Origin of the sequence: Citrobacter sp. Cb031 (genome assembly GCF_030336725.1) — a bacterium.
Taxonomy (GTDB): Bacteria; Pseudomonadota; Gammaproteobacteria; order Enterobacterales; family Enterobacteriaceae; genus Citrobacter; species Citrobacter braakii.
Window position 1 is genome coordinate 227,788 of sequence record NZ_JAOWDA010000021.1, and the last position, 401,333, is coordinate 629,120.

At 52.3% G+C, this 401,333-nt stretch carries 359 protein-coding genes, 13 tRNA genes, 2 other RNA genes, 2 pseudogenes and 1 other annotated feature (1 of these 377 running past the window's edge); of the genes and pseudogenes, 202 read left to right on the forward strand and 174 right to left on the reverse strand.

Annotation, left to right across the window (positions count from 1 at the left end):
- The 3 genes in view from bioC to bioB are tightly spaced (each overlapping or abutting the next) and all read right to left on the reverse strand, a layout consistent with a single transcriptional unit that may run on beyond the window.
- On the reverse strand, positions 1–359 hold the 5' end (the start) of the coding sequence (bioC, locus tag OGV93_RS05540; protein WP_016156049.1) for a malonyl-ACP O-methyltransferase BioC. The gene continues 397 nt to the left of window position 1, outside the view; the window shows 359 of its 756 coding nt (coding positions 1–359); it begins with the start codon at positions 357–359; its stop codon lies beyond the left edge, outside the window.
- Positions 343–1,500, reverse strand: coding sequence for an 8-amino-7-oxononanoate synthase (gene bioF / locus OGV93_RS05545; RefSeq protein ID WP_287109430.1), 1,158 nt, complete (start codon positions 1,498–1,500; stop codon positions 343–345). Before bioF ends, bioC begins: the two co-directional genes overlap by 17 nt.
- Positions 1,497–2,537 carry a biotin synthase BioB gene (gene bioB, locus OGV93_RS05550; RefSeq protein WP_029139462.1) on the reverse strand — a complete coding sequence of 347 codons (1,041 nt, stop codon included), beginning with the start codon at positions 2,535–2,537 and terminating at the stop codon, positions 1,497–1,499. The genes bioF and bioB overlap by 4 nt, the downstream gene beginning before the upstream one ends.
- A 76-nt stretch (positions 2,538–2,613) precedes the next feature.
- Between bioB and bioA the strand changes: the two genes are divergently transcribed.
- Together bioA and OGV93_RS05560 are read left to right on the forward strand one after the other, a co-directional pair.
- On the forward strand, positions 2,614–3,903 hold the full coding sequence (gene bioA, locus OGV93_RS05555) for an adenosylmethionine--8-amino-7-oxononanoate transaminase (protein WP_053388792.1): 1,290 nt from the start codon (positions 2,614–2,616) through the stop codon (positions 3,901–3,903).
- A 57-nt stretch (positions 3,904–3,960) separates the two neighbouring features.
- Positions 3,961–4,437 carry a kinase inhibitor gene (locus OGV93_RS05560; protein WP_016156043.1) on the forward strand — a complete coding sequence of 159 codons (477 nt, stop codon included), beginning with the start codon at positions 3,961–3,963 and terminating at the stop codon, positions 4,435–4,437.
- A gap of 56 nt (positions 4,438–4,493) precedes the next feature.
- Here the strand turns inward: OGV93_RS05560 and hutH are convergent, their stop codons facing one another.
- The 5 genes from hutH to hutI all read right to left on the reverse strand — a co-directional run bounded on the left by hutH (position 4,494) and on the right by hutI (position 10,795).
- Entirely contained in the window at positions 4,494–6,014 is a 1,521-nt protein-coding gene (gene hutH / locus OGV93_RS05565) for a histidine ammonia-lyase (protein ID WP_049043079.1), read from the reverse strand.
- A 1-nt stretch (position 6,015) separates the two neighbouring features.
- On the reverse strand, positions 6,016–7,701 hold the full coding sequence (gene hutU, locus OGV93_RS05570) for a urocanate hydratase (RefSeq protein WP_049043080.1): 1,686 nt from the start codon (positions 7,699–7,701) through the stop codon (positions 6,016–6,018).
- 125 nt (positions 7,702–7,826) lie between these two features.
- Positions 7,827–8,546: a histidine utilization repressor gene (locus OGV93_RS05575; RefSeq protein WP_016152334.1), complete on the reverse strand. Its 720-nt coding sequence runs from the start codon at positions 8,544–8,546 to the stop codon at positions 7,827–7,829.
- Between the two features lie 87 nt (positions 8,547–8,633).
- Positions 8,634–9,575: a formimidoylglutamase gene (gene hutG, locus OGV93_RS05580; RefSeq protein ID WP_287109431.1), complete on the reverse strand. Its 942-nt coding sequence runs from the start codon at positions 9,573–9,575 to the stop codon at positions 8,634–8,636.
- The gene (hutI, locus tag OGV93_RS05585; RefSeq protein ID WP_049269855.1) at positions 9,572–10,795 is read right to left on the reverse strand and encodes an imidazolonepropionase; all 1,224 of its coding nucleotides are present in this window, start codon (positions 10,793–10,795) and stop codon (positions 9,572–9,574) included. Before hutI ends, hutG begins: the two co-directional genes overlap by 4 nt.
- 223 nt (positions 10,796–11,018) lie before the next feature.
- Here hutI and OGV93_RS05590 point away from each other — a divergent pair, with 223 nt between their 5' ends.
- The 13 genes from OGV93_RS05590 (at position 11,019) to OGV93_RS05650 (ending at position 24,968) form a co-directional block, all read left to right on the forward strand.
- Positions 11,019–12,302 carry a putative acyl-CoA thioester hydrolase gene (locus tag OGV93_RS05590; protein ID WP_222186529.1) on the forward strand — a complete coding sequence of 428 codons (1,284 nt, stop codon included), beginning with the start codon at positions 11,019–11,021 and terminating at the stop codon, positions 12,300–12,302.
- 569 nt (positions 12,303–12,871) lie between these two features.
- A complete protein-coding gene (locus OGV93_RS05595; protein WP_101699845.1) occupies positions 12,872–13,624 on the forward strand; it encodes a prepilin-type N-terminal cleavage/methylation domain-containing protein in 753 nt (250 codons plus the stop codon).
- 70 nt (positions 13,625–13,694) lie between these two features.
- Positions 13,695–15,833 carry a prepilin-type N-terminal cleavage/methylation domain-containing protein gene (locus OGV93_RS05600; RefSeq protein WP_287109432.1) on the forward strand — a complete coding sequence of 713 codons (2,139 nt, stop codon included), beginning with the start codon at positions 13,695–13,697 and terminating at the stop codon, positions 15,831–15,833.
- Between the two features lie 16 nt (positions 15,834–15,849).
- A complete protein-coding gene (locus tag OGV93_RS05605) occupies positions 15,850–16,305 on the forward strand; it encodes a TcpQ domain-containing protein (RefSeq protein WP_101699843.1) in 456 nt (151 codons plus the stop codon).
- Positions 16,306–16,325: 20 nt separating this feature from the next.
- Complete coding sequence (locus OGV93_RS05610; RefSeq protein ID WP_131380953.1) at positions 16,326–17,768, forward strand: type II and III secretion system protein; 1,443 nt, start codon at positions 16,326–16,328, stop codon at positions 17,766–17,768.
- A gap of 7 nt (positions 17,769–17,775) precedes the next feature.
- The gene (locus OGV93_RS05615; RefSeq protein ID WP_153646798.1) at positions 17,776–18,321 is read left to right on the forward strand and encodes a hypothetical protein; all 546 of its coding nucleotides are present in this window, start codon (positions 17,776–17,778) and stop codon (positions 18,319–18,321) included.
- 4 nt (positions 18,322–18,325) lie between these two features.
- Complete coding sequence (locus tag OGV93_RS05620) at positions 18,326–19,180, forward strand: hypothetical protein (RefSeq protein ID WP_131380951.1); 855 nt, start codon at positions 18,326–18,328, stop codon at positions 19,178–19,180.
- Positions 19,162–19,698: a hypothetical protein gene (locus tag OGV93_RS05625; protein WP_016156032.1), complete on the forward strand. Its 537-nt coding sequence runs from the start codon at positions 19,162–19,164 to the stop codon at positions 19,696–19,698. The genes OGV93_RS05620 and OGV93_RS05625 overlap by 19 nt, the downstream gene beginning before the upstream one ends.
- Positions 19,695–21,224 carry an ATPase, T2SS/T4P/T4SS family gene (locus tag OGV93_RS05630; protein WP_103929042.1) on the forward strand — a complete coding sequence of 510 codons (1,530 nt, stop codon included), beginning with the start codon at positions 19,695–19,697 and terminating at the stop codon, positions 21,222–21,224. Before OGV93_RS05625 ends, OGV93_RS05630 begins: the two co-directional genes overlap by 4 nt.
- Positions 21,208–22,245 carry a type II secretion system F family protein gene (locus OGV93_RS05635; protein ID WP_101699839.1) on the forward strand — a complete coding sequence of 346 codons (1,038 nt, stop codon included), beginning with the start codon at positions 21,208–21,210 and terminating at the stop codon, positions 22,243–22,245. Before OGV93_RS05630 ends, OGV93_RS05635 begins: the two co-directional genes overlap by 17 nt.
- Before the next feature lie 12 nt (positions 22,246–22,257).
- A complete protein-coding gene (locus OGV93_RS05640) occupies positions 22,258–23,055 on the forward strand; it encodes a prepilin peptidase (RefSeq protein WP_101699838.1) in 798 nt (265 codons plus the stop codon).
- A gap of 12 nt (positions 23,056–23,067) precedes the next feature.
- Entirely contained in the window at positions 23,068–23,844 is a 777-nt protein-coding gene (locus OGV93_RS05645; protein ID WP_287109433.1) for a M23 family metallopeptidase, read from the forward strand.
- A gap of 14 nt (positions 23,845–23,858) precedes the next feature.
- The gene (locus OGV93_RS05650; protein ID WP_275261963.1) at positions 23,859–24,968 is read left to right on the forward strand and encodes a hypothetical protein; all 1,110 of its coding nucleotides are present in this window, start codon (positions 23,859–23,861) and stop codon (positions 24,966–24,968) included.
- A gap of 81 nt (positions 24,969–25,049) precedes the next feature.
- Here the strand turns inward: OGV93_RS05650 and pgl are convergent, their stop codons facing one another.
- A complete protein-coding gene (pgl, locus tag OGV93_RS05655; protein WP_049042052.1) occupies positions 25,050–26,045 on the reverse strand; it encodes a 6-phosphogluconolactonase in 996 nt (331 codons plus the stop codon).
- Positions 26,046–26,210: 165 nt separating this feature from the next.
- On the opposite strand from pgl, the gene OGV93_RS05660 reads away from it, so the two are divergent.
- Positions 26,211–27,029 (forward strand): pyridoxal phosphatase, encoded by an 819-nt coding sequence (locus OGV93_RS05660; RefSeq protein ID WP_019076314.1) that lies wholly within the window; start codon positions 26,211–26,213, stop codon positions 27,027–27,029.
- On the opposite strand, the gene modC is transcribed toward OGV93_RS05660, so the two are convergent.
- The 4 genes from modC to OGV93_RS05680 all read right to left on the reverse strand — a co-directional run bounded on the left by modC (position 27,030) and on the right by OGV93_RS05680 (position 29,904).
- Positions 27,030–28,088 carry a molybdenum ABC transporter ATP-binding protein ModC gene (gene modC, locus OGV93_RS05665; protein ID WP_016152328.1) on the reverse strand — a complete coding sequence of 353 codons (1,059 nt, stop codon included), beginning with the start codon at positions 28,086–28,088 and terminating at the stop codon, positions 27,030–27,032.
- 2 nt (positions 28,089–28,090) lie between these two features.
- Positions 28,091–28,780, reverse strand: coding sequence for a molybdate ABC transporter permease subunit (modB, locus tag OGV93_RS05670; protein WP_016152327.1), 690 nt, complete (start codon positions 28,778–28,780; stop codon positions 28,091–28,093).
- Complete coding sequence (modA, locus tag OGV93_RS05675; RefSeq protein ID WP_016152326.1) at positions 28,780–29,553, reverse strand: molybdate ABC transporter substrate-binding protein; 774 nt, start codon at positions 29,551–29,553, stop codon at positions 28,780–28,782. The genes modB and modA overlap by 1 nt, the downstream gene beginning before the upstream one ends.
- Before the next feature lie 201 nt (positions 29,554–29,754).
- On the reverse strand, positions 29,755–29,904 hold the full coding sequence (locus tag OGV93_RS05680; RefSeq protein WP_003023026.1) for an AcrZ family multidrug efflux pump-associated protein: 150 nt from the start codon (positions 29,902–29,904) through the stop codon (positions 29,755–29,757).
- 130 nt (positions 29,905–30,034) lie between these two features.
- On the opposite strand from OGV93_RS05680, the gene modE reads away from it, so the two are divergent.
- The 7 genes from modE (at position 30,035) to gpmA (ending at position 37,824) form a co-directional block, all read left to right on the forward strand.
- Positions 30,035–30,823: a molybdenum-dependent transcriptional regulator gene (modE, locus tag OGV93_RS05685; protein WP_016152325.1), complete on the forward strand. Its 789-nt coding sequence runs from the start codon at positions 30,035–30,037 to the stop codon at positions 30,821–30,823.
- A gap of 67 nt (positions 30,824–30,890) precedes the next feature.
- Positions 30,891–32,363 (forward strand): molybdate ABC transporter ATP-binding protein ModF, encoded by a 1,473-nt coding sequence (gene modF, locus OGV93_RS05690; protein WP_101699835.1) that lies wholly within the window; start codon positions 30,891–30,893, stop codon positions 32,361–32,363.
- A 217-nt stretch (positions 32,364–32,580) separates the two neighbouring features.
- A complete protein-coding gene (gene galE, locus OGV93_RS05695; protein ID WP_016152323.1) occupies positions 32,581–33,597 on the forward strand; it encodes a UDP-glucose 4-epimerase GalE in 1,017 nt (338 codons plus the stop codon).
- Between the two features lie 9 nt (positions 33,598–33,606).
- Positions 33,607–34,653: a galactose-1-phosphate uridylyltransferase gene (gene galT / locus OGV93_RS05700; RefSeq protein WP_016156021.1), complete on the forward strand. Its 1,047-nt coding sequence runs from the start codon at positions 33,607–33,609 to the stop codon at positions 34,651–34,653.
- Between the two features lie 3 nt (positions 34,654–34,656).
- The gene (galK, locus tag OGV93_RS05705) at positions 34,657–35,805 is read left to right on the forward strand and encodes a galactokinase (protein ID WP_080859023.1); all 1,149 of its coding nucleotides are present in this window, start codon (positions 34,657–34,659) and stop codon (positions 35,803–35,805) included.
- A complete protein-coding gene (galM, locus tag OGV93_RS05710; RefSeq protein WP_019076309.1) occupies positions 35,799–36,839 on the forward strand; it encodes a galactose-1-epimerase in 1,041 nt (346 codons plus the stop codon). The genes galK and galM overlap by 7 nt, the downstream gene beginning before the upstream one ends.
- Before the next feature lie 232 nt (positions 36,840–37,071).
- Positions 37,072–37,824 (forward strand): 2,3-diphosphoglycerate-dependent phosphoglycerate mutase, encoded by a 753-nt coding sequence (gene gpmA, locus OGV93_RS05715; RefSeq protein ID WP_003022999.1) that lies wholly within the window; start codon positions 37,072–37,074, stop codon positions 37,822–37,824.
- 154 nt (positions 37,825–37,978) lie between these two features.
- Here gpmA and aroG read toward each other — a convergent pair whose 3' ends face one another.
- Entirely contained in the window at positions 37,979–39,031 is a 1,053-nt protein-coding gene (aroG, locus tag OGV93_RS05720) for a 3-deoxy-7-phosphoheptulonate synthase AroG (RefSeq protein ID WP_016152319.1), read from the reverse strand.
- 317 nt (positions 39,032–39,348) lie between these two features.
- Between aroG and OGV93_RS05725 the strand changes: the two genes are divergently transcribed.
- A complete protein-coding gene (locus OGV93_RS05725) occupies positions 39,349–39,723 on the forward strand; it encodes a YbgS-like family protein (protein ID WP_016156018.1) in 375 nt (124 codons plus the stop codon).
- A 113-nt stretch (positions 39,724–39,836) separates the two neighbouring features.
- Positions 39,837–40,778, forward strand: coding sequence for a CDF family zinc transporter ZitB (gene zitB, locus OGV93_RS05730; RefSeq protein WP_019076308.1), 942 nt, complete (start codon positions 39,837–39,839; stop codon positions 40,776–40,778).
- Here zitB and pnuC read toward each other — a convergent pair.
- From pnuC to cydA, 20 genes are all read right to left on the reverse strand, one after another.
- Complete coding sequence (gene pnuC / locus OGV93_RS05735) at positions 40,775–41,494, reverse strand: nicotinamide riboside transporter PnuC (RefSeq protein ID WP_016152316.1); 720 nt, start codon at positions 41,492–41,494, stop codon at positions 40,775–40,777. The genes zitB and pnuC overlap by 4 nt on opposite strands.
- Before the next feature lie 27 nt (positions 41,495–41,521).
- Positions 41,522–42,565, reverse strand: a complete 1,044-nt coding sequence (nadA, locus tag OGV93_RS05740) for a quinolinate synthase NadA (RefSeq protein ID WP_053389683.1) — start codon at positions 42,563–42,565, stop codon at positions 41,522–41,524.
- 269 nt (positions 42,566–42,834) lie between these two features.
- A non-coding RNA gene (locus OGV93_RS05745) (RtT sRNA) lies at positions 42,835–42,960 on the reverse strand.
- Between the two features lie 29 nt (positions 42,961–42,989).
- Positions 42,990–43,115, reverse strand: a non-coding RNA gene (locus tag OGV93_RS05750) — RtT sRNA.
- A 29-nt stretch (positions 43,116–43,144) separates the two neighbouring features.
- Positions 43,145–43,220: transfer RNA gene (locus OGV93_RS05755), tRNA-Lys, on the reverse strand.
- A 32-nt stretch (positions 43,221–43,252) separates the two neighbouring features.
- A tRNA-Lys gene (locus tag OGV93_RS05760) sits at positions 43,253–43,328 on the reverse strand.
- 149 nt (positions 43,329–43,477) lie between these two features.
- Positions 43,478–43,553, reverse strand: a tRNA-Lys gene (locus OGV93_RS05765).
- Between the two features lie 3 nt (positions 43,554–43,556).
- Positions 43,557–43,632 (reverse strand) — tRNA-Val (locus OGV93_RS05770).
- 26 nt (positions 43,633–43,658) lie between these two features.
- Positions 43,659–43,734, reverse strand: a tRNA-Lys gene (locus OGV93_RS05775).
- Positions 43,735–43,899: 165 nt separating this feature from the next.
- Positions 43,900–44,688: a cell division protein CpoB gene (gene cpoB / locus OGV93_RS05780; protein ID WP_047359468.1), complete on the reverse strand. Its 789-nt coding sequence runs from the start codon at positions 44,686–44,688 to the stop codon at positions 43,900–43,902.
- 9 nt (positions 44,689–44,697) lie between these two features.
- Complete coding sequence (gene pal, locus OGV93_RS05785) at positions 44,698–45,216, reverse strand: peptidoglycan-associated lipoprotein Pal (RefSeq protein ID WP_003022983.1); 519 nt, start codon at positions 45,214–45,216, stop codon at positions 44,698–44,700.
- A 34-nt stretch (positions 45,217–45,250) separates the two neighbouring features.
- Positions 45,251–46,543: a Tol-Pal system beta propeller repeat protein TolB gene (tolB, locus tag OGV93_RS05790; protein ID WP_003022981.1), complete on the reverse strand. Its 1,293-nt coding sequence runs from the start codon at positions 46,541–46,543 to the stop codon at positions 45,251–45,253.
- A 127-nt stretch (positions 46,544–46,670) separates the two neighbouring features.
- Complete coding sequence (tolA, locus tag OGV93_RS05795; RefSeq protein WP_016152313.1) at positions 46,671–47,927, reverse strand: cell envelope integrity protein TolA; 1,257 nt, start codon at positions 47,925–47,927, stop codon at positions 46,671–46,673.
- Between the two features lie 64 nt (positions 47,928–47,991).
- A complete protein-coding gene (tolR, locus tag OGV93_RS05800) occupies positions 47,992–48,420 on the reverse strand; it encodes a colicin uptake protein TolR (protein ID WP_003022978.1) in 429 nt (142 codons plus the stop codon).
- A gap of 3 nt (positions 48,421–48,423) precedes the next feature.
- On the reverse strand, positions 48,424–49,116 hold the full coding sequence (gene tolQ, locus OGV93_RS05805) for a Tol-Pal system protein TolQ (protein WP_016152312.1): 693 nt from the start codon (positions 49,114–49,116) through the stop codon (positions 48,424–48,426).
- Complete coding sequence (gene ybgC, locus OGV93_RS05810; protein ID WP_003831439.1) at positions 49,113–49,517, reverse strand: tol-pal system-associated acyl-CoA thioesterase; 405 nt, start codon at positions 49,515–49,517, stop codon at positions 49,113–49,115. The genes tolQ and ybgC overlap by 4 nt, the downstream gene beginning before the upstream one ends.
- Before the next feature lie 330 nt (positions 49,518–49,847).
- Positions 49,848–50,141 (reverse strand): cyd operon protein YbgE, encoded by a 294-nt coding sequence (gene ybgE / locus OGV93_RS05815; protein ID WP_016152311.1) that lies wholly within the window; start codon positions 50,139–50,141, stop codon positions 49,848–49,850.
- Complete coding sequence (gene cydX / locus OGV93_RS05820) at positions 50,141–50,254, reverse strand: cytochrome bd-I oxidase subunit CydX (RefSeq protein ID WP_003022970.1); 114 nt, start codon at positions 50,252–50,254, stop codon at positions 50,141–50,143. The genes ybgE and cydX overlap by 1 nt, the downstream gene beginning before the upstream one ends.
- 14 nt (positions 50,255–50,268) lie before the next feature.
- The gene (gene cydB / locus OGV93_RS05825) at positions 50,269–51,408 is read right to left on the reverse strand and encodes a cytochrome d ubiquinol oxidase subunit II (RefSeq protein ID WP_287109434.1); all 1,140 of its coding nucleotides are present in this window, start codon (positions 51,406–51,408) and stop codon (positions 50,269–50,271) included.
- A 15-nt stretch (positions 51,409–51,423) separates the two neighbouring features.
- Positions 51,424–52,992, reverse strand: coding sequence for a cytochrome ubiquinol oxidase subunit I (gene cydA, locus OGV93_RS05830; protein ID WP_016152309.1), 1,569 nt, complete (start codon positions 52,990–52,992; stop codon positions 51,424–51,426).
- 1,218 nt (positions 52,993–54,210) lie between these two features.
- Between cydA and glmS the strand changes: the two genes are divergently transcribed.
- The 10 genes and pseudogenes from glmS to cobO all read left to right on the forward strand — a co-directional run bounded on the left by glmS (position 54,211) and on the right by cobO (position 65,364).
- On the forward strand, positions 54,211–54,660 hold the full coding sequence (glmS, locus tag OGV93_RS05835; protein ID WP_016152308.1) for a methylaspartate mutase subunit S: 450 nt from the start codon (positions 54,211–54,213) through the stop codon (positions 54,658–54,660).
- A complete protein-coding gene (gene glmL, locus OGV93_RS05840; RefSeq protein ID WP_047497777.1) occupies positions 54,660–56,048 on the forward strand; it encodes a methylaspartate mutase accessory protein GlmL in 1,389 nt (462 codons plus the stop codon). The genes glmS and glmL overlap by 1 nt, the downstream gene beginning before the upstream one ends.
- A gap of 18 nt (positions 56,049–56,066) precedes the next feature.
- Complete coding sequence (locus OGV93_RS05845; RefSeq protein WP_016152306.1) at positions 56,067–57,512, forward strand: methylaspartate mutase subunit E; 1,446 nt, start codon at positions 56,067–56,069, stop codon at positions 57,510–57,512.
- Positions 57,512–58,753, forward strand: a complete 1,242-nt coding sequence (locus OGV93_RS05850) for a methylaspartate ammonia-lyase (protein ID WP_016152305.1) — start codon at positions 57,512–57,514, stop codon at positions 58,751–58,753. The genes OGV93_RS05845 and OGV93_RS05850 overlap by 1 nt, the downstream gene beginning before the upstream one ends.
- Before the next feature lie 3 nt (positions 58,754–58,756).
- Positions 58,757–60,127 carry an acyclic terpene utilization AtuA family protein gene (locus OGV93_RS05855; protein WP_016156013.1) on the forward strand — a complete coding sequence of 457 codons (1,371 nt, stop codon included), beginning with the start codon at positions 58,757–58,759 and terminating at the stop codon, positions 60,125–60,127.
- Complete coding sequence (locus tag OGV93_RS05860; RefSeq protein WP_287109435.1) at positions 60,124–60,441, forward strand: DUF4387 domain-containing protein; 318 nt, start codon at positions 60,124–60,126, stop codon at positions 60,439–60,441. Before OGV93_RS05855 ends, OGV93_RS05860 begins: the two co-directional genes overlap by 4 nt.
- A gap of 168 nt (positions 60,442–60,609) precedes the next feature.
- Positions 60,610–61,891: pseudogene (locus OGV93_RS05865) on the forward strand (dicarboxylate/amino acid:cation symporter); the annotation flags it as partial.
- A gap of 148 nt (positions 61,892–62,039) precedes the next feature.
- Positions 62,040–63,041 carry a glutaminase A gene (gene glsA, locus OGV93_RS05870; RefSeq protein WP_016152301.1) on the forward strand — a complete coding sequence of 334 codons (1,002 nt, stop codon included), beginning with the start codon at positions 62,040–62,042 and terminating at the stop codon, positions 63,039–63,041.
- Positions 63,042–63,099: 58 nt separating this feature from the next.
- On the forward strand, positions 63,100–64,752 hold the full coding sequence (locus tag OGV93_RS05875; RefSeq protein WP_016152300.1) for a class I fumarate hydratase: 1,653 nt from the start codon (positions 63,100–63,102) through the stop codon (positions 64,750–64,752).
- Positions 64,753–64,761: 9 nt separating this feature from the next.
- Entirely contained in the window at positions 64,762–65,364 is a 603-nt protein-coding gene (gene cobO, locus OGV93_RS05880; protein ID WP_016156012.1) for a cob(I)yrinic acid a,c-diamide adenosyltransferase, read from the forward strand.
- Positions 65,365–65,446: 82 nt separating this feature from the next.
- On the opposite strand, the gene OGV93_RS05885 is transcribed toward cobO, so the two are convergent.
- Positions 65,447–66,349 carry a LysR substrate-binding domain-containing protein gene (locus OGV93_RS05885; RefSeq protein ID WP_016152298.1) on the reverse strand — a complete coding sequence of 301 codons (903 nt, stop codon included), beginning with the start codon at positions 66,347–66,349 and terminating at the stop codon, positions 65,447–65,449.
- A 405-nt stretch (positions 66,350–66,754) separates the two neighbouring features.
- Here OGV93_RS05885 and cobA point away from each other — a divergent pair, with 405 nt between their 5' ends.
- Positions 66,755–67,543 carry a uroporphyrinogen-III C-methyltransferase gene (gene cobA, locus OGV93_RS05890; protein ID WP_019076302.1) on the forward strand — a complete coding sequence of 263 codons (789 nt, stop codon included), beginning with the start codon at positions 66,755–66,757 and terminating at the stop codon, positions 67,541–67,543.
- Here cobA and OGV93_RS05895 read toward each other — a convergent pair.
- Entirely contained in the window at positions 67,522–68,415 is an 894-nt protein-coding gene (locus OGV93_RS05895; protein ID WP_279266902.1) for a PocR ligand-binding domain-containing protein, read from the reverse strand. The two genes, cobA and OGV93_RS05895, sit on opposite strands and share 22 nt — an antisense overlap.
- 372 nt (positions 68,416–68,787) lie before the next feature.
- Here OGV93_RS05895 and otnK point away from each other — a divergent pair, with 372 nt between their 5' ends.
- Genes otnK through OGV93_RS05935 form a run of 8 tightly spaced genes read left to right on the forward strand, consistent with a single transcriptional unit; the run spans position 68,788 to position 75,542 of the window.
- On the forward strand, positions 68,788–70,044 hold the full coding sequence (gene otnK / locus OGV93_RS05900; protein ID WP_287109436.1) for a 3-oxo-tetronate kinase: 1,257 nt from the start codon (positions 68,788–68,790) through the stop codon (positions 70,042–70,044).
- On the forward strand, positions 70,041–70,685 hold the full coding sequence (otnC, locus tag OGV93_RS05905; RefSeq protein ID WP_016152294.1) for a 3-oxo-tetronate 4-phosphate decarboxylase: 645 nt from the start codon (positions 70,041–70,043) through the stop codon (positions 70,683–70,685). Before otnK ends, otnC begins: the two co-directional genes overlap by 4 nt.
- A gap of 9 nt (positions 70,686–70,694) precedes the next feature.
- On the forward strand, positions 70,695–71,501 hold the full coding sequence (locus tag OGV93_RS05910; protein WP_046274719.1) for a DeoR/GlpR family DNA-binding transcription regulator: 807 nt from the start codon (positions 70,695–70,697) through the stop codon (positions 71,499–71,501).
- The gene (locus tag OGV93_RS05915) at positions 71,482–72,258 is read left to right on the forward strand and encodes a hydroxypyruvate isomerase family protein (protein ID WP_287109437.1); all 777 of its coding nucleotides are present in this window, start codon (positions 71,482–71,484) and stop codon (positions 72,256–72,258) included. The genes OGV93_RS05910 and OGV93_RS05915 overlap by 20 nt, the downstream gene beginning before the upstream one ends.
- 28 nt (positions 72,259–72,286) lie before the next feature.
- Positions 72,287–73,099 (forward strand): beta-keto acid cleavage family enzyme, encoded by an 813-nt coding sequence (locus OGV93_RS05920; protein WP_016152291.1) that lies wholly within the window; start codon positions 72,287–72,289, stop codon positions 73,097–73,099.
- 21 nt (positions 73,100–73,120) lie between these two features.
- Entirely contained in the window at positions 73,121–74,467 is a 1,347-nt protein-coding gene (locus tag OGV93_RS05925; RefSeq protein ID WP_049281826.1) for a bile acid:sodium symporter family protein, read from the forward strand.
- 5 nt (positions 74,468–74,472) lie between these two features.
- A complete protein-coding gene (locus OGV93_RS05930; protein WP_016152289.1) occupies positions 74,473–74,892 on the forward strand; it encodes a GlcG/HbpS family heme-binding protein in 420 nt (139 codons plus the stop codon).
- A complete protein-coding gene (locus tag OGV93_RS05935) occupies positions 74,889–75,542 on the forward strand; it encodes an aspartate/glutamate racemase family protein (RefSeq protein WP_287109438.1) in 654 nt (217 codons plus the stop codon). Before OGV93_RS05930 ends, OGV93_RS05935 begins: the two co-directional genes overlap by 4 nt.
- A 53-nt stretch (positions 75,543–75,595) precedes the next feature.
- Here the strand turns inward: OGV93_RS05935 and mngB are convergent, their stop codons facing one another.
- Positions 75,596–78,229, reverse strand: coding sequence for a mannosylglycerate hydrolase (gene mngB, locus OGV93_RS05940; protein WP_287109439.1), 2,634 nt, complete (start codon positions 78,227–78,229; stop codon positions 75,596–75,598).
- A 24-nt stretch (positions 78,230–78,253) separates the two neighbouring features.
- A complete protein-coding gene (mngA, locus tag OGV93_RS05945; protein ID WP_287109440.1) occupies positions 78,254–80,170 on the reverse strand; it encodes a PTS 2-O-a-mannosyl-D-glycerate transporter subunit IIABC in 1,917 nt (638 codons plus the stop codon).
- A 184-nt stretch (positions 80,171–80,354) separates the two neighbouring features.
- Between mngA and OGV93_RS05950 the strand changes: the two genes are divergently transcribed.
- On the forward strand, positions 80,355–81,071 hold the full coding sequence (locus tag OGV93_RS05950) for a GntR family transcriptional regulator (protein WP_019076293.1): 717 nt from the start codon (positions 80,355–80,357) through the stop codon (positions 81,069–81,071).
- Between the two features lie 81 nt (positions 81,072–81,152).
- Here the strand turns inward: OGV93_RS05950 and sucD are convergent, their stop codons facing one another.
- The 8 genes from sucD to sdhC all read right to left on the reverse strand — a co-directional run bounded on the left by sucD (position 81,153) and on the right by sdhC (position 90,797).
- On the reverse strand, positions 81,153–82,022 hold the full coding sequence (gene sucD, locus OGV93_RS05955) for a succinate--CoA ligase subunit alpha (RefSeq protein ID WP_003022929.1): 870 nt from the start codon (positions 82,020–82,022) through the stop codon (positions 81,153–81,155).
- A complete protein-coding gene (gene sucC / locus OGV93_RS05960) occupies positions 82,022–83,188 on the reverse strand; it encodes an ADP-forming succinate--CoA ligase subunit beta (RefSeq protein ID WP_003022927.1) in 1,167 nt (388 codons plus the stop codon). Before sucC ends, sucD begins: the two co-directional genes overlap by 1 nt.
- Positions 83,189–83,278: 90 nt before the next feature.
- A complete protein-coding gene (gene odhB / locus OGV93_RS05965) occupies positions 83,279–84,502 on the reverse strand; it encodes a 2-oxoglutarate dehydrogenase complex dihydrolipoyllysine-residue succinyltransferase (RefSeq protein ID WP_016156001.1) in 1,224 nt (407 codons plus the stop codon).
- A 14-nt stretch (positions 84,503–84,516) separates the two neighbouring features.
- A complete protein-coding gene (gene sucA / locus OGV93_RS05970; RefSeq protein ID WP_016152283.1) occupies positions 84,517–87,318 on the reverse strand; it encodes a 2-oxoglutarate dehydrogenase E1 component in 2,802 nt (933 codons plus the stop codon).
- Between the two features lie 235 nt (positions 87,319–87,553).
- Entirely contained in the window at positions 87,554–88,270 is a 717-nt protein-coding gene (gene sdhB, locus OGV93_RS05975) for a succinate dehydrogenase iron-sulfur subunit SdhB (protein ID WP_003022921.1), read from the reverse strand.
- Between the two features lie 15 nt (positions 88,271–88,285).
- Positions 88,286–90,052: a succinate dehydrogenase flavoprotein subunit gene (gene sdhA / locus OGV93_RS05980; protein WP_003022919.1), complete on the reverse strand. Its 1,767-nt coding sequence runs from the start codon at positions 90,050–90,052 to the stop codon at positions 88,286–88,288.
- The gene (gene sdhD, locus OGV93_RS05985; RefSeq protein ID WP_005122550.1) at positions 90,052–90,399 is read right to left on the reverse strand and encodes a succinate dehydrogenase membrane anchor subunit; all 348 of its coding nucleotides are present in this window, start codon (positions 90,397–90,399) and stop codon (positions 90,052–90,054) included. The genes sdhA and sdhD overlap by 1 nt, the downstream gene beginning before the upstream one ends.
- Positions 90,393–90,797 (reverse strand): succinate dehydrogenase cytochrome b556 subunit, encoded by a 405-nt coding sequence (sdhC, locus tag OGV93_RS05990; RefSeq protein WP_016152282.1) that lies wholly within the window; start codon positions 90,795–90,797, stop codon positions 90,393–90,395. The genes sdhD and sdhC overlap by 7 nt, the downstream gene beginning before the upstream one ends.
- 437 nt (positions 90,798–91,234) lie before the next feature.
- Here sdhC and OGV93_RS23905 point away from each other — a divergent pair, with 437 nt between their 5' ends.
- The 3 genes from OGV93_RS23905 (at position 91,235) to OGV93_RS06000 (ending at position 93,998) form a co-directional block, all read left to right on the forward strand.
- Positions 91,235–91,288, forward strand: coding sequence for a hypothetical protein (locus tag OGV93_RS23905; protein ID WP_418135082.1), 54 nt, complete (start codon positions 91,235–91,237; stop codon positions 91,286–91,288).
- 206 nt (positions 91,289–91,494) lie between these two features.
- Positions 91,495–92,778, forward strand: a complete 1,284-nt coding sequence (locus tag OGV93_RS05995) for a citrate synthase (protein WP_016152281.1) — start codon at positions 91,495–91,497, stop codon at positions 92,776–92,778.
- 173 nt (positions 92,779–92,951) lie between these two features.
- Positions 92,952–93,998: an AbrB family transcriptional regulator gene (locus OGV93_RS06000; RefSeq protein WP_153646808.1), complete on the forward strand. Its 1,047-nt coding sequence runs from the start codon at positions 92,952–92,954 to the stop codon at positions 93,996–93,998.
- Here the strand turns inward: OGV93_RS06000 and nei are convergent.
- Genes nei through ybgI form a run of 8 tightly spaced genes read right to left on the reverse strand, consistent with a single transcriptional unit; the run spans position 93,995 to position 100,290 of the window.
- A complete protein-coding gene (gene nei, locus OGV93_RS06005; RefSeq protein ID WP_137352662.1) occupies positions 93,995–94,786 on the reverse strand; it encodes an endonuclease VIII in 792 nt (263 codons plus the stop codon). The genes OGV93_RS06000 and nei overlap by 4 nt on opposite strands.
- Before the next feature lie 14 nt (positions 94,787–94,800).
- Positions 94,801–95,445 (reverse strand): pyroglutamyl-peptidase I, encoded by a 645-nt coding sequence (gene pcp, locus OGV93_RS06010; protein WP_287109441.1) that lies wholly within the window; start codon positions 95,443–95,445, stop codon positions 94,801–94,803.
- Positions 95,446–95,454: 9 nt separating this feature from the next.
- Positions 95,455–96,450, reverse strand: a complete 996-nt coding sequence (locus OGV93_RS06015) for a DUF979 domain-containing protein (RefSeq protein WP_016152277.1) — start codon at positions 96,448–96,450, stop codon at positions 95,455–95,457.
- The gene (locus OGV93_RS06020) at positions 96,447–97,169 is read right to left on the reverse strand and encodes a DUF969 domain-containing protein (RefSeq protein WP_019076288.1); all 723 of its coding nucleotides are present in this window, start codon (positions 97,167–97,169) and stop codon (positions 96,447–96,449) included. Before OGV93_RS06020 ends, OGV93_RS06015 begins: the two co-directional genes overlap by 4 nt.
- 55 nt (positions 97,170–97,224) lie before the next feature.
- A complete protein-coding gene (gene pxpA, locus OGV93_RS06025; protein WP_053388605.1) occupies positions 97,225–97,959 on the reverse strand; it encodes a 5-oxoprolinase subunit PxpA in 735 nt (244 codons plus the stop codon).
- On the reverse strand, positions 97,949–98,881 hold the full coding sequence (pxpC, locus tag OGV93_RS06030) for a 5-oxoprolinase subunit PxpC (protein ID WP_047359481.1): 933 nt from the start codon (positions 98,879–98,881) through the stop codon (positions 97,949–97,951). The genes pxpA and pxpC overlap by 11 nt, the downstream gene beginning before the upstream one ends.
- Positions 98,875–99,531 carry a 5-oxoprolinase subunit PxpB gene (gene pxpB / locus OGV93_RS06035; RefSeq protein ID WP_046274709.1) on the reverse strand — a complete coding sequence of 219 codons (657 nt, stop codon included), beginning with the start codon at positions 99,529–99,531 and terminating at the stop codon, positions 98,875–98,877. Before pxpB ends, pxpC begins: the two co-directional genes overlap by 7 nt.
- Before the next feature lie 15 nt (positions 99,532–99,546).
- Positions 99,547–100,290, reverse strand: coding sequence for a radiation resistance protein YbgI (gene ybgI / locus OGV93_RS06040; RefSeq protein ID WP_029139454.1), 744 nt, complete (start codon positions 100,288–100,290; stop codon positions 99,547–99,549).
- A 289-nt stretch (positions 100,291–100,579) separates the two neighbouring features.
- On the opposite strand from ybgI, the gene dtpD reads away from it, so the two are divergent.
- Positions 100,580–102,061, forward strand: coding sequence for a dipeptide permease DtpD (gene dtpD / locus OGV93_RS06045; protein ID WP_047497726.1), 1,482 nt, complete (start codon positions 100,580–100,582; stop codon positions 102,059–102,061).
- A 49-nt stretch (positions 102,062–102,110) separates the two neighbouring features.
- On the opposite strand, the pseudogene OGV93_RS06050 reads toward dtpD, so the two are convergent.
- From OGV93_RS06050 to OGV93_RS06060, 3 genes and pseudogenes are all read right to left on the reverse strand, one after another.
- Positions 102,111–103,042, reverse strand: a pseudogene (locus tag OGV93_RS06050) (Rpn family recombination-promoting nuclease/putative transposase).
- A 161-nt stretch (positions 103,043–103,203) separates the two neighbouring features.
- Entirely contained in the window at positions 103,204–104,622 is a 1,419-nt protein-coding gene (phrB, locus tag OGV93_RS06055) for a deoxyribodipyrimidine photo-lyase (RefSeq protein WP_287109442.1), read from the reverse strand.
- Between the two features lie 124 nt (positions 104,623–104,746).
- On the reverse strand, positions 104,747–104,953 hold the full coding sequence (locus tag OGV93_RS06060; RefSeq protein WP_003022870.1) for a YbfA family protein: 207 nt from the start codon (positions 104,951–104,953) through the stop codon (positions 104,747–104,749).
- Positions 104,954–105,261: 308 nt separating this feature from the next.
- On the opposite strand from OGV93_RS06060, the gene kdpF reads away from it, so the two are divergent.
- The 9 genes from kdpF (at position 105,262) to potE (ending at position 117,197) form a co-directional block, all read left to right on the forward strand.
- Entirely contained in the window at positions 105,262–105,351 is a 90-nt protein-coding gene (kdpF, locus tag OGV93_RS06065; RefSeq protein ID WP_001670793.1) for a K(+)-transporting ATPase subunit F, read from the forward strand.
- Entirely contained in the window at positions 105,351–107,030 is a 1,680-nt protein-coding gene (kdpA, locus tag OGV93_RS06070; RefSeq protein WP_115190822.1) for a potassium-transporting ATPase subunit KdpA, read from the forward strand. Before kdpF ends, kdpA begins: the two co-directional genes overlap by 1 nt.
- A gap of 20 nt (positions 107,031–107,050) precedes the next feature.
- Positions 107,051–109,099, forward strand: a complete 2,049-nt coding sequence (kdpB, locus tag OGV93_RS06075) for a potassium-transporting ATPase subunit KdpB (RefSeq protein WP_016152268.1) — start codon at positions 107,051–107,053, stop codon at positions 109,097–109,099.
- A gap of 8 nt (positions 109,100–109,107) precedes the next feature.
- Positions 109,108–109,674: a potassium-transporting ATPase subunit KdpC gene (gene kdpC / locus OGV93_RS06080; protein WP_103929022.1), complete on the forward strand. Its 567-nt coding sequence runs from the start codon at positions 109,108–109,110 to the stop codon at positions 109,672–109,674.
- A gap of 10 nt (positions 109,675–109,684) precedes the next feature.
- On the forward strand, positions 109,685–112,369 hold the full coding sequence (gene kdpD, locus OGV93_RS06085) for a two-component system sensor histidine kinase KdpD (protein WP_284201329.1): 2,685 nt from the start codon (positions 109,685–109,687) through the stop codon (positions 112,367–112,369).
- A complete protein-coding gene (gene kdpE / locus OGV93_RS06090; RefSeq protein WP_016152265.1) occupies positions 112,366–113,043 on the forward strand; it encodes a two-component system response regulator KdpE in 678 nt (225 codons plus the stop codon). Before kdpD ends, kdpE begins: the two co-directional genes overlap by 4 nt.
- Before the next feature lie 278 nt (positions 113,044–113,321).
- Positions 113,322–113,426 (forward strand): leader peptide SpeFL, encoded by a 105-nt coding sequence (speFL, locus tag OGV93_RS06095; protein ID WP_114149115.1) that lies wholly within the window; start codon positions 113,322–113,324, stop codon positions 113,424–113,426.
- Between the two features lie 256 nt (positions 113,427–113,682).
- Positions 113,683–115,881, forward strand: a complete 2,199-nt coding sequence (gene speF, locus OGV93_RS06100; RefSeq protein WP_047501716.1) for an ornithine decarboxylase SpeF — start codon at positions 113,683–113,685, stop codon at positions 115,879–115,881.
- Positions 115,878–117,197, forward strand: a complete 1,320-nt coding sequence (gene potE, locus OGV93_RS06105; protein ID WP_016155987.1) for a putrescine-ornithine antiporter — start codon at positions 115,878–115,880, stop codon at positions 117,195–117,197. The genes speF and potE overlap by 4 nt, the downstream gene beginning before the upstream one ends.
- A 71-nt stretch (positions 117,198–117,268) precedes the next feature.
- Here potE and pgm read toward each other — a convergent pair whose 3' ends face one another.
- Both pgm and seqA read right to left on the reverse strand, forming a co-directional pair.
- Entirely contained in the window at positions 117,269–118,909 is a 1,641-nt protein-coding gene (gene pgm / locus OGV93_RS06110) for a phosphoglucomutase (alpha-D-glucose-1,6-bisphosphate-dependent) (RefSeq protein ID WP_016152262.1), read from the reverse strand.
- Positions 118,910–118,933: 24 nt separating this feature from the next.
- Positions 118,934–119,476, reverse strand: a complete 543-nt coding sequence (seqA, locus tag OGV93_RS06115; RefSeq protein ID WP_016152261.1) for a replication initiation negative regulator SeqA — start codon at positions 119,474–119,476, stop codon at positions 118,934–118,936.
- A gap of 194 nt (positions 119,477–119,670) precedes the next feature.
- On the opposite strand from seqA, the gene ybfF reads away from it, so the two are divergent.
- The 9 genes from ybfF to OGV93_RS06160 all read left to right on the forward strand — a co-directional run bounded on the left by ybfF (position 119,671) and on the right by OGV93_RS06160 (position 127,314).
- Positions 119,671–120,444: an esterase gene (gene ybfF, locus OGV93_RS06120; RefSeq protein WP_287109443.1), complete on the forward strand. Its 774-nt coding sequence runs from the start codon at positions 119,671–119,673 to the stop codon at positions 120,442–120,444.
- Positions 120,445–120,572: 128 nt separating this feature from the next.
- Positions 120,573–120,860 (forward strand): LexA regulated protein, encoded by a 288-nt coding sequence (ybfE, locus tag OGV93_RS06125; RefSeq protein WP_003022842.1) that lies wholly within the window; start codon positions 120,573–120,575, stop codon positions 120,858–120,860.
- 155 nt (positions 120,861–121,015) lie between these two features.
- On the forward strand, positions 121,016–121,546 hold the full coding sequence (fldA, locus tag OGV93_RS06130; RefSeq protein ID WP_003022839.1) for a flavodoxin FldA: 531 nt from the start codon (positions 121,016–121,018) through the stop codon (positions 121,544–121,546).
- 210 nt (positions 121,547–121,756) lie between these two features.
- Complete coding sequence (locus OGV93_RS06135) at positions 121,757–121,843, forward strand: ryhB-regulated fur leader peptide (protein ID WP_049259739.1); 87 nt, start codon at positions 121,757–121,759, stop codon at positions 121,841–121,843.
- Positions 121,836–122,282: a ferric iron uptake transcriptional regulator gene (gene fur / locus OGV93_RS06140; protein WP_003022836.1), complete on the forward strand. Its 447-nt coding sequence runs from the start codon at positions 121,836–121,838 to the stop codon at positions 122,280–122,282. Before OGV93_RS06135 ends, fur begins: the two co-directional genes overlap by 8 nt.
- 129 nt (positions 122,283–122,411) lie before the next feature.
- Complete coding sequence (gene tcuR, locus OGV93_RS06145; protein ID WP_019076276.1) at positions 122,412–123,338, forward strand: tricarballylate utilization LysR family transcriptional regulator TcuR; 927 nt, start codon at positions 122,412–122,414, stop codon at positions 123,336–123,338.
- A gap of 97 nt (positions 123,339–123,435) precedes the next feature.
- Positions 123,436–124,839 (forward strand): FAD-dependent tricarballylate dehydrogenase TcuA, encoded by a 1,404-nt coding sequence (gene tcuA, locus OGV93_RS06150; RefSeq protein WP_287109444.1) that lies wholly within the window; start codon positions 123,436–123,438, stop codon positions 124,837–124,839.
- Entirely contained in the window at positions 124,826–125,965 is a 1,140-nt protein-coding gene (gene tcuB / locus OGV93_RS06155; protein WP_016155982.1) for a tricarballylate utilization 4Fe-4S protein TcuB, read from the forward strand. Before tcuA ends, tcuB begins: the two co-directional genes overlap by 14 nt.
- Positions 125,966–126,018: 53 nt before the next feature.
- Positions 126,019–127,314, forward strand: a complete 1,296-nt coding sequence (locus OGV93_RS06160) for an MFS transporter (protein WP_016152256.1) — start codon at positions 126,019–126,021, stop codon at positions 127,312–127,314.
- Between the two features lie 51 nt (positions 127,315–127,365).
- Here OGV93_RS06160 and OGV93_RS06165 read toward each other — a convergent pair whose 3' ends face one another.
- On the reverse strand, positions 127,366–127,698 hold the full coding sequence (locus OGV93_RS06165; RefSeq protein ID WP_016155980.1) for a ChiQ/YbfN family lipoprotein: 333 nt from the start codon (positions 127,696–127,698) through the stop codon (positions 127,366–127,368).
- A 49-nt stretch (positions 127,699–127,747) separates the two neighbouring features.
- A complete protein-coding gene (chiP, locus tag OGV93_RS06170; protein WP_016152254.1) occupies positions 127,748–129,154 on the reverse strand; it encodes a chitoporin ChiP in 1,407 nt (468 codons plus the stop codon).
- A gap of 636 nt (positions 129,155–129,790) precedes the next feature.
- Here chiP and OGV93_RS06175 point away from each other — a divergent pair.
- The 3 genes from OGV93_RS06175 to OGV93_RS06185 are packed head-to-tail and all read left to right on the forward strand — an operon-like array spanning position 129,791 to position 134,252.
- A complete protein-coding gene (locus tag OGV93_RS06175; protein WP_287109445.1) occupies positions 129,791–130,792 on the forward strand; it encodes a LacI family DNA-binding transcriptional regulator in 1,002 nt (333 codons plus the stop codon).
- A 34-nt stretch (positions 130,793–130,826) separates the two neighbouring features.
- A complete protein-coding gene (locus OGV93_RS06180) occupies positions 130,827–132,935 on the forward strand; it encodes an ADP-ribosylglycohydrolase family protein (protein WP_287109446.1) in 2,109 nt (702 codons plus the stop codon).
- A 33-nt stretch (positions 132,936–132,968) separates the two neighbouring features.
- Positions 132,969–134,252 (forward strand): ABC transporter substrate-binding protein, encoded by a 1,284-nt coding sequence (locus tag OGV93_RS06185; RefSeq protein ID WP_287109447.1) that lies wholly within the window; start codon positions 132,969–132,971, stop codon positions 134,250–134,252.
- A gap of 58 nt (positions 134,253–134,310) precedes the next feature.
- On the opposite strand, the gene glnS is transcribed toward OGV93_RS06185, so the two are convergent.
- Together glnS and nagE are read right to left on the reverse strand one after the other, a co-directional pair.
- Entirely contained in the window at positions 134,311–135,978 is a 1,668-nt protein-coding gene (glnS, locus tag OGV93_RS06190) for a glutamine--tRNA ligase (protein ID WP_016152250.1), read from the reverse strand.
- 187 nt (positions 135,979–136,165) lie between these two features.
- A complete protein-coding gene (gene nagE / locus OGV93_RS06195; protein WP_016152249.1) occupies positions 136,166–138,115 on the reverse strand; it encodes a PTS N-acetyl glucosamine transporter subunit IIABC in 1,950 nt (649 codons plus the stop codon).
- A 342-nt stretch (positions 138,116–138,457) separates the two neighbouring features.
- On the opposite strand from nagE, the gene nagB reads away from it, so the two are divergent.
- From nagB to OGV93_RS06255, 12 genes are all read left to right on the forward strand, one after another.
- The gene (gene nagB, locus OGV93_RS06200; protein ID WP_003022803.1) at positions 138,458–139,258 is read left to right on the forward strand and encodes a glucosamine-6-phosphate deaminase; all 801 of its coding nucleotides are present in this window, start codon (positions 138,458–138,460) and stop codon (positions 139,256–139,258) included.
- A gap of 60 nt (positions 139,259–139,318) precedes the next feature.
- Positions 139,319–140,467 (forward strand): N-acetylglucosamine-6-phosphate deacetylase, encoded by a 1,149-nt coding sequence (nagA, locus tag OGV93_RS06205; protein WP_032931096.1) that lies wholly within the window; start codon positions 139,319–139,321, stop codon positions 140,465–140,467.
- Between the two features lie 8 nt (positions 140,468–140,475).
- Positions 140,476–141,696, forward strand: a complete 1,221-nt coding sequence (gene nagC / locus OGV93_RS06210; protein WP_016152247.1) for a DNA-binding transcriptional regulator NagC — start codon at positions 140,476–140,478, stop codon at positions 141,694–141,696.
- Positions 141,697–141,853: 157 nt separating this feature from the next.
- Positions 141,854–142,606, forward strand: coding sequence for a ribonucleotide monophosphatase NagD (gene nagD / locus OGV93_RS06215; RefSeq protein WP_005121413.1), 753 nt, complete (start codon positions 141,854–141,856; stop codon positions 142,604–142,606).
- A gap of 252 nt (positions 142,607–142,858) precedes the next feature.
- A complete protein-coding gene (gene asnB / locus OGV93_RS06220) occupies positions 142,859–144,523 on the forward strand; it encodes an asparagine synthase B (protein ID WP_287109448.1) in 1,665 nt (554 codons plus the stop codon).
- Between the two features lie 222 nt (positions 144,524–144,745).
- Positions 144,746–144,822 (forward strand) — tRNA-Met (locus OGV93_RS06225).
- Positions 144,823–144,830: 8 nt separating this feature from the next.
- Positions 144,831–144,915: transfer RNA gene (locus OGV93_RS06230), tRNA-Leu, on the forward strand.
- Positions 144,916–144,938: 23 nt separating this feature from the next.
- Positions 144,939–145,013 (forward strand) — tRNA-Gln (locus tag OGV93_RS06235).
- Between the two features lie 37 nt (positions 145,014–145,050).
- Positions 145,051–145,125: transfer RNA gene (locus OGV93_RS06240), tRNA-Gln, on the forward strand.
- A 21-nt stretch (positions 145,126–145,146) separates the two neighbouring features.
- Positions 145,147–145,223, forward strand: a tRNA-Met gene (locus tag OGV93_RS06245).
- Between the two features lie 43 nt (positions 145,224–145,266).
- Positions 145,267–145,341: transfer RNA gene (locus tag OGV93_RS06250), tRNA-Gln, on the forward strand.
- A 36-nt stretch (positions 145,342–145,377) separates the two neighbouring features.
- A tRNA-Gln gene (locus tag OGV93_RS06255) sits at positions 145,378–145,452 on the forward strand.
- A 103-nt stretch (positions 145,453–145,555) separates the two neighbouring features.
- Here the strand turns inward: OGV93_RS06255 and ubiF are convergent.
- On the reverse strand, positions 145,556–146,731 hold the full coding sequence (ubiF, locus tag OGV93_RS06260) for a 3-demethoxyubiquinol 3-hydroxylase (RefSeq protein WP_016152246.1): 1,176 nt from the start codon (positions 146,729–146,731) through the stop codon (positions 145,556–145,558).
- A 145-nt stretch (positions 146,732–146,876) separates the two neighbouring features.
- Between ubiF and miaB the strand changes: the two genes are divergently transcribed.
- The 10 genes from miaB to rihA all read left to right on the forward strand — a co-directional run bounded on the left by miaB (position 146,877) and on the right by rihA (position 157,359).
- Complete coding sequence (gene miaB / locus OGV93_RS06265; protein ID WP_016152245.1) at positions 146,877–148,307, forward strand: tRNA (N6-isopentenyl adenosine(37)-C2)-methylthiotransferase MiaB; 1,431 nt, start codon at positions 146,877–146,879, stop codon at positions 148,305–148,307.
- 191 nt (positions 148,308–148,498) lie between these two features.
- The gene (locus OGV93_RS06270; protein ID WP_019076268.1) at positions 148,499–149,545 is read left to right on the forward strand and encodes a PhoH family protein; all 1,047 of its coding nucleotides are present in this window, start codon (positions 148,499–148,501) and stop codon (positions 149,543–149,545) included.
- Complete coding sequence (gene ybeY, locus OGV93_RS06275) at positions 149,542–150,009, forward strand: rRNA maturation RNase YbeY (protein ID WP_003835559.1); 468 nt, start codon at positions 149,542–149,544, stop codon at positions 150,007–150,009. Before OGV93_RS06270 ends, ybeY begins: the two co-directional genes overlap by 4 nt.
- 162 nt (positions 150,010–150,171) lie before the next feature.
- On the forward strand, positions 150,172–151,050 hold the full coding sequence (corC, locus tag OGV93_RS06280; RefSeq protein ID WP_005121418.1) for a CNNM family magnesium/cobalt transport protein CorC: 879 nt from the start codon (positions 150,172–150,174) through the stop codon (positions 151,048–151,050).
- Between the two features lie 24 nt (positions 151,051–151,074).
- Positions 151,075–152,613, forward strand: a complete 1,539-nt coding sequence (gene lnt / locus OGV93_RS06285; protein ID WP_094760687.1) for an apolipoprotein N-acyltransferase — start codon at positions 151,075–151,077, stop codon at positions 152,611–152,613.
- A gap of 357 nt (positions 152,614–152,970) precedes the next feature.
- Positions 152,971–153,879, forward strand: coding sequence for a glutamate/aspartate ABC transporter substrate-binding protein GltI (gene gltI / locus OGV93_RS06290; RefSeq protein WP_016152242.1), 909 nt, complete (start codon positions 152,971–152,973; stop codon positions 153,877–153,879).
- Between the two features lie 288 nt (positions 153,880–154,167).
- Entirely contained in the window at positions 154,168–154,908 is a 741-nt protein-coding gene (gene gltJ, locus OGV93_RS06295) for a glutamate/aspartate ABC transporter permease GltJ (protein ID WP_016152241.1), read from the forward strand.
- Positions 154,908–155,582 carry a glutamate/aspartate ABC transporter permease GltK gene (gene gltK, locus OGV93_RS06300; RefSeq protein WP_003022757.1) on the forward strand — a complete coding sequence of 225 codons (675 nt, stop codon included), beginning with the start codon at positions 154,908–154,910 and terminating at the stop codon, positions 155,580–155,582. Before gltJ ends, gltK begins: the two co-directional genes overlap by 1 nt.
- Complete coding sequence (gltL, locus tag OGV93_RS06305; RefSeq protein ID WP_003022754.1) at positions 155,582–156,307, forward strand: glutamate/aspartate ABC transporter ATP-binding protein GltL; 726 nt, start codon at positions 155,582–155,584, stop codon at positions 156,305–156,307. The genes gltK and gltL overlap by 1 nt, the downstream gene beginning before the upstream one ends.
- A gap of 116 nt (positions 156,308–156,423) precedes the next feature.
- Entirely contained in the window at positions 156,424–157,359 is a 936-nt protein-coding gene (gene rihA / locus OGV93_RS06310; RefSeq protein WP_046274594.1) for a pyrimidine-specific ribonucleoside hydrolase RihA, read from the forward strand.
- A 45-nt stretch (positions 157,360–157,404) separates the two neighbouring features.
- Here rihA and OGV93_RS06315 read toward each other — a convergent pair whose 3' ends face one another.
- Positions 157,405–157,887 carry a zinc ribbon-containing protein gene (locus tag OGV93_RS06315; protein ID WP_003022748.1) on the reverse strand — a complete coding sequence of 161 codons (483 nt, stop codon included), beginning with the start codon at positions 157,885–157,887 and terminating at the stop codon, positions 157,405–157,407.
- A 235-nt stretch (positions 157,888–158,122) separates the two neighbouring features.
- Between OGV93_RS06315 and leuS the strand changes: the two genes are divergently transcribed.
- From leuS to nadD, 4 genes are read left to right on the forward strand one after another with little or no spacing between them, the layout of a single operon-like run.
- A complete protein-coding gene (gene leuS / locus OGV93_RS06320; protein WP_049040670.1) occupies positions 158,123–160,705 on the forward strand; it encodes a leucine--tRNA ligase in 2,583 nt (860 codons plus the stop codon).
- Positions 160,706–160,719: 14 nt separating this feature from the next.
- On the forward strand, positions 160,720–161,313 hold the full coding sequence (gene lptE / locus OGV93_RS06325) for an LPS assembly lipoprotein LptE (RefSeq protein ID WP_016152238.1): 594 nt from the start codon (positions 160,720–160,722) through the stop codon (positions 161,311–161,313).
- Positions 161,313–162,344, forward strand: a complete 1,032-nt coding sequence (gene holA, locus OGV93_RS06330; protein WP_046274591.1) for a DNA polymerase III subunit delta — start codon at positions 161,313–161,315, stop codon at positions 162,342–162,344. The genes lptE and holA overlap by 1 nt, the downstream gene beginning before the upstream one ends.
- A gap of 1 nt (position 162,345) precedes the next feature.
- Complete coding sequence (gene nadD / locus OGV93_RS06335; protein ID WP_049259746.1) at positions 162,346–162,987, forward strand: nicotinate-nucleotide adenylyltransferase; 642 nt, start codon at positions 162,346–162,348, stop codon at positions 162,985–162,987.
- Here nadD and cobD read toward each other — a convergent pair.
- Positions 162,962–164,056, reverse strand: coding sequence for a threonine-phosphate decarboxylase CobD (gene cobD, locus OGV93_RS06340; RefSeq protein WP_287109449.1), 1,095 nt, complete (start codon positions 164,054–164,056; stop codon positions 162,962–162,964). The genes nadD and cobD overlap by 26 nt on opposite strands.
- 96 nt (positions 164,057–164,152) lie before the next feature.
- On the opposite strand from cobD, the gene OGV93_RS06345 reads away from it, so the two are divergent.
- From OGV93_RS06345 to lipA, 10 genes are all read left to right on the forward strand, one after another.
- Positions 164,153–164,764 carry an adenosylcobalamin/alpha-ribazole phosphatase gene (locus OGV93_RS06345; protein WP_101699809.1) on the forward strand — a complete coding sequence of 204 codons (612 nt, stop codon included), beginning with the start codon at positions 164,153–164,155 and terminating at the stop codon, positions 164,762–164,764.
- Between the two features lie 254 nt (positions 164,765–165,018).
- Entirely contained in the window at positions 165,019–165,336 is a 318-nt protein-coding gene (gene rsfS, locus OGV93_RS06350) for a ribosome silencing factor (protein ID WP_003022728.1), read from the forward strand.
- 3 nt (positions 165,337–165,339) lie between these two features.
- Positions 165,340–165,807 carry a 23S rRNA (pseudouridine(1915)-N(3))-methyltransferase RlmH gene (gene rlmH, locus OGV93_RS06355; protein WP_003022725.1) on the forward strand — a complete coding sequence of 156 codons (468 nt, stop codon included), beginning with the start codon at positions 165,340–165,342 and terminating at the stop codon, positions 165,805–165,807.
- A gap of 30 nt (positions 165,808–165,837) precedes the next feature.
- Positions 165,838–167,739: a peptidoglycan DD-transpeptidase MrdA gene (mrdA, locus tag OGV93_RS06360; protein WP_016152233.1), complete on the forward strand. Its 1,902-nt coding sequence runs from the start codon at positions 165,838–165,840 to the stop codon at positions 167,737–167,739.
- Positions 167,740–167,741: 2 nt separating this feature from the next.
- A complete protein-coding gene (gene mrdB, locus OGV93_RS06365; RefSeq protein WP_006685529.1) occupies positions 167,742–168,854 on the forward strand; it encodes a peptidoglycan glycosyltransferase MrdB in 1,113 nt (370 codons plus the stop codon).
- Positions 168,855–168,864: 10 nt separating this feature from the next.
- Positions 168,865–169,974, forward strand: a complete 1,110-nt coding sequence (gene rlpA, locus OGV93_RS06370) for an endolytic peptidoglycan transglycosylase RlpA (RefSeq protein ID WP_016152232.1) — start codon at positions 168,865–168,867, stop codon at positions 169,972–169,974.
- 142 nt (positions 169,975–170,116) lie between these two features.
- Complete coding sequence (gene dacA / locus OGV93_RS06375; protein ID WP_003022711.1) at positions 170,117–171,328, forward strand: D-alanyl-D-alanine carboxypeptidase DacA; 1,212 nt, start codon at positions 170,117–170,119, stop codon at positions 171,326–171,328.
- A 106-nt stretch (positions 171,329–171,434) separates the two neighbouring features.
- Positions 171,435–171,698, forward strand: a complete 264-nt coding sequence (gene ybeD / locus OGV93_RS06380) for a DUF493 family protein YbeD (RefSeq protein WP_003022706.1) — start codon at positions 171,435–171,437, stop codon at positions 171,696–171,698.
- Between the two features lie 96 nt (positions 171,699–171,794).
- Positions 171,795–172,436, forward strand: coding sequence for a lipoyl(octanoyl) transferase LipB (lipB, locus tag OGV93_RS06385; protein ID WP_016152231.1), 642 nt, complete (start codon positions 171,795–171,797; stop codon positions 172,434–172,436).
- 206 nt (positions 172,437–172,642) lie between these two features.
- Positions 172,643–173,608, forward strand: coding sequence for a lipoyl synthase (gene lipA / locus OGV93_RS06390; RefSeq protein WP_003022702.1), 966 nt, complete (start codon positions 172,643–172,645; stop codon positions 173,606–173,608).
- A gap of 77 nt (positions 173,609–173,685) precedes the next feature.
- Here lipA and tatE read toward each other — a convergent pair whose 3' ends face one another.
- Together tatE and OGV93_RS06400 are read right to left on the reverse strand one after the other, a co-directional pair.
- Complete coding sequence (gene tatE, locus OGV93_RS06395) at positions 173,686–173,889, reverse strand: twin-arginine translocase subunit TatE (RefSeq protein WP_016152230.1); 204 nt, start codon at positions 173,887–173,889, stop codon at positions 173,686–173,688.
- Positions 173,890–174,017: 128 nt separating this feature from the next.
- On the reverse strand, positions 174,018–174,806 hold the full coding sequence (locus OGV93_RS06400) for a deaminated glutathione amidase (protein WP_287109450.1): 789 nt from the start codon (positions 174,804–174,806) through the stop codon (positions 174,018–174,020).
- A 90-nt stretch (positions 174,807–174,896) separates the two neighbouring features.
- On the opposite strand from OGV93_RS06400, the gene crcB reads away from it, so the two are divergent.
- Positions 174,897–175,280, forward strand: a complete 384-nt coding sequence (crcB, locus tag OGV93_RS06405) for a fluoride efflux transporter CrcB (RefSeq protein ID WP_003831281.1) — start codon at positions 174,897–174,899, stop codon at positions 175,278–175,280.
- A 51-nt stretch (positions 175,281–175,331) separates the two neighbouring features.
- Here the strand turns inward: crcB and cspE are convergent, their stop codons facing one another.
- Positions 175,332–175,541 (reverse strand): transcription antiterminator/RNA stability regulator CspE, encoded by a 210-nt coding sequence (cspE, locus tag OGV93_RS06410; protein ID WP_000034825.1) that lies wholly within the window; start codon positions 175,539–175,541, stop codon positions 175,332–175,334.
- A gap of 189 nt (positions 175,542–175,730) precedes the next feature.
- Positions 175,731–176,294 (reverse strand): lipid IV(A) palmitoyltransferase PagP, encoded by a 564-nt coding sequence (pagP, locus tag OGV93_RS06415; protein ID WP_016155963.1) that lies wholly within the window; start codon positions 176,292–176,294, stop codon positions 175,731–175,733.
- Positions 176,295–176,745: 451 nt separating this feature from the next.
- On the opposite strand from pagP, the gene dcuC reads away from it, so the two are divergent.
- Positions 176,746–178,128, forward strand: a complete 1,383-nt coding sequence (gene dcuC / locus OGV93_RS06420; RefSeq protein ID WP_016152227.1) for an anaerobic C4-dicarboxylate transporter DcuC — start codon at positions 176,746–176,748, stop codon at positions 178,126–178,128.
- A gap of 149 nt (positions 178,129–178,277) precedes the next feature.
- Here dcuC and dpiA read toward each other — a convergent pair whose 3' ends face one another.
- Entirely contained in the window at positions 178,278–178,958 is a 681-nt protein-coding gene (gene dpiA, locus OGV93_RS06425; protein ID WP_016152226.1) for a two-component response regulator DpiA, read from the reverse strand.
- On the reverse strand, positions 178,927–180,588 hold the full coding sequence (gene dpiB / locus OGV93_RS06430) for a sensor histidine kinase DpiB (RefSeq protein ID WP_046274583.1): 1,662 nt from the start codon (positions 180,586–180,588) through the stop codon (positions 178,927–178,929). The genes dpiA and dpiB overlap by 32 nt, the downstream gene beginning before the upstream one ends.
- 389 nt (positions 180,589–180,977) lie before the next feature.
- Between dpiB and citC the strand changes: the two genes are divergently transcribed.
- From citC to rna, 8 genes are all read left to right on the forward strand, one after another.
- On the forward strand, positions 180,978–182,054 hold the full coding sequence (gene citC / locus OGV93_RS06435) for a [citrate (pro-3S)-lyase] ligase (RefSeq protein WP_016152224.1): 1,077 nt from the start codon (positions 180,978–180,980) through the stop codon (positions 182,052–182,054).
- The gene (gene citD, locus OGV93_RS06440) at positions 182,051–182,347 is read left to right on the forward strand and encodes a citrate lyase acyl carrier protein (RefSeq protein ID WP_003831276.1); all 297 of its coding nucleotides are present in this window, start codon (positions 182,051–182,053) and stop codon (positions 182,345–182,347) included. Before citC ends, citD begins: the two co-directional genes overlap by 4 nt.
- A complete protein-coding gene (locus OGV93_RS06445) occupies positions 182,344–183,252 on the forward strand; it encodes an aldolase/citrate lyase family protein (RefSeq protein WP_019076252.1) in 909 nt (302 codons plus the stop codon). The genes citD and OGV93_RS06445 overlap by 4 nt, the downstream gene beginning before the upstream one ends.
- Before the next feature lie 9 nt (positions 183,253–183,261).
- The gene (gene citF, locus OGV93_RS06450) at positions 183,262–184,794 is read left to right on the forward strand and encodes a citrate lyase subunit alpha (RefSeq protein WP_287109451.1); all 1,533 of its coding nucleotides are present in this window, start codon (positions 183,262–183,264) and stop codon (positions 184,792–184,794) included.
- Between the two features lie 3 nt (positions 184,795–184,797).
- Positions 184,798–185,352 (forward strand): citrate lyase holo-[acyl-carrier protein] synthase, encoded by a 555-nt coding sequence (gene citX, locus OGV93_RS06455; RefSeq protein WP_049282445.1) that lies wholly within the window; start codon positions 184,798–184,800, stop codon positions 185,350–185,352.
- A complete protein-coding gene (gene citG, locus OGV93_RS06460) occupies positions 185,321–186,226 on the forward strand; it encodes a triphosphoribosyl-dephospho-CoA synthase CitG (protein ID WP_094760677.1) in 906 nt (301 codons plus the stop codon). Before citX ends, citG begins: the two co-directional genes overlap by 32 nt.
- Before the next feature lie 25 nt (positions 186,227–186,251).
- Complete coding sequence (citT, locus tag OGV93_RS06465) at positions 186,252–187,715, forward strand: citrate/succinate antiporter CitT (protein WP_016152219.1); 1,464 nt, start codon at positions 186,252–186,254, stop codon at positions 187,713–187,715.
- A 110-nt stretch (positions 187,716–187,825) separates the two neighbouring features.
- A complete protein-coding gene (rna, locus tag OGV93_RS06470; RefSeq protein WP_049282446.1) occupies positions 187,826–188,632 on the forward strand; it encodes a ribonuclease I in 807 nt (268 codons plus the stop codon).
- A gap of 41 nt (positions 188,633–188,673) precedes the next feature.
- Here the strand turns inward: rna and OGV93_RS06475 are convergent, their stop codons facing one another.
- Both OGV93_RS06475 and OGV93_RS06480 read right to left on the reverse strand, forming a co-directional pair.
- Positions 188,674–189,297 (reverse strand): flavin reductase family protein, encoded by a 624-nt coding sequence (locus OGV93_RS06475; protein ID WP_047359504.1) that lies wholly within the window; start codon positions 189,295–189,297, stop codon positions 188,674–188,676.
- A 96-nt stretch (positions 189,298–189,393) separates the two neighbouring features.
- Positions 189,394–190,224, reverse strand: a complete 831-nt coding sequence (locus tag OGV93_RS06480) for an alpha/beta fold hydrolase (RefSeq protein WP_181546372.1) — start codon at positions 190,222–190,224, stop codon at positions 189,394–189,396.
- Positions 190,225–190,499: 275 nt separating this feature from the next.
- Here OGV93_RS06480 and rnk point away from each other — a divergent pair, with 275 nt between their 5' ends.
- Both rnk and uspG read left to right on the forward strand, forming a co-directional pair.
- Positions 190,500–190,910: a nucleoside diphosphate kinase regulator gene (gene rnk / locus OGV93_RS06485; RefSeq protein WP_005120853.1), complete on the forward strand. Its 411-nt coding sequence runs from the start codon at positions 190,500–190,502 to the stop codon at positions 190,908–190,910.
- 187 nt (positions 190,911–191,097) lie between these two features.
- The gene (gene uspG, locus OGV93_RS06490; protein ID WP_016152215.1) at positions 191,098–191,526 is read left to right on the forward strand and encodes a universal stress protein UspG; all 429 of its coding nucleotides are present in this window, start codon (positions 191,098–191,100) and stop codon (positions 191,524–191,526) included.
- A 69-nt stretch (positions 191,527–191,595) separates the two neighbouring features.
- On the opposite strand, the gene OGV93_RS06495 is transcribed toward uspG, so the two are convergent.
- The 6 genes from OGV93_RS06495 to ahpC form a co-directional block, all read right to left on the reverse strand.
- Positions 191,596–192,363 (reverse strand): dimethyl sulfoxide reductase anchor subunit family protein, encoded by a 768-nt coding sequence (locus tag OGV93_RS06495; protein ID WP_202195284.1) that lies wholly within the window; start codon positions 192,361–192,363, stop codon positions 191,596–191,598.
- The gene (locus OGV93_RS06500) at positions 192,363–192,920 is read right to left on the reverse strand and encodes a 4Fe-4S dicluster domain-containing protein (protein ID WP_049269768.1); all 558 of its coding nucleotides are present in this window, start codon (positions 192,918–192,920) and stop codon (positions 192,363–192,365) included. Before OGV93_RS06500 ends, OGV93_RS06495 begins: the two co-directional genes overlap by 1 nt.
- Positions 192,917–195,193 carry a molybdopterin-dependent oxidoreductase gene (locus OGV93_RS06505; RefSeq protein ID WP_287109452.1) on the reverse strand — a complete coding sequence of 759 codons (2,277 nt, stop codon included), beginning with the start codon at positions 195,191–195,193 and terminating at the stop codon, positions 192,917–192,919. The genes OGV93_RS06500 and OGV93_RS06505 overlap by 4 nt, the downstream gene beginning before the upstream one ends.
- Positions 195,190–195,744, reverse strand: a complete 555-nt coding sequence (locus OGV93_RS06510; RefSeq protein ID WP_049040658.1) for a TorD/DmsD family molecular chaperone — start codon at positions 195,742–195,744, stop codon at positions 195,190–195,192. The genes OGV93_RS06505 and OGV93_RS06510 overlap by 4 nt, the downstream gene beginning before the upstream one ends.
- Positions 195,745–195,967: 223 nt before the next feature.
- Positions 195,968–197,533, reverse strand: coding sequence for an alkyl hydroperoxide reductase subunit F (gene ahpF, locus OGV93_RS06515; protein WP_287109453.1), 1,566 nt, complete (start codon positions 197,531–197,533; stop codon positions 195,968–195,970).
- A gap of 154 nt (positions 197,534–197,687) precedes the next feature.
- Positions 197,688–198,251, reverse strand: a complete 564-nt coding sequence (ahpC, locus tag OGV93_RS06520) for an alkyl hydroperoxide reductase subunit C (protein ID WP_004859485.1) — start codon at positions 198,249–198,251, stop codon at positions 197,688–197,690.
- 374 nt (positions 198,252–198,625) lie between these two features.
- Here ahpC and dsbG point away from each other — a divergent pair, with 374 nt between their 5' ends.
- The 4 genes from dsbG (at position 198,626) to OGV93_RS06540 (ending at position 202,472) form a co-directional block, all read left to right on the forward strand.
- Positions 198,626–199,372 carry a thiol:disulfide interchange protein DsbG gene (gene dsbG, locus OGV93_RS06525; protein WP_016155953.1) on the forward strand — a complete coding sequence of 249 codons (747 nt, stop codon included), beginning with the start codon at positions 198,626–198,628 and terminating at the stop codon, positions 199,370–199,372.
- Positions 199,373–199,576: 204 nt separating this feature from the next.
- Positions 199,577–200,497, forward strand: a complete 921-nt coding sequence (gene citR / locus OGV93_RS06530; protein ID WP_137352695.1) for a DNA-binding transcriptional repressor CitR — start codon at positions 199,577–199,579, stop codon at positions 200,495–200,497.
- 149 nt (positions 200,498–200,646) lie between these two features.
- A complete protein-coding gene (locus OGV93_RS06535) occupies positions 200,647–201,870 on the forward strand; it encodes a phosphoadenosine phosphosulfate reductase (RefSeq protein WP_287109454.1) in 1,224 nt (407 codons plus the stop codon).
- Positions 201,855–202,472 carry an IbrB-like domain-containing protein gene (locus tag OGV93_RS06540; protein WP_016155950.1) on the forward strand — a complete coding sequence of 206 codons (618 nt, stop codon included), beginning with the start codon at positions 201,855–201,857 and terminating at the stop codon, positions 202,470–202,472. Before OGV93_RS06535 ends, OGV93_RS06540 begins: the two co-directional genes overlap by 16 nt.
- Here OGV93_RS06540 and OGV93_RS06545 read toward each other — a convergent pair whose 3' ends face one another.
- Positions 202,473–203,633: a pyridoxal phosphate-dependent aminotransferase gene (locus tag OGV93_RS06545; protein WP_287109455.1), complete on the reverse strand. Its 1,161-nt coding sequence runs from the start codon at positions 203,631–203,633 to the stop codon at positions 202,473–202,475. It lies immediately after the preceding gene.
- A gap of 132 nt (positions 203,634–203,765) precedes the next feature.
- Here OGV93_RS06545 and OGV93_RS06550 point away from each other — a divergent pair, with 132 nt between their 5' ends.
- Positions 203,766–204,854: an oxidoreductase gene (locus OGV93_RS06550; RefSeq protein ID WP_016152204.1), complete on the forward strand. Its 1,089-nt coding sequence runs from the start codon at positions 203,766–203,768 to the stop codon at positions 204,852–204,854.
- A 104-nt stretch (positions 204,855–204,958) separates the two neighbouring features.
- On the opposite strand, the gene OGV93_RS06555 is transcribed toward OGV93_RS06550, so the two are convergent.
- From OGV93_RS06555 to entC, 7 genes are all read right to left on the reverse strand, one after another.
- Complete coding sequence (locus tag OGV93_RS06555) at positions 204,959–205,156, reverse strand: YbdD/YjiX family protein (protein WP_019076244.1); 198 nt, start codon at positions 205,154–205,156, stop codon at positions 204,959–204,961.
- A 63-nt stretch (positions 205,157–205,219) separates the two neighbouring features.
- The gene (cstA, locus tag OGV93_RS06560; protein WP_016152202.1) at positions 205,220–207,325 is read right to left on the reverse strand and encodes a pyruvate/proton symporter CstA; all 2,106 of its coding nucleotides are present in this window, start codon (positions 207,323–207,325) and stop codon (positions 205,220–205,222) included.
- Between the two features lie 185 nt (positions 207,326–207,510).
- A complete protein-coding gene (gene entH / locus OGV93_RS06565) occupies positions 207,511–207,924 on the reverse strand; it encodes a proofreading thioesterase EntH (RefSeq protein WP_101699797.1) in 414 nt (137 codons plus the stop codon).
- 2 nt (positions 207,925–207,926) lie between these two features.
- Positions 207,927–208,682, reverse strand: a complete 756-nt coding sequence (entA, locus tag OGV93_RS06570) for a 2,3-dihydro-2,3-dihydroxybenzoate dehydrogenase EntA (RefSeq protein WP_016155947.1) — start codon at positions 208,680–208,682, stop codon at positions 207,927–207,929.
- Entirely contained in the window at positions 208,682–209,539 is an 858-nt protein-coding gene (locus tag OGV93_RS06575; protein WP_016152199.1) for an isochorismatase, read from the reverse strand. The genes entA and OGV93_RS06575 overlap by 1 nt, the downstream gene beginning before the upstream one ends.
- Before the next feature lie 13 nt (positions 209,540–209,552).
- The gene (gene entE, locus OGV93_RS06580) at positions 209,553–211,163 is read right to left on the reverse strand and encodes a (2,3-dihydroxybenzoyl)adenylate synthase EntE (protein WP_016155946.1); all 1,611 of its coding nucleotides are present in this window, start codon (positions 211,161–211,163) and stop codon (positions 209,553–209,555) included.
- 33 nt (positions 211,164–211,196) lie between these two features.
- On the reverse strand, positions 211,197–212,372 hold the full coding sequence (entC, locus tag OGV93_RS06585) for an isochorismate synthase EntC (RefSeq protein ID WP_016152197.1): 1,176 nt from the start codon (positions 212,370–212,372) through the stop codon (positions 211,197–211,199).
- Between the two features lie 187 nt (positions 212,373–212,559).
- On the opposite strand from entC, the gene fepB reads away from it, so the two are divergent.
- Positions 212,560–213,516, forward strand: a complete 957-nt coding sequence (fepB, locus tag OGV93_RS06590; RefSeq protein ID WP_287109456.1) for a Fe2+-enterobactin ABC transporter substrate-binding protein — start codon at positions 212,560–212,562, stop codon at positions 213,514–213,516.
- A 58-nt stretch (positions 213,517–213,574) separates the two neighbouring features.
- Here fepB and entS read toward each other — a convergent pair whose 3' ends face one another.
- Positions 213,575–214,813 carry an enterobactin transporter EntS gene (gene entS, locus OGV93_RS06595; RefSeq protein WP_287109457.1) on the reverse strand — a complete coding sequence of 413 codons (1,239 nt, stop codon included), beginning with the start codon at positions 214,811–214,813 and terminating at the stop codon, positions 213,575–213,577.
- 109 nt (positions 214,814–214,922) lie between these two features.
- Here entS and fepD point away from each other — a divergent pair, with 109 nt between their 5' ends.
- From fepD to fepC, 3 genes are read left to right on the forward strand one after another with little or no spacing between them, the layout of a single operon-like run.
- The gene (fepD, locus tag OGV93_RS06600; RefSeq protein WP_049271363.1) at positions 214,923–215,930 is read left to right on the forward strand and encodes a Fe(3+)-siderophore ABC transporter permease; all 1,008 of its coding nucleotides are present in this window, start codon (positions 214,923–214,925) and stop codon (positions 215,928–215,930) included.
- Positions 215,927–216,919, forward strand: a complete 993-nt coding sequence (gene fepG / locus OGV93_RS06605; protein WP_016152193.1) for an iron-enterobactin ABC transporter permease — start codon at positions 215,927–215,929, stop codon at positions 216,917–216,919. The genes fepD and fepG overlap by 4 nt, the downstream gene beginning before the upstream one ends.
- Positions 216,916–217,737, forward strand: coding sequence for an iron-enterobactin ABC transporter ATP-binding protein (fepC, locus tag OGV93_RS06610; RefSeq protein ID WP_016152192.1), 822 nt, complete (start codon positions 216,916–216,918; stop codon positions 217,735–217,737). Before fepG ends, fepC begins: the two co-directional genes overlap by 4 nt.
- Before the next feature lie 45 nt (positions 217,738–217,782).
- Here the strand turns inward: fepC and entF are convergent, their stop codons facing one another.
- From entF to fes, 3 genes are read right to left on the reverse strand one after another with little or no spacing between them, the layout of a single operon-like run.
- Complete coding sequence (entF, locus tag OGV93_RS06615; protein ID WP_131380892.1) at positions 217,783–221,673, reverse strand: enterobactin non-ribosomal peptide synthetase EntF; 3,891 nt, start codon at positions 221,671–221,673, stop codon at positions 217,783–217,785.
- Positions 221,670–221,888 (reverse strand): MbtH family protein, encoded by a 219-nt coding sequence (locus tag OGV93_RS06620; protein WP_016152190.1) that lies wholly within the window; start codon positions 221,886–221,888, stop codon positions 221,670–221,672. Before OGV93_RS06620 ends, entF begins: the two co-directional genes overlap by 4 nt.
- Positions 221,889–221,918: 30 nt before the next feature.
- On the reverse strand, positions 221,919–223,136 hold the full coding sequence (fes, locus tag OGV93_RS06625; protein ID WP_269518570.1) for an enterochelin esterase: 1,218 nt from the start codon (positions 223,134–223,136) through the stop codon (positions 221,919–221,921).
- Between the two features lie 253 nt (positions 223,137–223,389).
- On the opposite strand from fes, the gene OGV93_RS06630 reads away from it, so the two are divergent.
- The 6 genes from OGV93_RS06630 (at position 223,390) to OGV93_RS06655 (ending at position 230,671) form a co-directional block, all read left to right on the forward strand.
- Positions 223,390–225,663, forward strand: coding sequence for a TonB-dependent siderophore receptor (locus OGV93_RS06630; RefSeq protein WP_016155941.1), 2,274 nt, complete (start codon positions 223,390–223,392; stop codon positions 225,661–225,663).
- Positions 225,664–225,713: 50 nt separating this feature from the next.
- A complete protein-coding gene (gene entD / locus OGV93_RS06635; RefSeq protein WP_047415103.1) occupies positions 225,714–226,376 on the forward strand; it encodes an enterobactin synthase subunit EntD in 663 nt (220 codons plus the stop codon).
- 117 nt (positions 226,377–226,493) lie between these two features.
- The gene (locus tag OGV93_RS06640) at positions 226,494–227,435 is read left to right on the forward strand and encodes a D-ribose ABC transporter substrate-binding protein (RefSeq protein ID WP_016152186.1); all 942 of its coding nucleotides are present in this window, start codon (positions 226,494–226,496) and stop codon (positions 227,433–227,435) included.
- Between the two features lie 11 nt (positions 227,436–227,446).
- Positions 227,447–228,055 carry a DUF2291 family protein gene (locus OGV93_RS06645; RefSeq protein ID WP_016152185.1) on the forward strand — a complete coding sequence of 203 codons (609 nt, stop codon included), beginning with the start codon at positions 227,447–227,449 and terminating at the stop codon, positions 228,053–228,055.
- Positions 228,055–229,581 carry a sugar ABC transporter ATP-binding protein gene (locus OGV93_RS06650; RefSeq protein ID WP_287109458.1) on the forward strand — a complete coding sequence of 509 codons (1,527 nt, stop codon included), beginning with the start codon at positions 228,055–228,057 and terminating at the stop codon, positions 229,579–229,581. The genes OGV93_RS06645 and OGV93_RS06650 overlap by 1 nt, the downstream gene beginning before the upstream one ends.
- A gap of 1 nt (position 229,582) precedes the next feature.
- Positions 229,583–230,671, forward strand: a complete 1,089-nt coding sequence (locus tag OGV93_RS06655) for an ABC transporter permease (RefSeq protein ID WP_016152183.1) — start codon at positions 229,583–229,585, stop codon at positions 230,669–230,671.
- 82 nt (positions 230,672–230,753) lie between these two features.
- Here the strand turns inward: OGV93_RS06655 and OGV93_RS06660 are convergent, their stop codons facing one another.
- Positions 230,754–231,704: a sugar-binding transcriptional regulator gene (locus tag OGV93_RS06660; protein ID WP_047358065.1), complete on the reverse strand. Its 951-nt coding sequence runs from the start codon at positions 231,702–231,704 to the stop codon at positions 230,754–230,756.
- Between the two features lie 316 nt (positions 231,705–232,020).
- Between OGV93_RS06660 and OGV93_RS06665 the strand changes: the two genes are divergently transcribed.
- The 4 genes from OGV93_RS06665 to OGV93_RS06680 are packed head-to-tail and all read left to right on the forward strand — an operon-like array spanning position 232,021 to position 236,788.
- Positions 232,021–232,851 (forward strand): transketolase, encoded by an 831-nt coding sequence (locus OGV93_RS06665; protein ID WP_016152181.1) that lies wholly within the window; start codon positions 232,021–232,023, stop codon positions 232,849–232,851.
- The gene (locus tag OGV93_RS06670; RefSeq protein ID WP_047358064.1) at positions 232,844–233,791 is read left to right on the forward strand and encodes a transketolase family protein; all 948 of its coding nucleotides are present in this window, start codon (positions 232,844–232,846) and stop codon (positions 233,789–233,791) included. The genes OGV93_RS06665 and OGV93_RS06670 overlap by 8 nt, the downstream gene beginning before the upstream one ends.
- A 37-nt stretch (positions 233,792–233,828) precedes the next feature.
- The gene (locus tag OGV93_RS06675) at positions 233,829–235,247 is read left to right on the forward strand and encodes an L-fucose/L-arabinose isomerase family protein (protein WP_101699792.1); all 1,419 of its coding nucleotides are present in this window, start codon (positions 233,829–233,831) and stop codon (positions 235,245–235,247) included.
- Positions 235,248–235,279: 32 nt separating this feature from the next.
- Positions 235,280–236,788: an FGGY family carbohydrate kinase gene (locus tag OGV93_RS06680; RefSeq protein WP_101699791.1), complete on the forward strand. Its 1,509-nt coding sequence runs from the start codon at positions 235,280–235,282 to the stop codon at positions 236,786–236,788.
- Positions 236,789–236,863: 75 nt separating this feature from the next.
- Here OGV93_RS06680 and OGV93_RS06685 read toward each other — a convergent pair whose 3' ends face one another.
- Complete coding sequence (locus OGV93_RS06685) at positions 236,864–237,568, reverse strand: GNAT family N-acetyltransferase (RefSeq protein ID WP_200010848.1); 705 nt, start codon at positions 237,566–237,568, stop codon at positions 236,864–236,866.
- A gap of 169 nt (positions 237,569–237,737) precedes the next feature.
- Between OGV93_RS06685 and OGV93_RS06690 the strand changes: the two genes are divergently transcribed.
- Both OGV93_RS06690 and OGV93_RS06695 read left to right on the forward strand, forming a co-directional pair.
- The gene (locus OGV93_RS06690; RefSeq protein ID WP_019076232.1) at positions 237,738–238,856 is read left to right on the forward strand and encodes a YbdK family carboxylate-amine ligase; all 1,119 of its coding nucleotides are present in this window, start codon (positions 237,738–237,740) and stop codon (positions 238,854–238,856) included.
- A 66-nt stretch (positions 238,857–238,922) separates the two neighbouring features.
- A complete protein-coding gene (locus OGV93_RS06695) occupies positions 238,923–239,171 on the forward strand; it encodes a DUF1158 domain-containing protein (RefSeq protein WP_016152175.1) in 249 nt (82 codons plus the stop codon).
- A 21-nt stretch (positions 239,172–239,192) separates the two neighbouring features.
- Here OGV93_RS06695 and OGV93_RS06700 read toward each other — a convergent pair whose 3' ends face one another.
- Positions 239,193–239,534, reverse strand: coding sequence for a RamA family antibiotic efflux transcriptional regulator (locus OGV93_RS06700; RefSeq protein WP_003021996.1), 342 nt, complete (start codon positions 239,532–239,534; stop codon positions 239,193–239,195).
- Between the two features lie 17 nt (positions 239,535–239,551).
- Positions 239,552–240,664, reverse strand: a complete 1,113-nt coding sequence (locus tag OGV93_RS06705) for an MBL fold metallo-hydrolase (protein ID WP_101699786.1) — start codon at positions 240,662–240,664, stop codon at positions 239,552–239,554.
- A gap of 189 nt (positions 240,665–240,853) precedes the next feature.
- Between OGV93_RS06705 and OGV93_RS06710 the strand changes: the two genes are divergently transcribed.
- The 4 genes from OGV93_RS06710 (at position 240,854) to OGV93_RS06725 (ending at position 243,885) form a co-directional block, all read left to right on the forward strand.
- On the forward strand, positions 240,854–241,435 hold the full coding sequence (locus OGV93_RS06710) for a TetR/AcrR family transcriptional regulator (protein WP_016152173.1): 582 nt from the start codon (positions 240,854–240,856) through the stop codon (positions 241,433–241,435).
- Positions 241,435–241,803, forward strand: coding sequence for an MmcQ/YjbR family DNA-binding protein (locus OGV93_RS06715; RefSeq protein ID WP_016152172.1), 369 nt, complete (start codon positions 241,435–241,437; stop codon positions 241,801–241,803). Before OGV93_RS06710 ends, OGV93_RS06715 begins: the two co-directional genes overlap by 1 nt.
- Positions 241,804–241,922: 119 nt before the next feature.
- A complete protein-coding gene (gene nfsB / locus OGV93_RS06720) occupies positions 241,923–242,576 on the forward strand; it encodes an oxygen-insensitive NAD(P)H nitroreductase (RefSeq protein WP_016152171.1) in 654 nt (217 codons plus the stop codon).
- A gap of 64 nt (positions 242,577–242,640) precedes the next feature.
- Positions 242,641–243,885 (forward strand): mechanosensitive ion channel family protein, encoded by a 1,245-nt coding sequence (locus OGV93_RS06725; RefSeq protein ID WP_131347972.1) that lies wholly within the window; start codon positions 242,641–242,643, stop codon positions 243,883–243,885.
- Between the two features lie 3 nt (positions 243,886–243,888).
- Here OGV93_RS06725 and OGV93_RS06730 read toward each other — a convergent pair whose 3' ends face one another.
- From OGV93_RS06730 to pheP, 5 genes are all read right to left on the reverse strand, one after another.
- Positions 243,889–244,869: a LacI family DNA-binding transcriptional regulator gene (locus OGV93_RS06730; RefSeq protein ID WP_016152169.1), complete on the reverse strand. Its 981-nt coding sequence runs from the start codon at positions 244,867–244,869 to the stop codon at positions 243,889–243,891.
- A gap of 77 nt (positions 244,870–244,946) precedes the next feature.
- Entirely contained in the window at positions 244,947–246,098 is a 1,152-nt protein-coding gene (locus OGV93_RS06735) for a Gfo/Idh/MocA family protein (RefSeq protein ID WP_287109459.1), read from the reverse strand.
- Positions 246,095–247,123 carry a sugar phosphate isomerase/epimerase family protein gene (locus tag OGV93_RS06740; RefSeq protein WP_019076229.1) on the reverse strand — a complete coding sequence of 343 codons (1,029 nt, stop codon included), beginning with the start codon at positions 247,121–247,123 and terminating at the stop codon, positions 246,095–246,097. Before OGV93_RS06740 ends, OGV93_RS06735 begins: the two co-directional genes overlap by 4 nt.
- A 15-nt stretch (positions 247,124–247,138) precedes the next feature.
- Positions 247,139–248,380 (reverse strand): MFS transporter, encoded by a 1,242-nt coding sequence (locus OGV93_RS06745; RefSeq protein ID WP_016155933.1) that lies wholly within the window; start codon positions 248,378–248,380, stop codon positions 247,139–247,141.
- Between the two features lie 165 nt (positions 248,381–248,545).
- Positions 248,546–249,940 carry a phenylalanine transporter gene (gene pheP, locus OGV93_RS06750; protein WP_047415083.1) on the reverse strand — a complete coding sequence of 465 codons (1,395 nt, stop codon included), beginning with the start codon at positions 249,938–249,940 and terminating at the stop codon, positions 248,546–248,548.
- Positions 249,941–250,186: 246 nt separating this feature from the next.
- Between pheP and OGV93_RS06755 the strand changes: the two genes are divergently transcribed.
- The 3 genes from OGV93_RS06755 (at position 250,187) to OGV93_RS06765 (ending at position 262,088) form a co-directional block, all read left to right on the forward strand.
- Positions 250,187–251,362, forward strand: coding sequence for a coiled-coil domain-containing protein (locus OGV93_RS06755; RefSeq protein ID WP_046275128.1), 1,176 nt, complete (start codon positions 250,187–250,189; stop codon positions 251,360–251,362).
- Positions 251,363–251,980: 618 nt separating this feature from the next.
- Entirely contained in the window at positions 251,981–252,559 is a 579-nt protein-coding gene (locus tag OGV93_RS06760; RefSeq protein WP_049040880.1) for a helix-turn-helix transcriptional regulator, read from the forward strand.
- Positions 252,560–252,755: 196 nt separating this feature from the next.
- The gene (locus tag OGV93_RS06765; RefSeq protein WP_287109460.1) at positions 252,756–262,088 is read left to right on the forward strand and encodes an autotransporter outer membrane beta-barrel domain-containing protein; all 9,333 of its coding nucleotides are present in this window, start codon (positions 252,756–252,758) and stop codon (positions 262,086–262,088) included.
- Positions 262,089–262,278: 190 nt separating this feature from the next.
- On the opposite strand, the gene OGV93_RS06770 is transcribed toward OGV93_RS06765, so the two are convergent.
- The 6 genes from OGV93_RS06770 to rclA all read right to left on the reverse strand — a co-directional run bounded on the left by OGV93_RS06770 (position 262,279) and on the right by rclA (position 267,324).
- Positions 262,279–263,046: a putative bifunctional diguanylate cyclase/phosphodiesterase gene (locus OGV93_RS06770; RefSeq protein WP_047501818.1), complete on the reverse strand. Its 768-nt coding sequence runs from the start codon at positions 263,044–263,046 to the stop codon at positions 262,279–262,281.
- A 101-nt stretch (positions 263,047–263,147) separates the two neighbouring features.
- Positions 263,148–263,735 (reverse strand): helix-turn-helix domain-containing protein, encoded by a 588-nt coding sequence (locus OGV93_RS06775; RefSeq protein WP_101699776.1) that lies wholly within the window; start codon positions 263,733–263,735, stop codon positions 263,148–263,150.
- A 24-nt stretch (positions 263,736–263,759) separates the two neighbouring features.
- Positions 263,760–264,446 (reverse strand): flagellar brake protein, encoded by a 687-nt coding sequence (locus OGV93_RS06780; protein ID WP_016152158.1) that lies wholly within the window; start codon positions 264,444–264,446, stop codon positions 263,760–263,762.
- Between the two features lie 579 nt (positions 264,447–265,025).
- On the reverse strand, positions 265,026–265,586 hold the full coding sequence (gene rclC / locus OGV93_RS06785; RefSeq protein WP_016152157.1) for a reactive chlorine resistance membrane protein RclC: 561 nt from the start codon (positions 265,584–265,586) through the stop codon (positions 265,026–265,028).
- Positions 265,587–265,597: 11 nt separating this feature from the next.
- The gene (rclB, locus tag OGV93_RS06790; RefSeq protein ID WP_029139445.1) at positions 265,598–265,834 is read right to left on the reverse strand and encodes a reactive chlorine resistance periplasmic protein RclB; all 237 of its coding nucleotides are present in this window, start codon (positions 265,832–265,834) and stop codon (positions 265,598–265,600) included.
- 164 nt (positions 265,835–265,998) lie between these two features.
- A complete protein-coding gene (gene rclA / locus OGV93_RS06795; RefSeq protein ID WP_101699774.1) occupies positions 265,999–267,324 on the reverse strand; it encodes a reactive chlorine resistance oxidoreductase RclA in 1,326 nt (441 codons plus the stop codon).
- Positions 267,325–267,559: 235 nt separating this feature from the next.
- Here rclA and rclR point away from each other — a divergent pair, with 235 nt between their 5' ends.
- Entirely contained in the window at positions 267,560–268,414 is an 855-nt protein-coding gene (rclR, locus tag OGV93_RS06800) for a reactive chlorine-specific transcriptional regulator RclR (RefSeq protein ID WP_101699772.1), read from the forward strand.
- A 57-nt stretch (positions 268,415–268,471) separates the two neighbouring features.
- Here rclR and OGV93_RS06805 read toward each other — a convergent pair whose 3' ends face one another.
- From OGV93_RS06805 to OGV93_RS06820, 4 genes are all read right to left on the reverse strand, one after another.
- Complete coding sequence (locus OGV93_RS06805) at positions 268,472–271,609, reverse strand: CusA/CzcA family heavy metal efflux RND transporter (RefSeq protein ID WP_287109461.1); 3,138 nt, start codon at positions 271,607–271,609, stop codon at positions 268,472–268,474.
- Positions 271,610–271,620: 11 nt separating this feature from the next.
- On the reverse strand, positions 271,621–272,913 hold the full coding sequence (locus OGV93_RS06810) for an efflux RND transporter periplasmic adaptor subunit (RefSeq protein ID WP_101699769.1): 1,293 nt from the start codon (positions 272,911–272,913) through the stop codon (positions 271,621–271,623).
- Between the two features lie 76 nt (positions 272,914–272,989).
- Positions 272,990–273,337 carry a cation efflux system protein CusF gene (gene cusF / locus OGV93_RS06815; RefSeq protein WP_046275176.1) on the reverse strand — a complete coding sequence of 116 codons (348 nt, stop codon included), beginning with the start codon at positions 273,335–273,337 and terminating at the stop codon, positions 272,990–272,992.
- Positions 273,338–273,369: 32 nt separating this feature from the next.
- Positions 273,370–274,752 (reverse strand): efflux transporter outer membrane subunit, encoded by a 1,383-nt coding sequence (locus tag OGV93_RS06820; RefSeq protein ID WP_065554217.1) that lies wholly within the window; start codon positions 274,750–274,752, stop codon positions 273,370–273,372.
- Between the two features lie 195 nt (positions 274,753–274,947).
- Between OGV93_RS06820 and cusR the strand changes: the two genes are divergently transcribed.
- The 6 genes from cusR to OGV93_RS06850 all read left to right on the forward strand — a co-directional run bounded on the left by cusR (position 274,948) and on the right by OGV93_RS06850 (position 279,670).
- Complete coding sequence (gene cusR, locus OGV93_RS06825; protein ID WP_016152149.1) at positions 274,948–275,631, forward strand: copper response regulator transcription factor CusR; 684 nt, start codon at positions 274,948–274,950, stop codon at positions 275,629–275,631.
- The gene (locus OGV93_RS06830) at positions 275,621–277,072 is read left to right on the forward strand and encodes a Cu(+)/Ag(+) sensor histidine kinase (RefSeq protein ID WP_016155923.1); all 1,452 of its coding nucleotides are present in this window, start codon (positions 275,621–275,623) and stop codon (positions 277,070–277,072) included. The genes cusR and OGV93_RS06830 overlap by 11 nt, the downstream gene beginning before the upstream one ends.
- A gap of 246 nt (positions 277,073–277,318) precedes the next feature.
- Positions 277,319–277,645, forward strand: coding sequence for a PcoE/SilE family metal-binding protein (locus tag OGV93_RS06835; protein ID WP_353622496.1), 327 nt, complete (start codon positions 277,319–277,321; stop codon positions 277,643–277,645).
- A 368-nt stretch (positions 277,646–278,013) separates the two neighbouring features.
- The gene (locus OGV93_RS06840; RefSeq protein WP_287109463.1) at positions 278,014–278,520 is read left to right on the forward strand and encodes a hypothetical protein; all 507 of its coding nucleotides are present in this window, start codon (positions 278,014–278,016) and stop codon (positions 278,518–278,520) included.
- 14 nt (positions 278,521–278,534) lie between these two features.
- Positions 278,535–278,786, forward strand: coding sequence for a membrane lipoprotein lipid attachment site-containing protein (locus OGV93_RS06845; protein WP_016152145.1), 252 nt, complete (start codon positions 278,535–278,537; stop codon positions 278,784–278,786).
- An 80-nt stretch (positions 278,787–278,866) separates the two neighbouring features.
- Positions 278,867–279,670, forward strand: a complete 804-nt coding sequence (locus tag OGV93_RS06850) for an MBL fold metallo-hydrolase (RefSeq protein WP_287109464.1) — start codon at positions 278,867–278,869, stop codon at positions 279,668–279,670.
- Positions 279,671–279,739: 69 nt separating this feature from the next.
- Here the strand turns inward: OGV93_RS06850 and OGV93_RS06855 are convergent, their stop codons facing one another.
- Both OGV93_RS06855 and OGV93_RS06860 read right to left on the reverse strand, forming a co-directional pair.
- Positions 279,740–282,184 (reverse strand): trimethylamine-N-oxide reductase 2, encoded by a 2,445-nt coding sequence (locus tag OGV93_RS06855; protein WP_047501839.1) that lies wholly within the window; start codon positions 282,182–282,184, stop codon positions 279,740–279,742.
- A 20-nt stretch (positions 282,185–282,204) separates the two neighbouring features.
- Positions 282,205–283,299, reverse strand: a complete 1,095-nt coding sequence (locus OGV93_RS06860; RefSeq protein WP_016155916.1) for a NapC/NirT family cytochrome c — start codon at positions 283,297–283,299, stop codon at positions 282,205–282,207.
- 528 nt (positions 283,300–283,827) lie between these two features.
- On the opposite strand from OGV93_RS06860, the gene uspF reads away from it, so the two are divergent.
- Positions 283,828–284,256: a universal stress protein UspF gene (uspF, locus tag OGV93_RS06865; RefSeq protein ID WP_016152141.1), complete on the forward strand. Its 429-nt coding sequence runs from the start codon at positions 283,828–283,830 to the stop codon at positions 284,254–284,256.
- A 240-nt stretch (positions 284,257–284,496) separates the two neighbouring features.
- Here uspF and torD read toward each other — a convergent pair whose 3' ends face one another.
- From torD to torC, 3 genes are read right to left on the reverse strand one after another with little or no spacing between them, the layout of a single operon-like run.
- Entirely contained in the window at positions 284,497–285,111 is a 615-nt protein-coding gene (torD, locus tag OGV93_RS06870; RefSeq protein ID WP_287109465.1) for a molecular chaperone TorD, read from the reverse strand.
- Complete coding sequence (torA, locus tag OGV93_RS06875; RefSeq protein WP_103928990.1) at positions 285,108–287,648, reverse strand: trimethylamine-N-oxide reductase TorA; 2,541 nt, start codon at positions 287,646–287,648, stop codon at positions 285,108–285,110. Before torA ends, torD begins: the two co-directional genes overlap by 4 nt.
- Positions 287,638–288,816 carry a pentaheme c-type cytochrome TorC gene (gene torC / locus OGV93_RS06880; RefSeq protein ID WP_287109466.1) on the reverse strand — a complete coding sequence of 393 codons (1,179 nt, stop codon included), beginning with the start codon at positions 288,814–288,816 and terminating at the stop codon, positions 287,638–287,640. The genes torA and torC overlap by 11 nt, the downstream gene beginning before the upstream one ends.
- Positions 288,817–288,947: 131 nt before the next feature.
- Between torC and torR the strand changes: the two genes are divergently transcribed.
- Positions 288,948–289,640 carry a two-component system response regulator TorR gene (gene torR / locus OGV93_RS06885; RefSeq protein ID WP_287109467.1) on the forward strand — a complete coding sequence of 231 codons (693 nt, stop codon included), beginning with the start codon at positions 288,948–288,950 and terminating at the stop codon, positions 289,638–289,640.
- On the opposite strand, the gene torT is transcribed toward torR, so the two are convergent.
- Positions 289,613–290,644 carry a TMAO reductase system periplasmic protein TorT gene (gene torT / locus OGV93_RS06890; RefSeq protein WP_047358039.1) on the reverse strand — a complete coding sequence of 344 codons (1,032 nt, stop codon included), beginning with the start codon at positions 290,642–290,644 and terminating at the stop codon, positions 289,613–289,615. The genes torR and torT overlap by 28 nt on opposite strands.
- Positions 290,645–290,726: 82 nt before the next feature.
- Here torT and torS point away from each other — a divergent pair, with 82 nt between their 5' ends.
- On the forward strand, positions 290,727–293,513 hold the full coding sequence (gene torS, locus OGV93_RS06895) for a TMAO reductase system sensor histidine kinase/response regulator TorS (RefSeq protein WP_287109468.1): 2,787 nt from the start codon (positions 290,727–290,729) through the stop codon (positions 293,511–293,513).
- Positions 293,514–293,521: 8 nt separating this feature from the next.
- Here torS and OGV93_RS06900 read toward each other — a convergent pair.
- A tRNA-Arg gene (locus tag OGV93_RS06900) sits at positions 293,522–293,598 on the reverse strand.
- A 39-nt stretch (positions 293,599–293,637) separates the two neighbouring features.
- Positions 293,638–293,817, reverse strand: a complete 180-nt coding sequence (locus OGV93_RS06905) for a hypothetical protein (protein WP_016152134.1) — start codon at positions 293,815–293,817, stop codon at positions 293,638–293,640.
- 36 nt (positions 293,818–293,853) lie between these two features.
- Here OGV93_RS06905 and fimW point away from each other — a divergent pair, with 36 nt between their 5' ends.
- The 3 genes from fimW to fimZ all read left to right on the forward strand — a co-directional run bounded on the left by fimW (position 293,854) and on the right by fimZ (position 296,775).
- Complete coding sequence (gene fimW / locus OGV93_RS06910; RefSeq protein WP_016155913.1) at positions 293,854–294,447, forward strand: fimbria biosynthesis transcriptional regulator FimW; 594 nt, start codon at positions 293,854–293,856, stop codon at positions 294,445–294,447.
- A 385-nt stretch (positions 294,448–294,832) separates the two neighbouring features.
- Positions 294,833–295,555, forward strand: a complete 723-nt coding sequence (gene fimY / locus OGV93_RS06915) for a fimbria biosynthesis regulator FimY (RefSeq protein ID WP_049271314.1) — start codon at positions 294,833–294,835, stop codon at positions 295,553–295,555.
- A 587-nt stretch (positions 295,556–296,142) separates the two neighbouring features.
- Positions 296,143–296,775: a fimbria biosynthesis transcriptional regulator FimZ gene (fimZ, locus tag OGV93_RS06920; RefSeq protein WP_016152131.1), complete on the forward strand. Its 633-nt coding sequence runs from the start codon at positions 296,143–296,145 to the stop codon at positions 296,773–296,775.
- Positions 296,776–296,824: 49 nt separating this feature from the next.
- Here fimZ and sfmF read toward each other — a convergent pair whose 3' ends face one another.
- From sfmF to fimA, 6 genes are all read right to left on the reverse strand, one after another.
- Positions 296,825–297,361 (reverse strand): fimbria assembly protein, encoded by a 537-nt coding sequence (sfmF, locus tag OGV93_RS06925; protein WP_019076205.1) that lies wholly within the window; start codon positions 297,359–297,361, stop codon positions 296,825–296,827.
- Positions 297,354–298,361 (reverse strand): type 1 fimbria D-mannose specific adhesin FimH, encoded by a 1,008-nt coding sequence (fimH, locus tag OGV93_RS06930; RefSeq protein ID WP_016155910.1) that lies wholly within the window; start codon positions 298,359–298,361, stop codon positions 297,354–297,356. Before fimH ends, sfmF begins: the two co-directional genes overlap by 8 nt.
- A gap of 4 nt (positions 298,362–298,365) precedes the next feature.
- A complete protein-coding gene (locus tag OGV93_RS06935; RefSeq protein WP_287109469.1) occupies positions 298,366–300,987 on the reverse strand; it encodes a fimbrial biogenesis usher protein in 2,622 nt (873 codons plus the stop codon).
- A gap of 7 nt (positions 300,988–300,994) precedes the next feature.
- Positions 300,995–301,687 carry a type 1 fimbria chaperone FimC gene (gene fimC, locus OGV93_RS06940; protein ID WP_065554225.1) on the reverse strand — a complete coding sequence of 231 codons (693 nt, stop codon included), beginning with the start codon at positions 301,685–301,687 and terminating at the stop codon, positions 300,995–300,997.
- Between the two features lie 41 nt (positions 301,688–301,728).
- Positions 301,729–302,262, reverse strand: a complete 534-nt coding sequence (gene fimI / locus OGV93_RS06945; RefSeq protein ID WP_019076203.1) for a type 1 fimbrial protein subunit FimI — start codon at positions 302,260–302,262, stop codon at positions 301,729–301,731.
- 77 nt (positions 302,263–302,339) lie between these two features.
- Positions 302,340–302,894, reverse strand: coding sequence for a type 1 fimbrial major subunit FimA (fimA, locus tag OGV93_RS06950; protein ID WP_032946983.1), 555 nt, complete (start codon positions 302,892–302,894; stop codon positions 302,340–302,342).
- 575 nt (positions 302,895–303,469) lie between these two features.
- On the opposite strand from fimA, the gene folD reads away from it, so the two are divergent.
- From folD to OGV93_RS06965, 3 genes are all read left to right on the forward strand, one after another.
- The gene (gene folD, locus OGV93_RS06955) at positions 303,470–304,336 is read left to right on the forward strand and encodes a bifunctional methylenetetrahydrofolate dehydrogenase/methenyltetrahydrofolate cyclohydrolase FolD (protein ID WP_003021887.1); all 867 of its coding nucleotides are present in this window, start codon (positions 303,470–303,472) and stop codon (positions 304,334–304,336) included.
- Position 304,337: 1 nt separating this feature from the next.
- The gene (gene ybcJ, locus OGV93_RS06960) at positions 304,338–304,550 is read left to right on the forward strand and encodes a ribosome-associated protein YbcJ (RefSeq protein ID WP_016152124.1); all 213 of its coding nucleotides are present in this window, start codon (positions 304,338–304,340) and stop codon (positions 304,548–304,550) included.
- Positions 304,551–304,673: 123 nt separating this feature from the next.
- The gene (locus tag OGV93_RS06965; protein WP_046276061.1) at positions 304,674–305,198 is read left to right on the forward strand and encodes a metal-dependent hydrolase; all 525 of its coding nucleotides are present in this window, start codon (positions 304,674–304,676) and stop codon (positions 305,196–305,198) included.
- 90 nt (positions 305,199–305,288) lie between these two features.
- On the opposite strand, the gene cysS is transcribed toward OGV93_RS06965, so the two are convergent.
- Positions 305,289–306,674 (reverse strand): cysteine--tRNA ligase, encoded by a 1,386-nt coding sequence (gene cysS / locus OGV93_RS06970; RefSeq protein ID WP_006685638.1) that lies wholly within the window; start codon positions 306,672–306,674, stop codon positions 305,289–305,291.
- Between the two features lie 173 nt (positions 306,675–306,847).
- Here cysS and ppiB point away from each other — a divergent pair, with 173 nt between their 5' ends.
- The 4 genes from ppiB (at position 306,848) to purK (ending at position 309,814) form a co-directional block, all read left to right on the forward strand.
- Positions 306,848–307,342, forward strand: a complete 495-nt coding sequence (ppiB, locus tag OGV93_RS06975) for a peptidylprolyl isomerase B (RefSeq protein WP_003021875.1) — start codon at positions 306,848–306,850, stop codon at positions 307,340–307,342.
- Positions 307,343–307,344: 2 nt separating this feature from the next.
- Entirely contained in the window at positions 307,345–308,067 is a 723-nt protein-coding gene (gene lpxH / locus OGV93_RS06980; protein ID WP_101700631.1) for a UDP-2,3-diacylglucosamine diphosphatase, read from the forward strand.
- Positions 308,068–308,240: 173 nt separating this feature from the next.
- Positions 308,241–308,750, forward strand: coding sequence for a 5-(carboxyamino)imidazole ribonucleotide mutase (gene purE, locus OGV93_RS06985; RefSeq protein WP_016152120.1), 510 nt, complete (start codon positions 308,241–308,243; stop codon positions 308,748–308,750).
- Positions 308,747–309,814, forward strand: a complete 1,068-nt coding sequence (gene purK / locus OGV93_RS06990; protein WP_046276063.1) for a 5-(carboxyamino)imidazole ribonucleotide synthase — start codon at positions 308,747–308,749, stop codon at positions 309,812–309,814. Before purE ends, purK begins: the two co-directional genes overlap by 4 nt.
- Positions 309,815–309,853: 39 nt before the next feature.
- Here purK and OGV93_RS06995 read toward each other — a convergent pair whose 3' ends face one another.
- From OGV93_RS06995 to OGV93_RS07010, 4 genes are read right to left on the reverse strand one after another with little or no spacing between them, the layout of a single operon-like run.
- The gene (locus OGV93_RS06995; protein WP_104652281.1) at positions 309,854–310,747 is read right to left on the reverse strand and encodes a carbamate kinase; all 894 of its coding nucleotides are present in this window, start codon (positions 310,745–310,747) and stop codon (positions 309,854–309,856) included.
- A gap of 3 nt (positions 310,748–310,750) precedes the next feature.
- Positions 310,751–311,560, reverse strand: coding sequence for an oxamate carbamoyltransferase subunit AllH family protein (locus tag OGV93_RS07000; protein WP_287109470.1), 810 nt, complete (start codon positions 311,558–311,560; stop codon positions 310,751–310,753).
- A gap of 11 nt (positions 311,561–311,571) precedes the next feature.
- Positions 311,572–312,831, reverse strand: a complete 1,260-nt coding sequence (locus OGV93_RS07005) for a YlbE family protein (RefSeq protein WP_104652283.1) — start codon at positions 312,829–312,831, stop codon at positions 311,572–311,574.
- A gap of 9 nt (positions 312,832–312,840) precedes the next feature.
- A complete protein-coding gene (locus tag OGV93_RS07010) occupies positions 312,841–314,508 on the reverse strand; it encodes an acyl-CoA synthetase FdrA (protein ID WP_287109471.1) in 1,668 nt (555 codons plus the stop codon).
- Positions 314,509–314,823: 315 nt separating this feature from the next.
- On the opposite strand from OGV93_RS07010, the gene allD reads away from it, so the two are divergent.
- The 3 genes from allD to allE are packed head-to-tail and all read left to right on the forward strand — an operon-like array spanning position 314,824 to position 317,926.
- Positions 314,824–315,873 (forward strand): ureidoglycolate dehydrogenase, encoded by a 1,050-nt coding sequence (gene allD, locus OGV93_RS07015; RefSeq protein WP_181546115.1) that lies wholly within the window; start codon positions 314,824–314,826, stop codon positions 315,871–315,873.
- Positions 315,874–315,894: 21 nt separating this feature from the next.
- The gene (gene allC, locus OGV93_RS07020) at positions 315,895–317,130 is read left to right on the forward strand and encodes an allantoate deiminase (protein ID WP_287109472.1); all 1,236 of its coding nucleotides are present in this window, start codon (positions 315,895–315,897) and stop codon (positions 317,128–317,130) included.
- A gap of 10 nt (positions 317,131–317,140) precedes the next feature.
- Positions 317,141–317,926, forward strand: a complete 786-nt coding sequence (allE, locus tag OGV93_RS07025) for a (S)-ureidoglycine aminohydrolase (RefSeq protein ID WP_287109473.1) — start codon at positions 317,141–317,143, stop codon at positions 317,924–317,926.
- 80 nt (positions 317,927–318,006) lie between these two features.
- Here the strand turns inward: allE and glxK are convergent, their stop codons facing one another.
- The 10 genes from glxK to allA form a co-directional block, all read right to left on the reverse strand.
- Positions 318,007–319,155: a glycerate 3-kinase gene (gene glxK / locus OGV93_RS07030; protein ID WP_287109487.1), complete on the reverse strand. Its 1,149-nt coding sequence runs from the start codon at positions 319,153–319,155 to the stop codon at positions 318,007–318,009.
- Between the two features lie 21 nt (positions 319,156–319,176).
- On the reverse strand, positions 319,177–320,475 hold the full coding sequence (locus tag OGV93_RS07035; RefSeq protein ID WP_104652289.1) for a uracil/xanthine transporter: 1,299 nt from the start codon (positions 320,473–320,475) through the stop codon (positions 319,177–319,179).
- Between the two features lie 58 nt (positions 320,476–320,533).
- A complete protein-coding gene (gene allB, locus OGV93_RS07040) occupies positions 320,534–321,895 on the reverse strand; it encodes an allantoinase AllB (RefSeq protein WP_287109474.1) in 1,362 nt (453 codons plus the stop codon).
- A gap of 72 nt (positions 321,896–321,967) precedes the next feature.
- On the reverse strand, positions 321,968–323,428 hold the full coding sequence (locus OGV93_RS07045) for an allantoin transporter (protein ID WP_181546120.1): 1,461 nt from the start codon (positions 323,426–323,428) through the stop codon (positions 321,968–321,970).
- A 96-nt stretch (positions 323,429–323,524) separates the two neighbouring features.
- Complete coding sequence (locus OGV93_RS07050) at positions 323,525–324,775, reverse strand: MFS transporter (RefSeq protein ID WP_104651335.1); 1,251 nt, start codon at positions 324,773–324,775, stop codon at positions 323,525–323,527.
- A gap of 68 nt (positions 324,776–324,843) precedes the next feature.
- Positions 324,844–325,722: a 2-hydroxy-3-oxopropionate reductase gene (glxR, locus tag OGV93_RS07055; RefSeq protein ID WP_172860569.1), complete on the reverse strand. Its 879-nt coding sequence runs from the start codon at positions 325,720–325,722 to the stop codon at positions 324,844–324,846.
- Between the two features lie 98 nt (positions 325,723–325,820).
- Positions 325,821–326,597, reverse strand: a complete 777-nt coding sequence (hyi, locus tag OGV93_RS07060) for a hydroxypyruvate isomerase (RefSeq protein WP_104651327.1) — start codon at positions 326,595–326,597, stop codon at positions 325,821–325,823.
- Positions 326,598–326,609: 12 nt separating this feature from the next.
- Positions 326,610–328,391 carry a glyoxylate carboligase gene (gcl, locus tag OGV93_RS07065; RefSeq protein WP_181546122.1) on the reverse strand — a complete coding sequence of 594 codons (1,782 nt, stop codon included), beginning with the start codon at positions 328,389–328,391 and terminating at the stop codon, positions 326,610–326,612.
- Between the two features lie 84 nt (positions 328,392–328,475).
- Positions 328,476–329,297 carry an HTH-type transcriptional repressor AllR gene (gene allR / locus OGV93_RS07070; protein WP_249417766.1) on the reverse strand — a complete coding sequence of 274 codons (822 nt, stop codon included), beginning with the start codon at positions 329,295–329,297 and terminating at the stop codon, positions 328,476–328,478.
- Positions 329,298–329,372: 75 nt separating this feature from the next.
- Positions 329,373–329,855, reverse strand: coding sequence for an ureidoglycolate lyase (gene allA / locus OGV93_RS07075; protein WP_104651324.1), 483 nt, complete (start codon positions 329,853–329,855; stop codon positions 329,373–329,375).
- 227 nt (positions 329,856–330,082) lie between these two features.
- Here allA and allS point away from each other — a divergent pair, with 227 nt between their 5' ends.
- Together allS and mnmH are read left to right on the forward strand one after the other, a co-directional pair.
- The gene (gene allS, locus OGV93_RS07080) at positions 330,083–331,009 is read left to right on the forward strand and encodes an HTH-type transcriptional activator AllS (protein ID WP_104651323.1); all 927 of its coding nucleotides are present in this window, start codon (positions 330,083–330,085) and stop codon (positions 331,007–331,009) included.
- Positions 331,010–331,078: 69 nt separating this feature from the next.
- A complete protein-coding gene (gene mnmH / locus OGV93_RS07085; protein WP_287109475.1) occupies positions 331,079–332,173 on the forward strand; it encodes a tRNA 2-selenouridine(34) synthase MnmH in 1,095 nt (364 codons plus the stop codon).
- Here mnmH and OGV93_RS07090 read toward each other — a convergent pair whose 3' ends face one another.
- From OGV93_RS07090 to ybbA, 6 genes are all read right to left on the reverse strand, one after another.
- Positions 332,174–332,833: a methionine ABC transporter permease gene (locus OGV93_RS07090; RefSeq protein WP_003831085.1), complete on the reverse strand. Its 660-nt coding sequence runs from the start codon at positions 332,831–332,833 to the stop codon at positions 332,174–332,176.
- The gene (gene sfbB, locus OGV93_RS07095; protein ID WP_046276103.1) at positions 332,826–333,842 is read right to left on the reverse strand and encodes a virulence-associated ABC transporter ATP-binding protein SfbB; all 1,017 of its coding nucleotides are present in this window, start codon (positions 333,840–333,842) and stop codon (positions 332,826–332,828) included. The genes OGV93_RS07090 and sfbB overlap by 8 nt, the downstream gene beginning before the upstream one ends.
- 62 nt (positions 333,843–333,904) lie before the next feature.
- Positions 333,905–334,735, reverse strand: coding sequence for a MetQ/NlpA family ABC transporter substrate-binding protein (locus OGV93_RS07100; RefSeq protein WP_016152116.1), 831 nt, complete (start codon positions 334,733–334,735; stop codon positions 333,905–333,907).
- A gap of 246 nt (positions 334,736–334,981) precedes the next feature.
- Positions 334,982–336,115, reverse strand: coding sequence for a porin (locus OGV93_RS07105; protein WP_016152115.1), 1,134 nt, complete (start codon positions 336,113–336,115; stop codon positions 334,982–334,984).
- 186 nt (positions 336,116–336,301) lie between these two features.
- Positions 336,302–338,716, reverse strand: a complete 2,415-nt coding sequence (gene ybbP, locus OGV93_RS07110; RefSeq protein ID WP_287109476.1) for a putative ABC transporter permease subunit YbbP — start codon at positions 338,714–338,716, stop codon at positions 336,302–336,304.
- Positions 338,713–339,399: a putative ABC transporter ATP-binding protein YbbA gene (ybbA, locus tag OGV93_RS07115; protein ID WP_016152113.1), complete on the reverse strand. Its 687-nt coding sequence runs from the start codon at positions 339,397–339,399 to the stop codon at positions 338,713–338,715. The genes ybbP and ybbA overlap by 4 nt, the downstream gene beginning before the upstream one ends.
- Here ybbA and tesA point away from each other — a divergent pair.
- The 3 genes from tesA to OGV93_RS07130 are packed head-to-tail and all read left to right on the forward strand — an operon-like array spanning position 339,370 to position 341,705.
- Entirely contained in the window at positions 339,370–339,993 is a 624-nt protein-coding gene (gene tesA / locus OGV93_RS07120; protein ID WP_029139446.1) for a multifunctional acyl-CoA thioesterase I/protease I/lysophospholipase L1, read from the forward strand. The genes ybbA and tesA overlap by 30 nt on opposite strands.
- A 28-nt stretch (positions 339,994–340,021) precedes the next feature.
- Entirely contained in the window at positions 340,022–340,792 is a 771-nt protein-coding gene (locus tag OGV93_RS07125; RefSeq protein WP_094760906.1) for an SDR family oxidoreductase, read from the forward strand.
- A gap of 58 nt (positions 340,793–340,850) precedes the next feature.
- Positions 340,851–341,705, forward strand: coding sequence for a co-chaperone YbbN (locus OGV93_RS07130; protein ID WP_016152110.1), 855 nt, complete (start codon positions 340,851–340,853; stop codon positions 341,703–341,705).
- A gap of 78 nt (positions 341,706–341,783) precedes the next feature.
- On the opposite strand, the gene fetB is transcribed toward OGV93_RS07130, so the two are convergent.
- Together fetB and fetA are read right to left on the reverse strand one after the other, a co-directional pair.
- On the reverse strand, positions 341,784–342,563 hold the full coding sequence (gene fetB, locus OGV93_RS07135; protein ID WP_047358028.1) for an iron efflux ABC transporter permease subunit FetB: 780 nt from the start codon (positions 342,561–342,563) through the stop codon (positions 341,784–341,786).
- Positions 342,550–343,227: an iron efflux ABC transporter ATP-binding subunit FetA gene (fetA, locus tag OGV93_RS07140; RefSeq protein WP_019076194.1), complete on the reverse strand. Its 678-nt coding sequence runs from the start codon at positions 343,225–343,227 to the stop codon at positions 342,550–342,552. The genes fetB and fetA overlap by 14 nt, the downstream gene beginning before the upstream one ends.
- Before the next feature lie 134 nt (positions 343,228–343,361).
- Between fetA and OGV93_RS07145 the strand changes: the two genes are divergently transcribed.
- From OGV93_RS07145 to OGV93_RS07160, 4 genes are read left to right on the forward strand one after another with little or no spacing between them, the layout of a single operon-like run.
- Positions 343,362–344,279, forward strand: a complete 918-nt coding sequence (locus OGV93_RS07145; protein ID WP_003021835.1) for an SPFH domain-containing protein — start codon at positions 343,362–343,364, stop codon at positions 344,277–344,279.
- The gene (locus OGV93_RS07150; RefSeq protein ID WP_016152105.1) at positions 344,276–344,734 is read left to right on the forward strand and encodes an NfeD family protein; all 459 of its coding nucleotides are present in this window, start codon (positions 344,276–344,278) and stop codon (positions 344,732–344,734) included. The genes OGV93_RS07145 and OGV93_RS07150 overlap by 4 nt, the downstream gene beginning before the upstream one ends.
- A 19-nt stretch (positions 344,735–344,753) precedes the next feature.
- Positions 344,754–346,898, forward strand: coding sequence for a PA5441 family protein (locus OGV93_RS07155; protein WP_053389380.1), 2,145 nt, complete (start codon positions 344,754–344,756; stop codon positions 346,896–346,898).
- Positions 346,868–347,584, forward strand: a complete 717-nt coding sequence (locus tag OGV93_RS07160; protein ID WP_016155890.1) for a DUF3142 domain-containing protein — start codon at positions 346,868–346,870, stop codon at positions 347,582–347,584. Before OGV93_RS07155 ends, OGV93_RS07160 begins: the two co-directional genes overlap by 31 nt.
- Here OGV93_RS07160 and cueR read toward each other — a convergent pair.
- Complete coding sequence (gene cueR, locus OGV93_RS07165) at positions 347,581–347,991, reverse strand: Cu(I)-responsive transcriptional regulator (protein WP_029139441.1); 411 nt, start codon at positions 347,989–347,991, stop codon at positions 347,581–347,583. The genes OGV93_RS07160 and cueR overlap by 4 nt on opposite strands.
- 290 nt (positions 347,992–348,281) lie before the next feature.
- Here cueR and OGV93_RS07170 point away from each other — a divergent pair, with 290 nt between their 5' ends.
- The 10 genes from OGV93_RS07170 to ybaK all read left to right on the forward strand — a co-directional run bounded on the left by OGV93_RS07170 (position 348,282) and on the right by ybaK (position 359,875).
- Complete coding sequence (locus OGV93_RS07170) at positions 348,282–350,426, forward strand: TonB-dependent receptor plug domain-containing protein (RefSeq protein WP_200100857.1); 2,145 nt, start codon at positions 348,282–348,284, stop codon at positions 350,424–350,426.
- A gap of 2 nt (positions 350,427–350,428) precedes the next feature.
- Positions 350,429–351,253: a heme/hemin ABC transporter substrate-binding protein gene (locus tag OGV93_RS07175; RefSeq protein ID WP_101700627.1), complete on the forward strand. Its 825-nt coding sequence runs from the start codon at positions 350,429–350,431 to the stop codon at positions 351,251–351,253.
- 18 nt (positions 351,254–351,271) lie between these two features.
- Positions 351,272–352,618 carry a heme anaerobic degradation radical SAM methyltransferase ChuW/HutW gene (hutW, locus tag OGV93_RS07180; RefSeq protein WP_019076190.1) on the forward strand — a complete coding sequence of 449 codons (1,347 nt, stop codon included), beginning with the start codon at positions 351,272–351,274 and terminating at the stop codon, positions 352,616–352,618.
- A gap of 3 nt (positions 352,619–352,621) precedes the next feature.
- Positions 352,622–353,116 (forward strand): heme utilization cystosolic carrier protein HutX, encoded by a 495-nt coding sequence (gene hutX / locus OGV93_RS07185; protein WP_016155886.1) that lies wholly within the window; start codon positions 352,622–352,624, stop codon positions 353,114–353,116.
- Positions 353,116–353,739: an anaerobilin reductase gene (gene chuY, locus OGV93_RS07190; protein WP_016152097.1), complete on the forward strand. Its 624-nt coding sequence runs from the start codon at positions 353,116–353,118 to the stop codon at positions 353,737–353,739. The genes hutX and chuY overlap by 1 nt, the downstream gene beginning before the upstream one ends.
- Positions 353,740–353,790: 51 nt before the next feature.
- Positions 353,791–354,783 carry a FecCD family ABC transporter permease gene (locus tag OGV93_RS07195; protein WP_094760950.1) on the forward strand — a complete coding sequence of 331 codons (993 nt, stop codon included), beginning with the start codon at positions 353,791–353,793 and terminating at the stop codon, positions 354,781–354,783.
- Positions 354,780–355,550, forward strand: coding sequence for a heme ABC transporter ATP-binding protein (locus OGV93_RS07200; RefSeq protein WP_287109477.1), 771 nt, complete (start codon positions 354,780–354,782; stop codon positions 355,548–355,550). Before OGV93_RS07195 ends, OGV93_RS07200 begins: the two co-directional genes overlap by 4 nt.
- Positions 355,551–355,696: 146 nt before the next feature.
- Positions 355,697–358,198, forward strand: coding sequence for a copper-exporting P-type ATPase CopA (gene copA / locus OGV93_RS07205; protein ID WP_016155883.1), 2,502 nt, complete (start codon positions 355,697–355,699; stop codon positions 358,196–358,198).
- Positions 358,199–358,400: 202 nt separating this feature from the next.
- Positions 358,401–359,195, forward strand: a complete 795-nt coding sequence (locus tag OGV93_RS07210) for a TraB/GumN family protein (protein WP_019076185.1) — start codon at positions 358,401–358,403, stop codon at positions 359,193–359,195.
- Positions 359,196–359,395: 200 nt separating this feature from the next.
- A complete protein-coding gene (gene ybaK, locus OGV93_RS07215; protein WP_016152092.1) occupies positions 359,396–359,875 on the forward strand; it encodes a Cys-tRNA(Pro)/Cys-tRNA(Cys) deacylase YbaK in 480 nt (159 codons plus the stop codon).
- Positions 359,876–360,056: 181 nt separating this feature from the next.
- On the opposite strand, the gene ushA is transcribed toward ybaK, so the two are convergent.
- Positions 360,057–361,709: a bifunctional UDP-sugar hydrolase/5'-nucleotidase UshA gene (ushA, locus tag OGV93_RS07220; RefSeq protein WP_016155880.1), complete on the reverse strand. Its 1,653-nt coding sequence runs from the start codon at positions 361,707–361,709 to the stop codon at positions 360,057–360,059.
- A gap of 297 nt (positions 361,710–362,006) precedes the next feature.
- On the opposite strand from ushA, the gene fsr reads away from it, so the two are divergent.
- On the forward strand, positions 362,007–363,227 hold the full coding sequence (gene fsr / locus OGV93_RS07225) for a fosmidomycin MFS transporter (protein ID WP_016155879.1): 1,221 nt from the start codon (positions 362,007–362,009) through the stop codon (positions 363,225–363,227).
- 224 nt (positions 363,228–363,451) lie between these two features.
- The gene (gene ybaL / locus OGV93_RS07230) at positions 363,452–365,131 is read left to right on the forward strand and encodes a YbaL family putative K(+) efflux transporter (RefSeq protein ID WP_016152087.1); all 1,680 of its coding nucleotides are present in this window, start codon (positions 363,452–363,454) and stop codon (positions 365,129–365,131) included.
- A 45-nt stretch (positions 365,132–365,176) separates the two neighbouring features.
- On the opposite strand, the gene gsk is transcribed toward ybaL, so the two are convergent.
- Complete coding sequence (gsk, locus tag OGV93_RS07235) at positions 365,177–366,481, reverse strand: inosine/guanosine kinase (RefSeq protein WP_016152086.1); 1,305 nt, start codon at positions 366,479–366,481, stop codon at positions 365,177–365,179.
- A gap of 152 nt (positions 366,482–366,633) precedes the next feature.
- Here gsk and aes point away from each other — a divergent pair, with 152 nt between their 5' ends.
- The gene (gene aes / locus OGV93_RS07240) at positions 366,634–367,593 is read left to right on the forward strand and encodes an acetyl esterase (protein ID WP_019076184.1); all 960 of its coding nucleotides are present in this window, start codon (positions 366,634–366,636) and stop codon (positions 367,591–367,593) included.
- Here aes and hemH read toward each other — a convergent pair.
- The 8 genes from hemH to OGV93_RS07280 all read right to left on the reverse strand — a co-directional run bounded on the left by hemH (position 367,590) and on the right by OGV93_RS07280 (position 375,757).
- The gene (gene hemH / locus OGV93_RS07245; protein WP_016152084.1) at positions 367,590–368,552 is read right to left on the reverse strand and encodes a ferrochelatase; all 963 of its coding nucleotides are present in this window, start codon (positions 368,550–368,552) and stop codon (positions 367,590–367,592) included. The two genes, aes and hemH, sit on opposite strands and share 4 nt — an antisense overlap.
- A gap of 180 nt (positions 368,553–368,732) precedes the next feature.
- Positions 368,733–369,377 carry an adenylate kinase gene (gene adk, locus OGV93_RS07250; protein ID WP_287109478.1) on the reverse strand — a complete coding sequence of 215 codons (645 nt, stop codon included), beginning with the start codon at positions 369,375–369,377 and terminating at the stop codon, positions 368,733–368,735.
- A 232-nt stretch (positions 369,378–369,609) separates the two neighbouring features.
- A complete protein-coding gene (gene htpG, locus OGV93_RS07255; RefSeq protein ID WP_016152083.1) occupies positions 369,610–371,484 on the reverse strand; it encodes a molecular chaperone HtpG in 1,875 nt (624 codons plus the stop codon).
- A 110-nt stretch (positions 371,485–371,594) separates the two neighbouring features.
- Positions 371,595–372,200 (reverse strand): recombination mediator RecR, encoded by a 606-nt coding sequence (gene recR, locus OGV93_RS07260; RefSeq protein WP_016152082.1) that lies wholly within the window; start codon positions 372,198–372,200, stop codon positions 371,595–371,597.
- Positions 372,200–372,529: a YbaB/EbfC family nucleoid-associated protein gene (locus OGV93_RS07265; protein ID WP_003021764.1), complete on the reverse strand. Its 330-nt coding sequence runs from the start codon at positions 372,527–372,529 to the stop codon at positions 372,200–372,202. Before OGV93_RS07265 ends, recR begins: the two co-directional genes overlap by 1 nt.
- Positions 372,530–372,587: 58 nt before the next feature.
- Entirely contained in the window at positions 372,588–374,516 is a 1,929-nt protein-coding gene (gene dnaX, locus OGV93_RS07270; RefSeq protein ID WP_287109479.1) for a DNA polymerase III subunit gamma/tau, read from the reverse strand.
- Positions 373,191–373,255 (reverse strand) — a sequence feature (DnaX frameshifting element). Its footprint overlaps the gene before it by 65 nt.
- 118 nt (positions 374,517–374,634) lie before the next feature.
- Positions 374,635–375,186, reverse strand: coding sequence for an adenine phosphoribosyltransferase (gene apt, locus OGV93_RS07275; protein ID WP_006685676.1), 552 nt, complete (start codon positions 375,184–375,186; stop codon positions 374,635–374,637).
- A gap of 193 nt (positions 375,187–375,379) precedes the next feature.
- Positions 375,380–375,757, reverse strand: coding sequence for a DUF454 family protein (locus OGV93_RS07280; protein ID WP_029139439.1), 378 nt, complete (start codon positions 375,755–375,757; stop codon positions 375,380–375,382).
- Between the two features lie 69 nt (positions 375,758–375,826).
- Between OGV93_RS07280 and priC the strand changes: the two genes are divergently transcribed.
- Together priC and rsmS are read left to right on the forward strand one after the other, a co-directional pair.
- Positions 375,827–376,354, forward strand: a complete 528-nt coding sequence (priC, locus tag OGV93_RS07285) for a primosomal replication protein N'' (RefSeq protein WP_016152078.1) — start codon at positions 375,827–375,829, stop codon at positions 376,352–376,354.
- Positions 376,355–376,368: 14 nt separating this feature from the next.
- Positions 376,369–376,530 (forward strand): pleiotropic regulatory protein RsmS, encoded by a 162-nt coding sequence (rsmS, locus tag OGV93_RS07290; RefSeq protein WP_019076177.1) that lies wholly within the window; start codon positions 376,369–376,371, stop codon positions 376,528–376,530.
- A gap of 74 nt (positions 376,531–376,604) precedes the next feature.
- On the opposite strand, the gene mscK is transcribed toward rsmS, so the two are convergent.
- Both mscK and acrR read right to left on the reverse strand, forming a co-directional pair.
- The gene (gene mscK / locus OGV93_RS07295) at positions 376,605–379,970 is read right to left on the reverse strand and encodes a mechanosensitive channel MscK (RefSeq protein ID WP_016152076.1); all 3,366 of its coding nucleotides are present in this window, start codon (positions 379,968–379,970) and stop codon (positions 376,605–376,607) included.
- 127 nt (positions 379,971–380,097) lie between these two features.
- Positions 380,098–380,748 carry a multidrug efflux transporter transcriptional repressor AcrR gene (gene acrR / locus OGV93_RS07300; RefSeq protein WP_016152075.1) on the reverse strand — a complete coding sequence of 217 codons (651 nt, stop codon included), beginning with the start codon at positions 380,746–380,748 and terminating at the stop codon, positions 380,098–380,100.
- A 141-nt stretch (positions 380,749–380,889) separates the two neighbouring features.
- Here acrR and acrA point away from each other — a divergent pair, with 141 nt between their 5' ends.
- The 6 genes from acrA (at position 380,890) to OGV93_RS07330 (ending at position 387,682) form a co-directional block, all read left to right on the forward strand.
- Positions 380,890–382,083: a multidrug efflux RND transporter periplasmic adaptor subunit AcrA gene (gene acrA / locus OGV93_RS07305; protein ID WP_016152074.1), complete on the forward strand. Its 1,194-nt coding sequence runs from the start codon at positions 380,890–380,892 to the stop codon at positions 382,081–382,083.
- A gap of 22 nt (positions 382,084–382,105) precedes the next feature.
- A complete protein-coding gene (gene acrB / locus OGV93_RS07310) occupies positions 382,106–385,255 on the forward strand; it encodes an efflux RND transporter permease AcrB (RefSeq protein ID WP_016152073.1) in 3,150 nt (1,049 codons plus the stop codon).
- Positions 385,256–385,742: 487 nt separating this feature from the next.
- Positions 385,743–386,117, forward strand: coding sequence for an Hha toxicity modulator TomB (tomB, locus tag OGV93_RS07315; RefSeq protein ID WP_019076175.1), 375 nt, complete (start codon positions 385,743–385,745; stop codon positions 386,115–386,117).
- Positions 386,118–386,144: 27 nt separating this feature from the next.
- Complete coding sequence (hha, locus tag OGV93_RS07320; RefSeq protein ID WP_002892050.1) at positions 386,145–386,363, forward strand: hemolysin expression-modulating protein Hha; 219 nt, start codon at positions 386,145–386,147, stop codon at positions 386,361–386,363.
- A 180-nt stretch (positions 386,364–386,543) separates the two neighbouring features.
- Positions 386,544–387,095, forward strand: coding sequence for a maltose O-acetyltransferase (gene maa / locus OGV93_RS07325; RefSeq protein ID WP_016155874.1), 552 nt, complete (start codon positions 386,544–386,546; stop codon positions 387,093–387,095).
- A 116-nt stretch (positions 387,096–387,211) separates the two neighbouring features.
- The gene (locus tag OGV93_RS07330; RefSeq protein ID WP_016152071.1) at positions 387,212–387,682 is read left to right on the forward strand and encodes a YlaC family protein; all 471 of its coding nucleotides are present in this window, start codon (positions 387,212–387,214) and stop codon (positions 387,680–387,682) included.
- A 78-nt stretch (positions 387,683–387,760) separates the two neighbouring features.
- Here the strand turns inward: OGV93_RS07330 and ykgO are convergent, their stop codons facing one another.
- Together ykgO and OGV93_RS07340 are read right to left on the reverse strand one after the other, a co-directional pair.
- Complete coding sequence (gene ykgO, locus OGV93_RS07335) at positions 387,761–387,901, reverse strand: type B 50S ribosomal protein L36 (RefSeq protein ID WP_005125190.1); 141 nt, start codon at positions 387,899–387,901, stop codon at positions 387,761–387,763.
- Between the two features lies 1 nt (position 387,902).
- Complete coding sequence (locus OGV93_RS07340) at positions 387,903–388,163, reverse strand: type B 50S ribosomal protein L31 (protein WP_016152070.1); 261 nt, start codon at positions 388,161–388,163, stop codon at positions 387,903–387,905.
- A gap of 188 nt (positions 388,164–388,351) precedes the next feature.
- Between OGV93_RS07340 and pdeB the strand changes: the two genes are divergently transcribed.
- A complete protein-coding gene (gene pdeB, locus OGV93_RS07345; RefSeq protein WP_286482732.1) occupies positions 388,352–389,905 on the forward strand; it encodes a cyclic di-3',5'-guanosine monophosphate phosphodiesterase PdeB in 1,554 nt (517 codons plus the stop codon).
- A 51-nt stretch (positions 389,906–389,956) separates the two neighbouring features.
- Here the strand turns inward: pdeB and OGV93_RS07350 are convergent, their stop codons facing one another.
- Positions 389,957–390,310: a DUF1428 domain-containing protein gene (locus OGV93_RS07350; RefSeq protein WP_003831033.1), complete on the reverse strand. Its 354-nt coding sequence runs from the start codon at positions 390,308–390,310 to the stop codon at positions 389,957–389,959.
- Positions 390,311–390,374: 64 nt separating this feature from the next.
- On the reverse strand, positions 390,375–391,004 hold the full coding sequence (gene yczE, locus OGV93_RS07355) for a membrane protein YczE (RefSeq protein WP_103283554.1): 630 nt from the start codon (positions 391,002–391,004) through the stop codon (positions 390,375–390,377).
- Positions 391,005–391,091: 87 nt separating this feature from the next.
- Here yczE and yczR point away from each other — a divergent pair, with 87 nt between their 5' ends.
- The gene (gene yczR / locus OGV93_RS07360) at positions 391,092–392,519 is read left to right on the forward strand and encodes a MocR-like transcription factor YczR (protein WP_046276084.1); all 1,428 of its coding nucleotides are present in this window, start codon (positions 391,092–391,094) and stop codon (positions 392,517–392,519) included.
- 59 nt (positions 392,520–392,578) lie between these two features.
- Here yczR and OGV93_RS07365 read toward each other — a convergent pair whose 3' ends face one another.
- From OGV93_RS07365 to OGV93_RS07380, 4 genes are all read right to left on the reverse strand, one after another.
- The gene (locus OGV93_RS07365) at positions 392,579–392,797 is read right to left on the reverse strand and encodes a hypothetical protein (protein WP_016152066.1); all 219 of its coding nucleotides are present in this window, start codon (positions 392,795–392,797) and stop codon (positions 392,579–392,581) included.
- Positions 392,794–393,045: a hypothetical protein gene (locus OGV93_RS07370; protein ID WP_016152065.1), complete on the reverse strand. Its 252-nt coding sequence runs from the start codon at positions 393,043–393,045 to the stop codon at positions 392,794–392,796. Before OGV93_RS07370 ends, OGV93_RS07365 begins: the two co-directional genes overlap by 4 nt.
- Before the next feature lie 421 nt (positions 393,046–393,466).
- Positions 393,467–393,694: a DUF2188 domain-containing protein gene (locus OGV93_RS07375; protein ID WP_024183738.1), complete on the reverse strand. Its 228-nt coding sequence runs from the start codon at positions 393,692–393,694 to the stop codon at positions 393,467–393,469.
- A gap of 217 nt (positions 393,695–393,911) precedes the next feature.
- Positions 393,912–394,532, reverse strand: a complete 621-nt coding sequence (locus OGV93_RS07380) for a recombinase family protein (RefSeq protein ID WP_287109480.1) — start codon at positions 394,530–394,532, stop codon at positions 393,912–393,914.
- A 465-nt stretch (positions 394,533–394,997) separates the two neighbouring features.
- On the opposite strand from OGV93_RS07380, the gene OGV93_RS07385 reads away from it, so the two are divergent.
- Positions 394,998–395,810, forward strand: coding sequence for a chaperonin (locus tag OGV93_RS07385; protein WP_287109481.1), 813 nt, complete (start codon positions 394,998–395,000; stop codon positions 395,808–395,810).
- A 106-nt stretch (positions 395,811–395,916) separates the two neighbouring features.
- Here the strand turns inward: OGV93_RS07385 and OGV93_RS07390 are convergent, their stop codons facing one another.
- From OGV93_RS07390 to OGV93_RS07410, 5 genes are all read right to left on the reverse strand, one after another.
- Positions 395,917–396,735 carry a hypothetical protein gene (locus OGV93_RS07390; protein WP_287109482.1) on the reverse strand — a complete coding sequence of 273 codons (819 nt, stop codon included), beginning with the start codon at positions 396,733–396,735 and terminating at the stop codon, positions 395,917–395,919.
- Positions 396,736–396,871: 136 nt separating this feature from the next.
- A complete protein-coding gene (locus OGV93_RS07395; protein WP_287109483.1) occupies positions 396,872–397,231 on the reverse strand; it encodes a hypothetical protein in 360 nt (119 codons plus the stop codon).
- A gap of 43 nt (positions 397,232–397,274) precedes the next feature.
- The gene (locus tag OGV93_RS07400; RefSeq protein ID WP_287109484.1) at positions 397,275–398,315 is read right to left on the reverse strand and encodes a hypothetical protein; all 1,041 of its coding nucleotides are present in this window, start codon (positions 398,313–398,315) and stop codon (positions 397,275–397,277) included.
- Between the two features lie 785 nt (positions 398,316–399,100).
- Positions 399,101–400,657 (reverse strand): type III restriction endonuclease subunit R, encoded by a 1,557-nt coding sequence (locus OGV93_RS07405; RefSeq protein ID WP_287109485.1) that lies wholly within the window; start codon positions 400,655–400,657, stop codon positions 399,101–399,103.
- Between the two features lie 358 nt (positions 400,658–401,015).
- A complete protein-coding gene (locus tag OGV93_RS07410; protein ID WP_238086635.1) occupies positions 401,016–401,168 on the reverse strand; it encodes a hypothetical protein in 153 nt (50 codons plus the stop codon).
- Positions 401,169–401,333 lie beyond the last annotated feature (165 nt).

Sequence of the window (401,333 nt, forward strand, 5' to 3'; positions counted from 1 at the left end):
CGCAGGTCACTGCACCACTGTACGGCCAGATTACTCCAGGCCAGGTCGAAAGTAGCAGCAGCCTGCGGAATGGCTTCAATATCCGCCAGCAAATAGCGGTGGGCGACATCGTGACGCTGCGCTTCAGTCAGCATTTGCGCCGACAGATCCAGCGCGCAGACCTCGCTCCCCTGCTCCCGCCAGTAACGGCTCATACGCCCGGGTCCGCAGCCCGCATCTAAAACCTGAGAGAATGCCCGACCATCGAGTCGCGCCAGTAACGCATCGGCGCTCTGACGCTGGAGTTCCGCGTGTTGCTCATAGTGAGTAGCCGCGCGACCAAACGCGGCAGCAATCGCCTGCTTATTGACCTGCGCCATGCAGCACCTCCAGTAAGCGATCGATATCCTGGACTTCATGCGCCTGGGTCAGCGTAAGCCGCAGCCTGGCCGTACCAACCGGCACCGTCGGTGGGCGAATAGCCGTCACCCAGCATCCCTGTTGACGTAATGCCTCCGCCAGCTGTAAGGCTTTATGATTGTCGCCCACGATCAGCGGCTGAATGGCGCTGTCTGACTGCGCCAGCGTTAAGTCCGGCATATTCACCCCAGCGCGAAAACGCTGGATCAGCATCGCCAGTTTTTCTCTGCGCTCATCGCCTTCGCGGCTGCGGATCACCTCCAGCGCGGCGCGCAAGGCCTGGGCCTGCGCCGGAGGCATACTGGTGCTGTAGATCAGATGACGGGCAAACTGCAGCAGATAATCGGCCACGCTGTCTGAGCACAAGATTGCCGCGCCGCTGACGCCAAACCCTTTGCCAAACGTCACCACTAACAGCTCGGGTTTCACCTGCTGTCGGGAGCACGAGCCGCGCCCTTCCTCACCGCTGACGCCAATCCCGTGCGCATCATCCACCAGCAACCACGCGCCCTGCTGCTCTGCCACCGCGTGAATTTCCGCCAGCGGTGAGCTATCGCCATCCATGCTGAACACCCCTTCAGTGACCACGAGTTGTTGCCCCGGACAGGGGGTGGTCAGCAGACGTTCCAGATGTTGCGGATCGTTATGGGTAAAGCGACGTAGCACGGCAGGGCTAAGGCTGGCAGCTTCCAGCAGTGAGGCGTGGCTGAGTCGGTCAGCAACAATCCGGTCCTCTTTGCCCATCAGCGCGGCAATGACCGCCTGATTAGCGGCAAAACCGGAGATAAACAACAGCGCCCGTGAATAGCCGAGCCATTGCGCCAGCTCATCTTCCAGCGCCTGATGAGCAACGGAATAACCGCTGACATGACCCGAGCCGCCGCTGCCGACGCCAAAACGCTCAGCGCCTTGCTGCCACGCGCAGATAATATGCGGATGGTGGCTTAAGCCAAGGTAGTCGTTGCTGGAAAAGTTCAGATACTGGCGACCGTCGGCCTGCAGCCAGCGACCGGCGCCCTGCGTCACCGCATAGCGCCGACGCAACGCATCAGCACGACGACGCGCCGTTAACGCATCGTCTATTTTTTGCTGCCAGGTCATACGGTTGCCGCGTTGTAGTATTCGTCGGTATCCGGGGTACGCAGCGCCTGTTCCAGGCGTTGCTGCTGTTCGTTATCGCCTGCCAGCACCGCCGTTTGCTGCGGATTGAGACCCAGCTTGCGAAACAACAGCAAATCCTTATCTTCGTTCGGGTTCGGCGTGGTCAGCAGTTTGCAGCCGTAGAAAATCGAGTTAGCTCCGGCCATAAAGCACATCGCCTGGGTTTGTTCGTTCATTTGCTCGCGTCCGGCTGAAAGACGGACATATGAAGTCGGCATCATGATCCGCGCAACGGCGATAGTACGAATAAAATCAAAGGCATCCACATCGTCGTTATCGGCAAGCGGCGTGCCTTTCACTTTCACCAGCATGTTGATCGGCACGCTTTCTGGCGGCGTTGGCAGATTCGCTAATTGCAGCAACAGACCCGCGCGGTCGGTCACCGTTTCCCCCAGTCCCACAATCCCGCCGGAGCAAACTTTAATGCCCGCCTCACGCACTTTATCCAGCGTATCCAGGCGCTCCTGGTACGAACGGGTTGTGATGATATTGCCGTAGAATTCCGGCGAGGTATCGAGGTTATGGTTGTAGTAGTCCAGACCCGCATTGGCCAGCCGCTGGGCCTGATTTTCGTTCAGCGTACCCAGCGTCATACACGCTTCCAGCCCCAGTTCTTTTACGCCCTGAACCATCTGTTCCAGGTAGGGCATGTCGCGTTCGTGTGGATTCTTCCACGCCGCGCCCATGCAAAACCGCGTTGAACCGGCCTGTTTCGCTTTACGCGCAGAGTCCAGTACCTGTTCAACCTCCATCAAACGTTCCGTTTCCAGACCGGTTTTATAGCGGGAGCTTTGCGGGCAGTATTTGCAGTCTTCCGGGCAGGCACCGGTCTTAATCGACAGCAGCGTACTGACCTGAACCTGCCGCGGATCAAAGTGCTGACGGTGAACCTGCTGCGCTTCAAACAGCAGATCCAACAGCGGTTTTTCAAATAATTCGGTGACTTGCGACATTGTCCAGCGAGAAGAATGAGCCATATTGGTATACGTTTCGTTATGAGTTTGGTGTAGACTCGTAAACCTAAATCTTTTTAATTTGGTTTACAAGTCGATTATGACAACGGACGATCTTGCGTTTGACCAACGCCATATCTGGCACCCTTACACCTCCATGACCTCCCCGTTACCGGTTTATCCGGTGGCGCGTGCCGAAGGTTGCGAACTGATTTTAGCCCGCGGTGAGAGGCTGATAGACGGCATGTCGTCCTGGTGGGCGGCGATCCACGGTTACAATCACCCACAGCTGAACGCCGCGATGAAAACGCAGATTGATGCCATGTCACATGTGATGTTTGGCGGCATTACCCATGCCCCGGCCATTGCGCTGTGCCGCCAGTTGGTGGCGATGACGCCAGAGGCGCTGGAGTGCGTTTTTCTCGCGGATTCAGGTTCGGTCGCCGTAGAAGTAGCAATGAAAATGGCGCTGCAATACTGGCAGGCCAAAGGCGAATCCCGTCAGCGTTTCCTGACATTTCGAAACGGTTATCACGGCGATACCTTCGGCGCGATGTCGGTCTGCGATCCCGACAACTCGATGCACAGTCTGTGGAAGGGTTATCTGCCGGAGAACCTGTTTGCGCCCGCCCCGCAAAGCCGCATGGACGGCGAGTGGGACGAACTGGATATGGTGCCTTTTGCCCGCCTGATGGCCGCGCATCGCCACGAGATTGCGGCGGTGATCCTTGAGCCGATTGTGCAGGGCGCTGGCGGCATGCGCATGTATCATCCCGAATGGTTAAAACGCATCCGTAAGATGTGCGACCGTGAAGGGATCCTGCTGATTGCCGATGAAATCGCCACCGGATTTGGTCGTACAGGCAAGCTTTTTGCCTGTGAACACGCCAACATAACTCCGGACATTTTGTGCCTCGGCAAAGCGTTAACCGGCGGAACGATGACCCTTTCCGCCACCCTGACCACGCGTCAGGTCGCCGAAACCATCAGCAACGGTGAAGCCGGATGCTTCATGCACGGTCCAACCTTTATGGGTAATCCGCTGGCCTGCTCCGTCGCCTCCGCCAGCCTGTCGTTACTCGAAACCGGTGAGTGGCGCTCACAGGTAGCGGCTATTGAAGCGCAACTGCGGACAGAACTCGCCCCGGCGGCAGACTCGAGTTGGGTAGCCGACGTGCGTGTACTCGGCGCCATCGGTGTGATCGAAACCACGCATCCGGTGAATATGGCGGCGTTACAGAAGTTCTTTGTTGAACAGGGTGTGTGGGTACGACCGTTTGGCAAACTGATCTATCTGATGCCGCCGTACATTATTCAGCCCGATCAGTTGCGTCGTCTGACCCAGGCCGTAAACGAGGCTGTGCGCAGTGCAACATTTTTTAGCGATTAATCAGCGGTAAGCTCTACGGTTTCTGGCTACACTTTTTGGCTAACGAGAGGAGTCAGCATGAAACTAATCAGTAACGATCTGCGCGATGGCGAAAAGCTTGCGCATCGCCACGTCTTTAACGGCATGGGGTATGACGGGGATAATATTTCCCCGCATCTGGCATGGGATGACGTGCCCGCTGGGACCAAAAGCTTTGTCGTGACCTGCTACGATCCTGATGCACCAACCGGCTCCGGCTGGTGGCACTGGGTGGTGGTAAATCTGCCAGCAGATACCCGCGTACTCACGCAAGGCTTCGGTTCCGGGCTGGTTGCGCTGCCGGATGGGGTGATTCAGACCCGTACGGATTTTGGGAAAGCAGGTTATGGCGGTGCTGCGCCGCCGAAGGGTGAGACCCATCGCTATATCTTTACGGTTCACGCGCTAGATGTGGAGCGTATTGATGTCGATGAGGACGCCAGCGGCGCGATGGTCGGCTTTAACGTTCACTTCCACTCGCTCGCCAGCGCCTCGATTACGGCGATGTTCAGTTAAGCTGTGTTGTGCCGGATGTCGGCTTCGCCGCATCCGGCCTACTAAACAAGGCTTCTCTACAGAAATTCAGGCAACAATTTCAACAACGTCCCCTGGGCTAACAGTTCGGTTGCGCACTCAATATCCGGAGCAAAAAAGCGATCCTGCGTATAGTGGGCAACCTGCTCGCGCAGAGCCTGGCGCGCCTGCTCCAGCAGCGGGCTTGAGGTTAACCCTTCACGCAGGTCAATCCCCTGACACGCCGCCAGCCACTCCACGGCAATCACGCCGCGCGTATTCGCTGCCATCTCCCACAACCTGCGGCCCGCTGCCGGTGCCATAGACACATGATCTTCCTGGTTGGCGGAGGTCGGCAAGCTGTCCACGCTGTGCGGATGCGCCAGCGCTTTGTTCTCGCTCGCCAGCGCGGCCGCGGTTACCTGAGCAATCATAAAGCCGGAGTTCACCCCGCCGTTTTTCACCAGGAACGGCGGCAACTGCGACATATGTTTGTCCATCATCAGCGCAATCCGTCGCTCTGATAACGCCCCGATTTCCGCAATCGCCAGCGCCAGATTATCTGCCGCCATCGCCACCGGTTCAGCATGGAAGTTGCCGCCGGAAATGACATCGCCCTCTTCGGCAAACACCAGCGGGTTGTCGGAAACCGCGTTGGCTTCTACCAGTAAGACCTCCATTACCTGACGCATTTGCGTCAGGCACGCCCCCATCACCTGCGGCTGACAGCGCAAAGAATACGGATCCTGCACTTTTTCACAGTTATGATGCGACTGGGAAAGCGCGCTGGTGTCGGTCAACACGTGGCGGTACAGCGTTGCGGCATCAATCTGCCCACGCTGTCCTCGTGCGGCATGAATACGGGCATCAAACGGACGACGAGAGCCCAAAACGGCTTCGGTGGTCAGCGCCCCACACACCGTCGCAGACGCGAACAGCTCCTGGGCTTCAATTAACCCGCGCAGCGCAAAGGCTGTGGAAGCCTGGGTACCGTTGAGCAGCGCCAGCCCTTCTTTCGCCTCCAGCGTAATCGGCTCCAGCCCGGCCTTTTTCAGCGCTTCGGTCGCCGGAAGCCATTCCCCCTGCCAGCGCGCTTTACCTTCGCCCAGCAGCGTCAGAGACATATGCGCCAGCGGTGCCAGGTCGCCCGATGCGCCCACTGACCCTTTCGCCGGGATCAGTGGATACACCCCGGCATTCACCAGCGCAATCAGCGCTTCAATCACGCTGAGACGAATACCCGAAAAACCCCGCGCCAGGCTGTTGATTTTCAGCACCATAATCAGGCGAACCATCGCGTCATCGAGCGCCTCACCAACGCCTGCCGCATGGGAAAGCACCAGCGAACGCTGTAAATTCTGCAAATCTTCCGTGGCGATACGGGTCTGAGCCAGCAGGCCAAAGCCGGTATTAATGCCATACGCCGTACGGCCTTCAGCGACAATATTATTGACGCAGGCGACGCTTGCGTTGATCGCATCAATCGCCCCGGCATCCAGGCTCAGTTTGACCGGCTGCTGCCAGATGTCGCGCAGTTGCGCAAAGCTCAGATGACCCGGCGTTAATGTCATGGTGTTCATATCAACGTTTCTCCTGCGTCGCCGCGACCATCGGTAAATTCAGCCCTTCTTCGACGGCGCATTCCACCGCAATGTCATACCCGGCGTCGGCGTGGCGCATCACCCCGGTAGCCGGATCGTTATGTAATACCCGGGCGATACGCGCTGCGGCTTCATCAGTGCCATCGCAAACAATCACCATCCCGGCATGCTGGGAGAAGCCCATTCCTACCCCGCCACCGTGATGCAGTGACACCCAGGTTGCACCGCTGGCGGTGTTAAGCAGCGCGTTCAGCAGCGGCCAGTCGGATACTGCATCAGAACCGTCGCGCATGGCTTCGGTTTCGCGGTTCGGGCTGGCGACGGAGCCGGAATCCAGATGATCACGGCCAATAACAATCGGCGCAGACACTTCGCCGCTGCGCACCATTTCATTAAACGCCAGCCCCAGTTTTTGACGCCATTCCAGACCGACCCAGCAGATACGCGCCGGTAATCCCTGGAAGTTAATCCGCTCACGCGCCATATCCAGCCAGTGGTGCAGATGTTTATCGTCAGCCACGATCTCTTTCACTTTGGCATCCGTTTTATAAATATCCTGCGGATCGCCGGAAAGCGCCACCCAACGGAACGGGCCAATGCCGCGGCAGAACAGAGGGCGAATATAAGCAGGGACGAAACCGGGGAAATCAAAGGCGTTTTCCACGCCCATCTCTTTGGCCATCTGGCGAATGTTGTTGCCGTAATCAAACGTCGGCACGCCCATTTTGCTGAACGCCAGCATTGCCTCGACGTGCGTTGCCATTGAGCGTTTCGCCGCCTGTACCGTGCCCTGCGGATCGGACACCGCTTTCGCCTGATACGCTTCCCAGCTCCAGCCGGACGGCAGATAACCATGCAGCGGATCGTGGGCGCTGGTCTGGTCAGTGACCATATCCGGGCGCACACCGCGCTTCACCAGTTCCGGCACAACGTCGGCGGCGTTAGCGCATAGCGCAATGGAGACCGCTTTACCCTCGCGGGTGTACTTTTCGATACGCGCCAGCGCGTCGTCAAGCGATGTCGCCTGCTCATCCACGTAGCGGGTACGCAGACGGAAATCGATCCGGCTTTGCTGGCACTCAATATTCAGCGAGCAAGCACCTGCCAGCGTTGCGGCTAACGGTTGCGCCCCTCCCATGCCGCCCAGCCCGGCGGTCAGCACCCAGCGTCCGCTCAGGTTACCCTGATAATGCTGACGCCCGGCCTCAACGAAGGTTTCATAAGTCCCCTGCACGATGCCCTGGCTGCCGATGTAGATCCAGCTCCCGGCGGTCATCTGGCCATACATCGCCAGCCCTTTGGCGTCCAGCTCGTTGAAATGTTCCCAGGTAGCCCAATGTGGCACCAGGTTGGAGTTGGCAATCAGCACGCGCGGCGCATTGTCATGGGTTTTGAAAACGCCAACCGGTTTACCGGACTGGACCAGCAGGGTCTCATCGGTCTCCAGTTTGGTCAGCGCGTTGACGATGGCGTCATAACATTCCCAGTCCCGCGCAGCGCGACCAATCCCGCCGTATACCACCAGCTCATGCGGATTTTCCGCCACATCGGGATCCAGGTTGTTCATTAACATGCGCAACGGCGCTTCGGTCAACCAGCTTTTGGCCGTTAACGTGGTGCCGCGTGGGGCACGAATATCCTGCTGACGGTACTTGCTATGAGACATGGTAGAGCACTCCTCGCGAACGATCGGACAGATAAGTAACATATACTTGTCTATACAAGTTGTCGCAAGCGTGCTTTTAACAAAAAAGATACAATTTTATTATACTGCGGCAGCAATCACGCTTTTCAGGACATAAACCGCCCTTGCAGGCGATAGCGGGAACCCGGGAAGAGCAAACGGGCATGAGAGACAATGGATGACGCAGACCAGGTTTTACGGCGGATCAGCAGGCAGGGATCGTGTTCTTTGATATTCAGCAGCGCGCACTCTTCGGCACTGGCGCGGACCGCTTCAACAATATGCTCGCCTTCCGTTAAAGGGGCTATCAGCGACAGATACGCGTGCGGCGTAGTCTGGCTGTAATCCTGCGCCAGATACGCTGGCACAATTTCGGCATTCACGCAGCGATCTTCAATCTGCACCGGCAGTTCGTTCTCGTAGTGCACCATGACAGAGTGAAAAATGGAGGTGCCTTCTTTGACGTTTAACACCAAAGCCTGCTGCGCGCTTGCCTGGGTTCGTTCCAGCGTGATCACCTCGCAGCGGTGCTGATGCTGACGGGCGTTGATTTCATCCGCGATGCTGCGAATTTCAAACAGCGCAGACTGGCCCTTCGGCTCGGCGACAAACGTCCCTACGCCCTGCAAGCGAACCAGTAACCCTTCATCCGTTAACTCACGCAGCGCCCGGTTGATGGTCATGCGGCTGAAACCATACTGCGCCACCAGCTCCGCCTCAGAGGGAATGCGATCGTGAGGTTGCCAGATACCGCTGGCAATCTTTTCGCTGATCTCCTGTTTGACCTTTTCGTAAAAAGGTGCCGGAGCAGAACGGGATGGGAGCATGCGTAAGCCTTCCTTAAGCTGAGAATGTGAGTGGGTACAGTTTACAGACATTACCCGAACCTGATAAGCGCAACGCCATCAGGTATATCAGTGCCACCAGTGCGCGATTTGCCAACCTAATCGCGCCGCAACGCGCGCCGCTCTGCCATCATCGTCAAAGCGCGGATTAAATTCAACCATATCCACCGCCTGCAGTTTACCGCTACGACACAGGGGTTCAATCAGACTCAGCAGCGTCGCCAACGGTACGCCCAGCGCAGCGGGCGCCGACACGCCGGGCATTTCCCACACCGGCAGCACGTCGAGATCGATAGTCAGATAGATAACATCCAGGTTGGCGACAAACTGCGCTAACTGCGCCTGCGCCTTTGCACAGTACAGATCCTCAACCACGGTCACACCGAGCCGCTGCGCCTCATCCCATAACGCCAGGGTGTTTGCCGCCCGACTGACACCGATACAGGCATAGTGAAATTCCCGCTGCTGTTCATCGCAAAGCTGCGCCAGTTGGCGAAACGGTGTACCGGAAGTAGCCTGTTCGGCATGGCGCAAATCGAGGTGGGCATCGAAGTTGACGATCCCCACTTTCGCCTGCGGGAACGCATCCAGCACGCCTGCGCCGTGCGCAAATGCGGTTTCGTGTCCTCCCCCCAGAACAAAGGTACGTATATTCTCCTGCTGACAGCGCTGCACCGCATTGCGTAGCGCCTGCTGCGCGCCCTCAAGATCGGGGGCCTGCGCCACAATATTTCCCAGATCTACCAGCCGATGATGCCCATCGTGGCTGGCTAAATTCGCCAGCGCCTTGCGCAGCACATCGGGCGCTCCGGCGGCTCCCGTCCGGCCCTGATTACGTTTCACGCCTTCGTCGCAGGCAAACCCAAGCAGCGCTATCTTCTCGCGATACATTTCTGGGCTAAATGTCGGGCTCAGCGTGATAGTCTGAAACAGGCGCAGCGCATTCGGCGATTCGGCGCGGTCATCACGTCCCTGCCACAGCGCAGGTGAAACAGGTTGCCAGTGAGTCATACTATTTGTCCTTTGAATACGCGTTGGTAGAGCGGGTTACGCCCCGGTTCATACAGGATCTCGACCGGGAGAGTTGCATCCCACACCACAAAATCGGCCACAAACCCGGCCTTCAATTGACCATGAGTGGCATGACGTCCCAGCGCCCGGGCCGCATGACGGGTGACGCCCGCCCATGCTTCTTCCGGCGTTAAGCCAAACTGAACGCAGGCCATATTCATCGCCCAGTGCAGGCTGATAAACGGGCTGGTACCCGGGTTAAAATCTGTCGCCACCGCCATCGGTACCTGATACTGACGCAGCAACGCCACCGGCGGACGCTGTTGCTCTTTAAGGAAATAGAATGCGCCGGGCAGCAGCACGCCGACCGTGCCGCTTTGGCTCATCGCCGCTACGCCCGCTTCATCGAGATATTCAATATGATCGGCGGATAACCCGTGGTAGCGGCTTACCAGCTGTGCGCCACCCAGCAATGACAGCTGTTCAACATGGCCTTTAATCGGGATGCCCAACGCCTGCGCGGCCTGAAACACCCGCTCGCTCTGTGCCAACGAAAAACCCACGCTTTCACAAAACAGATCGACGGTCTCAAACAGCCCTTGTTCCCACAGCTGCGGCAAAATGGTCTCGCACACCAGCGTAATATAGCCGTCAGGATCATCCCGGTATTCTGCTGGAGTCGCATGGGCAGCCAACAGCGTGGGGCTTATTTCAATGATATTCTCCGCCGCCAGCGCCGCTGCCACACGCAATATTTTCTCTTCTGTCTGCAAATCCAGGCCGTAACCGGATTTTATTTCCAGCAAGGTAACGCCTTCTTTGATCAGCTGTTCCATACGCTGATGCGCTAGATGTAAGAGTTGCTCATCACTGGCGCTGCGGGTTGCTGATACGGTGGCATTGATACCCCCGCCCTGGGCGCTTATCTGCTGGTAGGAGACACCGTTTAGCCGCTGCTCCCATTCACCTGCGCGGTTTCCACCAAAGACCAGATGCGTATGACAGTCAATCAGGCCAGGTGTAATTAGCCTGCCCTGCATATCAAAGGTATTGTCATGTGTGAGATAGAGCGATGACTCCGGGACGATATCGCGAATCTTCCCCTGGCGGACGATCAGCGCATGACCCTCCACCAGCCCATACGGGGTGTTACGTTCGGGATCCATGGTCGCCAGACGAACATTGCGCCAGATAACATCATCAGGGAAGAATTGCTGCATTCGACTCACCACTTGTCATAGGTTGTATAGACATTTATTTTTGATTATACGGATGTTGTCAACCTGAAGGACCGTAATTGTTATGTATTTGTGATATAAGGACTCTCCGCGCCGGGCATTGCGGCGATAAAAACAACTTTTTACCTTTTAACCTTCCCGTTTCGCTCAACTTAGTATAAAAAAGCAGGCTTCAATGGATAACTTTCAAAGCCCGGAGCAACCTGTGAACATATCATCAGTTTCCCGTCTGGCGCTGGCAATGGCTTTTGGCGTGACGCTGACCGCCTGTAGCTCTACGCCGCCCGATCAAATTCCTTCCGATCAGACCGCGCCAGGTACCTCTTCGCGCCCGATCTTGTCGGCCAATGAAGCGAAAAACTTCGTTGCTGCGCACTATTTTTCCGCGCTGACGCCAAACACCGCGCCGTGGAGCCCTTCTGCTATTTCTCTGCCTGCACAGCCTGACTTCGTGGTTGGCCCGGCTGGGACTCAGGGCGTCACCCATACCAGCATTCAGGCTGCGGTTGATGCGGCAATCATCAAACGTACTAACAAACGTCAGTACATCGCGATTATGCCGGGCGAGTATCAGGGCACGGTATATATCCCGGCAGCAACGGGGAGTCTGACGCTGTACGGCATGGGCGAAAAACCGCTGGATGTGAAAATTGGCCAGGCTATTGATGGTGACATGAGCACCGCAGACTGGCGTCGTACGGTGAACCCGGGCGGTAAATACATGCCGGGTAAACCGGCGTGGTATATGTTTGATAATTGCCAGAACAAGCGTGGCACAAATATTGGCGTGATGTGTTCTGCCGTCGTCTGGTCGCAAAATAACGGTCTGCAATTGCAGAACCTGACCATCGAAAACAATCTGGGTGACAGCGTTGATGCGGGTAATCACCCGGCCGTTGCGCTACGTACCGATGGCGATAAAGTGCAGATCAATAAGGTCAACATCCTCGGTCGCCAGAATACGTTTTTCGTGACTAACAGCGGCGTACAAAACCGTCTGGAAAACGATCGTCAACCGCGTACTTTGGTAACCAATAGCTACATTGAAGGCGATGTGGATATTGTTTCCGGTCGCGGCGCCGTGGTGTTCGATAACACCGATTTCCGCGTTGTGAACTCCCGTACGCAGCAAGAAGCCTATGTGTTTGCACCAGCGACGCAGTCAAACATCTACTACGGCTTCCTCGCCACAAATAGCCGCTTCACGGCGAGTGGTGATGGCGTGGCACAGTTGGGCCGCTCGCTGGATGTCGATTCAAACACAAACGGTCAGGTCGTTATCCGCGACAGCGTGATCAACGAAGGCTTTAACATGGCAAAACCATGGGCTGACAGCGTTATCTCGAAGCGTCCTTTTGCCGGTAATACCGGTGCACAAGATGACAAAGGTGAAATCCAGCGCAATCTGAACGACACCAACTTCAACCGTATGTGGGAATACAACAACCGCGGTATCGGTAGCAAAGTGGTTGCCGAACCGAAGCAGTAATCACAGCCATCAAACCGCTGGCGGGAACACTCCCGCCAGCCCCCTTCACCGCTTTCAACGTCTTTTCTTCACACAGGTCATATTTTCACCAACGCAGGTTTGAAATCGATCGCGTGAATCAATCTATTTATAGCCAAAATAATTCGAGTTGTATGAAGGCAAGCCCAGGCGCTAACATAAGTCAGTTACAGAAACGCTTAACTGGATAAATATTATCCAGCCGCTAAACTCAATTTTTAACCCAAAATAGATAAAAGCCAATCCATATTAATTTCAATATATTAACCATATCAATATATATCACTCTCCAGAAAAGGAAAATTACCGTAACGTAATCTAAAAATAACTCAAAAAAAAACCTTATGATATTTGTTATATATAAAATATATATATGGGAAAATGATTCAAAAACAACTCATCTGACCAGTCACCCTTTTTCCTAATTATCCCGTCACAACTTTTAGCTTCTGGTGCTTTCTTAAAAATGCCGCATATAATGTTTTGGCACAGTGAGTGCGGAGTTAATTTTTAATTTTTCAGTAACCAGCAATATCTAAGGATTGATAGACATGAAAAGCATGATTCATTCATGGAAAAAAAAGGCGGCTCAGTATCGTGAGCTGAAAAAACAGAAAGGCGTAACGCTACTTGAAATTATTATCGTTCTGGGCATTATCGGTATTATTGCTGCGGGCGTGGTAATTTTGGCACAGCGTGCGTTTGCTGCACAGGACATGACCGATGTTGTTGATAATACCAACACAATTCGCGTATCGATGACTGATGTATATCGTGATGCGAACGGTTATCCAGGGTCTACTGATCTGACTGGTATCACTAAAGCTATGTTGGATAAAGATAAAACGGAAGCTAACCCAACATACAAGGGGCCAGTTATGACCATGCTGAAAATGGGTAAACTGACCACGGGTGAGGCTTTTAACGGTTTCTCCAATGAACCGTTTGAAATTGGGCCTGCAAGCATTGGTGCTAATGCTACTGATACTAAAGCAAAAGGCTTCTATATTTCCGTGAATGGTTTAAGTCAGGAGGAGTGTCGTAATCTCCTTTCTCAGACCGCTAGCAACTGGGATTATGTCGCAACTGCGGTTGTTGCTGCTGGAAGTCAGAGTACCTATGCTGTAGCACCTCCTGCTGACGCTGGTACTGCTGTAGCAGCGAAGTTGTTGATGGGTGTGGGGGCTGCTGCACCGATCATTAAAACACTGGCTGGTGATATCATCTCTCCGGACGTGATTACGGGTTCTTCTGTCTGTACAGACCCTGGTTCTGCTAACGCAGTCATCCTCGGTAGCCGTTAATTTATAGCGTTATTTTCTAATAAATTGCCCCCATGTATATGGGGGCATTGTTTATACCACGGACGGAAAAATGTCGTACAAATACCTCAAAAAAAACGTTCGCCCGCAGGCAGGTGTCACCCTTCTTGAAATGATTCTTGTGCTTGCCATTATCGGCATGTGTCTGATGACTTATGCAAATTATAAACGAAAAGAAGCACAGCAAAGTCACCAGCTTATTGTCGCTGATATGATCGTCCGTGATATTTCTGGCGTAATGCGCTTTATTGCGCAAAATAAATTGAATGTTCTGGGTGGCGGTGAAGAAGCCAACCCACTATTCGGGACGAAAAATACTAACGTCGCCATCGCGAATTATGATAATCGCGTCACCAATAAAACATTACAGGATCAACCCTATCCCAATACGGATACAGACAAGTTTTATTCCGGCTGGTCTGTTGGTGTATCAACGCAAGCCCAGGTGTCACCGACCCGGGGTTCTCGCTATCTGTTTCTGGGTAGTGAATGTAAAAATAAAGGAAAACTACCCTTCGCCCTTGCGGAGTCCATGCTGCCGTGTGAACTGCGCCCTAGCGCCGAATCGCTGGATCTGATGCTGGAACGCGTGGACTTCGTCAACAACATTCGGCAAGCAGGCACCAGCGGGCCAGGTATTGAACGTGTCGATTTCTACCTCACCTACCAGACAGAGGCCGAGAACGAAGGTCTCCATTTTGCCGGATTTATTAAGCCGCTGGAAAAAGCGCTGAAAAGCGTTGATCTCGGCTATCTGCAGGCGGTGGTGTTTGAAATCGAGGGTAACGGTAATTTTAGCCTGGTAACAACGGCCGCAGGCCAACCGCTGCAGATGGGGGACGTTCCCAATCATATGGACAGGCTCAATACAAATAAACGTTACGGCATTCGCTTAAGCTTAGACAAAAGCAGTGAAGATATTGCAGCCGATGGTTCTATTCCAACTGCCAAACTGTGCTGGAACGATGCCAAAGACGAGGCTGGACCGTGCATTACGGCGATTGATGAAGACCGCCTGCTGATTACCAGCAGCGATGCGGAAGGCAAAGATAAAAACGAACCGGCGATGTGCTGGAGCAGAGAGCAAAACAAGAGCACGCTATGCCTGGCGGCAATGAACAGCAACGGCGTCAATCCTGGCACGGATAACCCGGACGATCGCATTCTGCATCTGCGTACCAGCGCGGATAAAACAGACGGTAGCGAGGTGGAACCTGCTTCACCAAGTTCACTCAAAGGCACCACCGGCACGCTGTACGCCAATATCGTGATGGAAAATACCTCGCGCAAGCATCCGGAAAAATGGCATGTGGCTTACGATCAAGCAGAGGCGAATGCGCTTAAGGATGGCAAACAGGGTGGTGATAATGCCGAACGCGTATTTTCTGATGCCTTCAGTGGTCAGTATGAGCTGGTGACGCCCACCACCACCTTTTATCAGTCATTTAAAAACGATTATCCGCAGGGTAAAGGTCCGACAGGGGCTGATACTATTTATACAGCCGCAAATGATATTACAAATTACGCTGGTCTCTTAAGTGAGCCGGGCGTAATTCGTTTACCGTTGCAAACGTGTCCTAAAGTCACCGGTATCGATAAAGACGGTAACACCACGCTGCGAAGCCTCTATCCCCGCCTGTCGGTCGCCATATCATCGGTCGCGGCAGATGAGAATGCTGAAACAGACACTGGTTATACTGACTACACCCAGCAGGGGGCAACGCGTTTGAATACCGTTAAAACCCGCAACAAAGTGGGGGCGGTAGCGGGTGTTGCGATCCAGGCCAATATTGTGATTAACAAAGATACTGCAGCCCCTGCCAACGATCCGGTGAAAAGGGACAAAAACGGAACCTTTGAGGACTGGATCGCGGAAGACTGGTTCAAAGGTGCAGGTACCAAGGACGACCCCGCCCCCTTCTGGTTAATCAGCGCCACCTCGGCAATGATTAATCCCGATGGTGATGGTATCAATAAAATGAATCCGCAGTCTCTCTCAGTGGTGATTAACCAGTGGTGCAGCACGATCCCGCAAGGGGGAATGATTTCATCCGAAGGTTACGCCTGGGATGAGGCGGTGCCGAATAAGTATGTGCTCCATTCTCTTGTTGCGGAAGATAACGATCTTAAGTTTTATAAAGAAAACGGTAATGAACTTGATATTCCGGACCATGAAAGAATCACCTATTAATCATTGGAAGAGTAAGATGAAAAAAACATGGATAATTGGGGCTGCCGTGTCCGCATTATTAGGCAGCCAGGGAAGTTTTGCCGCCAGCGCACCAGCCGGGCAAAAAATTGACGCAGGGATGTTAACCACCACGCCAGTGAAAGAAAGTACAACCACGCCGCGAAATCCCTTTTCAGGGGATGATACGGTGAAAAGCGTCGCACCTGTCAGTGCGCCAGTAGTGGAAATAAAAATTGATTTACTGGAAGAGGAGTTATTAAGCCAGCAGCTCACAAAATGGGCGCAGCAAAATGGCTATAAGCTGCTCTGGAACAGCTCAACTGATTTTGTTATTTACAAGGCAATTCATTTGCAGGGTAAATCAATACAGGATGTGCTGGTTAAACTTGGACAAGTATTTACGTCAGAAAACTACGGGCTGGTGATTAAAGACTACCAGGCGAATAACGTACTGATCATTGATGAGCAGTAATTAAGCAAGGGAATAATGCTATGAAAATTAAAGTTTCGCTTCTGGCGTTGACGCTGGCTCTTCAGGGTTGTACGTCTATTGATACCAAATACGATAAAAGTATTGTCCAGCAGGAAACCGGCAACCCGACCACTCCGGATGAGATGAAAACGACCGGTTATATGAAATATAACGAGCCTTATCTGGGCAAAAAGGTTGAATATAACTCCCGTAAACAGGCGCTGCTGCGTAAGCAGGTGAGTATTCAGTCTTACGAGCCTACCGATCTGGCGACAATTCTTGAGGCGGTGACCGCGCAAACCGGTATTAGCTACCGTATTAATACTTCCATTCCCGGTGGAAAATCGGATGCGGGGGAACCGGAGTTCCGTAGCGTTAAGTTCAACGGAACGTTTGAGGAATTTACCCGCTATATTTCCGCGCTATATGACGTGAACCCAGTGCTGGATAACAACGGCGTGCTGGTCGTCTCTTATTTCCAGAACTATGTGCTGAAGCTCGATTTTTACGGCGAAGAGAATAAGTTTGAGACCAGTCTCGATCTGTCCGGTAATCAAGCCACCTCCAGCGGCGGTCTGAAAGGCAAAGCCGAGACCAAATTTTCATCCAGCTTCTGGGACGACGTTGAGGATATGGCAGAAAAATTTGTCTCCAGCGGCGTTTACAGCATTTTTAAAGACGCCTCGATTCTGACGATCACCGCGCGCCCTTCAGAGTATCACGCGCTGAATGAGTCGCTGAAGAAATTCCAGGCGGATAATACCCGTCAGTTTGTCGTGACTTACAAAATATTTACCCTTGATAAGCGCAAAACGAAAGAGCTGGGCGGTGGGGTCAATATGACCTTCAACGACGGGACCTCCTCTTTTGGTATCGACAGCTCAGAAATGCTGATGAAGCTCTCCGGAGGCTTAACCGCAGGCTGGACCAATCAGCATATGAATATCAGCTCTCAACTGGATGCCCTGTACGAACTCACCGGCAGTAAGGTGATCCAGAGCGGTTCGTTTATTACCCGCAATAACATCCCTATTCCACTCAACATGACCACGTCGCAATATTATGTCTCCAGTCGCACCAGGGAAGAAGATTCCAATTCAGGAGACGTCAGTACGGAGGTGGAAACCACGGAACTGGTCACTGGTACCAGCTTTATTCTTACCCCGCGTATCTTAACGGACGGGCGAATTGAAGTGGCCAGCGGCTTTACCAAGCGCTACCTCAACTCAATCGATACCTTTGATGAAGTTCAACTGCCGTCGGTAAGCACGACGGAAATGTTTAACATTTCCACAATTACGCCGGGTAGCCTGCTGCTGGTCAGCAAATACGAAGCGAAAGAGGATTCTGACGGTCAGGGATGGTCGGTGCTGGCAGGCTCGGTTACCAACAGCGATCATGTCGAAACCGTGGTGATGGTAGTCGGTATTGATAATTACCGTGCCCCAACGCAGACCCGATGAGGGCATCATGCTTAAGCACTTATCAGAAAATCGAGTATTAATTGATCTGGTCTGGAGCTACGAGCCTGCCTCTCACGAGCCTTATTATCTTGACTGGTTATCACATTTGCGGCGAACCCATCGCCAGTTAACGGGCCAGTCTGATGAAGGGGAAATGGTTACGGGTTTCTGTACCAAACACTCCACCTTATATGAGCCTTTCGCCCTGTGGATGAAAGCCCTGTACGGTGACGGTATTTATTATTATGAGCAGACGGAAAGCTGCTATTTCCTGATTATCTCGCACGGTGTTCCCGTTTCGGGCAGCGATCGTCTGGTCTCCAGACGCTTCTGGATGAAGCTGAAAGAGCAGCTGAAAGAATCGCCACAGTATGCGGAGCTACCGTTAATTCAGTTAACGGAACAGCACATTGAGGCGGTGATTGAAGGCTGTACTGAACATCAACGGCGGCAGAAAAAGCGGCGACAGATGATGATCGGCGTTCTGATAGCAGGCGGCATCGTATTTTTACTGGTGTTTATGACACTACTGAAATTATTTATAAAAGGATGAGAACGTGGCGGTCTCTGAAAATCTCTATTTCTGGAAGCGTCGTAATATAGGGGGCGGTTCTACCGGGCGAGGAGGTAATATTATCGTCTGGGTCGTTACGCTACTGATTTTATTAGCTGGCGGCGGCGGGTCAGGCTATTACTATTTTATCTGGAAACCGGAGCAGGAACGATTGGCCAGAGTCCAGGCTGAACAGGCTGCCCGCCAGCAAAAAATCAAAGCTATCGAAGATTTTTATCGCAACTCGCTCACGGGCGGCAGCATTTCTGATGCCAGCCTGCTGCTGGAGCAGCTCTTGCTGGCGAATAAAAAACTGTCGCAGGTGGGCTTTGCGCCAAAAAGTATTGAATGTACCAGTACGGGCTGTTCACTCAGCTATGCGCTGAATCCAGGGCGGATATTTAGCGTGGCCGATATTAATCTCTGGGGCAAAACCTGGTCGCCCAGTTTTTCAAAAAACACGCTGGACTATACGGGCGTTGAGTCTGGGATGAATAAACACCCATGGCTCAGCGCCTGGCAGAGTAAAAACACGGTCAATCTGCCGGTCTGTACCGATGTATTAAGTTATATCAGCACCTGGAACTCATTAGGCGGACGAAATACTGAACTGGTATTAACGGGGATGCCCTCCTCTGCCGTCGAGAAAAATGAAAGCGAGCTGAAAAGTGCGGTAACGTCATTCGGCATGCTGTTCGCCGGTTGGACGATCACCTCACCGACCCAAATGGATATCTCGGGCGTGTCGCTGGTGTTGAATAAGCAACCCTTTGCCGACGCGTTTATTATCAAATCAATCGTATTCAATGAAAAATCAACGCTTGTTACCGGAGGACTGGCATGCAAAAAGGGAAATTAATTATTGCGGGAATAGTGTTGACGCTTTCACCTGCTCTTTACGCCGCAGATACGGCAGAAATCATCCCTGCGCAGGAGGTTGTACAAGCGGAAGGCACGCCGCCGTTAAGCGACGTATCGCCGATGCAGGATCACGTTGTTGAGATGATAGAAAAAGATTTCAACTTCGAGAGCCAGTACCGTGAGCTGGTGAATCAGCTTGCGCTGGAAAAAGTCCGCAGCGAGCTGCGTAAGCTACGCGGTGAGAAAAAGGCGGATAGCGTAGCGGTTATGCCGGTGAGCACCGCCAGCACAATGGATGATATTAGCGCTTCCCCAGGAGCAACGTCAGAATCTGCGCCTGGGCTGCGGCCGCTGCTGATTTCCGAAATCGCGGGTCAAAAACGCGTGGCGATTGCCGGCGCCGACGGCGGCGTGAAGATGGTGCCGCTGAATCAGCGTTTTAGCTACGGCGGTTATGACTATATTGCGCGTCATAACCAGGCAAATGACGTGACGGTCGAGGTTGTGGGTAAGTGATCGATTATATCCAGTTTAACGAGGAGAACATTCATTCTCAGGAGTGGCAATTCCAGGAGTATGACGGCGATATTCTGGTTGCTGAACATGCGGATGAAGCCTGGTTACTGGTATCCACGCCTTTGATTGATAATCTGGCGCCAATGCAGGCGGTGTGCCACCGCCTGCAGGTTTCCCATAATATTCAGGTTAAGGGAATAGCGCAGGTTACTGAGAAAAATTATTACCTGATCGTTGAACAGCTGCTGTCGGCAGGAAGTAAGCTGCTTGAGCAGGAAAGCAGTAACACACAGCTTGCGCTGGAAGAGATGCTGAAAAAGGCCGTGGCGTTGAAGGCCAGCGACCTGCATATCACGCGTAATGATATGGTGGCGAATATTGAGCTGCGCATTAACGGCGTGCTTTGTCCGTTTATACAGATGAAGGCGTCACGCTGCGATGAGCTGGTGTTCGTGCTCTACAACGTTGAGGCAAGCACCCGCGACACCACCTGGAACCGCAATATTGCGCAAAACGCCAATATCCTCTATTCGCTGGCGGGGAAAAGCTACCGCTTCCGCTATGCGCACTATCCGATATTTGGCGAGACCAGCGATTGCTATCACGCGGTATTGCGTATTATTCCATCGGGTCTGGACAGAGCCAGCGTCGCGAGCCTGGATAAGCTTGGCGTTTCCGATGAGGAAATTAGCGACCTCAAAAGGATCCTGAGCAACCCCTACGGGGCTTATATTATTGCCGGAACAACCGGTTCGGGAAAATCCACTACCCTGAAAAATCTGATGGAGTGGATGCAGATCAACCGCTATGACAATCGCGGCTGTTTTCTGACCGTAGAAGATCCGGTCGAATATCAGATCTATGGCGCGACGCAAAGTTCGGTATTAAGCGGCGAATCCGGAGGATTCCATTCGGCGATCAAATCCTCGCTGCGTCGCGACCCGGACGTACTGATGGTGGGGGAAATTCGCGACAATATCTCTTCTAACGCGCTGGCCGGGGCGGTGGAAAGTGGTCACTACTGCTTTACCACCGTGCACGCAGGTAACATCGTTTCGTTATTGCAACGCTTATCCGCGCTCGGGATTACCAGCGATAAGCTTTCAACGCCGGGCTTTATTGCGGGCTTACAGTGCCAGAAGCTAATACCAGTACTGTGCCCGCAGTGTAAAACGTCGTTACGGACCACCGCCATTAAGGGACGAGAATTCCAGCTTTATGAAAAAAACGCTGAAGGCTGTCCGGCCTGCAAACATACCGGTATTGGCGGACGCCAGTTGGTGATGGAGTATTTGCTGCCGGTGTATGACGAGCTGGAGGCCATTGCTGAACAGAAATGGCTTAAAGTTTATACCGTCTGGCGCGCGAAGCGATTAAAACAGACCGGCCTGAGCGAAGGATTCGAAATTAAAGAAAAAACGATGGCGGCGGTACTTCAGGGACGCGTGTGCGCGACCTGGTTTCAAATGGAATTTGGACAAGTCGTTCATGAAGAACTGGAGGTAATAGTTGAAAAAATTCGGTAAGAAACAGCGTATTTATCTTTATCAGTTTTGCGCAGACATGATTAACGCTGAGCTTCCGCTATATGACGCGTTGCAAAAATTACGCGCGGAAGGGGAAAAACTGCTCGGCAAAGGATTTGCTAAACGTCTGGAAGAGCTGACAAGCAAAATGGCGAAAACCACCTCCATTGCGATGGTTTTCGAGGGGCTGGTCCCTGAATCTGAACTGAGCGTAATTAACGCGGCGGAACGCAGCGGCAGCCTGGCCGACGGTTTTATCACCCTGGTAAACGTGATTAATTATAACGACGAGCTGCGCAAGAAAATTGTCGGTGCCATCACCTTCCCGCTCATTATGCTGGTCCTGTCGCTGGTGGTAATTGCGGGTTATGCCTATAAGGTGTTCCCGGCTTTTGAAAGCGTGGTACCCGTTGAGAAATGGCCTGGCGTCACCCGCGCGCTCTATATTTTTGGGATGGCGCTGTGTAAAGGGCTGTGGATATATATCCTCATTGGATTTATTGCGCTGGTTACCGTGATCAAAATAGCAATGGGCAAAATGACCGGGAATATTCGTAATCAGTTTCTTGACCGAATTATGCCGTTCTCAACGTATAAGCAGTTGACTGCCTCTATTTTTCTCAACAACCTGGCGCTGATGTTAAAAAACGGCATTCCGCTCAACGATGCGCTCAGCATTATTAGCCTGAACTCCAGCCGCTGGCTGCGCTGGCACCTGGCCGGGATGCAGAAGAAAATGGCGGCGGGCGTCAGCTATGGTGAAGCGCTCAACTCGGGTTTACTGAACACGGAAACGCTGCTCAATATCAGCCTTTACGCCGCGCTACCTTCGTTTAATGAGGTGCTGCTGGCGGTATCGAATAAATCACGTGAACACATTCGGGAATATATCACTAAACTTTCCGGGTTATTAAGAGCGCTCTCCACGCTGATATTAGGCGGTTGCGTTATTTGGGTTTTTGCCGCGTTGTTTGCGCTCAGCGACAAGCTGGCGGCGATGGGCGCCAGCGGTTCTTTTTAGGAAAATTAAATCATGGAACTGTTAATGCCATGGATGGTGGCTATTTTTATCCCACTTGGATTGCTGTTTGGCAGCTTAGCCAACGTGATTATTTATCGTCTGCCGCTGATGCTTGGCGTAATAGATGAGGATGATTCAGAAGGGGCGGCTGTTAATTTGTGGTGGCCGCCGTCGCACTGCCCTGCCTGTAAATCGGATATTAAGCCCTGGGATAATATTCCGGTTCTCAGTTGGCTGTTACTGAAGGGCAAATGCCGCCAGTGCGGCATTGCGATCCCGGTTATTTATCCGGTTTCTGAACTGGCGATGGGGCTGGTATGGGGGGCGCTGGCCTGGTTTTACCTGCCGCAATGGTCTCCTCAGCTCGCGCTGGCATATGCGCTGTTGTTTATGGTGCTCTACAGCGCGGCGGTTATCGATTTTAAACATCTGATTCTGCCAGACGCGCTGGTCTTCACCGTGCTCTGGGGCGGGCTACTGCTTGCTGCATCGGGCTACTCCATGGTGCGGGTGAAGGACGCGGTTTATGGCGTCGCCGCCGCCTGGCTTCTGTTGTGGAGCGTGATGAAGCTGTGGGAGACATTATGCAAACGTGACGGTCTGGGTTACGGCGACGTCAAGCTCTACGCCGCCTGCGGGGCATGGCTTGGCTGGCAGCGCCTGCCGGAATTACTCTGCTTTTCGGCGCTGGCCGGGCTGCTGTTTTACGCCTGCGTGCGGTTCTTTTATGCGCAAGAGGATGACAAACATCGCTTTTATATTCCGTTCGGTCCGGCTATCGCGCTGGTCGCGTTTTTACTTCTGCTCTGACGGGGGTCGATCGTGTCGTGTCTGATATGGAGCGTATGGCTGACAATAGCGCCGCTGGCGACGACCAGCTGCGAGCAGGCCTGGCAGCAGGCTTTCGTTCCGTCATTACAGGCGGCGCAAGTGTGGTCAGAAGAGAACCTGCAGATATCGTCCAGCGCTGCGGCGGTGGATGATGATAACGCCCCGGTACGCTTTATCTGGCCCGTGGCGAAGCGCCAGATCAGCTCAGGATTTGGACAACGCCTGCACCCTGTGCTGGGGCGCATGATGCAGCATAAAGGGATGGATATTCCTGTGCCATTCGGCAGCAGCGTGCATGCAATTGCCGACGGCGAAGTGGTGGAGAGCGGCTACGGTCGCGGCACCGGGTACTTTATCACACTCCGTCATGCGGACGGCTGGCAGAGCCGCTATTTTCATCTCGCCTCTACACGGGTGCGAAAAGGCGAAAAGCTGACGGCGGGCGAAGAGATCGCCGCATCCGGCAGCAGCGGTTTTAGCACCGGTCCCCATCTGCACCTGGAAATTGCCTGGCGGGGCGTGGCGCTCGACCCGCAACCCTTGCTGAACAACACCCCGATGCTGGCGCGCGCCGGGCGGGCGTCCACGGAAGAAAAATCCGACGCTCAACCTCGGGTGGTGCTGGTTTCTCAGGGACCGGGCGGAACCCGGATTACCGTCCGGTTTAACAACAAAATGCGCACCGTGGCACCAGGTAGTATGGTGTTTGGCGACTATCAGGTCGTGCTGTTGCGCAGTGGTAAATATCAGATTATTTCCGTCGCATAAAGAGGGAGTGACAAATGAAAAGGACTGTTTTATCGGCAGGGCTGATCTCGGCAATGCTGCTTTTTAGCACAAGTGCAATATCTTCGAATAATGCTCCCAATTCAGGAGACGACCTCAGTGCAAATTTTGGTTTTCTGAAACGCACGTCGGCCTCGCTGGGGCCGCATTATTTTACCGTTCGGGTAACGGCAGAGACGTTTAGTCGGCAATTTAGTACTGATGCTATACAATCGTTTGGCGTGAACGTGTACTGGAAAACGAAAGGGTACGATCAGGATAAAGGTCGTAATAATCTTAGTGTTACTGCACCAAATTTACCGCGTTGTCCATTTAAAGAGGAAAGGCAATGTGATAACGGTAGAGACAAACTTAGAGGTAATTCGGAGGCTTCGTCAGAACACCTTGAAGGTTTGCTTTATAGTTATCTCGAGATTGACAATGGTATTTATATTCAGGGCAAGGTCCCCGATAAACTTCAAAGAGCGACACGGTTCTTTAGACATCGCTATGGCGGTTACGAGTATCCACCGGCGAATAAGCAGGATGAGGTGGACGATCCTAATGTCCGGCTCTCAGCGATCTTTTTTTCCCAAAGCGAAGCCCCCTGTGAGAAAGCAGGCAGTCGATTCTGCGGTGGCCAGGATGGACATCAAGTCCCTAAAGACATACTTATATCAAGTAACGATCTGGAATATCTCGTTATTGAAGTCATTGGTTTCCAGCATACAAATAAGGGAATGTTTAAAAAGGACGCCTTTTATACCTACCCTATTGCGGCTGTAAAATATGTCCCCACAGGGCAGGGCAAGAAAATGAAGATATTAAGATCGGATAGGCATGCCAAGCCAAGAATGGGGATGGAAATGTTTGCGGCTACTTTCCCTTCGTCGCCCCCCAATAACGAGACGGATGGATATTGGGATGTCGGTGCTACGTCTATTCATGGTGATGCAACTGAAATCGATTTCACAAATATTGACGTTCTCAAGGTGAAACTTTTCTATAATTCTCAATACCCAGACTATGACATCCCTGAGCAAACGGGGATTTATTTTAAATTAGAAAAGACGGATTTAATATGTTTCCCCTGGGCCGATGCTAAGTGTGTTTATCCGTTGAAATAACTTATTTTCCCCGCGAGGTTCACACGGATGTAAACCTCGCTTTTATCTTTGAACAGGCTTTTCCTGCTCTGACTGATGGCGTTAGTAGGCGTTCACCACGACCCACATCGGTCCCTGCCCCACTGCATAACGCCCCTTCTCTGCCAGCAGCCCCTGCTCGCCAGCAATCTCATACACCGCGATATGGTGCGATTTTTGCCCGGCGGCAATCAGGTATTTACCGCTGTGATCGATATTAAAACCGCGCGGCTGAGTTTCAGTAGGCTGGAAACCCTCTTTGGTCAGCACGCTGCCATCTTCAGACACGCTAAAGATCGTAATCAGGCTTGCGGTGCGGTCACAGGCGTACAGATGACGACCATCCGGTGTAATGTGAATATCCGCTGCCCAACGGGTATCAGTGAAATCAGCCGGCATCATATCCAGCGTCTGCACACACTCAATCTTGCCGTACGGATCTTTCAGCGCCCAGACGTCAACGGAGCTGTTCAGCTCATTCACACAGTAGGCAAATTGCTTATTCGGATGGAACGTCATATGACGCGGGCCAGCACCTTCAACGGTGGTCACTTCAGCCGGTTCCTGCGCCACCAGATGTCCATCATCGCTTACCTCAAACAGACAGATACGATCCTGTTTCAACGCCGGAACCCACAGGATACGGTTATCCGGTGAGATGTTGGCCGAGTGGCAGCCGTCCAGACCTTCAACCACGTCAACCTGTTCCACCGGCAGGCCATCTTCCAGACGCGTGACGCTCACGCTCCCGGCGTTATAAGAGCCGACAAACACGAAACGTCCCTGATGATCGGTAGAAATATGCGTCGGGCTACCCGGCAGCGCAGACTCCGCCGCGAAGGTCAGCGCACCGTCATCAGGCGCAATGCGGTAAGCCAACACGCGAAACTCCGGGCGCACGCCAACATAGAGGTAGCGCTTATCCGGGCTGACGACCATCGGTTGTACCTGACCCGGCACATCAACCACCTGCGTCAGCGTCAGAGAACCATCATGATTCAGGCTCCAGACGTGGATTTGCTGACTTTCAGGGCTGGCGGTATAAACGGTTTGCTTCATGAATACTCCTTTGCTTTTTGGCAGGTGGCTGCAATTGCCTGACACACGCCTAAGGTAGACGCTTTTAACGGTGAATGCTTAATTAAGGCGCAGAATTTTGTCCGGCTCCCGTCTCGGTGTACCATTCCAGTAGATAAAATTCTCAACCTTAATCTGGAAATAACTATGACCGCACGCGTGATTGCCCTGGATTTAGACGGTACCCTGTTGACTCCGAAAAAAACCTTACTGCCATCCTCTGTTGAAGCGCTCGCGCGCGCCAGAGAAGCAGGATACCAACTTATCATTGTCACAGGTCGCCATCACGTTGCTATTCATCCTTTTTATCAGGCACTGGCGCTGGATACACCTGCAATTTGCTGCAACGGCACCTACTTGTATGATTATCAGGCAAAAACGGTACTGGAATCCGATCCCCTTCCGGTAAACCAGGCATTACAGCTGATCGAAATGCTGGATGAACATCAGATCCACGGGCTGATGTATGTGGATGAGGCCATGCTGTATGAGCGCCCAACCGGGCATGTGGTGCGTACCGCTAACTGGGCGCAAACCCTGCCGCCGGAACAGCGCCCGACCTTCACCCAGGTGCCTTCGCTGGCGCAGGCTGCACATGACGTTAACGCCGTCTGGAAATTTGCCCTCACCGACGAAGATATTCCGAAACTGCAGCAGTTTGGTAAGCATGTTGAACAACAGTTGGGGCTGGAGTGTGAATGGTCCTGGCACGATCAGGTCGACATTGCCCGTAAAGGCAACAGCAAAGGACGACGCCTTACCCAGTGGATTGAAGCACAGGGCGGGTCAATGGAAAACGTCATTGCCTTTGGTGACAACTTTAACGATATCAGCATGCTGGAAGCCGCAGGTACCGGCGTGGCGATGGGTAATGCCGACGACGCGGTCAAAGCCCGCGCCAACATAGTAATTGGTGACAACACCACCGACAGCATCGCGAAATTTATCTACTCCCACCTGCTGTAATCACGCGGTAATCGACACGCTTTTAATTTGCGCGTACAGCCACAGGCCAGGTTTGATACCCAGTTCATCCCTGGCCCACGGGCTGATCCTCGCCCACAGCGTTTTACCGCCCACTTCAAGCTGAACCTCCACCTGACCATTATCGTCATAGCACTGCGCGACTTTCGCCCGCAGCACGTTACGAATACTGGTCTGCTGCGGCGGTTGAAGCACCAGCGAAACATCAGATGCCTGAATACGAATACGCAGCGCAGTTTGCAGCGGTTGATCCAGCTTATTGACCCATAGATGCTGATCGCCAAGCGCCAGTGCAGTCATTGCGTAATGTGGATGATGTTCCAGCACGCTGACTTTCAGAATGCTGCTTTGCTGTTCCTTTGGTAGCCACGGGTGCATCACGCTGCTGCCCCAGACATCTTCCAGCGATCCGAACGCTTTGACCTGCCCGTTTTCCAGCACCATCACTTTGTCAGCCAGGTGCAAGATTTCATCGAGCGAGTGGCTGACGTACAGCATCGGAATATTAATTTCACGCGCCAGGCGTTGCAGGTAAGGCAACAGTTCGCGCTTACGCGGGATATCCAGCGAGGCTAACGGCTCATCAAGCAACAACAGTTCCGGCGCGGTAAGCAGCGCCCGACCGATGGCTACGCGCTGTTTTTCACCGCCAGAAAGCCCGCCGGGCAGACGGTCAAGCAGCGATTCAATGCCCAACAGGGCCACCAGCTTATCAAACTGTCCGGCCATACTTTTCGCCATACCGTAACGCAGGTTGCCGCGCACTTTATAATGCGGAAACAGGCGCGCATCCTGGAAAACATAGCCCACCCGGCGTTTTTCGGGCGTTAAACAGATACCGTTCTCGACGTCGTTCAAAACCCGTCCGTTAAGCACGATGCGCCCGGACTGCGGCTGCGTCAGGCCGCTGATGGCGTTAATCAGCGAGGTTTTACCCGCGCCGGAAACGCCAAAAATAGCGGTGATCCCACTGGCTGGCAGCGTTTCGTTGAGCGTCAGGCAATGCGTCCCCAGCGTTTGGGAGAAATTAAGTTCCAGCATGATTACCGCCCCGTCCGTTCACGGCTAATACGCGCCAGCCATTCAGAAATCAGCAGTGAAATCAGCGCTAACACAATAGAAATGATACATAACCTTGCCGCCGCGCTTTCGCCGCCGGGGGTCTGGATCAGGGTATACATCGCCGACGGGATAGTGCGGGTTTCGCCAGGAATATTGGAGACAAAGGTAATCGTTGCGCCAAATTCCCCGAGGGAACGCGCGAACGCCAGCACCGTACCGACAATAATGCCAGGTAGCATCAGCGGTAAAGTAATCGTGACAAATACGCGCCAGCGTCCAGCGCCCAGCGTGCGGGCCGCCTGCTCCAGCTTGACATCGACACCTTCCAGCGCCAGACGAATAGCCCGTACCATAAGCGGGAAAGACATCACCGCCGCAGCCAGTACCGCACCGCGCCAGCTAAAGGCAAAGGTAATGCCAAACCAGTCGTACAGCCATTCGCCAATGAATCCGCGGCGTCCCATGGCAACCAACAGCAGATAGCCCACCACGACCGGCGGCAGTACCAGCGGCAAATGCAGAACGCTGTCGAGCAGCGCTTTGCCCGGGAACTTGCATCGCACAAGCAGCCAGGCAAAGAAGATCCCAAACGGCAGACTAAACAACACAGCCAGGGAAGAAACTTTCAGGCTCAGTATAACGGCCTGCCATTCAGGATCGGTCAGTATCATTACTTGGTCGTAAATCCATAACGTTTAAAGATTTCAGCAGCCTGCGGCCCTTTCAGGTAATCATAGAACGCGCTGACCGTTGCGTTTTTGTGCCCATCAACAATTGCGATAGGGTATTCCACTTTTTTGTGTGAATCTTCCGGGAAAGTCGCAACAACTTTTACACCCTTGCTGGCGACAGCATCGGAACCATAGACGATCCCCAGCGGCGCTTCGTTACGCTCTACCAGCGCCAGCGCACCGCGCACATCTTCGGCAGGTGCCAGTTTCGGGGCCAGGGTATCCCATGCCCCCAGTTTTTGCAGCGCTTCTTTAGCATAAATGCCCGCCGGAACATGTTCCGGATCGCCAACAGCCAGACGCCCACCATTTAACAAACGGGTCCAGTTGGTTTTGCTGTCGATGGTGAAGTCTTTCTGCGCACTGTCTTTCGGTGCGACAACCACCAGGCTGTTACCCAACAGCGTTTCACGCGTGGCGGTATCAATCGATTTTTTGTCTACTGCGTAATCCATCCATTTCTGATCGGCAGAGATAAACAGATCGGCCGGAGCGCCTGCTTCAATCTGGCGCGCCAGCGTGGAAGAAGACGCAAAAGAAGAGACAACGTCAACGTTCTTCTCTTTTTTGTATTGCGTCGCAATATCCTGCATCGCGTTAGTCAGTGAAGCCGCTGCGAAAACAGTAATTTTTCCTTCATCCGCCAGCGCATGCCCGGCAACAGTAAGAGAAAGTGTTGCCCCGGCAAACAAGCGTAACCATGTACGTGCCATCTGTAACTCCTTTGCATTTCGTTATGTAGCCGCAAATATAACGATTAAACCAGGATTTTCCCAGTGGTTATTGATACCAATTTGAGGTTACACGAAGAAAATATCGGCAGGGAAAGCAGGATCTTGAGAAACGGTAGACAGAGAAAACGGGTTGGAAGGTGTAAAAAATATAAACGCCCGACTGAGCGGGCGTTTGGGGAATCAATGATTCTGTCTGGACTGGTCTTTTTGACCGATACCGGAGAAAATGTTGAACACTTCACCCAGTCCGTAAATCAGACCCAGAATGATGGCCATTACCACAGGTACCATGATTACGGCGAATACCAGACTTTTCAATAACTCTAACATGGTCAACTCCAGATGTAGTCCTTAGCTGTATTCTAACCACATAACGCAGAAAAGCACTCCCCTTTTGTGCGGTCGGCTTTGCTCAGGCACGGTTTTCCGTCACAATACCCTTTTTTGCCAGGAGCTTGTGATGCAGGCCGAAATCCTTCTTACGCTGAAACTTCAGCAAAAACTGTTTGCCGATCCCCGTCGCATTTCTCTGCTTAAGCATATTGCGCTTTCCGGCTCCATCAGTCAGGGCGCGAAGGATGCAGGTATTAGCTACAAAAGCGCCTGGGATGCGATTAACGAAATGAACCAACTCAGCGAGCAAACGCTGGTTGAGCGCGCCACAGGCGGCAAAGGCGGCGGCGGCGCGGTATTAACGCGCTACGGCCAACGCTTAATTCAGTTGTATGATTTGCTGGCGCAGATCCAACAAAAAGCCTTTGATGTTTTGAGCGATGACGATGCGCTACCGCTCAATAGCCTGCTGGCGGCTATCTCTCGATTTTCACTGCAAACCAGCGCCCGTAACCAATGGTTTGGCACAATCACCGCCCGCGACCACGATCAGGTCCAGCAGCATGTCGACGTCCTGCTGGCCGATGGCGAAACGCGCCTGAAAGTGGCGATCACTGCGCAAAGCGGCGAGCGTCTGGGTCTTGAGGAAGGCAAAGAAGTACTGATTCTGCTGAAAGCGCCGTGGGTGGGAATCACTCAGGACGATGCCATCGCTCAGGCCGCCGATAACCAGTTGCAGGGCACGATTAGCCATATTGAACGTGGAGCGGAACAGTGTGAAGTGCTGATGACGTTGCCAGACGGCCAGACGCTGTGCGCCACCGTTCCGGCCCAAGACGCCGCAACGCTGCAAGAAGGCGCTAACGTCACCGCCTGGTTTAATGCAGACAGAGTGATTATCGCCACGCTGTGCTGAGTAGATTGACATCAGCCTGAAGAACACGTATCCCTGTTATTAATCGCTGCAAATAATGGGATACAAAATGTCATCGTTGCAAATTTCGCAAGGCAAGTTTCGTCTTAGCGACACAAAAACGCTCCAGTTAAATGCGTTGACGTTAAACGCGGGTGATAGCTGGGCGTTTGTTGGCGCTAACGGGAGCGGGAAATCCGCGCTGGCCCGCGCACTGGCGGGAGAGCTGCCGCTTCTGAAAGGCGAGCGCCACTGTCAGTTCACGCGTATTACCCGACTCTCCTTTGAGCAGCTACAAAAGCTAGTCAGCGACGAGTGGCAGCGAAACAACACCGATCTTCTTAGTCCCGGTGAAGACGACACCGGGCGCACCACCGCCGAAATCATCCAGGATGAGGTCAACGATCCCGTCCGCTGCGCTGCGTTGGCGCGGCAGTTTGGCATTTCTTCCCTGCTCAACAGGCGTTTCAAATACCTTTCCACCGGTGAAACACGCAAAACCCTACTCTGTCAGGCGTTAATGTCCGCGCCGGATTTACTGATCCTTGATGAGCCCTTTGACGGGCTGGACGTAGCGTCACGCCGTCAGTTAGCAGAACTGCTCGCTGAGTTGCATCAGGCCGGCTTTACGCTGGTGCTGGTACTTAACCGCTTTGATGAAATTCCCGAGTTCGTGCAGTTTGCTGGCGTACTTGCCGATTGCACGCTGACAGAAACCGGCGCAAAAACCGACCTTCTGCAACAGGCATTAATCGCTCAGCTTGCCCATAGCGAGCGGCTGGAAGGAATTCAGTTACCTGAACCGGATGAGCCTTCGGTGCGCCGTACGTTGTCAGATAACGAGCCGCGAATTGTGCTTAACGATGGCACGGTCTCGTATAACGATCGCCCTATCCTTCACCATTTGAGCTGGCAGGTAAATCCGGGGGAACACTGGCAAATCGTCGGCCCCAACGGTGCGGGAAAATCAACTCTGCTCAGTTTAATCACCGGCGATCACCCCCAGGGCTACAGCAACGACCTGACCCTGTTTGGCCGTCGCCGTGGCAGCGGTGAAACTATCTGGGATATCAAAAAACACATCGGCTACGTCAGCAGCAGTCTGCATCTGGATTACCGGGTGAGTACCACAGTTCGCAACGTTATTCTCTCTGGTTATTTTGATTCAATCGGCATCTATCAGGCCGTTTCCGACAGGCAGCACAAGCTGGTGCAACAGTGGCTGGATATCCTTGGCTTCGATAAACGTACCGCGGATGCGCCATTTCATAGTCTTTCCTGGGGACAGCAGCGGCTGGCACTGATTGTTCGCGCGCTGGTTAAACACCCGACGTTGTTGATCCTTGACGAGCCTTTGCAAGGGTTAGATCCGCTCAATCGCCAACTGATTCGCCGTTTTGTGGATGTGCTAATCGGTGAAGGTGAAACTCAACTGCTGTTCGTCTCTCACCACGCCGAAGATGCCCCAGCCTGCATTACCCATCGACTGGAGTTTGTGCCCGAGAACGACATCTACGCCTATCGACTAACGTCTCTGCGTTAGTTTTCATTGCAGGGCGTTTATCACGCCCTTTTTTTCTGCTTTTTTTCAGACAAACGCTGAAATAGCAACCTAACATAATGATTTAAAATAAAATAACCATTAAAAATGCGTGAAACTTATGGAGTGTAAACGATTCCACTAATTTATTCCATGTCACACTTTTCGCATCTTTGTTATGCTATGGTTATTGCATACCATAGGCTTAACGGAGCGAATTATGAGAGTATTGGTTACAGGTGGTAGCGGTTACATTGGAAGCCACACTTGCGTGCAGTTGTTGAAAAACGGTCACGAGGTGGTGATCCTGGACAATCTCTGCAACAGCAAACGCAGCGTTTTGCCCGTCATTGAGCGTTTAGGTGGCAAGCAGCCGACCTTCGTGGAAGGGGATATCCGTAACGAAGCGCTGATAACCGAAATTCTACACGATCATGCCATTGACACGGTCATTCATTTTGCGGGTTTAAAAGCCGTTGGAGAATCCGTTGCCAAGCCGTTGGAGTACTATGACAACAACGTCAATGGCACCCTGCGTCTGGTGAATGCAATGCGCGCCGCCAACGTGAAAAACTTCATTTTCAGCTCCTCCGCGACCGTCTATGGAGATCAGCCGCAAATTCCTTACGTTGAAAGCTTCCCTACCGGCACGCCGCAAAGTCCGTACGGCAAAAGCAAGCTGATGGTAGAACAAATCCTGACCGACCTGCAAAAAGCACACCCCGACTGGAGTATCGCCTTACTGCGCTACTTTAACCCGGTTGGTGCTCATCCGTCGGGCGATATGGGGGAAGATCCGCAAGGTATTCCCAACAACCTGATGCCTTACATCGCACAAGTTGCCGTAGGCCGCCGCGAGTCCCTTGCCATATTTGGCAACGACTACCCAACTGAAGATGGCACCGGCGTTCGCGACTACATCCACGTGATGGATCTCGCCGACGGCCACGTCGTCGCAATGGAAAAACTGGCGGGCAAACAGGGTGTGCATATTTACAACCTCGGAGCAGGCATCGGCAGCAGCGTACTGGACGTGGTCAACGCCTTCAGCAAAGCCTGCGGTAAACCCATTAATTACCATTTCGCCCCGCGCCGTGATGGCGATCTTCCGGCTTACTGGGCAGATGCCAGCAAAGCCGATCGCGAGCTCAACTGGCGCGTGACCCGTACACTGGATGAAATGGCACAAGACACCTGGCACTGGCAGTCACGCCACCCGCAAGGATATTCGGATTAAGGACCAATCATGACGCAATTCAATCCTGTCGATCATCCACATCGCCGTTTTAACCCGCTCACCGGGCAGTGGATCCTCGTATCACCGCATCGCGCCAAACGCCCGTGGCAAGGGGCGCAGGAAACCCCGTCTAAGCAGGTACTGCCTGCACATGACCCGGACTGTTTCCTGTGTGCTGGCAATACGCGCGTTACCGGTGATGTAAATCCGGATTACACCGGAACCTATGTTTTTACCAATGATTTTGCGGCGCTGATGTCCGATACCCCGGACGCGCCAGACAGTCACGATCCGTTGATGCGTTGCCAGAGCGCGCGCGGTACCAGCCGCGTAATTTGCTTCTCCCCCGATCACAGCAAAACGCTGCCAGAACTCAGTGTCCCTGCGCTGACAGAAATCGTAAAAACGTGGCAGGAGCAGACCGAAGACTTAGGGAAAACCTATCCCTGGGTGCAGGTATTTGAGAATAAAGGCGCGGCGATGGGGTGCTCGAACCCGCACCCGCACGGTCAAATTTGGGCCAACAGCTTTTTGCCCAACGAAGCTGAACGTGAAAATCGCCTACAGAAAGCATACTTCGCCGAACAGGGCGCGCCGATGCTCGTTGATTACGTCCAGCGTGAACTGGCAGACGGCAGCCGTACGGTCGTTGAAACTGAGCACTGGCTGGCGGTTGTCCCTTACTGGGCCGCGTGGCCGTTCGAAACGCTGCTGCTGCCGAAAGCGCATGTGCTGCGTATTACCGATTTGACCAACGAGCAGCGTGCTGACCTGGCGCTGGCGTTGAAAAAACTGACCAGTCGTTACGACAACCTGTTCCAGTGCTCATTCCCCTACTCCATGGGCTGGCACGGCGCGCCGTTTAACGGTGAAGAAAACGAACACTGGCAGTTGCACGCGCACTTTTACCCGCCGCTGCTGCGTTCCGCGACCGTGCGTAAATTTATGGTCGGTTATGAAATGCTGGCAGAAACCCAGCGAGATCTGACCGCAGAACAAGCGGCTGAGCGACTGCGTGCGGTCAGCGACATCCATTTTCGCGAATCCGGAGTGTAAATAATGAGTCTGAAAGAAAAAACACAATCTCTGTTTACAGAAACGTTTGGCTACCCTGCCACCCATACTATTCAGGCACCGGGTCGTGTAAACCTGATCGGCGAACATACCGATTATAACGACGGCTTCGTTCTGCCCTGCGCCATCGACTATCAAACCGTCATCAGTTGCGCGGCGCGCGACGATCGAAAAGTACGCGTCATCGCCGCTGATTACGACAATCAGGTTGATGAGTTCTCTCTCGATGCGCCGATTATCGCCCACGACAGCCAGCAGTGGTCAAACTACGTGCGTGGCGTGGTAAAGCATCTGCAAAAGCGCAATAACGCCTTTGGCGGCGCGGATCTGGTGATCAGCGGTAATGTCCCGCAGGGTGCGGGCTTAAGCTCTTCTGCCTCACTGGAAGTCGCTGTTGGTACGGTATTCCAGCAGCTCTATCATCTGCCGCTCGACGGCGCGCAGATTGCCCTGAATGGCCAGGAAGCTGAAAACCAGTTTGTCGGTTGTAACTGCGGCATCATGGATCAGCTGATCTCCGCACTTGGCAAGAAAGATCATGCGCTGCTGATCGACTGCCGTACGCTGGGCACCAAAGCCGTTTCTATGCCCGAGGGTGTAGCGGTGGTGATCATCAACAGCAACTTTAAACGCACGCTGGTCGGTAGCGAATACAACACCCGTCGCGAACAGTGTGAAACTGGCGCGCGTTTCTTCCAGCAGCCAGCGCTGCGTGATGTCAGCCTCGAAGCGTTTAACGCTGTCGCCCACGAGCTGGATCCGATTGTTGCCAAACGCGTGCGCCACGTCATCACGGAAAATGCGCGTACCGTTGAAGCCGCACAGGCACTGGAAAAAGGCGACCTGCTGCGCATGGGCCAGCTGATGGCGGAATCTCACGCCTCAATGCGCGATGACTTTGAAATCACGGTGCCGCAAATTGATACGCTGGTAGAGATTGTCAAAGCGACCATCGGTGATAAAGGCGGTGTGCGGATGACTGGCGGCGGCTTCGGCGGCTGCATCGTGGCGCTGATCCCGCAAGATTTGGTTCCTGCCGTACAGCAGGCTGTCGCCACACAGTACGAGGCAAAAACCGGTATTAAAGAAACATTCTACGTCTGCAAACCTTCACAAGGAGCCGGACAATGTTAAACGAAATCCCCGTGCAGGCTCCGGACGGTCAACCGTTTCGCCTGCTCACCCTGCGCAATGACGCAGGGATGGTAGTCACGCTCATGGACTGGGGCGCGACCCTGCTCTCTGCGCGTATTCCGCTTAGCGATGGTAGCGTGCGCGAAGCATTACTCGGCTGCGCCAGTCCGGAACAATACCCGGAACAGGCTGCATTTCTGGGGGCTTCGATTGGCCGCTACGCGAACCGTATCGCCAACAGCCGATATACCTTTGCTGGCGAAACCGTTGAATTACTGCCAAGTCAGGGCAATAACCAACTGCACGGCGGACCGGACGGTTTCGACAAACGTCGCTGGCAGATAGTCAATCAGAATGACCGTCAGGTGCTGTTCGCCTTAACGTCTGACGATGGCGATCAGGGCTTCCCAGGCCATCTTTGCGCCACCGCGCAGTATCGCCTGACTGATGATAATCGTATTTCGATAACTTATCGTGCCACGGTCGATAAACCCTGCCCGGTGAATCTGACAAATCACGTCTATTTTAACCTCGACGGCGATAAAACGGATGTGCGCCAGCATAAGCTGCAAATTCTGGCGGACGAGTACTTACCGGTTGACGAAATGGGTATCCCGCATGATGGACTGAAATCCGTCGCCGGTAGCACGTTCGATTTCCGCACCCCTAAAATCATCAGTAGTGAATTTCTGGCCGATGACGATCAGCGTAAGGTGAAAGGTTACGATCACGCCTTCCTGCTTCAGGCACAGGGCAATGCGCGTACGCCGGTCGCTCAGTTGTGGTCGCAGGATGAAAAACTGCAGATGGTGGTCTACACCTCGGCCCCGGCATTGCAGTTTTACTCCGGTAATTTCCTCGGTGGTACGCCTTCCCGCGGGCCAGAGGCCTACGAAGACTGGCAAGGCCTGGCACTGGAAAGTGAATTTCTGCCGGACAGCCCGAACCACCCTGAGTGGCCACAGGCGGATTGCTTCCTGCGTCCGGGTGAAGAGTATGCCAGCGTGACGGAATATCAGTTTATTCCAGCTTGATCGTTTCCCCTCCCAGGCCCGATGACGTAACTTTTCGGGCCTGGTGCTTGTTAATCACAGTAGAACCGCTCAAATCCCCACCACTCAAAGACAAAATCGCAACCTTGAGTTCACAAGAACCTTACACTGTAGCGCTATTTTCGCTATGGTTATGCGTAAGCATTGCCGCTTACACATTACGGCAATATAATGAGAATTATTATCATTCGATATGATTTATAGGAGTGAATGTATGGCTGTAACTAAGCTGGTTCTGGTACGTCACGGTGAAAGTCAGTGGAACAACGAAAACCGTTTTACCGGTTGGTATGATGTTGATCTGTCCGAGAAAGGCGTTGGCGAAGCAAAAGCGGCAGGAAAACTGCTGAAAGAGGAAGGCTACAGCTTCGATTTTGCTTATACTTCTGTGCTGAAACGTGCCATCCACACCCTGTGGAACGTACTGGACGAACTGGATCAGGCCTGGCTGCCGGTTGAGAAATCCTGGAAACTGAACGAACGCCATTACGGTGCGCTGCAGGGTTTGAACAAAGCAGAAACCGCGGAAAAATACGGTGATGAGCAGGTTAAGCAGTGGCGTCGCGGCTTTGCGGTTACCCCGCCGGAACTGACCAAAGACGACGAGCGTTACCCGGGTCACGATCCGCGTTATGCGAAGCTGACCGACAAAGAGTTACCAGTTACCGAAAGCCTGGCGCTGACCATCGATCGCGTTATCCCTTACTGGAATGAAACCATTCTGCCGCGCATGAAAAGCGGTGAGCGCGTAATTATCGCCGCTCACGGTAACTCTCTGCGTGCGCTGGTTAAATACCTTGATAACATGGGCGAAGATGAGATCCTTGAACTGAACATCCCGACCGGCGTACCGCTGGTGTATGAGTTCGACGAAAACTTCAAGCCGATCAAACACTACTATCTGGGTAACGCTGACGAGATCGCAGCAAAAGCGGCGGCCGTTGCGAACCAGGGTAAAGCGAAGTAATTTTCGCGGTAAGTTAAAGAAAAAGCGTGGATTTCTCCACGCTTTTTTATTTCGGCCCTACCAGAAAATGTAGGCCGGATAAGGCATCGCCCCATCCGATAGTCTGCACCGGAATGCCTGATGGCGCTACGCTTCTCAGGCCTACGGGACTTGGTTAACCGCGACGCGCTTTTACCGCATCCGCCAGTTGACGCAACACCGCATCGGTATCTTCCCAACCAATGCAGGCGTCGGTGATGCTCTTACCGTAGGTCAGCGGCTCACCGCTATCCGGATTCTGATTACCTTCCACCAAATGGCTTTCGATCATCACGCCAATAATTGCTTTTTCGCCACCGGCGACTTGTCCGCAAACATCCTTAGCAACATCCATCTGCTTTTTGAACTGCTTGCTGGAGTTGGCATGGCTGAAGTCGATCATCACTTGCGCAGAGAGTCCTGCTTTGACCAGGCCTTCTTTCACGTCCGCAACGTGCTGAGCACTGTAGTTCGGCTCTTTGCCACCGCGCAGAATGATATGGCAATCGCCATTACCACTGGTATTCACGATCGCTGAATGACCCCATTTGGTGACAGACAGGAAGCAGTGCGGTGCCCCAGCAGCGTTGATTGCATCAATCGCCACTTTGATGGTGCCATCGGTACCGTTTTTAAAACCAACCGGGCAGGACAGACCCGATGCCAGCTCGCGGTGCACCTGAGATTCTGTTGTACGTGCCCCAATCGCGCCCCAGCTCATCAGATCGGCGAGATATTGTGGGGTGATCATATCGAGGAATTCACCCGCAGTCGGCAATCCGCTGTCGTTGATATCCAGCAGCAGTTTACGCGCAATGCGCAGCCCATCATTGATCTGGAAGCTGTTGTCCATGTGCGGGTCGTTGATAAGCCCTTTCCAGCCAACGGTGGTACGCGGTTTTTCAAAATAGACGCGCATGACGATTTCAAGCTCACCTTTTAACGCTTCGCGCAGCGCCAGCAGACGAGTGGCATACTCTTTGGCAGCTGCCGGATCATGAATAGAGCACGGCCCAATCACCACCAGAAGGCGATCGTCGCTCCCTTTCAGAATTTTATGAATCGCCTTACGGGCATGAGCCACCGTATTGGCAGCATTTTCAGTAGCGGGGAATTTTTCCAGCAGTGCGACTGGTGGTAATAACTCGTTGATCTCTTTAATGCGTAAATCGTCGTTCTGATAATTCATGATTATTCCAGCGTTGCCATACTTATATAAATGAATGCAATCCCTCCAATCTATATCTTCAGTCATAAAGTGTAAACGGGGTTTTACACTTTGGACGGATTAATCCTGGAATTGGCCAAAAAAACGCAATAAAGTAGCGAAAAACGAGATCCAAACTACAATTTCTAACTGTAACAGCTTTAATTTTCATAGATTTCAAGATTCTATGCTGGTTTTAATTTCCATAGCAAAACGATTAACCACATATTAATGATGTAACTGGCACATGCACTGTTGGAAGACGTTATCCGACATATCGACCTTAACAGGAGCATATTATGCATATGACAAAGCTGGCTTCACTCTTCCTTACCGCTACACTCAGCCTCGCCAGCGGCGCGGCACTGGCTGCTGAAAGCAACGCGCAGTCCAATAACGGTCAGGCAAATTCCTCGGCTGATGCAGGACAAATCGCCCCAGACGCCCGCGAAAACGTGGCGCCAAATAATGTCGACAACAGTAACGTGAATTCAGGAGGCACAATGCTGCACCCGGACGGTTCATCAATGAACCATGAAGGGATGACCAAAGATGAGATGCACAAAAACACGATGTGTAAGGACGGTCGCTGCCCTGATGTGAATAAGAAGGTTGAGACCGGAAACGGCATCAACAATGATGTTGACACAAAAACTGATGGCACCACGCAGTAACGCTGAAATTAAAGCTAATAACGGGAGAGCAATAGCTCTCCTTTTTAATTTTATCATCCCAAAAACGGTATGATGGCATACAGTAAAGATGAGAATAACAAAGGGATGGCATAATGGCGCACGCACATACTCATACTTCCTCTGAGCAACCCAAGGACAATAATGCCCGCCGACTGATGTTCGCATTCTGCATTACAGCCGGATTTATGTTGGTTGAAGTGGTGGGTGGAATACTTTCTGGTTCACTGGCCTTGCTGGCCGACGCCGGGCATATGCTCACGGATGCTGCGGCGCTGCTTTTCGCGCTGCTGGCCGTCCGGTTTTCCCGTCGCCCGCCCACAATACGACACACCTTCGGCTGGCTGAGGCTCACGACGCTGGCCGCATTTGTTAATGCCATCGCATTGGTCGTTATCACCATTTTAATCGTCTGGGAGGCGATTGAGCGCTTCCAGACACCTCGCCCCGTGGCTGGCGGCATGATGATGGTTATTGCTGTCGCGGGTCTACTGGCCAACGTGCTCGCTTTTTGGGTTTTACATCGCGGCAGTGAAGAGAAAAATCTGAACGTCCGCGCCGCGGCGCTGCATGTGATGGGCGATTTACTCGGCTCTGTCGGGGCAATCATCGCTGCGCTGATTATTATCTGGACGGGCTGGACACCCGCGGACCCAATTCTCTCGATTCTGGTTTCCGTGCTGGTGCTGCGTAGCGCCTGGCGATTGCTAAAAGATAGCGTTAATGAATTACTGGAAGGTGCCCCGCTGACGCTGGATATCGCCGCACTGCAGCGCCATCTCAGCCGGGATATTCCTGAAGTCCGCAACGTTCACCATGTCCATGTCTGGATGGTGGGCGAAAAACCGGTAATGACACTGCATGTTCAGGTGATCCCGCCACACGATCACGATGCGTTGCTGGAGCGTATTCAGCATTTCCTTATCCATCACTACCAGATTGAACACGCCACAATCCAAATGGAGTATCAGCCGTGCAATGGGCCGGACTGTCACCTGTATCAGGGCGTGTCCGGCCATTCACATCATCACCATTAATGAGAAAGCGCGTGGGAACCCCGCTCACGTGCACTGTTAATCCACATCCTGCTACCGTTCAGGGCGATAACCGTCAGGATCATATATTCCAGCGACATGGCATATACGCCTTGCAGGGCAAAGATCACAACGCTAATGACGTTAATGATCACCCACAGCAACCAGTTTTCAACGTATTTGCGCGTCATCAGGATCATCGCCGCAATCGACAGCACCATCATGCAGGAGTCCCAGAACGGGAATGCATCGGGTTGTAGTTCAGGCACAACAACCTGTAATCCCAATGCCTGCATAATATTCACTGCAATGCCTGTCAGGAACGCAAAGACCGGATCGATATAGATCGACATCAGGCCGATCGCCACCACGCAAGCCGCCAGCCAGCCGATCGCTTTTGGAAGCGGTAGCCAGCGAATTTTCAGTTCCGCTTCATGCTGGTTGGTTTGCCGGGACCAGGCATACCAGCCGTAGATATTTGCGGCAAAGAAGAAAACTTGCAGCAACAAGCTGGCATAGAGCTGGATCTGAAAGAAGATAATTGCAAACAGCGTGACGTTTATCAGACCGAAGAAGTAATTGCTGATTTTCTCAAGGCTCGCCAGGCCAATACACAGCAACCCGGCGATCGTTCCCACGGCTTCGATCCACGACAAATCGTAACCACCCGCGCCAATCGGAATATGTACCAGAATGTTCTGCGTGCTAAAAAAGTCCATCTTTTCCCCCAGAGCAAAAATAAATAATTACGCTCGAAGTGTAGCCGCAAATTCCAACATACGGTTTAACGGCAACAGCGCCCCTTCTCTCAGCGAGTCCTCAACATGTATCTCATGAGCCGCGCCGCCATGTTCCAGGCCCTCAGCAATCGCTTTCAGGCCATTCATCGCCATCCACGGACAATGCGCACAGCTGCGACAGGTTGCCCCCTCGCCAGCCGTCGGAGCTTCAAGCAGCTCTTTATCCGGAACGGCCTGCTGCATTTTGTAAAAAATGCCCCGGTCAGTCGCCACAATCAACTGCTTATGCGGTAACGATTTAGCCGCGTTGATGAGCTGGCTGGTTGAGCCAACCGCATCTGCCATATCAACGATAGACTGAGGGGACTCCGGGTGCACCAGCACCGCGGCATCAGGGTAAAGCCCTTTCATGCGTGTTAAGGCCTGGGTTTTAAACTCGTCGTGGACGATACAGGCCCCCTGCCAACAGAGCACGTCTGCGCCGGTCTGTTTTTGCACGTAGTTACCCAGATGTCTGTCCGGAGCCCAGATGATTTTTTCACCCAAACTATCAAGATGCTCAATAAGTTCAACCGCAATACTGGAAGTCACGACCCAGTCCGCACGTGCTTTAACGGCTGCAGAGGTATTGGCGTAAACCACCACGGTACGATCCGGATGCGCGTCGCAAAATGCGCTGAACGCGTCAATCGGACAGCCCAGATCTAATGAACATTCCGCCTGTAAGGTCGGCATCAGGATGGTCTTTTCCGGGCTGAGAATTTTGGCAGTTTCTCCCATAAACCTCACGCCCGCAACCAGCAGCGTAGAGGCAGTATGCTTTGCACCGAACCGCGCCATCTCCAGAGAATCAGAAATACAGCCCCCGGTTTCTTCCGCTAACTGCTGAATTTCAGGATCGGTGTAATAATGCGCGACCATAACGGCATCACGCTCTTTCAGCAGGCGCTTAATTTTTTCACGATAAAATTGCTTTTCATCCACACTTAGCGGTACTGGCTTCGGCGGAAACGGATAAATTGCTGCTTCTGGATCAAACATCACGCTCATCTTGCTTTCTCGTTTCACTGGCTTAACGAAATAACCGATTAAAAGCGTGACGCACGCCATATTCGGTTTGATTTGTTTTGTATGCTAAACAAGATAGCGGATTGGCGCAGAAAAGTCACAATAATTGCGTGTGATGAATGCCGGATGGCGTCTGACGTCTTATCCGGCCTACACGAATAGTGTCGTCTGTAGGCTGATAAGCAAAGGACATCAGGCAATCTTATAAATCGCAGATAGCAAAAAGGCGCCTTTAGGGCGCCTTTTTACACTGGTGGGCCGTGCAGGATGACTCGCTTCGCTTGCCCTTCGGGCCGTCGCCGTGAACGGCTCCGTTGTCTCACTGCGTTCGACCCGAACCTGCTGCAGGTTCGAATCTTATAAATCGCAGATAGCAAAAAGGCGCCTTTAGGGCGCCTTTTTACACTGGTGGGGCGTGCAGGATGACTCGCTTCGCTTGCCCTTCGGGCCGTCGCCGTGAACGGCTCCGTTGTCTCACTGCGTTCGACCCGAACCTGCTGCAGGTTCGAATCTTATAAATCGCAGATAGCAAAAAGGCGCCTTTAGGGCGCCTTTTTACACTGGTGGGGCGTGCAGGATTCGAACCTGCGACCAATTGATTAAAAGTCAACTGCTCTACCAACTGAGCTAACGCCCCCGTATGGGGTTTACTGCTTCAATTATTCAGGATGGTGGGTCGTGCAGGATTCGAACCTGCGACCAATTGATTAAAAGTCAACTGCTCTACCAACTGAGCTAACGACCCGCTCGGATGTCACCTGAAAAATTCTTTACTCGACACCAATATAAGAATTGGTGGGGCGTGCAGGATGACTCGACTTCGTCTCGCCCTAACGGGCCGTTGCTAAAGCAACGTTATCCTTCACGTTTAACACCTGAGTACAATGTTAAAGTTGGTGGGGCGTGCAGGATTCGAACCTGCGACCAATTGATTAAAAGTCAACTGCTCTACCAACTGAGCTAACGCCCCGAGTGGTGGGTGATGACGGGATCGAACCGCCGACCCCCTCCTTGTAAGGGAGGTGCTCTCCCAGCTGAGCTAATCACCCGATACTACGCTGGATACTGCATTAAGTGGTGGGGCGTGCAGGATTCGAACCTGCGACCAATTGATTAAAAGTCAACTGCTCTACCAACTGAGCTAACGCCCCACTTTTTTCGCCGCTTTCGGGCTGTTTGATATCCCTTGGCAACGGCGGCATATATTACTGATTTCAGATTTTAGCGCAACAAAAATTTCGATGTAAATAACTCAACTGCTTAGGAATCACACGACACGACCAGAAATAACACGATTTCTGGTCGCATGGTGGTCATTACATCGCGCCAAGGCGTTTTTGCGCTTGTTTCGCGCCATCAGTGCCAGGATATTTAGTGATAACCTGCTGATAAACCGCTTTAGCTTTTGCTGTGTCACCTTTGTCCTGCATGATGACGCCGACTTTATACATCGCGTCTGCAGCCTTAGGTGATTTGGGGAAGTTTTTAACTACCGAAGCAAAATAGAACGCAGCATCATCTTTTTTACCCTTGTTGTAATTCAACTGACCCAGCCAGTAATTCGCATTGGGCAGGTAAGTAGAGTCCGGGTACTTTTTGATGAAGTTCTGGAATGCTTCAATCGCGTCATCCTGGCGGGATTTATCCTGCACCAGAGCAATCGCTGCATTGTAATCGGTATTCGCATCGCCAGTTTGCACGGGAGCCCCTGACGTTGCTGCAACTCCCGCATCAGGTGCAGGGGTTGCCGCCCCACTCTGATCGCCACCTGTAGACTGTGCCGCAGGCGCACTACCGCTGCCAAGATTATTCATCTGCAGCAATATCTGCTTCTGTCGCTCAACAACCTGATTCAGCTGATATTGATTTTCCTGAATTTGACCACGCAGGGAATCGATATCGGACTGATTATCGGAGAGTTGTTGCTGGAGTTGGGTTAAAAGCTGACTGTGAGCGTTAGAAATACGCTCGAGTTGAGTGACACGGTCTTCGACCGAGCCTGAGCCGACACTACTGATTGGCGCCTGAGCAAAAGCGGCCCAGGGGGCCGCTATGCCAACCAGTAACGACAGACTCAACAGGTGATGTCTGAAGTTACTGCTCATGCAATTCTCTTAGTAAACCAGTACGGCGCGACGGTTTTTGGCGTAAGCCGCTTCGTCATGACCCAGTACTGCAGGTTTTTCTTTACCGTAAGAAACGATGGAGATCTGGTCAGCAGAAACGCCTTTACCCTGCAGGTACATCTTAACGGCGTTCGCACGACGCTCACCCAGGGAGATGTTGTACTCAGGAGTACCACGTTCGTCCGCATGACCTTCTACGGTGACTTTGTAAGACGGGTTGCTACGCAGGAAGTTAGCGTGAGCATCCAGCATTGCAGCGAAGTCAGAACGGATATCGTACTTGTCCAGATCGAAGTAAACGATGTTGTTCTGCTGCAGCTGTTGCATCTGAAGACGCGCTTGCTCTTCAGAAGACATGTTGCCGCTGCCGTTTGCATCCATACCAGTGCCGGCACCCAGCATGCCTTCGCTGCCGTCATTGCTGGCGTTCTTGTTAGAAGAACACGCTGCAATAGCCATAACAGGCAGAGCAATCATCAGCCCTTTCAGCACTTTGTTCAGTTGCATTTCAATGATTCCTTTATTAATCAATTATTTATTATCACAGATACGGCGACCAGGCAGGGAATTTAACCTGACCATCAGTTGCCGGAAGACGCGCTTTGAAACGCCCATCTGTAGAAACCAAATTCAGCACGGATCCCATCCCCTGAGAAGAGCTGTAGATTACCATAGTGCCGTTAGGTGCCAGACTTGGCGTTTCATCCAGGAACGTTGACGACAGGACTTGTACGCCACCCGCTACCAGATCTTGTTTGGCAATGTGCTGCTGACCATTGGCTGAGCTTACCATTACCATAAACTTACCGTCGCTGCTCACATCCGCATCCTGGTTTTGCGAACCTTCCCAGGTAATACGCTGCGGAGCACCGCCGTTGACGTTAACTTTATATACCTGCGGACGACCGGCCTGGTCAGAGGTAAAGGCCAGGTTTTGGCTGTCCGGGAACCAGGTAGGTTCCGTATTGTTGCTGCGACCATCCGTCACCTGACGGATCTGACCGGAACCAATGTCCATGACATACAGGTTCAGGCTACCGGTTTTAGACAGGGCAAACGCCAGTTTGCTGCCATCCGGAGAAAACGCAGGTGCACCGTTGTGACGTGGGAACGACGCTACCTGACGAACCGCGCCATTAGACAACGTCTGAATAACCAGCGCAGAACGACCGCTTTCGAAAGTGACGTATGCTAGTTTCGAACCGTCCGGAGACCATGCCGGAGACATCAGCGGCTGCGGAGAACGGTGTACCACGAACTGGTTGTAGCCATCGTAGTCGGATACACGTAATTCGTACGGGAACTGGCCGCCGTTCGTCTGAACAACATAAGCGATACGGGTACGGAATGCACCTTTAATACCGGTCAGTTTTTCAAACACTTCGTCACTTGCAGTATGGCCCGCGTAACGCAACCACTGCTTGTTCACTTTATAGGTGTTCTGTGCCAGTACGGTACCCGGTGCGCCACCGGTATCTACCAGTTGATAAGCAACGCTGTAGGAACCATCCGGATTTGGCGTAACCTGACCTACTACCACGGCATCAATACCCAGCGCAGACCATGCGGCAGGTTGAACTTCCTGTGCGGTACCCGGCTGCTGCGGCAGACGAGAACGGTCTAACGGATTAAATTTACCGCTGTTACGCAGGTCAGCGCCTACGATACCACCGATATCTTCAGGTGCAGCACCCGGCCCTGCCCACTGGAATGGGACAACACCAATCGGGCGTGCCGAGTCCACCCCCTGGGTGATCTCGATACGTACTTCTGCGTGCAGCACCGCTGCCCACAGCATCAGAAAACCAAATGCTACTCGTAATGCCTGCTTCATCATATCTCCCTTATCTGGACGGAAAGCCCACGATAATTTAGCAGAATGTTAACAAACTCAAATACACAAAACTACCAGAACGCTGTCTCAACCTTAGACCGTTTCCCCTGAATTCTCAGGGACGTTATTACAGTTTAAAGTCCAGCTTGGCATCTTTTACTTTTTCATAAACAGCCTGGCTAGGCGGTTTAGGAATTCTGGCTGTTTTCGCAGCCGTCAGCGCAGCCTGACACAATGCCGGATCTCCGCCCTCTTCGGTCACATCCAGTAACAGACCATCGGGTGCTAACTTGATATGTAATACGCAAGATTTACCCGCATACAAATCGGCACCATACAAACGGCTCTGGATCGCATTACGAATTTGAGATGCGTAAGCACTGATATCAGCGCCAGATGCACCGCCATTTGCACCACTTGTACCACTATCTTTCGCCGGTTGACCGTTTCCTTTCGCTCCACCACCCGATTTCGGTGCATTCTTACCGGAGCTTAAGTCGCCTAACAAGTCGTCAACGCCAGAGGCTGCAGCTGCTTTTTCGGCCGCAGCCTTTTTCGCAGCCGCCGCTTTATCTGCCGCAGCTTTCTTATCGGCAGCGGCTTTCTCGGCTGCAGCTTTTTTATCTGCTGCTGCTTTTTCCGCTGCGGCTTTCTTATCAGCCGCAGCCTTTTCAGCAGCGGCAGCTTTCGCGGCAGCGGCTTTTTCTGCTTTCTCCGCAGCAGCTTTCTCGGCTGCTGCTTGCTTGGCGGCTTCAGCCTGAGCTTTCTTCGCAGCGTCTGCGGCAGCCTTAGCAGCTTGTGCTTCGGCAATTTTCTTCGCATCAGCGGCGGCTTTAGCGGCTTCAGCCTCTGCTTTTTTCTGTGCGTCCGCAGCGGCTTTCTTCGCGGCATCTGCCGCTTGTTTCGCCTGAGCATCAGCTTTGGCCTTCGCGTCTGCAGCAGCCTTCGCCGCAGCTTCTTCAGCCTGTTTCTGTTGCTCTTGCGCTTTCGCGGCGGCGGCTTCGGCCTGTTTCTGCTGTTCCGCCTGTTCGCGCACTTTTTCTTGCGCGGCTAAACGTTCTTTTTCAAGTTGCTTCAGTCGCTCTTGCTCGGCCGCCTGCTTCTCGCGAAGTTCCTCAGCTTGCTGCTGCGCCTGTTTTTCACGCTGCTCTTCTGCACGTTTAGCACTTGCCTGCTGTTGCTGTTGCCTGTCGTACTGTTGCACAACGGCGCCAGGATCGACCATAACGGCGTCGATGGACGAACCGCCACCGCCGCCGGCTGAAGCATCAATGTGCTCATCGAACGAACTCCAGATCAGCGCTGCAAATAAAATGACATGCAGCACCGCTGAAATAATTATCGCCCTTTTGAGCTTGTCGTTTTGTTCGGTTGCCTTTGACACTCTCGGTTCCCAAAAAACTGTTCGCCTGTTACGCGCTATCTTTCAAGCCAGCAAAACGCAGTCATCAGATTGGCTGCGTCATCAAGCCAACCGATTTTACGCCTGCACTGTGTAACAAGTTCAGCGCTTTAATTATTTCATCATAAGGCACGTCTTTCGCACCACCGATTAAAAAGACCGTTTTCGGATTGGTCTGCAGGCGACTTTTCGCTTCCGCGATAACCTGCTCCGGCGGCAGTTGATCCATACGATCTTTCTCAACGACCACGCTGTATTGCCCTATCCCGGAAACTTCAATAATGACCGGCGGTTCGTCGTTACTACTGACAGCTTGCGATTCGGTCGCATCCGGCAGGTCGACTTCCACACTCTGCGTAATAATCGGCGCGGTTGCCATAAAGATCAGCAACAGCACCAGTAGTACGTCGAGCAGCGGCACAATATTGATTTCGGACTTGAGTTCGCGACGACCTCGTCCACGCGTTCTGGCCATGGCTTACCCCTTGTTGCTCTCGCTAACGGTAAACGCCTGGCGGTGCAGAATCGCGGTGAACTCTTCCATAAAGTTGTCGTAATTCAGTTCCAGCTTGTTCACGCGCTGATTCAGTCGGTTGTAAGCCATAACCGCCGGGATTGCCGCAAACAGACCGATAGCCGTTGCAATCAACGCCTCCGCGATACCCGGTGCGACCATTTGCAGCGTTGCCTGTTTTACCGCGCCTAACGCGATAAATGCGTGCATGATCCCCCAAACGGTACCGAACAGACCGATATACGGGCTGATGGAGCCGACGGTGCCGAGGAATGGAATATGCGTTTCCAGCGTTTCCAGTTCACGGTTCATCGAGATACGCATCGCACGGGATGCCCCCTCAACGACCGCTTCCGGCGCATGACTATTCGCCCGATGCAGACGCGCAAACTCTTTGAATCCGCTGTAGAAAATTTGTTCCGAGCCCACCAGATTATCACGACGCCCCTGGCTTTCCTGATACAGGCGCGACAATTCAATGCCGGACCAGAACTTGTCTTCAAATGCTTCGGCTTCACGTGAAGCCGCATTAAGAATACGGGTCCGCTGGATAATAATGGCCCAGGATGCGATTGAGAAACCAATCAAAATCAACATGATAAGTTTAACCAGAAGGCTTGCCTTCAGGAACAAATCAAGGATATTCATGTCAGTCACTGCTTAAACTCCGCGACAATAGACTTGGGAAGCGCACGAGGCTTCATTTTGAGTGGATCAACGCAAACAATCAGAACTTCGGCTTCATTCAGCACGGTGTTCTCTGCGTTGACAATGCGTTGCGTGAAAACCAATGAGGTGCCACGCATTGACGTAATTTCGGTTTGGACTTCGAGCATATCGTCGAGCCGGGCAGGCGCAAAATACTCCAGCGTCATCTTGCGCACCACAAAGGCTACACGTTCGGCCAACAGGACCTGCTGACTGAAGTGATGATGACGCAGCATTTCTGTGCGTGCTCTTTCGTAAAAAGCGACGTAGCTGGCGTGGTAAACCACTCCACCGGCATCGGTGTCTTCATAGTAGACACGAACCGGCCATCGAAACATATACTTATTCATTCTTACTGCCTCTTTGTTGGCTTCGCCCACTCACACCGGTCGCTTAACTTTGTAAGCGCCTGGTGACTCGCGTTCTTGCCGCCGCGATGCTTCAAGAATGTCGTTGTATATCGCGCTGTATTCACTTTACATCCCGGTAATGCAATTAAGTTGCGTCCTGATGGTCCAGTGTCGCCACCGCACACAACTCCAGGGCACAACCTTAGGTTAATGCTTTCAAACTTCGCTACTATACGCGCGGGAATGGTGGTTTGGAATGGGGGAAAGTAAACGGAGAGTAAAAATTTATGGGCTTATGCAAGCCCATAAATATTTAAGGATGTTTCTTATTCAAAAGAAGAAGAAAATCAGACCAACAACCAGGACGATATCTGCGATTAGCGGGCAGAAAATGCCCTGCCAGTGTACGGCGCGAGGACGAAAACCAACGCCGTGAATGATGCCTGCGCAGACCGCCCACATCAGCAGGAGACCATGCCAGATTTCCAGCTCACTGGTTTTGGCCGCGAAACGTGACGGATCCCAGAATATGCAGCCAGCCAACACGATTGCCAGCACAAAGGAAAGCGCCCGCAAGGGGCGCTTGTCCATCGCGTTATACTGCATCGCGATAATGTTGGTCATCAGCTATCTTCTTGTCCGGCTTTGCCTGATTCAACGTGCTCAAGCGCCAGCGCTGTGATTATCCCAAATGCACAGGCAAGAAGCGTTCCCAAAATCCATGCGAAATACCACATTTTAAGCTCCTTACTTAGTACAGAGAGTGGGTGTTGCTTTCAATATCTTCTTTGGTGATGCGACCGAACATCTTCCAGTAACACCAGCCGGTGTACAGCAGAATGATCGGAACGAACACACAAGCTACATACGTCATCAGATTCAGCGTCAGCTGGCTGGACGTTGCATCCCACATGGTCAGACTTGCGTTCATCATGGTGCTGGATGGCATCACAAACGGGAACATTGCGATACCAGCCGTCAGGATGATGCAGGCTAACGTCAGTGAAGAGAAGACGAACGCCCATGCCCCTTTCTCCATACGAGAAGTCAGGATGGTCAACAGCGGCAGAACTACGCCCAGTGCAGGAACCAGCCACAGGATAGGTGCATTGTTAAAGTTCACCATCCATGCGCCAGCCACGCGAGCCACTTCTTTGGTCAGCGGGTTAGAGGCGGCATGATGATCCAGTGCTGAGGTCACAACATAACCGTCAATACCGTAAATCACCCACACACCAGCCAGCGCGAAGCAGACCATTGTGACCAGTGCCGCAACCTGCGACGTTGCACGCGCACGCAGATGCAGTTCACCTACCGTACGCATCTGCAGATAGGTCGCGCCCTGGGTGATGATCATCCCAACACTCACGACACCCGCCAGCAGACCAAACGGATTCAGCAACTGGAAAAAGTTACCGGTGTAGTACAAACGCATGTAGTCGTCTACGTGGAACGGAACCCCTTGCAGCAGGTTGCCGAACGCCACGCCAATAACCAGCGGTGGAACGAAGCTACCAATGAAGATGCCCCAGTCCCACATGTTGCGCCAGCGCATGTTTTCAATCTTGGAGCGGTAATCAAAACCGACCGGACGGAAGAACAAAGACGCCAGTACCAGGATCATCGCCACATAGAAACCGGAGAACGCAGCGGCATACACCATCGGCCAGGCAGCGAACAGTGCGCCACCCGCGGTGATGAGCCAAACCTGGTTACCGTCCCAGTGCGGGGCGATGGAGTTAATCATAATTCGACGCTCGGTATCATTACGACCGAGGAAACGGGTGAGCATGCCCACCCCCATGTCGAAGCCATCAGTGACCGCGAAACCAATCAGCAGAATGCCAACCAGCAGCCACCAGATAAAACGCAATACTTCATAATCGATCATTTGACGACTCCTGTCTTAGCGTGCCGGCTGAGAAGTCACAGTGGACTGCTCGTAGTGATAACGACCGGTTTTCAGGCTACTCGGCCCAAGGCGTGCGAACTTGAACATCAGATACAGTTCAGCCACCAGGAACAGGGTATACAGGCCGCAAATCAACAGCATCGAGAAGATGAGGTCGCCAGCGGTCAGCGAAGAGTTCGCTACGGCTGTTGGTAACACTTCACCAATCGCCCACGGTTGGCGGCCGTACTCTGCAACAAACCAACCGGATTCAATGGCAATCCACGGCAGAGGAATCGCATACAGCGCGGTGCGCAGCAGCCATTTTTTCTCACCGATACGGTTACGAATCACGGTCCAGAAGGACACTGCGATGATTGCCAGCATCAGAATGCCGCACGCCACCATAATACGGAAAGCGAAGTACAGCGGCGCAACGCGAGGAATAGAATCTTTCGTTGCCTGCTGAATTTGCGCTTCGGTCGCGTCGGTGACGTTATCCGTATAGCGTTTCAGCAGCAGACCATAACCCAGGTCTTTCTTCATGCTGTTGAACTGGTCGCGAACGGCCTGATCGGTAGTACCCGCACGCAGTTCTTCCAGCAGTTGATACGCCTTCATCCCGTTACGGATGCGCTCTTCGTGCTGCACCATCAGGTCTTTCAGACCAATGACCGGTGTATCAACAGAGCGGGTGGCAATGATGCCCAGCGCATAAGGAATTTGAATCGCAAAATGGTTTTCCTGCGCATCCTGGTCCGGAATACCGAACAGGGTAAAGGAAGCCGGTGCAGGCTGCGTTTCCCATTCTGCTTCAATAGCAGCGAGTTTGGTTTTCTGCACGTCGCCCATTTCATAACCGGATTCATCACCCAGAACGATAACAGACAGAATAGCAGCCATACCAAAGCTGGCGGCGATTGCAAAAGAACGTTTAGCAAACGCGAAGTCACGACCGCGCAGCATATAGTAGGAGCTGATCCCCAGAACGAACATCGCGCCACAAACATAACCAGATGCCACAGTGTGAACAAATTTCACCTGTGCTACCGGGTTGAGCACCAGTTCAGAGAAGCTCAGCATCTCCATGCGCATGGTTTCAAAGTTGAAATCCGCAGCGATTGGGTTTTGCATCCAGCCGTTCGCAACCAGAATCCACAGTGCGGACAGGTTAGAACCCAGGGCCACCAGCCAGGTGACGCACATATGCTGGACTTTACCCAAACGGTCCCAGCCGAAGAAGAACAGACCTACAAAGGTGGATTCGAGGAAGAAGGCCATCAAACCTTCGATCGCCAGCGGCGCACCGAAAATATCCCCTACATAGTGGGAGTAGTAAGACCAGTTAGTCCCGAACTGGAACTCCATGGTCAGACCGGTTGCCACACCCAGAGCGAAGTTGATACCAAACAACTTGCCCCAGAACTTGGTCATATCTTTATAAATCTGTTTGCCGGAAAGGACGTAGACCGTTTCCATGATGGCCAGCAAGAACGCCATACCTAGCGTCAGTGGCACAAACAGGAAGTGGTACATCGCGGTCAAGGCAAACTGTAAGCGCGACAGTTCGACTATATCTAACATCATGACTCCTTGCTCATCGCATGAAGACTCCGAGAGTGAACCCCGTTAGAAAGGGTCACACGCATGCCCCAATACAAATTTATCTGCTTCCCTCCGCCGCTGCTCTTTCTTCTCATTTGAAGAAAGGACAATGATGAAAGGTTACAAACATGTTAATAAAACACTCAAATTGATCCCGCAATTATATTACGCCGTAAAATCCTTACAATAAACAGGTTTTTATCGAGGTAAATTTGCATTTTTCGATAGTGATCAATTTATAGCTAATTTATCACTTTCAGACCAATTTGATCTGCAGCAATTTAACCTCTTTTGAGGTTGTTTACCAAGTTTTAAACATTGATTTAAATCAATTTTCAAATTTAATGTTAATAGTGTTTAACAGTCAGGCGACTAGTGAACGCCATGTTAACGGTATGTTTTTCAATGAGTAATTGCCGTTACTACAAATGATAGGATATTTATTTAAATCTACACGATCTTTTAACCCGCCCGACTGACAAAATTGCCAGCAGATAAAGAGTCACTATTGCTGGGTAGCTCACAGTTTTTTGTTTAGCAAGTCATGGAATTTTTATTTCATACAAATTATTCATTTAAATTTTACTTATAATTAACACCAAGATGTAACTATCTCAAATGGAAGCGAAAGCGTCCCTCATTGACTGACGCATTGGGTTTGACGTTCCTCAGCACAGCGCAGGCGTTTCGCTTAAAGCATCACTGAAAGTTATCACTCACTTCTCTTTTTCTCTTATGTGGCAACGTTTAAATATGCCACAAACAATTCATTATCATTTTTATCTTAAATTTAACAAAATATAATTATGTCATATAAGATTAAAAAATAAAAAACCGTTATCCCGTTCACAAGTTATTTAGTAAAGATAATTTTTTAAATTATAAAAAATGACACATGAATGAGACGCACAACAAAATAAGATTTCGATCACAAACATGGCAAGTCATTTATTCTTCATTTTCCTGGTAAATTAAAAAAATCCGCAAAAACAACATTCAACTACCTGATAAACAAGGATTTTTATAAATAAAAAATATAACAATCATTTTGCGCAGGATATTTTGAAAATAGATCAATTGCTTCCTTTTCCGCTTACACAGAAACTCCGAACCTATTAAGAGGTTGTCACAAACCATGTTCTAAATATTAGAAAATAATTTTCACTTATTGACCATCAGCCCTACAGAGGATTACCCATGAAGAAATCTACACTTGTTATTGGCGTCATCGGTGCTGACTGCCATGCAGTAGGTAATAAAGTTCTGGATCGCGTTTTTACTGCTCATGATTTTCACGTAATCAACCTCGGGGTGATGGTGAGCCAGGATGAATATATTGATGCCGCGATTGAAACAGGCGCCGATGCCATCGTGGTGTCCTCTATCTACGGTCATGGCGACATTGACTGCCTCGGGTTACGTGAGCGCTGCATCGAACGCGGCCTCGGCGACATTCTGCTGTACGTCGGTGGCAACCTGGTAGTTGGTAAACATGACTTCGGCGATGTGGAAGTGAAGTTTAAGGAGATGGGTTTTAACCGCGTCTTCGCACCGAGCCACGACCTGGAAGATGTCTGCGCGCTTATCACCAATGATATTCGCCAACACAATGGCCTCGAGCAGCGTTGCCTGGAAGAGGCTATCTGATGCAAACAGTTTCTGTCGATATCGGCTCGACATGGACCAAGGCTGCCCTCTTCGCCCATGAAGGCGAGGAATTAACCCTGGTAAACCATGTCCTGACCCCAACCACCACACATCATCTGGCAGACGGTTTTTTTGCCAGCCTGAATCAGGTGCTGAACGTTGCCGATGCTCGCCCGTTACTGAAAAGTGGTGAAGTGCAGTTGAAATACTCCTCCTCGGCCAAGGGTGGACTCGCCGTTGCAGCAATGGGGCTGGTGCCTTCCATTACGCTGGAATCAGCAAAAGTTACCGCCCATTCGGCAGGAGCGAAAATCGCGCAATATTATTCGTACAAACTGAACCGGCATGACATCCAGGAGCTGGAATCATCACCGCCAGACATTCTGTTGTTTACCGGTGGTACAGACGGTGGCGAAGAAAGCTACGGCCTGGCGAATGCGCATGCGCTGGCAGGCTCAACGCTTGATTGCGCCATTATCTACGCCGGAAACCGGGACATTCAGGACGAAATACAAACGATTCTGGGACATAAAGATCTGACCACGGTAGACAACATTCTGCCTGATCTCGATCACCCGAATCCGTTTGCCGCGCGCCAGGCGATTTGCGATGTGTTCTTGTCACGCATTGTCAAAGGTAAAGGTCTGGACGTCATCGTCGGCGAAACCGGCGAAGAGCCAATGCCGACGCCATGGACGGTATATGAGTTAGTCAAAGCCATTAGCGATTACGACAGCGCATGGAAGGAATTCATGCTGATTGATATGGGCGGAGCCACCACGGATGTCTATTCGGCCAGCGCGAATACCCTCTCCCCCGATACCGTCCTGCATGGTGTTCCTGAACCGTTCGTCAAACGTACCGTTGAAGGCGACCTGGGAATGCGCGTTTCCGCCGTCGTGGTGGGAGAAAGCACGCAGGATATGGTGAAAGTCATCTTCGCCCAACAACCGCAGCGCGAGGAAGCGTTTTACCGCTACCTGCGTCATCTGGTTGGGCAACCGGATTACCTGCCGCTCAGCGAGGAGGAGAAATATTTCGACACCCTGCTGGCAGGTTTGTGCGTGGGCTATGCCGCTGAGCGCCACGCGGGCACTAAAAAGCAGGTTTGCACCTGCGTGGGTAACGTGGATTTACAGATGGGTCGCGATCTCACCACCGTACGCAAAGTCGTCGGTTCAGGGGGATGGCTCTCTCGCGCCAGCCAGTTCGATATCCATAGCTGGCTCAAATACCGGGAGCTGGACGACCAGGGTAAAAGAATTTTGTTACCGAATCAGTTTGAGTATTACCGCGATTCAAATGGCCTGCTCCCGCTACTGGCAAACGTCGCCAGGCTGTACCCGCAAGCCGCTGCTCGCACCAGCATTCAGTGTTTAACCCTATAAAACTTAAGGCAGCTACGAATGGAACTTCGAAATAAAAAATTGACCCATGACGAATTCATGACCGAAAGGCATCAGGTATTACAAACCTGGGAAACCGGCAAAGACGTTGAGAACTTCGAAGATGGCGTGAAGTACCAGCAATCAATTCCGGATAAAAAGCGCTTCTCCCTTGCTCTGCTGAAGGCCGATCAGGAAGGGAAAACCCTGAGCCAGCCGCGCGCAGGCGTAGCATTAATGGATGAGCATATTGCGCTGCTCAAAACATTGCAGGAAGAGTGCGACCTCCTGCCGAGTACTATCGATGCCTATACCCGTCTGAACCGCTATGAAGAAGCCGCTGTCGGGATCCAGAAATCTATCGAAGCAGGCACTTCCAAGCTGAATGGTTTACCGGTCGTCAATCACGGGGTTGCTGCCTGCCGTCGTATGACTGAAGCGCTGGAAAAACCGATCCAGGTTCGTCACGGCACGCCGGATGCGCGCCTGCTGGCAGAAATCGCCATGGCCAGTGGCTTTACCAGCTACGAAGGCGGCGGCATCTCCTACAACATTCCTTACGCTAAACGTGTCACTCTGGAAAAATCCATCCGCGACTGGCAGTACTGCGACCGCCTGATGGGCCTGTACGAAGAGAACGGTATTCGTATCAACCGTGAACCATTTGGCCCACTGACCGGCACCCTGATCCCGCCGTTTATGTCCCACTCGGTGGCGATTATCGAAGGTCTGTTGGCTCTGGAACAAGGCGTCAAGTCAATTACCGTTGGCTACGGCCAGGTCGGTAGCCTAACGCAGGATATTGCAGCGATTCAGGCGCTGCGCGAACTTTCCCACGAATATTTCCATAACCACGGCTTTGACGATTACGAACTGAGTACCGTTTTCCACCAGTGGATGGGCGGATTCCCGGAAGATGAAGCAAAAGCCTTCTCCGTTATCGCCTGGGGCGCAGCGGTTGCCGGTATGTCAGGTGCCACCAAAGTGATCACCAAAAGTCCGCACGAAGCGTTCGGTATCCCAACGGCGGCAGCGAACGCCCAAGGTCTGAAAGCTTCACGCCAGATGCTCAACATGGTCAGCGACCAGAAATTCCCGCAGTGCGCTGCCGTGGAGCAGGAAGTTGATCTGATTAAGAGCGAAGTCCGCGCGGTGCTGAAGAAAGTCTTCGAACTGGGCAATGGCGACATTGCGCGCGGTACGGTGCTGGCCTTTGAAGCAGGCGTACTGGATGTACCTTTCGCGCCTGCCGCCTGTAACGCCGGTAAGATCCTGCCTGTTCGCGATAACACAGGCGCCATCCGTATTCTCGAAGCTGGCTCCGTTCCGCTGCCGAAAGACATTCTCGCCCTGCACCACGACTACGTCGCAGAGCGCGCGCATTTCGAAGGCCGCAAGCCTTCTTTCCAGATGGTCATTGATGACATCAACGCCGTATCCCACAGTAAATTAATAGGAAGACCATAATGAAAATTAAACAGGCCCTTTTCACAGCTGGCTACTCCTCATTTTATTTTGACGATCAGCAGGCCATCAAAAACGGCGCCGGTCATGACGGGTTTATCTATACCGGCGCTCCGGTAACGCCTGGATTTACGTCTGTTCGTCAGGCGGGTGAATGCGTATCCGTACAGCTGATTCTGGAAAACGGCGCAGTAGCAGTGGGCGATTGTGCAGCGGTGCAATATTCAGGTGCAGGTGGACGCGATCCGCTGTTCCTGGCTGAAAACTTCATTCCGTTCCTTAACGATCACATCAAACCGCTGCTGGAAGGCCGCGACGTTGATTCGTTCCTGACCAACGCCCGTTTCTTTGACGAACTGCGTATTGACGGCCATCTGCTGCATACCGCCGTACGTTATGGTCTGTCTCAGGCGCTGCTCGACGCGGCGGCACTGGCTACCGGTCGTCTGAAAGCAGAAGTGGTTTGTGATGAATGGCAACTGCCGTGCGTCCCGGAAGCCATTCCATTATTTGGCCAGAGCGGCGACGACCGTTATATCGCCGTCGACAAGATGATCCTCAAAGGTGTGGACGTCCTGCCGCATGCGCTGATCAATAACGTAGAAGAGAAGCTGGGCTTCAAAGGCGAAAAACTGCGTGAGTACGTCCGCTGGTTGTCTAACCGCATCCTGAGCCTGCGCACCAACGAAACCTATCACCCGACGCTGCATATTGATGTCTACGGCACCATCGGTCTGATCTTCGATATGGATCCGGTGCGTTGCGCCGAATATATCGCCAGCCTGGAAGCCGAAGCTCAAGGCCTGCCGCTGTACATTGAAGGCCCGGTAGATGCCGGTAACAAGCCGGATCAGATCCGCATGCTCACCGAGATCACTCAGGAGCTCACCCGTCTGGGTTCCGGCGTGAAAATTGTTGCGGATGAATGGTGTAACACCTATCAGGATATCGTGGACTTCACCGATGCGGGCAGTTGCCACATGGTGCAGATCAAGACCCCGGATCTGGGCGGTATTCACAACATCGTCGATGCGGTGCTGTATTGCAACAAACACGGAATGGAAGCCTATCAGGGCGGTACCTGTAACGAAACGGAAATCAGTGCGCGTACCTGCGTACACGTCGCGCTGGCTGCGCGTCCAATGCGCATGCTGATCAAGCCGGGTATGGGTTTCGATGAAGGTCTCAACATCGTGTTTAACGAAATGAACCGCACCATCGCGCTGTTGCAAACTAAGGATTAAGAGATGGCACGCACATTTAAGATCTTATCGCCTACGGCTATCCTGGGTTATGGCTTCCCGGAAGAAAGTTTTCGTAAAGCCATGGAAGAGTCACCGGATCTTATTGCTGTTGACGCAGGTTCCTCCGATCCAGGCCCCCACTATCTGGGGGCGGGTAAACCCTTTACCGACCGGGCCGGTGTGAAACGCGATCTGCGCTATATGATCGTGGCAGGCGTGAAGAACAACATCCCGGTAGTGATCGGCACGGCCGGTGGTTCTGGCGCAGCTCCGCATCTGGAGTGGTGTCGCCAGATAATCCATGAGATCGCACAGGAAGAAAAACTGTCCTTCTCAATGGCGTTAATCCCGTCTGATGTCGACAAAGAAATCGTTCATCAGGCGCTGGATAACGGCAAAATCACCGCGCTCGATTTTGTGCCTGAACTGACTCACGATGCAATTGAAGAGAGCACCTACATTGTCGCGCAGATGGGCGTCGAGCCTTTTCAGCGTGCACTCGAAGCTGGCGCGCAGGTGGTTCTGGGCGGACGTGCCTACGATCCGGCCTGCTTCGCCGCGCTGCCAATAATGCAGGGCTTTGATGAAGGTCTGGCACTTCATTGCGGGAAGATCCTTGAGTGTGCTGCCATTGCCGCCACCCCTGGCTCCGGCTCAGATTGTGCGATGGGGATCATTGATGACAACGGCTTTACGCTGAAGGCGTTCAATCCCAAGCGTAAGTTCACTGAAACTTCCGCTGCGGCGCACACCCTGTATGAGAAGTCCGATCCGTACTTCCTGCCAGGACCAGGCGGCGTGCTAAACCTGAAAGCGTGCACCTTTACCCAGGTTAACGAGGGCGAAGTGTATGTCAGTGGTTCACGTCATGAAGAAACACCGTATGCGTTGAAACTGGAAGGCGCGCGTCAGGTTGGCTTCCGTTGCCTGACCATCGCCGGAACGCGCGACCCAATTATGATTGCCGGGATTGACACCATTCTCGAAGAGGTACAGGCAAGCGTGGCGCGTAACCTCTCTCTGAATGACGACAGTATCCGCATGACGTTCCACCTGTATGGTAAGAACGGTGTGATGGGCAACCATGAACCGATGAAAACCGCCGGTCATGAGCTGGGGATTTTACTGGATGTCGTTGCGCCGACGCAGGATATCGCCAACAGCGTTTGCTCGCTGGTACGCTCTACCCTGCTGCACTACGGCTATGAAAATCGCATTGCGACTGCGGGCAACCTCGCCTTCCCGTTCTCGCCATCTGATATTCAAAGTGGACCGGTGTATGAGTTCTCGATCTATCACCTGATTGAAGCGAGCGATGCGCTGCGATTTGATTTCCACATTGAACAGGTGACGCCAGAAGGAGTTCAGGCATGAAACACTCAATTTGTTCACTGGCGCAGGTTATTCGCTCCAAAAACGCCGGACCGTACGAACTGGTCTTAGATATTTTATTTAAAACCAGGGAAGAATATCAGCGGGTAAAAGCCTGCGAGCAATTAACACCGCAGCTTATTGCCAGTTTATATAATGTTGAACCTGACTTTATTCACAATATCGTGTGGTTCGATCCGGCGAACGCCGTAAAAATCGTCATGCCGCGCGATATTATTTCCGGCAACGTCGGTGACAATGATGTTTATGGTGCGCAGCAACACGCTCCATTATTAAGTATTGAGTTCGACTTGTAACAAAAAACACAATAACAACCATTGGAGCACAGAATTCAGCGGTATCACAGTGCTTCGAATTATTCATGCGGTTGGTCACAACAGGCGTGCGTCTGAGCTACTGTCCAGGCTCAGGCGCACGCCACCCTACACAATTCCAATTACCAGCCTTTATCCGATGGAGTACACATGAAGAAAATAAGTTTAACGAAGATGATCATATTAGGCCTGATACTCGGCATGATTGCCGGGGTGGCCATAAATAATATGGCCGCGGCTGAAACCGCAAAATCCTATGCAGCAGATATTTCTATTTTTACCACCATATTCTTACGCATGGTAAAAATGATTATCGCGCCATTGGTTATTTCAACTCTGGTTGTTGGTATTGCCAAAATGGGCGATGCCAAAACGCTGGGACGTATATTTTCGAAAACCTTCTTCCTGTTTATTTGCGCCTCTCTGGTGTCAATTGCACTGGGTCTGGTTATCGTTAACATCTTCCAGCCAGGCGCGGGGATCAACTTCGTGCCACATGACGTCGGGGCTGTTGCCGCCGTTAAGTCAGAGCCATTCACGCTGAAAGTGTTCATCTCGCACGCGGTACCGACCAGTATTGTCGATGCGATGGCGCGTAATGAAATTCTGCAGATCGTGGTGTTCTCAATTTTCCTCGGTTGCAGCCTGGCCGCGATTGGTGAAAAAGCCGAGCCTATCGTGAAGGTTCTGGATTCACTGGTACACGTGATGCTGAAGCTGACGGGCTACGTCATGCTGTTTGCACCATTGACCGTTTTTGCCGCTATTTCTGGTCTGATTGCCGAACGTGGTCTGGGTGTGATGGTCAGCGCCGGGATCTTCATGGGTGAATTCTATCTGACCCTGGGTATGCTGTGGGCAATCCTGATTGGCCTGTCAACCATGATAGTCGGGCCTTGCATCGCGCGTTTGACCAAATCAATCCTCGAGCCTGCACTGCTGGCCTTTACTACCTCCAGCTCAGAAGCCGCCTTCCCTGGCACCCTGGACAAGCTGGAAAAATTCGGCGTTTCTTCAAAAATCGCCAGCTTCGTTCTGCCTATCGGTTACTCCTTTAACCTGGTCGGCTCCATGGCGTACTGCTCATTTGCCACCGTCTTTATTGCTCAGGCGTGCAACATTGAGCTGAGCATGGGCGAGCAAATTACCATGCTGTTAATCCTGATGCTGACCTCTAAAGGGATGGCGGGCGTACCGCGTGCATCAATGGTGGTTATCGCCGCAACCCTGAACCAGTTCAACATTCCTGAAGCCGGTCTGATCCTGTTGATGGGCGTCGATCCGTTCCTCGATATGGGTCGTTCTGCTACCAACGTCATGAGTAACGCAATGGGTGCTGCCATTGTAGGTCGCTGGGAAGGTGAACACTTCGGCCAGGGTTGTCGTGGCACTGCGCCAGTGAAGACCCCGGAACAAGAACGTCCGGTTACCGAAACAGAAGTTGCGTTGTCCTGATACGACGTTATTGCCGGATGACGCTTGCGCTTATCCGGCCTACATAACGTTTAACTATCCGTTGGCCGGATAAGGCGGTAAGCCGCCATCCGGCACCATGATGAGCACACCAACAGGATTGCACCATGACTAAAACTCTTCTCGGCGTGAGTATTTTTTCCTTCAGCGTTTTGTTTAGCGCAACGACTCTCGCGCAAACCACGCCGGATTACGCAAAGCTTATCGACCAGGCACATCAAAAATATAAAAGTAACCACGATGGAAAAGTCGCCGACTACATCCCTGCCCTGGCGACCTACAGCCCGAATAACTTTGCCATCACCATTGCCACGGTGGACGGCAAGATCTACCAGGTTGGCGATGTTAACAAACCCTTCCCCATGGAATCCCTGAGCAAAGTCTTCACCATGGCGCTCGCCATGGAACAGCACGGCCCTCAGGTGGTGCTGGATAAACTCGGGGCCAATGCCACCGGCATGCCATTCAACTCCGGTTTAGCGGTTGAGCTGACCAAAGGCGCACCTGAGAACCCGCTGGTAAACGCCGGGGCGATGAGCACCGTTAGCCTGATTGAAGCTAAAGACAAAACCGATCGCTGGAACAAAATCCTCGACAACCTGAACGTCTGGGCCGACGCCACGCTCACGGTTAATGAGCCGGTCTTTAAATCCGAGATGGAAACCAACCAGCACAATCAGGCACTGGCGAAGCTGATGGAGTCCTATAACAGCTTCTATGGCAATACCGACGAAGCTGTCGAAATTTATACCCGTCAGTGCTCGGTGGATATCACCGTTGAGCAACTGGCCAAAATGGGGGCGGTACTGGCGAACAAAGGCAAATCTCCATTCAACGGCAAGCAGTTGCTGAATGAAAAATATGTTCCGCAGGTGCTGGCAGAAATGGCGATTGCCGGACTATACGACGGCAGCGGTAAATGGCTCTACACCGTGGGCATTCCGGCAAAAAGCGGCGTCGGCGGCGGCATGGTCGCCGTTGTCCCGGGCGAATATGCGATTGCCGTCTATTCTCCGCCGCTGGATGAAGCCGGTAACAGCGTTCGCGCCCAGAAAACGATCGAATATGTCGCCGAAGCGACAAAAGCCAATGTCTTTTTAGCGCATTAAGCAATTACGGATGGCGTGAGCGCCATCCGACATATTAACTAAAAGGTGAGATGTAAACATGTCTAAACCATTTGTCTGGCAGGAACTCTTTGTTCAGAGTAAAGATAATACCGAATATGAATTACTGAGTAACCAGCACGTTGCGGTAACGGAGTTAGACGGAGAGGAAGTGATTAAGGTTGCGCCAGAAGCGCTAACCTTATTAGCCCAGCAGGCATTTTATGAGGCTTCATTTTTCCTGCGCGCCGGACATTTAAAACAGATAGCCAGCATTCTGCACGATCCGCAGGCCAGCAGTAACGATAAGTACGTCGCATTGCAACTGCTACGCAATGCTGAGGTTTCGGCCAAAGGCGTCCTGCCCAACTGCCAGGATACCGGGACGGCAACCATTGTGGCCTGCAAAGGACAGCATGTCTGGACCGGCGGCGATGACGCAGAAGCATTAAGCAAAGGCGTGTACACCACCTTCACCGAAAACAACCTGCGTTACTCGCAAAATGCCCCGCTGGACATGTATACCGAGGTCAATACCCAGACTAACCTGCCGGCGCAAATCGACATCAGCGCCACGCCGGGTAACGAATACCGTTTCCTGTTCGTCAACAAAGGCGGCGGCTCTGCTAACAAAGCGGCGCTGTTCCAGGAAACCAAATCTATTCTGCAGCCGGAAAAGCTCACCGCGTTTCTGATCGAAAAAATGAAATCACTGGGTACAGCCGCCTGCCCGCCGTATCACATCGCTTTCGTCGTTGGAGGCTTGTCCGCCGACCAGACGCTGAAAGTTGCTAAACTGGCTTCAACTAAATATTACGATAACCTGCCCACCAGCGGGAACGAATTGGGTCAGGCATTCCGCGATACGGCGCTGGAAGCCGAGCTGCTCAACGCCAGCCGCGAGTTTGGCATCGGCGCGCAGTTTGGCGGCAAATACTTTGCCCACGATATCCGGGTGATCCGCCTGCCACGCCACGGCGGCTCCTGCCCTATCGCCATGGCTCTCTCCTGCTCAGCCGACCGCAACATCAAGGCCAAAATCAACAAACACGGAATCTGGCTGGAAAAACTCGAGCATAATCCGGGCAAATTTATTCCCGATTCACAGCGGGTGGAAAATGGCGCCCAGACCGTACAACTGGATCTGAATCGTCCGCTGCGCGAGATCCTGCAGGATCTCACCACTCTGCCAATTGGGACGCGTTTATCGTTAAACGGCCCGATTGTTGTGGCTCGCGATATCGCGCATGCCAAAATCAAAGAGCGCCTGGATAACGGCGAACCGATGCCAGATTACATGAAAAACCATATCGTCTATTACGCGGGCCCGGCTAAAACCCCCAGTAATCTGGCCTGCGGTTCGCTCGGTCCTACAACCGGCGGGCGCATGGACGGTTACGTCGATGCTTTCCAGGCCGCGGGCGGCAGTCTGATCATGTTGTCGAAAGGCAACCGCAGCGCGCAAGTCACGGATGCGTGTCGCAAACATGGTGGTTTTAACCTTGGCAGCATTGGCGGCGCCGCAGCCTTGTTGGCGCAGCAGTACGTGAAGAGCCTGCACTGCCTTGAATATCCCGAGCTGGGAATGGAAGCGGTGTGGATGATGGAAGTTAAAAATATGCCGGCCTTCGTATTAGTGGATGACAAAGGCAATAACTTCTTTAGCCAGTTTGAGCAGCAGCACCGCTGCGCAACCTGTCCGGCAGGACATTAAGGAGTCACCATGGAAGCGCGAGCCAATAATGACAGACACCGCCAGCGTCAGCAGAAACTGAAAGAACAGGTTGATACCCGCGTGGCGGCAGCAACGGAGAAGAAAGGGATCCTGATTGTCTTCACCGGCAACGGTAAAGGAAAATCCACCGCAGCCTTTGGTACGGCAACGCGCGCGGTTGGTCACGGAAAAACCGTTGGCATCGCGCAGTTTATTAAAGGCCAGTGGGATAATGGCGAGTACAACACGCTGCAACCGCTCGGTGTCGAATTTCATATTATGGGCACCGGATTTACCTGGGAAACCCAAAATCGGCAAGCGGATATCGAGGCGGCAACGGTAGTCTGGCAGGAAAGTAAGCGCATGCTGGCTGATCCGCAGTACGATCTGGTGGTGTTGGATGAGCTTACCTACATGCTGGCTTACCACTATCTGGACACCCAGGAGGTTATCAGCGCCATCGAAAATCGCCCTGCGGAGCAAAGCGTCATCGTGACCGGGCGCGGATGCCATGCGCTGTTACTGGAACTGGCCGATACGGTCAGTGAAATTCGCCCGGTCAAGCACGCGTTTGACCGCGGGATTCAGGCACAGATTGGAATCGACTGGTAGCAGTTCTATTGCCGGATAACGATGCTAACGCGTCTTATCCGGCCTACCAATCGTTGTAGGCCTGATAAAGCGCAAACCACCATCAGGTAGCCGACACCACGGACTTACTGAGCAACCAGTTACGAAATGTCTGTAAATGCGCAGACTCCGATTTCTCTTCACGCCACGTCATAATGAAACGGTTCCCGGTGCGCATCGGAACATCGCAAGGAATGACCATATCTCCATTGTCCAGATCGTGCTGAATGGCAAAACGAGGAAGCAGCGCAACCCCCAGATTAGAACGGACCGCCGCAATCAACATCGACAACAGATCAAATCTCGGGCCTTTATTTACCAGCGGGCTGCTGACGTTGGACAGCGCAAACCATTCCTGCCAGCCTTTGATTCGCGTACTCTGGTGCAACAGCGGGTATTCGTTCAGCAGTTCGTGGACTGACAGTTTCCGTTCCGGTTCGGCCAGCAGACAGCGGCTGCAAACTGGCAGAATTTCCTCTTCAAACAGGTACTCAACCTCTGACCACGGTGAGTAGAAATCTTCGCGCATAATTGCCGCATCATACTCACGATTAAGAAAATCACCGATATTCGCCAGCGAATGGATGTTCACAATAATATCAGGATTGAGTTTGTTAAACTCGCGCAGGTTGGGGATCAACCAATGCGTACTGAACGTCGGATTTACCGCCAGCTCAATAACCTGTACGGTCGGTTGCCAGGTCATTATTGTGGTCGTATCGCGCTCGAGTTTATTTAACGTTTCTTTAACGATACTTAAATAATGTTTGCCGGCCGCATTTAAAAAAATACGTTTTTTGGCATGATTAAATAGCGCGGTATTAAGAAAATCCTCCAGTGCATTCACCTGGCGGAAAACAGCACTTTGTGTTAACGCCAACTCTTCAGCTGCCCGGGTATAACTTTCGTGACGCGCAACCACTTCAAAAGTTACCAGCAACTCCGTCTTGGGTATTTTTCCTCTCATAACCTCTTCCATATGCAGCGTACAAAAATAGTTTAATTTATAAAAAATAATTCAAGGCACCCAGATAAGCACCGAGAGTTATATTTTATTTTCTCCATTGATGTCATTGATCCAATCCATGATTTGCTCACACTGATGGCGGATAAATATTAACCAATAATACTCAAGCACAACAATAAACACAATTTAAATAAGGTTAAACCTAAGTAAATAGTGCCAATAAGTTCTTAATAATTTTTCAAGTCTTCTTGTTTATTGCAGAAAAAACTTTGCGAGATTAATCAATATTATCCATGCGCTAACCCTGGATAATTTCACGTTATAACTTACGGGCAAACGACTGCTTTTAATCATTTATTGATGTCGTTTGTGCCATTTTTTGACAGACGTGATAAAGGACACATTGTGAAAACTTTCGGAAAGGTCTGGCTCGTTGGAGCAGGTCCTGGTGATATTTCATTACTGACCCTCAAAGCAATGATGTGCATTAAACAGGCCGACGTCATTATTTACGATCGGCTGGTCAATCCTAAAATTTTGGAATGGGCATTACCTGACTGCCTGCTTATCAATGTCGGCAAAAATCCAGGCTTCCATTGCGTTCCCCAGGATGAAATCAACGCACTGCTGGTCCAGTATGCCCAAACACACCACAACATTGTGCGCCTCAAAGGTGGCGATCCGTATGTATTTGGCCGTGGGGCTGAAGAAGTGGAGGATCTGGTTGAAATGGGCATCCCTTTTGAAGTTGTACCGGGTATTAGTTCTACGATTGGCGGCCTGACCTATGCCGGTATCCCGGTGACGCATCGCGATTTTGCCTCCGGCTTTCACGTGGTGACTGGCCACACGCGGGAAGGCAATCAGCAGCAGGACTGGCGTCAACTGGCGAAACTTAACGGCACGTTGGTCATCGTCATGGGTATCGCCAATCTGGCGTTTATCTGTGAAGAGCTGTTGATGGGCGGTAAATCAGCAGACACGCCCGCCGCGCTAATTATGTCCGCGACCCGAGAAAATCAACGTCGCCTGACCTGCACGCTCGGTTCATTATTGAGCAAGGCGCAGGAAGCTAATATTGTTCCACCGGCGCTGATTGTAATCGGAGATGTGGTGACCCTGAGCGATCGGCTCTCTTTTATACCTGAAGCCATCACGCTGCCAGACAATCTTTACTGCGAAAGTCTGGCGTGACGAAAAGACTGGGGCGACGTTTGATGCGCCGCCCGGAAAACGCGGCAAAAGTAACTGGTTTGCGCGTATTGCAATTTCCTGGCAATACTGTCTATGGAATGAACCGGATCGTGTAATAACTCCCCTGCTTTTTGCATTTTTTTCTGACTCACCCAGGTTTTAAAATTAACACCCTGGCGTTTCTTGAAAAACCGGCTGAAATAGTTCGCGCTTAAGCACACATGAGCCGCGACAGATTCCAAAGACAATTCACCATACAAATTCTCGTCAATATAACGCAGCGCCGCCATAAGTTTTTTCTCGTGACGTGAAGGCTCAGTGAAATAATGATGAGCGTAACGGGTTGCCGGAACTACAATCTTCTCAGAGATCAATTGTTCTTTCTCAAAATTATCAACAATAAAACTTAACAAATTTGCCGACGCCACCAGCACATTATTATCCACCACCGCAGACTGGCCCCACTCTGCTTTAATTTCGGGGTTATTAATCCATGAGTTTTTGTTATCAATAGCGATAGTTTTATATTCCTGATATTTTACCCGCACCTGCCCGCAGATAATAAAACCGTAAAGGTGTCCCTCATGAATTAATGGCATCGAGAACAGGCTTAGCCCTGCATGACAGGTGAGTATTCTAGGTTTAAGCTGTTTTAATGCCTCAAAAGCACAGTACTTGTCGCACTTTTGGCAACCTGCTCGATAGCGCTCATCCGCACGCATTAATGTGCAAAACGAATTAAAATTATGACATTTAGACAACGCTATACCGTTAATATCAACGACGACTGTGGCTAACCCAGTGGCTCGGGAGAAGAGTTCTGCGATAGAGAAAAAACGGTGTAAATAGTCATCCTGGATTTTCAGCGGCACGTTATCCTCCGGCATTAACAATATTAAGGCCGCTAATATGCAAAAATTAGCCTCAGGAAAGAATGATGCTCACCGCAAAAAATAATCTCATTTGTGCAGATGATTATGATCAATTGGCAAGAAAATTATAGCGACCACGATAATACTCTGCAGCACACCACCGACTCCGCTTTCTCAAAGATTAACGAATCTTCACACTCTCTTGTGAGACTCTTTTCGCAACACTCAACACCTAACCTCATTATTTTCAATAAATTACCAGTTTTTAATGTGAATCGATGATGTGCTTATTTGTGATAATCATCATGTGAATGTGAAAGGCCCTCCTGAATAATATGTTCAATTAGCAAACAATCTGAACGGAGTTGATCCATGGCCGTCACCACAGGCGTTATCGCCGACGATTTTACCGGCGCAACGGACATTGCAAGCTTTATGGCGCAGCAGGGGTGGCGCGTCGCGCTTCTGCCCGGTATGCCCGATACCGCGCAATGCTGGAATGAAGAGGTTGACGCTATCGTCATCTCGCTGAAAAGCCGCTCATTACCCGCGGAACAGGCCGTCGCCCAATCCCTGTCCTGTGCCCGCTGGCTGAAACAAAATGCAGGTGTCCGCCAGATTTATTTTAAATATTGTTCGACGTTTGACTCCACGCCAACAGGCAATATTGGCCCGGTCAGCGATGCATTGATGAACGACCTGCAGGTTCCGCTGATCGTCCACTGCCCCGCTCTGCCGCAAAACGGACGCACGGTGGTGCATGGTCATCTTTTTGTACACGGTGTACTGCTTAACGAATCCGGGATGGAAAAGCATCCGCTCAATCCAATGAACGATGCCAGCCTGCCGCGCCTGCTGAGCGCGCAAACGCCAGGCGCGGTTGGTTGCATCAACCTCACGACCCTGCGTCAAGGTGTGGAAGCGGTCACTTACGCCCTGGCCCAACTTCAGGCTGAAGGTACGCGTCACGTTATCGTCGATACGCTGGATGAAGCAGATCTCAAAACGCTGGCGCAAGCTCTCCATGCCAGCCCTCTGTTAGCCGGGGGCTCCGGGCTCGGCGGCGCGCTGGCCGCCTGCAGCGGAGGCCATCAATCCATGCCGCCGGACTCTTTTCCACTGCCTGCCAAAACGGTGGTGTTCTCCGGTAGCTGTTCGGCAATGAGCAATCGTCAGGTTAATCGCTATAAGGCCGCGGCAGCGTCTCGTTTGCTTGATGTGTCCCGCTGCCTGTCTGATGCCGAACGCTACACCGATGAACTGAGCGCCTGGGCGATGACGCATATCAGCGACCCATTAGCGCCACTGATATACGCCACCCAGCCGCCAGACGTACTCAAACGTATTCAACAGGAGCACGGCGAACAGGCCGCCAGCCAGGCAATCGAACACGCTTTTGCCCGGCTGAGTTCAAAGCTACGAACTGCGGGTGTAAACACCTTTATCGTCGCGGGCGGAGAAACCTCCGGCACCGTTGTGGAAGCCTTGCAGGTGAAGCGTCTGTCCGTCGGCAAAGCCATTGCGCCAGGCGTACCGTGGGTATTTTCCTCCGGTCTGGCGCTGGCGCTGAAGTCAGGCAACTTTGGTGACGACGATTTCTTTTTTACTGCCCAGGAGCACGCATTATGAATTCGGTGAGTGAACACCAACTGCGCGAACTACTCGTCCACTATGGCCGTTCCCTGTTTATGCGCGGTTACAGCAGCGGCGGTTCCGGCAATCTTAGCGTCAAAATGCCGGATGGCGGCTATCTGGTGACCCCGACCAACTCTTGTCTGGGCGAGCTTGATCCTGCCACGCTAAGTCGGCTGGATGCCAACGGCGTTCATCTTAGCGGTGACAAACCCTCAAAAGAGGTGCCCATGCATCTGGCGTGGTATCGACATCGGCCATCCTGCGGCGCGGTCGTGCACCTGCATTCTCCATGGCTGACCGCGCTCTCCTGCCTGCCGTGCACCACGCCGAAAAACTGCCTGCCGCCGTTAACGCCGTACTATGTGATGCGCGTCGGGCAGTTACCGCTGCTGCCCTATTTCAAGCCTGGCCATGAAGGCATTGCCAGCGCACTGAGTGAAATCGCGGCAGACCATACGGCCGCGCTGCTGGCCAATCACGGGCCGGTAGTAAGCGGTCGCTCGCTGCGTGAGGCGGTGTTTAACGCCGAAGAACTGGAAGACAGCGCCCGCATCTGGCTGACGTTAAAACCGCTTGGCTATGTTCCGCTCTCAGAAGAAGCGGTGGCCGAACTTGAACATTCCCGGCAAGCGTGAGGTGACATAATGATCCCCGAGCAACGACGTGATTTTATCTACCGCTACGTGCACGAAAAAAATGCCGCCTCATTTAATGAACTGGCAGATTTGATGAGCGTGTCGCATATGACCGTGCGTCGCGACATCCAGTTGCTGGAAGAAGAAGGCAAAGTTATCGCCATTAACGGCGGAGTGAAGCTCAATAACCTGCTGAAATCCGAGCTGCCATGGCGGGAAAAAGCCGAGTTGAATCATGACGTGAAACGTAAAATGGGCCAGCTCGCCGCCATGCTCATTGAGCCCGGACAAACGCTGTATCTGGATGCCGGTACGTCGTTGTTTGAAGTGGCGAAAGCGGTCGCCGCCAGCCATTGTTTCAATCTGACGGTAGTAACCAACGATTTTTCCATCAGCCACTATCTGATGGATATGCCGCACATCACGCTCTATCACACCGGTGGTCTGGTGGATCAGCGTAACCGCTCATGCCTTGGAAAAAGCGCCGCCAGTTTTCTGCGCACCATTAATATTGACGTGGCGTTTCTGAGCTCCTCATCGTGGGATACCGAACGCGGCATGTCGACGCCGAGCGAAGGGAAAGCCTCGGTTAAAGAAGCGGTACTCACCGTTTCCCGGCGTCGGGTGCTGGTCTGCGACAGCAGTAAGTTTGGCAAATACGGCATGTTCCATATCTGTGGGCTGGAACAGTTAACCGACATTATTTCTGATAACCGGTTACCGGAAAACGCCCAGCAAACTCTTGCCAGCCAGGGCGTTAAGCTGCATCTGGTTGATAACCGGGAGGGTGCGCGCCATGCTGAAGTTAGCGGCTAACCTCGACTGGTTGTTTACAGATTTACCGATAGCGGCGCGATTTGCGACGGCGCAGGCGGCTGGTTTTCGCGGCGTTGAAGGGCTATTTCTCTGGCAGCACCCGCTGGCGCATTTGCACGCTGCACAGCGGGAAACATCCCTGCCGGTGGTGCTGATGAACGCACCGGCAGGTAACTGGGCACAAGGTGAGCGGGGACTGGCCGCGCAGCCCGGTCGAGACCAGGAATTTCACCATAGCCTGAACGTGGCGCGTGATTACGCCACGGCGCTGGGCTGTCGTCGGGTTCACGTTATGGCCGGTTCGCGCTGCGACGATCTGACGCTTCACGCTCAGCGCACTCTCCTGACCAACCGGCTGCGTATCGCCTGCGATATGATGGCTGAAGCGGAAATCGATGTGCTGATTGAACCGTTAAATTCGCAGGATATGCCCGGTTATTTTATTGACAGCTTTCCGTTGGCCGAATCTATTATTCAAGAGGTTGGCAAGAAAAATATCGGTTTACAGTTTGATATTTACCACTGTCAGAAAATTCATGGCAATGTGGCAAAAAATATTGAACGCTACTTCACCTTAATTAAACATTTTCAAATTGCTTCTGTCCCCTATCGCCATGAACCGGGAACAGGTGAATTAAATGAAGCATGGCTATTCGATTTTATTAGAAAAATGAATTATCAGGGCTGGATTGGCTGTGAATATCAACCGTCAACATCAGGGCCCGACTCATTAAACTGGATAACGCCTTACCTATAATTTAAATATCTCTGTACCGGAGGAAAATATGTCGGATACTGTTATTATTTCGCTGGCACCCGTTGCCGCGGATTGCCCCAGAGTTATACCCGCAGAACTGGCGCAGGAAATACTCGCCAGCGTAGAGCATGGCGCGTCCATCGTGCATTTACACGTTCGCGATAAACAGGGTCGCCTGACGCCGGATACCACCGATTTTCAGGCGACCATTGATAACGTCATGCGCCATTCAGACCTGATTATTCAGGCGTCTACCGGCGGCGTCTCTTCAATGTCCATCGCCGAACGCTGCGCGCCACTCTCCTGCCCCGGCGTAGAGATGGCTTCGCTGAACGTCGGTTCCGTCAACCTTGGAGATGCGGTGTACTTTAATCCCGGTCCGGACGTGGAATATTGCTCCCGGCAAATTGTCGAGCGCAATATTATTCCCGAGTTTGAAGTTTTTGAAATTGGCATGATTAATAACATCCTGAACCTTGAAGATAAAATAAAATTCCAAAAACCCATGCTCTTTAATATCGTCCTCGGCCATCGCGGCAGTACGCCAGCAACCATTGACGCTTTAATTGCTCTGCGTAGCATGATCCCGCGCGATGCCTTATGGGGTATTACTCATTTTGGCAGAAAGAATTTCGATATTATTGCCGCCGCCGTCGGCATGGGGGCCAGTGAAGTACGAATCGGCTTTGAGGATAGCTATTATTTAAGCGCTGAAGAAAAAGCACAGCATAATTACCAGCAGGTTGCCAAACTCGCCACGCTCATTCGCAGCATGGATAAAAAAGTCGCCACGCCAGAAATTGCGCGGCACATGTTATCTATTCCATCCCGGCAGCAATAACAACAGCAAGGACATTTCAACATGACTATGACCACTGTTATTCACAAAACCGGACTCGGCATCAGCGTTGCGGGCGCGGCGCTGGCGATTATCGGCGCGCTAATCCAGTCCGCGGCGCTCTGGCAGCCAGGGCTGGTGATGTTCACCGCCGGATTCGCCGCCGGTGCAGGCTACTGGCCGGGTCTACGCAGCTATCAGTTTACGCTATGGATCATCGCCGGGTTTGTCGCCGCCATGACCTGGTCTACGGATCTGATCGTCTGGGGCGGTTTCAATATCACCCATAAATGGATCGTGTTCCTCGTCATTCAGGCCACCATGTTTAGCATGGGCACTAAGCTAACGATCCAGGATTTTATTGATGTCGCCAAAATGCCGTGGGCGGTGTTTATTGGCACCTTCTGCCACTTCGTTATCATGCCTCTGCTCGGCCTGAGCATTACGCTTATCTTTAACTTTCCGCCTGAGGTGGCGGTCGGGATTCTGCTGATTGGCGCCTGCCCAAGCGGACTCTCCTCTACCGTCATGGTCTATATCGCGAACGCCAACCTGGCGCTGGCGGTCTCGATCGCCGCAGTCTCAACGCTGGCGGCGACGGTGATGACGCCGCTGTGGGTTAATCTGCTGGCGGGGTCGATGATCGATATCCAGCTCACCGCGATGGTAATGGATGTGGTGAAAATCGTATTGATCCCCATCGGCGCGGCAATTCTGCATGACTATCTGAAAACCTATGCGGGCGTGCGCGGACGCCGTGTCGTCCAGATGCTGGCCGGGATCGGCGCTCTTTGGCTGCTGTATATGATTGCTGGCGGCTGGGACGCGCTGTTTGGTCACGCCAGCGCCGACGCGCAAATGTACGCGGTGGTGCTTAACTTCGTGGCAGGCGGTCTCGTCTGGGCATTGTTCTACAACTGGCTGTATGGCCGCGTGGCGGGCGTGAAGAAAATCATGCCGACCATCTCAATGATGGGGATCATTTTCTTTACGACCACCGCAGCCGCAGCCGGGCGCGAGAACCTGGTGCAGGTCGGCTTCCTGCTCTGCTTCGCCATGTTGATGCATAACCTCGGCGGCTTCCTGATTGGCTATCTGATGAGCCGCTGGATCTTCCGCATGGACGTACAGTCTGCCCGCACCGTAGCCTTTGAAGTCGGCCTGCAAAACGGCGGCATGGCGTCCGGGCTTGCCGCAGCGATGGGCAAACTGGCAACGGTTGGCCTGGCCTCGGCGGTGATGACTCCGCTTGGCAACGTCAGCGGCTCGCTGCTCGCGAACTACTGGCGCAAAAAAGACGCCAGACAGGCGCAGGCCGCCGCAGCCAAAGATCCCGTTCAACCCGCTTGCGAAAATCTGTCAAAAGGATAATCACGATGACAACTCTCACTCTGGGGCATGCCCTGCGCGCCGTGGCCTCTGCGCTCGACCTTGCCGAAACATGTTACGCAAAACGCCCGTTAAGCGTGGCCGTATGCGATGCCAATGGCGAACTACTCAGCTTTGCACGGATGGATAACGCCAAACTGTTAACCATCGAGTTAACCCAGCGCAAAGCACGCACCAGTAGCCGCCTGGGCTGCACCACGCAGGCATTTTTACAGCGACTGCAGAAAGAGCAACTGGATATTGGTTATTTTGCCGACCCGCTGTTTACGGCACTGCCGGGCGGGATCCCGATTCTGCACCAAGGAAAATGCCTTGGGGCCGTCGCGGTAGGCGGTTTATCCGCGCAGGAAGATCATGATGCGGCGCTGGCCGTCGCGGAAACGTTACTTAAGGAGATTGCCCAATGAAAAAGGTCGCCATGCTGCATACCAGTGCCGCCACGCTTACGATGATGCAACAACTGATTGCCGACATCATGCCGGATGTTGAAGTCATGCACCTGGTGGAAGAATCCATGATCAAGCAGGTAATGAAGGCCCAGGGCGTGACGCCCAATATTGCCGCCCGCATCGCCGACTATGTGCATATTGCCGAAAAGGCGGACTGCGATATCTTTATTACCGCCTGCTCCTCAATTGGTACTGCGGTGGAGCAATGCCAGTTTATGACCCCACTGCAGCTCGCACGCATTGACTGCGCAATGGTGGAAGAGGCGATTGAAAAAGGTGAGCGGATCGCCGTACTGGCGACCGTGGCAACCACGCTGAAGCCAACGCTGGATTACTTACAGCGCAAAGTGCAGCAGAGCGGTAAATCGCGAACCATTACGCCTATATTAATGGAGGAGGCATTCCACGCGCTGCTGGCGGGAGACATGGATACTCATGACCGTATCGTCAGTGAAGGGTTACAGAGCGCCTTTACCCAGGCAGATGTTGTGATGCTGGCGCAGGCCTCGATGGCGCGCGTTTTACAGCAGCTCCCTTCCCCGCCGGTGCCGGTAATGACCTCGCCGGAAAGCGGAATTCGCTGGTTGAAAACACTGGCATCATCCTGATAGCGGTCGGTCAGCGCCAGCATAAGATTGCTGGCGCTGACTCATCACTTCTTTCAGGCCAGTTTCAGACTAAACGTCCGCGACTGCCCTGGCCGAAACACGCCGTTAATCCCCTTCGCATCGCTCTGCTCGCCAGCGGATATTTCATCCATACCGGTTTCGCGGCAATGCATTACGCTTTGGCTAAACGACACGGCGGCATCGCAGCTGACGCTGTCAGAGGGATTAAATAAACGCAGGATGATTTCATCTCTGTCCTCTGCTTTTTTTAGCGCGCTAAGCTGACAGCCAACCGGTGACATACTCAACAGGCTGTAGCTATCGGGAACAGTAAATGCTGCTTTGTTGAGCTTCATCGCATCCCACGGGATTTTGTTATAACACTGGACGGGCGTCAGCCAGGCACGCGCCTGCTGAGCCAGGCCAACGTTAAGCGGCGTCCCGCTATAACTAAACAGGCAAAAGCGCCCGTGCAGCACGCCCTGCATCTGGGAATCCGGTACCGCCATTTTTATGCCTGACGGCCTGCCGGGACGTAATAAGAGATCCTCTTTGCCGAGTAAGCCGACGCCACGGAGCAGCGTCAGAGCAAACGTTTTTCTCTCCTCACCCACTACCTCAAATTCGCGCAATCCTTCGCTAAACACCGCGAGTCCATGACACCCCTCCTGCAGCGCGGCGTAGTTGAGCAGATTCCAGACCGGCACCGGCGCTTCTTTCCATCCCTCAGCCTGCCAGTTGGCCATCGCTTCATCGTGAACAGGCCGTAGCAGCGAACCAAACTGGGTATCAGCCAACACGTCATTAGTGTGAAATGGCGTGGGGATAAGCACCCGAATTCGGTGATCGTCAGCCTGATTGTCAATGCGAATATCAACCTCAATCCGCCGGCTGTTATGGCTTAGCGTAACACCTATTTCGATGCTAACTTCACCATTGCGCTGACGTGACGCGCGCGCCTCCAGATCCGCCGGAACCGCCATCCGATAGCGAATGATTGCCCGGTCTTGCCATCCCTCGCGGATAATTTCATGCTCAAACGCAACGCCCGCAGACGTGAGGCGCCAATCCTCGCGCGAGGGGGAGTAATCGTACTCATCCCCGTCGTCGGCGCTTTCTTCAATCTCCAGTACGCGTTGATAAACAATCCCTGAATCCTTATCGCGTAGCTGTAGCGTTCCATCGTCATTGAGATCGATCAGCCAGAACGCGTTCTCCAACAGTGCCTGGGTCGCCGGAGCGGGTATCGCCTGACGGCCAGCAACATGCGGTTCGATATACAGCGTGCAGTACCCCATCGAAGGTAGAATCTGGTTGAGCTGAATATCAAACTCCATAAACGGCTCGTAGTTGCCGTAATGGACGATTTGCCGGTCGATAAGACCAGGATCAAGCTCGCGCACGCCACGAATAAAATAAGGGATTTCATTTCCTCTGCCATCAAGCAGGCGGAACTGGCTGGCGCGAAGACGTACGGTCGTATTGATCACCGCCTCACGCGGCCAGGGCATCAGGTTGAACATCACCAGCTTGTCTTCTTCACTGTGCGCCATGTTGTCAGTGATTTTACGCAGGTAAAAACGAATCAAATTGTCGGCCATATCTTCGGCCAGCACGAAGCGTGAAACGATTTCACGATGCACTTTATCGCTACAGCAACAGCCGATGCTGTCGTGGGCATGATTCTTTAAAATCTCTTTCCACATTTTCTCCAGCAGACCGTGGTGATATTCAAAACCTAAATTCCAGGCCAGCGTGGCGAGCGGTTCCAGCAGGTTAACGATTTTATTCTCAATACGCGCATGGATAATTTTGATATCCATTCGTGTGGAGCCAATCGTACGATGCACTCGCATATATTTACCGTCGATAAACTCGCCGTGCAGGGTAGCCAACGTCTCCCGATGCGCTTCGATATGAGCAAAAACCTCCTCGAAGCGGCTCATGACAAATTTTCGCTGCGGGTAGATTTCACGCAGTTTATCCATCACCGCAAAGATGTTTTGCTGTAACGGCATCTGGTCATGCCCGTTGGGTAATAGGATTTCTTTAGTCACCGAGGCGTTCTCCAGCACCTCGAAGTAGCCGTCAAGTCGCTTACGCAGCCCGGCCTCATCCTCGGGTAAGTACTTACCAATCGCATAGCCCAGCGGCAACACCTGTGTCGTGACCTGGCTACCGTCAGCGCTTTGCCATAAAAATTCGGTTTTATCGGTGCCATGACGTTCAGAGCACCCACGCCAGAACAGAGCCCGGTTGATACCAAAACCATTATAAATATGCGGCATCTGCCCGGACATCCCAAATGAATCAGGTAGATAACCTATCTTCATCGGTTCGCCAAAGGCCATACAATCGCGGATGCCGTACATCAGATTGCGGACAATTGACTCACCGGAAACGAGGGTCGTATCCGTTTGCGTGTACCAGGGGCCGATAATAAGCTTCCCGGCCTGCACCAGCGCTTTGACCCGCTGCCGGTTTTCAGGTTTCACCGCAAAATAGTCTTCCAGCACCGCCGTTTGACCATCCAGCACGTAATATTTGTACTCTGCATCCTGCTCAAGGCGAGTCAGGATCTCTTCCATATTGTTAACCAGCAAAATACGCGACTCTTCGGTGGTGAAGTACCACTCACGGTCCCAGTGCATATGCGGCGTAATGTGAACGCGAGATACTGCTTTCATCGTCATTTCCTGTTGAGTAAGTGCTTACGGCATCACGCTATCGGTGACGTATTTCCCCTGTTTAACCGCTTGACGACGCCAGAGCAGTAAAATCGCCGTGGAGATAATCGTCCCAATCAGCGCGGCGCCAAACCAGCCCGCGGCGGCCATCACCGCGCTTAGGTCTGTGGGGATAAGTAAAAAGAGCGAGAAAATCCCGGCACCTGGGGTCGAAAGCCCAATCCCCATGGCCCCAACGATGGCTCCGGTCGCCATCGACCCCATCACTAAAGAGCCAATCACCCGAATCGGGTCCTCAATCGCCAGCGGAATCGCGCCTTCGGTAATCCCGGCAAGGCCGAGCAGCCAGGTGGATTTACCGGTCTCAATCTCAAACTGTTTGAACAGGCGTGGCGCCAGCATGGTTGAGGCGGTGACGGTAAAAGCAGAAACCATTTTTACCGAAGCGAAAATGGCGTAGGGGCCGAATACGCCGTTGGCCATCGCGCCCAGACAAAATGCATATGCCGCTTTATTGACCGGACCGCCAAGATCAAACGAACACATAAAGCCCAGGATCATACCGAGCAGTAGCGCGTTGGTGCCTGATAACCCATTTAGCCAGGCCGTCAGCGAGGTATTGATCCAGGCGACAGGCTCGCCAATCACAAACAACATCAGGCTACCCGCGCCCAACGTGCCAATCACCGGATAGAGGTAGAACGTTAAAAAGCCATTGAATTTGCTGCTTAATCGCAGATGCTGTTTCACCCAACGCATGAGATAACCGGCAATCAGGCCACCGGCAACACCGCCAAGAAAACCCGAGCCGATTAAGTTTGCCGCCAGACCCGCCGCAAAGCCTGGAGCCAGCGCTGGTTTATCCGCCAGCGAATAAGCGATATAGGCCGACAGTACCGGAACCATCAGCGTGCCCAGCATCCCGCCGCCGAGTTGGCGATACATCCACAGCCAGGATTTCTCTAAGCTGTACACATCCTGTAGGCCGAAAATCTGTGCAATCAATACCGCCACCGCCAGTACCGTCCCTCCGGCGACGATTAACGGCACGGCAAACGAAATTCCGCTCAGCAGTGCTTGTTTCAGGTCGGTTTTCAGCCCCTTTTTCACCTCTGTCTGTGGCTGAGAAACACGCTGGCTTTGCAGAGGCTCCAGCGCTAACGCCTGTTCAATCAGCGCTTTTGCGTGGCGCAACGGTTCGGCAACCGGAACGGAGATCGCCGGGATACCGTTGAAACGTTCACTTTCTTTAATAGCGACCTCTGCGGCGAAAATGCAGGCGCGCGCATCATTCAGTTGTTGAGCCGTTAAGCGGTCTTCAATGCCATTGGCACCCTGTTTTTCCACCACCACGTTAACGCCCATTTGCCGACCGGCTTTCTCCAGATACTCAGCCGCCATATAGGTATGCGCAATCCCCGCCGGACATGCGGTAACGCAAACAATCGTTGGCGCATCCGCCGTCGCCACTGCGGCCTGCGGCGGTGTTTCGACCACTAATGCCGCCAGCACCGCTTCGGCGCTGGTCGCCGCCATGACGCGAGCACGCAGATCCTCATCCGCAAGGCAGGTGGTCAGTTCGGTCAGGATTTGGATATGAGTCGAACCGGCTTCATCTGGCGGAATCGCCAGCAAAAAAATAAGTTCAACAGACTCCGGGCCATCAATACCTTCCCAGTCCATCGGTTCACTCAGCGTCGCCACCGCGAAAGCCGCCTCTTTCACGGCCGACGATTTACCGTGCGGTACCGCCAACCCTTCGCCAAGCGCCGTAGGTCCCAGCGATTCGCGGTGAAAAACTTCCGCCAGATAAGCGTCGGCATCGGTGATTTTGCCTAATTCGGTCAGCCGCTGCGTAAGTTGGCGAATGGCATCGTCACGATCGGTAAATCTCGCCTGCACACAGACTGCGCGAGGGTGGGACAGTATTGTCAAATTCATCATGGTCCTCAGAGGATTGTCATTATTATGTGCCGCGATTGTCGCAGACAAAACAATACCTTTACGTGATCAATTTCACTAACAAGACAATATTTGTATTTAATTTGTATTATTTACTATTGATAAAATGTACGCATAATTTGTCTTGAATATCTGACTTTATTGCCGACAAAAGCGAAAAGAGATGAGCAAAAAACCGATGTACCGCCAGATAGCCGACGTTCTGCGCGAACAAGTTGCAAAAGGTGAATTAAAACCAGGTGATGCACTTCCCACAGAATCTACGCTACAGAGCCGTTTCGAGGTCAGCCGCGTGACCATCAGGCAAGCACTCAAGCTGCTAACGGAACAGAATATTATCGAGAGCATTCAGGGCAGCGGTTGGTATGTGAAAGAGGAGCGCGTTAATTACGACATTTATCAGCTCACCAGTTTTTATGAGAAGCTGGCCGACCGTCAGGTTGAAACGCACAGCGAAGTGAAGGTCTTTGAGGTCATTCCAGCAGGAGAGATGCTGGCCGAGTGGCTACAGCTGGCGGCTGAAGATAAAGTCTGGCATGTAAAACGGGTTCGTTTTATTAAGCAGAAAGCCGTTACCCTCGAAGAGACATGGATGCCGCTCGCCCTCTTTCCCGATCTCACCTGGGAGGTGATGGAAAATTCTAAATATCACTATATAGAACAGATCAAAAAGATGGTTATCGATCGCAGCGAGCAGGAACTGATCCCGGTTATTCCGGATGAGGATACTGTAGAAATGCTGGGCATGCCGCAGGGGAAACCAGTGCTGGAGAAAATCTCTCGCGGGTTTCTGCTCGATGGACGCGTTTTTGAATACAGCCGCAACACCTTCAAAAGCGACGATTATAAATTTACGCTGGTGGCAAAACGACGCCATTAAAAAAGGCCATCATCAGATGGCCAACCATGTCGAAACGGGACCAGCCCTTGACTATGCAGAGAGTCAGGGCTGTTTTTTTTCTTACTTAATCACTGTTTTCAGCGCTTCGCCGATATCGGCCAAGCTACGAACGGTTTTCACGCCAGCGGCTTCCAGCGCAGCGAATTTCTCATCCGCCGTACCTTTACCCCCTGCGATGATCGCACCAGCATGACCCATACGTTTACCTTTCGGCGCAGTCACACCCGCGATGTAACCCACAACCGGCTTGGTCACATGATCTTTAATGTACGCCGCTGCTTCTTCTTCCGCGCTACCGCCGATCTCACCGATCATGACGATCGCTTCAGTCTGCGGATCTTCCTGGAACAGCTTCAGGATATCGATGAAGTTAGAGCCAGGGATCGGGTCGCCGCCGATACCCACACAGGTAGACTGACCAAAACCATAGTCGGTGGTCTGCTTAACCGCTTCATAGGTCAGCGTACCGGAACGAGAAACGATACCGACTTTACCAGGCTTGTGAATATGGCCCGGCATGATGCCGATTTTGCATTCGCCAGGGGTGATAACACCTGGGCAGTTCGGGCCGATCATGCGCACGCCCGCTTCATCCAGCTTCACTTTCACGGTCAGCATATCCAGCGTTGGGATACCTTCGGTGATGGTGATGATAAGCTTGATGCCTGCATCAATAGCTTCCAGGATGGAGTCTTTGCAGAACGGAGCCGGAACGTAGATAACGGTGGCGGTTGCGCCGGTCGCTTCTACTGCTTCACGTACGGTGTTGAACACCGGCAGACCCAGATGCGTGGTGCCGCCTTTGCCCGGCGTAACACCGCCGACCATTTGCGTACCGTAAGCAATCGCTTGTTCAGAGTGGAATGTCCCCTGGCTACCGGTGAAGCCCTGGCAGATAACCTTGGTATCTTTATTAATTAAAACTGACATTATTTCCCCTCCACTGCGGCAACAACCTGCTGAGCTGCATCCGTCAGACTTTTCGCTGCAATAATATTCAGGCCGCTATCAGCCAATTTTTTCGCGCCGAGTTCAGCGTTGTTACCTTCAAGACGTACCACGACCGGAACGTTAACGCCCACTTCTGCTACCGCGCCGATGATACCGTCCGCGATCAGGTCGCAGCGTACGATACCGCCGAAGATGTTAACCAGTACGGCTTTAACATTGTCGTCAGAGAGGATAATTTTGAACGCTTCGGTTACACGCTCTTTGGTCGCACCGCCGCCAACGTCAAGGAAGTTAGCCGGTTCGCCGCCGTGCAGTTTAACGATGTCCATGGTGCCCATTGCCAGGCCCGCGCCGTTAACCATACAACCGATGTTGCCGTCCAGAGCGACGTAGTTCAGTTCCCACTGTGCAGCCTGTGCTTCACGCGGATCTTCCTGAGACTGGTCGCGCATTTCACGCAGGTCAGCCTGGCGGAACAGCGCGTTGCCGTCAGCGCCCAGTTTGCCGTCGAGGCAGATCAGATCACCCTGCTTGGTCACCACCAGCGGGTTGATTTCGATCAGCGCCAGATCGCGCTCAAGGAAGATAGTCGCCAGACCCATGAAGATCTTGGTGAACTGCTGAACCTGTTTACCTTCCAGACCCAGTTTGAACGCCAGTTCACGACCCTGATAAGGCATCGGACCGGCCAGCGGATCGAGCGCTACTTTGTGGATCAGGTGCGGCGTTTCTTCCGCCACTTTTTCAATTTCCACGCCGCCTTCGGTAGAGGCCATGAAGACCACGCGACGGGAACTACGGTCAACAACTGCGCCGAGGTAAAGTTCTTTACCAATGTCGGTCGCTGCTTCAACCAGAATCTGATTTACCGGTTGACCATGGGCGTCTGTCTGGTAAGTGACCAGACGTTTACCCAGCCAGTGTTCAGCAAAAGCACGAATGTCTTCTTTGCTGTTCACAACCTTCACACCGCCCGCTTTACCACGGCCACCAGCGTGAACCTGACATTTCACTACCCACGGGCCTGCGCCGATTTTAGATGCAGCTTCTTCAGCTTCACGCGGAGTAGTACAGGCATAACCCACCGGTGCCGGTAAGCCATAGCGGGCAAAAAGTTGTTTTGCCTGATATTCATGTAAGTTCATGTGTTCTGTCCATCCTTCAGGTAATCGTTATCTTTTACCCGTAGGCCTGATAAGCCTCCAGACCTACGGGGCAGGTGATACTCTTATTTACTACACGTCCAGCAGCAGACGCGTCGGATCTTCCAGCAACTCTTTAATGGTTACCAGGAAGCCTACTGACTCACGACCATCGATCAAACGGTGGTCATAAGACAGCGCCAGATACATCATCGGCAGGATTTCAACCTTGCCGTCTACGGCCATCGGACGATCTTTGATGGCATGCATACCCAGGATGGCGCTCTGCGGTGGGTTGATGATCGGGGTAGACATCAGGGAACCGAACACGCCACCGTTAGTGATGGTGAAGTTACCGCCCGTCAGATCGTCGACCGTCAGCTTGCCGTCGCGACCTTTAACTGCCAGTTCTTTAATATTTTTCTCGATGTCAGCCATACCCAGCAGATCCACATCACGCAGGACCGGCGTGACCAGGCCACGCGGCGTGGAGACCGCCATGCTGACATCAAAGTAGTTGTGGTAAACCACGTCATCACCGTCGATGGACGCGTTCACTTCCGGATAGCGTTTCAGCGCTTCAACAACCGCTTTCACGTAGAAAGACATAAAGCCCAGACGGATACCGTGACGTTTCTCGAACGCGTCACCGTACTGCTTACGCAGATCCATGATTGGCTTCATGTTGACTTCGTTGAACGTGGTCAGCATGGCGGTGGAGTTTTTCGCTTCCAGCAGACGCTCAGCTACGCGTTTGCGTAGACGGGTCATCGGAACACGTTTTTCGCCACGAGCGCCCAGTTGAGCCTGTGGTGCAGGCGCGGCGGCCGGCGCTTTGGCTTCTGCTTTCGCAGCCGGTGCTTTAGCCAGATGCTTTTCAACATCTTCACGCGTGATACGACCACCGACGCCGGTGCCATTGATGGCGCTGGCTTCGAGATTATGCTCACCCAGCAGGCGACGGATCGCCGGGCTCAGGGCATCGTTGTTCTGTTCAGCAAGAGACGCCTGCTGGCGTTGTGCCGGAGTAGAATCTTTCTCTTCAGACTTGGCGCTGGTCTCTTTGCCAGAGCTGTTGCCTTCACGCAGGCGACCGAGGATCTGGCGAGAAGTGACGGTTGTCCCTTCATCTTCCAGAACCGCATCAAGAATACCGTCCGCTGATGCCGGTACTTCCAGTACCACTTTGTCAGTTTCGATTTCTACCAGTACTTCATCACGACGTACTGCATCGCCCGGTTTTTTGTGCCAGGTTGCAACCGTTGCATCCGCTACGGATTCAGGCAGGTCGGGAACAAGAATATCTACGCTACTCATTATTTATCCTTTATTTAATCGACGTTCAGCGCGTCATTAACCAGATCTTGTTGCTGCTTCTGGTGAACGGACATATATCCTACTGCCGGAGAGGCAGAGGCCGGGCGACCTGCATAACGCAGAGCTGACCCAAATGGAATTACTTCACGGAAATGATGCTGGCTGCAGTACCATGCGCCCTGGTTGAGCGGCTCTTCCTGGCACCAGACAAAATCATGTACATGAGCAAACGGTTTCAGCGCTTCCTGCACCGCTTTATGCGGGAACGGATAGAGCTGTTCGATACGCACAATGGCGACATCTTTTTGGTCGTTCTTGCGGCGTTGCTCCAGCAGGTCGTAATAAACCTTACCAGAACACATCACGACACGCTTCACGCCTTTAGGATCAAGTTCATCTACTTCGCCAATGGCTGGCAGGAAAGTGCCATTTGCCAGTTCGTCCAGCGTGGACACCGCCAGCGGATGACGCAGCAGCGACTTCGGTGACATCACTACCAGCGGACGACGCATTCCGCGCAGCGCCTGACGACGCAGCATGTGGTAAACCTGTGCCGGGGTAGACGGGACGCAAACCTGCATGTTTTGCTCAGCGCAAAGTTGCAGATAACGTTCCAGACGCGCGGAAGAGTGCTCCGGACCCTGACCTTCATAGCCGTGTGGCAGCAGCATAACCAGACCGCACATACGGCCCCATTTCTGCTCGCCGGAAGAGATGAACTGGTCGATAACCACCTGCGCACCGTTGGCGAAGTCACCGAACTGCGCTTCCCAGATAGTCAGGGTGCGCGGTTCTGCCGTGGCATAACCGTACTCGAATGCCAGCACCGCTTCTTCAGACAGCACGGAGTCCCATACGCGGAACGTGCCCTGCCCGTTATGCACATGCTGCAGCGGAGTGTACGTTGAACCATTCGCCTGGTTATGAATCACCGCATGACGGTGGAAGAAGGTTCCGCGGCCAGAGTCTTCACCCGACAGACGTACCGGAATGCCTTCATCAACCAGCGTGGCGTAAGCCAAATTCTCTGCGCCACCCCAGTCGAACAGCTTCTCGCCTGCGGCCATGGCCTGACGGTCGCCGTAAATTTTGGCAACACGCGACTGCATTTCCACCGCTTCAGGCACGGTGCTGATGCGTTTTGCCAGCTCCTGCAGACGCTTCATCTCAACTTTATTCGGGTAGTTTTCATCCCATTCGTGGTTGAGGTACGGCGACCAGGTGAAGGAGTGCATATTCATTGGACGCCACTCTTTCACCACGCATTCGCCTGCGTCCAGCGCGTCACGATACAGATTGACCATTTCGGTCGCATCTTCCAGCGTAGCGACGTTGTCCGCTTCCAGCTTGTCAGCGTAGATTTTGCGCGGGGTCGGATGCTTTTTGATTTTCTGATACATCAGCGGCTGGGTTGCGCTTGGCTCGTCGGCTTCGTTGTGGCCGTGACGGCGGTAGCACACCAGATCGATAAAGACATCGCGTTTAAAGGTATTACGGAAATCCAGTGCCAGACGCGTTACGAAAGCGACCGCTTCCGGGTCATCCGCGTTCACGTGGAAAATCGGCGCCTGAACCATCTTACCGATGTCGGTGCAGTACGGTGTAGAACGTGCATCTAGCGGGTTAGAGGTGGTGAAGCCCACCTGGTTGTTGATAACGATGCGAACGGTACCGCCCACTTCGTAACCACGCGCTTTCGACATGTTCAGGGTTTCCTGAACCACGCCTTGCCCGGTTACTGCCGCATCACCATGAATAGTGATTGGCAGCACTTTATTGCTGCTCGGCTCGTCCAGACGATCCAAGCGTGCACGTACGGAACCGATAACCACCGGGCTAACGATTTCCAGGTGCGACGGGTTAAACGCCAGCGCCAGATGCACCAGACCGCCTTCGGTTTCGATATCTGATGAGAAGCCCATGTGGTACTTCACGTCACCGGTGCCGAGGTGTTCTTTATGTTTGCCCGCAAATTCGTCGAATAGATCCTGCGGCTTTTTACCCAGCACGTTAACCAGGACGTTCAGACGACCACGGTGCGCCATACCCAGTACCACTTCACGGGTACCGCTGTTACCGGCGTGGCGGATCATCTCTTTGAGCATTGGGATTAACGCATCACCGCCTTCCAGCGAGAAGCGTTTCGCGCCCGGGAACTTCGCGCCCAGGTAGCGTTCCAGACCTTCCGCTGCAGTCAGTTCGCTGAGGAAGCGTTTCTTCTCTTCACTACTGAACGCAGTACGACCAGACTCGATACGCTGCTGAAGCCAGCGTTTTTCTTCGGTGCTGGTGATGTGCATATACTCGGCGCCAATCGGGCCGCAGTAGGTTTGTTTCAGCGCGACAACCAGGTCGCTCAGCTTCATCGTGTCTTTGCCACCGGCAAAAGAACCCACGTTAAAGCTTTCCTGGAAATCCGCATCGGTCAGATCGTGGAAGGAGGGATCCAGATCGGCCACATTTTCTTGCTGCCACAGTCCCAGCGGATCGAGATTCGCATGCTGATGACCGCGGAAACGATAGGCGTTAATGAGCTGCAGGACTTTAACCTGCTTCACATTGGCATCAGGGTCGGAAATAGAAGAAGAGTAACGTGGGGTAATCAACGCCTGTCGACGGAAATAATCACGTGTTTTTGAGTGGAGTTGATCCGGTTTGACTCCGGTACCAGGTAACTGCTGGAACGTCGAACGCCAGTTAGCATCTACCGAGTCAGGGTCGGTTAAGAAGTCTTCATAGAGCTGTTCTATCCAGCTCTGGTTAGAACCAGAGAGGTAAGAAGAGTCCAACCAGGCTTTCAAAGCGCTGTTCTGCATCGTGATCCCTTAAGCATTTGTATGCTTATTTCGCCGTGGATACTACCACGCACACCGATGTGCGTGCCGGGGTTCACTTGTTGCGGACTGTCGTGTCATCTGCGTCCGCTAAGGAACCTTTAAAAACTGTCTAATAATCGTCGTCGTTCAGGCTGCGATTATTGCTATCAATGTGGCAGTTTTTAGAGGTTTCCCTGCACGGCCGGGGAATCTCTTCCCCGGCAACTACAACTACTTATGCACTACGTTTGAGCAGCATCGACTTAATATGACCGATGGCGCGCGTCGGGTTCAGCCCTTTAGGACATACGCTGACGCAGTTCATGATGCTATGACAGCGGAATACGCTGAAAGCGTCACTTAAACCTTCCAGACGGCTGTCGGTCTCGGTATCGCGGCTATCAATTAAGAAGCGATACGCGGCCAACAGGCCTGCCGGGCCAATAAACTTGTCCGGGTTCCACCAGAATGATGGGCAGGACGTTGAGCAGCATGCACACAAAATACATTCATACAGCCCATCGAGCTTCTCACGCTGCTCTGGCATTTGTAAATGCTCACGAGCCGGAGGATTTTTCCCATTATTCAACAAGTAAGGCTTAATCTTCTCATACTGTGCGTAGAATTGCCCCATGTCTACAACCAAATCGCGCACAACCGGTAAACCTGGCAGCGGGCGAATGACAATTTTCTTGCCCGGCTGATTCAGCGCAGAAATAGGTGTGATACAGGCCAGTCCATTTTTGCCGTTCATGTTCAGGCCGTCGGAGCCGCAGACCCCTTCACGGCAGGAGCGACGAAACGACAGCGACGGATCTTTTTCTTTCAGCTGCATCAACGCATCCAGCAGCATCATGTCGCGCCCTTCTTCCGCCTCCAGGGTGTAATCCTGCATGCGCGGAGCGTCGTCAACATCCGGGTTATAGCGATAAACTGAAAACTCGAGTTTCATTGTCCTGTCTCCGCATTAATAAGTACGAATCTTCGGCGGGAATGCCGGGCGCAGCTTCGGTTCCATATTGACTTGACGTCGCGTCATGGATTCCGACTCTGGCAGGTACAGGGAATGGCACAGCCAGTTTTCGTCATCACGTTCCGGGAAGTCGAAGCGGCTATGCGCGCCACGGCTTTCGGTACGGAAGTTTGCAGATACTGCAGTGGCGTACGCGGTCTCCATCAGGTTATCCAGCTCCAGACACTCAACGCGCTGGGTGTTGAACTCGCTGGAGGTATCGTCCAGACGGGCATTTTTCAGGCGTTCGCGAATCGCTTTCAGCTCTTCCAGCCCCTTCGCCATCGCATCGCCTTCGCGGAATACCGAGAAGTTATGCTGCATACATTCTTGCAGCGCTTTACGAATTGCCACCGGGTCTTCACCGTTACGGTTACCGTTCCAGCGATTCAGACGCGCCAGAGAAGCGTCGATTTCATCTTCGGTTGCATCCAGCAGGTCACCCTGCTCTGCGATAGATTCCTGCAGATGCAGACCCACAGCACGACCAAATACCACCAGGTCAAGCAGTGAGTTGCCGCCCAAACGGTTAGCACCGTGAACCGATACGCAGGCGATTTCACCGACGGCAAACAGCCCTGGGATCACCACATCTTCGCCCTGCTCATTCACGGTCAGCGCCTGGCCGGTGACTTTGGTCGGAATACCGCCCATCATATAGTGGCAGGTTGGGATAACCGGGATCGGCTCTTTCACCGGGTCAACGTGAGCAAAGGTACGGGACAGTTCGAGAATACCCGGCAGACGGGACTCCAGCACTTCTTTACCCAGGTGGTCGAGTTTCAGTTTGGCGTGCGGCCCCCACGGACCGTCGCAGCCGCGACCTTCGCGGATTTCGATCATGATGGAACGCGCCACCACGTCACGACCCGCCAGGTCTTTCGCATTCGGGGCATAACGCTCCATGAAGCGCTCACCGTGTTTGTTCAGCAGGTAGCCACCTTCACCACGACAGCCTTCTGTTACCAGAACACCCGCACCAGCGATACCGGTTGGGTGGAACTGCCACATCTCCATATCCTGCACCGGCACGCCAGCGCGGATAGCCATACCGACGCCGTCACCGGTGTTGATGTGGGCGTTGGTGGTGGACTGATAAATACGGCCAGCACCGCCGGTCGCCAGCACGGTTGCGCGAGCTTTGAAGTAAACTACTTCACCGGTTTCGATACACAGCGCGGTACAACCAACAATCGCGCCATCGGCATTTTTCACCAGATCCAGCGCGTACCACTCGGAGAAGATGGTGGTGTGGTTTTTCAGGTTCTGCTGATACAGCGTGTGCAACAGCGCATGGCCGGTACGGTCTGCCGCTGCCGCGGTACGTGCCGCCTGCTCGCCGCCGAAATTCTTCGACTGGCCGCCAAACGGACGTTGATAAATTGTGCCATTATCGAGGCGAGAGAACGGCAGCCCCATGTGGTCCAGCTCCAGAATCGCTTCCGGACCGGTTTTACACATATATTCAATAGCGTCCTGGTCACCAATGTAGTCCGACCCTTTTACGGTGTCGTACATGTGCCATTCCCAGTTATCTTCATGGGTATTACCGAGCGCAACGGTGATGCCACCTTGCGCAGATACGGTATGGGAACGGGTTGGGAACACTTTGGAGAGCAGCGCACAGGTCTGACCGCTCTGGGAAATTTGCAGCGCCGCGCGCATACCTGCGCCGCCGGCACCAATCACAACAGCATCAAATTCTCTGACTGGCAGTTTCATTACACACCCCACACCACAACAAATCCATAAATGACGTAAACCACCAGCGCAACGACGATAGCCAGTTGCAGAATCAGGCGCACGGCCAGCGGTTTAACGTAGTCGGTCAACACCTGCCACATGCCGATCCAGGCATGAATCAAGATGGAGAAAAGAGCCAGCAGGGTGAAGACTTTGGTGAATGCCGATGAGAAGAAACCGGTCCAGACTTCAAACGTCAGTTCGCCGCTGGTGGCGAAGAAGCCGACCATATAGATGATGTATAACGTCAGAACGATAGCGGTAGCACGGACCAGAATGAAGTCATGTACGCCGTTGCGTCCTAATGCGGAGGCGTTGCTTACCATACGAGGACTCCTGCGAGAAGTGAAAGCACGACAATGATAACGAAACAAATTTTGGCGGAACGTGTCCCTGCTTCGAGGGTTTCTTCGATATAGCCAAAATCCATCAACAGATGGCGAATGCCCATTACGGCGTGATATGCCAGCGCAATCAGGATCCCCCACAGAATTAACTCCACAAAGAAGTTATTCATAATGGATGACGCCGCGAGGAAACCTTCAGGGGAGGAAAGGCTGGTACCCAATAACCACAACAGAATCCCGACCGCCACGAAGGTGATCACTCCGGATACGCGATGGAGAATGGACGCTATCGCCGTGATTGGGAACCGGATCGTTTGTAGATCCAGATTGACAGGTCTTTGTTTTTTCACATTTCTTATCATGAATAACGCCCACATGCTGTTCTTATTATTCCCTTTGGACTTCGGGTACAGAAGATGAAGATACCTGTAGCCTGAAAGACGACGGGATTTCCTTCCTCCGGTCTGCGTGCGGGTCAGACAGCGTCCTTACTATAACTACGCGTCATATAAAACACTGCTTCCAGATGCTAAAACGACACGTTACAACGCTGGTTGGCTCGGGATTGCAGGGTATTCCGGAGACCTGGCGGCAGTATAGGACGTTCACAAAATCATTACAATTAACCTACATATAGTTTGTCGGGTTTTATCCCGAACAGTGACATAGGTCACGATAACAACATTATTTTAATTTTTAACCATCTAATTTGACAATCATTAAACAAAGTTGTTACAAACGACACCAGAAAAAGCATATAATGCGTAAAAGTTATGGGGTCACTCTTTCACCGGACATTTAGTTATGTAACAGTGTGGAAGTATTGACCAATACAGTCAGGACAGTTATTAGTGATAGACAGGTTTAATAATTCGGATTGCTAAGTTCTTGATTTGCAGTTTATTCGCCATGAAAAGACCGTTTTACCTGCAAGCGCCCATAGCTCTGTACCCAGGTTATCCCCTCTTTCGCAGAGCGGCGAGCCAAATAACAAACTGGTAACGGTTCATTGATGTACGAAGGCAAATGTGAGTTCCAGCAGTCTTAAGCAATAAGGCGCTAAGGAGACCGTAAATGGCTGATACTAAAGCAAAAATCACTCTAAATGGTGACTCTGCTATTGAACTGGATGTGCTGAAAGGTACGCTCGGTCAAGATGTTATTGATATTCGTAGTCTTGGCTCAAAAGGGATGTTTACTTTTGACCCAGGTTTCACCTCTACCGCATCCTGCGAATCCAAAATTACTTTCATCGACGGTGACGAAGGTATTTTGCTGCATCGCGGCTTCCCGATTGATCAGTTGGCGACCGAGTCAAACTATCTGGAAGTGTGTTATATCCTGCTGTACGGCGAAAAACCGACGCAGGAGGAGTACGACGAGTTCAAAACAACAGTCACTCGCCATACCATGATCCACGAGCAGATCACCCGCCTGTTCCACGGTTTCCGCCGCGACTCTCACCCGATGGCCGTTATGTGTGGTGTTACCGGGGCGCTGGCTGCGTTCTACCACGACTCGCTGGATGTGAATAATCCGCGTCACCGTGAAATCGCCGCTTTCCGTTTGCTGTCCAAAATGCCGACCATGGCAGCGATGTGCTACAAATATTCCATCGGACAGCCGTTCGTGTACCCGCGTAATGACCTCTCCTACGCCGGTAACTTCCTGAACATGATGTTCTCCACGCCGTGCGAAAAATACGAAGTGAATCCGATTCTGGAACGCGCAATGGACCGTATCTTGATCCTGCACGCTGACCACGAACAGAACGCCTCAACCTCTACCGTTCGTACCGCCGGTTCTTCTGGCGCTAACCCGTTTGCCTGCATCGCGGCCGGTATTGCTTCCCTGTGGGGACCAGCACACGGCGGCGCAAACGAAGCTGCGCTGAAAATGCTGGAAGAAATCAGCTCTGTTAAACACATTCCGGAATTTGTTCGCCGCGCGAAAGACAAGAATGATTCCTTCCGCCTGATGGGCTTTGGTCACCGTGTTTATAAAAACTATGACCCGCGCGCCACCGTCATGCGTGAAACCTGCCATGAAGTACTGAAAGAACTGGGCACCAAAGATGATCTGCTGGAAGTGGCGATGGAACTTGAACACATTGCGCTCAACGACCCGTACTTCATCGAGAAGAAACTCTACCCGAACGTAGATTTCTACTCCGGCATCATCCTGAAGGCGATGGGTATTCCGTCTTCCATGTTCACCGTTATCTTCGCCATGGCGCGTACCGTGGGCTGGATTGCACACTGGAACGAAATGCACACCGACGGCATGAAAATCGCTCGTCCGCGTCAGTTGTACACCGGCTACGATAAGCGCGATTTTAAGTCTGATATTAAGCGTTAATTGTCTGCCGGATGGCGCCAGCGCCTGTCCGGCTTACAGCCATTAATTCTCCCGGGTCGGACAAGGCATTGAAGCCAGAATCCGACCTGTTTTTTTGATGCATATTATTTTATTCTCATCATGCTTTCTCTATGATTTACTGAGATTTCCGTCATTTCACTCAGGAGCATGGGATGCCTGTTTTGCAGTGGAGCCTGTTGTTTCTGCTATCGCTCCTTCTTTCCCTGTTCTTTTTGTTTATACACCTTCCAGGACCGCTGCTGCTCGGTTCGATGCTCGTCGGCATCATATTCAGTATGCGCGGCATCTCACTGCACCCTCCCCGCTGCACATTTCTTGGCGCGCAGGCGATTCTCGGCTGCATGATTGCCCAAAACCTGACTGGCTCAATCTTAACGACCCTTACGGCCCACTGGCCGATGGTGATTATCATCCTGCTGGCGACCCTTATCAGCAGCGCGGTAATCGGCTGGCTGCTGGTTCGCTACAGTAACCTACCGGGAAACACCGGTGCATGGGGCTCGTCACCTGGCGGTGCGGCGGCAATGGTGGCGATGGCGCAGGAATATGGTGCCGACATCCGGCTGGTGGCGTTTATGCAGTATCTGCGCGTACTGTTGGTGGTTGGTGCGGCGGCACTGGTCACCCGAGTGATGATGGGCGACCAGGCCCAAACGGTCAGTGAGCAAATCGTCTGGTTTCCGCCGCTGAGCAGCAATCTGTTCAGTACCCTGGCGCTGGCCGCCGTTGCCGGTACGGCCGGGCGTCTATTGCGTATCCCCTCTGGCGTCATGTTGTTACCGATGCTGGCAGGCGCATTGCTGAATGCCGGAGGCGTGATGGTGATCGAACTGCCGGAATGGCTGCTGGCGATTGCCTATATGGCCATCGGCTGGCAAATTGGCCTGGGTTTTGACAAGCAGATCTTTTTAATGGCGTTGCGCCCCTTACCGCAAATCCTCTTGTCCATTTTTTCACTGATGGCGATCTGCGCCGCTATGGCCTGGGGACTGGCGCATTACATGCAGATAGATTTTCTTACCGCCTATCTGGCGACCAGTCCAGGCGGCGTGGATTCTGTTGCGGTGATTGCCGCGGGGAGTCACGCCGATATGGCGCTGATCATGGCGATGCAAACCCTACGGCTATTCAGTATTTTATTGACTGGCCCGGCGGTGGCGCGGTTTATTTCGCTACACGCGCCAAAGCATCCCGCTTAGTGCTGACATCCTGGACACCAGTAAAAGGGTCGTGAAGAGAGCGTCGTTTTTTCGATGGTTCCGCCACAGCGCTCACAGGCTTCACCATCCCGGTGAAAGACCTTAAAGCGAAACAGCGCGCCGTGATGTTTATTCTCATCCACCAGCCCGCGGGTGTTATAGGACAAACGAGGAATATCAAGCAGCGCATGCGCCAGCGCATCCAACTGCTCATCTCCGAGCATCGACGCTTTATGCTGTCCGGTCAGCCCTACCTGCCAGAGAATCTCTACCCGCAGGTAGTTACCTAATCCCGCCAGAAACGCCTGGTCCAACAGCAGGCCAGAAAACTGGCGATTGCGAAAACGCGGGGATAACAGACGCGCTTTCACGTCATCGGGCGTTAAACGTAAATCCAGGACGTCCGGCCCAACCCGTTGCAGGAACGGGTGGGTAGCGAGCTGTTCCGGCGTCAGCATGTCGATATCAGAGGCGCTATAGAGCAGAATAGTTTTGTCGTGTGTTTGCAACCTGACACGCAGTACCCGCGAAGTCTGCGGTATTTTGCCGGTATCCACCACTCGCCACACGCCATAGAGCTGATTGTGGCTGTACAGCGTCAATCCATTAGAAAAATGGGTCAGCAATGCTTTACCCCGCGTTTCAAGCTGGGTAACACTCTGCCCAATCAGTTGAGATTGATACGGTTTTAGCTGCTCAAAGGCAAACCAGACATCGGTCAGGGGTTTGCCTTTGACTGCCGCCTCCAGGTTATCCGCCGCGCGGCGGATCTCCGGGCCTTCAGGCATAATACTGTCCTTTTTTAATGTGTTGCACCGCCCGTCACTGCGATATCACTCTCCACCTGCAACGCGGTGGCAATCGCAACTTCCAGCGCCCGGCGCACCGTGTCCGCTGCCATACTTGGTGCCCCGGGGTGCTGTGCAGCCTGTTGCGGCAAATAAGGGATATGAATAAATCCTCCCTTCACCGCCGGAACGTCACGTAGTTTATGCAGCAGGCCATACATCACGTGGTTACACACGAAAGTGCCCGCGGTCTGGGAAACCGAAGCCGGAATTCCCGCGTTGCGCATGGCAACAACCATCGCTTTGATCGGCAACGAACTAAACCACGCCGCCGGACCATCGGCCACAATCGGCACATCTACCGGCTGTTGACCCTGATTATCCGCAATACGCGCATCGTCAACGTTGATCGCCACGCGCTCCACGGTGACATCCGCGCGCCCACCCGCCTGCCCCACCGCCAGCACCAGTGATGGCGACAGCGCGTCAATCGCACCATTGAGTACGGCAAGAGATTCGCCAAAGACGCACGGCAGTTGGCGGGCAACGACGCGGCATCCGCCGATGATAGTATTGTCGAGGCCCGAGACTACTTCCCAGGAAGGGTTAACTGACTCGCCGCCAAAGGGTTCAAATCCCGTGATGAGTACTGTTTTCATCCTGTCACCTTACAAGAACATCAGGAAATACATCAGGAACACGTTGACCAGCAACAGCAGTATGCCGGTTGGCACCTGCGCTTTAATCACCGCGTTTTTATCCGGCAGCTCCAGCAGCGCTGCAGGAACAATGTTAAAGTTTGCCGCCATCGGCGTCATTAACGTCCCGCAATAGCCAGAGAACATACCAATTGCCGCCATTACTGCCGGATTGCCGCCGTGCTGCAGCACGAGGATCGGAATACCAATTCCAGCGGTCACGATCGGGAAAGCGGCAAACGCATTGCCCATGACCATCGTCAGCAATGCCATGCCGAGGGTGTACACCGCCACTGCGATAAAGCGGCTATCCACCGCCAGGTATTCTTGCGTCAGCCAGGAAATACCGCTGCCTACGCCCGCTGCCGTAAACAACAGCCCGAGCGTGGCCAAAATCTGCGGCAGGATGAACGCCCAGCCGATGGAGTCCAGCAGACGGCGCGCCTCCTGAATCGGTTGATGAACCCGCTCATGGGTCATTTTTATCGCCATCGCCAGACCAATCAACGAGCCTGCGGTCATAGAAAAGAGCGTCACCAGCGTGGCGTGATTACCCGGCCCAAACAGCGCATCCTGTAAGCCCGGAATATGGTTGAACATCAGCACGCCAATAACCGTTACCACCGGAATTGCCAGCGCCGGGAAAAACAGGCGGTTACCCAGACGACTGGCGCTTTCTTCGCGCTGTTGCTGCGTTCGTTGATGGTAGCTTCCCAGCTTCACGCCGCCAAAACCGGCGATCAGGGCCAGCACGACCACCGCAACGCCAACGGCAATATGCACCGTGCGTTTGTCGCCAAACAGCGAATATGTCCAGTCGCCAAGCAGAAACAGTACGCCGTATATGCCCCAAAACAGGCCGGTGGTGAAGCGACGCGGGTTCGCTTTGTCCTGCCAGGACATCAGCGCCACAATCAGTAATACCGCTCCCGCCAGCCAGTAGAGATAGCTTTGTTGAAAATTCATTTCGCTTCCCCTTTCGCTGCGGCATTCGCTTTCGCCACCTCACGTTGCAAATAGCTATCCAGACGCCACAGACGCGTACCGTGGATCAGGAATGCACAAATTGCCGTAGGGATCCCCCACAAGGCAATATGCAGCGGTTCGGTCTGGATCCCACCAGACTCCAGCATAAAGTTGTGCATAAAAATGATGGCGCCGAAGGCAACAAAGATATCTTCACCGAAGAACAGTCCGACGTTATCGGTCGCAGCTGACATGGCGCGCAGACGATAGCGTACCGCCCCAGGTATCTCGCCGTGATTTTTCTCTGCGGCTCCTTCCGCCATCGGCGCCAGCAGCGGACGCACCATCTGCGGATGCCCCCCCAGACTGGTCAGCCCTAACGCAGCGGTCGCTTCGCGAATGAACAGATAGACAATAAGCAGACGGCCACTGGTGGCGCTGCGGATTTTTGCAATCCACGCCTGAGCACGCTCTTTGAGTCCGTGGCGTTCCAGCAGGCCAATAACCGCCAGCGGGATCAGCAGGATAAATGGCAGGTTGCGGGTGTTAAGAAAACCTTCACCCAGCTTCTCAAGGATAGTGGCTACCGGCATATGCGCCGCCAGCCCCGTGACGATCCCGGCAATAATGACCACCAATACCGGGTTAAAACGTAAAAGAAATCCGACCACGATGACGGCGATCCCCGTCAATGGCCAGAGAGAAATTACCTCTCCCATAATTCAGTCCTGTATATGTTGTTGTGTAATATATTATTGTTTTGTATGAATAAATTTATGCGCTAATTTGAATGTTGCATGCATTGAATGCGGCTCGCAAGCGACGGGCAAAAGCGAGTGCGTGCTCACCATCCCCGTGAATGCATACCGTCTGGGCTGTCACGCTCGCCCACGTTCCACTCTGGCTTTTTACTCTGCCGGATTGCACCATTTCTAGCGTTTGCGCCAGCGCCTGCTCTTCATCCTCAATCAATGCGCCCGGCTGGCTGCGCGGCACCAGACTGCCATCCGCCTGATAACCCCGATCGGCAAAAACCTCCTGACGTGTTACCAGACCATAGCGTTCACCCGCACGAATCAGTTCGCTTCCCGCCAGCCCTACCAGAACCAGCGACGGATCGCAGGCATACACCGCTTGAGCAATAGCATCCGCCAACTGAGGATCTTTCGCCGCCTGGTTATAAAGCATACCGTGCGGTTTAACATGACGCATTACGCCGCCCTGCGCACGCGTGATGGCAGCCAGCGCACCAATTTGATACAGCGTCTGCGCATACACCGTTTCCACAGGCAGGGTCATGGCGCTACGGCCAAAATTTTCCCGATCCGGAAAACTCGGATGCGCGCCTATCGCTACGCCATTTTTTAGCGCTTCGCGCACGCTTAAAAGCATCGTCTGCGCATCACCGGCGTGAAACCCACAGGCGATGTTGGCTGATGACACCAGTTGCAGCAGCGCTGCATCGTTAGGGCATCCCTCACCGAGGTCTGCGTTGAGATCAATTTTCATTGTTAAGTCGCCATGTTAACTGTTCCAGATAACGCTGCCGATCGTGGCGCGCCTTAAGCGCTTCCTCCAGCGAACACTGCACAAAATGGATCGGCTGGCCGAGCGGGATCTGCGCCAGATGATACATATCTGCTTCGATGATACAGGCGATACGCGGATAGCCGCCCGTCGTCTGAGCATCGTTCATCAGCACGATGGGCTGACCATTATGCGGAACCTGCACTACGCCAGGGAGCAAACCATGCGACAATAGCTCGCGATCGGTCGTGCGCGTCAGCGACTGCCCCTGCAAGCGATACCCCATACGGTTGCTTTGCGGACTCAGTTGCCACGGGGAGCGCCAGAAAGAAGCCTGCGATACTTCGTCAAACTCCTGGTATTCAGGCCCAGGGAGCGCACGAATATGGTTGCCCCACATCAGCTGTTTTACGCCCTGCGGCCCGCTGAATTGCCGGGTCGATGCGCCAATTGCCAGCCGATCGCCATCGCGCAGCAGACGCCCTTCCAGCCCTCCAATTCCGACTTTGAGATCGGTACTGCGCGAGCCCATTACTTCGGGCACATCAAAACCGCCAGCTACCGCCAGATAGCTGCGCATGCCGTGATGTGGACGTTTTAGCGTCAGACGTTGCCCGGCTTTCACCGGTAGCCGCCATCCGCTCCATACGGGAGTACGATCCAGGTGCGCTTCACATCCCGCACCGGTCAGGGCAAACCAGCCATCGGTTTCAAATTCCACCACCAACTGCCCCAGTGTGATTTCCAGCGCAGCTGCATTCGCATCATTACCCACCAGCAGGTTAGCAACGTTCAGCGCCGGTTTATCCAGCGCGCCACAGTGACTGATTCCGGATTGACGAAAACTATGGCGTCCCCCGTCCTGTACAGAGGTGTACATGCCAGCGCGAATGATGTTTAACATATCCCCTCCTTCTGCGGGACAAAACGCACGGTATCGCCAGCCCGTAACAGAATCGGCTCCTGCCGTTTTGGATCAAATAACGCAACGGAGGTACGGCCAATCAATTGCCATCCACCTGGCGTGGAAAGCGGATAGACCCCCGTTTGGGATCCGCCAATACCCACAGAACCTGCCGGAACAAGCAGACGCGGTTCCGCACGCCTCGGAGTATGGAGCGGTTCAGGTAAGCTCCCGAGATAGGGAAATCCCGGCTGAAAACCGATAAACCACACCACATAATCAACCGACGCATGAAGTTCGACGACCTGCTTGTCGCTTAATCCACTGTGCCGGGCGACCTCTGCCAGATCGGGGCCGAACTCACCGCCATAGGTCACGGGAATTTCAATAAAGCGCGAGTCCGGCTCCAGCGCCTCACTCTCTTCCCACCAGCGCTGCAGGCGTTCAATCGCATCCAGCGCCAGCGTTTTCGGGTCGCGCAGGGTAACCGTGATATTGTTCATTCCCGGAATAGCTTCCAGCACATTCGGGGCATCAACCAAACGCTGGGCCAGACGCCAGATGCGTTTCTGAGTCGCCAGCGTAATGGGAGGTTCCAGCTCAAGAACCACCGCACTTTCACCTAACAGATAACAACGCGCTCGCTGCACTTTCGTCCCTCTTTATTACGCTGGATTAGGAATATCGATAAAGGTTACGTCCAGATCGGTATTTTCATTCAGCCATTCGCTCAATGCGCGAATGCCGCCGCGTTCGGTCGCATGGTGACCAGCAGCATAAAAATGCAACCTTTGCTCGCGGGCTGAGTGAATGGTTTGCTCTGAAACTTCACCGGTGATAAAGGCATCGACACCAAACCGGGCTGCGCTATCAATGAAACTCTGACCGCCCCCTGTACACCAGGCGACGCGCTGAACTTTTTCCGGCCCGGTATCACCGCACCATAACGGTTTACGCCCTAAACGCGCTTCAATCCACGATGCCAGCTCCAGCCCCGGAACCGGCATGGAGAGTTCTCCCCATGGCACCAGCGGCTCGATTTCACCCATGACGGTGATCCCCAACAGCGCTGCCAGTTGCGCGTTATTACCCAGTTCCGGGTGAGCATCCAGCGGCAGGTGCCAGCCATACAGGTTGATATCATTTTCCAACAGCGTTTTCAGACGATGGCGCTTCATACCGCGAATAACCGGAGATTCGCCTTTCCAGAAATAACCGTGATGAACGATGACCGCATCCGCCTGCAGACGTACCGCCTCGTCCAGTAACGCCTGACTTGCGGTCACGCCGGTCACGATCTTATGCACCGTCTCTTTGCCCTCAACCTGCAAACCATTCGGCGCATAGTCGCTAATGGCGGCGCTGTTCAGTTTGTCGTTGATCAGTTGTTCCAGTTCGGTGTTTTTCATCATCGTCCTCGTAGTCATAAATTCTGCCTGCCCAATCAGCAACACAGCTTAGGTTAAAATAGCGTCCCCGCTTGCGTTCGTCGATAGACATTTCACTGACACATCAAGAAACAATCACACCCGATTTGAACGCAATTTGCTTACCCCCACGCGATCTAATTCATGTATATTTATGCAATCAGACAGCATATTGCAAAAATAATCAGATCTGTATCAAAGTTAAAACTTTAAGGAAACACACTCGCGCGGCACGTTCAGCCTGTCGCGAGGCATTTACTTCGAGAAAAGAATGAATAAACAAGCATCTCAACCACGGGCGATTTATTACGTCGTTGCGCTACAAATTTGGGAATACTTCAGTTTTTACGGCATGCGTGCATTGCTGATCCTGTATCTCACTAACCAGCTTAAGTACGACGATAATCACGCATATGAACTGTTCAGCGCCTACTGCTCGCTGGTCTACGTCACGCCCATTCTTGGGGGATACCTGGCCGATAAAGTGCTCGGCAATCGAATGGCGGTGATGATCGGCGCATTTTTAATGGCAGTGGGGCATCTGGTATTGGGCGCCAGCGAAATGGCCCCGGCGTTCCTTTATTTGTCGCTGGCGATTATTGTCTGTGGCTACGGTCTGTTTAAATCCAACATCAGTTGCCTGTTAGGCGAGTTGTATCAGCCTGAAGACCCTCGCCGTGACGGTGGGTTCTCTCTGCTCTACGCTGCCGGTAATATTGGTTCAATCATCGCGCCTATTGCCTGCGGCTACGTGCAGGAAGAGTACAGCTGGGCGATGGGCTTTGCGCTGGCGGCGATTGGCATGCTGGCGGGGCTGGTGATTTTCGTATGCGGTAATCGCCATTTCGCCCATACCACCGGCGTCAACAAGGCCGTCTTGTGTGCGAAAAAATATATGCTGCCAAACTGGGCCTGGTTGTTAGTTCTGCTGGTTGCAGCACCGCTGCTGATTACCGTTCTGTTCTGGAAAGAGTGGTCCGTTTACGCACTGATCGTTGCTACTGTTATTGGTCTGGCGGTTCTGGCGAAGATTTACCGCCAGGCGCAGACCCAGAAACAGCGCAAAGAGCTGGGGCTTATCGTTACGCTGACCTTCTTCAGTCTGTTGTTCTGGGCCTTTGCTCAACAGGGCGGCAGTTCGATTAGCCTGTATATCGACCGCTTCGTTAACCGCGATATTCTGGGATATTCCGTCCCTACCGCGATGTTCCAGTCGGTTAACGCCTTTGCCGTTATGCTGTGCGGTATTGTGCTGGCCTGGGTGGTCAAAGAAAGCGTTAGCGGTAATCGTACCGTACGTATCTGGGGTAAATTTGCCCTTGGCCTCGGTTTAATGAGCGCCGGATTCTGTATTCTGACCTTGAGCGCCCGCTGGTCCGCGACTTACGGTCACTCTTCCATGCCGCTGATGGTATTGGGGCTGGCGGTCATGGGCTTTGCCGAGCTGTTTATCGATCCGGTGGCTATGTCTCAGATTACACGTATCGAGATCCCAGGGGTGACCGGCGTATTAACGGGTATTTACATGCTGCTTTCCGGGGCCATCGCCAACTACCTGGCCGGCGTTATCGCCGATCAAACCTCACAAGGTTCGTTTGACTCAGCGGGCGCTATCAACTATTCCATCAATGCATATATTGATGTCTTTAGCGAAATAACCTGGGGCGCGCTGGCCTGTGTGGTGCTGGTACTGCTGATTTGGCTGTACCAGTCGTTGAAGTTCAGAAATCGTCCGCTGGCGGTAGAGTCCTGAGTTTACAGGCCCGATGATGTAATAAGATTCGGGCCTGTTTTTCTGGAGATTATGCATGGTTTACAGCCAAATCCGCTTCTGAAACACCGGTCACCAGTTTTACCATTTCGCGTTCTATTCCCTGTTCCAACATGGTTTGCGCTATACGTAATGCCGCTTCTTGTTTTCCTTCTTCTTTGCCTTGTTGTAGTCCTTGTTGTAGACCTTCCTGTAATCCATCTAACCGTAACCGCTCTGCAATAGTCATCAGCCTCTCCTTGTGTTGGGGGATCCGTTGTGCCATCTCTTGCATAAACTCATTAAAGCGAGATTCATCGCCAGATTGTAGAATGTAATTAAACATCGCTTGTAATTGCGTGTCATTAGCGCATCCCGTAAGTAGCAGCGTGGTCAGTTGCTCTACCAGCCCCATCAAATCCCGCCGACGGATATGTTTTTGCATTAATTCCAGCAGCGCCATTCGCCTGTGAGCCATGATCTCATCATCGGGTACTACCGTTATGTCCACCAACGGAAATGCGCTGGAATAAAGTTGTCTTGCCGCCACGGAGTCGGCAAAGGCATCCAGCCAGCACAACGAGTACGGATAGGGGCTTCGGCAGCCATGATAAAACAGCATCGGTATCACCAGCGGCAGTTCCTTATGCCCTGCGTCCAGATGGCGCTGCATCGCCGCCATCGCATAACGCAACAGACGAAAAGCCATATGCGGCTCGGCTGAACTTTGATGCTCTAAAACCACATAGATATAACCGTCGCCGTCGCGTGTGTGCAAAGACCAGAGCACGTCGGAGTAGCGCGAACGTAAATCCGCTTCAATAAAGCTTCTGACTCCAGCTTCAGCGAATTCAAATCGCAAAGTGTCCGCAGTTCAGCTGGCAGGTGAATGTCGAGAAAATCCCGCGCAGTTTCGGGATGATGTAAAAACGTTTTAAACACCGCATCGTGCGGTGTGGATGTCGTTGGCGCTGGCGTTGTCATTAATTTCCGTCATCTGAATGAAGATGACGGAAATTTACTGCTGAGGGAAAACTTATGCAGCAGGGTATTCACGGTACTGAGAGCACGTTTCAGCGCTAATAGCTCCCGACTGCAACATGTTCATTCTGCTGGAAGGCATTACGCAGAAATCCGTCACATACTTATCCCTTGCGCGCCGCCTCATAGGCCGCCAGCGTCGCCAGTCTTGCCTGTTTATGATCGACAATCGGACGAGGATAGTTAAGCGTAACCTGCGCTTTTTCAGCCCATGTCCACGGGTCATGAATGGCTTTACCCGGCACATCGCGCAGTTCCGGCAGCCACTGGCGGATAAACTCACCGTCGCGGTCAAATTTTTCGCCCTGAGTCGTGGGGTTAAAGATACGGAAATACGGTGCGGCGTCGGTCCCGGTTGAGGCCGCCCACTGCCAGCCGCCGTTATTGGCCGCCAGATCGCCATCGATCAGTTGCGACATAAAATATTGCTCGCCTTTACGCCAGTCGATCAGCAGATCTTTCACTAAAAAACTGGCCGTAATCATGCGTAATCGATTATGCATCCAGCCCGTGGCGTTGAGCTGACGCATCGCCGCATCCACAATCGGGTATCCCGTGTTCCCTGTTTGCCAGGCATGCAAATGTGCCGGATTATTCTGCCATTGCACGCGATCGGTCCAACGGATAAACGGTTGATGCCGACACAGCGCCGGATGGTAAGTCATCAGATGACGATAAAATTCACGCCAGATAAGTTCGTTCAGCCAGACGCTGCCTTCCCCTCCTTCAAGCGCCTGCGGCTGCTCCGCGAGCAGTCGATTCAGGCACTGGCGCGGCGACAATCCCCCTGTCGCCAGGCTCGCGGATAATCGACTGGTACCATCAACCGCGGGGAAATCACGCCGTTGCTCATATTCTCTCGCGGCCTGCTGGCAAAACTGGCGTAATTGCGCGATAGCCAGTTTTTCTTCTGCCACAAACCGCTGCGCATCAAAATCTTGCTGCGGATAGCTCAGCGTTATTGATGTTAACGGAGCGTCAAGAGCGCCGCTTTCTCTCACCTTCGGCGCGCTAACGCATTCTGGAACACCCTCTTTAATCCGCTTTAGCCAGGCATTTTTAAACGGTGTAAAGACTTTATACATTTCGTGATTGCCGGTCATGACCGCCCCCGGAGGCAAGATCACACTATCGTCAAACCCTTCACACACCACATGGGGTAGTACCTTCTCAACGGCGACATCACGCTGACGTTCGTTTATTTCGTATTGATAGTTATAAAACAATCGGCTGACGCTATGCTGTGCGCAGACGTTTTTGACGGTTTCCACGCTGGTCGCAAAATCTGCAACTTCATCAAACAGAAGCGGGATGCCTTTTTCCGCCAGCGCCGTCTGCAACGCATTCAACTGCGCACTCACAAATGCCGCCTGACGTGGGGCCATTTCGTGCGCCTTCCACTGCTCAGGAGTAGAGATATATAGCGCGATGACCTGCGCAGTACGATCCCGACAAGCCGCCGCCAGCGCGAGGTTGTCATGCAGACGTAAATCACGTCGAAACCAGACCAGATGGGTGGTCATAATACTCCCGGATATAAATTAATCATTGCCACTCGTTATCTATTACACCGACAAGTGTAGACGTCGGCGCATAAAAAAAACCGCCACATTACTGTGAGCGGTTTTCTTGAGCAAGAACGATAACTTAGTAGAAATCGCAGGTAGCTTTTTCAGCCTGCTCCATCCACACCGGTTTATCACTGGTTTTAGACCAGACGCGGTGCAGGTAGCTGTAAAAACGAGCGCGGTCTTTCCAGAACAGCATGACCGGTAGCGCCAGCACGCCCGCCACTACGGCAAAGGTACGGCGCAAGAAAACAATGTGTGCTGGATATTCTTTATAAAAGTCCATAATCCTCTCCCATATATCTGTTCGGTGAATAGCACCGGAAAAATAAATTTGGTTAACTGATGAAAATAATACCGCCTTGTGTGTAATTTTGCTACTCATCCGACCACTTATTTTTATCTATTGATGCTCCGTTTAGCATAAAACCGTAATTAAGTTACATAAAGGTTAAATTAATACTAACCATTAGTTAAATAATGGTTTTTGCCATTTTTATACTTTTTTTACACCCCACCCGCTGATTTTTGCGAAATCTTTGCAAGCAAAAACCTACGCTCTGGTTATCACATTTATGCCACTGGAGGTGCACTGTGAGTGCAGGCGTGATAACCGGCATTGTGCTGGTCTTTTTATTATTAGGTTACCTGGTCTATGCCCTGATCAATGCGGAGGCGTTCTGATGGCAGCCCAAGGATTTTTACTCATTGCCAGTTTCTTGCTGGTGCTATTTGTCATCGCCAGACCGTTGGGATTTGGGCTGGCTCGACTGATCAACAATACGCCCCTGCCGGGTCTGGTTGGCGCGGAGCATTTACTCTGGCGCGGTCTGGGCATCTCGCAGCAGGAGATGAACTGGCGGCAGTATCTGCTGGCTATCCTTGCTCTCAATGCGCTGGGCCTGCTGGTCCTGTTTTCGATGCTGATGGCGCAAAACCTGCTGCCGCTAAATCCCCAGCAACTACCAGGGCTTTCGTGGGATCTGGCGCTCAATACGGCGGTGAGTTTTGTCACTAATACCAACTGGCAATCCTATGCTGGCGAAACCACCTTAAGCTATTTCAGCCAGATGGCTGGATTGACTGTGCAGAATTTCCTGTCTGCGGCGACCGGAATTGCGGTGATTTTTGCCCTGACCCGCGCTTTCACACGCCAGAGTATGAACACGCTGGGCAACGCTTGGGTCGATCTGGTTCGCATTACGCTGTGGATCCTCGTCCCTATTGCGTTGCTCATTGCCCTGTTCTTCATTCAGCAAGGTACGTTGCAAAACATATTGCCTTATCAGCCCATCACCACCCTTGAAGGGGTGAAACAGCTGCTGCCAATGGGGCCAGTCGCCTCACAGGAAGCGATTAAGATGCTCGGCACTAACGGAGGGGGATTCTTTAACGCTAACTCATCGCATCCGTTTGAAAACCCAACCGCACTGACCAATCTGGTACAGATGCTGGCTATTTTCTTAATTCCCACCGCGCTGTGTTTTGCCTTTGGTGATGTAGTGGGCGATCGTCGTCAGGGGCGGACCTTACTGTGGGCCATGTCACTGATTTTTGCGGTCTGCGTTGCCGTCGTGATGTGGGCCGAAGTTCAGGGCAACCCGCACCTGATGGCATTCGGTGCCGACAGCAATATCAACATGGAGGGCAAGGAGAGCCGCTTTGGTGTGCTGGCCACGAGTCTCTTTTCCGTCGTCACCACAGCAGCATCCTGCGGGGCTGTCGATGCGATGCATGACTCCTTTACCGCACTGGGCGGCATGGTACCTATGTGGCTGATGCAGATTGGTGAAGTGGTCTTCGGCGGTGTGGGTTCAGGTCTGTACGGCATGCTGCTGTTCGTGCTGCTGGCGGTATTTATCGCTGGGTTAATGATTGGCCGTACGCCGGAGTATCTGGGTAAGAAAATCGACGTGCGCGAAATGAAAATGACCGCGCTGGCGATTCTGGTCACCCCTACGCTGGTCCTGCTCGGGACAGCGATCGCCATGATGAGCGAAACCGGGCGCAGCGCCATGCTTAACCCAGGTCCTCACGGCTTTAGTGAAGTCCTGTATGCCGTGTCGTCTGCCTCGAACAACAACGGTAGCGCCTTTGCCGGATTAAGCGCCAATAGCCCGTTCTGGAACTGCCTGCTGGCCCTGTGCATGTTCTTCGGTCGCTTCGGCGTGATCATCCCCGTGATGGCTATTGCCGGGTCGCTGGTCAGTAAAAAGATCCAGCCAGCAAGCCCAGGCACGCTACCTACCCACGGCGCGCTGTTTGTCGGGTTGTTAATCGGTACGGTGTTACTGGTTGGCGCTCTCACCTTTGTTCCTGCCCTGGCGCTTGGCCCGGTCGCAGAATACCTGTCATTACACTGAGTGATGCGGAGCACATTACTATGAGTCGCAAGCAACTGGCGCTGTTCGAACCCTCTCTGGTCGCACAGGCGCTGATGGACGCCGTGAAAAAATTAAGCCCACATACCCAGTGGCGTAACCCGGTGATGTTTATCGTCTGGCTGGGCAGTTTGTTAACAACCCTGTTAACGGTGGCGATGGCAACAGGTCATATGCAGGGTAGCCCGTGGTTTACCGGCGCGATAAGTCTGTGGCTATGGATTACCGTTCTGTTCGCCAACTTCGCTGAGGCGCTGGCGGAAGGTCGCAGTAAAGCTCAGGCTAATAGCCTAAAGGGAGTCAAAAAAACTGCCTTTGCCCGTAAACTTCGCGAACCCAAATACGGCGCGGCAATGGATCACGTTCCTGCCGATGATTTACGGAAAGGGGATATCGTGCTGGTGGAAGCTGGCGATATTATCCCGTGTGACGGCGAGGTCATTGAAGGTGGCGCATCAGTAGATGAAAGTGCCATTACCGGTGAATCCGCGCCTGTGATTCGTGAATCCGGTGGCGATTTCGCCTCCGTCACCGGCGGGACCCGCATCCTCTCCGACTGGCTGGTTATCGAATGCAGCGTAAACCCCGGTGAAACGTTCCTCGACCGGATGATCGCCATGGTTGAAGGCGCGCAGCGGCGTAAAACGCCCAATGAAATCGCCCTGACGATCCTGCTGATTGCCCTGACCATTATCTTTTTGCTGGCGACCGCCACGCTATGGCCGTTTTCCGCCTGGGGTGGTAGTGCGGTCAGCATCACGGTGCTGGTTGCCTTGCTTGTGTGTTTGATCCCTACAACGATAGGCGGACTGCTCTCAGCGATTGGCGTCGCCGGGATGAGCCGCATGCTGGGCGCGAATGTCATCGCTACCAGCGGACGTGCAGTAGAGGCGGCAGGTGACGTAGACGTACTGCTGCTGGATAAAACCGGCACCATTACGCTGGGTAACCGTCAGGCTTCGGATTTTCTGCCCGCCCACGGCGTGGACGAAAAAACGTTGGCCGACGCCGCACAGCTTTCATCGCTGGCCGATGAAACGCCGGAAGGCCGCAGCATCGTGATCCTGGCAAAACAGCGCTTTAATCTGCGTATTCGCGACGTGCAATCGTTGCACGCTACCTTTGTGCCGTTTACCGCCCAAAGCCGGATGAGCGGCATCAACATCGACAACCGAATGATCCGCAAAGGGTCGGTCGATGCCATTCGTCGGCACGTTGAAGCCAACGGCGGCCACTTTCCCGCCGATGTGGAGCAGAAGGTCGAAAGCGTCGCTCGCCTTGGCGCAACGCCGCTGGTGGTTGCCGAAGGCTCCCACGTACTGGGTGTGATTGCGCTGAAAGATATCGTGAAAGGCGGGATCAAAGAACGTTTTGCTCAACTGCGCAAAATGGGGATTAAAACGGTGATGATCACCGGCGATAACCGCCTGACCGCTGCCGCGATCGCCGCTGAGGCCGGAGTGGATGACTTCTTAGCTGAAGCCACGCCGGAAGCCAAGCTGGCGCTGATTCGTCAGTATCAAGCGGAAGGTCGTCTGGTGGCGATGACCGGCGACGGAACCAATGACGCTCCTGCCCTGGCGCAGGCCGACGTTGCGGTCGCCATGAACTCGGGAACTCAGGCAGCGAAAGAAGCAGGTAACATGGTGGATCTCGACTCCAACCCCACCAAACTGATTGAAGTAGTGCACATTGGTAAACAAATGCTGATGACGCGCGGTTCGCTGACCACTTTCAGTATTGCCAACGACGTCGCGAAGTATTTCGCTATTATCCCGGCCGCCTTCGCCGCCACCTATCCGCAGCTCAATGCGCTGAACGTGATGGGACTGCATTCGCCAGACTCGGCGATCCTCAGCGCGGTTATCTTTAACGCGCTGGTTATCGTCTTTCTGATCCCGCTGGCGCTAAAAGGCGTGAGCTACAAACCTTTGTCCGCATCCGCGATGTTGCGCCGCAATTTGTGGATCTATGGTCTGGGCGGTTTGGTTGTGCCGTTTATCGGTATCAAAGCGATTGATTTACTGCTGACCCTGCTGGGTCTGGTGTGAGGTTTCAGATGAGTGGATTACGTCCTGCATTATCAACATTGATTTTCCTGATGCTTATCACCGGCGGGGCTTACCCGTTGCTGACGACCGCGCTGGGGCAGTGGTGGTTTCCCCACCAGGCTAACGGTTCGCTTCTTAGCGAAGGTCAGGTGGTTCGCGGCTCTGAGCTCATCGGGCAACATTTTACCGCTGCCGGTTATTTTCAGGGGCGTCCGTCTGCCACAGCTGAAATGCCCTATAATCCAATGGCTTCAGGCGGCAGTAATCTGGCAGCCAGCAACCCGGAACTGGATAAACAGCTGCAAAGCCGGATTACCGCACTGCGTGCCGCCAACCCGCAGGCCAGTCCTGCCGTCCCGGTAGAGCTGGTAACGGCTTCTTCCAGCGGGCTGGATAACAACCTGACGCCAGCCGCGGTGGCCTGGCAAATTCCCCGCGTGGCGCAGGCTCGCAACCTCAGCGTTGAAGAGGTTACGCGGTTGGTTGCACAATATACGCACAAGCCGTTGGTCAGTTTTATCGGTCAGCCGGTGGTGAACCTGGTGGAACTTAATTTAGCGCTGGATAAGCACTGAGAAAAAGGACATGCATAACGAACCCTTACGCCCCGACCCCGATCGCCTGCTGGAGCAGACCACGGCCCCGCACCGGGGAAAACTGAAAATTTTCTTCGGTGCCTGTGCTGGCGTCGGCAAAACCTGGGCCATGCTGGCAGAGGCCCAGCGACTGCGGGCGCAAGGGTTAGATGTGCTGATTGGCGTGGTGGAAACCCATGGACGCAAAGAGACCGCCGCGCTGTTGGACGGCCTCGGCATCCTGCCGCTAAAGCGACAGGCGCGTCACGGCCGCCATATCAATGAGTTCGATCTCGACGCGGCGCTGGCCCGCCGTCCGGCGCTCATTTTGATGGATGAACTGGCGCACAGTAATGCGCCAGGCTCACGGCATCCTAAGCGCTGGCAGGACATTGAAGAGCTGCTGGAAGCCGGGATTGATGTCTTTACTACCGTTAACGTGCAGCACCTGGAAAGTCTCAATGACGTGGTCAGCGGCGTTACCGGCATTCAGGTTCGTGAAACCGTACCCGACCCTTTTTTCGATGCCGCCGACGATGTGGTGCTGGTCGATCTCCCCCCCGACGATTTGCGCCAGCGCCTGAACGAAGGCAAGGTTTATATCGCCGGTCAGGCAGAAAGAGCAATTGAGCATTTCTTTCGCAAAGGTAATCTGATCGCGCTACGTGAACTGGCCCTGCGCCGCACGGCTGATCGGGTAGACGATCAGATGCGCGCCTGGCGAGGACGTCCGGGAGAGGAGAAAGTCTGGCATACCCGCGACGCTATTTTACTGTGCATTGGGCACAATACCGGCAGTGAAAAACTGGTACGCGCCGCCGCACGTCTGGCGGCGCGTCTCGGCAGCGTCTGGCATGCGGTGTATGTCGAAACGCCAGCGCTGCACCGACTGCCCGAAAAACAACGCCGCGCAATTTTAAGCGCTCTGCGGCTGGCTCAGGAGTTAGGCGCAGAAACAGCCACCCTTTCCGACCCCGCCGAAGACAAAGCGGTCATCCACTATGCCCGTGAGCATAATCTGGGAAAAATTGTGCTCGGGCGTCCGACTTCGCGTCGCTGGTGGCGTAGCGATTCCTTTGCCGACAAACTCGCTCATCGCGCACCGGATCTCGACCTGATGATTGTTGCGCTCGATGAGCCCCCTTCACGCCCTGTGCTGCAAACGGCAGATAGCCGCACCTTTAAGGATAAATGGCGGGTACAAATTCAGGGTTGTGTAGTTGCCGTTGCGCTGTGCGCCATCATTACGCTAATCGCCATGCAGTGGCTAATGGCCTTTGACGCCGCCAACCTGGTGATGATCTATTTATTGGGTGTGGTGGTTATCGCACTCTTTTACGGACGCTGGCCATCAGTACTGGCAACCTTTATTAACGTCGCCAGCTTCGATCTCTTCTTTATTGCCCCACGCGGGACGCTGGCCGTTTCAGACGTTCAGTACCTGCTCACCTTTGCCGTAATGCTAACGGTAGGGCTGGTTATTGGTAATCTGACCGCCGGGGTGCGTTATCAGGCGCGGGTTGCGCGTTATCGTGAACAGCGTACGCGTCATTTGTATGAGATGTCGAAAGCGCTGGCAGTCGGTCGGAGTCAGACGGATATCGCCGCCACCAGTGAACAGTTTATCGCTTCAACGTTTCAGGCCCGCAGCCAGGTTTTACTGCCCGGTGAGAACGGCAAGCTGGCCCCGCTCACCCATCAACAGGGCATGACGCCGTGGGATGACGCCATTGCCCAATGGAGCTTTGACAAAGGGCAACCGGCCGGTGCAGGCACCGACACGTTACCGGGCGTGCCGTATCAGATTTTACCGTTAAAAAGCGCCGATAAAACGCATGGGCTGCTGGTAGTCGAACCGGGAAATTTACGCCAGCTTATGATCCCCGAACAGCAACGCCTGCTGGAAACCTTCACTCTACTGGTAGCCAGCGCACTGGAGCGCCTGACGCTGACCGCCAGCGAAGAGCAGGCACGGTTTGCCAGCGAGCGCGAAAGCATTCGCAACGCCCTGCTCGCTGCTCTGTCCCACGATTTGCGCACGCCGTTAACGGTGTTGTTCGGTCAGGCGGAAATCTTAACACTGGATCTGGCCAGCGAGGGATCGCCGCACGCGCGCCAGGCCAGTGAGATTCGCCAGCACGTTCTGAATACTACCCGACTGGTTAATAACCTGCTGGATATGGCGCGAATTCAGTCTGGCGGCTTTAATCTTAAGAAGGAGTGGTTAACGCTGGAAGAGGTGGTCGGCAGCGCCCTGCAGATGCTGGAGCCCGGTCTCTCTGCCCCGATAAATCTGTCGTTACCTGAACCGTTAACACTGATTCACGTCGATGGTCCGCTCTTTGAACGGGTGCTGATTAACCTGTTGGAAAACGCCGTCAAATACGCGGGGCCACAGGCGCAAATCGGTATTGATGCCAGCGTCGATGGCGCACATCTGCAACTGGACGTCTGGGATAATGGGCCGGGTATTCCGTCGGGTATGGAACAGCGCGTTTTTGACAAATTTTCCCGGGGAAATAAAGAGTCATCGGTGCCCGGCGTTGGGCTGGGGCTGGCAATTTGTCAGGCTATTGTGGACGTGCACGGCGGTACTATTTCGGTCCACAATCGCGCGCAAGGAGGAGCCTGTTTTCGTGTTACACTGCCCCAGGAAATCCCCCCTGAACTTGAAGATTTTCATGAGGATATGTGACGAACGTACTGATTGTTGAAGATGAACATGCCATTCGCCGCTTTCTGCGCACTGCGCTGGAAGCCGATGGCCTGCGTGTATATGAAGCGGAAACGCTGCAACGTGGTCTGTTGGAAGCCGCCACGCGAAAACCCGATCTCATCATTCTCGATCTCGGCCTGCCGGACGGCGACGGCATTGATTTTATTCGCGACCTGCGACAATGGAGCGCGATTCCGGTGATTGTGCTTTCAGCCCGCAGTGAGGAAAGCGATAAAATTGCTGCGCTGGATGCCGGTGCCGATGACTATCTCAGTAAACCCTTTGGTATTGGCGAGCTACAGGCGAGATTGCGCGTGGCATTGCGTCGCCACGCCAGCGGTGCGTCTCCCGAACCGGTGGTACATTTTTCCAACGTCAAAGTGGATATTGCCGCGCGCCTCGTTCACCGTGGTGACGAGGAAATTCATTTGACGCCGATTGAGTTTCGTCTGTTAGCGGTTCTGCTAAATAATGCCGGGAAGGTACTGACGCAACGCCAGTTGTTAAATCAGGTTTGGGGACCAAACGCCGTCGAACATAGTCACTATCTACGTATTTATATGGGACACCTGCGCCAGAAGCTGGAACTGGACCCGGCTCGTCCGCGTCATTTTCTGACCGAAACCGGAATTGGCTATCGGTTTATGCCGTGAATTCTTATTCATTTTTTCTGATTAATTAATAAATATATTTTTCATTACTCATTTCACTGCATAATACTTATTATGCAGCCAGTAGAATATTGTAAAAAAATAATAAAATACAAATAAATAACATATAAACAACAAAACAGCATCTTGTCCCGCACTATGCATAAATGGCGACTAAATATTTTATAAACGATCGTTTTTTATTGATCTTCTTCACAGTTCATAGCCATTTCCTGGATAAAATACCCGCACCTTCCACTTATCCAGTAAAGGTAACTAAAATGGAAAATAATAGCCGTACAATGCCACATATAAGGCGAACAACGCATATTATGATGTTTGCCCACCGCAACAGTTTCGACTTTCATTTCTTTAATGCCCGTTAGTCTTCCGACTAAGGGCACTCAAGTATACAGGTCTTCCTGACTCTCTGTATCGCAGGCTAACGCCTGTATCCGCAGTGCTCTCCCTGCATAACCCTGTATTACCTGTGACCGGACCGGTTAGGGTTTATTGCATCTTCAAAAAAGCAATTTACTGATTTATTTATCAGCGGTATGACTTTGCTTTTTTTTCCGGAGTTATCAATTTCTCATTTGAGAAATTGAGGACCTGCTATTACCTAAAAATAAAGAGATGAAAATGTCAGAATTAAAAATTGCCGTAAGCCGTTCCTGTCCTGATTGTTTTTCTACGCAGCGTTCTTGCGTAAATATCGATGAAAGTAATTTTATTGATGTTGCTGCTATCGTGTTATCCATCAATGATATTGAACGTGGAAAACTCGATGAAATTGACGCCACCGGCTATGGGATTCCTGTTTTTATCGCCACCGAAAATGAAGAACGTGTTCCATCTGAACATCTGCCGCGGATCTCAGGTGTATTCGAATGTAATGAAGCCCGTACCGCCTTTTATGGCCGGCAGTTAGAAACCGCCGCCAGCCATTATGAAACGCAGTTACGTCCGCCGTTCTTCCGTGCGCTTGTCGACTATGTCAATCAGGGTAACAGCGCCTTTGATTGTCCTGGTCATCAGGGGGGCGAGTTTTTCCGTCGCCATCCTGCGGGTAATCAGTTTGTCGAATATTTCGGCGAAACACTTTTCCGCTCCGATTTGTGTAATGCCGATGTCGCAATGGGTGATCTGCTGATTCACGAAGGCGCTCCCTGCATCGCACAACAGCACGCAGCTAAAGTTTTCAACGCGGATAAGACCTACTTTGTACTGAACGGGACCTCCTCATCGAACAAAGTGGTGCTTAACGCATTGCTCACCCCAGGCGATCTGGTGTTATTCGACCGCAACAACCACAAGTCAAACCACCACGGCGCGTTATTGCAGGCCGGGGCAACGCCGGTATATCTGGAAACCGCGCGTAACCCGTACGGCTTTATCGGCGGGATCGACGCGCACTGCTTTGAAGAAGGCTATCTACGTGAACAGGTGAGTGAAGTTGCGCCACAACGTTCGAAAGATGAGCGTCCGTTCCGTCTGGCCGTGATTCAGTTAGGTACCTACGATGGCACAATCTATAACGCCCGTCAGGTGGTGGATAAGATCGGTCATCTGTGCGACTACATCCTGTTTGACTCCGCGTGGGTTGGCTATGAGCAGTTTATTCCGATGATGGCCGATTGCTCTCCGCTGTTGCTGGATCTTAACGAAAATGACCCCGGCATTCTGGTCACCCAGTCAGTGCACAAACAACAGGCAGGCTTCTCTCAGACTTCGCAGATCCACAAAAAAGACAGCCATATTAAAGGCCAGTCTCGCTACGTGCCTCATAAACGAATGAATAACGCGTTCATGATGCACGCCTCCACCAGCCCGTTCTATCCGCTCTTTGCCGCACTGGACATCAACGCCAAAATGCATGAAGGCGTCAGCGGGCGCAACATGTGGATGGACTGCGTCGTCAACGGAATTGATACTCGTAAGTTGATCCTGGAAAACTGCCACCATATCCGCCCGTTCGTGCCGGAGATAGTAGAGGGTAAACCGTGGCAGGCTTATCCCACCGCTGAAATCGCCAGCGACCTGCGTTTCTTCCATTTTGTCCCAGGTGAACACTGGCATGCTTTTGAAGGGTATGCCGAACACCAGTACTTTGTGGATCCATGCAAATTGCTGCTCACCACTCCGGGTATTAATGCACGTAACGGCGAATACGATACCTTCGGCGTTCCGGCTACCATTCTGGCTAACTTCCTGCGCGAAAATGGTGTGGTGCCCGAAAAATGCGACCTCAACTCCATCCTGTTCCTGCTGACCCCCGCAGAAGATATGGCGAAGTTGCAGCAGCTTGTCGCCCTGCTGGTACGTTTCGAAAAACTGCTGGAAGCCGATGCCCCGCTAGCCGAGGTTCTGCCCTCAATCTACAAGCAGCATGAAGCCCGTTACGCCGGTTACACCCTGCGCCAGCTGTGCCAGGAGATGCACGATTTGTATGCGCGTCACAACGTGAAGCAGCTACAGAAAGAGATGTTCCGTAAGGCACATTTCCCGCGCGTCAGCATGAATCCCCAGGATGCCAACTATGCATATCTGCGTGGTGAAGTTGAACTGGTGCGTCTGCCGGACGCTGAAGGTCGCATCGCGGCAGAAGGCGCGCTGCCTTATCCTCCGGGCGTGCTGTGTGTGGTTCCGGGTGAAATCTGGGGCGGTTCAGTATTACGTTACTTCAGCGCACTGGAAGAAGGAATCAATTTGCTACCGGGTTTTGCGCCTGAACTCCAGGGTGTCTACATCGAAGAACACGACGGTCGTAAACAGGTGTGGTGCTACGTGATTAAGCAACAAAGCGCGCAACACGCTCTGTTGAAAGGGGAAATGTTATGAGCAAAGCCAAATCCAACAAAATGGGCGTCGTCCAGCTCACTATCCTGACCATGGTTAATATGATGGGATCCGGAATCATCATGTTGCCCACCAAGCTTGCGGAAGTCGGTACTATCTCGATCATCTCGTGGCTGGTGACTGCTGTCGGTTCAATGGCGCTGGCCTGGGCCTTCGCAAAATGCGGTATGTTCAGCCGTAAATCTGGCGGTATGGGGGGTTACGCTGAATACGCCTTTGGCAAATCCGGTAACTTTATGGCGAACTACACTTATGGCGTTTCGCTGTTAATCGCCAACGTGGCTATCGCCATCTCCGCCGTTGGCTACGGTACCGAGCTGTTTGGCGCCACACTGACACCGGTGCAGATTGGCCTGGCAACCATTGGTGTACTGTGGATCTGTACCGTGGCTAACTTTGGCGGGGCGCGCATTACCGGGCAGATTAGCAGCATCACCGTTTGGGGCGTCATTATTCCGGTTGTCGGTCTGTGTATCATCGGCTGGTTCTGGTTCAGTCCGACGCTGTACGCTAACTCCTGGAATCCACACCACGTCCCGTTCTTCACGGCTGTCGGTTCTTCCATTGCGATGACCTTGTGGGCTTTTCTGGGTCTGGAATCGGCCTGCGCCAACGCTGAAGTGGTAGACAATCCGGAACGCAACGTGCCCATCGCCGTATTGGGCGGTACGCTGGGCGCGGCGGTGATTTACATCATCTCCACCAACGTGATAGCCGGGATTGTGCCGAATATGGATCTGGCTAACTCTACGGCGCCGTTCGGTTTAGCCTTTGCACAAATGTTCACCCCGGAAGTCGGTAAGGTGATCATGGCGCTGATGGTGATGTCCTGCTGCGGTTCACTGCTGGGCTGGCAGTTCACTATCGCTCAGGTATTCAAATCGTCGGCTGATGGGGGTTACTTCCCTAAAATCTTCTCTCGCGTGACCAAAGTAGACGCGCCGGTACAGGGGATGCTGGCTATCGTGATCATCCAGAGTGGTTTATCGCTGATGACTATCAGCCCGTCACTGAACAGTCAGTTCAACGTGCTGGTCAACCTGGCGGTGGTAACGAACATCATTCCGTATATTCTGTCGATGGCCGCGCTGGTAATTATTCAAAAAATGGCGAATGTTCCGTCGTCGAAAGCGAAACCGGCAAACTTCGTGGCGTTTGTTGGCGCATTGTACAGCTTCTATGCGCTCTACTCCTCTGGCGAAGAAGCAATGCTTTATGGTTCTATCGTGACCTTCCTCGGCTGGACGCTGTATGGCCTGGTATCACCGCGTTTTGAACTGAAAAATAAGCATAGTTAAATCCTGGCATAAAAAAGCCCGGTAGCGCTAACGCTTACCGGGCCTACAAAACGCGTCAGTACAAACAAGACTTACGCGTTTTTCAGCACTTCGCTGACAATCTCAACAGCTTCTTTTTCGATCTGCTTGCGATGTTCTTCACCAAGGAAGCTCTCGCAGTAGATTTTATAAGCGTCTTCAGTACCTGACGGACGCGCAGCAAACCAGCCGTTGTCAGTCATCACCTTCAGACCGCCGATAGAAGCACCGTTACCCGGTGCCGCCGTCAGACGTGCCGTGATCGGGTCGCCCGCCAGCGTGCTGGCACTCACCATTTCCGGAGACAGCTTAGACAGCGCCGCTTTCTGCGCGGAGGTCGCGCTTGCCTGCAGTCGGTTGTAGCTTGGCGCGCCGAAGCGGGCAGCCAGTTCGTTGTAGTGCTCTTGCGGATTCTTACCGGTCACTGCGGTAATTTCTGCCGCCAGCAGGCACATGATGATGCCGTCTTTGTCGGTCGACCACGGTGTACCGTCAAAACGCAGGAAAGAAGCGCCCGCGCTCTCTTCACCACCAAAGCCAAAGCTGCCGTCAAACAGACCGTCAACGAACCACTTAAAGCCAACCGGAACTTCGACCAGTTTACGCCCTAAATCATTCACTACGCGGTCAATCATCGCCGAAGAGACCAGCGTCTTACCAACGGCAACGTCTTTGCCCCACTGCGGACGATGCTGGAACAGGTAGTTGATCGCCACCGCCAGGTAGTGGTTCGGATTCATCAGACCCGCCGGGGTGACGATACCGTGACGGTCATAGTCCGGATCGTTGGCAAAGGCCAGATCGAACTTGTCACGCAGCGCCAACAGTCCCGCCATCGCGCATTCGGAGGAGCAGTCCATACGGATTGCGCCATCTTTGTCGAGATGCATAAAGCGGAAAGTCTGATCAACGTGATCGTTAACGATAGTCAGGTTCAGGTTGTAGTGCTTGGCAATACGCTTCCAGTATTCGATACCGGAACCGCCAAGCGGATCGACGCCCAGCGTCAGGCCTGCTTTCTGGATCGCGGCCATGTCGACGATGTCGGCCAGTCCTTCAACAAACGGCTGAACCAGGTCCTGCTCTTTTACATGACCAGATGCCAGCGCAGCATCCAGCGACATACGCTTCACGCCTTGCAGACCATCAGCCAGCAGAGCGTTAGCCCTGTCTTCCACCACTTTGGTGACGTTAGTATCTGCCGGACCACCGTTTGGCGGGTTGTATTTAATGCCACCATCTTCCGGCGGATTGTGGGACGGCGTGATCACAATGCCGTCAGCCAGCGGGCCGCCTTTTTTGTTGTGGACCAGGATAGCATTCGACACGGCAGGGGTTGGCGTAAAGCCGTTATTTTCCTGCACGATGACGTCCACGCCGTTCGCTGCCAGCACTTCCAGTACAGAGATAAAAGCCGGTTCAGACAGCGCGTGGGTATCCTTGCCCACGTAGCACGGGCCAGTGATCCCGTTTTTCGCACGTTCTTCAGCAATCGCCTGAGCGATAGCCAGAATATGCGGCTCGTTAAAACTATGACGACCTGCACTGCCGCGATGTCCGGACGTACCGAACTTGACGGCGTGCTCAGCGTTCCCTGCCGTTGGTTTCAGTACATAGTACTGTGCCGTCAGTTGGGCGACGTTAATCAAATCACTCTGTTGCGCAGGTTGACCTGCACGGTTGTGGATTGCCATTGCCTGGTCCTTCTAATGCAAGGATTAAATTGTTCCGCAAACCTTTTCAATCAATTCCGCAGGGAATTGCATTGACTGCATGATGTGCTCAACCATGCTGCATTTACGGCCGGTATTGGTATTGGTGATCACCCAGTACGGCGTGCCTGGCACGTGTTTCGGTTTGGTTTGATTACCATTTTTCAGCAGCGTCTGTTCATCTGCTGCAAAATAAACGCGCGTACGACCATGCAACGATTCCGTTGCTTCGGCGAACGCGTTTTGATCCAGTGAATAGAGTGTAGACAGCACCAGCATAAAGCGATTTACTGCTTTCTTCTGCTCCGCATATTCGTCGGACAGCAGCAGTTCACGCATCGCGCGCACTTTATCTTTTACGGGGTTAACCGGCTTCGCTTCCACGACAGCTTGCACAGCGCGGACTTCTTTTACTACCGGAGTGACAGGCTGTGATGCGGCGGAAAACTTCAACATACGCCGTAAAATGTCGGATGCGCTCTCGCCGATATGCTTGGTGTGGCTGGCAATATAGCTATAGAGTTCATCATCAACTTCAATCGTTTTCATCTTAATCCAGTGCAGTGTTTAGCTGAATACAAGTTGTTGGGGTCAACACGCGTAGTGTAAAGGCAAATCCCAACAGCGGATAGCGTCAAGCCTGGTGGCTGGCAAAACTCAGAGTAACCGTAGTTGTTGCAGCCATGTGGCAGAATGGTCAACATGATACCCTAACCCGTGAGTGTGAAAAAAAGAACTTTGCCATGAAATTGAATATCCGAGCGCAATCTGCGCAAAACCTGCACAATAATTCTCCCATCGTCCTGGTGCACGGCCTGTTTGGCAGTCTGGATAACCTGGGGATCCTGGCGCGCGATCTGGTGGCCGATCACGATATCATCCAGGTTGATATGCGAAATCATGGCCTCTCCCCGCGTTCACCTGAGATGAATTATCCGTCCATGGCGCAAGATCTGCTGGATACGCTGGACGATCAACAAATCGAAAAAGCGATCTTTATTGGTCACTCGATGGGGGGCAAAGCCGTCATGGCGTTAACCGCGTTGGCCCCGGAACGTGTCGAACGGTTGGTAGCCATCGACATTGCCCCCGTTGACTATCATGTTCGCCGTCACGATGAGATTTTTGCTGCCATTAACGCAGTAACTGACGCGCAGTCCTCTTCGCGTCAGCAGGCGGCGAGCGTCATGCGCCAGCATCTGCAAGAGGAAGGCGTGATCCAGTTTCTGCTCAAATCCTTCGTGGACGGCGAATGGCGCTTTAATGTTCCCGTGCTGTGGGAGCAATATCCTCATATTGTCGGCTGGGAGACCATCCCGGCGTGGGAACACCCGGCGCTGTTTATCCCCGGTGGCAACTCACCTTATGTAACCGAAGCGTATCGCGAACAATTGCTGGCGCAATTCCCGCAGGCTCGGGCGCACGTTATTGCAGGCGCGGGCCATTGGGTGCATGCGGAAAAACCGGAGGCGGTACTGCGCGCCATCCGTCGTTATCTGAGCGAACAGGCTAACTGATTAAAAACTCAGCGTCTGCGCGTGATTACGCGCGTGGGCGTTGGCGTGTCTCCCCTGCTGATGTATTATGGCGGGCTATCCATCCGGGCAGACGCCTGGCTGATTGTTTCCCCGAAGTCACCAAGATCATGGCCAAAGAACAAACGGACCGTACGACATTAGATCTGTTCGCGCAGGAGCGTCGCCCGGGACGACCCAAAACTAATCCGCTCTCGCGTGATGAACAGTTACGTATTAACAAACGTAATCAGCTTAAACGCGATAAAGTTCGCGGGCTTAAGCGTGTCGAACTGAAACTGAACGCTGATGCTGTTGACGCTCTGAACGAGCTGGCCGAGGCGCGCAACATGAGTCGCAGTGAACTCATCGAAGAGATGCTGATGAACCAACTCAGCGCATTGCGCGGTCAGGCTTAGTCTGAATTTCTGCTCTAAATCATAAATCGTGTAGCACAGAGTGCAGTCCTGCGTGTTTGCTGTTTCCGCATGCCTGACTGTTCTGCTATGATTGCCCTTATCCGTGGGCAATGCGCCACCACCATTTCAATAAGTTTCAAGAGGTTATTTTACTCATGGCAATCACTGGCATCTTTTTCGGCAGCGACACCGGTAACACCGAAAACATCGCAAAAATGATTCAAAAACAGCTTGGTAAAGACGTTGCCGATGTACATGACATTGCAAAAAGCAGCAAAGAAGACCTCGAAGGGTATGACATTTTGCTGCTCGGCATTCCAACCTGGTACTACGGTGAAGCGCAGTGTGACTGGGACGATTTCTTCCCTACCCTCGAAGACATTGATTTTAACGGCAAACTGGTTGCATTGTTCGGCTGCGGCGACCAGGAAGATTACGCAGAATATTTCTGCGATGCGTTGGGTACAATTCGCGACATCATCGAACCGCGCGGCGCAACCATCGTCGGTCACTGGCCAACGGCGGGTTATCACTTTGAAGCGTCCAAAGGCCTGGCTGACGACGACCACTTTGTGGGTCTGGCCATTGATGAAGATCGCCAGCCTGAATTGACCGCCGAACGCGTAGAAAAATGGGTTAAGCAGATCTCTGAGGAGCTGCACCTCGACGAAATCATCAATGCCTGATTTTGTGTGGCGCAGATTTCCATCTGCGCCACATCAATAGATAAAACCAATCAAAATAATTGCTACAAATTTGTAACTTTTTCGTCTGACCCTGTACAATGGCCGGATGCCAATCGGGTATTGCACAGTGTGTTTGTCGGCGATACCACGTTTTGATTAACAATATATGCCAGAGACTTGCAGTTTTCATTTAGCCATGGCAGTTCTATAATGAATCGCATTATCTCAAGTGCAATTTCTGTCACTTCTGTTAATGAAGTGAATCGTTTAGCTACAGGACAGATTCCGCATGACTGACAACAATACCGCATTAAAGAAGGCTGGCCTGAAAGTAACGCTTCCTCGTTTAAAAATTCTGGAAGTTCTTCAGGAACCGGATAACCATCACGTCAGTGCGGAAGACTTATACAAACGTCTGATCGATATGGGTGAAGAAATTGGTCTGGCGACCGTGTATCGCGTGCTGAACCAGTTTGATGATGCCGGTATCGTGACCCGCCATAATTTTGAAGGTGGTAAATCCGTCTTCGAACTGACTCAACAGCATCATCACGATCATCTCATCTGCCTCGACTGCGGCAAAGTGGTCGAATTCAGCGATGATTCCATCGAGGCGCGCCAGCGTGAGATTGCGGCTAAACATGGTATTCGTTTAACCAACCATAGCCTCTATCTTTACGGTCACTGCGCCGAAGGCGATTGCCGCGAAGATGAGCATGCTCACGACGGTAAATAATGTAATGCTTTCTGAAAAGCCAACCATTCGGTTGGCTTTTTTTATGGGCGCTATCCCCTCTTTTCCCCTTCCCTCCACTCCTGTGTTGCTTTAATGTAAAAATCAATTATCCCTTCCCGGAGAGTCGAAATGGAACTTCGCCAGCTACGCTATTTTGTTCGCATTGTAGAAACCGGCAGCATGGGTAGCGCGGCGCTCGATCTCAATATTGGGGTTTCGGCACTCAGCCAGCAAATGTCCCGCCTGGAAAACGAACTCGCTATTCGCCTGCTGCAGCGCACCTCGCGTGGCGTGACGCCCACCAGCGCCGGACTGGCTTTTTACTCCCAGGCGCAACTGGCGCTCCGCCACGCAGACGATGCAATCCTCGCCGCGCGAGAGTCCCGGCTTTCCGGGCACGTCAGCGTCGGTATGGCCCCCAGTACCGCTTCCGTTCTCGGCATGCCTTTTATTAACGCCATGCGGGAAAGCTATAGTGATGTCCGCCTGCATGTGGTGGAAAGCCTCTCTGGCAACCTGGAACGGATGATTAATACCCGCCAGATTGATCTGGCCGTGGTATTTCAGAAAGAAAAGATCCTGCGCTGGAGCGCCAGACCGATTCTCGAAGAGCGCCTGTTTTTGATTGGGACTCATGCCTTACTGGCCGATATTGCCGATGACAATATTGCGCCAGCCCAGCTGGCAAGTATCCCATTGATAATGCCCAGCCCAGGCCACGGTCTGCGCGGCAGGCTGGAAGCAATTTGTCAGGAACACGCGCTGCGCATTGAGATCGCCACAGAAATTGATGGTCTGGCGCTGCTAATGCGTGCCGTTCGCAGTGGAATCGGCGCTACTCTCCAGCCCGGCGCGGCAATTTCCCATCTCGATAAAGAGACGCTAAGAGTGATCGGCGTCCATAATCCAATACTGAGTCGCCCCAACTTTCTGGTCAGCCTTTCTGATGATGAGCTAACCCCCGCGGGCCTCGCCGCCCGCGTCGTGCTAACAAAAGTGATGCATCAACTGGTGGAAGCAGGAAGCTGGCCAGGCGCCATCCTTTACAATAACTAAAGCCCTCTTTAGCACTTCGTCATAGCGCCTGCACAAGCTGTGCGTATACATTTCAATTACAAATTTAACAATTAGTTAAATGGTAATGGAGTATACGATGGTTGATGTTCTGGTGATTGGCGGTGGCAATGCCGCGTTATGTGCTGCCCTAACCGCCCGTGAGCAAGGAGCTTCGGTACTCTTGCTCGAAGCGGCTCCACGGGAATGGCGCGGAGGAAATTCTCAACACACGCGTAATCTGCGCTGTATGCATGACGCGCCGCAGGATGTACTGGTGGAAAGCTATCCTGAAGAGGAGTTCTGGCAGGATCTGCGGCGCGTCACCGAGGGAAATACTAACGAAGCCCTGGCGCGTCTGGTGATCCGCACCTCTTCACAATGCCGCGACTGGATGCGCCAACACGGCGTTAATTTTCAACCTCCTCTCTCCGGTGCTTTACACGTAGCGCGAACCAACGCCTTTTTTATGGGGGGCGGGAAAGCCCTCGTGAATGCCTATTATCGCAGCGCAGAAAAGTTAGGCGTGCAAATCCGCTATAACACGCCGGTGCAGGCGCTTGAACTGCATAACGGTGAGTTTGTGGCAGCGCTGGCAGGCGAAGAGCGCATAACCGCTAAGTCCTGCGTGCTTGCCGCTGGCGGATTTGAGTCAAACCGCGAATGGCTGCGCGAAGCCTGGGGAGAAAACGCCCGCGGCGAGTGGCCTGCGGATAACTTCCTGATTCGCGGCACGCGCTTTAATCAGGGCGTACTGCTTAAATTTATGATGGATGCCGGGGCGGACATCATCGGCGAACCCTCCCAGTCACACTGCGTCGCCATTGATGCCAGAGCGCCATTATATGACGGCGGGATTTGCACCCGCGTGGACTGCGTTTCACTCGGCATAGTAGTCAACCGTGACGCAGAACGTTTTTATGATGAAGGCGAAGATTTCTGGCCCAAACGCTACGCCATCTGGGGACGCCTGGTCGCCCAACAGCCAGGACAGATTGGCTATTCCATTATCGACAGTAAAGCCATCGGCCACTTTATGCCACCGGTATTCCCCGGCGCACAGGCGAATACGCTGGCGGAGTTGGCGCATCAGTTGGGGCTGGATACCGAACGCTTTACCCACACCGTGACGGCGTACAACAACGCCTGCCAGCCAGGTCAGTTCGACCATACCGTCCTGGACAACTGCGCGACGAAGAAGTTAACCCCCGCGAAAACACACTGGGCGCGACCGCTGGACCAGCCACCTTACTACGGCTATGCCCTGCGGCCAGGGATCACCTTCACCTATCTTGGGTTAAAAGTGAACGAACGCGCTGCCGTACACTTTGCCGGGCAGCCAAGCCGCAACCTGTTCGTCGCCGGAGAGATGATGGCGGGCAACGTGTTGGGCAAGGGTTACACCGCTGGCGTGGGCATGTCGATCGGGACAACCTTTGGCCGCATTGCCGGAAAAGAAGCCGCGCTGGCAGCACGTAAGGAGGCACGTCATGAAGCAGCTTGAGAAACTGATCATCGAAGCGCAAATAATCACCGAGCCGGAAGCTGAAGTTGAACGTGTAATGCAGGTCTGTAACGCCTGCCGCTATTGTGAAGGTTTTTGCGCCGTGTTCCCGGCAATGACTCAGCGCCTGGAATTCGGTAAAGCGGATATCAATTATCTGGCTAACTTGTGCCATAACTGCGGCGCCTGCCTGCACGCGTGTCAGTATGCCCCACCCCATGAATTTGCCATCAACGTACCGAAGGCGATGGCGGAAGTGCGGCTCGAAACCTATCAGCACTACGCGCAACCCGCCGCCTTTGGCGCGCTTTATCGTCGCGCAGGCATCACTGTGACGCTGGCGCTGGTTTTCGGTCTGATCCTGTTTTTACTCCTCGCCATGAGTTTAAAGGGCTCGTTATTCCATCCTCCGCTGGCCGGGGATTTTTATCAGATTTTCCCGCATAACCTGCTCGCATGGATGTTTGGTTCGGTATTTATTCTGGCGATAGGTCTGCTGATGGCGGGTGTTCTGCGCTTCTGGCGCGAAATCTCTCCGGGTGTACCGCGTTCCGCTGAAATTGCTGAAGCCTCGCACAATGCGCTGACGCTGAAGTATCTCGATGGTGGGCATGGCAAAGGTTGTAACGAAGCAGATGATGCCTTCACCCTGATGCGCCGCCGTTTCCATCACTTCACCTTCTACGGTTTTATGCTCTGCTTTGCCGCCACCGTGGTGGCAACGGGCTATCACTACTTTGCAGGTATAGAAGCGCCCTATCCGTTCTTCAGCGTTCCGGTAATGCTGGGCACGTTGGGCGGCATTGGCCTGGTTGTCGGCCCGGCTGGCTTGCTATGGCTCAATTTTAAGCGCTCACCGCTGCATGGCGACGCACGGCAAAAACCGATGGATCGCGGTTTTATTTTGCTGCTGCTCCTGACCAGTCTGACCGGTTTAGCGCTGCTGGCGGGAAGAGACACCTCCTGGATGGCTATTTTGCTCGCCATTCACCTCGGCGTGGTCATGGCGCTCTTTCTGACCATTCCTTATGGAAAATTTGCCCACGGATTTTACCGCTGCGCAGCCTTACTCAAGTGGGCGATTGAGAAACGGCGCGGCAAACAGGCGGGGGTCGCAGGCGACTAACCCGCAAACTCTTACCTCTATAAATATTATGATAAGACAGTGGAGCAAACCCAATGACACAACAACCATCGCGCGCCGGAACTTTCGGCGCAATACTGCGGGTAACCAGCGGTAATTTCCTCGAACAGTTTGACTTTTTTCTGTTCGGTTTTTACGCCACCTATATCGCAAAGACCTTCTTTCCTGCAGAGAGTGAATTTGCCGGGCTAATGTTAACTTTCGCCGTGTTTGGTTCAGGTTTCTTAATGCGGCCTGTTGGCGCAATTGTGCTGGGTGCTTACATCGACAGAATTGGTCGCCGTAAAGGACTGATGGTGACGCTGGCGATTATGGGCTGCGGTACCCTGCTGATTGCCCTGGTACCCGGTTATCACAGTATTGGTCTGCTGGCCCCTGTCCTGGTATTACTCGGCCGATTATTACAGGGCTTTTCTGCAGGGGTGGAGCTGGGCGGCGTCTCGGTTTATCTTTCTGAAATCGCCACCCCTGGCAATAAAGGCTTCTACACCAGTTGGCAGTCCGCCAGTCAACAGGTCGCCATTGTGGTGGCAGCTCTGATTGGTTACGGCCTGAACGCCACCCTGGGACACGATGAGATCTCTGAATGGGGCTGGCGTATTCCATTCTTTATTGGTTGCATGATTATTCCTTTGATCTTCGTGCTCCGCCGCTCGCTTCAGGAAACAGACGCCTTTTTACAACGTACGCACCGTCCCGACACCAGGGAAATTTTTACTACCATCATCAAAAACTGGCGTCTCATCGCTGCGGGTACGCTGCTGGTGGCGATGACCACAACGACGTTCTACTTTATTACCGTTTACACACCGACCTATGGTAGAGCTGTACTTCACCTGAGCGCTCGCGACAGCCTGATCGTCACCATGCTGGTCGGTATTTCTAATTTTATCTGGCTGCCGATTGGCGGGGCGATTTCTGACCGAATTGGTCGTCGTCCGGTGTTGATGGGGATTACCATCCTTGCACTGATCACCACCTGGCCGGTTATGCACTGGCTCACCGCCGCGCCAGATTTCACGCGCATGACGCTGGTCCTGCTTTGGTTCTCGTTCTTTTTTGGTATGTACAACGGGGCAATGGTCGCCGCACTCACCGAGGTGATGCCTGTCTATGTGCGTACGGTGGGCTTTTCACTGGCATTCAGTCTTGCCACGGCGATTTTTGGCGGCCTTACGCCAGTCATCTCCACAGCGCTGGTCCAGCTAACCGGGGATAAAAGCTCACCGGGGTGGTGGCTGATGTGTGCGGCACTTTGCGGGCTCGCCGCCACGGCAATGCTGTTTGTCCGGCTGAGTCGGAGTTATCAACCGGTGGAATATAAACCCTGAAATGCAAACGGGCGGAAAACTCTCCGCCCGTTGTCTGTTTCATTTTTCGATTTACTGCGCAGTATTCTTGCTACGAATTTCCTGCCAGACCTTGTCGCAATCAGCATTAACGGACTGACCATTACCCGTGCGCGTAGCCTGGATGCATTGCTGATAATCCAGTACGCGTACGCTTTCTTCATTGGCAAACTGCTGATGCTGCTTTTCTTTCTTCAGCACATTCAACACGCTTTGGCAGGCTTCGATTTTCTCCGGCGATCCTTGCGCGGTAGTAATGCACGCGCTGTAGGCTTCTTTCAGACGACTGTCTTCTTTTGGTGCCGGGGATTGCGCGCAAGCCACCAGCCCGGATGCCATAACAGCGATGAGTATCAGTTTTTTCATAGCACTTTCCTCAACGATACGGCAGGCGCCCGGCCTGCCGCTGTTGGCATTAGAAGATGGTGAACGGAGCAATAACGATGAATTTCACGTCGCGCTCATCCTGGAAGATGTTGCCGTAACCACCGCCCCAGCTCGGAATGTCTGAATGGTTGTCGTACTGGGTGAAGTGCAGTTTAAACATGGTGCCCTTCGCACGCCCCTCTTGCAGGGTATAGACCGCATCCAGGCTGTAAGAAGATTCTTCGATAGTCCGGTTTTTGTCGTAATACGCATCCGGATTGATCTGCCAGGTTGATGGCTTGGCATCCCATGCGTAAACGTAGGACGCGCCCACTGCCCAGCCCGGCAAATTCCAGTTCTTCAGGTCATACATTGCGCCGAAGAAGACAGCCTTTTCGCCGTTGGCGTTGAAGTCGGAACGGTTATCCCACCAGATATCCAGGCGACCGTTTGATGAGGCGTAGGTCGGGGTCATACGCTGCAGGAAGTACCCCTGCTGCCCGTCCGCTTTAACCCAGGTCCCTTCCAGACGCAGGTCAACCACTTCCGCCACTTTGTAGCCAAAGGTCAGCGCCTGCAGCCAGGCCGTACCGTCATAAATATCGTTCACGGTGCGATCATCAACTTTGTCGCGCGCGCCGTAGAACTGGTAGCTGGTGGTAAACGGGTTACCGCCTAAATCGAATTTATAGCTGGCTTTTGCGAAGTACTGATCGACGTAGCCTTCAGACTGACCAAATGCGGCTTCCAGCAACAGGTTATTTTTGAAGTCATATTTCGCGCCGATTGAGTGCAGATAATCTACGCTGGTCTTTTTATCAGCCTGATAGAATTTATCGACTTCAGTGTGCCATGGTGCTTTATATTCGTTGGCCCACATATAGGAGAAGCTCAGTGCACCAGCATCACCATAGTCGAAGTTGGCTCCGGCTTCAGCACCCTGATAGGTACCTGGCATAAAGCTCCAGTGCGGAGCCAACAGAGTCTGTCCGGTTGGTTGAATGTAACCAGCGCGCGCCCAGGTTGGGCCGAATTTAAATTTGGCTGCTGCTTTATAAAGGCTAATTCCGCTCTTATCGCCGGAGTAATCTTCATCATAGCCTTTATTTTTTGACGAGAATGCAATTTCGTTTGGATGGCCGCTTTCGCTACTTTCGTTCATTTCAATAGCGGTAAATGCTGCGATATCAATACCAAACATATCAGCCGCATAACCGGACTGGAAGTCGAGGTTAGCGTTCCAGGTGGAGTGAGAAAGGTTGGTTTTGTATTTGTCGTGATCGGTCACATCTTTACGGTCACGCTCACGCTGCCAGTAATAGATGCCGCCGGTTAAGGTTGAGTCATCAATAAACCCTTCGGCGTGTACCTGGGGAGCGACAACGAAACCCGACATTGCTGTGATACCGGCGATAGCCAGCGCCAGCGTACTACGTTTGCCACTAAACGTACGCATATGTTAATCCTCTTTGACGTATAACCCTTCGTTTTTCAAGCTGCATCGGTGTTGGCTTTACTCGGCCTTTGGCCTCGCCCCTTCGGGGACAGCGCACGCGCTGCGTCTCCGCCTTGATGCAACTCGAAATCCATTGGGTATAAAATGCTGCCGACAAAAGCGGACAGCGAAAAAACAAAAATTAAAAAAGTAGCGCTGAGAAAACCTCAGTGACTACAATGAATAGACTATTTTTCGCGACGCGAATTATCAATCTCTTTCTGTAACGAGTATGTAATAGTATGAGCAACCGCACATATTTTCTTGTTTTCTGTTACATTTTGCTTTGGGAGTAAAAAAAGTCACAAAAACAAGAAAAAACACTTTATATACATATAGATATCTTCAATTTTATTATTATATATATAATTCCACCCCTAATAATTGTCTTTGCATTCGCAAAACAAATTAATTCTCGAGCGTCATTAATTCGCTCTGCAAACAGAACGTTTGAACTCCTGAATTCACTCTCCGTCGTTGATGTGACCGTCCTCGGATTTTCCACACAAATACACTCACTTTATAAGGTTTTTATTGACAGCTACCGGGTGTCCCATTATTCAAAGATGCAGGTTATACGTATAAGTTGATAAATAAATGACAAAACGCATCACGCAGAAAGACGTCGCGGCCCTGGCTGGCGTTTCACAGGCGGTGGTATCCGTGGTACTCACCAAAGGAAATCACACCTATCCACAGGAGACAGTGAGCCGGGTTGAGCAAGCGGCTAATCAGCTGGGATATATACCGAACCGTTTTGCACAAGCGCTGAAAACCAATAAAACCATGTCGATCGCCTGCATCGTGCCGGATATCGCCAACCCTTTTTATGCCTCACTCGTCCGTGGCGTTCAGTCGGTGACGGATAGGTATCACTACGATGCGATCGTGGCCAGCACCGATGGATTACGGGAAAGAGAGCTGCATTTTTTGCGCTGGTCAGCGCAGGGGCGGGTCGACGCCGTGGTGGGGACATTTTTTAACGTCGGGATGAAAGATTTTGCCCCGTATCTTCAGGCAGGGATCCCGATTGCACGTATTGAAGCCAGGATGAAAAAAAGCGGCCCGCTACCGCTGCATAATGTTTATATCGACAACGCCGCTGCCGCGCGCAGCGCCGTCGAATATCTGCTGGCACAGGGGCACCAAAATATCACGATGATCGTCAGCGCTGGCGGTCCTGAGCCTGCCAGAGTGGAAGGATATCGCCAGGCGATGACCCAGGCCGGGCACCTTCCGCGCATCAAAATTCTGCCAGGTTTTAACGAACAGAGCGGCTATCAGATCGCGATGCAGCTGATTAATGACGGTACGCTCCCGGATGCGATTTTCGCCGCCAACGATTTAATGGCTATCGGCGTGATGCGTGCCGCAAGGGAGAAAGGCATCACGATCCCGGAGCAGCTTGCGGTGATGGGGTTCGATGATATTCCCGCCGCCGGGCTGGTGACCCCTTCCCTTACCACTATCGCCCAGTACCCGGAGCAGCTTGGGCAAAAAGCGGCCGCCCTCCTCCTGGCACAAACCGATATCACCGCGCCGCTCCAGGGCAGCACCACAGAAATGCCCTGGGGCCTGGTAAAAAGAGAATCCGCCTGAACGGCTGATAAAACACCACACAAGGATCAAACAGATGGAATTGCCTTCAGATTATGAGTCGCGCGTTTATGCTGGGGTGTTAGGGAAATTAATCGGCGTCTACCTTGGCCGCCCTTTCGAAGGGTGGACCTACGAAAAAATTATGCAGGAGCTGGGGCCGATCCAGTATTACGTCCACGAAAAATTTAACCGTCCGCTGGTTGTCACCGACGATGATGTCGCCGGAACCTTTACCTTTATCCGCGCACTGGAAGATTATGCCCTGCCGCCGGATCTGGGCGCGGAACAGATGGGTCACTGCTGGCTTAATTACATCATTGATAAACGCACCATCCTCTGGTGGGGCGGCAACGGTAATTCGACGGAACACACCGCCTGGCTGAATCTCAAAAAAGGCATTCCGGCTCCGCTAAGCGGAGCCATTGCGACCAACGGGAAAACGATTGCCGAACAGATTGGCGCACAAATCTTTATTGATAGCTGGGCGCTTGTCGCACCGGGACAACCCCGTCTGGCGGCAGAACTTGCCAAAAATGCCGCCAGCGTGAGCCATGACGGTGAAGCGGTGTATGCCGCTATGCTCTGGGCGGCGATGGAATCACAGGCCTTTATCTGCCAGGAGATCGAACAGCTTATTGACGTCGGATTATCCGTGATCCCGGCAGAGTCGCAAATAGCCCAGCTGGTTGGCGATATCCGTCGCTGGCGACGGGAAGATAACGACTGGCAGACGACCCGCCAGCGAATCGACGACAACTATGGCTATCACAAATATCCCAGCAATTGTCACATCATCCCTAATCATGCGCTGATGATTATGGCGATCCTTTACGCGCCGGACGACTTCCAGCAGGCCCAGTGCATTGTCAATACGTCAGGATGGGACACTGACTGCAATGCGGGGAATGTCGGCTGTCTGTCCGGCATTATGCTGGGACTCCAGGGTATTGACGCAGGCCCGGACTGGCGCGGGCCGCTGGCAGACAGAATGCTGATCTCCTCAGCCGACGGGGGGTTCTCCATAAACAACGCCGTGCGGATCACCGATTACCTGGTCGGGCTGGGACACCAGATTGCCGGTCTGCCGCGCCCTGAAGCCAAAAAATCCGGCGCGCAGTACCATTTCTCACTACCGGGCAGCGTGCAGGGTTTCCGCTGGCTTAATGAAGAAAATGCGGCCGCGGTTGAGGTTAAGAATGAGGCGCACCTGGGGCGGCAGATGTTGAGTCTGCACTATCGCCATCTTGCGCCCGGACTTCATGCCAGCGTGACCACGCAAACCTTTACCCCGCCTGAAATCGTGGAAATGCGCAGCTATGATTTAATGGCTACCCCACTTATCTACCCAGGCCAGCGTCTTCAGGCCACCCTGATTGCGCCACCGGATAACACATCCGCGTTAAACGTGCGGCTCTGCTACCGGGTTTATGATGACAACAATCAGCTGACGCCCCAGTACGGCGACGCGCAGAGCATAGCCCCGGGTGAATCGCTAACGCTGGCGTTGGATCTCCCGGACTGCCAGGGCCAACCGATCGGCGAGATTGGCGTAACAATCAGCACCGATGCCCGCGTTGCCCGCGGTCGCCTGCTCATCGACAGTATGCGCTGGGACGGCGCACCTGAGCTGACCCTGCGTAAACCCACAGGGGAAACTAATTTTTGGTGGCGAGCCTGGGTAAACGGCGTGGATCTCTTTTCACGCCACTATCCCACCAGCTTTCGCATCTCCAAAGAGTACGACGAGGGATTGATTATTCACGGAACGCGGCAGTGGGATAACTACCGCGTTCAGAGTGACATTACGCTGCATTCAGGGGAGTACGGCGGTCTGGCTTTTCGGGTGCAGGGGATGAGGCGCTATTACGCCGCGCGCATCCTGCGCGACGGGAAATTACAGATCGTCCGCGTGCGCGACACCAGCACCAAAGTCCTGGCAGAAGCGGCGTTGTCCGACGTGTACGAGCGCCCTGTGTCGTTCGATATCAGCGTCAACGGGCAGATTATCTCCGCGACCGTTGACGGTAAAACGCTGCGCGTGGAGGACGCTGAACACGAAGCCTTGATGGATGGCGGGATCGGTTTACTGATTTGTGCAGGTGCGCTGTCGACGGACGCTATCCATATCAGCGCCAGTTGTTAATTAACGGAAATGGACGACAACAAGGGATTAAAAATGAACATACCAAAAACAATGCTGGCGCTGATAACCGCCGTTTTGCTTTCAGGCTGTGAGGATAAACCGCAGCAGGTGACCATCGAATTTATGCACTCCGCCGTTGAGCAGGAGCGCCAGACCGTCATTGCCGGGATCATCAACCGCTTTCAGCAAGAGAATCCGGATATTATTGTGAAGCAGGTTCCCGTCGAAGAGGATGCCTATAATACCAAAATCATTACCCTTGCCCGCTCAGGATCACTACCGGAGGTCGTCGAGGTCAGCCATGACTATGCCAAAGTCATGGATAAAGAGCAGCTTATCGACCACAAAGCGGTGAAAACGCTGATCGACAGGCAAGGTGAAAGCGCCTTCTACGACGGTGTGCTGCGCATTGTTCGCACCGAAGACGGAACGGCCTATACCGGCGTGCCGATCAGCGCCTGGCTGCAGGGAGTCTGGTATCGTAAATCGGTACTGGCTAAAGCGGGAATCGACGAACCCAAAAACTGGACGCAGCTGCTGGAAGCGGCACGCAGGCTGACCGACAGCGCCAGTAAAAAATATGGCATCGCGCTGCCGACGGCTGAAAGCGTCATGAGCGAACAAACCTTCTCTCAGTTCGCACTTTCAAACGGTGCCAATGTGTTCAACGCAAACGGCGACATCACGGTTAACTCAGCAGAAATGCAGGCCTCGCTGAACTATTATCGCGAACTGGCCCGCTATACCATGCCCGGCTCGAACAACGTAACAGAGATCAAAGACGCCTTTATGAACGGCACCGCGCCGATGGCGGTCTATTCGACCTATATCCTGCCAGCGATTTATCAGGATGGTTCACTGGCGGATTTAGGCTTTGTCGTGCCGAGCGAAAAATCACCTGCCGTATTTGGCGTTATCACATCCTTAACGCTCACAGCCGGTCAGACTGAGGCAGAAACGAAAGCCGCCGAAAAATTTGTCAGCTTTATGGGACAGGCGCAGAACGCGGCTGACTGGGTATTGATGTCGCCGGGGGCGATGCTGCCGGTGACGAAGGCCGCCGCGCAAAACGTCAGTTGGAAGGACAACCCTGCCGTCAAAGTCTTTGGAACTCTCCCTGAACAGCTGATTGCCCAGTACCCGAATATGCAGGTCTTTGGATCGGTCGGCGAGAAGAACTTTACGCGGATGGGGGATATTACCGGCTCCATGATCCTCAGTGAAATGGTCAATCAGGCGACGGTGGGTAAGCAGGAGACATCGGTGGTGCTGGAACGCAGCCAGCAGCGGGTTCAGGCGTTAATGCAGCATAAGTAAAACAGAAAAATCCGCCTCAAACGTCGCGTTGGCGGCGTTTGAGGCAGTGTGACAGCAATTACTCGCCGACTTTAGCCCACGTATCGCGCAGACCTACAGTGCGGTTAAATACCAGCTTGTCAGCCGTTGCATAGCGGCTGTCCAGGCAGAAGTAGCCTTCACGCTCAAACTGGAACGCTTTACCTGCAATCGCAGCCTGCAGTGACGGCTCACCGTAGCCCTGCTTAATGACCAGCGATTCCGGGTTGATAACGGACAGGAAGTCTTCCGCCGCACCTGGGTTTGGCACGCTAAACAGACGATCGTACAAACGGATTTCAATCGGCAGCGCATGGGACGCGCTCACCCAGTGAATAACACCTTTTACTTTACGACCATCAGCCGGATCTTTGCTCAGGGTGTCGGCATCGTAGGTGCAGAAAATGGTGGTGATATTCCCTTCTGCATCTTTCTCTACACGTTCAGCCTTGATCACGTAAGCATTACGCAGACGTACTTCTTTGCCCATCACCAGACGCTTGTACTGCTTGTTCGCTTCTTCGCGGAAGTCGGCGCGATCGATCCAAATTTCACCGCTAAACGGCACTTCACGGCTGCCCATTTCCGGTTTATTCGGATGGTTAGGCATGGTAACCAACTCGCTTTCGCCCTGCGGGTAGTTTTCGATAACCAGTTTCACCGGATCGATAACTGCCATCGCGCGCGGGGCGTTTTCGTTCAGATCTTCGCGAATGCAGGACTCCAGAGAAGCGATCTCAATGGTGTTATCCTGCTTGGTCACGCCAATGCGTTTGCAGAACTCACGAATAGCGGCAGCAGTATAACCACGACGACGCAGGCCAGAAATCGTCGGCATACGCGGATCGTCCCAGCCTTCAACGTGCTTGTCGGTCACCAGCAGGTTCAGCTTGCGCTTGGACATCACGGTGTATTCCAGATTCAGGCGCGAGAATTCGTACTGGCGCGGGTGAACCGGAATGGTGATGTTGTCCAGCACCCAGTCGTACAAACGACGGTTATCCTGGAACTCCAGCGTACACAGTGAATGCGTAATGCCTTCCAGCGCATCGCTGATGCAGTGGGTAAAATCGTACATCGGGTAGATGCACCACTTGTTGCCGGTCTGGTGGTGTTCGGCGAACTTAATACGGTACAGCACCGGATCACGCATCACGATAAACGGCGAAGCCATATCGATTTTCGCGCGCAGGCAGGCTTTACCTTCTTCAAAACCACCAGTACGCATTTTTTCGAACAGTGCCAGGTTCTCTTCGACGCTACGATCGCGGAACGGGCTGTTTTTACCTGGCTGCGTCAGAGTGCCGCGGTATTCGCGGATCTCCTCCGCTGACAGTTCATCAACGTACGCCAGGCCTTTATTAATAAGCTCTACCGCATAGGCGTGAAGCTGATCGAAGTAATCCGAAGAGTAGCGAATATCGCCAGTCCAGTGGAAACCTAACCATTCAACGTCGTTTTTAATCGACTCAACGTACTCGATATCTTCTTTAACCGGGTTCGTATCATCAAAACGCAGGTTGCACTGGCCCTGGTAATCTTGCGCAATGCCAAAGTTCAGACAAATGGATTTCGCGTGGCCAATGTGCAGATAGCCATTTGGCTCCGGCGGAAAACGTGTATGGATAGTGGTGTGCTTACCACTGGCCAGATCTTCATCGATGATCTGACGAATAAAGTTACTCGGGCGGGCTTCAGCCTCACTCATCGTGGATTCCTCAAAGCGTAAACAACGTATAACGGAACATGATCTTATAAGCGACGTCAGGAGACAACTATTAGTTGCACAAAAAAGGTGTTTCAACAGGATATATGAGGGTATTTGCTGCAAAAAAAAGCGGCGGAGGAATATCCCCCGCCGCTTAAGGCACTTAACTCACTTTACTCAGGAGCAGTTATTTACCTTTAATCTCATACAGTGGTGTTTGACCAGCAACCACATGACCTTCGGCTTTAATGACCAGAGCACCGAAATCATCGCTGTTGCTGCACACAACCGGGCTAATCATGGAACGTGCGTTGGCGTTCAGGAACTCCAGATCCATTTCCAGAATCGGTTGACCTGCAGTCACTTCCGCACCTTCTTCAACCAGACGCTTAAAGCCTTTACCTTCCAGCGCTACTGTATCGATACCCATGTGGACCACGATTTCCGCGCCTTTAACGGTTTCCAGACAGAACGCATGGTTAGTGTTGAAGATTTTCACGATGGTGCCGGCAGCCGGAGCAACCACGATTTTATCCGTTGGCTTCACCGCCACGCCGTCGCCTACAGCTTTGCTGGCGAAGGCTTCATCAGGCACCTGCTCCAGCGCAACCACGTCACCGGTAATCGGAGAAACTAAAGTTTCAACGGTTACTGCGTTCGCTACAGCTTGCGGTTTAGCAACCGGAGCCGCTGCTGCTGGCGCACTTTCACCAGACGCTGCAGCCACCGGGCCACGCGCAACAACTTTCTTCATTTCGTCGCCGATAGATTCGGCCTTCGCACCCACGATGACCTGGATAGTTTGCTTGTTCAGCTTAACCACTCCAGATGCGCCTAAACGTTTACACATCGCATCATTTACGCGACCGGAGTCGGCAACGGTCAGACGCAGACGAGTGATACAGGCATCAATCGCTTTCAGGTTATCGGTACCGCCAACTGCTGCAATGTAGTTGGTTGCCAGTTGAGCCAGACCTTCTTCAGTGTTGCTGTTCGCTTCTTCAGTAACGATATCGTCTTCTTTATCTTCACGGCCCGGCGTTTTCAGGTTAAACATACGAATAACCGCGCTGAACAACACAAAGTAAATGACGAAGAACACCAGGCCCATCACGACCAGCATCCAGACGTTCTGACTTGCCGCCGGCAGGTTGTACATCAACACGTAGTCGATAGCCCCTGCGGAGAAGGAGAAGCCCGCGTGGATCCCCAGCAGTGTTGCAACGAACAGGCTGATACCCGTTAACAGTGCGTGCAGGAGGTACAGCAATGGCGCCAGGAACATGAACAGGAATTCCAGCGGCTCGGTAACACCGGTCAGGAACGCGGTGATCGCAACGGACAGCAGCATACCGCCAACCATCGGACGACGTGCTTTCGGAGCGGCGAAGTACATTGCCAGCGCCGCACCCGGCAGACCAAACATCATGATCGGGAAGAAGCCAGACATAAACATACCCGCAGTGCCGTCACCCGCGTAGAAGCGGTTGATGTCACCGTGGAATACGGTACCTGCAGCGTTAGTGAATTCACCAATCTGGAACCAGGCGATAGTGTTCAGCACCTGATGCAGACCGGTTGGGATCAGCAGACGGTTGATGAAACCAAAGATACCGGAACCCAGCGCGCCAGCGCCCACGATCCACTCACCTCCCGCATGGATGGCGTTCTGCACCGGCGGCCACACGTAGCCGAAGATAGCAGCCAGCACCAGACAGAAGAAGCCAGTGGCGATCGGCACGAAGCGTTTGCCGCCAAAGAAGCTCAGGAAGTCAGGTAGTTTGATACCAGACCAACGGTTATATACCGCACCGCCGACCAGACCAGTGATGATACCTGCCAGCACGCCCATATTGATGGCCGGGTTAATGGTAACCATTGCTTTGGTCAATATGAAATAACCGACCGCACCCGCCAGCGCTGCAGCACCCGCGCTGTCTTTTGACCAGCTGGAAGCCACACCGATAGCGAAAATTAACGCCAGGTTATCAAAGATGGCCCCACCCGCTTGCGCGATGAAGGGTACGTTAAGTAAATCTGGTTGGCCGAATCGCAGCAGCAGTGCCGCGACTGGCAGCACAGCGATGGGGAGCTGTAACGCCCTACCCAGCCGCTGGAAAAAACCTAAAATATTCATTTTATTCCCCCTACGAGACCCCGATTAGGCTTCTTTGAAGCCATATTTTTATTGTGCGACCATTCCTGACAGCAAGATTCTGGAACAACAATATTAACCATTCATCTACATTCAGAGTGTGTGAAAATTTAATTCGTATCGCAAATTAAACGCGTGTTTTTTGTGATTCCAGTCACCAAATATCGTTATTAACCCTCCCTTCCACTGGCTAACTACGAAAACTTATTTTATCATTCAAAAAATCGAAACGGATTGATCCTTACCGATGCAAAACCAGGTTACGCTTAATACTGCACAGAGACTCAATCCGCCAATTGCTTACATTTACTTTTGAGGTGAAGAATGAGACTGATCCCCCTGAATACCGCTGAACAAGTCGGCAAATGGGCTGCTCGCCATATCGTTAACCGTATTAACGCGTTCAAACCAACGGCTGATCGTCCGTTCGTTTTGGGCCTGCCGACTGGCGGTACTCCGCTGACAGCCTACAAAGCATTGGTTGAAATGCACAAAGCGGGCCAGGTAAGCTTCAAGCATGTTGTGACGTTCAATATGGACGAATATGTTGGCCTGCCGAAAGAGCATCCGGAAAGCTACCATAGCTTCATGCATCGCAACTTCTTTGATCACGTTGATATTCCAGCAGAAAACATCAACCTCCTCAATGGTAACGCACCGGATATTGATGCAGAATGCCGTCAGTATGAAGAAAAAATCCGTTCTTACGGTAAAATCCACCTGTTTATGGGCGGCGTAGGCAACGATGGTCACATCGCGTTCAACGAACCAGCCTCTTCTTTGGCTTCCCGTACCCGCATCAAAACGCTGACTCACGACACGCGTGTTGCGAACTCACGCTTCTTTGACGGCGACGTAAGCCAGGTGCCTAAATATGCGCTGACCGTTGGCGTGGGCACCCTGCTGGATGCCGAAGAAGTGATGATCCTGGTACTGGGCCACCAGAAAGCGCAGGCGCTGCAAGCCGCCGTTGAAGGCAACGTTAACCATATGTGGACCATCAGCTGTCTGCAGTTGCATCCGAAAGCCGTTGTGGTCTGCGATGAGCCTTCCACCATGGAACTGAAAGTGAAGACGCTGAAATACTTTAACGAGTTAGAAGCGGAAAATATTAAAGGTCTGTAATTGATGTCTCCGCCCTGTCGATAAGTTGCAGGGCGGCATTTTTTGAAATCGGGGGTCGGAATGTATGCTTTAACCCAGGGCCGGATTTTTACCGGTCACGAAATTCTTGATGACCATGCGATTGTTGTCGCCAATGGCCTGATTGACAGCGTTTGCCCACTGGCTGAGTTACCGTCAGGAATTGAACAGCGCTCACTGAATGGGGCCATTGTTTCCCCCGGTTTTATCGATGTACAGCTAAACGGCTGCGGCGGCGTACAATTTAACGATACGGCAGAAGCCGTGACCGTTGAAACGCTGGAAATCATGCAGAAAGCCAATGAAAAATCTGGCTGCACCAGCTACCTGCCAACGCTTATCACCACCAGCGATGACCTGATGAAACAAGGCGTTCGCGTCATGCGTGAATACCTGGCGAAACACCCGAATCAGGCACTAGGGCTTCATCTGGAAGGTCCGTGGCTGAATCTGGTGAAAAAAGGCACCCATAATCCGGGATTTGTCCGTCAACCGGACGCTGCGCTGGTTGATTTCCTGTGCAATAATGCCGATGTGATCACCAAAGTAACGCTGGCACCAGAAATGGTCCCGGTAGAGGTCATTACCAAACTGGTGAATGCGGGTATTGTGGTTTCTGCGGGTCACTCAAATGCAACGGTAAAAGAAGCAAAAATCGGGTTCCGCGCAGGCATCACCTTTGCGACACATCTGTTCAACGCGATGCCTTACATTACCGGTCGCGAACCTGGTCTGGCGGGCGCTATTCTTGATGAAGCCGATATCTACTGCGGTATCATCGCCGATGGCCTCCACGTTGATTACGTTAACATTCGTAATGCCAAACGCCTGAAAGGCGACAAGCTGTGCCTGGTCACCGACGCAACCGCACCAGCAGGTGCAAACATTGAACAGTTCATTTTCGCTGGTAAAACAATATACTACCGTAATGGATTGTGCGTTGATGAGAACGGTACACTGAGCGGCTCATCATTAACCATGATTGAAGGCGTACGCAATCTGGTCGAACATGCGAATATCGCTCTCGACGAAGTCTTACGTATGGCAACGCTCTACCCTGCTCGCGCCATTGGCGTCGACAAACAACTCGGCAGCATCGCGCCAGGCAAAGTAGCCAACCTGACTGCGTTCACGCACGACTTTAAAATTATCAAGACCATCGTTAATGGCAACGAGGTCGTTACTGAGTAAGAGAAAGAATGACACCAGGCGGACAAGCTCAAATAGGTAATGTTGATCTCGTAAAACAGCTTAACAGCGCGGCGGTTTATCGCCTGATTGACCAGCATGGGCCAATCTCGCGAATTCAAATTGCCGAGCAAAGCCAGCTTGCCCCCGCCAGCGTAACGAAAATTACGCGTCAATTGATTGAACGCGGGCTGATCAAAGAAGTCGATCAGCAGGCCTCTACCGGGGGCCGCCGCGCTATCTCTATCGTCACCGAAACCCGCAATTTCCACGCGATTGGCGTACGCCTGGGCCGCCACGATACTACGCTCACGCTCTATGATATGAGCAGTAAAGTGGTCGCTGAAGAGCATTATCCTCTCCCGGAGCGCACCCAGGAAACGCTGGAGTATGCGCTGCTCAACACCATTGCCACCTTTATTGAGAACTGCCAGCGGAAAATCCGCGAGCTGGTTGCGATTTCCGTCATTCTGCCAGGCCTTGTTGATCCTGAAAGCGGCGTCATCCGCTATATGCCGCACATTCAGGTCGAAAACTGGGGGCTGGTCGAAGCACTCGAAAAACGCTTTAAGGTCACCTGCTTTGTCGGTCACGATATTCGCAGTCTGGCGCTGGCCGAGCACTATTTCGGGGCAAGCCAGGATTGCGAAGACTCCATTTTGGTGCGTGTTCACCGCGGAACCGGGGCGGGAATCATCTCCAATGGCCGAATTTTTATTGGTCGCAATGGCAACGTGGGTGAGATTGGCCATATTCAGGTAGAGCCGCTGGGTGAACGTTGTCACTGCGGTAATTTCGGCTGTCTGGAAACAATTGCCGCCAATGCCTCTATTGAACACCGCGTGCAGAACTTATTGAAACAGGGTTATCCAAGCCGACTCACGCTGGATGATTGCGGCATTAAAGCCATCTGTAAGGCGGCTAATAAAGGCGATAACCTGGCATCAGAAGTCATTGAGCACGTTGGTCGTCACCTGGGTAAAACCATCGCCATCGCCATCAACCTGTTTAACCCACAAAAAATCGTCATTGCGGGCGAAATTACCGAGGCTGATAAAGTGCTGCTGCCTGCTATAGAAAGCTGTATCAACACGCAGGCGTTGAAAGCGTTTCGCCACAATTTACCGGTGGTTCGTTCCACACTGGATCACCGTTCAGCCATTGGCGCCTTTGCGCTGGTGAAGCGTGCGATGCTCAACGGTACATTGCTGCAACGTTTGCTGGAAAGCTAATACCAAGCTGCCTCTGCGTTAGCTGCATCTGCTCACCCTAGTCACTTACTTCAGTAAGCTCCCGGGGTTCTCAGACTTGTGCCGCCTTGATGCAACTCGAATGATTTAGTGTATTTTGTGTATAGTAATGCCTTCTTTTTTTGATGTCGGATTGTCCATGGCCATTAAGAATGTAATTTGTGATATCGACGGCGTGCTGATGCACGACAATGTTGCCGTACCGGGTGCGGCAGAATTTCTGACTGGGATCCTGGAAAAAGGCCTGCCGTTAGTTTTGCTGACTAACTATCCTTCACAGACCGGGCAGGATTTGGCAAACCGCTTCGCCACCGCGGGTGTGAATGTCCCTGATAGCGTCTTTTATACTTCCGCCATGGCTACCGCTGATTTTCTTCGCCGCCAGGAAGGGAAAAAGGCCTACGTGGTAGGTGAAGGTGCGTTAATTCACGAGCTGTATAAAGCCGGGTTTACTATTACTGACGTGAACCCCGATTTTGTGATTGTTGGCGAGACGCGATCCTATAACTGGGACATGATGCATAAAGCGGCATATTTTGTGGCCAACGGTGCGCGTTTCATCGCCACAAACCCGGATACTCACGGACGCGGTTTTTATCCTGCCTGCGGTGCGCTGTGCGCCGGTATCGAAAAAATCTCTGGCCGTAAGCCATTTTATGTGGGCAAACCCAGCCCGTGGATTATTCGCGCGGCGCTCAACAAAATGCAGGCGCATTCGGAAGAGACCGTTATTGTGGGCGACAACCTGCGTACCGATATTCTGGCGGGCTTCCAGGCGGGTCTCGAAACCATCCTGGTATTGTCTGGCGTTTCGACGCTCGACGACATTGACAGCATGCCGTTCAGACCAAGCTGGATTTACCCGTCCGTTGCGGAAATTGATGTGATTTGATGCGTAAGCCGGATAAGACGCCCCCGCGTCATATCCGGCCAGAAGAAATCCTTCCATTTAATAAAACCGCCATAAAATTATCGATTCATTAATAAACCCGTCTATTCCGTAATCTTTTTTCACCAATCCACAATGACCATTGCGTTTTTTATTTTCTGACCCGTAATTCACTTGCGCCCTCTCCAGCTTTGCGGCATTTTCTTTATCAAGCAAACATAAAAAGCATCACGCAACAGGTTAACGGAGAAGGTTATGTGTTCTATTTTTGGCGTATTCGATATTAAAACTGACGCAGTTGAACTGCGTAAAAAAGCCCTGGAATTGTCTCGTCTGATGCGCCATCGCGGCCCGGACTGGTCGGGTATTTACGCCAGTGATAACGCCATTCTGGCGCACGAACGTCTGTCCATCGTCGACGTCAACGCCGGTGCTCAGCCGCTGTACAACGTGAAGAAAACGCATATCCTGGCGGTTAACGGTGAAATTTATAACCATCAGGCGCTGCGCGCTGAATACGGCGATCGCTATCAGTTCCAGACCGGTTCCGACTGCGAAGTTATCCTTGCGCTGTATCAGGAAAAAGGCCCAGAGTTTCTGGATGACCTGCAAGGCATGTTTGCTTTTGCTCTGTACGACAGCGAGCAGGACGCTTATCTGATCGGTCGCGATCATATCGGGATCATCCCGCTGTATATGGGTTACGACGAGCACGGTAACTTCTACGTTGCGTCTGAAATGAAAGCCCTGGTTCCCGTGTGTCGTACGATCAAAGAATTCCCGGCCGGTAGCTATTTATGGAGCAAAGACGGCGAAATTCGTCAGTACTACCAGCGCGACTGGTTTGAATACGATACGGTAAAAGACAACGTTACCGATAAAAACGAGTTGCGTCAGGCACTGGAAGATGCAGTGAAAAGCCACCTGATGTCAGATGTTCCTTATGGTGTATTGCTGTCCGGCGGTCTGGATTCATCAGTCATTTCCGCAATCACCAAAAAATACGCCGCGCGTCGTGTTGAAGATCAGGAGCGTAGCGAAGCCTGGTGGCCGCAGTTGCACTCCTTCGCCGTAGGCCTGGAAGGCGCCCCTGACCTGAAAGCCGCGCAAGAGGTGGCGAACCATCTGGGTACTGTACACCATGAGATCCACTTCACCGTGCAGGAAGGTTTGGATGCTATCCGCGACGTGATTTATCACATCGAAACTTACGATGTTACGACGATTCGCGCCTCGACCCCGATGTACTTAATGTCGCGTAAAATTAAAGCGATGGGCATTAAAATGGTGCTGTCGGGCGAAGGTTCTGACGAAGTATTTGGCGGCTATCTCTATTTCCACAAAGCACCGGATGCAAAAGAGCTGCACGAAGAGACCGTGCGTAAGCTGCAGGCGCTGCATATGTTCGACTGTGCCCGTGCCAACAAAGCTATGTCGGCCTGGGGAGTGGAAGCTCGCGTGCCCTTCCTGGATAAGAAATTCCTTGATGTGGCGATGCGCATCAACCCGCAGGACAAAATGTGCGGCAACGGCAAAATGGAAAAACATGTTCTGCGTGAATGTTTTGAATCCTACCTGCCAGCAAGCGTTGCATGGCGTCAGAAAGAGCAGTTCTCCGATGGTGTCGGTTACAGCTGGATTGATACCCTGAAAGAGGTGGCCGCTGAGCAAGTTTCTGACCAACAACTGGAAACCGCCAGCTTCCGTTTCCCTTACAACACGCCATCTTCTAAAGAAGCGTATTTGTACCGTGAGATTTTCGAAGAGCTGTTCCCGGTTGCGAGCGCTGCGGAATGTGTACCTGGCGGGCCGTCTGTTGCCTGTTCTTCTGCCAAAGCAATCGAATGGGATGAGGCGTTTAAAACCATGAACGATCCTTCTGGTCGTGCGGTTGGCGTACATCAGTCCGCTTATAAATAAGTTAATCCTTAGAAAAGGGCCCTGCGGGGCTCTTTTTTATGTCTGTTTTCTGTGCAAAAAAACAATTAATAACTAATAATTGCCGAATATTGCGTCATGCTGTTCGCAACCTAACCAAACAGTCACATTCCAGCTATTTTCAATGAAAAAGGGGTTGACGCTTCAAGGCTCAATACGCATAATGCGCCCCGCAACGCCGATAAGGTTACGCGAAAAAAAGATGGCTACGTAGCTCAGCTGGTTAGAGCACATCACTCATAATGATGGGGTCACAGGTTCGAATCCCGTCGTAGCCACCATCTTTTTTGCGGGAGTGGCGAAATTGGTAGACGCACCAGATTTAGGTTCTGGCGCCGCAAGGTGTGCGAGTTCAAGTCTCGCCTCCCGCACCATTCACCCGTAAGCGTTGCACGGATGGGGTATCGCCAAGCGGTAAGGCACCGGTTTTTGATACCGGCATTCCCTGGTTCGAATCCAGGTACCCCAGCCATTTTTTCTTCGATGTAGCGGTTCACCGCAACGGTCATTGGGGTATCGCCAAGCGGTAAGGCACCGGTTTTTGATACCGGCATTCCCTGGTTCGAATCCAGGTACCCCAGCCATCGAAGAATATGATAGTATCTGGCTACGTAGCTCAGCTGGTTAGAGCACATCACTCATAATGATGGGGTCACAGGTTCGAATCCCGTCGTAGCCACCATATTAAGGACGTATCGACTCGTTCGGTAAATCCAAAAAATTGTTGGGGTATCGCCAAGCGGTAAGGCTCTGGTTTCTGATACCAGCATTCCGAGGTTCGAATCCTCGTACCCCAGCCAATTTCAAAAAGCCGTCCATTCTGTGGATGCACCCGTTGGGGTATCGCCAAGCGGTAAGGCTCTGGTTTCTGATACCAGCATTCCGAGGTTCGAATCCTCGTACCCCAGCCATATTAAAAAAGCTCGCTTCGGCGAGCTTTTTGCTTTTCTGCATTTATTATCTGATGGCACTACGCTTACCAGGCCTACAACGTTCTCTGTAGGCCTGTCTGAATTACAATCCTAACGCGTACTTGAGTGCCTGGCGTTTCAACATACCGGCGCGCTCTGCGGCCATTAGCCCAAGATTACGCATGATACGCAGCGGCTGCAGGTTGTTGCTAAATCCTGCGTAGAACAGATCCATGCCGCTTTGCATGATGAAATTGTCAGTCATGCGACGGTTCTGATAGCGCTTCAGCACCGGCTGACTTGCCCAGGACTCACCGTAGCTGCGCGCATTCACCAGCACGTCAATCAGCGCATCCACATCACGGAACCCCAAATTAACGCCCTGCCCCGCCAGCGGATGAATGGTATGCGCGGCGTCCCCCACCAGCGCCAGTCCTGGCTGCACATATTGCAGCGCGTGACGGCGCGTTAGCGGGAATGCCCCCGCTGCCACAGGCGTAACGTTACCGAGTCGCGATGGGAAATGTTTGGCGATCTCCGCCTGCAGTTGCGACATATTCAAACCTTGCAACTGGCGGATACGCGCCGGTGAGTCGTACCACACCAGCGAGGCCCAGTTATCAAACAGCGGTAAAAATGCGCGCGGACCGTCAGGGGTGAATTGCTGCCAGGTGCTGTCTCCCGGCGAATTCTCGCACTGCACGGTTATCAACATACAGGACTGCGCATACTGCCAGGCATGGATACCAATCCCGGCCATTTTCCGCACCTGAGAATTTGCGCCATCGGCGCCGATGACCAGCTTCGCGCTGATTTTTTCGCCACCAGCCAGCTCAAGCTCATGCCGATCGTTATGTTGATGCAGAGAGATCAGCGACGCAGGCACGCGCAGCGTGACTTTGGGGTGAACGTCCAGAGCCTGCCAGAGCGCCTGTTGCAGGACCGTGTTTTCCACCATATAGCCCAGCAAGGGCAGCTTAAGCTCGGCGGCATCAAACATCACATGGGCATTTTCCCATTCCCACGTTTCCAGACGACGGTAAGGATGGCTGCGCATCCCCTGAACCGTATCCCAGACGCCCAGCCCTTTCAGTAACGACACGGAGGCGGAGCTGATGGCCGAAATTCTGACATCAGGCTGTCCGTCAGCCACAAACGGCGCGGGAACGGCATGCTCAATGACCGTTACCGTAAATCCATGCTGCGCCAGTCCTAGCGCCAGCGCGCCGCCGACCATCCCCCCGCCGACAATGGCAATTTCCGTTGGTTGATTTGTCATGGTCAATTATCCTGTTACATGTATTGTGTAAGTTTACAGGATTTTTTACCCCTTGAGGCTGACATCCGTCATACTGGTCACAACCGCGCCAAAGCAGTACACTATGCGCCCTGCATTTCAGCCACAATTTCGCAAGAGCAAGTCGATGACCAAAAAACTCCATATTAAAACCTGGGGCTGTCAGATGAACGAATACGATTCATCGAAGATGGCCGATCTGCTGGATGCCACCCATGGGTATCAACTGACCGACGTGGCCGAAGAAGCGGATGTGCTGCTGCTGAATACCTGCTCTATCCGTGAGAAGGCTCAGGAAAAAGTCTTCCATCAGTTGGGCCGCTGGAAGCTGTTAAAAGAGAAAAACCCCAAGCTGATCATCGGTGTCGGTGGCTGTGTTGCGTCTCAGGAAGGCGACCATATTCGCCAACGCGCACACTATGTCGATATTATTTTTGGGCCGCAAACCCTGCATCGTCTGCCGGAAATGATTAACAAAGTGCGTGGAAGTACCACCCGTAGCCCGGTGGTTGATATCAGTTTCCCGGAGATCGAAAAATTCGACCGCCTACCGGAACCGCGTGCTGAAGGTCCAAGCGCTTTCGTGTCAATCATGGAAGGTTGTAATAAATATTGTACTTACTGCGTGGTGCCATACACCCGCGGTGAGGAAGTGAGCCGTCCGGCGGACGATATCCTGTTTGAAATCGCCCAGCTTGCGGCGCAAGGCGTGCGTGAAGTGAACCTGCTGGGACAAAACGTGAACGCCTGGCGCGGTGAGAACTACGACGGCACGATCGGATCTTTTGCCGATCTGCTGCGGCTGGTCGCGGCGATCGATGGCATTGACCGTATCCGCTTCACCACCAGCCATCCGATCGAATTCACCGATGATATCATTGAAGTGTATCGTGACACGCCAGAACTGGTGAGCTTCCTGCACCTGCCGGTACAGAGCGGTTCAGATCGCGTACTGAACCTGATGGGACGCACCCATACCGCGCTGGAATATAAAGCGATCATCCGCAAACTGCGTGCAGCGCGTCCGGATATCCAGATTAGCTCCGACTTCATCGTTGGCTTCCCAGGCGAAACCACGCAGGATTTCGAGCAGACCATGAAGTTGATTGCAGACGTCAATTTTGACATGAGCTACAGCTTTATCTTCTCTGCGCGTCCTGGCACCCCTGCCGCCGATATGGTTGACGACGTGCCGGAAGAAGAGAAAAAACAGCGCCTGTATATTCTGCAGGAGCGTATTAACCAGCAAGCCATGGCCTGGAGCCGTCGCATGGTCGGCACGACCCAGCGCATTCTGGTTGAAGGCACATCGCGTAAAAGCATCATGGAACTGTCTGGCCGTACCGAAAATAACCGAGTGGTGAACTTTGAAGGCAACCCGGAAATGGTCGGTAAGTTCGTAGATGTAGAAATTACCGATGTCTGGACGAACTCCCTGCGCGGTAAAGTGGTGCGCACCGAAGACGAAATGGGTCTGCGCATCGCTGAATCCCCTGAGTCGGTTATTGCGCGTACCCGCAAAGAAAACGATCTGGGCGTCGGTATTTATCAGCCTTAATCTTCAATGCCCGATGGCGCTACGCTTATCGGGCTTACTCTTCTGGGCTCGCTGCCCCGGCGGGCCTTGTAATCTACCTCATCATCCCCATATTTATCGCAATGCTTGCGCCTTTCCCCCATGGCGTGAATAATTTCCTTAGATGCCGGTAAATGTTCAGCGTCCGGCAAGACATGCAAAAGAGGAACAGTTTGAACATAGACACTCGTGAAATCACCCTTGAACCCGCAGACAATGCCCGCCTGTTGAGCCTTTGCGGCCCATTTGATGACAACATCAAGCAGCTGGAACGTCGCCTCGGCATCGAAATTAACCGCCGTGATAACCACTTTAAGCTGACCGGTCGCCCAATTTGCGTCACCGCGGCGGCAGATATTTTACGTAGCCTGTACGTCGATACTGCCCCAATGCGCGGTCAGACGCAGGACATTGAGCCTGAACAAATTCATCTGGCAATTAAAGAAGCGCGAGTGCTTGAGCAAAGCGCAGACAGCGTGCCGGAATTTGGCAAAGCGGTGAACATCAAAACCAAGCGCGGGGTAATTAAGCCGCGTACGCCGAACCAGGCACAATACATTGCGAATATCCTCGACCACGACATCACCTTTGGCGTTGGCCCTGCGGGTACGGGTAAAACGTATCTTGCGGTTGCCGCTGCGGTCGATGCGCTTGAGCGTCAGGAGATCCGTCGAATCCTGCTGACCCGTCCGGCAGTGGAAGCGGGCGAAAAACTCGGCTTCCTGCCGGGTGACCTCAGCCAGAAAGTCGATCCCTACTTACGACCGCTGTATGACGCACTGTTCGAAATGCTCGGGTTTGAGAAGGTCGAAAAGCTGATTGAGCGTAACGTCATTGAAGTTGCGCCGCTGGCCTACATGCGTGGTCGTACGTTAAACGATGCGTTCATCATTCTTGATGAGAGCCAGAACACCACCATCGAACAGATGAAAATGTTCCTGACCCGTATCGGCTTTAACTCTAAAGCGGTTATCACCGGCGATATCACCCAGATTGACCTGCCGCGAAGCACCAAATCCGGTCTGCGTCATGCCATTGAAGTACTGGCTGAAGTCGACGAAATTAGTTTTAATTTCTTCCATAGCGAAGACGTGGTTCGCCACCCGGTGGTCGCCCGTATCGTCACGGCGTATGAAGCCTGGGAAGAAGCAGAACAGAAACGCAAAGCCGAGCTGGCTGCAGAACGCAAGCGCGAAGCTCAGGAGCAGGAACAAAAATGAGTCAGGTTATTCTCGATTTACAGCTGGCATGTGAAGACGAATCCGGTTTACCAACAGAAAGTCAGTTTCAAGGTTGGCTGGATGCGGTGATCCCACAGTTTCAGGAAGAGTCTGAAGTTACCATTCGTCTGGTCGATGACGCGGAAAGCCACGAGCTGAACCTGACCTATCGCGGGAAAGATAAATCAACCAACGTACTCTCTTTCCCGTTTGAAGCCCCGCCGGGCATTGAAATGCCGCTGCTGGGCGATTTGATCATCTGCCGTCAGGTAGTCGAGAAAGAAGCGCAGGAACAAGGCAAACCGCTTGAGGCCCACTGGGCGCACATGGTGGTGCACGGTAGCCTGCATTTACTCGGTTACGACCATATCGAAGACGATGAAGCGGAAGAGATGGAATCCCTAGAAACAGAGATTATGCTTGCTCTGGGCTATGAGGATCCGTACATTGCCGAGAAAGAATAAGCATTTCGAAATCTTGTAAGCCTGATAAGGCGCAGCCGCCATCAGGTATTGCGCCTTATCCGGCTTACCTGGTTTGAAGTACGATGAAGAGACATGCCGTCAACAGCTGAATATACGCATGACGAGCTTTGTATTAACTAACATGAGAACCCATACGACGCCATGAGCGACGACAATTCACACAGTAGTGACACCTTAAACAGCAAAAAGGGATTTTTCTCCCTGTTACTGAGCCAACTTTTCCACGGTGAACCAAAAAACCGCGACGAACTGTTGGAGCTGATCCGTGATTCCGGGCAAAACGACCTTATCGATGAAGATACGCGCGATATGCTCGAAGGGGTGATGGATATTGCGGACCAACGCGTGCGCGACATCATGATCCCTCGCTCTCAGATGATTACCCTGAAACGCAACCAGACCCTGGACGAATGTCTCGATGTCATTATCGAGTCTGCCCACTCGCGTTTCCCGGTGATCAGCGAAGACAAAGATCACATTGAAGGGATTCTGATGGCCAAAGATCTGCTGCCGTTTATGCGCAGCGATGCCGAAGCCTTCAGCATGGAGAAAGTGTTACGCCAGGCGGTTGTCGTACCTGAAAGCAAGCGAGTTGACCGCATGCTGAAAGAGTTCCGCTCCCAGCGTTATCATATGGCTATCGTCATCGACGAATTCGGCGGTGTCTCAGGTCTGGTGACCATTGAGGACATCCTTGAACTGATCGTGGGTGAAATTGAAGATGAGTACGACGAAGAAGACGATATCGATTTCCGTCAGCTCAGTCGCCACACCTGGACCATTCGCGCTCTGGCGCCGATTGAAGACTTCAACGACGCTTTCGGTACCCATTTTAGCGACGAAGAAGTAGATACCATCGGCGGGCTGGTCATGCAGGCCTTTGGTCATCTGCCCGCGCGCGGGGAGACTATCGACATTGATGGTTACCAGTTCAAAGTGGCAATGGCCGACAGCCGTCGTATTATTCAGGTTCATGTCAGAATTCCGGACGACTCACCCCAGCCCAAACTGGACGAATAAACCCGAAACTGGATCTAAGACTACATGGCATTTGCCCCATTAATTGAACGCCAGCGCATTCGCCTGCTGCTGGCGTTATTATTCGGTGCCTGCGGGACGCTGGCTTTCTCTCCGTATGACATCTGGCCCGCTGCGATCGTTTCGCTGATGGGCCTGCAGGCTCTTACCTTCAATCGCCGCCCGCTCCAGTCTGCCGCAATCGGCTACTTTTGGGGATTGGGGCTGTTTGGCTCCGGCATCAACTGGGTTTACGTCAGCATCGCGCAGTTTGGCGGTATGCCGGGCCCCATTAATGTGTTCCTCGTGGTTCTGCTTGCCGCATACCTTTCCCTCTACACCGGCCTGTTTGCCGGCGTGTTGGCGCGTCTGTGGCCGAAAACCACCTGGATACGCGTGGCGATTGCCGCGCCGGTCGTCTGGCAAATAACCGAATTCCTGCGCGGCTGGGTACTGACCGGCTTCCCGTGGCTACAGTTCGGCTACAGTCAGATCGACGGTCCGTTAAAAGGGCTGGCTCCGGTAATGGGCGTTGAGGCGATTAACTTCCTGCTGATGGTGGTTAGCGGCCTGCTGGCGCTGGCGCTGGTGACGCGTAACTGGAAGCCGCTGATTGCCGCGCTAGTGCTCTTTGCTCTGCCCTTTCCGCTGCGCTATATCCAGTGGTACACGCTTGAGCCGGAAAAAACCACTCAGGTCTCGATGGTGCAAGGTGACATTCCGCAGTCGCTCAAATGGGATGAAGGTCAGTTACTCAACACCCTGAAGATTTATCTCGACGCCACCCAGCCTGAGATGGGCAAATCACAGCTGATCATCTGGCCAGAATCCGCTATTCCGGACCTGGAAATTAATCAGCAGCGTTTTCTGGGCATGATGGATGACCTGCTGAGATCGAAAAACAGCACGCTGATTACCGGTATCGTTGACGCACGTCTGAACAAGCAGAATCGTTACGACACCTACAACACCATCATCACGCTGGGTAAAGACAGCCCGTACAGTTACGACTCCAGCAACCGCTACAACAAAAACCATCTGGTACCGTTTGGCGAGTTCGTCCCGCTGGAATCGATCCTGCGCCCGTTAGCGCCGTTCTTTGACCTGCCAATGTCGTCTTTCAGCCGTGGGCCTTATGTGCAGCCACAGCTGCATGCGCACGGCTTTAAGCTGACGGCTGCCATCTGCTATGAAATCATTCTTGGCGAACAGGTACGGGATAATTTCCGCCCGGATACGGACTACCTGCTGACGATTTCCAACGATGCCTGGTTTGGTAAATCCATCGGCCCGTGGCAGCACTTCCAGATGGCGCGTATGCGTTCCCTCGAGCTGGCGCGCCCTCTGCTGCGTAGCACCAACAACGGTATTACGGCGGTGATTGGTCCACAGGGTGAGATTCAGGCGATGATCCCGCAGTTTACCCGCCAGGTCCTGACCACCAGCGTGACGCCAACGACGGGCTTAACCCCTTATGCCCGTACCGGTAACTGGCCGCTCTGGCTGCTTACCGCGCTGTTTGGCTTTGGTGCGGTGGTAATGAGCCTGCGCCAGCGTCGTAAGTAACCTTCCTTTCCCGGCCGGATAACGTTTCGCTTATCCGGCCCACAAAACATTTCCCGCTCCCCATTCTGGCACGTCTATTGCTTTGTTCTACAAGACAAATGCAGTTTTGGCTGAATGTGCAACCTGGTCGCACCAACGTTGAGCGCCGGTAGCACCTGAAAAGTGCAACAAGATATTTTTGCCCCCAAATGGTGCGGCGCACCTCGCAAAAATAAACAATAAAACAGCAAATTCTTTACATTCATCCAAACTAAATGTTAACAAACATATACAAGACTGCACGTTTTAGTAGCAAACAATAACAACATCACAATGGGTATCAATGCGTCCCTGGCGCAGACGATAAAGGAGTTGGATATGCAATTACGTAAGCTCGCCACTGCCATGCTGGTCATGGGAATGTCCGCCGGTCTGGCGCACGCAGAAGACGCAGCACCAGCGGCAGGCAGCACGCTGGACAAGATCGCCAAAAACGGCGTGATTGTGGTCGGCCACCGTGAATCATCGGTACCGTTTTCTTACTACGATAATCAACAAAAAGTAGTCGGTTATTCACAGGATTACTCCAACGCGATCGTTGAAGCCGTGAAGAAAAAGCTGAACAAGCCTGACCTGCAGGTGAAACTGATCCCGATTACTTCACAAAACCGTATCCCGCTGCTGCAAAACGGCACCTTCGACTTTGAATGTGGCTCCACCACCAACAACGTCGAGCGCCAAAAACAAGCGGCTTTCTCTGACACCATTTTCGTTGTTGGTACTCGTCTGCTGGCGAAAAAAGGCGGTGACGTCAAAGATTTCGCCGATCTGAAAGGTAAAGCCGTAGTCGTGACTTCGGGTACCACCTCAGAGGTGCTGCTGCACAAGCTGAATGAAGAACAAAAAATGGATATGCGCATCATCAGCGCGAAAGACCACGGTGACTCTTTCCGTACTCTGGAAAGCGGCCGCGCCGTTGCCTTTATGATGGATGACGCCCTGCTGGCTGGCGAGCGCGCGAAGGCGAAGAAACCAGACAACTGGGAGATCGTCGGCAAGCCACAGTCTCAGGAAGCTTACGGCTGCATGCTGCGTAAAGATGACCCTCAGTTCAAAAAGCTGATGGATGACACTATCGCCAAGGCGCAGACCTCAGGCGAAGCTGAGAAATGGTTTGATAAGTGGTTTAAAAATCCAATTCCACCGAAGAACCTGAACATGAATTTCGAACTGTCAGACGAGATGAAAGCCCTGTTCAAAGAACCGAATGATAAAGCGCTTAACTAATTAATTAGAAGAGTACACAAAACCTTTCACGTTATATCGAGGCGGCAACTGAGCGAATTCCCGGGCGCTTACATGAGTAAGTAACCGGGATGAATAAAGGCAGCCAACAACGAGATATCTTGAAGGATGAAGTGTAATCAGGGAGGCTTCCCCTCCCTCTCGATTGCTACTCAGCACGGACAGACTATAAGCCTGATGGTCGTTCCCCATCAGGCCTGAAAACCGCAAAACGCTGAATAACAATCTTCGGGGGTAGCGCTGCTACCCTTTTTTTTCTGGAGTAGATTTATGTCTATAGACTGGAACTGGGGTATTTTTTTACAACAAGCCCCGTTCGGCAACACCACCTATCTCGGCTGGCTCTGGAGTGGTTTCCAGGTCACTGTCGCGTTATCTATCACCGCCTGGGTTATCGCTTTCCTCATCGGCTCTTTATTCGGCATCTTACGTACCGTACCAAATCGTTTCCTTTCCGGGATCGGAACGCTGTACGTCGAGCTGTTTCGTAACGTTCCGCTCATTGTCCAGTTTTTTACCTGGTATCTGGTCATTCCTGAACTGCTGCCGGAAAACATCGGGATGTGGTTTAAGTCAGAACTGGATCCCAACATTCAGTTCTTCCTCTCATCCATGCTTTGTCTGGGGCTGTTTACCGCTGCGCGCGTCTGCGAACAGGTTCGTGCCGCTATTCAGTCTCTGCCTCGCGGGCAGAAAAATGCCGCGCTGGCGATGGGGCTGACGTTGCCGCAGGCCTACCGCTATGTTCTGCTGCCAAACGCTTACCGCGTGATTGTTCCGCCAATGACCTCGGAGATGATGAACCTGGTAAAGAACTCCGCGATCGCCTCCACTATCGGCTTGGTCGATATGGCTGCGCAAGCGGGTAAACTACTGGATTACTCCGCCCACGCATGGGAATCGTTTACGGCCATCACTCTGGCCTACGTACTGATTAACGCCGTCATCATGCTGGTGATGAATCTCGTCGAACGCAAAATCCGCCTGCCTGGCAATTTGGGAGGCAAATAATGTACGAATTTGACTGGAGTTCTATCGTCCCTTCCCTGCCGTATCTGCTGGATGGGCTGATCATCACGCTGAAAATCACCGTCACGGCAGTCGTCATTGGTATCGTCTGGGGGACCATCCTTGCGGTAATGCGTCTGTCCAGCTTCGCGCCAATTGCCTGGTTTGCGAAGGGCTACGTCAACGTATTCCGCTCCATTCCGCTGGTGATGGTGCTGCTGTGGTTCTACCTGATTGTGCCCGGCTTCCTGCAAAACGTGCTGGGTCTGTCGCCAAAAACCGATATTCGCCTGATCTCAGCGATGGTCGCATTTTCGATGTTTGAAGCCGCGTACTATTCCGAGATTATCCGCGCCGGTATCCAGAGTATTTCTCGCGGGCAGTCCAGTGCCGCGCTGGCGCTGGGGATGACCCATTGGCAGTCGATGAAGCTCATCATTCTGCCGCAGGCATTTCGCGCGATGGTGCCGCTGCTGCTTACCCAGGGCATCGTACTCTTCCAGGATACCTCGCTGGTCTATGTATTGAGTCTGGCAGACTTCTTCCGTACCGCCTCCACCATTGGTGAGCGTGACGGCACGCAGGTTGAAATGATCCTGTTTGCTGGCGCCGTTTATTTTGTATTCAGTCTGAGCGCATCGTTGTTGGTCAGCTATTTGAAGAAAAGGACAGTTTAATGATTACCCTGAAAAATGTTTCTAAATGGTATGGTCACTTTCAGGTGCTGACCGACTGCTCCACGGAAGTGAAAAAAGGTGAAGTGGTGGTGGTCTGCGGCCCGTCAGGTTCAGGTAAATCAACGCTTATCAAAACGGTGAACGGGCTGGAGCCGGTACAACAGGGCGTCATCACCGTTGATGGTACCGTGGTGAATGATAAAAAGACCGATCTGGCCAAACTGCGCTCCCGCGTTGGCATGGTGTTCCAGCACTTTGAACTGTTCCCGCATCTGTCGATTATTGAGAACCTGACTCTGGCGCAGGTAAAAGTGCTTAAACGAGATAAAAAGCCGGCCCGCGATAAAGCACAAAAGTTACTGGAACGCGTTGGTCTGTCAGCGCATGCCGAGAAGTTTCCTGCTCAGCTCTCCGGGGGCCAGCAACAGCGTGTCGCCATCGCCCGGGCGCTGTGCATGGATCCTATCGCTATGCTGTTTGACGAACCGACATCAGCACTCGACCCAGAAATGATCAACGAAGTACTGGACGTCATGGTTGAACTGGCCAATGAAGGGATGACCATGATGGTGGTTACCCACGAAATGGGCTTTGCGCGTAAAGTGGCGAACCGGGTGATCTTCATGGATGAAGGGAAGATTGTTGAAGACTCACCGAAAGAAGAGTTCTTCGCTAATCCAAAATCAGACCGTGCCAAAGACTTCCTCGCGAAAATCCTGCACTAATTTTGCTGGCGCGCACCTCCATGTGCGCGCCACCTCACGATTTATCTCTTCACTTCTCGAAACAGGCACAGCCCAGCGTTAACCTTGTCACAAAGTCCCACTTACAAGGAGCAACAATGGCACTTCCTATCCTGTTTGATTGCGATCCAGGTCATGACGACGCTATCGCAATTGTTCTCGCCCTCGCTTCACCTGAACTGGATGTGAAAGCGATAACCTCCTCTGCCGGTAACCAGACCCCCGACAAAACACTGCGTAACGTATTGCGTATGTTAACGTTGCTCAACCGCACGGATATCCCAGTGGCCGGTGGCGCAGTCAAACCGCTGATGCGCGACCTGATAATTGCCGATAACGTCCACGGTGAGAGCGGGCTTGATGGCCCGGCGCTGCCTGAACCCGCTTTTGCTCCACAGGACTGTACTGCCGTGGAATTGATGGCGAAAACCCTGCGTAACAGTCAGGAACCGGTGACGATTGTCTCCACCGGGCCGCAAACTAACGTGGCATTGCTACTGAATAGCCATCCTGAACTGCACCCCAAAATCGCCCGTATCGTGATCATGGGTGGTGCAATGGGCCTCGGAAACTGGACGCCCGCCGCCGAGTTCAACATCTTCGTGGATCCAGAAGCCGCTGAGATCGTGTTCCAGTCGGGCATTCCGGTGGTGATGGCTGGACTAGATGTCACGCATAAAGCGCAAATACATCGTGAAGATACCGAACGGTTCCGCGCTATCGGCAATCCCATTTCGACAATCGTTGCTGAACTACTCGACTTCTTCTTTGAATATCACAAAGATGAAAAATGGGGATTCATTGGCGCGCCGCTGCACGATCCATGCACCATTGCCTGGCTGCTGAAACCTGAACTGTTTACCACCGTTGAACGCTGGGTTGGTGTGGAAACTCAGGGCAAATACACCCAGGGAATGACCGTGGTTGACTACTACTTCCTGAGCGGCAATAAGCCAAACGCCACCGTAATGGTGGACGTGGATCGCGAAGGTTTTGTCGATCTGCTGGCAGAACGGTTGAAGTTTTACGCCTAATGCGTAGGCCGGATAAGACGCAGCGCGTCGCATCCGGCAACATTATCACGGCTCAAACGGTCGACGCTGGAACTGATCGTGTCCGCATTTCGGGCATAGCGGCAGCACGTCAGGAGTGTACACCGCTAAATGGAAGTGGCACTTCTCGCAGACCAGATTGCCCAACCCGACCACCTCGCCGCTGTGATAAACCCCGTGATGGCTGAGGTCCTGGAACACTTCGCGCCATTCGAGCTGCGTTTTATCGGTAATATCGGCCAGTTCCTGCCAGATACTCTCTTTGATAACCCGCATAAAGACGCTGTCGGTCTCCTCATCGAGGCTTTCTTCATAGCTCAGAGCAAACTCTTCCAGGTCGCGTCTGACGGCCCGGGTGAGCTCTTCCACCTCGGTGCGCGTTAACTCCCCGGTCTGCATAACGCGCTGACGCGCCTGTTCCACCAACGCATCAATATCGCGTTCGCCATTACGCAGGCGTTCACTCAGTGAAGCCACCAGTTCACGGTAATATTGAGCAACCTTGTTCATCGCTTCGCCTCCTGGGTCGTTAACTGTCTATAATAATAGACGTTATTTACGCTACGCTTTGCAAGACTGTCCACAGAGTGTGTAAATTCGTGCAAGAATTATCCTTACGGGAATTCAACGTTGAATGCGCGAAAGGCTGTTTTGGCGCGGGCGTTTGGGCTATGCTATGCGGATCTAAAACACCACATCTAGAGCTACGTTTGTAGCTGTATTGAAAACAGGACCACTGGCTGCCATGCAAGAGCAATACCGCCCGGAAGAGATAGAATCCAAAGTACAGCTTCACTGGGATGAGAAGCGCACATTTGAAGTTACCGAAGACGAGAGCAAAGAGAAGTATTACTGCCTGTCTATGCTTCCCTATCCTTCTGGTCGACTACACATGGGCCACGTACGTAACTACACCATCGGTGACGTGATCGCTCGCTATCAGCGTATGCTGGGCAAAAACGTATTACAGCCAATCGGCTGGGATGCGTTCGGTCTGCCGGCGGAAGGTGCAGCGGTCAAAAACAATACCGCCCCCGCGCCTTGGACGTACGACAACATCGCTTACATGAAAAACCAGCTCAAAATGCTGGGTTTCGGTTACGACTGGAGCCGTGAGCTGGCGACCTGCACCCCGGAATACTACCGCTGGGAACAGAAGTTCTTCACCGAGCTGTACAAAAAAGGGCTGGTGTACAAGAAAACGTCTGCCGTTAACTGGTGCCCGAACGACCAGACCGTACTGGCGAACGAACAGGTTATCGACGGCTGCTGCTGGCGTTGCGACACCAAAGTTGAGCGTAAAGAGATCCCGCAGTGGTTCATCAAAATCACCGCTTACGCTGACGAACTGTTGCGCGATCTGGATAATCTGGATCACTGGCCTGACACCGTGAAAACGATGCAGCGCAACTGGATTGGCCGTTCTGAAGGCGTGGAAATCACCTTCGATGTGAACGATTACGACAACACGCTGACCGTCTACACCACACGCCCGGACACCTTTATGGGTGCGACCTACCTGGCGGTTGCTGCAGGTCATCCGCTGGCGCAGAAAGCCGCTGAAAATAACCCAGAACTGGCTGCCTTCATTGACGAATGCCGCAACACCAAGGTTGCTGAAGCCGAAATGGCGACCATGGAGAAGAAAGGCGTCGACACTGGTTTCAAAGCCGTTCACCCGCTGACTGGCGAAGAGATCCCGGTTTGGGCGGCAAACTTCGTGCTGATGGAATACGGTACAGGCGCAGTTATGGCCGTTCCGGGTCACGATCAGCGCGATTACGAATTTGCGACCAAATATGGCCTGACCATCAAGCCGGTAATTCTGACCGCTGAAGGCGCAGAGCCGGATCTGTCTGAACAAGCGCTGACTGAAAAAGGCGTGCTGTTTAACTCCGGTGAGTTTGACGGCCTCGACTTCGAAGCGGCCTTCAACGCTATTGCTGACAAGCTGGTAGCTAAAGGCGTGGGTGAGCGTAAAGTTAACTATCGTCTGCGTGACTGGGGTGTTTCCCGTCAGCGTTACTGGGGCGCGCCGATTCCGATGGTGACGCTGGAAGACGGTACCGTCCTGCCAACGCCAGAAGACCAACTGCCGGTTATTTTGCCGGAAGACGTAGTCATGGACGGCATTACCAGCCCAATCAAAGCCGATCCGGAGTGGGCGAAAACCACCGTTAACGGTATGCCTGCGCTGCGTGAAACTGACACCTTCGATACCTTTATGGAGTCGTCCTGGTACTACGCGCGCTACACCTGCCCGCAGTATCAGGAAGGTATGCTGGATTCCGACGCGGCGAACTACTGGCTGCCGGTTGATATCTACATTGGCGGTATTGAACACGCCATCATGCACCTGCTCTACTTCCGCTTCTTCCACAAACTGATGCGCGACGCAGGCATGGTCAACTCTGATGAACCAGCTAAACAGCTGCTGTGTCAGGGGATGGTTCTGGCCGATGCGTTCTACTACGTTGGCGCCAACGGCGAACGTAACTGGGTTTCTCCGGTTGATGCCATCGTTGAGCGTGACGAAAAAGGTCGCATCGTTAAGGCTAAGGATGCAGAAGGCCATGAACTGGTGTATACCGGCATGAGCAAGATGTCCAAGTCGAAAAATAACGGTATCGACCCGCAGGTCATGGTTGAACGCTACGGCGCCGACACCGTACGTCTGTTCATGATGTTCGCTTCTCCGGCTGATATGACGCTGGAATGGCAGGAGTCCGGCGTTGAAGGGGCGAACCGCTTCCTGAAACGTGTCTGGAAACTGGTTTACGAACATACGTCCCAGGGAGATGTTGCTGCCCTGAACGTTGATGTGTTGAGCGAAGATCAAAAAGCGCTGCGTCGCGACGTGCATAAAACCATTGCTAAAGTCACCGATGATATCGGTCGTCGTCAGACCTTTAACACCGCGATTGCGGCGATTATGGAGCTGATGAACAAGCTGGCGAAAGCACCGCAGGCAGACGAGCAGGACAGAGCCCTGATGCAGGAAGCATTGCTGGCTGTTGTACGCATGCTTAACCCGTTCACCCCACACGTTTGCTTCACCCTGTGGCAGGCGCTGAAAGGCGAAGGCGATATCGACAACGCGCCGTGGCCGGTGGCGGACGAAGCAGCAATGGTTGAAGACTCAACGCTGGTTGTGGTTCAGGTAAACGGCAAAGTACGTGGCAAAATCACCGTTCCGGTAAACGCCACTGAAGAGCAGGTTCGTGAACGTGCTGGCCAGGAGCATCTGGTGGCAAAATATCTTGATGGCGTTACCGTACGTAAAGTGATTTATGTACCGGGTAAACTCCTCAATCTGGTCGTTGGCTAAGCGCGGGAGGAAGCGTGCGACTTCTGACAACATTGTTGTTATCGCTGGCGGTGCTTGTCACCGCCGGGTGTGGTTGGCATCTGCGTAGTACTACGCAGGTTCCCCCCTCAATGAAAACCATGATCCTGAACTCTGGCGATCCGAACGGCCCGTTAAGCCGCGCGGTGCGTAATCAGCTGCGTCTGAACGGCGTTACGCTGCTTGAAGACGGTACTATGCGTAAAGATGTGACGTCCTTACGTCTGGGTGCGGTCAGCCTTTCGCAAGATACGGCATCGGTATTCCAGAACGGTCAAACGGCTGAATACCAGATGGTGATGTCCGTGAGTGCTACTGTGCTGATTCCTGGTCATGATATTTACCCAATCAGCGCCAAAGTTTATCGTTCGTTCTTTGACAACCCACAGGCTGCACTGGCGAAAGATAACGAGCAGGACATGATCATCAAAGAGATGTATGACAAAGCGGCTGAACAGTTGATTCGTAAGCTGCCAAGCGTACATCTGGCCGATACTCAGTCATCCAATGCTGATGCTGAGCCTGCGGTGAATAAAACCGCAGCGCCTGCGTCATCTCCGGCGCGTGTCTCCACCACGCTGGGTAACTGATGCTCAAGTTGTACCCTGAACAACTCCGCGCACAGCTCAATGAAGGGCTGCGCGCGGCGTATTTACTCTTGGGCAACGATCCCCTCTTATTGCAGGAAAGCCAGGATGCCATCCGTCAGGCTGCCGCAACACAAGGATTCGAAGAACACCACGCCTTCACTCTGGACAACAGCACCGACTGGGGAGAGATATTTTCACTCTGCCAGGCGATGAGCCTGTTTGCCAGCCGTCAAACCCTGCTTCTGCAGTTGCCTGAAAATGGCCCTAATGCCGCCATTAATGAACAGCTCGCGTCACTCGTCACTCTGTTACATGACGATCTGCTGCTGATGGTTCGCGGCAACAAACTCACCAGGGCACAGGAAAACGCCGCATGGTATACGGGGCTTGCAAATAATGCGGTTCAGGTAAGCTGCCAGACGCCGGAACAAGCACAGCTTCCTCGCTGGGTTGCCGCCAGGGCGAAACTTAACAACCTGCAACTGGATGACGCGGCCAATCAGCTTTTGTGCTATTGCTATGAAGGTAATTTGTTAGCACTGGCGCAAGCGCTGGAACGATTAGCGTTGCTTTGGCCTGACGGCAAGTTAACGCTGCCTCGCGTGGAGAAAGCGGTTAACGATGCCGCGCACTTTACCCCATTCCACTGGGTAGACGCGCTGCTGATGGGCAAAAGCAAACGCGCGCTGCACATTCTGCAGCAGCTACGCCTGGAAGGTAGCGAGCCGGTTATTTTGCTGCGTACGATCCAGCGTGAGTTGCTGTTGCTGGTTAACTTGAAACGGCAGTCGGCCCATACGCCTTTGCGCACGTTGTTTGATAAACACCGGGTGTGGCAAAATCGCCGGGGCATGATGGGAGATGCGCTAAACCGGCTGAACCCGGCGCAACTGCGTCAGGCTGTTACGCTTTTAACGCGTACGGAAATTACGCTTAAACAAGACTATGGTCAGTCAGTGTGGGCGGAACTTGAGGGGCTTTCCCTTTTGCTCTGTCATAAATCGCTGGCCGATGTTTTTATTGATGGTTGATATGAAATCATTGCAGGCTCTGTTCGGTGGCACCTTTGATCCGGTGCATTACGGTCATCTTAAACCGGTTGAAATTCTGGCGAATCTGATTGGCCTTTCCCGGGTCATCATCATGCCCAATAACGTGCCGCCACATCGTGCGCAGCCCGAAGCGTCCGCTGAGCAACGTAAGCGTATGGTTGAACTGGCCATTGCTGATAAGCCGCTGTTTTCCCTAGATGAACGCGAGCTGAAACGCGATACCGCCTCCTACACCGCGCAAACGCTAAAAGAGTGGCGCGAGGAGCAAGGCCCGAACGTGCCATTAGCGTTTATCATTGGTCAGGATTCGCTGCTTACCTTCCCTTCCTGGCATGACTACCACACGATTCTGGGTAATACCCACCTCATCGTGTGCCGACGTCCGGGTTATCCACTCGAAATGGCGCAGGAAAAACACCAGCAATGGCTGGAGGATCATCTGACCCATTCAGCAGATGACCTGCACAACCTGCCTTGCGGGAAAATTTACCTGGCCGAAACGCCGTGGTTTAACATCTCCGCCACGCTCATCCGTGAGCGCCTGGAAAAGGGCGAGCCGTGCGACGACCTGATGCCAGACGCGGTGCTTGACTATATCAATCAACAGGGACTGTACCGCTAAGCGCCTTGCGTAAGGCCGTCAGCAGGTGGTTATTCTCTTCCTGGCTGCGAACGGCTACCCGATAATAGCGCGCATCCAGCCCCGGATAATTGGCGCAACTGCGAATCAAGACATGCTGTTTCAGCAACGCAAGTTGCAGATCAATATCCGCACGATCGCAGCGTAATAAACGATAATTTGCCCGGCCGGGATACGCCGTCAGGCCGGGCAGATCTTGCAGTTGTTGATCAAACCGCTCCCCCTCTTGTTCCAGCCATTTCCACGTCGCCCACTGATACGCGCTATCGCGTAAGATAATCTCGCCTGCCAGGGCAGCAAACGCATTAATTGACCACGGCATTTGTTGGCTGCGCATCTGTGCAACCGCCTGTTCGTTACTGTTGACCAGATACCCCAGACGCAGTCCCGGGATCGCATAAAACTTGGTGAGCGAACGCAGCACCCAAATATGCGGGTTCTCTTGCAGTAACGGGATAAACCCCGACTCCTTGGCAATAAAATCGATAAACGCTTCATCAAGGATCAGGGCGATCCCCAGCGACTCACAACGCGTGGCAATTTCACGCAGCAGGCGGGTTTCGGGCAACAACCCGGTGGGATTATTGGGCGTACAGAGAAACAGGCAGTCCAGCTCAAGCGTTAACGCATCGAGGATCGCATCGGTAAGCTGCCAGCCATCGTCTTCGCACAGCGCAAACTCATGGATCGTACACTCTCCCCATTGCAGCGCCCGACGATATTCCGCAAACCCGGGCGTCACAATCATCGCGTGGCGTGGCTTCAGGCCATGCACCAGGGTAAAAATGGATTCGGTTTCACCGTTCCCGGCCAGGATCCACGAGGACGGAATTTGATGATGCTCCGCCAGCGCGGCATGCAGTTGCGCGTAATCGACATCCGGGTAACGCTCCGTGCAGTCCAGATTGTCGATAATCGCCCGTTTTAAACTTACTGGCATACCCAGCGGGTTAATATTCGCGCTAAAATCCAGCAACTGCTCAGGCAAGATGCCCAACAATTCGGCGGCTTCTCGGGTGTTACCGCCATGTGCGCTCTTCAATAAAGACATCGTGCCGCTCCAAGTAAAAAAGGGTATTTTAGTGAAAAATCACTGCGCAATCAGGGCAAACATCATATTTTGTGCGAATAGCCTCACGAGGAAAACATGAGACTCTGGTTAGTACGTCATGGCGAAACCGAAGCCAATGTCGCTGGTTTATATAGCGGCCACGCCCCCACACCGCTAACGGAACGGGGGATCGCTCAGGCGCAAACGCTGGGTACGCTGTTACGCAATGTCCCTGTCGACAACGTTCTGTGCAGCGAACTGGAACGCGCCCGCCATACAACGCAGTTGATTCTGGCGGAACGTGAAGTTCCTGTGCGCAACATGCCTGAGCTTAATGAGATGTTTTTTGGTGACTGGGAAATGCGTCACCATCGCGATCTGGCGCGCGAAGACGCCGAAAATTACGCCGTGTGGTGTAACGACTGGCAGAATGCGACGCCCACCAATGGCGAAGGTTTTCAGGCGTTTTCCCGGCGAGTGGAACGTTTCATTGCCCAGCTTGCTGATTATAAAGCGAGCCAAAATCTGCTGGTGGTGAGTCATCAAGGCGTGCTGAGCGTGTTGATCGCCCGTCTGCTGTCCATGCCCGCTGCGGCAATGTGGCATTTCCGCGTCGAACAAGGCTGCTGGAGCGCAATTGATTTTTGTGACGATTTTGCGGTTCTGAAAGTGCTTAACAGCCGGGCCGTATGGCGCGACGGGGAGTGAAAGCGCTGTTTTTTATGCCGAAGGGCCTCTCTCCCATTGACACCCCATGACAGGCTGTTATTCTCCGCAGCCTGACTTTTCCCGCCCTTCAGAGCTTTGCAGAAATTGTTTTACAAAAATGGCGATGCATTCTGTGGCGTGGGGTGGGATGATAGCGCACTTCACAAGCGCATTCGGAGACATTTGTCCCGATATCGCCTCTGGTTCAGGTATACTAACAGACGTTTTTAACTCTTTTCACCCAGGGGGAACACTTGCAGGGTAAAGCACTCCAGGATTTTGTAATCGACAAAATTGATGACCTGAAAGGTCAAGACATCATCGCCTTAGACGTTCAGGGCAAATCCAGCATCACTGATTGCATGATTATCTGCACCGGTACATCCAGCCGTCACGTTATGTCTATTGCAGACCACGTGGTTCAGGAGTCCCGCACTGCTGGCCTGCTGCCGCTCGGCGTGGAAGGCGAGAATGTCGCTGACTGGATCGTCGTTGACCTCGGCGATGTGATTGTCCACGTAATGCAGGAAGAGAGTCGTCGCCTGTATGAACTGGAAAAACTCTGGAGTTAATGCGTGAAGCTGCAACTTGTCGCTGTGGGTACGAAAATGCCTGACTGGGTACAAACCGGATTTACCGAGTATCTCCGTCGGTTTCCGAAAGATATGCCCTTTGAGCTGATCGAAATCCCGGCAGGAAAGCGCGGCAAGAACGCGGACATTAAACGCATTCTCGACAAAGAGGGTGAGCAGATGCTGGCTGCCGCAGGCAAAAACCGCATCGTCACCCTTGATATCCCGGGTAAACCCTGGGACACGCCGCAGCTGGCGACCGAACTGGAGCGCTGGAAACTGGACGGTCGTGACGTCAGCCTGTTAATTGGCGGGCCGGAAGGTCTCTCTCCTGCCTGTAAAGCGGCAGCGGAACAAAGCTGGTCACTCTCTGCATTAACCCTTCCACACCCTCTTGTTCGGGTTCTGGTTGCGGAGAGTCTGTACAGGGCGTGGAGCATTACCACCAACCATCCTTATCACCGTGAGTGATCATTGATTCTTGAGTAGATTAAGCAGCGGATGAAACTACAGAATTCTTTTCGCGACTATTCGGCTGAGTCCGCGCTGTTTGTGCGCCGGGCGCTGGTCGCTTTTTTGGGGATTTTGCTGCTAACCGGCGTGCTGATCGCCAACCTTTATAATCTGCAAATCGTTCGCTTCACTGATTATCAGACCCGTTCGAACGAAAACCGCATCAAACTGGTGCCTATCGCGCCGAGTCGCGGCATCATTTATGACCGCAACGGAATTCCTCTCGCCCTTAACCGCACCATTTATCAGATAGAAATGATGCCGGAAAAGGTAGACAACATTCAGGATACCCTCGACGCGCTGCGTAACGTCGTAGACCTGACGGACGACGATATTGCTGCCTTTAAAAAAGAGCGCGCCCGTTCACACCGTTTCACCTCAATTCCGGTAAAAACCAACCTGACTGAAGTTCAGGTCGCACGCTTTGCCGTGAATCAATATCGCTTTCCTGGGGTCGAAGTTAAAGGCTATAAACGCCGCTATTACCCATACGGCTCTGCGCTGACCCACGTAATTGGCTACGTATCGAAGATCAACGATAAAGACGTAGACCGCTTGGACAAAGACGGCAAACTGGCTAACTACGCGGCAACGCATGACATCGGCAAGCTGGGTATTGAACGCTATTATGAGGACGTGCTTCACGGCCAGACCGGGTATGAAGAAGTTGAAGTAAACAACCGCGGTCGCGTCATTCGCCAGCTGAAAGAAGTGGCACCGCAGGCCGGGCACGATATCTATCTCACCCTTGATTTGAAACTCCAGCAGTATATTGAAACGCTGCTGGCGGGCAGTCGTGCCGCCGTGGTGGTTACCGACCCGCGTACCGGTGGCGTTCTGGCGCTGGTATCTATGCCGAGCTACGACCCGAATCTGTTCGTGGATGGTATCTCCAGTAAAGATTACTCCGGGTTGCTCAATGACCCGAACACCCCCTTGGTTAACCGCGCCACACAGGGTGTTTACCCCCCTGCTTCGACGGTTAAACCTTACGTTGCGGTTTCTGCGTTAAGCGCAGGCGTCATCACCCGCAATACCGGCCTGTTCGATCCGGGCTGGTGGCAGCTACCGGGCTCTGAAAAACGTTACCGCGACTGGAAAAAGTGGGGGCACGGCCATCTGAACATCACCCGCTCTCTGGAAGAGTCCGCGGATACGTTTTTCTATCAAATCGCCTATGATATGGGGATTGACCGGCTTTCCGAGTGGATGAGCAAATTTGGCTACGGCAAATATACGGGCATCGATCTTGCCGAAGAGCGCTCCGGCAATATGCCAACCCGCGAGTGGAAGCAAAAACGGTTTAAAAAGCCATGGTATCAGGGTGATACCATTCCCGTCGGCATCGGCCAGGGTTACTGGACAGCAACCCCAATCCAGATGAGTAAAGCGCTGATGATCCTTATCAACGACGGTTTGATAAAAGTCCCGCATCTGTTGATGAGCACGGCAGAAAACGGCAAGCAGGTGCCGTGGGTACAGCCGCACGAACCGCCCGTTGGCGATATTCATTCTGGTTACTGGGAAATCGCGAAAGACGGTATGTACGGTGTTGCGAACCGCCCTAACGGAACTGCGCATAAGTATTTTGCTGGCGCGCCTTACAAAATTGCGGCGAAATCCGGTACCGCGCAGGTCTTTGGCCTGAAAGCTAATGAAACCTATAACGCACATAAGATCGCCGAGCGTTTACGTGACCACAAGCTGATGACGGCCTTCGCCCCCTATGATAAACCCCAGGTCGCTGTCGCCATGATCCTTGAAAACGGTGGTGCGGGTCCGGCGGTGGGTACCATTATGCGCCAGATCCTTGACCATATTATGTTGGGCGACAACAACACCAATCTGCCTGCGGAAAACCCAGCGGTTGCAGCAGCGGAGGACCAATAATCGTGACGGATAATCCGAACAAAAAAACATTCTGGGACAAAATCCACATCGATCCCACAATGTTGCTTATTTTGCTGGCTCTGCTGGTTTACAGCTCACTGGTCATCTGGAGCGCCAGCGGCCAGGATATTGGGATGATGGAGCGCAAAGTCGGCCAGATCGCAATGGGCCTGGTCATCATGGTAGTGATGGCGCAAATTCCCCCCCGGGTGTATGAGGGCTGGGCGCCCTATCTCTATATCTTTTGCATCATTCTGTTGGTAGCGGTAGACGCCTTCGGCGCCATTTCCAAAGGTGCGCAGCGCTGGCTGGATTTGGGTATCGTGCGTTTTCAGCCTTCTGAAATTGCCAAAATCGCTGTGCCGCTGATGGTTGCGCGCTTTATTAACCGTGACGTTTGCCCACCATCGCTAAAAAATACCGCCATTGCGCTGGTGCTGATTTTTATGCCCACGCTGCTGGTCGCCGCCCAACCTGACCTCGGCACTTCAATTCTGGTCGCCCTTTCCGGTCTGTTTGTCTTGTTCCTTTCTGGTTTGAGCTGGCGCTTAATCGGCGTTGCGGTGGTTCTGGTCGCGGCGTTTATCCCGATACTGTGGTTCTTCCTGATGCATGATTACCAGCGTCAGCGCGTCATGATGCTGCTCGACCCGGAAACCGATCCGCTGGGCGCGGGTTATCACATAATTCAGTCTAAAATTGCTATTGGCTCCGGCGGGTTACGCGGCAAAGGCTGGCTGCATGGTACACAATCGCAGCTTGAGTTTTTACCCGAACGCCACACCGACTTTATCTTTGCAGTCTTAGCGGAAGAGCTGGGTCTGGTGGGGATCTTGATTCTGTTGACGCTCTACATTTTGCTGATTATGCGCGGATTATGGATCGCTGCCCGCGCGCAAACCACCTTTGGTCGCGTCATGGCGGGTGGCTTAATGTTGATATTATTCGTTTATGTCTTCGTAAATATTGGTATGGTGAGCGGTATTCTGCCCGTGGTTGGGGTTCCACTCCCACTGGTCAGTTACGGAGGCTCGGCACTTATCGTGCTGATGGCCGGGTTCGGGATTGTTATGTCGATCCACACCCATAGAAAAATGTTGTCGAAAAGCGTGTAAGGGGTACGCAATGCGTAAGCAGTGGCTTGGTATCTGCATCGCAGCAGGAATGCTCGCGGCGTGTTCGAGTGATGATGGTCAGCAACAGGTTGCTGTCGCGCCGCAGCCTGCGGTGTGTAATGGTCCGATTGTTGAAATCAGCGGGGCCGATCCGCGCTTTGAACCCCTGAACCCAACGGCGAATCAGGACTACCAGCGTGATGGTAAAAGCTACAAAATCGTGCAGGATCCCTCCCGCTTTAGCCAGGCCGGACTTGCCGCTATCTATGATGCGGAACCAGGAAGCAACTTAACCGCGTCTGGCGAAGCGTTCGATCCGATGCAGCTGACCGCTGCGCATCCGACGCTGCCAGTCCCCAGCTATGCCAGAATTACCAATCTGGCGAACGGCAGGATGATCGTCGTGCGCATTAACGATCGCGGGCCTTATGGCAACGATCGCGTGATTTCACTTTCGCGCGCCGCAGCCGATCGTCTGAACACCTCCAACAATACTAAAGTGCGTATCGACCCAATCATCGTCGCCCAGGATGGTTCATTGTCCGGACCGGGTATGGCTTGTACCACGGTCGCGAAACAAACTTATGCCTTGCCTGCGCGTCCTGATTTAAGCGGTGGCGGCAATATGGGAAGCATGCCTTCGCCATCGGATGCAGGTCAGCCGCAAGGCGATATTCGTCCGATCAGCAATTCCACGCTGAAAAGCGATGATCCAACCGGTGCGCCAGTAAACAGCAGTGGATTCCTCGGTGCACCAACCACGCTCGCATCAGGCGTGCTGGAAAGCAGCGAGCCGACTCCGGTGCCGCAATCGACAACCACCGCACCGGTCACGTCAACCGCGCCGGCAACAACACCAGCAGCCGTCACAGCCCCTGCGCCTGCGGCAACTGCCAACGGACGCTATGTGGTTCAGGTTGGCGCAGTCAGCGAGCAGTCGCGCGCGCAGCAGTATCAAAAGCGTTTAAGCCAGCAGTTTGGCGTTCCTGGCCGGGTGGTACAAAACGGCGCAGTCTGGCGTATCCAGATGGGGCCGTTTGCCAGCAAAGCTGAAGCCTCCACATTGCAGCAGCGTCTTCAATCCGAGGCGCAATTACAGTCCTTCATCACCGGCGTGTAATAACGTAAATCAGGTATCTGAACTGTCAGTTTCTGTAAATGACATTAACAAAGTCACGCGGAAAGTCAGATGCCTGCCAGTTATGCATTTGCTATAGTAGGGCACTTTTTTTAATTTCATCACGGACGTCGTAGTTCAGACCATGAAGACCACTTTTTCCGCTCGTTTCGTGCAGCGTATGGCGCTCACCGCGGCTCTCTGCGCAGCCTCTCTCTCTGCTGCCCATGCCGATGACCTGAATATTAAAACCATGATCCCGGGTGTTCCGCAGATCGATGCGGAGTCGTATATCCTGATTGATTACAATTCAGGTAAAGTTCTGGCAGAACAGAACGCAGACACTCGCCGCGACCCCGCCAGTCTGACCAAAATGATGACCAGCTACGTCATCGGCCAGGCGATGAAAGCCGGGAAATTCAAAGAAACCGATCTGGTCACCGTCGGCAATGACGCATGGGCTACGGGCAACCCGGTCTTCAAAGGTTCATCGCTGATGTTCCTCAAGCCAGGCATGCAGGTTCCTGTTTCTCAGCTGATCCGTGGTATTAACCTGCAATCCGGAAACGACGCGTGCGTGGCGATGGCAGACTTCGCAGCCGGTAGCCAGGATGCTTTCGTCGGCCTGATGAACAGCTATGTGAATGCGCTGGGCCTGAAAAACACCCACTTCCAGACCGTTCATGGTCTCGATGCTGACGGTCAGTACAGCTCGGCTCGCGACATGGCGATGATTGGTCAGGCTCTGATTCGCGACGTGCCTAACGAATACTCTATCTATAAAGAAAAAGAGTTCACCTTTAACGGCATTCGTCAGTTAAACCGCAACGGCCTGCTGTGGGATAACAGCCTGAATGTCGACGGTATCAAAACCGGTCACACCGATAAGGCTGGCTATAACCTCGTTGCATCCGCAACCGAAGGCCAGATGCGTCTGATCTCCGCCGTTATGGGTGGTCGCACCTATAAAGGCCGAGAAACCGAAAGTAAAAAACTGCTGACCTGGGGCTTCCGTTTCTTCGAAACCGTGAACCCGTTGAAAGTGGGTAAAGAATTTGCCTCAGAACCCGCCTGGTTTGGTAACACCGATCGTGCGTCGTTAGGCGTTGATAAAGACGTCTACCTGACCATTCCGCGCGGCCGCATGAAAGATCTGAAAGCCAGCTATGTGTTGAACACCACTGAACTGCACGCCCCGCTGCAGAAAAACCAGGTTGTCGGCACTATCAACTTCCAGTTGGATGGCAAAACCATTGAACAGCGCCCGCTGGTGGTGCTGCAAGAAATCCCTGAAGGCAACTTCTTTGGGAAAATCATTGATTACATTAAATTAATGTTCCATCACTGGTTTGGCTAAAAATCGAACACTTGAAAGTGTGATTTACGTCCCCATATACTAGGTATCCAGATAACTCCCACGCGCAGTGGGAGTTATTATTTTTTGATGTAACGCCGGAGCTGACATGAAAACCAAACTTAACGAACTGCTTGAATTCCCTACTCCATTTACTTACAAAGTAATGGGGCAGGCGTTGCCTGAGCTGGTTGATCAGGTGGTTGAAGTGGTACAGCGCCATGCGCCAGGTGATTACTCTCCGACGGTAAAACCGAGCAGCAAAGGCAACTACCACTCGGTCTCAATCACCATCACTGCTACACACATTGAGCAGGTTGAAACGCTGTACGAAGAATTAGGCAATATCGATATCGTACGCATGGTGCTGTAAAAACCTGTCGGTTACCCGCTGCATCCCCGCTCGGGTAACCCCTCCCCCCTGTGATATACTTTTCCCCTCTTTAACATTCTCTACGGAGATGCCGTTTTGTATCAGGATAAAATTCTGGTCCGCCAGCTCGGTCTTCAACCTTACGAGCCAGTCTCTCTGGCCATGCATGAATTTACCGATACCCGTGATGAAAACAGTCATGATGAAATCTGGCTGGTAGAGCATTATCCTGTCTTCACCCAGGGTCAGGCAGGTAAAGCTGAGCACGTATTGATGCCGGGAGATATTCCGGTGATCCAGAGCGATCGTGGCGGTCAGGTGACCTACCACGGGCCAGGCCAACAGGTTATGTATGTGCTGTTGAACCTGAAGCGTCGTAAACTTGGCGTGCGCGAACTGGTTACGCTGCTGGAGCAAACCGTCGTGAATACCCTTGCGGAAATCGGCATTGACGCCCACCCGCGAGCCGATGCGCCTGGCGTATATGTGGGTGAGAAGAAAATCTGTTCTTTGGGATTACGTATCCGTAAAGGATGTTCATTTCACGGCTTAGCGCTCAACGTGGATATGGACTTGTCGCCTTTCCTGCGTATCAATCCTTGCGGTTATGCCGGAATGGAGATGGCGAAAGTATCGCAGTGGGATAGCACAGCCACTACCGAGAGCATTCGCCCCCGCCTGCTGGCCAACATCTTCGCGCTATTGGGTAACCCACCGCACGAGTACATCGCGGACTGAAAATACGGTCATACTTTGCCACGGCATATGTTGTGGCAAATGGCACAAAACAACAACTATTTTACATTTTGCCAGCCTGTCAGGCTGCTTTCTGGCCCGTTTCAATGATATACTGCGTATCACTAATTCAAAAATAGTTGATAAATGCAACATTCCCTTGAATTGAAACGCTTTCCTTCGTAATTCGCAACTGGAACACGCAAGCTATGAGTAAACCCATTGTGATGGAACGCGGTGTTAAATACCGCGATGCCGATAAGATGGCTCTTATCCCGGTAAAAAATGTGGCAACAGAGCGTGAAGCCCTGCTGCGTAAACCGGAATGGATGAAAATAAAACTGCCAGCGGACTCCACTCGCATCCAGGGCATCAAAGCGGCAATGCGCAAAAATGGCCTGCACTCTGTCTGCGAAGAAGCTTCCTGCCCTAACCTGGCTGAATGTTTCAATCACGGAACAGCAACCTTTATGATCCTCGGCGCAATCTGTACTCGCCGTTGCCCATTCTGTGACGTTGCCCATGGCCGTCCGGTTGCTCCTGACGCCAACGAGCCGTTAAAACTGGCTCAGACGATTGCGGACATGGCGCTGCGCTATGTCGTGATTACCTCCGTTGACCGCGACGATCTGCGTGACGGCGGCGCTCAGCACTTTGCTGACTGCATCACCGCAATTCGTGAGAAAAGCCCGTCGATTAAAATTGAAACGCTGGTGCCTGACTTCCGTGGTCGTATGGATCGCGCGCTGGATATCCTCACAGCCACGCCGCCGGACGTGTTTAACCACAACCTCGAAAACGTACCGCGTATTTATCGTAATGTACGCCCTGGGGCTGACTACAACTGGTCGCTGAAGCTTCTGGAACGCTTCAAGGAAGCGCACCCGGAGATTCCGACCAAATCGGGTCTGATGGTGGGTCTGGGTGAAACTAATGCTGAAATCATTGAGGTCATGCGCGACCTGCGTAGCCATGGCGTGACCATGCTGACGCTGGGGCAGTATTTACAGCCAAGCCGCCATCACCTCCCGGTTCAACGCTATGTAAGCCCGGATGAGTTCGATGAGATGAAAGCAGAAGCCATGGCTATGGGCTTTACCCACGCTGCTTGCGGTCCATTCGTGCGCTCTTCATACCATGCTGACATGCAGGCCAAAGGGCTGGAAGTGAAGTAATCGTGTAATACTCACTTACATATCAGCAATAAAAAACCGGCAAATCGCCGGTTTTTTTTCATGCAGAGTTTGCAGTATTACTCTTTATGAGAAAGCTTCTCAGCCTGAACGCTACCATCAGCCTCTTTCTTGGCATCGGCATTATCGTCGTTCATTGCTTTCTTGAAGCCCTTGATTGCCGTCCCCAGGTCTCCACCCAGAGTACGTAACTTCTTGGTACCAAACAGCAGAACAACCAGTGCGGCAACCACCAGCAGTTTGGTAATACTAATCTCACCCATAGATACCTTCTTGACTTAAACCAGGCTACATAAAGCGCCATATTAACCTGAGAATATTAACGGCCTTTCGACGCGCGCACACAATAGCAATCTGTAACAAGGTGAATCAAGCCTTGTTTAAAAAAACGTCATAATAATTGCGGTGGCGCAAAGCGTCGGTTACTTAACACCGGAAGTTGTGCCCTGACCTGCCTTACCCGCTCGGCGGAAACCTCGGCCATAATGAGCGCGGGCGTTTCAGCCGCCGCCGCAATAGTCACGCCAAAGGGATCGATGACCCGGCTTTGGCCGATATTCTTGTTACCGCACTCTCCAGCCGCAACCAGATAACACGTGGCATCCAGCGCTCTTGCCGACAAAAGCGTGGCCCAGTGATGCTCTTTTAACGATCCCCGCACCCAAGCCGCAGGTAAAACGAGAATCTCAGCCCCCTGCAACGCGTGCGCCAGCGCCAACTCAGGGAAGCGCAGGTCATAGCAGGTCATTAGCCCTACTTTTAATCCGCCTACGTCCAGCAGCGGCGCTATGGCGTCCCCTGCATCGACATTACGTGACTCCTGAATCGAAAAGGCGTCATAGAGATGTAATTTAGCGTAATGGGCCACTACCCGACCAGCCCGTAGCGCCACCAGCATGTTAAATGCCCGACCTGGCACAGAGGGAACATGAATCGTCAGGATTGTCGTCATCTCATTTTGTGCGCTTTCTCGCAACAAATGCGTCAGAAACCCGCCTTCCAAAAGCTGAGCTGATTTCACTGACAGGTCAGGGTCTAAATCGTCACGCGCCAACAATGCCTCCGGTAATACCAGTAGCGACGCCCCCTCTCCTGCAGCCTGAGACATCAGTAAGGCGCAGGTTTCTGCATTTTTTTCCCATGAAGGTCCCACGGCAAATTGCCCTGCTGCAACGAACATATTCCCTCCAGAAAACTTTGTTAAGCTCGCCAATAACAATTATTCAGCGTTACACTCACCCTCTATACAATCAAATAGCAGGATTACGCAGTGTTACAACTCCTTTTAGCGGTTTTTATCGGTGGTGGCACAGGTAGCGTAGCAAGATGGATGTTGAGTATGCGGTTTAACCCGCTGCATCAGGCCATTCCATTCGGTACGTTGGCTGCAAACTTACTTGGCGCATTTATCATTGGTATGGGTCTGGCATGGTTTAATCGCATGACAAATATTGACCCAATGTGGAAGGTGCTGATTACTACTGGCTTTTGCGGGGGACTGACAACGTTTTCCACTTTCTCTGCTGAGGTAGTGTTTTTACTGCAGGAAGGACGCTTTGGTTGGGCTATGGTGAATGTACTGGTTAATCTGTTGGGATCATTCGCGATGACCGCCCTGGCATTCTGGTTGGTATCTGCTTCTCCCGCACATTGAAGCGAAAAAAACCCGCAATTAAGCGGGTTTTGAATGCTTGCTGTCGTATGCTTACAGAGCGATTACGTTTGCAGCAGAAGGGCCTTTGGCACCGTTAGTGATTTCGAACTCTACACGCTGACCTTCAGCCAGAGTTTTAAAACCATTGGTCTGGATTGCAGAGAAGTGTACGAACACATCTTTGCTGCCATCTTCCGGAGTAATGAAACCGAATCCTTTGGACTCATTAAACCACTTAACGTTACCTTTAATCTTAGACATCAAAATTACCTTTACATGAAAAATAGACACAAATGCTGTGTCGGGTATCAGTACAACAATTGTGGTGCACTTTGTCCAGTCGAACTTTATCAAAAAGTGATAAATGTCGCGTTATTTTTCAGTTAAACTTCCTATCATTATGTTTTTAAAAGACTTTCCAATAAACCACCTGACAATACAGGTAGTCCATCAAAACTGGAACCGCATCCACGCAAAGTAGACGTTGCCGTTGTTATACGTTCCAGGAATGTAGGTCATCTGAAACGTTGCCGGACCATAACCAATTGATGCCAGCGGTAACAGCACCGGTACCGGAATGTAGTTCCAGTTATCACGCGCGGTGAAACCGGCGGTAAAGCCGAGACCTGTATGGAAGTTTTCATCAGCCAGCGGTCGCCAGGTTTTTTCCCAGCCATAGCCGCCAATGGGTTCCCATTTATTGTAGGAATCCTTAAACGCCATGATATAAAGTCCGTGCCAGTTACCTTTATCATCCCAACGGGATTGACCAAATCCTGCACCCCACGGCCGTTCATTGTAGCGATCCGTTTTTTCTTTATCGTAGGCAAAACGCGCATGCCAGGTAATAGCAGGTACATACAGATCATAATGTTCCGGCTGCTGCCAGGTTTCACTGACATTATCTTTAAAAGTAGCAAACCAGCCTTTATCTTCAGCAGCAGCCTGGGAAGTGAAAGCTAACTGAATAAAAATAAATGAAAAAATGAGAAAATATCGTTTAGCGAAAATCACAACTTAATTACCATCCTGGGATTTATTATTAATTTTAGCAAACCCAACCTTAATGTCAGCTTAACAAAAATGCGCAAATAAAAAATCAGAATATTCCTCAGCCTATAACCTACCCCTTTATTTACTGAGCCATTTCATCGGAACTATTTTCTCTTTATTGCCAATAAATTGTGCTTTCCTGCGGCGAGAGTTAAATAACATCACAATAAATTAACAATAAAGCATCAATGTCACCACAAAACACACACACCAACGCTGCGCTTCACAGTTTTTTATTGTGATACTCTTTTTTTAATCGCGATGCTGAAAAAACGGCTTAGCCATCGCTTGAATCCGTATTTTTATTGATTTCAATCAGCAAGAGTTATCGGTTTATTAGGCACATTCTGTCACCACTTTTTACTTTTTTTAGTTTTTTAACTTTCTGGGCAGCAATGCGACAGGGGAAACAATGTTGACATTTATTGAACTCCTTATTGGGGTTGTGGTTATTGTGGGTGTAGCGCGCTACATCATTAAAGGTTATTCCGCGACAGGCGTACTGTTTGTCGGCGGTCTGGTTTTGCTGATTATCAGTGCGTTGATGGGCCATAAAGTTTTGCCGTCTAGCGCAGCAACAACGGGCTATACGGCAACAGACATTGTTGAATATATTAAAATTTTGCTGATGAGCCGTGGCGGCGATCTCGGCATGATGATTATGATGCTGTGTGGTTTTGCCGCCTACATGACGCATATTGGCGCGAATGATATGGTGGTTAAGCTGGCCTCTAAGCCGCTGCAGTATATCAATTCACCTTATCTGCTTATGATTGCCGCCTATTTTGTCGCCTGCCTGATGTCCCTGGCGGTCTCTTCAGCAACCGGTCTGGGCGTATTGCTGATGGCGACATTGTTCCCGGTCATGGTTAACGTTGGGATTAGCCGTGGCGCCGCAGCGGCCATTTGCGCCTCCCCAGCCGCTATTATTCTTTCGCCAACATCCGGTGATGTAGTGCTGGCTGCAAAAGCCGCGGAAATGCCGCTGATCGATTTCGCGTTTAAAACCACGCTGCCAATTTCCATTGCCGCCATCATTGCTATGGCGATTGCCCACTTTTTCTGGCAGCGTTATCTGGATAAAAAAGAGAACATTTCTCATGAAATGTTAGATGTGGCTGAAATTACCACTACCGCCCCGTCGTTTTACGCCATCTTGCCATTTACCCCGATCGTTGGCGTCCTGATTTTCGATGGAAAATGGGGCCCACAGCTGCATATCATTACGATTCTGGTGCTGTGCATGCTCATCGCTGCTGTACTGGAGTTCGTACGAGGATTCAACACCCAGAAGGTTTTCTCGGGTCTGGAAGTCGCCTACCGTGGTATGGCGGATGCCTTTGCTAACGTGGTGATGCTGTTAGTCGCGGCGGGCGTTTTTGCCCAGGGTCTGAGCACAATCGGCTTTATTCAGAGTCTGATTTCTATCGCCACCTCGTTTGGCTCCGCGAGCATTATTCTGATGCTGGTACTGGTGATCCTGACTATGCTGGCGGCAATGACCACGGGGTCCGGTAACGCACCGTTCTATGCCTTCGTTGAGATGATCCCGAAACTGGCGCACTCTTCTGGCATTAACCCGGCTTACCTTGCTATCCCGATGCTGCAGGCATCAAACCTTGGACGCACAATCTCTCCGGTCTCCGGTGTGGTTGTCGCTGTAGCAGGGATGGCAAAGATCTCTCCGTTCGAAGTAGTGAAACGTACCTCGGTTCCGGTACTGGTTGGACTGCTGGTTGTGATTATCGCAACTGAGGTGATGGTGCCGGCGACGTCCGCCCTGATTGGCGGTTAACGATAACTGTCAGTATCTGACCTTGATACGCAAAATCATTTAAGCAGCATCAAGGCGGCAAGTGAAGACATCCCCAGTACCATAGATAATTATGTGACTGGGATTTCTTCACGCCGCCCACAAAGAGGCAGTTTCAAGGATGACGTGAATTAGCCGCCGTGATAAATACGCTGCGGCCTCCCCACCTTACCGTGAATAATCTCCGCAATAATCAAATGACGGCTGGCACAGTACTCCAGGTAGCGCCTGGAGGTGGTACGGCTGATAGTGAGCGCCTGGGCGATCGTTTCCGCAGTATGATGTACCGTCGGATCGGCAAATAATTTCAACACCGCATTCAGCGTTAACGCATCAATTCCGGTCGGCAAATCGCCTTTCGGTTCGCCGCGCGCATAAGCATTAAACATTTCATCAATCTGCTTTTGACTGGCGCTGTCATTACCGGCCAACATGCGTCTGCGCTGTTGATAACGCGTCAGCGTCTGTCCCAGGCGCTCGTAGGCAATGGGTTTGACCAGATAATCAAACGCGCCGCTGCGCACGGCCTCGGAGACCGTTTCCATGTCGCTGGCCGCCGTGGTAAACACCACGCCCCCCGGATAACGCGTCTGGGTTAGCTCATGCAACAACGTAATTCCCTTGCCGTCCGGCAAGTAGTTATCGAGCAGAATCAAACCGGGCTTAAAACGCTCAATCATCATCCTCGCTTGCGCAAGATTACCCGCCAGCCAAATCTGGCTGAAGCCGGGTATATGGCGGATATATTCAGCATGCATTTCCGCCAGTAGCGTTTCATCCTCAACGATCAATAGCGTTAATGGTTCCGTCATTATTTTTTTTCACTTTCGGAAGAAATAAAGAAAATAAGGTGCCGCAGGGGGAGTTATCTTCGAGTGTAATCACCCCGTTACAGCGCCTCACATAACTTGCAATCAGATACAAACCGATGCCATGTTCACCTGGTTCATCGGTACGGGTGCTCACACCCTGTTCAAATATTTTTTCACGCAATGCTTCCGGTACACCGCATCCCTGATCGGCAACTTCGATGATCACGTCATCCCCTTCATCGCTCAAATAGAGTTCGACGATCTTGTTGCCTTGCTGGGTGCGCAAGCTCGCTTCAAATGCATTATCAAGCAGATTGCCAACAATTGCTGCAAACTCTGTGCTATCCAGCCCCTCGGGGAGTTGATGCAGTTGACTGCCAGGAACGATAGTCATAGTGAGGCCCAGTTCACGCGCACGCTGCACCTTGCCAAACAACAGACCGGCTACCTGACGATCGGCAAACGCGCCGCGCAGGCTGTCAATCAGTTGCTGTTGCGCCTGCGACTCCCCCTGCACCATTGCCAGCACCCGGTCATACTCTTTCATTTGCAGCAGGCCATTAATGGTCGACATCCAGTTAAGGTGTTCATGACGCAGCGTTCTCAGGCTCTCTACATACTGTTTGATCTGCGTTAATTGCGCATTAAGAGTAGCAATTTCATCTTTACTACGAAAACTGATGATTGCCCCAAGCAGTTCATCGCCGGAGCGAATCGCCTCACGGTTAGCGATAACGCTCAGGCCATTAAAGTTCACCATCGCGTCCTGTCGTTTTTCCGCAATCTGCTGGGTGAAAAAGTCAGTCGGCTGAACCACTTCACTAACCGGTTTTCCAAGCCACTTTCGCCCTGGCGAAGACAGCCCCAGCATTTTCCTCGCGCTGCGGTTTATTGCGGTGATATACCCATCAGGGTCCACGGCGATCAAACCTTCATATACCGAGCTGAATAGCGCTTCCTGCTGACGCACTACCCGCGCGATTTGCTTAGGCTCCATCCCCAACATCTGCCGACGAATATGGGCGGCAAATAACCAGGAGAGCAGCATAAGTACCAGCAACAGTAGGATAAACACCCCTGCCATTGGGAGTAAAAAGTCCGATCGCCAGCTATCGATCTTACTGATCAGATAGCCAATTGAGACCACGCCAATGATTTTGCCATCGTCATCAAAGATGGGCGTTTTGGCGCGCATCGCCATCCCAATCGACCCTTTGCCGGTAATAAAGTAACTTTCCCCTCTTTCCAGCGCGCCGGGTTTGGTGAACTGCATCGGGTAGCCAATTTTTTCCGGATTTGGGTGGTAAAGGCGGACAGAGTTGGTATCCCCGATCACCACATAGTCGAAGTCAGTCCCGCTCTGCAGTTTGTCGGCAATGGTCGCCAGACGCTTGTAATCACGATGCTTCACCGCCGCGATGATACTGTCGTTAGAGGCGATGATTTTGGCCTGGTTCATCGCCATATCGCGGACATGCGTTGCCAGATAATCTTCAAAACTGGCGGTAAAGTATTGTGCTAACGCGGCGATAATAAAAACAGAAACGACCAAAATAAGCAGAAAGATACGCAATGGAAACGCCAGACTGCGAAAAAAAGGAAACCGTGTTTTATTTTTCTGCTCTGCCATATTTCTTCCTCAGCGACGTTACCCGAAACTTATTTCTCATTGTAGTTGTAATAAAAATGTTTTATTTGCAAGTCGCGGTATAAAACAGGATCGTTGCAGATTCCCCACCTTAAATCAATTAAACAAATTAAAACCACACGCTATTTCGGAGTTAAATTAATTAAAAAACTTAAAACCATAAAACACATTAAAACCTTCTAACTTATTGTGAAATAAATCAAAAATTACCTCCAAAATACTCCTTACGATGTATGCAGCAGGGAAAAAAAGAAATACTCCGTAATAAAAAAATATTCCCTTCAATTGCAAACAAGAAGTTATCAGGTTGCTAAACAGAGCAACAAAAACAGAAACCCAGTAACAAATATAGCATCGGGGCTCTATTCACTATGTTCGGTAATAATATATTCACGCAAGTTAAACGCTCAGAAAATAAAAAGATGGCGGCTATCGCGCAATTTCTGAAAGAGAATGATTTGAGCGTTGATACAACTGTCGAAGTATTTATCACCGTCACCCGTGATGACCGCCTGATTGCCTGCGGCGGCATTGCCGGCAATATCATAAAGTGCGTCGCCATCTGCGAATCCGTAAGGGGTGAAGGCTTAGCGCTGACGCTGGCGACCGAGTTAATCAACCTCGCCTATGAGCGCCACTGTACTCACCTCTTCATCTATACAAAAACCGAGTACGAGTCGCTGTTTAAGCAGTGCGGTTTTTCTACGCTGACCAGTGTTCCCGGCATTATGGTGCTGATGGAAAACAGCACCACACGTCTGAAACGCTACGCTGAATCACTGGCGAAACAGCGCCATGAAGGGAAAAAAATTGGTTGTATCGTCATGAACGCCAACCCCTTCACCAACGGACATCGTTTTCTGATCCAACAAGCAGCCGCGCAATGTGACTGGCTGCATCTGTTTTTGGTGAAAGAAGATACCTCGCGTTTTCCGTATGAAGACCGACTGGATCTGGTGCTTAAAGGGACAAAAGACATTCCACGTTTAACCGTTCATCGCGGTTCGGAATACATCATTTCCCGCGCCACATTCCCGTGCTACTTCATCAAAGAGCAGAGCGTTATTAACCACTGCTATACCGAAATAGACCTGAAAATCTTCCGCCAGTATCTGGCCCCGGCTCTCGGCGTCACGCACCGCTTCGTCGGTACCGAGCCGTATTGCACCGTCACCTCCCAGTACAACAACGATATGCGCTACTGGCTGGAGACCCCAACGCTTCCCGCCCCACCGATTGAACTGGTGGAAATTGAGCGGCTGTGCTTCCAGGAGATGCCGATTTCTGCCTCCTGGGTGCGCAAGCTGCTGGTTAAAAAAGATCTCACGGCTATCGCATCCCTGGTCCCTGACGCCACGCTGCACTATCTGCAAAGCATGGTTGAGCGGGCCTCATCGGGTGCGGCAGTCCGCCAAAATACCCCCGCATTAGCAACAGGTGAAAAATGAAAATAAACCAGGCAGCCGTCGCAGGCACACTCGAGTCCGGTGATGTGATGATTCGCATCGCCCCACTCGATTCGCAGGATATTGACCTGCAGGTTAACAGTAGCGTCGAAAAGCAGTTCGGTGATGCCATCCGGGCCACCATTCTGGACGTTCTGTCCCGCTACAACGTACGCGGCGTGCAATTAAATGTTGATGATAAAGGCGCACTGGACTGCATTTTACGTGCGCGACTGGAAGCACTACTGGCCCGCGCTGGCGGTATTCCTGCACTGCCATGGGAGGATTGCCAGTGATTAGTGAATCTTTGCAGCAACGTAAAACCCGTACCCGCCGCAGCATGCTGTTCGTACCGGGCGCCAATGCCGCCATGGTCAGCAACTCGTTCATCTATCCGGCAGATGCGCTGATGTTCGACCTGGAAGACTCCGTCGCGCTGCGCGAGAAAGATACTGCTCGCCGTATGGTGTACCACGCGCTGCAGCATCCTCTGTATCACGACGTTGAAACTATCGTGCGCGTAAACGCCCTCGACTCCGAATGGGGCATTAACGATCTCGAAGCCGTGGTACGCGGCGGCGCTGACATCGTGCGTTTACCGAAGACCGATACCGCGCAGGATGTCATCGACATCGAAAGCGAAATTCTGCGTATCGAGAAAGCCTGTGGCCGTGAGCCCGGCAGTACCGGTCTGTTAGCTGCCATCGAATCGCCGTTAGGCATTACCCGCGCGGTAGAAATTGCCCACGCTTCCGAGCGCCTGATCGGTATTGCACTGGGTGCGGAAGATTATGTGCGTAACCTGCGCACTGAGCGCTCTGCGGAAGGGACTGAACTGCTGTTTGCCCGCTGCTCTATTTTGCAGGCGGCACGCTCTGCCGGCATTCAAGCGTTCGACACCGTTTATTCCGATGCCAACAACGAAGCGGGTTTCCTGCATGAAGCCGCACACATCAAGCAACTGGGTTTTGACGGTAAGTCGCTCATCAACCCGCGCCAGATCGAGCTCCTGCACAACCTGTACGCGCCGACACGCAAAGAGCTGGCTCACGCGCGCCTGGTCGTGGAAGCCGCTGAAGCCGCCGCTCGCGAAGGCCGTGGCGTAGTTTCCCTGAACGGCAAAATGGTCGACAGCCCGGTTATCGAGCGCGCCCTTCTGGTTATCTCCCGTGCAGAACTTTCCGGCATTCGCGAAGAATAAGGCAAAAAAATGACGCAGAAAATCGAACAGTCTCAACGCCAGGATCGCGTGGCGGCCTGGAGCCGTCATGCAGAAAGTGAGCTTTCCGCTTATCAGAGCACCGCAAAAGTAGAATTACAGGCGCAAAAACCGCGCGACAAGAAGCTGTGCGCTAACCTGGAAGACGCCATTCGTCGTTCAGGTTTACAGGATGGCATGACCATCTCTTTCCACCACGCTTTTCGCGGTGGCGATCTGACGATTAACCTGGTGATGGACGCCATCGCCAGAATGGGCTTTAAAAATCTGACGCTGGCCTCCAGCTCCCTGAGCGACTGCCATGCTCCGCTGGTTGAGCACATCCGTCAGGGCGTGGTCAGCCGTATTTACACCTCCGGGCTGCGTGGCCCGCTGGCGGAAGAGATCTCGCGTGGCCTGCTGGCCGAGCCTGTGCAGGTCCACTCCCATGGCGGCCGTGTACACCTGGTGCAAAGTGGCGAACTCAGCATTGATGTGGCGTTCCTCGGCGTACCGTCCTGTGACCAGTTTGGTAACGCTAACGGCTATACCGGTAAAGCGTGCTGTGGTTCACTGGGCTATGCCCGCGTCGATGCCGAAAATGCAAAACAGGTTGTCCTGCTGACTGAACAGCTGCTGACCTATCCGCATAACCCGGCCAGCATTACGCAGGATCAAGTGGATCTGATTGTACAGATCGATCAGGTCGGCGATGCGGACAAAATCGGTGCTGATGCGACACGCATGACCACCAACCCGCGAGAACTGTTAATCGCCCGTAGCGCGGCAGACGTCATTGCTAACTCCGGTTACTTCAATGAAGGCTTCTCACTGCAGACAGGAACTGGCGGCGCTTCTCTGGCCGTTACTCGTTTCCTGGAAGACAAGATGCGCAGCCGCGATATCCGTGCTGACTTCGCGCTGGGCGGCATCACCGCTACCATCGTTGACCTGCACGAAAAAGGCCTGATTCGCAAACTGCTGGACGTACAGAGCTTTGACCGTAACGCGGCTGAGTCGCTGGCCCGCAATCCAAACCACATTGAGATCAGTGCCAACCAGTATGCCAACTGGGGCTCAAAAGGCGCCTCCGTCGATCGTCTGGACGTCGTGGTGCTGAGTGCGCTGGAAGTTGATACCAGCTTCAACGTTAACGTACTGACCGGTTCTGACGGCGTACTGCGCGGCGCATCCGGCGGTCACTGCGATACTGCGGTTGCCGCTGCGCTTTCCATCATTGTCGCTCCGCTGGTTCGCGGACGCATCCCGACGCTGGTTGATAACGTCCTGACCTGCGTAACCCCGGGCTCCAGCGTAGACATCCTGGTCACTGACCACGGTATCGCCGTTAACCCTGCGCGTCCGGAACTGGCTGAACGTCTGAAAGAAGCCGGTATGAAAGTGGTGTCCATTGAATGGCTGCGCGACCGTGCACAGCAGCTCACCGGTCAGCCACGCGCTATCGAATTCACCGACCGCGTGATTGCCGTTGTGCGTTACCGCGATGGCTCGGTGATTGACGTTGTGCATCAGGTGAAGGAATAAGCCATGCGCCTGCTCCCTGAACACGCCACCCAACACGCGGTTTCGATTCCCGAGCTGCTCGCCAGCCGGGATGAGAGACAAGCAAGGCAACATGCCTGGCTGACGCGTCATCACGCGCCACTGGTCTCGTTTACCGTGGTCGCACCGGGTCCGATTAAAGACAGCGCATTAACCCGTCGCATCTTTAATCACGGCGTCACCGCCCTGCTCGCGCTGGCGGAAAAATCCACCTGGATTATCAGGGAGCAAACGGCGCTGGTTTCTGCCAGCGGTCCGGAAGGTCTTTTGTCTATTGAGGCCCCGGCCCACGATCTCAAGCTCGCCACGATTGAACTTGAGCATTCACATCCGCTGGGACGGTTATGGGACATCGATGTCCTGACCCCTGAAGGGGAAATTCTGTCCCGGCGTCATTTCGCACTCCCTGCCCGCCGCTGTCTGCTGTGCGGGCAAAGCGCTGCCGAATGCGCGCGGGGTAAAACCCACGCGCTTTCCGACTTACTCTCTCAGATGGAGGCTCTGCTGCATGATGCCGATTCCCGCAACATCAACCAATAACGCAGTCCTTCCTCTGGATCTGCCTGACGCTTACGCAACGCTTGCGTGGCGGGCCATGTTGACTGAAGTCAACCTGTCGCCCAAACCGGGTCTGGTGGATCGTATTAACAACGGCGCACATAAAGATATGGCGCTGGAAGATTTTCATCGCAGCGCTGAGGCAATTCAGGCCTGGCTGCCGCGTTTTATTGAATATGGGGCGTTTAGCGCACAGCTGTCGCCTGAAGATGTGTTGAAAGGACTGCGCCCACTGGGTATGGCCTGCGAAGCCGATATGTTTCGCGCCACCGAGGGGGTAAACACCCATAAAGGGAGCATCTTTTCACTGGGGCTGCTGTGTGCCGCCATTGGCCGCCTGCACCAGCTCCAACTGACTGTTACCGCTGAAACCCTTTGCTCTACGGCAGCAACATTTTGCCGTGGCCTGACCGAGCGCGAACTGCGCCAGAACAATCAACAACTCACGGCTGGCCAACGTCTTTATCAGCAACTGGGATTAACCGGCGCACGGGGCGAAGCCGAAGCAGGATACCCGCTAGTCATCAAGCATGCCCTGCCGCACTACCGCGCACTGCTGACTCAGGGCCGCGATCCTGAACTGGCGCTACTCGACACGTTATTGCTGCTGATGTCTATCAATGGCGACACCAACGTGGCTTCACGTGGCGGCGCAGAAGGTCTGCGCTGGCTACAGCAGCAGGCCACCGCTCTATTGCAGCAAGGGGGGATTCGCACCCCTGCCGATCTCGAATACCTGCGCCAGTTCGACCAACAGTGCATTGAACGCAACCTCAGCCCAGGAGGCTGCGCCGATCTGCTGATCGTCACCTGGTTCTTAGCTCAGATTTCACAAGTTCATCATTATCACAATTAAAGATCCTTTCCGGAGAATCACACACATGTCTTTAGCAAAAGATAAAATATGGAAATTACTGGCCCCATTGGTCGTAATGGGCGTCATGTTTCTTATCCCTGTCCCTGATGGAATGCCCCCGCAGGCCTGGCACTATTTTGCCGTTTTCGTGGCAATGATTGTCGGGATGATCCTGGAGCCAATCCCGGCAACAGCGATAAGCTTTATCGCCGTAACGATCTGCGTCATCGGCAGCAACTATCTGCTGTTTGATGCTTCAGAGCTGGCCGACCCAGCGTTTAAAGCGGGTAAGCAAGCGCTGAAATGGGGTCTGGCAGGCTTTTCCAGCACTACCGTGTGGTTGGTGTTTGGCGCGTTTATCTTCGCGCTGGGCTATGAAGTCACCGGTCTGGGTCGTCGTATCGCGCTGTTCCTGGTAAAATTCATGGGTAAACGCACCCTGACGCTGGGCTACGCGATTGTCATCATCGACATTCTGCTGGCGCCGTTTACACCGTCCAACACCGCGCGTACCGGTGGTACCGTATTCCCGGTTATCAAAAACCTGCCGCCGCTGTTTAAATCATTCCCGAACGATCCGTCCGCGCGCCGTATCGGCGGATATCTGATGTGGATGATGGTAATCAGTACCAGCCTGAGCTCCTCTATGTTCGTTACCGGCGCTGCACCTAACGTGCTGGGTCTGGAATTCGTCAATAAAATTGCCGGTATTCAAATCAGCTGGTTGCAATGGTTCCTCAGCTTCCTGCCGGTTGGTATTATTTTGCTGATCGTTGCTCCGTGGCTGTCCTATGTTCTTTACAAGCCAGAAGTTACTCACAGTGCTGAAGTTGCCGCGTGGGCTGGTGATGAACTGAAAACCATGGGTAAACTGACGCGTAAAGAGCTGACCCTGATCGGTCTGGTTCTGCTCAGCCTGGGTCTGTGGGTCTTTGGCGGTAAACTGATTGATGCGACCGCTGTGGGTCTGCTGGCAGTCTCGCTGATGCTGGCGCTGCACGTTGTCCCGTGGAAAGACATCACCCGTTATAACAGCGCATGGAATACCCTGGTTAACCTCGCCACGCTGGTCGTTATGGCGAATGGTTTAACCCGTTCAGGCTTCATCGACTGGTTCGCCAACACGATGAGCTCGCACCTGGAAGGCTTCTCGCCTAACGCGACCGTGATCGTTCTGGTGCTGGTGTTCTATTTTGCTCACTACCTGTTTGCCAGCCTTTCCGCACACACCGCCACCATGCTGCCGGTTATTCTGGCCGTCGGCAAAGGCATCCCGGGCGTTCCGATGGAACACCTGTGTATCCTGCTGGTACTGTCCATCGGTATCATGGGCTGTCTGACTCCGTATGCAACTGGCCCTGGCGTTATTATCTACGGCTGCGGTTATGTGAAGTCCAAAGACTACTGGCGTCTGGGTGCTATCTTCGGCGTTATCTACATCTCTATGCTTTTGCTGGTCGGCTGGCCGATTCTGGCAATGTGGAGCTAATCATTCGGGTTCCCGCCTGATGAAAATGATGCCAGTCAGCTAAACCTGACTGGCATTTTTTATGATTAAATAGATGATATTCAGAATTGATATAAGTATCCGAAATCATCATGACATCAACATGGCGTTATTCTTCGCTGCTGGCAGCACTTCTGCTCCCAGTTTCTGTAGCTCAGGCCGACGAACTTCAGGCAAAACAGTACGCTGATTTTGACAGCTACGTGCTGGCCCTCTCCTGGCAAACCGGATTTTGTCAGAGCCAACACGAGCGAAATCGTCAAGAGCCCGACGAATGTCGTCTGCAAAAAGAGAGCGCGGACAAAGCAGATTTCCTGACCGTTCACGGTTTATGGCCCAGCCTGCCAAAATCCATCGCCGCCCGTGGAGTAGACAACCGCCGCTGGATGCGCTTTGGCTGCGCGACTCGCCCTATCCCCAACCTGCCTGAAGCGCGCGCCAGCCGTAAATGCGCGGCTCCCGAAACGGGCCTGTCACTGGAAAGCGCGGCAAAACTCAGTGCCGTAATGCCCGGTGCCGGCGGGAGATCCTGTCTGGAACGTTACGAATATGCCAAACATGGCGCCTGTTTCGGTTTTGATCCCGACGCATACTTCGGCACGATGGTACGGATGAATAATGAGGTTAAGAACAGCGAGGCTGGCAAATTCCTCGCGGAAAACTACGGCAAAACCGTCAGCCGCAGCGCATTTGACGCCGCCGTCGCTAAAAGCTGGGGCAGAGAGAACGTCAAAGCCGTGAAGCTAAGCTGCCACGGCAATCCGGCCTATCTCACAGAAATCCAGTTGTCCCTGAAAGCCGACACCATTAACCAGACGTTATCCGCACAATCATTCTTACCGCAACCGCATCCGGGTAACTGCGGTAAACAGTTTATTATCGACAAAGTGGGATACTGAAAATAACGACCGGCGCGGCAAGCTGGCGTCGGTCCATATGGTTAGCGTTTTGAACGGGCATCCGGGCGAATTAAATCAAAGCGGTGTGTTTCACTGATCGAATAATACGCCGTTGGCCCGCCCGCACGCAGTACCGGTTTTGCTTTCGCCGTCTGGTAGATGCCGCCTTCCAGTAGCGTTTCATCAATATGAATGCCCACCACTTCTCCCAGCACCAGCCAGGTTTCAACAGGCGAACCATCAGCGGTGGTCAGTTGCAGGCTTTGCGATAAGCGACACTCAAAATTGACCGGGCTTTGCGCCACGCGCGGCACGCTGACTATCCGACTATCTGCTTTGCTAAGCCCGGCGGCAAAAAACTCATCCTCGCCGTGAGGCAAGCTGGCTGACGTTTCGTTCATCGCGCTGGCCAGCTCAAGAGTCGTCAGATTCCAGACAAACTCACCGGTGTCGATAATATTCTGCACGCTATCTTTCCAGCCGCTACTGGCGAAACCGATAATCGGCGGATGATAATTAAAGCAGTTAAAGAAACTGTACGGTGCAAGGTTATGCCGACCGTCGCTGTCGCGGGAGGCAATCCAGCCAATAGGGCGCGGTCCAATGATGGCATTCAGCGGGTCATGCGGTAAACCGTGTCCTTGTGATGGTTGATAGAAATACATAGCGTTCTCTGTTGAAGTTAACATCAGCGCAGCACAAATTATGCTTCGCTCATCTCCCTGGAAAAAGAAGATCAGCGTAGAACAATCCGCTAAAGATTACGATTGAATAAAGTTGAGCAGATCGCCGTTGATCTGTTGTTTATGGGTAGTGCAAATGCCATGCGAACCGCCAACATACACCTTCAACTGCGCGTCAGGCAGTATTTCCGCCGCAACCTTTCCGCAGGTTTCAAACGGGACAATCTGATCGTCATCACCATGGATCACCAGCGTCGGGATAGTCATCTTTTTGAGATCCTCACGCAGGTCAGTTTCTGAAAACGCGTGAATACAGTCGTACAACGCTTTGATGGAACCTTGTAAGCCCTGTTCAACAAAGCTTTCACGAACGGCTTTCGACGCATTTACGCCCGGGCGGTTGTAGCCATAGAATGCAGCGGTCAGTTCATAGAAGAAGGCAGCGCGATCGTTTATCACTCCCTCACGGATACCATCAAACACCTCTTTCGGCACACCATTTGGGTTAAAGTCGGTCTTGATCATTATGGGCGTCACCGCGCCGATTAACACCGCTTTGGCTACCCGCTGCGTTCCATGGCGACCAATGTACCTCGCCACTTCCCCGCCCCCGGTAGAGTGTCCGACATGTACGGCATCTTTAAGATTGAGATACGCGGTAAGTTCAGCCAGATCGTCAGCATACTGATCCATATTGTGACCATCCCAGGGTTGGGCTGAACGCCCATGCCCGCGCCTGTCATGGGCGATCACCCGAAATCCTTTCGACCCGAGGAACAGCATCTGATCCTCAAACGCATCTGCCGTCAGCGGCCAGCCATGGCTAAAGACGATAGGCTGCCCACTTCCCCAATCTTTAAAATGCAAATAGCTGCCGTCTTTCAAGGTAAGTTTGTCGTACTGGCTCATGAGATCTCCTGTCGCGGAACACTGAGTTGTTTGACGCCCCCGCAGCGAGCGCTTAAAAAGCATAATGCAAATTGGAGAACGATCGCGTTTTTCGGCTAAAATCACACCATACGCAACAATATTGATGATTTGCCTGAATGTGAACTAAATCACTTCAAACCAGGGGTAAGTCTCAGTATCATCATAAAAGCTAAACCCTTGCCGCCTGACGGTGAGGGTTTTCTTTTGGGATTATTTACCTGCGCACCCGCAGTATCGACGACATGGAGTAACAAATGTCCAGACCAACTATCATCATTAACGACCTCGATGCGGAACGCATTGACCGCCTGTTGGAGCAACCTGCGTTTGCTGGTTTACCGATTGCCGACGCCCTGAACGCCGAGCTGGATCGTGCCCAAATGTGTTCACCAGAAACCATGCCGCACGATGTCGTGACCATGAACAGCCGCGTGAAATTCCGCAATCTGAGTGATGGCGAAGTCCGCGTGCGTACCCTGGTGTATCCGGCCAATATGACTGACAGCAGCACACAGCTTTCGGTAATGGCACCTGTTGGCGCTGCACTTCTGGGCCTGCGCGTTGGCGACACCATTCACTGGGAACTACCAGGCGGGACCTCAACACACCTCGAAGTCATCGAGCTTGAGTACCAACCTGAAGCTGCGGGCGACTACCTGCGCTAACTCTGTCTTATCAAAGCCACTCGCTTTATCTTACAGGGGATGCATCCGCATCCTCTTTCCGGTTAGTCCTCTGCTCCTGACTCTCACCTTATCTCCTGTTCGCAAAACATAAATCTGTGTCGTGACTGACAGAATCATTTTTAATACTATGCTGATATGTGTTCATGTAATGACAAGGAGAATGTTTATGTACAACACAATCATAATGCCTGTTGATGTATTCGAAATGGAACTGAGCGACAAGGCTATTCGCCATGCAGAATTTCTGGCACAGGAAAACGGGGTTATCCATTTGCTGCATGTGCTGCCAGGCTCAGCAAGCTTAAGCCTGCACCGCTTTGCAGCCGATGTCCGTCGTTTTGAAGAGCATCTACAACACGAAGCGGAAACTCGTCTGCAAACGATGGTCGGTCACTTCAGCATCGATCCTTCCCGTATTAAACAACACGTCCGCTTTGGCAGCGTACGTGACGTCGTCAACGAGTTGGGTGAAGAGTTGAATGCGGATGTGGTCGTCATTGGATCGCGCAACCCATCAATCAGCACTCATCTGCTCGGCTCAAACGCTTCCAGCGTTGTTCGCCACGCTACTCTGCCAGTGCTGGTTGTACGTTAATAGCCTCTAATTTGCTAAAGAAAACCCCTGCCAGGTTAATGCCTGACAGGGGTTTTTATTGCCTGACGATCAGTACAAATGACCGATATTCACGATAGTACTAACCGTATCGCCAAAGAACGTCAGACGACCCAGGAATACGCCAACAAACAGCAGGACAAAGAGCGCTTTTGCACGACGCTCGCCCTGGCGGCTGAGGACAAAGGCCACCGCCAGACACACCAGACTTGCCAGATAAAGCGGCGACGTCAGCCAGGCATGTGCCGTCATCTGCATGATGGTGCCACCACTTAGCCAGATAATGGGCGCGGCAATCATGACCGCCATACAAACGACAATCCCCTGACGCAATGCGGCAACGGCAGGCGTGAGGTTAAGCAGCGGAATCGCCGCACAACCCATAACCCACACCGTGATGAAGAACAGCAGCATCGTCAGACCGTTGGCGATCGCCACCATCGCCGGGGCGGCATAGGTCATCCCCTGTACCGCCACCAGCGCGATCCCGAGAACAGAGGCCAGAACGGCCGGCGCTTTGTGCCCTTTTGCCAAAAACGTCACGCCCACCGCCGCGCCGTATAAAGTTGCGCCGAGAATCTCACGGCTCAGCCAGGCATGCTGGAGGTTAATCAGGGCATTGTAGGCGCGATCCGGATGCGCCAGGTGCAATACCGCCGCCACGGAAGCAACCGCCAGAACCAGCCCGCTTACCAGCCAGTACAGGCGCTTGCTTTCCAGTTTCCCTTGCAGCGTGCGCAGCGTCAGAATGAGCGTTATACCAACCGACATCTGGCTCAATACGGTAAAAATAACCAGAGGGAATTCATACTTTTCCATTACTTGCCCTCCGGTTGCTTCGGTTGACGCGCGAGGATAAAACGCGTGCCAGGGTTAAGCTGCGGCATACGTGGGAATCCCGGCGGATACTGTACGGCATTGTTGGGGATCGGATCGGCATCCAGATCGATAAGCGTCAGGGCGCCTACCGGGCAGGCACTCACGCACGCCGGCTGCATACCGACATCGAGACGCTCGTAGCACATGCTGCATTTTTCCGCTTTTTTCATCTCTTCATTAAAGCGCGGCGCACCATATGGGCAATTGCGGATACAGTTTTTGCATCCGATACAACGTTCCGGATTATGCACCACAACACCATCCTCGCGTTTGGTGTACGCCTCTACCGGACAAGCCGCCAGGCAGGCCGGATTTTCGCAGTGGTTACAGGCCAGCGAGTAGAACGCTCGCTCCTCATGCGGATAAATTTCTTTATCCAGCGGGTAGACATAGCGCCAGAAACGTTCAGGCTCCAGCTGATTAAAACTCTTACACGCCATCGCACAGCCACGGCAGCCGATGCACTTATCGCTATTGACTAAAAACGCGCGTCTCATGCCGCAGCTCCTTCATTTTCTGACAGAGTAATATCTACAAATTGACTGTGTATGGCCGCACCGGGCGCGCCTGTCGCCATTTTTCCCATATCGGCGGGCGTATCTTTGACCACATTCTGTACGTTGTAACTAAGCTTGTTGAACCAGGATTCGTACATCACAAGAAAATCTTCCGGCACATTAGTGGTAATTTTGGCTCGCAACTCAACATGGCCCACCTCGTTGAAGACTTTGACGTGAGCGCCCTCAGTGATACCCTTTTTCTGTGCAGCAAGCGGGTGGATATAAACAAAGGGTTCTGGCCAGAAAACCTGCATCCAGTCCAGATTGACAAACTGCGAGTGCAGACCGTACTGAAGATGAGGTGTAAACAGGTGGAACGGCAGCGCACCCTGTGCACCCGCTTTATATTCCGGCAAAGCCGTGTGACCATTTTCCGCACAACGTTCTGATTTGAACTCGTACTTGCCTGACGGCGTTTTGAACTTGCGATCGTACCAGGCCGCGGTGCTGACCATTTTTGCTTTGCGTGGTCCTTCCAGCAGGTCATCCCAGCCCGCAATGCCAAACTGTTTCCCCATCCCCTCATTAAATTCCTGATCCAACCAGCGTTTAGCATCAAACGCCTGCGGGAAGGTACATGAACCGGGTTCCAGTTTATTGATGGTTTTGGACAGCAGCGCCGCGATTTCCGCATCGCTCTTGCACTCATACAGCGGTTTGATAGCCGGCTCGTTGACGGATAACCAGTAGTGCCAATAAGACGAAGAGACATCCCATTGCTCAAAGGTGGTAGTGACAGGCAGCACGATATCCGCATGCTGGACGGTTTCGTTGAAGAACTGGTCGACACAAACCACCATTTCCAGTTTATCAAACGCTTTGATCATCTTGTTGCGGTCGAAATCCTGAGCAAACGGGTTTTTAGAGGCCACCCACAGCATCCGTACCGGTGGTTCACTGGCGTCCAGAATCCCTTGCGCCGTCTGATTGATATTCAGCGCACGATCGGAGTATTCGCTCTTCTCACCGCTATCGCTGACAAACTCACCCACCGGACCACCTGCGCCTTTTATTCCGACAGAACCTGCAGGGGGCTTCTGCATCATTCCATGGTAGTTATAACCCCATGTCTGCAGATGACCGTAGCGGGCACCGCCTCCCTCAATACCAATATTGCCAGTCATTGCCACAAAGGCATCGATCGCCCGTACGTTAGCGCCGCCGTTAACATGGCGCTGCATGCCGTAGCCAATCCACACGGTGGCAGGATTAACCGCCGTAAACTCTTCCGCTAACTGGCGAATGACATCTGCCGACAGACCGCAAATTTCAGCGGCCCACTCGACGGTCACACTGCTGCGCAGATAAGCTTCGAATTCCGGGTATCCGTGGGAATAGTTATTGACGAAGTCCTGATCAACTAAACCTTTATCCACCAGGTGACGCGCCATGCCCAGCGCCAGAGCGCCATCTGAGCCAGGGCGAACACGTAAATAAAGATCGGCTTTCGCGGCGGTCTGCGTTAACAGCGGATCGATAACGACCACTTTTGCGCCTCTCTCCCGCGCCTGATAGATGTATTTCATAGTGTGCATAGAGCACCAGGCCGGATTCGCGCCCCAGATGATGATATATTTTGCTTTAACAAAATCTTCCGGGTCGTTACACCACATATCGCCCATATCATAGTTCTGGGCGTCGATACCGGCTGGCCAGCAAGGTGTCCCGGCAAAACGGGTGGTGTAACCCAGCGAAGACATCATCCCTTCAACGGCATAACCCATCACCCCAAGGTTGCCTGAGTATTTTGACAGCGCCAGCCCCAGCATTGAGCCGTCTTTCTTTTTAATCTCCAGCATCTTGGTCGCAATGCGCTGCATTGCTTCGTCCCAGGAGATACGACGCCAGTTACCGCTGCCGCGAACATCCTGAACCATCGGATATTTAATGCGATCCGGGCTATACACCCGGCGAGGATAAGTCAGACCTTTTACACAGGGTGTTCCATGCGTAAACGTTGACTCAGGCGCGCCTTCCACAAAGGTGATGACGTCATCCTTCACCCAGGTTTTCAGGCTACAGGTGTCATAGCAGTTACGCGGACAGGCGTTGCGAGAAATTTTGTAAGTTTTAGGGTTAAACGGAATTGGCGGTTGCGCCAATGCGCAGCGTGAAGTCAGCAACCCCCCAGGCAGGGCAGCCACGGTTCCAAGGGCAACTAACCCTTTCAAAAATGAACGTCTGTTCAGAACTCCCGGTTCATTACTCATATTGATACTCTCGTGTTTAATTCATTAAGCCAAGAAGACAACCTTCCCGCTACGGTTTTCAGCGTGGCGGTTTGTGCATTTATATTTATTTTTTCGATATACTCGGGCACCCACAGCGCTATATACTCACTTACATATCGAGTGAAGGCGACCTGGTATTTAGCTGATGTTCTGGCATTAGCCGATAATAAAACCGCCAATTCCAATACATATGAAATATGATCATCCGGTATATTATTTTTGTGGTTTATAGATAAACCTATATTTGCCATGAATTCCCGAATGCTCAAAGTTGATTTACCCATTACGAGGGCATCTTCTTCGAGATAAACCGAAGCGAACGGCGCAGCCTTTAACGTCTGTGGCCCGACAAATAGCGCATTGAAGTCGTACTCCGCGTCCAACCACTCCTGTTCTGTAAGCGTCGAGGCATGTGTTTCCAGAGCTGAATAAGCCGCTTTCAGCGTGTGACTATCGTGAGAAATAAAAAAATCACGCAACAATAACCCTGTCGATTCAAAGATCGTCAGGGTTTCATATATTTCACCCATGAATTAACCAACCATTTATTCATAAAACAAATGAAAACGTAATGCAGGTTGATATAATAAAGAAAACGCCTCATCTTTCTTTGATGAAACTAATGTTCAGACTCATTAAATGAATGTGTTATGCGGTTTATTGTTTCAAGAATTGACAATCTGAAAGCGTGGAAATAAAAAACCGCCAGCGGATGGCTGACGGTTTTGGCATTGCAGGTGTGTCTTACTTTTTTTATGCTACTGTCGTGCGAATCAGATAATCAAACGAACTCAATGAGGCCTTCGCGCCTTCACCGGTCGCGATGATGATCTGCTTATATGGTACGGTGGTGCAGTCACCAGCGGCGAAAACCCCCTTCACGCTGGTTTCGCACTTGGCATCGATGATGATTTCACCCATGCGATTACGCTCGACGGCACCTTCCAGCCAGTTGGTGTTTGGCAGCAGACCTATCTGTACAAAGATACCCGCCAGTTCCACACTGTGAACGTCGCCACTCACGCGGTCACGATACTCCAGGCCGGTGACTTTGCTGCCATCGCCTTTCACTTCTGTCGTTTGCGCATTCAGAATAATATCGACGTTTTTCAGACTGCGAAGCTTATTCTGCAGCACCTGATCAGCTTTCATTTCAGGTGCGAACTCCAGCAGCGTCACATGTTCAATAATGCCTGCCAGGTCAATAGCAGCTTCAACACCGGAGTTGCCGCCACCAATCACCGCAACGCGCTTGCCTTTGAACAGCGGGCCATCGCAGTGCGGGCAATAGGTTACGCCTTTGGTGCGATACTGATCTTCGCCCGGAACGTTCATGTTGCGCCATTTCGCACCGGTGGCAATGATAATGCTGCGTGCTTTCAGCACCGCGCCGGATGCCGTTTCAATCTGATGCAAACCGCCTTCCTGCGCCGCCGGAACCAGTTTACTTGCGCTCTGGCTGTCGATCACATCAACATCATAGTCATCAACGTGTGCTTTCAGCGCGCCCGCCAGTTTCTGGCCTTCGGTTTTCGGTACCGAGATGTAGTTTTCAATATCAACGGTATCAAGAACCTGACCGCCAAAACGTTCGCCCATCAGACCGGTGCGAATACCTTTACGTGCAGAGTACACTGCCGCTGCCGCCCCCGCAGGACCGGAACCGACAATCAGCACGTCATAAGCATCACGTTTGTTCAGCTCTTGTGCCGCACGTTTTTCTGCGCCGCTATCTACTTTCGCCACGATCTCAGTCAGCGTCATACGCCCCTGACCGAACTCTTTGCCGTTCATATACACCGCCGGAACGCCCATCACGTTGCGATCGGTAATTTCGTTCTGGAATGTACCGCCGTCAATCGCCGTATGCTTGATGCGTGGATTCAGTACCGACATCAGGTTCAGCGCCTGTACCACGTCCGGACAGTTATGACAGGAAAGCGAATAATAGGTTTCAAACTCAAAATCACCGTCAAGATCGCGGATCTGCTCCAGCAACGCCTGCGCCTCTTTTGACGGATGACCACCGGTCCACAGCAGCGCCAGCACCAGGGAGGTAAACTCATGGCCCAGCGGAGAACCGGCAAAGCGCGGCCCCTGGTGAGAACCTGGATTGGTGATCAGGAACGATGGCTTGCGTACCGCCAGAGTATTGTCTTCTTTAAAGGTGACTTTTTCTGACAGTTCAGCAATTTCAGTCAGCAGTTCCTTGATTTCTGCCGATTTAGCGCTGTCATCCAGCGTAGCAATCAGCTCAACAGGTTTGGTCAGTTTCTCAAGATAAGCCTTGAGCTGGGTTTTCATATTTGTGTCGAGCATTCTTCTTCCCTCTCTGAAAACATCATCATGCAAGCCGACTTTGCGGGACTGCATTAATGCAACTTGCGTCATGGTGCTGGAATGAAACAGGCGCAAACTGCGCCTGTGGAATGGCCGGATGCACTGCGTTTATCCGGCCTACAAATTATGCGACTTAAATCTTACCGACCAGATCTAAGGATGGAGCCAGGGTCGCTTCGCCTTCTTTCCATTTCGCCGGGCAAACTTCACCTGGGTGAGAGGCAACGTACTGTGCGGCTTTAATTTTACGCAGCAGGTCAGACGCATCACGGCCGATACCTTCAGCGGTAACTTCGATTGCCTGGATGATACCCTGCGGGTCTACAACGAAGGTTGCGCGGTCAGCCAGACCTTCATCTTCACGCATGTTGTCGAAGTTACGGGTCAGGGCGCCAGTCGGGTCGCCGATCATCGCGTATTTGATTTTCGCGATGGTGTCAGAGCTGCTGTGCCATGCTTTGTGGGTGAAGTGGGTGTCAGTAGATACGGAATAGACATCTACGCCCAGTTTCTGCAGTTCTTCGTAGTGGTCAGCCACATCACCCAGCTCGGTCGGGCAAACGAAAGTAAAGTCAGCCGGGTAGAAGAAGAAGACGCTCCAGCGACCTTCGGTATCTTTCTCGGTTACTTCGATGAACTCACCGTTTTTGAACGCCTGGTTTTTGAAAGGTTTAATTTTGGTATTAATCAAAGACATCTGTACTTCCTCCGTGTTTTCGTTGAGAGATAAGTTAACGAAAATCTCTTCGCAGGGCTAATGCGTTTCCTTTATCAAATCAATAAGCGTTAACTAACAACCCACTCAAACTCATGTTGTGAACCTAAAGATAAAAGTAAAAAAGGCCCCCTTTGCAGGGAGCCTCATTACCCGAGCTACCCGCAGGTAACGTCAGTGCCAGCAGGGCTGGCTATGTGTTGCGCTCTACATTACCTTAACAAAGGTCGTAACAGCGATTGGGATTACATCACCCCACTCAAGAAAGGGCAATCGACAGACGGTCGATCTTACCTATGGCTGCGATAGGTTTTGCAACTTAGCCCCCTTTCCTTCTGATTTTATAAGGAAAATCAATGTTTAAACGTACCTTACTCTTAACCCTGCTTCCTGCCGTGGTGCACGCCGAAGAACTTCCTGCCCCCGTTAAAGCTATTGAGAAACAGGGCATTACTATTCTCAAACCCTTCGACGCGCCGGGTGGAATGAAGGGCTACCTGGGAAAATACCAGGATATGGGCGTTACTATCTATGTTACGCCTGACGGCAAACACGCCATTTCCGGTTATATGTATAACGAAAAAGGTGAAAACCTCAGTAATACGCTGATAGAAAAAGAGATCTACGCCCCTGCCGGGCGCGAAATGTGGCAGCGAATGGAAAAAACATCCTGGATTCTGGACGGGAAAAAAGAGGCTCCAGTCATTGTCTATGTGTTTGCCGATCCCTTCTGTCCCTATTGCAAACAGTTCTGGCAAAAGGCTCGCCCGTGGGTAGACTCAGGTAAAGTTCAGTTGCGCACAATACTGGTTGGCGTAATTAAACCCGAAAGCCCGGCTACCGCCGCTGCGATTCTGGCCGCAAAAGATCCGGCCAAGACCTGGCATGACTATGAGGCATCTGGTGGGAATATGAAGCTAGAAATCCCGACCTCCATTTCACCGGAGCAGATGAAGGTATTGAATATCAATCAAAAGTTGATGGATGATTTAGGCGCCAACGTCACGCCGGCTATCTATTACATGAGTAAAGACGATACGTTACAACAGGAAGTCGGCTTGCCGGATAAGGAGAAATTAAACATTATCATGGGTAATAAATAAAAGTAACAAAATGAGTGGTTGTTATCATTTTCATGTCAATCACTCATTTAAATTAACTTTTTTGGTCAAAATTATGCAATATGTGCTATTTTAGTTTAAATTAATAATTCATTAAGCACACAAACATAAATCACAAGAATAATCACAACTTAAAATATTTCAAAATTAAATCTTTCAAAACATGACCATCACAGGAAGGTATGCATGGCTAACCTCTATGACCTCAAAAAGTTCGATCTCAATCTGTTGGTTATCTTTGAGTGTATTTATCAACATTTGAGTATCACTAAAGCTGCTGAAACTTTGTATATTACCCCCTCTGCCGTTAGCCAGTCACTGCAACGGCTACGCACACAATTTAATGACCCGCTGTTTATCCGCTCCGGAAAAGGCCTAACGCCAACGATTATGGGGATTAACCTCCATCATCATCTTGAGAAAAACCTCAACAGTCTGGAGCAGACAATAAACATCATGAATAACTCCAGTCTGAAGAAAAAATTCATTATTTACTGTCCACAACTGCCAACCATTATCAACATCGAGGAAGTTATTCATTTTCTCAGAGAAGACTCACATGTCGAAATTGAGCACCATAACATACTCATCACTGCTGAAAGTACGGAAAATCTGTTGGCTTACAGAAAAGCAGATTTAGTCATTGCTACCGCCCCAGTGAGTAATCGCTCGATAATATGCTCACCATTTAAAACTGCTGAAACAATATTAGTTTGCAACAAAAACCATCCAAGAATTAATGGAGAAAGCACGCTTGAAACAATATTAAAAGAACAGTTCACGCAACTTATCTCTGAAGACCCTGGCGTTAAAGAATACTGGCAAAAAACCAGCGCCTTGCTGGCTAATCGAGATATTGGTTTCCGCAGCGACTCATTAATAACGATCATTAATATTATTTCAAACACAGATATCATAGGTCTGCTACCAAGGGATGTTTACGAACAATATACCGGCTCATTTAATTTAAAAGAGATCTGTATCGATATCCCCTTACCAAAAATAAATTTATTTTTGATGTATAACAGAGCATCACTCAACAATACTGGCTTCGTTAATTTAATTAATAAAATAAATGATAGAAATGACCAGAGGACTAACAAATAGAGCTTTAGCTATTCATTTTATATTTTTATGAATAAAGGCAATTCAAAACAACCATGAATGTATTAAAACGTTGCGCCTGAAAAAAATTAGCATATCTTATTGTCAGCATTTGTTATTGTTTTGAATAATAATTCTGATATGAGCTTAATATGTCTATTTATAAAATCCCGCTTGCTCAAAACGTGCTGGACGCCGCTCTGGAGCGCATAACCTGGGCGCTGGAAACTCTGCCTCGGGTTTGTGTCTCTTTCTCCGGCGGGAAAGATTCAGGACTGATGTTACATCTGACAGCTATGCTTGCACGCCAACTGCATAAAAAAATTGATGTACTATTTATCGACTGGGAAGCCCAGTTTTCCTGCACTATTGATTATATTGAGGCGCTTCGTGCACGTTATTCCGATGTCATCGAGCGCTTTTATTGGGTGGCTTTACCGCTCACCACCCAGAATTCCCTCTCTCAATTTCAGCCAGAATGGCAGTGTTGGGAACCAGGTACTCCGTGGGTTCGCCAGCCTCCCACGGATGCCATAACCGATCCAGAGTATTTCTCCTTCTATCAACCCGGCATGACCTTTGAACAATTTGTTCGCGAGTTCGCTGACTGGTATTCAGAGAAACGTCCAGCCGGCATGATGGTCGGGATCCGCGCCGATGAGTCATATAATCGTTTTGTCGCCATTGCCAATTCGCAAAAGCAGCGCTTTGCCGATGATAAACCCTGGACCACCAGCGCCCCCGGCGGGCATACCTGGTATATTTACCCGATTTATGACTGGAAAATTGCCGATATCTGGACCTGGTTCGCAAAAACCAGAATGTCGTGCAATCCCTTATACAATCTCATGTATCAGGCCGGTGTCCCAACACGTTACATGCGTATTTGTGAGCCCTTTGGCCCGGAACAGCGTCAGGGATTATGGCTATATCACGTCATTGAACCCGAGCGCTGGGCAGCCATGTGTGCCCGTGTCAGCGGTGTAAAAAGTGGCGGAATTTATGCCGGTCAGGACAACCATTTTTACGGGCACCGCAAAATATTAAAACCCGAACATTTAAACTGGCAGGAATACGCCATGCTGCTACTCAATAGCATGCCGGAAAAGACCGCTGAGCATTATCGCAATAAAATCGCCATCTATTTGCAGTGGTATAAGAAAAAGGGCATGGACAATATCCCGCAAACTCAGGAAAAAGATATTGGCTCAGCGGATATTCCGTCGTGGCGGCGTATCTGTAAAGTCCTGCTGAATAACGACTACTGGTGCCGGGCGCTGTCATTCAGCCCCACAAAACCCAAAAACTACCAACGTTATAATGAACGCATGAAAATAAAACGCCAGCAATGGGGAATCTTATGCAACACCGACTAACTCAAGAACTCACTGGTTTTCTTTCTGGGCTGTCAGAAGAAGAACGAATTGAAGCAATCAACCAATTCAGAATGGCTATCCACAGCGTCAGCCCTTTTCGCGAAGAGCCAGTAGATTGTGTACTATGGATTAAAAATGAGCATATCTCACCCAATGACTATAACCCCAATAACGTTGCGCCTCCGGAGAAAAAACTGCTGCAGAAATCCCTCGAAGCAGACGGATTCACGCAGCCCATCGTGGTAGTTCACTCCACGGCGGAAGAATACGAAATTGTCGATGGTTTCCACCGTCATGAGCTAGGTAAAAGCAAACCGTCGCTGAAATCACGCCTGCATGGCTACCTGCCGGTCACCTGTTTACAGCGTGAACGCCATGAACGCATGGCAGCGACAATTCGTCATAACCGTGCCCGCGGGCGGCATAAAATTCATGCCATGTCGGAAATCGTTCGTGAATTATCGCTCCTGGGATGGAGCGAAGAGAAAATCAGTAAAGAGTTAGGTATGGACGACGATGAGGTTTTACGTCTGAAACAAATTAACGGTCTGCAAGAGTTATTTGCCGACCGTCGCTTCTCCAAAGCCTGGACAGTAAAATAACTACAGCGCAACCAGACGTTCGGCTGCCGCCAGCAGCGTCGATTCTTGCTTGGCAAAACATAGGCGAATCAGCTTATGCGGGAAAGGATCGGCGCAGAAAACCGACAACGGGATCGCGGCAACGCCCACTTCTTTGGTCAGCCACTGGCAAAACTCAACGTCGTTAAGCGTGGAGACGGCACTGTAATCGACCAGCAGAAAATAGGTGCCTTCACACGGCAAAATTTCCAGTCGGCTGTCACGCAGCGCGTTCACCAACACATCGCGTTTTTTCTGATAAAAGGCTGGCAACTCACGATAGTGTGTTGGATCCTCCCGCAGCATATCCGCCAGCGCCAACTGAGCCGGCGTATTCACTGAGAACGTTAGATACTGGTGTACCTTGCGTAATTCAGCGCTAATGGCGGCAGGCGCAACGCAGTAGCCGACTTTCCAGCCGGTCATATGGTAGGTCTTCCCAAACGATGAAACTGCAACCGCGCGTTCGCGCAGCTGTGAATGCGCCAGCACGCTGGCATGTCCCTGTCCGGCGAAGCAAATGTGCTCATAAACTTCGTCACTGATGACAAAGATCTCGCGTTCTCTAATCGCCTGCCACAGGGCATCAAAATCGGCGTGATGCCATACGGTGGCGGAAGGATTGTGCGGCGTGTTAAGGATCACCAGTCGGGTACGTTCGCTGAGTACAGCGCTAAATTCCTGCCAGTCGACGCGAAAAGACGGCGGTTGCAGCGCGATACGTTTAACTACGCCGCCGGATAATTCGACCGCGGGCGCATAGCTGTCGTAGCTCGGGTCAAAACAAATCACCTCATCGCCAGGACGCACCAGCGCCGTAATTGCGGCGAACAGCGCTTCTGTGGCCCCCGCCGTCACGGTCACTTCACTATTCGCATCAGGTTTATAGCCGTACAACTGCGCGGTTTTATCCGCAATGGCTTCGCACAACGGCTGTACGCCCGTCATCGGCGCATACTGGTTTGCGCCATGCGCGACGTGATACGCCAGACGTTCCTGCAAAAAAAGTGGGCCGTCAAAATCAGGAAATCCCTGCGAGAGGTTAATGGCCTGATGCTGCTGCGCCAGCGCGCTCATTTGCGTGAAGATAGTGGTGCCAAGATTAGGCAGTTTGCTTTGCGGAATCAGCGGGTTATTACTCATTATTGTTATCCCAGCGGGTGATGTTGTGGTTGAAGCCACTATAGCACGATGCTAGTATTTGGCAATCAAGACGTTCAGACGTCTATATAAAAATAACCTGCATTGACAGGACAGCCAAAAGGACAACACAACATGAGTAATACCGAGATTCGCGTCGTCACCGGCCCGGCCAACTATTTTTCCCATCCCGGCAGCCTGTCAAGACTCAACGATTTTTTCACCGCAGAGCAACTCTCACGCGCCGTCTGGGTTTACGGTGAACGCGCCATCGACGCGGCCCGCCCTTATCTGCCTGAGGCATTTCATCTTGCCGATGCCAGACACCTGCTGTTTACGGGACATTGCAGTGAAACCGATGTTACTCAACTGGCAAAAGAGTCAGGAGAGAATCGCAGCGTGGTGATTGGTGTGGGCGGCGGGACATTGCTCGACACGGCCAAAGCGCTGGCTCGTCGTCTGGGTCTGCCTTTTGTCGGTATTCCTACTATCGCAGCGACCTGCGCCGCATGGACACCGCTCTCCGTCTGGTACAACGATGCAGGCCAGGCGCTGCATTTCGAAATTTTCGCTGACGCCAATTTCCTCGTGCTGGTCGAGCCAGAGATCGTTCTCAATGCGCCTGAAGAATACTTACTGGCGGGGATCGGCGACACGCTGGCGAAATGGTACGAGGCAGTCGTGCTCGCACCTGAGCCGGAAAACCTGCCTCTGACCGTACGTCTGGGTATCCATGCTGCGCAGACGATCCGCGACGTCCTGTTGGAAAGCAGCGAGCAGGCGCTGGTCGATAAGCAACAAGGCACGTTGAGCCGCACATTTTGCGATGTAGTGGATGCAATTATTGCCGGAGGCGGCATGGTCGGCGGTCTGGGTGAGCGCTACACCCGCGTGGCGGCAGCGCATTCGGTACATAATGGCCTGACCGTGCTCCCGCAGACCGAGAAGTTTTTGCATGGCACCAAAGTGGCGTACGGCATACTGGTGCAGAGCGCGCTGCTGGGACAAGATGATGTGCTGGCGCAGTTAATTACCGCCTATCAGCGCTTCAACCTGCCAACCCGGTTGGCTCAACTGGAAGTGGACATCAACAACCGCGCCGAAATCGACAACGTGATTGCGCACACCCTGCGCCCGGTGGAGTCCATTCATGCGCTGCCGGTAACGTTAACGCCACAGACGCTGCGCGCAGCGTTCGAAAAAGTAGAATCGTTTACGGTGTGATTATGGTGTGAGATGCCTGATGGCGGCAACGCAGCGAAACCCCTGGAGCTTACAAAGATAAGTGACCAGGGTGAACACGCCTGCAGCTTGAATGATGAAGAGCATTAACAGCAGCGCGCGCCGCCTTTCCCCCCGTAGCGCGCATCCTGGCGTTCGCGGAAAAATTCTTCGTAGGTCATTGGTGTCAGGTCCGGATGCGTGACGCGCATATGCTCAACATAGTTGTCGTAATCCGGCACACCTATCATTAATCGGGCGGTTTGACCTAAATACTTCCCGGCTTTAGAGAGCGTTTCAAACATAGTGGTTCCCTGTCGAACAAACGCCCTCCCCATTCAGGAGAGGGCTCGTTGGTTAAGAGAATATTAGTGCGCGCCTTTCGCTTGCGCCACGATCTCTTCGACATTCTCAGGCATCGGTTCGTATGGCGTTTCTTTCGACGTAGGTTTGTCCTCTTTCAGTGCTGCCAGTGCAGTTTTGATGGAGAACAGACCCAGCACCACAACGACTACCATGAAGAAGATAGTGAGACCCGCATCCAGGCGGTTGTTAAACACCAACTGCGTCAGCTGCGACTGAGTGTACTGCGCCGGAATATTACCGCTGTCGATCATCGCCTGGAACTTGTTAGCGATGGCGAGGAAGCCAATTTTCGCATCCGGGCTAAACGCTTTCTGCCAGCCGGCGGTCAGGGTACAAATCAGCAGCCAGGCCGTTGGCACCAGCGCCACCCACGCGTAGCGCTGACGTTTCATCTTGAACAGCACCACCGCGCAAAGCATCAACGCCATACCGGCCAGCATCTGGTTGGCGATACCAAACAGTGGCCACAGGGTATTAATACCACCCAATGGATCCACCACGCCCTGGTGCAAGAAGTAACCCCAGGCCAGCACGCACAGCGCCGTTGCCAGCAGGTTCGCAGGCAACGAATCGGTACGTTTCAGACCCGGTGACACCACGCCCAGCAGATCCTGCAGCATAAAGCGTGCGGCACGCGTACCGGCGTCTACCGCCGTCAGAATAAACAGGGCTTCAAACAGAATGGCGAAGTGATACCAGAACGCCACATCCATCATTCCGCCCAGTGCACCATGCAGAATATACGCCATGCCCACCGCCAGCGTCGGCGCACCGCCTGCGCGGGAAATAATGGATTGTTCGCCGACATCGTTCGCAATCTGATGCAGCGTATCAGGCGTGATAACAAAGCCCCAACTGCTCACAACCTGTGCCGCTGACGCAACCACATCGGTGGTTCCGGCAGGTGCCAGTACAGCCATCGGGCTGTTCATCGCAAAGTAGACGCCCGGGTCGATAACGCAGGCCGCCACCAGCGCCATAATGGCGACAAAGGATTCCATCAGCATCCCGCCGTAGCCAATAAAACAGGCCTGACCTTCATTCGCCAGCATCTTCGGCGTGGTGCCGGAGGCAATCAGCGCGTGGAAACCAGAGACCGCACCGCAGGCGATGGTAATAAACAGGAACGGGAACAGGTTACCGCTCCAGACCGGGCCTGTACCGTCAACAAACTTGGTCAGCGCAGGCATGGTCAGCGTCGGACGCATGATCAGAATCCCTACCGCCAGACCAACAATGGTACCGATTTTCAGGAAGGTAGAGAGATAATCACGCGGCGCCAGCAGCAGCCACACCGGCAGTACGGCGGCGACAAAGCCGTATCCCACCAGCATCCAGGTCAACTGTACGCCGGTAAAGTCAAAGTACGGTGCCCAGGTCGGGCTTTCAGCCACCCAGCCGCCGGAAATAATAGCAAACACCAGGAATACCAGACCGATGACCGACACTTCACCAATGCGGCCCGGGCGCAGATAACGCAGGTAAATCCCCATGAAGATCGCCAGCGGGATAGTAAAGGCGACGGTGTAGGTTCCCCACGGGCTGTGGGTCAGCGCTTTCACGACGATCATCGCCAGTACCGCGAGGATAATCACCATGATCATAAAACAGGCCACCAGCGCAATGACGCCCGCCGTTGGGCCCATCTCTTCTTTCACCAGTTCGCCAAGGGAACGACCATCGCGACGGGTAGAAACAAACAGCACCATAAAGTCCTGCACCGCCCCCGCCAGTACCACCCCGGCAAGCAGCCAGATCATACCCGGCAGATAGCCCATTTGCGCCGCCAGCACCGGTCCAACTAATGGACCCGCTCCAGCAATCGCCGCGAAATGGTGGCCAAACAGCACTTTTTTATCGGTAGGAACATAGTCCAGACCATCGTTATGACGCACGGCAGGCGTCATACGCGTCGGGTCCAGCGCCAGTACATTTTTCGCGATGTACAGGCCGTAGAAACGATAAGCGATAAGGTAGACACAGACCGACGCCACGACTATCCACAACGCGTTGATCTGTTCGCCACGATTTAATGCGATATAGCCGAGGGCAAATGCTCCCATAACGGAGAGCACTGTCCAGACGAGGTACTTCCCTGATTTATTCATACTTGGTTTTCCGTTGTCCTGGTCAGAGAGATGTTACATTTTGTTTCTATAACATCTTTTCTGAATTTAACAACCTGACAACCATGTAAACCCGAAGTATCACTGAGTATTTACATTGCATTGTTAACTGGATCACTTCATTTAGCCGTTAACCCTGCAATTTCATTTTACTTTGTCGGGCGACTTCACCCCATCACCGCAGTGCCTAAACGACAGGTGCAACAGCGTCGTCCCTGCTCATCAAAGATGACGATTTCCCAGCTTTGACTCTGACGCCCGAGGTGCAGCGACTGGCAAACGCCGCGCACTTTCCCCTGCGCAACCGCCCGATGGTGCGTGGCGTTCAATTCCGTACCCACCACACACTGCCCGTCGCGAGTCATCAGATAACCCGCCATCGAACCCAATGTTTCCGCCAGGGCCGCCGACGCGCCGCCGTGCAGCAGACCAAACGGCTGATGCGTCCGGCTATCCACCGGCATTTCGGCTTCCAGCACATCATCCCCCAGTCGGGTATAGACCATGCCTAAATGCGCCACCATCGTGTTCTGACTGGTGGCATTCAGTTCATCCAGCGTTAAATGACGTTTCCAGATCATCGTCATGCCCCCAGCGTGGAGCCGCCGTCCACCACGATATCCTGAAGCGTAATGTGGCTCGCCAGATCGGAAGCGAGGAATAAAATAGTGTTAGCGATTTCCTGTGGACGCGCGATTTTCCCCAGTGGAATGCCGAGCTTAAACTGCTCGCCAAACCCACGAATGCGCTGTTGCTCCGCATCATCGCTGACCCACAACGTACGCTGCATGTCGGTATCGGTCGAGCCTGGCGAAACCACATTGCAACGCACACCGCTGCCTGCCAGTTCAAGTCCGACGGTCAGTGCCAGGTTTTTCAGCGCGGCTTTTGACGCACCGTATGCGCTCATACCGATACGCGGCGTGTGCGCCGCATCCGACGCGACGGTCACGATTGCCCCGCCCTGCTGGCGACGAAACTGCGCCATCGTCTGTTGAAACAGATTGAACGCCCCACCAACGTTAACCGCAAACGTCTGCTGCCACTCCTCAATACTCAGCGCATCGGTGGCCCCCATACGCAAAATACCCGCCGCATTGACCAACACATCCAACCGCTCGCGCGTTTGCAGGACGCGCTGACACACCTCAGCCACCTGTTCAGCATTCGCCACATCCAGCACTTCGGTGGCAAACGGGTAGTTATTCTGAGAAAATTCACGATCGAATCCTGTCACCTCAGCACCCGCTTTCACAAACGCCAGCGCCGTGGTGTAGCCAATCCCTTTTCCCGCGCCGGTTACCCAGACGGTTTTCCCTGCGAAGTCAAATCCAGACATTACTTCACCTCGCGAGAGAGCAGCGTCCACCAGGCGTCAATGGTCGGGTTTTTCGCCAGCATCACGAAGTCAATATCGCCATGAACCTTACGCCAGCGCGCCGCCAGCGCCATCATGCGCACGGAATCCAGTCCGTAGTCGATCAGGTTTTCGTCATCCATCGGCTCTTCGGACTCATCGAGCAGCGGCAGAATAATGCTGCGTAACGCATCTTTGCTGGCCGGTACCGGCGTCGGTAATAATTCCTGAGTCATCACCACACGCCCGGAGCGTCCCGCCACGTATTTCAGCGACATCAGATGTTCGTCACGGCTAAAGTCTGCCAACGCATCGGCAACCATAAACGGCTTGATGTCGCGCATAAAGGCGTCCGTTGCGGTGGTCATACAGCCAATATGCGCATACACGCCGGTAATGATCAGTTGATTACGTCCGGTCTCCTTAAGCATCTGTTCCAGCGGGGAGCGATGAAATGCGCTGTAACGCCATTTCACCAGAATGGTATCCGCTTCATCCGGCGCCAGCGCCTCAACGATTTTCTGCTGTTCCGGCGAACGCGTCAGTCCCGGTCCCCACATATCATTGAGCAGAGCGCGGTCTTCATCACTCTGTTCTTTCGGCTGAGCGGTGTAATACACCGGAATGTTATGCTCTTTGCAGTACTGACGCAGTGCGGCGATGTTAGCGACGACCTGCTCCATCATCGGGCAGTTATCGCCCCAAAAACCGATAAAATAGTCCTGCATGTCGTGGATCAGCAGTGCGGCGCGTTCGGGGTCAAACGCCCAGTCCACTTTGTTCACCGGAACATCAAGCGCCGTGGGTAGCGCATAAGCCTGCAGTTTAGGAATTGCCATCTCTTATTCTCCTTCAGGCCAGTGAACGTGATGCCAGCCACTGACGTAATTGTTTTTTATCTACTTTCCCAACCGGAGTCAGCGGTAACGACTCAACGCACTCCACGCGGTCAGGTAATTTAAATTCCGCTACGCCCTGTTCGCGTAGAAAACGACGCACCTGCACCGCTCGCAGCGGCTCTTTTACCACCAACCAGGCACAGCTTTTCTCGCCCATCAGTTCGTCATCCATACTGACCAGCGCGGCATGGATCACCATCGGGTGGCGCAGCAGCAGGTTTTCAATCTCTTCTGCAGCGATCTTCTCTCCACCGCGGTTGATCTGATCCTTCTCGCGTCCCTGGACGGTGATGTAGCCATCTCGATCGATGGCGATCAGATCGCCGGAGCAGTAAAAACCGTTGGCGTCAAAGGCGCTGGCATTGTGCTCAGGACTTTTGAAGTAGCCGCGGAAGGTGTATGGGCCACGTGTCATCAGGCGCCCGGTTTCTCCCTGGGCTAAAGGGTTGCCGTCAGCGTCTGCTACCCAGACTTCATCATCGGGACACATCGGGCGGCCCTGGGTATTGATGATGCGTTCAGGACTGTCGTCCAGACGGGTGTAGTTCACCAGCCCTTCCGCCATGCCGAAGACCTGCTGCAGCTGGCAGCCAATCTCCGCCGGAATACGCGCCGCAAGCGAGGCGGAAAGCCGTGCCCCACCGACCTGTAGCAGCGTCAGCGAAGCCAATTGCGCATTGCTCCCCCACTCCGCAATTGCCTGCAGCCACAGGCTCACCGCTGGCGGCACTAGCGCCGTGACGTTAACCTGATGCTGTTCAATCAGAGGGAAGCACAGGGTGGCGCTCGGGTCAGCCGCCAGCACGACGGTGCCGCCAGCCAGGAATACCCCCAACGCGCCAGGCGAACTCATCGCGTAGTTATGCGCCGCCGGGATCGCGCATAAATAACGCGTTTCCCCGGTGAATCGGCAAATCTCATTGCTGCGACGCACGCTGTAGTAGTAATCGTTATGGGTACGAGGAATCAGCTTTGGCGTCCCGGTAGTCCCGCCTGAAAGCTGGAAATAGGCCACCTCATCAGCAGGCGATGGCGTGGCGGAAAAATCAGTCGCAGGCTGGCTTATCGCCGTTTGCAGATTGTGTTCGCCTTCGTCATTGCGCAGTTGCACCACGCGCACTGAATTGTGTTCAGCCACAAAAGCGTTAAGAAAATCGTCTCCGCTAAACAACGCATGCTGACGATCGGCAATCAGCAGCGCAGGTTCGATCTGTTTGGCATAGGCGTTAAGTTCGTTTCGCTGATGGCTGAATAATGCCAGCACCGGGGCTACACCCAGCTTGAGCAGCGCAAAGAAAGTGATATACAACTCAGCCACGTTGCCCAGTTGCACCAGCGCGGTTTCGCCGGGTTTGATCCCCTGACGGCGCAGGCTGCAGGCGAGATTGTCAGTGGCCTGATTCAGTTGGCGATAGCTCAGGTGGCGTTCGCCATCGATCACCGCCGTATGGTCGCTGTCGGCGTGACGGGTCAGAATGTCGGTCAGCGGCAAATCCTGCCAGTAACCTTTTTCACGATAGCGGCGGGCAAACTCCTCCGGCCAACGGGTGAAAGGAATACTCATTATCGCTCCTTAGAGGCCTGGTCAATAAGGCTCTTAATGCAGTCCAAAAACATTCAACATCGTGGAGAGTTTGGCTCCCGTTTCACGCCATTCCGCAACCGGGGACGAAGCCGGAACAATCCCGGCACCGGCAAAGAAACGTACCTGATTACGCAGCAGCTTCGCACAACGGATCGTCACCACCCATTCGCCGTTGCCTTGGGCATCACACCAGCCGACAATGCCACCGAACAGTTCGCGATCGAACGGCTCCAGCTCGGCGATAAGTTTGCGCGCAACCTGATGCGGGAAACCGCTCAGCGCAGGCGTCGGATGCAGCAGGCACGCGAGCGTCAGGGCGTTTTCTTGCGCGTTGGCTTTACCCTCAAACGGCGTGCCGAGGTGCCAGAGCGTAGGCGTGGTGACCAGTTGCGGAGAAGAAGGGAGTTGCAGTTCACGGCTGCGATCGCGCAGGACATTTTTCATGGCCTGCGTCACCAGTTCGTGCTCATGGCGATCCTTTTCGGACGCCAGCAGGCGGATGCCCGCCTCACGGTCCAGCACATCGTCCGGTTGACGTCGTGCCGAACCTGCCAGCGGTAATGAGCTGAAACGATCGCCTTCTTTGCGTAACAGCAGTTCCGGACTGGCGCCTATCAATACGCCACCGTCTTCAAGGGGGACGTGGAAGTTGTAGCTCGCCGGATTTTGCGCCACCAGGCGCTCCAGCAGCGCCCCGCTGTCAATATTGGCATCAGCGGTGATATCGATCAGGCGTGACAACACCACTTTGTCGACTTCCGGGGTTGCCGTCAGCGCAGCCGCACGAGCGACCATATCTTCAAAGAAGTTCTGTTCCGGGATCGATTTACGTTCAACAACGTTCAGCGACTGATGCGCGTTAAAGTAACGAGATGATTGCTGCTTCGCCGTTCGGGAGAACGTCTGCCACGACTGGGGAATAAACAGCGATGACGGCTGGCGGGTGTCAAAAGGAATCGCCCCGACCATGATGGGGTTAGCGATACCCTGCGCTTTGGCATCAGCAAACAGTGCATGCATTTTTTGTTGGAAAGGGCTGTCTGGCGAATCGCCATCAATTGCCGGTTCCGCATAGCGGGCGAAGCATCCTGACGTCGTAAAACTACGGTACGGCGACATAAAGAAAAAACTGTCGGGAGCGAGCGTCGGCATAGTCTGCGTTTTTTCCTCGGCCAGTGACGTTTCCATATCATCCTCCAAAAATGATAAAAGCTCTAATAATGATTATCATTTATATTTTCGGTCGCTAACCTAAAAGCAAAGCGGCGGTATGTCAACTCTTGTGGCAGCACAATGTGCGACTTTGGCTTGCATCCTTGTCCACTAACAATGAAAATGAGAAGCATTACTTATACTGATAACAGGATGCTGATTCGTGAGTCTCCCCTCTTTTTGCCGCACCGTGTTCTTACTGGCAGGTTTATCTATTTCAGGAATTTCTTCAGGTTATGCCGCCGACTGGCCGCGTCAGGTTACCGACAGTCGTGGTACGCATACGCTGGAACATAAGCCGCAGCGAATTGTCTCCACCAGCGTCACCCTCACCGGCTCGCTGCTGGCAATTGATGCCCCGGTCATCGCCAGCGGCGCTACTACGCCGAACAATCGCATCGGCGATGCACAGGGCTTTTTACGCCAGTGGAGCGAAGTGGCAAAGGCGCGCAAACTGAGCCGCCTGTATATCGGCGAACCGAGCGCTGAGGCCGTGGCAGCGCAAATGCCTGATCTGATTCTGATCAGCGCCACCGGGGGAGATTCAGCCCTCGCGCTATACGATCAGCTGTCCACCATTGCGCCAACGCTCATCATTAATTACGACGACAAAAGCTGGCAGGCGCTGCTGACGCAGTTAGGTGAAATTACCGGTCAGGAGCAACAGGCGGCTGCGCGTATTGCCGAGTTTGATAAGCAACTGCAGGCGGTCAAGCAGCGTATTACCCTGCCGCCGCAACCGGTCAGCGCGCTGGTGTACACCGCTGCAGCGCACAGCGCCAACCTGTGGACGCCTGAGTCGGCGCAGGGCAAGCTGATGGAGCAGTTAGGGTTCACCCTGGCACCGCTGCCTGCCGGATTGCACACCAGCCAGAGTCAGGGCAAACGCCACGATATCATCCAGCTTGGCGGTGAGAACCTGGCGGCTGGTCTGAACGGCGAAGCGCTGTTCCTGTTCGCTGGCGACAACAAAGATGCCGACGCCATTTATGCTAATCCGCTGCTGGCGCATCTGCCTGCCGTGCAGAATAAACGTGTTTACGCCCTGGGTACGGAAACCTTCCGTCTCGACTACTACAGCGCGACCCTGCTGCTGCAACGTCTGTCAGCTCTCTTTTAATCGCCAGCGCCGGATACGGCTAACGCCTTATCCGGCCTACAAACCGTAGAGGACAACGCTATCCGGCATTCACAGGCATTTGTTGGAATCGGCGCACTTCTCCCAGCAACAGCAGCAGTAGCAGACCGACAATCACCAGCCCAAACCCACTTACGCTTGCCGAAGCAACCGGTGTCATCATCGCCCCCAATCCCCCTAACAGCGCCGCGCCGATCGCATCTCCTGTAACGTTCTGCGCAGTCCACAAACCGTTAATTCGCCCGAGCATCGCTTCTGGCGTCTGCGTCTGTAACAGGGTGTACTGCAACAAAGAGCTGACCGCACTCAGCCAGCCGAACAGCGCCAGGCAGACAACGCCAAGCTCCCAGACCGGCATCAACCCAAACAGACCGATAGCCAGGAACGAAGCCACGGTCGATACCAGCATGATCAGTCCCGGACGAACGCTGTGCGCCAGTTGTCCGCTGGTCAACGCGCCCACCGCCGCGCCAAGAGGAATGGCCGCATACAGCAGACCTATTTGCGCACTCGACATTTGCCAGTTAATCGCCAACGCGGGATACAACACGCGCACGGCGCTCGCCATAGTCAACAGACCGCCAAGCAGCGCAATGCCGCCAATCAGCGGGCTGGCAAGCAGAAAGCGAAATGCTGCCAGCAGCGATTTTAGCGGATGCTCGCGCGGCTGCGGCGGAGGCGGCAGCGCGGGAAGGCTCAGCAACGGCAGCAAGGTAATGAAAGTGCCCGCCGCCGCCAGACCGTAGTTCCACGCCACGCCACCGGTCGCGAGCAATACCCCGCCAAGCATCGGCGAAATAACCGAACCCAGACGTACCGTCAACATGGTAATCGCCCCGGCCTGCATCAAATTCTCTCGGCCAACCAGCGCCGGTGTTGCCGCCAGCAACGCGGTCACGCCCAGCGAGGCAAAGAAACCGTCCCATAAGCCAAGCAAATAAATCGCCAGTAACGACGGTTCGGGCAGCAGCGCATTCAGACACAGACCAATAAAGCCGATTCCGCAGGTTCCACGAGCCAACAGGATCACTTTTTTACGCTCATAGCGGTCTGCCAGCACCCCGCCCACCATCAGACCAATAAACATTGCGCTGCCGGTCAACGTCACTGACAAACCGACCTGCCAGGTCGACTGGGTCATCATCTGGATCTGTACCGGAACCGCCACGCCGAGTAGCCCCAGAGAGACAATGGAAATAAAACGGGCGAGGAAGACGGCGCGAAATGCAGGGTGGGTCTTTAACAGGCTGAGATTGAGCAGCCAGGATTGTCGATTCATTACAGAGCCTTACCAGGTACTTTTTCAATATCCATTCGATGGCTGCACATGCTAACATATCCAAATAAGATCGATAACGATAATTACTATCATTATCAGGGAAGTTGATATGTCATGCTCTGTTTCCGCGACACGTGCCTTCGCCGTTCCCGGACTATTGTTATTACTTGTTCTCACCACGATATTAAGTCTGGTTATTGGCGCCAAGTCGCTACCTGCCTCCGTGGTGCTGGATGCACTTACCAGCAGTTGTCAAAGCGCTGATTGCACCATCGTGCTGGACGCGCGACTGCCGCGCACGCTGGCGGGGCTGCTCGCCGGTGGGGCGCTGGGTCTGGCTGGTGCATTAATGCAAACGCTCACGCGTAACCCTCTCGCCGATCCCGGTATTCTGGGCGTTAACTCCGGTGCCAGCTTCGCTATTGTGCTGGGAGCCGCACTGTTCGGCTTTTCCTCTGCGCAAGAGCAACTGCTGATGGCCTTTTCCGGGGCGCTGGCCGCGTCGCTTATAGTGGCATTTACCGGCAGCCAGGGCGGCGGGCAGTTAAGCCCGGTACGCCTGACGCTGGCGGGCGTTGCGCTGGGCGCGGTGCTGGAAGGATTATCCACCGGAATCGCCCTGCTCAACCCGGATGTCTACGATCAGTTGCGTTTCTGGCAGGCCGGTTCATTGGATATCCGCAGCCTGCATACGCTGAAGGTCGTCCTGGTGCCGGTACTGATTGCCGCGGCTGTCGCGTTATTCCTTAGCCGTGCTCTGAATAGCCTGAGCCTCGGGAGCGACACCGCCACCGCACTTGGCAGCAAAGTCGCTCGCACGCAGTTTATTGGCCTGTTGGTGATTACCGTACTGTGCGGCAGTGCGACCGCGATTGTCGGCCCTATCGCCTTTATCGGCCTGATGATGCCGCATATGGCGCGCTGGCTGGTGGGGGCAGATCACCGTTGGTCGCTGCCCGTTACCCTGCTGGCAACCCCCTCTCTGTTGTTAATTGCCGATATCATCGGTCGCCTGATTGTCCCCGGCGAACTGCGCGTTTCAGTGGTCAGCGCATTTATCGGCGCGCCGGTGCTTATCTTTCTGGTACGCCGGAAACCGCGCGGGGGTGGCGCATGATGCACCTCTCCCGCCGCCTGATAGTCAGCAGCCTGCTGCTGGTTGTAGGTTGTCTCGCCGTTGGCTTGTGGAGCCTGCGTAGCGGCGTCGTTACGCTGGAAACCCAGCAAATTATTGCCGCTCTGCTTGGCGATGCGCCGCGCAGTATTACGCTGGTGGTGACCGAATGGCGTTTGCCACGCGTGCTGATGGCGCTATTGATTGGCGCGGCGCTCGGCGTGAGCGGTGCAATATTCCAGTCGCTGATGCGCAACCCGCTGGGCAGCCCGGATGTGATGGGTTTCAATACCGGTGCCTGGAGCGGTGTGCTGGTGGCAATGGTGCTGTTCGGACAGCATCTCACCGCTATCGCGCTTGCGGCCATGGTTGGCGGGGTCCTGACGTCTCTGGTGGTCTGGGCGCTCGCCTGGCGCAATGGTATCGACACCTTTCGGCTGATTATTATTGGGATCGGTATACGCGCCATGCTGGTTGCGTTCAACACCTGGCTACTGCTGAAGGCATCATTAGAAACCGCGCTGACCGCCGGACTGTGGAACGCCGGATCGCTCAATGGCCTGACCTGGGCCAAAACCTGGCCTTCTGCCCCACTGATTATCCTTATGCTGGTGTGCGCCACGCTGCTGGTGCGCCGGATGCGTTTACTGGAAATGGGTGATGACAGCGCCTGTGCGCTTGGCGTCAGCGTAGAGCGCTCACGTCTGATGATGATGCTGGTTGCGGTTGTACTGACCGCAGCCGCCACCGCGCTGGCTGGCCCTATCTCGTTTATTGCCCTTGTCGCCCCACATATCGCGCGGCGGATTAGCGGCACATCGCGCTGGGGATTAACCCTGTCGGCGCTGTGTGGCGCGTTGCTGCTGTTGATGGCGGATTTATGCGCCCAACAGCTGTTTATGCCTTATCAGCTTCCGGTGGGCGTTGTCACCGTAAGCCTCGGCGGTATTTATCTTATCGTCTTGTTAATTCAGGAGTCCCGCAAAAAATGATCGAATCAGTAGCCCGTTTGCGTGGCGACCAGTTAACGCTGGGTTATGGCAAATTTACCGTAGCGGAAAACCTCAATGTGTCGATTCCAGACGGTCACTTCACCGCAATTATCGGGCCAAACGGCTGCGGAAAATCAACACTACTGCGCACGCTTAGTCGTCTGATGACGCCCGCGCACGGTAAGGTCTGGCTCGACGGCGAGCATATCCAGCACTATGCCAGCAAAGAGGTTGCTCGCAGAATAGGTTTGTTGGCGCAGAACGCCACCACGCCGGGTGATATTACGGTACAGGAGCTGGTTGCCCGTGGGCGCTACCCGCATCAGCCATTGTTTACCCGCTGGCGAAATGAGGATGAAATCGCGGTCTCAAACGCAATGCAGGCGACGGGAATCACTCATCTTGCGTCACAAAGTGTGGATACCCTTTCCGGTGGACAACGCCAGCGCGCATGGATTGCGATGGTGCTGGCGCAGGAAACGTCGATTATGCTGCTCGATGAACCTACCACCTGGCTGGATATCAGCCATCAGATCGATCTGCTAGAGCTGCTGAGTGAGCTAAACCGGGAGAAAGGGTATACGCTGGCCGCCGTTCTGCACGATCTTAATCAGGCGTGTCGCTATGCGACGCATCTGATTGCGCTGCGTGACGGAAAAATTGTTGCCGAGGGTGCGCCGAAAGAGATCGTCACCGCGCAGCTTATTGAAAAAATCTATGGTCTGCGCTGTATGATTATCGACGATCCGGTTGCCGGAACGCCGTTAGTGGTGCCGCTTGGGCGTACACCGAAAATTCATACCCAGTCATCTCTATAGGGATGACTACACGGGTCAGCGTTTAACACGCTGACCCGATGACGTTTATTGGATATTTTGGAGCAGGTCACGCATGACAGGCCCAATCTTCTCAAACGCTTCAGGAGTTATGATATCGACATGCGCGCAGTCCTGACGATATACATCCAGACTGGATATCCACGGTGACCAACTGCGTTCAGGACTGACCCCCGGCACTAAGGTGCGCTCAGCGACGAACAGCGTGGCGTGACCAGCAAACGGCACGCTGTGTGCCGTGGTGAGCAGGCGAACCGCATCGGCGTAGTTACCTTCGATAGCATTAAATAAGGCCTCTGACGCATTCCCCTGCTGCGCTGCCAGAAACGCTTCACGTTCACGCTCGATCTCGGCCAGTACCGCGGGATCCAACCCATTGGCCTCCTTTTCCTGCCAGTTTTGCGTTTCCGGCGGCCAGGTATCCAGCAGCCCCAGGAATGCAACTGTCTCTCCTCTGGCATGTAAGCGTGCGGCGATTCCCTGCGCCAACGTCCCCCCCAGCGAGTAGCCTAATAAATAATAGGGACCATGAGGCTGCTGGCTGAGCAGCGTTGCCAGGTGATGTTCGCATACCGCATCAAGGTTTTCCGCCGTCTGCATAGGGCCATCCGGTCGCGGCGACTGAATGCCAATAATCGACCACTGCGGACTGAGGTAACGCGACAGCACGCTAAACTGCCAGGCGAAACCCGACGCCGGATGGAAGCAAAACAGCGTTGGGCCATGACTTTCACGCAGCGGCAGCAGCGTTTCGAATCCCAGACGCTGCGACTGTTCATCATCATTGCTCTCCAGCAGTGCACTCAGTTGTTCAACAGTAGAAGCCACCATTATTTGCCCAGGCGTTACCTGACGCTCAAAAATCTGGCTCAACTGCGCTGCCAGTTTCATCGCCAGCAGCGAATGTCCGCCAAGCGCAAAGAAGTCAGCCTCTACGTCATTAACCTCGCAATCCAGCAAAGCCGCAAAAGACTGCGCGATGGCGGTTTCAGTCCCTGCTCGCGGCGCACGTCCTGACGTACGCGACGTCAACTGCGGCATCGGCAGCGCTTTACGATCCAGTTTACCGTTTGCACTCAGCGGCAGCTCCGCCAGTTGCAACAATACCGTCGGCACCATATGCGCAGGCAGTTTTTCACGCAGAGTTTCCCGCAATGCAGACGTATCTAGCGGTAACCCCGATTGCGACACCAGATACCCCACCAACTGTCGTGCATCGCCGCCTGTCGCCGCCGCCTGGTTGAATACGCAGGCGTGGGCTACGGCATGTTCGACATCTGGCAGCTGCTGCATCACCCGATCAATCTCACCGAGCTCAATGCGCTGTCCGCGAATTTTAAGCTGGTCATCGCTGCGCCCGAGGTATTCCACTGCGCCATTCTCCAGCCAGCGCGCCACATCCCCGGTACGGTACATGCGTTCACCAGGGTTAAATGGATCGGCGATAAAGCGGCTCGCGGTTAGATCCGCTCGCCCCAGGTATCCTTGCGCCAGTTGGATCCCCGTCAGATAGAGATCACCTGCCACGCCAAAGGGCACCGGGCGCATCATGGCGTCCAGGATCCGTAAACCGGTATTCCATACCGGATAGCCAATCGGCACGCTATTGCCCGTTACGGCAGCGAGATCGTCCCCCCAGGCCGGATACCAGCTCACATCGACTGCCGCTTCCGTTGGCCCGTATAAATTGTGCAGTGGCGCATGAGTCAACTGTTCCCATTCGCGGCATAAATCTGCAGGTAAGGCTTCGCCGCTGCAGAATACCCGTTTCAGCGAGGCACAGCTCTCCCGCGCGGTTTCCGGCGTCAGTGAAGCAACAAAAGCGGCCAGCATAGAGGGAACAAAGTGCGTGGTCGTCACCCCTGACTGCGCAAAGAACTGCTGCATCGCCAGCGGATCGCGGTGCGCTTCAGGTTCTGCCATGACCAGTTTTGCCCCGGCAATAAACGGCCAGAAAAACTCCCATACCGAGACGTCAAAACTGCACGGCGTTTTTTGCGCCACCACATCATCCGCGGTCAGTGGATAGTGATTTTGCATCCACAGCAAACGGTTAACGATGGCGGTTTGCCCAACCATCACCCCTTTTGGTCTGCCGGTAGAACCGGAAGTAAAAATAATATAGGCCGTATGATTAGGTTGAGATAGCGCCAGCGGTGCAGCATCCTCTTCTGGCAGCGGCGCGTTGTAGCACAGACTTTCCAGCTCCGGAATATCGCTAAAGCGCGCCAGTTGCTCTTCGGTCGCGATCAACAATTTTGGCTTCGCGTCTTCGAGCATCATCCGCAGGCGATCGTCCGGGTATCCGGTATCCAATGGCAGCCAGGCGGCTCCCGCCTCAACAATACCGTGCAGCGCCAGCGTGAGGAACACGGAACGCGGTAATGCCACGGCAACGCTGTCACCAGGCTGTACGCCACGCTCGCGCAGGCGGCGCGCCAGCGCCACAACCTGTTGGCGCATTTCACGATAGCTAAACTGATAGCGGGCATCAGCCAGCGCCGGGGCATCCGGCGTTTTATCGGCCTGCTGTGCCACCAGCGCGCTCAGCGTGGTGGACGGGATCGCCACGGTCGTGTCGTTAATCTTCGCCAGCCGCTCATGTTCTGTCGGCAACAGCATCCCGGCATCGCCGCAGCATAGCGACGGATTGTCGGCAAACTGCGCGATAAGCGCGGTTAAACGCGATGCATGTTGCGCCAGCGTCGCGGCATCGTAGCGCTGTTTATTGGCCAGGATTTCAATACTCAGCCCGCCGTTTTCATCCGGGAACAGCGCCAGCTCCAGATCGTTCACCGGACCTGTCGCCAACGTATGGGTTTGCGCCTGAACGCCAGGAATATTCAGTTGATAGTCGAATATTTTCACGTTCAGTACCGGGCCAAACAGCGGTTCAGCACCGGCTGCGCGCCCGCTGTCGCGAACAATTTGCTCAGCATCATATCGCTGATGTCGGCGCATTTTCTTCAACTGTGCGGCCAGTCGTTGGGCAAGTGCAGGCAAGCTTTCTGCCGCATTCAACTGCACGCCAAATGGCAGGACGTTTAAAACCGGTCCGGTGGACGTGAGCGCCGCCGACCCCATACGCCGCATAAAGATAAACCCGGCGGCATATTCCATTCGGCTGCATAAACGTCCGAGCCACAGCGCCACCAGCGCAAGGGCCAGATCCGCACGCTGAACGTCTGGCATACGTGCCGCAAGCCGGCGAAACTCCCCTTCAGGCGCGGTTAACTTCAGACGAATAATATCCGCGCTGGCCGACCGCCCTGGCAGGGGTTTGTTAGACAGCGAAGCCGGAGGTGGGAGTTGCTTTCGCTGCTCGGTCCAGAAGGCGCCGTCGCGTTGCCAGGCATCGCTTTGCCGATACTGTTGATACTCTTCCACCACCTCAGAAAATGGCGTAAAAGGTGATTCCGGCGTGGGCTCGCCATGCAGCCATGCGCGGTAAATTGCGGCTATCTGGCGGGTAATGGCAGGGAAACTGAAGCCATCAACCAGCAGATGATGGTAACGCTGATACCAATACCAACGCTTTTCTCCCACCTGAATGAGCAGGTGAAAAACCAGCGGCTTAGTGCCATCAGCACGGATGTCCTGCTGCAGGTCTGCCTGCATCAAGGCGCGCGCTGCCGCATGCGGATCGGATTTTTCGCGCAGATCGATAATTTCTGGTGGCGCAAAGGCAAGCGCAGAGTCTACCCATTGCCAGACCTCGCCGTTATCTTCGCTAAACCGCATCCGTAGGGTATCGGCCTGCTGTAGACCCGCCACTACCGCTTTCGCCAGCAACGGTGCGTCCAGTTCGCCGGTTAATTCTACGTAGTGCGCCACGCTCCACGCTGAGGGCAATGTGGAGAGTTTTTCTGCCATCCAGATCCCCGGCTGAGCCGCAACTAACGGTAAACGTTGAGTCATGGAGCCTCCTGCACATCGACGTAGTTCGCTGGCGTTAGCGTGGTCCAGTTGGCATCCAGCCATTGCTGGCAGGCTTCCTGTGATTGGGGTTCGCACGCGACCGTCCAGCCAGCAGGAAGTGAGCATTGCTGCGGCCAAAGGCTAAACTGACGTTGGGGATTTTGCAGAATGTAAAACTGGCCCTGCGGATTATCGAAGGGGTTACTGAATTCCATACTCAACTCCTGTCGTGGAACATCGTCCGGTTAAATCGTGTCGGTAAGCGGTTGCCAGAGCGTGATCAGCCCTTGCATCAGTCCGCCGCGCCAGCAAAGCGCATCGTGTCCACCATCAACCTGACGCCAGAAAATAGACTGTGGTGCAGAGGGTAACTGGGCATATAGCGCCTGATTTGCGCGATAAATAATGGGTTCGCGGATCCCGGCTTCCAGGACAATACGCAGCCCCTGAGCGCTTATCTTTCCGCTCTTCAGTTGCTCAACGATCGCCCCATCCTGATGACCACCACGATGCGGCCACCAATAAGAGCCCGACTGGCTGAGCACGCAGCCAAAGCGCGCAGGCCAGTTCAGCCCGGCATATAGCGATGACAGCCCGCCAAAACTTTGCCCAGCGACGACGGTACGCTGCGGGTCGTCACTGAACGCGGTCGTGGTCTTCACCAGCGGCAATAACTCCTGCTGTACCGCCAACCAAAAATCCGCATTACACGGCAATTCGCGGCTGCGGTGAGCCGTGTCGATGGTATCAATCAGGAGATAAACGGCGGGCGGGAGGTGTCCGCGATGGGTGAGTGAAGTCAGCGCAGGCCAGACCGGCATACTTTGTGCCCAAAACTGTCCGTCCAGAAGGATGGCCAGCGGACGCGCTTCCGGTTGGGCTTCACCAGTGGTAAACACCCACACGCGGCGTGTATTACCGAGCCTGGCGCTACGCCATTGCAGGCAAACTGCGGGTGAGTCGGGGTTTTCAGGTCGATCCCATCCCGGTTGTACAGGTGCATCAGGCATTTCCAGCGCAGACACCGCATGGCCACGACCGCCCTGCCAGCTCTGCGGATTGAGGGGATCGGCAATAGCCTGCGGCAACAATTGCCGCCAGCCTTCACGCAGCACGGTTCGGTCAGGCGCTTCGCCCGGCGTCTGCGCGGCAAAAATATCATTTCGTACTGTTGGGATAAAACAGTAACTGCCGCGCCAGTTGGCGCTGAGGGAAACACTCCAGCACCAAACATTTGTTCCGTCAATGCGTTGCATCGACTGCGGGGTGGCATTTTGATGGTGGTCGGTGACGCCGGTGATATAGACCCATACGCGATGAATGGCTGACTCTTTTTCCGTTCCCTGCGGGTCGCGCCACCAGAAGGTTACCCGATAATTTCCGTTGTCTTCACGCTCCCACTCCGGGCCTTTTTTTGACTGCCACCACGCCTCGCTTCCCATCTTTAACGTCGTCACCGCCATAACCCCATGTTTATTGTCAAATTTTATGATCTAGCGTGAAATATATTGATAATATTATTGATAACTATTTGCATTTGCAATAGCGTATTGTCGCGCTGTGGGAAGCGCGCACAGTTTTTCACCACTTATAAACCGGCCTGGCGCTGCGTACTTTTTCTGGAATGGAGGGTTTACGCGGATGCGGGCGACATCAGACCAAATGCCGCACCACGGCACATTGGTACTCGTGGCTAAAAGAACAGCAGGACATACAATGAACAACAAGATTCATTCACTGGCCTTATTGGTCAATTTAGGGATTTACGGGGTAGCCCTGCCAGCAATGGCAGAAGATCAAACCGATAGCGCCGCTGTCTCTCATGAAGACACCATCGTGGTTACCGCCGCCCAGCAGAACCTGCAGGCACCGGGCGTTTCAACCATTACCGCTGATGAAATTCGTAAGAATCCTCCCGCTCGCGATGTGTCGGAAATCATCCGTACCATGCCAGGCGTCAACCTGACCGGTAACTCAACCAGCGGTCAACGCGGTAACAACCGCCAAATCGATATTCGCGGCATGGGGCCGGAAAACACCCTGATTCTGATCGACGGCAAACCGGTAACCAGCCGTAACTCTGTGCGTCAGGGCTGGCGCGGCGAGCGTGATACCCGCGGCGATACCGCCTGGGTGCCACCAGAAATGATCGAACGTATTGAAGTGCTGCGCGGTCCTGCCGCGGCACGCTATGGCAACGGTGCGGCTGGCGGCGTGGTGAATATCATCACCAAAAAAGGCAGCAACGAATGGCACGGCTCCTGGGATACCTATTTCAACGCCCCGGAACATAAAGACGAAGGTTCGACCAAACGCACCAACTTTAGCCTGAACGGTCCGCTGGGCGGGGATTTCAGCTTCCGTTTGTACGGTAATCTCGATAAAACCCAGGCCGACGCGTGGGATATCAACCAGGGTCATCAGTCAGAACGTACCGGCACGTATTCAAATACTTTACCGGCCGGTCGTGAAGGGGTGATCAACAAAGACATTAACGGCGTGGTTCGCTGGGATTTCGCCCCGCTCCAGTCACTGGAACTGGAAGCTGGCTATAGCCGTCAGGGCAACCTGTATGCGGGCGACACTCAAAACACCAACACCAACCAACTGGTGAAAGATAACTACGGGAAAGAGACCAACCGTCTTTACCGCCAGAACTACTCTCTGACCTGGAACGGCGGCTGGGATAACGGCGTCACTACCAGTAACTGGGTGCAGTATGAACATACGCGTAACTCCCGTACGCCGGAGGGCCTGGCGGGGGGTACCGAAGGGATTTTCGACCCGAATGCGTCACAAAAATACCTCGACGCCGACCTGAGTGACGTCATGCTGCACAGTGAAATCAGCATTCCGTTAGATCTGCTGGTTAACCAAAATCTGACGCTCGGTACCGAATGGAACCAGCAGCGCATGAAGGACATGTTGTCCAATTCGCAGACCTTTATGGGCGGTGATATTCCAGGGTCCAGCAGCACCAACCGCAGCCCGTACTCAGACGCAGAGATTTTCTCTCTGTTTGCTGAAAACAACATGGAACTGACCGACAGCACCATGCTGACGCCAGGTTTGCGTTTCGATCATCACAGCATTGTGGGCGATAACTGGAGTCCGTCCCTGAACCTTTCCCAAGGTCTGGGCGATGACTTCACCCTGAAGATGGGGATTGCGCGCGCCTATAAAGCGCCAAGCCTGTATCAGCTCAACCCGAACTACATTCTGTACAGTAAAGGTCAGGGTTGCTACGCCACTGGCTCAGCGACCGGTATTGGTTGCTATATGATGGGCAACGATGATCTGAAGGCCGAAACCAGTATCAACAAAGAGATTGGTCTGGAGTTCAAACGCGACGGCTGGCTGGCTGGGGTAACCTGGTTCCGCAACGATTACCGTAACAAGATTGAAGCAGGTACAGTCCCGTTCGACAGAACGTCTATCACCAACAAAGGGAAAACGACTTATACCGATATCTATCAGTGGGAAAACATTCCTAAAGCGGTAGTTGAAGGTCTGGAAGGGACGTTGAACGTGCCGGTTAGCGAAACCGTTAACTGGACTAACAACATCACCTACATGCTGCAAAGTAAGAATAAAGAGACCGGCGAGCGTCTGTCGATTATTCCTGAATACACGCTGAACTCGACCCTGAGCTGGCAGGCACGTGAAGATCTGTCATTGCAATCCACCTTCACCTGGTACGGCAAACAGCAGCCGAAAAAATACGATTACCAGGGTAAACCCGTTACCGGTAGCTCGGCCAGTGAAGTCAGCCCATACAGCATCGTAGGCCTGAGTGCGACCTGGGATGTGACGAAAAACGTCAGCCTGACCGGCGGCGTGGATAACGTCTTTGACAAACGTTTATGGCGTGAAGGGAATGCCCAGACCACGGGCGATATCGTGACCGGGAACTATATGGCGGGCGCAGGCGCGCACACCTATAACGAACCGGGCCGGACGTGGTTCATGAGCGTTAACACACACTTCTGATAATGTTTTTCCCTCTCCTCGCTGCGGGGAGAGGGAAACCGTAAGAAATCATGCACACAACGCACATCCCGCTCCCTTTCGCAGATCATACGCTGCACATTGTCGAATTTGATCCCGACACTTTCCATGAGCACGACCTGCTCTGGCTCCCCCACCACACTCAGCTCCACTCCAGTGGGCGTAAGCGTAAAGCTGAGCACTTAGCGGGGCGTATTGCTGCAGTCCACGCACTGCGTGAATTTGGCCACAAAACCGTGCCCGGCATCGGTGTGCAACGCCAACCATTGTGGCCGCAGGATCTGTTTGGCAGCATCAGCCATAGCGCAACAACGGCGCTGGCGGTCGTATCAACGCATCCCATTGGGCTGGATATAGAAGCTATTTTTACACCACAAACCGCAGTTGAGCTGGCTGATGGCATTATTGATAACCACGAACATCAGATTTTGCAGCATGCCTGCCTGCCCTTTCCGCTCGCCTTAACCCTGGTATTCAGCGCAAAGGAGAGCCTGTATAAGGCGTTTTCCAATCAGGCATCGGGGCTACCAGGTTTCACCAGCGCAAAAATCACCGCACTCACGACTCAGCAATTAACATTACAAATCATGCCGTCATTTTCGGCAAACCTCGGCAATCAAGAAGTTAACGTTCATTGGTTTCAGCGTGATAAAAATATCGTGACGCTATTTCCATTCTCACCATCAGGATCGTGATCCTTTTCTCTTTTTAAGAAATTAGCTGCGCAAATCGTAGACAGTTCGATTATCTCGACTTATCGTTAACTTGAATAATAAATCATATTTGAATAAATATTCAAAGTGGAGAAAGAGATGAACAAGACCTTGATTAAATCCGTATTACTGGCCTCGATCCTTACCACATCGGGTTCGCTGTATGCTGCCGACAACGGACTGATTGCGATTATTACCCCTTCTCACGATAACCCGTTTTTTAAAGCCGAAGCCGACGGTGCAGTCGCCAAAGCAAAAGAACTGGGATACGCCACGCTGGTTGCCTCTCATGATGATGACGTCAATAAACAAAACCAACTGATTGAGACTGCTATTGCTCGTAAAGCGAAAGCGATCATTCTCGATAATGCAGGTGCAGATGCCACCGTAGGGCCGCTGGAAAAAGCCAAAGCAGCGGGTGTAGCTGCTTTTCTGATCGATCGCGAAATCAATAAAACCGGCATCGCGGTGGCGCAAATCGTGTCGAATAACTATCAAGGCGCACAGCTCGGCGCAGAGAAGTTCGCCAGGTTACTGGACGGAAAAGGGAAGTACGTTGAACTGCTGGGACGTCAATCCGACACCAACGCCCATGTACGCTCGCAGGGGTATCACGATGTACTCGATGACTATCCGGACATGAAAATGGTAGCCCAGCAGACGGCAAACTGGAGCCAAACCGAAGCCTTTACCCGAATGGAAGCCATTCTACAAACCAACCCAGATATCGTAGGTGTGATCTCAGGTAACGACACTATGGCGCTGGGTGCAGAAGCCGCATTAAAAGCGGCGGGGAAAAATAATGTCATCGTGGTCGGTTTTGATGGCAGCGACTACACCCGCGATTCAATCATTAATAAAAGCAATATTAAAGCGACAGTACTGCAGCCCGGCTGGCAGCAGGCACAAATGGCTGTTGAGCAGGCGGATTACTATCTGAAAAACGGCAAAGCCCAGAAAGAAGAAAAACAGCTCATGGATTGCGTGCTGATTGACGAAACCAATGCCAGCAAGCTGAACAAGTTCAACCTGAGCCACTAAGCGGAGGCACTATGTCGTTAACACAATGGGGTGCCGCGCTGGTTGGATGCGCCACCCTGTTGCTGACGGCCTGTACGGTAGTTGACCTCGACGAAAACGGCAAACCAATTATCCCGGCCGATCCTCAGGCCAAAGCCAGTTTCGACAACCAGACTCCCGATCAGATCGCGCAACAAACCTGGCAATCCCGCGTCCTGGAAGCGGCACAGCAACATGTTCTGGATGCTTCAGCGCTGACCACTCGCCTGAAGGCCCCCTCACCCGCTCCTGAAAGCGTGTTTGTACGCCTGACCAGCCAGATTGATAGCGTCGACACCACCAATGGGCGAGAGCACACCATCGTGGTGAGGGTCAATGATATGCCCGTCACGATTCAGATTGGCCCGGTAATGCGTGGCAATGCTATTCGCGATGCCAGTGGTTTCAAGTTTGAAGATTTTACTAACCAGGTTCAGTTTGCCCAACTGTCACGGGCTTATAACCGTGAAGCGGCGAAACAGTTACCCGCCGTTGACACTAGCTGGCAAGGGAAAACTGCCACGGTGCTGTTTGCCGTGACGTTGAATGCTGGAAAAGCGGAAAACGCAGCAGCACTGACGCTGGAACAGGAGGCTCACTAATGCGCAATACCTCAGCTGATGACATCATCCTGCGCACGCATGCCATTTCAATGCTGTTTCCCGGCACAATTGCGCTGGACAGCGTCGATTACCAGGTCTGGCGTGGCAAGGTGAATGTGATTATTGGTGAGAATGGTGCGGGGAAATCGACGTTGATGAAGATCCTCGCTGGCGTTCAGCAACCCAGTAGCGGTGAGATGTCGCTCAATGGAAATCCCGTGCGCTTTGCCAGCACCCGGGATGCTGCGGCACATGGAATTGGTATGGTGCATCAGGAGTTAAACCTGTTTGAGAACCTCACCGTCGCGGAAAACATTTTCCTCGGTCGGGAGATTCAAAAAGGCGTGGCCCCCATTAATGAGGCCGAGCAAGAGAAACGCACCGCGGAATTATTAACCCGGCTCGATCAGCCGATATCACCGCGCGACCAGGTTGGCAATCTCAAAGTAGGGCAGCAACAGTTGGTCGAAATCGCCAAAGCACTGGCTGAAGATGCAGATATCCTGATTCTTGATGAACCCACCTCAGCGCTCAGTAAAACTGAAGTCGAGATTCTGTTTCGCGTGATCCGTGAACTTACTCGCCAGGGCGTGTCGATAATCTATATCTCCCATCGCCTCGAAGAATTGATGGCAATTGGCGATGTGATCACTATTTTACGCGATGGTAAATTTCAAGCCGAAGCCAAGGTTAGCGACATCGATGTCCCGTGGATTGTGCGCGAGATGTTGGGCAGTGATCCGGTAAGCAACTTTCTCGAACCCGGCCGCACGTTTGGAGCTCCGGTTCTGGAAGCTGAACATATCACCTGCGTGAATACCGCTGGCAGCGCAGTCGTCAATGACGTCACCTTTAACGTTCACGCCGGTGAAATTGTCGGTATCTATGGACTTATGGGGGCTGGGCGAACCGAATTGTTCGAGTGCTTGTTAGGTACTGAGCGCAACTACCTCGGAAAACTGTGGCTCGACAGCAAACCGGTCCCGCAGCGCTTAACCACCGCCGATCGCATCCGTATGGGAATGAGTCTGGTGCCGGAGGATCGCAAGCGCACGGGGATTTTCCCCATTTCATCCGTCGCCACCAATCTGACTATTGCCAGCCTTTGGCGGCGTCTGCAACGTGGCTTTGCCATTGCCCGCAAAGATGAAGAGGCCGTGGTCGCCAGCACAATTGGCAATCTGTCGATAAAAGTCTCCTCGCCAGAGGTTGAAATTCAGGCGCTGAGCGGAGGGAACCAGCAAAAAGTGGTGATTGGTCGCTCTCTGCTCACCAATCCCAAAATTCTATTTCTTGACGAACCCACACGCGGCATCGATGTCGGGGCGAAAGCCGATGTGTTCCGCATGATGGTCCAGCTTTCCCAGCAGGGTATTGCTGTGGTCTTCTCCACCTCAGATTTAAAAGAAATTATGGCGGTTTCTGACCGCATTCTGGTGATGTCCGGCGGCAAGCTAACTGCCGATATCGCCCGCGATCGTGCCGAAGAATCGGCGCTGGTAACCGCAAGTGCTCAGGGGTTCTGATATGAAAACACTACAATCTGCCGCCATCGCGCCTCGCTCCACAGTCGCCTTCTCTCGGGAAAATATCCTGCTACTAATCCTAAAACTGCGCACTTTTATTGCACTGTTTTTAATCGTCGGGTTCTTTGCCTTCACCGTACCGGGATTTCTCTCTGGCGGCAGCATGGTCATTATGATCAAGCATATCGCCATTAACGCCTTTCTGGCTCTGGGGATCACGTTTGTCATTATTACCGCCGGGATTGATCTCTCAATTGGCGCTACGCTTGGGCTGTGCGGCATGGTCGCGGGATGGCTAATCACTAAAGGCATTGTATTGCCAATGTTCGGCATCGCAATTTTCCCCAGCGTCTGGGTGATTGTGCCTGTCGTCTTGTTGATTGGTGGGCTGATTGGCGCGGCGAATGGTTGGATCATCACCCACTATAACGTCGCACCGTTTATTTGTACGCTCGGAACCATGTACGTTTTGCGCGGGGCGGCGATGCTGACCTCCGATGGGCAAACCTTTCCCGGGCTTTCCGGCAATCCGCAGCTCGGCAATACCGGTTTTGATGAGATTGGTGCCGGTACACTGTTTGGGATTCCGTGGGCCATCTGGATGATGATTGTGCTGGCACTGGTCATTGCTTACGTCGCTCGTCGTCTACCTTTTGGTCGCCACGTTTACGCCATCGGGGATAACGAACGCGCTGCTGAGCTGTCAGGGGTAAAAGTAAAACAGGTGAAAATCTGGGTGTATACCCTATCCGGACTGTGTGCCGCGATTGCTGGAATTGTGGTCTCGGCACAGCTTTCCGCCAGCCATCCGGCCAACGGTACGGCATTTGAGATGAACGCCATTGCCGCAGTGGTTCTCGGCGGTACGTCACTGGCCGGTGGACGGGGCACGATTTTAGGCACGCTGATTGGCGCTTTCGTTATTGGTTTTCTGGCCGATGGTCTGGTGATGATGGGCGTCAGCGAGTTCTGGCAAATGGTGATTAAAGGTATCGTGATTATCGTCGCGGTCATCATCGACCAGATGCAAAACCGGATGCAGCAAAAAGCCGCGGTGGTAGCACAAAAGGCGGCGATGGAAAGTCAGTAATCCCCTCTGAAAAGTCTGATATGCACAACCAGACAGCTCCAGGGGCCTCCTGGGGCTGTCAATTGTTTAACTCACCGTGACATCACCCTTTCACCAGACTGCGGGCTGTCGGGTAGTCGGTGATCAATACGTCAATATAATTCCCCTGCAATGCCCCGCGTATCGCATTCTGTTTTTCCACACCACCAGCCAAAGCAATCACGTGGTTACACTCCCGGATCTGCGAAAGCTCCATTCCGATGACCGGGTCTTCCTCATGGCTGAGTACCGGGTTACCTGCTGCATCGTAATAATGCAGACAGATATCGCCTACTGCGCCGCGCTCGGCGAGCAGTCGCAACATTTCTTCGTTGTAGTAGTTGCCTGAGTTTTTCAGCAATTGAGAAGGCTCCAGTTCGCCAATACCGACAATTGCCACATCCACTTCAGCAAACTTTTCAACCACCGCGGCAACGTCAGGGCTGTTAACCAACCGTGTACGCTCTTCAACCGAATGCTCAATACTTTGTGAAGGCAGCAGCCAGGCCGGACAGCCAAGGTGCGCTGCCAACTGTTGCGTAAGAATCGTGGCCTGCACGTTACCATTCGGCCCTACGCCGCCCAGCAGTTGGATCACCCCCGCCGCACGGATATTTTGCGGGTGCATCTCATCGACCATACAGCGAATGGTGCTACTCCAGGAGGAAATTCCAACCAGGTCCTCGGCTCGCAAGCGGGTTTCAACGTAATGCGCCGCCGCGCTGCCAATTGCATGCTTAATTTGCGTATTGCTGGGGTTGTCACCGACATCCACGACAATCGCCTGACGAATACCAAACTGCTCTTCAATGGCTTTTTCCAGCGCCACAAAGATATTGGTCGGCTGTACGACGGTGATTTTCACCAGCCCTTCTTTCTGACAACGCGTTAAAGCACGGGAGACAAAGGACTGCGACAAATGCAGCAGCGTGGCGATTTCAGACTGTTTTTTATTTTCGGCGTAGTAAAGCGTGGCAATCTTAACCAGCAACCGCTGTTCATCCTGCTTTGACATGGCATTCCCCCTGATAAACTGCCTGTTATTTTTATTCATACCTGAATAGATAACAAGTCATCAGTACCTTTCCAGTTATCACGTTAGTGTGATCCTTTTCTCTTTTCTCCAAAATTTGGTGGCACAAGCCGTAGACAAACCGCCAGACAAGGCATATCTTTAATCGTGAATAATAAATCAGTAGTGAATATTTATTCTAGCCAATAACGACTGACTGTTTTATCTGCAGATTACGTGGTGGGTAGAGAGACAGTTGCACTACTGCACTCACATGGAATATTTATTCATTCAAGATTAAACATTCAAGAGGTGTCTTATGAATCCGTTTTCGCTCTCAATACCTGAGCTAGAAAAGAAAGCACGTGCCGTGCGTCGCCGCATTATCGTGTTGAATGCTGAAAGCCCGGCTGGCGGGCACACTGGCGCAGACCTGTCGCAGGTTGAACTGCTGACAGCACTCTATTTTCGCATCCTGAATTGCTCCCCGGAGATTAAAGAGAGCGACGAGCGCGATATCTACATCCAGTCAAAAGGTCACGCTGTGGGCGGTTACTACTGTGTCTTGGCTGAAGCCGGTTTTATTCCTGTGGACTGGCTGGCGACCTATCAACACGCTGATTCGCATCTGCCGGGGCATCCGGTAAAACATAAAACGCCAGGAATTGAATTGAATACCGGAGCTCTTGGTCACGGTCTGCCGGTTGCAGTAGGGATTGCGCTGGCGGCTAAACGCAGCAACAGCAAACGCCGGGTGTTTGTCGTCACCGGTGATGGTGAACTGGCCGAAGGCAGCAACTGGGAAGCAGCACTGGTCGCTGCCCACTATAAACTGGATAACCTGATTATCATCAACGACAAAAATAACCTCCAGCTTGCCGGATCAACCAAAGAGATCATGAACACCGATCCGCTGGATGAAAAATGGCGAGCCTTCGGTATGCAAGTCACAGAGTGTCGCGGGAACGATATGAGCGATGTGGTGCGCACGCTGGAAGGATTAACCCCTGAAGGCAAGCCATATGTCGTCATTGCACACACCACCAAAGGAGCCGGGATCTCTTTTATCCAGGGCCGCCCGGAATGGCACCACCGCGTGCCAAAAGGAGAAGAAGTTGAACTGGCGCTGGAGGAACTGAAAGATGCGTAATAGCGAACACCTCGCCACCGTCATGGTGAACACGTTAATTGCCGCGGTCAAACGTGGAATGGATGTTGTGCCGGTGGTGGCTGACTCAACATCAACAGCAAAAATCGCCCCATTTATGAAGGAATTTCCCGGTCGTCTGGTCAACGTGGGTATTGCCGAACAGACGTTGGTCGGTGCTGCTGCCGGACTGGCGCTGGGCGGTAAAATCGCCGTCACCTGTAACGCTGCGCCCTTCTTGATTTCACGGGCCAATGAGCAAATTAAAGTCGACATTTGCTACAACAATACCAACGTGAAGTTGATTGGCCTGAACGCAGGGGCCAGCTACGGACCGCTCGCCAGTACGCACCACAGCATTGATGATATTTCCGTGCTACGCGGTTTTGGCAATATTGAGATTTACGCCCCGTCCTGTCCGGTGGAATGCCGACAGATTCTCGACTACGCCTTAAGCCACATAGGTCCGGTTTATATTCGCCTGGATGGCAAAGCCTTACCCGAATTACACGACGAAAACTACCAGTTCGCGCCGGGTAATATCGATATTTTGCGCAAAGGAAAAGATGTCGCACTGGTGGCAATGGGCTCAACTGTGCATGAAATTGTCGAGGCTGCCACAGTGCTGGAACAGGCGGGTATTGACGCCAGCGTAATCAGTGTACCGTCAATTCGTCCCTGCAATACCCAACAGTTACTGGCAGCTTTAACCCACTGCAAGGCAGTGGTTAGCGTGGAAGAACATAACATTAATGGCGGCGTGGGAAGTCTGGTGGCTGAAGTGCTGGCAGAAGCTGGCTGTGCTATTCCACTGCGTAGATTGGGGATTGCCGATGGCCAATATGCAATCGCAGCCGATCGTGCAGCAACGCGCGCACGCCATGAAATTGACGCGGCGGGTGTCGTGAAAAACGCCACCGCACTGTTGCTGGCAACACGATAAAACAATAACAACAACAGAACACTTACTGGAGAAAGCGATGTCACGAATTCCTCATCAGTTGACCATGGCGGTGATTATTGGCAATCGGGGATTTTTCCCGAGCTATCTGGTTGCTGAAGCCCGCGAACAAGCCAGCGTGCTCTTTGAGCGGCTGGGCATTAACACCATAATGCTCAACGAAACGCAGACAGAACTCGGCGGTGTTGAAACCCGTCAGGATGCGAAAGTTTGTGCTGAACTTTTCCGCGCTCACCGCGACAAGATTCACGGTGTGGTGGTACTACTGCCGAACTTTGGCGATGAAAAAGCGATAGCGGAAACGCTGCGACTTTCCGGTTTAGATATCCCGGTTCTGATCCAGGCGCAGGAAGACAACCTGGATAAAATGGGGCTTGCCACTCGCCGTGACAGCTTCTGCGGCAAGATCTCCCTGTGCAATAACATGCGCCAGTACGGTATTCCGTTTACGCTAACCACCCAGCATGTCTGCGACCTGTCAGGCGAGGTGTTTGCACAAGACCTGAAACGTTTCGAACAAATCTGTCGCGTGGTCGCCAGCATGCGCGGAGTTCGCGTCGGCGCTATCGGCGCACGTCCAGCCGGGTTTAATACCGTCCGTTACAGCGAAAAATTGCTCGAGAGACTGGGTATTGCCGTCGAAACACTGGATCTGTCTGAAGTCTTTACCCGCATCAAACGACTGCGCGACGACGATATCCGGGTGGATGAAAAACGCCGCCTGTTGATGGATAACGCCGACGCCAGCGCCATTCCAGCCGACAAACTGGTCACCATGGCAAAACTGTTTGTCGTTATCAGCGAATGGGTCATCGCTAATGATATTGATACGACTGCCATCCAGTGCTGGACATCGCTGCAGGAAAATTTAGGCATCAACGTGTGCTCAATCATGAGCGTGATGTCCGGGCAGTTAATGCCCAGTGCCTGCGAAGTGGATGTGATGGGCGCGTTGTCAATGTACGCCCTCGCCAGCAGCAACTTAAGTCCAGCGTCCATTGCCGACTGGAACAATAATTTCGGCGACGATCGTGATAAATGCGTTCTTTTTCACTGCGGTAATTTCGCATCAGCCAGTCTGGACAGCCCGAAGATGGGGACGGCGGATATCATCGGTACCACCGTCGGTAAAGAGAACACCTGCGGTGCAGTTCACGGTCGTATGAAAAGCGGTGCCTTGACCTACTTCCGCCTGAGTACCGACGATTTAACCGGCGAAATCAAAGCCTACGTCGGTGAAGGGCTATCGGTTGACGATCCGCTGGACACTGTCGGCTGCCGAGCGGTAATCCAGGTACCTCATCTGGAGAACCTACTGGCCTGGATTTGTCGTAATGGCTTTGAGCATCACGTGGCAATGAACCATTCCGCCAGCGCAGAGGTGCTGCATGAAGCTTTCACCCGCTATCTCGGGGTGGATACCTTTTTCCATCGCTAATACTCAGGGAAACCGAAGGGCTGGAGAAAACAATGTCAGCACAAAAAGACATTATTATTGCGCTTGATGAAGGCACCACCAATGCCAAAGCCGTAGCGCTGGATGGTCAGGGAAACGTGGTCGCGAAGTTCTCCCGCGCGCTGGCGATCCACACGCCCCGTGAAGGCTGGGTTGAACAGTCAGGTGATGCACTTCTGGACGCATCGCTGGATGTTGTGGCACAAACCATTACCTGCGTCGGCGCACAACGCGTCGCAGCGCTGGCGATCAGCAATCAACGTGAAACGGCGATAGGCTGGTATCGTGCCAGCGGTCGCCCTCTCGGCCCTGCTATCACCTGGCAATGTTCGCGCACGGCCGATTTTTGCCGTGCATTACGTGAACAGGGGCACGAGGCGTACATAAAATCCATCACCGGATTACCCGTTGCCCCACTCTTTTCCGCCTCTAAAATGCGCTGGCTGCTGGAGTCAGTTCCCAACGGTATGACGCTCGCACAGCAAGGGGAAATATGTCTCGGGACCATCGATAGCTGGTTACTGTGGAACTTAACGCACGGCGAGGAATTTCGTTGCGACATCTCCAACGCTTCACGCACGCAGTTGCTCAATCTCAACAGCGGACAATGGGATAGCGAGATGTTGGCTCTATTCGGTATTCCGCAGCAGGCGTTACCCGAAGTTTGCCCTTCCAGCCACCATTTTGGCGTAACAAAAGGTCTGGAGAGGATACCTGATGGAATCCCTATTCTGGCGATGATTGGCGACTCTCATGCTGCGCTTTTTGCCCATGGGCTGGGTATGGAAGGCTGCGTCAAAGCGACCTATGGCACCGGATCTTCCATTATGGCACCCGTATTCTCGGCGCAGTCCGAGGTGAGCGCGCTGGCAACGACCATTGCCTGGCATGACGGTGACACCCTGGTCTACGGGCTGGAAGGTAATATTCCGCATACGGGAGATGCCGTCGCATGGATGGCCGATAGCACAGGTCTTAGCGAATTACCGGAAGAGCAACTGCTTCATGAGCTCAATACGCTGCCCGCCACGGTTGACTCCACGCTGGGCGTCTATTTTGTTCCGGCCCTTACCGGGCTGGGCGCGCCCTGGTGGGATGAAGATGCCCGGGGGTTGATTCACGGTCTCAGCCGCGGAGTGAAACGCGCACATCTGGTACGTGCGGCACTGGAGTCGATTACCTATCAGATTGCCGATGTTGTTTTAGCGATGCGCCAGCACAACGGTTTTCGACTCAGCGCGTTAATGGTTGATGGCGGGCCAACAAAAAATGACTGGCTAATGCAGTATCAAGCCGATTTATTGGGCTGTCCGGTGATGCGCAGCGATATCCCTGAACTTTCCGCTATCGGTGCCGGATTGCTGGCACGCAAGAAGCTGCAAGGTGCATCTACCTGCCAGTTGCGAGATTATCTGCCCGATCACGTATCGTTCCAGCCAAACATGGCGCGCCATGGGAGATTGCAAAAACGCTGGCATGAATGGCAAGGAGCCGTCGAACGCACCCGTTGGCAAACCCGTTAATAAATCAACGCTAATGATAAATGCGCCCGCAGCCATAACTGACTGTGGGTGCACTGTTAATTCTTCAAAAGCGAGCTACTGCGGCTGACACGCCGCCAGCGATCGGCGTTGCTGTCCTTTTTCATCGAAGTTGTCGGCAGCCAGCCAGTGCTGCAAAACAGCGTCGCACTGGGGCCATTCGCTATCAATCATCGATAACCAGTCGCTGTCGCGATTACGCCCCTTGCGCACAATCTTCTGGCGAAAACGTCCTTCGAAGATAAACCCAAGGCGCTCCGCCGCCCGACGGGAAGCCGTGTTCAGAGAGTCACATTTCCACTCCACGCGACGATAGCCCAACGCAAACGCCTGGCGCAGCAACAGCCAGATGCTTTCGGTGCCGAGTACCGTATTTTTCATGCGCGGTGACCAGGTTACATGACCAATTTCAACCGAACCATGCTCCTGTTCGATCGCCATAAAGCACACCAGTCCCACCGCACGACCGGAACCCTGTTCAATGACAGCATAGGGAACCAGAGATGCATCCGTAGATTTGCCCTCTACCCAGCAAGCTGTGGCCTCAACGCTCGTGGGGCGAGAACTTGCAAGCCAGGTCCAGTCGCGATCGTCTGGCGCCTGCGCGTAAGCATCAAACAGATCGGCGGCATGGCTGTCGGCATCCAGGGGAACCAGTCGACAATATTGCCCTGCAAGTTCTTCCCGCGGCAGTACGGCGGCACCATTCCAGTCAGGCACAATATCGCCGACGGTCTGTCCATAAAGATTAATTTCCGGCACGATTCAACCCCTGTTGCGAAGTAAAAAATAGTTATAACACCGGCCATTTCGCCGTCAAAGCATCGCGGGGGGATTTCTGACATCGAACAGAAATTCAGCGGCCCTTCTATATGCAGCTTGCAAGATGACGCGTCTATACTGATTAAAAATCAACGCTGAAGAGAACACTATGTCCCTACCCGATTTTCATGTTTCTGACCCTTTTACGTTAGGCATTGAACTGGAAATGCAGGTGGTCAATCCTCCGGGCTACGACCTGAGCCAGGACTCTTCCCGACTGATTGACGCCGTAAAGCCGCAGCTCACCGCCGGAGAAGTAAAGCACGATATCACTGAAAGTATGCTGGAGATGGCGACCGGGGTTTGTCGCAATATCGACCAGGCGAGTGCTGAATTATCCGCCATGCAGCAGATAATCTCACGGGTTGCTGCCGAGCATCACCTCGCCATCTGTGGCGGCGGTACGCATCCGTTTCAAAAATGGCAACGTCAGGAAGTCTGCGATGACGAACGCTATCGGCGCAACCTGGAAAATTTTGGCTATCTTATTCAGCAGGCGACGGTATTCGGCCAACATGTGCATATCGGCTGCGCAAACGGCGATGATGCTATTTACCTCCTGCACGGCCTGTCGCGATTTGTTCCCCATTTTATTGCACTCTCTGCCGCCTCACCTTATATGCAGACGTCCGACACGCGGTTTGCCTGCGCGCGGCTGAATATTTTCTCCGGATTTCCCGATAATGGCCCGATGCCGTGGGTGAATAACTGGCAGGAATTCGAGGGGTTATTTCGTCGACTGGCTTACACCAGCATGATTGATAGCATTAAAGATTTACACTGGGATATCCGCCCCAGCCCACACTTTGGTACGGTAGAGGTTCGCGTCATGGACACTCCGCTAACCCTTGAACACGCAGTCAATATGGCGGGACTTATTCAGGCTACCGCCCACTGGTTGCTCACTAAACGGCCATTCAAGCACCAGGAGCGTGATTACCTGCTGTATAAATTTAACCGTTTCCAGGCCTGCCGCTTTGGCATGGCGGGAATCATCACCGACGTCAATACCGGCGATGGGCACCGCCTGTCAGATGACACGCTACGGCTACTGGAGAATGTCGCCGCTTCTGCGGACAAAGTGGGCGCGACCAGCGCGATTGAATCCTTACGGCTGCAGGTTAAAAATGGTCATGATGAAGCGCAGAGCATGCGTGATTTCGTCGCCGACGGCGGATCTCTGAGTGGTCTGGTGAAAAAACATTGTGAGATTTGGGCCGGGCTGTAAGCGTGGCGTTTGCGTTGCCCACAGAGATCCCGGACAATGGCTTTTTAACTCAAGTTTAACAATGCCATGAAACACCCGCTTGAATCACTGATGACCGCCGCAGGGATCCTGCTACTGGCTTTTTTGTCTTGCCTGCTGCTGCCCGCCCCCTCACTGGGCATTGTGCTGGCGCAAAAACTCGTCGCCACCTTTCATCTAATGGATCTCAACCAATTTTATACTTTGCTGTTTTGTCTGTGGTTTTTACTGCTGGGGGTGATTGAATATTTTGTACTGCGTTTTATCTGGCGGCGCTGGTTCTCGCTGGCGGATTAGACCCGCGAGAACCCTTTGCCGTTAATGCGTTCGGCTATGATTTTCTTTGCGATACGCGCCCGGCGGCTGGCTGAACGTACGGGTGAAAATTCGCGTAAAGGTCTGCTGCGAATCGAATCCGTATTTCAAACAGATGTCATACACTTTCTGGTCGGTATCGCGTAGATCGCGCGCCGCCAGTAGCAGCTTACGCTCGCGGATGTAGCGCCCGAGGCTTTCACCTTTGTACTGCATAAAAAGACGCTGCAGGTGCCATTTGGAATATCCCGCATGGCGTGCAATATCATCAATGCGCAATGGCTGATTCAAATTATCATCAATCCATTCAACAATCGTATCAATGACCTGAGCAGAAATCGTCATCATGCTCTCCCCTGTATTCATTGAGTCGCCTGTTGCCACCAGGCCGTAAACGGTTGGTCCGGTTCGGACAAAATTACCGGTTCACCCAGCATTGGCGTCAGTAGTCGGTAATCCTGACGACGGCTGGCAAGCGCCAGTCGTTTGTAAGGATCATCCCAGGTATGTTTCGCCAGAACGAAACGGCCGGCATGCCCTGGCAACACGGTTTTCGCATGCAGATCGGCCGCGGCCTGCGCCGTCTCTTCTGGCATCATGTGAATAAACTTCCAGTCCTGGTCATATTGACCGTTCTCCATAATCGCCAAATCAACCGAGCCAAACTGCTCACCGATGGCTTTAAAATGCGGTCCATAGCCGGAATCTCCGCTGTAATAAACGTTCTGCTCCGGCGTTTCGAACATGAAGCTCGCCCATAGCGTCTGGTTGCGCTTGATACCGCGCCCCGAAAAATGACGAGCAGGCAGCACATGAACGATCAGTGAATCCGTCACTCTGACGGACTGATTCCAGTCCCGCTCTTCGATTATCTCGCTGCGCATCCCCCAGTAACGCAGATGCGACCCTACGCCGAGCGGCGTAATCACCCGCTTAATTTTCGGCATTAACGCCTTGATAGTGGCGAGATCCAGATGGTCATAGTGATCGTGCGAGATAATGAGCAGATCGATCTCCGGCATCGTCTGCGCAGTCCACGGATAATCCCCGGCAAAGGCTTTGTTCAGGAATGAAAACGGTGCGGCATAATTGCTAAATACCGGATCAATCAGGATACGTTGACCCGCCAGCTGCAAATACCATGAGGAGTGGCCCAGCCAGACCAGAGTATCCTGCTGTGGCGAAAGTCCGGCGAGATCGGTTGCCACCAGCGGTAACGGCTGCGCCGGGCGCGCATTATCACGCTTAGCGACCAGAAATTCCCACCAGGCCGCCAGCATGCCTTTGTTGCCGGTATAGCCCGGTGTCGGCACCTGGTTATGAAACTGTCCATCACGATAGTGAGGTGACTGTTCAACCAAACTCAGTTGTGCCCCTTGCGGGGCCTGACCAAACCCGGCATTGAGTACAAACGGTAAACTTGCAGCTGCGGCAATAAGCATAATAACAACCACATAAACTGTGAGACGCTTCATATCCTGACCTTAAACGCGCCCCTTTCCGCTGGTTTGCGCGACTGACTCTTGATTATGAGTGAGTAAGCACTCATTATAGAAATCGAAAGTTCGCCGTCAAGATGATTTTCAATCTTTGACATTCGCCGTTGCGGTGCTGCAAAGGCCGTGATTCAATCATGTTTTTTACAGACTTAAGGGTAAAGTGTAGTGGCTCGTCCGAAGAGTGAAGACAAAAAACTGGCATTACTGGAAGCTGCAACCACAGCATTTGCACAATCAGGCATTGCGGCATCTACCGCCGTGATAGCCCGCAATGCAGGGGTTGCGGAGGGGACGTTGTTTCGCTATTTCGCGACCAAAGATGATTTGATCAACGAGCTTTACCTCTTTTTGAAGCAAGACCTTTGTCAGTCGATGATGGCAAATTTGGATCGATCGGTGACCGATGCCAAAACCATGACTCACTACATCTGGAACAGCTACATTAGCTGGGGCCTGAACCATACCTGCGGGCATCGCACGATTCGTCAGTTGGCCGTCAGCGAGAAAATCAGTAAAGAAACGGAACAGCAGGCTGACGATATGTTCCCGGAACTGCGCGATCTTTGTCATCGCTCCGTACGACCTGAGTTTATGTCTGACGAGTATCGCGCCTTTGGCGACGCGCTGTTTCTTTCTCTGGCAGAGACCACCATGGAGTTCGCCGCCCGCGACGCGGCTCGCGCAAAAGAATATATTTCGATGGGATTTGAGGCGATGTGGCGCGCACTCACCCGTGAGGAAAAATAATGGACGGCCAGACCTTACATGCCTGTGCAAAGCGCCTTGCGCTTGAACTGCCTTTTACCGAGCACTGCTGGCCATTCGGCCCGGAATACGATGTCTTCAAAGTCGGCGGCAAAATTTTTATGCTGGTCTCAGAGCTTCGCGGACGCCCGCTGGTTAACCTGAAAGCCGATCCGCAAAAGTCACTGTTAAATCAGCAGATCTACCCCAGCATTGAACCCGGCTATCACATGAATAAAAAGCACTGGATATCGGTCTACCCAGGCGACGACATTACCGAGTCATTACTGACGGAGTTGGTAAATGATTCATGGCATCGCGTCGTAGACGGCCTGGCGAAGCGGGATCAAAAACGCCTGCGTCCAGGTTGATTTATCGTTAACTCCGATAAGTGTTTTTGCATTTTCCTGTCTTATCTTTTTCTTGCTAACCCTGTACTCTGCTGAAACAAAACGCACCCGCAGGGTATGAAAAATCACCAGGAGTAGTTATGGATATTGTTTCTGTCGCCTTAAAACGTTACTCCACTAAGGCATTCGATCCGAATAAAAAACTGACCGCAGAGCAGGCCGAAAAATTAAAAACGCTGCTGCAGTTTAGTCCGTCCAGCACCAACTCTCAGCCGTGGCACTTTATCGTTGCCAGCACTGACGAAGGTAAAGCGCGCGTGGCGAAATCCGCAGCCGGCGGCTTTGTATTCAACGAACGTAAAATGCTGGATGCTTCCCACGTCGTGGTGTTCTGCGCCAAAACGGCGATGGACGATGCCTGGCTGGAGCGCGTGGTGGATCAAGAAGAGCGCGATGGCCGTTTCGCCACCCCTGAAGCCAAAGCCGCAAACCACAAAGGCCGCACCTTCTTTGCCGACATGCATCGCAAAGAGCTGAAAGATGACAACCACTGGATGGCAAAACAGGTGTATCTGAACGTCGGTAACTTCCTGCTGGGCGTGGCGGCGATGGGTCTGGATGCGGTGCCGATCGAAGGCTTCGATGCGGCGGTGATGGATGCAGAATTTGGCCTGAAAGAAAAAGGATTCACCAGCGTAGTTGTGGTCCCGGTGGGTCATCACAGCGTAGAAGATTTCAACGCCGCGTTGCCAAAATCTCGTCTGCCGCTGGAAACAACACTGACGGAAGTTTAATCCCCGCATTTGCATAAGCTCTACACAGCGGTCATCATAGACCGCTGTTTATTAAGGAGACGTTATGCAGGAATTGATATCTCAGGTAGAAGAACTCGGCATTGAAATAAATCACACCACCTCACTGGTGATGATTTTTGGCATTATTTTTATCACCGCCATTATTGTTCACGTTATTTTGCACTGGGTGGTATTACGCGCATTTGAAAAGCGCGCCAACGCCAGCTCCCGCCTGTGGCTACAAATCATCACGCAGAACAAGTTATTTCATCGGCTGGCATTCACCCTGCAGGGTATCATTGTCAATATACAGGCCGCACTCTGGTTGCAGAAAGGCAGTGAAGCAGCAGAAATATTAGGGACCTGTGCACAACTGTGGATCATGATGTACGCCCTGTTGTCCTTGTTTTCCCTGCTGGACGTCATTCTCAATCTGTCGCAAAAATTCCCTGCCGCATCGCAATTGCCGCTAAAAGGCATATTTCAGGGCATCAAGCTCATCAGCGCTATTGTCGTCGGAATATTGATGATTTCCCTGCTGATTGGTCAGTCACCGGCAATATTGATAAGCGGTCTGGGTGCCATGGCCGCCGTGTTAATGCTGGTGTTTAAAGATCCGATCCTCGGGCTAGTGGCCGGAATACAGCTTTCAGCCAACGATATGTTGAAGTTGGGTGACTGGCTGGAAATGCCTAAATACGGCGCAGATGGCGCGGTGATTGATATTGGCTTAACCACCGTAAAAGTGCGCAACTGGGATAACACCATCACCACTATCCCAACCTGGTCACTGGTATCGGACTCATTTAAAAACTGGAGTGGGATGTCGGCTTCCGGTGGGCGACGCATTAAACGCAGCATCAGCATTGATGCCACCAGCATTCATTTTCTTGATGAGGATGAGCGTCAGCGGCTGCATAAAGCGCACCTGCTGAAACCGTATTTGACCACGCGCCATCAGGAAATTGACGAGTGGAATCAGCAGTTAGATGCACCTGAATCAGTATTAAACCACCGTCGGATGACGAATATTGGCACCTTCCGCGCCTATCTGAACGAATATTTGCGTCATCATCCGCGGATTCGCAAAGATATGACGTTAATGGTGCGCCAGCTTGCGCCAGACGATCACGGCTTACCGATCGAAATTTATGCCTTTACTAATACGGTGGTCTGGCTGGAATATGAAAGTATTCAGGCTGATATTTTCGACCATATATTCGCCGTGATCGAAGAATTTGGCTTGCGCATTCATCAGTCACCCACCGGAAATGATATTCGCGCGCTGTCAGGCGCGTTTCAACGCTAACGCTCAGGTACTGGCGCGTGAAATATAGCGCCAGTCCATCATCACCCTTTCCGTCTGCGCGTCAGGATTTTCTATTTTATTCAGCAGCAATCCTACCGCTTTGCGGCCTATATCCCGCGAGGGCTGCTCAATGGTCGAAAGCTGTGGGGAAACCATTTCTGCCAGTTCCGTACCGTCGAATCCCACGACGGCGATATCCTGCGGGATCTGTAATCCGGCATTGAGAATAGCACGCATCGCGCCAGCGGCCAGCGTGTCCGATACGGCAAACACCGCGTCGGGTTTCACCTCTGCGGCAAGCAATGTTTTCATCGCCGCAATTCCTGCACTGGAACTTAACTCGCTGGCGTATTCTACGGCCTGATACTCAAGCGACAGCGCATGCAGCGCCGCTTTATAGCCACGTTCGCGCAACCGGGCGTATTTATAACTCAGATCATGATTGATTAGCGCAATGCGTCGATAGCCCTTTTCCACCAGGTGAGATATTACCGACTGCGCAGCGTCAACATCGTTAATCCCTACGCAGGAAACCGCGCCTTTATCAGCATATTCCGCGCACTGAACCCAGGGAGCGTCGCCAATCAGCGTGGTCAGTTCCGGTAATTTTGAGAATGCATCCATGGTGATAATGCCATCAACGATTTTCCCCGACAGCAGCTTTAACGCCGATTTTGAGCGGGCGGTATCCGAGCCGGAATTACACAGCAAAATGCGATAGCCATTCTTTTCCGCCTCTTCTTCAATGCCTTTAACAACCTCTGCACAAAAAGGGTTGGCAATGTTGGAAACCATCACCAGAATCATCGAACTGCGTGCCGTACGCAGCTGACGAGCCAGCAGGTTGGGCTGATAATTGCTTTCTTTAATAGCCTGTAGCACGCGCTCGCGATTTTTGGCTTTGACGGTATCACTGTGATTCAGCACACGCGATACCGTCGCCACCGACACACCGGCAAGCTGGGCGATTTTTTGAATAGACATAACGACGACAAGTCCTGCGGTTTAGGCTTTACGTTGAGGCTACCATAAAATCACTGCCCGGCGAACCGGGTGCGTGTTTAGCGCTGCACTGATACCCAGCGCTGCTGCTGATGGCTTTTTATAATCGCATCAATGATATACATCACATCCGCACCATCAGAAAATGACGCAAATCGACGCTCAGCCGTCGCGGGCATTTTGCCTGCCTGCACCGCCTGATAGAACTGCTGCATCATATTCTTGAACGCATCCGGCCAGCCCTCAATATGCCCACCCGGAAAGTGCGCACTGGCAGCAACATCCGCATTCATCAATCCTGGGTCATCGGTCAGGATCTGGTTCGCCTGCTGACGGTGCCCGATCCAAAGCTGTTGCGGCGTTTCCTGATCCCAGTGCAGTGAACTCTGGCTACCGTTAATTTCAAAGCTCAGGTGATTCTTGCGCCCGGCACTCACCTGTGAAACGCTAAAGCAGCCTTTGCTACCATCGTCAAAACGTACCAGCACCGATCCACAATCTTCCGTCGTCACCGCTTTATCCTCAAATTGCAGGTCAGCCGTTTGCTGGCCAAACGTAGCGTTACTGGCGATGCTGGCTTTTCGTACCGGCCAGACGATAGCCAGATCGGCCATCACCTCGACAATACGTTTTCCAGTGACGAATTGCACCGTGTCACACCAGTGGGAACCGATATCCGCTACCGCCCGTGAGTTGCCGCCCTGTTTGGCATCGACCCGCCAGTTGTAGTCAGTTTCCAGCAGCATCCAGTCCTGCAAATAGCTCCCCTGGACGGCAAACAGACGCCCCACGCTACCGCGCCTGACCATGCTGGCAACCTGTTGTACCATCGCAAACTGACGATAGACAAAGCTCACGCCGTGCACCACTCCTCCCTGCTCCGCCAGCGTTTCCAGTTCACGAGCCTCCTCAGGCGTCATACACAGCGGCTTTTCTGAAAACACATGCAGACCCGCGCGTAGAATCTGCCGATTGATGTCGGCATGCAGATGATTCGGCGTACAGTTATGCACCACCTGCAGCCCGGGATGCGCCAGCAGCGCCTCAACGCTGCCGTACGCCTGAGGAATATGAAGAGCATCTGCACGTTCCTGAGCAACCGCCAGCGAGCTATCACAAAGCGCCACCACGTTCACACCGCCGAGTCGACGCAACGCCTCGATATGTGCAGGCCCAATAAAACCGCTGCCAATAATGCCAACCTGTATCATTTGCGTACCTCATCGCCAGCGGCGAAATCATCAAATGCGCGTGAAGAAACCGGAATAATGTGGCGGCGTATAAAATCGCTCCCCTCACGCGCCCCGGTTTGCGCGTCTTTCAGGCAACACTCCCATTCCAGTACCGCCCAGCCAGGGAAATCATATTGTGTGAGCTTGCTGAAGATGGTTTTGAAATCGACCTGACCGTCCCCCAGGGAACGGAAACGCCCAGCGCGATCGAGCCACGGCTGATAACCGCCATAGACACCACTGCGGCTACTGGCATGGTACTCAGCGTCCTTGACGTGAAACGCTTTAATGCGCGAGTGGTAAACATCGATAAACCCAAGGTAATCCATCTGCTGCAATAACAGATGGCTCGGGTCATAGAGAATGTTGCAGCGAGGATGATGATTAACCAGCGCCAGAAAGCGCTCGAACGTTACGCCATCGTGCAGATCTTCACCGGGATGGATCTCAAAGCAAACATCCACCCCATGATGATCAAAGCGATCGAGAATGGGTCTCCAGCGGCGCGCCAGCTCCAGAAAAGCCTCTTCAAAGCGCTGACGGTTATGCGGTGGCCACGGATAAAAGAAAGGCCAGGCGAGCGAACCAGAAAACGTAGCATGCGCCGTCAGCCCCAGCCTTTGCGAAGCCGCAGCGGCCTGGTGGAGGGTTTCGATGGCCCACGCCTGCCTGGCCTGCGGATTAGCGCGTACAGATGGCGGAGCAAATCCGTCAAAAGCGTCATCGTAAGCCGGATGGACGGCAACCAGTTGGCCTTCAAGATGGGTAGATAGTTCGCTAATCACCAGCCCATGCCCGGCCAGCATCCCATGAATATCATCACAATAGGCCTGACTTCTGGCTGCTTGTTCGACATCAAACAAAGACTTGTGATTACACGGGATTTGTAATGCCTTATAGCCCAGCTCCGCCGCCCATTTTGCCACGCCTTCCAGGGTGTTAAATGGGGGACGATCCCCGATAAATTGCGCCAGAAAAATGCCAGGCCCCTTGATGGTTTTCATAACCCCTCCTGAAAATTACGCCTGCTCTTTGTCGTCATACTTGAAAGAGAAAAGGAAAATCACGGCAATCACTGCGGCAGCCACTGCCGGGATCCACCAGAATGTGGTCCACGCCTGAGGCACCGTTTGCCCCGCCACCAGACGGTTGTAAAGTGCGCCTGAAATTTGCGAACCAAGCAGCATACCGATCCCATAGGTAAACATAACGATCATGCTTTGCGCCTGGCCTTTTACTTTCTCCCCGGCAATACGATCGGTGTAAATAAAGCCGACCACGAAGAAGAAGTCGTAGCACACGCCGTGCAGCAGAATGCCGAGATACAGCAGGAATCGGCCCTCTTCGCTGATGCCGAGGGCAAAGAATGCGTAGCGCACAAACCAGGCGCACATCCCGATTAACAACATGTATTTCACGCCCAGACGCCTGAACAGGAACGGGATCACCAGCATGAAGAAAATTTCAGACATCTGACCAAACGACATCGCCGTACTGACATCGCCAACGCCCGCATCAGCCAGAAACGACGCGGTATATGCGTAATAGGTTCCCAACGGTACAGAAATAAGGGTCGCGCAGAGCGAGAAGACAAAAAAGTGACGAACCTTGAGTAAGGCGAAAGCATCCGCACAAAACAGATCGCGCACTTTTACCGGCAGTCCTTTCGCCGGTGCGGGCGTGTTGGGCAACGTCAGGCTGTAGAGCGCCAGAATCACAGAAATAACCGCCGCCAGCGTAAAGATGCCGGTAGTATCCGAGATTCCGGTTACGCCGATAAAAATCCCCGCGACAATCCAGCCAATGGTGCCAAACACCCGCACCACCGGGAAAGTTTTGTCTTTATCCGACAGGCTATGAAAAGCAATGTTGTTGGTAAGCGCCAGCGTTGGCATGTAGCACAACGTGTAGCCAAACAGCAGACCAATCAACAGCGCACCGTTTTGCGCCACCAATGCCTGCGGAACAAACCAGAGGATCGCCGCGCCTGCAAGGTGCATCACCGCCATCACCTTTTGCGAGGCAAAGAAGCGGTCTACCAGCATCCCTAAGACGAACGGCGACAGAATAGAAGCAATGGGCCCGGCTGAAAACGCATCGCCAATCAGCAGCGACATGTTGTGCTGGCTCATCACCAACCCCAGCGTGACGGACCAACTTCCCCAGATAAAGAACTGTAAGAACATCATTAGCGACAGCCGGGGTACCAGCAGCCGGTACTGTACGTTCTGTTTTCCACTACTTTCGGTTGTTGACACCATTTTTTGCCTCACCTTTAAAAAGTAATCGATTACAAAATAGATTCAATAGAAAAGTAATCGATTACAAAATAAAGATCCTGCCAGCAAAGGCAAAATTGCGAGAGCGGTCACGATAAACATTGGGAGAAGATCCGATCCCATCCTGACGATGGGATCGGTAGAAACTTAGCGGGACTTACGACACAGCAGTTTGAAGGCAACGAACAGGAACAGGATCCACACCGGCAGGAGGATAGCTGACAGGCGCATATCGTCCATCGTACACATCAGCACCAGAATCATGCCAAGGAAAGCAATACACAGATAGTTCCCTGCCGGGTACAGCAGCGCTTTGAACTGCGTCTCACGTCCCTTACGACGCATCGCCGCCCGGAATCGCAGATGGGCCAGGCAGATCATAATCCAGTTCAACAACAGCGTCGCCACAACCAGCGCCATCAGCAGGCTAAAGGCCTTTTGTGGCAGGACATAGTTGATCAGTACGACCAGAGACGTAATAGCACCGGAGAGGATCAGTGAATTCACTGGTACGCCGCGACGGCTGACGCGGGTTAAGAACTTCGGCGCGTTCCCCTGGACAGAGAGACCAAACAGCATACGGCTGTTAGAGTAGACGCCACTGTTATATACCGACAGCGAAGCCACCAGAATGACAAAGTTCAGCGCTGAAGCCACCACGTTGCTATCAAGATTATGGAAGATCATCACAAACGGGCTGCTGTTGGATTTCACTTCCACCCACGGGTACAGCGCCAGCAGCACCACCAGAGAACCGATGTAAAACAGCAGAATACGGTACACCACCTGGTTTACCGCCTTTGGAATGCTTTTCTGCGGATCCTGCGCTTCTGCGGCAGTAATCCCGATAAGCTCAAGTCCGCCAAAGGAGAACATAATCACCGCCAGCGACAGGATCAACCCGTTCCAGCCGGTGGCAAAAAAGCCGTTGTAACGCCACAGGTTATCAATGCTTGCATGTTCCCCGCCGTGACCGGAAAACAGCATCCACACGCCAAAACCAATCATGCCGATAATGGCCAGCACTTTAATCAGCGCAAACCAGAATTCCGTTTCGCCATACAGACGTACGTTGACCAGGTTAACTGCGTTGATGATCACGAAGAATGCCGCGGCCCAAATCCAGGTCGGGACATCGGGCAGCCAGTACTGCATGTAGATCCCAGCCGCGGTCAGTTCCGCCATGCCAACCAGCACAAACATCACCCAGTAGTTCCAGCCGGACAGAAAACCCGCGAACGGTCCCCAGTATTTATAGGCAAAATGGGCAAACGATCCGGAAACGGGTTCTTCCACCACCATTTCGCCCAGTTGACGCATAATCAAAAAAGCGATGATCCCGGCAACGCCGTAACCCAGTAACACCGCAGGTCCCGCCATCTGAATAGCCGGGCCAATGCCCAAAAACAGGCCGGTACCAATTGCGCCGCCCAGCGCAATTAATTGAATATGGCGGTTTTGCAACCCCCGCTGAAGCGTCGGCTCATTCGTTGACGCGGCATCAGACACGCTGGTGTCAGATGCAGTTGACGCGTTTTTCACGCCCTTCCCCTGTGTCGTTTTTATTGAAGGGGCTTCTTTTAACATTTCAACCTGGTTGTCGCAAGGCGCAATAAGGACCCGCTGTGCCCGTGGCATTGCGTTTGTTCATAATTACAGTGAATTATTCTGGACGAAAAGGCATCGCAGGCCACAGAATGCGCTTTACTGTTTTTCTAACATTTTCAAACGGGTGAACCCGCTGTGTTTCAGCCACTCGTTTTTGAGCCAGGCCAGGCAACGACTGTCATGAATAAGATCATCAAACGACTGGAAATCGTCAAAAGCGCTATTGAACTGGAAGATGAGGAGATTATTTTCCAGCAGGTAGATCATCTGAAAAATGAGCCTATGTCAGTCTTGCCAGGCGCCATCGTTCAGGCGCTCGAAGCACGGCGCTTTAGTGATGCCCTACGTGAAATCACGGCCTGGCTGCAATCTCAACGGGCAGTCTCAACGTGGCAGGATCCTGCCATTGCCGCCAGTAAACTGGAACTAAAAGCGCTCGAAACACAGCTGCGTGACCTGATCGATAAGCGCAACACGCGCATTCAAATCCTCGATGATTTCAACGATCTGTATCATCTTCGCCTTGGGCCGCTGATGAGCCGGATCCTCGAGTTGCGTAAACAGCTCGCCGCCAGCGCCCAGCGCAAACAGGAAGCGGAGCGAAAACGCCGGGAACAAGACTATCAATCCTGCCAGCACTATATTTCCCAGGCTGTTGATCAACTGGCCAGGCTTAAGCAGCTCTGGATGAACCAGAATTCAGATTCGCACGAATCGGTGGAAACACGTCAACGAATTCAGCAACAAACGGAGCTTATTACCGCCCTGCTGGCGGAGATTCGTGAGCTGGAAAACGACTTTTCTCGCCAGGACGACAGCGCAGCCCGTCAGGCACAGGAAGAAGCCAGCCATGAATATGATGAATATCAGGAGCAGCAGCAGGATGCGCAACATCGTTTTAGCCGTGACCAACGGCTTTCTTCTGAAGAGCGTAATGAGTTAAAACGCCTGTGGCGTCAGGCCAGCCGTCTTTGTCATCCGGACGTGGTGGCGGACGATCTGAAAGAGAAAGCGCATCAGATGATGGTGCAGCTTAACCAGGCGCGCCAAAATGCCGACCTTGCTGCCGTTCGGGCGCTACTGACTCAATTGCAAAGCGGCCTCGAACCGATGATGGCGAGTGACCGATTGAACGATCTGCAGCATTTACGCAGCAAAATACAGCAGCTCAGAGAACAAATTAACGCTCTGCTCAAAGAGATTACCGAACTGGAAGCTGAGAACGCCTGGCGCCTTGCCACCTCCGTGACGGATAAAGAGGCTTACTTCTCCGATCAACAACGGGCGCTTACGGAAATCCGCAATACGCTGGAACAACAGGTGCAACAGGTTGAGCAGGAGCTGTTGGCGGGGTAAGCGCTATCAGCGATAGCAAGCAGAAAATACAACATCTTCAAGGGAGGTTTGAAGATTAAGCACCAAATGATAAAAATAGCACAAAATGCTTAGTTATTAAGATAGGTCAGAGTTATCACCTTAAATGCTCGAATTTTAGGTCGATAACTGCAAATAAGACAATATTTCTCTCTCCCACCGCTCTCCCTCTCTCTTTATCCTGGCCTTGATTAAGAATTCTCCTACCTGCCAATAGTCCCATTAAGAAGAATGGTTATCTGTTTGAAATATAAGATTTTTCATATAAATCCCCTCCAGTATAAATAGGAATACCCTGTCTTTATAGAAATGGCTGAAACATTATTCGCGTGATCCATAAGCGAAATCTATCAATCATTTACTCAGAGCTGAAATAAACGATTTATCTTAAATTTTAACAAAGTGTAATATCTACTTTAAGAATAGTTAATGATTCAAATTAATACAGAAAATATCTGTTGAATCTGCAATAAATAAGGATGCGTTCACACCAAAGAACGTCATACGAGATTTAATTAACATTTCATGCGTCGCAAGAAACTCTTTTTTTAGACTAAAAAAAGAGGCGACCGCCTGCACCAAAATTTCAAGGAGATCGTTATGTCTAAGGCTATTTTTTTGGGTGAATCAATTTATCCCTGGCTAGGCATGCGTGAAATCCTACGTGGTTCATCATTATATATTGATATCGCGTACTACTCCTCTCAGACGCTTTCTGCCGTCAACATAATCCCTTATGAAATGGATTGCATCATTATTAATCCTGACAACTCAGATTTTTTAAAATATGCCAGGATTATCCGCAACATGGCTTTACGCCCTGCCACAAAAATTATTGTTTTGGCAGATGAAGCTACTTTTTCTATTTTTCAAACCGTTTGCGGGAGGAACATGCTGTTCCTCGATCAAGACGCCAGCCTTGATCGGTTACTGCATGCCGTGACGTGCATATCACAAAACAAAAAACCAATTAATATCAAAGAAATAAATAACAAAATCACAGCAAACGAATTTAACGTAATGATGATGCTTGCCCGGGGTTGGTCATTGACTCAAATCGCTGGGGCATCACAAAAAAGTGAAAAAACCATCGGTGCGTACAAAAGCAACATTGCCAGAAAACTCGGGAAAAATAACTCCCGACTCAAGTACACCATTTCTCACTATAGCCAGCCGTAACTGACTTATTTAAGGACAATTATCACGGTTATTATTTAAAAGATTTCCTTTCGGCTCACTTTTTAATTCCGCATTGCACGGAAGGGAATCCTATTTCCAAAAATCTATTACCGGGTAGCACATCCGCGTGCCAACCATAGCCAACAACTCAATGTATTAACAATACACATAACAGGAATGTAGACGAGGGTTATATATGAACAAAGTTTACAGCATTATTTGGAACGCGGCGCTCGGTATCTGGGTGGTCGTTTCCGAATTAACCAAAGGAAAGAAAAAAAGCAGCTCACGTAAAACTGTCGCCGTACTGGCGGCCGGCGCATTAAGCGCTGCTTCAATGCAAGCTTCAGCAACTCCGATCATCGACATCGGTGAACATAATATTTTCGCCGACTACCAGACAGGTATTTCTGTTGGGGATTATGAGGGTGTCCACGACTACGGATTCTTATATGAAGATATCACTGCTGGTCAGGCGCTCAATATCAGCGGCGCGATCCCAACCATCAGTCCGGGTCAAAGTGGCGTTGTTGAATCAACGACCATCAGAGAGCTACTGCAAACCGGCAAAATCACCCTGCAGGCCACCAGCCCTGACCAGGGCGTAAAAACGATTACTACCGCCGAGGAGCTGGCGGAATACCTGACTTATAACCAATCATCAACGCCTTCGCAGAGCACAGAATTTGAGATTAACGACCCGGCGTTCCCCGGCGAAAAAACAACCATTAAAGTCTTTGATACCAACGCGTTAAGTAACTTTCTTACCGAATCACAGATTGGCGATTCGGCATTAAACACTTACGATCCGACGCAGTCTAAAATCTACAAACAATTTGGCATCGCGCTGGCGACAAACGGCTCCACGGCCAATCTGAATTTGGGCGACGACACGCTCAATGTACGCGCCAAAGCCAATACCATCGAATTACTGGCCAAAGACTCCTCCTTACTGGAGGCTCAGGACGCGGGTAGCCAGGTTTACTGGCAATCCGATAACTTTATAAAATTTAACGCCGCCCCGGTTATTCCTGAAAAAACCTTCGCCGGCTCAGCGCAAACCTCCGTGTTTGGCGATGATGTCACGCTCATGACCTACGGCTATGATACGGACGGCAAAGTCGTCGAAACGGGTGAGCGCACATTTAACATCACCAACACGCAGGAGTTGGCCGAATTTAACGACTGGCTGTTGGGCAATAGCAGCGACGCGGCGGAAAACCCGGAAGGCGAAAAAGTCAGCCAAATCCAACTGTGGCTGGAAGCGAATGAAGTCACTACCGTCACCGCAGCACAAACGAAGTATGCCGAGCTGATTGATGGTCTGATCAATTCCAGCAAGCCCTCTGACGTGCTCAGTTGGGATTACGACGTCTGGACAGACGGCTTATCGCATGTCAATAACGCGACCGCTGGCCGCGGTGAGCTGCATGCTATTTACGCCAACGGCGCAGGCACCTCCGGCACCCTGAACAAAGATGCGATTCTTGCCGTTGACGGCAGTATTAATGGCGTCATGAAAGCCGTTGATAGCGGGGTTATCACAAACTTTGGCGAACTGAACGCATTACGAACGTCTACCGGGCAGAGCCTGGCGATTGGCATGCTGGCACAAGACGCGACGGCAACCAACAACGGGATGATCAACTCCGGGCTGTTTATCGATAAAGACGGCAACCAAAACGTCAACAGCTATGGCGCATTTGGTATGCAAGGTCAAGGCACCAGCCAGATCGCTAACAACGGCATCATCAACCAGGCGATCACCACCGATAACTTTGGTACCGCTTCGGCAGCCGATCCCTGGAGCAAAGACGTCCCCGCTTCTTCGCTGACGCTGGCGATTGGTATGCAATTGTCTGACGATGCGCAAGGGGTCAACAATGGCGAGATTAACGTCGTAGACGGACGTAAAAGCGGTACATCCTTTGCCAGCGGCACCGCTTATGGCGTAGAAGTCGCCGGGAATGCCACCTTTACCAATGCTCAGAATGCCTCTATTTATCTTGGTCGCGACGCAAGCGATCCGGCTAAAGATGTCACCATGGCAGGCGGTTCCAGCCTGAGCGCCGGTATTATGATCAAGAGCGCCAAAGAGGTGATTAACAACGGCCTTATCACGCTGGGAACCGGCGTCCGTAACGCCGCAGGGATTTTGGTCGGAAATGCCACGGGCAACGTCCTCAATACCGGCAATATCGTGATCAATGGCGGTTCTAAAGGGGGCAGCAGTAAAAACTACGGCATCTCCGTACACGACAGCGGCGCAGAAAATAATCAGGAAATCCGTAACGACGGCAAGATTAACGTGAATGGCACCAACAACGTAGGGATCCACGTTAGCGCCAATAACAAAAATGCCGAAGTCACCACCAGCGCTGCAGGCTCTATCGTGGTGGACGGTGAAGGCGGCGTCGGTAACCGTAACTACGCCATCTGGGCGGAAGGTGGCGCCAACGGTCAGGCAGTGGTCAACGTCTACTCTAATATTACGCTGGATAAAGCCGGTAACATCGGCGTCCACGTGCGTGATAACGCCATCGCTAACGTTGACAGCTTAAGTAGCCCCTCATTTAACAGCACCGATCAGATTGGTTATTACCTGTATGGTAAGGGCGCTACCGCCAATATTGGTCAGGCGGTGATGAATGACAACGGTCAGGATCGCACCACCATTTTCCGTATCGCCAATGGCGCATTGCTGGCCGGTAATACCACTAACCCGAAAGATCAGTCCACCTCCAACCTGGATTTGACTCTCAGCGGTAACAATTCCGTGGGCGTACTCGCCACCGGCGCAGGCAGTAACGTAGATACCGGTGAAGCAACGTTTACCGTTAAGGGCACTGACTCTGCGGCGCTGGTTATCGAAGGCGGCGCGAAAGGGACCATCAGCGATAAAACCACCATCAATTTAACCGGTGAAAGAACCGTTGCCGGGGTTGTGGATGGTCAGGCGCATCAGTTGAATGGTAATGTGCAGGGCAATGCCACGAGCACGACCCTGACCTCAAACGCGAAGATCACCTCTGAAGCCAGCGGCAACAAGGTAATCGCCTATGTGGCGAGGAATCTGGGCAACCTGATCCTCGATACCAAATCGATTATTGATCTGGCCAGCGTCGACAGCATCGGTGTCGATGTTCAAAAAGGCGGTAGCTTAACCAATAACTCCTCCCTCGCCCTGCATGTCAGCAACGGCATCGGCGTACGCGCCTCAGGCTCCAGCGCGCAGATTAATAAGCTGGGCAAAATTCAGGTTGATGATGGCACCGCTGGCGTTCTGTTGACCCAAGGGGCAAGCCTGCTGATTAACGGTATGACTGGCGACAGCATTACCACCGATGGCTCCGCTGACGGTATTCGCCTGGCCGAAGGCGCTGGCGCTCTGGCCGCGCAAAGCGTGATGATCCGCGCTGATGGTACCGGTGCCGGTATTCAAAACGATGCCAACAACACCAATATCACGCTGCGAGATGTCACCATCGACTCCAACGATGGCCCAGGGATCCGCACCAGCGTGGCGCTGACCATGAACGATGGGCTGAACAACATCCTCAACGTCAACGGTAAAGGTACCGGCTTCGCCTTTGAACAACGAAATGGCGACGCGGTGACGGGCAATCTAACCATCGGCAAAGGCTATACCATTGAGGTACTCAACAGCGAAGGCAGCGGTATTCGCGCCAATACGGACGGTCGTATCACCACCAATGCCGACATCAACGTACATGACAGCGCAGGTGGTTCAGCAATCATCGCGAAAAACGTTAGCGCATTGACCAACAGCGGCAAGATTATCTCTGCCAGTACCACCTCACCGGTAATAGACGCCAGCGGCGACAGCAGTAAAGCCATTACCAACACGGGAACCCTGCAGGCCATCAACGACTCGGCCGTGGCAATTCAGTCTGGTAAAGGCAATGACACCATCGATATCAGCGGCGGTGTGACCAGCGGCGTAATCAACACCGGCGAAGGTACGGATACCTTCAACTGGCGTAGCGGCTCTTATGCTGGCGAAGTGAATTTCGCGGGTACTGGCGGTAACAATAAAGCCAACATCGGCAATGTGACGCTGGATAAAACGCGCCACATCCTTACCGCAGCGGGTACGGGCAACGCCCTCACCTTCACTGATACAAAAGATGCGAAGATTGGTACGCTGGCTAGCGACAACCTGAATACCGGTACCAACATTGGCACTGGCTGGGATTCACTGACCATCAGCGGGTCAAATGCAGATGTACGCATCGTTGAAAACCTGAATCTGGCGAGCGAAACCCTTGCTGTAAACAATGGCGCCACGCTGCGTACCGGCGACCACGTCGAACCAACCAGCACTGCCGCAAGCATTGGCGATTACAATGTCACCACCCAGGGCGCAGACAGCAAGGTTATCTTCGATACTCAGGGGGATACCTCAACAGCACAGATCTATCGCGGCATCATCAGCGGCGACGGGAAATTTGAACGTGCGGCGGGCGGTACCACGGTATTTACCGCCAACAATAGCTACACCGGCTCTACCACCATTGATCAAACCGGTACGCTGCAGTTAGGTGACGGTGGAAATGAAGGCGAAGTGAGCGCCGTCTCTGACATCATCGACAACGGCGTATTGGCGATTAATCGCGCCAACACCGTGCTGCTCAACGGTGTGATCTCCGGTATCGGTGCGCTACAGCAAATCGGCGGCGGCATTACCCGTCTGAACGGCAACAATACCTATACCGGTAACACCACCGTTACTAACGGCACTCTGCTGGTGAATGGCGATCAAAGCGCGGCGCGCGGCGTCACCACCGTCAGCGGTACGTCCACACTTGGCGGTAAGGGCATTATCGGCGGTAACGTGCTGATGAACGATGCCACAACCATCAGCGCCGGTGACGGCGGTGCGGGTACGCTATCTGTTAACGGTAATCTGCAGCTTGGCAGCAAAACGACCTCCGCTTTCGAACTGGGGCAGGCCTTTACGCCAGGCGGTGCGCTAAACGATCTGGTGAACGTGGCAGGCGATCTGCAACTGGACGGGACCCTGGATGTTACCACTTCGCAAGGCGGTAACTTCGGACCGGGCGTGTACCGTATCTATAATTACGGCGGTACGCTGGATAACCAGACGCTGGAGCTGGGCGCAATACCGGACAGTCAGGATAAGAGCAATATTTTTGTCCAGACCTCTATCGACAAACAGGTCAACCTGGTGAACGCCAACGGCGTTACCCTGCAATTCTGGGACGGGGCGACGGTAAGTCAGAGCCACGGCGCGTCGGGCATTGAGGGCGACAGCAAAATTGACGGTGGCGATGGCAAATGGATGGCGATCGGCAGTCAGGGTGATAACAACTGGACCACGGCAACGGGCGAAGGTAACGCACCTTGGGCGCAGAAGTCCTTTGCCGTCTTCACCACCAAAGGTGGCACCGTTACCGTGGATAACGCCGCAGGAGAAGTTAACTTCTCCGGGGCACAGTTTGACGCCGATGGCTATGTCGTTAAAGGCGACGCACTTAACGCTTATGCCACCACGGAAAACGCGACCCACGCCGGCCAGACGCCGGGAACCGGTGAACTGCTGCTGCGCGTTGGCGCGGGTGGCGCGGGGCAAAACTATACCGCGACCATTGAGTCCGTCATCCGCGAAGCCAGCACGACTGACAAGCTGACGCTGGTGAAAACCGACCTTGGCCGTCTGATCCTCAGCGGTGATAACGCGTATCGCGGCGGCACACGCATTGATGGCGGTACGTTGCAGATTTCCGCCGACAGCAACCTCGGTCAGAGCGGAACCGACCTGGCTATCAACAATGGCTCCACGCTGCAGATGGGTGCGGACCTGACCAGCAATCGCACCATTGCGCTGGGCGCGAATGATAACGCGGCGGTGTTTGACCTCAATTCACATAACTTCACGCCAACCGGTGAGATTACCGGCGACGGTAAACTGAAAGTCACCAGCAGCTCAAGCGATGCGGGCAGTACCTTGTCGCTCAATCGCGCGAACAGCTATAAAGGCGACACAGAAATTGCCGGTACCGGAAATGCCAACAATGTGACGGTCAACGTCAGCAAAACCGGGGCCTTAGGTAGCAATGAAAGCAGCACCGTGAACGTCAATAACGGGGCGACGCTCAATGTCAGCGGAACAGAGACCAGCCTGAAATCCCTGACCATGAACATCGCCGACAGCCTGTTAACACTGGCGGATAACGTCACCGCCGCGAGCGCAAAACTGAACCTGACGGGCACAGCGAAAGCGCTGTTAACCGATAACGCCACCGCGGGCGAGGCGACGGTTAACGTGTCAAAAGACAGTACGTTGGCGCTGGAAGAAAACGCCAGCGGTGGTTCTGCTAGCGTGAATAACAGCGGACTGATGACCTTTGCGGACCAGGCGCTAGCAGAGAATACCGTCGTTAAAAACCTGGCTGGCGGCAAGGTCGATATCAGCGCAGTCGACAGCGCAACATCTATCGGCTCGTTGTCCGGCGCTGGGAATGTCGAACTGGGCAATAAAGAATTGTCGCTGGGTAATCTGCATCTTGATGACACCATCAGCGGCATTATCAGCGGCAACGACGGCAGCCTGGTGAAAATCGGTGACGGCACGTTAACGCTGACCGGCGATAACACCTGGACCGGCACCACGGACGTCAATGAAGGCGTACTGCTGGTCAACGGTAATCAGTCTGCCGCGACCGGTCAGGTGACGGTGAAATCTGGGGCAACGCTCGGCGGGAACGGTATTATCGGCGGCGCGGTTGATGTACTGGATGACGGCCATATTACCGCGGGTGCGGCCATCAATAGCGTGGGTAAACTGACTACCGGTTCACTGACGCTCAGCGATAACGCACAGCTTGATTACCAGTTTGGTCAGGCCTATACCCCAGGCGGAGCCTTCAATGACCTGATTGATGTGAATGGCGATCTGACGCTCGATGGTAAGCTCAATATCCAGACCTCTCCAGGCGGAAGCTTTGACGTTGGTGTTTACCGCGTCATCAACTATACCGGCACATTAACCAACAATGTGATGGACATTGCCGACGCGCCGGAAGCTGCGGACAGCCTGTACGTACAAACCTCGGTTAAAAACCAGGTTAACCTGGTCAACCATGCCGGGCTGACGCTGCGTTTCTGGGACGGCACCGGCGGTGAGAATGGCGAGCTGAAAAACAACGGCGTCATCAACGGCGGCGACGGTATCTGGCAATCCAGCCAGGGTAATGACAACTGGACTACGGATGAATCAACGCCAGAAGGCGCGCTGAATGCACCGTTTACCGATGCTGCGTTCGCCGTCTTCCAGGGTGAAGCGGGCAACGTAACCGTCGATAACAGCAAAGGCGACGTCATCATCAGTGGCGCACAGTTCGCCACCGATGGTTATCGCGTGGGCGGTGAAGCCATTACCACCGATACGGCTAATACGCTGATTCGCGTCGGCGATGGCACAGTAGACGGCGCTAACTACACCGCGACTATCGACAGCGTGATCCGCGGCACCGGCGGCTTGAATAAAGGCGACCTCGGTACGCTCATCCTCACTGGCGACAATACTTACAGCGGTGGAACCACCATCACCTCAGGTACGCTGCAGGTAGCGGGTGATACCAACCTTGGCGCACCAGAGACGGGAATTACCTTTAATGGTGGTACGCTGAAATATGGTGAAGCGTTTGATACCGCTCGTCAGGTGACTCTGGAATCCGGCGGCGGGACATTCGACACCAACGGACATAACGTTTCTCTGCTGACGGAAGTCGAAGGTAACGGTCAGTTGACCAAAACCGGTAAAGGTTCCCTCACCCTGACGCTGGATAACACCTACACCGGTGGCACCACCATCGAGCAAGGCGTTTTACAGCTGGGTAACGGCGGTGATATCGGCAGCATTCAGGGGGATATCGTTGATAACGGCGTACTCAACGTCAATCGTGGCGATACCCTGGCGCTGACCGGTAATATCAGCGGCGAAGGCCAACTGCATCAAACCGGCAGCGGTGTTACGGAGTTGCATGGTGAAAACAGCTACAGCGGCGCAACGCTGATTGCCAACGGTGTACTGCAGGCGGGTAATACCAACACTCTGAGTAGCGCATCACACCACTACGTTGTCGCTGACACCACCCTCAACACGCAAGGTTACAACCAGACGGTAGCGGGACTGAGCAACGGCGGCGATGTTTCACTCATCGGCCAGCAGACTGGCACAACGTTAACCGTCAAAGGGGATTACACCGGCGAAAAAGGGACTATCAACATGGCGGCCACACAAAATGGCAGCGGCGCAGGCATTGCCGACCGTCTGATTATCGATGGCGGTAAAGCCAGCGGTAGTACGCTATTGGATGTCGATGGTTCTGGTCTCGGCGCACCAACCATTGGTGATGGTATCGAAGTGGTAACCGCGCTCAATGGCGCAACCACTACGGCACAAACGTCACGAGACGCCTTCCATCTTGCCGCCGATCGTATGGCAGCAGGCGCATTTGAGTATCAACTGCATGCGGGCAACGCTCAGGGTCAGGGTGAAAACTGGTATCTGAGAAGCGAATATCGTCCAGAAACTATGCTGTATTCTGGTCTCGCCAGCGTCGTTCGTCAGGGCGACATCAGCCTGTTAGGCAACATGCACCAGCGTATGGGTGACGAGGTTAAACCGGGTATTGATGAAGACAATCGCGCCTGGGCAAGAATGATTGGCTACTCCGGTAAAACCAAACTGGATGATGCGGCTGGAACGCAAACCAGCTCCCACACCATGGGGATTCAGGTTGGCGTCGATATGTATGCCAACGAAAGCTGGAAAGCCGGGATGTATACCAGCATTCTTGATATCGACAGCAACGTGAAAGGCACGAAGACAGGCAGCGACGGCAAAGGCGGCAACATCGACGACAACGCGTTTTATGTCGGCGGCTACGCCACCTGGTTCTCGGGCGACGGGATGTATGTTGATAACGTCCTGCAATACGGTAACCATAAATCCCGCCTGGCGGCGACCGGTAACAACGGCTCGTATACCGTCAGAGGCAACACGCTGACGGCGTCAACAGAAGTGGGTAAATCGTTCCGTTTAGGCGCCAGCGCATGGAGTCTGGAACCTCAGGCTCAGTTGATCTATCAATACAGCGACTTTGATAACGGGCGGCTTGATGGTGTGACCCAAACGAAAGTGAAAATGGATACCGCGGATTCCTTTACCGCCCGTCTGGGCGTGCGTCTGGTCGCTGACTATGACACCAACCATGGCAAATTCCAGCCTTACGGCAGGGTCAACGTCTGGCAGGGTCTGGGTTCAAAAGACAAAACGCACTTTAGCAATGCGGTAGCCACCACCACGCTTGAGTCTTCACAACAGTACTCCAGCACTGAAGTTGCAGCCGGTCTGTCATGGTCTATAGACAGAAACCTGCAGGTTTACGGAGAACTGGGTACGCAATTTAGTAACGGTGGCAGTAAGTCGCAGGTTGAAGCGCCGGTTAATGCATCAATTGGCTTTAAGAAATCGTTCTAAGCTGACATAAACTCGCTAGCCCTCTGTTTAACAGGGGGCTTTTTTTTTGCCTGTCACAGATACAAAGCTACCTGATGCGCTTAACGTATCAGGCCTACGGACTTATTTTTATAGGCAGGAAAAGCGCGGGAGCGGCCCTCTGGCAACGCGAAACAAACGAGATTCAGGGGAACAACAGAGAGGGAGAAGATTAAGGATTATACTGCGTCAGGAGTAACGGGATCTCTTCTGCTAACACTGGGGGAGAAATGAAAAAGCCTTGAATTTTGTCACAACCAATCTGCATCAGCCGGTCCAGTTCGGACTGGGTTTCCACCCCTTCAGCAAGAACTTCAATACCAAAATTGTGCGCCAGTGAAATTATACCCTCGACAATCTTTGTTGAGCGGGTATCGGGTTCAATGCCGGCGATAAATTCCTTATCAATTTTTAAGGTATCAAAAGGATATTTCAACAGATAGTTAAGATTGGCGTGGCCGGTTCCAAAATCATCAAGGGCAATTTTGACCCCTATCGCCTTCAGCTCCGTCATATTTTTAGCCGCGACTTGACTGTCGCACAGCGGCGACGTTTCCGTGACCTCTATCTGGCATCGATGAGGCGGGAGACCACATACAGTAAGATTTTTTCTGACGCGTTGGGGTAACAGCGGATCGCAGAATTCAAGCGCGGAAATATTGACGGACAATACAAGGGGCTCTGGCCAACGGGTTGCCACATCCCAGGGAGTGTGGGTAACCATATCTTCAATTGACATGATATTGCCGCTGTCTTCCAGCAAGGTAATAAAAATATCGGGAGAGATCATCCCCATCTGGGGGCTATTCCAACGCATTAATGCTTCAAACCCGCTAATACGCTGATTACGCAAATTAAAAATTGGTTGATAAACCATATAAAGCTGACTGGTATTCAATGCCTTTTCAAGCGCGGTTAACACCTCACTAGAATTAAACATTCCTCTCTCCCTCAACAAATCATAAAAATTAAAAACCAGTCAATATCACTCCCGAATTGTATCTACTATTAGGTGTGTTACATCAGAATAGAATGGCCAGGTTAGGGTAAAAAAGACATACGATGGGTAAATCTGACAATTAATTTATTTAATTCCGAGGTATTGGTCAGTCCCAGCTTGGTGACGACCCTCATTTTATGCGCCTGGATAGTTTTATAATTCAGGCTGACTAACTCTGAAATTTCTCTCGCGGTATATCCGTTTACCAATAAACTCAGAATCTGCTGCTCTCTCTCGGTTAATCTTTTCTGTGAGCGATACAGCCGGGGATTCCATTTCCCGGCCGTTAACGACGCCAGTTGACCGAAATCGCGCAGTGAAGATTTCTCCGTCAAAACTATCGTTTTTTCAACATATAATAACTCTACACATAATTTCGCCACCAAACTATCAGCAATAATTACCACGACATTATTATAAAACTTGAAGCGGTTTTTATTCAAAAACTGCACGATAGCTGAACATGGTTGTTCGTTATCAATGATATTAAAAACCATGGTTTGATGCTGGCATAATGATGACTGATGCAACATATCCTCAAACTGGAATGTTTGTATCGGTACATGTTTGCTTGTCAGGTAGGCGAACAAACCGTTGCCCACAAAATTATCACTGCCACACATCAACATCCTGTTCATCGCTCCTTATCAGCATCAAATCTTGTTACTCATTAAAAATTTAATAATAATCTTTTCGACCTCTGCCTCTTCACGACGATTTTTAAAATCGAACTCACATGAGATCTGATGACAGGCATACAATTGATTATCCTCATCAAATTCATTGATCATGACGACATCGATCACTTTCAAATCCAGCTGTAAACTGCCAAACGTATCAAAATCCAGCGCGGCATTTTTAATCACCGCATCTTTATAGAGAAAACGGGAGTTCACATCTTTAACAATTAATGCACAACCGCCCTGCGAGATGTTTTTAATCTTCAGAGAGTAGTTTTCTCCGTTTTTGTAACGACCAAAACAGAAAAAGTCGTAACCCTTCAGGAAGGAAAAACGCTGATTTTGTCGCTGCTGGGCAAAGAAAATCATATCTGGGATGAAGTAGGATAATCCTGCTTGTGCACCTGCTGATAAGGTTTGTTCGAATCTGGCACTAAATTTTACAATCCCACTTTCACTGTGCAGGATAAAGTACTGGACCTTTTCAGGAACAATATCTTCGTGTCCGGAGATGACAAACCGCTCGAAATCAATCTTCTCTAACTGCGTGATAACACTATGGTTTTCACATAACACTTCCAGTTTCGTTTTCTTGTGCAACTCTTCACGAAGGGTAGCGATGATTTCAAACTTGTTGTCCTTTGCTAATCCAAAGCTCATTCTAAAACCCTTATTTCCATATTTAAGATATGTCTCGCTTGTGGTTACTCACAAAACGCAAGATCAGCATCCACCCCTGGTGCTTAATTACCATAGTGGATTCCATGTCGAACAGTTGGTTAAAAATTAAGTTTTTAACTATCTTTAGCCATTTATTGATACGTAAAAACATTTAATCAAAGTTAATTCTAGCTGAAGCCATGCCTAAAACCACATGAAGTTGTTGGCTAACTATAACAAAAGAGAATAATAAATTTTTTTGAGATGTCATTTTGAGATAACAAATAGCAAGAACTACACAGAAAAAAAATAGAGGGAAATGAATGGGTTTTGATGGAAGGACCACGCAGTATGCGGACTGGCGTGCTATCGCAAGAAGAAGAGAAAATGCTTACGGCACTATATCATTAACCAGGAATATAGCTCCGACTAGTTATTGTGAAAAAGTGAATAATTATAATTCACATGTAAAATGAATTTACCTTAGGGCAGAAAAAAGGCCAGCATCCTGCTGGCCCGGTAATTACCGAATCGAACTATAGAGGCTTACTGTCTTACAGAGGGTACAACGTTAAAAATTCAATACTTTTGCTTAATAATTGATCGCGATGAATCTGCGATGATCATCACCGCTCCCGCCAGCATTAATGTGTCTTTCAACACCAGACGCCCGGCTCCTGACAAGTACGGAAAACCGTGGTGCAAATCGCCCAGTGGCATCACCCATGCTTCCGGTGTGGTAATTAAAAATGATAACGTCACAATCGGAGTAGCAAATGCCAGTACGCCACCAATTAATCCCAACCAACGGCTAACAGGATTAGCCAGCACCAGCAATGCGATCAGCACTTCGACTACGCCCAGACCATTGGAGAACGTATAGGTGTTATTCGCCTTCTGCCATTCCCGCTCCTGCGGTTTAAACTCACCTTCGTGGGTTAAATGCTGCTTATATTCTTCTGGATGTTCATAAAAAAATGACATTACCGGACTATTGGCAACAAATGGCGTAATACTATCGGCTTCGTAAGGTACAAATTTCAATAAGCCAATCCAGATAAAAACAATGGCAATACTCAGGCGAATCAATGTTAATCCAATTCTATCGCCCTTGCTGAGTAAACGCAGATACTTTTCCATTCAGACTCTCCTCACTTGTACAAAATTGCGGTTGCGTGAGTGCTGCTATCAATGCGCATTGAGGTAATTTTCCAGGAAGTTGCCTTCTTTTCCTGCGCCAGCCTGGCGATTGCATGTTCAACAACAGAAGGTGCAGCGGCAATTGCCGACACGCTGACGCGGGCTACTTCGACTGGCTGTTGTGCCAGTGCAGAAAATGTCACCGGCGCAGTCAGTAAAGCAGTCAACAATAATGAAGTTTTAAGCATGTTCATTTCTATTTCCATTAACAAGTGATTTCACTCGTAATAGAATAAAACATTATTGCTTATCTTATTTCCTCCATAACACCAGAATAACTGTTCATGAGTATTTCTTTATATATGATAAAAAAAAGCCCCACACAGGTGGGGCAATCATGCAAACTATATTATTATTTTATTAGAGAGAAGAGATCGTTCAGTGATTCGCTCATGCTCGGATGAGTAAATATTTGATCGCGCAATGTCGTGTAAGGTAAACCAGCATCCATAACGGTTTTAATGATATTAATCATCTCATGAGAATCCACGCACAGCAGCGATACGCCTAATATCTGTTTCGTTTCGCGATTTACCACCGCTTTAAGTACGCCACGCGTGTCATTCATCACCCGTGCACGCGGGATAGCCGCGACAGGCAGGGTGACAACCTGGACCGCCGCGCCGCTGGCGCGAGCTTGTTCTTCTGTCATCCCCACACGGGAAAGCGGCGGCGTCATAAAGACAGAATACGGTACGTTTTGGCGATCGCCGGTGTTACGTAATCCCTCGCCTAACAGGTTGTCGCGCACAATACGGAAGTCATCCAGCGAGATATAGGTAAATTGTAACCCCCCCGTCACATCGCCCATGGCCCAGATATTGTCTGCCGAAGTACGCAGATATTTATTCACTACAATGGCACCGCGCGCGTTGACATCCACACCCGCTTTCTGCAACTGCAGATTTTCAGTTGCCGGTTTGCGACCCGATGCCACCAGTAGCGCATCCACAGTCTGGACGCCTTCCGGCATTTGCACCTGCACCGCGCCGTCATGGGACGAAACCGCCTGCACCCTGGCATTAAGGATAATCTCAACCCCTTTGTCGCGTAAAATGTTGGCGATAGCGTCGGCAATATCCCGATCTTCGCGGGCTAAAAACAGTGGGGCGGCTTCATAAATGGTGACCTTACTGCCAAAGTTGGCAAACATTGATGCGAATTCAACACCAATATAACCGCCGCCCAAAATCCCCAAACGTTCCGGACGTTGCGTCAAATTTAACAACCCGGTACTGTCAAACACGCCCGGTGTAGTCATTACCCCTGCCACGTTTGGCATCGTTGCCTGTGCGCCGGTATTAATAAAGATCTTTTCGCCGCTTAGCTCAATCGCGCCTGTTGGCTGCACGACCCGCACCGTATGGTTATCAATGAATTCAGCACGACCTTCAATCACATCTACATTTTCCAGATCGGCAAGATTATGGAAGTTTTTATCACGCAGAAAGCTGACAACGGAGGCCTTGCGCTGCATCGCCGCAGCAAAGTCATGCTGAAGTTCAGCATCGTGTACCAGGGTTTTGGTGGGAATGCAGCCGATATTGATACATGTCCCGCCATACATGGTGTTTGACTGTTCAATAATCGCCACTCGCCAGCCCGTTTTCGCCAGGGTAGCCGCCAGCGTTTTACCCGCTTTGCCAAATCCGATAATAATCGCCTGATACTGATTCATGCTGTCTCTCCGCCATGTCACTGTTCGTTTGTTGAACTGAAGTATAGGTTTAACGATGCATGAACAATGTATCCATATCGCGCAAATTACTGTCAAATCGTCTAAATCACTACTATCTATCTTCCACTCAATCCATCGAGGAAATAAACTAATACCATAAATTTATTTAATAAATAATGAGTAACAGCGTTACTTCATCTCGACAAGCATCAACAAGAACTGCTCAGGAGTCTTTATGGATGCACTTAGCCGATTACTTATGCTTAACGACCCGCAGGGCTCGATTGATCAAAACTGCCTGCTGAGCAGGGACTGGCAACTGCCGCACGCGGCGGGTGAGCTGTCCGTTATCCGCTGGCATACGGTAACCCAGGGATTTGCTCAACTGGATATGCCAGACGGAACGTCTTCTACGTTACGCCCAGGAACAATAGTCATTCTGCCTCAAAACTCCGCGCATCGGCTGTGCCAAACAGGGGAAGAACAAACGCATATTGTCTGCGGAAGCCTGCGATTGCAGGCATCTTCACGCTATTTTTTAACCGCCCTTCCGGAAATATTAATACTGGCACCAGAAGATAACAGTCCCATTAGCCACTGGCTGAAGGCCATGATTGCGCTGATGCAGCAGGAATACATCAACGATCTGCCTGGCTCCAACATCGTTTGCAGCCAGCAATGCGCTACGCTGTTCGCGTTAGCCGTTCGCGAGTGGCTAGCCCAGCCGACACCCGCTAAAAATGTGCTGAATTTACTGCTGCACCCAAGGCTGGGTGCCGTTGTCTTCATGATGCTGGAGTCACCGGCTTTTCCCTGGACTGTCGAAGAACTGGCAAAGCGTGCCCATATGTCGCGGGCCAGCTTTGCGCAGCTATTCCGTGAAGTATCAAACTCCACGCCGCTGGCGGTGTTAACCGAGCTACGCCTGCAATTCGCCGCCCAGATGCTGTCACGCGGATCGCAGCCGTTGATCGTTATTGCCGAGTCGGTGGGTTACGCCAGCGAATCATCGTTTCACAAAGTCTTTTTACGGGGATTTGGCTGCACGCCGGGCGAGTACCGCAAACGCGTGAAAGCGTTGGCGGCATAACGCACCGCCTGCTTCGGCAACAAAACCGACGCAGGCGAGCGCTTCAAGGCATTACTTTTAGCTACGATGCCTGTGCAGCCACATCAGCTTATAAGCTGCCGGAATAATAAACAGCGACAGCAATGGCGCGGTAATCATGCCGCCAATCATCGGCGCGGCAATGCGGCTCATCACTTCTGAGCCCGCCCCTGTCCCCCACAAGATTGGCAACAGGCCCGCGATAATCACCGCCACGGTCATCGCTTTCGGACGCACGCGCAGCACCGCGCCGTGATACAACGCTTCATCCAGCTTATCCGCCGTAAAGGTTTGCGGATTTTCCAGCGCAGGCTCGGCTTCAATAGCATGGCGCAAGTACATCAGCATCACTACGCCAAACTCCGCGGCAACGCCAGCCAGGGCGATAAACCCGGTTCCGGTCGCAACCGACATATGGAACCCCATCCAGTAGAGGAACCAGATCCCTCCTACCAGCGCAAAGGGCACGCTGGTGATAATCAGCAGCGCTTCACCAAAACGACGGAAAGCCAGATAAAGCAGGACGAAGATAATCATCAGCGTCATCGGCACCATCAGTTTGAGCTTATGGCTGGCGCGTTCAAGCAGCTCGAACTGCCCGGAAAACGCCACGCTGGTCCCCGGCTTTAACTGTACGTTTTCAGCGATCGCTTTTTTCAGATCGTTCACCACCGAAACCATGTCACGGTCGCGGGCGTCGATATAAATCCAACTGGTGGGTCGCGCATCTTCGGTTTTCAACATCGACGGACCAGAAACCACTGTCACATCTGCAACATCAGCCAGCGTGATTTGCTGCTTCATGGGCGTCAGAATAGGCAGATTACGCAGCGCTTCCGGGCTATCACGATAGCTCTGCGCATAGCGAAGGTTAATCGGATAACGTGCAATCCCTTCCACCGTTTCGCCCACCATCGCGCCTCCTACCGCGGAGGTGACAAACAGCTGTACCGCGCCAACGGTCATACCGTAGCGGGCTGCTTTCTCCCGATTAATGTCCACATTAATATAGCGCCCGCCCACCAGCCGCTCAGCCAGCGCCGAAGCGACGCCCGGCACGGTTCTGGCTACCTCTTCGATTTGTTCCGCCGTGGCGTCGATATCAGCCAGAACATTACCTGACACCTTTATCCCAATCGGGCTTTTGATGCCGGTAGAAAGCATGTCGATACGGTTACGAATAGGCGGAACCCACAGATTCGCCAGCCCTGGCAAGCGCACGGTTTTGTCGAGTTCGGCGATGATTTTGTCCATCGTCATCCCCGGACGCCACTGATCCTGCGGCTTCAGTTGGATCGTTGTTTCGACCATTTCCAGCGGCGCGGAATCCGTTGCGGTTTCCGCCTTACCGGTTTTACCAAACACGCGCGCCACTTCCGGAACGGTCATGATCAGCTTGTCGGTTTTTTGCAGCATATCCGCCGCCTGCGCCGCCGAAATCCCCGGCAGGGTTGACGGCATATACAGTAGATCGCCTTCGTTAATCTGCGGCAGGAATTCACCACCGACTTTATTCAGCGGGTAGATAACCGTCAGTATCGAAAGCACCGCCACCAGCAAGGTGGTTTTAGGCCAATGCAGCACCTTCAACAACAGCGGATGATAAATACGGATCAGGAAACGGTTAAGCGGGTTACTGCTTTCCGCCGGTATTTTGCCACGGATCCAGAACCCCATCAGGATCGGAATGACGACAATAGCCAGAAACGCCGCACCTGCCATGGCATACGTTTTGGTGAACGCCAGCGGGCCGAACAGTCGCCCCTCTTGCCCCTCGAGCGTGAAAATAGGGATAAACGACAGGGTGATAATCAGCAAGCTGATGAACAATGCCGGGCCGACCTCTACCGAGGCATCGGTAATAACCTTCCAGCGCGTTGCGTTATCCAGTTTTTCATCCGGATGCTGATGTCCCCACTCTTCAAGCCGCTTATGGGCGTTTTCAATCATCACGATCGCGGCATCGACCATCGCCCCGACGGCAATGGCAATGCCCCCAAGCGACATGATATTGGCGTTCAGCCCCTGGAAATGCATCACGATAAACGCGATACACAGTCCCAGCGGCAGGGAAATAATCGCCACCAGCGCCGAACGCAGATGCCACAGGAACAGCGCGCACACCAGCGCAACAACGATAAACTCTTCCAGCAGCTTATAGCTCAGGTTATCAATAGCGCGATCGATGAGCTGACTGCGATCGTATGTTGTAACTACCTCAACGCCTTCCGGCAGGCTGCTTTTCAGCGTGTCGAGTTTGGCTTTAACGGCGGAGATCACTTCACGTGCATTTTTACCGGAACGCAGAATTACCACCCCGCCCGCCACTTCGCCTTCACCATTCAGTTCGGCGATCCCACGGCGCATTTCCGGCCCAATCTGCACACGCGCGACATCGCGCAGGTAAACAGGTACACCGTCGGCCCCTGTTTTCAGGACGATATTATTGAAGTCATCAAGCGTTTGTAGATACCCACTGGCGCGGACCATATATTCCGCTTCAGCCATCTCAACAGACGAGCCGCCCGCCTCCTGATTCGACGTATCCAGTGCAGATTTCACCTCCGCCAGGCTGATGCCATATTGCGTCAGCTTCATCGGGTCGATAACAACCAGGTACTGTTTAACCACGCCGCCTACCGAGGCCACCTCTGCCACGTTCGGAATCGTTTTTAACTCATACTTTAAAAACCAGTCCTGAAGAGTACGTAACTCTGCCAAATCGTGTTTACCGCTGCGATCGACCAGCGCATATTCAAAGATCCAGCCGACGCCCGTGGCGTCCGGTCCCATCTCCGCGCTGACCCCTGCCGGTAATTTCCCCTGAACCTGGTTGAGATACTCCAGTACGCGCGAGCGCGCCCAGTAAGGATCGGTGCCATCTTCGAAAATGACGTACACATAGGAATCACCAAACTGCGAGAAACCACGCACGGTCTTCGCGCCCGGTACCGACAGCATGGTGGTGGTCAGCGGGTAAGTCACCTGATTTTCGACGATTTGCGGTGCCTGCCCTGGATAGCTGGTTTTGACGATCACCTGAACATCAGAGAGATCGGGCAACGCATCAACCGGGGTATTAATGATAGTCCAGGTTCCCCAGATACTGAGAAACAGCGCCCCCATCATCACCAGAAAACGGTTTGCCACCGAACGGCGGATAATCCATTCAATCATTTATCATGTCCTCAGTGTGAATGGGTCGCCTGGGCTGGCTTTGCGGATGCGTCTTGCGCACCACTGTTCTGCGCGCGCATACGGTCCAGTGCGCCAGAGATATTCGCCTCGGAATCAATCAGGAACAGACCACTGGACACCACTTTTTCACCTTCAGTCAGGCCTGAGCGGATAGCCGTCAGCCCTTGAGATTCATGGAATACCGCAACCTGCTTCGGTACAAATCGACCTTCGTTATCGACGGTGATCACCCGTTGCTCGGTGCCTGTATCAATCAACGCCTTTGAGGGGATCAGCAGCATCGGTTCACTTTGCGTTTTCAGTTGCAGGTAAGCATTCATCCCCGGCTTGAGCGCCTCATCAGGGTTATTGACCTGCAAGCGGATCTGCAGCGTACGCGTGGAGGCATCGACACTAGGTAAGATATTCCACTTGCTAATGGTGAAAGGCTTATCCGGCCAGGCGGGCACGGTGATGGTAAATTGCGAGGCGTCTTTGATCAGCCAGGCGATAGATTCCGGGACCGACGCGCTGACCCATACCGGGTCCATCCCCTGAATTTTCGCGACCACATTGTCTTTGGAAATGTTCATGCCGGTACGCAAATCGAATGCGGTAATCACCCCATCAATAGGGGCTTTCAGGGTAAAGCGAGTCTGAATTTTACGCGTCGATTTTAAGCGCTGAATATCCGCTTCCGGCATACCGGCCAGACGTAATCTCTCCAGAATCCCTTCCACCTGCGTCGCACTGCCGCCGGTCTCCCGCAGTAACAAATATTCGCTCTGCGCCTCAACCCAGTCGGGAATCGTCAGATCGATAAGCGGCGCACCTTGCTTAATTTTGTCGCCCACGGTTAGCGGGTAAACCTTCTCGATAAAGCCTGCGGAGCGGGCCTGGACAATAACAAACTGGTATTCGTTATAGCTAACGTTAGCCGGGAAAGTTTGCGCATAGTGCAGCGGGCCACGGCGCACAGGTTCTGTTTTCAGACCCAAATTTTGGGTCTGAGTGGGATCGATACGCACGCCAGGCGCTGACGCGCTCGCGGTCTCTTCATCGGCATATTTGGGGATCAGATCCATATCCATAAACGGTGATTTACCCGGCTTATCAAAGCGCGTGTTCGGGTACATGGGGTCATACCAGAACAACACTTTTCTGGCTTCTTTTTGCGAAGCCTGCCCGGTTTCAGCCGTTACGTTTGCTGATGAATAATAAGTATAAATACCGACAGAAATAACCCCTCCGGCAATCATGCCAGCGAGAATAAGCGCGGTATTTTTAATATTTAAAGACGCCATAGTGATTTCCATTGCGCGATAGTCTCACCCGCATTTCGAAGAATCCGGGCAAGAATAAAAGAGACCAGCGAGAACGTTATTTACTGATGTGAATATCGCGTAACACAGAGAGATTTCCCTGCTGAACAAACGTAAACGCAACCTTATCGCCAGGTTTAATATCGTCAGCCTTGGTGTCGGCAACCCGCGTAAAACGCATCGTCATGGCAGGCCAGTTCACCGCGGGAATGGGATCATGCTTGATCGTGATTTTTTTACTTTCTTTATCAATAGCTTCAATCACCCCGGTGGCGCTAATGACGTCTTCCTGTTGGGCCGCTGGCTGCATGTTCATCATCTCGCCATGCTGATGCTCATTGGCCTGAGCGTTAAACATGACCACAGAGAAAAAGCTAAACAACACGGCTTTGGCGGTAGTATTCATACTTGATGCTCCTGAAAAGTTAATATTAAGGATTACTCCACCCAACCGCCGCCTAAGGCAGCAAACAGCTTAATTTCATTAACCTGTTGGGCGTAATTAAGATCGAGCAGCGATTGCTGCGTAGCGAATAAAGAACGTTCAGCGTCCAGTACTTCGATGTAGCTAACCGCACCATTTTGATAAAGCGCTCTGGCGCGTTGTAAGGTGATTTGCAATGACGTCAGGTAGCGCTGCTGACCGCTAATTTGATCGGCAATGCTTTGGCGCAACACCAGCGCATCCGCCACCTCTTTAAACGCGTTCTGAATTTTTTGTTCGTAATTCACCACCGACTGCTGTTGGCGAATTTCAGCGAGGTCGAGATTGGACTGATTACGTCCGGCGTTAAAAATGGGAATATCTATTTTGGGGACAAAATTCCACATGCCGCTGGTCGCATTAAATAAGCTGGAGAGATCGCTGCTGCTGCTGGAAACTGAACTGGTCAAGGTAATCGACGGGAAAAACGCTGCTCGTGCGGCGCCGATATTGGCATTCGCCGCCATTAATCCGTGTTCAGCTTCCAAAATATCCGGGCGCTGCAACAGGATTTGCGACGAGAGCGATGGCGGCAGCGTTACTGGTTTGATATCCCCGCTGCTGCGCATCTGGTCGTTGGGTAATTTCCCGTACGTACCCAGCAACAGTTGCAGCGCGTTGTTCGCCTGCGCCAGTTCACCTTTACGCTTCGCGATTTCGCTGCGCGTGCTTTCAATCACGCCCCGCGCCTGTTCCAGCGCCAGTACGTTGGTGCTTCCGGTCAGCAACTGCTTCTCAACAAAAGCGTAAGAACGCTGATAGTTTTGCAGCGTTTCTTCGGCAATTTGCAGTTGTGCATAAGCCAGACGCTGATTGAAATAACTTTGCGATACGTTGGAGATTAATGAGATGTGTACCGCCCGACGCGCCTCTTCGCTGGCAAAGAAGTTCTGTCGCTCGGCTTCACTCATATTCTTCAGCCGACCAAAGAAGTCCAGATCGAAACTAAGATTGAGTCCAGCTTCGAATTCACGATCGGTGCTGCTATCGCCTTTTAATTTGCCGCTGTAAGTACCACTGGAACCTGCCGTGAGTTGCGGGTAGCGGTCAGCGTCCGTGACGCCATATTGCGCTCTCGCTTCCTGAACTTTTAGCACTGCCATACGTAAATCGCGGTTATTGACCAGCGCCTCGCCGATCAGCGCCTTTACCTGGGAGTCAACGAAGAAGCTCCGCCAGCCCGTGTCCTGATATCCCACCGGTGCAGAAACCAGGGCGTTCTGGCTTAAGGAGAATTGCTGCGGCACAGGCAATGTCGGACGCTGATAGTCCGGCGCCAATGAACAACCGGCGAGAACGAATACAGCGCTGAGGGTAAGAAGCTTAAATTTGCTCATAGTTCTTCTCGTCCTGACCGGACTGATGGCCCTAAAAAATGTAGGAATTTATAGTGTTGTACTTTAACGAAGTGACTCTGTTTAAGCGGTGACAGGAAAATGACAAAACTGTCATTTTCCCAATAACCGATTGCTATCCGATCCCGCTTCCCTAGAATTGAAAGTCAGCACAACCCGTGTGAGAAGGAGAATGCGATGAAGGTGTTGATAGTCGAAGATGAGAAAAAAACCGGTGAATACCTGACGAAAGGCCTGACGGAAGCGGGTTTTGTCGTGGATTTAGCGGATAACGGCCTGAACGGGTACCACCTGGCGATGACCGGCGATTACGACCTGCTCATACTCGACATCATGCTGCCGGATGTAAACGGCTGGGATATCGTACGGATGCTGCGTTCCGCTAACAAAGGGATGCCCATTCTTCTCCTCACCGCGCTGGGTACCATCGAACATCGGGTTAAGGGTCTGGAATTAGGCGCTGATGATTATCTGGTCAAACCGTTCGCCTTCGCCGAACTGCTGGCGCGGGTCAGAACGCTGCTGCGCCGGGGTGCGGCGGTGATTGTCGAAAGCCAGTTTCAGGTCGCGGATTTAATGGTCGATCTGGTCAGCAGAAAAGTCACCCGCAGCGGGACGCGTATTACCCTGACCAGCAAAGAGTTTACCCTGCTTGAGTTTTTCCTGCGTCATCAAGGGGAAGTTTTACCCCGCTCGCTGATCGCTTCCCAGGTCTGGGATATGAATTTTGACAGCGATACCAATGCCATCGACGTCGCCGTTAAGCGTCTGCGCGCCAAAATTGATAACGATTTTGAGCCGAAACTGATTCAGACCGTACGCGGCGTGGGATATATGCTTGAGGTTCCTGATGCCCAGTAAACGATGGCGGCGCCCTTTTTCGCTGGCGACACGACTGACCTTTTTTATCAGTCTGGCGACGATCGCTTCATTTTTCGCCTTTGCATGGATAATGATCCACTCCGTGAAGGTCCATTTCGCCGAGCAGGACATCAATGATTTACAAGAGATCAGCGCCACGCTGGAGCGGATTATTAACCAACCCAACGAGCCGGAATCACGCCGTCTGGAAACGCTAAAAAACGTGGTTGAGGGCTACTCGAACGTCATTATTTCTCTGGAAGACAGTAAGCAGAAAGCCATTTTTCATTCGCCAAATGCGCCGGATCTCCGGCAATTTATCGCCAGCGCAAGACCGGATAAAAATGCCCATGCCAGCGATGTTTTTATTATATCCGGCCCAACACTGCAAACGGCCAAACATATTCACGGACAAAAAACGTCGTCTAACTGGCGAATGATTCGCCTGCCGGTAGGAAAGCTGACTGATGGAAAAGCGGCGTATACGCTGTATCTGGCGTTATCGATCGATTTTCATCTGCACTATATTAACGACCTGAAAAACAAACTGATTATGACGGCATCGCTGATTAGCATGATGATTGTATTTATCGTGCTGTTCGCTGTGTATAAAGGCCATGAACCGATCCGTAATGTCAGTCGGCGCATCCAAAATATCACCTCAAAAGATCTTGATGTGCGCCTCGATCCGCAAGCGGTCCCTATTGAACTGGAACAACTGGTAAGTTCGTTTAATCACATGATCGAACGCATTGAGGATGTATTTAAACGTCAGTCGAACTTCTCGGCGGATATTGCCCATGAGATCCGCACGCCAATAACCAACCTGGTCACACAAACGGAAATTGCGCTCAGCCAAACCCGTAGCCAAAAAGAGCTGGAAGACGTGCTGTATTCCAATCTTGAAGAGTTTGGTCGTATGTCGAAAATGGTAAGCGACATGCTGTTTCTGGCGCAGGCAGACAACAATCAGCTTATCCCGGAAAAGACAGCGCTTAATCTGGCCGATGAGGTTGGTAAAGTGTTCGATTTTTTCGAAGCCTGGGCAGAAGAGCGCGAGGTTGGCTTACGTTTTGAAGGACGCGCATGCTGGGTTTCAGGCGATCCGTTAATGCTACGCCGGGCAATGAGTAATCTGCTTTCAAATGCCATGCGCTACACGCCAAAAGGCGAGTCGGTAACCGTGCGGGTGAAAGAGGCGGATGGCCTGGTCCAGATAGTCGTGGAAAATCCCGGCCCCCCCATTCCCCCACAGCATCTATCGCGGCTATTTGATCGGTTTTATCGGGTTGACCCTTCGCGACAGCGTAAAGGCGAAGGCAGCGGTATTGGCCTGGCGATTGTGAAATCGATTGTTATCGCCCATCAGGGGAAAGTCTCGGTGACATCCGATCAGCTTGCCACCCGATTTATTCTGACGCTGCCCAAGCATGCGATGTAATTTATGGTAATGGCGTTGATACCTTAAACAATTCGAGTTGCAGGAAGGCGGCAAGAGAGGGAATCCCCAGTCACTTACTTAAGTAAATGACTGGGGTGAACGAGCGCAGCCAACGCATATGCAGCTTGAAGTATGAACGATATATATCATCACCGATTCTCTGACATAACCGTCATAGTCCTGTCACGCCGCTGACAGCCCTCACCAATTATAATTTCTTCCGTAAACCCAAACAGGAGAAATATGATGAATAAGATATCCTCTTTTTTCGCTATCGCGTTTTTTATTTCAGTTGGCGTTAATGCGGCAGACACACCCAAAATGCATCAGCAGGCCGCAGCAGCCCATGAAATGATGAATAACAGCAGTGCCCCTGCACATCAACAAATGGCGCAAGAACACGTTGCGCAGACGAAAAATTCAACGTCAACACTATCCCAGGCACGCCCTTTTTCACAAATGAATAAACATGAAAAAGCGATGGTCGTTCACCAGTCAGTGAATAACGGTCATTCATATGCCCATGAGGTTCAGGCCAGGCAGCACCGCGCACAGATCCCCTCGCAAGGGTAACGTTGTCCTGTGTTGAATAAAATGTCCATCAATACACTATGTATGAATATTGCGGACAAAATGTGCCACGCAGGCCTGTACATTTACAAGCCTGCGTTCCTGCCATTAATGTCAATATTAATATTTATTTAAACATTTCATTAAAAAGTAAATATAATTAAGCGTTTTATCTTACTTGTATAAAATACGTAATTCACCTGCTTGTAATGTTGCATATTACAGCCCCCACACCCTCACCATTAATATAAATTAGGATTCCCCCTGGTATGCGTCATTAATATTTAATGGGAGACTGCCGTCGTCGTAAACATGACATTCGAACAGTTCGTATTCCAATAAATAAACTTAATGATGATAGTGAGCAAAAAATGAAAAAACGTCTGCTGACCCTCTTTGTCCTCGGCCTGACAACGGCCACAACGGCATGCGCAATTACCCCGGCAATGCAGAAAAAGTATGAACATTCAGGTTGTACGCAAATGAGTGAACTCAATGGCTGCGATATCAATAAATCCTATCAGTGGAACCGCGATCATGGCTTTATTGAGAACGGCAACAGCCAGCAGAGCCGTCATCATCGTCATGGTGAAGAGCAGCAAAATACCGCTGACCGGGATAACCACGATAATGCCGATATTTACGGCAAATTCAGCGGAAATTACGTAGCCAAATTTGCCAATGGTCAACGCAGCATTGATATTCACGTCGAGGGTTCCAGCGTGTACGTCAATGGTAATGAAGTGCGTGACGTAAATACCTATCAGGATACGATGACCTTCCGTGTCGGCTATGCCACTTACACCATTAAAACGAATGGTCGCGGTAGCTGGAACGACAGCGATGCCGGGAATGCTGGCAAAATTGTGCGCGAGTAACGGATACCGCCACAATGAAAAAACTGATTTCCACGTTGGTTATTATGGCTAGTCTGTCGGGCTGTGCCGAACATCCTTACCTTTCTGCAGCCGCTGCTGGTATTGGGGCCGCAGCAGTTGCCACGGCGATCGCTAATCACAAAAACCGTGAAGCCAACCGTGATAAAGAGCATGAACGCCAGGAGCGCGAGCAAAGGAAGAACCAGCATGCGTGGCGGCATAGTCACCATCACTCCGATGATGACGGCCATTACTATCACCGCTAAGTCAGCACAAAGAGCGCTGCGATCACAGCGCTCTCAACGGTCATGTATTACAGTATGCCGTTTTAATACTGGAGTCAGGCATGGCATTAACCCTCACGGTATTGCTTGAAAACAGGCGCGCTGCGAGCGCAGATAAATCATTACGGGCAAAGCCTGGATTAAGTCTGTTAGTTCAGGATGAAACCACCACCATACTATTTGATACCGGCCCGGACGACAGCTTCATACTTAATGCCGCGCAAATGGGCGTAGACCTGACGCAATTGACCGCCGTGGTTCTTTCGCACGGCCATTACGATCACTGTGGCGGCGTGCCGTGGCTGGCGGATAACAGTCGTATCATTTGCCATCCCCAAATAGCCTGCGAACGGTACGCCTCAATAACCCTGGCGGGAACGCCAAGAAAAATAAAAAAACTCTCGCGTGATAACGACTACTCTCGACTAATCATGGAATACACCCGTGAACCGTTGGCGATCAGCGATCGATTTTTGTGGTCCGGGGAAATTAGTGTCGCCACTCCACAGGCCTATGGCGTTATTAGCGAGAAAACACCTCAACCGGATTACATCAGCGACGAAGGCGTATTGATCTATAAATCTGATCGCGGGTTAGTCATCATTACCGGATGCGGGCATCGGGGAATAGAGAATATCGTACGCCATTGCCAAAACATCACCGGCGTTAACCAAATTTACGCCCTCGTCGGTGGGTTCCATTTACGCACCGCCCCCCCTGCTAAGCTATGGCGAACCCGACAATTTATTAAGCAACAACAACCAGAAAAACTACTCGGCTGTCATTGCACCGGTTCGTGGGGTCGATTGTGGCTACCGGGAACTGACGCCCTGGCAACGGGAGATGTGATTGTGCTGGCAGAGTAACAGCGGTAAGACATTGCCATACCAGCAATAAAAAGCGGGAGCCTTACGGCCCCCGCTTTTCAACCATCATTACAGAGTGACGATTGCTGGCTCATCAAAGACGGTGAGTTTTGGCGCTTCGCCGGTGAATTTCTCTGCGTATACCAGGCTGGTATTCCCCGCGCAGCCATTCGCCAGCCTTGAGGTTGGGATATCCGCCGTCAGCACGTTCGCGCCGCCATTTTTGCAGATACCGTTCTCAATATCTGGCCATGCGCCTTCATGGATACAGATGATTCCCGGTTTGATACCGTCACTGATGTGTGCCCCCACCAGCACCTGTCCACGCGCGTTCCATACGCGTACCAGATCGCCCTCGGCAATACCTCTGGCTTTCGCATCATCCGGGTGAATCGTTACCGGCTCACGATTAGCAATCGCGTACTCTTTGCGCAGCGAAGCGTAGTTCAACTGACTGTGCAGACGATGTGCCGGGTGCGCCGTCAGTAGCTGCAGTTGATCTTTATCCGCAGTTCCTTTCCATTCATCGGGTTCAATCCATGACGCATGCGGCGGACAATCTTTGTATTGATAGCCTTCAATCGTTTTTGAGTAGATTTCTATCTTACCGCTCGGCGTTCCAAGCGCATTCATCACCGGATCGCTGCGGAAATCCGCGTAGCGTACATATTTGTTATTCTTTTCATTCTCACGCATTTCGATCAGTTTGTTTTGCTGCCAAAACGCGTTGAACTGAGGCATCGCGATACGCTGGGCGCGGGCGGCTTTTTGCGCGGCATCATAGAACTGCTTCAGCCAAGCCATTTCATCTTTGCCCTCGGTGTAGACCGCCTTACCGCCAGGCTTGAGCATCTCCGCCAGATCGGCAAATACGTCAAAATCACTGCGTGCTTCAAACTGCGGCTCAATGACCTGCTTCATCGGCACCAGATGTTGGTTACTGTAATCACCGGTCATGGTCAGATCGTTGCGCTCAAACGACGTGGTGATCGGCAGGACTATATCGGCATGTTTGGCCGCTGCGGTCCAGTAGCACTCAGAGATGACAACCAGTTCAGGCTTCTGCCAGGCTTTGATTAAACGGTTAGTATCCTGATGATGGGTAAAGTTAGCGCCGCCCGCCCACCAGATCATTTTGATATCCGGGAAGGTTTGCTCTTTACCGTTATGCTGATATTTGCCGCCTGGATTTTCCAGCGCTTCGACAATTCGCGCTACCGGCAGGCTGATCACCGCATCGGAAACCGCCCAGTCGTTACCCGCAGATGACCCACCCTCAATTTGGGCGGAGATGGCTGGCAATACTCCCCCGGTACGCGTTGGGTTACCGCCGTTGGAATAGTGATAAGAGAATCCGAAACCACCGCCTTCGGTACCAATTTGCCCCAGCATCGCCGCCAGAGTCACCAGCATCCAGTGTTTTTGCTCACCGTATTGCTGGCGCTGAATCCCCCAACCCGCCATGAGCATGGTTTGATTGCTGGAGAAAATTTCCGCCAGCTTCTCCAGTTGCTCAGCAGGCACGCCGCACACGCCGGAAGCCCACTCGGCGGTTTTCTCTATTTTGTCGCTCTTGCCGAGCAAATACTCTTCAAATTGCGGATATCCAGTGGTGTATTTTTCCAGGAAGGCTTTGTCATGGAGATTTTTCTTCACCAGCGTATGGGCGATCCCTAACATCATCGCCACATCGGTCCCCATATGTGGCGCAATCCAGGTTGCATTATCACCAAAGAACTCAATGGTTTCGGAACGCATCGGATCGATGGCGATGACGCTTTTCCCTGATTTCTTCAGCAGATTAAAGTATTCAATCCCCTGTTCATCCGTGCTGCTCCAGGCAATCTTGAGGGTATTGAGCGGGTTCATCCCCCACAGCACCACGACCTGACTGTGCTCAAGCACCATCGGCCAGGTGGTTTGCTGCTCATAGACTTCAACCGATCCCACAACGTAAGGCATGATCACCTGCGCGGCACCGGTTGAATAATCTCCGGTATGACCTGCGTAACCACCGGCCATGCTCATATAGCGTTGCAGTAAGGTTTGCGCTTTATGCAGAACGCCGCTGGAGCGCCAACCATAAGAACCAGCAAATATCGACGCTGGGCCATAGCTGCTACGGATCCGGCTATGCTGCTCATGTATCAGTTTCAGTGCCTGCTCCCAGCTAACCCGCACGAAAGGATCGCTTCCACGTTTACCATCCGCATTACCCGGGTTTTCCAGATAGCTTTTGCGCACCATCGGATATTTTACGCGGATATTGGTATGGACCTGATCCGGCGCGGTTTGCTGTAACGAGTTCGGCACCGTTTTAGGCAACGCGCCTTTTGAGGAAACCACTTTGCCATCTTTTACTTCCACGTATACCGCGCCCCAACGCGCTGCCGTCAGAATCGCTCCGCCATTTTGGCCTTCGGCCCAGGCCGGCATTGGGATCACCGAAGAAATCGCCATTGTCCCGGTTGCCGCGCCGGCCGTCTTAATAAAGTCACGTCTTGTGAGTTTCATGATTTCTCCTGATTTATCGCTTATTTGTTCATGTCTTTAGCGTTGTACTGGAAGTAACGGCTCAGGATATCCAGTTCGTTTTCACTGATATTGGTGCGAGCGCCCATCCCTTTTGCTACTGAAGGCCAGGCGTTGAGCGTGAAATGATTCGCCGGAATTGGCGCATGGCAGCCCGCGCAGTACACATTGTCGAGTTTGCGCGCGTAATCCCACATCGGTTCACGGCTGGCGAGAGCGGAACCGCTCCATTCACCCTGCAGCACGACATCTCGCCACACATTGCCGTAATCATCTTTTTTCCAGTCGGAGAGGATCTTCAGCGATTGCTGACCTTTTTCACTCAGGCTGGCAAGAATCAAACGCTGTCCTGCCGCGTAGTAAATGACCTGTTCATTTCCCTGCATCTGGCTACCGCGAATCTCGACCTGTCGCGTATTGTCCGTTGTTTTCAGAACCTGCATTTTTGTTGCCGGGTAAACGGTTCCCAAATCGCCCAGCGCGGTGTTGCTTACGGCATAAAGCTCTGTTGCCGAAGCAGGGGTGGAGGCTGACTGCGCTTCAAGCCCTTTGAGCGCGCTGTCATCCATTTTTATTTCAGGTGGGAAATGGGCGACGCCTTTGTGGCAATCAATACAGGTTTGCTTTTCCTCAATGCCCATTTTGTGCATTTTCTGGGCCTCCGCGCTTTGTGCGGCAAGATCCATCGCGTCCATGCTGTGACAGCTACGGCAGGTCGCAGAATCGCTCGCTTTTAGCTGTGCCCAGACGGTTTGCGCCATCTCCAGACGGTGTTCTTCAAATTTTTCTGGGGTATCGATTTTTTTGGTTATGAACTGATGATAAACATCTTTTGAGGCCCGCAGTTTAGCCACCAGATAATCCAGGCCGCCCTGGGGGATATGACAATCAGCACACTCTGCACGAATACCTTTCTGATTCTGAAAGTGAACCGAACCGGTATATTCCTCATACGGTGCTTGCATCGTATGGCACGATAAACAGAATTCCGTGCTTGAGGTTTTGTGCAACGTCCATTGCCCTGCCAAAACGATAACAGCACCAAGAACAATGCACAGCAGCATCGTCCCGAGGATGGTTTTATTTATTTTTCTCATCTTTTATTCCCACAAGACGAATACCCTTTAATAGGTAGACAATAATTACCCTAACGCGGTTACTTATTGATATTCATCAAACGCAGAGGGAAATGAGAATCAGCATGTGGGTAAGTTTGAAGGCGCTCGCATAATTAATAAGAACGAAATTAAATATAAAATATCATTTTAAAATCAGATAATTAAACCAAACCAAAGGTTTAATTAACCATTAATTATGGAAACGTCAGAATAAAAATTTGATGAGTGCTGAATGGCATTAAAATTATGCCCTTGGTAATAGCCGCTATATAATAAAATATACAATGGAAAAACATAAAAACGAACCCTTTTCTATTACGAGATAACACGTATTAATGAAGATACCCCTCTTGTGGTTGTGCTCAGATATACATTCACGACAAGACTTGTGACACACACCTATCATTGACGCGCATTTATGCATGCAACCTTGATCTGGTCACTTATTATACAGATTCGATTTTCGCTACACTCTGGGTAGAGGTAAACAAACAGGAGGTAGTGAATATGTATCGCTCAATTCTGGTGCCCATTGATATCTCTGAAACCGATTTAACCCGCCATGTTGTTCCACAGGTCCTGGCGCATGCCAAAACCGCTAAGGTCCACTTTTTAGCCGTTATTCCTACCGTTCCGTTCTATGCCTCGCTGGGGCTGGCTTACTCAACAGAATTCCCGGACAGAAGCGGTCTGCAGGCCAAGGCCAGCGAAAAACTCGAAGAGATTATTAAGCAGTTCAATATTCCTGCAGGCAGGAGTCAGACTCACGTCGTTTACGGCCCGCCGAAGGATCAGATCCTCAAACTGGCGGAAGCGGTTGACGCTGAGCTTATCGTCATTGCCTCACATAAGCCTGGTTTTAGCACTTATCTGCTGGGTTCAACGGCGGCTGCCGTAGTACGCCATGCAAAATGTCCCGTGCTGGTTGTGCGGTGATAGGGTCAAAATGGGGGCGAATGTGCACTAACGTTTATAAGTTAAGCATTCTTGAGAACATGTGATTCTTACTCAGGGTTCCGTTCACCTCAGCGGTAAATGTAGCAATATACCGGAGGCAACAGATTCATTGCCTCCGGATGTCCCACTCTCAGTTACTCATTACGCCCATTCATTTTCGTTAAAATGGCAAGCATTAGAGCGAATGTATTCCCGGTGTTCTGTGGCTTAGGCCATCACTCAGTTCTGAATATCCAGCCTGACCAGTGCCAGCAACAACTGACTCAGCGCGCCATAGAAACCAAAGTCATCATAGCGGCGGCATTTGGCGGTGAATTCCGGTAACCAGCGTAACAGCCCCGCCAGCGTTTCTCTGCGCAGCGCATCAATACGCTGGCGGCTAAGCCCGGACTCTCCCAGAGAAAAATGCAGATGACTCAGCAGTTCGATAAAAATTGCCAGATGATCGGCTGACTCGCTAAACGTTTCGCTTACCTGCATGCCAGCATCGGCTAACAATCGTTTAATGACCCCGTAATTCGGCCCTCCTTCAAGATGGACCGACGCATAGGGTAACGCCGCGTGTTTTTCCGACATCAGAAACAGGCTACAAAAATCAGCCGCCAGTTCGAGGGTTGCGTCCTCACGCACCTGAAGCGCAGCAATTTTCTCCTCCAGCTGAAGGACTTCCGCTTCAAGCGACGGTTCACCTTTTAGCACCGCGAACCACTCAGCCATTTCGCTGGACTGCAAAAGTGCCAGGCTGTCATCGTCCCGTTCCCGGGAAAACAACTGCGCCAGCCAGGCGTAAACGCAGGCCATCTGTTCTGTTGTCAGGGAAGAATGTTTTATCATGACGATACCTTCTCCGCCGGAACATATTCGCACTGCGCCACCATTTTTATCGGGCCGCTAAACGCCGTCACGTTATCCACCTTGCCGGTATATTTCTCAATTTCCACCAGCGTGGTATGAGCGCTGGTCGCCTGGGCCAGTTGAGACGTGCCGATATCGATTGTTAATACGTTTGGATTGCCGTATTTACACAGCGCCCCAGTTTCTCCGCCGTTATCAGGGTCGTACCAGGCACCTTCATGAATACGCGCCACGCCTGGCGAGTAGAGATCGGAGACAACCGCCCCGGCCAGTACTTGTCCACGTGCGTTAAACACACGGACAATATCACCGTTGCGAATCCCCCTGACGCTGGCATCCTGCGGGTTGATAAACACCGGCTCTTTACCACTTACCGCATAATGCTTACGCAGCGCTTCAGATTCACAAAGCTGCGAGTGCAGACGGAAATCAGGGTGAACAGATTGCAGATGCAGTGGCCAACGCTGCGACCCGGGTCCACCATGTGAGCGTTCGATTTTCTCAAACCACATCGGATGCCCCTGGCAGTCGTCATACTGCATACCGGCAATGATTTTCGAGAAAATTTCGATCAAACCGCTCGGCGTGCCCAGCGGCTCAAGATCGGGGTCTTCGCGGAATGCCTGATGACGTACAAACATCTGCGGATGTTCGAATTCAACGTACTCTTGCTGATTCCAGAAAACGTCAAAAGCGGGGAGATGAACGCCGCGCCCTTTCCCCTGCTGGCTTCCTTCCTGCCAGATCCGTTTCAGCCAACCCATCTCATCCAGCCCTTCGGTAAAGGCTTCTTCACGATTAAAGCGGCGGCAGAGATCGCGGAAAATATCGAAATCATTACGTGCTTCAAATTGCGGCTGCACCAACTGTTTCATGGCGATAATGCCGCGGTTGGAGTGGTTGCCATACTGGTCAAGATCGTTACGCTCAAACTGGGTCGTTGCGGGCAATACGATGTCAGCGAATCGACAGGTCGAGGTCCACTGATTATCGATGGCGATAACGGTTTCCAGCTTACGCCAGCCCTCAATAATACGATTGATCTGCTGGTGACGATGGAAAGGGTTGGTCCCGGCAAAAACGCACATCTTCAACGGCGGCAACTTGACGGTTTTGCCGTTCCAGTTAATTTGTTTACCCGGCTCAAGAATCGCATCGATAAAACGCGCGATCGGGATGGTGCTGCTGTACCCCTTATAATCAGTGCTGTCATGCACAGGAGGTACGGTGGTGGAGCCAGAAAAACCGCTCAGGATAATCCCTTTGCGGCTTGGCGTGCCCGCGCCGTTGTAGTGCCAGCCAAAGCCGAAGCCACCGCCGGGTAAGCCGATTTGTCCAAGCATTGAGGCCAGCACCACGATCATCCACGCCCACTGTTCCCCGTGCTGCATACGCTGGACGCACCAGCCGGCAATAATCTGCGTTCTTCCGCCCGCCATTTGCCGCGCCAGTTCACGAATCGTATCGGCATCAATCCCGCATATTTTTTCCGCCCACTGGGCATCTTTAGGCTGTCCGTCACTTTCCCCCAGCAGATAAGGCAGAAACTGCTCAAACCCTACGCAGTAGTTATCGAGAAAATGCTTATCGTAGAGCTTCTCGGTATAAAGTGTGTGCGCCAGCGCCAGCTGTAGCGGCACATCGGCCTGCGGATTCACGGCGACGTGTTTAACCTTGTCGCGGCCCAGGTAGTCGTGCGTCGAGGTGATGACCGGATCAACACTGATAACCGAGATCTCGCCGCGCGCCACTTTTTCTTTCAGTTGTTCGTAGTATTCATAAACATCATGATCCGGGCACCACCAGTTCGCCTGCTGGTTTTTAATCAGGTCGGAACCCCACAGCACAATCGTTTTGCTGTTTTTCAGCACCAGCGGCCAGGAGGTCTGCTGTTCATATACCTCCATTGACCCGACCACGCGCGGCAGAATCACCTGGGCAGCACCAGTGGAATAGTCGCCCCCGGTACTTACGCTGTTGCCGTGCAGCGCAATGGCGCGCGCCAGCATCCCCGAGGCGTTATGGAACATGCCGGTTGATTGCCAACCGCTGGCCGTCAGCAGCGCGCTCGGGCCATAGGTCTTCTGAATTCGCTCCAGCTCCTGATAGAAGAAGTCCAGCGCTTCATCCCACGAAACGCGCACAAAGCGGTTATCTCCACGCTGCGTGGTATCGCTCTGATGGCGTTTACGCAACCAGTCGACACGGACCATTGGATAGCGAATACGCGCCCCGCCATGCACGTGATCCGGCAGTCCGGCGATCATTTTTGACGGGTACTTATCACGCTCAAACGGTTTGGCTTCAATAAAACGCCCATCAACCACGGTGGCGCGGATTGCCCCCCAGTGAGATCCGGTCAGGATCCCCTCTTTAACGCCAGTTCCCTGCACCTCTGCGGCGTTGGCGCTGCGCGGTGTGAGCAGCGAAGGTCCTAACATACCAGCGACGGTCAAGCCGCCCAACTGCAGTAGAAAACGACGGCGAGATGCCTGAAAGAGATCGTTATTTTTCATTGCTTTCTCCCTTATCGCCATGCGGCTTGTCCGTGGTGTCAGAGGCATTCATCTGCAAATATTTCAGTAAGGTACGTTCTTCACGTTTATCCAGACTGGTAAATCCAATCATGCCGTTCAACGTGCCAATCCAGCCGTTGGCGTCAAAGTGTTCTTTCTCAGGTGCGCCGTGGCACTGGTTACAGGTTCCGTTATAGAGCGAGTCGGCATAAGCCCAGATTGGCTTGATGTCGTTAACCATATCGCCCTTCTGCATCCAGGCGGTGGCCTGCAGCTTGCTCCACTGCGTATTCGTTTCCGCGACGGTCGTTTGCTCCAGGGTTTTCACGTGCTGCTGGATGTCGCCACGAATGGAGGCCACAAAAATGCGTTTACCCGGCAATTGCGCCAGCACGCGCTGACGCCCGTTACTCTCTGTCCAGCCCACAATCTCAATTTGCAGCCAGTCGCCGTCACGCTTTAACACTTTGACTTCAGAAGCTGGTAGCAGTGAGCCCGCAGGTTCTTTATCCCCTTTGGCGGCATAAATAGGTTTGATGTCCAGAGAATAGAGCGTATCGCCATCGTCGTTTGCGTTGGCGCGTAACTGGTCAAACTGCTTACGGAAACCGCTGCTCATGTCAGGAAGCTGATGCGCAATACCTTTATGGCAGTCGATACAAGATTGATTGTCCTTGGCAGCAATCTTCATCTGACGCGCAGCTTCAGGATGCTGTTTCGCGTGATCCATCGCATCATAGTTATGACAGGAACGACAGGTCGCGGAGTTGTTCTCCTTCATTCGTGCCCATTCGCGCTCCGCCAGTTCGGCACGTTTGGCTTCGAATTTCTCAGGAGTATCAATAGAGTGGGCAATAAAGGTCTGGTAAATATCGTTGCTGGCCTCCAGCTTACGTTTCACCATGCCAGGGATATCAGATGGAATGTGGCAATCATGGCACTCTGCGCGCACCCCGGAGGCATTCTGAAAATGCGCAGACTGTTTATATTCTTCATAAACCGGCTGCATGCTGTGGCAGCTCACGCAAAATTCGGTTGAACTGGTTAATTTAATGCCAACGTGCGGTAAGACGATCAGCGCGATACCGACCACCATCCCGATGACGACCAGCGCCAACACTGACCAACGTGCGCTCGGTCTGAGCAGCGCCCTCCATAGTTTCCGCATAATAGCCCCTGTAAATATATGGTTTAGTTACAGAGGATCTTATTTCGCAAATGTGAACGGCAACACTGGTCAGGATGAATGGCTTACGGCACAATGTGAACAGATATGAACAGAAAGAGACAACAACCAGGATGTCGCATCACATTGTCATTGTTGAGGATGAACCCGTTACCCAGGCACGATTACAGGCTTATTTTGAACAGGAAGGTTATCACGTCTCGGTCACAGCCAGCGGAGCCGGCCTGCGTGAAATCATATCACAACACTCTGTCGATCTTATTCTGTTAGATATCAATCTCCCGGATGAAAATGGCTTAATGCTGACCCGCGCCCTGCGTGAACGCTCAACGGTGGGGATCATCCTGGTCACGGGTCGTAGTGACCAAATTGACCGTATCGTTGGCCTGGAAATGGGGGCTGATGATTATGTCACCAAGCCGCTGGAGCTACGTGAACTGGTGGTGAGAGTGAAAAATTTACTCTGGCGTATCGACCTTGCCCGCGAGGCGCGACCGGAGGCTAAAGACAACTGCTATCAGTTTGCCGGGTATTGTCTGAATGTCTCCCGTCATACTCTGGAACTGGGCGACGAGGCAATCAAACTCACCCGCGCCGAGTATGAAATGCTGGTCGCGTTTGTCACCAATCCGGGGGAAATTCTCAGTCGCGAACGTTTACTGCGCATGCTTTCGGCACGACGGGTAGACAATCCGGACTTACGCACCGTGGACGTACTGATCCGCCGTTTACGCCACAAGCTGCGTGCTGATTTACTGGTAACGCAGCACGGGGAAGGTTATTTTTTAGCGGCTGACGTGTACTGATACAGATAAACAGGACGGAATCCGCCGGGTGACAACGAGCACTTTACATGCTGGCTGTCGGCATTTTTCGGGGTGAGCACCAGGATCGGTGGACTGATATTTTCCGGCACCGGTTGTCCTTGTAATACTCTGATAGCCTGCTGAATCGCCAGTTCACCTTGCCAGACCATTTGATCGCTGGCAGCCATAATGATTCTTTCGCGTTTAAGCCCGCGATACACCTGATGCGACAGATAAAAAGAGACGACAGTTAACGGCGCGCCCTGATTGCGCTTCTCCCCCATTGCCGCTTCAGCAGCAATTGCTGTACCGGCCACCACGTCGGCATCCGGGTGACGCTCAAGCATCTCCTGCAACAGATTACGCTGTATTTCAATATCATTATCGCCCAACGCCACATCCACGATGCGCACCTGACTGCCGGCAATCGCCTGACGGAACCCGGCCACCATCTCACGACTGCCCCCGGCGTCATCAGGTCCTGGCAATAATAAGACCTTTAGCGGTTTGCCCGCGCTCCACTTAACCAAATAGCGGCCTGGCTGATAACCCATCTGGAACCACGGAACCCCAACCCGGGCTTTTACCGTTGCGTCATGGATAGCATTCACCACCTCGATAACCGGTAGCGTGCCAACCTGTGCCTGCAAATCCGGAAAAGTCGTCGTGCTGCTGCCCAACAAAATGGCATCCGCGCCCCATTGCTGGCATTGAGCGATTTGTGATTTTTGCGTGTCGAACTGGCGATACCCTCCCGCCTCGAGCACCTTCAGGCTTACGCCGTATTTTTTCGCCGCCTCCAGCATGCCGTAATTCACGGAAAGCCAGTAGGAATCCTTCAGGCTGGGATACAGCGCGCACAGTTTCCAGACTTTGTTTGCAGTAACGTCCGTTAGCGGTTCCGGTACTGCCTGCTGGGTATCCGGCCAGCGCAGCAGTGCAGACCCGGTCGCGTGACCTAAGCCGGGAAAAAGTGTGATAAGCAGGAAAACCAATACGCGCATGATAGCCTCAACATTGATAAGGCTTTATCCTAGTTGCTTTCCTCTTTTGGACTCAACCTTTTTAATCTGTGGCGACCCGACAGTGAATTTATCTCTGACCAAACGACTGTGGATAGGCTTCGGGCTGATGGCGGCACTGACCCTCATTAGTACGCTGGTTGGCTGGTATAACCTGCGTTTTGTCAGCCAGGTTGAGCAGGCCAATACCCAGGCGCTGATCCCGACCATGGACATGGCGCGCCAGCTCAGCGAAGCTAGCGCCTGGGAACTGTTTTCCGCGCAGAATCTGACCACCGCAGATAATGAAAATATGTGGCTGGCTCAGGGGCGTATGTTAACCGCCCAAAGCCTGAAAATAACCGCTTTACTGAAAACCCTGCGCGAGCAGGGCTTTGATACGTCGGCCATTGAACAACAGGAAAAAGAGATCGCCCAGTCGTTAAGCCATCAGGGGGAGTTGGTTGGCGAACGTCTGAAACTGCGCGATCGGCAGCAACAGCTCAGCCAACATATTGTTGAGGCTACCGCCGACGTTGCCGAAATGGCGCGCGGTCAGGCCAGTAATGCCGCCACCTCGGCGGGCGCTACGCAGGCAAGCATTTATGATTTGATTGAGAGCCATCAGGGGCAGGCGGCAGAACACGCTCTCGACAGGCTTATCGATATCGATCTGGAATATTATAACCAGATGAATGAACTGCGCCTGAGCGCGCTACGCGTGCAGCAAATGGTGATGAATCTGGGGAATAACCAGGCGCAGAATAACCTTGCAGCGCTGGAAACCCAGCTTAATGCCGCCGTCAGAGTGCTTCACCGCCGACAAATACGCATTGAAGATCCGGTGGTACGCACTCAGGTTGCCGGCGCTGTAAATTCGATAAGCCGTTATGTCGATCTGCTGGCCCTGTATCGTCAGGATAATGACATCACCACCCGCTTACAGATCTTATCGCAGAATAATATCGAGCAATTTACCCGTTTCAGTAGCCAAGTCAGTCAGTTGGTAGAAATCATTGGCCAACGCAATCAGACCGGGCTGGCGCATCTCAAACAGGCCAGCCAGCGCGGGCAAACGCTGCTGCTGCTGTTAGGTGCGGTGTCATTGTGCTTGTTAATTCTCATTCTTTGGCGCGTAGTTTACCGCTCGGTCACGCGCCCGTTGGCGCAGCAAACCCAGGCGTTACAGCGTCTGCTTGAAGGTGATATTGACTCCCCATTTCCGGAAACAGCGGGCGTTCGCGAACTGGATACCATCGGTCGGTTAATGGACGCCTTTCGCGGTAGCGTTCACGCCCTTAATAGCCATCGCGAACATCTGGCCGCTCAGGTAAAAGCTCGCACCGCCGAGCTGCGTTCTATGGTGTCGGAACACCGGCAGGCGCGGGCAGAAGCCGAAAAAGCCAACCAGGCAAAATCGGCGTTTCTGGCCGCCATGAGCCATGAGATACGCACCCCGCTGTATGGGATCCTCGGCACTGCGCAGTTGCTCTCAGACAATCCCGCTCTGGCGCAGCATCAGGAGAATCTGCGCGCAATCACCGACTCTGGCGAGTCTCTGCTGACCATCCTCAACGATATCCTGGACTATTCCGCCATCGAAGCGGGCGGAAAAAATGTGGCGATCGGCGATGAACCTTTTGAGCCCAGACCCTTGCTGGAAAGTACGCTTCAGCTCATGCACGGTCGCGTTGTGGGTCGCCCGGTCGTGCTGGTTACGGATTTTGCCGACGATGTCCCCGACTCCCTACGCGGCGATCCGCGCCGCATTCGGCAAATCATAACTAACCTATTAAACAACGCGCTGCGCTTTACCGATCGCGGACACATCACCCTGCGTAGCCGATGTAAAGATCAGGACTGGTATATTGAGGTTGAGGACACGGGATGCGGGATTGATCCTGTCCATCAGCGCGATATTTTTCAGCCGTTTGTTCAGGTTAGCGGTAAACGTGGGGGGACCGGGCTTGGACTCACTATCAGTGCCAGCCTTGCGCAGGCGATGCAGGGAGAACTGAGCGTCACCAGTACGCCGGGAGTCGGAAGCTGCTTTCGTCTTCGTCTGCCATTACGGGCTGGCGCGATGCCGGTAGCTAAATCCGTTCCACGTGCCATATCGTTACAGGGTTTACGCTTACTGCTAATCGAGGATAACCCCCTCACGCAGCGCATCAGTACAGAAATGCTCACCCTCAATGGCGCCCAGGTCACCGCTGCCGACAGTGCGGCTGCGGCGCTCACCATACTGCAGCAAGACGCCCAGTATAATGCCGCGCTGGTTGATTTTGATCTTCCGGATATCGACGGCATCACGCTGGCGCAACAGTTAACCCGCGAGTTTCCGACGTTAAAGCTAATAGGCTTTAGCGCACACGTCATCGACGAAACGCTAAGCCAAAGAACCAGCACCCTGTTTCGCGGCGTTATTCAAAAACCGGTTCCACAGGATGAACTCAGTCGGCTCATTACCCATTATCTGCACGGTAACGCCCCTCTCCCGGTTGCATTAGAAAATGACAACCAACGGTTAGATACCCAGCAATTAGCCGGGGATATCCAGCTAATGGGATGGCAAAAGGTGCACGAATGGTTAGCGCTCTTTAAGCAACACACCCTTCCTGTATTAGATGAGATTGACGCAGCGCGCGCAGCATGTGAGTACGAGAAGATAAAACGTCTGGCACATCAGCTAAAAAGCAGCTGCGCCAGCATGGGGATGCGTTCTGCCAGCAGGATGTGCGCAGCGCTTGAACAGCAGCCGCTAGCTGATTTTTCACTCAGAGAGGAAGTACAACTAAGTCTTACAGAAGTGGAAATGTGGTTGGCAAAAGAAAATTTGTCGCGATTAGCAGAAGCTGAACATCAGAAGTGACGTTGAAATGGTACGCCCTGTAGGATTCGAACCTACGACCTACGGCTTAGAAGGCCGTTGCTCTATCCAACTGAGCTAAGGGCGCATTGCGAAGTGATTACTTCATGCAGATGAAACGCGTGAATTATACGGTCAGCGCTTGCTGAGTCAATGCCTTTTGTTTCGGTTGCTGGCGAAGTGTACGAATGTTGATTTTTTCTGCTCGTTCAAAGGTATCCAGGAAATCACCTGGTAACAACTCAGCCCGCAAAACGTCAGATTTAGGGATACATGTATTTAGAATATTTATGATTTTGCTTAACATTCCTTTATCCCCTCTCCAGTGGTCAGGAACTCTTTAATGTTAAGTATCGCCATCAAGGAAGAAAACAGTCATTTCGAACATGGACTGAAAATCATCATCTCCCATCTGGCAAATCAGTGGCATCAGGAGATTAGCTTTTTACCTGTCGAAGATATCGATCGCGCTGAAATCGCGTTTATCTCACTGGATGAAGATTGGCTCAGCGCCGATTGTTACATGGTTCCTGTCCACACCAGGCGCCAACACCGGGTGGTCATCTGTAGCAAAAACGACAAAGATAAGCTGATGTTCCGCCCCTGCCTGTACATGTTGCCACTGATTTATCGGGAAGATGACGTCGACGAGATAACCAAAAAACTGGTCCTCATCCTGCAAAAACGCGCACTGCGCACTAGCGTGCCCGCGACTATCTGCCATTACTGCACCACCCGCAACTTTTCTATCGAAGAACGCCAGTTCTTAATGTTTCTCGCCAGCGGGTATACGTTAGCCGAAACGGCTCATCTGCTCTCAGTCAGTGATATCCAGGCCAAAGCGACCCGCCGCAGCATTATGAAAAAGCTGCATGTGAAAAACGATCAGCAATTCTTAAGATACATCCGCGCACATCTGAACTTTCTGCAAAATTAGACGGGGTATCTTTGCCTAATTTTTATTGAGAAATATCTCATCATGGATTAAGCATCGGCTCCTACTGTACCTGGCTTCAGGCTGCGAGAATAATCCGGCCATACTATTTCCGGGGTAACAGAAAGACACACCCGGTAATATTTTATCTAATCTCAGAGAGAGGTTGAACTGGATAAAACGATCTTTTGGGCATTGAGTAAGACATCAGAAAACTTCCGGCAGATTATTCTGATGGAGTACGCAATTGCCAGTCTGATGATTGTTGAAGCACTGAAACCCAACGGCACAAGTCAACTCACATTTGCGCTGACAAAAGTTTGGTTCAGGGATGCCTGTAGTCAGCAATTTATCCAGACCTGCCGCAACAGAAATGGAATGGAAAAGGATGCACAGTGCAAAACGCCGGGACCGCTATCGCCGTATACGAAACGCTAACTGTAGCTGGCAATTTCCCCACTGTACCTCACAGGTATTTGACCGGATCGAGTATCTGGCGCAAAAACTCGAATACACCTTACCGGACGGCACTATATCTCAGGCGATAATTACGACAGACTACTATCTGGCCTATGCGCTGAGTCGACATTTATTCTCAGGTACTCGCACGGCGATCTTCCAGAGCGTTGAATCGACTTTGCTCAGCATGCAAGAGCCGGTAATTAGCCAGTTAGTGATTGACATTGAAAGCTTAACAATACCTTATTTTGATATACTTGAAAGCCTGCGCCAGCTAATTAAGAAGCATAATGACATCCAAATCTTCATAATGCTTTCCAGTCGCGATGAAGACCTCACTACATTTATTTCACTGTCCGGTCCATTTTATATCTTGCCACGCAATTTGCGCCTCCCCGAGATGCGCCATGCCTTATTATCTCCGGCTCTTAACTATATTCATTCCAGGCGTATAAATCAGCTCGACTGGGAGCTGATTACCTTACTATTACAGGGTAACTCCTTAAAAAAGATTGCATTGTTACAGGCACAACCCTACCACCGCATCATCTATCGCCTGAACCAGTTGATTACGCGCCTTGGATTACCCAGCAGGCAGCGCTTTTTGCATCTGATACACCGCCTCAACGTTACCTCTCCCCATTTAATTTAACACCATAACTCATTGTGCTATAAGATTTTTTAGGAAATTACTTATTCTTGAATAAGAAAAAAGATCTAATTTTTACAAATATTTAATATTTACAACTATTCCTGGTATTATGCCTGGAGGCACACTCACACTTAACCTTACTGATCCTGTGCATTTCAATAAAAAATAGTCCTATTGCAGCCTTAACAAAACCTAAACAATTGGTTTATTGTGTCGTTTTTACTGTTTAAAAAAAATTTTCAATCTGCCATAATTCGAACCGCAGATAAATAATACCAATAGTCATTAACACATCTGGATCTTTCAGAATATCCTAACTGACATTAACAACCAGGATGTTGTAAGTCTTTTCCGAATGAGCAGAGCAGGTATAATCCCCACAGTTTCCTGATTAATTGTTAGTTTTCCCGGTGTGAAATGGATTTTCCACAAATTCATTGTTCTGCAGAAGAACAACCGAATAAACAAGGATGAAATAATATTTATTCGGCTCTCCCTCAGAACAATTCTTGGCTATTTGACAATATTATAACGCCTGATGTTTTATCAAATTCGCAAGATACGCAAACAGTTTGAGGCATACAACAATGAAACCAGCATCCGTTATCATTATGGACGAACACCCTATTGTCAGAATGTCGATAGAAGTACTACTCGAGAAAAACAGTAATATTCAGGTAGTGTTGAAAACCGATGACAGCCGTACGGCAATAGAACATCTGCGCACGTACCCTGTCGATCTTGTCATCCTGGATATTGAACTGCCTGGTTCTGATGGGTTTACATTACTCAAAAGAATAAAGTCATTGCAGGAGAAAACTCGGGTACTGTTTCTGTCCTCAAAATCCGAGTCGTTTTATGCCGGGCGTGCTATCCGGGCCGGTGCAAATGGGTTTGTCAGTAAACGAAAGGATCTCAATGATATCTACAATGCGGTAAAAATGATTTTATCGGGATATTCCTTTTTTCCTTCGGATACCCTTAATTTCATTAACAATATAAATGCACAAAAAGGCGTCTTACATGACATGCCGCTCTCTAACCGTGAAGTTACCGTTTTGCGTTATCTGGCAAACGGGCTATCCAATAAGGAAATTGCTGAGCAGTTGTTACTCAGCAATAAAACGATTAGCGCTCACAAGGCTAATATCTACTCCAAGCTCGGGTTGCACACCATCGTTGAGCTGATCGATTACGCAAAAATGCATGAATTAATGTAATAACACTCCCGGCGAGATTTCGTTCGGGAGTGTTTTGTTAGCGCATTGATTAGTTATAGTTAATCATGAACGTGGCATCAGCCCTGGCAATGCCAGGCTGAACCCCAGCAGCTAACGCGATATAGTTTGCGAAAAAGGTCAGCGTGGCATTGCCGTTCTCATCAATCCCCACCGTCTGGCTGGCCTGTTCGAGCGGCAATCGCGTACGGTCGCTGTCGTGCAGTTCGATCGCCACCTTTTGCGCCATCACCGCATCATCAAGCGCCAGCAACGTCGTGCCCGGGGCCGGAGTTCCGGAAAACGTTATCGAAGCGGAACCCGGCGGGCAGCCTTCTAGCTTCAGCGTAAACGCGACCGGTTGAGTAGTATCTCCGCTGTTCTGAAGCTGCTTGGTCGGCCAGGTGCCTAGCTCCACCGACTTATTGCTGTCGCTGGCAATTACCGCGCAGGTAAAGTCCACCACGTTTCCGCGCAGTTCAATATTGATTTCCCCCAGCGACGAAGCGGCATGGCACAACGAGCTGAATGTCAGCAGGCACACCATTGCCAGGCGTTTCCCTGCGGCTGGCGTTTGCTTGTTAGTCATAATCCACTCGCAGATAGCCACGGGCTGTAAAAGGTCCTTCGGTAGGCTTATTGCCCGTTACGCTAACCGGCCATGTTCGAATACCCACGCTCGCCGCGGCGTTATCATCCAGTTGAAACGGGATAGTGCTGGACAGATTATTGGGCGTCAGCGGTTTACCGCTGCTGTCGGCGACAATAAAACCTAAATCGGGATTGTCAGATACCATCATTTGCCCGGTGGCTTTCTCGGCCTCTACACGCATGGTTAAGTAGGCCTGTGCAGCGACGTTGGTGCATTTTATCGCTACCGTTTTGGTCTGCGGATTGATGCCTTCTGGCCGGTTTCCCGCTCCTGCCTTGCTAAACAGCGATGCGCCAATATCACCAAAATCAAACTCAACAATCTGCCCGGCGTTTACTTCGCAGTTTTGTGGAACCTCCACCTTGCCGCTGTAGCTGATGGTATAAACCGGCACGCTTAGCGCATCTCCGGTACTGGTCGTGACATAGACGCTGAACATCGTCTGCCGCGGAATCGGCACCATGTTAATAAACGGGCGGATCACTTTGAGCTTAAACACCAGCTTTGAATCCATCACGCCAAAAGGCTGCTGCTTAGGTACGTTAGGGTGAGTCCCCATGCGAATGTAATTACGCGGGGGATAAAATAACCCGGCATAGCTATCGGTTATGCTCATGGCCCCCAGCAGGTAGTCATTGAGCTTCAGATACTGGAAGCCGCCTTCGGTACTTTGAACCGGAAGTTCAGTGACATAGCTTCGATAGGTGTAATTTACCGTTGTCCCGGCCGGACAGGTGGCATTCACGCCAACCCAGCCAGATTTTTCCGGTAACGTCACCACCTGTCCCGGCTGGTTGTTACTACTGTTGAAGACATTCGACAGATCGTAAAAAACATCCGTTGGCGTGCCATTCGAGTTTTGGCAGACCGTCGCCCAGGACGAATGGGCCATCAGCAGTAAAGCGCTTCCCAGTAACAAACCCGTTTGTCGTTTCATCGTATTATTCCTGTCGTGCTGACGGAGATTCGCACGTCACGTTCGTGAGCGTTACCGCTTGTTTCAGGCTATCCTCTGGCAAGGCATAGCGCGCCACGCAGCGCGCGTTTGCGCCTTCCCCCCATTGGATCAACAACTCGCCTTTTAGCGGCAAGCCGCTCAGGTAGATTTGCCCGTCTTCACCCACCATGCTGGTCACGCCGCTGGTGTTTTCACGCACGACGGAGCCAAACGGCACTGGTTTACCGGCATGTTTGGCGGTAATCAGCGCCCGCACACCGATTCGTGTATCAAACGCCGCCCGCACCAGCGCCCCTTGCGTTGGCACTACGCTACTGACGTTATTCTCCACATCGGTATTGTTGTTCATGGAATTGGTGTCTAACGCGACGCGGTTATAGCGATAGACGGTGGCATATGGCATCACCGCGTATCCGCGCCAGTCGGTTTGAACGCCGGTCTGGTTCTCTATCCGTACACCCTGCGCACCCGGCGCTTTAATCAGCACGTTGGTATCGCCCAGAGGCTGACTGAGCGTAATGCCGTCCGCATGCCCCACTACGCCGCCGGAGAACTGCCAGTTGTAGTCATGCTGGTCACGGTCGTAGTTGTAACCCACGCCCAGCGTACCGTAGGCCGCCTGCCAGTTGGCGCTGGCATTTCCGCTATAGCCATTGGTGCTGCTGTGCCCCTGATTCACGCTGTAGCTCAGATTGCGCCCATCCAGCAACGTACCGCCGATCCCGCTCTGCCAGCTGTTCTGTCCGTTGCTATTACGGTTGGCATTAAAGGTGGCGTAGGTGCGATCGAGGGCGTTATCACGCGAGTAACGCCGTCCGCTCAGCAGGCTGAACGGTACAGACATATTGAACGCCAGAATACGATCGGTGTCGGAGATGCCAACCGATTCATTCCACGACCAGGAGAGTGAATAGCTAATCCCCTGCCAGCCGCTGGCATAGCCCAGTTGATACCAGGTATTGGTGTCTGAAGTATTCCAGTACGTCTGCTGACTACCCGAGATATACAGCGATCCGTAATCCCCCAGATTCTGCGAAATGTTGATCTGGAAACGGCCCTTTTTGCTGTAGCTCAGGTTGTGGTAACTCGTCACATTGGGCACGTCGTGGCGATTGCCCTCACTGTCGTATTCGTACTCATAGCCTTCCATACTGCGATACGCCACATCGTCGAGGGTATAGAAGCCACGCGTTGAGTAGCGATACCCCAACAACTGGAAGTTAGTGCCAAAATTGTTCAGCGATTTCGCATACAAGAAACGCAAAGACTGCCCCTGGTGCGTACTGTCATCCGCCAGTTGGCTGCGCGCATGGGTGAGATCGACAGAAACCGCCCCCCAGTCCCCCAGGTTTCGACCGGTGCCTAAAACCACCGCGGTGTAACGTGAGGCCAACTGCGTACCACCGTATGCGGTATAGCCCTCTGGTAACCCGGCAATTAATGTTCCCTGGAAAAAGAACGGTGAAGATTGCTGGCTATTGCCGCTGCGAAAATCCCCGGCGACAACGTCATATTTGAAACGCCCTTCTCGTTGTAATAATGGAACGGTGGAGTACGGCACCGTATAGCGTTGCTGGCTGCCGTCCTTCTCATCCACCGTGACCTCAAGATCACCGCTGGATGACGTTGGGTTGAGATCGGTTATCGAGAAAGCGCCGGGTGAAACATAGCTTTGATAAATCACATAGCCATTCTGACGAATGGTCAGTTTCGCTGCGGTACGCGCAATGCCGCGAACGGTAGGCGCGTAGCCCTGTAAGCTGTCGGGATACATACTGTCTGAGGAATAGAGCCGCGCACCGCGAAACCCGACGCTGTCAAAAACGTCGTTGCCAGTGTTGCTGTCGCCCATCACCAGTTCGCCCTTCAGCGGGATAATTGCGCGCTGAAGCCATGTACCGATGTTTTTCCAGCTTTGTGAGTGGTATCCGTCGCCCTTGGAGTAGCTCCACGCACCGTTGTTTCTCAGCCGCCAGGGGCCATAGTTCAGACCACTGAGCATACTGAGGAAATAGCTGTCAGTATCACTGCCACGGCTGCCGGTAAAGCTGTAGTTAACCAGCGCGGCCGGGATCCCTTCATCCCACTCTTCCGGTGGAATATAGCCGCGCGCGCTGTTTAACATTGACGCCTGTGGCAGGCTGACGTTTAAGCGCAGGGTAGAAAAATCAAACGCAATCTCGCTGCCGGGAATCGCCTCAGGTAGATTGATACAGGTATCGTTCGGATCCTTACTGAGTGCCGGAAACGCGGCGATATTGACGCCAAGGCGCTTCACCCAGTCGAGTCCAAAGCACGGCATCAACCCACCGGACTTCTCCCCGGCTTTTGCCGCACTGGTAGTAAAACGAATATCCTGAGTGGCAACAAACTCATCGTTGCGCCAGATATCCACGCGATAAACGCCTTCAGGCTGGTGATTGCCTTTTTCAAAACGTGATAAATCCGCCACGGTTGCCGTATCCGCAGATAAAAAGGCCGGATTAAAATAGCTTTCCCCATAGCTTAGAGAGGGAAAGAGCGCCGCCAGCGTGGACAACGCCACCCCCGCCAGCGGTGGCGTAACCCCCGGTAACAGGCCAGGAAAATACGTTGTCTTATTCATCGTTATCTCAACGCACACTTACCGTTTTGGCCGGGGTTACAGCGCCATAATCATTGACCGTCTGGAACGTAACGTTGCCCTGAACGCCCGTGGGTAGCAGGACCTGCGCATCGCTTTTCGGCGCAACCATCACGTTATCGACCTTCGTTTTCCCCACATTGAGATTGACCAACGTGACGTAGTACGCTGACGGATTGTTGATTTTCAGGTGGTTGCCGGAGCGAGCAAACGTCAGCATCCCGGGCGCATCTTCCGGGATTTGCGGCAGATTATTCGGACGAACGAAAAGTTTGATGCGTGACAGAATCGCCAGTTGCAGAACGTTTTTGCCCTCAAGGCTGTTTTTATTGACTGACGGAATGGCTTTTACGTTCATCCAGAACAGCGACTCACGGTCTTTGGGCAACGGTTCACCGGCATAGATGATACGCAGCGTGTTTTCGCTTTTGGGTTCACTGACAAACAGCGGAGGCGTAACCACAAACGATTTTTCTTTAGCACCTGCGCTATTCTCAATCCATGAATTAACCAGGTAACGTTCTTTGGTATCGCTATTGCTAATAGACAGGGACGTTTGTTTGGCATCGGCCGGATAAATAACGCGAGTGGCGCCTAATGCAATGCCTCCGGCAGCCTGAACACTGGCAGCAGAAAATAAGGCCAGTAAAAGGATAAAACCTGATTTTAGATAATTAAACATAGCTAAAAATACCTTTGATGCGATTATCGTTGGGAAATAAATCAGGGATAAACCAACGTAAACCACACGTCTGAGCGAAGCGTTCCCGGCGTTATATTTTCCGAGACAGCCCGATAGCGGGCAGTGAAATGAAACGTCATCTCTTGCGTTATAATCGGCACATAATGAAGCGGCAGGGCATTCGGTATAATTTGCCGTTGGCGCTCGTCAAATAACGCCAGGCCAATCCCCGAAGCCGCAGACGCATCGCCGCTGGCAAGAAAAACCTGCGGATCTTCCGCTGGCGTCACGCCCGCAAACGCAATCCCAACATGGTCATAAACATCGGAGCTGCACGACGTTAAGCGCAGTGAAAACGGTACGCTGGTAGAGGCGAAGCTTCCCGTCCCAGAGAAAGCATTGGTGCGATACTGCCCCATTTGCACCCGCATATCCTGACTGTCAGTGGCGACCGTACAGGCGCCGTTGACGAGCTGTCCCCGTAAGTGGACGCGGCCACTTTCCAGTATTACCGTATGTGAAAGCACAGGCATTACGCACAGCATTCCCGCCAGCGCCACGCCTTTCCCTATCATCTGCCGCATCCTTCATCATCCCCGGATATTGCCTCATCCATTGAGGCGAACGTCATCCTTGCGCAAATCAAAACGGCTTATTCGTACTTCATGATGAACGTCGCGTCGGCATTTGCCTGACCCGGCGTTGCGCTTGCGGCAGTGGCTTTGTAACGCGCAGAGAAACGCAGGGTGTTGGTCCCTTCTACCAGCGCCTGAGCGGTAGAGAAGGTTGCGCCATCCGGCTTCAGCGCGGTGGACGTATTGTCCAGAATTTCAATCCCAACACCGCCTGCAGTGGTACCGTTGTCTGCAGAAGTGACGGCCAGCAGGTTGTTATTGGTAATATCGGACTGGCCTGAGAAAGCAACGGCTGCGGTTGCGGCAACGTTCGGGTCACAGTCGTTCAGCACGATAGAGAACGGAATTTGTGCTGTAGTGTCACCCACTGCGGCAAAACTGGCAGTACGATACTGGCCTAACGTCACAACCTGATCAGATGACTGAGTACTGACTGCACAGGCTGCATTGACCAGTTCACCTTCAAAATGCACAGTACCGCCGCTAACGCTTACCGGATCGGCTGCAACCGCTGCACCGGCGACTAACATCAGGCTGGCAATAACAGAAGAGGTCATTAATTTACGTTTCATGGATTTCCCTTGAATTACACACATCCGGCTCCAGCATCCTGCGGGATCCGTTTGAATCATTATCGACATTAAATGTCAGGCTAATTATCTCTGCATCCTGTAAAGATATATATCGCATGAGAATTAGCTAACCTTTTACCCCAATTCTCCTGAGTATTTGATTCACTAATTATTCCTCGCGAATATGACTATTCGTCACAGCGATAAATTAAACATTTCAATTAATGAAAAATACCTGCAAATCCTTTTAATGACCCTGGCTAATTCTTAATGGGACCCAGGAAAAATCTGGGTGGGAATGAGGTAAAATCCCTCATAATTAACCGTAACAGACTGGTTTGTGGCGCATTACCCCTGAATATACCAGGGTGATGAGTTGTTTCATTCACGTTAATTTTAATTAGCATGCTCATTAATTATCCGTAAGGCTTAAGCCTCTGTACTGACCCCATTCGCAGATCGTGACGCCCCCTGGCGCACGTAAAAATGCAAACGAAAACTGACAGCACGTCCCGCTTCTGACAAAATAGCGGCATCCCCTTCGATTTAACGTAACAGACGGAATCCTCTCTCTGATGGCAGCAAAGATTATTGACGGTAAAACGATTGCGCAGCAGGTGCGCTCTGAGGTTGCTCAAAAAGTTCAGGCGCGTTTAGCGGCTGGATTACGCGCCCCAGGCCTGGCTGTTGTGCTGGTAGGTAGCAACCCGGCTTCGCAGATTTATGTCGCGAGTAAACGCAAAGCCTGTGACGAGGTGGGGTTTGTCTCCCGCTCCTATGACCTGCCTGAAACCACCAGCGAGGCAGAGCTGCTCGAGCTGATCGATACGCTCAATGCAGATACCACCATCGACGGTATTCTGGTCCAGCTGCCGTTACCTGCGGGTATCGACAACGTTAAAGTTCTCGAGCGTATTGCGCCGGATAAAGACGTTGACGGTTTCCACCCGTATAACGTTGGTCGCCTGTGCCAGCGTGCGCCGCGCCTGCGCCCGTGTACTCCGCGCGGTATTGTGACTCTGCTTGAGCGTTACAATATCGACACCTACGGTCTGAATGCGGTCGTTATTGGCGCGTCGAATATTGTTGGCCGCCCGATGAGCATGGAGCTGCTGCTGGCTGGCTGCACCACCACCGTCACCCACCGGTTCACCAAAGATCTGCGTCGCCATGTAGAGCATGCAGACCTGCTGATTGTTGCCGTCGGCAAACCTGGCTTTATTCCCGGCGAGTGGATCAAAGAAGGTGCGATTGTGATTGATGTCGGCATCAACCGTCTGGAGAATGGTAAGGTTGTTGGCGATGTGGTCTTTGAAGATGCTGCCGCACGCGCGTCATACATCACGCCGGTACCCGGCGGCGTAGGCCCAATGACGGTCGCCACACTTATCGAAAACACGCTGCAGGCGTGTGTTGAATATCATGATGTAAAGGACGTTTAAGATGGCCACATTTTCACTGGGTAAACACCCACACGTTGAACTCTGCGATTTACTGAAGCTGGAAGGCTGGAGCGAAAGCGGCGCCCAGGCAAAAATTGCTATTGGCGAAGGGTTAGTGAAGGTCGATGGTGCGGTAGAAACGCGTAAACGCTGCAAAATCGTTGCAGGACAGACCGTCAGCTTTGAAGGCCACAGCATTAACGTCGTGGCGTGATCCCAGGTGCCGGATGAGGTTAACCCCTGTCCGGCCACTTCCTCTCTCCTTTTCAGATAATGACTTCATCACCACTTCACAGTGAACTGTTAGCATGTTGTTTTTCCACATGAAGCGATCATCATGCCAACAATCGTTACCCACGCTGCCGTTCCTCTCTGTTTAGGATTAGGTCTCGGGCGTAAAGTCATCCCCCCGCAATTACTGTTTACTGGCGTCATTCTGGCTATGTTGCCGGATGCCGACGTACTGTCGTTTAAGCTTGGCGTCGCCTACGGCAACGTGTTTGGTCACCGTGGTTTTACCCATTCGCTGCTGTTCGCCTTCGTGGTACCGCTGCTCTGCGTATGGATGGGTCGACGATGGTTCAAGGCAGGCTTAATTCGCTGCTGGCTATTCCTGACGGTTTCACTGCTGTCGCACAGCCTGTTGGATTCGGTCACCACTGGCGGCAAAGGCGTCGGCTGGCTGTGGCCGTGGTCGGATGAACGCTTCTTTGCACCGTGGCAGGTGATTAAAGTCGCCCCGTTTGCGCTATCACGCTACGCCACACCATACGGGCACCAGGTGATAATTTCGGAGTTGATATGGGTATGGCTACCGGGAGTTATGATGATGGGTGTGCTGTGGTGGTATCGGAAATATTAATTTGCCGGATACGACAAGCGTCTTATCCGACCGACATTCGTACATTGATTGCCGGACAGGGCGCGAGCCGCCATCCGGCAATCAATATCATTACTTACGGCGCCAGGTAGTGCCCTGCGGGCCATCTTCCAGCACGATACCCATCTCATTGAGACGGTCACGCGCGGCGTCAGCTGCCGCCCAGTCTTTGGCTTTACGGGCATCCAGACGCTGCTGGATTAACGCTTCAATTTCAGCAACTTCACCGTCATCCGCCTGCGCACCGCTTTGCAGGAATGCTTCGGGCTCCTGTTCCAGCAGGCCCAGCACGCTGGAAAGCTTACGCAGATGCGAAGCCATACCGTTAGCCGCCGCCATATCTTCACCCTTCAGGCGGTTAACCTCACGCGCCATATCAAACAGCACGGAGTAGGCTTCCGGCGTATTGAAGTCATCGTCCATCGCTTCAATGAAGCGCGCTTCAAAGGCTTCGCCACCGGCTGGGGCAACGGACTTATCGGTGCCGCGCAGCGCGGTATACAGACGCTCCAGCGCAGAACGCGCCTGCTTCAGGTTCTCTTCGCTGTAGTTTAACTGGCTACGGTAATGACCAGACATCAGGAAGTAGCGAATGGTTTCGGCATCGTAGTATTTCAGCACGTCACGCACGGTAAAGAAGTTGCCCAACGATTTGGACATTTTCTCCCGGTCAACCATCACCATCCCGGAGTGCATCCAGTAATTAACGTATTCACCGTCATGCGCACAGGTGGACTGAGCGATTTCGTTTTCATGGTGCGGGAACATCAGATCCGAACCACCGCCATGAATATCAAAATGGTTGCCCAACTGTTTGCAGTTCATCGCCGAACATTCGATGTGCCAGCCAGGACGACCCGCGCCCCACGGAGACGGCCAGCTCGGCTCGCCTTCTTTGGACATTTTCCACAGCACGAAGTCCATCGGGTTGCGCTTCACATCAACCACATCAACGCGTGCGCCCGCCTGCAGCTGATCCAGATCCTGGCGTGACAGCTGACCATAGTTCGGGTCAGTCGGCACGTCGAACATCACGTCGCCGTTATCAGCGACATAAGCGTGACCTTTGGCAATCAGCTGTTCAGTGATTTCAATGATCTCAGCGATATGGTGCGTAGCGCGCGGCTCCAGATCCGGGCGCAGAATATTCAGTGCGTCGAAATCGCTATGCATTTCCGCGATCATTCTGTCGACCAACGCCACAAAGCTCTCACCGTTTTCATTCGCGCGCTTGATGATTTTGTCATCAATATCGGTAATGTTGCGCACATATTTCAGCTTATAGCCGAGGAAGCGCAAATAGCGCGCGACAACGTCGAAAGAAACGAAGGTACGTCCGTGGCCAATATGACAGAGATCGTAAACGGTAATACCACACACGTACATGCCGACTTCCCCGGCATGAATAGGTTTGAATTCCTCTTTTTGGCGCGTCAGTGTATTAAAGATTTTTAACATCGAAGATTCCGTGTAGACGTGTGTGGATAGTAAAGTCTGTATAATACCCATAATTTAGACCGGAAGCAGCACACTTTGCGAGGTGATCGCAGCTTGCGGTTATGCTATAACACACCCCTAACTCTGACCCTTCACGGGGTCGAAGCACCAATCTATCGGAACAGGATGCAAAAATGGTTACTTTCCACACTAATCACGGCGATATCGTAATCAAAACGTTTGATGATAAAGCGCCTGAAACAGTTAAAAACTTCCTGGACTACTGCCGCGAAGGTTTTTACAACAACACCATTTTCCACCGTGTTATTAACGGTTTCATGATCCAGGGCGGCGGTTTCGAACCTGGCATGAAGCAAAAAGCCACGAAAGAAGCGATCAAAAACGAAGCGAACAACGGTCTGAAAAACACCCGTGGTACGCTGGCGATGGCGCGTACTCAGGCTCCGCACTCCGCAACCGCACAGTTCTTCATCAACGTTGCAGACAACGACTTCCTGAACTTCTCCGGCGAAAGCATGCAGGGTTGGGGTTATTGCGTGTTTGCTGAAGTTGTTGAAGGCATGGACGTGGTTGATAAAATCAAAGGCGTTTCCACTGGTCGCAGCGGTATGCACCAGGATGTGCCAAAAGAAGACGTCATCATCGAAAACGTGACCGTCAGCGAGTAATCGTGACGACACTGTTTATTGCAGATCTTCACCTCTGCACAGAAGAACCGGCGATCACCGCCGGTTTTCTGCGTTTTTTAGCCGGTGATGCGCGAAAAGCTGATGCACTGTACATTCTCGGCGACCTGTTTGAAGCCTGGATTGGCGACGACGACCCAACCCCACTGCATCATGAAATAGCCGCGGCGATAAAATCACTGGTTGATTCCGGCGTTCCCTGTTTTTTTATTCACGGCAATCGAGATTTTCTGCTCGGCAAACGTTTTGCCCGTGAAAGCGGCATGAGCTTGCTGCCTGAGAAAAAAGTACTCAACCTGTATGGCCGCAAGGTATTGATCATGCATGGCGACACTTTGTGCACCGACGATGCAGGCTATCAGGCGTTTCGCGCCAAAGTACATCAACCCTGGCTACAGAAGCTGTTCCTCTCCCTACCTCTGTTCGTTCGCCAACATATCGCCGCGAAAATGCGCGCCAATAGCAAAGCGGCCAACAGCAGCAAGTCACTGGAGATCATGGATGTGAATCCGCAGGCCGTCATCACCGAGATGGAAAAGCATCAGGTCCAGTGGTTAATTCACGGCCACACCCACCGCCCGGCAGTCCACGAACTTACGGCCAATGAGCAACCCGCTTTCCGCGTGGTATTAGGCGCATGGCACACCGAAGGGTCGATGATCAAAGTCACGCCAGATGACGTTGAACTAATCGCATTTCCGTTTTAATTCCGCAGATATCCAGTTCCTATTTACACAAAACTCGTTGAGATGCAGCCAACTACAAAGGCTGCCTGAAGGGTGAAGTGCAAAGCGCGCAATCGTTTTCCTTGACGGCGAATTATGCTATTCTCTGTGGCCTCAAAAGTCGAGTGTAGTGCATCACAGGAGTTTTCAGACGCATGTCTTCCCGCAATAACCCGGCGCGTGTCGCCATCGTGATGGGGTCCAAAAGCGACTGGGCTACCATGCAGTTCGCCGCCGAAATCTTCGAAATTCTGAACGTGCCGCATCATGTTGAAGTCGTCTCCGCCCACCGCACCCCTGACAAGCTGTTTAGCTTCGCTGAAAGCGCAGAAGAGAACGGCTATCAGGTGATCATTGCCGGTGCGGGTGGCGCTGCACATCTGCCAGGCATGATTGCGGCGAAAACGCTGGTGCCTGTTTTAGGCGTCCCGGTGCAAAGCGCGGCGCTTAGCGGCGTAGATAGCCTTTACTCCATCGTACAGATGCCGCGCGGTATTCCGGTCGGAACGCTGGCTATCGGCAAAGCGGGCGCGGCAAATGCGGCCCTGCTGGCAGCACAAATTCTGGCAACACACGACAAAGCATTACACCAGCGTCTGAACGACTGGCGCAAAGCACAAACCGACGAGGTGCTGGAGAATCCGGACCCGCGAGGTGCGGCATGAAGCAGGTCTGCGTACTCGGTAACGGTCAGCTAGGGCGCATGCTGCGCCAGGCCGGTGAGCCGCTGGGCATTGCGGTCTGGCCCGTCGGGCTGGATGCCGAACCAGCAGCGGTCCCTTTTCAGCAAAGCGTGATCACCGCTGAGATTGAGCGCTGGCCGGAAACGGCGCTCACCCGCGAGCTCGCGCGCCACCCGGCGTTTGTCAACCGCGACGTTTTCCCGATTATTGCCGACCGTCTGACGCAAAAGCAGCTTTTTGACAAGCTCGGCCTGGCAACTGCGCCGTGGCAACTGCTGGCGGATAAAAGCGAATGGCCTGCAGTATTCGACAAACTCGGCGAGCTGGCGATCGTGAAACGTCGCGTCGGCGGCTACGACGGTCGTGGGCAGTGGCGTTTGCGCGTAAATGAAACCGAACAACTGCCGGACGACTGCTACGGCGAGTGCATCGTTGAGCGGGGAATCAACTTCTCTGGTGAAGTCTCATTGGTTGGCGCTCGTGCGCACGACGGTAGCACCGTCTTCTATCCGCTGACCCATAACCTGCACCAGGACGGCATTCTGCGCACCAGCGTGGTCTTCCCACAGGCTAACGCCAAACAGCAGAAACAGGCCGAAGCGATGCTCTCTGCCATCATGCAGGAGCTGGGCTATGTCGGCGTGATGGCGATGGAATGTTTCATCACCCCGGAAGGTCTGCTGATTAACGAACTGGCTCCACGCGTGCACAACAGCGGGCACTGGACGCAAAACGGTGCCAGCATCAGCCAGTTTGAGCTGCACCTGCGCGCCATTACCCACCTGCCGTTACCCACGCCGGTAGTGAACACTCCTTCGGTGATGGTAAATCTGATTGGTAGCGACCTGAACTATGACTGGCTGAAGCTGCCGCTGGTGCATCTGCACTGGTATGACAAAGAGGTGCGTGAAGGGCGTAAAGTGGGACACCTGAACCTGAGCGACAGCGATACCGCGCGTCTTAGCGCGACGCTGGAAGCGCTTATCCCCCTGCTGCCGCCGGAATATGCCAGCGGTATTATCTGGGCGCAGTCAACGCTGAAATAAGCCGATATGGGCGGCGTGTTTACGCACGCCGCCCATTTTTTACAGACGGATACAGGTTCCGGCTTTGCCCGCCAGCGTATCTTCAATACGTGACAACGCGCCAATCCAGGCCGGTTTCCCACGTCGTTTCACATATCCACTGACGGCGGTGACCTTTGGTCCCATCGAACCATCGGCTTTCGCAAACGGCGCTAGTTCATCAGGAGAGGCCTGACGAATCGCGCGCTGCTCCGGCGTCCCCCAGTTTTCATAGACCGCATCGGCATCGGTCAGAATGACCAGACCATCGGCATCAATCTGTTCAGCCAGCAACGCCGCAGCCAGATCCTTATCAATGACCGCTTCAGACCCTAATCCTTCGCCAGTAACAGGTACGCCGCCTCCCCCGCTGCAAATTACCACATGCCCTTCTTTAAGTAAGAGCTTAATGGCATCGCTTTCTACAATCTGGCGAGGTTCTGGCGAAGCGACAACGCGCCGCAGATATTTGCCGTCACGCTTCATATGCCAGCCGTAGGTGGCTTCCAGTTGCGTTTGTTCTTCGGGCAAATATACCGGGCCGATAAATTTCTCCGGTGCCATAAACGCAGGATCGTCCTCTGACACAACAATCCGTGTTAACACCGTGGTCACCGGCGGCATCTCCGGTTCAGCGGTCAGGCTCTGGGCCAACATATAACCAATCATGCCCTGAGTCTCGGCAACCAGCACATCTAATGGATAAGGCTCGACCTCCTTCCAGGCAAGATTCTGTAACGACAGCAGGCCAACCTGCGGTCCGTTGCCATGTACAATAGCCAGACGGTAAGAGCGCGCCAGACGCGCCAGGGCAGGTACGGCGCTGGCAATATTACGATATTGATTTTCTGCGGTCAGCGCCTCGCCGCGCTGCAATAATGCGTTGCCACCAAGAGCAACCACCAGCGTTTTCATTCCCTATCCTTCTATGATTTGTTGCCCAATCCAGAACCCCAACAGGGTGTCTGCACCGGAGGTATGCCCAAGCGCCAGCAGCGAATTTATCGCTGTGTCCAGCCTTTCCTGGCGACGCAAAGCATGGGTGAAGTGGAGTAAAGGTGAAGCGAAGTAACCTGATGCCGCGTAGCGTAGGTAGCTCACGCTAACCACAGTCGTCGCCTGCTCAAGGTAGCCGGAATCATCAAAGAAACGGTGACCGGAAACCTTATTCAGCGCGCCGAAATACCAGGCCGCCAGCAGCATGCCAGTCAATGTATCATCATGACTGGGCGTTAAACCGGGCCCTTTGCCTAACCACTGTCGCCAGTCTGTTGGCATCCCCGCAAGCGCCGAGAAAAAGCAGTGGCGGAACTGACGTAGCTCGGGGCACAAAGGCAGGTTTGCCGCCAGCATTAATGGCCCGAACAATCCCGTTTCCTCGCCGCGCTCCATCCAGTCGGGTGCAAGGCGCGGGGAATGTGGACGGTAAGTTATTCTCAATGAACAGCAGCGCCGCGGCTGGCACAGCAAAAATGGCCCCAACTGGATCCCCCTTGGGACAGCCAGAGGGGTTTCACTCCCACGTAACGCCGTACGCAGCGCATCAAAGTCATGCGTACGGATCACCCATCCTCCCGGGCTAAAGCCGCTACCCTGGCGGTGCAACGTCAACAGTGCACCGCTTTCGGCCACAAGATTAATCGCGCGCCGCCAGATGCCGGACAACTGCCATACCTGGCGAAAATCCGCAGACTGCTGGCTGCCGAGCAGAGGATGGATGATCATCATGCGCCCCCCTTTTAGCTAATGCCCATGCTTTCAGCCAGCGCTTCCAGGGCCAGCTCAAAGCAAGCTAACGGCGCACGGACGGTTCCCGCGCCAATCTGGCCAATACCGGCCTCTTTATGCGCAATACCGGTATTGATCAGCGGCGTAATCCCCGTTTCGACCACGCGACGGATATCGAGTCCCAGGCAGGCCCCCTGGAAATCCCAGCCGGGGATCTGCAACTGCATATTGCGCTCCAGATAGATTTCCGCCATCTCCTCAGACACGGATTTCGCGGCTTCCATCCCTCCTGCACCGACAAAACGCGTGACGCCAGGTGCGGCGATCATCGCTGCACCGCCAATGCCAAAAGTTTCGGTGATGGCGCTATCGCCCATATCCGGGTTTGCCTGCTCCTGTGAAAAACCAGTAAAGAACAGTCCCTGCGGTGTGTTAACAGGTGCGGTAAACCAGCGATCGCCAAGTCCGCTCACCCGAATTCCGAACATGTCGCCATTACGGGTCATCGCCGTCACAATACTGCCAGAACGCACAATCGCTCCGGCGTCCATCGCTGCTTTGCAGTAAGCCATCGCCAGGTTGAGGAAGAACTGGTCGGTTACGCTGAGGAAATCCATTACCTCAGCAATCTGCTGCTTATCATGTTGCAGACGGGCAATTTGCGGTGCCAGGGTTCGCATTAGCAGGGCTGAAGAGGCAATGTTGCGCTGATGGAACTCGTCCCCCATCGTAATGCCCTGCGCCATCATGGCGGTCAAATCAATACCCTGCTCCAAAGTGCCCAACGCTGCGCTTAAGACTGGCATCAGGACATCGCGCATCCAGCGTAAACGCTGCTGGACATCTTCTCCGTATGCGCCGAAACGCATCACTTTGCCAATGCCTTCGTTGAGATTGCAGTAAGCCCGGTTCCCTTCAGTGATGTTTTCCACCACCAGCATCGGCATGCTGGCAGAGGTGATCCCACCCATTGGCCCCACGGCATTAACGTGATGGCAAGGTACAAAATTGATTTTCCCCTGCTCCAGTAATGCCAGCGCGCTCATTTCATCATTGGCCCACCCTTCAAAAAGGCATGCACCAATGCAGGCCCCTTTCATCGGGCCGGTCATCTCTTGCCAACGCATTGGCGGTCCTGCATGAAGCAGTGTTTTTCCTTCATTGAGTTCGCTGATTAACGAGGACGCGGGTTGCACATCCAGCCAGTGCGGGCGCGCACGACGAATTTGTTCGATTACTGCAGCATTGGCTTGCGCCACTGATGTAAACATTGGAACCCCTTATTGCAAACGTTCTAATAAACGAGCCAGTTTTTTGTTACCGCCAGCGACAGGCGCCCACTGGTAATGCACCACAGGCTTTTCTGCCGCTTGTAAATCCAGTGCAAAACTGCGTAACCCGGCATTAATGACCGCTACTTTTTCCAGTAGAGAAGGTGCGGATTGATGAGATAACGGTCGAGATGGCCGAATAAGTTCGGCGGCAAGCAGAGTTGCCTCAGGCAGTGAACTCACTACAGCGATACCGGCGTCCTCCAGCGTGGCAATTTGCAGTGAACGACACTGCGGATCGCGTTCTGTACCGGTCACCGTCGCAATCGCAAACAGCGGTTGCTCGATGTTTCGGGCAGCACATGCCTTTTGCCAGGCCTGAACCATTGATGCCGCAGGATCTGCCGTCGCACCGTAACCAATCACGACGTCGACCAATAACACCCGTACCTGCGGCTGCGAACCGAGATCCGTAATAAGCTGATTACGTAGTGCAGGATCGATCATCGGATGCGGCCGCCCGACGGTATAAAAATCATCCCCCAGGTCAATAATCTGATGCCCGGCGGCATCCAGCATCATGCCGTGATGATGCTGAGCATCCGCTGCAACGTTTAGGTGTGCGGCCAACAGTCCCGCCGCTTCGGCAGCCAGCGTTCCTCCGGTATATAGCCCACGAATCAGTCCATCTCCCGTGGCAGCAAGCGCGCAGCGTCGCGCCGTGACTCGCGCCAGTAAACAGGTTAGACGGGCCGCATCATCCAGCGTCGATGCAAACCAGACGTTTTCATCACGGGCCGCTGTGCAGGTGTAACCTAAAAACAGGGCCACAACGGGTTTTCCCGTGGCTTTCATCGCCGTGACAATACGCTGACGAACAGCTTCCGCCGGTGGTTTAGACACAAAAGCCAGCACCTGGCTTTTATCATCTGTACCGAGCATCTCCAGCGCGGTAAGTGCGCTAATGCCCCCCACCTCAGCGCTCAGATCGCGTCCGCCCAGCCCGATGGCGTGAGTGATGCCTTCCCCGGCCAGCGCTATCTGTGAACAGAGCTCCTGGATCCCTGTGCCGGAGGCACCTATCACACCAATATTGCCTTCCGGCATTACGTTGGCAAAAGCCAGCGGCGTACCGGCGATCATGGCGGTTCCGCAATCCGGTCCCATCACCAGCAGACCTTTATCTCGTGCGCGGCGCTTGAGATTGATTTCATCTTCCAGCGTGACGTTGTCGGAGAACATCATGACGTTCAGGTTGCGATCCAGCGCCTGGTTCGCCAGTTCTGCCGCGTATTCACCAGCAACAGAAATTAGCGTCATATTCGCCTCAGGCAATTTCTGACTCGCACTTTCCCAGCGTCTGACCTGCAGTAGCGTTTGGCTTCCCCCGGTAGCCTGCGCCAGTTGCTGCAACGACTCATCCAGCTGTTGCAAAATGGCCTGCGTAATACTCTCATCCGCCGCTTCAGTACGAATAGCCACGCAAATATCATTCGGCGTAGCCTGATTAAAATCGTCATGCCAAAACCCGGTCGTTTCCAGTAACGATTTATTCGCCGGCGTTCCCATCATGACCGATACATCGTCTACATTTTCGGACTCACTCAGCTTACGTGAAATGATCATTAAACTGACAGAGTCCTGAAAACACCCTTTTTTAATAAAGGCGTGGATCATAACAACCCCTTAATAATTGCACCCATGGCAATTGCACGAGTAGTGTCAATGTGGAACTCAAGGTATATATCCAACATCACAAATAGAGTGACTGGCATCACACACAGATCATTAGCAAAAGAATTTTAATAACCACAGGAGGATTAGATGTTATTTTCTAACGGCATTATTTATTTAAAAAAAATGGCAAACCAGCACTGATTATCAAATAAATTCTAACTATATATTTTTGCCTGTCTGGATCACATATTAGATTTATTTTCCCGGTATGTTAACGGCAGTCATGCTTCACACCGTCGTTAAAAAGGAAGACAGATGAAAATCAGTCGGGAAACACTCCACCAGCTTATCGAGAATAAGCTTTGCAAGGCCGGACTAAAACGAGAGCACGCCGCAACGGTTGCCGAGGTATTGGTTTATGCCGATGCCAGAGGCATTCATTCTCATGGCGCCGTTCGTGTTGAATACTATGCCGAGCGCATTTCAAAAGGCGGCACTAACCGCGAACCCACCTTTCGTTTTGAAGACACCGGTCCTTGCACATCGATTTTGCATGCCGATAATGCCGCCGGGCAAGTCGCAGCAAAGATGGGTATGGAGCATGCAATTGAAATTGCTAAAAAAAATGGTGTCGCCGTGGTCGGCATTAGCAGAATGGGACACAGCGGAGCCATTTCTTACTTTGTCCAGCAAGCCGCCCGTGCAGGCTTGATTGGCCTCTCCATTTGCCAGTCCGATCCAATGGTCGTACCGTTCGGCGGCGCAGAAATTTACTACGGAACCAATCCGTTAGCCTTCGCAGCGCCTGGGGTTGGCGACGATATCATGACCTTCGATATGGCGACGACGGTGCAGGCCTGGGGCAAAGTTCTGGATGCCCGCTCACGCAATGAACCCATCCCGGATACCTGGGCTGTCGATAAAAATGGCGCACCTACAGCCGATCCTTTTGCAGTCAATGCGTTGCTACCCGCGGCCGGACCAAAAGGGTATGGTCTGATGATGATGATCGATGTGTTATCCGGTATCCTGTTGGGGTTACCGTTTGGTCGTCAGGTCAGTTCTATGTATGAAGATCTGCATGCTGGACGTAATTTAGGCCAACTGCATTTAGTAATAAACCCCGAATTTTTCTCCTCCAGCCAATTATTTCGTCAGCATCTCAGCCAGACCATGCAAGAGTTAAATGCCGTTGCTCCTGCACCTGGTTTTAAACAGGTTTATTACCCCGGACAGGATCAAGATATTAATCAACGCAATGCTGCGATTCATGGTGTCGACATTGTTGACGATATTTATCAATACCTGATTTCCGATGCTCTCTATATCAAGTCATACGAAACAAAGAATCCCTTTGCACAATAATTATTGAAACAGGAATTTCATATGATCAACCATTTTCGTCACGCAATAGAAGAATCCCTTCCCTGGCTCTCTTCCTTTGGCGCAGATCCTACCGGTGGGATGACGCGCTTGCTGTATTCGCCAGAATGGCTTGAAACACAACAGCAATTCAAAAAGCGTATGGATGACAGCGGCCTGGAAACGCGCTTTGATGAAGTGGGCAATTTGTATGGTCGCCTGCGCGGGAGCGAATCCCCGGAACAGGTCATTTTAAGCGGCTCGCATATTGACACCGTCGTTAACGGCGGCAATCTTGACGGCCAGTTTGGCGCGCTGGCGGCGTGGTTAGCGATTGACTGGCTTAAGACAACCTACGGCGCTCCGCTGAAAACGGTCGAAGTGGTCTCCATGGCTGAAGAAGAAGGTAGCCGTTTCCCATATGTTTTCTGGGGCAGCAAGAACATTTTTGGGCTGGCAAATCCCGATGACGTCCGCAACATCCAGGACGCCAAAGGCACACGCTTTGTTGATGCGATGAACGCCTGCGGCTTTACCCTCCCCACAGAACCACTACACGCTCGCAGTGACATCAAAGCCTTTGTTGAATTACATATCGAGCAAGGGTGCGTGCTTGAAAGCAATGGTCAGTCTATCGGGGTCGTCAGCGCGATTGTCGGGCAGCGTCGCTATACGGTAACGCTGAATGGCGAGTCTAACCATGCAGGTACAACGCCGCTGAGCTACCGTCGCGACACTGTTTACGCCTTCAGCCGTATCTGTAGCCAGTCGATTGAGAAAGCCAAAAAACATGGCGATCCTCTGGTTCTGACCTTTGGCAAAGTTGAGCCGCAGCCAAACACTGTCAACGTGGTGCCAGGAAAAACGACCTTCACCATCGATTGCCGTCACACCGACGCCGAAGTGCTGCGTGATTTTACTCAGCAACTGGAAAATGACATGCGCGCCATCTGCGACGAAATGGATATCAGCATTGATATCGATTTGTGGATGGACGAAACGCCGGTTCCGATGGATAGCAAACTGGTCGCCACCCTCACCAAACTGTGTGAAAAGGAACAGCTGAACTATCGCGTGATGCATAGTGGCGCGGGCCATGATGCGCAGATTTTCGCGCCCCGGGTGCCGACCTGCATGATATTCATTCCCAGCATTAACGGTATCAGCCACAACCCCGCTGAACGCACAAATATTAACGACCTTGCCGAAGGGGTCAAAACTCTGGCATTAATGCTTCATCAACTTGCCTGGCAAAAATAAGGAGTCAACAATGGGATATCTGAATAACGTCACGGGTTACCGCGATGATTTATTGGCTAACCGCGCAATTGTAAAACACGGTAACTTTGCCCTCTTAACCCCCGATGGACTGGTTAAAAATATCATTCCGGGTTTTGAAAACTGTGACGTCACCATCCTCTCAACGCCAAAATTGGGCGCGTCGTTTGTTGATTATCTGGTGACGGTACATCAGAACGGGGGCAACCAGAGCGGTTTCGGCGGCGAAGGCATTGAAACGTTGGTTTATGTTATGTCCGGCAAAATTGAGGCAAAAGCGGAAGGTAAAACATTCACTTTAACGCAGGGTGGATATCTGTACTGCCCGCCAGGCGAGCTGCTCACCTTTAGCAATGCTCAGGCTGAAGACAGCCAGCTGTTTTTATACAAACGTCGTTACATCCCCGTAGCGGGCCATGCGCCGTGGCTGGTCTCCGGTAACGCCAATCAGTTAGAACGCATCCATTACGAAGGTATGGATGACGTGATTCTGCTGGATTTCCTGCCTAAAGAATTGGGTTTCGATATGAATATGCACATTCTGTCGTTCGAGCCGGGCGCCAGCCACGGTTATATCGAAACACACGTCCAGGAACACGGCGCTTATATTCTTTCAGGCCAGGGAGTTTATAACCTCGACAATCAGTGGATCCCGGTGAAAAAAGGCGACTACATCTTTATGGGCGCTTATTCCCTGCAGGCCGGATACGGCGTGGGGCGTGGTGAAGCATTCAGCTACATCTACTCCAAAGATTGCAACCGGGATGTCGAGATTTAACAGCCTGCAGTCCTCCTGATACTTTTTTTATTTAGCTATGTTGGGTTTTGCCACGGTATATACCGTGGCTTTTTTTATGCTTAACGCAGAGTCATCGCCTGACCCAGTTTCATCGCACAAGCGATATTACGCGCGCAGTGATAGAGATTAGTTTCACCGCTCGCCAGCACTTCTGCTAACGGCGCGAGTCGCGGTAGAATACTGAATACCGCATCGATACCATGGCTGTGCACCACCTCTACGCCGTCGCCCAACACCCCAGCAATACCAATAACGGGAACGTGATGCCGCACGGCAACCGACGCTACGCCGATTGGCGCTTTGCCACCGACCGTTTGTGAATCAATACGTCCCTCGCCGGTGATAACCAGCGCCGCATCTTTGATTGCCCGCTCCAGATGTACAGCCTGCAGCACAATCTCGATCCCGGGTTTCATAGTGGCCTGCAGGAAGATAGCCGCAGCAATCCCCATTCCTCCAGCCGCCCCGCCGCCAGGCATCTGAGCAACATCCTCACCGGTCAGGGTTTGCAGCACACGGGCATAGTTGAGTAGCCCTTCTTCCAGCATCTCAACCATCTCAGGCGTAGCCCCTTTCTGCGGGCCGAATACCCTTGCAGCACCGCGCGGACCAACCAGCGGATTATCGACGTCACAGGCAACGTCAATTCGACACGCTTTCAGCCGCGGATCGCACTGTTGCAGGTCGATGTGTGCAAGGCGAGACAAACTCCCACCCCCAGCGCTTAATGACTTACCTTGCGCATCCAGAAAACGAACGCCAAGCGCCTGTGCCATCCCTATACCTCCATCAACCGTCGCACTTCCGCCAATACCAAGAATAATATGGCGAATACCAGCATCCAGCGCATGGAGAATCAGCTCACCAGTGCCGTAACTTGAGGCCAGCAATGGATTGCGCGCCTGCGGTTCGACCAGCATCAGCCCACTCGCCGCCGCCATTTCAATAATTGCGGTCTTACCATCCCCGGTCAGGCCATAAAATCCCTTTACTTGTCCCCCCATCGGCCCGCAGACTCCCACAGAGATAACTTTTCCTCCTGTCGCCGCCACCATTGCATCCACTGTTCCCTCTCCGCCATCAGCAACCGGTAAACAAATATATTCTGCATCCGGGTATATGGCCGAAAATCCGGCTTTAATTGCCTGGCAGCATTGGTCAGCGCTTAAGCTCTCTTTAAATGAATCTGGCGCAATTACAATTTTCATCATCAATCCTTTTTCATCATGTTATTTAATGCGTTCCCATGGAATGAGATTCTCCATAAGCACCGCCAGTAAAATCCCTACCAGCAAGCCATTGCTCAGTAATGGCCGAATAGCCAACGGAAGGTCTTGTAAATAAACCGGAGGCAGTCCCATCAAAAAAATGCCGACAAATAGCGGGAGCGCCAGTCGATAAATATTCCGTGCGGTAAATGTGATTTGCTGGCTAAATACCAAACCGGAATAAAGCAGCGGAAGATAAGAAACCAGCATCACGGCACTGCTGATCGCCAACGGAATGGCGCAAAATAAACGGGTTAGTGGCGTAAACATTGCCACGAATAAACATAATACGCTGCCGCAAATAAATGATTTTCGCGAGCTATCACCGGTCTGTGTTAACAGACCGATAGAAGAGACAAAGGGTGAAAATGGAATAACGGCAAAAGGTACTGTCACCAACGTCATAAAACCGGAAATAATAAAACTGCGGCGATAACGCGAGCTGCTGGAGCCTTGTTGTGCATAAAAGACGTCCGTGCCGCGCACCGCGCCATAGGTATTACTGACATTCACCAGACCGGTGATAACTGCCGTCAGAATAATGCCCGGCAACAGTCTGCCGTGACTGCCTAACGGGAACCACTGCCAGCTTAATTCACCGGACGGCAAGGTTATTGATGGAAAACACAATCGCCACAGACCCCATCCCACTATCGCCCCTACCAACAGGGCATAGCGTGAGATCCGCTGTGGTAAAAAGATGATCATCGCAAGGATGAAACACATCACAGCAACTGCCAGGCTAAAGGGCGCCAGTTGAATTTTGACGCTGGTATCCGCAATGCCAAAGGGCAACCCCAACATGCCTTTAAAAAATATAGTGGTCAACTGCGCGCCAAGCAGCAGCATAAAAAAGACCATCACCGTTGGGGTAAAGAGCCCGGCTAATCGATGCCCCAGTCCACTAAAGCCGATAATCATCGTCAGAACAGCGGAAATCACAATTCCAACGGACAGGCTGGTAGCAATATCATTGAGTGGTGTTCCGCGTGAGGCCTCAGCCAGCGTAATCGTCAGTATGGTTCCCCACCACAAACCGGTTGGTCCTTCCATAATGGCGCGGCGATGGCCACAAATAACCTGCGCAAGACAGGCCAGAGACGTCGTTAAAAAAGCGTACTGCGTGAGCATTAGCAGATTGCTCACAGGGAGATGAAAAGCAGAAACCAGCGTTGGCGGGACCACGACCGTATTACAAAAAATAAAGAAAAACCACTGAAAGCCGGATAACAAACTTTCGCGGTTAATAACAGGAAGCATATTCATACCTTAGAATAGAGAATGCCCGCCAATATGACGGGCATTAATTCACATCACATTATTGTTGATGTTTAAGGATAAATTGACCTTTAGGCGATACCGGGAAACCCTGCTCAATGTCATAAATAACATCACCACGCAGAATGGTTTTAGTAATGCGCGCGCCAATCGTACGGCCAACATACGGGCTGACTTTGTGGCGATATTCCAGGTCTTCGTTCTTCAGAACGTATTTGCTGTCCGGTTGAATAAAGACGAAGTCGGCATCTTTACCCGGTGCAATACGTCCTTTCTGCTTCAGACCAAAAATATCGGCGGCATTGGTTGCCATTAATTTTGCGAACAGCGGCAGCGACATGCCGCGTTTTTGCACGGCTTCATCAAACATAACGTCCATGCAGCTCTGCAGTCCGGCAATGCCGCCCCACGCCTGCATGATATTGCCAGCCTTCATTTCCGGCGGGCATGGAGAGTGGTCGGAAACCAGGCAGTCAATCTCGCCGTTAAACAGCTTTTCCCACATACCTTGCTGATTTTTCAGATCACGGATTGGCGGAGAGCATTTCGCGAGGGTGCCAATCTCTTCAAACTGATCGGTATCCAGTACGAAATAATGCGGGCAGGATTCGCAGGTCACATCCTGACCTTCCTGACGGGCACGGGTCACTTCTTCCACGCCTTCCGGGCTGCTGATATGGCAGACATGCAGGCGACAACCGGCGACTTTCGCCAGATACAGCACCCGACGAATCGCTTCCACTTCGGTAAATACCGGACGTGAGGCCACATAATCATGCGCCGTCACGCGACCTTCGCGTTTAGCCTCCTCGCCAAGCTCGTCGCAGATGAGCGCGTTTTCGCAATGCACCAGTACCGTCTGGTTCATTTCTGCCAGCTTCTGCGCGCCTTTAAAGAACTGCCAGTCGTTCACGTCGCGAAAATCATTATCGATACCGCGGTCGCCACAGGTGGCAACGAAGCATTTGAAACCGACAACACCGACGTCATCCAGCTCGTGCAGACGATCGAGGTTATATGAAACCAGACCGCCAAGCTGCGCGGCATCAATGGTCAATTTGCCTTTGGCCGCATCAAATTTCAGCTCGATGGTTTCACGATCCACTGTCGCGGGTAGCTGGTTGAGAGGCATTTCGATCATCGTGGTGATACCGCCTTTTGCCGCGGCACGCGTCCCCGTCTCATACCCTTCCCAATGGGTACGACCCGGCTCGGAGATATGGGTATGCGCATCAACCATGCCAGGTGAAACCACCAGCCCCGTCGCATCCATGACCTGCTTCGCCTCACCCAGATTCTCGCCAATGGCGGCGATTTTTCCTGCCTGGACGGCAATATCAATAATGCGAGCTTCATTTTCTAAAATAACAGTACCGTTCTTAATAATTAAATCAAAAGACATAACAAACTCCTTGTATGGATACAGATAATTTTTATAAATAACTCACGCTTAAATAAGCGATTACTGACTTCATCACATCTGTCCTGTGGCTTTTTGCGCTCTGGCTGATTCAGCAACTGATTTTTTCTTCAGCAAGGCATAGGCGACAAATGCGACAATAACGCCAACAAACCACGACACTCGCGATAACGGTTCAAGCAGAGGAATAAATTTACCCCCCAGTGAAAGAATGACTGCCACTAACGTTACGGAGAAGGCTGTCAGATTAAATCCGTTTTCATAATATTGGTAATCACCGCTGGCGGTATATAATTCATCAAGATTAATTTTTCCGCGCATCACGACAAAATAATGCGCTAACATAACCCCAATAACAGGGCCAAGCATCCCGCCGATAATATCCAGAAACAGATAAATACTGCTCTGATTTTCCATTAACTTCCACGGACAAATCAGCAAACTAATAATACTGGCGATCAATACACCGTTTTTATACGTTAACTTAGTAGGTGCAATAGCGGCAATCTGATAACCAGCAGGAATAATATTACCGGTAGCGTTCGTAGAGATTGTCGTCATTAAAATAACCAGTACCGCAAAAAACGAGGCAAACAAACTGTCCCAACGCTGCACGATATCCAGCACATTCCACGTATCCATTCCGTAATGAATACTGGCACCGGCGATTATGCACACGCTGGCAATGGCAAATAGCACGTATGCGACAATGAGCCCTAGCGTCTGGCCCAACGCTTGTTCACGAAATGAGTGTGCATTTTGCGTAAAATCGGATGCGCTCACTGCCGGAGCGGCCCATACCGCAACAACCGCGTTGATAACAACCAGAAACAGGAATCCGCTGTTGCCCGCTTTTTGTACGCCGCCAGGAATGTAGTCCAGAATCGGTCCAATTCCTACCAGTGATATCGCCCAGATAGCCATCCCGCCGAATACAATATAAATACAGGGGTTGAGGATTGCGGTAAATTTATTTAATACCTTACCACCACCAAAACCAATACCGACGTTAATGAGCCAAAAAATAAGAAATGTAATCAGCCCCGGCAGAGAAAGCCCTAATAAGGTAAAGTCACCGCCCAGCGTTAAAAACCCTGGCCATATCTTGCCAATCAGAATAAGAAATGCCAGCGATCCGGCATAACATTGCAGACCGAACCACATAATTGCTGCAATCCCCCCTCTCAAGAGTCCCGGGAAGAGCGCTCCGCGTACGCCATACGAGCCACGCAGAATCATTGCAAAAGGTACACCGTATTTACTTCCGGCTGCACCGTTCATTACCATAACTAACGCAATAAACAATGCACTAATAATAATAGCCAGCATGATGCTGAATGTGGAAAGCCCAAGAATAAAGAACCCACCAACCATAACGTAATTAGGTACGTTATGCACAGACCCCATCCATAATGTAAAATAGTTGAATGTTTTCCAGTTTCGTTGCTCGGCTGTTTTTGGTAATAAGTCGTCACTATAACCACGTTGTTGATATAGATCTCTTTGATGTTCCATAAATCCCTCTTGTCACGTATCGGATAACGTTGTAATGGGTTTAGCTATGCGGAACAAAAACAATAGAAAATAAGTTAAATAGTTTTAATTATTTTTTTATGCTGAAGCAATGACTATCGTTGCTTTCTTTTTATATAATGTAACGGCCGCAAAAATAAGCGTTCCGGTAACAACCAGACAGGCGGAGATAACAAAGCTTATTTCTTTAGAGCCCGTCAAATCAGAAATAAATCCGGTTAATGTTGGCGCAATAACAGCTGAGCTCATGCCAAAGAAGTTAAACAGGCTAAATGCTCTGCCCAGCGTTTTTGATGACGCTTGCTCAGAAACAAAGGAGATCAGAATCGGATCCACCGCCATTTTTCCCAATAAACCGTACAGAGTCAGGCTGACCATCAACATGGTAGTATTCGGCGACAACACCGTAAATACCAGCATTGCGGCGGCCATGATTTCCAGACCAAGAATGACTTTGACTTTACTGTTGCGAAACTTATCGGACAAATGGCTAAAGAATAATGCGCCAGGGACACCCACCACGGCGACTAATGCCGAGGCTACCCCAATCGCACCGCCATCAAATCCTCGTTCAGTCTGCAGATAAGACGGGAGCCAGGTCACGATCAGGTAATAGCCATAGCAGGTACAGAAGTAGAGGAAGTACACGCTACATAACAGACCCGAAAACAGCGGCGGGCTCTTCTCTTCTGATGCCGTTACCGTTTGAATTTTCTGATCTGCAGCAGGTACTTCATTTTTTGCCTTACCACGGATAACCAAAGTGAATATGCACAGCATCACCACCAGAATGGCAGCAACCAAGAACAACACATTTTGCCAGGCCATGCTCATGCTTTTTACCAGCACGCTGGAACCGATTAAACCGATCCCCATCCCAATTGCAGAGCCGCTATTAATAATGGCGTTTGCCAGTGCCCGACGAGCCTGTGGGACATTTGCCGAAGAGAGTGAATACGCTGAACTAAAGAAAGAGGCGCAACCCGCTCCCGCCATTAGCGAACCCGCATAGATCATCACCAGTCCAGTGGCTTTTGCAATACTCAGCGTACCAATAATAAACAGCGTAAACCCACACATCAGCATAATTTTCTGGCCAAGCTTATCGACCAGAATTCCGCAGGGAATTTGCATGCTGCAATAGGCGAAGAAATAAAAACTGGCGATAGCACCTATTTCAGCATTGCTAACATTACCCAGTGATGCCTGAATTTCAGGATAAATAGGTGTGAGCACGGTGCGATATATCCATATTGCTACCCAACCCAGACTCATTACGACGACGATCTTCTTCCAATATTCAATACCGGATGTTCTCTTTTCACTCATGACATGCACCTTTCCAAAGTGTGTCTGATTAAAATGTATCGCTGCAGTGAGCGCAGCGATACGAATGATCATGATAATTTATGATTTGCCATTAACTCCAACGCCTGAACCATGGCCGAGTGATCCAACTGGCTACCCCCATTCGCGGCACAGGTATTAAATAATTCCTGACAAGTTGCTGTATTAGGCAGATTCAATGACAGTGCCCTGGCGCTTTGTAATGCAAGATTGAGATCTTTTTGATGCAATGCAATTTTGAAACCGGGCTCAAAGGTGCGCTTGATCATACGCTCACCATGTACTTCCAGAATTCGAGAAGAGGCAAATCCCCCCATTAATGCCTGCCGCACGCGAACGGGATCCGCGCCAGCTTTCGAAGCAAAGACTAACGCCTCTGAAACAGCTTCAATATTTAAGGCAACGATAATTTGGTTAGCCACCTTACAGGTTTGACCATCACCATTACCGCCTACCAGCGTGATATTTTTACCCAGAATATCAAACAGCGGTTTGACCCGTGCAAATACATCTGGATCACCGCCAACCATAATGGACAAGGTACCTTCGCGAGCGCCAATTTCCCCGCCAGAGACGGGCGCATCGAGGTAATCCCCGCCCAACGCATTAACCTGTTTCGCAAAACGTTTGGTTTCGATAGGAGAGATAGAACTCATATCGACAATGGTTTTTCCCTGCAATGCGGTTTTGGCACAACCGTGTTCGCCAAAAAGCACTTCTTCCACCTGCGGCGTGTCCGGAACCATTATGAAGATGATGTCTGCAAAATCAGTTACCTGACGCGCAGTTTCAACATTAACTGCCCCCAATGACAGCAATTCGTCCGCAACCGGACCAATGGTCGTGACATGTAATTGATGTCCGGCGCGAGCCAGATTAATCGCCATTGGCGAACCCATAATACCCAGACCAATAAATCCCAGTTTCATTTTAACCTCTTATATCTCTGTCGGTTTTCCCGAATTCAGGCAACACAATCCCCTTCCAGAACGGTGGAAAAATGGCGTTGCCTGAAATTCCTTAAAAATTATCGATATTGATTAATCCACGACAATCCCGCTTCGGTGGTGGTCAATGGTTTATATTCGCAACCAATCCAACCGTCATAACCTGATTTATCGATAAACTTAAAAATAAAGTCATAATTAATTTCCCCGGTTCCAGGCTCTCCACGACGAGGGTTATCGGCAATTTGCAAATGACCTATTTTATTTGCCCACGTGGTCATGGTCTGGGTTAATTCCCCTTCCATACGCTGCATATGGTAAATGTCATACTGAATCTTGATATTATTGCAACCGACACTATCGATTAAAGCCAGCGCCTGCTGGGTCCCGGTGAGATGGAATCCAGGAATATCAAAATGGTTGATCGGCTCAATCAGCAATAAAATATCTTCTTTCGCTAACATATTTGCCGCATAGCGCAGGTTTTCCACCAACGTCTGCTGGATCTGTTCGGCAGAAAACCCCGCAGGAGTTTTACCTACCAGGCAATTGATCTTCTTATTGCCGAGCCCCTTCGCATAACGAACAGCCGCCGCGACACCATCTCGAAATTCTTCTTCGCGACCTGGAATACAGGCGATACCGCGTTCACCCGCCGCCCAGTCTCCGGCAGGAAGATTATGCAGCGTATGCTCCAGCTGGTTGATCTGCAGCTTTTCCTTTAATACGTCAATGTCGTAATCGTAGGGAAACATAAACTCTACGCCACGAAATCCCGATTGTGCCGCTTTATCGAAGCGTTCAAGAAAACTGTATTCCAGAAACAGCATGGAAAGATTGGCTGAGAAACGTAACATCTGTCACCCCTTCTATTCGTATTTCATAAAACAGGTTTCGGTTGGTGCATCCATCGCACCGTCTGCAATCTCTTCAAACTCGGTGACATTATCCAGCTCACTGCCCATAGAGATGTTGGTCACGCGCTCAAGGATCACTTCGACCACAACCGGAACGCGGTACTGTGCCATCAGAGCTTTGGCTTGTTCAAATGCCGGAGCAAGATCTTCAGGTTTAAATACGCGGATGGCTTTACAGCCTAATCCCTCAGCCACTTTGACGTGATCAACGCCATAGCCGTTTACTTCGCTGGAGTTGATGTTTTCGAACGCCAGTTGGACGCAGTAATCCATATCAAAAGCGCGCTGCGACTGGCGAATCAGGCCGAGATAAGCGTTGTTGACCAGCACATGGATGTAAGGAATGTTGAACTGTGCGCCCACCGCCAGTTCTTCGATCAGGAACTGGAAGTCAAAATCACCGGAAATCCCAACAACGTTACGCATTGGGTCAGCCACACAAACCCCTAATGCCGCCGGCAGCGTCCAGCCAAGAGGGCCTGCCTGACCGCAGTTGATCCAATGACGATCCTTAAATACGTGCAGCATTTGCGCAGCGGCAATTTGCGATAACCCAATGGTGGTGACGTAGCAAACATCACGACCAAAGGCTTTATTCATCTCTTCATAAACACGCTGCGGTTTAACCGGGACATTGTCGAAGTGGGTTTTACGCAGTAGCGTCCGCTTACGCTGCTGACATTCATCAACCCAGGTATTCCGGCAAGGTAAACGACCGGCTTTCTGCATCTCCTGAGCAACGTCAATCAGCAAAGTTAGCGCAGCTTTGGCATCCGAAACGATTCCTAAATCCGGGCACAGGACGCGGCCAATTTGCGTCGGTTCAATATCGATATGAATGATTTTGCGCCCTTCGGTATATTTCGCGACGGAGCCTGTGTGTCGGTTAGCAAAGCGGTTACCAATACCGAACACCATATCGGAGGCCAGCAGCGTGGCGTTTCCGTACCGATGCGCCGTTTGCAACCCCACCATTCCGGCCATTAACTCATGATCGTCCGGGATGCATCCCCAGCCCATCAGCGTAGGAATTACCGGTACGTTGGTTAATTCTGCAAAACGTTGCAGCAATTCGCTGGCATCAGCATTAATCACCCCGCCCCCAGCCACGATGACCGGACGCTCAGCCTGAATCAGCATTTCCAACGCTTTCTCAATCTGTTTGCGGCTGGCTGCAGGCTTGTAGACTGGCAGCGGTTCATACATGTCGGGATCGAATTCGATTTCTTCAACCTGAATATCAAAAGGTAAATCGATCAATACCGGACCAGGACGACCAGAGCGCATGACATGGAATGCCTGCTGCAAAACCCGGGGAAGCAGTGCGGCTTCACGCACTGTTACCGCCATTTTGCTGACCGGTTTGGCAATAGATTCAATATCAACAGCCTGAAAATCTTCCTTATGCAGGCGAGCGCGAGGTGCCTGACCGGTGATGCATAAAATTGGAATAGAATCAGCAGAGGCGGAATACAGCGCAGTGATCATATCAGTGCCTGCCGGACCAGAAGTGCCAAGGCAAACGCCAATGTTTCCTGCCGTCGCACGCGTATAGCCTTCCGCCATATGGGAAGCGCCTTCAACATGACGAGCCAGAATGTGACGGATGCCTCCGTGCTTACGCATTGCGGAATAGAACGGGTTAATTGCCGCTCCAGGAACCCCAAATGCGGTGGTGATACCTTCTTTTTCCAGCACATACATTGCCGCGTCAACGGCTCTCATTTTTGCCATTTTCTTTCTACCTCTATTAATTGGAAAAACTTTCCAACTTTGAAAAAATCCAAAAAAGTCCCGCTCCTCTGAGCGGGTTGCGACTTAAGCTACGGGGGCTTTTAAACCCAGAGCCGTACTGATATCTCGTGCAGTATCCCGTACCAGCTCCCCCTGACTGATAAAACGATCTTCCGTCAGTCTGGATGCGGGCCCCGAAATAGAGATGGCAGCAACGACACTGCCTACATCATCATAGATAGCTGATGCAATGCAATTCAATCCAATAACATGTTCTTCGTGATCGACGATATACCCATTCTCACGCGCCATTTCCAGATTGCGCAGCAGAGTAGGAAAATCCACCAACGTGGTTGGCGTAAATTGCTGCAAACCCGTTTTCACGATGATGTCCATTAGCTCTTCTTCCATCAACGGATAAAGCAGCGCTTTTCCCGCGCCGGAAGCATGTAACGGCATACGACTGCCTAAAGGTGCGCACATTCTGACCATCGATTTGCACTCCTTCTGACCAATCAACACCGCTTCGGTGCCATTGCGAATTGCGACATTAACCGTTTCGCCTGACAGCAGCATTAATCGGTGCATAAACGGTCCGGCTACCGACAGGACGTCGCGATTATGAATATACGCAGAGCCCACATTGAATACGCCTAAACCGATGTGCCACCAGCCTAACTGGCTGTCCTGATAGACAAAATCAGCACCCTGTAAAACCTTCAACAGGCGAAAAGTCGTGGAGAGCGGTAAATCCAGACTGCCGGAAATATCGCTAACTGACGAACTGCCTCCACTTCTTTCGAGATACTGCAAAATCGCAATGCCTCTCTCAAGCGCCTGAGCGCCTTTCTGCGCAACCGGCTCCGCCTGTCCAGGCCTGCCGCGCCGTCTTACTTCCGTCTCCACTACGTTTACTCCGGCCCAAAATATGAGCATAAACAATGAACAATATGCGCATATTAAGCAAGAAGGCCGATAGCGTCACGCAAAACAGAGCTCATGTGCCGGGATACTTTCAACATCGCAATTATCGCTACCACCACGATCGATAGTCAGAAAATTGGTCACGGTTTGCCAGGCAAACAGCGGGTGATGCCAGACATTTCGGTGGTAATTCACACCCTGTTGGCCATTGGTGATAAAGGCTTTTAAAGTGGAAAGGTCAGGTTTGTCCTCGCCGAGCGCGACAATCACTACAAACGCTTCGCCATTCATAGGCATAAATGCCTGAGTGCCTAGCGGATGGCGCTCCAGTTCATGCACAACAATCGGCATCGCTGCTGGTTGCGCGCGGTTGATACTGATGAGCGTGCGATCCTGCTTAAGTATCTCCACATTGGCCAGGTCGTGATAACGTTCAACGAGCCCATCATTGATATGAAAAAAATCACGTTTATGAGTTTCTATCACATCGCCATAGGCGCTGAACGCGTGCTGATTTAACGGTAGTACCTCTAGTTTCATCATCATTTCCTTGTAACTGAATTCCGCTGAACCGCAGTCAGAACACTTAGCGGCTTCAATACCATGCAATCTAAAACCTTCGTGATTTAACATCAACACAAAAATTGGAAAAATTTTCCAAAATTAGATTTAGACCACAATTTAAACAAGGTCATTATGCAAAAATACTTATAAATCAGAGAACAAGAAATCAGGCTTGCAGATGATCATTTAGGGAGTAGCTGAAAATGTTTGACCCGGAAACACTACGTACCTTTATCGGCGTCGCCGAAACGGGAAGTTTCTCCCGGGCAGCGGATCGCTTGTGTAAAACCACGGCCACCATCAGTTACCGCATTAAGCTTCTGGAAGAAAATACCGGCGTCGCGCTGTTTTTTCGCACCACCCGAAGCGTGACGTTAACCGCCGCAGGTTCTCACCTTCTTTCCCAGGCAAAAGACTGGCTCGCCTGGCTGGACAGCATGCCCAGCGAATTACAGCAAGTGAATGACGGCGTAGAGCGCCAGGTGAATATTGTGGTCAACAACCTGCTGTACAGCCCTGAAGCCGTCGCTCGCCTGTTATCCTGGCTTAACGCCCGCTACCCCTTTACTCAGTTTCACTTTTCCCGGCAAATTTATATGGGCGTATGGGATTCACTCTTGTACGAAGGATTCTCGCTGGCTATCGGCGTAACCGGCACGGAACCGATGGCAAACACCTTTACCCTCGATCCTTTGGGTTCTGTTCAGTGGCGATTTGTCATGTCAGCGGATCATCCACTAGCAGACGTCAGCGGCTCATTAACGGAAGCGCAGTTGCGCCGCTTTCCGGCAATTAACATTGAGGACAGCGCGCGGACCCTGACCAAACGGGTCGCATGGCGTCTTCCCGGTCAAAAGGAGATCATCGTACCGGACATGGAAACCAAGATTGCGGCGCATCTTGCGGGTGTGGGTATTGGATTCGTTCCGCAGCCGCTCTGCCAACCGTTACTAGATAGCGGCCAACTGGTCAGCAGTATCATCCCGACCATGCGTCCCCCTTCCCCCTTAAGCCTCGCGTGGCATAAGTTTGGCGCGGGTAAGGCCGTAGAAGATATTGTGGCGCTGTTTACCCAGCGAAAACCGGAAATCGCCGGATTTTTAGCAATTTTCAACAATGCACGCGATTGAAAATCAAGTCATCCTCTCATTTGGCGCGTAAAATAGTACACAGGATGATTTGAGGTTTCGTTTTTTACTATGCAAGACACACAAACAGCACAGGACTATCGCGCAATTTTGCTCGCTGGTACGCCTATAATCGATGTACGCGCCCCCGTCGAATTTCTGCAAGGCGCAATGCCGGGCGCAATCAACCTTCCCCTAATGAACGATGACGAACGTGCCGCCGTGGGTACCTGTTATAAACGTCAGGGACCCGAGGCAGCTCTCAAGCTCGGCCATCAACTGGTCTGCGGTGAGACTCGCCAACAACGTATGAAGGCCTGGCTGGATGCCTGTCGTCAAAATCCTGCGGGTTATTTATGCTGCGCGCGCGGCGGTCAGCGTTCGCACATTGTGCAGCAGTGGCTGCACGAGTCCGGGATTGACTACCCGCTGATACACGGCGGCTACAAAGCCCTGCGTCAGGCGGCGATTCAGCTGACTGAAAAATTAGTGCAAAAGCCGATCGTCTTAATTGGCGGCTGTACCGGGAACGGTAAAACGCAGCTGGTGCAACAGCAGCCGAACGGCGTGGATCTCGAAGGTCTGGCGCACCATCGCGGTTCCTCGTTTGGTCGCACCGTTGAACCGCAGCTGAGTCAGGCGAGTTTTGAAAACCTGCTGGCGGTCGAAATGCTCAGAACCGACAGCCGTCAGGATCTGCGTCTGTGGGTACTGGAAGATGAAGGCCGCATGATAGGGGCTAATCATCTGCCTGAGTGCCTGCGCGAACGCATGACCCAGGCATCTATTGCAGTGGTGGACGATCCTTTTGAGCGTCGTCTGGAGCGACTGCGCGAAGAGTATTTCGTGCGGATGCACCACGATTTTACCCATGCTTATGGCGAGAGTCAGGGCTGGCAGGAGTATAGCGAGTATCTGCACCACGGCCTGTTTGCTATTCGCCGCCGTCTGGGTTTACAACGTTTTGCCGAGCTGACCGCCCTGCTCGACGTGGCTCTGCGCGAACAGCAAGCGACGGGCAGTACCGACGCCCATATGGGCTGGCTGGTACCGTTGCTCAACGAGTATTACGACCCGATGTATCGTTATCAACTGGAAAAGAAAGCCGCGAAAGTCGTCTTTCGCGGCACATGGCAGGACGTTGCCGACTGGCTTAACGCACAGTGATCAGTGTCTGTCACGCTTATCCGCGCGTTTCGCCAGCCAGTCGCCCAGCACCTGAACGACCTGCACCAGAATAATCAGCGCCACCACGGTGACGATCATGACCTGGGTTTCGTAGCGGTAATAACCAAAGCGAATCGCCAGGTCGCCTACCCCACCGCCACCAACGATTCCGGCCATCGCGGAGTAACCGATCAGACTCACCAGCGTTATCGTCAACCCACGCAGCAGACCCGCGCTCGCTTCAGGTAACAGAACGGTGCAGATGATGCGCATCGGGCTGGCGCCAAAGGCTTCCGCCGCTTCAATAATGCCTTTATCGACTTCGCGCAGTGCGCTGTCGACCAGACGGGCATAAAAAGCGATTGCCGCCACCGAGAGCGGGACCGACGCCGCAATCGGCCCAATGGTATTTCCGAGTAAAAACTGAGTGAGCGGCAGCAGCAGCACCAGCAGGATCACAAACGGCACCGAACGGATGATATTCACCAGCACGGAGCTGAGCAGATACACAAAACGGTTTTGCCAGAATAAATGCCGGTCGGTGACGAAAATAAGAAAACCGAGCGGCAGACCGCCAATAATCGCCAGCACCGTAGAGATACTTAGCATCTGAAAGGTTTCATTAAACGCCAGCGTCAAATCAGGCAATAAATCATCCACGAATCACCTCCACCTGTGCCGTGCGTTGACGAATATGTTCCACGGCGACATCCACCGCAGAAGGGTTATGCGGCGCGGTCAGTTGCACCACCAGAATCCCCAGCGCACGCTCGCCGATATATTCAATTTTGCCGTGCAGAATGTTCACCGCCACACCAAATTTAACCGCGACTTCTGACAACACTGGCTGTTCCGCCGAATCGCCGATGAACAGAATTTTCAGCAACTGGCCAGGCAAATGCTGGCGCAAGCGTTCGGGTAGCGTCAGATTGAGGGTATGCGACACCAGTTGCTGCGTGAAAGCGTGCTGCGGGTGAGCAAAAACGTCAAACACCTCACCGGACTCCACCACCTTGCCGCCGGACATCACCGCCACACGATCGCAAATCGATTTGATCACGTTCATCTCGTGAGTGATCAGCACGATCGTGATCCCCAGCTGTTGGTTGATCTGCTTAAGCAATGCCAGAATAGTGGCCGATGTTTCCAGATCCAGCGCAGAGGTCGGTTCATCACACAGCAGCACATCCGGGTGATTGGCAATCGCACGGGCAATACCAACGCGCTGCTTTTGCCCGCCGCTGAGCTGCACAGGAAAGCGGTTCGCCTTGTCAGACAGCCCCACCAGCGTCAGGATTTCGCTGACGCGTGGGCCAATTTTACTGCGCTCCCATCCGGCAGCCTTCAGGCTGAAAGCGACGTTTTGCGCCACGGTACGGGTATGCATCAGATTAAAATGCTGAAAAATCATCCCAATACGCTGACGGGCTTTACGTAGTTGCGCCCCTTCCAGCGCGGAAATTTCTACGCCGTTAACCTTTACGCTTCCCAGGCTTGGTCGCGTTAAGGCGTTCAGGGTGCGCAGCAGCGTACTTTTCCCCGCGCCGCTGGTCCCGACAATGCCAAATATCTCACCTGCGCCTATGCGCAAGCTGACGTCATCAACCGCCCGGGTTGATGGTCCACGGCCTGCGCTAAAATCCACGCAAACCTTTTCTATCTCAATCATAGCCACCTCAGAAATGCGAAAAGGGCAGTCGCCGCTGCCCCTGTTAACCTTGTGCGCAGCGATTATTGGGCTGCCGACATCCATTCCGGTTTCTGGAAGGCGCTGTAGATATTTTGCGGATCGTCGATCACCGCGCGATACGCCGGAGATTTCACCGCCGCCACAATATCTTTCGCGAACGGTTTATCTGCATCTTCACTGCGTACCGCTATGATATTTTTCAGATTTTCGTCCAGATGCTCTTGCTTGATGGCACTGGCGAGATCCAGTTTTGCCGCCACAGCAAAGTTACCGTTGACCAGCGCGCCGGTCACACCGTCCAGGGTACGTGGCAGTTGTGCCGCTTCCAGCGGTTTAAACACCAGCCCTTTCGGGTTGCTGGCGATATCGCGCTCAGAGGCTTTAGTCGGATCGATAGTGTCTTTGATGGTAATAAGGCCAATAGACTGCAGGAAACGCAGACCGCGAGCCAGGTTGGTTGGATCATTGGAAAGCGTGATCACATCCCCTTTTTTTAACTCATCCAGGCTTTTGATTTTATGTGAGTAAAAACCCATCCCGGCCGTTGGGACCACAATCAGCTTGCTCAGCTTCAGTCCTTTATCAGCGGTGAATTTGTCAAAGTAGAGCGAGTGCTGGAACAAGTTGGCATCAATACTGCCGTTGGAAAGCGCCATGTTCGGCTGCACGTAGTCGCTGAATTCGCGCACCACTACCTTATAGCCTTTCTCTTTCAGCGTAGGGGCAATGGCCTGTTTCACCATATCGCCGTACGGACCAGGTGCGACGCCAAACACGATGGTATGCGGGTCACTGTTCGCATGAGCAAGTTGTAATCCACAGGCCAGTAACAGCGCTCCGGTCGCGACGCGTAAACTCTGACGCAATCCCATAATTTCTCCATTTTAACGTTGTGGTGTCATGTCTCACGCCGTTCTTGCGGCGTTGTTCTTGTTGGCCTGTTAACAGGCTGATTGTTAACATGACACAGATCACAACCTGCTGTCCTTGAAATTATTTCATGATGTTGCGGGATATGTCGTTGAATGTACGCTGAAGGTACTAATGTGTTTTTCAGCTAAGGATAGTAAAAAAACCGGATAACCTTCTGGTTACCCGGTTTTGGCAGGGAAATTGACTTAGAAGTCGTAACGCAGACGAACCAAGTTCATATCACCCAGATTGTCGGTGCTGGAGGTGAAGACGTGTTCGTAATCCACACGGAAACCGTAGTCCAGCTGGAAGCTGATACCCACACCATTGTCGGTACGCAGGTAGTTACGACCATTCACGTATTCAATACGGTCGCCCATAACGTAGGGTTGAACGGATTTCAGCGCATACTGACCAACCGGGAAGGTGTAACCCGCAAAGTATTCCAGACCCCAGGCATCACCGGCAAAGTAATCGTTAACAGAGACTTTTTTGGTGGTCATGAAGTTTTGATACCAACCGCCGCCCATCGAGAAGGTCCAGTTGTCCGGTTTCCAGCTCAGCGCGGTACCGACGATGTTTTGATCGTAGGTTTTGCTGGTGTCGCCACGCATTTCCGCGCGGGTGTAGTTCCACGCCGTACCCCAGGTCAGGTCATCGGTGATGTGATAATCCACACCCAGCGAGCCACCGCCTTTACGCTTGTAGCGCAGACCGTTGTTCGGGTTGTAATCATCACTGAACAGATAAGACGCGTAGAGATCAACATCGCCAACCGTTTTCTTATACTTCAGTGATTTACGCGTACGATAGGAACCGTCATAGTCGCCATTGATACCGTTACCTGGTGCCTGACCGATCATGTCGTAGTCCCAGATATCCGTTTTCGCACCAACCACATCATAGTAAATGCTGTTCTGTTGACCGAAGGTCAGCGTACCCCAGGTCGCGCTCTTCAGACCGGTGTACAACATACGACGCGTGGTATCGTTGGCGCCGTTAGCATAGTGATTATCCCAGTTGAACATTGCCGGGAAGTTAACGCCCAGCTCGTAATAACTCACCCAGCTGATGTCATCAAACAGATAGTAATCAGCGGCGAAGCGGAAACGCGTCCCGCCGTCGAAACCATTACGTTTGTAGCCATTCTTACCATCATCACCGGCCATATTCTGGAACTGCGGACGAATACTCCCGCCAACGGTGAAGTTAAGACGGCTCAGCGGGTTGCCCGCCTGTGGATCTTGTTTCAGGACCGTGATTTCCGCCTGGGAGGCGAACGTCGTTAATGCCACTGCTGCGCCGATCGATACCGCCAGCGCCGTTTTTTTTATAGTCATTATTTGTACCTTGATAGATAGCCTGCCAATTATTCAGCATACAAATATTAACGTTTATTAATACACTCGTGTTGTCGGGTTTTTATTGTTCTGTGCTGTTAAATATCAATGAGTTATCAATTTGTGCTACATAGATAAAAAACGCACCGATTTAAAAAACCGGTGCGTAATCATCACGAATATAAATTAACTACTGAATTGACGGAACAGCGCTTTGCCTTTTAGCAGACGTGAACCGAGCCATCCGCCGCATAACGAGAGCAACAATGCCCCACAAAGCGGCAACACGACCCACAGTCGCCAGTCTGGCTCCCACGGAAAATCAAACACTCGGGTTTGCAGCACCGCCAGTGCGGTTTCCGCGCCGATAGCAGCCACCAGTCCGGCGACCATCCCGAGCATGGCGAACTCGCACCATAGCGTGGTACGCAGCAGCTTCTTACCCGCGCCCAGCGTGCGCCAGACCACCAGTTCCTGATGACGCTGACGCATTCCGACCTGGACCTGCGCCAATAGCAGCAACATACCGCAAGCGGTAACCAGCACCACCATCACCTCCAGTGCCCGGCTCACCTGCTCCAGAACCTGGCTCACCTGTTTGAGGATTGCACCAATATCCAGCAGGCTGATAGTCGGGAATTCGCGGTTAAGCTGCGTCAGCATGCCGTTGCCGTTCTCCCAGCGAAAGCTGGTTAACCAGCTTTGCGGCTGAGCGTCCAGCGCGCCGGAGGGAAAGATAAAGAAGAAGTTGGGGCGCAGGCTTTCCCAGTCCACTTTGCGCAGACTGCTGACCGTGGCGCTGAAATCCTGGGTATCGCCCATAAAGGTCACCCGATCGCCAAGTTTGACGTTCAGCCGTTTCGCCAGCCCCTCTTCCATCGAGACTTCGCCCGCTTTTGGCGGCCAGCTTCCGGCAACGATCGGGTTATGATCCGGTCGGGTATCCTGCCAGGTCAGATTAAGCTCGCGGTTCAGCGCCTCATCGTGATTGCCTTCGGTCGGCTTCTCATTGATCGCCGTCAGACGCGCCCGCACAATCGGATAGAACGATTCCGGGATCACCTGATGCTCAGCCAGGAAAGCCTTGAGTGGAACCACCTGTTCGGTGGCAATGTTGATGAGAAAATAGTTCGGGCTTTCCGGCGGCATTTGCTGCTGCCAGCGGTCGAGCAGGTCGCCACGCAGTACCAGCAGCAGCGCCAGCAACATAAAGGAAAGCGAAAATGCCGACAGCTGACTGAGCGTTGACCACGGCTGGCGCAACAGCCGACTGACCGCTAAACGCAGCGGCAGCGAGGTGAGCGTCAGGCCACGCAGCACGTTGAGCAGCATCCAGCCGAGCACCCCGCACAAAAGCGCCAGCACTACCGCTCCGGCCAGCACGGCCCACAGCAGCGGACTTCCGCCCATCAGTCCGGCGAGCAGGGCAATCACGACTATCAATACCACCGGCAAATAAAACTTCAGCGGCCAGACGTTTGCCACCACGTCACGGCGCAGTACCCGCAGTGGCTGAGTCGCCAGCAGCAAACGGTAAGGGCGTAACCCCACCAGCAGAGAAATGACCGTCATGGTGCCTAATGCCCATAGCCACGGCCAGGGACTGGCAGGCGGCAGTTCGCCGGGCAGTACCGGCTTAAGTAATACCACCAGCACGCGTTCAAACAACAGCCCGAACACACCTCCGGTCACGCCAGACAGCGCCAGCACCATCAGCCATTGACCAACAATCAGCCTGCGCAACTGTGCTCTGCCCGCGCCAAGGGTTTTCAGAATAGCCACCAGATCGTAACGACTGCGGCAGTAATGGCTCATCGCCACGGCAACCGCAGCGACCGCCAGCAGCAGCGTTAGCAGCGCCGACAGCAGCAGGAACTGTTGCGAACGCTCCAGTGATTTCCCCAGCGCCCCTTCATCCTGCTCCAGCCCATACCAGCGCTGTTCAGGCTTTAACTGCGGGAGCAGCCATTTTTCATAGGCTTCCAGTTGCTGCGGTGTCCCGCCAAATTTATAGCGCCAGGTCACCCGGCTCCCCGGCTGGACCGCCGCCGTTTTTTCGACATCCGCCATGTTCATCATCAGGCGCGGCGCTATCTGGAACGGATTAAAACCGGCGTCCGGCTCCTGCACCACTTCCCCGGCGATGCGCAGCGTGGCATCACCCACGTCGATGGAATCACCGATTTTTAAGTTCAGCAACGCCATCAGACGCGGAGCCAGCAGCACCGAGCCTGGCTGAGGTTTCAGTCCCGGCGGATTGGTTTGCAACGTGCCATACATCGGATACACATCATCCACCGCTTTGACGTTCGCCAACTGCGGCGTATCCCGGGCAAAGGTCATAGTGGCAAAGGTCAGCTGTTCGCCCACTTTCAGGCCACGCTGTCGCGCCTCGTCAATCCACGCTTTCGGCACGGTACGCGAACTTTGCAGCGACCGATCTCCCGCCATAAACTCACGGCTTTGCTGGCTCAGCCCTTTTTCCATACGATCGCTGATATTGCCCAGCGCCAGCACGCAGGCCACGGCCAGGCTCAGCGCCAGCCAGATAATCAGTAATGAAGGCGAGCGCCATTCGCGCCAGAACCAGCGTGCAATCATGCCTCCTCCTGCAACTGTCCGTTCACCAGGCGTAAACGCCGATCGCAACGCGCCGCCAGTTGAGAATCATGGGTCACCAGAATTAGGGTGGTGCCATGTTCCCGGTTCAGAGAAAACAGCAGGTCGGCGATTTTGTCCCCGGTCTGGCGGTCCAGATTGCCCGTCGGTTCATCGGCAAACAGCACGTCAGGGCGACCGTTAAACGCCCGCGCCAGCGCTACGCGCTGCTGCTCCCCGCCGGAAAGCTGGGCCGGAAGATGATCAAGACGTTTTCCCAGCCCCAGTTGCTCCAGCAACGTTTTTGCCCCGTCGCGACTTTTTCCGCTGTTTTCACCGCGCAACAACGCGGGCAACTCGACGTTTTCCAGCGCGTTTAGGGTCGGAATTAACATGAATGACTGGAAGACAAAACCCACGTGTCGCGCCCGCAGCTGTGCCCGGGCTTCTTCATCCATGGTGTGCAGCGCCTGCCCCACCAGGCTGACTTCACCGCTGGTGCCATCGTCCAGCCCGGCGAGGATCGCCAGCAGTGTGGATTTTCCTGAACCCGACTCGCCAATCAGCGCAATGGTCTCGGCGCGTTTGACAACCAGTTCAACTCCGGTAAGGATGGATAGCTCATGATCACCCTGACCGACGGATTTCTTAAGATGATGAACTTCAACAATGTTTTCCGCTGGCATTGGCCTTTCCTGTTCCTGGTCCTGTTAACTTTCCGCGCCGCCGCAGCGGACACGTTATTAATTCTGGGTGACAGCCTGAGCGCCGGATACCGTATGTCCGCCAGCGCCGCGTGGCCTGCGCTACTTAATGATAAATGGCAAACCAAAACGCCGGTGGTGAATGCCAGTATTAGCGGCGACACCTCGCAGCAGGGGCTGGCCCGTCTGCCTGCATTACTGAAGCAGCACCAGCCGCGCTGGGTGCTGGTCGAACTTGGCGGCAACGACGGTCTGCGCGGATTTGCGCCTGCGCAAACCGAACAAACCCTGCGCACGATTCTGCAGGATGTGAAAGCAGCAAATGCCGAACCGCTGCTGATGCAAATTCGTCTGCCGGCAAACTACGGTCGCCGTTATAATGAAAGCTTTAGCGCGATTTATCCAAAACTCGCCAAAGAGTTTGATATACCTCTGCTGCCCTTTTTTATGGAAGAGGTTTATCTGAAACCCCAGTGGATGCAGGATGATGGTATTCATCCTAACCGTGACGCCCAGCCGTTTATTGCCGACTGGATGGCGCAACATCTCACTCCTCTAGTAAATCACGACTCGTAAAACAACGGAGATCCTGACAGGTAAAGTTATGCAAAAATCGGTCTTAATAACAGGATGTTCCAGCGGAATCGGTCTGGAAAGCGCGCTTGAGCTAAAGCGCCAGGGTTTTCAAATTCTGGCGGGCTGTCGCAAACCTGACGATGTGGCGCGTATGAACAGCATGGGATTCACCGGCATATTGCTGGATCTGGATTCACCCGAGAGCGTAGATCGCGCGGCTGATGCGGTGATCGCCCTGACCGATAATCGTTTGTATGGGATCTTTAACAACGCCGGATACGGCGTCTATGGCCCACTGCCCACCATCAGCCGCGAGCAGATGGAACAGCAGTTTTCCGCCAACTTCTTTGGCGCACATCAGCTTACCATGCGCCTGTTACCTGCCATGCTACCCCACGGCGAGGGACGAATTGTGATGACCTCGTCGGTAATGGGATTGATCTCAACGCCGGGGCGCGGGGCCTATGCCGCCAGCAAATATGCGCTGGAAGCCTGGTCCGACGCGCTGCGTATGGAGCTGCGCCACAGCGGGATTAAGGTCAGCCTGATTGAGCCAGGCCCTATTCGCACCCGCTTTACCGAAAACGTCAACCAGACCCAGAGCGATGCTCCCGTGGAAAACCCCGGAATTGCCGCGCGTTTTACACTGGGGCCACAAGCGGTTGTCGCCAAAGTGCGTCATGCGTTTGAGAGCGACAAACCAAAGCTGCGTTATCCGGTTACGCTGGTGACCTGGGCAGTTATGCTACTGAAGCGCCTGTTGCCAGGCCGCATAATGGACAAAATTTTACACGGTTGAGTTGAAGCACGCGCGTCAGCCCCCATGTAACAAGAAATCGACAAAAGAGAGTAACTCCATGTCCACACAGAATATTGTTAACATTAACGAATCGAACCTCCAGCAGACCCTTGAACAGTCGATGACCACGCCGGTCCTGTTCTATTTTTGGTCTGAGCGCAGCCAGCATTGTCTGCAATTAACGCCGGTACTGGAGAGCCTTGTTGCTCAGTACAACGGTCAGTTTATTCTCGCCAAGTTAGACTGCGACGCCGAGCAGATGATCGCCTCCCAGTTTGGTCTGCGCGCGATCCCCACAGTTTATCTGTTCCAGAACGGTCAGCCGGTAGATGGATTCCAGGGCCCGCAGCCGGAAGAAGTTATTCGCGCGCTGCTGGAGAAAGTGTTACCGAGCGAAGAAGAGTTGAAAGCGCGCCAGGCGATCGAGTTCATCGAAGCCGGCAATCACGCTGATGCGCTGCCGCTGCTGAAAGAAGCCTGGCAGATCTCCAACCAGAGCAGCGAAATTGGCCTGCTGTTGGCGGAAACGCAAATCGCCCTGAACCGTTCAGACGAAGCCGAAGCGGTGCTGAAAACTATCCCGTTGCAGGATCAGGACACCCGTTATCAGGGCCTGGTGGCACAGATCGAACTGCTGAAGCAGGCGGCTGATACGCCTGAAATCCAACAGTTGCAGCAGCAGGTCGCCAGCAATCCACAGGATGCGGCGCTGGCAACTCAACTGGCCATTCAGTTACACCAGGTTGGACGTAACGAGGAATCGCTGGAATTGCTGTTCAGTCACCTGAAGAAAGATCTCACTGCAGCCGACGGTCAGGCGCGTAAAACCTTCCAGGAGATCCTTGCCGCACTGGGCACCGGCGATGCGCTGGCCTCGAAATACCGCCGCCAGCTGTACGCGCTGTTGTACTAATCCGCTGCATTTGCCTGATGGCGCTTGTGCTAATCGGGCCTACAATCTCCCCGTAGGCCCGCGCCATCCGGTACTCCATTAGGTTTTTTTCAAATGCGTCACCACCAGTTGGTGACGTGAATTATAGAACTTCCGATAGGTCAGGTAGCAGGCGATAATGGTTGACAGACTGGCGGTCGAAAGCAGCATAAACGTCACCATAATCTGATACTTAATCGCTTTTACCGGATCAATACCTGCAAAGATCAACCCGGACATCATCCCCGGTAAACTCACCAGTCCCACGGTCTTCGCTGAATCGATCGTCGGGATCAGCGAAGCGCGAATACTGTCGCGAATCAGCGGCGCGGAGGCCACTTTCGGCGTCGCACCGAGGCTGAGTTTTTCCTGAATTTGCTGCTGTTCGCTGTTAAACCGCTGCCCCAGATTGTTGTAACACAGCCCTACCGCAACCATCGCATTGCCTGCAATCATGCCGGAAATTGGGATCACCTGCATTGGGGTAAACTCGATAGAGCCTGACAGAACCAGCACCGCCAGCGTTAACCCCGCCCCCGCCGTGATGGCGATAAATGACGAGAGAAAAGCTTTATCAATATATTTACTGCGCTTTTGCGCGTTATAGGCCGCGTTGAAACAGATAAACAGCACCATCAATAAGGTCAGAATGCTGTGGTTAACGCCGAAAATATATTTCAGCACATAACCAACGATAATAAGCTGAACCACCGCCCGGCAAACGCTCCAGAGAATATCTTTTTCCAGCGCCAGTTTTTCTTTGTTGCTGATCAGTATCGCGACCACCACCAGCATCATCGCTAACGCCAGTGATTCATTGGTAATATTATGCTCGTTCATTGCTGACTTCCTGCATTTCCCCGGCGTGCGGTTGAAGGGTTATGACATTATCCGCATGATTAATTTCATCTTTGTCGTGCGTCACCCACAGCACAGCAATATTCTTATCGCGAACATAGTGGTGAATTAATTCGTTCACATTCCGTTTATTGGCTTCATCCAGCGCGCTGGTAATTTCATCAAGCAGCAGGATTTTTGGCAGAAACTGTAAATTACGAATTAACGAGACGCGTTGCTTTTCGCCGCCAGACAGCTCATTGATGTTTTTTTTGAGGATCGTTTCGGGTAGCTCAAAACGGGCCAGATCGGCAAGAAACACATCCGGATCCGGACGTTTATCGCGGATTTGCCAGGGGAAAATGAGGTTGTCGTAAACGGTGTCACCAAACAACGCGGGCGTTTGCGCACAATAAGAGACCTGCTGGCGATATGTTTCAGGCTTAAGAGTGTTTATCTCCTTGCCCTCAAAGAGAATTTCACCGGCAGTCGGGCTAATTAATGACGCCACTATCTTGAGTAACGTACTTTTACCGCAACCAGACTGGCCGGTAATCAGCTTAAATTCTCCGGCCCGGAGATTAAAACAGATGTTATTGAGAACCTGCGTCGCCCCTGCCTGCCATGCGACATTTTTTAACTGAAGCAGAATGCTGCTTTCTTCCATTACCAATCCCTTTTTTACCTCTTTCGTGCAGACAGTCTATCCCTGTAATTTATTATAGGGGAGCCCACCTTGATAAATCGGGTATAATTTGACTAATGAGGCAGTAAAGGACAACACAACAGGAGGTTTCATCAATGCTCATTTTTATTCCTATTCTCATTTTTGTCGCGCTGGTCATCGTCGGTGCTGGCGTCAAAATCGTCCCGCAGGGATATCAGTGGACGGTCGAGCGTTTTGGCCGTTACACCAAAACCCTGCAACCGGGTTTAAGCCTTGTTGTACCGTTCATGGACCGTATCGGTCGTAAGATCAACATGATGGAACAGGTGCTTGATATCCCCTCTCAGGAAGTCATCTCCAAAGACAACGCCAACGTCGCGATTGATGCCGTCTGCTTTATTCAGGTGATCGACGCGCCAAAAGCGGCTTATGAGGTCAGCAACCTGGAACTGGCGATCATCAACCTGACCATGACCAACATTCGTACCGTTCTCGGCTCGATGGAACTCGATGAAATGCTCTCCCAGCGCGACAACATCAACACGCGCCTGCTGCATATCGTTGATGAGGCCACGAATCCCTGGGGCATCAAAATCACCCGTATTGAAATCCGCGATGTGCGTCCCCCAGCAGAACTTATCGACGCCATGAACGCGCAGATGAAAGCCGAACGTACCAAGCGTGCCTATATTCTTGAAGCGGAAGGGATCCGTCAGGCAGAAATCGTCAAGGCCGAAGGTGAGAAGCAGTCGAAAATCCTCAAAGCGGAAGGTGAACGCCAGTCGGCATTTTTACAGGCCGAAGCGCGTGAACGTTCCGCAGAAGCCGAGGCCCGCGCGACGCAGATGGTTTCGGAGGCCATTGCAGCCGGGGATATTCAGGCCGTGAACTACTTCGTGGCGCAGAAATACACCGAAGCGCTGCAGCACATCGGTTCGTCGAATAACAGCAAAGTGGTGATGATGCCGCTGGATGCCAGCAGCCTGATGGGGTCCATTGCCGGGATCGCCGAACTGGTGAAAGACAGCGCCAGCGAACGGAAAAAATCATGATAGCGATGATTCTGGTGCACCCGCACATCTTCTGGCTCAGCCTCGGCGGTCTGCTACTCGCCGCCGAGATGCTGGGCGGTAACGGCTATCTGCTGTGGAGCGGCGTGGCGGCGGTGATTACCGGCCTGGTGGTGTGGCTTATCCCGCTTGACTGGGCGTGGCAGGGGGCGATGTTCGCCGTACTCACCCTGCTGGCGGCCTGGCTGTGGTGGAAGTGGCTGGCAAGGCGTGTACAAGATCAGAAACCCGCCGACAGCCATCTTAACCAGCGCGGGCAGCAGTTGGTTGGCCGTCGATTTATTCTGGAAACTGCCCTGGTCAATGGCCGCGGACATATGCGCGTCGGCGACAGCTCATGGCCCGTCAGCGCCCGCGACGATTTGAGCGCCGGAACGCAGGTTGAAGTCATTGCCGTTGAGGGAATTACCCTGATTATTACAGCGGTATCACACTGAAAAGACAGGAAATAAGACTATGGTCAGGAAGACACCCCTTGCCTTTGCCCTTTGCTCATTATTGGTCGCCGCCCCGCAGGTATTCGCCTCTTTCGATATGGAAGACTGCAAATGGAGCGACGACAGCTGCCTGCTGAAAGGCACGCCCACCTTCAATCCGGAAAACGACAGCCGTGATAACCTGCTGCGGCTGCTGAGCCAGGAGAAATCATTTGCTCTGCCGGTGCAGTCGATGCCGGCGGACATCACCCGCTCCCGCGATTTCTATTTTGCGTATCATCCGCAGTGGGATGACATTGCCCCGCAGCCAGCCGCAGCGCAGGTATCTGCTGAAGACAGCCCCCTGTCCCGACAGATAGCCGAACTGAACATTAGCGCAGACGAAATAAACGTCAACGACGCTGAGCTTGAGAACCGTCATGTTTCGAATAATACCGCGAGCGTCAGCGCGTTTTTTGCCGCACTGCTGGCCGACTCAACGTTAACGGCAAATCAGCGTCAGGCCCTGGCCCAGGCGCGTACAGGACTGTTATCCGGGGCAACCCGCGAGCAGATTGAGTCATCGCTTGCCACTCTCCCGGCAGATTCTCCAGCTCAGTCCTACAAAAGCTATCTGGCAGCGGCCGCCAGTTTTTATGCCGGTGATTATGCCAGCGCCGAACAGGATTTCGCTCAGCTAGCCAAAAGCGATCGTCCGTGGCTGGCTGAGACCGCGCAATACATGCTGATACGTGCGGCGTTGAACAAAAGCAGCCAGAACAGCGTGGGCGAGTACGGCGATTTTGATATCACAAAAATTAACCGCGAGGACGCTTCTCAGGCTCAGACGCTGGCGCAAGCCTATCTGCAACACTACCCGCAAGGCCTGTACGCCGCTTCCTCGCACGGTATGCTGCGTCGTATCAACTGGTATTTACAGGCGTGGCCGCAATTGGCGGGGTTGTATGAGCAGACGCTTCAGCAATCGGCTGACGCACAGCAACTGCGTGAGATCGTCATCGAATACGATAATGTCTACGGCATGGCGTTCTACGAACAGTCCGTGGTGGAGGCTTTCCCCGATGCGCCGCTTGTCAGCTATATCGAACTGCTGCGCGCGTTGCGCCTGAATAACAACAATAAACCAACGCTGACGCAGGCCCAGCTTGACGCCAGCAAACCGGTGTTTGAGCAGAGCCAAAAACTGCCGCTATGGCGCGATCTGCAGCTGAATCTGTGGCTGGCAACGGGCAACTACGCGGCGATTATTTCGGCAGTTACCCCGGCGCAGAAACTTCCGGCCCACGATACGCTGGCCTTCAGCGAACAGGTGCTGTACGGCGAAGCGCTGATGGGCCAGCAGAAATGGACCACGGCACGTGATTTCTGGCAGACATTGCTGAAGCTCAGCCAGGACAACGAACAGCAGCAGTATGTGCAGGCTAAGCTAGCCGCGACGCTGGTTTATAGCGGCGACGTGGCGGCAATTTTCGCCCCAGAAAGCGCAGTAACCAACCTGCGCTTTCGCTCGCAGGTGCTGAAAACCCAGGCAACGCCTGAACTACTGCGCCAGCAAGCCGTCCACGGTCCTAATAACGAAGAGCGTACCATCGCCCTGCATACGCTGCTGGTGCGGGATCTTACTGAGCATCGCTTTGACGACTGGCTGAATGACAGAAAACTGGCCAGCGCCATTACGCCGCCGGTCATTGGCGAAGCGTTTGATGACGTTAATCTGAGTATTTTCGACTGGAACGGCGACTCTGCCGAGAGCGGTTATACCTGTCGCAGCCTCAATGAAACGGTAACAGTTCTGAGCAAACAAGCGCATGATGCCCACGCCCTGAACTGCTTAGGCGAATTTTTCCGCACTACGCAAACCCACGTTGATTTATGGAAAAACAGTTCCGGCAACGATGTGCTTGAATCAGCAATCTCGCGCAAGAAACCGTTCGGCCAGTTCGACAGGCAAAGCTACTACCAGCAGGTGATCACATCGCCAAAAGCAGAGGTTGAAGATAAGAGCTTTGCGCTGTATCGCGCCATCATGTGCTATGCGCCGTCAGGCTCTAACGAGTGCGGCGGTGAGGAAGTGGATAAACTACAGCGTAAAGGCTGGTTCACCCAACTGAAAACGCAGTATCCGGGAAGTCCGTGGGCGCAAAAACTCAAATACTACTGGTAACTGCGCTGCTACTCGGCCAGGCACAGGCGGCGGAAATCGTCGCCGCCCGTGAACATCCGGCCTTCTGGCTATGGTCCGGAGTGAAGGCCAGTGACGAGCTGAAAAACGCACAAACAGTCTATCTGCATCAGGGCGAAGTCCTGGTACGTTCAGGTAACGTGGTGTTCCAGCGTCTCGGACTGCCGGTTAATCGCCTGACTTTCCCCTCTATCTGGTTGACCGTGCGCTTTACCACACTCGACGTACCGGAGGAGATCCCGGCGCGCATCATACGCTTGATGCAACGCTGGCAGGCGGCCGGGAATCACGTCATCGGCCTGCAGGTTGATTTTGACGCGGCGACCCATCAGCTTGCCGATTACGCCTACTTTCTGCAGCAGTTACGCCAACGGCTACCGACCGAGTTTGCACTTGGCGTAACCGGACTACTGGATTGGGCAAAAACGGGCGACGTCGCCACGCTGAACGCGCTGGCGGTCGATGAACTGGTGGTCCAGAGCTATCAGGGACGTCACACGGTACCGAATTATCAGGCGTATCTGCCCGCCCTCAGTCGTCTGCGCATTCCATTTAAGCTGGGGCTGGTACAAAACGGTAGCCGGGACCCGCAGGCTGAAGCGCAGCTTGAGAAATCACCGTGGTACCGCGGCACGGTGGTGTTTATGCTTAATCCGCCACCCCGTTAAGCCTTCGCTTTATGGTGGCAGCAGCCGGAGAGATTATCAATAATCGGGCATTCAGCGCTGTCATCGCCAGGGCAACTCTCCGCCAGCGCCAACAAATGCAAGCGCATAGCCTGCAGCTCGCTGATATGGCGCTCAATGTCCGCCACCTTTTCTAACGTACGCTTTTTCACATCTGCGCTGTGACGCGCCGGATCGTTAAACAGGTTCACCAACTCGCCGCACTCTTCCAGGTTAAAACCAACCTGTCGTGCCTGTCGTAACAGCGTAAGCTCATTCAGATGCTGTTGGTTGTATGTGCGATAGCCATTTTCGCTACGCAGCGGCGGCGTCACTAACCCCTTTTCTTCGTAAAAGCGTATCGCTTTGCTGGTTAAACCGGTTTTTTTCGCAACATCGCTAATATTCACATTTCCCCCGCTGATCTTGTTGGTACTGAGCCACATTATAGCCCACATTGCCGTAATCCTTTACCCAAGAACCCCGCGCATCTTCCACCATCACAGCGATGCACAAATCCTTTTAATTCACATTGTTATATCCGATTCAGATCACATTTCAGCATTTATTGACCACGCAAAATTGACTCAAATCAAAAGATGCATCGGTTCTGCACCTTTCATCTTGAACAAAGGGAAACAATTTTATATACAAACGCGAATGATAATGATGATCATTTACATTCAATAAAGGTTCTCTTATGTTGCCACGGATTAACCAAAGGCCATTTATTCTTTCAGCCCTGACATTATGCATGTCCGGCGCTACTTTTGCAGCGACCTCTCCAACACACGGTTCAACGTCCGACGAAGATACGGTGATCGTTACGGCTAACCGCACAGAAAGTAGTCTCTGGGATAGCCCAGCAACCATTCAGGTTATCGATCGCCAGACGCTACAAAATTCCACCAGCGTTTCTGTTGCTGATGATTTACAAGATATCCCCGGCGTCGAAGTTACCGATAACGCTCTCGCAGGTCGGAAACAAATTCGTATCCGTGGCGAAGCTTCTTCACGGGTGCTGATTTTGATAGACGGCCAGGTCGTCAGCTACCAACGTGCCGGACAAAACTACGGAGCCGGTTTACTGATTGACGAATCCGCGCTGGAACGCATTGAAGTGGTCAAAGGCCCTTATTCTGTCCTCTACGGTTCGCAGGCAATTGGCGGCGTCGTGAACTTTATTACCAAAAAAGGCGGCGATAAGCCTCTGGGGGGTAGCGTTAAGGCTGTTTATAACTCCGCAACAGCAGGATGGGAAGAGTCAGCGGCAGCCTGGGGAAGCATCGGTAACTTTGATTACCGCATCAATGGCAGCTATTCCGACCAAGGGGATCGCGATACACCTGACGGAAGATTGCCCGACACCAACTTCCGTAATAACGGTCAGGGAGTGTGGCTTGGCTACAACCTCGATCGCCACAAAATTGGACTCTCACTCGACCGTTATAAGCTATCCACTCAAACCTGGTTTGACGATCCCGAAGGTCAGTTCGACGACTTTAGCGTCAAAATTCCTAAGCTGGAACGCGAGAAAATCGGTCTTTTCTACGACTACGCGGCCGACGGGGATTACCTGAAGAACATCCATTTTGACGCATACACCCAGACAATAGAGCGCAAATTTGAAAACCGGGTCAAAACGACCCAGATTATCCCCAGCCCGATGATTAAAGCGCTGACGGTAAGCAATCAAACCAATACCAACGACAAACAATATACCCAGGGTGTAACGCTGCAGGGCAATATCTCCCTTCCGGCTAACAACACGCTGGTGATTGGCACTCAGTATCAGCATGACAAAATAAAACAGGACACGGACGGCAGTACGCGCCAGACCGCGGCTACCGGCTTCTTCGATACGCAAACCCGTACCCTGTCATATAACGAAGCGGAACAAAGCAACACCTCACTGTTCGCGCAAAACGACTGGCGCTTTGCCGATGACTGGACGTGGACCGTGGGCGCACGCCAGTACTGGCTGTCTTCGAAACTCAATCGCAACGATACGCAAACTATCCAAAGCAGCGGCACCACCTGGCAATCCACCGGGGGAAATTCCGTTCACGATGATGAACTGGTGACCTCGACCAGCCTGCGCTATTCCGGCTTTGAAGATCTTGAACTCCGGGCTGCATACGCCCAGGGCTATGTCTTCCCCACGCTTACTCAGTTGTTCATGCAGACATCCGCCGGCGGCAGCGTTACCTACGGCAACCCAAACCTGAAGGCTGAACACTCGAATAACTATGAGTTGGGCGCGCGGTATAAAGGGAATATGTGGCTGATTGACGGCGCCATTTATTACTCTGAAGCCAAAGACTATATCGCCAGTCTGGCCTGTTCAGGCCAACCCGTTTGCAACGGCAACACCACCTCTTCCCGCGGCGGCTATTACTACTACGACAACATCGATCGTGCCAAAACCTGGGGCATGGAATTAACTGCAGAATACAACGGCTGGGCGGTTTCCCCCTACCTGAGCGGTAATCTCATTCGCCGTCAATACGAAGGCAACACCATAAAAACCTGGGATACCGGCGAACCCACGCTGACCGGGCGCGTTGGCCTGAAACATACCTGGTTGATGAATGTCGCTAACGTGACGTCAGATGTCTTTATTCGCGCGGCGTCCCGCGCTAAAGATAATACCGGCACCACGGAAATAAACTACCCAGGCTGGGCCACGCTAAACCTCGCATTCAACACTGAGTTTGGTCCGCAGGACCAGTATCAGGTCAACCTCGCGCTCAACAACCTGACCGACAAGCGTTACAGAACCGCGCATGAATCTATCCCAGACGCTGGTTTCAATGCCGCTGTTGGCTTTGCGTGGAATTTCTGACGATGAAAAAACTCATGATTGGCTTACTGAGCCTCGCCTGTGTTTTCAGCGCCCAGTCCGCTGACCGCCTGGTGGTGGCGGGCGGTTCGCTTAGCGAACTGATTTACGCCATGGGCGTCGGCAACCGGGTGGTTGGCGTCGATGAAACCACCTCGTACCCACCTGAAACTGCCGCACTCCCGCATATCGGCTACTGGAAGCAGTTAAGCAGCGAGGGCATTTTATCGCTGCACCCAGACAGCTTTATCACCTGGCAGGATGCAGGCCCTCAAATCGTTTTGGATCAGCTCCGGGCGCAGAAAGTTAACGTCGTTACATTGCCGCGCGTACCGGCCACCGTCGAGCAGATGTACGCCAACATTCGGGAGCTGGCTCAAACGCTGCGCATTCCTGAACAAGGTGAAGCGCTGGTCAATCGCCTGCATCAACGTCTGGATCATGTTCAGCACAGCGTGGCGGCGAAAAATGCGCCGGTCAAAGCCATGTTCATTCTCTCCGCTGGCGGCAGCGCGCCGCAGGTCGCCGGCAAGGGCAGCGTTGCCGATGCCATTATGACCCTTGCGGGCGCACAAAATGTCGCCACCCACGCGCAGTATAAAAGTTACAGCGCAGAGTCGCTGATCGCCGCCAACCCGGAGGTGATCGTGGTGACGTCGCAAATGGTGGATGGCGATCTGGCTCGTCTGAGCGCGATTGCCGGTATTACCCACACTGCGGCCTGGAAAAATCAGCGCATTGTGGCGGTAGACCAGGCGCTGATTCTGGGAATGGGGCCTCGCGTCGCCGATGCGGTTGAAGCCCTGCACCAGCAATTCTGGCCTCACTAACTGGATTTATAAAAAAGAATGAAAACTGAACACTCGCTGGATCTCACCGCGCATTTTGCGCTTGAGGGAAGTCAGCCCTTTAAGGATCGCCGCGCCACAATGCCATGGCGCGGGGCGATCCCGATTGCCAAAGAGCTATTGTCACAAACCTGGCAGGATGTTATCAGCCAGCCTACCCCGCCGCGTAAACGGCTGGTGTACTTGCATATCCCTTTTTGTGCAACGCATTGTACTTTCTGTGGTTTTTATCAAAACCGGTTCGAAGAAGATCACTGCGCCCGCTACACCAACGCGCTGTTGCGCGAAATCGAGATGGAAGCCGATAGCGCATTACATCAGTCAGCCCCAATTCACGCCGTCTATTTTGGCGGCGGTACGCCTTCAGCGCTGTCAGCACGGGATCTGGGCAGAATCATCACCGCGCTGCGTGAAAAGTTACCGCTGGCACCGGACTGCGAAATTACCATTGAGGGACGAGTGCTCAATTTTGACGATGCGCGAATTGATGCCTGCCTTGACGCTGGCGCCAATCGGTTTTCGATCGGTATTCAATCTTTTAACAGCCGGATCCGCAAGAAAATGGCGCGCACCTCAGACGGCCCGACCGCAATTGCCTTTATGCAGGGGCTGGTAAAACGGGATCGTGCCGCCGTGGTATGCGATCTGTTGTTTGGTCTGCCAGGACAAGATGCAAAACTGTGGGGCGACGATCTGGCGATTGCCCGTGACATCGGCCTCGACGGCGTAGATCTTTATGCGCTGAACCTGATCCCCAATACACCGCTTGGCAAAGCAGTTGAAACCGGGCGCACAACCGTTCCCTCTCCCGCCGAACGTCGCGATCTCTATCTTCAGGGTTGCGATTTCATGGACAGCGCAGGCTGGCGCTGCATCAGCAACAGCCACTGGGCGCGTACCACGCGTGAACGCAATCTGTACAACCTGCTGATTAAACAGGGAGCGGACTGTCTGGCATTCGGCTCAGGCGCCGGGGGATCAGTCAATGGCTATTCCTGGATGGTCGAGCGCAATCTGACAACATGGCATGAATCTATCGCCGCCGGGAAAAAACCGCTAATGATGATGATGCGTACCGCCGAGCGTGGTTTCCAGTGGCGACACACTCTCCAGGCGGGCATTGAAACGGCCCGCGTTCCGCTGGATGAACTGACGCCTCATGCACAAAAACTGACTCCGCTACTGACCCAATGGCATCACGCAGGACTGACGCGAGATGCCAGCACCTGTGTGCGCCTGACCAATGAAGGGCGTTTTTGGGCGAGCAATATTTTGCAGTCTCTTGATGAACTTATTCAGGCACTTAACGCGCCGCGCATTGCGGTAGAACAACCATACCAGGAGTGAATTATGAGCCATGTCTCTTTACAGGATTTTTTGAAAACTGAACCGGACGGTACGCTGGAAGCTATCGCTGCCCAGTACAACACCACGCTGCTGGAGGTGGTGAAAAACCTCCCCTCCCCGACGCTGGTTTCCGGCGATCAATTTGATACCGTCTGGGAAACCGTCAGCGAATGGGGCAAAGTCACCACCCTGGTCCATACTGCTGATGTCATTCTGGAATTCACCGGTGAATTACCTTCCGGATTCCACCGTCATGGCTACTTCAACCTGCGCGGCAAAAAAGGCATGACCGGTCATATCAAGGCAGAAAACTGTACGCATATTGCCCTGATTGAACGCAAATTTATGGGAATGGACACCGCGTCCATTCTCTTCTTTAACCAGGCGGGTAGCGCAATGTTCAAAATTTTCCTCGGTCGGGATGAGCATCGACAGTTACTGGCCGAACAGGTCAGCGCCTTTCACGCGTTGTCTTCATCTTTAAAGGAACATGCCTGATGGCTCCATGGCTCATTTTTGGTGCGGGTGGTAGCGGCGTCGGCGCGAAAACGCTTGAACTCGCACTGGCGGAACAACGTCCGGTGATTGCCGTCGTTCGCAACGCACAGGTCGCTGCAGGGTTGCAGGAAAAAGGTGTGCAGGTCTTCATCGGCGACGCCTGCGATAGTCAGGTCACCGCCTGTGCCTGTCGCGCAGCGGGTCAACATGCCACGGTGATCTCCTCCATGGGCGGCGCCCAGGATTATCTGGCGCACAGAACCGTCATTGATGAAGCAGAAAAAGCGGAGATCAAGCGCATGATTCTGGTGACCTCACTCGGCTGCGGTGACAGTTGGCCTTTTCTTTCTTCACGCGCAAAGGCCGCATTTGGTCAGGCTGTACGGGAAAAATCGTTGGCTGAAAGCTGGCTACAAACCAGTCGACTGGACTACGCCATTCTCCGCCCCGGCGGTTTGCTGAACGGTGCAGCCACCGGCCAGGCGCAACGAATACAGGCTCAGGAGTGTCACGGCTTTGTGATGCGTGCAGATGTTGCGAAGCATATTCACGAACTGGCCACTGCGCCGGCACTCAATAACCAGATTTACAGTTTGGTTGAGCCGGGACTGAAACCCGCGTAAACCCCTCACGGCGCGGGAACTCCGCGCCGCAAAGACGTTATGGAGCGTTACGTGCTTAAGGACTCGCTTTCTTCCGTCAGCATCCTGACGGGTCTTTCTCTTTTGCTGGTTGCTCTGATGCTCTTCGGTGCCAGCCAGGGGGCGCTGAACATTAGCTTCAGCGCTCTGTTCAACGACGAATATCGTGATATCTGGTTAAACATCCGCTTGCCTCGCGTGCTGCTGGCCGTTCTGGTCGGTGCTGCGCTGGCGACGGCTGGGGTCATCATGCAGGGACTTTTTCGCAATCCGATGGCCGATCCTGGCCTGCTTGGCGTCAGCAGCGGCTCCGCGCTGATGGTCGGCATCGCGATAGTTATCCCATTTTCGTTCCCCGTGGTGCTGGTGCTGTATGAGCAGATGATTTTTGCCGTCGCAGGCAGCATGGTGGTCTGCACGATTATTTTCCTGATAAGCCAGCGTCATAACCACGGTGGAATGATGCAACTGCTGTTAGCCGGTATCGCTATCAATGCCCTGTGCGGTTCGGCTATTGGCGTACTGAGCTATGTGGGCGACGAGCAGCAGCTACGTCAACTTACATTGTGGATGATGGGAAATCTCGGCCAGGCCCAGTGGCCAACGCTGTTGGTTGCCAGCACGTTTATTCTTCCAGCCATTGTTGTAACCATCTGCATGGCGGGAACGCTTAATTTACTGCAGTTGGGTGATGAAGAGGCGCATTACCTCGGCGTAAACGTCAAACGTAAGCGTCAGCAGTTACTGTTGCTCAGTTCGCTCCTGGTTGGCGCTGCGGTTTCCGTCAGCGGCGTAATTGGTTTTATTGGCCTGGTGATCCCACATCTGATCAGAATGACGACCGGTGCCGATCATCGCTGGTTGATTCCCTGCTCTACGCTGGCCGGTGCCTGTTTACTCCTGATTGCCGACACGTTGGCCCGCACACTTGTTCAGCCAGCCGAAATGCCCGTTGGCCTGTTAACCAGCCTGATCGGTGGACCGTATTTCCTGTGGTTAATACTGCGTAGCCGGAGGGTGTCATGATCGTCGCTGAAAATCTGGTCTACCACATTCAGGGAAGACGACTGACCGACGACGTTTCCCTGACGCTACCTGATGGAGAGATCATCGCGATTCTTGGCCCGAACGGAGCCGGGAAATCGACGCTGCTACGCCAGCTTACGGGATATCTGCAGCCCCACAGTGGGCGTTGTAGCATGTTTGGCAAGCCGCTGGACAAGTGGTCAATCACCGAGCTGGCAAAAACCCGTGCCGTGATGCGCCAGAATAGTCATATGGCCTTCCCGTTTAGCGTTCAGGAGGTCATTCGCATGGGCAGACATCCGTATCGTACGCGCAATACGGGCGATGAAACGGAGCACATCATGGCATTGTGTGATTGCCAGGCGCTGGCCGCACGCGATTACCGGCATCTCTCGGGAGGAGAACAACAGCGGGTACAGCTGGCGCGCCTGCTGGTTCAGCTTTGGGAGCCCGAGCCTGGGCCGAAATGGTTGTTTCTTGATGAACCCACCTCCGCGCTGGATATTCACCACCAGCAGCACCTTTTTCGTCTGCTACGTCGTCTGGTGCGTGAACGACAGTTTAACGTCTGCTGCGTCCTGCACGATCTCAACCTCGCGGCGCGCTATGCCGACCGTGTGGTATTGATGGAACGCGGCAGGATAGTTGATAACGGATATCCGCAGGATGTTCTGAAGCAACGGTCGCTGAACGCGCTGTACGGTGCCGATCTCACGGTCATAAATGAACCGAAGCATCGAACGCCAATTATCGTCCTCAATCAATAACAGACCGGGAACCCCTGACGTGGCGTTCCCGTTTTTCTCCCTTTACACCCTTTTTTCACCTTTTCTAAAAACGCCCTTGACCTTCCCCTTGCTGGAAGGTTTAACCTTTATCACAGTCAGTTAATCCTGCAAAAAAGGAGTTGGTTATGTCTCAAACAATCGATCTAACCCTGGACGGCCTGTCCTGTGGTCACTGCGTAAAACGCGTTAAAGAAAGTCTGGAACAACGTCCGGACGTTGAGCAAGCGGATGTCACCGTGACAGAAGCGCATGTTACCGGGAGCGCCAGCGCAGAAGCGCTGATTGAAACCATTAAACAAGCCGGTTACGGCGCGGAGTTAAGCCACCCAAAGGCTAAACCGCTGACGGAGTCATCAATCCCGTCGGAAGCACTGGCAGCGGTCCCTTCCGAGCTTCCGGCAGCTACGGCTGATGATGACAGCCAACAGTTGCTGTTAAACGGCATGAGCTGCGCCAGTTGTGTGACCCGCGTACAAAATGCATTGCAAAGTGTACCGGGCGTCACGCAGGCACGGGTAAACCTGGCGGAACGCACTGCGCTGGTAATGGGCAGTGCCTCCGCCGCAGACTTAGTACAGGCGGTTGAAAAAGCGGGCTACGGCGCAGAAGCGATTGAAGATGATGCTAAGCGTCGCGAACGTCAGCAAGAAACCGCCGTGGCAACCATGAAACGTTTTCGCTGGCAGGCAGCCGTCGCGCTGCTCCTGGGTATCCCGGTGATGGTATGGGGCATGATTGGCGACAACATGATGGTGAGCGACGACAACCGCAGCCTGTGGCTGATGATTGGTCTGGCAACGCTTGCCGTGATGGTTTTCGCGGGCGGTCACTTTTACCGCAATGCGTGGAAAAGCCTGATGAACGGCACCGCGACCATGGATACGCTGGTGGCGCTGGGTACGGGGGTGGCATGGCTCTATTCCATGAGCGTCAACCTCTGGCCGCAATGGTTCCCGATGGAAGCGCGACACCTCTATTATGAAGCCAGTGCCATGATTATCGGTCTGATTAACCTCGGACACATGCTGGAAGCGCGGGCTCGCCAACGCTCGTCTAAAGCACTGGAAAAACTGCTCGATCTGACACCGCCGACCGCACGCGTCGTCACTGACGAAGGTGAAAAGAACGTGCCGCTGGCAGAGGTGCAGGCTGGAATGTTGCTGCGCCTGACCACCGGTGACCGCGTTCCGGTTGATGGCGAAATCACTCAGGGTGAAGCCTGGCTGGATGAGGCCATGCTGACCGGTGAGCCGATTCCACAGCAAAAAGGTGCAGGCGATAGCGTCCACGCCGGTACGGTCGTACAGGACGGTAGCGTGCTGTTCCGCGCCAGCGCTGTTGGCAGTCACACCACGCTGTCGCGCATTATTCGTATGGTGCGCCAGGCGCAAAGCAGCAAACCGGAGATTGGCAAACTGGCCGACCGCATCTCGTCGGTGTTCGTTCCGGTCGTGGTCGCCATTGCGCTGGTCAGTGCGGCTATCTGGTATTTCTTTGGACCGGCGCCGCAGATTGTCTATACGCTGGTAATCGCCACCACCGTCCTGATTATTGCCTGCCCTTGTGCGCTGGGTCTGGCAACGCCGATGTCGATTATTTCCGGCGTCGGGCGTGCCGCTGAATTTGGGGTGCTGGTACGTGATGCCGATGCGCTGCAGCGCGCCAGCACGCTCGATACCATCGTGTTTGATAAAACCGGGACGCTAACTGAAGGCAAACCACAGGTTGTCGCCATCAAAACGTTTGGCAATACCGACGAAGCGCTGGCAATTCGTCTGGCAGCGGCCCTTGAACAGGGTTCCAGCCACCCGTTAGCCAGGGCGATTCTGGACAAAGCAGGTGATGTCACGCTGCCGCAGGTCAACGGTTTCCGTACGCTGCGCGGTTTAGGCGTCAGTGGCGAAACGGAAGGTCATTCGCTGCTGCTGGGAAACCAGGCACTGCTCAATGAACAGCAGGTAGATACCACTGAAATGGAGGCTGAAATCACCGCTCAGGCTTCCCAAGGCTCAACCCCGGTACTGTTAGCGATTGACGGTAAAGCAGCAGCGCTGTTAGCGGTACGTGATCCTCTGCGTAGCGACAGCGTGGCAGCACTCCAGCGTCTGCACCGCGCCGGGTATCGTCTGGTGATGCTCACCGGCGACAACCCAACGACCGCCAACGCCATTGCCAAAGAGGCGGGTATTGATGAGGTGATTGCTGGCGTTCTGCCGGACGGTAAAGCCGAGGCGATTAAACGTCTGCAGAGCCAGGGGCGTCAGGTTGCCATGGTCGGTGACGGTATCAACGATGCGCCTGCGCTGGCTCAGGCTGACGTAGGGATTGCCATGGGTGGCGGCAGCGATGTGGCGATTGAAACCGCCGCGATTACGCTGATGCGCCATAGCCTGATGGGCGTTGCAGATGCGCTGTCTATCTCCCGGGCAACGCTGCGCAATATGAAGCAGAACCTGCTCGGCGCGTTTATCTATAACAGCATCGGTATCCCCGTTGCCGCCGGGATTTTGTGGCCGTTCACCGGAACACTGCTCAACCCGGTCGTTGCCGGAGCGGCGATGGCGCTCTCCTCCATTACCGTGGTGAGCAACGCTAATCGACTGCTGCGCTTCAAACCTAAAGAGTAAGCCTTTACCGGATGTCGCTCTGAACGGGGCCCCAAATCATTCGCGTTGCCTCAAGGCGGCAAGTATAAAAACCCCAGGAGCATAGCCAATTATGTGACTGGGGTTTTTGCACGCTGCCAATAAAGAGGCGGAGCGAATGATGAAGTGTATTTGCACCTTCCAGGACCACGCGCTAGCATGGAAGTCTACTTAGGGAGGCCGTATGGATCTGTTGTACCGGGTAAAATCATTTTTCACCGCGCTACGCGGCAACCACTATACCTGGCCTGCCATCGACATCTCCTTGCCCGGAAACCGCCATTTTCATCTGATTGGCAGTATTCACATGGGCAGCCGCGATATGGCGCCTCTGCCTGCCAAATTACTCAAAAAGCTCCAGCGTGCCGATGCGCTCATTGTCGAAGCCGATGTTTCCGGCGACGACGCGCCGTTTGCCAACCTTCCGACCTTTGCCGCACTGGAAGAGCGCATCAGCCCAGAGCTGCTAGATAATCTGCACAAAGTCACCGACGAGCTGGGTATTTCCCCTTCCCTGCTGTCTACACAGCCGCTGTGGCAAATCGCCATGGTCTTGCAGGCAACGCAGGCGCAGCAGTTGGGGTTGCGGGCAGAATACGGCATTGATTACCAACTTCTGAATGCGGCAAAACAGGTGCATAAACCCATAATCGAGCTGGAAGGCGCATCCAGCCAAATCGAGCTGTTGTGTCAGTTACCCGATAACGGACTGGCTCTGCTGGACGATACCCTGACGCACTGGCACACCAATGCCAGACTGCTACAACAGATGATGGGCTGGTGGCTTAAAACGCCGCCACGCAATAGCGAACTCAATCTACCCAATACTTTTAGCCAGTCGCTGTATGACGTTTTGATGCATCAGCGTAATGCGGCCTGGCGCGATCGACTCAGGGCGATGCCCGCCGGTCACTATGTCGTGGCCGTTGGTGCGCTGCATTTGTATGGAGAAGGAAATTTGCCGGAGATGTTACGGTAAAAAAATGGCCAATATTGCTATTGGCCCGTCAAAGAGGAATTTCATCATTATTATGATCCCGACGCTTAAAGCATCGGTGTAGTTCGATTGTCGCTCAAAGTCATCATCCTGCCAACACTATTGCGCAAGATGGTACTATTTTTTAGACAGACATCAGGCGTATGCTTGTGTCGTATTTTGTCTGGGCCAGGAAAATTGCTATGACACCCGCCGTTAAATTACTCGAAAAAAACAAAATTTCTTTCCAGATCCACACCTACGATCACGATCCGTCCGAGACGAACTTTGGTGACGAAGTGGTACGCAAGTTAGGTCTGAATGCGGACCAGGTCTACAAAACGCTACTGGTTGCCGTGAATGGCGATATGAAGCACCTGGCGGTTGCCGTTACGCCGGTAGCCGGTCAACTGGATCTCAAAAAAGTCGCCAGGGCGTTGGGAGCCAAAAAGGTCGATATGGCCGATCCGATGATCGCGCAGCGAACCACCGGGTATCTGGTAGGCGGCATCAGCCCGCTGGGGCAGAAAAAAAGATTGCCGACGCTCATCGACGCTCCCGCCCAGACGTTTGACACCATTTATGTGTCCGGCGGCAAACGCGGGCTGGATATTGAACTGGCAGCGGGCGATTTGGCGAAAATTCTGGATGCGAAATTCGCCGATATCGCACGCCGTGATTAATTGTCTTTTGCCCGGTGATACGGCGATTGAGCCTACTGCGATTACAGGGCGTGATTGGTGAAGACAGTTTGGACTCGGCCAGCGCGCAAGAACCGGAGCGTAGATGTAATAAGTAGGATTATTGGGCCGCCATGAAGGGCGGCCCGGAGGAGCGGATAAAATGATGCCCCAAATTGCCCTGTTACTGCCAGCTTACCTCGCCCTTCGGCTCATACGCACCAGCATCGAGCGGTGAGTTCTTCTGCACGTACTCTTTCAGCACTTCCGCATCAATAAACCCGGTATTTACATAGCCAGGCTTGTTATCAATTCGCGGATAGCCATCGCCGCCGGTGGCATTGAAGCTCAGCGTTGCCATGCGATAGGTTTTGGCTGGATCAACGGGTTCGCCTTTAATTTTCAAATCGTTAAGCTTGCCGTCTTTCGCCACGAAGCTGACATTGGCAAACTGCGGATAGGCCCCGGAATCCGGCTTCATTTGCGCCACGGCGGTCAGATAGTCAATCACCTCTTTCCCGCTCATGTCGGCGTACACCACGATGTTACCGAACGGCTGCACTTTCAGCACGCTCTTATAGGTGATATCACCGCCTTCGATGGAGTCACGGATACCGCCGCCGCTCATCACGCCAAAATCAGCGCTGGTTCGCGCCATTTGCGCAGCCAGCAGTAAATGCCCCATGTTGGTCTGTACGAAACGGACTTTGCTACGGTCGCCTTCGAGACGCGCATTGACGCTACCAATTTTCACGTCGAGCTGCGCTTTACCTTTATTCTGGAACGGCGTCAGCAGTGAAAGCATTTGCTGATTTTCTGCAATTTCCGGGGTGTAGAGTACGCGCTCACTTTTACCGTTGTCCCAGGTCACTTTTTTCTTCAGGTTGACGGGGATGAGCTGGTAGTTAACCATTTTCATTTCGCCATTGCGGAACTCAAAGTCCGCCCGCCCCACGTATTTCCCCCACTCATGCGCCTGCACAATCCAGATCCCGTTTTGCTTGTCTGGCGCACACGGCGTACCCGGTACGTAATCAACCTGCTTCTTGTTTTCCGCGGCCATACATACCGGATCCTGCGAGTGACCACCCACAATCATTGCCAGCGATCCCGCCGGCAGGCTGCGCGCCATTTCTACGTCGCCAGGCGCGTTCGAGCCGTGATTGCCATTGTCATAATGTCCCATATGGGTGGTCGCAATAATGATGTCCGGCTTTTCCCCCATATTCAGTTCCTGGATAACCAATTTGGCTTCATCAGCAGGTTTACGGAACTCTATATCGGTAAAGAACTCTGGGTTGCCAATTTTCGCCGTATCGTCAGTGGTTAAACCGAGTACGGCAATTTTTAAATCCTGACGCTTAAAGATGGCCCACGGCTTAAACAAACGCTCGCCGGTGCTTTTCTGATAGATATTGGCCGAGAGAAACGGGAATTTGGACCATTTTTCCTGCTGGCGCAATACGCTAAGCGGATTATCAAACTCGTGGTTTCCGACCGCCATCGCATCATAGCCAATCAGGTTCATTCCGCGAAAATCAGGTTCCGCATCCTGCAGATCAGACTCCGGTACGCCGGTATTAATGTCGCCACCGGAAAGCAGCAGTACACTGCCTCCTTCCTCAGCCACCTCTTTACGAATACCGTCCACCAGCGTTTTTTGTGCCGCCAGCCCGTATTCACCGTATTCGCTGCGCCAGAAGTGACCGTGATGATCGTTGGTATGCAGAATGGTAATTTTGTAGGTTTTATCTTTTTCGTACGCCTGTGCAGGTTGACCTGCCAGCGCAAATGCGGCTAATAACGCCAGCGCCACGCCCCGTTTTAAAAACTTCATATTTCACTCCCTGACTCAATATCAACCGCCATACCCGTTATCCTTCAAATTACATGTGCGTTGGCTGCGCTCACTTCCCCCTGTCGCTTATGCAGTAAGCTCCTGGGACTCTCGCGTTTGCCGCCTACCTGTAAGTCGAATTAGTTCGGGCATAAAATTACAGCTACTGAAAATAATAGCCGAAAATGTTTTCAGAAATGAGACTTCCTTCAAACACCTTCCGCAGGTATGTTAGTCAGGTAATAATAACAAATTAGATTACCCTCATAATCGCAACCCAAACAGAAGTGACTTTCTATGGCAATAAGTGAACCAACCCAGCCAGTGGCTGGCGCGTCAGCGTCGGTTGCTAAAGCACGCACCTCATTTGGCATTTTAGGGGCAATCAGCCTCTCCCATCTGCTAAACGATATGATCCAGTCGCTGATCCTGGCGATTTATCCGCTATTGCAGTCAGAGTTCTCGCTGACGTTTATGCAGATAGGGATGATTACCCTGACCTTCCAGCTTGCTTCCTCACTGCTGCAACCGGTTGTGGGTTACTGGACGGATAAATACCCGATGCCGTGGTCGCTGCCCATTGGGATGTGCTTCACGCTGAGTGGGCTTGTTTTGCTGGCCATGGCCGGCAGTTTCCATATGGTCCTGCTCGCCGCGGCGCTGGTTGGTACCGGCTCTTCGGTATTTCACCCGGAATCATCCCGCGTGGCGCGAATGGCCTCCGGCGGTCGTCACGGTCTGGCCCAGTCAATTTTCCAGGTTGGCGGCAACTTTGGTAGCTCTCTGGGACCGTTACTGGCGGCTGTCATCATCGCGCCATATGGTAAGGGTAATGTGGCCTGGTTTGTGCTGGCTGCGTTATTAGCGATTGTCGTTCTGGCGCAAATCAGCCGTTGGTATGCCGCGCAGCACCGGATGAGTAAAGGAAAACCGAAAGTCGCCATCGTGAATCCGTTACCACGGAATAAAGTGGTGCTGGCGGTAAGCATCCTGCTGGTGCTGATTTTCTCCAAATACTTCTATATGGCGAGCATCAGCAGCTATTACACCTTTTATCTGATGCAAAAATTCGGATTATCGGTACAAAATGCCCAGTTTCACCTGTTTGCCTTCCTGTTTGCCGTCGCAGCCGGGACGGTGATTGGTGGACCATTGGGCGATAAAATTGGCAGAAAATATGTTATTTGGGGCTCTATCCTCGGCGTAGCACCCTTTACCCTCTTTTTACCCTACGCAACGCTGGAATGGACCGGGATTTTAACCGTGATCATTGGTTTTATCCTCGCATCGGCGTTTTCTGCCATTCTGGTCTACGCGCAGGAGCTGCTTCCTGGCCGTATCGGCATGGTTTCTGGGCTATTTTTCGGTTTTGCCTTCGGCATGGGCGGCTTGGGAGCCGCGGTGTTAGGGCTGATTGCCGACCATACCAGCATCGATTTGGTCTACAAAATATGTGCTTTCCTGCCACTACTGGGGATACTGACCATATTCTTACCTGATAACCGACATAAAGCGTGATTTCCTGACGGCCAAAAGTAAATTTTGGCCGTCAGACTTACAGTAGCCATCAGCCTTTGCCTCTCACATACCGCTGTACTTTTCCGATCCGTGCTTTTTTACGTCTAAAATCCTATTTTCATCAAAATTCAATAATTATTCACAAACAAAAACATCAAAATTGTCATAAACTATTACTCGTCGTTTGAGTTTTCAGGATTATCACAGCAACCAAAGGAGACGGAATGCATCACGCCACCCCGCTTATCACCACCATTGTCGGCGGCCTTGTGCTCGCTTTTATATTAGGCATGATTGCCAATAAACTACGTATTTCTCCTCTGGTGGGATATCTGTTAGCGGGCGTTCTGGCCGGTCCATTTACACCTGGTTTTGTTGCTGATACCAAGTTAGCGCCTGAACTGGCCGAGCTTGGCGTAATCCTGCTGATGTTCGGCGTGGGGCTGCACTTTTCGCTGAAGGATTTGATGGCGGTAAAGTCTATCGCCATTCCCGGCGCGATTGCCCAGATAGCGGTGGCAACGCTGCTGGGCATGGCGCTTTCAGCGGTGATGGGCTGGTCGCTGATGGTTGGGATCGTGTTTGGTCTGTGTCTTTCAACCGCCAGTACCGTGGTGCTATTGCGTGCACTTGAAGAAAGGCAGCTCATTGACAGTCAGCGCGGGCAAATCGCCATTGGCTGGCTGATTGTCGAAGACCTGATGATGGTGCTGACGCTGGTTCTCCTACCAGCCGTCGCTGGAATGCTGGAAAAAGAAGATGTCGGCTTTGCCTCGCTGGCCGTAGATATGGGCATTACCATCGGTAAGGTGGTGGCGTTTATCGCAATTATGATGCTGGTCGGTCGTCGCCTGGTACCGTGGATTATGGCCCGCAGCGCCGCAACCGGCTCACGCGAACTGTTTACCCTGTCAGTCCTCGCCCTCGCATTAGGTATCGCATTTGGCGCAGTGGAGCTGTTCGATGTCTCCTTTGCACTGGGGGCATTCTTCGCCGGCATGGTGCTGAACGAATCTGAACTGAGTCACCGTGCGGCGCATGACACCCTGCCGCTGCGCGATGCGTTCGCCGTACTGTTCTTCGTTTCCGTCGGGATGCTCTTTGATCCCATGATTCTGATTCAGCAGCCGCTGGCGGTACTGGGCACGCTGGCGATTATCATCTTTGGTAAATCCCTTGCCGCCTATTTCCTGGTGCGCCTGTTTGGTCACTCCCAACGCACAGCGCTCACCATTGCCACCAGCCTGGCGCAGATTGGTGAATTTGCCTTTATCCTGGCGGGTCTGGGCATGGCGTTAAACCTGCTGCCGCAGGCCGGACAGAATCTGGTGCTGGCGGGGGCGATCCTGTCCATCATGCTTAACCCGGTGCTGTTCGCGGTGTTAGAAAAATATCTCGCCAAAACAGAAACGCTGGAAGAACAGACGCTGGAAGAGGCTATTGAAGAAGAGAAGCAAATTCCGGTGGATATCTGCAATCACGCCCTGCTGGTTGGCTTTGGGCGCGTCGGTAGCCTGCTGGGCGAGAAATTGATGGCTGCGGGGATCCCGCTGGTAGTTATCGAAACCTCACGCACCCGAGTGGATGAACTGCGCGAGCGCGGGATCCGCGCGGTGCTGGGAAATGCCGCCAACGAAGAAATTATGAATCTGGCGCATCTGGATTGCGCACGCTGGCTGCTGCTGACCATTCCCAATGGCTATGAAGCGGGTGAAATTGTCGCTTCAGCACGCGAGAAGTGCCCGTCAATTGAAATTATCGCCCGCGCGCATTATGACGACGAGGTGGAATACATTACCGAACGCGGCGCCAATCAGGTCGTCATGGGTGAGCGTGAAATCGCCCGTACCATGCTGGAGCTGATTGAAACGCCGCCTGCTGGTGAGGTGGTCGTTACAGGCTGATGTCGTTGCCGGATGACGCTATCGCTTATCCGGCATGTGCATGATTTAACGATCCCAGTACGACTCTTCGAGGCTATCTTCGCGTTCCGGCAAACCGCGCGTCAGGCGCGGGGAATGCTGGTTCAGCACCTGATAACTCACGCGATTCGCATATTTACACACCTGGGCTAACGACGAATAGGTCAGCCAGGTGAACTTGTGCTTGCTGGAGTTAGGCACGTTGCTGCGGTGATAGCTGTTAGCGGTAATATCATGCAGCAATGCCGCCAGCGCGCCGTCGCCAGCGCCGTTGGTATTCATGATCTTCTCTGGACCGCCCATATACGGTGCGATGTGCGAATACACACGCAGCGGATTGGTACAATCTTTATGACGCATGGCGCGGCTAAACTCGTACTGGTTGAATTCGGCAATGGCCCCAGGCAGCAGCGGATGCTGGGTTTTACGTTTGACTTCTTCTTCCGTAAAGCCCGCCATATAAAGACCCGCCGGACCCGCTGTGCACAGCACCAGATCCACCCAATCCAGCGCCTTGTCGGACGCCAGCAGCGGATCGTTTTCGCCGGTCAGCGCTTCGGCCTCTTCTTCATTCATCGCCAGAATTGAGACATGCTCTTTCAGGAATGCCTGCCACCACTGCGGATTATCGGCAATGACAAATTTGGTGCCCAGCGTCAGTACCACCGGTACATTGTGTTTTTTAGCAAATTCGATCGCCTTCATGGTCGCTTCCGGCATTGGCTCGCCCGGCTCGCAGCGCACCAGATAGGACGTCAGCACAAGCGCGGACGCTCCGGCAATCACCGATTCAGGGATGCTATCCGCCCGTAGCTTGTTCATATGCCCTGGGCTGATTGCAAAGGTACGCTCACCGGACTCGCCAATCAGCGTAAAGCAGCGACCAATCGGTCCATCTACGCCCTGCAGGTAGTTCAGATCGGTACGACTGGAGGTATTGCATAAATAGCGGTACGCATAGCTGCCAATCTCGATATTGCTGCACATCACCCCCAGCAGCACCGAGCGGTCATCCGCCAGCACGGAGTAGTTGTGCATCGTATTACCGATAGTACCGCCCGCAAACTGATGGGTGATCAAATTTTCACGCACCAGTTCCTGGTAGAGCGCTTCAGCGACATCATCTGCAATCACCAGAGAGTGCCCGGCGCTTAATCCATAACGTTTTACAAAGTTATCATCAACTTTGGCTTCAATATCCACCAGCGTCTGGTCAATACCCACCACCCAGGCTGCGCTGGTTTCATTTTCTGGCTGAATTTGTTGCAGCAACGGATCGCGCGCGCTGACGGGGAAATAGTGTTTGGATTTACGTTTACCGGGAAATTTCATGGTCGATTTTACGGGTGGTTAGCTGAGCGATGCATGGTAGCACATTCCCCGCTGCGCATGCGATGCGGCGCTGAGTTTCAATATCGGACGGTGAGATCGCAGTTTATCCGGGATGAATTTCTACAATAACTCACCTTCACAAGGAGCGCTTTATGAAGCCGGAAAACAAGATCCCCGTACTCGACAACATTTCGGATGAAATGAAAAGTGTGGTGAATTTTCATCGCGAAGATTTGCCGCCGTGGCCCGCTGCCGATGACTTTGTGGCCCAGCGTAAACACTACATTCATGAACGGCAGTTGTGGAATGCCGATGCCCCACAGATGAATACCCGAGAATGTGTTATTTCCACCGCATGCGGCCCCGTTGCCACACGAATTTACGCTCCGCAGCCCCATAGCCAGGCGACGCTATATTACCTGCACGGCGGCGGTTTTATTCTCGGTAATCTGGATACCCACGATCGCATTATGCGTTTACTGGCGCGCTATACGCAGTGCACGATAATTGGCATCGACTATTCGCTTGCGCCAGAGGCCCGCTACCCGCAAGCCATCGAAGAGATTGTCGCCGTCTGTCAGTACTTTTATCAGCACGCTGGCGATTATTCCCTTAATGTGAATCATATTGGTTTTGCGGGCGATTCCGCCGGGGCCATGCTGGCGCTTGCCAGCGCGTTGTGGTTGCGGGATAAACAAATTGCCTGCGGCAAGGTGGCTGGCGTGCTGTTGTGGTATGGGCTTTATGGCCTGCAGGATTCACTGAGCCGACGGCTAATGGGCGGCGCCTGGGATGGTTTAACTCGCGAGGATCTGCTGATGTACGAAAACGCGTACCTGCGTAGCGCCGACGATCGCGAGTCACCATACTATTGCCTGTTTAATAACGACCTGACGCGCGACGTACCGCCGTGTTTTATCGCCGGTGCGGAGTTTGATCCGCTGATTGACGATAGCCGCTTATTATTCCAGACGCTACAGGCGCATCAGCAGCCCTGCCAGTACAAAATGTACCCCGGCACGTTGCACGCCTTCCTGCACTATTCGCGGATGATGAAAACCGCCGACGATGCGTTACGGGAGGGCGCGCGTTACTTCAGAGCGCAGCTTTAACGGTAGGCTGCGGTCAGTTTAACCATCATTTCGATATGTTCCGGTGTGGCATTCAGCGCCGGAATATACTCATATTGCTTACCACCAGCCTCAAGGAAAATCTCCCGGTTTTGCACCGCTATCTCTTCCAGCGTTTCGAGACAATCAGCCGCGAAGCCCGGACACATGACCTGGATATGTCGGGTCCCTTTCTCCGCCAGCATTTTTAACGTTTCATCGGTATATGGCGTCAACCACGGTTCACGGCCAAAACGAGACTGGAAGGTCATCATCACTTTTTCCGGCGGCAAGCCAAGCGCAGAAACCAGCTCACGAGTCGTATCGCGACAGCGCTGCGGGTAGTCATCGCCTTCATCGGCGTAGCGCTGCGGAATGCCGTGGTAGGAAAGCAGCAGCAAATCGGGTTCACCATGTTGAGCAAATGAATCACGGGCGCTCTTGGCCAGCGCATCAATGTAGCTGCTGTCATCGGCGTAATCACGAATAAATGAGATGCCAGGAATACTGCGTTTACGCGCTAAGATTCGTGCCAGTTCGTCCCAGACCGCCGCCACGGTAGAACAGGAATATTGCGGGTACAGCGGTAACACCACCATGTGTTCAACTCCGCTTGCCAGTAGTTCATCGACCGCGCTTTCAAGCGACGGTGAACCGTAGCTCATCCCCAGCGCGACAGGCGTATTTGGCAGACGTTGTGCCAGCGCCTGCTGTTGCGCCTTGCTGTAGACCATCAGCGGGGAACCGTCTTCCATCCAGATTGACTGGTACAGCTTTGCCACGCGTGGCGCACGCAGCGGCAAAATCACACCACGCAGCAGCGGCCACCACAGCGCAGGTGACGTATCGACTACGCGTTGATCGCTTAAAAACTGGCGCAGGTAGCGCTTAACGGCTTCGGGGGTTGGGGCATCGGGAGTGCCGAGGTTTGCCAGCAGGATACCGGTTTTCGTCTGACGCATTACCGCCTCTTATCGATTCAAATTGTTGATAATTGTAGCGGAAAAGCGATAAAGAAGAACTAATTGCTGTGAAAGGTAAGACGAGAATTTGCCTGATGGCGCTGCGCTTATCAGGCCTACATAAAATCGTAGGCCGGATAAGGTGTTTACACCGCCATCCGGCATTGACTGCGCTAAAACTTAACCGAGGATTTTTTCCAGCGCTGCGCGAACGTCAGCCACAGCCTGGGTGCCGTCAACTTTCGCGTATTTGGTGTTACCCGCCTGCGCTTCTTTAGAGTAGTAGCCGATCAGCGGAGCGGTCATCTGATGGTATTCCTCCAGGCGCTTACGTACGGTCTCTTCCTGATCGTCTTTACGGGTGGTCAGCTCTTCGCCGGTCACGTCGTCTTTGCCTTCAACCTTAGGCGGGTTGAATTTGATGTGGTAAACGCGGCCAGAAGCAGCGTGTACGCGACGACCCACGATACGGTCAACGATCAGCTCATCCGGAACGTCGAATTCAAGAACGTAGTCCACGTTGATGCCTGCTTCTTTCATGGCATCAGCCTGCGGAATAGTACGCGGGAAGCCATCAAGCAGGAAACCATTACGGCAGTCTTCCTGAGCAATACGCTCTTTTACCAGCGCGATCACCAGCTCATCAGTCACCAGCTTACCGGCGTCCATGATGTCTTTCGCTTGTTTGCCCAGCTCGGAGCCAGATTTCACGGCAGCACGCAGCATATCACCGGTGGAGATTTGCGGAATACCATACTTCTCCATGATGAACTGAGCCTGAGTTCCTTTACCCGCGCCCGGAGCGCCAAGCAGAATGATACGCATTACGAAAATCCCCTTAAAGGTTGTCGATATTTTTTAAAAAGCGCTAAACGATACCACCATCACGCAATTGGCTCAAGGAAGACGCCCGACGCTGAAACGGTTAACGGTGGGAAAATTAAAAATGAGGAGAGAAAATGCCGGATCGCGGTGTAAACACCGTATCCGGCCAGGGATCGACGAGATGGTGTAAGCCGGACACGCGTTAGCGTCATCCGGCATTACCTTACGGCTATCAGGACACCAGCAACTGGTTCATACGACGAATGAACTGGTTCGGATCTTCCAGCGTGCCGCGTTCAGCAAACAGCGCCTGATCCAGCAGCAGTTCAACCCACTCTTTGAACTGTGCTTCGTCCTGGGTATCCGCCGTGCGTTTGACCAGCACGTGGTCCGGGTTGAGTTCAAAGATATATTTCACTTCCGGTACGGCCTGGCCAGCAGCTGCGAACAGTTTCGCCATCTGGGTGCTCATTTCGTCCGCATCAGTGGTAACGATGGCCGGCGTGTCGGTCAGACGGTGAGTCAGACGCACTTCTTTTACGCGATCGCCCAGCAGGGTTTTCACGCGCTCAACGAACGGCGTCAGCGCTTTTTCCGCTTCTTTTGCCGATTCGTCAACGTCATCCGCCAGCTTGTCGATGGACTCGTCAGCTTTGGCTACGGACTGGAATGCCTTACCGTCGAACTCGGTCAGGTAGTTCATCATCCACTCATCGATACGGTCAGAAAGCAGCAGCACTTCGATGCCTTTCTTACGCAACAGTTCCAGGTGCGGGCTGCTCTTCGCCGCCGCATAGCTGTCTGCGGTGATGTAGTAGATTTTCTCCTGCCCTTCTTTCATACGCGACACGTAGTCTTCCAGCGACACGGTTTGTGCGGAGGAGTCAGTGTGCGTGGACGCGAAGCGCATCAGCTTAGCGATCGTTTCCTGGTTAGCGTTGTCTTCCGCCGGGCCTTCTTTCAGCACCAGGCCGAACTGTTTCCAGAAGGTCTGGTATTTTTCCGCGTCATCTTTCGCCAGTTTTTCCAGCATCTGCAGTACGCGTTTGGTCAGCGCGCTACGCAGGTTACGGGTGACGGTGCTGTCCTGCAGGATCTCACGAGAAACGTTCAGCGGCAGATCGTTAGAATCTATCAGGCCACGCACAAAGCGCAGGTAATTCGGCATGAACTGCTCGGCGTCGTCCATAATGAACACGCGCTGAACGTACAGTTTCAGACCATGCTTGTGATCGCGGTTCCACATATCCCACGGAGCCTGAGACGGGATGTACAGCAGGCTGGTGTACTCCTGCTTACCTTCCACACGATTATGACTCCAGGTCAGCGGATCAGTGAAGTCGTGCGCGATATGTTTGTAGAATTCGTTGTACTCGTCGTCTTTGATTTCCGACTTGTTACGGGTCCAAAGCGCCTGCGCCTTGTTGATCTTTTCCCAGGAAACCACGGTCTCGCCGTCTTTCTCTTCGGATTTTTCGATCTCTACCGGCAGCGCGATATGGTCGGAATATTTGCTGATGATGGAACGTACGCGCCAGTCATCAAGGAACTCGTCTTCGCCTTCGCGCAGATGCAGCGTGATTTCGGTGCCGCGATCGTCTTTGGTGATGTCGGCAACGGTGTACTCACCTTCACCCGCAGATTCCCAGAACACACCATTTTCCGGTTTATCGCCCGCTGCGCGGGTACGCACGGTGACTTTATCCGCCACGATGAACGCAGAGTAGAAGCCAACCCCGAACTGGCCGATCAACTGGCTGTCTTTCGCCTGATCGGATCCCATGGATTCAAGGAAAGATTTAGTACCGGATTTCGCAATGGTCCCCAGATGATCGATAACGTCATCACGGTTCATCCCCACGCCGTTATCGGCAATGGTCAACGTACGCTTATCTTTATCGAAGGAAACACGCACACGCAGCTCACCGTCACCTTCATACAGGTCCGGGTTAGACAGTGCGCGAAAACGCAGCTTGTCTGCCGCATCCGAGGCGTTAGAGATAAGCTCACGCAGGAAGATTTCTTTATTGGAATACAGAGAATGGATCATCAGGTGCAGAAGCTGTTTTACTTCTGACTGAAAACCACGAGTTTCTTGTCCTTTCATGTAGGTCTACCTCAACAATGCCATTTTCAATGGTAAAAACAGGTTGAGGGTGAAATGGGGACAAGCGGGAAGGATTTCAAGCGGAAGCCGCCGTCGCGGCCTCCGTTTGTTCAGAATTTAATCTTGTGTCGTCCTGCCAGAGAGTGCGACAGCGTGGTGCCATCGACCATTTCCAGCTCGCCACCAACCGGAACGCCATGGGCGATACGGCTGGCTTCAACGTCATATTGCATGCAAAGCTCAGCAATATAGTTGGCGGTCGCCTCTCCTTCGACCGTGGGATTGGTCGCCAGGATCAGTTCGCTGATTTGCTCAGATGCCAGCCGCTGCTCAAGACGATCCAGCCCGATATCATCAGGACCAATACCGTCCAGCGGCGACAGGTGTCCCATTAGCACGAAGTAACGTCCGGAAAATTGCCCGGTTTGCTCAATGGCGTAGATGTCCGCCGGACTCTCCACCACGCAAATCTGACCATTTTCCTGGCGACGCGGATTCGAGCAGATGTTGCAGACGTCCTGTTCTGTGAATGTGCGGCAATCGGCACAGTGGCCGATTTCCGACATCGCCTTCGTTAACGCCTGCGCCAGACGCATCCCGCCGCTGCGATCGCGCTGAAGCAGCGTGAACGCCATGCGCTGCGCAGACTTCGGGCCAACGCCCGGCAGACAGCGCAGAGCTTCCATAAGCTGAGTTAACAGCGGGCTGGTTTGCATCAGAACGGCATCTTAAAGCCAGGCGGCAGCTGCATTCCGGAGGAAACAGAGGCCATCTTCTCTTTCTGCGTCTCTTCAATACGGCGCGCGGCGTCGTTGAATGCCGCAGCAACCAAGTCTTCCAGCATCTCTTTGTCGTCTTCCAGCAGGCTTGGATCGATCTCCACACGACGGCAGTTATGCGCGCCGTTGATGGTTACTTTTACCAGACCCGCGCCAGATTCGCCGGTCACTTCCAGCTTGGCGACTTCTTCCTGCATCTGCTGCATTTTTTCTTGCATCTGCTGGGCCTGTTTCATCAGGTTACCCAGACCGCCTTTACCAAACATAGGCTTCTCTCTCAATCACGTTAAGGGATGACGACCGTCAAACCGTAATGGCTGACGATCAAATGGGGCGAATACTCTCTTCGTCCAGGTCCGCATCGAAAAAACGACGCAGCGTCTGAATGTTATTATCCGCAATAATCGACTCACGCGCCTGCGCGAGTTTCTCTTCATAAATGGCCTGACGCCACTCCAGCGGCGTGCGCACCGCTGGATTATCATCTTCAACGATGGTCAATTCAACCGTTGACCCCGTTAAGGAACTCAATGCTTCGGCCAGTTTTTGCTGCGCGCCGCTGGAGTTAAGGTGTCGCTGCGTGGAACGCAGGTGCAGGCAAACCACGTTGCCATTCTCTTCTTTCCAGGCATTAAGCGCCACCTGCTCCACCAGTTTAGGCAGCGAGAGCTGGCTTACCTGTGCAGCCCACGGGTCGCGTTCGATGGCCTCAGCCGCCAGCTTTGCCGCCAGTTCTGGCGTTTTTTCATGCTCAAGCGCTTTTTTCAGCGCTTTCGGCGTAGCGACGACCTCTTTGACTTCTGCAACAGGATTGGTCGCTTTCCAGCGATACGCTTCTTTCTTCGCTGGCGCTTTTTCCAGCGCAGAGACCGCTGGACGCGCCTGAACACGTTCCGACACCGAAGCCAGTCTTTCCAGCGCAGCATTATTCACCGGCCGCGCGCGGGAAGCGGCTGCCGGTTCACTCTTTTTTGGTTTGGTTGCTCCCTGAGCGCGTTGCAGCTGGCTGCGTGCCGCCAGCACCTGGCTGGTAGCATCGGAGAGCGGTACATTCTGTTGCTGTTGCGCTGCCGCAGGCTGCTGCGGCACCTGCGTCGGGTTCATCACCGCAGTGGGGGCGACCGGGGCAAAAGACTGTCGCGGGGCTTCAGGTTCCGGGAGCGGCATGCGCGGATGAAAAGCCAGCGCACGTAGCAGCGTCATTTCAACGCCCATTCGCCTGTCCGGCGCATACGGCAGTTCTTTGCGCCCGATTAACAGGGTCTGGTAGTAAAGCTGCACATCGGTTGGCGGGACGATTCGCGCCAGTTCGCGCATACGCTGTTCAATGGCGGCCATATCGCTGCCGAGCGCGGCAGGTGAAAGCTGAACCATGGCAATACGATGCAGCAGAGCCGACATCTCAACCAGTAGCGCTTCCCATTCAATACCGCGCGCGGCGGCATCGTTCACCAGCGTCATAACGCGTTCGCCGTCCGCAGCCACAACCGCTTCAACCAGCGAAAGCGCCTGGTCGTCGTCCAGCGTACCAAGCATGGTGCTGACCGCGTCGGTCGAGACCTGACCATCGCCGCTGGCGATCGCTTGATCGGTCAGGCTCAGCGCATCGCGCAGGCTGCCGTCCGCGGCGCGAGCCAGCAGTTGCAACGCACGTGGCTCATGGGCGATATGCTCTTCTTTGAGGATATTCTCAAGCTGATGGCGAATCTGTTCGACATCCAACGCTTTAAGATGGAATTGCAGACAGCGCGACAGGATAGTCACCGGCAGCTTCTGCGGATCGGTGGTCGCCAGCAGGAACTTAACGTGTGCGGGCGGCTCTTCGAGCGTTTTCAGCAAGGCGTTAAAACTGTGGCGCGACAGCATGTGCACTTCGTCAATCAAATAGACCTTAAAGCGACCGCGCGCTGGCGCGTACTGGACGTTATCCAGCAGGTCACGGGTGTCTTCGACTTTGGTGCGTGAGGCGGCGTCGATTTCAATCAAATCGACAAAGCGCCCCTGCTCGATTTCACGGCAGTTATCACACACGCCGCACGGCGTAGCGGTGATGCCGGTTTCACAGTTTAATCCCTTCGCCAGCAAACGGGCGATTGACGTTTTCCCGACGCCACGGGTGCCGGAAAACAAATAAGCATGATGAATACGCCCTAACGACAAGCCGTTCGCCAGTGCCGTCAGCACATGTTCCTGGCCGACGACGTCAGCAAAGGTTTGTGGGCGCCATTTTCGGGCTAAGACCTGATAACTCATTGGCAGGCTCTGAAAGGCTGGAGGGTGGATTCACAGGGGGATAATGCTAACACAACCTCGCAGCGACGGCGAGGTTGTGTGTCTCGGTATTAATCTGCCGAGATAAGATAGCCCGAAATTAGTGGCCCGGGAATGGAACCAGGCTATAACAGGTCAGTCCCTGCTTTTCCAGACGCTGCTCGCCACCCAGATCAAACAGGTTAATGATAAATGCAGCATCGGTCACTTCGCCACCCAGACGGCGGATCAGTTTCACGGTCGCTTCAATCGTGCCGCCAGTTGCCAGCAGGTCGTCCACAACCAGGACTTTATCACCAGGTTTGATGGCATCTACGTGGATTTCCAGTTGATCGGTGCCGTATTCCAGCTCATAGCTCTCAGCAATAACTTCACGCGGAAGCTTACGGGGTTTACGTACCGGAACAAAACCAACGCCCAGACCCAACGCTACCGGCGCGCCAAACAGGAAGCCACGCGCTTCGGTACCAACCACTTTAGTGATACCCGCATTTTTGTAGCGTTCAACCAGCAATTCAATACTGAGGGCGTAGGCTTTCGGATCTTCCAGTAAACTGGTGACATCACGAAAAAGAATGCCCGGTTTTGGGTAGTCGTGGATGCTTTTGATGCTATTTTTGAGAAACTCAAGCTGCTGTGCAGTCGCGGTCATAAGTTTGTGCCTGATTAATACAGTATTACTTCACGGCGCACTATACACTTCATCCTCGACGTATCTTGAATGATTTTGTGTCTGTATAAGAGCCAAGGTTATATTTGCTTAACCTTTGACCACCTGCGCCTGTGCTCGAAAACGGTCGAATTTACTGGCTGTGAGAGACAATTGCAACAGCGTTTATTGCGCTTTACTGCTTTTGTTGTTTTTCATCAATCACCGGGATCCGCCACATAAAAATCAGTAAACAGGCGAGAATAACCAGCAGCAGGCCGCGTACCCACATCATATTGACCAGCCACAGTGAAATACTAAACGTCACCAGGATCAACAAAATAGCGCGCGGCTTTGCTCCCGGCGGCATCGCGCGGTGTTTTTGCCAGTGGCGCAGATACCCGCCGAACCACGAACGGTACAGCAACCAGTCGTGAAAACGCGGCGATGAGCGAGCAAAACACCAGGCGGCCAGCAAGATAAACGGCGTTGTCGGCAACAGAGGCAATACAACGCCCAGCGTTCCTAACACTACCGCTATCCAGCCTATGATGATTAGAATAATGCGTTGCATAATATGAATACTTAACACAGAGAATCGCTACTTTATCATAACAGTTCTCATTTTCATCGGAGTGTTGTCGTGAAAACCGTCATGCTGCTTCAGACGCTCGAAAACCAGCTTAACCGCTTGCGGCAGCGTTGTGCCCCACTGGCACACCATGCCACGCTTAGCGCCCGCTTTGACAGGCATCTGTTTCACACCCGCAGCACGTTGCTACAGGCCTGTCTGGATGAAGCTGATGATAATCTCACTGCTCTACGTCGCGCAGTTGAACAGCAACAACTACCACAAATTACCTGGCTTACGGAACACCTTGCCTCACAGTTAGAGGCGATTTCACGTGAAACCGCCAGTTGGTCGCTCCGGGAATGGGACAGCGCCTCTCCTGGCCTGGCGCGCTGGCAGCGTAAGCGAGTTCAACATCAGGAGTTTGAGCGCCGCCTGGTTGAAATGACGCGTGAACGTAAAGAGCGCCTGGCGCAGGTTACGGGCTTTGAAGAACAGCAAAAACTGCATCGCGAAGTAGAGGCATTCGAAGCACGACTGGCACGCTGTCGTCATGCACTGGCAAGAATAGATAACGTGCTGGCGCGTTTAACCCGCTAATCCCCGGAGAATTTATGTCATTAGAGAACGCCCCAGATGAAGTCAAACTGGCCGTCGATTTGATTGTCCTGCTTGAAGAGAATCAGATGGAGCCTGAAACAGTTCTGAAAGCACTGGAGATTGTGAAACAGGATTACGAGAAGAAACTGCTCTCTTTATCTAAAAAAGAGCGGTAACTGAAAACCTGATGGCGTTGCACTTATCAGGCCTACGAATGAATCGAAGCTCGCAGGCCTGATGATTATTTCTGTTAACCTACCGAAGGCGTCGGATCGTCACCTTTAATGATGTCACGTTTAACCTCGGTCACGGTGTCACCTTTCGCGTTATGCAGGTGAACTTCGAGCTGGTTAAAGGCGATATCAATGTCATTTTCACGGCACAAACGATCGACCGCCCGGTTAAGTTCATCAACCGTGTGGCTACGATCGCGCAATTCACGCACGTATAAACGCAGCTCATGATCCAGCGTGCTGGCACCGAAGGCGGTAAAGAACACTGCAGGCTCCGGATCGTGCATCACTTTCGGGTGTTCTGTCGCCGCCTGCAACAGCACCTTCTTCACTTTGTCCAGATCCGAACCATAGGCCACGCCAATGCGGATCACCAGACGCGTGGTGGTATCGGAGAGCGACCAGTTGATCAACCGCTCCGTCACGAATGCTTTGTTCGGGATGATCACCTCTTTACGATCGAAGTCAGTAATGGTGGTGGCACGGATACGGATCTTGCTGACCGTTCCGGAGAACGTACCGATGGTCACGGTATCGCCGATGCGTACCGGGCGTTCAAACAGAATAATCAGACCGGAAACAAAGTTACCGAAAATTTCCTGCAAGCCGAAACCAAGACCAACCGAGAGAGCAGCGGCCAGCCACTGTAGCTTATCCCACGAGACGCCGAGCGATCCGAAGACCGTCATCGCACCGATGGCGATGATGGCGTAATTCAGGATCGTGGTGATCGCATAAGAAGCCCCCTGGCGCATCTTCAGTCGCGAGAGCACCAGCACTTCCAGCAGGCCGGGTAAGTTGCGGATCAGCGCCCACGCGACCATTGACGCAATAATCGCAAACAACAGGCTGCCCATGGTGACGTCTTTCACCACTGCCGCACCCGCTTCGGTGCCGTTGTAATGCCAGAGCGTTATGCTGTCGAGATAGCTGAACACGGTGATCAAATCAGACCAAATGGCCCAGAACAGAACACCAAACAGGGCAACCATCACCAGCATGGTTATACGCAGCGTTTGCTGGTTAACCTGCTCCAGCGCAATAGTCGGTTCTTCCTGCGGCTCAGCGCCTTCGGCCCCTTCTTTCACCAGGTTCTGACGACGCGCTAACGCACGACGCCAGGCGATACGGCGTGCCGCTACGCTCAACCCTCGCAGCACCGTCTGGTACAGCAGATTCCAGAGGATAACCAGATAGACCGTTTCAATCCAGCGGCCCGCCAGGCGCAGCGTGGTGTAGAAATACCCTGTCGCCGTCAGCACCATTAATGCAATCGGAATAATAGACAGCACGGTAATAGTGACCAGACGCAGACCATGCGACTCTTTGTCACGCCAGCTTTCGCGGCACATTGGCCATACCAGGAAGGCGATCAGCAGCAGGTTGAGGAAAATGACCACCTGGCCAAGCACATCGTCCATCAAATTAAGCGGCGACAGCTCAGCAATGACCGACCAGAAGTTAAGCGGCAACAGCGCAAGGCTAATACGCACAATCTGGCGACGCCAGTGGCTGGTCTGCTTCGCTGGCATGCCAAAATGACGTATCGCCACGCCATCTTTTTCCAGCACCTTCCAGCACAGACCAAACACCAGCCAGAAGATGGTCATCTTCTTACTGAACGCCCACAGCAGGTCGCTAATATTCAGTTGCATAGTCAGCAGAATCAGACCCACCGCGAGGATAATCAGACACGCCGGCAAGGCTCTGATGAGATCGATCAGAATCGCTTTTGGCGTATTAAGCTGACTGTCATTGCGCAGGTTCCCCACCGCGGCGGCTAATTTTGCCTGATAATCCTTCAGCCACTTCAAACGCCAGCGGATTAACCCGGCGATAAGCAGCAGCGGCAGCCCTGCCAGGAACGCAATAAACACGGCGGGCCAGGCTTTTTCCCAGTTCACCGTGATTTTCATCGACTTAAACTGGTCTTTTAGGGTTTGCGGGAAGGCTTTGATCCAGTCCCAGTCCATCGGACGGTTACTGTTAACCCAGAAGATTTGTTGCGTGAGGATCTCTTTCAGGTTTTTCGACACGCTCATTAACTGCTGCTGGTTGATTTGCAGATTAATCGCCATCATCAACTGGTTGCCCAGCTGCTTATTTAGCTGATCCAACAGTTCACGACGCATATCCACAACCTGCAGCAGGGCATCATGGACTTCAGGGTTAACGTCGTTGCTGTGCCCTTCTTCCAGTTTGGCGACAAACGCATCATTCTGGAACAACGTATCGCGCTGCTGGTTGACTTCGAACTGCTCCAGACGCAAATCGGCGATCCGGTTGGTCATATCGGCAAGCTCATCCGCCGACGGCAGCGTTTGTTGTTGCTGATATAAAATGCGCGACAGCAGCAGACTGCCTTTCAGAACGGCGATCTGCTCTTTAATGTTGCGTTCGGATTGCAGCGCGCGGTCAAGCCAGTTTTTGACCTTGATATTTTGCTGCATCAGGCTGTTGCCGTTTTCAGTCGCGGCAATCAGGCGCTGGCTGAGCTGATGGTTAACATCAAGTTCCTGCTTCACTAACGGATTGGACTGAATACGCTCGGCTTCGTCCGGCGTTACCGCTTCCTGTGCCGTCTTTTCGGTTAACGTCAGTCGTTTGCTGTTCACCGCCTCTTGCAGGAGCTGGAGCTGGTGTTCAAGGCGGTTACTGTGCGCCGTCACATAATCGCGTTGTTTTTGCAGGGTATCCTGCAAAACGGTATTCCCTTCGAGGCTCTTACGCTGCTGGTCGATCTGCGCGTTCAGCAACGCTTGCTGCGCCTGCAGCAGCACCTGCTGGCTGGGGCGTAAAGCCGCCTCTCCCACAGTGGTGCCATCGAGTCGATTGCGGATTTGCTGCATCTGTTGCGACGCGGTGTACATCGCATTTTGTACGCGCTCTGGCTGTGTCTGCAGCGATACCAGTTGGCTGTTGTAAGCGGCCAGATCATTTTGCGAGCTTTGCAGGTCATCCAGGACCTGCGACACGCGCGACTCAAGCTGTCGTAAGGAGAGCGTACTCAGCGTTTTTCGCGTTTCATCGTCATTATCGACATCGCTAAGCGAATTTAGCGCATCCGTCGCCTGACGCATTTTCTCCGGCGCCTGGGCAACTTTTTGCCGAAGCTGTACGGTTTCATCCTTCACACGATCGATTTTATCCAGCGTGGCAATGGTATCGATGAGATCCTGTTGAACCAGCTTATCCTGTGCGGAGAGATCTTTTTGTTTATTCAGCGTGTCTAACTGGCTCTGAATATCCGCTTTCGTCGGCAGTTCACCACTCTGTTGCGCCCGCGCAAATGCAGATGACTGGCAGGATAGCAATAGAATGAAGAAAAGAATGGTAATAGCAATAAGATGCTGTGAACGTTTATAGAGCTGCAACATAGTCATGAGAATGAAGGTTTCTGAACCGGAAAAGTGACCGAAAATAGTCAAGCGGCAAGAATATCACGGCTGTGACCGGCAGAATAGCAGGAGGCAAAATGACCAGGAGAATTCCTGGTACAGACCCAGAGAGTTAACAGGTTTCCGCTACGTTAACCCGCAAGGTTGGGCAGAGAAGACACATCTCAAGCAGCACGGCGACGTATTCCCGAGCCTCTTTTTTCAGATCAAAAGATTCAGGGGCAAATAACCAGTTCTCGATAATTCCGGTAACATAACTACGCAGCAGCACCGCCACGCGACGCGTGTTCAGATTTTCCGGCAGCATGTTGGCGTTCATGCAGTGCCGCAATGTTTGTTCGATACGGTCGTAATTTTCAATACACAGACTGCGTTGAGCTAGCTGAACTGAGGCCATTTCCCCGACAAATTCGCATTTGTGGAATATAATTTCCAACAATAAACGTCGGCGTTCTTCTGTCACGGTAGCTTCAAGAACGTAAATTAAAATTTCTCTTAATACTGATAGTGGATCGTCGGGGAATTTTGCCTGATACTCAGTCTCTAACTCATCAATGTTAGGTTTTGCTAGCTCCCAGATTTCACTGAATAAATCCGATTTGTTTTTGAAATGCCAATAGATCGCGCCGCGCGTGACACCAGCGGCTGCTGCGATCTCCGCAAGCGAGGTGGATGATACCCCTTGTTGCGAAAACAAACGCAGAGCGACATCGAGAATGTGCTGTCGAGTTTCCTGTGCTTGTTGTTTGGTTTTTCGTGCCATAGGTCAGTGAATTTACAGGCGTTAGATTTACATACATTTGTGAATGTATGTACCATAGCACGACGATAATATAAACGCAGCAATGGGTTTATGGGCTTTCAGCCATTGATCAATTTGAAATCGGACACTCGAGGTTTACATATGAACAAAAACAGAGGGTTAACGCCTCTGGCAGTCGTTCTGATGCTCTCAGGCAGCTTAGCGCTAACAGGATGTGACGACAAACAGGCCCAACAAGGGGGCCAGCAGATGCCAGAGGTTGGAGTTGTTACGCTCAAAACTGAACCTCTACAGATAACAACCGAACTCCCGGGTCGCACCAGTGCGTATCGCATTGCAGAAGTTCGCCCTCAGGTTAGCGGTATTATCCTGAAGCGTAATTTCACGGAAGGTGGTGACATCGAAGCGGGTGTATCTCTCTATCAGATTGATCCTGCTACTTACCAGGCCGCTTATGAAAGCGCAAAAGGCGATCTGGCAAAAGCACAAGCCGCAGCAAATATCGCTCAACTGACGGTCAAACGTTATCAGAAACTGTTGGGTACTAAGTACATCAGTCAACAGGATTACGATAGTGCACTGGCAGACGCACAGCAGGCGAACGCCTCCGTTGTCGCCGCGAAAGCCGCGGTAGAAACTGCACGCATCAATCTGGCTTATACCAAAGTGACGTCGCCGATCAGCGGCCGCATTGGTAAATCATCCGTTACTGAAGGCGCTCTGGTGCAAAACGGTCAGGCAACCGCACTGGCAACCGTTCAGCAGTTGGATCCCATCTATGTGGACGTGACGCAGTCAAGCAACGATTTCCTGCGCCTGAAACAAGAGTTGGCCAACGGCACGCTGAAGCAGGAAAACGGTAAAGCGAAAGTCGAACTGGTGACCAATGACGGCATTAAATTCCCGCAGTCCGGTACGCTGGAATTTTCTGATGTCACGGTAGATCAAACCACCGGGTCGATTACGTTGCGCGCAATCTTCCCTAACCCGGATCACACCTTACTGCCGGGTATGTTCGTCCGTGCTCGTCTGGAAGAAGGGACTAACCCAACTGCATTACTGGTTCCACAGCAAGGCGTTACCCGCACACCGCGTGGCGATGCCAGTGCATTGGTTATCGGTGCAGACAACAAAGTTGAAACCCGTCAAATTGTCGCCGCACAAGCGATTGGCGACAAATGGTTAGTCACTGATGGACTTAAACCGGGCGACCGCGTGATTGTCACTGGGCTGCAAAAAGTACGTCCTGGCGCGCAGGTAAAAGCGCAGGAAATCACCGCTGATAACAACCAGCAAGCTGCAAGCGGTAGCCAGCCTGAACAGTCCAAGTCTTAACTTAAACAGGAGCCGTTAAGACATGCCTAATTTCTTTATCGATCGCCCAATATTTGCGTGGGTGATCGCCATTATCATCATGTTGGCAGGGGGGCTCGCGATCCTCAAATTGCCGGTAGCGCAATATCCGACTATTGCACCGCCAGCAGTGACGATCTCCGCGACCTACCCTGGCGCTGATGCCAAAACAGTACAGGATACTGTTACGCAGGTTATCGAACAGAATATGAACGGTATCGATAACCTGATGTACATGTCCTCAAACAGTGACTCCACGGGTACCGTGCAGATCACGCTTACCTTTCAGTCTGGTACTGATGCGGATATCGCGCAGGTACAGGTGCAGAACAAACTGCAGCTGGCAATGCCGCTTCTGCCGCAGGAAGTACAACAACAGGGTGTGAGCGTTGAGAAATCATCCAGTAGCTTCCTGATGGTTGTCGGCGTAATCAACACCAACGGCACCATGACGCAGGAGGATATTTCCGACTACGTGGGCGCCAACATGAAGGACGCCATCAGCCGTACTTCAGGTGTGGGTGATGTTCAGCTGTTCGGTTCCCAGTACGCGATGCGCATCTGGATGGATCCGAACAAACTGAATAACTTCCAGCTGACGCCGGTTGATGTGATCAGCGCCATCAAAGCGCAGAACGCCCAGGTTGCAGCCGGTCAGTTAGGCGGTACGCCGCCGGTGAAAGGCCAGCAGCTTAACGCTTCGATCATCGCGCAAACCCGTCTGACCTCCGCCGATGAGTTCAGCAAAATTCTGCTGAAAGTGAATCAGGACGGTTCCCAGGTGCGTCTGCGTGACGTAGCGAAAGTAGAACTGGGTGGCGAAAACTACGACATCATTGCGAAGTTCAACGGTAAACCGGCATCCGGTCTGGGTATCAAGCTGGCGACAGGCGCTAACGCCCTGGACACCGCAAACGCTATCCGCGATGAACTGAAGAAGATGGAACCGTTCTTCCCGTCAGGTCTGAAGATCGTTTACCCGTATGACACTACGCCGTTCGTGAAAATCTCTATTCACGAAGTAGTGAAAACGCTGGCGGAAGCCATCATCCTCGTGTTCCTGGTAATGTATCTGTTCCTGCAGAACTTCCGCGCGACGCTGATTCCGACTATCGCCGTGCCGGTGGTGCTATTGGGTACGTTTGCCGTCCTTGCGATTTTCGGCTTCTCGATAAACACGCTGACGATGTTCGGGATGGTGCTCGCCATCGGCCTGTTGGTGGATGACGCCATCGTTGTGGTCGAGAACGTTGAACGTGTAATGGCTGAGGAAGGGCTACCGCCGAAGGAAGCAACACGTAAATCGATGGGCCAGATTCAGGGCGCACTGGTTGGTATCGCTATGGTGCTTTCAGCGGTATTTATTCCGATGGCCTTCTTCGGGGGATCTACCGGTGCAATTTACCGTCAGTTCTCCATCACCATTGTTTCGGCGATGGCGTTATCAGTCCTGGTGGCATTGATTCTGACCCCTGCCCTGTGTGCGACCATGCTCAAACCGGTTGCTAAAGGCGATCACGGAGAAGGCAAAAAAGGTTTCTTCGGCTGGTTTAACCGCATGTTCGATAAGAGCACGCACCATTACACAGACAGCGTGGGCGGAATTCTGCGCAGCACCGGTCGTTATCTGGCGCTGTATCTGATCATCGTCGTGGGTATGGCCTATCTGTTTGTTCGTCTGCCAAGCTCGTTCCTGCCGGATGAAGACCAGGGGGTATTCCTGTCAATGGCTCAGCTGCCAGCGGGTGCAACGCAAGAGCGTACCCAGAAGGTGCTGGACGAAATGACGGATTACTATCTGACCAAAGAAAAAGCGAACGTTGAATCGGTGTTTGCCGTTAACGGCTTCGGTTTTGCAGGACGTGGTCAGAACACCGGTATCGCATTCGTGTCTCTGAAAGACTGGAGTGAACGTCCAGGCGAGGAGAACAAGGTTGAGGCAATTACTCAACGTGCGATGGGCGCATTCTCGCAGATTAAAGACGCGATGGTCTTTGCTTTTAACCTGCCAGCGATTGTGGAGTTAGGGACCGCGACCGGTTTCGACTTCCAGCTGATTGACCAGGCAGGTTTAGGTCATGAGAAGCTGACTCAGGCGCGTAACCAGCTGTTTGGTGAAGTTGCGAAACATCCTGATCTGTTAGTCGGCGTACGTCCTAACGGTCTGGAAGACACGCCGCAGTTCAAGATCGATATCGATCAGGAAAAAGCGCAGGCTCTGGGTGTATCCATTAGTGATATTAATACAACGCTGGGTGCAGCATGGGGCGGAAGCTACGTAAATGACTTCATCGACCGTGGTCGTGTGAAGAAAGTTTACATCATGTCTGAAGCGAAATACCGTATGTTGCCGGAAGATATTGGAAACTGGTATGTCCGCGGCAGCGATGGACAGATGGTACCGTTCTCCGCCTTCTCTACCTCACGTTGGGAATATGGTTCACCACGTCTGGAACGCTATAACGGTCTGCCTTCCATGGAAATCTTAGGCCAGGCCGCACCGGGTAAAAGTACCGGTGAAGCCATGGCAATGATGGAGGAATTGGCCAGCAAACTGCCATCCGGTATCGGCTATGACTGGACCGGTATGTCCTACCAGGAACGACTGTCCGGCAACCAGGCCCCTGCTCTGTATGCCATTTCACTGATTGTCGTATTCCTGTGTCTGGCGGCATTGTACGAGAGCTGGTCAATTCCGTTCTCCGTCATGCTGGTGGTACCGTTAGGTGTTATCGGTGCATTGCTGGCGGCAACGTTCCGCGGCCTGACCAACGACGTTTACTTCCAGGTTGGCCTGCTCACAACCATTGGGTTGTCGGCGAAGAACGCGATACTTATCGTCGAATTCGCCAAAGACTTGATGGATAAAGAGGGTAAAGGTCTGATAGAGGCGACGCTGGATGCGGTCCGCATGCGTTTACGTCCGATCCTGATGACATCGCTGGCCTTTATTCTGGGCGTAATGCCGCTGGTTATCAGCTCCGGCGCAGGCTCCGGCGCGCAGAACGCCGTTGGTACTGGCGTAATGGGCGGGATGGTGACGGCAACCGTGTTGGCTATCTTCTTTGTTCCGGTGTTCTTTGTGGTGGTACGCCGCCGCTTTAGCCGCAAAAGTGAAGATCTTGAGCATAGCCACTCAGTAGACCATCATTGATAGATCTCTAAAGATAAGGCCGCGCAAGCGGCCTTTTTTCTGGAAAAATCATAAAAATCACTTATTGCTATTTCGTTTATTTTCTCCAGGGTAAATAAGCGATATAATCCCTGTAGCCTTAAAGGCTATTCTTAAAAATCATTGAGAGTTCTTATTTACTTTAATAAATATTAAGATTATTCCTGGTAAGCGGTTCACATTGTCGATTGTTACCTTTCGTTGCTAAACCTAATCAAGATAACTCGATGATTGCCCGAAGAATAAAGAAATTGTCCGATTCCGAATAACCGCATTTATCTGTTAAAATGTAAAAATGACCTGACATCATAAGTTTGCATAATTGTAATTTTTCGTGATATGACGATGAAATCTTTTTTAGACTAGATTATAGTTAAATCATCAGGAGTCGCGGGCAAGTTCCAGGTAGTCTGTTGTATCCATCCCGAAGGTGTTCGGTTAGTTTAAGCCACGAAGAAGGGGATGCGTTATGGATGAATACTCACCCAAAAGACATGATATCGCGCAGCTTAAATTTCTCTGCGAAACCCTGTATCATGACTGTCTTGCAAACCTTGAACAAAGTAACCATGGCTGGGTTAATGACCCTACCTCTGCCACCAGCTTGCAGCTCAATGAACTGATAGAGCATATTGCAACCTTCGCACTTAATTATAAAATTAAGTACAATGAGGACAATAAGCTGGTCGCGCAGATAGATGAATACCTGGATGACACTTTTATGTTGTTCAGCAGTTATGGTATTAATACGCAGGATCTGCAGAAATGGCGGAAGTCAGGTAATCGACTGTTTCGCTGTTTTGTCAATGCCACCAGGGCTAATCCTGTTAGTTTGTCTTGTTAAAAATTATTACAATCATAGGTAAGATTTATGTCCGATAAACCATTAACTAAAACTGATTATTTGATGCGCCTGCGACGTTGTCAGACAATTGACACACTTGAGCGCGTTATTGAAAAAAATAAATATGAATTGTCCGACAACGAACTGGCTGTATTTTACTCAGCAGCAGATCACCGCCTTGCTGAATTGACCATGAATAAGCTCTACGACAAGATTCCAACTTCTGTTTGGAAATTCATTCGCTAATTGCTCACGGGTTAAGTCAGGTATAGCGGTACATTTGTCTGGCTGACCATTTTCGTATTTACAATGGTTATTTAAATCAAATCACGTGACTACGATCACAGCGAAGAAGTGGGAACGTTCCCCTTGTTTGCATTGCGTTTTACTGTGTTGAAATGACCTCCAGTACACAGGAAATTCGTAATGAGTAATGAAAAGCAAAAAATGATCGCCGGTGAACTTTATCGCCCGGCGGATGAAACATTGCGCCACGACCGACTACGCGCTCGTCAGTTGACCCATCGCTACAATCTCACCGCTCCCGATGAAAAAAATGCGCGACAAGCTATCCTGCATGAGCTGTTGGGCCAGAGCGAAGGGGCTTACATTGAACCCTCTTTTCGTTGTGATTACGGCTATAACATTTATCTCGGTAAAGAATTTTACGCCAACTTCGACTGCGTTATGCTCGACGTCTGCCCGATCCATATTGGCGACAACTGCATGTTAGCCCCAGGAGTCCATATTTATACCGCCACCCACCCGCTGGATGCCACCGAGCGAAACAGTGGCATGGAGCTCGGCAAACCCGTGACTATTGGCCACAACGTCTGGATAGGTGGACGCGCAGTGATAAACCCTGGCGTAACGTTGGGTGATAACGTGGTTGTGGCCTCAGGCGCGGTGGTCACGAAAAGCGTTCCGGCAAACTGCGTGGTTGGGGGCAATCCCGCCAGGATTATCAAAACGCTGTGATCTTAAATGTAACTGTTATGCTAAATTGTGGTTAATCTGTTACTTTCTTCAAAAGGTATCCCCTTTTAAAATAGGGCGATCGCATCTGAATATCGCAGACACTACAAAGGCAAGAGATGACAGAAATACAGCGCCTGCTTACCGAAACCATCGACGACTTAAATATTCGCGAAAAGCGCGACAACAAACCGCGCTTTAGCATCAGCTTTATTCGCAAACATCCCGGCCTGTTCATCGGCATGTATGTTGCGTGGTTTGCCACGCTGGCGGTGATGCTGCAGTCAGAAACGTTAGTCGATTCAGTATGGCTGCTGGTGGTTCTGTTCGTCATACTCAACGCGTTTTTCTTTTTCGACGTTGCGCCGCGATACCGATTTGAAGATATCGACGTACTGGATTTCAGAGTTTGCTATAACGGGGAATGGTATAACACGCGCTTTGTCCCCCCTTCACTCATCGATACCATCCTGCACTCACCTTCCGTCGATAGCGAACATAAAGCGCAGCTGCAAAAGATGATATCGCGTAAGGGAGAACTCTCGTTCTACGATGTCTTTACGCTAACCCGTCCCCAGACCAGCCAGTAACCACATCTCAACGCAGATAAAAAAAGTGCGTCCCGATGAAGGAAACGCACTTTAATCCCTGAAATGTTGGTAAAGAAACTAACGTCTTTTTTTACGCCCCTGAACAGCTTTAAAGCGCGGATTCGTTTTGCAGATTACGTACAAACGCCCTTTGCGTTTCACTATCTGGCAGTCAGGATGACGCTGTTTTGCACTACGAAGTGAATTGAGTACCTGCATCTTAACCTCGCTTAGTGCCAATAAAATGACCAAAACGTTTCTGGAAACGTGCTGCACTGCCTTCGTTATCAAAGGTTTTTTGTTTCCCGGTATAGTACGGATGCGATTTGGAAGAGATATCCAGGGTCACGTACGGATACATTTTCCCCTCAAACTCAATCTCACGTTCCGTTTTAATGGTCGAGCCGACCTTAAAAAATTCATTGGCGCTGGTATCGTGAAACACCACAGTACGGTAAAAAGGATGAATATCCGGCTTCATGGCAACCTCAATTTGTTACGTTATAACATAACCACAAAAATACACCACTCTTGTATAAATCACAACCTGGTTTACGCGATTAAGAGTTAAACGGGATGATAAGTGGCCGTAAATATATGATGCCAATCGAATAGCTTTTTCGGCTTTCGGATATACTTTCCCTACGCTGTGTTAATAAGGATATCACTGTGATAACACGACATCTGATAAGCCTGGTGACTGGGGTGCTGTTTCTTTCCATCCTCGCGCCCGTAGGTTTAAGCCTGTGGCTGGCGCATCGTCAGGTCGAAACGAAATTTATCGATGAGCTCGATATGTTCTCAACCCGAGTCGCATTACGTACGGAACGCGTAGGTGAACAGGCCAAAAAAGCGTTGCGCCATATTGAAGCTTTTCAGGGTGAACCTTGTAGTGAACAGCATCTGCTTGAAATGCGTCGTTTGTCATATAGCTATCGCTATATTCAGGAAGTGCTGTACCTCAAAGATAACGTTCCACAATGCTCATCCCTGGAAAAAAGAAGCCGGGCAGCCGCGTTTCCTCCTGCAATGAAAATCACGCCCGATGGCTACCACGCATGGTTGACCATGCAAAACGATTTGGGCATCAAGCGTTTTATGGCGGCATTAGGTAGCAAGCATTACGTCGTGATGATCGATCCCGGTTCTTTTATTGATGTCATCCCGTTTGGCTCATGGCCGATTGAAGTCGCTATCCTTGGTACCGCGCGTAACACGGTGGTAGCCAGTAGCACCGATCTGCCACCGGATGTTTTACAACATGTGCAACTAGAGCATTCGATTACCCATCTGCAGAAAGACGGCAGTATTTATAACGCCCGCCCCTTCCCCGAACTGGGCATTACGGTTGTAACCTGGGCATCCACTGTACCTTTGCAAAAAAGCTGGCACCGACAAGCGCTAATCTGGCTGCCGGCAGGGATCCTTCTCGGCTTACTCACCGCAGCCTTTATTCTGCGTATTTTGCGCCGTTTGCAGTCCCCTCATCACCAGTTGCAGGACGCTATCCAGCATCGGGATATCAAGGTCTACTACCAACCGATTATCTCGCTCAAAACGGGGAAAGTGGTCGGGGCAGAGGCGCTGGCTCGCTGGCCACAGGCCGACGGGAGCTATCTGTCGCCTGAGATTTTCGTCGCACTGGCGCAAGAGACCGGGCTTTCAGAGCCGCTCACCCGTTTGATTATTGAAAGCGTATTTGACGATTTAGGAAAATGGCTGCGTCAATATCCCCACCAGCATATATCCATTAACCTTGAGTCAGCCGATCTGACCTCCGAAACACTTCCTGCTCTGTTAAGCCAGAAGGTGAACCACTGGCAACTTAAGCCTGCACAAATCGCGCTGGAACTGACCGAACGCGAATTTGCCGACCCAAAAAACAGCGCGCCGTTTATTGCTAAATACCGACAGGCAGGCCATTCGATCTATATTGATGACTTTGGTACCGGCTATTCAAGTCTTAGCTATTTGCAGGATCTGGATGTGGATATCTTGAAGATCGACAAATCGTTCGTCGATGCGCTGGAGTACAACAACGTCACGCCGCATATCATCGAGATCGCGAAAACGCTGAAGCTGGAGATGGTGGCAGAAGGTATTGAAACCGAGAATCAGGAAGCCTGGCTACGCCAGCACGGCGTGCAGTACGGTCAGGGCTGGCTCTACAGTAAAGCGCTGCCGAAAGCGGAATTTATTCTGTGGGCAGAAAAACGGCTTTAGCATGGCTGTTGATGTTGAGATGGCTGGCGGCACGCCGCACAGCCAGTCACATCACTCTTCCATAATGGGCGCAAATCCACCGTAGATCATTCGCTTGCCATCAAATGGCATAGATTCACCGAATTCCTTCATACGGGGATCGGACATCATCTTCTGATTCGCCGCATCGCGGACCTCTTTGGAAGGGTATTCAATCCAGCTGAATACCACTTCTTCATGATCCTGCGCTTTCACAGCCATGCGAAAATCGGTCAGTTTGCCGTCGGGGACATCATCTGCCCAGCACTCCACCACGCGCAATGCACCGAACTCCTTGAAAAGCGGAGCTGCTTTTGCCGCCATCGCAATGTACGCCTCCTTGTTTTCAGCGGGTACGGCAACCACAAAGCCATCAACATACTTCATGAGAAAAACCTCCGAAGTGTACTGCGCGGCAAGCCGATTCCGGCCGCGTCAGTCGAGGTTAAGTTTAGTCGCCAGCAGGCGATCGTGCCCCAGGCGCATTCCTGATGCGAATACGCGCCTGTGGCTGATGGCAAAACCATGGCAGGCAAATTTGAATCAGCGGCCCAATAGCCAGTGCATACAGCACCGTTCCAAACCCAACGGTTCCCCCCAGCAGCCAACCAATAAGCAACACGGACACTTCGATTGCGGTTCGAATTCGTCGTACTGGCCAGCCGGTACGCGCGTGAATTCCAGTCATCAGACCGTCACGCGGGCCCGCGCCAAAACCGGCACCAATGTACAGAGCGGTTGCTAACGCATTCAGTATCACCGCTGACACCAGCAGCCCGCTGCGCGCCAGCAGGGATTCAAATCCCGGAATCACCAGCAGCGCGATATCTGCCGCCAGCCCAATCATAATCACGTTGCTCAACGTGCCAAACCCTGGGCGCTGGCGTAGCGGTATCCACGCCAGAAGCACCAACACACCCACGGCAATAATCACCACGCCGATATTCATCGACAGTAAATTTGCCACCCCCAGGTGAAACACGTTCCACGGATCGGCCCCTAAATCGGCACGGACAAACATCGCCGTCGACACACCGTACAGCGTCAGCCCAATAAACAGCTGAAGTAAACGACGCAGCATGTTCTTCCCCTCTTACTCTCAGATAACTTTCATCTTCACCGCAATTGGCACTATGATTAATGTCCAGTTTTCAAAAAGTGGACTGCTATGTCATCTCGCCGTTATGGAAGCCAGTCTTTGCAACGCCTGCTCGGACACTGGCAGGAAAGTCCCTCGCGAACGCCCATCTGGCGACAGTTGGCAGAAGCGTTACGTTTGCTGATCCTCGATGGACGACTGGCGCTGGATAGCCGCTTGCCCGGTGAGCGCGAGCTCGCTGCCGTTCTGCAAGTCAGCCGAACCACCGTCGCCAGCGCCATGGCACAACTGCGTGAGGAGGGATATCTGGAAAGCCGACATGGTAGCGGTTCACGGGTGATCCTGCCGGAACACATTCGCCATGTGCCTACGCGGACCAGCACTGGCACAGCGCTTGATTTGTCCACGGCAGCGCTGAGTGCCGGTCCTGAAATTCATCAGGCTTACCAGCAGGCTCTGTTCGCAATGCCGCAGCATCTGCTGAGCTCCGGGTATCTACCGCAGGGACTGTCGGTTTTGCGTGAATCCATCGCCCGGCATTATTGCGAACGCGGACTCCCGACGCAGCCCGACGAAATAATGGTCGTGAACGGCGCGGTCAGCGGTCTGGCGTTGATCCTGCGTTTACTCACCGGCCCCGGCGATCGCGTAGTGGTAGATCACCCCACTTATCCGCTGGCCATTGCAGCAATACAAGGGGCGTCATGTCGCCCCGTCGGCGTGTCGCTGCCCGAGCACGGTTGGGATACGGCGGGTCTGGTCGCCACCATCGCGCAAACTGCACCGAGAATGGCCTATCTGATGCCGGATTTTCACAACCCGACCGGGCGCTGTATGGACACCGCTACTCGCCAGGTCGTGGCGGATATTGCAGAAAGAACCCACACGACGTTGGTGGTCGATGAGACCATGGTGAACCTGTGGTATGACGCCCCACCGCCACCGCCGCTTGCCGCATTCAATCGCGATGCCCCAATCATCCTGCTCGGTTCAGCAGGGAAAAGCTTTTGGGGCGGATTACGTCTGGGCTGGATTCGGGCGTCGGCGCGTACCATTGCCGCGCTGGTCCAAACCCGCGACACCTTCGATTTGGGCTCCCCGGTGCTTGAACAACTCGCCACCAGTTGGCTGCTGGATAACGCTGAGGACTTTCTTCCTGACAGAAGACGCCGACTCACATCACAGCGAGACCTGTGCTCGCGCCTGATGAACTCACATTTTCCAGAATGGCAATTTACCCAGCCACAAGGAGGACTCTCTTTCTGGGTTGAACTGCCTGATACGCTGGCGACGCTCTTTGCCACGCGCGCCGAAAGTGCAGGCATTCAGTTGGGAACCGGTACGCGGTTCGGCCTTGATGGCGCATTCGACCGCTTTTTGCGTATGCCCTTCACGTTGCCGGATGACACAGCATGTGCCGCCTTCAGAGTGTTGCAACCTATTTGGGATAGCCTGCGTTTGCAGGCCAGCAGTGGGAAAATGCGTAAAATAATCTAAACGACGAGTTAAAGGACTCGCTCTTGAATGCCGTGATGGACGAGGAGGTCCTGGCAATACTACCGCTGAGGAGGAACCGGAAAACCCTTCAAGGAAATCACGAAATTCTCACCGTCTTTCTTAATTTTTGCCCCGGCATCACACCAGTCGGAGGCAATACGGAAGAACTCATCGCTGCCGACATTCCAGCTCAGACGAACGTGTTTCACATAACCGGAGCGCAGCATTTCACAGGCTTCGCCGTAATTACAGGCGGTTGAGAGCGATTGTTGTTTCATTTTTTCTTCTTCAGTAATCTTCGCAATGCTTTGATTTCTTTAGGAGTCAGTGCATCAACTACGGATTCTTCCGTATGCTGGCTATCGATATCCTCAGCGGAGACTCCCACCTCTTCAATGGCGGAAAACGCGATCAGTAGCAGTTTTTCCGTGGCGATACTCAAATTTTCATTATGCACTTCAGCATAATGGCGAAGCTTTTCTTTTAGGGCCTCATCAACTTTGACATTCAATACAGCGGTCGACATCGTAGAAAATCCTTGTGGTCAGCCACAACACACCGGATGTAAGACCATATCATTACAGCGCAATGGCGGCGGCAAAAGCTCAAATAACATCCCCAAAACACAGTGACAGTATTTGATGACAATAAAATGACGATACGATGACAAAGAAAAGAAGATAAACAGAAGAGAAATTGCCGGACGGCTGAAATGGGTGGGGGCCCTGCCATCAGCCGTCAGTACTAAATTGTGTTGGTTAATCAAGTGGTTATAGTGCTAGTACTACAACAGTACTGTACCACTCTCGATAGTACCGTCCAGCACAAAATCTTGCAAGTTAACGTGTTGTCAGGGTTGGGGACATGACATGTACTTTTCGAAATTTATAGTGTCGGAAGTGCTTACCCGATGTGCATAAAAAAGGGGCGACAAGCCCCTTATTCAGTTACTTCTTATCCTTTGGTGGACAAGGATCGTTACCATGCGAATCTTTTTTTGCGATCCTGCCATCCTTGTTATGGATCACAAGCTCACTTTTTTGATTTGTAGCAATCCCTCTTGCAGCGTCTACCGCAGATTGCTTTGTTGAGTGAACGGAGGTCGCTTTACTGTTTCCTGCCCCCTTAACGGCCCAACCTCCATCATGAGGAACAACATGCTGATCTTTACCCATTATCGAACCCTCTATTTCCATGGAAACATCATCATATAGTGACCACGCCATTCACTCAATACTACATATTGTGTTTAAATTGATTTTCATCACAAAACGCAGATAGATATCGAAAGGATTATTTCACTAAGAAACTGTAAGTACCCTTCCATAACCCTATACCGCTATATCCGTTCACAATCTGGCTGTGCTGGTCTACCCTGCCCTTTATTACCCACTATTCTTCTGTTAGAGATGAATTTTTAGCCACCTTTGCGATAGTAGCTCTTGAACAACCGATCAAAGCCTGAATTTTGCTCCAGCTTTTACCGTCAGACAGTAATTCTTGTACTTTATGATGCAAGCTCTCATCGACTGGACGACCACGATACTTTTTCTCTTTCTTGGCCTTTTCAATACCCTGCTTTTGTCGTCTGCGGCGATCTTCATAGTCCTTGCGGCTGATTGCCGCCAGCATATCTAGCATCATCGAATTCATTGCTTCAAACATACGGGCGGTGAACTCATCCTGAACATTCAAAAGCTGGTGGCTCGTGGGTAAATCCAACGACACGACTCTGATCCCCTTAGATTCGATAAGTCCTCGAAGGGTTTTCCAATCCTCGCCAGTAAGTCTACTGATACGGTCGATTTGTTCACAAAGTAGAATGTCGCCTCGTTCAGCGATTTCCAAGAGTAGGAATAACTGAGGCCTCTGTAGGCTTGCACCTGATTCATTTTCTTTAAAGTACTTTGATATTTTCAGATCATGTGAATGAGCAAATGCCTCTAACTCTATCAATGCTCTATCCGCATCTTGCTCTTTCGTCGATGCTCTTAGATATGCCCATACACGCATGATAATCACCATCAGTCTGTTTTATGTGGTTCATTATATGCAGTCTGTTTTAGGTTGTAAAATCAATTTAATGAACCGCTTTGAATGAAGATCTGTGCAGGTCTGTTTGAGGTATACCTAAAAACACATTTTCCATCGTTCATTTTTTATGCAATGCAGAATTTGTGAAAAGGTCGGTACTGAGTTCTGAGTACACGGAATTTGGTCGGCGGGGTTGAACCTGACCATACGAACGAGATTTCAAATCGTGCAGAAAAAAACTGACTGTACTTTTATCTGAGTAAACGATCCCTTTAACTTTTTTGTCAAAAAATTTGTGGGCAGGGATTAGATTATTTTGTGCTCTAAAGGCGAGTACCTTAGCCACATTCTTAAACACAGAGGCTGTAAAGCAGATGAAGATTGAAATGCATACGTTATCCATTTGCGATAAAATCAGTCAAGATTGCTCTTCCGAGGTTTCTTATGGGTAAAATTTCCGAACGTTTGAGACATGCAAGAATTAATGAGGGACATTGCGTCATTTGCGGTTCATATGGTCTATTGAGTAAGGATCATGTGCCACCTCGTTGTGCAACAACTATTCAACCAATGTTTCAAAAAACGGTATCTGAACATTATTCATCTGATGAAATAAAACCGATAAATGCCCACGCCGGAGCGACATTTAAAACCATATGCAAGAATTGTAATGGCAACATACTTGGGAGTTTTGATCATGAGATCAAGGTTCCCATCGAGAACTTCATAAATCTAATTAGGCAATATTTAGCTGGTGTTCATTTTTACGGAAATATTATCTCTACGCCTTTCAATGCAGTACCTTTTTTGCGTGCAATGGTGGGTCATCTGCTCGCAGCAACATCCGTAGAAGTATGCAAAAATGCTCTTATTGATAGTGAATATTACACACCATTAAGAAAATTTGTTTTAGGGGAGAATAAGAAAATAGAAGATACTCATGATTTCTATTATTGGTTTTATCCTAACAGAACACAGATAACTGCTCAGCTAACTTCATTTTTCAACGATGGTCATCTATGCCACTGTAGTTGTATGCACTTCTTTCCCATGGCTTTTTTGATTACATTTAAAGATGAAGGAACATATCCGGCACATGCATCCAAATTAAAACTTGGGGACGAAAAATTATATTTTAATATGACTCAAGGAAATTTGGACTATGTCGCATTTCCATTCGCACCACTTAAAGGAAATCAAATGATGCTGATGACAGACACTTTCACTTCAGCAAGTTACCCACAAAGAAATACATGATTCTATTAAAGAGTATAGTCGATGCATTATATCGATGATTTTTTTGTTCTTTGTTATGAAAATGAATAGAGGGCTGTTATTATAACCCTCTATTCATTTTATTAATTTAAACAAGATAGAAATGAACCGGATGTGATTCATCAAATGATTTTATCAACTCAAGTACCCTGTATCTGCTGACTCCTACGATGGAATCATCAACTCTATGCTCTATGCCAATACCAGCAAATACAAACGTATCATCTAATGTATTAGCGAGTTTTTGTTCTAAGTTAGTAAAATACATTGCTCCCCCACTCATACCTGCAAGTGATGGTGATTTTGATAATTTACCTTTATATTTTAATTTTATTTCTTTACGACTATGAAAACCTTTGATGAAATCATGATCGAAAGATATAGTTTTAGATGCAATAGACAGATATTTAATTTTCTTTATATAATTACCAGATTCATCGCTATGCACCATTTCAGCTATTAAACTATTAGGTGATTTTGTATTGTGAACTTCCTTTTTCTTGGATTGACTCAATGGGAATCCCGTCCAATAAAAAAAGTCTAATGAAATTCCATTAGGGATATCATTACTATCTAAATTAAAGTAATTCTTTAACTCAAAAATTTGATTGAAAAAATCAACCAATACGATGTCATCGTTTTCAAAAACCTTGAAACCAAAAGAATTCTCAATCAATTGATAAAACAAACCATCCGAAGAAAAATAAAACACGTCATTTATATCAATTCCTCCTGCAAGTGCGTGTGCTGCAAAAATTGCATAATGATGGACATGATTAACTCTTACCAGAGTTGCTGTTGAAGACTGGTTATAATTACCAAGCTCATCTTTAATGAACAGTGGAAGTACAAAGCGTTGTGATTGCCTTTCATAATCATTCGATTGGTAGCGAAACTCATTATCCATTATATTCCCTTAATTGATTCCATATTCACAGTACTTAATACCTATAACGACGATACTGAGTTTTAGCATATCTAAACGAGACTTTAATCAAATTTTATGGAAAAGGCCGCTTACGCGACCTTGTTCAACACCGTTATCATAGAGAACGGTCAAGTATCATGTACTCAGGTTCGCACATACTGCCCCGTTCCTGTAGCCAGTAGTAATCAAGATCGGCAACACGCACGTCCAATCCAGAATCTACACGGTTGATCTGTAACCGTAGCCCTACAGTATCCTTGTACGATAAACCAGATTTAACATTGTATTTGTACTTAACACCGTTTTCCTGCTCAAACTGTTTAAGGAAAGGCGTCATTTGTTTCTGAATTTCTTTCAAACAAATAACCTCATTATCAATAGCAAAGGGGGTTTCTGTTTTTCCATCAGGTACAGCAGCCTGTAAATGAAAGGAAGTACTCAACAATAACAGCATTGCAGCAGAAGTCTTTTTCACTTTAATTCCTTATTAAAGAACAGTACATTATATTTCAATGAACTCAATAACAAGATTTTATATTTCCTTCGGGTTTTCTCATGCATTTAATACCTTCAGGAATATAATCAGTTACGGGAGCAGGTCTGGCATCAGGTCTTGAAAGACGATTGGGCATAGAAGACAACAGACTGAAAACACACTCATTAAATGATTTTTGATATTTATTTTTTTCATAAAAGTACTGCATGGTGATTTTATCTCTTTCGTATTGCAATTCTTTGCCAAGCTGAATCCTATCCATATCAACTCCATTTCTCATAGCATTAAATCTTTCGTTCAATAAATTAAATTGAGATTTATTCCATTCATTTAAAGGAAATAAAGAATTGTTAAGCCTTTGCCTACAATTAGATTGCTCGATAGCTGACATGTATTCTTTCATACTAACGCCAATATCTAAGTATGTGCGTTGTCCTACAGTTCTATCAACTGAGTTATTGGGGTAGGATTTAATTTCAGTAAGTATTGACTCTGTTAATACTGAATTTTCTTCTAAATCTCTGCTAATCGTTTTTTTAGCTTGTTCTCTTTTATCCTCATCAAATATTGAAATGTATTTCTTTACTATATCCTGATTAGCTTTCTCGGCTGATACTAACGCATCTTGAACCTTCTTTTCCGCCGCTTTAACTCGTTGTTCTTCTAAAAATTTCGCGTAGTCATCAGTATTTGTAATGTGATTTTCACGAGCGATAGAAAACTCTTTACTATCTTTAAAACCAAGTTTTTGTGCTCTGGCTCCATCGCTTGAAGATCGGGCAGAACTTGCCACGAATGCAAGCACAATGATCACTACAGGAACCGTATAATTATTAATGAGTTTATAGGGTAAGTACTTCGCTTTAAGCGTACCAGAACCCAAAACAGCCCAGCCTATCGCGGCAGTACTTGCCAGTAGCTGGCACAATCCAGCAATGGAAAGCATTACTACCGACCAGAAGCCAGTACCAGCGGCGAAGAAATCACCAAACTTTTCCAGTGCTGCCAGAAAAAGGAATACTCCCCAAAGTCCATATCCCCCCAGTAGTGCGATTTTCTTCATGGTTTTATATCTCCTGTTCAGTGTTTAGGGCGAAATAACATGGGCTTAAAAGCAAGTTGCTGTCAGAAGAAGGATAACATGAACACCAAAAATGATCGATTATATCAATCAATAACAATAAATCGATCGATATAATCTATTAATATCTATTAATCACTGTCAAATCAATAGGTAAAATCGATCGACTGGATTCACTGACCATAAGATGGACTATATGTCTGATTTCCATACGGGAGTACTTACAATGCCCCCCCTCAAAGGCTCCTGAAGCGTCGCCACGGCGTTTTGCAGGGGAATGTTCGTCTTATGTGCAGGGATTGAAAATCGCGTTCCGGGGCTTCCTGTGCGTTTTGTCGGAAACACCATCATGAAAGGGGATAGATCGGATCGGGTTCGCTTCGCTCTGGACAGTACTGATAGTGCTTTTCCAGTAACTGAAACAGCAGATCCCCCGCTAAGTACACAAAGGAATTATTGGTTCAATAAGTAATTTAATAACAAACAGTTATGTACTTACTGACAGTGCAAAAAGACGCGATTGGTTCGCTCTGCCAGTGACTGAAAGGAACGCAGCAGTAGAACCGAATCCAGCGAACAGTACTCGCTTGCGGGTACTGTTTAATCGTTTTATATATGTATAACGATGGGATAGCTATCAAGTACTCACTGCGTGAGCACTCTCACTAACTGCCTGAATCAGTTCGCTTGCTTCGCCGCTCCTTTGTTCAGACAGTTAACTCGATTTCGCTCTTGGGTTGATGTCCGTTTTTTCTCCTAACTATATATTATAAGGGGTTATTTTTGGACATATCATCGTTTTTCATGGTGGTGTTTCGGACTGATTCTGCGTCTCTTTTACGTACTGCTTTTTCGAATCGGCTCAACATGGCAGCTTTATCTTCAGTACTGAGATCGCGGTTAGTATCACTGTTCAGAAACTCATGAAACGAATCGATATCAAACTCCGTATTACCATTTTTCCAGCGACGAAAACGCTTCGATTTTTTATCGCACAATGCAGGTAGTCCGTTAGCGTTTTTGGCTCCCTTTGGCCTTCCTGGTACACCTGGTTCCACGTTTTCCAGTACCCCAGGAATATGTTCAATATTTGTACTCAATGACTCAGCCTGCCATTTATCGAACACGTAGACAATCTGCGTTTCAGTACTGTCGAACTGACGTGATATCCCTCTCAAAGCGAACTGGTGAAGGCTCTCGTATTCTCTCGCCTGATGGATATCTTCACCAGTAATCTTCAATAGCAATTCACACAATTTCGCTTCTGTATCGTCAGGACGCATACAGGCAAGCCAGACACACGTACTAAGTTCTTTGTAGTCATTATGCCCCCTCGCATCAGGACTTATTCTGTAATCCTTGTGCAGCTTCTGTTTGTCGGTATTATTGTTAGTCCAGTAGTATTCCTGTCCAATGAGAACTTCGGAGAGGTAATCATACACACGCTGGAGTTGGCTGGGGTTTTTGTCCTTCCACGTCTTTGATAATTTGGTGTTTTCAGAGAAATAATATACTTTCAGTCGTTCGGTTAAGAGGGTTTTTCGTTGTTGGAGATCATTCAGAATGATTTGTTCAAATATTTCTGGTCTTGCTTTATAAATTAATGAGTTCTCGAAATTTGCTCCCATGAAAGTTACTGGCAATCCAATATACTTACGAAGATCTTTCCATCCAAGGATACTTAACTGAGATTTCTCCGGGTCATTGAAATAATCATTATTCATAATAAAGATATCATTTTCATTGATAACCGAAAGTTCCTGTGCGATTTTGTTTATTAAGTTCCCTTTAACTGTTTTCTTTTTGGCTGTTAAGTATTGTCCCTTTTCCTCATCGACAATCTCATGTTCCTGTATTAGATCATGATAGATAATGTCTTTGATTCTCTGATTATCATCATTAATATTTTTGAATGAATGAAAATTAGTCACATCATCAAGCCAAATCTGCCAGCCTTCTAACATTTCTACTGGTATTTTAAAAAATGTTTTATCACTAATGATAAGAACTCGCTCAACTGGTGCTTTGAGGAAATCCAGAACTGTATTAATGACATTTTTACCCTTGGGAATTAAATCACTAATCAGTAATTTGCAGGGGGTGATTTTTTGGGATGTATCTGTAGCGAGTTTCTGTGTGTTTTGTACAATAATAAATTTTTCAGTACTGCCTTTAGTGTTAAGTACATTATTAATCATATTACATATAGCAGTAGTTTTACCTGAACCACAAGGGGCGGAGACATACTTAAATTTATTATAAATAGGTGTAGGATTAATCATTTGTACACGCTCCATATTGATTAATTTAGAAAGGTCAGCCATTCCAGTGTCTGGCCTTTCGTTGTTTGTATTGTTTGTATTTAGACGAAAATTAATTATACCATATCATCCCATCAAATGATGATAGTACTGATTAGAGAATTACTTACTATAAAGTACTCAAGCCGATTAGCTTACTTCAATTAGTTAATCCGTTTCATTTAGATGAATCAGCTAATCCTATCGAAATTTATTGAGAAATAACTCCCTACAAAGAGAGTAAAGATAATAAAAAAAACACCTATAAAGACACTTGATTTACTTATGGCAATGGTAGTTATAGAATTAAACTTTGATCTCTAATATATCACATCTCATGAAATCATCCCATATATCACAAAATAAATTTTAATTTATAATGTTATTGTAGGGAGTCATAATTTTTTCTGTGAGAACGGTTTGGTTTTTGTTTATATTCATAGGTGTACTCATTCACTTTCACCACTTTTCCTGAGGCTAAGTCATCTTTAAGTATTTTAAAGATAATTTTCTTGATAGTTTTTCCTGGCAACATGTTTTCTCCTTTTCCATAATTGCTACTTGTGTATTTATATCTCACTTCGCTTCATAAAATGGGATTAGAGCAATCTTACTGAAGGCACGTTAACTTGCAAGATTTTGTGCTGGACGGTACTATCGAGAGTGGTACAGTACTGTTGTAGTACTAGCACTATAACCA

What these genes read in the sequence shown, in the direction of transcription:
- bioF (WP_287109430.1), bottom strand. Translation starts at nt 1,500, where the DNA reads ATGACCTGGCAGCAAAAAATAGACGATGCGTTAACGGCGCGTCGTCGT.
- bioB (WP_029139462.1), bottom strand. Translation starts at nt 2,537, where the DNA reads ATGGCTCATTCTTCTCGCTGGACAATGTCGCAAGTCACCGAATTATTT.
- bioA (WP_053388792.1), top strand. Translation starts at nt 2,614, where the DNA reads ATGACAACGGACGATCTTGCGTTTGACCAACGCCATATCTGGCACCCT.
- OGV93_RS05560 (WP_016156043.1), top strand. Translation starts at nt 3,961, where the DNA reads ATGAAACTAATCAGTAACGATCTGCGCGATGGCGAAAAGCTTGCGCAT.
- hutH (WP_049043079.1), bottom strand. Translation starts at nt 6,014, where the DNA reads ATGAACACCATGACATTAACGCCGGGTCATCTGAGCTTTGCGCAACTG.
- hutU (WP_049043080.1), bottom strand. Translation starts at nt 7,701, where the DNA reads ATGTCTCATAGCAAGTACCGTCAGCAGGATATTCGTGCCCCACGCGGC.
- OGV93_RS05575 (WP_016152334.1), bottom strand. Translation starts at nt 8,546, where the DNA reads ATGCTCCCATCCCGTTCTGCTCCGGCACCTTTTTACGAAAAGGTCAAA.
- hutG (WP_287109431.1), bottom strand. Translation starts at nt 9,575, where the DNA reads ATGACTCACTGGCAACCTGTTTCACCTGCGCTGTGGCAGGGACGTGAT.
- hutI (WP_049269855.1), bottom strand. Translation starts at nt 10,795, where the DNA reads ATGCAGCAATTCTTCCCTGATGATGTTATCTGGCGCAATGTTCGTCTG.
- OGV93_RS05595 (WP_101699845.1), top strand. Translation starts at nt 12,872, where the DNA reads ATGAAAAGCATGATTCATTCATGGAAAAAAAAGGCGGCTCAGTATCGT.
- OGV93_RS05600 (WP_287109432.1), top strand. Translation starts at nt 13,695, where the DNA reads ATGTCGTACAAATACCTCAAAAAAAACGTTCGCCCGCAGGCAGGTGTC.
- OGV93_RS05605 (WP_101699843.1), top strand. Translation starts at nt 15,850, where the DNA reads ATGAAAAAAACATGGATAATTGGGGCTGCCGTGTCCGCATTATTAGGC.
- OGV93_RS05610 (WP_131380953.1), top strand. Translation starts at nt 16,326, where the DNA reads ATGAAAATTAAAGTTTCGCTTCTGGCGTTGACGCTGGCTCTTCAGGGT.
- OGV93_RS05615 (WP_153646798.1), top strand. Translation starts at nt 17,776, where the DNA reads ATGCTTAAGCACTTATCAGAAAATCGAGTATTAATTGATCTGGTCTGG.
- OGV93_RS05625 (WP_016156032.1), top strand. Translation starts at nt 19,162, where the DNA reads ATGCAAAAAGGGAAATTAATTATTGCGGGAATAGTGTTGACGCTTTCA.
- OGV93_RS05640 (WP_101699838.1), top strand. Translation starts at nt 22,258, where the DNA reads ATGGAACTGTTAATGCCATGGATGGTGGCTATTTTTATCCCACTTGGA.
- OGV93_RS05650 (WP_275261963.1), top strand. Translation starts at nt 23,859, where the DNA reads ATGAAAAGGACTGTTTTATCGGCAGGGCTGATCTCGGCAATGCTGCTT.
- pgl (WP_049042052.1), bottom strand. Translation starts at nt 26,045, where the DNA reads ATGAAGCAAACCGTTTATACCGCCAGCCCTGAAAGTCAGCAAATCCAC.
- OGV93_RS05660 (WP_019076314.1), top strand. Translation starts at nt 26,211, where the DNA reads ATGACCGCACGCGTGATTGCCCTGGATTTAGACGGTACCCTGTTGACT.
- modC (WP_016152328.1), bottom strand. Translation starts at nt 28,088, where the DNA reads ATGCTGGAACTTAATTTCTCCCAAACGCTGGGGACGCATTGCCTGACG.
- modB (WP_016152327.1), bottom strand. Translation starts at nt 28,780, where the DNA reads ATGATACTGACCGATCCTGAATGGCAGGCCGTTATACTGAGCCTGAAA.
- modA (WP_016152326.1), bottom strand. Translation starts at nt 29,553, where the DNA reads ATGGCACGTACATGGTTACGCTTGTTTGCCGGGGCAACACTTTCTCTT.
- OGV93_RS05680 (WP_003023026.1), bottom strand. Translation starts at nt 29,904, where the DNA reads ATGTTAGAGTTATTGAAAAGTCTGGTATTCGCCGTAATCATGGTACCT.
- modE (WP_016152325.1), top strand. Translation starts at nt 30,035, where the DNA reads ATGCAGGCCGAAATCCTTCTTACGCTGAAACTTCAGCAAAAACTGTTT.
- modF (WP_101699835.1), top strand. Translation starts at nt 30,891, where the DNA reads ATGTCATCGTTGCAAATTTCGCAAGGCAAGTTTCGTCTTAGCGACACA.
- galE (WP_016152323.1), top strand. Translation starts at nt 32,581, where the DNA reads ATGAGAGTATTGGTTACAGGTGGTAGCGGTTACATTGGAAGCCACACT.
- galT (WP_016156021.1), top strand. Translation starts at nt 33,607, where the DNA reads ATGACGCAATTCAATCCTGTCGATCATCCACATCGCCGTTTTAACCCG.
- galK (WP_080859023.1), top strand. Translation starts at nt 34,657, where the DNA reads ATGAGTCTGAAAGAAAAAACACAATCTCTGTTTACAGAAACGTTTGGC.
- galM (WP_019076309.1), top strand. Translation starts at nt 35,799, where the DNA reads ATGTTAAACGAAATCCCCGTGCAGGCTCCGGACGGTCAACCGTTTCGC.
- gpmA (WP_003022999.1), top strand. Translation starts at nt 37,072, where the DNA reads ATGGCTGTAACTAAGCTGGTTCTGGTACGTCACGGTGAAAGTCAGTGG.
- aroG (WP_016152319.1), bottom strand. Translation starts at nt 39,031, where the DNA reads ATGAATTATCAGAACGACGATTTACGCATTAAAGAGATCAACGAGTTA.
- OGV93_RS05725 (WP_016156018.1), top strand. Translation starts at nt 39,349, where the DNA reads ATGCATATGACAAAGCTGGCTTCACTCTTCCTTACCGCTACACTCAGC.
- zitB (WP_019076308.1), top strand. Translation starts at nt 39,837, where the DNA reads ATGGCGCACGCACATACTCATACTTCCTCTGAGCAACCCAAGGACAAT.
- pnuC (WP_016152316.1), bottom strand. Translation starts at nt 41,494, where the DNA reads ATGGACTTTTTTAGCACGCAGAACATTCTGGTACATATTCCGATTGGC.
- nadA (WP_053389683.1), bottom strand. Translation starts at nt 42,565, where the DNA reads ATGAGCGTGATGTTTGATCCAGAAGCAGCAATTTATCCGTTTCCGCCG.
- cpoB (WP_047359468.1), bottom strand. Translation starts at nt 44,688, where the DNA reads ATGAGCAGTAACTTCAGACATCACCTGTTGAGTCTGTCGTTACTGGTT.
- pal (WP_003022983.1), bottom strand. Translation starts at nt 45,216, where the DNA reads ATGCAACTGAACAAAGTGCTGAAAGGGCTGATGATTGCTCTGCCTGTT.
- tolB (WP_003022981.1), bottom strand. Translation starts at nt 46,543, where the DNA reads ATGAAGCAGGCATTACGAGTAGCATTTGGTTTTCTGATGCTGTGGGCA.
- tolR (WP_003022978.1), bottom strand. Translation starts at nt 48,420, where the DNA reads ATGGCCAGAACGCGTGGACGAGGTCGTCGCGAACTCAAGTCCGAAATC.
- ybgC (WP_003831439.1), bottom strand. Translation starts at nt 49,517, where the DNA reads ATGAATAAGTATATGTTTCGATGGCCGGTTCGTGTCTACTATGAAGAC.
- ybgE (WP_016152311.1), bottom strand. Translation starts at nt 50,141, where the DNA reads ATGACCAACATTATCGCGATGCAGTATAACGCGATGGACAAGCGCCCC.
- cydX (WP_003022970.1), bottom strand. Translation starts at nt 50,254, where the DNA reads ATGTGGTATTTCGCATGGATTTTGGGAACGCTTCTTGCCTGTGCATTT.
- cydB (WP_287109434.1), bottom strand. Translation starts at nt 51,408, where the DNA reads ATGATCGATTATGAAGTATTGCGTTTTATCTGGTGGCTGCTGGTTGGC.
- cydA (WP_016152309.1), bottom strand. Translation starts at nt 52,992, where the DNA reads ATGTTAGATATAGTCGAACTGTCGCGCTTACAGTTTGCCTTGACCGCG.
- glmS (WP_016152308.1), top strand. Translation starts at nt 54,211, where the DNA reads ATGAAGAAATCTACACTTGTTATTGGCGTCATCGGTGCTGACTGCCAT.
- glmL (WP_047497777.1), top strand. Translation starts at nt 54,660, where the DNA reads ATGCAAACAGTTTCTGTCGATATCGGCTCGACATGGACCAAGGCTGCC.
- OGV93_RS05845 (WP_016152306.1), top strand. Translation starts at nt 56,067, where the DNA reads ATGGAACTTCGAAATAAAAAATTGACCCATGACGAATTCATGACCGAA.
- OGV93_RS05850 (WP_016152305.1), top strand. Translation starts at nt 57,512, where the DNA reads ATGAAAATTAAACAGGCCCTTTTCACAGCTGGCTACTCCTCATTTTAT.
- OGV93_RS05855 (WP_016156013.1), top strand. Translation starts at nt 58,757, where the DNA reads ATGGCACGCACATTTAAGATCTTATCGCCTACGGCTATCCTGGGTTAT.
- OGV93_RS05860 (WP_287109435.1), top strand. Translation starts at nt 60,124, where the DNA reads ATGAAACACTCAATTTGTTCACTGGCGCAGGTTATTCGCTCCAAAAAC.
- glsA (WP_016152301.1), top strand. Translation starts at nt 62,040, where the DNA reads ATGACTAAAACTCTTCTCGGCGTGAGTATTTTTTCCTTCAGCGTTTTG.
- OGV93_RS05875 (WP_016152300.1), top strand. Translation starts at nt 63,100, where the DNA reads ATGTCTAAACCATTTGTCTGGCAGGAACTCTTTGTTCAGAGTAAAGAT.
- cobO (WP_016156012.1), top strand. Translation starts at nt 64,762, where the DNA reads ATGGAAGCGCGAGCCAATAATGACAGACACCGCCAGCGTCAGCAGAAA.
- OGV93_RS05885 (WP_016152298.1), bottom strand. Translation starts at nt 66,349, where the DNA reads ATGAGAGGAAAAATACCCAAGACGGAGTTGCTGGTAACTTTTGAAGTG.
- otnK (WP_287109436.1), top strand. Translation starts at nt 68,788, where the DNA reads ATGGCCGTCACCACAGGCGTTATCGCCGACGATTTTACCGGCGCAACG.
- otnC (WP_016152294.1), top strand. Translation starts at nt 70,041, where the DNA reads ATGAATTCGGTGAGTGAACACCAACTGCGCGAACTACTCGTCCACTAT.
- OGV93_RS05910 (WP_046274719.1), top strand. Translation starts at nt 70,695, where the DNA reads ATGATCCCCGAGCAACGACGTGATTTTATCTACCGCTACGTGCACGAA.
- OGV93_RS05915 (WP_287109437.1), top strand. Translation starts at nt 71,482, where the DNA reads ATGCTGAAGTTAGCGGCTAACCTCGACTGGTTGTTTACAGATTTACCG.
- OGV93_RS05920 (WP_016152291.1), top strand. Translation starts at nt 72,287, where the DNA reads ATGTCGGATACTGTTATTATTTCGCTGGCACCCGTTGCCGCGGATTGC.
- OGV93_RS05925 (WP_049281826.1), top strand. Translation starts at nt 73,121, where the DNA reads ATGACTATGACCACTGTTATTCACAAAACCGGACTCGGCATCAGCGTT.
- OGV93_RS05930 (WP_016152289.1), top strand. Translation starts at nt 74,473, where the DNA reads ATGACAACTCTCACTCTGGGGCATGCCCTGCGCGCCGTGGCCTCTGCG.
- OGV93_RS05935 (WP_287109438.1), top strand. Translation starts at nt 74,889, where the DNA reads ATGAAAAAGGTCGCCATGCTGCATACCAGTGCCGCCACGCTTACGATG.
- mngB (WP_287109439.1), bottom strand. Translation starts at nt 78,229, where the DNA reads ATGAAAGCAGTATCTCGCGTTCACATTACGCCGCATATGCACTGGGAC.
- mngA (WP_287109440.1), bottom strand. Translation starts at nt 80,170, where the DNA reads ATGAATTTGACAATACTGTCCCACCCTCGCGCAGTCTGTGTGCAGGCG.
- OGV93_RS05950 (WP_019076293.1), top strand. Translation starts at nt 80,355, where the DNA reads ATGAGCAAAAAACCGATGTACCGCCAGATAGCCGACGTTCTGCGCGAA.
- sucD (WP_003022929.1), bottom strand. Translation starts at nt 82,022, where the DNA reads ATGTCAGTTTTAATTAATAAAGATACCAAGGTTATCTGCCAGGGCTTC.
- sucC (WP_003022927.1), bottom strand. Translation starts at nt 83,188, where the DNA reads ATGAACTTACATGAATATCAGGCAAAACAACTTTTTGCCCGCTATGGC.
- odhB (WP_016156001.1), bottom strand. Translation starts at nt 84,502, where the DNA reads ATGAGTAGCGTAGATATTCTTGTTCCCGACCTGCCTGAATCCGTAGCG.
- sucA (WP_016152283.1), bottom strand. Translation starts at nt 87,318, where the DNA reads ATGCAGAACAGCGCTTTGAAAGCCTGGTTGGACTCTTCTTACCTCTCT.
- sdhB (WP_003022921.1), bottom strand. Translation starts at nt 88,270, where the DNA reads ATGAAACTCGAGTTTTCAGTTTATCGCTATAACCCGGATGTTGACGAC.
- sdhA (WP_003022919.1), bottom strand. Translation starts at nt 90,052, where the DNA reads ATGAAACTGCCAGTCAGAGAATTTGATGCTGTTGTGATTGGTGCCGGC.
- sdhD (WP_005122550.1), bottom strand. Translation starts at nt 90,399, where the DNA reads ATGGTAAGCAACGCCTCCGCATTAGGACGCAACGGCGTACATGACTTC.
- sdhC (WP_016152282.1), bottom strand. Translation starts at nt 90,797, where the DNA reads ATGTGGGCGTTATTCATGATAAGAAATGTGAAAAAACAAAGACCTGTC.
- OGV93_RS05995 (WP_016152281.1), top strand. Translation starts at nt 91,495, where the DNA reads ATGGCTGATACTAAAGCAAAAATCACTCTAAATGGTGACTCTGCTATT.
- OGV93_RS06000 (WP_153646808.1), top strand. Translation starts at nt 92,952, where the DNA reads ATGCCTGTTTTGCAGTGGAGCCTGTTGTTTCTGCTATCGCTCCTTCTT.
- nei (WP_137352662.1), bottom strand. Translation starts at nt 94,786, where the DNA reads ATGCCTGAAGGCCCGGAGATCCGCCGCGCGGCGGATAACCTGGAGGCG.
- pcp (WP_287109441.1), bottom strand. Translation starts at nt 95,445, where the DNA reads ATGAAAACAGTACTCATCACGGGATTTGAACCCTTTGGCGGCGAGTCA.
- OGV93_RS06015 (WP_016152277.1), bottom strand. Translation starts at nt 96,450, where the DNA reads ATGAATTTTCAACAAAGCTATCTCTACTGGCTGGCGGGAGCGGTATTA.
- OGV93_RS06020 (WP_019076288.1), bottom strand. Translation starts at nt 97,169, where the DNA reads ATGGGAGAGGTAATTTCTCTCTGGCCATTGACGGGGATCGCCGTCATC.
- pxpA (WP_053388605.1), bottom strand. Translation starts at nt 97,959, where the DNA reads ATGAAAATTGATCTCAACGCAGACCTCGGTGAGGGATGCCCTAACGAT.
- pxpC (WP_047359481.1), bottom strand. Translation starts at nt 98,881, where the DNA reads ATGTTAAACATCATTCGCGCTGGCATGTACACCTCTGTACAGGACGGG.
- ybgI (WP_029139454.1), bottom strand. Translation starts at nt 100,290, where the DNA reads ATGAAAAACACCGAACTGGAACAACTGATCAACGACAAACTGAACAGC.
- dtpD (WP_047497726.1), top strand. Translation starts at nt 100,580, where the DNA reads ATGAATAAACAAGCATCTCAACCACGGGCGATTTATTACGTCGTTGCG.
- phrB (WP_287109442.1), bottom strand. Translation starts at nt 104,622, where the DNA reads ATGACCACCCATCTGGTCTGGTTTCGACGTGATTTACGTCTGCATGAC.
- OGV93_RS06060 (WP_003022870.1), bottom strand. Translation starts at nt 104,953, where the DNA reads ATGGACTTTTATAAAGAATATCCAGCACACATTGTTTTCTTGCGCCGT.
- kdpA (WP_115190822.1), top strand. Translation starts at nt 105,351, where the DNA reads ATGGCAGCCCAAGGATTTTTACTCATTGCCAGTTTCTTGCTGGTGCTA.
- kdpB (WP_016152268.1), top strand. Translation starts at nt 107,051, where the DNA reads ATGAGTCGCAAGCAACTGGCGCTGTTCGAACCCTCTCTGGTCGCACAG.
- kdpC (WP_103929022.1), top strand. Translation starts at nt 109,108, where the DNA reads ATGAGTGGATTACGTCCTGCATTATCAACATTGATTTTCCTGATGCTT.
- kdpD (WP_284201329.1), top strand. Translation starts at nt 109,685, where the DNA reads ATGCATAACGAACCCTTACGCCCCGACCCCGATCGCCTGCTGGAGCAG.
- speFL (WP_114149115.1), top strand. Translation starts at nt 113,322, where the DNA reads ATGGAAAATAATAGCCGTACAATGCCACATATAAGGCGAACAACGCAT.
- speF (WP_047501716.1), top strand. Translation starts at nt 113,683, where the DNA reads ATGTCAGAATTAAAAATTGCCGTAAGCCGTTCCTGTCCTGATTGTTTT.
- potE (WP_016155987.1), top strand. Translation starts at nt 115,878, where the DNA reads ATGAGCAAAGCCAAATCCAACAAAATGGGCGTCGTCCAGCTCACTATC.
- pgm (WP_016152262.1), bottom strand. Translation starts at nt 118,909, where the DNA reads ATGGCAATCCACAACCGTGCAGGTCAACCTGCGCAACAGAGTGATTTG.
- seqA (WP_016152261.1), bottom strand. Translation starts at nt 119,476, where the DNA reads ATGAAAACGATTGAAGTTGATGATGAACTCTATAGCTATATTGCCAGC.
- ybfF (WP_287109443.1), top strand. Translation starts at nt 119,671, where the DNA reads ATGAAATTGAATATCCGAGCGCAATCTGCGCAAAACCTGCACAATAAT.
- ybfE (WP_003022842.1), top strand. Translation starts at nt 120,573, where the DNA reads ATGGCCAAAGAACAAACGGACCGTACGACATTAGATCTGTTCGCGCAG.
- fldA (WP_003022839.1), top strand. Translation starts at nt 121,016, where the DNA reads ATGGCAATCACTGGCATCTTTTTCGGCAGCGACACCGGTAACACCGAA.
- OGV93_RS06135 (WP_049259739.1), top strand. Translation starts at nt 121,757, where the DNA reads ATGAATCGCATTATCTCAAGTGCAATTTCTGTCACTTCTGTTAATGAA.
- fur (WP_003022836.1), top strand. Translation starts at nt 121,836, where the DNA reads ATGACTGACAACAATACCGCATTAAAGAAGGCTGGCCTGAAAGTAACG.
- tcuR (WP_019076276.1), top strand. Translation starts at nt 122,412, where the DNA reads ATGGAACTTCGCCAGCTACGCTATTTTGTTCGCATTGTAGAAACCGGC.
- tcuA (WP_287109444.1), top strand. Translation starts at nt 123,436, where the DNA reads ATGGTTGATGTTCTGGTGATTGGCGGTGGCAATGCCGCGTTATGTGCT.
- tcuB (WP_016155982.1), top strand. Translation starts at nt 124,826, where the DNA reads ATGAAGCAGCTTGAGAAACTGATCATCGAAGCGCAAATAATCACCGAG.
- OGV93_RS06160 (WP_016152256.1), top strand. Translation starts at nt 126,019, where the DNA reads ATGACACAACAACCATCGCGCGCCGGAACTTTCGGCGCAATACTGCGG.
- OGV93_RS06165 (WP_016155980.1), bottom strand. Translation starts at nt 127,698, where the DNA reads ATGAAAAAACTGATACTCATCGCTGTTATGGCATCCGGGCTGGTGGCT.
- chiP (WP_016152254.1), bottom strand. Translation starts at nt 129,154, where the DNA reads ATGCGTACGTTTAGTGGCAAACGTAGTACGCTGGCGCTGGCTATCGCC.
- OGV93_RS06175 (WP_287109445.1), top strand. Translation starts at nt 129,791, where the DNA reads ATGACAAAACGCATCACGCAGAAAGACGTCGCGGCCCTGGCTGGCGTT.
- OGV93_RS06180 (WP_287109446.1), top strand. Translation starts at nt 130,827, where the DNA reads ATGGAATTGCCTTCAGATTATGAGTCGCGCGTTTATGCTGGGGTGTTA.
- OGV93_RS06185 (WP_287109447.1), top strand. Translation starts at nt 132,969, where the DNA reads ATGAACATACCAAAAACAATGCTGGCGCTGATAACCGCCGTTTTGCTT.
- glnS (WP_016152250.1), bottom strand. Translation starts at nt 135,978, where the DNA reads ATGAGTGAGGCTGAAGCCCGCCCGAGTAACTTTATTCGTCAGATCATC.
- nagE (WP_016152249.1), bottom strand. Translation starts at nt 138,115, where the DNA reads ATGAATATTTTAGGTTTTTTCCAGCGGCTGGGTAGGGCGTTACAGCTC.
- nagB (WP_003022803.1), top strand. Translation starts at nt 138,458, where the DNA reads ATGAGACTGATCCCCCTGAATACCGCTGAACAAGTCGGCAAATGGGCT.
- nagA (WP_032931096.1), top strand. Translation starts at nt 139,319, where the DNA reads ATGTATGCTTTAACCCAGGGCCGGATTTTTACCGGTCACGAAATTCTT.
- nagC (WP_016152247.1), top strand. Translation starts at nt 140,476, where the DNA reads ATGACACCAGGCGGACAAGCTCAAATAGGTAATGTTGATCTCGTAAAA.
- nagD (WP_005121413.1), top strand. Translation starts at nt 141,854, where the DNA reads ATGGCCATTAAGAATGTAATTTGTGATATCGACGGCGTGCTGATGCAC.
- asnB (WP_287109448.1), top strand. Translation starts at nt 142,859, where the DNA reads ATGTGTTCTATTTTTGGCGTATTCGATATTAAAACTGACGCAGTTGAA.
- ubiF (WP_016152246.1), bottom strand. Translation starts at nt 146,731, where the DNA reads ATGACAAATCAACCAACGGAAATTGCCATTGTCGGCGGGGGGATGGTC.
- miaB (WP_016152245.1), top strand. Translation starts at nt 146,877, where the DNA reads ATGACCAAAAAACTCCATATTAAAACCTGGGGCTGTCAGATGAACGAA.
- ybeY (WP_003835559.1), top strand. Translation starts at nt 149,542, where the DNA reads ATGAGTCAGGTTATTCTCGATTTACAGCTGGCATGTGAAGACGAATCC.
- corC (WP_005121418.1), top strand. Translation starts at nt 150,172, where the DNA reads ATGAGCGACGACAATTCACACAGTAGTGACACCTTAAACAGCAAAAAG.
- lnt (WP_094760687.1), top strand. Translation starts at nt 151,075, where the DNA reads ATGGCATTTGCCCCATTAATTGAACGCCAGCGCATTCGCCTGCTGCTG.
- gltI (WP_016152242.1), top strand. Translation starts at nt 152,971, where the DNA reads ATGCAATTACGTAAGCTCGCCACTGCCATGCTGGTCATGGGAATGTCC.
- gltJ (WP_016152241.1), top strand. Translation starts at nt 154,168, where the DNA reads ATGTCTATAGACTGGAACTGGGGTATTTTTTTACAACAAGCCCCGTTC.
- gltK (WP_003022757.1), top strand. Translation starts at nt 154,908, where the DNA reads ATGTACGAATTTGACTGGAGTTCTATCGTCCCTTCCCTGCCGTATCTG.
- gltL (WP_003022754.1), top strand. Translation starts at nt 155,582, where the DNA reads ATGATTACCCTGAAAAATGTTTCTAAATGGTATGGTCACTTTCAGGTG.
- rihA (WP_046274594.1), top strand. Translation starts at nt 156,424, where the DNA reads ATGGCACTTCCTATCCTGTTTGATTGCGATCCAGGTCATGACGACGCT.
- OGV93_RS06315 (WP_003022748.1), bottom strand. Translation starts at nt 157,887, where the DNA reads ATGAACAAGGTTGCTCAATATTACCGTGAACTGGTGGCTTCACTGAGT.
- leuS (WP_049040670.1), top strand. Translation starts at nt 158,123, where the DNA reads ATGCAAGAGCAATACCGCCCGGAAGAGATAGAATCCAAAGTACAGCTT.
- holA (WP_046274591.1), top strand. Translation starts at nt 161,313, where the DNA reads ATGCTCAAGTTGTACCCTGAACAACTCCGCGCACAGCTCAATGAAGGG.
- nadD (WP_049259746.1), top strand. Translation starts at nt 162,346, where the DNA reads ATGAAATCATTGCAGGCTCTGTTCGGTGGCACCTTTGATCCGGTGCAT.
- cobD (WP_287109449.1), bottom strand. Translation starts at nt 164,056, where the DNA reads ATGTCTTTATTGAAGAGCGCACATGGCGGTAACACCCGAGAAGCCGCC.
- OGV93_RS06345 (WP_101699809.1), top strand. Translation starts at nt 164,153, where the DNA reads ATGAGACTCTGGTTAGTACGTCATGGCGAAACCGAAGCCAATGTCGCT.
- mrdA (WP_016152233.1), top strand. Translation starts at nt 165,838, where the DNA reads ATGAAACTACAGAATTCTTTTCGCGACTATTCGGCTGAGTCCGCGCTG.
- rlpA (WP_016152232.1), top strand. Translation starts at nt 168,865, where the DNA reads ATGCGTAAGCAGTGGCTTGGTATCTGCATCGCAGCAGGAATGCTCGCG.
- dacA (WP_003022711.1), top strand. Translation starts at nt 170,117, where the DNA reads ATGAAGACCACTTTTTCCGCTCGTTTCGTGCAGCGTATGGCGCTCACC.
- ybeD (WP_003022706.1), top strand. Translation starts at nt 171,435, where the DNA reads ATGAAAACCAAACTTAACGAACTGCTTGAATTCCCTACTCCATTTACT.
- lipA (WP_003022702.1), top strand. Translation starts at nt 172,643, where the DNA reads ATGAGTAAACCCATTGTGATGGAACGCGGTGTTAAATACCGCGATGCC.
- tatE (WP_016152230.1), bottom strand. Translation starts at nt 173,889, where the DNA reads ATGGGTGAGATTAGTATTACCAAACTGCTGGTGGTTGCCGCACTGGTT.
- OGV93_RS06400 (WP_287109450.1), bottom strand. Translation starts at nt 174,806, where the DNA reads ATGTTCGTTGCAGCAGGGCAATTTGCCGTGGGACCTTCATGGGAAAAA.
- cspE (WP_000034825.1), bottom strand. Translation starts at nt 175,541, where the DNA reads ATGTCTAAGATTAAAGGTAACGTTAAGTGGTTTAATGAGTCCAAAGGA.
- dcuC (WP_016152227.1), top strand. Translation starts at nt 176,746, where the DNA reads ATGTTGACATTTATTGAACTCCTTATTGGGGTTGTGGTTATTGTGGGT.
- dpiA (WP_016152226.1), bottom strand. Translation starts at nt 178,958, where the DNA reads ATGACGGAACCATTAACGCTATTGATCGTTGAGGATGAAACGCTACTG.
- dpiB (WP_046274583.1), bottom strand. Translation starts at nt 180,588, where the DNA reads ATGGCAGAGCAGAAAAATAAAACACGGTTTCCTTTTTTTCGCAGTCTG.
- citC (WP_016152224.1), top strand. Translation starts at nt 180,978, where the DNA reads ATGTTCGGTAATAATATATTCACGCAAGTTAAACGCTCAGAAAATAAA.
- citD (WP_003831276.1), top strand. Translation starts at nt 182,051, where the DNA reads ATGAAAATAAACCAGGCAGCCGTCGCAGGCACACTCGAGTCCGGTGAT.
- citF (WP_287109451.1), top strand. Translation starts at nt 183,262, where the DNA reads ATGACGCAGAAAATCGAACAGTCTCAACGCCAGGATCGCGTGGCGGCC.
- citX (WP_049282445.1), top strand. Translation starts at nt 184,798, where the DNA reads ATGCGCCTGCTCCCTGAACACGCCACCCAACACGCGGTTTCGATTCCC.
- citG (WP_094760677.1), top strand. Translation starts at nt 185,321, where the DNA reads ATGATGCCGATTCCCGCAACATCAACCAATAACGCAGTCCTTCCTCTG.
- citT (WP_016152219.1), top strand. Translation starts at nt 186,252, where the DNA reads ATGTCTTTAGCAAAAGATAAAATATGGAAATTACTGGCCCCATTGGTC.
- rna (WP_049282446.1), top strand. Translation starts at nt 187,826, where the DNA reads ATGACATCAACATGGCGTTATTCTTCGCTGCTGGCAGCACTTCTGCTC.
- OGV93_RS06475 (WP_047359504.1), bottom strand. Translation starts at nt 189,297, where the DNA reads ATGTATTTCTATCAACCATCACAAGGACACGGTTTACCGCATGACCCG.
- OGV93_RS06480 (WP_181546372.1), bottom strand. Translation starts at nt 190,224, where the DNA reads ATGAGCCAGTACGACAAACTTACCTTGAAAGACGGCAGCTATTTGCAT.
- rnk (WP_005120853.1), top strand. Translation starts at nt 190,500, where the DNA reads ATGTCCAGACCAACTATCATCATTAACGACCTCGATGCGGAACGCATT.
- uspG (WP_016152215.1), top strand. Translation starts at nt 191,098, where the DNA reads ATGTACAACACAATCATAATGCCTGTTGATGTATTCGAAATGGAACTG.
- OGV93_RS06495 (WP_202195284.1), bottom strand. Translation starts at nt 192,363, where the DNA reads ATGGAAAAGTATGAATTCCCTCTGGTTATTTTTACCGTATTGAGCCAG.
- OGV93_RS06500 (WP_049269768.1), bottom strand. Translation starts at nt 192,920, where the DNA reads ATGAGACGCGCGTTTTTAGTCAATAGCGATAAGTGCATCGGCTGCCGT.
- OGV93_RS06505 (WP_287109452.1), bottom strand. Translation starts at nt 195,193, where the DNA reads ATGAGTAATGAACCGGGAGTTCTGAACAGACGTTCATTTTTGAAAGGG.
- OGV93_RS06510 (WP_049040658.1), bottom strand. Translation starts at nt 195,744, where the DNA reads ATGGGTGAAATATATGAAACCCTGACGATCTTTGAATCGACAGGGTTA.
- ahpF (WP_287109453.1), bottom strand. Translation starts at nt 197,533, where the DNA reads ATGCTCGACACAAATATGAAAACCCAGCTCAAGGCTTATCTTGAGAAA.
- ahpC (WP_004859485.1), bottom strand. Translation starts at nt 198,251, where the DNA reads ATGTCTTTGATTAATACCAAAATTAAACCTTTCAAAAACCAGGCGTTC.
- dsbG (WP_016155953.1), top strand. Translation starts at nt 198,626, where the DNA reads ATGTTTAAACGTACCTTACTCTTAACCCTGCTTCCTGCCGTGGTGCAC.
- citR (WP_137352695.1), top strand. Translation starts at nt 199,577, where the DNA reads ATGGCTAACCTCTATGACCTCAAAAAGTTCGATCTCAATCTGTTGGTT.
- OGV93_RS06535 (WP_287109454.1), top strand. Translation starts at nt 200,647, where the DNA reads ATGTCTATTTATAAAATCCCGCTTGCTCAAAACGTGCTGGACGCCGCT.
- OGV93_RS06540 (WP_016155950.1), top strand. Translation starts at nt 201,855, where the DNA reads ATGCAACACCGACTAACTCAAGAACTCACTGGTTTTCTTTCTGGGCTG.
- OGV93_RS06545 (WP_287109455.1), bottom strand. Translation starts at nt 203,633, where the DNA reads ATGAGTAATAACCCGCTGATTCCGCAAAGCAAACTGCCTAATCTTGGC.
- OGV93_RS06550 (WP_016152204.1), top strand. Translation starts at nt 203,766, where the DNA reads ATGAGTAATACCGAGATTCGCGTCGTCACCGGCCCGGCCAACTATTTT.
- OGV93_RS06555 (WP_019076244.1), bottom strand. Translation starts at nt 205,156, where the DNA reads ATGTTTGAAACGCTCTCTAAAGCCGGGAAGTATTTAGGTCAAACCGCC.
- cstA (WP_016152202.1), bottom strand. Translation starts at nt 207,325, where the DNA reads ATGAATAAATCAGGGAAGTACCTCGTCTGGACAGTGCTCTCCGTTATG.
- entH (WP_101699797.1), bottom strand. Translation starts at nt 207,924, where the DNA reads ATGATCTGGAAACGTCATTTAACGCTGGATGAACTGAATGCCACCAGT.
- entA (WP_016155947.1), bottom strand. Translation starts at nt 208,682, where the DNA reads ATGTCTGGATTTGACTTCGCAGGGAAAACCGTCTGGGTAACCGGCGCG.
- OGV93_RS06575 (WP_016152199.1), bottom strand. Translation starts at nt 209,539, where the DNA reads ATGGCAATTCCTAAACTGCAGGCTTATGCGCTACCCACGGCGCTTGAT.
- entE (WP_016155946.1), bottom strand. Translation starts at nt 211,163, where the DNA reads ATGAGTATTCCTTTCACCCGTTGGCCGGAGGAGTTTGCCCGCCGCTAT.
- entC (WP_016152197.1), bottom strand. Translation starts at nt 212,372, where the DNA reads ATGGAAACGTCACTGGCCGAGGAAAAAACGCAGACTATGCCGACGCTC.
- entS (WP_287109457.1), bottom strand. Translation starts at nt 214,813, where the DNA reads ATGAATCGACAATCCTGGCTGCTCAATCTCAGCCTGTTAAAGACCCAC.
- fepD (WP_049271363.1), top strand. Translation starts at nt 214,923, where the DNA reads ATGTCATGCTCTGTTTCCGCGACACGTGCCTTCGCCGTTCCCGGACTA.
- fepG (WP_016152193.1), top strand. Translation starts at nt 215,927, where the DNA reads ATGATGCACCTCTCCCGCCGCCTGATAGTCAGCAGCCTGCTGCTGGTT.
- fepC (WP_016152192.1), top strand. Translation starts at nt 216,916, where the DNA reads ATGATCGAATCAGTAGCCCGTTTGCGTGGCGACCAGTTAACGCTGGGT.
- entF (WP_131380892.1), bottom strand. Translation starts at nt 221,673, where the DNA reads ATGACTCAACGTTTACCGTTAGTTGCGGCTCAGCCGGGGATCTGGATG.
- OGV93_RS06620 (WP_016152190.1), bottom strand. Translation starts at nt 221,888, where the DNA reads ATGGAATTCAGTAACCCCTTCGATAATCCGCAGGGCCAGTTTTACATT.
- fes (WP_269518570.1), bottom strand. Translation starts at nt 223,136, where the DNA reads ATGGCGGTGACGACGTTAAAGATGGGAAGCGAGGCGTGGTGGCAGTCA.
- OGV93_RS06630 (WP_016155941.1), top strand. Translation starts at nt 223,390, where the DNA reads ATGAACAACAAGATTCATTCACTGGCCTTATTGGTCAATTTAGGGATT.
- entD (WP_047415103.1), top strand. Translation starts at nt 225,714, where the DNA reads ATGCACACAACGCACATCCCGCTCCCTTTCGCAGATCATACGCTGCAC.
- OGV93_RS06640 (WP_016152186.1), top strand. Translation starts at nt 226,494, where the DNA reads ATGAACAAGACCTTGATTAAATCCGTATTACTGGCCTCGATCCTTACC.
- OGV93_RS06645 (WP_016152185.1), top strand. Translation starts at nt 227,447, where the DNA reads ATGTCGTTAACACAATGGGGTGCCGCGCTGGTTGGATGCGCCACCCTG.
- OGV93_RS06650 (WP_287109458.1), top strand. Translation starts at nt 228,055, where the DNA reads ATGCGCAATACCTCAGCTGATGACATCATCCTGCGCACGCATGCCATT.
- OGV93_RS06655 (WP_016152183.1), top strand. Translation starts at nt 229,583, where the DNA reads ATGAAAACACTACAATCTGCCGCCATCGCGCCTCGCTCCACAGTCGCC.
- OGV93_RS06660 (WP_047358065.1), bottom strand. Translation starts at nt 231,704, where the DNA reads ATGTCAAAGCAGGATGAACAGCGGTTGCTGGTTAAGATTGCCACGCTT.
- OGV93_RS06665 (WP_016152181.1), top strand. Translation starts at nt 232,021, where the DNA reads ATGAATCCGTTTTCGCTCTCAATACCTGAGCTAGAAAAGAAAGCACGT.
- OGV93_RS06670 (WP_047358064.1), top strand. Translation starts at nt 232,844, where the DNA reads ATGCGTAATAGCGAACACCTCGCCACCGTCATGGTGAACACGTTAATT.
- OGV93_RS06675 (WP_101699792.1), top strand. Translation starts at nt 233,829, where the DNA reads ATGTCACGAATTCCTCATCAGTTGACCATGGCGGTGATTATTGGCAAT.
- OGV93_RS06680 (WP_101699791.1), top strand. Translation starts at nt 235,280, where the DNA reads ATGTCAGCACAAAAAGACATTATTATTGCGCTTGATGAAGGCACCACC.
- OGV93_RS06690 (WP_019076232.1), top strand. Translation starts at nt 237,738, where the DNA reads ATGTCCCTACCCGATTTTCATGTTTCTGACCCTTTTACGTTAGGCATT.
- OGV93_RS06695 (WP_016152175.1), top strand. Translation starts at nt 238,923, where the DNA reads ATGAAACACCCGCTTGAATCACTGATGACCGCCGCAGGGATCCTGCTA.
- OGV93_RS06700 (WP_003021996.1), bottom strand. Translation starts at nt 239,534, where the DNA reads ATGACGATTTCTGCTCAGGTCATTGATACGATTGTTGAATGGATTGAT.
- OGV93_RS06705 (WP_101699786.1), bottom strand. Translation starts at nt 240,664, where the DNA reads ATGAAGCGTCTCACAGTTTATGTGGTTGTTATTATGCTTATTGCCGCA.
- OGV93_RS06715 (WP_016152172.1), top strand. Translation starts at nt 241,435, where the DNA reads ATGGACGGCCAGACCTTACATGCCTGTGCAAAGCGCCTTGCGCTTGAA.
- nfsB (WP_016152171.1), top strand. Translation starts at nt 241,923, where the DNA reads ATGGATATTGTTTCTGTCGCCTTAAAACGTTACTCCACTAAGGCATTC.
- OGV93_RS06725 (WP_131347972.1), top strand. Translation starts at nt 242,641, where the DNA reads ATGCAGGAATTGATATCTCAGGTAGAAGAACTCGGCATTGAAATAAAT.
- OGV93_RS06730 (WP_016152169.1), bottom strand. Translation starts at nt 244,869, where the DNA reads ATGTCTATTCAAAAAATCGCCCAGCTTGCCGGTGTGTCGGTGGCGACG.
- OGV93_RS06735 (WP_287109459.1), bottom strand. Translation starts at nt 246,098, where the DNA reads ATGATACAGGTTGGCATTATTGGCAGCGGTTTTATTGGGCCTGCACAT.
- OGV93_RS06740 (WP_019076229.1), bottom strand. Translation starts at nt 247,123, where the DNA reads ATGAAAACCATCAAGGGGCCTGGCATTTTTCTGGCGCAATTTATCGGG.
- OGV93_RS06745 (WP_016155933.1), bottom strand. Translation starts at nt 248,380, where the DNA reads ATGGTGTCAACAACCGAAAGTAGTGGAAAACAGAACGTACAGTACCGG.
- OGV93_RS06755 (WP_046275128.1), top strand. Translation starts at nt 250,187, where the DNA reads ATGAATAAGATCATCAAACGACTGGAAATCGTCAAAAGCGCTATTGAA.
- OGV93_RS06760 (WP_049040880.1), top strand. Translation starts at nt 251,981, where the DNA reads ATGTCTAAGGCTATTTTTTTGGGTGAATCAATTTATCCCTGGCTAGGC.
- OGV93_RS06765 (WP_287109460.1), top strand. Translation starts at nt 252,756, where the DNA reads ATGAACAAAGTTTACAGCATTATTTGGAACGCGGCGCTCGGTATCTGG.
- OGV93_RS06770 (WP_047501818.1), bottom strand. Translation starts at nt 263,046, where the DNA reads ATGTTTAATTCTAGTGAGGTGTTAACCGCGCTTGAAAAGGCATTGAAT.
- OGV93_RS06775 (WP_101699776.1), bottom strand. Translation starts at nt 263,735, where the DNA reads ATGTTGATGTGTGGCAGTGATAATTTTGTGGGCAACGGTTTGTTCGCC.
- OGV93_RS06780 (WP_016152158.1), bottom strand. Translation starts at nt 264,446, where the DNA reads ATGAGCTTTGGATTAGCAAAGGACAACAAGTTTGAAATCATCGCTACC.
- rclC (WP_016152157.1), bottom strand. Translation starts at nt 265,586, where the DNA reads ATGGAAAAGTATCTGCGTTTACTCAGCAAGGGCGATAGAATTGGATTA.
- rclB (WP_029139445.1), bottom strand. Translation starts at nt 265,834, where the DNA reads ATGCTTAAAACTTCATTATTGTTGACTGCTTTACTGACTGCGCCGGTG.
- rclA (WP_101699774.1), bottom strand. Translation starts at nt 267,324, where the DNA reads ATGAATCAGTATCAGGCGATTATTATCGGATTTGGCAAAGCGGGTAAA.
- rclR (WP_101699772.1), top strand. Translation starts at nt 267,560, where the DNA reads ATGGATGCACTTAGCCGATTACTTATGCTTAACGACCCGCAGGGCTCG.
- OGV93_RS06805 (WP_287109461.1), bottom strand. Translation starts at nt 271,609, where the DNA reads ATGATTGAATGGATTATCCGCCGTTCGGTGGCAAACCGTTTTCTGGTG.
- OGV93_RS06810 (WP_101699769.1), bottom strand. Translation starts at nt 272,913, where the DNA reads ATGGCGTCTTTAAATATTAAAAATACCGCGCTTATTCTCGCTGGCATG.
- cusF (WP_046275176.1), bottom strand. Translation starts at nt 273,337, where the DNA reads ATGAATACTACCGCCAAAGCCGTGTTGTTTAGCTTTTTCTCTGTGGTC.
- OGV93_RS06820 (WP_065554217.1), bottom strand. Translation starts at nt 274,752, where the DNA reads ATGAGCAAATTTAAGCTTCTTACCCTCAGCGCTGTATTCGTTCTCGCC.
- cusR (WP_016152149.1), top strand. Translation starts at nt 274,948, where the DNA reads ATGAAGGTGTTGATAGTCGAAGATGAGAAAAAAACCGGTGAATACCTG.
- OGV93_RS06830 (WP_016155923.1), top strand. Translation starts at nt 275,621, where the DNA reads ATGCCCAGTAAACGATGGCGGCGCCCTTTTTCGCTGGCGACACGACTG.
- OGV93_RS06835 (WP_353622496.1), top strand. Translation starts at nt 277,319, where the DNA reads ATGAATAAGATATCCTCTTTTTTCGCTATCGCGTTTTTTATTTCAGTT.
- OGV93_RS06840 (WP_287109463.1), top strand. Translation starts at nt 278,014, where the DNA reads ATGAAAAAACGTCTGCTGACCCTCTTTGTCCTCGGCCTGACAACGGCC.
- OGV93_RS06845 (WP_016152145.1), top strand. Translation starts at nt 278,535, where the DNA reads ATGAAAAAACTGATTTCCACGTTGGTTATTATGGCTAGTCTGTCGGGC.
- OGV93_RS06850 (WP_287109464.1), top strand. Translation starts at nt 278,867, where the DNA reads ATGGCATTAACCCTCACGGTATTGCTTGAAAACAGGCGCGCTGCGAGC.
- OGV93_RS06855 (WP_047501839.1), bottom strand. Translation starts at nt 282,184, where the DNA reads ATGAAACTCACAAGACGTGACTTTATTAAGACGGCCGGCGCGGCAACC.
- OGV93_RS06860 (WP_016155916.1), bottom strand. Translation starts at nt 283,299, where the DNA reads ATGAGAAAAATAAATAAAACCATCCTCGGGACGATGCTGCTGTGCATT.
- uspF (WP_016152141.1), top strand. Translation starts at nt 283,828, where the DNA reads ATGTATCGCTCAATTCTGGTGCCCATTGATATCTCTGAAACCGATTTA.
- torD (WP_287109465.1), bottom strand. Translation starts at nt 285,111, where the DNA reads ATGATAAAACATTCTTCCCTGACAACAGAACAGATGGCCTGCGTTTAC.
- torA (WP_103928990.1), bottom strand. Translation starts at nt 287,648, where the DNA reads ATGAAAAATAACGATCTCTTTCAGGCATCTCGCCGTCGTTTTCTACTG.
- torC (WP_287109466.1), bottom strand. Translation starts at nt 288,816, where the DNA reads ATGCGGAAACTATGGAGGGCGCTGCTCAGACCGAGCGCACGTTGGTCA.
- torR (WP_287109467.1), top strand. Translation starts at nt 288,948, where the DNA reads ATGTCGCATCACATTGTCATTGTTGAGGATGAACCCGTTACCCAGGCA.
- torT (WP_047358039.1), bottom strand. Translation starts at nt 290,644, where the DNA reads ATGCGCGTATTGGTTTTCCTGCTTATCACACTTTTTCCCGGCTTAGGT.
- OGV93_RS06905 (WP_016152134.1), bottom strand. Translation starts at nt 293,817, where the DNA reads ATGTTAAGCAAAATCATAAATATTCTAAATACATGTATCCCTAAATCT.
- fimW (WP_016155913.1), top strand. Translation starts at nt 293,854, where the DNA reads ATGTTAAGTATCGCCATCAAGGAAGAAAACAGTCATTTCGAACATGGA.
- fimY (WP_049271314.1), top strand. Translation starts at nt 294,833, where the DNA reads ATGCACAGTGCAAAACGCCGGGACCGCTATCGCCGTATACGAAACGCT.
- fimZ (WP_016152131.1), top strand. Translation starts at nt 296,143, where the DNA reads ATGAAACCAGCATCCGTTATCATTATGGACGAACACCCTATTGTCAGA.
- sfmF (WP_019076205.1), bottom strand. Translation starts at nt 297,361, where the DNA reads ATGACTAACAAGCAAACGCCAGCCGCAGGGAAACGCCTGGCAATGGTG.
- fimH (WP_016155910.1), bottom strand. Translation starts at nt 298,361, where the DNA reads ATGAAACGACAAACGGGTTTGTTACTGGGAAGCGCTTTACTGCTGATG.
- OGV93_RS06935 (WP_287109469.1), bottom strand. Translation starts at nt 300,987, where the DNA reads ATGAATAAGACAACGTATTTTCCTGGCCTGTTACCGGGGGTTACGCCA.
- fimC (WP_065554225.1), bottom strand. Translation starts at nt 301,687, where the DNA reads ATGTTTAATTATCTAAAATCAGGTTTTATCCTTTTACTGGCCTTATTT.
- fimI (WP_019076203.1), bottom strand. Translation starts at nt 302,262, where the DNA reads ATGATAGGGAAAGGCGTGGCGCTGGCGGGAATGCTGTGCGTAATGCCT.
- fimA (WP_032946983.1), bottom strand. Translation starts at nt 302,894, where the DNA reads ATGAAACGTAAATTAATGACCTCTTCTGTTATTGCCAGCCTGATGTTA.
- folD (WP_003021887.1), top strand. Translation starts at nt 303,470, where the DNA reads ATGGCAGCAAAGATTATTGACGGTAAAACGATTGCGCAGCAGGTGCGC.
- ybcJ (WP_016152124.1), top strand. Translation starts at nt 304,338, where the DNA reads ATGGCCACATTTTCACTGGGTAAACACCCACACGTTGAACTCTGCGAT.
- OGV93_RS06965 (WP_046276061.1), top strand. Translation starts at nt 304,674, where the DNA reads ATGCCAACAATCGTTACCCACGCTGCCGTTCCTCTCTGTTTAGGATTA.
- cysS (WP_006685638.1), bottom strand. Translation starts at nt 306,674, where the DNA reads ATGTTAAAAATCTTTAATACACTGACGCGCCAAAAAGAGGAATTCAAA.
- ppiB (WP_003021875.1), top strand. Translation starts at nt 306,848, where the DNA reads ATGGTTACTTTCCACACTAATCACGGCGATATCGTAATCAAAACGTTT.
- purE (WP_016152120.1), top strand. Translation starts at nt 308,241, where the DNA reads ATGTCTTCCCGCAATAACCCGGCGCGTGTCGCCATCGTGATGGGGTCC.
- purK (WP_046276063.1), top strand. Translation starts at nt 308,747, where the DNA reads ATGAAGCAGGTCTGCGTACTCGGTAACGGTCAGCTAGGGCGCATGCTG.
- OGV93_RS06995 (WP_104652281.1), bottom strand. Translation starts at nt 310,747, where the DNA reads ATGAAAACGCTGGTGGTTGCTCTTGGTGGCAACGCATTATTGCAGCGC.
- OGV93_RS07000 (WP_287109470.1), bottom strand. Translation starts at nt 311,560, where the DNA reads ATGATGATCATCCATCCTCTGCTCGGCAGCCAGCAGTCTGCGGATTTT.
- OGV93_RS07005 (WP_104652283.1), bottom strand. Translation starts at nt 312,831, where the DNA reads ATGTTTACATCAGTGGCGCAAGCCAATGCTGCAGTAATCGAACAAATT.
- OGV93_RS07010 (WP_287109471.1), bottom strand. Translation starts at nt 314,508, where the DNA reads ATGATCCACGCCTTTATTAAAAAAGGGTGTTTTCAGGACTCTGTCAGT.
- allD (WP_181546115.1), top strand. Translation starts at nt 314,824, where the DNA reads ATGAAAATCAGTCGGGAAACACTCCACCAGCTTATCGAGAATAAGCTT.
- allC (WP_287109472.1), top strand. Translation starts at nt 315,895, where the DNA reads ATGATCAACCATTTTCGTCACGCAATAGAAGAATCCCTTCCCTGGCTC.
- allE (WP_287109473.1), top strand. Translation starts at nt 317,141, where the DNA reads ATGGGATATCTGAATAACGTCACGGGTTACCGCGATGATTTATTGGCT.
- glxK (WP_287109487.1), bottom strand. Translation starts at nt 319,155, where the DNA reads ATGAAAATTGTAATTGCGCCAGATTCATTTAAAGAGAGCTTAAGCGCT.
- OGV93_RS07035 (WP_104652289.1), bottom strand. Translation starts at nt 320,475, where the DNA reads ATGCTTCCTGTTATTAACCGCGAAAGTTTGTTATCCGGCTTTCAGTGG.
- allB (WP_287109474.1), bottom strand. Translation starts at nt 321,895, where the DNA reads ATGTCTTTTGATTTAATTATTAAGAACGGTACTGTTATTTTAGAAAAT.
- OGV93_RS07045 (WP_181546120.1), bottom strand. Translation starts at nt 323,428, where the DNA reads ATGGAACATCAAAGAGATCTATATCAACAACGTGGTTATAGTGACGAC.
- OGV93_RS07050 (WP_104651335.1), bottom strand. Translation starts at nt 324,775, where the DNA reads ATGAGTGAAAAGAGAACATCCGGTATTGAATATTGGAAGAAGATCGTC.
- glxR (WP_172860569.1), bottom strand. Translation starts at nt 325,722, where the DNA reads ATGAAACTGGGATTTATTGGTCTGGGTATTATGGGTTCGCCAATGGCG.
- hyi (WP_104651327.1), bottom strand. Translation starts at nt 326,597, where the DNA reads ATGTTACGTTTCTCAGCCAATCTTTCCATGCTGTTTCTGGAATACAGT.
- gcl (WP_181546122.1), bottom strand. Translation starts at nt 328,391, where the DNA reads ATGGCAAAAATGAGAGCCGTTGACGCGGCAATGTATGTGCTGGAAAAA.
- allA (WP_104651324.1), bottom strand. Translation starts at nt 329,855, where the DNA reads ATGAAACTAGAGGTACTACCGTTAAATCAGCACGCGTTCAGCGCCTAT.
- allS (WP_104651323.1), top strand. Translation starts at nt 330,083, where the DNA reads ATGTTTGACCCGGAAACACTACGTACCTTTATCGGCGTCGCCGAAACG.
- mnmH (WP_287109475.1), top strand. Translation starts at nt 331,079, where the DNA reads ATGCAAGACACACAAACAGCACAGGACTATCGCGCAATTTTGCTCGCT.
- sfbB (WP_046276103.1), bottom strand. Translation starts at nt 333,842, where the DNA reads ATGATTGAGATAGAAAAGGTTTGCGTGGATTTTAGCGCAGGCCGTGGA.
- OGV93_RS07100 (WP_016152116.1), bottom strand. Translation starts at nt 334,735, where the DNA reads ATGGGATTGCGTCAGAGTTTACGCGTCGCGACCGGAGCGCTGTTACTG.
- OGV93_RS07105 (WP_016152115.1), bottom strand. Translation starts at nt 336,115, where the DNA reads ATGACTATAAAAAAAACGGCGCTGGCGGTATCGATCGGCGCAGCAGTG.
- ybbP (WP_287109476.1), bottom strand. Translation starts at nt 338,716, where the DNA reads ATGATTGCACGCTGGTTCTGGCGCGAATGGCGCTCGCCTTCATTACTG.
- tesA (WP_029139446.1), top strand. Translation starts at nt 339,370, where the DNA reads ATGAACTTCAACAATGTTTTCCGCTGGCATTGGCCTTTCCTGTTCCTG.
- ybbA (WP_016152113.1), bottom strand. Translation starts at nt 339,399, where the DNA reads ATGCCAGCGGAAAACATTGTTGAAGTTCATCATCTTAAGAAATCCGTC.
- OGV93_RS07125 (WP_094760906.1), top strand. Translation starts at nt 340,022, where the DNA reads ATGCAAAAATCGGTCTTAATAACAGGATGTTCCAGCGGAATCGGTCTG.
- OGV93_RS07130 (WP_016152110.1), top strand. Translation starts at nt 340,851, where the DNA reads ATGTCCACACAGAATATTGTTAACATTAACGAATCGAACCTCCAGCAG.
- fetB (WP_047358028.1), bottom strand. Translation starts at nt 342,563, where the DNA reads ATGAACGAGCATAATATTACCAATGAATCACTGGCGTTAGCGATGATG.
- fetA (WP_019076194.1), bottom strand. Translation starts at nt 343,227, where the DNA reads ATGGAAGAAAGCAGCATTCTGCTTCAGTTAAAAAATGTCGCATGGCAG.
- OGV93_RS07145 (WP_003021835.1), top strand. Translation starts at nt 343,362, where the DNA reads ATGCTCATTTTTATTCCTATTCTCATTTTTGTCGCGCTGGTCATCGTC.
- OGV93_RS07150 (WP_016152105.1), top strand. Translation starts at nt 344,276, where the DNA reads ATGATAGCGATGATTCTGGTGCACCCGCACATCTTCTGGCTCAGCCTC.
- OGV93_RS07155 (WP_053389380.1), top strand. Translation starts at nt 344,754, where the DNA reads ATGGTCAGGAAGACACCCCTTGCCTTTGCCCTTTGCTCATTATTGGTC.
- OGV93_RS07170 (WP_200100857.1), top strand. Translation starts at nt 348,282, where the DNA reads ATGTTGCCACGGATTAACCAAAGGCCATTTATTCTTTCAGCCCTGACA.
- OGV93_RS07175 (WP_101700627.1), top strand. Translation starts at nt 350,429, where the DNA reads ATGAAAAAACTCATGATTGGCTTACTGAGCCTCGCCTGTGTTTTCAGC.
- hutW (WP_019076190.1), top strand. Translation starts at nt 351,272, where the DNA reads ATGAAAACTGAACACTCGCTGGATCTCACCGCGCATTTTGCGCTTGAG.
- hutX (WP_016155886.1), top strand. Translation starts at nt 352,622, where the DNA reads ATGAGCCATGTCTCTTTACAGGATTTTTTGAAAACTGAACCGGACGGT.
- chuY (WP_016152097.1), top strand. Translation starts at nt 353,116, where the DNA reads ATGGCTCCATGGCTCATTTTTGGTGCGGGTGGTAGCGGCGTCGGCGCG.
- OGV93_RS07200 (WP_287109477.1), top strand. Translation starts at nt 354,780, where the DNA reads ATGATCGTCGCTGAAAATCTGGTCTACCACATTCAGGGAAGACGACTG.
- copA (WP_016155883.1), top strand. Translation starts at nt 355,697, where the DNA reads ATGTCTCAAACAATCGATCTAACCCTGGACGGCCTGTCCTGTGGTCAC.
- OGV93_RS07210 (WP_019076185.1), top strand. Translation starts at nt 358,401, where the DNA reads ATGGATCTGTTGTACCGGGTAAAATCATTTTTCACCGCGCTACGCGGC.
- ybaK (WP_016152092.1), top strand. Translation starts at nt 359,396, where the DNA reads ATGACACCCGCCGTTAAATTACTCGAAAAAAACAAAATTTCTTTCCAG.
- ushA (WP_016155880.1), bottom strand. Translation starts at nt 361,709, where the DNA reads ATGAAGTTTTTAAAACGGGGCGTGGCGCTGGCGTTATTAGCCGCATTT.
- fsr (WP_016155879.1), top strand. Translation starts at nt 362,007, where the DNA reads ATGGCAATAAGTGAACCAACCCAGCCAGTGGCTGGCGCGTCAGCGTCG.
- ybaL (WP_016152087.1), top strand. Translation starts at nt 363,452, where the DNA reads ATGCATCACGCCACCCCGCTTATCACCACCATTGTCGGCGGCCTTGTG.
- gsk (WP_016152086.1), bottom strand. Translation starts at nt 366,481, where the DNA reads ATGAAATTTCCCGGTAAACGTAAATCCAAACACTATTTCCCCGTCAGC.
- aes (WP_019076184.1), top strand. Translation starts at nt 366,634, where the DNA reads ATGAAGCCGGAAAACAAGATCCCCGTACTCGACAACATTTCGGATGAA.
- hemH (WP_016152084.1), bottom strand. Translation starts at nt 368,552, where the DNA reads ATGCGTCAGACGAAAACCGGTATCCTGCTGGCAAACCTCGGCACTCCC.
- adk (WP_287109478.1), bottom strand. Translation starts at nt 369,377, where the DNA reads ATGCGTATCATTCTGCTTGGCGCTCCGGGCGCGGGTAAAGGAACTCAG.
- htpG (WP_016152083.1), bottom strand. Translation starts at nt 371,484, where the DNA reads ATGAAAGGACAAGAAACTCGTGGTTTTCAGTCAGAAGTAAAACAGCTT.
- recR (WP_016152082.1), bottom strand. Translation starts at nt 372,200, where the DNA reads ATGCAAACCAGCCCGCTGTTAACTCAGCTTATGGAAGCTCTGCGCTGT.
- OGV93_RS07265 (WP_003021764.1), bottom strand. Translation starts at nt 372,529, where the DNA reads ATGTTTGGTAAAGGCGGTCTGGGTAACCTGATGAAACAGGCCCAGCAG.
- dnaX (WP_287109479.1), bottom strand. Translation starts at nt 374,516, where the DNA reads ATGAGTTATCAGGTCTTAGCCCGAAAATGGCGCCCACAAACCTTTGCT.
- apt (WP_006685676.1), bottom strand. Translation starts at nt 375,186, where the DNA reads ATGACCGCGACTGCACAGCAGCTTGAGTTTCTCAAAAATAGCATCAAA.
- OGV93_RS07280 (WP_029139439.1), bottom strand. Translation starts at nt 375,757, where the DNA reads ATGCAACGCATTATTCTAATCATCATAGGCTGGATAGCGGTAGTGTTA.
- rsmS (WP_019076177.1), top strand. Translation starts at nt 376,369, where the DNA reads ATGTCATTAGAGAACGCCCCAGATGAAGTCAAACTGGCCGTCGATTTG.
- mscK (WP_016152076.1), bottom strand. Translation starts at nt 379,970, where the DNA reads ATGACTATGTTGCAGCTCTATAAACGTTCACAGCATCTTATTGCTATT.
- acrR (WP_016152075.1), bottom strand. Translation starts at nt 380,748, where the DNA reads ATGGCACGAAAAACCAAACAACAAGCACAGGAAACTCGACAGCACATT.
- acrA (WP_016152074.1), top strand. Translation starts at nt 380,890, where the DNA reads ATGAACAAAAACAGAGGGTTAACGCCTCTGGCAGTCGTTCTGATGCTC.
- acrB (WP_016152073.1), top strand. Translation starts at nt 382,106, where the DNA reads ATGCCTAATTTCTTTATCGATCGCCCAATATTTGCGTGGGTGATCGCC.
- tomB (WP_019076175.1), top strand. Translation starts at nt 385,743, where the DNA reads ATGGATGAATACTCACCCAAAAGACATGATATCGCGCAGCTTAAATTT.
- hha (WP_002892050.1), top strand. Translation starts at nt 386,145, where the DNA reads ATGTCCGATAAACCATTAACTAAAACTGATTATTTGATGCGCCTGCGA.
- maa (WP_016155874.1), top strand. Translation starts at nt 386,544, where the DNA reads ATGAGTAATGAAAAGCAAAAAATGATCGCCGGTGAACTTTATCGCCCG.
- OGV93_RS07330 (WP_016152071.1), top strand. Translation starts at nt 387,212, where the DNA reads ATGACAGAAATACAGCGCCTGCTTACCGAAACCATCGACGACTTAAAT.
- ykgO (WP_005125190.1), bottom strand. Translation starts at nt 387,901, where the DNA reads ATGCAGGTACTCAATTCACTTCGTAGTGCAAAACAGCGTCATCCTGAC.
- OGV93_RS07340 (WP_016152070.1), bottom strand. Translation starts at nt 388,163, where the DNA reads ATGAAGCCGGATATTCATCCTTTTTACCGTACTGTGGTGTTTCACGAT.
- OGV93_RS07350 (WP_003831033.1), bottom strand. Translation starts at nt 390,310, where the DNA reads ATGAAGTATGTTGATGGCTTTGTGGTTGCCGTACCCGCTGAAAACAAG.
- yczE (WP_103283554.1), bottom strand. Translation starts at nt 391,004, where the DNA reads ATGCTGCGTCGTTTACTTCAGCTGTTTATTGGGCTGACGCTGTACGGT.
- yczR (WP_046276084.1), top strand. Translation starts at nt 391,092, where the DNA reads ATGTCATCTCGCCGTTATGGAAGCCAGTCTTTGCAACGCCTGCTCGGA.
- OGV93_RS07365 (WP_016152066.1), bottom strand. Translation starts at nt 392,797, where the DNA reads ATGAAACAACAATCGCTCTCAACCGCCTGTAATTACGGCGAAGCCTGT.
- OGV93_RS07370 (WP_016152065.1), bottom strand. Translation starts at nt 393,045, where the DNA reads ATGTCGACCGCTGTATTGAATGTCAAAGTTGATGAGGCCCTAAAAGAA.
- OGV93_RS07375 (WP_024183738.1), bottom strand. Translation starts at nt 393,694, where the DNA reads ATGGGTAAAGATCAGCATGTTGTTCCTCATGATGGAGGTTGGGCCGTT.
- OGV93_RS07380 (WP_287109480.1), bottom strand. Translation starts at nt 394,532, where the DNA reads ATGCGTGTATGGGCATATCTAAGAGCATCGACGAAAGAGCAAGATGCG.
- OGV93_RS07385 (WP_287109481.1), top strand. Translation starts at nt 394,998, where the DNA reads ATGGGTAAAATTTCCGAACGTTTGAGACATGCAAGAATTAATGAGGGA.
- OGV93_RS07390 (WP_287109482.1), bottom strand. Translation starts at nt 396,735, where the DNA reads ATGGATAATGAGTTTCGCTACCAATCGAATGATTATGAAAGGCAATCA.
- OGV93_RS07400 (WP_287109484.1), bottom strand. Translation starts at nt 398,315, where the DNA reads ATGAAGAAAATCGCACTACTGGGGGGATATGGACTTTGGGGAGTATTC.
- OGV93_RS07405 (WP_287109485.1), bottom strand. Translation starts at nt 400,657, where the DNA reads ATGGCTGACCTTTCTAAATTAATCAATATGGAGCGTGTACAAATGATT.
- OGV93_RS07410 (WP_238086635.1), bottom strand. Translation starts at nt 401,168, where the DNA reads ATGTTGCCAGGAAAAACTATCAAGAAAATTATCTTTAAAATACTTAAA.